Below are 358,694 nucleotides of genomic sequence, written 5' to 3' on the forward strand. Positions count from 1 at the left end.
GGTTTTAAAGTCTTAACATATTTTCCAAATCTAAATTTAGGAGCTCTTTTATATTCATATATAATGCGTATTCCTGCTAATAAGAAAATAAGAACAATGATGCTTAATATTTGTATTGAATTCATAATTACAAAGTTTTAGAGATAAAGTCCAATCTGCAATTTGAGTCTCGATAACAGACTGTATTTATTAAGTTTTAATATTAAATAAACACCTATAATATAGCACTTTAAGATACGAAAAATGTATAACATTTAAAAATAATGAGACCATTAACATTATAATAATTCATTTCTGTTTACAACATATTAACCAAACATTTTTAGACGCTTGATAAATCTAGAAGTTAGGCTATGCAACTATAGAGGCCTATTTGTTAAAAACAGGAAAAACACCCTTTCGAAAAGGTGATTAAGCTTACATTTTGTATTTGTTATCGTATAATTTTACAATGTGATAACAATTTGATTTTTAGCATTTAATAACTCTAAAACAACTAAATATAATTATGAAAAGTAAAAAAAACTTACAATCGTTTTCGATTCTTGCAGGTATAATGATGATGGTACTTCTATCATCTTGCGAAAAAGACCCTGTTACATTAGCTTTACATGAGCCAATTCATCCTACAAGTAGTCAACAAGTAACATACAATCTTACAAAGGTGACCTCTGGAAGTATTAGCTCAGCAAAATTGTATGAACAGGTAAATACAATTAATAGTAGTGGGACGATTACTTCAACGGGCTCAGATGTATTATTACAAACCTGGACAAGTCCTCCGGGTGATTTATCCTATACAAAAAGTAGCGGACATGGATCAAATAAATTAATAAAATATCGTTGGGAAGTTACTACACCAGAGCAAAGTAAAACATTTGAAGTTACTTATGTAACGCGACCGTATCCTGTAACAAATATGCCCGCTCCAGTATATTGTCAAGGAGATCCTGACGATGTTTTTGATGTCGTATTTATTCCAGACACAGATATTACAGTCATGCCCGATTTTTATGATAATTGCCATGGCGCTATAGAAGAAGCCTTTTTTGATGAACCCCATACGAGGTTTTGGAGGCGTCAATATAATTTTTATATTAATAAAGAAAAAGGTACAGCTACAGATTATGATGATATTGCCACAGACGGGACACATCAAGTGCCTTCAAACAATGCCAACCTAGCCTTTGCAGAAGGAAGGGTTTTAATGCATGAAAATAACTTGAGAGATTACGCTTCAGGAGGGTTGTTCTCTACAGAAATGCAAAATAGAGGAACTATTATGCATGAATCTGGACATGCTCTATACGATCTTGCAGATGAGTATGGTAGCGGTGTACATTGGGAAGAAGCTGATTTTCCCAATAATTGGTCAACCTTAGCAGATGCTCAAGCTGCTGGTAGTAATTATGGGAGTTGTAAATCGTCTTCAGATGCTACAGAAATGGGAACTAGTGGATGGTATCATTTGTGTGTGTCTAATTGCCAGATGGTAACTTCTGGACTCAATCATACAACGTATGACTGTCCTTGTAAAACGAGAATTACATACACCGTACTTGATAACGCTATAAATTAAAATACTATGAAAACTATATATAAAATAGCATTAGTCTTTATGTGTCTAAATAATGTTTTAGCTATACAAGCTCAGGAAGGCAATGATAAAAAAAGAAAGCAAGCAGAGAAAAATACATCTCCATTTACAATAGATCATTTTTCGATACAAGAACAGTCCTTTTATGTTTTAACCGTTCATGTAACAGATGGAAATATTGTATTAGATGAGCGTGCTGTTTTAAAAGAAGTAGGGGGAAAGCTTCCGTATAAAAGAGGTAATTTTAATATCGAACTTTTAAACACAGAAGGTCGAGTTATTAGTAATTATAGTATACCAGACCCCTTTTTAATCAGATCTTGTGAAGAAGGAAAAGATAACTATACATTTTTAAAAACAGGAACCGTTCAAATTCCTTTCCAAAAGTCTCAGGATATGTCACGATTGCTTTTAACCAGAGATAAGCAAACTGTTGGGGATTTAGATCTTTCAAGGTTTATAAAAGGAAAAGATAATGAAGATGAAGAAAAACAAGATTAATCTTTAGTATGTCGTAGCTATATAGTCACGTCATGTGTCTCAATTAATTATTTGTTCTTTGTAATGTTCAGCGTAACAATTTTTATCTGGCTGTAAGTATTTTTAAAAAGTCAACCAGTCTTATATCTATTGTATGCTGAACATCTAAGAATATTCTATACTTAACCCCAAACATTTACCATTTTAAATTGTACGTAATGAAATACCTGAAAAGTAAATATTTTAAATAATTTTTATATATTTACAGTAATTACTTACATTAATAACAAATAAATTCTTCCATCTAAAATTTTGAATAGCAAACTAAATTATATTAACTCTAAAATCAATTTATTTTGGGAAAACCTAAACAAACCCCTCCTTACAATTCCTTTATGCAAGAAGCAGGAGAAGTTAATCAATCTTTAGCTAACGAAAGTTCAATTTTATCAGAAATTGCATCTGCTGAACCCGTTGTAATAAGCGAACTTTTATCTTCGGAACCTGCAATGATGGAAAAAATATTATCTGCTGAACCAACTATGCTATCAGAGATTGCCTCTGCAGAACCTACTATTCTTGGAGAATTACTAGTAGCAGAACCTGCACTATTTGCAGAAATAGCAACCGCAGAACCTGCAATGTTATCAGAGATAGCTGCTGCGGAGCCTGTTGTATTTTCTAAAATCGCCGCCGCAGAGCCTGTAGTTTTCGGAAAAGCAATGGCTAGTGTCATTTCAGAAATAGCTAGCTTAAAAAAATAACATATATACATTTTTAAACCATATTCTCTAGGTACTTAGTTTCTTAAAGTCAATTTTATAAAAGGGTGCTTTGAGAATTTGGTTTTTTAAAATTAAGTTATCAGATGGATGACCAAATATTGCTTACAGAAAAGCGTCATATCACTATGACTCCAGATAGATTTCTATCAAAAGTTAAAGAATTACCAGAAACTTTACAGCCAAAGGATATAGGATCAAATATTCTGGCTCCTTTGTTTTCATACATCATTACAGAACCAGTTAAGTACCGGGAAGGCTATAAATTACTTCAAAATAAGCTGTTGGATATTACTTTAAGAATGGCTAAAGAAAATGCTTCTTACTACACTGAAATAATACCTAATGATGATAATTGGACCCTATCCAAACTAGATCAATTACCAACACTAAATAAAGAAGCACTTTATAACAACCGTTCAGGAGTTTTATCTGAAATCACAACATTTGGTTTTGTGACTTTTACAACAGGAACCACAAACCAGCCACCATTATTAATTGAAAGGTCTCAGGAAGAACAATTATACCTCCAGAACTTTTTTTCAATCTTACAGTCGGGCATGTTGCATTCGGAAAAATTAAAACCTCTTGGAATTGTTGAAGGTTCTATGAATCATGGTTCCGTTTTAAGGTTACCTGGTATTGGGTATAATTTTATGATTGAATTAACCAAAGACTATGGTGTTATTCGAACAGCCTGGCTATTACAAAACGAATTTAATTTTAAAGGCATAGAGCAAAAAGTTAGTCAATTAAATACAACCGTTATGGGATTGAGTTATTTATATCAATACTTAACAGAACAGAACATAGAAATTCCCCCCGACCAACTTAACGCCATTACAATTTTTGGTTGGCCAGTCCCAAAAAGTAGACGCAAAAAATTTGAAATGTTTTTTAATGTGAAAATTAGTGATAATTATTCCATGTCTGAAATGTTTGGAGGCGCAAAATATTGTCAACAGTGCGATGGCTATCATTTTGACCCGTTTGTTATACCTGAAATAGTTGATTTAGAAACAGGCAAACAATTAGAAACGGGTACGGGAGAACTTGTTTTAACACCTCTTTTTCCTTTTACGCAGCGTTTTGTTTTAATACGCTATCGCACTGGCGACCTTGTTGATGTAGCTAAGGTAAGTTGTGATAAAGGCACACTCGTTTATACGTTTAGAGGACGACTAAAACGTTGTGTCAAGATGAATTCAAACTTATACTTTGGTGAAGCTGAAATAGCAAAAGCGATTGATGAGATTGAAGAGCTCAATAGGGCTCCTACTGGTTTTAGCATTTTTAAAGATAATAACAAAAACAATTGGCCATTGTTTAAAATGGTTAAGAACGGAGAACAATTCGAAATTTTGTTTGAGCTAACATTTAATCCTCAAGAAGCCCCGAACAGATCTAATAAAGTTCTAAAAAAAATATATGACAAGATACTTTTTGAACTACCAGAATCAGTAATTAATTGGATACAAGAACACCCTAAAAATTTTAAAATAACCTTAAAAGCACCATCTAGTTTCGAGAAAAGAGACTATTGGAATTTATAACTAAACAAAATATTATGACGACACAAACAGTTAATGACACTTTAAAAGAAGAACCAATTGTAAAAGGAAAAAGTAAGTACTTATATAATTACGATAATGATCATTATATAGCACAGTTAATCCCTTCATTATCAAGTTTTACGTATGATAGGTATGAGATGGTTGAAAAAACCCAAAATCTACGCTTAGACTTTTATGAAATGGCTGTGGCATTGCTAAACAAACATGATATTCCTACAGCATTTGTTAAACGGTTGGATGTGGATAAATATTTAACAAGAAAATGTACAAGCCCTCCTTTTGAAGTGATTGTTAAAAATAATGCTGTTGGATCTACACAAAGAAAATATCCAGGGCTTTTCCCAGATAATCATAAGTTTTCAACGCCTATAGTAAAATTTGATTATAGAATTGATCCTGAGGATATTCCTATTTCCGCAGACTATTTAAAAGCTTATGGTGAAGATCCAGATTTATTAAAAAAGTTAGCTTTAAAAACAAATGAAATCTTATGCGAATGGTTATCTCCCAATGTTTTAATAGATTTTTGTTTGATTTTTGGAACCAATAGTGATGGACAGGTTTGTATCACTTCAGAAATATCACCAGACTGCATGCGATTAAAATCTGAAGATGGATCATCTTTAGACAAAGACTTATTTAGGCAAGGTAAAAGTCATGAAGAGATTATTGATACCTGGACGCAGCTTATAGCTGATATAAAAACAAAATAATGAGTAAAAAAGTATTGTTAATTACGGGTTCAAACCGCGGTGCAGGTTATGGAATTGCTAAATATTTTTATGATCAGGGGTATGACATAATATCATTAAACAGAACATTAAAAAATGAAGCATGGCTAGGAGAAATAGAGTGCGATCTCAGCCAGTCTGACCAAATAATTGATATATGCCAGGATATGGTTATGAAATCTGTAAACATTGATGTTTGTATATTAAACGCAGCGGTTAGAAAATTATCATTTATAGAAGACATGTCTTATAAAGATTGGGAAGACTCAGTCGCCACTAATTATTCGGCAGTTTTTTATATACTAAAATCGCTTTTACCTATCTTTAAAACCTCTAAAACTTATGTAGCTGTTATTGGAAGTCATGCTGCCACACATTATTTTGATGGGGGCGTGGCATATTGTAGTACTAAAGCGGCATTAAAAGCCATGGTTGAAGTATTTATTCAAGAAACCAGAGACTATGGAATCAGAACAACTTTAATAAATGCTGGAGCAATTAATAACAGACCAAAAGGGAATGATGATAAAAAATTACAGCCAGAAAGTATAGGTAAATGTATTTTCTCGCTAGTAAACTCTAATTCTGATGTTCTTTTTGGAGAGATGGAAATTCGTCCTTCAATACCAATAAAACCAAATGAGTCAGGAATAAGTAAATTGCAATATGTATAAACAGTCAAATTTTTCTAATACTATTTTTTATTCTGATCTAGATGGCACATTATTAAACAATAAGGCCAGGTTAGCTCCAAAATGTTGTACAAACCTTAAACGATTAATAGATGAAGGACTCATGTTTAGTGTCGCGAGTGCTAGAAATTTGACTACGATTCGAGATATGTTAAACGGAATACATTTAAGCTTACCAGTTATTAGTTTGAATGGCGCATATATCTCAGATATTAATAAAATGCAGCACATTCAAATTAATAGTATTGAAAAAGATATTAAAGAAAATCTTTCTGAGTACATTCAAAAAAATAATCTAGGCGTCTTTATTTCAAATCATCAAAATAATAAAGATGGTATTTTATATTATGGATTAAAAAATTATGGAGAGCAGTGGTATTTAAAGGATCGACAAAACTGTAGAAATCAATTTTTAATGACTTCAGATAAATTATCTGAAGTCATTAAAAGTGAAATCACCTGTTTTACATTTATAGATAGAAAGGAAAATTTAGAGGTTTTAAAGCGCTTTATTCTTGAGCATTACAATCACGGAGTAAAGACACATTTGTTTGAAAATCAATATTCAAAAGGCTGGTTTTGGCTTACAGTACATAGTAACTTAGCAACTAAATCTACTGCGCTTCAGTTTATAAAAAATACTTATGGGTATACGGATAAACTTTTAACAGTATTTGGAGACGGTATTAATGATACAGAAATGTTTGAGTTAGCAGATATGGCAATTTCTGTAGATAATGCTATCCCTGCTATTAAAGAAAAATCGGATTTTGTTATCGGGAGCAATGAAGCGGGTAGTGTTGTCAATTATCTTAACCAACTAAAAAAGCAATCCGTTGAACTCTAGTCAAATCATTAATTTATGCCTTTCGGAGGAGTTGCAACAAAAATATGCCTATCAAAGAACAATAGAAACGCATATTTCTTGGATTCTATTATGCAAAGAGTATGCATTCAAAATTAAAAAACCACTCAAGCTTAAATTTCTTGATTATTCAGAAGTATCAAAAAGAGAATTCTATTGTAAAAGAGAGTTAAGTTTAAATGATCGATTTGCACCAAATGTATACTTAAACGTACTGCCTATTAATAATTACCAAAATCAATTCAAACTAGAGGGTACTCATGGTAGTGTCGTAGATTATGCTGTCATGATGAAGCGGTTAGATGATGCCTCTTTGCTTTCTAATCGTATTAAAAATGATACATTAAAAGAATTAGATATATTAAATCTTTCTACATATATCTATAAGATTCATAAAGCAGCTAATATTTGCTCAGGTTTTAGTACTAGTAAATTAGAAGAAAGATTAAATCAAGTTTTAGAGTTAAAAGATATTATTCGTGAAAAAATTGGAAATGCAGGAGTATACTTTACACAAGAAATTATTACAACATCCAGTCGTTTTTTAAAAATATATAAGGAGCTCTTCAAAAACAGAATTGAACAGAACTATATAAGGAATGTTCATGGTGATTTGCATTTTGATAATATTTTTATAGACGATCAAGACATTGTATTAATCGACTGTATAGAATTTGAAGACAGTTATTCCCAAATTGATTTGCTAGACGATGTAGCATCTATATTAGTAGATTTTGATTTCTATAAAAGACCAAATGATGCCGTAAAATTTATGAATCTATACGTGTCATATTACGATAATAGTAAATCGATAAACCAGGCTTTATTAAACTATTATAAAATGCAGCGATCGGTTACAAGGTTTAGTGTCTGTCTCTTAAAGGATGATAAAGAAAGCTTGGTTAATGCAAAAAAATATCAAGCCTTAATGAAGCAATACAAAGACCTAATCTGTAAAGCGTTTTGAGCTATTAAATTATCTAATAAATTAAAAATAAAGCAATTACATTTATTTATATTATTTAAAACTTTAATGTAGATAGAATGCGCTCTAGATAGGATGCACCAGTTCTTACTTTGTTTTATTACAGAAAATTATAAGTTTTTAACAACAAGCGTTTTAGAATATTTTGTAACTTAGAAATTGTTTAATTTCTGAATTACAATGAGATGAAATCTACATATATTATTTTCGGAATTGCTTTCATGTTTTTCTCTTGTAAAGCATCAAAATCTACTGCAACTCAAGCAGAAATAGATTTTCTTAATACTGTTGTGAAAAAGCAGATGTTCACCATTAAGTCAGATTGGGCATATCCACAAGTAACAAATGCGTTGCAGCAAGTTCTTAATTCTGGATTAATGCAACCAGGAAGCAGTGCAAGTGCTATTTCTTTAATTGGAAATTATAATTTTTTAACCATATCTAAAGATAGTGTTTCGTCTTTTTTACCATATTTTGGAGAAAGGCAGATGCAAGTTGCTTATAATGGAGGAGATAGTGCCATACAATTTGATGGAATTCTAGAAGACTATAAAGCGATTCTGAATAAGGATAATAGCTATGCCATTTCGTTTCAAGCAAGAAGTAAATCTGAAGGTTTTCAAGTGTTTATTAAAATATCGCCCAGTTTAGAGACAAATATGACTGTAAACGGTATGTCTAGATTTCCAATTAATTACTCTGGTAATTTAGAATTAATAGATGAAGATATAGCTAAATAACACGAATTTTTAGTGAGTAAAAGAGGTTAACACCCTCTTTTGCTTTTAATTATTTTAAAAGACTTATCAAATTATTGATAGGTCTTTTTTAATGAACTCATCCTGACTTTTTCTATTTCCTAAAAAACGGCTAAAATTCGCCCATATTTTGTTACTTTTCTTATGCTTAGGACTGCTATGCCTAGCAAAAAATGCCTCATCTGAACAAATTTTATCTCATTCCTGCCCTTCCGGTAGCTAGGGTGTACCCACAAATATTGATAAAATATTAATACACAAAGATAATCGATGAGAACAGACCATAGGGTAAGTCCAGACCCTTCGTAAGAATAAAGAATAAAATTTTGAAAAACAGGAGCATAGCATTGGATAGAGCTATGGAGCGACGCAAAATTTTGAGCTTGGTTCTTCTTGAACGCAGTAAAAGAAGAAATTCCTATCGAAGGGGCGTCTTTTCTTTTGTTACTTTTCTTTGGACGGGCAAAGAAAAGTAAATCATTTAATGATCTATAAATATATAACTTTTTCAAAAGATGTGGGTACACTGTAGCCGTCTGGCAGGCGGGTTCGGTTAAAAACAAAAAATCAAGATGAGTTCAATACCATAATAATATTTAAATCAAAAAGCTAAAGTGTTTTTTTGTGGTTTAACCACAAAAAAATATGAATAATCTTACGTAATTTGGAAGAACATAACTATAACAACTATTTAATATGATTAATTTAAACCAAAAACATTATGAGAAAATTTTTACGAAATTTAGAATTTATTACAAGAAGCTTTATCATTATTGTTGCACTTATAGGTGTTACACTTAATGGTATATCTCAAGAACAAATCATTAAAATTTCTAATGAAGGAACAACAACATCACAGAATGAAAAGGATGATGTGCCTGTTAATAATAAGGAATTATTAAGAAGTGAATTAAAGTTTAAACAGAATGACAAATTAATACCTGTAAGATCTGTAATTGATAATTATGGAAAGCACGAAAAGTTCCAATATTATTATAAAGGTATTAAAGTACAGGGTGTCATTGCTACAGTGCATACTAAGAATGGCAAAGCCACCGAAATCTCCACAAATTATAAGCAAATACCAGAAATAGATGTGAAAGCGTCAGTTTCTGCTAAGAATGCACTACAATCTGCAAAAGAAAAACTTAGTTTTAAAACTATAGACTTAATCTCTAAAGAATTAATTGTTCTACCCATTGATCCAGAACAAAACATATGGAAATTAGCCTATAATTTACATATTAAAGGAGCTAATTTTGATGAAGACGTTAATGTTTACATTGATGCAAAAACAGGAGACCTCATTAAAATAATTAGTAAAATAAAACATTTAGGAACGTATAGTCATGCAAATAGGCATAGCAAAAGTACAGATGCTAATAATACATTAAAACAGAAAAGCTTTGTTGATCTAGCAAAACAAGAAAAATTAGGCCCTCTAGCACCAGCAACTGGAACACTTGCTACTAGATATAGTGGAACACTTAGCTTAACAACAGATAGTTTTCAAGGTCAATATAGATTACGAGATTATTCAAGAGGTAGCGGAATAATTAATTATAATAACGCTTCTTCAGGTCAGTTTCTGCAGTATATTGATTATACAGATAGTAATAACGATTGGACGCTTGCAGAACACGATAATGCTACGAAGGATAACGCTGCTTTTGATGCGCTTTTTGCTTCTCAGGTTACTTATGATTATTTTTTAAACGAACACGGTAGGAATAGTTACGATGGGTCAGGCTCTGTGATAACTAATTTTGTAAATATACTTAATTATCAGAATGCAGGATGGAGTTCTGGAAATATGCTTTATGGTGATGGTATTTTCGGCTCAGACCCGTTAACCTCTCTTGATGTTGGTGCTCATGAAATGGGTCATGGCGTTACCGAATTTACAGCTAATTTAGATTACGAAAGAGAACAAGGCGGAATAAATGAGTCGTTAAGTGATATTTGGGCAATGAGTGTAGAGCACTACGCCAATATAAATTATGGACTTAATAAAGATCTTGACTTATTAGGGAATGACTTTGGGTATACGCTAAGATCAATGGCAAACCCAAAAGCATATGGACAACCAGACACTTATAGAGGAACAAATTGGGTTGCAGCTACTGTTTCAGAAGGGTGTAGCGTTCCTCAAGGTGGAGCAGGAGGTAATGACTATTGTGGCGTACACACCAATAGCGGAGTAGGTAATTTTTGGTATTACACGCTTACATTGGGAGGTTCAGGGATAAATGATAATGCAGATAGTTACTCAGTAACAGCTATTGGTATTGATAAAGGCGGGAATATTGTTTATGCTTCACTTCAATATTTAACACCTACCTCTCAATATGCAGACTTTAGAGCTGCGACCATTCAGGCTGCACAAGACCTATACGGAGCAGATTCACAAGAAGAAATTCAAGTAACTAATGCGTGGTACGCAGTTGGAGTTGGTGCTGCTTATTCTGGCAATACAGGAGATACACAAGCGCCAACGGTACCTACAGGGCTTACTTCTTCTAATATTACAGCTTCTGGTTTTGATATGTCATGGAATGCTTCAACAGATAACGTTGAAGTGACAGAATATGAGGTGTTTATAGATGGTGCAAGTAGTGGTTTAACGACAACAACATCCTATACTGCTTCTGGTTTAAATAATAACACAACATATGCCGTAACTGTAATTGCAAAAGATGCTGCGGGTAATCAATCTGGTTTAAGCAATTCAATAGATGTAACGACATTGCAAGGTAATGGTGGAGGTTGTACGAATGCAACATACAATTCGGATGATTTCGAGGGAGGGTTCTTTTCAAGTATTTGGAATGATGGAGGATCTGATGCCAGAATAAGTACAAGTGATCAAGCGTTCGCTAATTCCGGAATTCGATGTGTTAGGCTTAGAGATGATCAAAACAGTGCAAATATCACTACAGATAATCTTGATTTATCATCATTTGAAGAACTTACAGTTACTTTTAGTTACATTACTGCTGGTTTAGAAAATGGAGAAGGTTTTTCATTACAAATTTCTACTAATGGAGGGGCTTCTTTTAATTTAGAAGAATCCTGGACTCGTGGAAATGAGTTTGCTTCTAATAACTCTAGGCAAAGTGGTACAGCAACAATTTCTGGCCCATTTACAAGTACAACCAAATTAAGATTCAAGCACAATGCAAGTATAAATAATGATAGAAGTTATTTAGATGATGTTGTGATTGAAGGCTGTTCAAATGGAACTTCAAATATTATCGCGTCTAATAATGTAAATAATTTTACAGAGACTAGTATTGAAGAATCAAAACCTGCTATAGAAAGCATTAAGGCATATCCAATTCCTGTAAACCAAATTTTGAATATTAAAAACGTTCCAGTAAAAAGTAATTTAAAATTACTAAGTATTTCTGGGCAGTTGCTTATAGAGGCAAAAGGGGAATCTCAAATAGATATGTCTGGATTTAAAACGGGAATCTATATATTACAGATTAATACAGAAGAGCAAACTAAATTCATTAAAGTTGTTAAGAAATAGCAACAAGATGTTCGTATACTATTTAAGTATAAGATGTCCTTTTGATATTTAGATAATAAGAAGGGTTGTGATAAAATTCATAACCCTTCTTAAGTTATTTATGTAATGTTCATAATGATAGAGCAGATTGTAAACGGATTTCTCTAATATGACCTATATAGGCAACTGGTGTTTGTCCTGTAGCAGATTTAATTTTTCTAACTAAACTACGTTTGCTGATAGAGTATTTCGTTAAAAATAATTATACCCTAAAGTTATTAATTGTAACAATTCTATTAAATTTGCTACTCATAAATTGTGATGCGCAAGAAGATATTTAAAGTTTTTCTTTTGGGATTGTTTAGTTTCTGTACTAGCTGTTTCGAAATTATAGAAGAGGTTAGTTTCAATAAAGATGGTTCGGGTCATGTTACACTCACCATGAATCTAAGCCAGAGTAAAACGAAGTTAAATTCTATGATGCTACTTGATAGCGTTAACAATTATAAGGTACCTTCTAAAACAGAGATTAAAAATAAAATAGCTCAAGTCATCCAGAAAGTAAAACAAATTGAAGGTATTTCAAACGTTCAAAATTCTTCTAATTTTAACGAATATATTTTTGTGGTTTCTTGTGATTTTACAAATGTTGAAGCCTTAAATATGGTAATCTCTAATTTTAGCTCAAAAAAAGAGGCAGCCATCATAAAACAACAAAAGCATTTTAGTTTCGATACATCTAAAAATACGTTTACAAGAAACTATCATTATGATCTTTCCAAAGCATTTGAAAAAACAAACATGGAAGATCGTAAGGTGTTCGAAACGGCTACAATGACTACTATTTATCGTTTTGAAAGCCCAATTGTTTCATCAAAAAATCCCACTGCTAAAATATCAGGGAGTAAAAAAGCAATTATGCTAAAGGTGAATGCTCAAGATGTCATTAAAAATAAAAATTCAATCAAAAACCAAATAAAACTACTCAAGTAATTATCATGAAAAAAAACCTACTATTAGCGGCTGTTTTTATATCATTTGTAAGTATAGCGCAAAACATTGAAAGCAAAATACCAAGCAGCTCAGAGGCCGTTATTTCCATAAATGGAGATCGTATAATCGAGTTGATTTCCATTACCGAATTTGATAATTTTAATTTTGCTAAAAAAATATTTAAAAAGGTAAATAGAAAAACGGATTCTACTTTTATTGTGTCTAGTATTAAAGACCTCGGGTTCGACATAAACTCAAAAGCATTTTACTTTTATACGAGAACAGATAGTATCAGTTATCATAATTTTTTAGTTAAGTTGACCGATAAAAATAAGTTTGAAAGCTTATTGTCTACAAGGGATAAAGAAAAAATCATTTCAGAAGGAGGACTACATATCATGGCAGATAACAGTTCCATTACCGTATGGAATGATAACTTACTTTTATTTACAGGGTATGAAAAGCATTATAACTACTTTAAAGAAAATGAAGAACGCTTTATGGCCGAACCAGAAAATGAAGGGGTATCATATTATAAAGTGAAGAAAAAAATCACTTCTCGATGGACCAAAGCACATGCTCTAAATATTTTTAAAGGACATGGGGGAACTTCTATTTCAAATAGTAAAAACTATATAGCAAGTAAAGATAAAAATGCAGTAGCATCTGTTTGGGTTCAAAACTACAGTCAATTAATTTTTGGAGCTATGTCTGGTATCTATAATAAAATGGGTGTTTCAAGTCTAGACGCATTAAAGTCTGCATCCAATTTATACGGGGTTAAAAGTATAACGGCTAATTTATATTTTGATGAAGAAGCTACTAGATTGACTACCCAAATGGAAGTGAGTTCTGAATGGCAAAAGACATTTAAAAGTTTCTATAATTCTAAAATGAACAAGAACTTTTATAATTATTTCAATCAGAATGATATCTTGGCTTATATGAGCTTTTCTATGAATACACAGGCGCTTCTGGAAGAATACCCTGCATTAATGACGAGCATGTATGGTGGAATTATGCCAAATTATAAGGAGGAAGTGAACCTAAGCGGCGAATTTTTATCTCTTTTATTAGATGAAGAAGCCATAGGGGAATTAATGACTGGTGATATGTTATTTGTGTTGAATGATTTTGGAGAGAAAGAAGTAACCTATACAACATACGAATACGACGAGAATTATAAAAGCAAAGAAGTAACAAAGACAAAAAAAGAAGTCGTACCCGATTTTATGATCATGATTGGGTCTAAAAAAGAAGCCTTGCTAAATAAGGTTGTTCGTTTAGGTATTAAACATAAACTAATTGCAAATAAAGAAGGTTATTATAAGATAAATGTACCCAAAAAAGACATGCCATTCGATTTATATGTGGTAGTGAAAAATGATATTTTATTCTTTACTAGCTCTGAGGAGAAAATCTCGAATATTGTGAATAACCGCTATGTTAAGAATTTAGGAAAGCATCAAAAACTAATAAAAAATAATAGCTCTGTATTTTATATAAATGGGGAGAAACTAATATCTAAAGTCCCAGTTTCAGAACTAAGCAGGAAAGAGCGTAGATATTTTGATTATGCCAAGGACAATCTTAAAGATGCCTATTTTAAATCCTCTAAGATGAAAGGAAATAAAATACAATCAGAAATAAAAATCAATACGTCAAATTCTCATGGAAATTCATTAAACGTATTTTTTAATCTTATTGAAGCTCTAGCTAAGTAAAGGTAAATGAAAAAAAAGCTAGGTTATCTTTTATTGGCTATTACTATTGCGGTTCTGGTACTATATCTTTTTAGGTATAAGCGTTCTTTAATAATAGAAAATAAAATCCCGATTACCGCTACCGAGATCTTGCAAATTGATCTTCGACAAATAGAACATCATTTGTTAGTTGATGCGATTAAGAATCCATTTAAATACATTAGCTTTAAGTCTAAAGAAGAAAAACACAAATCATCATTCAACAACGCATTTGTTATTCCAAGAAACCTGTTTTTTTTCTCCAACAAATCTAATTTTAAAGGAGCTTGGTTTAGTAATGCCATAAAGATTAAAGATCATACTGAACTTAGAGATTGTTTGTTGCAAGAAGGGTTTAAAGAATCTACAGATAAAAAACTGGAATTGTTTAGTAAGGGTAAAATTGTGATAGCGGTATCTGGTGAAAAGGTTTTAATTGTATATAAAAAGCAACAACATACATCTGTAAATACAGCTATTCAAACTGTTTTTAAAGAAACTAATTTTTATAAAAAAGACAAGGATCTACTCAAGCTAATTTCGAATTCAAAAAGTGATATTACCTATGCCAGTTTAGATGACGATCTTTTAGAAGCAGATTTTAAAAAGGGCCTTTTTGAAATTAAAGGAACGCTCCGTTCTAATCTATTTATAACAGATACTTACTTTAAGCATTCCGACAATTCAATTGGATTTTTTGCAAGTAAAATAAATAAAGATCATCATCTCTTCAGCTCTTTTATATTGGATAAGAACAAGAAGAAATTCGACAATTTCACAAAACTATCGATGGATTCTATTGTTGATAATTGGAATGGAAATATAACGTTTAATTTAAAAGCTATTACTAAAGAAGTTGATACTATTGTTACGTATGAGTACGATGATGATTTTAATAAAATAGAGAAAAAATCTGTTCAAAAGCTTAATACCCCAAATACGACAATTACTTTAGGAAATGAGGCTAATCTATACGAGTATTTTTATAAAAATAAAGCCATACAAATTATTGAAAATGACACACTTTTTGCAAGTATACCTATTTATAAAATGTATGCAAGAAGACAAGATAGTCGCTTAACTATTTTTACTAAAAAGCAGTTTCGTAGTGATTTGTTAAAAGAAGAAACGTATAAATTAAAAGCTTATATAGATATTAATGGTTATTTAGCAAACCCATTAGAGTTTTCTTTAACACCTATTAAAAAGGACTATTTGCAATTGTTAAGGCATGCTTCGGCCAAACTAACAATAAATGATGAGTTATTGATACAAGTGAGCTTGAAGGAGCATAGTCGTAATTTTCTTGGTCAATTTATAAAGCCTTAATCGGGATCTGTTTTATTGTTTATATACTATGGTGCTGGGATTAAAAGAACTACCATCAATGCTTCTTGCTAATCAAAAGTGATTCCTTTTTGTGTTACTGTTACAAACTTCATTCTAGAGTGTTTAGTGAATTAATTAGACATACGGGATATAAATTTTTGTCACAATTAATAAAGAACGTATTTTTCGACCCTGATTTAAATTAAAAAATGAAAAAATATTTTTACGTTTTTACTATCCAATATTTAGGATATCGTTTTCACGGTTGGCAGAAGCAGCCCAATGTAAAAACGCTTCATTTGATGGTAGACAGAACTTTAAATTTTATTCTTGAAGGCAAGCGATTTAAGAGTTTAAGTTCTGGTAGAACAGATGCTATGGTATCTGCCGAAAATGCTGCCTTTGAATTGTTTCTGTTTGACCCTATTGAAGATCATGAAGCTTTTTTAGACCTTTTTAATCATAACCTGCCTCAAGATATAAGAGCGACTAGTATACGAGAAGTAAACGCAGAGTTTAATATCATAAACCACTCAAAAATTAAAGAATATCTTTATTTGTTTACTTTCGGAGAAAAATGCCATCCATTTTGTGCTCCAATCATGACAACCATCCTTGATGATCTGGATATTCATGTTATGAAACAAGCTGCTAAACTTTTTGAAGGTGAACACTATTTTAAATCATATTGCTATAAGCCTACAGATCAAGGTATTTATAATAGAGAAATTTTACTATGCGAATTAGTAGAGAACACGATTTATTCAGCTAATTTTTTTCCTAAAAACTCTTATATATTAAGAGTGAAAGGAAAAGGATTTATGAGAAACCAGATACGATTAATGATGGGAACACTAATCGATTTAGGAAAAGGCAAACTAACAATAGAGGCTATTAAAACAAGCCTATTACCCAATAACAATACAAGAATGGAGTATATAGCACCTGCATCAGGACTAATTCTTAACAAGATTGAATTTGAATAATTAAGTGATTTTTGTAATTTACCTCACATTATATTAAAGCGCTAACCAAATTTTAACACGATAATCAATTTTTAAAATACATAATAAACATGAGTGTAACTGTTCCAAAAGAAGCATTAGATTTTTTCAAAAAATTAGAAAAAAATAACAATAGAGATTGGTTTAATGAAAGAAAGAAAGAATTTAAGACCATGGAAGCGGAGGTTAAACAAGTCTATAACTCGATTTTCGATACTCTTAACACACATGACGAAGTTGATAAGATAAAAATGTTTAGAATTTATAGAGACGTACGTTTTTCAAAAAACAAAGATCCTTATAAAACACATTTTGGAGGGTCGTTTCATAGAACAAAGCCTAGATTAAGAGGAGGTTACTATCTTCACATTCAGCCAAATAATGAAAGCTTTATTGCTACAGGTTTTTGGGAACCAGCTCCAGCGGATTTATTGCGTATTAGAAAAGAATTCGAAATGGACGATAGCGAAATTCGTGAGATACTAGCCAATAAAAAGTTCAACACTGTTTGGGGTGATAGTTTTGTTGGTGACGAGGTGAAAACAGCTCCAAAAGGCTTTAGCAAAGAACATAAAGCGATTGATCTGATAAAAAAGAAACAATATATATTCACTAAGAAGTATACAGATAAAGACGTTCTGGATGCTAACTTCATAAAAAACGTAAACGAGTCATTTAAGGCTATTAGACCTTATTTTGATTATATGAGTGATGTGCTCACCACAGATTTAAATGGTGTTTCTTTAATTTAACTTGTCATTTCGAGACCTTGAAAATTTTTTTATCAAGCGTATGAAATGACGTTATCAGATGTCATTCAGAAGGAGGAACGACTGAAGAATCTCTAGAAATTTATCCAAAGATTCTTCGCTTTAGCCTGTCTTGAGCGAAGTCGAAAGGCTCTGACAAATAACTTTAAATTAACCACTTATAAAATAACGTCAATGGTAGGAGAGAATCGACGTGGTAATCTTTCTAGTTCAACTAAATATCACTTGAATTTGTATGCCCCCCTCAGAATCTTTTTAATCTATACAGCAGTAAGCAACTCTGGTTTTTCGAAAAGTTGAATATTACTAAGAATGCGTTCTTTAACAATACGCATCATCCGTTTATTTAAAGCAGATGAATTTAGTATATATAACTCATATTCTTCAACAGTAAATTGTCCAATAATCATACCTTTTAAAGAATTTCTGAACTTCATATCTCTTTGAATCGCATTTTCAATATAGGAAATTCGTTTCTCTATAGATAAATCATAAAAACCTGATTTATGTTTAACAATATAGTTTTTAAAAACCGCTATGAGCAAATCACTTTGCAACTTTACTATGGGTCTTAAAACTAAGTTTTGAAAACGCTCATCACCACTCATCGTATCATTAATAGTAGTAGAAAGAACTTCTGGACGAATACTTTTTAGGTTAAATTGTCTTGTGTTCATGATATTGGTTTTTATAAAAGTATCGATTATTGAAACTAAAAAAAAACCAGATAGCTCATAATTGTTAACGATCTTATCAACAAAAAGACTGAAAACACTTGTTTTCAGTCTTTTATGTGTGGTTTGTCATTCAAGATACAGACTCGTAATTTCTATTGAAATTACCTTTAAAGTGAAATTTCAACAAAATTCATTAATTTAAATAATGGACAAATGATTAAAATGAACGTTAGATTTGACTCATACCTCCATCAATTTCTAATTCAACACCATTTATATAAGAAGCATCATCAGAAGCTAAGAACAATGCTGTTTTTGCTATTTCTTCAGAAGTTCCAAAGCGGCCTAGAGGTACCATCGCTGCGAACCCGTTTCCCGTTTCCTCTAAAACGTCTTCTGGCAATCCCATTTTTCCGTAAATAGGAGTATCAATTGGTCCTGGAGCTATAGTATTTACACGTATACCTCTAGATTTTACTTCCGATGTTAATACTTTTGAATAAGCACGTAAAGCACCTTTACTAGCAGAGTATACTCCAAAACCATCAAAAGCTTTTTGATTAACAATAGAGCCAGTAAACAATATAGTACCGCCATCATTTAAATGTGGCAAAGCTTCTTTTGTAGCTAGAATAGGGCCTTTTACATTCGTGTTAAAAACATCATTATAATGATGTTCGTCAATCGTTTCAGTAGGAGCAATAGGGGCAATGCCTGCATTTAGAAATAAAATATCTATGTTCCCGAATCTGTCTGTTGCTTCTTTTATAAGTTTGGTATTGTCTTCTGCTTTAGAGACATCAGCCAAAACCGTAATAAAATCGCCTTCCAATGTTTCTTTTACTTCATTTAAAGCTTCTTGTCGTCTACCGGAAATAACAACTTTAGCGCCTTCTTTTAAAAATAATTTGGCAGTTGCTAAGCCAATTCCACTGTTTGCGCCAGTTATAACGGCGACTTTGTTTTTCAATTTACTCATGATTTATATATTTTTATTTGAAATGATCGTTCCAAATAAGGTTAAAAAAAAATTAAATTAATGTTTGTATAATAATTTTTGCAATAGTTTGCAATGCTTTCTTGTTTGAAATTAAAATTCCAGCAGTTCTAAACCCCTGAATAGATGAAAATAAATACAAAGCATATTCATTAGGAGTTCTATTTAGATTGATCATAGATTCTTCCTGGCCTTTACTAACTAAGTCTTCAAGAAAACCAATAAAAGAATTTTGATTGGAAGACAAAAAATTAATAATAGATGCTTCTTGATTTGCCATTTCAGATGTGCAATTAGTAATCAAACATCCCTTGTCATCTTTGTCTTCAATAATTTCTTTCAAATAAAAATCAAAAAGAAGTTCAATAGCATGCAATGAATTATCAGCTTTATTTAAAGTCTTAGATATTTTAATCAAATACGTATCTTGGTATGATTTCAAACATTCTAAAAATAAATCTAATTTGTTTCCAAAAGAGTTATATATACTTGATCTGTTAAGAGTCGTAGCATCTACTAAATCTTGCATAGATGTGGCATTATAACCCTTGTCATGAAAGACTTTTGTAGCCTTTTTTAAGACTAACTCTTTATCAAATGTTTCTACTTTTGGCATATTTATTTGAAATGAACGTTCCAAATATATAAAATATTTTAGAATCAATTGTTAAATTTTTGTTATTCTAAAGAAATCAATAAAAATAACTTCAAAATATTTACTTTTGAATAAACTAGTATACTATGAAATTTGGAAGTGTAGAGAATCCCGAAATAATTGATTTTACTTTGCCTAAAGACCATTTGGACACAAATAAAGTGTTAAACAAAATAAAAGATGATAACATTCCCGAAATTTATGTTGGTTGTGCAAAATGGAATAGGGCAGACCTTAAAGGGTTTTATCCAAGAGGCACTAAAGATGAGCTAACTTACTATTCAAGGCAATTCAATTCTATTGAGTTAAATGCTACATTTTATAGAATTTTTCCAGCGGAACAATTTGCTACATGGTATGATAAAACACCATCTGGATTTAAATTCTTTCCTAAATTAAATCAAGAAATAAGTCATTGGAAACGATTAAATGAAACGCAGGCTATTGTTGAAAACTATTTATACAATGCTTCTAATTTAAAAGAAAAACTAGGAACTATTTTTTTACAAATGCATAGTAATTTTGCCCCGAAAGATTTTAATAGGGTAGTCACTTTCGTGGAAAATTGGCCAAAAGAAATGCCTTTAGCAATTGAATTTAGACATACAAATTGGTATAACGATACTACTATAGCCGAAGAATTGTACCAACTATTAGAAGAGAACAACATTTCTAATGCTATTGTAGATACCGCCGGAAGACGTGATTTAATGCATATGCGTTTAACCAATGCCACAGCATTTATCAGGTATGTTGGAGCTAATCACGAAACAGACTATTCTCGTTTAGATGATTGGGTAAAACGTTTGAAAATTTGGAAAGATTCTGGAATTAAGGAAATTGATTTTTTTATTCATCAAAACATAGAAAAAGAATCCCCTTTATTATCTGCCTATTTTATAAAAAAATTAAATAGCGAATTAGGCTATACGCTTACCATTCCTAATGAAAGCAAACAACAAACGTTACTTTAATATCCTGTTTTAAAATTATAAGCTATTTTAATAATCTGTTGCATTTTATTTAAAAAACAGACTATTCATTAGTTATTTTATAAAAATTTAATACCAAAGTGTCTTATTCACCTAAAAGACTGCAATAAAAAGTAGTTTTTTATAAATTTGCTTACCTGTAATATACAATACATTAATTTTAAAATATTTTATGAGTAAATCATTATTTGACAAAGTGTGGGATTCGCATGTTGTAAGAAAGATTGAAGACGGACCAGACGTATTCTTTATAGACCGTCATTTTATACACGAAGTAACAAGTCCAGTAGCATTTTTAGGCTTAAAAAGTAGAGGACTAAGCGTTCTGTACCCTGAGCGTACATTTGCTACGGCAGATCATAATACACCAACTATTAATCAACATTTACCTGTTGAAGATCCATTATCTGCAAATCAGTTAAAAGCTTTAGAGGATAACTCTAACGAATATGGTATTAGCCACTGGGGACTTGGTCATAAAAAAAATGGTATTGTTCACGTTGTAGGGCCTGAGAATGGTATTACATTTCCTGGAGCAACCATAGTTTGTGGAGATTCACATACATCAACTCACGGAGCATTTGGTGCCATAGCCTTTGGTATTGGTACTTCTGAAGTTGAAATGGTATTATCGACACAATGTATCATGCAGCCAAAACCTAAAAAAATGCGCATTAATGTAAATGGGCAATTAGGAAAAGGTGTGACGCCTAAAGATGTGGCGCTTTATATTATTTCAAAATTAACAACGTCTGGTGCTACAGGTTATTTTGTAGAATATGCTGGCGATGTTTTTGAAAACATGACCATGGAAGGTCGTATGACCGTTTGTAACTTATCTATCGAGATGGGTGCTCGTGGAGGGATGATCGCTCCAGATGACACCACTTTTGAATATTTAAAAGATAAGCCTTTATCTCCAAAAGGAGATGATTGGGATAAGGCAGTGGCACATTGGAAAACGTTAAAAACTGAAGAAGGCGCAACGTTCGATAAAGAATTAACATTCTTAGCCAGCGATATAGAACCCATGATTACTTATGGTACAAATCCAGGTATGGGTATTGGTATTTCAAATAACATTCCTAATGCTGATGCTGTTGAAGGAGGTGTTGCTACATACAAAAAGTCGTTAGATTACATGGGCTATGAAGAAAACGATTCTATGCTTGGTAAAAAGATCGATTATGTGTTTTTAGGAAGTTGTACTAACGGTAGAATTGAAGATTTTAGAGCATTTGCTTCTATAGTAAAAGGAAAACAAAAAGCAGATCATGTTACAGCTTGGTTAGTTCCTGGTTCTCACGAAGTAGAAGACAAGATTAAAGAAGAAGGTATTTTAGACATTATTACTGAAGCTGGATTTGTATTGAGACAACCTGGTTGTTCTGCATGTTTAGCAATGAATGATGATAAAGTTCCTGCTGGAAAATATGCAGTAAGTACCTCTAATAGAAACTTTGAAGGCCGTCAAGGCCCAGGATCCAGAACATTACTTGCCAGTCCATTAGTTGCAGCTGCAGCTGCTGTTACAGGGGTAGTAACCGATCCAAGAGACTTATTGTAATCCCCAAAGGGGACTTTTGAAGGATTCAAATAAAATATAATTAAAAATACTGCCAACTCAACACTGGCAATTGAACACTAAAATATGGCTTACGATAAATTTAATATACTAACAAGCACAGCGGTTCCATTACCTTTGGAAAACGTTGATACCGACCAAATTATACCTGCAAGATTTTTAAAAGCGACAGAGCGTAAAGGTTTTGGAGACAATTTGTTTAGAGACTGGAGATATCATGGTGATAATACACCAAAAGAAAATTTTGTGCTAAATAACCCTACTTATAGCGGTAAGATTTTAGTAGGAGGAAAGAATTTTGGTTCAGGCTCCTCTAGAGAGCATGCAGCTTGGGCGGTTTATGACTACGGTTTTCGTTGTGTAGTATCTAGCTTTTTTGCTGATATCTTTAAGAATAACTGTTTAAACATAGGTGTTTTACCTGTTCAGGTTAGCCCTGAGTTTTCTGAACAAATCTTTGATGCTATTTACAAAGATGCGAATACAGAAATAGAGGTGAATTTACCTGAACAAACTATTACTATAAAATCTACTGGAGCTCAAGAATCTTTTCATATTAATAGCTACAAAAAAGATAATATGCTGAATGGTTTTGACGATATTGATTATTTACAAAACATAAAAGGAGATATAGAAACATTTGCTAATGGATTGATGCTGTAAATGGCAATGAAGAAAATAGAAATAATGGATACGACATTGCGCGATGGTGAACAAACCTCGAGCGTGTCGTTTTCTGCTTTAGAGAAACTAACTATTGCAAAACTTTTATTAGAAGAGTTAAAAGTTGATCGTATAGAAATTGCGTCGGCCAGAGTATCCGAGGGTGAACTTCAAGCCGTTAAAGATGTTACTAACTGGGCAAAAGATAATGGTTATTTAAACACTGTAGAAGTGCTTACATTTGTTGATAAAGGAGTTTCTATAGACTGGATGCTTGAAGCTGGAGCCAAGGTACAAAACTTATTAACTAAAGGTTCATTAAATCATTTAACTCATCAGCTTAAAAAGACTTCTAATCAGCATTTTAAAGAAATTTCAGAAGTTACTCAGCTAGCTAAAGATAAAAGTATTGAAACCAATATCTATTTAGAAGATTGGAGTAATGGCATGCGTAATTCTAAAGACTATGTTTTTGAGTTTCTAGAATTCCTTTCTACCCAACCTATAAAACGTATTATGTTACCTGATACTTTGGGGGTAATTACACCTAAGGAATCTTACGATTTTGTAAAAGAGATTAAGGATAACTATCCGAATTTACATTTCGATTTTCATGCTCATAATGATTATGATTTAGGTGTCGCTAACGTTATGGAAGCACTTAAAGCTGGGGCAGATGGACTTCACTTAACCATAAATGGTATGGGGGAACGTGCTGGTAACGCTCCTATGTCAAGTACGATTGCTGTGATTAACGATTTTATGCCCGAAATAGAAGTAGGAGTCAATGAAAAAGGCTTATACACCTTAAGTAAAATGGTCGAAACGTTTTCCGGAGTTATGATTCCGGCTAACAAACCAGTTATTGGAGCCAATGTATTTACCCAAACGGCTGGAATACATGCAGATGGTGACAATAAAAAGAACCTCTATTTTAGTGACTTATTGCCTGAACGTTTCGGAAGAACCCGTAAGTATGCATTGGGAAAATCATCTGGTAAAGCCAATATTCAGAAGAATCTTCAAGAATTAGGACTTCAGCTAGACGATGATGATTTAAGAAAGGTCACGCAACGTATCATTGAATTAGGTGATAAAAAACAAGTGGTCACTAAAGAAGACTTGCCATATATCATTTCTGACGTTCTGGATTATACCTATGAGGAAAAGGTAAAAGTTAACTCATATGTATTAACACATTCAAAAGGCTTAAAACCTTCTACAACGGTTTCAATTACAATAAACAATGAAACGTTTGAAGAAAATGCTTCAGGTGACGGACAATTCGATGCCTTTATGAATGCCATCAAAAGCATTTTCAAAAAGAAAAAAATGGTGCTGCCAGGTTTGATAGATTATGCAGTTAGAATTCCTCCTGGAAGTCATTCTGATGCTTTGTGTGAAACCATTATTACCTGGAAAAACCCTGAAAAGGAGTTTAAAACACGCGGTCTGGACTCAGATCAAACGGTGTCTGCTATTAAAGCCACCGAAAAAATGCTAAACATTATTATTAATTAAGATTACAATAAAACAAAATAAATGAAATTTAATATTGCGCTTTTAGCCGGAGACGGTATAGGACCAGAAGTAATAGATCAAGCTGTAAAAGTTAGTGACGCTGTTGCTAAAAAATTTGGACACGAAATAACTTGGAAACCAGCATTAACTGGTGCAGCAGCGATTGATGCTGTTGGAGAACCTTATCCAGATGCTACACATGACATTTGTGCTGCTTCAGATGCGGTTTTATTTGGTGCTATTGGTCACCCACGTTTCGATAACGATCCTTCTGCAAAGGTACGTCCAGAGCAAGGACTATTAAAAATGCGTAAAAAATTAGGCTTATTCGCTAATGTAAGACCAACGTTTACATTTCCATCATTAATAGATAAATCGCCACTAAAAAAGGAACGTATAGAAGGTACAGATCTAGTGTTTTTACGTGAATTAACAGGCGGGATCTACTTTGGAGAAAAGGGGAGAAGAGATGAAGGTGAAACGGCTTACGATAACTGTGTGTATACAAGAGCTGAAGTACAGCGTTTAGCAAAAAAAGGATTTGAATTAGCGATGACGCGTTCTAAAAAGCTTTGTTGTGTTGATAAAGCAAATGTTTTAGAAACATCTCGTTTATGGAGAGAAACGGTTCAAGCTATGGAAAAAGACTATCCAGAGGTAGAAGTAAGTTATGAATTTGTTGATGCTGTTGCCATGAGACTTGTACAATGGCCAAATAGTTACGATGTATTGATTACTGAAAACTTGTTTGGAGATATTTTAACAGATGAAGCTTCTGTGATTTCAGGATCTATGGGATTGATGCCATCTGCGTCTATGGGAAGTGACATTGCTTTATTTGAGCCAATTCACGGATCGTATCCGCAAGCAACAGGATTAAACATAGCTAATCCTTTAGCAACTGTATTATCTGCTGCTATGATGTTTGAAACAGCTTTTAATTTACCAGAAGAAGGTGCAGCTATTAGAGACGTTGTAAATAAATCGTTATCTGAAGGTGTTGTAACAGAGGATTTAGCCAATGGTGAAAAAGCGTATGGAACCCAAGAAGTAGGGGACTGGTTAGCTGCTAATATTTAGAATTAATACTACTCTAATTATATTTAAAAACCTGTTAAGTATGATGCTTAACAGGTTTTTTTTTCAATAAAAAGAGCTCTTGCTATTTATTTTCATTGATAAACTGAATGACTTTTTCAGCAAATAAAGGACCTTCATTAAACATAGGGGAATGTCCAGACCTTTCAAAAATGACTAATTCTTTGTTACTAGAGCCTAAATTATCAAAAGCTTCTTGAGCAAACTTTGGAGGTACTATAGCATCATGTTTCCCCCAGAGTATTAAAGAAGGAACTGTGATTTCTGGAAGTCTACCGGTATAATTTAGGTCTTCCCAGAGCCCTTGATCTCCTAAAATGGATTGCGTTTTATTACCAGTCCATAATGTGGTTAATATATTATACTTAAAAATAGTCCTACTACTATCGTTTTTCCACTTATTAATAACATTATCATTTTCGAATTTTTCTTCAGCCTGATGGCCTTTATTATTCATTTTGGACGAATCATCTTCATTATATTGAGTTTGATTTACATTATTTACTAAATCAAGAACACCTTGCCAAAAATCGATGCTATTTCCAGCTTCAATTTGTTCTGAAGCTACTCTTTTAAAATTAGCGATGTATTCAAAATAAAGGCCTTGAGTATTGTGAGCACCGCCTACTTCAATCCACCCTGAAAAGTCACTTTGATCTTTTAATAAAGCAGAAGTCCCTAATGTGCCGCCCCAACTGTGTCCCATCAGGAAAAATCGAGAATCATCCCCATATTTATGTTTAATAACTTTTACGAGTGCTAATACATCTTCTGCCATAATATCAACGCTTATTCCGTTTTCAGAATAGCTACCTTGAGACATTCCTGAGCCTCTTTGGTCAAAATAAACAACGGCACATTCTTTTTCAATGTCACTTTTAATGGTATTAGCACGATAGGTTAATCCAGTACCTCCAGGGCCACCATGTAGTATGATAAGAAATACTTTTTCTGAAGCATTACCATGAATATAAGCTGGCATATCTGCATCTTTATGTCTCACAAATATGGTCTCATCTAAATTATTAAGGTTGTCGTTCTTAGAACATGAGAAGACGGTCCATAAAATAACTATTAGAAATAATAGTTTTGAGTTAGTATTAATTATTTTTTGCATCTCTTTTTTTCTTTTTAAAATTAAAACGGTAACCGTATTGGAAATTAAAAGCAGGTAAAGCACCTGCATTGTAAGGCGTTCGTAACATGAAGTTGATATTAAAAAATCGCCCTGTTAGTTTTTTACCTTTTCTTTGTTTACCAATACCTACAGAAATAGATGGTGCGTAATAGCCTCTTCCAGGAAGAAAGACTTTATCCACTTGATCTCCTTTAACTTCATAGGTTTCGGGTAAAAAAGAGCGATAATATCCTAAAGGATTAACTGTTATACTAAATTGTTTCCCCTTTTTATTAGTTCTTCTCCAGGTCACTCCATAATTTGTAAAGATTCCCGTGTCCGTTTTAGTTGAGAAATTAGTCGTGAAACCTAGATTTCCGTTTAGAAGAAACTGATGCGTATTTGTTCTTTGTCCTCGTTTTCTGTTTTTAGTTTTCTGCTTTTCTTTCCATAGGTATTCAGTCCCAAAGACTAAACCATTGTTCCAGAAAGTATTACCAAAATAACTCACTTTAAATTCGGTTCTATCTAAAAAAGATCTTGAAGAGATGTTAGTAGGGTAGTTTGTTTCCTCTAAATTTTGTGTAAACCCTATTTTTAAAAAGAACAATAGAAAAGGAATAAGTAAGTAGAATTTTAATCTCATATACTATTATATTTAAATGTACATAGGTTATAGACACTAGAATTTAGAATTGGTTGCATACAAAAAGATTTTTTATTGTTGATGCAGACAAAACTATCTTTATAACTTATCTATTCCTGTTAAAGTATATGTAATTAAAACTTAATGAATTAATAAAAAAAGTAGAATAGTGTTAAAGTAAGTTAGAAGTTTTTATTTTATTTTAAAATTAACACTAGTTTATTTTTTAAATGTTATCCTGCCTTTACATCATCCCTAGAGACAAATCCTTTTGAAGTAACATGTTATCCGTTAAAACTAAAATTATTCAGTAATATTTAATCCTTTGAAATTGGAACCACTAGGGAATTCAAATAGTTCCAAATCAAAGTAGGGAAGTGCTGCAATTAAATGATCGAATATATCTGCCATTATATATTCATAATTCTCCCAGCGCTTATCATTGCTAAAGGCATAGATCTCGATAGGAATTCCTTGAGCGGTAGGAGCCAATTGCCTTACCATAATAGTCATATCCTTATTTATAGCTGAGTGATTCTCGATATAGGTCTGGACATACTTCCTAAAAACGCCTAAATTGGTGAGATTCCGACCATTTAAAGGTATAGATTTATCAATATTATGATCATTATTATAACGATCAATATCAGCTTGTCGTTGCTTTAAATAAGTGCTTATAAGCTCAATACCACTAAGTGTTTTTAAACGTTCCTTATTAAGATAGTTTACACTATCCATCTTAATTGATACCGAACGCTTAATACGTCTACCATCAGAACTCACCATCCCACGCCAGTTTTTAAAAGAATCAGAAATCAACGCATAGGTTGGAATAGTCGTTATTGTTTTATCAAAGTTCTGAACTTTTACAGTCGCTAAATTGATTTCGATCACATCACCATCAGCGCCATACTTTTCAAACGTAATCCAATCACCAATCCGCACCATGTCATTAATTGACACTTGAATACTAGCCACAAAGCCTAAGATAGTATCCTTAAAAACAAGTATAATTACTGCCGAAGCTGCACCTAAAGCGGTTAAGAATTTAATAAAAGGAGTGTCTGTAATTATCGCAATAGCAGACATAAAACCTGCTACCCACGCAAAAATCATAAAAACCTGAATATAACTATCAATCGGTTTATCTTTTAGGCGAGGCAGTGTCTTAAAGTAATCCTTTAAGGTATTGAGAAAACTCCTTACAATCCATAGTGTAAGGACAATAGCAAAGACTTGAAGTCCTTTTTCAATAACACCATCGAAATTCGGAAAATCCCTAAAAATATTAGGTGTGAATTCCATGGCTATTAGGAGTGGAATGATATGTGCGATATTACGAGGAACCTTATTAGCAACTAGTAAATCATCAAAATTTGTTTTTGATACCGAAGCAAACTGATAAAAAGTCTTTACCAGAATCTTACGAATTACAAAATCAATAATAAATACAACAATAATTAATATAAGGAGTAGCCCAAACATATTTAAATATTCTGCTGTAGTATCAGAAATGCCAAATTCGGTTAGATAATCATAGATAAAATGACGGTATTTTTCTTGCATTAGGTAAGACGTTTTAAATATTTATGATCAATGTAAAAGGTTCCGAAAGGAATTATAGAGGCTAACAGAATGATTAAAAACTGATTTTTAGTCCATTCCGTTTCTTTTTTATACATAAAAGCTAAAATAACATAGCCCATAAACAAAAGACCGTGTGGCATGCCTAGCATTTTTACGTATTGTGGATCGCCAGAAATATACTTTATAGGTGTTGCTATAAAAAGTAATAAGATATATGAAACACCCTCTAGAAAAGCAACTAATCTAAATATATTGATAAATGATAACATAAGGTTTCTTTAAAATACAAAAATACAATGTGGAAACTTAAGAGCCTAGATTTTAGTCTCTTTTATAAGACATTAAAGATTATGAGTCCGTAAATGGCAAAACGCAATAAACGTAGTGAACCATAAAGGACAACACTCTTAAATGGAAAGTGAATAATCCCAGCAGCTATACAAGACATGGAAAAGGGTAGTGGCAATAAAGCACCTACAACAATAAGGAAGCCTCCCCATTTTTTAGAGTTCTTTAGCTGTTTTTCCATTTTAACCTCCAAATAGTTATGCACACTAGGAATCTCTGTAATGAAAACTCCCAACCAATAAGATATAAGACCACCGCAATATGATAAAAAAGCTAAAAACCCAAGATATAGCCAAGGACTAGGCATTTTTCCAGACCAGGCAATAAAAACCTCTGGAGGTATAATACCTAAAAGAGTTTCTGACACAAAAAAGAATGTGAGTACACCATATGCCGGAAGCGTTTCTGTTATACGGACCAAAGCATCATTGATATCAAAAAAGTGATTTATAACATAAATTACGGCAACTAGTATAAGAATTATTGGCAAAGCTTTTTTAACGGCCTGCCAAACAAAACTATAAAACCCAGTATAACTATAATACTGGTGTAATAAACGTATCCTTTTTTTATCAGTCTTAGACTTTGGTTTAGGCTTCATGGTTTTCATGTAAATTAAAGGCAAACAAATATAGTTGTATCAGTCGTATTATAAAAGAGGAACTTATAAGTTTAGTTGAAATTTAACATTACAGTGTGATATATAGAGGGGTGAATTAAAATTCTATTTTACATAATATTAATTATAGTACATTTTATAACAATTAGCGAAATATCTTTTGTCTTGAAACAAAAGAAACAAAAATTCAAGACTGCATATAATTTTGGAAACAATTACGGCTCGTTACGCTATATTTTAGGAAACAGGCTAACTTCTTAAGACTGCTTTTAGGTACATTTAAGATTAGAACTCTTAAGATTGTGTATTACTAGACCCCTAAAATATGGACGCTCCATTCACCTATTGTTTTAGCCAAAATTAGTATGAGGTCGTTTTAACATCCTGCTTCTATTGAACATTGAACTAATACAAGTCACAGGATTATAAATCTCTAATCAAAGATGTTTTAATACTTGATTTAGAAAAATCTAAGTTATCTATAGACTCCTCGTGATCGTAGAATAATACTATATTTTTAGCGTTAGAATCCTTTGCAGAATTATATATCATACCATCAACATTTAAATCAGGATTGTATCTTATATATTCTGTAATTACCTGAGTCGGTAGATATTCTAGAACCGAATCTTTTTTAAGAACAGGAAGACTTACTTCGGTAACAAATGAATTCATAAAGGAAATTATATCTATTGAATCGTTTTTTTCTTCATCAAAAATAGATGGTACATCTGGAAGTTTTGTTAAATCAACTAGCCTTAAAGCTTTTTTATTTCTGAAATTGTTAATCCTTTATGTTTGCTACAATAAAATAATGATATTCCAGCAGCATTCATTCTTCCTGCTGTTTTATTTTGGGAGTTAGGTAATGAAGCTATTTTAGATGCGTCACTAACTTCATTTTTTATTTTATAGTATGTTGTCTAGTTCTATATAATATTGTTTTAGTTTTGAGTATAGTTATCATATTATGCTTAAGTATAGTAGCTTCTACTTGATGTAAAATATCGGCAGGATCGGATAAATTCCATTGTTGAAATGTTTCAGAAAAGTGAAAAGCAAATCTAGCCTTATGCTTTAATACTTCTTTAAAGTGATTCCATAAATCATCTAAATATTCTTCGTGAGAGCCAAATTCATTTCGTTCACAATATAATTGACCTGTTGAAAGTTGATTACTTACGTCTTCAAGTAATTTATCATCTTCTATCCTTAAATCAAATGGATCATCCCACCATATTTCCTCAAAAGGTTGTACGTTTCCATCAAAACCATACTCAGAATCTTTATTCAAATATCTGCCATTTGCAGGATCTTCATAAACATAATCTAAACCAACAGCAATTAAAGTTAAAACAGCTTCTAGTTCAATTACAATAAGTCTCTTATTACAATAAGAACAAATACCTTTTTCTCCTTGTTTTCCGATGTATTCATTTAAAAAACAATCGTTAAAGTGGTTTTTACAAACATATGTTCCTATATCAAAATAGTATCCTTCTTCTACATCTCCTGGTTTTAAATATCTTTTTGTCCACGTCACGTTTTAGCCAAAATTATATGAGGTTATTACTTTAGTTTTTCAATCATGTTTTCTAGCGAATACTTTGCTAATTCTGGAATTGTATTAGCAGAAACATTAATCTCCCAATTAGACAAACTTGTCATTAAACTTACTTCGTTATGTGGTGTCTAAATCTATGGATTGTAGGTATAATTGATTATTTCCAATTAAAAAGTCAACTCCTTCCCTCCCATCAGTTTTGGCGGTTAATTCTATGTTATGACTTTTTAATTCTGATTTTAGAAACTCTAACGCAGTCATTTTGTAGAAACTAAAAGCTCTCTAATATCTACATCTAAGATTTTTGCTATCTTTTTTAAATCTTTTAAATGTGGTTGAGATTTATTGTTGCAAAATGCAGTTACAGAAGTCGTACTTTTTCCAAGTTCTTCTGCAAGCCATACTTGCGATTTTCCTTGAATCACTAAAACTTCTTTTATTCTATTTATCCTATCTACTGCCATGATTGTATGATGTATTCTACCTTAAATATATAATACATACTTATTAAAACATAAGTTTAAATTAAATTTTATTAATCCAAACTTGCGTTTTTGAATTTTTTATTATAAGTTTGAATTAACTTTATGTAAGTTAAAATTATATAAATATAATTTTTAGTTAAATTTTAATTGTTAATAACTTTATTTCAAATTTTATGCCATATCCTAAATACACCAAAGCCGACCTTGAGAAAATCGTATATACTCAACTAGATAATTTAAACGCGATTCACGACTTATTACGCATTATGAAAATTCAGAATGAGCTAATTGATAATGCAAATAAGAAACTAAAGGATGAAGTGATTGATTTTAAGAAACGGGTTAATTATGGGACGGGAAAAAGAAGTTAATTTTAGTAGATTAACCAATTTCTGAATATTTATCACCAATTATGAATCTATTTGATTTAGTGTAAATTGCCCTAGCGTAGTCGTGTATGTTAAAATCTAAGAACTTTTTAGAGCTATCATCATCTACTTTATCACTATTTAAAGTTAATATATACTGAAAGGAATTATTGTCCTCAATTGAATATAAAAAATTAAGGCTTCTTAGTAGTGTATCTTGGTCAACATCAAAAATATTATCGTGGATTAAAAGTCTTGGATGCTTAATCTTTGTAAATTGATTTAATAATAATGAGACATCATAAATGAAAACTTTTGCTCTTTCTACACTATGACTACCACCATAATCTATTGACATATTAAATTTCACTATGTCTCTATAAGTATCTCTATTAACAGTTTCAATAGTAAATGAACAACCTTTATTCCCCATAATATACTGATGAATATTAGCTATTGTTTTGTTAAAACTATCTATTTTACTATCATTATTAACAATCTCCTCGTCTACTTTTGTTACTAAATTAGACTTGTTTGATTTTAATCTATTTTTGTGTTGTTTATTATAATCATAGCTCTTTAATTGTGTTCTAATATTACTTGATTCTTCACTTTTTCTATGATATATTGCTAAACTTTGTTTCAAATTTTTAAACACTCCTTTTTTATCAATTGCCTTTAATAATCCTGACCTGTTGTCATCTAGAGATCTAATCTTTTTATTAATTATTTTATGTTTTGCTAAAAGAGTTTTTAATTTCTCGTTGACTATATGATTTTGAAAATTTTCAATTTTTTCTTTGAAACTGTTAACTTGTTCAAAAGATTTTTTTAATTGATTACCTAATCCTTGCTTAAATTGCTCGTAAATAAATAAAACATCTGCCTCATCAATCTTTTCTATTTCTGGTAATAATCTTATTTTTTGAATACTAAGTTTTAAATATGTTTGTTGGGTTCTTAACTCGTTTAAAGCCAAATCTATACTAATTAAATCATCTTCTACTTTCTCAAATGATTCATATGTTTTTAATTCCTCTAAATCATTTTCTAGTTTTTCTAATTCCTCTTCTTTAGAGTTAACTTCAGCTCTAACATCAGTTAGACTTTTTAGACCATTTTGAGTTAAACTTTTATTTAAATCGCTTATATAGCGAGAATATTTATCAATTTCTGTTATAGTATTTTGAGCAAGACGATAAGCGGCAATATCAAAATCAAGTAAATAAAGTGTTGTTGTATGATCTGCAGGAACTCTATTTTTAGTATCAAAATAACTTACAATATCTTTAAATTCAGATCGCTCATCTCTGATACTCGGGTTTAATAACTCTCTAAATGAAGGATTCAAATTTATCTTTGACTTATTAGTGTAAAATAAATCATTTAAATAATTTAAAGCATTTTCAATACTATCAAAAGTAACCGTATTCCCATCTAAAGTAATTTCTGGTTTATCATCTGTTGCAACTGTACGAATTATTGTTAAATCTTTATTGTTTATTTTTAAATCTAAACATATTTTGGTATCGGGATTTAAAATTGCTTTTGGGATTTTAAAAACTCTGCTACCTGTTTTCTTTCTTAACAAGCAAAAGTTTAAAAATTCTATTGACATAGATTTTCCAACTCCATTAGTCTTATTAGAAGATTCGTCTTTTTCACCCAATATAAAGTTTAATCCTTTTTTAAAATAAATCGGCTTAATTATTTCTGGATAAGTGTATAACTTTTTTATTCTTATCATTTTGAAAAAATATAGGGTTCTTCAAAATCAACAATATCTGTTGCATATAAAAGCATTAGTGAATAATTCAATTGTTCATTATTTAAAAGGTTTTCTTTTTTCAAAAGACTTGCAATATCGTAAATAGAAATTTTTTTATCTTCTCTTTTACTCAATTCTTTTAAAATTAAATAACCAATATAGACTATAGATTTCTTTACCTTTTCATCTTTAGATATTAATGAGCTCATATTAGTTTGGAAAAACATTGCATCTAATTAATTGATGTATTAAATAAAATTTCACAGCCATTTGATCAAAAGATAATCCTTCTTTTATAAAAAGATCGTTAAAAAAAGAACTTAAATTTTCTAATGCATCTTCTGGGTTATTATCACTACTCATTAGATGTTTATTACTAACATCTTTAAGGTAAGCACCTATTTTTCTTATTTTTACAGAAGAAATATCTGTATTGTTTTCTGCTAATTCTAATGCGTAAGCATAATCAAGATACAAATCCGAATATAGTTTTTTTAAAAAAGTTGCGTATTCCTTAAATCGTTTTTCAATTTTATATTTAGGGTCTGGTTCATCCTCTGTTTTAAAAGTTTTATGATTATCTTCATCACTAATGAAATCAATTAAATTAATAAATGTTTTTACTTCATTTGGTTTAGACTCTATTTTAGATTTATAGTAAGGATGAACCAATTCATCACTTAACCATTTTTCAATTTTAATGACCTTGTCTAAATCATCAATATCTTGAATTTTAGTTATAATATATGGAACATCTATTACATCTTTGCCCATATCAAAAGAAAAGTTATCATTTTTAATAACATCATCTCTTTTAATCTTATCTTTTATTACAAGTATTTTAAGCTTGTTGTAGTGCTTATATAATTCTTTTTCGTTAAAAGCAGAAACAGTTTCTTTTATTTTATTTTTAGAATTATCTGATGTAACTTGAATAGCAATTTTATTTATTCTATCTCCTAAATCTATGACTGCAACATTCTGTTCAACAATATTTATATTTTCCAAATTAATATCGAGAATGTCGTTTAGCATAATTTTATAAAACTGCTCAGCGTGTATATTAATGTCTTGCAGATTAACTTTACTACGCAAACTTACTTCTCCTTTAAGTATTGCTAAATGACTAATTATTTTTGTTATTAAAACTTCTCTATTACGCATTAAGTTATCATAGTGTAGAAATCAAATTTAGTAAATGTAAATATTTTATTACTAAAATTTTAAATATTTATTTTTTTTATAAGTTTATTAATAAAGTGTTTCTTCACTCAAGTACTAATTGAAAATAGGAACTCATAAACTCGAGGTTTAGTTTTTAACCAAAATTCAATAATGCTTCTATAGCTTTTTTTGAGCTATTTGTTAAATCATTTAAAGCTTTATCAATAGATTCTACAGATTCATTTCTTTTTGAAATTAAACTATCTAATTGGTTCTTCTGATTTATATAATCGTTGTCATTTTCTGGAACACCTTTAGCTTTCAATGCTTTTAGAGAATCAGTAAGTTTATTAATTTCAGGGTCATAAAAATCCATTATTCTTTTGCGATTAGAACTTAATTTATTTTTATAACATTCGAACATAGCTTTTGCAGGTTCAATAACTTCTGCAACAATTCTTTCCTTAATAGCCATTCTTTTTTGTGCTGAAGCCATTTCAGCTTGAGAAGCTATTGATCCAGCTGCTTCAGCCATCTTTTTCCCTGCATCTTTGGCAAAACGGATAGTAATTGAAGGAATTCTGAATATCATGTCTTTCTGTTCAAGTTTTATTTCAGGTATATCAAAAACTATTTTTTGCTCTTTCATTGTAACTTCAGGAACTCCAATTACAATTCTTTGTTTTCGATTTTCGTAAGTAGGCACATCTAAATATGTTTGTTCCCAAGTTATTGTTGTTTGTGGAACATCTAGACATACACGAAACATACCTGAACCAGTACATTTCGTTTTCATTCGAGTTGTACTATGAGGAATTTTAGGGCCTTTTTTTCTTTTCATCACCAAAGTTGGTACATCGAAGATAATATCATTGTCTTTGACTGTAACTTGCGGAACATCAAATTTCCAAGTTTCACTCCTCATTGTTATAGTAGGTATATCCAATGAAATTCGTTCTTCAGAATAAGAAGTTTCAATCGTAAATAGTGAGCCTATTAATTTTCCAGTTGCGCCACCAATAACAGCTCCAGCTGGACCTCCTATGGTTCCACCAATAACTGTACCTGCCGTAACAGCAACACCATTTGCTAAATCACTTTCTTGTTCAAATTCTTGCTCTAATTCAATAGATTTTTCTTCTGCTTCTTGGGCTATTTTTGCTAATTCATTTTCTAAATCAATTTGGACACTTTTCAAAGCTTGGTTAAATTCTAATTCTTTTGTTTCACAACTCATAATATTTTGGTTTAAAAGTTATTTTTTCAATTTGCTGGTAAATACTTATATAATGTTTTTCGTTTTTTGGATATATGGTAATAATGTTATATTTTATAAGAGAATGATACTTGAACTTGAACATCAAATATTTTTAAGAAGATTACTCTCTTTGAACATCTAAATCTGGAAGTTGTTCAGCTTTATCTAATATTTCCATTTTGTCTTTTCTGCTAATCTCCTCTAAATCAGTAACAATTTTGACAAATCTTGATAAACTTTGTTCATCATCAAGCCCTTCATAGCCATCAGATTTAAACTTGTATTTTCTATATTCAGATGACAAAGAAATATGAAATAATTCATAATTTTTCCATTGGCTTTTAAATTTAAATAATGTGTCAATGGCTGCTAATACACCAATAAAAAAGCTTACCCAAGCAATGATTTTTGTTAAATTTTTACCTGCAAAAATAATTGCAAGACCAGGAATTACAGCTCCAACCACTACAATTGACATTGCTTTTGTAAATAAAAAAAGAAATTTGTATAACTTATATCGTTGCCTATATTCCTCAATCTTAGAAATAATCTCCCCAATAAACAATTCTCTGGCTTTTGAACTCATAATAAAATTATAGAATTTGAAAATGCTAAAACATACCCAATAGTGGGTAATTATTAAAAACTGTGCTATTATTTTTGCTAAAAAGGAGAGTTAATCACTAAATATCAAATGATTGCAATAAATATAAGAAAAATATTTCAATTGCCATTCCACACACATTCCACTACTCTCCTATCGTCGTTTCGTAAAAAGCGTGTTCCATTAAGATTCTAGAGAAAATTTTTAGAAGAAAAAAATAAAGGAAATGATGTATTAAATTTCGCTTTTAGCCAAAGCAAAGTTACATAACGCAGAACATTATAGAACGTTTATATATTCCATAATCAGTCATTATGTAAAATTGCTTAATAAACTTTAGTTTTATGAATTTTATTGTAAAAGGTTTAAGGAAAGTTATAATTTATAGATTATTTTCATAATCCATACTTTGACTTAATACACGAACAATTAAAATATCAATATCTGTAGATAAATAAAAAATGGTATGAGATTTATAAGAAAATCTTTTTAATGACAGAATAAATTCAGATGCATCGCGTCCTAAAGTACTATTATCAGCTAAAATTTGAAATAGTGTATGCATTCCTGATAAATATGTTTGGGCTTGTTTTAATCCAAATGTTTCAATGCCGTACTCATACATTTTGGCAAGATCAATTTCGGCGCTTCTTGATACTTTATAAACGCCCATCTGCCCGCAGACGGTCTTCAACTTCCTTCATGATATCTGGAACGGATTTATCACTAATACCACTTTCCATGCCTTCAGTTATAGCTGCTTTGAGTGCTGAAAATTTGGCGTTTTTTGCTTGATCTCGTCTTACTAAATCACGAATGTATTCACTATCATTAGTAAATTCTCCTATTGTAATTCGTGACTTTATCCACTTATCCTGTTTTTCAGTAAATGTTATTGTTTTTCTAATTGTTGACATAAATACATGCTTTAATAATCATACTATTGATGCAATTTAATGTGTTTAATTGAATATTACAAAAATGGAGAGTGCGAATTGCTGTAATTCAATATATATACTTATATATTTTTTGAAAAAACTATATTTTCATATTCTTTTCCATTGACAAGAAAATTTAATTCTCCAACATTTATAAATTCATTTCTTTCATAGAATCTAATGGCTCTCTTATTTTTTATATAAACAGTTAGCCACATCGTATCTAATTGTAGTGCTTTAGCTTTTTCTTCAACAAAAGTTAGAAGTTGTTGTCCAATTTTTAAGGGTATAAACTCATTTTGGATGAAGATCCTTTCAAGACGACAATTGTTTTGAGAAGCAACATTTTCGTTTATAACGTTTACTACTAATTTTGCGTAACCAACAGGTAAATCATCGACATAAATAATATAGAAAAGATTCTTAGGATTGTTTATCTCTTGTTTCGTTTTAGAAATTGAAAAATTCGAGTTTAGGTATTCTAATAGATTGTTTTTATCATCTATGTAGTGACCATGAGATTCTGCCCATGTTAGTCTTCCTAAAAGTGCTAAAATGGCTATATCTGCTTCTTTAGCTATTTGTATTTTAATCATTACTGTTCTTTTTAATTTTTAATCGTCTTAGATGATACCCATGCAGAAATACAGCAATAGTGCATCCTACAATTATTGGAGCTGCGCTAATTAATGCGCCATATAAAATGTAAATTATATTAGCAATTAGTGAGATTAGCCTTAGTTTATATTCACCTTTAGTGGACATTGAATATAAGTTTATGACTAAACCTCCGTAACCAATACAATCAATTAAAATTGTGTTCATTGTTTATTTTTTAAAATTTATCCGTTTGGTTATTCACTTATAGTTGAAAAGTATATGTATACTTTAATTGGATACTTTTTGTATATACTTCGCTAAATCTTCTTTTGATATTAAATACCGATACAATCATAATATGAAGCTTTAATTATTTAACACTTCAAATTTAGGCTATATACTACATTATTATATTAATAATATAAGGTTTAAAGTGTTATATAATTAAACATATAATGTTTAATATATTTTATAAGTCATATAATTAATATTGGTTAATTATTTTAAGTTAATCATAATTATTACCGTGTAATAATTAGTTAAAATTCTATAATTCAAAATATATACATTATATTTATCGTATATAATAAAAGGTATCATGAAAATAGATAAATTGAATTGGGCAATTCTTACAGAGTTGCAAAAAGATGCAAGAATGGCTGTCAAGGATATTGCAAAAACTGTCGGCTTATCGTCGCCCGCAGTTTCAGAACGAATTCAAAAACTAGAGGATTTAGGTATTATAAAAGGTTATACCACCAAGATCAATATAGAAGCATTAGGATATCCTTTGGGAGTAATTATCTCAATTAAAGTAAGGTACGGACAGACACAAAATTTCATGGACTTTATCAAAACCGTTCCTGAAATATTTGAGTGCTATCAACTAACGGGGCGTGATTGTATGCAGATGAAAGGCTATGTAAAAAACCCTAGCCATCTTCAAAATCTCAATAGTAGGTTGGCCGCTTACGGTGAGATGACCACGTCACTTGTTTTATCCTCCGTGATTTCAGATAATGTATTGGATGGTGAAATGCCATTTTCAAATTAAATTTGCTAAAAACCCAATCTAATTTGGATACTAATATTTGGTTTCAATTTTCCTCAGTCACTTGATCGGATATTTCGAGTAACGATTTCCAGTTAAGGCATTCCACACACATTTCACTTCTCTCCTATCTTCGTTTCGTAAAAAGAGTGTTCCATTAACATGATTGAGAAACATTTGAGAAGAAAAAAATAAGTAAACGTAGTAGTTTAAACTTCGCTTTAAAAATTAAAACGAATGACTACATCTGGTGTCAGTCGTAATGACTTTCTTTCAAAAGTTTCTAAGATGATATCATTTTCCCCAGTTTTAAATGTGAACCCTTGATCAAGTGTATTCTTTCGATTATAAATATTGCGTAATGAGAAGCCAAACATCCCACCCCATGGATGTTTCGTTTTAAAATTAAACCGATATACAACAGAAGCATCTAATCGATGATACGCTTTAAATCTACTTGTATTAATTCCTTCGGGGTCAATTGTATTACCCAAAGCACCATTTTCGTCTGGTATAAGCTTCGTGTATGGGCTACCTGTAGCATAATTCCAGCCTAGAGCAAACTCAAAATCATTAACTTTTAGCGTTTGCGAGATATTAAGCACATGCCGTTGATCAAAATTTCCGGAAAAAGATTTCTGTTGTAATTTAGGAAAAGTAACCAGAGTTTTGCTTAATGAATATCCTATCCAAAATCGATAATTACGAATTCTTTTTTTTAACAGAAAATCAAAACCAATGCGTTCTTCTTTTCCTATACTTAAACCGGTATTATCCTCAGAAGGTACTACATCCAAAATAAGATCATTAATCGATGTTATATCGGTAAGCTTTTTATAATAGCCCTCCAGATCAAAATTCCAACCCTTATAGGTGTACAAGGATCCAAAAGTAAATTGCCTGCTTTTTATCACAGGAATGAAATATGAATCTCCTTCATATAAAATATTCCCCGAAAGCAACCATTTATTATCGGCCACTGGAAGCCCCCCTATCGACGGACTAATACTCCCAAAATCATTAAAACTATTAAGTTGTTGATTCTTTAATTCTGCAGAAGTCGTTATTCTAAAGTTTTTGAAAATTTCTATTGATGAAAACATACGAGGTTCTACAAAAAATTGATCTGTACTGCTTATATAAGATCCTCTAAGGCCAAAATTGGCATAGGTCTTTACTCCTTTATACATATACTCAGAATACACCGTGTGATTATTACTATACCCATTTGTAATATTATCAAAAACCGCTTCAAAATCTCCAGTAAAAACCTCTGCGAAATCATATTTTGTTTCATTATAGGCAAATTGATATCCTAATGCTAATGATTGTTTTTTGGCAATGGGAATATCTAATGAATATGCTATTCCAATATCTTTTACATCGTTATTTTGAGTGTAGTTAAAATTTTGATTTATATCTATGCCTTTTCTTTCGATTTTATATCTCGTATCATAAGAAGAGAAATAAAAGCTTGTTTTTTGGATACTATTATTCGAGTATTTTTTTTTCCAATTGAGACTAGCTCCTACATTCTTAATTTTATAAAAATCATTTGTGCTAAAAGAATTGGGACTATTTATTTCTTGGGGAGGAGTATCATTATCCAATCTGTTTTGTGCAAAGATTGTGCTTAATTTCACCGTATTCTTTGCATTAGGGTTCCAAACTACCTTGAAATTTATATCAGAAAAAGAGAAATTATCTTCTCTAGATTCTTCTTCCATAGTATCCACAAGGTTATCGTCAGAAATATCGCCCCTGGTATTCTGGAATACTTTTCTAGTAAGATTGTTAAAGGCTATATTTTGATAGATATCTGTAGTAGATCTACGGAAAGCTCCCATGACGCCAACTTTTTCTGATACAGGGGCTTTTATAAAAAGATCTGCATGAGTAAAATTCACCCCACCTCCTATTTTAAGTGCTTCGGTTAAGTCATCATCTGATTCTATAATAATGACTCCAGAAATTCGATCTCCATAACGTGCACTGGTTCCTCCTCGATATACCTTTACATTTTTAACAATATAAGGGTTAAACGTTGATATTTGATTAAAAAAATGACCATTATGATACATTTTTATACCATCCCATAATACCAAATTTTGATCTGGAGTTCCTCCTCGAATATATAATCCGGCTGGATCTTCTGTAGGACTACTTATTCCTGGTACTAATTGTAAGCTTTGTAAAACATCTGGCTCTACAAGCCCTGGAAGAATCCTAAGTTTTTTTGTAGATACGTTAATAGATGCATCTTTGTTTTTTTGTACACCTGTGGTAAGATATTCATTAATTATTATCTGACTTAAATTTTGAACTTCTGGTTTTAATTGAATCGTATCACAACGCGAAGCTGAAAAATTCGAGACTTTAATTGTCTTGGTATCATATCCTAAATAAGAGATAGAAATTGAATCCCGCGGGCTTAATCGTAATCTAAAATATCCTTGTTCATCAGTACTCTTAATGGCATTGATATCCTTTATAATAGTTGCCTGAGTTAGCTCAACAGTCGTTATTGAATCAATTACAAAACCACATATTTCTATAGTTTGATCATTTTTCACCAAAATATAACTACGATCGGCAACCTTCTGTAGAATAAACGGAGTCTGTTCTTTTAGTATATCTACTAATGAATCAATAGAAATCGAACTCTGACCTATTGTTAGTTTTATATTCTTAATCGCTTCAACATCATAAGAAAAGTTAAATTGATGTTGATTTTTGAACATTTCAAGAATCTCGAGTATAGACTGATTTTTAGCAGCAACTATTTGCTGTGAATAACCGAATACATTCCAAAAACATAATACTACTACAACGAATTTAAAACGTATCACTTATTTTTTAAGACTATAATTTTTTGGCTTTCAAATGTATAACTAATATTCATAGGGTCAAAGCTAGTAAGCAGAGCGGTCTCTAGATTAGTATGATTGAAGAACCCTGTGAATATTCTTTTTACATCTACGTTTCCTTTATGAATTTTAATATTGTACTGTCTTTCTAATTCTTTTATGAGTTGCTCAAGAGGTACTTCATAAAAACTACTTTTACCATCTAACCAATCTGGTTTTGAGTTCGTAATCTCAAATAGAGACAGATGTTCTTTTTCATTAGACCTAGCTCCTTTTCCTTGGGTAAGAATCACTTCATTTGTTTCTTTTTTTATACGTACTTTACCTTCAAAACAATGTACTTCTAATGTCCGATCTCTAGAATACACATTAAATTCTGTCCCTAAAACAGTAATCTTACCATTTTTAGTAGTAACTGTAAATGTAGATCCTTTGCTGACATCAAAAAAAGCTTCTCCTTTTAAACGCAGTACTCGATTCTCTATGAAAGAATCTTTATCGTATTTTAAAGAAGAACCTGCATTTAGCGTCACCACAGAATTATCAGGTAATGTTATGACTTGGGTCTGTGCCATTTCAGTACGTATGGTTACATCTTGAAAAAATAGGGTTTTTAATCCAAAAATAAGCAGAACTACTGCCGCTACACGATACATCCAAGTACGAAGTTTAATTACTTTTGATGTTTTGGGTTCTTTGTATGAAGCATTATAGATTTTTTGCTCTTTTAAACCCTTTTCTATATCAAAAACAGGTCTACTTAGTCGTTCTACGCCTCTTAATATATCATTATATGCTATGTAATCTTCTGATTCTTCAAAGGTCTTACGCTCTTCATTAGAAAGATCCCCAGACAACCATTTTCCTAAAAAATTATCTTTATTTATATCACTTTTCATACGGTTTCTTTTATAGGAACGCCATTGGATAAACTTGAAAGCACCAAATTTTTATATAGAGTTGAATTAACGAACGTATTAAGTTCTTTTGTTATAAGCACACCATATATCCTTTTAGTAAAAAACTTATTTTGATACTGCTGATCTAAAAAATTCATATATTACAGATTAGGTGTTTTTATTTTTTTTCTTAAAATAACCAATGTCAAGTGCATTCGTTTTTCTACCGCTTTTACCGAGATCCCTAACATTTCTGCAATCTCTTTGTATGTTTTCTTTTCGATTCGATTCAAAAGAAAAACTTCACGTTGCCCATTTTTTAAACCAGAAATAGCCCTATTTAATCGATGCAAAAATTCCTTTTCTTCCATCTGAAATTCTGGCGACTCATTAGTGTATGTTTTTTGAGCTATTTCCTGATACTTTAGAATCGTCTTTTGATGTACAAGAGCATTGATCGAGGCATTATTAGCTATTTTATAAAGGAAACTTTTGGCTGCACCAAAAAGTATCTTGGAACAATTAACCCATAATTTGGCAAAACTATCTTGCACAATATCCTGCGCTTTTTCCATGTCACCATATTTATAATAGAGATAGTAACATATTTTTTCTGCGTGCTCACGATATAATTGTTCGTATATTTTCTCTTCACAAACACTAATTACTTTCTCTGGCATTTTTAAAAAATTTAAATTAGTTTATATTTAATATAAAATGTTAATCGTTTTATAACTAGTATCAATACAAATATCACAATCTAAAATTGTGATAGTAGGCTAAATCTAGCACTAAGAAACTTAATTTAATAATCCTAAAACACATGAACTACTAAATACCCTACTAAAAAATTTAAAAAAGATAAATAAACATTACCAAGAATATCCTACAGTAAAGTCTATAACCGAATTAAATATAGTAAAAGTTCCATATTCTAAACCTCCTGCTACTTCGATAGCCATTCCTTTTAATGCATTTTTTAAGATCCATTGATGTCCTATTTTACCAGAAATACCACCCTGGATACGTTCAATATCGTTATTTTTAGATTCATTATTGAAATTAATATTAATATACTCTGCAAACAAAGCCCCACTAGCAAACCAACCTTCTGGTGCCTTTTTTCGTTTTGATAGATAACGTCTTACTCCTATTTCAAAAAACAGATAATAACTTCTTTCAGATAAGCTATTATAAAAACTTTGTTTATTAAACCCTTGAGTCAGTATAAAATTTAATGATGCTTTAGGCTTAATAGCACGCTCATATCCTATACCAATCTCACCTGTAAGTGCATTTAGTGGAAATACTTTAATTATGCTTTTAAGTGTAAATGTGTTTTCTTCTTTCTTATTATCATGTACTGTTTCTTGAGCATTTAATGATACTATAGCTAGTAACCCTATAAGTATACTCCAACCAATTTTTTTCATAATTCTGTTTTATATTCTTGCATTTAGAATTTTACAACCCTAAAACAAATAGCAAGAAAAACACCCTACTATGAATTTTTATTTTATCTAAAAAAACATAATTATTTTATTATCAATTAATTAGTAGATGAAAAAATAATTTCAAAAAGCTAACCGCTTCAATTTTAAAAACTCGTGTACAATATCTCACCTTATTTATAACTATGGTATGAGGTCTAGTATTCGAGCCATGAGACATTCATGTTTAAGTAATCTAAGCTTCTCTGTCTATTTTTAAATTTTTAGTAGGGTATTTGTGAGTTCATGTGTTTTAGAGTTATCAAACGGTATTATTAATAACCTTTAAATACTATTTAAAATGACTAAAGTAGTTTTCGCTTCCCTTTTAGTAATGAGTTCATACTTTGGGTTTTCTCAGAACACCACAGATGCATCAGTAGAGAAATCAGTTTTTGGTATTCAAGTTGGTCTTATTGGCATATGGGCTCACAATGAATTAAAATTATCAAATCAAGTTGTTTTACGAAGTGAAATTGGTTTAGCAGGTGTTAATACAGCAAATATTGAGCCCTTATTAGCATTAGAACCTCGTTGGTATTACAATATAAACAAGCGTGCTAATAAGGGTAAAAGAATAGATGGTAATAGCGGGAATTACATCTCTTTTAGAACAAGTTATCGTTTCTTTGATAGTTCTGAAGCTGATAAAAATGAACAAAACTATTTATTTTTTACTCCCACTTGGGGCATTAGAAGAAATATAGGCAATCATTTTAATTATGAAGCTGGAATTGGTGTAGGACTTGGATTTTTTAATAATAATGAAAAAAAAGTAGGTTACACATCTTATCTAAATCTTAAAATTGGTTATCGTTTTTAATACTATATAAAACAGACTTTACAATTTTTTAATTGTAGCAATAATTTAAAAAACTAAAACTATCAATGAATTTATTTAGCAACATTAAAACTGAAACAATAAAGCATTTTAAAGCGCATTTTCTACTATTGATTTTATTAATTTTTACTGCCTGTCAATCTGATGATGATACCACTACTCCACCAGAATATTCAACCAATGGCTTTTGGTCAGTAGCAGAAAAAGGTTGGGTTTTTGAATTTACTGATGGTGATGATATATTTTATAATGTAAATGCTGTAGGGTGTGCAATCCAAGATAATGACTTTATTCCTGCTGATTTTTATGGTTTTACAATAAATCAAACAAATGAAAATGAGTTGGTAGGAACCTCAGAATTATCAGATTCTGAAATAAAATTTGTCCGATTACCAAATCAAAATCCAAATTGCCTACCTAATCAAGTTTCTGCTACAGAAGATCCAATGGTGAATTTTGACCATTTCTGGAATATTTTTAATGATTACTATGCTTTCTTTGAAACCAGAAATATTGATTGGTCTCAGTATGAAAGCTTAAGAGATCAAGTAACAGATGATAACTTATATGATATTTTAGAAGAACTAGCTTATTTGTTGGACGATGGACATGTAAGCATCTACGATGAAGAGATTGGTATTGATATTCAATCTGGGGATCCAACATTATTAGAAAGATTGAATGTTAATCTAAGTGGAGATCTCATTATAGAAAATGAAGATGATTTTTTTGATCTTAGAAATCAAAAATTGATAACAATAATCACAAAATATTTAGGAGGAGAATTTGAAATTGATGAAAGAGATAATATTATATGGGGATTAATTAATGATGATACCGGGTACATTAATATTTTAACGATGGAAGGATATGGTACCAATTTTAGTAATGAGTTATCAACATTGAATACGGTATTAGATGCCATTATGGATGATCTTGAAGTCTCTGGAGTTTCTAAACTAATTATCGATATACGTTTTAATGATGGCGGGTATGATACTGTAGCTTTGAACATGGTATCTCGTTTTATAGATCAAGAACGAACTTCATATTTTAAAAAAGCTAGATTAGGTGATACCTTTACAGAAAATAAATCCTTTTCTGTAGGACCTCGCGGAAATTTTCAATTCACAGACGATATTGTATTGCTTACGAGTCCCTATACCGTAAGTGCAGCAGAACTTTTTACACTATGTGTAAAAGATTTACCGTATGTGACCATTGTAGGAGAGAATACAACTGGTGCCTTTTCTACTATTCTAACACATGTATTGCCGAATGGTGCAGAAGTAGGGCTATCTAATGAAATATATAGTGATGCACAAGGAATAGTTTTTGAAGTAGTTGGAATAGGGGCTGAAAATCAAGAAAACCAAGTACCGTTTTTATCAACTTCAGATTTTGAAGAAGAAAAAGATAGTGGAATAGATCATGCTTTAGAAGTGCTAGATAATTAGACGGTTTCTAAGCTATACACTTGTTTTATGTATAGCTTCGATTAAACTAATTTTGTTTAGCATTTCTAACATTATGTCAAATACGACAGAAATTTTAGAGATTTAGTATCTCTGAAATTTTGTGCGAGTTGGTGCGTTGGCATCGACTACTAGATCTTTATTAAAAGGTTTCATTATATCTTTTTTTCTTGATAAAAAAAGAAACAAAAAAAATCAAGACTGCATATAATTTTGGAAACAGGCTAACTCTTAAAATTGTGTATTACTAGCTCCCTAAAATATGGACGCTCCACTCACCTATTGTTTTAGCCAAAATTTTATGAGATCGTTTAGCATACCGCTTACCTAAATAAAAGATAAACTTAGAGCATATATAAAAAATTACTACTTTTAGCTTAACAAATATGAGCTACTTTAATAGCCTAGTATCTAAATTAAATAATGAATAAAATTCTTCTTTTTATATTCTTGAGCTTAATCAGCATTGAGCTTAATGCTCAAACTAATATATCAGGGTATATATCAATAGATGACAGTATCGTAGATAAACAACTAATTTTTTTATCTATAAAAAGCATCAATTCGACTGAGGAATCAAATATTATAACAAGTGGTCAATTAGATAAAAATGGCTTTTTTAATATTAATCATGGGCTTTTAAATGAAAATAAATTATATACCCTTTCTATAAATAATAATAAGCGCTCTTCTAAAAGTTTTATTTTATCAAATAATGATTCTCTTTTTTTTCAAAAAAGCAATACCCCATTTACAGTATTTACAAACACCAATAATGCAGATAAGGAATGGCAAAAGTTGAAAAAAATCATAGAAAAACAAGATGCTGGTATAAATGAAATTCACAATTACACTAAGGACTCTCTTAAAATTTTAGCAATTAAATTATTAAGTATAAAAGAGCTCAAAAACAGAAAGTTGCTTAAAAAAGATATATATCTTAATCCAGAATATTACTCAAACCTGCTTAAAGAATTAAAACAAAGTGAAATTGATGCAAATGAATATATCTTTCTCGAAACAGAATTGGAATTTCATAATTTAAAATCAATAGAAAATAAATATTCTATTAGTAGGCTGATTAATTTCATTCTTGGATTTCTGTTACTAACATTAATAGTATATAAATTTTCATCAAAACTATTGATAACGAAAAAAGAAAACTACGAATTAGAATTAAGCAAACAGGAATTAAATGTCAAAAAGCTTATACTTGATGGGAAAAGCAATAAAGATATAGCCGAAGACTTATTCATTAGTTTAAGTACTGTAAAAACACATATCACTAATATTTACAACAAACTTAATGTTTCAAATAGGTCTGAGTTAATTGCGAAATTCAAAAATTAATACTGGTACTAGTACTTTAATCCTACCCTAATCAGACCAGCCTCTCCTCTTTATTTCTGTTCTTTTATAGAAATTTTACTATAAATAAACAGAATAAAAATCTATAATGAAAGATTCTAGCTTTAAAATGTGGAATACTGTTTTAGGGTGGAGTGTTTTTTTAATAGCACTTATAACCTATAGTTTAACTGTAGAACCTACTGTGAGTTTTTGGGATTCTGGAGAATATATTTTAACATCATCAAAACTACAAATTGGCCATCCACCTGGAGCACCATTATATCAAATGATGGGTGCTTTTTTTTCTATGTTTGCTCTTGAACCTTCTCAAATTGCTTTTATGATGAATTTGATGAGTGCTACTGCTAGTGCATTTACTATTTCATTTATGTTTTGGACAATTACTCTTTTATTAAAAAAAATAGCTAGTTGTAAAAAAGAAACTACCAAAGAAGAATATCAAGCTATTTTAGGAGGTGGTTTGGTTGGTAGTTTAGCTTTTACATTTACGGATTCATTTTGGTTTAATGCGGTTGAAACCGAAGTTTATGCTATGGCAACCTTAATTATGGCTGTGTTGTTTTATTTAGGATTACGCTGGGAACAAGAGATGGATAAACATCGTGGTAATCGTTGGCTTATTTTAATTGCATTTGTTATTGGGTTATCTTTTGGGGTTCATTTTATGGGGTTATTGACTATTCCCGCTATAGGATTAATCTATTATTTCAAAAATCACAAAACAATTACGCTTAAAAGTTTTATAACTGCAAATGTAGTTTCTGTTGCTATTTTATTATTCATTTTTAAATTTTTAACTCCTAATATTCTTAGCTTTTTTAGTTATCTAGAGATATTTTTAGTAAATAATATAGGATTACCTTTTAATTCAGGTTACATCATTGCTGGAATTATTCTTGTAACAGCAATTTATTTCTCATTACAATACACAATAAGAAAGCAATATAAACACCTAAATACAAGTGTTTTGTGTGTCACTTTTATAATTATTGGTTTTTCAAGCTGGTTGATGCTTCCTATAAGAGCTAACGCCAATGTGGTCGTTAATGAAAATAATCCATCAAATGCTAGAGATCTATTAAGCTATTATAATTTAGAACAATATCCTGAAACTCATCTATTTTATGGACCTTTATTTACAGATCAATATGCTTATCTTGATAATAATAATCCTTATGTTGATGGCAAACCGAAGTATGAAAAAGACAAAGAAAAAGGTAAGTATATTATTATAAATGACTATAAAAACGCCAAACAAAATTACAATTCGAAACATGCTTCTATTCTTCCCAGAATGTGGAGTACTGAACATGCAGAAAACTATATGATGTTTACTGGTTACTTAAATTTCAAATTGAAACCTGAATATCAAATGAAAAATGAATTACGTAAGGTAGTTTTGGATTTTAAAAATCAAGTAGCCAAAGGTCTTATAGATCATAATGATTATAACAATTTCTTAAAACGTTATCAAGATTATATTGAGGTTGAAAAACCGTCATTAATGAGCAATATATCCTATATGCTTGAATATCAATTAGGTTATATGTATTGGCGTTATTTTATGTGGAATTTTGCTGGGAGACAAGACGATATTCAAGGTAGATATGATAATCATGGAAACTGGATAAGTGGTATTAAACCTCTTGATGAATGGAATTTAGGCTACTCGCAAGATAATTTGCCAAGTGATGTTAAAAATAACAAAGCTAGAAATACCTATTATTTATTGCCATTTACATTAGGGCTTATTGGTTTTTTCTTTCTGTTTAATAAAAATAAAAAGCGCTTCTGGGTCATGTTAGTATTTTTCTTATTTACCGGAATAGCAATTCAAGTATACACCAATGTACGCCCATTTGAACCTAGAGAACGTGATTATTCTGTGGTCGGATCGTTTTACGTATTTGCGCTGTGGATTGGTTTTGGAGTTTATGGAATTTATGGCACTTTAAAATCTTTCATGCCTAAAAAGTTAGCTGCCCCAATAATTACAATTGTTTGCCTAATACTCGTTCCTAGCATTTTAGCTGCTAACAATTGGGATGACCATAATCGTTCTGATAGGTATACTGCACAATCTATGGCTAAAAAATATTTAGATTCTTGTGCTGAAAATGCCATATTGTTTACTATAGGAGATAATGATACATTTCCACTCTGGTATGCACAAGAAATTGAAGGTTATAGAACTGATGTTAGAATTGTTTGTACTAGTCTCTTTCAAACAGATTGGTACATAGACCAAATGAAACGAAAAGTTTACGAAAGTGACCCAATACCATCTCAATTAACTCATGATGACTATAAAATGGGTACTAATGAGTATGTTAGAATTAAACCTATTACAAAAGACACTATAGAAATTAAAAAGGTTTTAAATTTTATTACTAGTAATAACCCAAAAGCCAGATTTAAGTTTTTTTTACAGCAATTTACAGATGCTGATATTAATATGTTTCCTTCAAGAGAACTAAATGCTAGATATATACCAACAGAGTTTTTAAGGCTTCCTGTTAACAAAAATAATGCTGTTAAATTTGGTACAGTAAAAGAAAAAGATTTCGATAAAATAGTTCCTTATATTGATATTAATATTAAAGAAGATGCTATTAACAAAAACAGATTACTAATGTTAGATATTCTTGCTAATAATGAATGGAAGCGTCCAATATATTTTAGCGGTGGTGCCTTTGCGGAAGAAGATTATCTTTGGATGAAAGATTATTTACAACTTGATGGCATGTGCTATAAATTGGTTCCGATTAAAACACCAATGGATAGTAGAGCCAGTTTTTTGGATATGGGTAGAATTGATAGTGAATTAATGTACGAAAAAGTAAAAAAATGGGATTGGGGAAATAGTGGTAGTACTACCATTTATCATGACGTAGAAACACGTAGAAATTCAATGACTGATAGAATTAACTTGGCACGTTTAATAGAACAACTTATAAGTGAAGGCAAGCTAGATAAAGCTGAAGAAATTACGAATCTAGCTATGACCAATATGCCAGTTAATTACTTTGGTTATTATCCTCTTTTAGAACCGTATATTAGTGCTTATTATGAAGTTGGAAACAAAGAAAAGGCACAACAATTATTTAAGGATGTTGTTAAGAAATATCAGGAAAACTTAAAATATTACGGGAGCTTAAAACTACAAAACCAAGAGCGAGTATTTGAAGAAATCTATACAGATATTCAACGATATAAAGCACTTGTTGATATTTTAATTGAATATGATATAGAATTTGCTAATTCTGAAAGTAATATGTTTAACGATTATTTAAGTTTATTTAAACATTTTTATAGTGATGAAAATGAAGAAAAACCAAAAGAAACTTTTATTGATAGTATTTCAAAACTTGAATAATCTACAAACTTCTATTAATTGTTTAGATATAAGTTAATTTATACCCATTCAACTACACTCCTATCACCGCTTCGTAAAAAGAGTATTCCATTACATTTTTAAAGAAACATTTTAGAAGAAAAAAATCAAAAAAAAATTTGAGTTAAGAACTTCGCTTTTACCAAAGCAAAGTTACATAACGCAGAACATTATAATTCATTTTCATATTATAATCTGACATTATATAAAATTGCTTTATAAACTTTAGTTTTTTGAGTTTGATTGTAATGAAGATCATGTAGGACAATATTAGAATTAAATATTTTAGAGCTTTTATAGCGTTCAGTATTGTCAACAACAAAACGACTGTATGTAGTACACCATCCATATCTGCGTCTCCAGATGGGTCTACTCCCAGACTATTCATCATTTACTAAAATCTATTTTAATTTCACAAAATACTTAACGCAACATAATTGCATTAAACTTATTGTATAAAAATATTTTTATTTAGTTTTGCATTTTATGGGAAAAAGCAGCAAGAATTTCGTTACTCTGTTTTTTGTCACTTTGTTTTTACTATTCAAGGTGACAGGATTGCATGCGCTTTCTCATCATGATGATGATTCAAATATTCAACATTGTGAAGTTTGTGAAATTTCAACTGCAGTTAATTTTACACCACTTCTAGAAATAGAAACTACTGTTTTACCAAATACAGACTTTTTTTTCGTAAAACAACAATTAAACGATAAAGCACTTGTTGCTATTTATAACAACAAATATCTTTCAGGTTATCTCTTTACAAGGCCTCCTCCACAATCCTTATAGTCCATTCTGTATATTTTACCAGTGCTTATTATATTAGGTAGGCATATACTTATTTTTTACTGTTTTTATAATACAAGCCTATTTGTAATTGGCATGTATTAAGCGTTATATAAAGTATTCTATATATACACCGGGCTAAAGTCCTTTTCTTAGGACAACTCTGCAGTACATTCAAACACCTCATTATTGTTAACTACAATAAATATTGGCGTTTGTACTATTTACAAATAATTTTAATTCATTAAACGTTATGTTAAAAGCAACTAACATAAGTAAGTCTTACAATGGAAAGACAGCTTTAAAAGATGTTTCCTTTGAAGTTTCTAAAGGCGAGATATTTTGTCTTTTGGGTCAGAACGGAGCAGGAAAAACAACAACCATCAATATTTTTTTAGGCTTTATTACTAAAGATGGCGGACAGGCATTTGTGAACGATAAAGAAGTTGGAAAAGACAACACCAACAACCTTACAGCATATATCCCTGAAACTGTGCAACTCTATGGTAACCTTAGTAGTGTAGAGAATCTTAATTTCTTTAGCCGTTTGGCGGGATTCAAATACACCACATTAGAGCTAGAAGGGTTTCTAACTAAAACCGGACTGCAATCAGAAGCACTACACAAAAGGCTTTCATCTTACTCTAAAGGAATGCGCCAAAAAGTAGGTATTGCAGTAGCATTGGCTAAAAATGCCGAAGTTATTTTTATGGATGAGCCTACTTCTGGTTTAGATCCCAAAGCGACGGCAGAATTCACTAAAACCTGTAAAGAATTAGCCAATATGGGTAAAGTCATTTTTATGGCAACACACGATATTTTTAATGCTGTAGAACTAGCTACTACAATCGGTATTATGAAAGAAGGTGTATTAGCGCAGCAGCTAAAAGCTAGTGAAATAGACGCAGGAAAATTAAATCAACTTTACTTAGAAACAATATAAAAAACATGAAAAATTATATAATAATTATACTAACACTATTTACTGTAAACATAACATTCTCTCAAATTTCAGTTAAAGGTAAAATTACCGATAATAAAGGGCTACCAATCGTTGGTGCAACCATTTCTTATTCAAATGAAAATTCTACAAAAAAAGATGGTACAGTAAGCCAAGAAAACGGAACATTTACTTTTAACCTTACGGAAACAGGAACTTACCAAATTAATATAAGCTACATAGGAATGAAATCCTTACAGCTACAAAAGTCTTTTGACCAAAATCAAGTCTACGATTTAGGAACATTGACATTACAGGAAGATCTTGAGCAATTACAATCTGTTGAAATATTAGGACGTGTAAGAAAAGATTATAATAGTGATTATTCTTTCTCTGCGACCAAAACAGCTATCAAAAATAAAGAATTACCACAAGCAGTGTCTACTGTAACCAAAGAGCTTATTGACGACCGTATAGCATTTCAGTTACCAGATGCTGTAAAAACAGTAAGTAGTGTATCAGCTACGGGGTTATATAATCATTATAATATTAGAGGTATTACGCAAGCTGATGATGGACAAATGCTTAATGGAATGCGCACACGCCAATATTACTTTTTACAACCAATTACGTCTCATTTAGAACGTGTAGAAGTTATTAAAGGACCGTCTTCGGTAACCTTTTCTAGTGCAGATCCTGGTGGAACTGTAAACATGGTAACTAAAAAACCGCTGACTGAAAAAAGAAATTCAATAGGTTTTACAACTGGGAGTTTTGGAACTCTTAGAGCTACAGCAGATTTTACAGGCCCATTAAATGATTCTAAAACCTTGTTATATCGTTTCAATGCTGCGTTTCAGGAAGCAGATTCTTTTAGAGATGTCGTTAATAACAATGCTATTTTAATTTCACCTTCATTCAGTTATGTCCCTAACGAAAACACATCGCTTAACGTGGAAATGATTTACAATGATGCTAAAGGAAATTTAGACAGAGGTCAGCCAATTTTTGGAGCAATTAATGGTGAGTTTGATTTAAATAGTACACCAATCACAAGGAATGTTGGTGCATCAAATGACCATTACAAAACTAAAGAAGTCATATTTATGGCCAACTTTACTCAAAAGTTTACTGAAAATTTTGGTTTCAATGCCCAGTTTATGAAACAAACTTGGGATGAAGATTTAGCTGAGCACAGAGTTGACGGTACAGCTGTTGATATTGACGGTAACGTGATTCCTACACTTGCTAGAATGCGATACGATAAAAGACAACAATTTTGGGAAACAGATAACTTTAGTGCCTTTTTTAATTATGACATCAAAAAAGGTAACATTACCAATAAATTATTAGTTGGATATGATGCTACACGATGGGAGAGACAAATTGGAGCCGGATTCCTTCGTGCTAGAAGATATTTAACAGTTAACGGTGGGCAGGCTAATTATGACTCAAGTAATCCTGGGAACTTTCAACAAATGGTTGTAGATGGTGTCACCATGCCGGTACCAGCTGTTCCGCATTTTAATTTAGAAGACCCTTTTAATGGAGCTAGAAATACAGATAATTATAACCTTGCTGAATTAACAATACCTGCTAATTTAAATACGTCAAGTGGTATCTATATTCAAAATCAATTTAAGGTTGGGAAATTTTCAGCTTTAGTAAACTTAAGGTATGAGTGGTTTACAGATATTTTTGATTATAAAGGTGATGAAGAAGAATTTGAAACTAGTGCTTTTGTACCTAGACTAGGTTTAACCTATGAAGTTACTAATGATATTAGTGCTTATGCCACTTATTTAGGAGGTTTTCAGCCACATACTAACACCGTGTCGTTGTCACCTACAGCAGAGGGATTCTTCTGGGCAGCTTCTCCAAGTAGATTTGATCCTTTAGAAAGTAGCTTAATAGAAGTAGGTGCTAAAGGAGAGTTCTTAAATGGAAGAATATTTGCAAACTTGGCAATTTTTAATGTTACACAAAAAAACATCTTACTTGGTGATACTTATGATTTAGATAACTTAACAACAAGAGGAGAGCAAAGAAGTAGAGGTTTTGAAACTGATATTTCTGGTTACGTACTACCTAATTTACAATTAACAGCTTCTTATTCTTATACAGATGCTACAATTGAAGAAGATACCGTTAAAGAATTTATAGGCGAACGAATAGGAGGAGCACCAAAACATAACGCAAATTTTTGGGGCAGATACGATTTTACTTCAAGCTCTATATTAAAAGGAATAGGACTTGGTTTAGGTGCTCAATATGTAGACGAGAGATATACTTGGTATAACCCAACATATGCTACCGATAGAGTATTATTACCAGAATATACAGTGTTTGAGGGAGCTATATATTACAAGCCAAATAATACAAACATGCAGTTGACACTAAAAGTAAACAACTTATTTAATGAAACGTATTGGCTAGGTGGTCTTAATCCTTCTAGGTTAGGTCCAGGTGCACCAAGAAATGTTTTGTTAAATGCAACATATAAATTTTAGATATGAGAAAAAGGATCATCTATTTATTGGCTGGTCAACTATGGAAGGATGCCTTTAGATCCAAAGTTATGAGTGTAACTTTGGGTTTAATGATATTTTTATTGATTTTCTCTACCTATAGTGGTTGGGAAAATTATCATGACCAAAATTATACGCGAGACATAATTCAGGATCAAGTGCAGCAAAGTTGGGAGAATAATCCTGATAAACATCCGCACAGAATGGCACATTATGGTTCTTTTGCTTTACGATTAAAACACATATTAAGCGTTTTTGATTTAGGCATGGAAAATTTTGTAGGCAATGCTGTGTTCTTGGAAGCGCATAAGCAGAATACTGTTAACTTTTCTGAAGCTAGCATGTCCACAGGTTTATTGCGCTTTGGAGACGTTAGTTTAGCGATGTTATTGAAAGTCATTGTACCACTTTTGATTTTCTACCTAGGTTTTGCAAGTATAGCTAGAGAGCGCCAAAACGGCACTTTAAAACTTTTAATAGGTCAAGGTATTAGTAGAAAAGAAATTGTTTTTGGGAAATGGTTAGGACTTTGGGGCTTATCCTTGATATTTCTTTTTTCGATTTTTTTAGTTGTATTAGTTTTTCTACTTATGGAATCACATGATACTAGTTACAAGGATAGCATGTTGCGGTTTGGTGTACTAGTCATTTCTTATATTATATTTTTTGCTATTCTAAGCGCTATTACCATTTTGGTATCCGCCTTTAGTAAAACTGCTAAAGGAGCATTAATAAAACTTTTAGGAATTTGGTTACTATTTGTAATAATTTTGCCAAAATCACTTCAAGCTATAGGTTATTACCTCTACCCTACGCCCTCTAAAATAGAAATGGAAACTGCCGTAGAATATGATTTAGTTAAACAAGGAGATAGTCATAATCCGGACGACCCACATTTTAATGCCTTAAAAGATTCTGTGCTTTTAGCACATAATGTAAAAAAGGTAGGAGACCTTCCTTTTAATTATGGTGGATTTGTAATGGCTAAAGGAGAAGCTTTAAGTACAGCTATTTATTTAGAGCACCAAGAACGTCTTTATAAAGTCTATAATAAGCAGAATAATTTAGAGCGTAGTTCTGCTTTTCTAAACCCATATACGGCAATAAAAAACTTATCTATGGGGTTCTCAGGAACCGATTTTAAGTCGTTTCTTCATTTTAAAGATAAAGCAGAAGCCTATCGCTATAAATTAGCACAAGACATGAATCAATTGCAAATGGATTTTATTCCCAATAAAGGAAAAGAGGGGCCAAATAAAATCTCCAATGATTATTGGAAAAAATTTCCACCGTTTGAATATCAGTTTTTGAGTATTAGCAAGGTATTTAAAAATGAGTTGATTTCCATATTAGCCTTATTACTATGGAGTATATTGACAGTTTTTGGGCTGCTAAGATTATCTACTAACCTAAAAGCCATTTAGATGTATCATTTATTATTAAAATCGTTTTTTAGAACTAAGATTTTTTGGCTAAGTCTTGTATTACTAATATCTGTTGGAATAATTAGCATACTCATTGGTAAGCAGTATTTGGTAAAACAGGAAAAAACCATTGTTGCTGCGCAAGCATTTCAAAAAGAAAGTATTAAAAGAAATTTAGAATATCACAATGACGATCTTGGCTTGTTATTATATTATTTACGATTTACATTAATAAAAAAACCAGAAAATATAAGCGCTATTTCTATAGGACAGAGTGATGTTAACCCGCTACTGCAAACAGTTACTATTCGTGGATTAGAGGGGCAGAAATATGATGCTAATTTTGAAAACCCATCCTTGTTGATGTCTGGTAATTTAGATCTAGGATTTGTTATTATATATTTATTTCCATTGGTGTTAATCGCCATGACTTTCAATTTATATTCAGAAGAAGAAGAATTAGGCACTTGGCGGATATTATCCGCACAAACCTCTGCAAAAGCTAAATTTTTGTTCAAAAAGTTAGTAGTAAGAATAGGTTTTGTTTTTGCTATTTTAATTTTTTTAATGCTTATGGCTAGTGCTATTCTTCAAATACCTTATAGCGCAAACTTTTGGGCTATTTTCATGCAAAGCTTACTGTATTTATTGTTTTGGAGTGTGCTTTGCTTTTTTATGGTTTCATTATTAAAAAACTCTAGTTTTAATGCGTTAGCATTAATTTCCATTTGGGTGACGTTGACCATTTTATTTCCTGCACTAGTAAACAACTATGTACTAAATAAATACCAAGTACCGGAAGCATTAGATGCCATGGTAGAACAACGTGATGGCTATCACGAAAAATGGGACTTAGAAAAGGATGCTACGATGACGGGGTTTTATGAAGCTTATCCACAGTTTAAAAAGTACGATGTACCTGAAGATAAATTTAGTTGGATATGGTACTATGGAATGCAACATATGGGAGATTTAGCTGCGAAAAATAAAAGTGCTGAAATGAAGGAAAAGATAATGATGCGTAATACTATAAGTGAAAAAATTGCGCTTTTTGTACCTACCATGCATGCTCAGCTAAGCTTCAATAATTTAGCAGGAACAGATATGGTTAGCCATTTGAATTTTTTAAAGGCACTAACGGAATACCATGAGACCTTAAGACTAAGTTTTTACACTAAAATCTTTGATTACAATCCAGCCGATGTAATTGATTGGGAAACTCATGAAGCTAAATTTTATAAATCAAAACGTGATTTTAGCTGGTTATATTTGATGCTTCCGACGCTGCTTATCACTTTAATAATAACAATTTTTGGTGGATTAAACCTTCGGAAATTATGAATAATATAAAAGGGTTAGATGCTATTTCTAGCCCTTATTATAATACTATTTACAGAATAAAATTCATAACTTATTTTCATTCCACTGCTCTACTCTTTCAGTAAAAATCGTATTCCATTAACATCGTAGAGAAACATTTGAGAAGAATAAATCAAAAAAAGCAGTGGTATAAACTTCGCTTTTACCAAAGCAAAGTTGCATAACATAGCCCATTATAGCACATTTTGTATTTTAGGTTTAGCTGGTGACTGAAGCTAAAATCAAGAGATTAATTTATCCAACATCCGTCCCAGGGTATGTTTTCTTGTAATGGTATATCAAAAGCATCTCCGTTATATGTGTTATCGTTAGCACTTCCCGAAACTTCTAAAAAACGATATGCCCAGCATTTTTGAGGATGTTCTACCCTATTATTTTCTAATGTTAGATTTGTCATTTCTTTAAATACCAAATGCCCATTGTTTAGATAATTATCTTTAACCACTAAATCGGCTCCTTTATACATGTAAAATCCACAGTTGTTACAAGTATTATTATAAATATAAGTTGTTGCTGGGTTTGTTTTTGGGCTGTCATTAGAATACATAATAATACCATTCCAGTTGTTTACAGAAACTGTTGTCATTGTTATATCATTATTTCTAATGGTTAGGTCTCCTTTTTTCCAATAAACTATAGGGCCGTCTATATATTGGCTTTCTTCTCCTTGTAACAAAATATTGTTTTCAATAATTACATTTTTTCCATCCGTGTTAACAATATCGCCTCCTCTATTATGGTGAAAATAATTATTTCTTATAGTAATATCTTGGCTGTTATAGCTTAAGCTTTCTACATCAATTCCAAACTGAGGTGCTGTTCCTTTGGTATGATGAATTTCATTATTTTCAATTAGAATATCTGTGCCTCCAACAATTGAAACGCCTTGTCTTCGGTTATCAACCATATTATTTCTTCTAATATCAATATGTTTAACAGAAGACCCCGCACCTTTTTGTCCCACCAAAAGAATGGCATCTCCATTTGCTTTTCCTAAAGTGACATTTTCTACTGTTACATATTCGCTTTCGTTCTGAATACAAATTAAATGACCTTCATCGTGAACTACGGATCCATCACTTTTTCTAGGGGTATATTCATGGTTTTCCTTATCTCCTAAAATAGTTCCACCAGAAATAATAACATGCACTTTCTCTGTTACAGCAATAGCACAGTAATTCCACTTATTATTAGGCGCCATTTCTATAATGGCATTTTGGTCTATTAAAAATGCCATATTACTTTTTAGTTCTATACCAGCTTGATAAATATCATTCCCATATTTACCAATGAGATAATGACCTTCTGGTAAACAAATTTGACCATATCCTTCAGATACCGCCCAGTCAATGGCTTGCTGAATATTATCTGTTGTTTTTTCAGGATCTTTTCTATCATTTGGAATATCCCATCTTTCTAATTCTATAATATACTTTTTGGCTGGAATTTCATTATAGGGCATTGTTTCTACAGGATTCATTACTCCCATAAAAGGATTGGGGTTATTAGAATCTGTAGAACTTAATTCCGAATTAACAAATATTTGAGAGTCATTTGAATCTTCGAAACATGAATACATGCAAAGTGTTAAACAAAAAAGAAGAATGTTCCTTTTTATACTAAAATGAGCTATCATTAATTAATAGAGTTTGGGGTTATTAATAAATTAATTTACGTAATAAAACAGAGAAAAGATTATAATTTATAAAACAAAAGGTATTAGAGTTTTCTAATACCTTTTGTTTTAATATTTATTAGGAGTTATTAACTTTTATGAGCATTATAAGCTTCCAATTGTTTTGGAGTTAATAAACTTCTTTTGTAAGCCATAGTTTCACTAAGTATAGGTGTCATAGCTTCTCTATACGCTTCTTTTTTCCTTTTCTTTGATCTTGGTAAGTCATTTTCAAAAAGAACAAGTTTTTTATAAGCTTCTTTAAGTTTTAATGTTTGTTCTTCCGTTAGTTTTAATGATTTATCATTTTCTGTTAACATAACATTATCTTTCTTTATTAATTCATTTACCTGATTATCAATATCTTGCTGGGAAAATGTAGCTGATGAAGCTGTTATGAAAAATAATAACGATAGGATTGTTTTTTGTAGGTTCATGGGTGCAATAATTTAAATTATAGAGTAAATATAATAAATTTTAATTATTTGTGCCTTCCTTTTAATTCTTCCTCTATATCATTTAATGTAAATCCTTTAGCTTGTAACAGCATTAAATAGTGAAATAATAAGTCTGCAGACTCATATAAAAACAAATCATCATTAGTATCCATAGCTTCAATAACGGTCTCTACAGCCTCCTCTCCTACTTTTTGAGCTATTTTATTGATTCCTTTATCAAATAAGCTGGCTACATACGATTTTTTAGTGTCTTTATTAGAAACACGTTCTGTTATAACGTCTTCTAAAGTAGAGAAAAAACCGTAAGTTGATGTGTTTTTGGTTTGCCAGCAGGTATCTGTTCCTTTGTGACATGTGGGACCAACTGGATTTACTTGTAGTAAAAGCGTATCATTATCGCAATCATTTTTTATATCAATCAAGTTTAGAAAATTCCCGCTTTCTTCACCTTTGGTCCATAAACGTTGCTTACTTCTGCTAAAAAAAGTAACCTGTTTAGTTTCAATTGTTTTTTGATAGGCTTCCTCGTTCATATAGCCCAACATTAATACGTTTTTTGTTGTAGCATCTTGAATTATTGCTGGTACAAGTCCGTTTGTATCGTATTTAATAGTCATCATTTTATTTTTGAATATTGAAAAGACCCTTCGACTACGCTCAGGGAGACATTCTCACTTTAACGACTAAAGTCGCACTTCTATATTATTTTCTTTTAACTCTTTTTTTAAATTTGAAATTGGTATTTCACCAAAATGAAACACACTAGCAGCTAAGGCTGCATCAGATTTCCCTTCTTTAAAGGTATCTATAAAATGTTGTGTGTTTCCAGCCCCGCCAGAGGCGATGATAGGGATATTCAGTTCTTCAGATAATCTAGCTAATGCTTTATTAGCAAATCCATTTTTAGTACCATCATGATTCATAGATGTAAATAGAATTTCTCCTGCACCACGCTTCTCAACTTCTTTTGCCCATTCAAACAAATCGATCTCGGTTGGAATGCTTCCACCTGCTAAATGTACTTTCCATTGACCATCGATTTCTTTTGCATCTATAGCAACAACAACACATTGACTTCCAAACTTATCTGATAATTCATTGACTAGCTCTGGTCTTTTAACAGCTGATGAATTTATCGATACTTTATCTGCACCGCATTGCAATAGCGCATCAACATCTTTAATAGACGAGATACCTCCTCCAACTGTAAAAGGGATGTTTACTTGCTCTGCTACGCGTAATACCATATCTAGAGTGGTTGCACGTGCCTCAAGAGTAGCAGAAATATCAAGAAAGACTAATTCGTCTGCTCCAATATCTGCATATTGTTTTGCTAATTCAACAGGATCGCCAGCGTCACGCAAATCAACAAAATTAATGCCTTTAACGGTTCTCCCATCTTTAATATCTAAGCAGGGTATGATTCTTTTTGTTAGCATTTTACTATAAAAATTTTTCTAATTCAAATAAGCTGATTCTGTTTTCATAGATGGCTTTACCAATAATGACGCCTTCGCAGCCAATCTCTTTTAAAATTGGTAATTCTTCAATAGATGAAATACCTCCTGAAGCTATTAACCTTATGGATTGGTCATTGCTACTATTTGAACATTCTGAAATGATTTGTTTATACAATTCTACTGATGGCCCTTCAAGCATCCCATCTTTTGAAATATCTGTACAAATAACATATTTAATCCTTTTCTTTTGGTATGATTTAATAAACGGGATAACATCTTCTTTACTTTGTTCCATCCAACCACTAATTGAGACCTTTCCATTGTTACTATCTGCTCCTAATATAATTTTCTCGGAACCGTATTTATTGATCCAACCTTCAAAAGTTTCTGGGTCTTTAACAGCAATACTTCCACCAGTGATCTGTTTCGCACCAGAATTAAAAGCAATATGTAAATCTTCGTTTGCTTTTAAACCACCACCAAAATCAATTTTAAGATTTGTTTTTGAAGCTATTTGTTCCAATACTTTATAATTTACTATATGTTTTGCTTTTGCTCCATCTAAATCAACTAAATGCAAGTATTCGATACCAGAAGCTTCAAACATTTTAGCAACCTCTAAAGGATTTTCATTATACACTTTTTTGGTTTCGTAATCTCCTTTTGTTAATCGGACACATTTGCCGTCTATAATATCTATGGCTGGTATAATTCTCATAATATTCCCTGCAAATGCAGAAATCTTTTAATTAATATTTATTTTTAAACAGAAGCATTTTGAGAACCTATTGCTTACTATTTTCATAGCAAAATATACTTTGTTGTTCAACAATGCTCAGTGTGATATATCAAATATTTTTTAACTACATCTCTTATTTTACCAATCAAAAATGTAGTTTCCTCTACGTGATCGTGATGCTTTTCTAATTTTTTATTACGTTCTTCCCATGATAAACTTTCGTTATCAATATAGCTTTTTACTTTAATCCATTCATAGTTTAATGAGTGAAAATTATAAATCTAAAAAATTTTGTAAAATTTTTGCTCCCGCTAAACTACTCTTTTCTGGGTGAAATTGCACGCCATAAAAATTATTGTGTTGTAATGCAGAGGCATAGTTAATACCATAATCCGTTTTTGCGATGGTTTCATTACAATGTTCTGCATAATAGCTATGTACCAAATACATATATTCATTGTCTTTAATTCCGGAAAACAGATCAGATTTTAAGTCTTTTATAACATTCCATCCCATTTGAGGGACTTTTACATCATTTGTAAAACGTTTTACTTTTGTTCTGAATATTCCCAGACCTTTTGTGTTTCCTTCTTCAGTTGATTCACATAATAATTGCATGCCTAAGCAGATACCTAAAACGGGTTGTTTTAGTTTGGGAATGAGTTTGTCTAATCCACTGTTTTCTAACATGGCCATAGCTGAACTTGCTTCTCCAACACCAGGGAAAATAATTTTATCTGCTGCTAAAATTTCATCAGGATCATTTGATAAAACAGCATTTATTCCTAAACGTTTAAAGGCAAATTGAATGCTCTTAATGTTTCCTGCTCCGTAATTAATAATTACAAGTTTCAAATCTTTAATTTTACTTTAATTAATTCTTTTAGGGATTTAGTTTTTAATAATTTACAAAACACCTTTTGTGCTTGGTAAAATCATCTTTTCCACATCTCTTTTAACTGCCATCTTTATGGCTTTTGCAAAGGCTTTAAAAATGGCCTCTATTTTATGGTGTTCATTTTGTCCTTCTGCTTTTATGTTTAGATTACATTTAGCACCATCTGTAAACGATTTAAAGAAATGGTAAAACATTTCTGTTGGCATTTTTCCAATCATTTCGCGTTTAAAGTCTGCTTCCCAAACCAGCCAGTTTCTACCTCCAAAATCAATGGCAGCTTGTGCATAACAATCATCCATTGGTAAACAAAAACCATAGCGTTCTATACCTAATTTGTTACCTAAAGCGGTGTTAAATAGCTCACCTAATGCGATGGCAGTATCTTCAATAGTGTGATGTTCGTCAACTTCTAAATCACCATCAACCTTTATGTTTAAATCTAACTGTCCGTGTCGCGCTATTTGGTCTAGCATATGGTCAAAAAAAGCAATGCCAGTATCTATATTACTTTTCCCTGATCCATCCAGGTTTACTTGAATAGCTATCTTTGTCTCATTAGTATTTCTAATAATTTCCCCGGTACGGGCACTGGTTTTTAAAAAGGCATAGATGGCTTCCCAGTCGTTGCTCTCTAATGCAATATAAGCATCTAATTGCTCTCTTTTTACAGTGATTTCATCAGTTCCTAAATGGGTTTCGTCATTTATAAAAATGCCTTTAGCTTCTAAGTTTTTTGCTAATTCTATGTCTGTTAACCTATCACCTATTACAAACGAATTTTCTAAATCGTAATCATCAGAAAAATATTTTGTTAGTAAACCTGTATTAGGCTTTCTTGTTGGTGCATTGTCTTTTGCAAAGGTTCTGTCTATAAATTGTTCTTTAAAAACAATCCCTTGATCTTCAAAACATTTGATAATGAAGTTATGTATGGGCCAAAAATCCGTTTCTGGAAACGCCTCGGTTCCTAATCCATCTTGATTAGTAATCATGACGATTTCATAATCTAATTCTTTAGCTATTTTCCCTAAGTATTGAAATACTTTAGGGTAGAATTCCAACTTATCTAATGAATCTATTTGCTCATCAGCAGGTTCTCTGATAATAGTTCCGTCTCTATCAATAAAAAGGACTTTTTGCATTATATTGATTTTAAAGTGTTTATTAATATCTCATTTTCCTCAGAAGTGCCAACCGTTAATCTTAAACAATTTTCACATCCTGGCTGCGTGGTTCTGTTTCTTATAACAATGCCCTTCTCTATAAGTTGATCATAACGTTTTGATGCATCATCCACTTTTACTAAAACAAAGTTGGCATCAGATGGATAAATTTTTGAAATATAGCTAACAGATTCCAATTCTGATATTAGCAGTGTGCGTTCTTCTAAAATGCTGTTGATTTGATTTGTTGCTAAATCTTTTATGCTTAGCTGTTGAACAGCTTTTTGCTGTGTTAGCTCATTAACATTATACGGTGGCTTTATTCGATTTAAAACTGAAATAATATCGGATGATGCATAACATATTCCTAGCCTAATCCCAGCCATTCCGTAAGCTTTAGATAAGGTTTGAGTGACTATTAAGTTTGGAAATTCTTCTAAGCGGTCAATCCAGCTATTTTCTTTAGAGAAATCGATATAAGCTTCATCAATAACAACTAAACCTTCAAATTTGTTTAGCAATGTTTCTATTGATTTACTTGAGAAACTGTTACCTGTAGGATTGTTTGGTGAGCATAGGAAAAGAATTTTACTATTATTATCCACTACATTTAATATGGTTTCAACTTGCGGTTGAAAACTGTTTGATAATTGTACTTCTTTAATGTCTATAGCATTGATATTAGCTAATACACTGTACATACCATACGTTGGCGGTAATATGATGATATTATCTTTGTTTGGTTCGCAAAAAGCTCTAAAAATGAGATCTAAGACTTCATCACTTCCATTTCCTAAAAGGATGTTTTTTGAGTTAATACTTTTTATTTTAGAAAGTATAGTCTTCAAGTTTCCTTGTTGTGGGTCTGGATAGCGGTTTACACCATTGTTAAATGGATTTTCATTGGCATCCAAAAACACCATAGCATTACTATTACCTTGAAATTCGTCTCTTGCAGACGAATAGGGTTTTAATGCCTTAACGTTAGAACGCGTTAGGTTGTCTATATTGAAATTTGTTGTTTTCATTTTTATTTTAGAACTAAATTCATGAGATTCCTGCCTTCGTAGGAATAATATCTTTTAATCTAATTGAAACCGCATTTTTATGTGCTTGTAAACCTTCTGCTTCTGCCATTAATTCAATGGTTTCACCAATGTTTAACAAACCTTCTTTTGATATTTTTTGAAAGGTCATGCTCTTTAAAAAGCTATCTAAATTCACTCCAGAATAGGCTTTTGAAAATCCATTGGTGGGCAACGTATGATTTGTTCCAGAAGCATAGTCACCTGCACTTTCTGGTGTATAATCCCCTATAAAAACAGAGCCTGCATTGGCTATTCCATTTACATAAAAATCTTCATTCTCAGTACAGATAATAAAGTGTTCTGGTCCGTATTCATTAATTAAATCAAGCGCTAATTCATTATTTTCTATATAGATTAGCTTAGAGTTAGCAATGGCTTTTTCTGCAATAGCTTGTCTTGGTAATTCCCTAATTTGTTTTTCAATTTCTTCTGAAACGGAGTTAATTAAATTTTTAGATGTAGAGACCAAAAGAACTTGGCTATCTGCTCCGTGTTCTGCTTGACTCAATAAATCTGAAGCTATATATGATGCATTAGCACTATTATCTGCAACTACCAATAATTCACTTGGCCCAGCAGGCATATCAATAGCCACTCCAAATTTTGTAGCAAGTTGTTTTGCAACAGTAACAAATTGATTTCCTGGCCCGAAAATTTTATAAACCTTTGGAATAACTTCAGTTCCAAACGTTAACCCCGCAATAGCTTGTATTCCACCTACTGTAATAACTTTTGTAACGCCACAAAGTTGTGCAGCAAAGAGAATTTCTGGTGCTAACTTGCCTTCTTTATTTGGAGGCGAACATAATACAATCTCTTTACAACCTGCAATTTGAGCAGGAACAGCTAACATAAGGACGGTTGAAAATAAAGGAGCTGTACCCCCAGGAATATATAAGCCCACTTTTTCAATGGGACGTTTTTCTTGCCAGCATTGTACGCCATTGGTCGTTTCAATGTTTATTTTAGAAGTCTTTTGAGCTATATGAAATGTTTCAATGTTTTTCTTGGCCTCTTTAATAGCATTTTGAAGTTTTTTAGGAACAATTAAAACCGCTTTTTTAATGTCTTCTTCGGTAACTATATTGGATTGTAAATCGATTCCATCAAAACGTGTTGTATATTCTTTTATGGCTGTATCACCATTTTTAATAACATTATTAAAAACTTCACTTACAATACCTTCAATATCATCAACAGTCTGTGTTGGTCGTTTTAAAATTTGCGACCAGCTTTCTCTATTAGGATTATCTATAATTTGCATATCGTATCTATTTAAAAGATACTGAAACGAGTTCAGTATTAAAGAACCATTTTTTCTATAGGACAAACTAAAATGCCTTGAGCACCGTTGTTCTTTAATTCATCAATAACATCCCAAAATTCATTTTTGCTTATTACTGAGTGAACAGAACTCCATCCTTCTTGAGCTAATGGTAAAACTGTTGGGCTTTTCATACCTGGCAATACATTTATAATATCTTGAATTTTTTCATTAGGAGCGTTAAGCAGAATGTACTTTGATTCACGTCCTTTTAATACGGACTGAATTCTAAACTGAATCTTGTCAAGAATAGCTTGTTTATCTTCACTAAGAACAGGTGAAACAGCTAGCACTGCTTCAGATTTCAAAATCATTTCTACCTCTTTTAAGTTGTTCTTAAATAAAGTGCTACCACTAGAAACAATATCACATATCGCATCGGCTAATCCAATATTTGGAGCAATCTCTACCGATCCATTAATAATGTGAAGGTTCGCTGAAATATTATTTTTTTCTAAATAGCTTTTAACAGTATTTGGATATGAAGTAGCTATACGTTTTCCTTCTAAATCCTGTATGCTTTTATAGTCTACAGACTTTGGTACTGCAATACAAACTCTACAGGTAGAAAATCCTAGTTTTTCAGCAACTCGAATGTCATTACCTTTTTCTATTAGAACATTTTCACCAATAATTGCTGCATCTACGACACCATCTTTAAGATATTGAGGAATGTCTCCATTTCTTAAGTAAAACACTTCTACAGGAAAGTTTCTGGCTGATGCTTTTAATTGATCTTTTCCGTTATCGATAGAAATACCGATATCTTTTAAAATTTTCATCGAATCTTGGTTTAAACGACCCGACTTTTGTACTGCAATTCTTAATTTACTCATTTTGTTGTTTTTATGAGTTCGAAACAATCAATTTGGAATTAAAATTAAAAAACCCGCTTGATTGTCTCAAACGGGTTTAAAAAATATGTTGATTTTATTCAATACATCTTCAGTTCGCTTGAGAGCAAATATGAAAATGATGATGATGTAATTGAATAAAGTTCATGACTTATTTTATTTATGCAATTTTATAATATATTTTTTTATTACACAAGTATTACATAACATAATTAAGAATCTCTTAATATTATAATATCTTAAATTGCTATAATATAATTGATCACACTTATTAATGTAAATACAATAAATACAATTTAGTCCTTATCCTATTTTTTCTTTTTATTGGTTGTTAATTCAAAATTAGTCGAATCTGACGTAGTTACCTTCCCTATTAATTTCCCTTTAATATTCTTTAAAGAAACATATATTGAATTTCCTTCAATATATAATTCAAAATGTAAAGTTCCATTCTTCAATCTAGTGTTGGTGGCTGTTAACTTTGTGTCATCAACAAACTTAACGGAAGTTATTATTTTATTTTCTTTTTTTATAATTTTAATTTCTCCTGTATAGTATGTATAATATGCATATTCTGCACCATGACATACATACTCCCAAGTTCCTAAAAAATCTTTTTCTGTGTTTTGTGCAGCTCCAGTAAAAGCTGCAGATAATGTTAAAATTAATGTTACGATAATTTTTTCTTTCATAATAGATTATAATTTAAAGTTAATATTTCAAGAGGGTTTATCATTTTTTGTTGGTATATTTATCTAAAAAATTAGAAGCCAACTTTTTTTGTTTTTAGGATGTATCTTTGATTTTGATTGACCATGGTCCACCAATAGCGGGAGCATAAAACAGTGAGCCTTTAAACCACGGTGTTGATTGAATCATACCAAGACCAGAAGCCTTTACTTGTATTAATTTAGGGTTGGTAGTAGGTACAAATACTTCAATAAGGTTACCTGTTTGGGATTTACTTCCGTATGCTGAAATTTCCGTATCATCCATAGACCATTTAACCTGATCAAGAGGCCCAGGAGCAAAACGTATCGCCATTTTTTGGATCACATCTACATACTCGATCCGCATCCCTTGATACGAATTATCTTCACAATTTTGGTTAAAGAACCCCCATACATTTGCTACATTGCCATTACGTGCTGCATAATAATAGGCATGTGGATCTCCACAAGATGTATGCCATGACCATATGGTAGCACCAAACTGGTTGTGATCCTGCTCATATAAATGACGTTTGAAGTAATCGTCTTTAGCGTCTTTAGCACGGCTGGGACTACCGCCCCACTCTCCAGTAACTACTGGTGCCCCATTGTAGAGCTCGATAGTTTCCTTTACCGCTCGAGCGAATCCTTCTTCAAGAGTACCGTCGTTAATCCCCTCTTGATAGATATGTGGAGAGAAAACTACCTGATCGTCATGATTAAATGGCTCTGGTGCAGGAAAACCGACAGCTTGCCAAGCAATAGTCGGCTCAAAAAAGAAAAGCCGTTTTGGGGCACCTATTTCTTTTTCGGCCTGACGCATTGCTTTCAAAGCTTTTTCGTAAAACTGTGACAATGATTTGTAGGTTTCTTCTAGAAACTGATTAGGTTCGTTCATAATATCATAGCCTGCCACCGAATTTTCGTGAGCAAAACGCTTCACAAGATGCGCAAACATATTTATGTATCGGGTTTGAATTCCTATATCACCAGGCCCTATCTTATTTTTAAAAAAATTAACCCATGCGGCTCTAACAGCTGGTGTGAGCTCACGAGGTCCTTTTTCACACCGTGGCTCTCCATCATCAAAGGTTGCCCATTCAGGAGCTCCATCCCAACCTTGAGCCGGCTTTCCTTCTGTGCATATTGTTCCGGGGAGTGCAGCAAGAGATGCTCCCCAAGCATCTTGATGTAAGTCTATTAAAGTATAGATGCCACGCTTACTAAGCATATCAACAGATACTGCTACTTCATCTAGATAAGACTCGTCATATTCGCCCGGTTTAGGTTCTACACGAGACCAACTTATTGCAAGACGGACCATATTCCACCCCATTGAAGCAATTAAGTCAGCATCGTTATCTGTAAATGGGTAGTTTGTAGCTATATTTGGATCATATTGCCAATATTCAATATGTGAATTCACATTTACACCACGGAGCAGAACCTGACGGCCTGAGGAATCAACAATAATGCCAGGTTCGGTTCCATTTACCACCGCTTTCAGGGATGGTAATGGATTGCTTGGTATTGGATGATTATGATTATTCTTTGTATCGCATCCCAAAACAATTATCAAAGAGACTAATAGTGTCGTTACAATAATGATAATTTCTTTTTTCATAAAAAATTTAAAGATTAAAAATTAATGTATACAAATGGTATGTATAGATACCTCATAGCTTGAACAAAGCTAATCGTTACTTTAAATTCATTAAAAAAAATGTGGTGAATAATGCTATTTAGGGATGGATGAAATAATTAATTCAAATGCTGTGTTATAGTTGCGTGATACAGGGATAACAGTTGTTGTGTTTTTTAGATGTAAATATAATTTACTTGATTTTTTTTGTGCCATCTTGATCATATTTATATTAACGATATATGACCGATGGCATCGTTTAAGTCTCGTGTCTGTGAAAATGGCCTCAATAGTTTTAAGAGTGTTTCTAATTAAAGTATTCTTTATTTGGTCATCATCTAAATAATATACCGCGATATAATTATCTGCAGATTCTATGTATAATATGTTTGAAAGCAATAAAGATAATTTTACAATACCATTTTCATCAGGAATACCTATTAAACCTGTTTCTTTACTAGAAATAACAGAAGAAGCTAACTCTTTTTGTTGCCGTAAATATATAATGAGTATACCCAAAGAATACGGAAGTAATATTCCCAAAAAGGTATAGCGAAGTGAATGCCAATACTCTGACCAAAAAGATAACGTAAAGCTGCCATACACCAGATAGAAGATGAGTGAAATAACAATAACTTCTCCCAAAAACCAAAATAGAAAACTTTTCCAAAAAAATGAATTTATATTAAAGAGTTTCCTAACTAAAAATTGAGAGCAAGCTATTATAATAGCTGCAATAAAACCAAAACTTGATAATCTAAAAAACTGTTGAATTCCTGAATCTTTTTCCCAAAGATTAATATTAAAAGGAAGAAATATATTAATAAAAATCACACCAAAAACAGAGCAAAAGCTAATTAAAATTAACTTTTGCTTTGTGCTATTTAGAAATGTAAAAGGTTGTGATAAAAAGTGTCTCATACACTTTTTTTAATAACTTATTTACTATTGATTACCTAAAATAATAGGCATTCCGCTATCTCCAGAACCAATAACGATAACCTTACTGTTTGGTGATTCTGATAATTTAATAGTTGCTTCAATACCTTTGTCTTGAAGAATTTTATCTGTTAAAGAAGCGCTTAAAATACGGTTCGCATCTGCTTTACCTTGTGCTTCGATGATTACTTTTTCCGCTTCTTTAGCTGCTGTAACCAATCTAAATTCGTATTCTAAAGACTCTTGTTCTTGTCTTAGTTTACGTTCAATAGCTTCTTTTATTGTATTTGGCAATGTGACATCTCTAACTAATACTTCATTTAATTGAACATATTGTTTTTCAAGTATCTTTTTTGTTTCAGCAAAAATTTCATCTTGAATGGCATCGCGTTTACTAGAATATAATTGTTCTGGTGTATAACGTCCAACAACACTACGAGCTGCACTACGAATAGCTGGCTGTATAACACGTTGCAAATAGTTCTGCCCAAGAGACTGATGTAAATTCCCTAAATTGTTATAAACTGGCTCGTACCAAGCAGATGCATCAATTTGAATCTCTAATCCATTTGAAGATAGCACTTTCATCTTTTCAAAAAGCTCTTGTTGACGTACTTCATATACATATACTTTATTCCAAGGAGCAACCACATGAAACCCTTCTCCCATTGGAGGCTCGTCGGTAACAACCCCTTCTCCGAAGGTCTTAAACAATACGCCTGCTTCACCAGAATCTATAGTTACAGCAGATTTAGCTAGTATTACAACAAGTATAATAGCAACAATAATTACAGGTAATGCAATTTTTGGTAATTTTTCCATTATTTATTTTAATTTAAATTAATCCGTTATATTTTCTAATAAACCACTCTAAACCTAGGCTTAAAGCTAGTATAATGAGCAGATATTTCCAATCTATCAAAGGTATGATATTTTTATTGCTTTTCTGGATAGATACGTAACGATTGTCGTTTAATAGATCGTTTATCAAATCGCCCGTGTTATCAATAAAATAACTCTTGCCTCCACTGTTAGTAGCTAATTGTTGCAACTTTGTTACATTGGCATTTAAAAATTGTTGTTCAACATTATATTCTAAAATTTGAAACCCCCCTGATTTTGATATATTACCATTGGTTGCTCGAACTGTAAAGCTATATTCTGAAGGCGGTAAACTACTTAAATCTACTTGAAAATTATTGTTTTTAAGAATAAGAGGGAACACTTTTTTTTCTTTTGAAATATTGTCTGTCACAGAAATATTAAGTGTTTCTCGTGCATCGAAAACATAATTTTTATTAAAAAATTCAGCTTTAATTATGATATTGCTACTACCATTATAAAAAGATTCATAATCAATATTCAATCGATCTTTTCTTTTGTTTGAAGCTAGATACTGAACAAGCTTTCCTGTAAAATCATCAAATTGATTAAATGATTTATTGTTCATATAGCTTTGTGCTCTCCATTGCCAAATGTTTTCTCCAAATAAGACGCCCTCTCTCCTACCGTTAGTTTCATAGGTAACTAATAACGGCTCATTTGTTGAAATTCCATTAATGCTTTTATTTAAAATGGATTCGAACGGGATGGTAAAAGATACCGCTCCATAATTAGAATTTAAAGGCGGAAATGATTCAAAATCAATATTATCAACTATAAAAGGTGTGTAACTGGTATTTAACTCTGCTTGATAACTTTCGGTTTGATTTGTTATTTCGCTTGTGAATCCTAGTTTATTATTGTTTATAAAATTTAAATCCGTTTTAGTTCCTATAATGGAGAAATAATTTCTATTTTCTTTTTTTAAAACTTCGAATAACTTCTTAAACTTATAGTTTGGCTGATTAATTATAATTAATTGAAAATCATTTATTTGATTTATTATCTTTTTTAAATTAACAACTGTAACTGAGCGTTGCTCGTTACTTTCTATACTCTTTTTTAAAGCTCCTATATCTGGATGTGGGAAATCACTAACTAGTGCAATTTTTGTTTTCTGATCGATAACTTCTACGGCAAAATTTTTAAAATTATTAATCTTGTTTTTTTCATTATCAATAGGAAGAATTGTCGCTTTATAACTATTCACACCTACTCCATTTGCTGGTAATGTAAAGTTAACAACCTTTGAGTTGTTTTCTTTTGAAAAACGAATTGGTTTAGAATAAACCGTAGTATTTCCTTTTGTTACTATAAAACGAGAGTTTATAGTATTATTGCCATTGTAAACGAGTATGGTTTCAATAGGAAATCTGTTTTTTAAATAGGCATACTTATTTACATTTAATTGCTGTATTTTTAAATCGGTATAGGTTACGGTATCTCCCAGTATTATTGGAAAAATATTTTGCTTGTAGATTGATGTTGCAAATTGATAATCGTTACCATAGGTTTGATTACCGTCTGAAATTATTAATGTGGGTGTCGTAGTTTGCCTATACACTTGAGATAACTGCTTAAAAGCGTTGTCTATATTTGTTTGCTTTTCTGAGAAAGTAGTTGAATCGGACGTTTTTAGTGATTCTCCAAACGTATATAGATCTATATTAAATTTGTCATTTAGTTTATCATTATTAGATAATGTTTCAACTAAACTAGTGGTTTGAGTATCTTGATTAAGGTGCTTAATAGAACTTGAGTTGTCTATGGCTACCACTAGGTTTGGTTTTTCAACGGAAAAACTATGTTGTTCAAACTTTGGGTTTATAAGTAATAGAAGTATAGAAAAAATACTAAGAAATCTTAAAAAAAAGAAAAGCATGTTTAATTTAGACATGCTTTTCTTTTTATTATAATACTGGAATAAGGCTAATAAAATAGCTCCTATTCCAGCGATAATTATATAAATAAGAGTTTCTGTTTGCATTTAAGATTATTGATTTTAGAATTAAAAATCGTGATTCATAAATCTAAAATTAAGTCAGCATACCTCCATCAACATTTAGAGTCTGTCCTGTTACATAGGCACTCATATCACTCCCTAAAAACACACAAACATTTGCAATATCTTCTGGAGTTCCGCCACGTTTTAATGGAATTCCAGCACGCCATCCTTTTACAATTTCCTCATCTAGTTTAGCGGTCATCTCTGTTTCAATAAATCCAGGAGCGACTACATTACTTCTTATATTTCTTGAACCAAGTTCTAAGGCTACTGATTTAGAAAAGCCAATAATACCAGCTTTTGAAGCTGCATAATTAGTTTGTCCTGCATTTCCTTTAACCCCAACCACAGAACTCATATTAATAATAGAACCTTTGCGTTGTTTTAACATGGTACGTTGTACTGCTTTTGTCATATTGAAAACAGACTTTAAGTTAACTTCTATAACGGTATCAAAGTCTTCTTCACTAATCCGCATTAATAAGTTATCCTTTGTGATACCAGCATTATTTACTAAGATATCAATAGATCCAAATTCAGAAACAACGTCTTCAGTTAGCTTTTGAGCATCGTCAAAACTAGCGGCATTACTTTGGTACCCTTTTGCTTTTATGCCCAAGGCATTCAATTCTGCTTCTAATGCATTTGCAGCTTCTACAGACGAGCTGTATGTGAATGCTACATTAGCTCCTTGTTCGGCAAATACTTTCGCAATTCCTTTACCAATTCCACGGCTAGCACCAGTAACTATAGCCGTTTTTCCTTGTAATAATTTCATTTAGATATTTTTAATTTAACACAAAAACACAATGGTACACATTGCGTATTTCATTCTTGAAGTTATTAATAAATTCGATATTCAAATATAGGAAATACAATGTTGTATCATATAAAAAATGATATAAAATCATATTTAAATAATAATTAAAAAAATCTTTTTTACGCAACCTTTATTTATTGACTGCATCTAATAATTGAACTTAATTAAATATAAAACCCAAAATACTATGAAGTACACTTTTCTTTTTTTATTATTAGTATCATTTTTAGGGTGTCATGAAACTGATGATGGTAATTCTTCTTCTAAAATATGCTCAGTAGATCCCCTTGAAAACATTGATTGGTTAAAAGAATTGTTAAACAATACAGATTCTAACGGTTTAGAAATTATACAATATGATTATAAAGGACAAATTGTTTTTTCAATAAACAATTGCTTAAACTGTGCTGACAACCTTATTGCAGTTTACGACTGTGAAAGAAATAAAGTTTGTGAGTTTGGAGGCATCGCTGGTCTAAATACTTGTCCTGATTTTGATACAGAAGCCACTAATAAAACTGTCATATTCACAGATAGATATTGTGAAAAGGGTACTATAGTTAGCCCTAAACTCTACAAAGAAATAAAGTCCTCACCTATTACATCTGCTGAAATTAATGGTAATTGCTTGGATGTAACGTTTAGCATTCTTTCTACTCAAGATAGAATTGAGGATGTTAAATTGGTAGATTCTGGAGAAGTATTAGAAAGTATGCCTATACAGAGGCGCATCAAATTTTATATTGAAGAAAACTTAACCAAACCAACTTCTATATCTGTTACAACCTCTTTTGATGTTTCTAACCTTGCAGAGGAAGGAGAAACGATTATATTAAACATTGATGGATTTGATACTTCGATTGAATATACTAGAGTACCTTAAATAGATATGTTTAAAGCTATGTAGCGAAGCTTATCTGGAAGAATCCCATCATAATGAGATGTCTCGTCACTCATGCTTCGCTCTGTCGACATGACAAACACTTGTATTTCAAATAATTAATTTGGTTCTCTTGAATAGTATTTACGTTCAACTGACGTTAAATTAAAATCCGCCAACTAATATTAGTTGGCGGATTTTTCATATTTCTTCTTTTTCATTTTGTAAGCATTAATTATTGGATATAAACTTAATATCTACCATTCCAAGATAAGATACTTCCGAAAATGTACTTGGTAGTGTTTGACTTGCACCAAAGTTAGATCCATAACCAGAAATTAGAACATCTCCCATTTCAATAGGAAATAAGTCGTTTCCAGCGTTAGTAAACTGGTAATAATCGTTCGTATTAACAGAAACAAAATATGGTGTGCCTGAATCTATAACTATAGGTTCTATATCTTCAAAAGATAAAAGTCCAGAACTTGACGTCACCATTGCTGTTGCTAAAATGGTTTCTGTTTCTACATTCCACAGTGTTACCCGATACGTCTCATTATTTGGTACTCTAATACCTAGCGCTGTAATTTTTCCACTTTTAAATGTCTTAAATTTATATCCCATCTCGAAGGTGCTAGGACTATTTATTTTTTGATAGTTTACTTGCATATGCCCACTTTCTATTAACGATTTCATTGGATATTGTGGCGTAGTTTCTTCTACTTCTACAACTTCTATGTCACCATCATCCTTCGAACAACTGTTAAAAAATAGTCCTATGATAATTAATCCCCAAATTAGTTTTTGTGCTTTCATGATCTTTGTTTTTTTAGCTTTATACTAGTATATCAATATGATCACATTTTTGTTACCCTCTATTTTTAATTTAATACAAAAAAAATCCGTTAACTAATAAAAGTTAACGGATTTATATTTTAAAGAACTATTAAGGTTACCCTAATACTTCCGCTATTTTCTTACCTATTTCAGCAGGAGAATCAACTACATGAATTCCACAGGCTCTCATAATTTTCTTTTTAGCTTGGGCTGTGTCGTCACTTCCTCCAACTATAGCACCAGCATGTCCCATAGTTCGGCCTGCAGGAGCTGTTTCTCCAGCTATAAAACCAACAACAGGTTTTTTACTACCACTTTCTTTATACCAGTTTGCAGCATCGGCTTCTAATTGACCTCCTATTTCGCCAATCATTACAACGGCTTCAGTTTCTGGGTCATTAATTAGTAATTCAACGGCTTCTTTAGTTGTAGTCCCTATTATTGGATCTCCACCAATACCAATTGCTGTAGTAATCCCTAATCCTTGTTTTACAACTTGATCTGCTGCTTCATAAGTTAATGTTCCTGATTTAGAAACAATACCTACTTTACCTTTTTTGAAAACAAATCCTGGCATAATACCAACTTTAGCTTCTTCTGGAGTAATAACTCCTGGACAGTTAGGGCCAATTAATCGGCAATCTTTATTTTTTATATAATTGGATGCAGTAATCATATCTGCAACTGGAATACCTTCTGTAATGGTAATAATAACTTTTATACCAGCATCTGCTGCTTCCATAATAGCATCTGCAGCAAAAGCAGGCGGCACAAAAATAATAGTTGTATCTGCTCCTACCTCTTTAACGGCATCTAAAACCGTATTAAAAACTGGTTTGTCCAAATGTGTTTGACCACCTTTTCCTGGAGTAACACCTCCAACAACATTGGTTCCATATTCAATCATTTGACCAGCGTGAAATGTCCCTTCACTACCTGTAAATCCTTGAACTATAATTTTTGAATCTTTATTTACTAAAACACTCATAGGAGATTATTTGTCTTTTATTAATTTAATTGAGCAAATGTAATTTTTTGTATCAAAATTTTAAAGTAAAAACGTACTTTTCTTTTTAGAATTACTATGTGCTATTTTTTGTCTTGTTCCTTTAATTTATCAAGTATTTCAGGAATCTTTCTTATGGATGCAATTTCTTTATATTTTGATCGAAAATCATCTGCAGGGATTCCAAAGTAACTTTTTCCACCCTCTAATGATTTACTAACGCCAGCCTTTGCCGATATGACAGCTTTTTTTCCAATTGTTATTCCGCTTGTAATTCCAACTTGCCCCCAAATAGTTACTTCATCTTCAATAACAACGCAGCCTGCAATTCCAACCTGAGATGCTATTAAACATTTTTTACCAATAACCGTATCATGGCCTATTTGTACTAAATTATCAATTTTAGTACCTTCTTTAATCCTAGTATCAGCGGTAACACCTCGATCTATGGTACAGCCAGACCCAATATCTACATGATCTTCTAAAACAACACGTCCACTGGATTTTAAGCGGTCATAACCTTCAGGTCTGTTTTTATAATAGAAAGCGTTTCCTCCTAAAACTGATCCAGCATGAATGGTAACATTATTTCCTATTATGGCATCATCATAAATACTTACGTTAGAATGGATCGTACAATTATCACCGATTACGACATTATGACCAATAAAAGTATTGGGTTGTATTACTGAGTTTTTGCCAATGATTGCACTGCTAGATATTTGACTATTAGCAGATTGAAAGGGTTTAAAATGCTTAGTGAGTTTATTAAAGTCTCTGAAGGGATCATCACTAATTAATAATACTTTTCCTTGAGGACATGTCACTTCTTTGTTAATAAGAATGATCGTTGCAGCAGAATCAAGTGCTTTATCGTAATATTTAGGATGATCTACAAAAACAATGTCTCCTGGTTCTACGACATGAATTTCATTCATTCCCAGAACAGAGAAATCATCATCACCAACAAAACTACAACCAATTAATTGCGCTATGTTTTTTAAAGTGTGTGGCTTAGGAAATTTCATTTATACATTATTCCTTTACACGTTCTTTATAGGTTCCTTTATCTGTTTCAACCTTTATTTTGTCTCCTTCATTAATAAATAAAGGGACATTAACAGTTGCTCCAGTTTCAACAGTAGCAGGTTTTGTTGCATTGGTTGCTGTGTTTCCTTTTACTCCTGGTTCTGTTGCTGTTACTTCTAATATAACACTTGCAGGCATTTCTACTGAAAGTGGCATATTGTCTTCAGAATTAATAATAACCGTTACAACTTCTCCTTCTTTCATTAAGCCAGGATTATCTAATGCAGATTCCACCAATTGAATTTGCGTATAATCTTCAGTGTTCATAAAATGATAATACTCACCATCATTATATAAAAATTGAAATTTATGGGTTTCAACACGTACATCATCTAGTTTGTGACCAGCAGAAAAGGTGTTGTCTAAAACTTTACCACTAGTAACACTTTTCATTTTCGTTCTAACAAAAGCAGGGCCTTTACCAGGTTTTACGTGTAAAAATTCTATTATTTTATAAATATCATTATTATATTTAATGCATAATCCATTCCTAATATCACTTGTAGTTGCCATAAAATATTTTTTGTGTAATCGTTAATTAATTTGATTTGAAATATCCTTTCATGATACCTCTATGTGAATTTTTAATAAACTGAAGAATTTCATCACGTTCTGGTGTTGCTTCCATTTCTGCTTCAATAATTTCTGAAGCTTGTGTATTATTATAATTCTTTTGATAAAGGATTCTAAAAATATTTTGAATCTCTCTTATTTTTTCTGTTGTAAATCCACGTCTTCTTAAGCCTACTGAATTTATACCAACATATGATAAAGGTTCACGAGCTGCTTTTACATAAGGAGGCACATCTTTTCTTACCAAAGATCCTCCGGTAACAAAGGCATGATTACCTACAGATACAAATTGATGTACAGCAGTCATACCTGCTAAAACAACATAGTCTCCTATTGTTATATGACCTGCTAGTGTGCTGTTATTAGAGAAAATGCAATTATCACCAACAATACAATCGTGAGCAATATGGCAATATGCCATTATTAAACAGTTGTTACCGATAACTGTTTTCATTCTATCGGTTGTACCTCTGTTAATAGTTACACATTCTCTTATAGTAACATTGTTCCCTATTTCTACAGTCGTGTCTTCGTCATTATATTTTAAATCTTGTGGAACTGCAGAAATAACTGAACCAGGAAAAATATTGCAATTTTTACCAATACGGGCACCTTCCATAATGGTTACGTTACTTCCTATCCAAGTTCCTTCACCTATTATTACATTATTATTAATGGTTGTAAATGGTTCTATTACAACGTTTTTAGCAATTTTGGCTCCTGGGTGAACGTAAGCTAGTGGTTGGTTCATATTATTTTTTAACTTTAGAGATTTGAGCCATTAGTTCTGCTTCTGCACAAAGTTTACCGTTAGAATAGGCGTAACCTTGCATGTGACAAATACCGCGGCGAATAGGAGTAATTAACGAACATTTAAATATTAGCGTATCTCCTGGGATTACTTTTTGTTTAAACTTAACATTATCCATTTTCATGAAAAAGGTTAAATAATTTTCCGGATCCGGAACGGTATTAAGCACTAGAATACCTCCTGTTTGCGCCATGGCTTCTACGATTAAAACACCAGGCATTACTGGAGCTCCTGGGAAGTGACCAGCAAAAAACTGCTCGTTCATAGTCACGTTTTTCATAGCAATAACAGCGTTGTCTGTAAGCTCAAAAACTTTATCTATTAACAAAAAAGGCTGTCTGTGAGGTAACATTGCCATAATTTGATTAACATCCATTAGAGGCGGCTGATTCAAATCTATATTTGGCACGTTATTACGACGTTCATTTTTAATTATTTTAGACAGCTTCTTAGCAAATTGTGTATTTACAAAATGGCCAGGTTTATTAGCTATTACTTTACCACGAATTCTTGTTCCTATAAGAGCTAAATCTCCTAAAACGTCAAGTAATTTATGTCTCGCTGCTTCATTTGGGTAATGCAAAGTCAGGTTATCTAAAATACCATTTGGCTTTACAGCAATAGAATCTTTATTAAAAGCAACTCTTAATTTCTCCATTGTTTCTGGAGATAATGCTTTGTCTACATAAACAATGGCATTATTAAGATCGCCTCCTTTAATTAACCCATGCTCTAAAAGCATTTCTATTTCATGCAAAAAACTAAACGTACGTGAATTTGAAATATCTTTTTTGAAATCTGAAATTTTATTTAAAGTAGCATTTTGTGTTCCTAAAACTTTAGTACCAAAATCTACCATAGTAGTTATTTGGTATTCTTTAGAAGGCATAACTAAAATTTCACTCCCTGTTTCTTCATCAGTATATGAAACAATATTAGTAATTACAAACTCTTCTCTAAAAGCATCAAGTTCTATGATACCAGCTTTTTCAATAGCATCAACAAAAAACTTAGATGATCCGTCCATAATTGGAGGTTCTGAAGCATTCAACTCAATAATAGCATTATCAACATCTAATCCTACTAATGCAGCAAGTACATGCTCTGAAGTTTGAATTGTTACACCATTTTTCTCTAAACAGGTACCTCGTTGTGTATTGGTAACATAATTAGCGTCTGCTTCAATTATTGGTGTCCCTTCTAAATCAACTCTTCTAAAAGCTAATCCAGAATTTGCAGGAGCTGGTTTAAAAGTTAAAGTAACATCTTTTCCTGTATGTAAGCCGACACCTGTTAAAGAGATTTCACCTTTAATGGTTCTTTGCTTTATTTCAGTATTAACTATTCCCATTTATTTTTTTCTAAATCATTAATATTTTTTACAATCTTAGGTAAGTTTTTAAAATGCACATATGATTTGTTATAATCACTTAATGCTAATGCTGGAGATCCTTGCAGTATTTCGTCATCTTTTACATTTCTTGCAATTCCAGATTGAGCTTGTATTTTAACATTATTACCAATAATGATATGTCCAGCGATGCCTACTTGGCCTCCAATTTGACAATATTCACCAATTTTAGTGGAACCCGCAACACCAGATTGTGCTGCTATAACGGTATGTTTACCTATTTCTACGTTATGTGCAATTTGAATTTGATTATCTAATTTAACACCTTCTCGTATTATTGTAGATCCCATAGTTGCTCTATCTATAGTGGTTCCAGCTCCCACATCAACATGATCTTCTAAAATAACATTCCCAATTTGAGGGATTTTGCTATAACTACCATCTTGATTTGGAGCAAAACCAAATCCGTCAGCTCCAATGATTGCACCAGAGTTTATGACGCATGCATCTCCCATAATAGTATCTGAATAAACTTTGGCTCCAGAAAAAACAATGGAATTATCTCCAATAGTCACATTATCTCCTATATATGCATTTGGAAAAATCTTAACATTATTTCCTATTGAAACACTTTTACCTATATATGAGAATGCTCCAACATAGACGTTATCACCATATATTGCAGATTCCGATATGTAGGAAGGTTGCTCAATGCCTACTTTGTTAAGTTTAACCATATTGTAATACTCAAGTACTTTAGAAAAAGCAGCATAAGCATCTTCAACTTTGATTAATGTGGTATTAATATCATTTTCGGGAACAAAGCTTTTGTTTACTATTGCTACAGAAGCTTTTGTTGAGTATATATATGGCGTATATTTTGGATTAGATAGAAATGTCAAAGATCCTTGAGTTCCTTCTTCAATTTTAGATAATTTTGAAACTTCCATATTTGGGTCGCCAACAATATCACCTTCTAATATTTCCGCTATTTGTTGTGCTGTAAATTTCACACTGAAAAGTTTGTAGTTTTTGTTTGATTGACGCAAAAATAGGAAAAATGTACTAAAGTTTTTCATGTACAGATGCTTATTGTTTTCTGTAAACATTTGTAGCATTTTGCTGTAGTAATTTTTTTAAATAATAAAAAAATTACTACAGTGTTTATTTAGGGCAACATATATAATATTTTGTCACTGGTTTAGATAAAGCCTTAAGGTTTAGTTGATCTGAAGCCTTAACAATATCTTCAATTTTTCCAGATTTGTGCAAAATGTTTATTCCTTGATGTTTTAATCGATAAGCTTGATTAGAGATTTTACCCGTAAATACAAAATATTCTGCCTCCTCTTCACTTATATTATGGGCGTTAATTAAATTTTGAATATGTTTTTCAAGGCTTTTTTGTTTTATTTCTTTCTTTTTTAATTTTACTTTCAACAAATCTCGATTAATTATCATTTTGCTTAGATGATTAAGAACAAAATCATTATGATATTGCCAGTTTTTCATAGCTGATATAATATCGTAATCATCTAATTGAGAAAAAACGTCAAGTATATCGTTACTAAAATCATCAATAGATATTTTATTTTCTAAAAAGAACAGTAAAGCCTTGCTGGCTTCCAGCTTAACCCCTCTATTGTATAACTCTTTAGCGCGCTTTAAAACTCGAATTAATAATTGTTCTGCTGCTAATCCGGTTTTATGTAAATAAACCTGCCAATACATAAGGCGTCTTGCAACAATAAATTTTTCGACACTATAAATTCCTTTTTCTTCAACAACTAATTCATCATTAACAACGTTAAGCATTGTTATTAATCGCTCACTATTTATATTGCCTTCTGCAACTCCTGTATAAAAACTATCTCTTTTTAAATAATCAGCTCTGTCCATATCTAGTTGCCCGGAAATAAGCTGACACATGAATTTTCTAGGGTACTCACCTTTGAAAATTTGAATAGCAAGCGTTAAACTTCCGTTAAATTCTTTATTTAATCGCTCCATAAAAAGCAAAGAAATATCTTCATGAGACACGTTATTTACAATACTATGTTCCATGGCATGAGAGAAAGGACCATGACCAATATCGTGTAATAATATAGCGACGTAAAGTCCTTTTTCTTCTTCTTCAGAAATCATAACTCCCTTAAAACGAAGTACATTAACAGCTTGCTGCATTAAATGTACACATCCTATGGCATGATGAAATCTGGTATGGTGAGCGCCTGGATAAACCAAATAAGACATTCCCATTTGGGTAATCCTTCTTAAACGCTGAAAGTATTTGTGTTGAATTAAATCGAAAATAAGCGAATTTGGAATGGTAATAAATCCGTAAATTGGGTCGTTTAAGATTTTAAGTTTATTCAAACTTGAAAAGTTAATGTTTATATAGACACAAATATAATTATATGTAGTCTATATATAAGAACATTATTAAAAACAATTACTAATACAAGACTATTTAAAAACACTTAAATGAATACAATACAAATACTTTGGGTAGATGATGAGATCGATTTGCTAAAACCTCATATTCTGTTTTTAGAACAACGTAATTATAAAGTTACAAAATGCATGAGTGGTACAGAAGCTATTGATGTTATAGATGAAAAAAGTTTCGATATTGTATTTTTAGATGAAAATATGCCTGGACTTACTGGTCTTGAAACTTTAAATGAAATAAAAGAAAAGCAAGACAACCTTCCTGTGGTTATGATTACTAAAAGTGAGGAAGAGTATATTATGGAAGAGGCCATTGGTAATAAAATAGCAGATTACCTTATCAAGCCCGTAAATCCTAATCAAATATTATTAAGTTTAAAGAAAAACTTAGATAATTCTCGGTTAGTATCTGAAAAAACGACTTCAAACTATCAACAGGAATTTAGAAAAATAGCCATGGATTTATCTATGGTTAATTCTTACGAGGAATGGGTGAATCTGTATCAAAAACTTATTTATTGGGAAATTCAGTTAGAAGACATTGAGGATCCTGGCATGTTTGAAATTTTAGAGTCTCAAAAAAATGAGGCAAACATTCAGTTTGGGAAATTTATAGAAAAGAATTATGCTGATTGGTTTGAGCCAAACACAGAATCTCCAATAATGTCACATACTCTTTTTAAAGAAAAAATCGCTCCTGAGATAAGTAAAGAGCAGCCTACGGTTTTAATTGTTATTGACAATTTACGCTATGACCAATGGAAAGTTTTTGAACCCATTATTAACAATTATTATAAAAAGATTAAAGAGGACGCATTTTTTAGTATTTTGCCAACGGCAACTCAGTATGCCCGTAATGCCATTTTTTCTGGATTAATGCCTAGTGATATGGAAAAATTATTTCCAGAATATTGGAAAAATGACACTGATGATGGTGGAAAAAACATGCATGAAGCCGACTTTTTAGATACACAGATGAAACGATTAGGGTTAACTCATTTGAATTATGACTATCACAAAATCACAAATCTAAAAAATGGTAAAAAACTAGCTGATAATTTCAAATCACTTAAAAACAATGATTTAACTGTTGTTGTCTACAATTTTGTTGATATGTTATCACATTCTAAAACAGAAATGGAAGTTGTTAAAGAACTAGCTTCAAATGATAAAGCATATAGGTCTTTAACATTAAGTTGGTTTAAAAATTCCCCTCTTCTGGATATGATACAGCAGGCTCAACAATTAGGATTTAAACTTATTCTAACAACGGATCATGGTACTATTAATGTTAAGAACCCTTCCAAAGTCATTGGAGATAGAGACACAAGTTTAAATCTTCGTTATAAAACCGGGAGGAGTTTGACCTATGATGACAAGGATGTGTTGGTCTTTAAAAACCCAAAAGAAGCTCACTTACCTTCTATTAATATGAGTAGTTCTTATATTTTTGCAAAAAGTGATTTGTTTTTTGCTTATCCTAATAACTACAATCATTATGTTAGTTATTTTAGAAATACGTATCAGCATGGAGGCGTGTCGCTTGAAGAAATGATTATTCCCTTTGTCGTATTTAACCCAAAATAATCTATAAAAAGCAAAAAACAACGATTAAATGCGTATTTTTGTTGCTTTTTTAATTTTTTATGATTATAATTGTGTGTAAAATTTTATGAAATTGGAAATTAATTTTGGATTAAATGATGTCGAAAATATTGCAAAACAAGTAGTTAAAAATGCAAAAACTAAGACATTATTATTTTATGGAGATATGGGAGTTGGAAAAACAACACTAATAAAAACCATCGTAAAAGTTTTAGGTAGTGATGATGAAGTTAGTAGTCCAACATTTTCTATTGTTAACGAATATCAGTTAAATAATGATAAAATATATCATTTCGATTTATATAGAATACATGATTTAGAGGAAGCCTACAATTTTGGAATAGAAGATTATTTAGATTCTGAACATTGGAAATTAATTGAATGGCCAGAAAAAATAGAACCCATTCTAAATGATCGTTTTGATAGAATTAATTTAAAATTAGATTCTGATAATCATAGAATTATAAAATTAAATTAACAAGCAAATTACTAACATAACATTAGCTTAAACAAATAAATAGCAGAAAAAGTACTCCGAATTTTGAAGTTTTACGGGAAAACCACATTGTAAATTTAAACAATGTTTGATTTTAACATTTTTTTAACATTTCGCGACATACTTCAAAATAGCCTTTAGTTACATTTGGGTATATTAATTAATAAATCCCTTTAAAATGAAAACTAAAAAGTACTTAATCGCAATCGCGATTTTCGGAGGAATGTTGTTTATGGCTCAAGCTGCTGATGCTTACAACCAAGATGGAGAACAAACAGCAAAAATTGACAAATCGAAAATCAAAGCAACGAACGTCAGATAATAAGAATATAGTAACTGGTAGTATAATTGCTACTTTAATAGCTATAACCCCTTATTTATTTTATTTGCATGAAAGTGTTCCAAATACAAAAATTTGGAACACTTTTTTGTTTACATATAACAGTGGACATTTTGAGAGTGCAAATGTTGCTATGTGGATTTTCACAGGCAAGCTAATACCTTTATTTTTATTGTTTATTTGGTTTTTCACATGTCGACATTGGTGGTATCATGCTCTTTTGGTGCCTATTGCAATGTTTACGTATCAAATATTTGGTACTTTAAATGAAGAGATAAAGTATATAGATACTAATCAGTTGATTTATTTAATACCAATAATGGCCATTATTATACCATCAATTTACCTCATTAGAGCTCGTATTTTTAATAAAATTAATGAAGCAAATAAATCTCTGGAAGAGTTGGAAGAAGAATTTAAAATATCCCCTAAAAACTTTTGGGGCAAAATAAAAGAATATTTTTAGTTATTATTTAGTCTATCTCTTTCTTGTAATTCAATTTCTTTTTTATTGGTATTTAATCTGAAGTTTCCAAAGTTGTAATGAAACCCTAATGTAAACAATCTATTTTCTATCCTGGAATTTAAAAATATATCTTGATTTAAATATTTGGTCATTTTTGTAAAGTTTTGTGTATTAAAAATGTCCGTTACACCAATACTTAAAGCCGCTCTATTGTCTAAAAATATTTTTCTCAAATTAATATTTAATCCAGATCTATTGCTTGTTATGGATGGGCCATCAGCCACTGGAGAAATATATAAAAAAGAAACGTCTGCAGTTAAACTCTTATCTTTTAAAAAGGAAAAATAATTAACGAATTGTCCATATAAAGACCATTTATCGTTAGTAGTTATTTCATTATTGCTTTCTAATGCAAAAAATCGATTGTCATAATAAAAAAACGATGATAATATATATAAATTCCAACGATTAGCCAACCTCGTATAGGTTGTGAAGTCCAATCCATAAGAAACACTTTTATTAATATTTGTGTTAATGTATTTTAAGACATTGTCATCATTATCTTGAAATACAATTTCTAAGGTTGGGTTATTTTCAGTACGATAGTAAATCTCAAAAGTATATTTGGCATTTAATGTATATCCAAGAGTGAAAACATCATCAATTTGAGGTTTTAAATCTGGATCCCCTGTATTATATGCATTATCATTTAAGAAATATTTAAAGGGGTTTAATTGATTATATCTAGGTCGATGAATGCGCTTGTTATAATTAAAATACAACTTATTATCATCATTTAATTTATGTAATAAATAAAACGATGGAAACAATTTCAGATAATCATTATCACTGTTTTGATTCGTTGACAATGAATTTCCTTTAATATCAGTATACTCTGCTCTTAATCCAGATTTAAAACTCCAATGCTCCCAATCTTTTGAATAACTTATATAGGCTGCATAATTAGTTTCGTCGTATAAAAAGGTGTCTGAATTTTGAAAGTCTTCTATCTTTTCGTCATTTTCAAAAATAAACTGATTTAAAACACTTTCTGAATTAATATTAGAGACCTTCCCTCCTGCTTCAAATTGTGATGAACCACTTATTGGCAATTCATAGTCTACTTGACCTGTGTATAATTTTATGACTTGACTCGAAAACGTTTGAAACCTATTACTTCTTATAGGTGTATTATCAGGGAATCGATAATCGGTATCGACGTTTTGGAAACTCGAAAAATCGTAGTTCGTATGATGTGCACTAATAGAAAGCTTCTCCCCTTCTTTTTTAAATTTATGAACATAATCAAGTGTAAAGGCTAGGTTAAAAGTTTCATCGACTAATTTATTAATAGTATTAAAAGTAGAATCTAAAACTTCATTTGAATTAAAAACTTCAGTTAATGAGTTAATAGATGTTTTGGTTTGGTCTCTAGGAGCAATGAGCATGCTTGTTGAAAAAGCTAGGCTATTACGCTCATTTATATTATAGTCAATATTACCATTAATGTTTTGGTTAGAAGTTTTGCGCACTCTTTTATAATCTGTTTCCCAACTTGAAGTATTTTGATTATTGTTATCTATAAAATTTATAGATTCATTATTATGCCTAAAATCTTTTCTAGGATTAACATTGTAGTTTATATAAGTACTAAGCTTTTTTGTTTTAAAAAAATGACTAGTCCCTAGTGAATATTTAGGAAATTCAGAACCTTGTTTATAATTTCCAAATACACTTCCGTGATAACCTGCAATAATGTTTTTACTGGTTATTATATTAAGTACAGCGCCACCTTCTGCTTCGTATTTTGCAGGCGGATTTGTAATAACTTCAATAGATTTTACATTAGTAGCGGAGGTGCCTTCTAAAAGTTGTTGTACTTCACTTGGAGATAAGTGAACCCTCCTATCGTTTATATATATCGTGGGTGTCGATTGTTTTATGGTTATAGCCCCATCATGAACCAATACACCTGGAGTATGTTTTAAAACATCTAAAACATTATCATTTGATAGTGTAGAGTTTTCAACATTAAAAACCAAACGATCTACCATGCGCTTAACGGTTGGTCTTTTTGCAACTACAGTTACTCCTTCGAGTGTTTCTAAATTATCTTCAAGTATTATAGTATCAAAATGAATGTTTCTATCAAGTTCAACTCTGGTAGAATACGCTTTAAACCCAAGGAAGCTAACCTTTAATATATAATCCCCCGCTTTTAGGTTTTCTATTATAAAATAACCTTTTTCATCTGTAGAAGTTCCATTCGCCATTTTCGAACTACCTAAGCTGGTAATTAGAACATTAGAATATGCTATTGGTTTATTATTACCATCTTTAACATATCCATTTAATCTATATTCTTGGGAAAAAGAAGAGAGAGAAAGTAGCAGAATAAAATGATAAAATAAATTTTTAATCATAGTTATATTTGATAGTGCAAACTTATAAATAATTAATTTAAAACAATTTAAGGAAAATTATAATTATTATATTTTTTTTCTTACAAAAACTCAAAACTATATATCTATTTTTGACAACTGTTAAAAAACTAAAATAATTATTTTCAGTTTGCATTAACAATAGAAAATTTATTTGTAATTTGATTTTTTATTAATTAAATCTAACCATGTCAAAACCACTCTCGCCTTTTACAAAGCAGCAGCTTTTACCGCAAGAAGAAACCCTTGAATTACTAAAGCGTAAGGGAGAATTATTTATAGGCATACCTAAAGAGACTGCTTTTCAAGAAAAACGTGTATGTTTAACACCAGATGCCGTGTTTGCTTTGGTAAGTAATGGGCATAAAGTATTACTTGAATCTGGAGCAGGACATGGTGCTAGTTTTAGTGATAAAGACTATAGTGAAGCGGGTGCTGAGATCACAAAAGACACAGCTAAAGTTTTTGCATGCCCTATGATTCTTAAAGTGGAGCCCCCCAGCATAGATCAAATTAAGCTTATTAATCCTCAAACGATATTAATATCTGCGCTTCAAATTAAAACGCAGTCAAAAAAATATTTTGAAGCACTGGCATCAAAACGTGTCACTGCGTTAGCCTTTGAGTTTATAAGAGACGGAGACGGAACCTACCCTGCTGTGAAATCGTTAAGTGAAATTGCTGGAACTGCCTCTGTTTTAATTGCTTCAGAGTTATTATCTGATGCTAAAGATGGCAATGGACTCATGTTTGGTAATATTAGTGGTGTTCCTCCTATAAAAGTTGTTATACTAGGAGCAGGGACTGTTGGTGAGTTTGCGACTAGAAGTTCTATAGGACTTGGAGCAGATGTAAAAGTCTTCGATAATTCTATTACAAAATTAAGAAGAATACAAGCCAATTTGGGTAGGCCGTTTTTCACATCTACACTAACACCAAAAAATTTAACCAAAGCCTTAAAACGTTGCGATGTTGTTATTGGAGCAATACGCGGAACAAATAGAGCGCCAGTAATAGTTTCTGATGCTATGGTACAATCTATGAAAAAAGGTGCTATCATAATAGATGTAAGTATAGATATGGGAGGTTGTTTTGAAACTAGCGAAGTGACCACACATAAAAAACCTACATTTATAAAACATGATGTGATTCATTATTGTGTTCCTAATATTCTTGCCAGATATTCTCGTACAGCATCTGTTTCCATAAGCAATATTTTCACACCTTATTTATTGAAAATAGCCGAGGATGGTGGTATAGAAAATTCTTTAAGATTTGATAGAGGTTTAAAAAATGGGTTGTATTTTTACCACGGAATTTTAACTAGTAAATCTGTTGGTGATTGGTTTGATTTAGATTTTAGCGATGTTAATTTGCTTATATTTTAATTGATTACGATTCTGATCTTGATTTATTTCACTAAACACATTAAATGAAACTTATACAACGCGTTGGCTATTATCTAGGCGGGTTTTCTATTGGATTAATAATTTTAGCTTTCTTTTTAAACGGTAAAAAAACCTCATGCAGCTATGGTCCAGACGCCAGAGTTTTAAAAAATATTAGACAAAAGAAAATTATTTACAGTGATCATATCCAATCTGGTTTAAAACTTAATAATTTAGACTCTACAGCAATAAATTATGTTTTAAAAAAGGGAAATATTAATTTTTCCGAAAGTAATGCAAGACAAAAGCCATGTGGCACATATAATGTTGAAGGAGAGTTCAAAAAGAAAGCCATTATTCTCATTGTTGAAAATTGTGATAGCATTGCTACCATTACTAATTTAAAAATAGATTAGATAATGATCCTTAAACGTAGTTTTGATGTTGTTTTTTCTATATTAGGATTATTAATCCTCTCCCCTTTTTTAATACTAATAGCTCTTTTAATTAAATTAGATTCAAAAGGTTCTGTTCTTTTTGTTCAAGGGCGTGTTGGCAAAAATAATATAGATTTCAATATTTTTAAGTTTCGTACTATGCACGTGCAATCTCAAAATAAAGGATTGCTTACTTTAGGAAATAATGATTCCAGAATAACCAAAGTAGGCTATTTTTTAAGACGCTATAAAATTGATGAATTTCCTCAGCTTATAAATATTTTAAAAGGAGATATGAGTTTTGTAGGGCCTAGACCAGAATTAAGGTATTATGTGAATTTTTATAATGAAGATGATATGCGGATTTTTTCTGTCAGACCAGGTATTACAGGGTTAGCTTCGCTAAAATACAGGAATGAGGTAGAGCTTTTAAAAGCAGCAGAAGACCCTGAAGATTTCTTCATTAATACCATTATTCCAGATAAATTAAAATACAATAAAGAATATATTAGAAAACAAACCTTCTTTTTTGATTTGAAACTTATATGTATTACCATTATTAAGGTTATTACTAAATAGTTGAATGAGATCTGCTTTTTTCAATGTATTTGGCATAAAACTTTATTATTCATACTTTGCAAGTATAACCTAAAAACACACACATTTAAGTGAAGTTAAAGCCAAATGAATAAATCTACCTCTAATTATATAGATCAATTATTAATTGAATCAGGTTTATTTCCTACTAAAAAAGCACCACAAAGGCCTTTAAATAATTTTGACTTTTCTAATGAAACTATTTTAATTACTGGAGCCGCAGGTTCTGTAGGGAGTGAACTCTCAAAACAATTATTAGCATGCGACTATAAAAAACTTATTCTTGTTGATGTTGCAGAATCACCGCTTTATGATCTTATAAATGACTTAAAACTTGAAAACATTACCACGGTTGATTTCTTCCTTCTAAATATTACAGACGAAGAAACATTAAGACACCTTTTTGAAACTTATAAACCTACACTTATTTTCCATACTGCAGCTTATAAGCATGTGCCTTTAATGGAAAAAATCCCTTATGAAGCAGTCAAACTTAATGTTTTTGGAACAAAAATACTAGCCGATTTATCTATGGAATATAATGTTAAAAAATTCATCTTTATTTCTACAGATAAAGCGGTGAATCCTATAGGTATTATGGGAATGTCTAAACGTGTTGCTGAAAGTTATTTATCAACTAAATCAACGACCAGATTTATTATTACTCGATTCGGTAATATATTAGGATCTAACGGATCCGTTTTACTCCTTTTTAAAAAGCAAATAGAATTAGGTGTCCCCCTTACAGTAACAGACAACGATATTTCTCGTTATTTTATTAATAAAAGAAAAGCTTGTAGCCTAATATTGGAAGTTGCTACATTAAATAGTAAAGAAAGTAATATTTACACTTTTAATATGGGGCAACCCATCAAAATAATAGATTTAGCAGAAAGACTGGCTTCTTTTTACAATAGTATTCAAACAAAAATTGAAATAAAAATTACTGAATTACGTCCAGGAGAAAAACTTCATGAGCATCTTATTTCAAAAAATGAAATATTAATACCAACTAAAAATAAAGATATTTTATTAGTGCAATCAAAAAATAATTTTAAAACTAAAAGGAGTGACTTTTCAGAATTAACAAGTGTCAATCCAAGTATGTCAAATTCTGAAATCAAATCTATTTTAGAAAAATATATCTGAATTATAATGTTTTCCGACGCTTCTTTTCTTTAGTTAAAAGTGACAATTCTCTGCCTGTTTGACCAGCAACAGATGTATTCTCTTCTGCTCTTCTAATTAAATAAGGCATAACATCTTTTACAGGTCCAAACGGAATATATTTAGCAACATTATAGCCTTTGTCTGCTAAATTAAAACTGATATGATCACTCATACCATATAATTGACCAAACCAAATACGACTATCATTGTTTTTTAAATTGTTACTTGCCATTAATTGCATTAACAAATATGAACTGTTTTCATTATGAGTTCCAGCAAATAAAGACATACAATCTAAGTTTTCAATCATATAAAGTAATGCCTTGTCAAAATTCTCATCTGTAGCTTCTTTATTTATGCAAATAGGCGATTTGTATCCTTTTTCGTCAGCCCTATCGTTCTCTTTTTCCATGTAAGCACCGCGAACCAATTTATAGCCAAGAAAATAATTGCCTTTCTTTGCTTTTTGATGCTCATTCTCTAAAAAGGTCAATCTATCGTGTCTATACATCTGCAATGTGTTGTATACTATAGGTTTTTCTGTATTGTACTTTTGCATCATTTTTGTGACTAATTCATCCGCCGCACCTTGCATCCAACTTTCTTCAGCATCAATTAATACAGCAACATCATTGTCCTTAGCTTTTTTACAAACAACATCAAATCTATTAACAACATTAGCCCATTCTTCCTGTTCCTTTTTAGTTAAGGCTTCTCGACTACCAATTTTCTCATATAAATCCAACCTACCAAAGCCTGTTGGTTTAAATACAGCAATAGGAATTGCATCAATATCTTTAGCGAAATCAATGATTTTAAGTATTGTATTCGTAGCTGAGTCAAATTCCTTCTCGCTTTCTTTACCCTCTACGGAATAATCTAAAACTGAACTTACTCCTTTTAAATACATCTTATCGATTACTGGTAAGCAATCTTCTTCATTTACACCACCGCAAAAATGATCAAATACTGTAGAACGAATTAAGCCTTCAATTGGTAAATTAGCCTTAATAGCAAAATTCGTTGCGGCTGTTCCTATCCTGACTAAAGGTTGAATAGATATCATTTTAAATAAAAAATAAGCGCGTTCTAATTCAGAATCATTCTTTAGTGAGAATGCAATTTCTGTGTTGTCAAATATTCGATCTGTACTCATGCAAAAAATTTGTGTAAATATAATTATATCCCCACTTCCTTTTATATAAAATACTATTATTTTATATGTGAAATACTATCATTTTATGTAAAATCTCCTTAATTTCACCAACTTTAAAACACAATAATTATTTCATGGATTCAATTATCACAAATGAGTGTACAATTCATTTTAATGGCGCTTGTTATGAGCCTTTAAATAAGCATATTAAAGACAATAATTTTTCTAAGGTATTTATTTTAGTTGATGAAAATACGCATCAATATTGTTTGCCTTACTTTTTAGAAAGATTAGAAACGGATATTGTTATTGAAATTATTGAAATTGAATCTGGAGAGGTCAATAAAACAATAGATACTTGTGTAGGTGTTTGGAATACACTTTCAGAATTGGATGCAGATAGAAAAAGTTTACTTATAAATATTGGAGGAGGTGTTATTACAGATTTAGGTGGTTTTGTTGCTTGTACTTTTAAAAGAGGTATCTCATATATTAACATACCTACTACCCTACTATCCATGGTTGATGCATCTGTTGGAGGGAAAACTGGAGTTGATTTAGGACATCTTAAAAACCAAATTGGTGTTATTAGTAATGCCGATTTAGTACTAATTGATACTAAATTTTTGAACACTTTACCTCAAAACCAAATGCGTTCTGGCTTAGCCGAAATGCTAAAACACGGTTTAATTAGTGATGAAGCTTATTGGGATAAATTTAAGGATTTATCAAAATTAAATTTAGACGACCTAGATGTTTTAATTTACGAATCTGTATTAATTAAAAAAAACGTTGTTGAAAATGATCCTTTTGAAGACAACCAACGTAAAACTCTAAACTTTGGCCATACTCTTGGTCATGCTATAGAATCTTATTTTTTAAGTAATCCAAACAAAGCAGCGTTGTTACATGGAGAGGCTATTATTATAGGTATGATTTTAGCATGCTATATTTCTACCAAACTAGCAGGTTTTCCAAAGCAAACAACAATAGACATTAAAAATTTATTTATTAGTTATTATGGTAAAGTAAAAATTGATGAAAACGAATATCCTGCTATAATAGAATTGCTTAAATATGATAAGAAAAACAATCATGGGAATATCAATTTTGTACTTTTAGAATCTATTGGTACGCCCAAAATTGATTGTTTGGTTGATGACAAAATAATAGTAGATGCTTTTCATTTTTATGACAACTAAAAATTAATTTAATATAATTTGCAACGTATAAATGTTTCATTTTTTTTCTAAGAAACTATTTTTAAAAGATTTATTAGAAGATTTTGTAGATATCCATAATCACATTCTTCCTGGGATTGATGATGGAGCAAAGACTATTGAGGACTCTTTACTTTTATTGAAAAAAATGAAAGCATTGGGAATAAAACAATTTATTCCTACACCCCATATCATGCAGGGTTTTTATCCTAATACAGATGAAACTATTGGAAGTGCTTATCAAATACTATTAGGAGCCTTAACGTCTAAATTACTTGATGATATTACGGTAAATCCGGCTGCAGAATATATGCTCGACAGTAATTTTGAAAGTTTATTAGAAAACAGAAACTTATTTACTTTAAAAAGAGACTACGTACTTATCGAAATGTCATATTTTCAAGCACCTCTAAATTTAGAAGACACTATTTTTAAAATTAAAACACAAGGATATATTCCTGTTTTAGCACACCCTGAGCGCTATTCGTTTTATCATAACAATTTAGAATACTACAAAAAATTAAAACAATTAGGATGTTTTTTTCAGCTTAACTTGTTGTCACTTAGTAATCATTATGGGAAAAACGTTGAAAAAACGGCTAACTATTTAATTGAAGAGCAATTAATTGATTTTGTTGGCACAGATATTCACAACGAAGGTCATATAGATAAATTATCTAATTTAGTATTAAATAAGAAAATCGTTAAAAGCCTTGATGAAATAATAGAGAATACAAACCGAACATTCTCAGTTATTTAAGCTTTTCTTCTAAAAAAACCTTTTTTTTCTGGAGCTCCGTAGTAACCGTATTTTGCTCCATACCCAAAGTTTGATTGTTTTACATCATTAACAACAAGCATCATTCCATTAAGTTTATTTTCTGCATGCAATTCTTTCGCAAAATTCAATATACGTTTTTCGGTGTAATCTGCTCTTGTTAAATAAATTGTATGACCTGCATATTCACTTATTAATAAAGTGTCTGTAACAAGCATGGATGGAGCTGTATCGACTATAACATAATCATATTGATCAGACACAGTATCAAATAAATCTTTTATTCTGTCATTCATTAATAACTCTGCTGGGTTAGGCGGTACTTTTCCTGAAAGTAAAATATCTATATTTATTCCATTAATGTCATAGGTATTAATAGTTTCTCCAACTATTATAGATTTATCAACTAAGAATTCAGTGAGCCCAATTTTTGAATGTTTTTTTTCCTTTTTATTATTAATTGCAGAATAAATTTGAGGGTTTCTAATATCTGCACCAAGCAGTAAAACTCTTTTGCCTGTATTTACTAGTGTAAGAGCCATATTTAAACTGAAGAAAGATTTTCCTTCTCCATTAATAGTTGATGTTACGAAAATGACGTTCTCGTAATCTTTAACTTCTCTACCCCTTTTTACATAATCAAAGTTCGTTCTTATTATTCTAAATGACTCAGATAAGATAGATCTGTCATTACGTTCTACTAAAGTGTCGCCATTTCTTTTTACTCTTGGAACTTCTCCTAATACAGTTATATTTTTAATTTCTCTTTCTAAATCTTCTTTATTATGAATCTTAGTATCTAATAAATATCTTATATATATTAATAAAAAAGGTATTATAAGTCCCAAAAATAATGCTGCAATGTATGTAATTTGCCTATTTGGGGATATGGGACCTCCGTTACTGTTATATGCTTCATCAATTATTTTTGCTGTTGGAGAAGTCGCTGTTAAAGATATGGTAGCTTCTTCTCTTTTTTCTAATAAATATAAATATAGTGATTCTTTAATACCTTGCTTTCTTTCAATAGATCTTAGTTTACGTTCTTGACCTGGGACAGAGAATATTTTGGAATTTATCCTTTTTGATTGGTTTTCTAAGCTACCTATTTGTATTCTAAGTGATTTACTTGAATTATTAATACTTTGTTGTAGATTTTGTCTTATGCTTCCTAAAGTTTGGTCTAATTCTACAACAATAGGGTTTTGTTCTCCTGCACTTTTTAAAAGTGTTTTTCTTCTTTCAAGTAACTCATTATATCTAGATGAAAGTTGGCTAATAGATGCATCCCCCAAGCCTAAATTAGCAGGGATAGCTTCGTACTTATCCTCACCTAATGACTCTTTCATATAATTTAATTGATTCAATTGCATTTTGGAGGCATCCAATTGTTGCTCATTTAATACACTTGAATTTAAAAACTGACCAGCTTCAGAAGCGACATCAGTTATCTTATTTCCTGTTTTAAACTTTACAATACTATCATCAACATTAACTAAGTCTGAGGCTATTAATTCAACACGCTTATTAATAAAATCGGCTGTGTTTTTTGATATTTCATTTTTCTTCTGAATAGTGGAAATATTATACTCATCAATCAGAGTATTTACAATATCTTTAGCTTTTTGTATAACAGGGTCAGTTATACTAACACTAACAACTTTTGATGATTGACCTGTTGGTAATATAGAAATTCTGTATTTAAGAGATTCTGCTAATGTTTCTAAAGGCGTTATTTTTACTCTGATGCTGCTCCCTATGTAGCCTTTTATGTTTTTTTCTGTAGGTGTAATTATAAGACCACCAAAAAAAGTAGGAATTGTTTCTCCAAAAGTATATTTTTTTGGAGGGTCTTCTTCGCTAATTTTAAAATTAAAATGTGTAACAGAAAGAATTTCAGTGTAAAAATTAAAATTAGTCGTATTAATAATTGAATCCGATTCAATAAAATTTACGACTATTGGAGATGTTTTATAAAGTTCAAATTCGTTAACTCTTCCTTTTGAAAAATAGTTAATGTTTAGATGTAATCTTTTAACAATATTTCTTAAGAAACTTCTAGATTGAATGACTTGTATTTCATCTTCAACCATCGCATCTTCTTTTTCAGAAAAAATAGATAGATCTTTTAAAGCCCCTGCAGAAGATGCATCTTTATCATCTAAAAGCATTATTTTGGCAGTTGCACGATATTGTGGCATGGTATATCTTAAATGTAAAAAAGCTAAACCTAAGCATATAATACAGCTAAATACAAACCATTTCCATTGCTTTAAATATACAAAAAGAGTTTTTTTTAGATTAAAATCTTCGGAAGTATTATCAGATAAGTTTCTATTGTCAACTAAAGCCATGTTGATTCTAATTTCTAGTAATTAATAAGAGGGTTGTAGTTATAAGAAATGATGCTATTGAAATTAGTGTTCCAATTCTTGCATCTCCAGAAGCTCCACTTATAGCTGAGTTGTTAGGCTCAACATATACGTAATCATTTTGTGTTAAATAATACACAGGGGAATTAAAAACCTCTTTATTAGTCAAATCAATTCTTGTATAGGTTTTTGTACCATTAAAATCTCTAACTATCAATATATTGTCTCTTCTACCTTTTATAGTTAAATCCCCAGCCATACCAAGTGCTTCTAAAATAGATATTCTTTCTCCAGTAACAGGGTAAACACCAGGGTTATTAACCTCACCTGCTACAGTTACTCTGAAATTTAGAACACGGAAAATAATTACAGGATCCTTTAATAGCTTACCTTCTGCAAATTTCTTCTTAAATAAAGCTTTCGCTTCCTCAACAGTAAGACCTAATAATTTTATTTTACCTAAAACAGGATAATCTATGTTTCCTTCTGCATCAATTAAATAATCTATTAAGTCTCCCCCTGCTCCAGCAGACCTAATTAGGTTGTACGGTTGTGTGACAGTTGGATCTAAAGTGGACACATAAATACTTACAACATCACCAATTTTAAGCTTGGCTGTAAAGGTATCTGTATCAACAATAGTTTCAAAATTTTTGGCGTTTTGAAAGTAAACAACATCTTGTTTTGATGCGCATGAAGTTAAAACTATACTAATTACTATACCAACAATAAATAATTTACTTTTTATAAGTGATATGATCATTTTTAATATTATTTGGGGAAAATAGTGAAATAAAATAGTTAATTATAGGTTTCCATAATTTTTATCGGTTCTGTTCTCCGATATTTCTTTTGCTTTTTTGTAAATCTGAACTCTTTTATCAAATCGTTCGTAATCAGAATTGTTAGATTTATATTCAGGGATTAGACGCTTCATTTTCATAACAATATTATTATTTTGAAAACGATTAGTAATACATAATTCCTCTATTTGTGTTCTAATTTTTTCGTAATCTAATTCTCTAGTTTTACTAATCATTATCTTTTTATGATAGGTAGACAATGTATTTTCACCATTAGCTAATAATTCTTCATATAATTTTTCTCCAGGTCGTAATCCTGTGATTTTAATATCTATATCTTCTGGAAATCTAAGACCAGAAAGTTTTATCATATTTTTAGCCAGATCATAAATTTTAACGGACTCACCCATGTCAAATATGAAAATCTCTCCTCCTTTACCCATTGTTCCTGCTTCTAATACTAATTGAGAGGCTTCAGGGATAGTCATAAAGTATCTGGTAATGTCTTTATGTGTTAAAGTAAGAGGGCTACCATTTTCAATTTGTTTTTTAAACAATGGAATAACAGATCCATTTGATCCTAATACGTTACCAAATCGTGTCGTTATAAATTTTGTTTTGCTTTCTTTTTGAAGGCAACTGATATACATTTCTGCCATTCTTTTTGTAGCTCCCATAACGCTTGTTGGGTTAACAGCCTTATCTGTTGAAACAAAAACAAATTTCTTCACATTATAACGAGACGCTGTGTCTGCTAGAAGTTTAGTTCCATTAACATTAATCTTAATAGCTTCATATGGCGATTCTTCCATTAAAGGCACATGCTTATAAGCTGCAGCGTGAAATACCATGGTAGGTTTATGGTTTTGAAAAATAGTATCTATTCTTAAACCATCTCGAATATCTGCAACTATAGCAGTAAAATTATGCTTGCCATTTTGTTTTAAATCTTGCTGTAAATCATAAAGTGCAGATTCAGCTTGGTCAACTAAAATTAACTGCTTAACATCAAAATTAGAAAGTTGTTTAACCAATTCACTCCCTATAGATCCTGCTGCACCTGTAACAATAACTGTTTCACCAGTAAACTCATTTATTAAATTAGGGTTATTTATTTCAATTGGAGGTCTTCCTAATAAATCTTCTATTTGTACTTGCTTGATTTGCTTAACATTTAATTCTCCATTAATCCAATTTTCAATAGGTGGAATTTTAGTGATTTTTATATTAAGGTTCACCAAATTAATTAGATTTTCCTTTTCTATGTTTTTAGAAGCAATAATCAATTCATCTATTTGGTTGGATTCAATATATTTATTGTTGATTTTTTCTTTTGAAAAAATAGAAATACCATTTATAGATTTACCTTTCTTTTTTGAATTATCATCAATAAATCCTACTACCTGAAATTTTGTAGTAACATTACTTATTAAGGCGTTATAAGTAACAATTCCTGAGTCTCCCGCACCATAAATCAATACTCTTTTTGAAGACATTAATTTACACTTTAAGTACTTATAAGACATTTTAAAGAGTAATCTACTTGCACTAAGTACTACAAAGCTTAATAAGGCATGCATTACGACTATAGATAATGGTATTGTAAATTCAGGAAGTATCTCAAACATTCTATTTACAGATACAACAGTTATGCATATCAACGACATTACGCTAATAGATTTGAATAAATTTACAACGTCAGTAAATCCAGTATGTCTAATAACGCTTTTAAATGATCCTATCAATAAAAAGCTGAAAGTTGCTACTATAAGCAAAAAAGGTAATTGGATCAAAAACTGCTTTAAATCGAAATTTAATGTAAAATTAAACCTAATTAAATATGCCATGAAAAATGTTGACAAAACAATTGTCAAATCGATAGCTAAAACAAGCCATTTTGAGGCGTACTTTTGAGAGAAATAGGTAAAATAATTATTTATCATAAGTTCGGGGTTTTTAAAATATTATTAAGGATCCTATCCAAATCATCTTGGCTTAAATTAGATCCACTTGGTAAACAAAGACCTTTATCAAAAAGATCTTCTGAAATACCATTAGTAAAATGCAAACAATCTTTAAAAATTGGCTGCATATGCATTGGTTTCCATAATGGTCTTGACTCAATATCGTCTTCTGATAGCGTAAGTCTTATTTGTTCACGAGTCTCAAAAGAGTCTGTCTTAATACAAGTAATCCATCTATTTGAAACGAAACCTTGCGGTTCTTGTAAAAATTCAATAGAATTAAATTGTGATAAATTCTTTTTATAAAATTCAAAATTTTGTCTTCTAGCATTGACTCTGTCGTCAATCACTTCCATCTGTCCTCTTCCGATTCCTGCTAAAACATTACTCATTCTATAATTATAGCCTATAGATGAATGTTCATAATGAGGTGCATTATCTCTTGCCTGAGTTGATAGAAAAACTGCTTTTTCTTTTAAGCTTTGAGTATTAGTTATTAAAGCTCCTCCCCCAGAAGTAGTTATTATTTTATTACCATTAAATGATAAAATGCCAATATCGGAAAGTGTCGCACAATTTTGATTGAAATAGGTACTACCTAATGCTTCTGCGCTATCTTCTATTACAGGTATTTCATATTTTTTAGCAATGGCATTAATTTCATTTGCCTTATATGGCATACCATATAAATGCACTGCTATTATAGCTTTTGGTTTTCTATATTTTTCAATTCTGTCTTTAATAGCTATTTCCAATAATTCTGGAGACATATTCCATGTATCTGTTTCACTATCAATAAAAACAGGTTTCGCTCCTTGATATATTATTGGGTTTGCTGATGCAGAAAAAGTAAAACTTTGACATAAAACTTCATCTCCGCTAGAAACATTAAGCAATTGAAGTGCTAAATGTATCGCAGCTGTACCAGAACTTAATGCTACAACATACTTATTATGAGCTAAGTAATTCTTTAAATCATTTTCAAAACCATCAACATGAGGGCCTAATGGAGCAATCCAATTAGTATCAAAAGCGTCAGTAACAAATTTTTGTTCTGTTCCTCCCATGTGGGGTGATGATAAATATATTTTAGTTTTAGTCAACATTTAAAAATTTTATATTTTCAGTTTATTGCATAAAATATCTACACAACTTTATAGTTACGCCTTATTTGCATATATTTTCCTGAATGATTTCCCTCTTTATCCATAAAACAAAAATTACTTATTAGCTAAAATTAAATAGTACTAAAAAATATCTTTAAAATATTTGTTGTTAATCTAAAAATTCACTTCTAAGTAGATTAACACTTGAGAGATTTTGAAAATATTTATATTTTATCCTTTTTAATACAATTAAATCAATAATGCTATTAATCAATTCAATTTGTGTTTTACGGCGTAAATTTAGTAATTGTTTTAAAGCAACATGGTTAGATTTGACTTAATTCGCTAAAAGAGTGATTAAAATCGGTTAAATACATACATGTTTTTAATTAAAAGTAAAAGTATGCACATCGTCGATTCTATATTTTAATTTTGGATTAAATAATTAATAAGTAATTGACAACTAATAAAAGAAAACAGTTACGTTATAATAATAAACTAAAAAGCCCCTGGAGGTTTAATTATTGATTCTTGCTAAAAAGACACTGTTTGATCGGTAATTTTTACACATATTTGAATTTCATCGGGAAAAATAGGACCTTGATATAATTAGTTAATCTATTAAGTTTATTTTTTTCATATTTGCCCCAAACTAAAAAATAAACCCAAATCTAAAAAATGACTGGACAACAACTAAATGCTTTACAAGGAAAAAGAATCCTCATAACTGGTGGAGCTGGTTTTATTGGCTCTAACTTATGCGAAGTATTATTAGATAATAATATAAAAGTAGTTTGCTTAGATAATTTCTCTACCGGAAAGCGAATTAATATAGCCCCTTTTTTTAATAATAGCAATTTCGAATTAATTGAAGGAGATATAAGAAACCTTGATGATTGTCATAAAGCTTGCGTTGATGTTAACTATGTATTACATCAAGCAGCTTTAGGCTCTGTGCCTAGATCTATTAATGATCCTATTACTACAAACGATGTTAATGTATCAGGTTTTTTAAATATGCTAGTTGCTTCTAGAGATGCTGGAGTAAAAAGATTTATTTATGCAGCGAGCTCTTCTACTTATGGAGATCATGAAGCTTTGCCAAAAGTGGAAGATACTATAGGTAAACCATTGTCTCCTTATGCAATTACAAAATATGTGAATGAATTATATGCAGATATTTTTTATAGCACATACAAATTAGATACTATTGGATTACGCTATTTTAACGTTTTTGGAAAAAGGCAAGACCCTAACGGTGCTTATGCAGCCGTAATTCCTAAGTTTGTTCAACAGTTTGTTGACCATGAGTCACCTATCATTAATGGTGATGGTAGTTATTCCAGAGATTTTACATATATTGACAATGTAGTCCAAATGAATATCAATGCTTTAACAATAGATAATTCAAAAGCATTGAATACAGTGTATAATGTCGCTTATGGAGAAAGAACAACTTTAATTGAATTAGCTACTTTATTAAAAAAGTATTTGTCCAAATTTGATGAAGATATAAAAGATATTGAAATAAAACATAGAGATAATAGAATTGGAGATATCCCTCACTCTTTAGCTTCTATTGATAAAGCAAAACAATTATTAAATTACAATCCAAAGTACGACATTAGTAGCGGTTTAAAAGAAGCCGTTAATTGGTACTGGGAAAATTTAAAATAAAAGTTATATTATCAAAATAAAAAAATGAAGGATATTAAAATTGCTGTTATAGGTTTAGGATATGTAGGCCTTCCTTTAGCGAGACTCTTTGCAACAAAATATGATGTTGTAGGTTTTGACATTAATAAAAAAAGAATCGATGAATTATTGCAGGGCAATGATTCTACTTTAGAAGTTGATACAAAAACATTACAATCAGTTTTAAAAAAGGATTCTGATAATGATATTGGACTATTCTGTTCTTCAAACATTGAAGACATAAAAGATTGTAACTACTATGTGATTACTGTCCCCACTCCTATCGACAAAAATAATCGTCCAGATTTAACACCATTGTATAAGTCTAGTGAAACGGTTGCTCAGATCCTTAAAAAAGGAGATATTGTTATTTATGAGTCTACAGTATATCCAGGGGTAACTGAGGATGAATGCGTGCCTGTATTAGAAAAAGTAAGTGGTTTAAAGTTTAACGAAGATTTTTATGCTGGTTACTCCCCAGAAAGAATTAATCCGGGAGATAAACTTCATACCGTAGATAAAATACTAAAAGTTACAGCTGGTTCAACTCTAGAAATTGGTAAGAAAGTGGACGATTTATATGCCAGTGTTATTACTGCTGGAACACACTTAGCACCAACGATTAAAGTCGCTGAAGCAGCAAAAGTCATAGAAAACTCACAACGTGATATAAATATTGCTTTTGTAAATGAATTAGCTAAAATTTTCAATTTAATGAATATTGACACGCATTCTGTTTTAGAAGCAGCTGGTACAAAATGGAATTTTTTACCATTTAAACCAGGTCTAGTTGGAGGACATTGTATTGGCGTCGATCCTTATTATTTGGCACAAAAAGCACAAGAAGTTGGTTATCATCCAGAAATTATATTAGCCGGACGCCGCGTTAATGATAGTATGGGACAATATGTGGCCTCTGAAGTTATTAAGTTAATGGTTCAAAATGATATTCGAATAAAAGGTGCTAAAATATTAGCTTTAGGAGTTACATTTAAAGAAAATTGCCCAGATGTTAGAAACACCAAGGCTGTTGATGTTATTAATCAACTTAAAAGTTATGGAACAGAAGTAACGATATATGACCCATGGGCAAGCCCTGAAGAAGTAAAACATGAATATGATTTACAGACAGTAAAACAATTACCAGAAGGTACGTTTGATGCTGTTGTTTTAACAGTGGCTCATAGTGAGTTTTTAGAAGATAATCTTGAGAGTTTATTAAACGAAAACGGTGTCTTATACGATGTGAAAGGTATCTTAAAAAGACATAATGTAAATGGAAGATTATAGTAATAAACCATTACAAGCCTATCATATCTTATAATTGGATTTAGATAAGGCAAAACAGAAAAAAATTAAGATATATGAAAATTTTAATAACTGGAGGAGCAGGTTTTATTGGTTCTCATGTCATTAGATTGTTTGCTTTAAAATACCCTGATTATCAAATATACAATTTGGATGCGCTTACATATGCAGGGAATTTAGAGAACTTAAAAGATTTAGAACACTTAAATAACTACACTTTTATTAAAGGTGATATTACTGACGAAAATTATATAAATCAAATTTTTGATAAGTATAGATTTGATGCCATCATCCATTTGGCTGCAGAATCACATGTTGATAGATCTATTACTGATCCTTTAGCGTTTGCTAAAACAAACATTTTAGGTACTATGATTTTGTTGAATGCCTTCAAAAATTTGTGGAAAGATAATTGGAATGGCAAATTATTTTATCATGTTAGTACGGATGAAGTATATGGAACATTAGGTACTCAAGGATTATTTAAAGAGTCTACACCATATGACCCAAATTCTCCCTATTCTGCTTCAAAAGCAAGTTCAGATCATTTTGTAAGAGCATATGGAGAAACTTATAATTTGCCGTATGTGATTTCTAATTGTTCAAACAATTATGGACCAAACCAATTCCCTGAAAAACTCATTCCTCTTTTTATAAATAATATTATAAAAAATAAACCCTTGCCTGTTTATGGAGATGGTAATTATACTAGAGATTGGCTATATGTTAAAGATCATGCTATAGCTATAGACATGGTTTTTCATAAAGGAAAAAATACAGAAACATACAATATAGGAGGATTTAACGAATGGAAAAATTTAGATTTGGTGAAATTACTTTGTGATGTAATGGATGAAAAATTAGGCAAAGAAGTTGGACAGTCTCAACAATTAATAACATTTATAAAAGATAGACCTGGTCATGATTTAAGATATGCTATCGACGCATCAAAAATCAATAATGACTTGGGTTGGAGTCCTTCTGTAACCTTTGAACAAGGTTTATTGAAAACCGTAGATTGGTATCTAGAAAACTCAGAATGGTTACAAAATATTACTTCTGGAAACTACCAATCATATTATGATAAAATGTATTTACATGATTAGTAACAATACTAAAAAATAATAAAATATGAAAGGAATTATTTTAGCAGGAGGATCAGGAACAAGGTTATATCCTTTAACTATATCCGTTAGTAAGCAATTATTGCCTGTTTATGATAAACCGATGATATACTATCCTTTATCAGTATTGATGATTGCTGGTATACAGGATATACTTATTATAACTACACCTCATGACCAAGAGATGTTTGTAAAACTTTTAGGTAATGGCTCTCAGGTGGGGTGTAACTTTGAATATGCAGTACAACCTGAACCAAATGGCCTTGCCGAAGCTTTTATAATTGGAGAAAAGTTTATAGGAAATGATAAAGTTGCTCTAGTTCTTGGTGACAACATTTTTTATGGGAATGGTTTTGGAAAGTTATTAAGAAGTAAAACCAATATAAATGGGGCTTCAATATTTGCCTATCCTGTAAACGACCCTGAGCGATATGGTGTAGTTGAATTCGATAAAAACGAAAAAGCCATTAGTATTGAAGAAAAACCGAAACATCCAAAATCATCATATGCTGTTCCTGGTTTATACTTTTATGACAATAGAGTTATCGAATTTGCGAAAATGGTTAAACCCTCAGATAGAGGAGAAAAAGAAATCACTTCGTTAAATCAAATGTATCTAGACCTTAATGAATTAGAAGTTGGAATTATGACCAGAGGTATGGCATGGTTAGATACTGGGACTGTAGATGCTATGGATAGTGCAACAGAGTTTGTTAGAGTTATGGAAAAAAGAACAGATAAAAAAATTGCCTGTATCGAAGAAATCGCATATTTGCATGGATATATTAATAAAGAACAAGCTATGGAATCATCAAGAAAATATGGAAAAAGTGGTTATGGGAGCTATATTAAAAAAATAATAAATTCATAATGGATCGAGTAAAACAAATCGATTTACCAAAAATTTTAGATAAACGAGGTAATTTGAGCTTTTTTGAAAGTAGTAATCAAATCCCATTTGATATAAAAAGAACCTATTGGATATATGATGTACCAGGTGGAGAAATTAGAGGGAGTCATGCTTTTAAGGAATCCACAGAATTTATCATTGCTCTCTCTGGTAGTTTTGATGTTGTACTCAATGATGGAGTTGAAGAAAAAAAGTTTAGTTTAAACAGATCTTATTATGGACTTTATGTTCCAAACTTATTATGGAGAAGGCTCGAAAACTTTTCAACTAACTCTCTAGCTCTTATTGTATCTTCTATGGAATATAATGAAAAAGATTATATAAGAGATTTTAAAAATTTTAAAATTATTAGAGATGAAGCTAAAAAATAATACAGTTTATGATTGCTCTGTAATCGATGTTTCCAAGATACATAATGATGCAGGAAATATAACAGTAATAGAGAACGGCCATAATATACCTTTTAATGTTAACCGCGTATATTATTTATATGATGTCCCAAGTGGAGAAGCAAGAGGAGGGCATGCACATTATGAACTGGAACAATTTATAGTAGCTGCTAGTGGGAGTTTTGATGTTATTCTAGATGATGGATTAAATAGAAAAAGAGTGTCTCTTAATAGGCCTAATTTAGCACTTCATGTAGTGCCGGGTTTATGGAGAGAACTAGACAACTTTTCTTCTGGATCTATATGCATGGTATTGGCTTCACACACTTATGATGAAAATGATTATATAAGAGATTACAATAAATTTTTAAAATATCGAAATTAAAAATGATTTATTGGAAAGGTCAAATAATTAATCCAGAAGATTTCAGAGTTCCTTCATACTATATAAGTCCATTTAATGTTAAAGAATTATCTAAAATTGATAAGATTAAATCCATTCCTTTAGATCATAATGATATGATTGCCAAACTTAATTCGAAGTTTGGCAATCATAAGTATTTAATAAACGGTAAAGAAGCTATATATAAAGCACTATCTTTCTATAACTTAGATAAAGGTGACGAAGTCTATATAGTTACAAGTACAGGTAATAAATATGTAAGTAGTTGTGTTACAAACGAAATTGAGAAGTATTGCAATTGGTCAAGGAAACGAAGTGATAAAACTAAGTTAATATTTGTTATTCATGAATTTGGAGTTGTTTATAAGCAGATGAATGAACTAAAAGAAACAAATTTGCCGATTATAGAAGATTTGGCGATGTCTCTTTTTTCTAATGATAGTGATGGTAAAATTGGAACCTATGGAGATTTTGCTATCTATAGTTTACCTAAGTTCTTTCCCATACAATTTGGTGGTGTTTTAAGATATAATAATCCCAAATTCAGTGATGATGAGTTAGGAAAAAACGACTTGCCTTTTCAAATTGATCTAAAACAAACATCCCATTTTTATTTTAAAAAGGAAAAAAAAATCATCAAAAAAAGATTAGCAAATTATAATTATTATGCTTTAAAATTAAATGAAATTGGATTAAATACTAGGTTTATTTTAAACTCAAAAGAAACACCTTCAGTTTTCATGTTTACTACTGATTCTTTGAATTTGAATGAACTTAAAGTTTTTATGCAAAAAAACGGTGTTGAATGTAGTGTTTTCTATGGAGAGAATGCCTTTTATCTTCCTGTACATCAAAACTTAAAGAGATTTGACTTAGATTTTATTATTAACCTTATTAAATATTTTACAATTGAAAACCAGTAATATTACATTAGGAAAGGATGTTATTGTAGACAGTACAACTTCTATCAATAATGTTACGATTCAAGATAATGTAAAAATCGCAAAATATTGCAGTATTTACGGATCAGAATCAAATATTTTAGAAATAGGAAGTGAAACTTATATTGGAATGTTTTCAATAATTAATGGTTTTTCTGAAAAAGTGATTATTGGAAACAATGTTTCAATAGCGCAAAATGTAAATATAATGAGCGATTCTGGCCCTAACGCAAGCTCAGAAATGCAAAAATACTTTCCTTTAATAAAAGGTAAAGTAGTAATTGGAGATCATTGTTGGATTGGAGCTAATGTGGTTATTATGCCAAATGTTACACTCTCAGAGTTTTGTGTGGTTGCTGCAAACAGTTTTGTTAATTCTAGTTTCCCCCCCTACTCTGTTATCGGAGGAAACCCTGCTAAACTAATTAAAACTATAACTAAATAGTAAAAAATATAAGAAATGGAAATTAAGAGATACGATAGTACTCAAAAAACAGTTTGGGATGAGTTTATTCCAAAAAGCAAAAATGGCGTTTTTCTCTTTTATCGAGAATATTTAGATTATCATAAAGATAGGTTCACAGATCATTCTTTAATTATTTTAAAAAAGAATAAAATAATAGCACTATTCCCTGCAAATGAAAATAATAATCAAATACTTTCTCATGGCGGCCTGACTTTTGGTTCTTTAATAATGAGTCATGATGTAAGAGCTGCAGAAGTATTAAATATATTTTTAAAAATTAAAGAATATTATAAAGAATTAAAATTCACAGACATAACATATAAAGCAGTTCCTTCTATTTTCCATAAATATCCTTCAGAAGAAGATTTATATGCCTTATTTAGAATGGATGCAAAACTTATCAGAAGGGATATTTCTTCCGTTGTAAAAATAAGTAATAAGATTCGTTTTTCAGAAAGTAAAAGGCAGGCAGTAACAAAATGCATTAAAAACGAAGTCGTTGTTTCTAAAAACAATGATTTTGGAGAATATTGGAATTTATTAACCAGTGTTTTGGCAAAATTTGATACAAAACCAGTCCATACACTGGAAGAAATTAATAGTTTAAAAGAATCATTTCCGGATAATATAAATTTATTTGAAGCAAGAAAAGATAACATCCTATTAGCAGGAATAGTGGTTTATGATTTTGGCAATGTTATCCATACGCAGTATATGGCTAACTCTCAAGACGGCAGAAAAATAGGTGCATTAGATTTTATAAATGATAGTTTAATAAATGAAGTTTATAAAGATAGGGACTTTTATAGCTTTGGCATTTCTACAGAGAATCAAGGTAGGGTTCTAAATGAAGGATTAATTCAGCAGAAAGAGATGATGGGAAGTAGAGGCATTGCTGTAGATTTTTATAATATTAGTTTGTAAATAAATTTAATAAAAAATGGTTAAATTTCTTGATCTTCAGAAAATAAATGCACAATATGAGCAGGAGCTTAAAGAGGCTGCTAGCAGAGTTATTGATTCTGGGTGGTATTTATTAGGAAATGAATTAGAATCTTTTGAAACTAATTACACTAAATTTTGTCAAACAAAGCATGCTATTGGGGTTGCTAATGGACTTGATGCCCTAAGACTCATTTTTAAAGCTTATATAGAATTAGGAATCATGCAGACTGGCGACGAGGTTATTGTTCCTGCCAACACATATATTGCATCTATATTAGCCATTACTGACAATCATTTAGTTCCAGTTTTTGTTGAACCTAATATGGATACTTATAATTTAGATTCCAATAAAATTGAGCAGGCAGTTACATCTAAAACAAAAGCTGTTTTAACAGTTCATCTTTATGGGCAGAACTCTATTGATGATACCATGTTAGATGTTTGTAAAAAATATAACCTTAAGTTAGTTGAAGATAGCGCACAATCGCATGGAGCCTTATGGAAAGAAAAGGTTATGGGAAGTATTGGAGATGCTGCAGGCCATAGTTTTTATCCTGGTAAAAATCTAGGGGCTTTAGGCGATGCTGGAGCAGTTACTACTAATAATGATGAATTAGCTCAAGTCATTCGTACTTTAGCTAATTATGGGTCTTCTAAAAAGTATGAGAATGTATATCGTGGTCTTAATTCAAGATTAGACGAAATACAAGCAGCTTTTTTGAATGTGAAATTAAAGTATATCCATACAGATATATTAGGAAGAAGACGTGTTGCTAATTATTATTTGAAACATATTAATAACCCAGATATCATATTACCTGAAGTTTTAAATCAGAATAGTCATGTGTGGCATTTATTCGTAATAAGGACTTCAAAAAGAGAAAAACTACAAAAGTATTTAAATGAACATGGTGTGCAAACACTAATTCATTATCCTATTCCGCCTCATAAGCAACAAGCTTATATGGAATTTAGTCATTTAAGCTTACCAACAACAGAAAAAATACATAAAGAAGTATTGAGTTTACCCATAAGTGCTGTATTGAGTGAATCTGAATTAGAAAAAATAACAAAAACAATTAACCTGTATTCTACTGATAATTAATGAAAAGATTGCTTAACATTATAAAAAGAATAGGATTCGGTCTTCCTTCGTTAACTCTAAATAAATCGATTTGCAATATTTAAATCGTATTAGTTGGTCAAGGGATATAAACTATTTTAAAATCGAAAATGAACGAAGATAAAAAGTCTTACCGTGATATAATGAAGGCTACTTCTCTATTTGGTGGTGTTCAGGTTTTTAATATAATCATCTCCATAATTCGATCTAAAATAATAGCTGTTTTATTAGGACCTGGAGGAATGGGAATAGCTGGGCTATTTGGATCTTCCTTAGGTTTAATATCCTCTTTAACCAATTTTGGATTAAGAACAAGTGCTGTTCGTGATATTGCATCAGCCTATGAAACAGGCGATCAAAATCGTATTAGTAAGGTTACTATTATTTTTAAACGTTTAGTTTGGATAACTGGACTCTTTGGTACTCTTGTTGCCTTAATTTTTTCTAAAACATTAAGTAATTTCACTTTTGGAAATACTGAATACACGGTGGCTTTTATGTGGTTATCTTGTACACTTCTGTTTAACCAATTAGCTAATGGCCAAGGTGTATTACTCCAAGGTACCCGAAAGTTAAAGTATTTAGCTAATGCCAATATGATTGGGTCTGTCGTTGGGTTATTAGTAACTGTTCCTTTATATTATTATTATGGAGTTGATGGTATTGTTCCTGCAATGATAATGATTTCCATATTTTCATTAATAGTTACCTGGTATTTTTCAAGAAAAGTTACTATAGAAAAAATTAAAGTGACTCGTAAAGAGACCATTTTCGAAAGTAAAGGTATGTTGAAAATGGGTTTCATGTTAAGTCTAAGTGGGTTAATAGGCGTGGCAGCTTCTTATATAGTACGCGTTTATATTAGTAATACCGGAGGAATTGATGATGTAGGTTTATATAATGCAGGTTTTACCATTATAGGAACTTATGTTGGCCTGATTTTTTCTGCTATGGCTACAGATTATTACCCAAGACTTTCAGGAGTTGCCGGGGACAATAAAAAAGCAACACTATTAATTAATCAGCAAGCAGAGGTTGGCATATTAATTTTAGCTCCGATTTTAACCGTTTTTCTAATATTTATAAATTGGGTGATTATTATTTTATATTCAACAAAATTTATTGAGATTAGTGGTATGATACATTGGGCTGCATTAGGAATGTATTTTAAAGTAGCTAGCTGGTCAATTGGATTTATACTATTAGCTAAAGGTGCCTCAACTGTGTTTTTTTGGAGTGAACTAATAGCAAATATTTATATTGTGATATTTAATATTCTTGGGTATAAATACCTCGGATTGAATGGTTTAGGGGTCTCTTTTTTAATAAGTTATATATTCGCATTATTACAAACATATCTAATAGCCAATTATAAATATAGGTTCACATTTAATTTTGTTTTTTATAAAATATTTAGTTTTCAGTTAATACTGGGAGTCATCAGCTTTTTAATAATCAAATTCATCCCTACGCCTTGGGCATATATAGTTGGGTTACCTTTTATTTTTGTTTCTTGTTGGTACTCATTCAAGGAATTAGATAACAGATTGAACCTAAAGGAAATTATTTCAAAATTTAGAAAAAAGTAATTCAAAAAAATATGATAGAAATAGACTCTGAAGATACTACGAATGATTTAAAACCAATAGTATCAATTATTGTTATTACTTATAATTCATCAAAGTATATTTTAGATACTTTACTAAGTGCAAAAAATCAAAGTTATCATAATATTGAATTAATTATATCCGATGATGGCTCTACAGATGATACTGAAAATATTTGCAAAGAATGGATTGAGAATAACAAAAATAGATTTGTAAAAACAGAATTAATTACCGTACAAAAAAATACAGGTATTCCAGCTAATTTAAATAGAGGGTTAAACAAAGCAAAAGGTGAATGGATAAAGTTCATTGCCGGAGATGATATTTTAGACATTAATTGTGTACAATCTTACATGAATTTTGTAAGCAAAAATCAGCTAAAACCTTCATTTTTATTTAGCAATCTGGTTTTTTTCCAAAACTCTATAGACAATATTGTAAGAGTTGATCAAATTGATAAGTTGATTACAAAAAAACAGAAACATCAATTTTTAGACTATTTATGTGACAGGCCTACCATTACGCCATCTGGATTCATTTCTAAAGAAGTGTTGATCTCGCTAGGAGGATACAACGAAAAATATAGATTGCTTGAAGATGTTCCACTATTTATAAAAGCTTTGAAAAAGGGTATTCCCTTTAATTTATTAAATGAAAATCTGGTTTACTATCGAATTTCTGAAGTATCCATTTCAAATGATAGTGAAAACAGTAATTCTGTTTCTAAATTGTTTCTGCAATCGATCCAACAATATTATAATTTTGAAATCTATCCAGAATTACTAAAAAGGTTTTTAATATTAAATTATTTTAAGGCAAAAGTGAAATTTAGATTTGCTTCTACTGGAAAATATCCTAACAATATTGTAACAAAGATTATATATAAATCAATAATAAAACTTGCGTTATTTGAAAAAAAGGTACACCTTTTTTTCAAATAAAATAATATATAGATTATGAAAATCAAAACAATAACCTGCCACGAGGTCTATAATTACGGCGCTAGCTTACAAGAATATGCGCTAATTAAATACCTTGATTTTTTGGGTCATGAAACTGAAGCAATTTATTACAAGCCAGACTATTTAAGCAATCATCTAAATATATGGCGTATACCCAATGCCTCGCTTAAAACTCCAATAATAAAACATCTATATTTATTAGTAAAATTACCATCTAGGATTGGTGAATTAAAAAAGAAAAAAGCTTTTGATGTTTTTTCGGAAAAATATATCAAAACAGGCGATGTTTTATATAAATCAAATGAAGAACTAAAAGAAAATATGCCATCGGCCGATGCATATATTTGTGGTAGTGATCAAATATGGAATTCGTTTTTTCAAAATGGTAAGGACCCCGCATTTTATTTAGATTTTGCTCCTGATGGTAAACTAAAGGTTTCCTATGCTGCCAGTTTTGCAATTGATGAAATAGAAGAAGACTTAAAACCTTTTGTGAAAGAAAAAATTAAGCGCTTAAATTCTGTTTCGGTTAGAGAAACTTCTGGAGTTGATATTTTAAAACAACTTGAAATAAATGCAACACAAGTTTTAGATCCAGTTTTTTTATTCAGCAAAGAATACTGGAGTGATAGTTTTGTGTTTCCTATAAATGATAAATTTATATTAATTTACGATTTTGACAGCAATTCACTTATACAAAAATTAGCTTTAAAGCTAGCAAAAGAAAACGGGCTCAAAATTTTTGCAGTCAATAAGAATATAAAATATGCAGACAGTAATTTTTGGCAAAAAGGCCCGGAATACTTTTTATCCTTAGTAGCAAATGCCGAGCTTATTATTTCTAATTCATTTCATGCTGTTGCTTTTTCTCTAATCTTTAACAAACAATTTTTAGTTGTTAATAGAAAAGAAAAAATTAATACTAGAATGAGAGATTTGTTAGCTTTATTTGGTATTTCTAATTTATTACTAAATGATGAAAGTGATATAAAAAATCTAACTACAAAGCCAATTAATTCTTATGACTCTATTAATAATAAAATACATGATGCAATAGATAAGTCTAAACGGTTTTTAAAAGATGCTATAAGTAGCTAAAAAATGAAAAAGATAGTTTTTATCATAGAGTCTTTACACCATGGTGGAGCAGAAAAGAGTTTGGTAACTCTCTTAAATTTTATAGACTATAATAACTTTGATGTAAAACTCCTGTTATTTAGAAAAGGTGGTGAATTTGAAAAATTTGTTCCGAAAGAAGTTGGTATTACGTACATAAACCCGTTCGATGGAATTAATAAAGTTTACCTTTTATTTTTAAGAGCTCGTTTTTGGATAAATAAAAAATTGAATAAGAATAAACGATACCATAACGCTCAACTATTTTGGAAAACATTTGGTAATTCTATCCGAGCAAATAAAATTACTTACGATACTGCTATCGCTTACAATCAAGGGTTTGCTACATACTACGTTGCAGAAAAAATCTTAGCTAAAAAAAAATACTCATGGTTAAATACAGATTATATTAAAGCAGGTTATCAAGCATCATTTGATTATAACAAATATACTCAGTTTAAAAAAATAATTTGTGTTTCCAAAGAAAATGAATCAGCATTCATAAAATCTAATAAACTAAATAATAAGGTTTTACCAACAGAAATCATTAAAGATATAACCGATGATTTAGACATTAAAAAGAAATGTTTTGAAAAAACTGAATTTGATTCAAAAGTAGATGAATTCAAAATATTAACAGTAGGTCGTTTAGCAAAAGCTAAAGGCTTTGAATTAGCTATTAAAGCTTCTAAAATTCTGAGAGATAAAGGAATCGAACATAAATGGTATGTAATAGGAGAAGGTTCTGAGCGCGAGAACTTGGAAAGAATTATATTAGAGGAAAACTTAGAAAACACTTTTATATTATTAGGTTATAAAGAGAACCCTTATCCATACATAAATACTTGTAACATATACGTGCAAACATCATTATTTGAAGGGTTAGGTCTTAGTGTAATTGAGGCTGCAATTTTGCAAAAACCAATTGTAACGACTAATTTCCCAACAGCGCCGTCTTTAATAACTCATAATGAAACTGGTCTTATTTGCAAGATGGATCCACATGATATTGCTGATAATATTTTGGTATATATTGAAAATAAAGAATTTAAAAATAAAATCATAAATAACTTATCTAAATTGAAAAATGATGATAAAGAGAAGTCATTAGCAAAATTCAATAAACTAATTTAAATAAAACCTATTAATATTACTAAAATGAAACTTCTATATATTACAAATGGTGTTGATGGATCTGGAGGTTTAGAACGTGTTTTATCAATAAAAGCAAGTTATTTAGTAGATGTTTTAGGGTATGACGTAGATATAATTACGCTTAACCAATTAAGTTCGTCTCTATTCTATAATTTTAGTGATAAAATAAGCTTTCATAATATAAAAGCTAATGGTAATGTTTTTAAATACATTAAAAGTTATATAAGTGGTATACGAAATAAGGTAAAAGAAATAAAACCTGATATTATTTTAGTATGTGATGATGGTTTAAAAGGTTTTTTTTTACCACGCTTATTAGGTAAGTCTTCAATTATGATATACGAAAGACATGCCTCGAAAGATATCATTAAAAAAACCGACACTCCAAATATTTTTCAGAAACTAAAATTTAAAGTGCTGAATTTATTGATGCATAAAGGAGCTAAAGCATTTAATGCCTTTGTTGTTTTGACAAATGATAATTTAAATGAATGGCCTCTTAAAAATTCACATGTTATCGCTAACCCCCTTTCTTTTTATCCAGAAGAAAGAGCTCCTTTAGCTAAAAGAAAAGTTATTAGTGTTGGTAATCATGGGTTTCAAAAAGGTTATGACAGGTTATTAGAAAGTTGGAAACTAGTAGTAAGTAAATACCCGAACTGGAATTTGGAAATATATGGAAAAATAGATGCTCAAAAAAAACATATTAAATTAGCTGATGATTTAGGAATTAAAAAGAATATTTCTTTTTTCAATCCAGTTAAAAATATTCAAGATAAATATAGAGAAGCTTCTATATATGCTATGTCTTCTAGATCTGAAGGTTTTGGCATGGTGCTAATTGAAGCTATGGCTTTTGGACTTCCATGTGTTGCATATGATTGCCCATGTGGACCAAAAGATATTATTACAGAAAACAAAGATGGTTTTTTAATAGAAAATGGAAATATTAATGAGTTTGCAAATAAATTAATCCTTCTAATAAAAGAACAAGAATTGCGCTCTAAAATGGGATTAAATGCAAGAGAAACTGCCAAGAAGTATTTAGCTGAAAATATTATGTTAAAGTGGGAAGAGTTATTTAAAAATTTAAAAAAACAAAATACTTTATGAAAAATATCCTTTTAATTATGCCTTATGGTAGTGTTGGTGGTATGGAGAGGTTAGCATTGTCTTTTCATAACCACTATAAAAAAAAAGGGTATAACGTTAAAGCTATAAAGTTTATAAAACTACAATCTGATATTATAAATTTTGGAGAAGACGAACTATATTTTAAAGACAAAGATTTTTATCAAATGTCAAAGTCTGAACGTTTTAAATTCTATTCAACCGCTCCTAAGCTTTTACGTAAAGTTATAAAAGAAGAAAAAATAACCCATTCAATTGCTTTTGGCGATATGGCAAATTTTTTTAGTTCATTAACATTCACAAAAGAATTTAAAATTGCTAGTATTCATGCTTTAAAAAGTGTTGAGTTTTCGAATAAATCTTTTCTTAATTCTATATTTAGATTAAGCTATAAAACTACTTATTATTTCATTAATAAGGTCGTTTGTATAAGTAAAGATATCAAGCAAGATTTAATAAGTAAATGTGGTTTTAAGTTTTCTAATAAGTTAAGTGTTATATATAACCCTCATGATTTAGAAGAGATAAATAGGTTGTCAAAATTACAAATAGACGACTCAAAAGAATTAGAACTTTTTTCTGAAACTGAAAATCTGGTTCTCTTTTTAGGCCGTTTATCAATTCAAAAATCTCCTTGGCATCTTATCAAAGCCTTTTCATTAGTTTTAGCAGAAGACCCAAATTCCAAACTTGTTTTTATAGGAGATGGAGATAATGAAGTCCGAGAGCATTTAAATAAATTAATTGACGAGCTTAATATTTCTAAAAATGTCGTGTTTTTAGGTAGAAAAAGTAATCCATATAACTACTTATCTAAAGCTAAGTTATTGGCGCTTTCTTCTCATTATGAAGGGACCCCTAATGTTATAGTAGAGTCTATATGTGTTGAAACCCCAATAGTTTCTTCTTTTTGCACCAAAGGGATCACTGAGCTTATGGGATTTTCTAATATCACAGAAGTAAATGATAACATTGAAACAGAAAGCGGTATTGTAACACCTAATCTTTTTTTTGGTAAATTGGGCATCCCTACAAGTAATCAATTTATTGAAGAAGAAATAAAGTTATCTAAAGCTATAAAGTCTGTAATTAAGTCTAATAAATATCAAAGTGTATTGAAAAAAAATAAGGATTCTTTACTTGCCAAATTTGATATAGATATAGTAACAAAAGAATACTTGAAAAGTTAAAATATATTAATATATAACCAACATGATAAATTTTATCCCCTTAGAATATTATTATTCTCTTTATATTAATTTAATGTTGTTTTTGGTTTTATTTACAATTTTTCATGCCTTACTTTTAAATTTAGATGATACAAAAAACGTTAAATATTTAAGCTTTACGGGTAATTTAATTTTTCTGTTTTTAGTTGTATATATTGGTCTAAGACCAATAAGTGGCATGTATTTCGTTGATATGGCTACTTATGCGAGGCATTATTATAATTATGCATATGGGGCTCCCATCCTCTCAAGCCATGATTTAGGGTTTCATGCTTTTATGAAGTTTTGCTCTGGATGGATGCCTATTCATTTATTCTTTCTGGTTTGTGCATTTCTTTATATTTATCCCATGTATTATATTTCGAAACGCTTTTTTGGAAAATATTGGTTTTATTCTTTTCTAATGTTTGTTGTATCATTTTCATTTTGGACATACGGTGTTAACGGAATTAGAAATGGAATTGCTACTTCAATTTTTTTACTTGCCTTTTCTGTTAAGGATAAAAAAATCTTGATGGCATTGTTAATGCTTTTAGCTTGCTCTTTTCACAAAACACTTATGCTTCCTACATTAGCCTATATCGCAACTTTTTTTTACAATAATCCAAAAACATATTTAAAAATTTGGCTTATAGCCATTCCTTTATCATTGTTTTTAGGTTTTGTATGGATTTCTCTTTTCACAAAACTTGGCTTTGGAGATGACAGATTGGGTGGTTATTTAACTGGAGAAAAAGATGCGAAATTCGAAAATGTAGGATTTAGATGGGACTTCTTAATTTATAGCAGTTCCGCTGTTTTTGCAGGATGGTATTTTATATTCAAAAAGAAATTTACTGACCAAAACTATTATAGACTTTTTAATATCTATTTAATTTGTAATGCATTCTGGATTTTGGTTATAAGAGCTAATTTTTCGAATAGATTTGCATATATTTCGTGGTTTATGATGTCTATCATTGTTGTTTATCCCTATTTAAAATCTCGATTTTTTGAAAAGCAAAACTTAGCTTTAAGTAAAGTTATATTTCTTTATTTTGCTTTTACATACTTAATGTCATATGTATATTATGCTTAAAAATTTTTAAATGAAAAAAATAACTGTTTTTACACCAACTTTCAATAGAGCATATTGTCTGCCTCAATGTTATAAAAGTTTGATAAAACAAACTAACCAGGATTTTTTATGGTTGATTATTGATGATGGCTCTACAGATAACACTAGAGAGCTTGTTGAAAGTTGGATTAATGAAGAAAAAATATCTATTCAATACCATTACCAAGAAAATCAAGGCATGCATGGTGCACATAATTCCGCATACAGCTTAATAAACACAGAACTCAACGTCTGTATTGATTCTGATGATTTTATGCCAGACAATGCCATAGAAAGAATACTCACATTATGGCAGAAACATGGACATGGCAATGAAAAATATGCAGGTATTATAGGTCTAGATATAGATAGACAAGGAAATATTATAGGAACTCCATTTCCTGAAAACCTCAAAGAATGCAAATATTATCAATTAAAAAGTAAATATAATGTTGTTGGCGACAAAAAATTTGTCTATCGTACCGAAGTAATAAAAAAATATCCTGACTATCCTATTTTTAAAGAAGAACGTTTTGTTCCTCTTGGGTATAAATATATGTTAATTGATCAAGATTATTGGTTGTTATGCTTTAATGAGGTTTTTTGCGATGTTGAATACATGGAAGATGGTTCAAGTTTAAATATTTTTAACCAATATAAAAAACACCCCAAAGGGTTTGCGCATGAACGTAAACAACGTATGAAATATTCATATACCTTAAAAGAAAAATTTAAAAATGCCATTCACTATGTATCAAGTAGTATTATGATTAATAATTGGAAGTTTATTAATGATTCTCCAAAAAAAATGCTAACAATTATAGCCATACCTTTTGGAATTATTCTATATTTCTATATTATGAAAACTACGAAAAAAGGCGTTATGAAAAAAAGTAAAGAATAAATGTACAATGGCTAGCAGCGGTAGAGAAAAATTAAAGAAATTCAATCTTATTATTAAATTCTTAGTGATTCTTAATAAGGTTGTACCTAGGTTTATAAATAAAAGATTATTTATTTATTCCCGAAATATATCGGGTAGAATTGGTATGTTAATTAGATTTGTGATATTCAAAAACCTATCACTATCATGCGGTGATAATGTTTCTATACATGAAGGGGTTTTTTTAAAAGGTTTAAATACTATGGAAATTGGTACTAATGTTAGCATACATTCTATGTGCTATATAGACGGTACTGGCGGTTTAAAGATAGGAGATAACATATCTATAGCTCACTCAAGTACAATTATGACAACTGGTCATACTTATGATGATATATCTATTCCAATTAAATATAATAATGCCACTATGGATTCTGTATTATTAGAAGATGATATATGGATTGGTGCTGGCTGTAGGATTTTAAGTGGGGTAACTATAGGCACCAGAAGTATCGTTGCAGCTGGAGCTGTTGTAAATAAAGTTGTCGAATCGAATAGTATTGTAGGCGGTATACCTGCAAAAATTATTAAAAAAATATAGGCTTATTTAATTAGGTTTTTATAAAAAATACGGGCATATTTAACATATGCCCGTATTTTTTTGTATTTATAACTGTTATATCGGTTTTTAATTACAAGTGTTATTTTCCATAACAATAGAGTTAGTATCATTACCAGATCCATCTAATACGTCAATACATTCTACATTTTGCGGAGCACTCATTATATTACCTCTAAGAGCTATGTGAGAGTTTTGAGTTCTCAAATATAATGGAGGCTTACTGTTTGATGTAACTGTATTACCAATAATATTTATATTAGAGCAAGTATAAAATTCAAAATTTTTATTAAAAGAATTTTCAATTAAATCAATATTATTAGAAGTTGTCATAGTTGTTGTATTTCCACCTACAATAGTATTTCCTTTAAACTCAAGTAAGTAGTTTGCAGACTCAACAGTGTTATTAACATTTTGAAAAACAACACCAAACCTTACTACATCTACATTATTATCTCTAACAATAACATTATTTATTTCTGCTGCCATTGAAATACCAGCACTTTTATCTGCATTACTTTTAATAGTATTCCCATATACTTCACTGTTTTCAACACCAGCAACACCTTCAACGGCTATGCCTCGTCCACAATTATTAATAGTATTACCATATACTTTCATATTTGAGTTTGAGACTGAAATACCTGTTGCAAAATCCGTAACAGTATTGTCATATACATCATTGCTATGTACCGCACTACCTCTATCGGCACGTCCAGTAATGATTCCTGAACCGTTAGATTTCATAATATCCGACTTGGCAATAAGATCATTATTTCTAACTACACATTCAGTTGCACTTTGCAAAACAATTGGGTTTTCTAAAGTATTACCTTCAATTGTTACTCTATCTCCAATTGCAACTATAAAAGCTCCTTTTCTACTTCCTCTCTCTCTATTATTTCTTAAAATAATATTTTCTGCTAATTCATTTGGCTTTAATGCCTCAATATCAAGCCCCCAACCTGGAGCAGTACCTTGAGACTTTGAAGTATTAATACTAGCATCAATAAAATCAGAATCTTCAAGAGTCATTCCGTCTACTGCCGTTATTGAAACGTTATTTCTCCTATTCCTAATAAACTTACATCCAGTTACTAATAAATCTTTAGTTGGTCTATAATCTGGATTAACTGCATGTCCTTCTCCTTGTATATCTAAACCATCACCCATTGCATCCATCATTGTTACATTTTTAACTAATACAGAGTTACCTCCTCTAATAGTAAGTAAATGTCCCCAATCATGAACTGGGTATTGAGAATAATCATGTTCATCTCTATCTCCATGTAGGTTCCCTCCTTCTATGCGAATATTAGAACCTAAATGTACCGACAATAAGGTACTATAAGGGTAATCATTAGGTTGGACTCTTAGGTGCGTATTATCGGTCATGATAAAATTAAAGTCCGATGGAATTTTAACAGCCTGAAGTACTGGCATAGCATTGCTAGCGTCTCCTTCTACTTTAAAATACGCGTCAATTTCATCAATTTTAAAAGTTGTAACTCCTAAATCTTTCGATTGAATCATTAACTCATTTAATATATCTTTATTCTTTTTAGCAATTTCATCAGACACTTTGCCTTCAACGATACCCCATCTCTTTGGGTTAAAGCTAAAAACCTCGTCTTTAACCTGAGGGTTAGTTCCTCCAATGGTTAACGTAGAATTTAATATCTCTCCACCTATAATACTGTTGTCTCCAAAATTAAGTGTTCCATTAATAATATCTCCACCTTCATAATCTAGAGTAACTCCAGCTGGAAGGTTTATAGTTTTACCTTCTAAATCTAAAAGACAGTCTATGATTATTGTTGAATTTGGCTCTACATTATCTAATGTGAAATCACAAGGTAAAATAGTTTCAGTTTGATCAGGAGTCTCAGGGTCATCTTCATCTTCATCATTTGTAGTGTCTTCTTTAACAACTTCAACAGGTTCTACAAATAATTCGTCTTTATTACATGATATTAATGATATCGTTAATAATAAAAATAATAGCATAAGTTTTAAAATCTCTTTCATAGTAATCATAATTTGGGGATGTATTAGTAATCTTTTCTTCTTCAATAGTAAAAATAATTTAAAAAACGCCGTTTAAGTGTCTTATTTTTTCGACAAAATACATTCTTGTTTTTGTATTTTATCGTTAAAATACCGTTTTAAACGATTAAGTGTCTTTTAAGAATTCTAACTTGCTCTTATATACGCATATGAAAGAAGTTTGGATTCTCCCCACCAAAAATATTAAGTGTAAAATTAGTTTAAAAAAGAATATTTGTGAAAAATTGTTAACAACTTTAATAAGTTTAACATGTCTTTTTGATCTCATAATCAATCATATAAATGTTATTGCAAGATATTTAAGACAGCTTCAACATTATTTTATTTAATAATCTATAAACCTTATAGATTATTCTTTAATTAAAATCTTATTACAACGAATATTTTAGTTTTTTCGTAGAATAAATGGTTAATGTTTAGAATGAATATTATATGTTAGCTGTATAATTATTGCCCCTCCAATAATAAATTTATATTTCAAAATGAACTTAACTTTAGAAATTCAATCGTCTATTATTACTAATTATAAAAACAATGCTTTTTACATTAGTAATACGTATTATACATATGAAGATTTAGCTCAAACTATATCTAATATAAGGCATGCTATAAAGAAAAATACTAAGAAGACAGAATGTTTTGTTGGATTAATAACCAATGATGACATTTATACTTACGCTTCAATAATTGCATTATGGATGGAGGGTAAAGCTTATGTTCCATTAAACCCAGACTTTCCAGAAGACAGGAATTTGGCAGTAATTAAGCAAGCAGATATTGTTACAGTTCTTGATTCTTCATCTAAGAAAGTTTTCAACAATTTAAATTCGATAATGACTGAAAATCTTAATGATTCAGATATCGATTTAAACCCTACTGAAATATCTAATGAAGATTTCGCCTATATATTCTTTACTTCCGGAACAACAGGAACCCCAAAAGGGGTACCAATAACCTTTGGAAATCTCTCAGGTTTTATGGAAGCTCAATGGGCTTTAGATTATATAATTACAGAAAATGACAGATGTTTACAAATGTTCGAGTTAACATTTGATTTATCTGTTGTTTCATATCTTGCTCCTATACTTAAAGGTGCCTGTATTTATACTATTCCTAAAGAAGAAATTAAGTATAGCTATATTTTTGAATTAATGGAAGACCATGAATTAACGTATTCATTAATGGTTCCTTCTATATTACATTATTTAAGACCTTATTTTGACGAAATTAATTGCCCATCAATGAAATTTAGTTTATTCTGTGGGGAAGCTTTACCTTTAGACGTTACAGAAGAATGGAGTAAATGTATTCCAAATGCGACAATTGCTAATGTTTATGGCCCTACAGAGTGTACAATTTATTGTATGGATTATACCTATAAAAGGAATGATGAAAATAAAACACATAATGGGGTTTTAACAATTGGCAAAGACATGATAAATACATCAACTATTATAGTAGATGATGATGATAATGAAGTTGAAACTGGAAAAGAAGGAGAATTGTGCTTAAGTGGTATACAATTAACACCTGGCTATTGGAGAAACGAAGAAAAAAACAAACAAGTATTTTTTAATAAACATTATAAAGGAAAAGAAACAAGGTTTTATAGAACAGGTGATTTATGTTATGCTGATAAAGATGGTGATGTTTTATATTTAGGAAGAGTTGATTTTCAGGCCAAAATTCAAGGTTTTAGAGTTGAATTATCCGAAATAGAGTTTCATGTAAAAGCTTCCTTAAATAAGATAAATACTGTAGCAGTAGCCTTCACTAATGATATTCAAAATACTGAAATAGGTTTAGTGATAGAATCAGAACCAATTGACACTAAAGAATTAATACAAAAATTAAATGAGAAACTACCTAAATATATGATTCCAACTCAAATTAAATTTATTAGTAGTTTTCCATTAAATTCTAACGGAAAAACAGATAGAAATAAACTAACAAAACTTTTTACTGAATAAATAATAATACCATGGAAACCTTAACTATAAAAGAGACTATAAGTGGCGTTTTAGAGTCTACTTTAGAACATACTAATTTTGAAATGCATGACGAACTAACAGCTAAAGATGTTGATGGATGGGATTCGTTATCGCACATGATAATAATAACAAAAATAGAAAAAGCTTTCAATATTAAATTTAAATTAAGGGATTTAAACAAGCTGAAAAACATGGGATCTTTAGTCTCTGTAATTCAAAGTAAAATCTAAATCACTCATTCGTTTTGGTATTTAATTCTATAAAGTTCGTAGTTTTTGTTCTACCCGTACTTTTTCTCTATTGGAGTTTTTTCAAAAAAAGTAAGGTCGCTCAAAATGTATTATTACTAGCCTCTAGTCTTTTTTTTTATGCCTGGGCAGATTGGCGATTCTTATTTTTACTAATTGCAAGCATCATAATAAACTATTACTTGGCATTAAAAATAAGGAAAGAAGTTGATGATGAAGCTAAGCAACGACGATTTTTATATATAGGCTTGGTGTTTAATGTTGGGCTTTTACTGTATTTTAAGTATTTCAACTTTTTCTATGAAAGCTTTGTGGAGTTAATAAATGTTTTTGGAATAACTTCAAGTTATACGACGCTTTCTATTTTGCTTCCTTTAGGCATTAGTTTTTTTACTTTTCAAACATTAGGATATTTAATTGATGTTTACAACGAAGAAATAGATCCAAGTCATAATTTCTTAGAATTTTCTCTTTTTGTTGCTTATTTCCCAAAAATCCTTTCCGGGCCTATTGAAAGAGCGACCAAGATGATGCCTCAAATCCAAGAAAAAAGAGCGTTTTCTTATGAGTTATTTGTTGATGGACTTAGACAGATTTTATGGGGTTTATTTGCTAAAATTGTTATTGCGGAGAATTGTGCTACAATAGCTAATCCAATTTTTAATAATTATGAAGATCAATCTGGAAGCACACTCATTCTAGGGGCTTTTTTCTATGCGATACAACTATATGCAGATTTTTCTGGGTATTCAAATATGGCGATTGGCTTATCAAAATTATTTGGAATTCAGTTAATGCGTAACTTCGCAACTCCTTTCTTTTCAACTAATATTAGTGATTTTTGGAGAAAATGGCATATATCATTAACCACATGGATGATGGATTATGTTTTTACGCCGCTTTCGTTTAGCTTAAGAAGTTATCAGAAAAACGGGTTAATTATTTCAATTATTGCAACTTTTGTCTTGGTAGGATTTTGGCATGGTGCAAATTGGACTTTTGTTTTTTATGGATTACTGCATGGTATTTATTTTATCCCATTAGTCTATTCCGGCAAAATGAATACTTCAGAAATTGTTGCAAAAGGAAAATTTTTTCCTTCAATTATTGAATTTATTAAAATGTTGTTATTATTCATTTTAATCATGGCAACCGATATCTTTTTCAGAGCTAACAGTATTAAAGAAGCCATAAATTACATTATTTCTATTTTTTCTGACGATATTTTTTCAATTCCTCAAGGATTATTTAACTCTAATTATTTGATAACCATATTTTTAATTTTTATATTCTTTTTTATTGAATGGAACAATCGAGAGAAAAAACATGATTTTGAAATTAACAATTATAATATTTTTTTAAGATGGAGTTCATATGTCTTTCTATTCTTGTTAATATTATTTTTTGGAAAAAGCTCAGAGACATTTATATACTTTCAATTCTAAATAATTATGAAACTACTTATAATTAAACTAAGCATTTTTTTTGTTGTCTGCTTTGGAATAATCACTGTGATTTTGATGAATTATGGAGGTAATGTTGATTATTTTTATCAAAAATTTACCACTCCGAAAGTTAAATCAATAATAATTGGGGATTCAAGGAGTTTTCAGGGAATACAACCTAGTGTAATTAATCAATATTTTCATAATAAAAACCAATATGATCTTCCTGTATTAAATTATAGTTTTACTGGAGCACAAGCTATTTCTGGCCCTTTATACACTGAAAGCATTCTTAAAAAAATAGATAAAACAGCAACTAATGGACTATTTATAATATCTATAACACCAGACTTTTTAACTTCAAAGGATGGATTTAGAAATGATTTAGGTGAATTTAGAGAATCAAATCAACCACCTCATAACATGAACCATGTGGATGTCAATCCAAATTATGAATATTTATTAAAAAACATGTCTTATTTCCATTTCAAGGCTTTATTTAGAAAGAACTCTGAAACACATAAAGATGGATGGTTAGAGGAATCTAATCTGCCAACAGACACTTTAGTTTTTGATACATGGAGAAAACATCAAATAGATTTATTTCTTGATGAAAGAGAGATGTACAAAATATCAGATTTTAGAGTTAACAGTTTCAATACCCTCATTAAAGAGTTAAAAAAGTTTGGCAAAGTTTATTTAATAAGAATGCCTATTAGTAAAGAATTTTTAAATCTTGAAAACTCTTATTACCCTGAATTAAATGCTATCGTTGATTCTATAGCAAAAATCAATGAAACACCTTTTTTTGATTTTAATAATTCTGGAGAACTTCAATATAAAACATATGACGGACATCATATAGACAAACATGGGGGTAAGGAGTTTACAAAAGCACTTTGTGATTCAATAACTCAGAAGTAATGTAATTATGTTATTTAATTCTTTTGAATTTCTTCTTTTCTTTCCAATTATGATTATTGGGTTTTATCTACTAAACCATAAATATAGATGGCTATGGCTTTTACTAGGTAGCTATTATTTTTATATGGCACATGAACCAGAATTGATACTATTATTAATAATATCTACTCTGGTAGATTATTATTGTGGTATAAAGATGTACGAGGCAAAAAGTAAATCAATAAAAAGACATTATTTGCTTCTAAGTATTATAACTAATGCTGGTATTCTGTTTGCTTTCAAGTATTTACTTTTCTTTACTACGAATATTCAATGGGTTTTTGATTTTTTTGGTGCAGAAGTATTAAATGATCAAGATGTAAATTCTTATAATTTCAACAATATTCTGCTCCCTATAGGTATTAGCTTTTATACTTTTCAAACTATGAGTTATTCTATAGAAATTTATAGAGGTCTAATTATACCTGAACGACATGTTGGTAAATTTGCTTTATACGTGTCTTTTTTTCCTCAACTTGTGGCTGGACCTGTAGAACGAGCCTCTAGACTATTACCTCAATTAAAATCAGATGTCAAAATTAATATCAACAATATCAAACAGGGTATAATAATGATGGCTTGGGGCTTCTTTTTAAAACTTGTGGTAGCAGATAGATTGGGGGTTTATGTAGATGAAGCTTTTAGAAACCCAGACTCACACCATAGTTTATCATTAGTTTTAGGGAGTATTTTCTTTTGTTTTCAAATATATTATGATTTTTCAGCTTATACGTCCATAGCAATAGGGGCTGCTAAAACAATGGGGTATGATTTAATTCAAAATTTTAATCAACCTATTTTTGCAACCTCTGTCGCAGAATTCTGGAAGCGTTGGCATATTTCTTTTACACAATGGATAAGAGATTTCATATACAAACCATTGGTGAAAAAAAATAGAACACCTAGACTCCTAGCAGTTTTTATTGTATTTTTTATTAATGGTTTATGGCATGGTGCTAACTGGACATTTGTTGTTTGGAGCTTATTGAACGCTTTAATATTAATTATTGAAATTTCTACAAAATCGATTCGCTATTCAATTTTTGATTTGTTACATCTACCAAAAAGAGCTAGAGAATTAATAGGATGGGGTACAGGTATAAGTTTAATTATTACAACACTAGTTTTCTTCAGATCTCCAAACATATCGCATGCAATGGTTTACGTAAAAAGCATGTTTACCTTTAATAATAGCTTTCATATTAATATCTTAGATAACTATTTTGAATTATTCTTAAGTGTTATTTTAATTTTTGTAGTACAAGCTATATATTATTATAAAGGTAATAGTAAAGTCTATGAGTTATTTACTGAGCGTACAAAATGGACGAAATATAGTATGAGTTTAGCTTATATATTAATTATTGTTTTATTCGCTATTAATAGACAAAATTCTTTTATATATTTTCAATTTTAAACTATGTTAAAAAGCTTCGTAATAAAATTATTCATAATAGCAATAACATTTATTACTATTTATATATTCTTTATAGATAAACTTTCTAAAGGTTTTGTCGATACAAATTATAATAAATTCACCCAAGAAGCGAGCGGCTTAATTATTGGGCTGTCTAGAGCAAATGAAGGTATATCTCCCTCTATTATAGAAGAAGAATTAAAAGAATATAACTTTTTTAATAAGCCTATAGTAAATTTTGCATTTAATGAAGCTCATTTCGGAGAGGTGTATTATGAAGCTATTAAAAAAAAGATAAAAACTGACAATGGGCTTTTTATTTTATCTATTAGCCCTGGTAATTTTACTTCACCGTTAGGTTTAGACGATAAAAAAGTTTTTGAATATGATGAAAGACTAACTCTAGGTAAAATAAATAACTTTGTGTCTTCTCCCAATTATAATTATATAATAAATGTCTATGGAGCATCTTTATATAATAGCTTACACAATTTAGATCAATGGAATCATAGGGTTTCACATCTTGATGGTTGGAATGAAGTTAAGTTAGCAAGCAAACTAGATACAATAACAGATAAAGATATAGAATATTGGAAATCGTTAACGCTAAAATTCTATGAACAAAAGATAAAAACCGAGCAAATATCTTCTTATCGGCACAATTATTTTATTAAAACTGTTGAGTACCTTAAAACTAAAGGAGAGGTTTTTTTAATAAGAATGCCATCAGATTCAACTATACTAAAAATTGAAAATAGTCATTGGAAAAATTTTGATTTTGAAATGGATAGCATAGCTAAATCATTTAACATTCCTTATTTAAATTATTCCAAAAAATCAAATAATTATAAAACATATGATGGTTCACATTTAGAATCCGAAAGTGCTAAAGAGTTTACCGAACTTTTAAGTAAGGATATTAAAAATAATTTAGTAGAGTAAAAAATGGGAGAAATAACAAGTAACAATCCATATTTATTAGACACATTTAGGTCAGTCTGGTTAAATCACTTTGGTGATGGTGAACAACCTATGGCTTTTAGTTTTGTAAACTCCCTCACTTTTATAAAGCATAAAAAGTTACCTATATATCATAACACAGGAATGACCAACACAAAAGGTATTAATTATAAGCTATCCAACAGCATTTCTAATGATTTTAAAGGTAAAGTTTTTATAATTTGTGATGTGCAAGGATTTATTAATGAAAATAATTTAGAAGACACCAATTTAGGATGTTATAGAGTCAAACAATACCCAGGATACATATGTGATCTGAAAGACTATAATTCGCTACAAGACTACATGTTGGGTGTTATTAGTAAAAAAAGTCGTTACAAATTTAATAGCTATAAGAGAAAACTAGAATCATCGTATAAGATACATTACAGAATGTACATAGATAATATTACACCTGAATTATACGAAAACCTTTTTTCTCATTTTAAACGGCTTTTAAAAAAAAGGTTTTTTGATAAAAAAACGGTAAATAACAATTTAAACCCAGATGAATGGGCTTTCTATAAGGAAGTTACTTTACCAATGATTTTAAATAAGGAAGCAGGGCTTTTTGTTGTGTATGATGACGATAAGCCAATAGCTATTACTTTGTTAAACTTTTCAAAAAACAAAATGGTTGATGTTATGAGGGTTTTCGATATTGATTATTCAAAATTTAGGCTTGGTACTGTAAGTATCATGAAACAATTAGAATGGTGCATTAAAAATAATTTTGAAGCATTGGATTTTTCTAAAGGTTACTATGAATACAAAAAAAGATGGGCCAATAAGCCATACTGGTTTGAGCATCATATATATTATGATAAAAGTTCTCTTATTGCAAAAATACTAGCTACTTTGCATAAACTTTTTTTTGCTTTTAAATTATTTCTGAGAAAAAAACATATTACAAACTACATACATGAACTGAATTTTTTTCTAAATAAAAAGAAATATGCAGAATAGATGTTAGTCAATAATTTATGATACTAATAAATTATGAAGTAAATTCAACTTTAAAACAAAGACATAAATTTTTAGATGTTTTACAAACTTTTTTCTTTTCAAGATAGTAGATTCATTTTTGATTTATTTTTAGAAAATAAAATAAGTTCATTTTACCTCCCTGTTGTTTCAAATAATTTTACTAACAAATATATTGAAACAGGAAGTTTTGAAAGCAAAAACAGCTCTAAAAACATACACATAGTTAAAGATGTTCCTAGCTACTTAAATTTTTCATTGCAAAAATTAAATTCTAATATTAAATTTAGAAAAGTACAGCAATACAAAGGATATTTAGTAAATATAAACGGTTTTAAAGACGTTACCACCTTTATAAATGATAACTTAAATAAACGAAATAGGAAAAATTTAATCTCTAAAAAGAATAAACTTTATAAAAACCACAAAATCTCATCTAAGTTCTTTTTTGGCGAGATTAGTAAAGATAACTACCAAAGCCTTTTTAAGGCTTTTTATAGGTTATTAAAAGTCCGCTTTAATGAAAAAAGAACATACAATCGCTATTTGTCAAATTGGGATACTATACAAGAAGTTACTTATCAGAAAATCTTAGAAAAGGAAGCATCATTACATGTCATTTTTGATAATCACAATCCAATTGGTATAACATTAAACTTTCATAAAGGAGACATCGTTTTTAGCCATATACAAACCTACGATATAAACTACTCCAAATACAATATGGGTGACATAAGTATGCTGCACCATATAGAATGGTTAATAACTAATAAAATAGCTGTATTTGACCTATCTATGGGGAAAACATATTATAAAGAAAAGTGGTGTAATCATGAATACAATTTTATATATCATATTTTTTATAAAAAAAACACCATTCTGTCTAGGGTAAAAATGCAGATAATTGTACAAGAATTAAAGCTTTTACAATTTTTAAGAGATAAGAATATTATAGGAAAATTATTTATGTTTGATAAATTACTTTATACCTATAAAAACAGGCTAGTAAAATAAAAGCGTTATGCTGAAAAAAATTACATCAAAAAATTTGGATGTTTTAAGCGCTTTTCTTGAAAGAAAAAAAGCGTTGCCTATTTATAACGAAATTATAAATAGCATTACTGGCAATACTATTTACAAAAAGATAAATTCATCAAACAAAAGCAACGACTACATATATTGTATTTACGATTTTCCAAGTTACTTAAAAGGTCAGATGTCGAATAATGAATGGAAATCAAAAATAATAAACACCTACAAAGGCTCGCTCATTCTTTTAAAAAATTACAATAATGCAGACGCATATTTAAAGAATAAATTTAGTACAGGTAGACGTTCAAAATTTAGAACCTATCAAAAGCGTTTAGAAACTTGCTTTAACATTGAATATAAAAGCTATTTTGGAGAAATTTCTAAAGATGACTATGAGTATCTTTTTAAAGAATTCCATAAAATGATTCAAAATCGATTTCTAGAAAAAAAGATTCAGAATTATGATTTATCAAGATGGAACATATATCATGAAATAGCCTACCCTTTAATTAATAGTAAAGAAGCCGCTTTATTTGTTATTTTTAGCAATGGAAAACCTATAAGTATATGCCTAAATCTAGTAAGAGATAAAACTATATATGGTTACATAAGAACATACGATATTGATTATTCTAAATTCTATATAGGATTTACAGACTTTATTAAGCAATTACACTGGTGTTATGAAAATGATATCGAAATTTTCGATTTATTAAAAGGAAATTATACGTATAAAGCAAGATTGATTGATAGCCAATATGATTTTCAAAAACATGTGGTATATAATTCCAATTCATTACTAACATCAATCTCGGCAAATATTATAATTGCCAGAACTCGAGCATTTTATTTTTTAGTAAAGATTTTAAAAAAAATAAATATCAATGTAGTATATCACAGATTCTTAAAATATAAGTACAGAAATAGGGAACTGAGTAAAATTGAAAATACATCTAAAAAAATTATCATTAATAATAATGTCAAGATCGAGTCAGATGATCAATTACTTGAGGTTAACTTAAATGATGAGGCCCTGTCTTTTTTAAAAAGACCTGTATATGATTTTTTATATTCCAATCAAGAATCATTGCGGAATGTAGAAGTATTTAATTTGCAAAATGAATTAAACACATACGTTATAAAAGGAACGGTTAAGATGCAAAAAATAACATTTAAATAGTTTTGGTGAACACTCTATGACTAAAATTAAAACTATAACATTTTTGAAAGCATTTTTAGGCGAAAATAGCTTACCCCCTATTTATAGTAAAGTTACTGACGGGAATGGAGTTGATTACAATATAAATGTTAAATCCAATTTTGGACTAAAAGATCAAGTTCTTATAGTTAAGGATATCCCAGATTATTTGAATATTCATATAAACAAGCAACTAACTAATTTTGTTGTTAACAGAATAACAACCTTAAAAGGGCACTTTATTGAGCTCCATTCTTTTAAAAATATAGCAGATTATTTAAAAAGTAATTTTGGCACAAAAAGTAGGTCTAATTTAAGACGTTATCAAAATAGATTAGAAACCTGCTTCAACATAAAATATATTGTGTATTATGGTAGCATTGAAAAACAAGAATATAATAGGTTATTTATTACCCTGAAAGACTTGTTAATAAGACGATTCAAAGAAAAAAAAGAAGCTAATTATGAGCTACAACACCTTGAAGAATTTCAGGATGTTGTTTATGATTTAATCCTAAATAAAAAAGCTAATTTATTTGTTATTTACGATGGTAATAAACCTATAAGTATTAGAATAAATATGCATAAAAAAGCACTTTCATTTTATATACTTAGTGGTTTTGATATAGATTACTCTAAATTTCATTTAGGTACGTTAGACATGCTAAAAAACATAGAGTGGTGTATAGATAACGATTTTGAAATATACGATCTTTTAAAAGGCTATGATTATTACAAGAAAAAATGGGCTACTAAAACACATTATTATTACAATCATATTATCTATAATTCTAATTCAATAAATCTTTCTTTAATCGGTAAAAGCAGAACTATTAAAGAGAATATTAAATACAAATGCTATAATGTGTTTAAAAAGTACTATTTAGACACAAAATACAAAGAGTTTAAAAAGTCTATTTATAGAGTTAAAAATACTTTTACTAAAAAAGAAAAATTATTTAAAATATCTGATTTTGATTCAAAAATCTCTAATGAATTAATCAAAATTGATATTGAAAAAGATGGAGCATATGCCTTTCTAAGAAAACCGGTATATGATTTTCTGTTTATAAACAATGAATCTACAAATAATGTTACAGTTAGCAAGTTTGTAGAAGCCCCTAATCGTTTTCAAATAAAATCAAAAACAAAATATAAATTGTTAGAAGTGATTAACTAGAAACTTTAATCATGTAACATCAACACATTTATATACAGTCATTTAAATGAAATTAAATAATAAAAATATAGAATTTAGTTTTTTTTTAGACCTTTTCTTTAAAGAAAAGAGCTTCCCTCCTTTTTATAAAAAAATAACGAATACCTTTTCAAAAAAAGTCGTTTACGAAATACATAATGATACTACATTAGAATTAAATAGTAGTACCTATTCTATCAGTGATGTTCCAAGTTATTTTTTATCTGAATTTACAGAAACAGTCCATAATTTTAAATTACTCACTACCCCGCTCTATTCGGGGTATTTAATTAACCTTTCTAAATTTAGAGACCTGGAAGACTATCTAGATAATAAATTAGGAAAGCCAAGAAAATCACAACTAAAAAGATATAGAAAGCGCTTAGATAAATGCCTTTCGCCAGAATATAAAATCTTTCACGGAGATATTTCTAAAGAAACATACCATACACTTTTTAATGAACTGAGAACACTAACAGAAAGACGTTTTGCTCAAAAAGAAGAGTTAAACTTTGAATTGCCTTATCTGGAGCTATATCGAGACATGATGTATCCTCTAATAATAAATAAAAAAGCCAGTATATTTGTTATTTACAGTGAAGCAAAACCAATTAATATAACACTAAATTTTATAGATGATGATTCTATTTTCCATTGGAATAGTTGTTATGATGTAGATTACCAGATGTTTAATTTAGGCCATATAAACATGGTAAACCATTTAGAATGGGCTTTTAAAAATAATTTTAAATTATTTGATATGGGCAGAGGTGATTTTTTACATAAAAGAAAATACATCAATGAAAGTTATATGTATGAAGAACATATTATTTATAAACCAAAATCAATATCGGGGTCATTCTTTGCATACTCAAAGCTGTTAAAGTTAAAAGCACGATACATATTAATTCAATTTCTAAAAAAAACTAATATACATTTACGGTATCGCAACTATGTAAAGTATAAGTATAGAATTGTTAACTCTAAGAATAGTCCTCTTATAAACTTTAAAATTAATATTGACGAAACTAGTTCTGAAACCCTTAATATAAAGCCACTTACTTTACTTTGCTTAAGTAACAAGGAGTATAACTACCTAATAAAACCTCTAAATTATTTTCTCCATAAAACCCAAGAACATATTAAAGACGTTAGTGTTTATAAAGATTTAAACAAAGAACAGACCTTTTATTTTAAAGGAATTAAAAAATATCAAAAAATAATCATTACAAATTAGCTTGTAGCCTTAAGTTTATATTGAATGAGTATCAAAAACAAAATAGAAGCCTTCCCTGTTTTATTTAAAAGTAATGAAGTGAAACAGATGTATTCTAGTATAGAATATTTTGATTTAAAAGTTGCAAATAATGTACCTCATGGAGACTTCAAATCAACCCTAAAAGATGCTTACTCTCACAGGTTAATACCTGAATATTTTACGTTAAACTTGAGAGATTCTTCTCTTAAAAGCAAAGTAATACCTCAATATAATTGGGGATATTCGATTTTATTACATACTTCAGATTCTATTGAAGGGTATATGAATCGCCAATTTAATTCAAAAAAGAGAAATATCTTTACTAGATATGTAAAACGCTTAGAATCCTGTTTTAACATAAGTTATAAAATGTTTCATGGTGATATTTCCAAGATTGATTACGATTCTATAATGGAATCGCTTCGCCATATGATTACTCGTAGGTTTGAAGAAAGAAACGAATTGCATAAAAACTTACATGAATGGGATTATTTAGTAGAACATACTTATGCAGAAATCATTAATAATAAGGCCTCTTTATTTGTGATATATAACGAGGAAGAACCTATTGAAATATCTTTGAATTATCATTTTGATAAAATACTTTTCAGCTATATATCGTCTTATAATATAGATTACTCAAAATTTGGTTTAGGTCATGTGGAAATCTACAAACAAGTTGAATGGTGTGCAAACAATGATTATATCCTTTTTGAAATGGGGGTTGGCGGAATGGACTATAAAAGAAGATGGAGTAACAATATTTATAGATACAACCACTATGTTACTTATAAAAACTTAAGTATTAAATCTAAATACAAGGCAAAATTACTTATAACGAAAATCAAGATTAAAGAATATCTTAAATCTAAAGGAGTAAACGAAATTCACTCAAAATATAATAAATACTTTACAAAGAAATCAAACTTACAAAGTAATATTACACTATCTGAAATTAAAGTAACCCATGATTTAAATGTTACTAATTTTGAAGAAATACAGCAGCATACAATTAACACATATAGTTTTTTAAAAAAGCATATTTATAATTTTTTGTACACTACAAAAGGACATCTTAATGATGTGAAAATATACAAACACAATAAAGAGAATTCATTTTTAATCAAAGGCGAAAAAAGTTATCAAAAAGTGATATGTAACACTTAGTTTTTACTTTTAATCGTATCAAAATAAAGTAATTTTCAATTTATAAGCTGTTTATCCTAAAACTCAGTAATAGAAAGAGAAAAACAAATGATAACTAATTACTTTTATATATTTGTTACCGCACAATTATTAGGTTAATATAACCGATTTATGAAGAATAAAATTATTAGAGTTACTACAGTTCCTTTATCGTTAAGCGGTTTATTACAGGGGCAATTAAAGTTTATGTCTAACTATTTTGACATTTTAGCTGTGTCGTCAAAAGGAAAAGACAATGCGTTAGCAAGAGTTTCGGAGTATGAAAACGTTCCAACCGTCGCGGTTGAAATGACAAGAAAAATAACACCTTTTAAAGATCTTCATGCCGTATGGCAATTATATAAATTATTTAAAAAAGAAAAACCTTTTATAGTACATTCTCATACGCCAAAAGCAGGTACGTTATCTATGCTTGCAGCAAAACTGGCAAGGGTACCGCATAGATTACACACTATAGCAGGTCTACCTTTAGTTGAAGCCACAGGCTTTAAACGATTCATCCTTAATCTGGTTGAAAAAATAACTTATAAATGTGCTACCAAAATATACCCAAATTCTTATGGATTAGTAGATATTATTATAGAGCATAATTTTACAAATAAAGAAAAACTTAAAGTTATAGCAAACGGGAGCTCTAATGGCATCGACACCTCCTATTTTGATCCAACAATCTTTAATGATGAAGTTAAAAAACTTGAGCTTAAGGCAAGCTTACATATATCTGAAGATGATTTTGTATTTGTATATACAGGCAGATTAGTTACAGATAAAGGTATAAACGAATTAATGGTCGCTTTTGATAAAATAAGCAAAGAACACAAAAAGATAAAACTACTACTGGTAGGAACCTATGAAAATGAATTAGATCCGCTTTTACCAAAATCAATGAACATCATAGAAAATAATAAAAATGTCGCTTGTACCGGATGGGTAGATGATGTAAGGCCTTATTTTGCAATATCAAATGCCTTAATCTTTCCTAGTTACCGTGAAGGCTTTCCTAATGTAGTTATGCAATCTGGGGCTATGGAATTACCAAGTGTTGTTACAAACATTAATGGTTGCAATGAAATAATTGAACATAAAAAACATGGGTTCATTATTCCTGTAAAAGATGACAAAGCAATCTATGATTCTATGAACTATATATTATCACATCAAGAGGAAGTTGCAAAAATGGGATTACAATCTAGAGCAAATATAGTTTCAAAATTTGAACGAAAAAGAGTTTGGGAAGCTTTACTTTCTGAATATCAAAATTTAGAATAAATTACAGTCAGTTATTAGTTAAATATAATAAACTTATTATGGCTTCGAAACTTAAACTCCTAGGGGTCTTTTTTAAAGATAAAAACAAAAAAGGATGGTTAAGAATATTTAAAGAGTTACTACATTTTGCATGGATAAAAAAAGAAATCCCTATTGACTATATTAGAAAATTTTTATATAGAAAAGAAATTACAGATTATAAAAATTATTTAAGTCTAAAGGAATATGTTAGTATTATTGAATCACCAAAAATGCTCATTCCAGAAATTGCCTCTATTACAGATAATAAATTAAGTTTTTCGCTTTATTGCAGAGAAAACAAGTTGCCTAGCCCTAAACTTATAAGCTATAACTTAAGAAATACTTTTTTTTCAAACGATACAATTGTTTTAATAAATACGAAATCAGAACTTCATTCTTTTTTCAAAAACGTTTTATTTAAAAGTCATAAAAAGAAATTATTTTTAAAACCCTTAGACAGTTCCGGAGGTAAGGGCTGTATCCTCTTAGAGGAGGTAAACTTGAAAAACCAAATAGAAGAATTTAGTGAAGCTTTATTAAAAAATAGTTATGTCCATCAAGAAATTGTAATTCAACACCCAGTTATAAGTAAGATATATTCAAGTTCTGTAAATACATTAAGAATTGACACGTATATAGATCAACAACAAAATATCTATGTATTATCGGCACTCATGCGCTTCGGAATTGGAGGCAGTTTTATAGACAATGCTAGTTCTGGAGGCCTTTACGTTTCTGTGAATATAGATACAGGAGAGCTTAAAGGAAAAGGTTGGCAAGACATTGCTAAAGGAGGGCATGAATTTGCTGAGCACCCAGACTCTAAAACTATTTTAAATGGATATGCAATACCTTTTGTGACAGAATCTTGTGATTTGGTAAAAATAGCATGTAAAAGCTTGCCAAATAGAATTGTTGGCTGGGATGTTGCTATTACTGTAGATGGGCCAATAATTATTGAATGTAATTACGGACCATCCTTACATATGACAGATGTTGCTTATGGGGGGTATTGTAAGCATGAAAAAATTCAAGAAATTTTAAAAGAAATTAAAAACTAAAATGAAATTAGTATTATCAATACTTGAGCATGTAAGATTTGTATTATTCTGGCATTTAGACGTACTAAATGGAGCAAAAATAAGCAGACACTATAGGAACATCTCGTTTATTTTGGAAAATTTCTCATCACCTAAATCAAAGGCTCTGAGAGAAAAAAATTTAAAGAATTTATTAAATCATGCAAATAAGCATACTGTATTCTATAAAGATTTTATAAAATTAGAAGACTTCCCAGTAATCAATAAGAATATTTTAAGAGCTCGCATTAAAGAATTTAAATCGAGTCGTTTTATAAATAAAAAAACAAGAGTAGTATCAACAAGTGGTTCAACCGGTAGTGCATTAAAAATCAATCAAAATCAAAGTAAAGTTGCTAGAAATACTGCTGATTCTATTTACTTTGGAAAATTAGCGGGTTTTAAGGTTGGATATAAGCTTTTATATTTAAGACACTGGGACGATCTCTTAAGAAAGCCTTTATTTACAAAATTCGCACAGAATATTGAAGAGTTGGAAGTTGTTAATCTTAATGATTCATATATAGAAAGCATCATAAATAAAATTAAGAACGATAAATCCTCAAAAGGTTGGTTAGGATATGCATCTGGGTATGAACTTATATGTAAGTATCTTGATAAAACAAAATCTAAACCTGTAAACAGTTATGTGAAATCAATTGTAGCAATGTCTGAAGGTCTTAATAAATATACAAAAAGATCTATGCAGAAATATTTTAATGCAGATGTAGTTTCTAGATACTCAAATACTGAAAACGGGATAATAGCACAGCAAAAAATAAATAGTGATAGTTTCACAATAAATTGGGCAAGTTTTTATGTAGAGATCTTTAAACTAGATGAGGATGTTCCAGTGACAAATGGTGAAGCAGGAAGAATAATTATTACTGATTTACATAATTATGCGATACCTTTAATACGCTATGATACTGGTGATGTAGGAACTATTAACCACGAGGCTACCCCTCCTTTACTAAAAAATATAGAAGGAAGAAAAGCTGATGTTATATATAATACAAAAGGAGACATCGTTTCCTCATTTATAGTTGCTAATGTGGTGGAATATGAAGGTGTCATCCAAGGGCAACTAATTCAAGAAACTCAAAAGGGCTATTTATTAAAACTTAATATTACTAACAAATTTAAACAAGAAGTCGATATCATTAATGAATTTAAAAGTTATTTAGGTAATGATGCAGAAATAAAAATTGTTTATGTAGATGAGATACCACTACTCTCTTCGGGAAAAAGAAAAGCTACAGTTAATAATTATTCAAATAATAACTTTAGCGATTAAGTAAATTAACACCTCAACGATAAAAGAATGAAAAAGAACGGAATTAACAATTTCGAAGGTATTAGTTTTATATATAATTATATATTTGGTTCTAAATTAATAGCAACGAATAGAGTATAATTAAACCATATAGTTTGTATAAAATTATCTTTAAAAGATTATTCGACTTTTTTTTTGCCATTTTCGGGATAATTCTATTTTCGCCATTACTAATAACGATTACTTTTTTTTTGTTTGTATCTAATAACGGAAGTGTCTTTTTTCTACAAAAAAGACCAGGGAAAAATGAAAAAATTTTCCGTATTATTAAATATAAAACCATGAATGATAAAAAAAATGAAAATGGACACCTATTGCCAGATTGTGATAGACTAACCAAATTCGGTAATATTCTAAGAAAAACATCTTTAGATGAACTTCCGCAACTCATAAATGTTTTAATAGGCAATATGAGTTTTATTGGCCCTAGACCTTTGTTAATACGCTATTTACCTTATTATACTAAATTTGAAAAAAAGAGACATAGTGTAAGACCTGGTATTACAGGTTTAGCGCAAATATCAGGCAGAAACTTATTAGATTGGGATAGTAGGCTAAAAAAAGATATAGAATATGTTGAAAACTTAAGTTTTTTACTTGACTTAAATATATTTCTTAAAACTATAAAGAAAGTAATAACATCAAAAGATGTTGTCGCCATTCCAAATTCAGTTATAGAAGATTTAGATGCAAACAGAAAATAATATTAATTGGGCTATTTTAGTTACTGGTTGGGGTAGAAATGCCAGAGATACAATTGAAGCTTTTCATAAAGGAAAATTAAAAAAATCTTCTATAAAATTAGTTGTTTATGAAGAAGAACCATGCGGTGCAAAAGAGCTAGCTGAAAAATATGGCATTGAAACTCTAAAACTAGTAAAGTCAAACTTTTCAAGCTTAATAAGCTACCAAAAAGTACTAATTGAAGAAATGCAGAAAAGGGATATTGACTATATATTCATGTTAAATTACAAATACTACATAAAGAAGGAAATGTTATTAGCTTTTCCTAATAGAATTATTAATATTCATCCGTCATTATTCCCTAGTTTTTTAGCAACAAAAACAGCAATACAAGATGCGATAGATTATGGTGTAAAAGTAACAGGTATTACAACTCATATAATTGATCATAATATTGATCAAGGAATTATACTTTGCCAAAAAGCTATCAAAGTTAAAAATAAAGATGTATTTAATTCACTTTACAAAAAATTCGCCAAAGAAGGGATAAAAATAATAAAAAAGACAATACGTAAAATTGAAAAAGAACATTTTAAAAATTAAAAATATAACAGTTTTTAGCGCAACTATTTTTAATATGATAATTTGATGAACAAAAAAATAACGGTCGAAGGTTTAACTAAAAAAATGCTACAAGTTGCCATCGATCATAATACATATTGGAGGAATGGTCTTGCTCCTTTACCAAAGAGTAAAGCAATTTGGTTATTGAATAATCCACGAATTGAAGATAATGATTATTGTTGTTTAATTGCTCAGGAAGGCGAAAAAATTATTTCTTTCATTTACATGATACCTGATTTTTTGAATACAAGAAATAGCTTGCCTAGAAAAGTCTATTGGATGATTTTATGGTGGGTACACCCAAAGTATGAAAAAACAGTTCTTGGTACTTATGCTTTTTCTGAAGCATTAAAATTAGCTGATAATAAAATAATAATAAAATCGTATGCAGAACATGTTTCTGATTTTTATGAAAAACAACCTTTTACTGTAATAGCTTCAAGATTAAGGTATACCATATTTTTAAGTGTAGACCCTTCTATGCTAGTTGGAAGATTTAAATTTTTAAAGCCGTTTAGATACTTTCTTGATAGATTTGATTACATCGTAGCCACAATTATAAATAAAATTAATCATAATAAGCTGAAGAAAAACGCTAAAGACCTTATATACGATTATATAAACGAATTAGATGAAGATATATGGGATTTTATTGAGCCTTTATGCAAAAACGATTTAATTTTCAAATCGAAAGAATATATAAATTGGCAAATAGATAATAAACAGTATACCCAATTTGTTGTACCGGGAAAACAACAATATAAATCTTTAGAAACAGGTATTAGTAACAATATATACGGACACAGTTTAAAAATTATTAAAGGCAAAGAAATCATAGGTTTTTTATCTTATATAATAAATTATAATGAATTTAATGTAAAATATTTTATAGTTGAAAAAGAAAAAAATTACGATTTATGTATAGATGCATTAATCCATAATTTTATTAAAAAGAAAACTAAATTTATATTTACAGATGATGCCAAACTAGCAGAAAATATAAGAAAACGTTTTTTTACCGTTTTTACCCATAAAGCTGTAAAAAAGGGATTAGCACATAATAGTTTAGAATTAAATCTTGAAAAAATAAATCTTTTAAATAGAGATGGTCATTTTTACTAATGATAATTGTAATGAAATATTAAATGAGATTTATAAAAAACATACAAAATTCAATAAAACACAATAGTAGCCGCAATGTGCTTTGTATAAATAATACATATTTCACATATAAAGATTTTGAGATTGAAGTAAAAAAAATCAGATATGCCATTGTTAACACTATTGAAACTTCAGAAAAACTAATTGGTTTAGTAACTAACGATGATATACAAACGTATGCAAGTATAATAGCACTTTGGTTAGAAGGAAAGGCATATGTTCCAGTAAACCCAGATACTCCTCTAGACAGAAATTATTATATTTTTGAGTTAACAAAAACCAAGTATGTAATTGATTCTACTAAAGAATCAATTTATAAAGATTATAAAGTCATTAATTCTAGTACATTACAAGATCTTTATCAAGACCTAAATCCAAAAGATTTTTCTGGAGATAATTTAGCTTATATTTTATTTACCTCTGGTACAACTGGTGTTCCTAAAGGAGTACCTATCACATTTAATAATGTCGAAGCACTTGTAGATGCTATAGATGCCGAACCAGAATTTAATCTAAATAATGAAGACAGATGCCTTCAAATGTTTGAGTTAACGTTTGATTTTTCTATTGTCACCTATTTATTCCCTTTATTGGCAGGTTCCTGTATGTACACCATACCTAAGGGAACAATGAAATATTTTTATATTTTCAAACTCATCAAAGAAAAAAAGCTCACAGTGCTTACTATGGTTCCTTCCATAATAAACTATTTGCGTCCTTATTTTCCCGAAATTAATGAACCATCTGTAAGATATTGTAGCTTCGGAGGAGGTGCATTGCATAGTGATATAGCAAAAGAATGGAGTGATTGCCTTCCAAATTGTAAAATATTTAATTATTATGGACCAACAGAGTTCACAGTTTATAGTGGTTTTTACCCATACCAAAAAGAAACACATACAAAGGCTTATAATGGAATAATTGCAATTGGAACACCTCAAAAACACACATTATATCTTATAGTTAACGAAAATAATGAAGAAGTGCCTATTGGAGAAACTGGAGAACTTTGTTTAGGCGGTCCACAAATAACACCAGGTTATTGGGAAAATGAAGAAAGAAATAAGCAAAGCTTTTTTATTAGAAACGAGAATGGAAAAAAGATAAGGTATTATAAAACGGGAGATTTATGCATAAAAGATAAAGACAATGATTTTCTTTATGTAGGTAGAGCCGATTTCCAAGTAAAAATAAGAGGCTATCGTGTAGAACTATCAGAAATTGAGTTTCATGCTAAAACCAAATCAGAAAAAAAGATTAACATGGTAGCGCTAGATATATATAATGAACTTGGGAACGCTGAATTAGGACTTGCAATCGAATCTGACACTTTTGATACTAGTGACATCTTTGAATATATGAAAACTAAAATGCCAAGTTATATGATTCCGATGCACGTTAGGTTCATTAAAGAGTTTCCACACAGCATAAATGGCAAAATTGATAGAAAAGAATTAAAAAAACATTTCGATATAAATTAAGATTATGAGTAGAAAAGACATTTTAACAAAGGTAAATAAGGTATTTTCAAGTGTTTTAGAACATAATAATTTTGAGCTTACGAATACGACAACTGCAGATGATGTTGATGGATGGGAGTCAATAACTCACATGATGATTATTACTGAAATTGAAAAAGCATTTAGTATCAAATTCAAATTGATGGATTTAATGAATATGAATAGTGTTGGGGACTTATTAAATACCATAGAATCAGAATTGTTAATAAATTAGTAACTTCATCATTCTTATAAACACGAATCCCAAATATTATAAAAGTGAAAAAGATAGTTATTATTGGTGCCTCTGGTCATGCAAAAGTTATAATTGACATTATTGAAAAGCGAAATGAATATCAAATAATTGGACTCATTGATTCTTATAAAGAACCTAGTCAAAAAATAATGGGCTATCCCATTTTAGGAAAAGAAAGTTTAATTCCAGAATTAATGGAAAAACAGAACGTTATTGGTGGAATTATGGCTATTGGTGATAATTGGTCAAGAAAGAAAGTTAGGGATGTTATAAAAAATCTGGCACCTAAATTTAAGTTTTTACCAGCAATACATCCAAATGCTATTTTATGTAATAATTTAAAAATAGAACCTGGTGTAGTTATAATGGCTGGAGTCATTGTTAACGCAGCGTCTACAATAAAAGAGTTTTGTATTTTAAATACTAATTCATCTTTAGGACACGATAGCGTCATGCACCATTTTTCTAGTTTAGCTCCTAGCTCAGCTATTGGTGGACATGTTAGTATAGGAGCGTTTTCTGCTGTATCAATGGGAACTACAATCATCCAAAACATTACGATAGGGATACACACTATTATAGGTGCTGGTTCATTGGTCTTAAAGGATATAGGAAATAATATTATTGCATATGGCGTACCAGTAAAAGAAATTAAGAAAAGAGAGATAGGAGAACCATATTTAGCAAAATAGTATGTTACTCTAACAAATAACAATAGCATTTAATGTATTCATTATTCTTTAAACATTTTTTAGATTTTTTAATTTCGGTTATAGGCTTAATAGCTTTATCACCACTGATTTTGATCTTAATAATAATATTGCTTTTTACCAATAAAGGCAAACCTTTTTTCTTGCAGTCAAGACCAGGTAAACATGGAAAGCTTTTTAAAATTATTAAGTTTAAAACAATGACCGACTTAAACTCGAATGCTAAAAATGAAGTGCATAGTCTAAATCGTGTTACAAAGGCTGGGGCTTTTATAAGAAAATATTCATTGGATGAAACCTTGCAACTTGTAAACGTTCTAAAAGGAGACATGAGCATAATTGGCCCCAGACCTCTATTAGTTGAGTATTTGCCATTGTATAATAATATTCAAAAGACAAGACATAATGTAAGACCAGGTATAACAGGTTGGGCACAAATTAAAGGTAGAAATACATTAAGCTGGAATCAAAAGTTTGAATATGACGTATGGTATGTGAAAAATTTGAGTTTAAGTTTAGATATAAAAATCTTTTTTCTAACTATTTTAAAGGTTATAAAAAAAGATGGGGTTAACACTAACGAAAACATGACTATGCCTACATGGAGAGGTAATAGTATATAATAATTTACTAAAAAATTAAATAATGAATAGCAAAGTAAGAATATACGGTGCTGGTGGCCACTCTCAGGTTATAAAAGAGGTTTTAGAGATTAATAATTATACAGTTACAGAAGTTTTTGATGATAAACCAGAAGGCGTTCACCACGCTTCTAAAAATGTCGCTATTGGGGCTAGAGAAAATATAAACACTTTCCCTCATGATGGTGACCCGGTAATTATCGCTGTTGGAATAAATGCTGAGCGAGCAGAAATTGCAGAATTCTTAAACTGTACCTATGAAAAGGCCATTCATCAATCAGCTATTATTTCTAACACATCAAAAATCGGAGATGGCACGGTTGTATTCGCAGGAGCTATTATTCAACCAAATACGACAATTGGAAAACATGTTATTATAAATACAGGAGCAAGTGTTGATCATGATAATATCATTGGCGATTTTGCTCATATTTCTCCTAAAGCTGCTTTGTGCGGCCATGTAGAAGTTGGTGAAGGATCACATGTAGGTGTTGGTGCTGTTGTAATACCAAAAGTAAAAATTGGTAAGTGGTGTACTATTGGAGCTGGAACCGTTGTATTAAAAGATATCCCAGATTACTCAACAGTAGTCGGGAATCCAGGAAAAATAATAAACACAAAAAAATAGAGTTAGGTTTTGGATACGCATAAAAAAACATCGGACATTACATTTATTGGCTCTGGAATTTCGACCTCATTCAGTATTATAAATTTTTTAGATCAGGTTGATAATGAAGCGGTTATTAATAATAGAATATCAATTAACATAATTGAAAAATATTCCGAATTTAATCTAGGTATCCCATATGGTTCTAGATCAGGATTTTCAACCCTTTTAATAACCTCTTTAAGGAATTTTTTAATTGAACCAGAACTTAGCTTGTTTATAAAATGGCTAAATAAAAATAAAACTTGGCTTTTAGATGAATTTGAAAAAGAAGGTGGTATTTTATCCAAAGAATGGCTTTTAAATAATGAAGAAGCTATTAGCAACAATAACTGGGAAGATCTTTTTATTCCAAGACGTTTTTTTGGATGCTATATTAACTTAAGAGTTAATAATAAAATTGAAGAACTTACAGAAAAAGGGGTTATTGATGTTAATTTTATTTCAGGAGAAGTAATAGATATTGAAAAAGGTAAAGACATACATGAAATTTTTCTACAAGATGGCTCTGTAATCAATACTCAAAAAATTGTTTTATCTGTAGGTTCTTTGCCTATAAATTACCTCTGGCAAAATAAACACCTTATTGAAAAGAAAAATTTAATGTTTGTGAATAACCCGTACAAACCTGAACTAGGGGTTGTTCTAGACAAAATAAACAACTTTATTGATAATAGAAACGGACAAACAACAAACATACTTATTGTTGGAGCAAACGCTAGTGCTCTTGAGTTGATATATAAGCTTAATGATTGTTTAAAAAACAAGCGTGATAATACTAATTTTTCTTTCCTTTCTACACAAGGCACAGTTCCAGATGCTTTGGTTAATGAAGAAAAACTAAAAGGATTTATTCCCAATCATTTAAATGAATTAAAAGGAGAAAAAAACATAACAGCAAAATTAATTGCTGAAGCGACATTTAAAGATCTTGATTATGCAGATGAAATTAATTTAGGACCGGCATCTACTGTATATATAATTTCTAAATATTTTGGGGTTTTACTTGAGACCCTTAGTGTTAAAGAACTTGAAATATTTGCTTGTCAATATGGTAATGAAATTGGCAAAAGACAACGTTGTGCTGGTTTACATTATTCAAATGTTATAACAGAACTCGAAAAACAAAATAGATTTGAACATATTTCTGGTCGTTTCAATAACTTAGAATCAGATTCTGAGGAAAATTATAATATGGAGTACTTAGATACTTCCACAAAAAAGAAAAAAGTACATAATAAACATTTTCATATAGTTATAAACTGTGTTGGCAGCAAAAATTTAAGTCATGATGATATACCAATACTTCACCAAAATTTAATTAAAAAAGGGTATTGTACCCCTAATGAATCAAAAATCGGATTTCACATAAACAAGTCATTAGAAGCCAGTAAAGACCTTTATATAATGGGACCAATGCTAGCTGGAAATGTAATTGAAAATAAAGCAGTCTGGCATGTTGAGCATTGTGGAAGAATTATATGGTTATCTAAAGTTTTATCAAAAATCATAGCTGATGATTTATTTCAAAGCAAAAATTATACACCTAAAGAGTACAAATTAAAAGTTAATAGTTTAAATAACGATTTTGAAATAACTAAGTACAAAAAACTATTAAAAGAAAATTGGGACAATAATATTTATTATGCTTACGACCATTTAAAGTATTTTGAAAATGAGACTAATTCTCTGAAATATTTTCTATTTAAAGTTAATGATACCACTCAAATATTAATGCCAATTATATTAAGGCAAATTAAGTTAAATGAAGTTGACTTAAAATATTTTGATGCTATTACACCTTACGGGTATAGTGGCCCATTATATAATAATGAGATGACTGAATTAGATTTAAAAGAATTTTGGAAGGCAGTAGATAATTGGTACAAAGAAAATAACATTATAACTGAGTTTATTAGGTTTAGCCTAAATAAAAATTATTTAGGTTACTCAGGATTATTGATAAATTCTCTTTTAAATGTAAAAGGAGAGCTTCATGATGATTTTGAAAAACAATGGCAATCTTTTTTACCTAAGGTTAGAAATAATTATCGCAAAGCGGTTTCTTATAACTTAAGCGTTAAAATTTTTAATACTGAGGATATCAACGAGGAAATCATTAAGATTTTATTTGAAATTTATACTGAAACAATGATAAGGCATAATGCAAAGACCTTATACTTTTTCTCATTAAATTACTTCAAAAACTTAATATTAAATAATATAAATGAGTTCGCTATAGCATTAACGTATTTAGACGATATTCCCATTTCAACGGAACTCATTATTAAAAACAACAGTACCATATTTGCATTTCTCGGTGGTACTGATGCTAACTATTACAAGTACAGACCTAATGATTTTTTAAGAGTAGAAATTATAAAGTGGTCCATAAAAAATAATTATAAACATTATGTTTTAGGTGGTGGATTGAAAGATAATGACGGTTTATATAAAAGTAAAAAGTCGCTCTTTCCAAAAAACGAAGACGTAACATTTTATACCGGTAGAAAAATAATTAATTATGAAGCATATGATAAACTATGTGAAAATCATTTAGAAGATTATAATACGATTCATAAAGAAGAATTAAAAAATTATTTTTTCCCACTTTATAGGTTCCACAATAGGTAACTTAAATAATAGCCCTATATATAATGACGAAAAGTATTTCCAGTTTTTTTTCAAATATTATGAAAAAACACCATTCCAGATGTTTATTCGGATATGGCTTATATTAAAAATCAAAAATGCCCTATTTAGTTATAGAAAGTAAGAAAAGCAAAAAGTCATATTTGTAAATTATAAAATAATAAATGACTAAGCATATAGAGAATGAGTAATAAAAGTAAGCTTAAAAATAATTTTAAAATAATAGTAGATAAAGCTGAATGGCAACAGACATTAAATGATATTGGCCACTTTGATTTTTATCATACATACGATTACCATTATTTATCAAAAAAAAATGATGAAAAAGCTGTTTTATTCAAATATACTGAAGAAAACTATGTTATCTGTTTTCCATTCTTAATAAGAAAAATTAAAAATTCTGCGTTTTTTGATGCAACTTCTGTTTATGGATATGCAGGGCCTTTACAAAAAAACATAGACGCTAATTTCAATAATCAGCATTTTATAAAGACAATAAATGACTATTTTGTTGAAGAAAATATAATATCTGTATTTTCTAGATTAAATCCATTTATAAAAAATCAAAGTATCGTACTTAACAATATTGGGGAAACAAAAAGTTTAGGAAATATTGTTAATATAGATTTAACAAAAAACTTAGAAAAGCAAAAAGAAAACTTTTCAAAAACCACCGTACGTTATATAAATAAGGGTAAAAAACTATGCGATGTAAGATTAAGTAATTGTCCTTCAGATGTTGATAATTTCATAAACATCTATTATGAAAACATGGAACGGGTTAAAGCAAAAAAAGATTACTACTTCTCCAAAGAATATTTTTTAAAATTTATAAATAGTACCGATTACCAAACCGATATATTTTTTGCAATATATAAAGAAACAAAAGAAATTATTTCAGCTGCTTTAGTAGTAAAAACAAATGACGTTGTTCAATATCATCTTTCAGGCACAAAATCTGACTATTTACATTTATCTCCAATTCGTATGATAATTGATGAAATAAGAATTAGTGCTACGAAAGAAAATAAAACTTTTTTTAACCTTGGAGGAGGATTGGGTAATATGAATGATGGAATCTTTAGATTTAAATCATCATTTTCTAAAGATTTTAAACCTTTTAAAATTTGGAAACATATAGTAAACCTTAATGCATATAATAGGTTGACAGAAGAGCATGTTACTCCCGAATGCGATCCTGATTTTTTTCCATTATACAGATGTAATGAATTATAAAAAACACTTATTCTTCAGAGGCAAGTGTATGATCTGCAATTAATTCAGCTATTAAACTTCTTCCATGGTTATTCCAATGTCTATCATAAATTAGTGTTGTTGGAGATTTTGATTTATTTAATGCTTTGTAAGTGTCTAGATATTTATAATTATTACTTGCCAAATAATCTAAGAAAACCAAGGGCGTTATCTTAGTATCTAAAAGAAATACAAACCGCTCTTTGTCAAAGCCATAATTAGTTACGAGGCTTTTAAAATTTTCAATATAAATAAGATGTTTTACTTCAATATCTTCTTCGGAAATAACTTCTTTTAGAGTACTTGTCCGTTGTTTCCCTATAGACGATAACCGACCAGCTAATTTCCATAACGATTCTAATACACCTATGTTTTGAGCATAAACTAATAATTTTATATTACGAATTTTTTTATATATGGGAGATTCTAAATGCATTCTATCTTGTACAACATGATATTCGCTTCTAGTCAAATCATCTTCAAATTTTAATCCAATCACCACATTGTCTATCAAATCAAATTGATCTTTATAAGCGTAAATCAAATGTAATTGATCTGCTAAATCATAACCTGCATAACCATATTCATAAACTTCTACACCTTCTAGCCTATCCTCTATTTTTTTACCAATTGAGTTAAAGTAATTTTGGTGAAAGCCTTCAATAAAAGAATCACCAACTAGCGCAATTTCTTTTTTTTCTTTAGTAGGTATAAACTCTCTATATGAATTATATCCAGATTTATTTATATGAAATTCAGAAAAGTTTTGTCGTCTATTACCAGTCACAGAATGACCTTCCTGATTTGGCCACCACTTCTCTACTTTATGTTTATCGACAAATCGCGTAGGATTATCTTTAGCTAAATGAAAAACACGAACTATGATTTCTAATGATATTAAAATAAGAATAACATATAAAGCAGTTTTTAGAAATATTTTTTTCATCAGGATTAAAATTGAAAATAAATAAATGATCTATCAATATTGTCATCATAAAACAACAATAATAAAAGTATAACTAAAGTGTAAATAATAAATCTTATAAATTTTGATCTAAACTTAAATGGCTCTCTCTCATCTTTTCTTATTCTGTATTCGTACAATATGAACAAAACAATTAAGATGTAATAGTCGATCATTCTATATCCCATAGGATGACCATAAGGCTCGTAATTAAAACTAAATAACATTTTTTTAATAAACTCAAGTGCCTCTAAAATAGAGTCTGATCTAAAAAAAACCCATGCAAATGTTACTATGCAAAAAGTAAGCAAAACGTCAAAGAGCTCTTTTAAAGTTTTATTTAGGTCGCCATCTCCTATATTAGTATAGGCATACATTTTATTTCGGCCACTTAAAAAAGATGGAACAAACATTAAGGCATGTATTAGTCCCCAAACTATAAATGTCCAATTGGCTCCATGCCAAAACCCACTAACTAAGAAAACAATGGTTATGTTTCTAAGAGAGATCCATTTACTTTTATAAGACCCTCCTAATGGTATGTATACATAGTATTTAAACCATGTTGATAAAGATATATGCCAACGTCTCCAGAATTCGGCCACGTTTCTTGAAAAATATGGAAACCTAAAGTTAGATATTAACTCAATTCCAAAAAGTTTCGCTGTACCAATAGCGATATCAGAATACCCGCTAAAATCACCATATACTTGAAAACTAAATAACGTAACGCCTAAAATAAGAGTAGATGCAGGGTACGTAGTGTAGTTAGCAAAAATATCATCTACTATTGGAGCCAAAGCATCAGCAATAACGACTTTTTTAAATAGCCCCCATAATATTAGTTTTAAGCCGCTTACAGATTGATCATAACTAAATACCCTCTTATTAGTGATTTGAGAAAGCAAATTCGAAGCCCTCTCTATAGGGCCAGCGACTAACTGAGGAAAGAAACTAACAAAAGCAGCAAATGATAAATAATCTTTTGTAGGTTTAAGTTTTTTATAATAGATATCAAAGGAATAGGACATGGTTTGAAACGTATAAAAAGAAATACCTACTGGAAGAATAACTTTTAACGTCCAAGTACTTTCTATATCATACCCAAACATAGAAAACATATCTACCCATGAGTCTACAAAAAAGTTATAATACTTAAAAAAACCTAAAAGACCTACATTAAATACAACACTAGTCCAGAGCCATAGTTTTCTTTTAGACTGTTTAGAATTGGAATCTATCAGTATCCCAACAAAATAGTCTACAGTAGTACTTAAGATTATTAAGGATAAAAACCTCCAATCCCACCACCCATAAAATGCATAGCTAGCTACAAGTAAAAGAATGTTCTGAATTTTAACACTCCTCTTAAAAAGAAACCAATAAAGTACAAAAACTGTAAAAAGAAAAATAAAGAACTCTAAAGAATTAAATACCATGTATTAGCCAATTAAAATATATTGTATAATAGAAATGTTTATAAATATCATACAACCTATCTTGAACTTCAAAATTATTCTTTGAATTACATGATTAATATGTAAGTAACACAAAAACAAGTTTCATAAGCCATTAATTAAGTTGGTATACCGAAATAATTGATCAATTAATCTAATAATATGATATAAATAAAATAGCATTAAATATTTTGATACTTTTATCTAATAGAAATAGTTTTTATAGGCTATTTGAACCCTAAAATTACACAAAATGAATATAGTCTCTAAGATCTTGGATCAAAGTCAACCGATTGAAGAAATAACATCTATAGATGCTGCGTCCTTTAAAAAGGAATATTTTAATAAGAAAAAACCCGTTATTATTAGAGGGATAGCCAAAGAATGGGAAGCAGCAAAAAGATGGAATTTAGATTTTTTTCTGAGCCTTAAAGATGATAAGGATGTATACCTACTATCAGATAATTTTATTCAAGACGATAACAGATATAGAAAGGCTTCGTTTAAAGAATATATAATGCAATTAAAAGAAGCAGAAGCTAGTAATAAAAACTTCAAAGACTATTTAACAACATTAGACATTTTTGAATACTACCCAGAGCTCAAAAATGATATTGATTTCTCTTTTTTTGAAGCACACACAAAAGTAAACGATATAACTGCCTGGATCGGCCCCTCAGGTACTATATCTGGTTTTCATGCAGATACTGCCAATAATGTATATGCTCAAATAAGAGGAAAAAAAATGTTTATAATTTCTTCAACAAAATTTAATAAAACAATGTACCCAAGCAGTAAGCACATCTATGGTGCTGTAGCTAGCGATGTAGATATTAATAATTTTGATAAGGATAAATTCCCTAAGTTTTTGAGTAATGACTTTAAAAGTGTTATTCTAGAACCTGGTGATGTATTATTTGTACCTCAAAATTGGTGGCATTATGTGCAAGCTCTTGATTCTTCAATAAGCATTAGTAATTTTGGTTATACAAAATTTGAAGTGTATAGTTTAAAATTCAAAGAACGAATTATACAGTCTTTGCATAAAAGAGGCTATTACAAAGCTAATAATTGCTTTTGCTGTGAAAAAAGTTAATAACATAAAAAAGCTCTTTTCTATAAAAGAGCTTTTTTATGTTATATTCTCCAAAAATAAAAGAACCAATAATACTACATATTCTTAAATATAGAATGCATTAAACGTTTTTTATCATTAATGCTTTCCTCTAAAGATATCATAGTCTCTGTTCTGTAAACTCCATCTATATCATCTAATAAGAAAATAACTTCTTTAGCGTGCTCAGTACTTTTAGCTCTAATTTTACAGAAAATATTGAATTTTCCAGTAGTTATATGTGCTACAGTAACATAAGGAATTTCATTGATGCGCTCTAAAACAAACTTAGTTTGAGACGTATTATTTAAATATACACCCACGTATGCTATAAATGAATAACCAAGCTTTTTGTAATCTAGCATTAATGAAGATCCTTTTATAATTCCAGATTCTTCCATTTTTTTTACTCGTACATGTACAGTACCTGCAGAGATTAATAATTTCTTTGCAATGTCAGTAAATGGTATTCTTGTGTTATCAATTAACATGTCAAGAATTTGATGGTCGATTTCGTCTAATTTTATTTTCCCCATAATTAACTATTCTTAGATAAAAAGCAAAATTAATACATTTTCATTAATAATTATGCATAAATAATATGTTTTATTTCGGTATTAATGCGATTTTCTCATTATTTATTATTACGAAAACGTTTTCGTAATTAATTTTCACCAATTGATTGTTATTGTCTAATACCTCAAAACCATTGGCATTGATTTCTTTATGCCCATGAAAAGCATCTAAATTTTCAATTTTTTCAATTTTAGGAATAAATTCAATTTTATTATCGATTAACTTTTCCTGATATTGAATTGCTATATCATTAATTTCTTCACCCGAATCGCCTGGCACCTTAGCATGTCTTATAATAATATCGAAAAAACGTTTTTCATTTTCGGGAATTTTTAAATAAGGTCTATAATTATCACCTTTTACTGTACTATTAGCAATATAATTTAAAGATGAAATATATGATATGTAAATGAATTCGCGGGTAACTTCACGTTCATAATCGTTTTCATAATGACCAGCTTCAAATAAAATTGTAGGAATATTTTCATTTTGAAATGTATCACCAACACAATTTATATTAAATGCATCATCATACACTCCTATTTGATTTGGAATAACCTCTTGCAAAGCATTATTCATAACAGCAATAACCTCCATAGCTCTCTTCCTGTTTGGTGTAATAGTACAAGCCTTGTCTTGAGCAGGAGCTAAAAACGATACAGTTGCAGATTTATTAACGTTTCCAGCGCTAAAAATAGTTCGTTGCCCATGTAAGTTATAACAGAAATGAGGTTTAAATGATTCAAAAACTTTTCTTAAAACATTACTTTCTGGCTGAGATAAATTTTGAGCATCTCTATTTAAATCAACTTTATTTGCATTTATACGTGTATAAGCAGCTGCACCGTCTGGGTTTAATATAGGTATAATATACAGAGTACAAGCTTCTAAAACACTTTTTAAACCATTATGCTTACCAAAAAAGGTATTTAATAGATCAAATAAAGCCTTAGTAGTGGTCGATTCGTTGCCATGCATTTGTGACCATAATAAAATTCGCTTTTTTCCTTTTCCAACCTTAAGTCCATAAATAGGGTTGTTTAAAACGGATTTACCAATAACATCTATAATAACATGTTCTCTTAAGTTGTTTAAGAGAGGCTCTATATGCTTATTAGTTATATAACGGTGAGATAAACTAGTTTCTTTGTGTTTTAAAAACAGAGATTTTATTTCTTCTACTTGCATGCTATTTTTTTATGTTGACAAAGTTAAACAATTACAAATTCACAAATGTAAACAAGATAAATATCTCAAATGTTTACACGAATAAACAGTATTTTAGCGATTAGTATATAAATGTCAACTAAATATCTATAAACAATGATTGGATGACTTAATTATTTAATAATTAGTTATTTAAAATACTTTACATCAAGTAAATATCTATATATTTTCAAGCTTATTTTCGTGAATAACCTATTGTTTTATATAATTTTGTTACATTTGTAAATAAATAATTTAAATTAGTTTACAATGATAAACATGAATGATTTTGTAAACAGACTGCAGGAGATAATGGATTATTACGGTGAATCTGCGTCCTCTTTTGCGGAAAAAATTGGCGTACAGCGTTCCAGTATTTCTCATATATTGTCTGGCAGAAATAAACCCAGCCTAGACTTTATTCTTAAAATTCTGTCCTCCTATCCTGAGGTTGATTTATATTGGTTGTTTAATGGCAAGGGAAGTTTTCCTTCGAAAGGTAAATTTGAAGAACCCAAACCTATTCTTAAAAAAGAAACAGATCTTTTCTCTATAAATGAAACACCACCGACTAAAACACCTGGTGATAAAGAAATTGAACGCATTGTTATTTTTTATTCCGATGGAAGTTTTAAAAATTTTGAAAATTAGTGCAATTCTTTAGTAAATTTGCACTTAAATTTAATGTATGAGATTTTTATTCCTAATACTTTTATTAAGCCTTGTTAGTTGTTATGAAACAGCTCGTAATTGCAAAGACTATAAGAGTGGTGAGTTTTATAGCGAAGTCATGATTGACGATGAACTCTTTGTTTCCAAATTTAAAAGAACAGAAGACTTACAGGTTGAAGTTTACAACAACAAAATAGATTCGTCTAAGTTGCGTTGGATTAATGATTGTGAAGTTGTTTTTAAAACAATCAAACCAAAAAATATGGCGGAACAGAAAGATATTCATTTAAAAATATTAACGACAACTGACTCTTCATATACATACGAATACTCATACGTAGGTGAAACAAAAAAGCAAAAGGGAATCGCTTACAAGGTTAAGTAAGCACTATCTATCAAACGGATATAAAAAATATTCGACAAGGTTGAATTTAAGTTGTTTGCCTTCGGTTATTTCATAAGTTAAGAAGATTTCACCCCAATACTCTCCATCTGAAAAATCAGCAATGATCCACTTATGATTTAACATTTTCACTGTATTAATCATCATTTTTCTTCCTTCACTTGCTACATAAGGCACTATTGGATGCTCTCCTTTAACTTCATTTAATTTATAAAGTTCATCTTTTATAAACGGAATTAATTCAGATATGTCATATCCATCATTTTCAAAATAGCTAATAGCATCCTCATTTCTATCTAAATTGAAATGCGAAAGCTTTAAAATGTCATCTTGCAAAACAACTACTGAATCTTTATATTTTTCTAATGTTTTTTTATGACTTATTAGTGTATTATTAATATCTTCAAATATTCGTTTTGAATTTACATATTGAAATAAAACTAATAATGCCGTAAAAACGAACAGGTACATAAAAATTCTTTGTTTCATATTTTTTTATTTAAATTGTTATTTCTAAACCATCATATGCTAAAAAAACATTCTCAGGTAATGTTTTCTGTACCTCCTCGTGAAATCCAAGTAAATGACTAATATGAGTTAAATATGCTTTTTGTGGTTTTACTTTATTAATAAACCGTAAAGCTTCTTCTAAATTAAAATGTGAACGATGTGGATCTATCCTTAAAGCATTAATGACTAATACTTTTACACCAACAATTTTTTTAACTTCATCATCTGCAACAGTTTTCATATCGGTTAAATAAGCAAAATCATTAAACCTATAACCAAAAACCTGCAACTTATCATGAAAACCGTTAACTGGCATTACTTGTATGTTTTTTAATTTGAAAGGCTTATTTTTTACTCGATTTTCAATAACAGTAGGAGCTCCCGGGTATTTGTTTTTAGTAGCAAATATATAATCAAATCGTTTACGCAAAGATTTTAGCACGCGCTTGTGTGCATAAATAGGGATATCTCCTTGTTTAAAATAAAAAGGTCTAATGTCATCTAATCCCAGCACATGATCTGAGTGTTCATGAGTAAAAATAATACCGTCAATTTTATCACATTCTGCTCTTAGCATTTGATACCGGAAATCGGGTCCACAGTCAACTACGTAACGATAACCACCCCAAGTAATCAAAACAGAAACACGTAGTCTTTTGTCTTTAGGATCTGTACTTAAACAAACAGGATGCTTACTTCCAATAATTGGAATGCCTTGCGATGTTCCGGTTCCTAAAAAAGTTATTTTCAACTACGTTAAGTTTTGCACAAAAATAGCGTTATTTTTTTGTTTAGTACACATATTTAATACCTTTGTCGCAGAACAAAACAACTGGTTAATAACATGGAAATAACCATAAAAGGTGATAAAGAATTTAACGATGTTCCTTCATTGAAATCGAAGGCGCTTCGCATTAATTTAAACGAAAATATCTACGGAACATTTGCGGAAATTGGAGCAGGTCAAGAAACTTGCCGACATTTTTTTAGAGCTGGAGGTGCTTCAGGCACCATTGCTAAAGCAATGTCTGCCTACGATAAAGATTTTAGTGATGCTGTTTACGGGACTGAAGATGACGGACGATATGTAACTGAAGCTCGCTTGAGGAAAATGCTTAGCCATGAAATGGATCTCATGGAAACTAGGTTGACAAGAGAAAAACATCCAAATAAAATATTTTTCACCTACGCTAATACTGTTGCTACAATTGACTTTGCTAAGCAATTTAAAGGTCATGGATGGGTCGGTATTAAATATCAAGTTGAAGCCACTGGTGATTATAATGAGATTATTTTACATCTTCGATTTAAAGAAACAGATGCTCGTTTACAACAAGAAACACTGGGAGTACTGGGTACAAACCTAATATATGGTGCGTTTTATAAATATAACGAACCAAAAAAATTATTGCGCTACCTATATGATCATTTAGATAAAGATCAATTAGAAATAGATACTATCAATTTTTCAGGACCTGCTTTTCAAAATATCGATAATCGATTAATGAGTTTGCAACTTGTTAAAAACAATATGACAGATGCTGTTGTATTTGGTCCAGACGGAACTAATGTGCTTCCCGCTAGAGTTTTTTACAAAAAGAACATACTCGCTTTACGAGGTAGTTTTAGACCCGTAACTAAAGTAAATATGGCAATGTATGAAAAATCATACGAAATATTTATTAAGGAAAGTAAAGTTAACCCTAATAAAACGGTAGTCGTTTTTGAAATTACATTATCTAATTTAAGAGCTGAAGGAGAAATAGATGAACAGGATTTTATAGATAGAGCAGATTTATTATGTTCTCTAGGACAATCTGTTATGATTTCTAATTTCCAAGAATACTTTAAGGTTGTAGAATACTTCTCTAATTACACAAAAGCCCGAATGGGACTAGCCATGGGTGTTAGCAATTTAGTTGATATTTTTGACGAAAAATATTATCGTCATATAAGTGGAGGTATTCTTGAAGCATTTGGTAAATTATTTTTCAAAGATTTGAAAGTTTACCTATATCCAATGCTGGATCCTGAAACAGGAGAATTGATTAATAGTGAAAATTTAAAAGTATATCCACGTATGAAAGAACTATACAAATTCTTTAAATACAATGGAAAAGTAATAGATATTGAAGAATACGACAAAAGCATTATGGGTATATTCTCTCGCGAAATTTTACGTATGATTTCTGAAGGTGACCGCGGATGGGAAACTATGGTGCCAGAAGGTACTGCAGACTTAATTAAAGACTATCGTTTATTTGGATACACTAGAAAACCTTTAACCTTATCTAAACGCAAATAAATTATATTGCTTATATAAAAGGGAGTTGAAAAAACAAGCCTTCTTAGAATTTTAAGAAGGCTTGTTTTTTATTCTAATATTTGAGCCGCATGTATTTTGGCCTTTACTTTGTCTATCACTTTTTCAATAACACCATCTTCGTTAATAACAAAAGTGACGCGATGAATACCATCAAAAGTCCTCCCCATAAACTTTTTCTCCCCCCAAACACCAAAAGCATTTATGACTTCTTTATCAACATCTGCCAATAATGGATATGGGAAATTAAATTTCTTTTTAAAGTTTGACTGCTTCTTTTGAGTGTCAGCGCTGACGCCTAAAATTTCATACCCCTTCTCTTTTAAAACTGTATATTCATCTCTTAAATTGCAAGCTTCTACTGTGCATGTTGGAGTATTAGCCTTTGGATAAAAGAAAACTACTAGCTTTTTACCTTTAAAATCTGATAATTTAACTGTATTTCCTAGTTCGTCAAAAGCTTCAAAATTTGGTGCCTTATTTCCTACTTCTAATGTGTTCATATTTTATAACTTTGTTATTGCTAAAATACAAACGAATGACCAAACAAGAAAGCGTAAACTTTGTTATTAATACATTATACAAACTTTACCCAGAAATACCTATTCCGTTAGATCATAAAGACCCTTACACCTTACTAATCGCAGTACTTATGTCTGCACAAAGCACAGATGTTAGAGTTAATAAAATAACTCCCCTATTATTTGAAAGAGCAGACAATCCGTATGATATGGTCAAACTTTCAATAGAAGAAATAAGAGATATTATAAAACCCGTCGGATTATCTCCTATGAAAAGTAAAGGCATTCATGGTTTATCAGAAATACTTATAAAAAAACATAATGGTCAGGTACCCCAAAGCTTTGAAGCTCTTGAAGAATTACCAGCAGTAGGACATAAAACCGCTAGTGTTGTTATGTCGCAAGCCTTTGGAGTTCCTGCGTTTCCTGTAGATACACATATTCACAGATTAATGTATCGTTGGAATTTAAGTAACGGAAAAAATGTTGTGCAAACAGAAAGAGACGCAAAAAGATTGTTTCCAAAAGAATTATGGAACGACTTACATCTTCAGATTATTTGGTACGGAAGACAATATTCTCCTGCTAGAGGCTGGGATCTAGACAAAGACATTATCACTAAAACAATTGGTAGACAATCGGTTATAAATGAATATAATAAATTAAAAAAGTCCTAATAATATTAGGACTTTTTCGGAAACTTAATTTAGAAGCGCTTCAAACTTCAATTTATTATAATTTATAACACTTAAAGCCTTAGAGTAATTTAGAAGAAAATTTACCGTTTCTTCTTTCGGTTCACGTTCATTTAAGTTTTTAATAGAATTTTCAGAGTAAATTTTTGCCATTTTATCGATTTAAAGATTAATTCAAATTATAAACGCAACAAAATTTACTTTATTGTACTAATTTGTTAAAACAATATTGTGCTTATCTATGATTTTCCTTAAATTAATTAAAGCATACCGCATTCTACCAAGAGCCGTATTAATACTAACACCTGTTCTGTCCGATATTTCTTTAAAACTCATATCATTATAAATACGCATTAATAACACTTCCTTCTGATCTTCTGGCAGCTCATCTACCAAACGTCTTACATCAGTTTCAACCTGTTCTTTAATAATGCTTTTTTCAGCATTTAAACTAGTATCACTTAAAACAGAAAAAATACTAAATTCTCCTGCATTGTCAAATTTTGGCATTCTTTTGTTTTTTCTAAAAAAATCAATGACCAAATTATGAGAAATACGCATTACCCATGGTAAAAACTTACCTTCTTCATTATAAGAGCCACGTTTAAGTGTTTTGATAACTTTTATAAAAGTATCTTGAAAAATATCTTCTGCGACATCTTTATCATAAACTTTAGAATAGATGAAGCTATAAATTTTTTGCTTGTGCCTAGTAATAAGGATTTCTAAAGCACTTTCATTGCCTTTAATGTAGTTACTAACTAGATTAGCATCGGAAATTAATTCGTATTGCATAATAATTACTTTTAGCGCATCGAAGAGGGCTTCTTTGCTTGGGGTTACATGTTTAAAAGTAATGTTATGCTATAGGCGAGAGTTGATTGATTTATTAATAGACGAATCCAAATATAACAACAATAAGTTCTAAAAAACAAAAAATTGCATGCTTTTTTTAATATTTATTTACAATATGACGCATTTTTTAAGCTGCAATAGTTATAGTATCTTTGCAAAATTATTCCTTTAAAAAGCCTATGAACACTAACATTTCTGAAGTAGATCCTAAAGAAAACATCATCATTAAAGGTGCAAAATTGCATAATTTAAAAAACATCGATGTCGTGATACCTAGAAACAAATTGGTCGTCATTACTGGATTATCAGGATCAGGAAAGTCTAGTTTAGCCTTTGATACACTATATGCAGAAGGTCAAAGACGCTATGTTGAAAGCCTATCGAGTTATGCGCGTCAATTTTTAGGCCGGTTAAACAAACCGAAAGTAGATTATATAAAAGGAATTGCTCCAGCAATAGCTATCGAGCAAAAAGTGAATTCAACCAACCCAAGATCTACTGTTGGGACTACTACAGAGATTTACGATTATCTAAAATTACTATTCGCCAGAATTGGCAAGACCTATTCGCCTGTTTCTGGTGATGAAGTAAAAAAAGACACCGTTACAGATGTTTTAAATTATTTAAAAACATTCCCTGAAAGAGAAAAACTACTACTGCTCGCTCCTATACATTTAGAAGAAGGGCGTAGTATGCAGGATAAACTTAAAGCTTTACAGCAACAAGGCTATGCCAGAGTAAAAATAAAGGATGTAGTAACCCGTATAGATGAAATTGACAACGTAACAGATAAAGAAAATATACTATTAGTTGTTGATAGGATTATTTTTAAAGACGAAGAAGACTTTCTTAATCGATTAGCAGATGCCATACAAACAGCCTTTTTTGAAGGCAAAGGCGAATGTATTATTGAAGCCTTAAGCGATAACAAGCAGCGTGTTTTCAGCAATAGGTTTGAACTGGATGGTATTAATTTTTTAGAACCAAATGTACACTTGTTTAGCTTTAATAACCCCTATGGTGCCTGTCCAAAATGTGAAGGTTACGGTGATATTATTGGTATTGATGACGACTTAGTAATTCCTAACACAGGGCTTTCTGTCTACGAAAATGCTATTTTTCCATGGCGAGGAGAAAGTATGAGTTGGTACAGAGATCAATTAGTGAACAATTCTCATAAATTCGATTTCCCCATTCATAAACCGTATTTCGAGTTGAATAATGCCCAAAAACAACTAATATGGAATGGAAATAAACATTTTGAAGGACTGAATTCGTTTTTTGCCGAATTAGAATCTAAAGCGTATAAAATTCAAAATCGTGTCATGCTATCCCGTTACCGAGGAAAAACCAAATGTAAAGCATGTGATGGTAAACGCTTGCGTGTTGAATCAAATTACATAAAGATTGGTGGAGCCACTATTACAGATTTAGTAGAAATGCCTTTAGATAAATTAGCTGATTTTTTTAATAAACTAAAACTAAACGATTATGACACGCAAATTGCTACTAGACTGTTAAAGGAAATTAATAATAGATTATCATTTCTAGCAAATGTTGGTTTAGATTATTTAACACTTAACAGAAAATCAAACACCTTATCTGGTGGTGAAAGCCAACGTATTAATCTGGCAACATCCTTAGGCAGTAGTTTAGTGGGGTCTATGTATATTTTAGATGAGCCAAGCATCGGCTTACACCCCAAAGATACAGAGCGGTTAATTTCTGTACTAAAATCATTGCGCGATTTAGGAAATACAGTTATTGTAGTAGAGCACGATGAGGATATCATGATAGCTGCAGATAACATTATAGATATTGGCCCAGAAGCTGGAACTTTTGGCGGCCATGTAGTTGCTAGTGGTAATTATGCAGATATCCTAGCATCAGAATCTTTAACAGCAAAATATTTAAATGAATCGTTAAAAATTGAAGTACCAGAAAAGCGTAGGATCTCTAAGTATTATGCAGAAATAAAAGGAGCTCGTGAAAATAATTTGAAAAATATAGATGTTCGTTTTCCTCTAGGAATGTTAACCGTTGTTACTGGGGTTTCTGGTAGCGGAAAAAGTACGTTAATTAAAAAAATACTATACCCTGCATTACAAAAAAAATTAACCGATTTTAGCGACAAACCTGGTCAGTTTAGTAGTTTGGATGGTAATTTTAGTAATATAAAACATATTGAGTTTGTAGATCAAAATCCGATTGGGCGTTCTTCACGTTCCAACCCTGTTACCTATATAAAAGCTTACGACGATATTAGAGCATTGTTTTCAAAGCAAAAACTAAGTGCTATAAGAAATTATCAGGCCAAGCATTTTTCTTTTAATGTAGACGGCGGACGCTGTGAAACTTGTAAAGGAGAAGGTGAAGTAACTATTGAAATGCAGTTCATGGCAGATGTTCATTTAGAATGTGAAACTTGTAAAGGTAAACGCTTTAAAAAAGAGGTGCTTGAAGTTACATTTGGTGATAAAAGCATTGATGATATCTTAAATTTAACTATAGATAATGCTATCGCGTTTTTTGATAAAGAGAAACAAACTAAAATAAAAAACAAACTGCAGCCTTTACAAGATGTCGGCTTAGGCTATGTAACTTTAGGGCAGAGTTCTTCTACCCTTTCTGGTGGTGAAGCACAACGTATAAAATTAGCGACCTTTTTAGGTAAAGGCAATAATAAAGACAAAGCGCTCTTTATTTTTGATGAACCAACTACAGGTTTGCATTTTCATGATATTCAAAAGCTTTTAAAGTCTTTTAACGCTTTAATTGATAACGGACATTCTATTATAGTAGTAGAGCACAATTTAGAACTTATTAAATGTGCTGATCACATCATAGATTTAGGCCCTAAAGGCGGAGAGACTGGTGGAAACCTTGTTGCTACAGGAACCCCAGAGAATATAATTAAAGAAAAAACTTCAGAAACCGGGAAGTATTTAAAAGATAAACTTTAAACTGCTTGTAAAAACATCAGTAAAAAAAGAAACTTACCAAACCAACTATAACGATAGCTATAGGTATTACAAACATCAAATAGATAAAACTTGAAATACTGGTTTTTATAAAACTTACAAACCAGCCATGATTATAAAATCGCTTAATAGCTATAAATAAATAGAAAAAAGTAGACGCAACTAGCAGCCAATCTATCCAGGCTGAAATCTCAAAAAAGTTATTAGCTATTAAAATCAAGCTAAAAACCGTGAATAAAAAGGAGAAAAAGTAAAAGCTAAACACTAAATGATGTGCATAATGTCCACGCCTATAGAATAAAAGCTTTAGTATGAAAGCAAAAATGGGTAGTAAAACAAATAACGAAATAGGAATGGTATCGTAAACTGCCTGTAAAAGCTGTCCACCATTGCGTTTTTTGTAAAACTTAAAAACCTGCATATAGAACTTCTTAGTAATGTAACTAGCATCCTCATCCATCCCCATCTCCTTATAAATTTGTGCATCAGGAGCATCAATAGCAATCAAAGAATCTACTTTTTTTTGGTTAAAATCAAAGGTTAATGATTCATTAGTACTTTTTTTACTACTCACTTTTATTAAAGAATCCAAAGCCTCAATCTCAGATACCTTTAAACCTGGTATTCCTTTTTCTTTTAAAGGTTTTAAAACACTATCTAATTTTATAGAATCTAAAACCTGCTGCGCTTTTTCTTTTGTACTATCAGAAACCAAAGGCGTATCAAGGGTTTTCTTCATAGACGTGTCAAACTCCCGTACTTGATCCCTAACTACTACTGTTGATAATAAAAAGAAAAACACGACTGAGACAAACAAGTATAATTGAGCAGGATGCAGGTACATTAATCGTTTCCCTTCTATAAATTTTTTAGCTAAATATCCAGGCTTGAATAGTAAAGGCAAAAAGCTTTTAAAAAAGCGTGCATCAAAAGAGAAATAATTACTAATTGTATTATAAAACAAGACTCCAACAGTGAGATCTTCTTTAGCCTGCTGTCCGCAGTGTGGACAAAATTTAAAGGTTTCTTCAAATTGATTTTCACAATTTTTACAAGTCTCAAGGTTGGTTTTCATTAAAAAGTTAGTTTTTATAAAAATAAGGATTTTTATAAAAACACTTATGAATCCGATTAATATGACTCCCCTTCTTCTTTAAAACAACAAATAATAATATAAAATATTGATAATTAAAGTATTACATCTTTGGCACGCAAATTGAAAGATACTAAACAACAGCGGAAGCCGAAAAGCTAAAAGAGTAGGCAGAAGAATTAACCCCATAATCATGAAAATAAAAATTACCCTATTAAGTATTTGCTTTTTTTTAATTGCAGGTACTAGTTTCGCGCAAAAAAAGACAACACCTAAAAGTATTATAAGTAAAAACATAGGTATTAAAAAGTATCACGATGGTGAAGAACTAAGACGCATGCAAAAAGGTCAGTTATTAGACTTGTATGTGGAAAGAATTGAAGTCCTTGCTAATATTCTACCTTACATAGCTTTCGCTACTAAACCAGGTATTACTATGTCAACTTTAGGCATTCCTAATAGTAACGAGAACAGAAAAGCACTCGATAATCAAATCGAAAACACCACTAATTATGTAGAAAATACAATAGAGTTTCAAAAAGTAATTCTACCCTATTCCGATACCGGGAATTTAGTTTCTGCTGTATTGTTTTACGAAGACATAATGAAATCCATTCATTCTTACGATGAATATAATTAAAAGTGTTCATTAAATAATACAACCATTGAACTATAGCGTAAGCCGAAAAGCTAAAGAGTAGGCAAGATAATTAATCCTATAATTATGAAAAGATTAGTACTATTATATGCAGGTTTGTTAATAGGATTAACAACTGTATCCGCAACAGAACTAAACCACCAAAAAGCTGAAAATAATTTAGACATAACGAAACGTTATCGTTATGCACAACCTATTATGTTTGTAGAACGGGGCATTGAATTTTTAATTTTCCCTGATGGAAGTTTTGATTTTAATACTGATGCGTATAATGATTATTATGATGATTCATATTACAAAGGAAATTCTAGAAGAAACTCAGTAAATGTAACCTATGACACTAGAAAAAAAAGATATAAGTATAGCCCTAATCACTACAATAGAGGTGTTTCCATTTCACATGGTAGAGATGGTAAGGTAAGACGTATTGGTCATGTATATTTAAATTACGATAGATACGGAAAAATTAAACGAGCAGGTTCTGTATACATGAATTATAGTTATAGACATGGAAAATTAAAACAGGTAGGAGGCTTAAGTGTTCGTTATAATCACTGGGGAGGCATTATAAATACACGGGGACAAGTAAAAAGATTTAGTGAATACTGCAATTTTTGTGGTGTACAATCTTGTTCTGTAGAGCACACGTTTGGAAACAGAAACAGACATCATGATGATCATGACGAAGATGATTTGGAGGATGATATTTACGATAACGACAACAATTATTACTATTTTAAACGAAATGGTAAAGTAAAAAAGCACCGAAGAAATGACGACTAATTTTATTTAGTTGGTTAAAATTGAAAACTCGAAGTTTATGGCTTCGAGTTTTTTAAGCGCTTTATTTTACTCCTTAAATGCTTCTTTATTATAAAAACGAATCAAATCTTTATCACCTATTTTATCTTTAGGAATATTCTTTAATAACGAATATTTTTCTATTAAAGGCTTAAAATTTTCAAATCCGTTTGGACTCAACCCATTATAAAATAACCAAAGCAACTCAAAATCAGATAGTTGAGATCGCAATATTGATGTGTACTTATATTTTGTATTATAGTTTGACTGAGAATAAACAATTCTTTCTGTATGTGTAGTTGGATTTTCAACACAATCAAGTTCTTCTAGACTATGAAACTCATATTCATTAACTAGTTTTATTATTCGATATAGATTTCTGAAATAATGACTAAAATCTGTTTGAACAAACTCCCAGTAACCCATATAAATCTCGTCAAAATCTGATTCTTTCTTTTTAATTTGATAGTTTACTTGCTCGAATGAGTATTTAAAAACGTCTCTGCCTTTCAAAGTCACTTTATCTCGTTCAATTTTATCTTTTAATTTTATTGAACTTAAACTTAATCCACTTAGTGGTTTATTCTTATAAATATCAATGTCAATTGCATTGACTATTTGGTGATGTAGTTCTACAAGGTGAAAAAATGTGTTTTCGAACCTTTGAAGCTTTAGAGTTTTATTTTGAATTTTGAATTCTTCTCTAGTATCTCTTAACTCTTTTCTTTGCAATGAAAGTTCTTTTTTCTGTAAATAGATAGTATATATAATTCCAGCTAAAGCTAATCCAGAAAACAAAGAGTTTATTGCTCCGAAAGAATCCCCAAATTGCCCTTTTTTTTCAGAGTCTGTTATTAAAAAATTCAAACCAAAAAGAGATACAACCCAAACAATAAAAACTATTCCAAGAAGAATGTAAAGACCTACTAATCTATTTTCTTTTTTTTCTTCAGACATAAATTTCTCGATGTTTGTTTTAATGTGTTAACGACATGTGACATTGCTTTAACATTCTATATCAAATGTCAAACGAATTTAGATAATTTTTCCCACAAATACGACGTAACTACTTCTTAACTTAAAAAAGTTATCAACCATATATTTACTGATTTACAACAACTTAAGTGACGTTGTCCTTTTTTGGCACACTGTTTGTAATTGACTAAACGTATTCATCCATTAAAACAAATATTATGAAAAAGTTTATATTCTTAATAGCAAGTTTAATCCTTACGGGATTTACTGTTAATGCCACCGCAACCAATACAGATACAAATACAACATCTATTTACAGCAGAGGTTATGGAAACTCTTTCATATTCGTTGAAAATGGCATTGAGTTTTCCGTATTCCGTGATGGACAGTTCGATTTTAACATACAACGCTATTCTGGTTCCAATGTGAATGTTTCAATAGGAACTCCTAATATAAACTTCAGTTTTAATTCTGGATATGACTATAATGCCTATGTTCAATATGATGAATTTGGCGCTATTATTCAGATAGAAAACACCCCTATTTATTATGACTATTACGGACGTGTTAGTCAAGTAGGAAACGTAAATGTTTATTATAATAACTTTGGATATGTAAACCGCGTAGGTGGCTTATATGTACACTACAACAGATACAATCGTTTTTCACATTGTTCAGGCTTTATAAACGTATATAATAGAAGCTATGTTTACAGACCATGGCATCGTTATTACAGCATTCCTTCTTATGACTATTGTGTGGTTTACAATAGACCTTACAGAAGATATTATAGCCCGGTGCGTTATACTTATAACAGGCCATTTTATAATAACTACAGACCTAGAACCGCTATTGCTAGCAGACGTGGTCATGTTGTAACAAGAAATAAAAGGTATGCTACTGTAAATAGAAGTACTAGAAATGTAACACGAATAAATAGACAAGCAAATAACAGAAGAAGCATTGCGCAAACTAATACAAGACGTAGCAATACCATTAACGGAAATACTGGAAGAAACTATTCAACAGGAAACAGAACAACTACGAAACGCAACAACTCTAATATAAATAAAAACACAAGAGGCAGATCTGTTTCTGCTAGAAAAAACACTGTTATTAATCATAATAATAACACTAGAAGCGCTGGAAATAATAGTGTTAGAACAAATAAAGTGACACAACAACGTAAAAATGTTGTTACTCAAAAACCAAGAACGCAAAATGTACGTACATATAATAGAAATAGAAACACCCAACGAGTTGCTACGCAGCGTACGGCTCAAAATAAATCTGGAGTAACGCAGAGAAAAAGTGTAAACAGATATTCTCAAAGCAATAAGCCAAGAGTTACACAGAGTAGAAGTAAATCTAGTAATAACAATACAAGATCGACTAGTAGAAGACGATCATAACAATTTTGGTTGGTTAGTTTGGAAAGCCCTTCGACATGTTTGCCTCAAAGCGACATCGAGGGGTTTTCTGTTTTTACAGTATTTATTTAATCTTCAAATAGCGTTCAATTAATCTTGAAATATCTTCAGAAAACTTAAACCTATAAATTACAAATAGATATAACGCTGTAATTAAAGTAGACTTTAAAGCTATATTTATGATCGGGTAAAAAGGAAATTCCCAAAAATAAAAAAGCAAAACACTTAAAATTATTAAAACAGCTATCCTAAATATATCTGCTGTAAAAGGATGAATTCTAAACTTCTTATAAACAAAAAGCAACTTGATTGAATCGTATGCAAAAACAGCAATAGAAGTTGCTAACGCCGCTCCATTTATACCTAATAAAGGGATAAAGACCATGTTTAAAATAATCATTAAAATAATTAGGGCTATCCCTAAGAATAATACTGCTTTATAATAATCACTATTAAATAAAATAGCATTATTACTGCCTAAAAAGGCATCATACAATTTAGTGACACTAACTATAAGTACAACAAAAAGCCCGCCACCAAATTCTTCAGGAATTATATAATACAATTCATTAATATTCAACACTATTAAAAGAAATATAAATCCACTTATTATAAATAAATTTAAGGAGCTTTTTTTGTATAAATCTTCTAGGTCATCAAATTTTTTCTCATTTAAATACTTAGCCGATAAGGGAAGTAAAATTTGATGCATGGATTCTTGTGGCACAGCAATAACTGTAGCTATAAAAACAGCTACATTATAATATGCAATCTCCTTAATATCAATATAGTGTCCTAACATAACCTTATCGACATCCAAAAGTATGGTCGCTATAGATCCTGCAATGATTATTAAAAAAGAATACTTCAAAATATGACTAAGCCCATTCACGCGCTTAAACATAATAACAGGTGGCTTAATACTAAATGCGTACAAGTTCATAACAAGCATTCTTAAAACATAAACACCAACCAATCCCATCATAAATTGCTCAACACTAACAACTTTGAAGTGTAAAAAAAACAATAAGATCATAGTTCCAACTCGGTGAAAAACTTCTTTCATAAAGTTTCCAAATACGGTTTGCATCTGCACTTTTGCCCAAGCAAAGAATATTTCGAAATATGCCAAAGCAAGGGCTATTATTATAATATGCCACAAGTAATTTTTGATAATAACATTCTTTTCAGATAAAAAATCACCAATGATACTATAACATATATAGTTAAAAAAACTTAAAGGAATGACAATTATAAATGGCAAAAATAACATGAGCGTTAAAAAGCTATTTAATGATATCCGCGTTTTAAAAGATGAATAAAACTTAACTAACGTATTATGTGCTCCAAAAGCCATTAAGGGCATAATAACATATGCTAAAGACAGCATATACCCTACCATACCATAATATTCGTCACTAAGAAATTCCGTATAAAGAAACAAGGTGTTTATAGCTCCTATAAAAAAACCTAAATATGTTGAGACAACATTTTTAAAAGATTGTGAAGCTACTACTCCCATTAATTCTTTATACTATTTTATAATTAAATTTCGAATCCAAAGAGTATTAATATGTAATAAATTAAAACCTATTATGCTTTGTATTCTTATTTTTTGATTAGCGCTACTAACTGTTGTGTTAATTGTTTTCTACTGTATTTTTGCAAGCCAATTGGATGCGATTGTAAGCTTTTATTTTTAAACGCTTTGTAATGTTCTAAGATCGTTGTTTTTAACGATTCATAATCATCGTAATTAAAATAAACACCTGTATTTGTTTCCTTAATAATTTTTTCAACATCAGAACCATTGGGTCCTATTGCCATAATGGGTCTATTTGAAACCATATATTCAAATAATTTTCCTGGTATAATACATTTAGTATCCTCTGAATCGATTTCTATTAATAGCAATACCTGTGATTTTTTTTGACATGCAATAGCTTCTTTATGTGAAACATAACCCACTTCATTAACACAATCGCTTAAATCATTATTTCTAATACTTTCTAGCACATCCACACTAACAGCTCCTATAAAATTAAGCTGAAAATCTTTTAAGAAATCATCGTTTTCTTTCCTAAGATCACTTAACACGCTCCACAAAACATCTGGATTTCGTTTTGATAATAAAGACCCTATGTGTGCTATTGAAAATTTTGAATCCAACTCAAAAGCAGTAGTTGTTTCATAATCATAACCATTTGTAATAACTTCTATCGGCTGACTTGTTATTTCCTGAAATTCTTTTTTGGTAGTGAAGCTCGTTACAATTATCTGACTCGCAGTATTTAAAACCTTTTTTTCTAAAACTTTATGCTTTTCTTTTGAAGCTTTAGTTAATTTTAACTGCTTATGATAACCAATCGTTGTCCAAGGATCTCTAAAATCGGCCAACCACTCTACTCCTAGGTCTTTTTTTAATTGCAAACCAATAAGATGTAAGCTATGCGGTGGCCCAGTAGTTATAATAGTGTCTATATTATTTTCTAAAATATATTTCGAAAGGTACACCACTGAAGGCTTTACCCAACCAATTCTAGCATCCGGTATAAAAAAATTACCTCTTATGTAAAGCATCACTTTTTCAATAAAGCTTTGCTTTTTATAATCAGGTATAATCCCTTTACTTATAGTTTTTGATGATTTTTTTGAAAAAAGCCCTGCTAATTTATAAGGTTCTTTTATGGGGTATTTTAAAACTGTGACGTTATTCGGAATCTCAGAGACTAAACTTTCATCCACTAGTGGATAATTAGGTGCTTCTGGAATGTAAACAATAGGATCAATATGAAACTCTGGTAAGTATTTAACAAATTTCAACCAACGCTGTACTCCAGGGCCACCAGATGGTGGCCAATAATATGATATTATAAGTACTTTTTTTTTCATTAGGTTTTTCCTATGAAGGTGGACATCTAAACAATCGAAACTAGATTAATATCATGACTTCTTGCCTTCACTTCGACCCCACTCAATATAATACACATGAATGACAAATTATTTCTTTTTAAACCTATAGAACAAACCTCCAAGCAACAATATTCCAAATAAGACAGAACTCGCTAAAGCAATACGGCTACCCGTTTTAACCACTTCAGGGTCAAATTTAAATTCTATTGTGTGGCTACCTGCTGGTATTTGCATACCGCGCAATATGTAATTAACGCGCATATGCGAACACTCTTCTCCATCTACAAAAGTTTTCCATCCGTTACCATAATATATTTCAGAGAAAACGGCAAACCCTTCATTTGAATTTTTAGATGTATACTTTAAATAATTTGGGGTTACTTCAACTAAATCAATAGTGGCTAACGAATCAACTACATACTTCTGTTTTATATCTTTTAGCGTCTCCAAAGCCTTGTGTGACGAATAAATAGCCTTAATTTTATTAGGCAAGCTATCTAACTGCTTAATTTCTTCATTTGCCGATTCTACTTTTTGCAAACTTTGTATAAACCATGCATTGCCATTTGCTTCATTATTTTTATAAGAAAACAAACCTTCTTTCTCATCTTGGGCTATAATATATTTGGTATTAAACATGCTAAGCACATTCATATTGTTTTGTGATACATAAAAATCAAAAACTTCTCTGTAGCGCTTTAATTCCGCAGCATTATAGCCATTTAGTGAGTTATGGAAATATGAAGGTTTTGATGGGCCAGACACTAAATCAAACACTCTGAAATGTGAGGTATCTTTTAAAATCTCTTTATCCACTTCATTAGCTTGAAAAGGTTTATTTACTCTAATGGACGATACAAAATCATCATTATTAACATAACGCTTATTAACGCCAACCAAATCAAAAAGAATCAAGCCTAAAAATACGACTATAACCCATTTTTCCTTTAATTTATCTCTCAAGAAAGCAAAAATAACTCCTGCGGACAGCAATACTAAAATAAGTGTTCGTAAAGAATCTTGTGTGAATATGGTTTTTCTATCTTCTTTAAGGGCTCTAACAAAATCCTGTCCGTAGGCTTGTATGTATTGACCATCTCTGGCTCCAACAAAATCAAATAATGACGACTTAAACAGCAGGAATACCAAAGCAAGCCCGCCAGTAATGATACTGGTATACTTTAAAGCTTTAAGTTTATCCTCTTTTTTTTCAAAATCATTAAATAATCTTACTAATCCAAAAATTGCCAATACAGGAATGCATAACTCTAAAATCACTTGAATAGAACTAACTGCTCTAAATTTGTTATAAAGCGGCACATAATCAATAAAGAAGTTTGTCAAAAACCCTAAATTCTTTCCATAAGACAACAATAGCGACAATAAAACGCCTCCAACAAGCCACCATTTTAGTCGTCCTTTCACAAGAAATAATGCGAAAACAAATAAAAACAACACAACAGCTCCAATATATGCTGGTGCTTCAACAATAGGTTGCTTTCCCCAATACATGGGTGCGTGCTTAGATTCTTCTAATGCTTGTGTCGTGGTAGCTCCTAATCTTCTAAAAGCTTCGTATGTAGCAGAATTTCTACCAACATCTTCACCATTTCCTCCTCCCATGAATCTTGGAATGAAAAGATTAAAAGTTTCAACAATACCATAGCTAAATTGTGTGATATAATCCCTGTCTAAGCCTGAAGTTACTGGTTTGGGTGACCCATCTGGGTTTATAGTCAATTCGCTTTTTCCACGAGTACTTTCTTTTACATATTCTTGCGTAGCTAAGATATTTGTAGCATTTAAAGCTATTGAAAGCACAACGGCAGCAACTAAAACACCTATCGATTTAAAATAATGTGGTAATATCTTTTTTCTGTAAGCATCAACTAAATACGCAACGCCTAAAACAATGACTAATAATAACAAATAGTAAGTCATTTGAAAATGGTTAGCAACAAGCTCTAAGCCCATAGCTATAGTTGTTAATAAAAACCCAGAAATATACTTTTTTTGAAACACAAGTAAAATACCACTTAAAACTAAAGGCATATAAGCAATAGCATGCGCTTTACTATTATGTCCCACTCCTAAAATAATTATTAAATAGGTTGAAAACCCAAAAGCAATAGCACCAAGTGCAGCAAGCTTAAAGTCGACTTTTAAGACTAATAGTAATATATAAAAACTCAGTAGGTATAAAAACAAGTAATCTGCTGGTCGAGGTAAAAACCGTAGTGTTAAATCTAACTTCTTAATATAATTATGAGGATACTTTGCTCCTAACTGATAGGTTGGCATACCTGCAAAAGCGCTATTTGTCCAGTAAGTCTCCTCTCCTGTAGCTGCTTTAAAATCCTTCTGTTGCTTGCTCATGCCTATATATTGCATGATATCACTTTGAAAAATCTGTTTTCCTTTTAAAACAGGGCTAAAATAAGCCAGAGAAAGTATTATAAATCCTATTAAAACTAATAAATGAGGACCTATTCTTTTGATTGAAAGTTGCATGAAAGTATATTAAGAACAATGTTGGTGAAAATTAATCAATTTCTTCGTAATCGACATAATCACCTACATTTTTATTTGAGGTTTTGGTTTTAGGCATCTTATCGATGGTAACTTCTCCTTCTTTTTTTTGCTTTTCCTGTTGTTGTTGATTTCTAAATTGACCAAATTGGTCACCAAAACGTTGTTCTGCTTTCTTAGCAACATATTTAACAAGAAACGGAGCAAATAGACGTGATAAAATTTTTATCCCAAAGTAAATAAGGAGAATGATTAGTATCATTCTGACAAAACCTGTTACAGATGCAAATTGTAGCATAAAAATTATTTTTAACAAAAATACAATTCTATACGTTTAAAAAACGTTCAAAAATGATAAAAAAAGTATAAAATATCTATATTTGAAAAAAGTCTTTGAACTTAAATATGATAATAATGTATTACAAATATGTTACTAATTGTATACTAAAACCTTAATTATGAACCCAATGAAATCTACCTTATGCTTTTTATTGACTTTAATTTCAATTCAAGCATACAGTCAATATACAGATGTTATCAACTCAAATAGACCAGGTGTGTCGCGAAGTGCCTTTTCTGTTGGTACAAACGTTGCTCAATTTGAAATAGGGCCTTATATCACAAAAGAAAAACGAACACCAGCCCCTACTTATGAAGTATCGGGATTCGGAATTGATTTTGCTGCGCGGTATGGATTATTATTTGAAGAGTTAGAATTAAATATTGAAGGAACTTATCAAAATGACACTAAAACCTTCACTTCTAATTTTTCTGCTGAAGAAAAACGTTCCAACTTTAGAACGATAGCATTTGGAGCTAAGTACCTAGTGTACGACCCTTATAAAAATACTGCAGAAAAAAAGCCAAACTTATACAGCTGGCGCGCAAACCACAGCTTTAAATGGAGTTCTTTAATTCCTGCTATATCAGTGTATCTAGGAGCGAATTTTGATACAAAAGACAATCCATATACAGCTCCAGGAGTTGAAGGCTTTAGCCCAAAAGTAATGATAGCTACTCAAAATAATTTTCCTGGAGGATGGGTATTTGTTATGAATTTAATAAAAGATAGAATTGGATCTGAACAATCAGATTTTCAATATATTTTAACATTAACACATGCTTTCAATCCCAAGTTAGTTATATTTGGAGAGGCCCAAGGGATACAAAGTGATTTTTATGCCGATAATCTTTTTAGATTTGGAGGCGCTTACTTATTAGGAAGAGATCTTCAATTAGACACAGCATTAACTTTTAACACAAAAGATACACCATCTGTTTTTGGTGTCAATTTTGGAGTATCTTATAGATTAGACTTTCATGAAGATAAAGAACAAAAAGATAAAGATATAAATAATGGTAATTCAGCTAAAGAAGAAGGAAAAAGAAAATCCAGACGTAATAAAGGCAAAAAAAGTGATATCGATATAGATAATAATAACAATACAAAAAAACGAAAAAAACGAGACGATATAGATTTTGACGACAATTAAGAATCAAAACAACTATCATTTTAACCTTATATGATAATAATTAAAGAAATACATAAAAAGAAGGACTTAAAAGCCTTTGTTAAGTTCCCTTTTAAACTTAATAAAAACTCAAAATATTGGGTACCACCAATTATTAGTGAAGAAATTAAAACATTTGACCAAAAAGAAAACCCTGTATTTAATGATGCTGAAGCCAGATTATTTCTAGCTTATAAAAACGATAAAATTGTTGGTCGTATAGCAGCCATAATCAATTGGCTGGAAGTAAAAGATCAAAATACAAAAAAAATGCGTTTTGGCTGGTTTGATGTTATTGATGATGTAGATGTTACAAAAGCTTTATTAGACAAGGTCATAGAAATTGGAAAAGAAAACAATCTTGAATTCCTTGAAGGTCCCGTTGGGTTCTCTAATCTTGATAAAGTAGGTGTTGTTACAGAAGGCTTTGATCAAATGGGAAGCATGATCACTTGGCACAACCTACCATATTATGCTGATCATTTCAAAAAATTGGGCTATGATGTTGCAAAATCATACTCTGAGAATATCATGGAGTTTAAAAATATTAAATCTGATTTTTTTACAAGAATGCAAGGGGTTATAAAAAAGCGTTATGGACTAAGAGCTTTAAATTTTACAAAAAACAAAGACATACTTCCTTATACCGATGAAATGTTTGATGTATTTTCTAAATCGCACGCTGTCCTTTCAACGTTTGTAGAAATAAATGACGAGCAGCGTGAATATTTTAAGAAAAAATTCATTGGGTTTTTAAACCCAGAATATGTGAAATTTGTATTAGACAAAGATAATAAGCTCGTTGGTTTTGGAATCGTTACCCCCTCATACGCAAAAGCTTTGCAAAAAATGAATGGCAAGTTGTTTCCTTTTGGAATCAAACATTTATTACACGCAAAGAAACATGCCAAAACAGTTACTTTTTATTTAATTGGTGTTTTACCTGAATACCAAAACAAAGGTGTTACTGCTATTATTTTTGATGAATTTCATAAAACATTTACTGAAAAAGGCATTGAACTATGTGTAAGAGGTCCCGAATTGGACGACAATGTTGCTATTCAGCAAATATGGAAGAATTTTAAGCCTGTAGTTAATAAAAGGCGTTGCACATTTAAAAAAGATATCGCATAAAAAAATCCGATTCAATTATGAATCGGATTTTTCATCTATATTATGAAATATACTATTCGCCCATTGCTGCCATTACGGAAGCAGATAAGCGTTTGTATGTTCCATTTTCTAATCGGGATCTAATAGCTTCAAAAGCAGCTAAAGTTTCCGATACATCTTCTAAAGTATGGGTTGCTGTTGGTATCAATCTTAGCAAAATTAATCCTTTAGGTATTACAGGGTAAACGACTATAGAACAGAATATTCCATAATTTTCACGTAAATCCCTAACTAAAGCCATAGCTTCAGGAATACTTCCTTTTAAGTATACTGGGGTAACACAACTTTGAGTGGTTCCAATATCAAAACCACGATCTTTTAATCCAGATTGTAGAGCATTTACATTCTCCCAAAGTTTATTTTTAAGTTCTGGCATTGTTTTAAGCATCTCTAAACGCTTTAAAGCACCAACAACTAATTGCATTTGCAAAGATTTTGCAAACATTTGAGAACGCAAGTTATATTTTAAGTAATCAATTATTTCTTGATCTCCAGCAATAAATGCTCCTGTACTTGCCAATGATTTAGCAAATGTTGCAAAATATACATCGATATCGTCTTGAACACCTTGCTCTTCCCCTGCTCCTGCTCCTGTAGCACCTAATGTACCAAATCCGTGTGCATCATCAACAAATAATCTAAAGTTATATTTCTTTTTAAGAGCTACAATTTCTTTTAAACGACCTTGTTCGCCTCGCATTCCAAAAACACCTTCAGAAATCACTAAAATCCCTCCTCCAGTTTGTTCTGCCATCTTTGCCGCTCTGTCTAAGTTTTTTTCTAAACTTTCAACATCGTTATGCTTATAAGTAAAACGTTTACCCATATGTAAACGAACACCATCAATAATACATGCATGTGCATCCACATCATAAACAATAATATCATCTTTAGATACTAAAGCATCTATGGTAGATACCATACCTTGGTATCCAAAATTTAATAAGTAAGCTGCTTCTTTTTTTACAAATGACGCTAACTCATCTTGTAATTTTTCATGTAAATCTGTATGACCAGACATCATTCTTGCTCCCATGGGATAAGCTGAGCCATACTTAGCAGCAGCTTCTGCATCTACTTTTCTTACTTCAGGATGATTCGCCAATCCTAAATAATCATTAATACTCCAAGTGATAACATCCTTTCCTTGAAATTTCATACGATTAGAAATTTCTCCTTCTAATTTAGGGAATACAAAATAACCTTCAGCTTGGGAAGCCCATTTACCTAACGGTCCTTTGTCCTTATAAATCTTTTCAAATAAATCCTTCATCTATTATAATCTTATATCCATTAAAATTAAGACATAACTACATAGGTAGATGCTTTGAAGTAAAACAAAACAAATTTAGAATGTTTTTTGGGATGTTTCATGAAAGCTTTCTGTCCTTAGTTAGTTATTGCAAAATTAAATATTTATATGGTTTGAGCATAATTTTTACGGCCCAATTATTAATAAAATAAAAAAAGAGATACTATTTTGTTGTATAGACAAAATAGTATCTCTTTTTAAAGTAATGATTTATATTATTTTATATATTGAATATTCTGCGCTGCAGCTTCATTTTTACTGTCAAAAAAGCCTTGCTCATTCATCCATTTATCACTGTATACTTTACTCATATATCTTGATCCGTGATCAGGAAAGATAATAACAATATTATCACTTTCTTTAAACTCTCCTAGCTCTCCTAATTGCATAATAGCTTGCATAGCAGCACCAGATGTGTAACCAACAAACATACCTTCAGATTTAGCTATTAATCTGGCTGTATGCGCACTTTCTTCATCAGTAACTTTCACAAACTCATCAATAACATCAAAATTAGTAGCCGTTGGAATTAAATTTTTACCCAATCCTTCAATTCTATAAGGGTAAATTTCTTTTTCATCAAACTCTCTGGTTTCATGATATTTCTTAATAACAGATCCGAAAGCATCTACTCCAATAACTTTAACATTAGGATTTTGTTCTTTCAAATACTTTGCAGTACCTGAAATAGTCCCCCCTGTTCCGCTACACGCAACAAGATGTGTTATTTTACCTTCTGTTTGTTTCCAAATTTCTGGACCAGTTGATTTATAGTGTGCATCAATATTTAGTTCGTTAAAATACTGATTGATATAAACGGAACCTTTTATTTCTTCGTGCAAACGTTTCGCTACTTGATAATAAGATCTAGGATCGTCTGCACTTACGTGTGCCGGACAAACATAAACCTTAGCGCCCATGGTTTTAAGCATGTCTATTTTATCTGCTGAAGATTTAGAACTTACAGCTAAAACGCAATCGTATCCTTTTATAATACTTACCATCGCTATACTAAATCCAGTATTACCGGATGTTGTTTCTATAATAGTATCGCCAGGTGATAAAATTCCTTTTTTCTCTGCTTGTTCAATAATGTAAAGTGCTATTCTGTCTTTTGAAGAATGTCCTGGATTAAAAGATTCTACTTTTGCGTAAAAATTTCCTTTAAATTTCGAGGCTATTTTATTAAGCTTAATAAGTGGGGTATGACCTATTAAATCTAATACATTGTCAAAAACCTGATTTTTGTGTTTCATAAATGCTTTTTATAAGCTTAGGTAATATTACTAAAAATATTTGGAACCTAAAACCTGACAAAAATAAAACATTTTTTTATATTACCTATTAATTCCTTCTAAATCTAATAAAAATGCATATTCTAAAGAAACTTCTTTCAAACTCTCAAAACGCCCAGAAGCACCGCCATGTCCGGAATTCATGTCTATATGTAATAATAGCCTATTAGCATCTGTTTTCAATTCTCTGAGTTTTGCTACCCATTTTGCCGGCTCCCAATATTGCACCTGCGAGTCATGTAAACCTGTAGTAACTAACATGTTGGGATACGCTTTGGCTTCTACATTATCATATGGAGAATATGATTTCATGTAGTTATAATAGTTTAAATCATTAGGGTTTCCCCATTCGTCGTATTCTCCTGTCGTTAATGGAATACTATCGTCCAGCATGGTAGTAACTACATCCACAAAAGGAACAGCTGCTAAAACCCCATTATAAAGCTCAGGGTTCATGTTAATTATAGCTCCCATTAATAAGCCTCCAGCAGATCCGCCATAAGCGTATAAATGCTTATTTGAAGTGTATTTTTGTTCTATTAAATACTTTGAGCAGTCTATAAAATCATGAAATGTATTTAATTTAGTAAGTAATTTTCCGCTTTCATACCAGTTTCTCCCTAAATACTCACCTCCACGAATATGAGCAATCGCGTAAATAAAGCCTCTATCTAATAAGCTTAAACGAATGCTTGAAAAAGAAGGGTCTATAGTTGAACCATAGGAACCATAAGCATATTGTAATAACGGATTTGTTCCATCCAACTTAATCCCCTTTTTGTATACTAAAGAAATAGGGACTTTCACGCCATCTCTTGCCGTTGCCCAAATTCGCTTAGATTCATAATTATTTTTATCAAACTTACCCCCTAAAACGGTTTGTTCTTTCTTGATATCTTTTTGTTTAGATTTAAAATTATAATCTATTACTGAGCTTGGAGAAGTTAAAGAGTTAAAGCCATAACGTAATACATCGCTATCAAAATCGGCATTATTGCCTATAAATACCGTATAAGTTTCGGAATTAATGGGTAATTTATAGTCCTCTGTACCATCCCAACTGATAATTCGTAAATTATTGAGTCCATTTTCACGTTCATTTAACACTAAATAATCTTTAAAAATCTCAATATCTTCCAATAAAACGGTTTCTCTATGTGGAATGACTTCCTCCCAGTTCTCCTTTTGAGTCTTGGTTTCCTTTGTTTTAAGTAATTTGAAATTAGTAGCCCTGTCACTATTTGTTATAATATAAAAATGATCATTATAATGAGAAATATTATAATCTAATTCGCGAACACGCTCTTGGAACACCTTAAATTCATCATCTGGAGTATCGGCGTTCAATATTCTATATTCAGTAGTCAAAGTACTAGAAGCTCCTATGATAATATATTTTCTAGATTTTGTTTTATATACAAATGTATTAAAGGTTTCATCATCTTCATGATACACTTCGATATCGTTTTTTGTATCTGTATGTAATTTATGTTTTAAAATTTTATGTGCTCGCAGTGTCACTTGATCTTTTATAGAATAAAATAAGGTTTTGTTATCATTAGCCCATGTAACAGAGCCTGTTGTGTTTAAAATTTTATCTGAATAAATTTCACCTGTAATCAAATTTTTAATTTGAATATTATATTGCCTTCTACTAACAATATCTGTTGAAAATGCTGCTAATGTATTATCTGGACTTATGGCAATACCTCCTAAATTAAAATAAGTATGCTCTTTAGCCATGTCATTACAATCAAACAAAATTTCTTCTTTGGCATCTAAATGTTCCTTTTTGCGCAAATAAACAGGATAATCCTTACCTTTTTCATAACGCGTTATATACCAGTAACCATTAAGTTTATACGGCACTGTAGAATCATCTTGTTTAATTCGACCTTTCATTTCTTCAAAAAGTTCTTTTTGAAAGGCTTCAGTATGCTGCGTCACACTTTTTGTATAATCATTTTCGGCATTTAAATAATCTATAACTTCTGGGTTCTCTCTTTTATTTAACCAATAATAATTATCGATACGTGAATCACCATGTATTAAAAGTTCTTTTGGTTTTTTAGTAGCAACTGGGGGATGAATTGTATGTTTCAAAGAGTATGAATTTATTCTTAAAATTTAAGCCTTCAAAAATAGAAAAATTAAATAGCTTTGTAACGTAATAATCAATTAATAAAATTATGTTTGGAGATATGATGAATATGATGGGCAAACTTAAAGAAGCCCAGAAAAAAGTTGAAGAAACTAAAAGACGTTTAGATTCTGTTTTAGTTGATGAAACAAGTAGTGACGATAAACTTAAAGTGACATTAACAGCTAATCGAACTATCAAATCCATTGAAATTGATGACGATTTGCTTAGTGATAAAGAACAACTGGAAGATTATCTTATCCTTACTCTAAATAAAGCGATAGAGAAAGCAACAAAGATTAATGAAGCTGAGTTAGCAGCTACTGCAAAAGAAGGCATGCCTAATATTCCTGGTATGGATATGTTTAAATAATTGTTTGCAACGTACTTAATAATTTGTCATGCATTGCATTCGTGTAATCTAAATGTGTCACCATACGTAGTTTATTGCTTCCCATACTAATGATATGAATGTCTTTATCTGCTAGTTTTTGCACAAAAGAGTTTTCATTTACATCTATATTCAATTCGAAAATAACAATATTGGTTTCAATAGGCTCAACGGTTCTAATAATTGGTAATTTAGAAAGGGTCTCCCCGATCTCTTTAGCTTTTTTATGATCTTCTGATAATCTTTCAACATGATTATCTAAAGCATACAAACCAGCTGCAGCTAAATAACCTGCTTGCCGCATGTTACCTCCAAAAATCTTTCTAATACGTATGGCCTGTTTCATAATTTCTGAATCACCTACTAAAACAGATCCTATCGGGCACCCCAATCCTTTACTCAAACATACAGAAATTGTATCGAAAATAGTTCCATACTGCTCAGTTGTTTCATTTTTGGCTATTAAAGCATTCCATATACGCGCACCATCTAAATGAAATCCAAGGGAATGCTCATCACAAACAGCTCTTACTTTTTTTATCTCATCAAATTCCCAACAAGCTCCTCCTCCTTTATTTGTGGTGTTTTCTATTTCCACTAAACTTGTATGACTATAATAATAAGCCTCGGGATTTATAGCATCAAGAACTTGTTCTGCTTTAAACATGCCTTTATTTCCATCTATCAATTTACAAGAAATACCACTATTAAAAGATGCACCTCCAGATTCATAATTATAAATATGAGCATACTTATCACAAATAACCTGATCTCCTGGTTTTGTATGCAACTTTAATGCCGTTTGATTTGCCATGGTTCCGCTAGGAAAAAATAAGGCTTCACTTTTACCAAACATACTCGCAACACGCGCCTCCAATTTATTAACTGTTGGATCTTCTCTAAATACATCATCTCCAACTTTTGCCTGCATCATGGCATCAAGCATCCCTTTTGTTGGTTTTGTAACGGTGTCGCTTCTTAAGTCTATTGTCATTATCATCTTTATAAGCTTGTAAAGCTATAAAATATTTTCTCTATCCGTCAATTATATTTTTAATCATTATAACTAATAAAAAATAAAACAAACTATTATTCATTTTTTAGTAACATAGCTTTTAGACTATCTGAAGTTGGACTATCAAATTTCCTTGCAAATAACTTTTTAGATGCTTTAATCTTTTCAAAATCACTACTACTTAATACCGCAGGAGAAATACTATATTTATCTATACGAGTAGACTCCCAATCAATATACCTTAAATTATCATTTACAACTTTTTTTGAAGCATTAGAATTCATAATAATCGTTTGAAAATATATTTCTTCTGGACAAAAAGTATATTTAAGTCTATTAATTAAATAGGGACTATTATTTGTATAATAAATTACATATTGTAATGTTTTTCTAGACAAACTCCACCAAGTAGATCCACCGTATAATTTGGGAGTTTCGTCTTTAATTGATCTTTTAAAGTGAAATTTCTTTTGAAGTCTAACAAACCTCCATATCCATTTAATATGTTTTTTTGCGTCTAACATATCAAATAAATGGTAATATTGAATTCTATCTAATCCCCCATTTTCATTTGCCCAATGCTTTGTTGGAATTTCAAAATATTCTAAATAATCTTTCAAATTAGAACCATTGGTCGTTTTCTTGAATTGTGTGATGTTTTTAATTGGAAAATCTTGCCCACTAATTAAATGAAAATATTGATTAGCTGGTTCTTCTAAGGCTTTACTCGCTAAAAACAAAGAGCTTTTTAAATGATTTAAACCTCCCCAATTTACTCTGTATTTTCGTGATAGTATTTTAACATTTTTTCTTGCTCCTATTTTTTCGAAATCACTTTTCAGAACCTTACTTTTTTTATCAACATGAATATAAAATTCAAAACTTTCATCAAAAAAATCAATAATATCGACTAAATGCTTAAAGTTTTTATACGCAGTAATTAATATGGCTTGTTTCATCATATAATAGATAAGTATATAATTCTGAGTTTATTATATCTAAAATATCTTAAATCGAAATTTTAAATAAATTTTATGCAATCGAATGAACGTAAACAGTAAACCCTTATGATTAAAAATATAGACCAACACCTTGTATTTCAATTTTTTGTATTCCTCATCTATAAACGATTGTATAGGGTAAGCTTTAATACTTTCTAATTTTAATAATTTTTCTTTAATTATTTCTATACTGAATTCAGCCCTAATCATTTTTATTATTGTAAAAAAAGTAAAAGCATCTCTTCTAAATTCAAAATTGCTTTTTATAACATCTTTATGTGGGACAGGAAGTTTTTCTAAGTTATCTATTAAATTACTAAAGTCATAAATTAAAGCTAAAAAATACTCTGCTATTCTTTTTTCATATGTATAGTTTGCAGTTCGCATGGTAGACTCTTCGGACTGAAAATATCTATATATAGAAATTGGAGAATACGCTACTTTTTTTGCATATAAAAATGACCGTAATGTGAAAACTACATCACCATCATAATCTTGAATATCTTCGTTAAAAATCAGCTCATTCGTGCTTAAAAAATTTTTACGTATCAAAAACCACCAAATTTCAATACGAAGATTTTTATTCTCTTTAAGAAATTGAGTTCCAGATACAATTTTTGGTAACTCATATTCGCAAAATAATGTGTTCAGATTAAATAATGTCTCATTTTTCGTTACCAAAGTATTAAATCCCATAACATCTATTTCATTTTGTAAAGAAAACTCTAATATTTCCTCCAAAGAGTTATAAGCAACATAGTCATCTGCATCCATGAAATATATATAGGTGCCTTTTGCTAATTTTAATAGTTTGTTTCTAGTCGATATTACGCCTTCATTTTTATGTGAGTACAAAAAAACATTAGAATGGCTATTAACAAAATTTTCAACAATTGTTTTACTTGCATCATTAGATCCATCATTAAATACGATAACTTCATAATCCTGCTTCGATATGTTTTGATGCATTAAACTGTATAAACATCTTTCAATATAAGCTTCCGCATTATACATAGGAATTAAAACACTCAACTTCATAATATAATATTAAAATGGATAAGCAACTATAGGTCTAGGTTAACTAATTTAAACTTATAGAGAAGCCTAAGCGGGTACAAAAAAATATAGAAAATATATTTATGATTAAAAATAAACGCAGTTATCTTAAATTTTTTATGAAAGTATTGCTCTCCTATAAACCCTTTTAGAGGGTATATATTAATTTTTTTTAATCTAGTTAGAATTTTATTAATTTCTTGAATAGACATCTTGGATTTAATAATTTTAAAAAACATAAAATAGATGCTTACTGTACTTTTATATTTTATGTTCTTAACAATTTCTGAGGCATTTGAAATATTGTTCTCTAAAATCTCATTAGCAAGTGAGTTAAACCTATAAACTAAGGCAATATAATCTTCTATGACTTTTAATAAATGCTCTTGTTTATTATTGTTCATAATGGAATCATTAGTTTTAACATACCTGTGTACATCGATTGGTAAAAACATAGTTCGGTTGGCCTTCAAAAAGATATTAAACGTAAAAATAGCATCTTCCATAAACTTGCCTTCTTCAAATTTAAAGCCTGTTTTTAACAAATACTCCCTTTTAATTAGATACCACCATGCCTCAAGCCTATGATATTTATTCTTGACTAAAAAATCGACACCCTCTAGAATATCTGTATTATGTATTTTGTCTCTAGTTTTAGAAATAAATAAGTCTGTTTCTTTAGTAGAAATTGTATTAAATCCTAGCAATTCCAAATCCAACTCTTCAGCATACTTTAAGATGATATCCAATATATTAAAGGCCAAATAGTCATCGGCATCAATAAAATAAATATAGTCTCCTTTTGCTAACTCTATACCTCTATTTCTTGTAGCTCCTAACCCTTTATTATATTGACTGTAAATAAAAATGTTATCATAACTATCTTTAAAAGTTTTAGCTATTTCTATCCCTTTATCTGTAGAACCATCATCTACTAAGATTATTTCGTAATCGGTATATTTTATATTTTGATTTACTAAACTATGCAGGCATCTTTCTAAATGTGGTTGTGCATTAAAAAATGGAACAACTATACTTAATTTCATATATAAAAATTGTAATAACTAAAATAGGAAGAACCTATATTCAAGACATAAATTAATAGATTAAAAGCTTATTTAAACTTCAAAAGTTTAATTTATATATCTTAATAAGATAAAACTAAAAATAATATTTTAAAAATTATCCCTAAGTTTATTTTTATAAATAAAAACTATTACATTAACTTTATTCATAAATCTATAAAATATGTTAAAACTATTCTCTTCTTCGTACAATGTTTCTAAAAGAGTAATGTTAATTATTTTTATTACTCCCATAATATTAACAATTATTATGGGGCTTCTTTTCGTTTTTCCATCAACAGAAAAACTTGGTTTTTGGCTTCTTGAAGAAAATTCCCCAATTGAATTATTAACTTTTATTATTTTTTTATATACTGGAATATTAGGCATTTATACTATTAAGAATTTTAATAGACCTTTAGAAAAGTATGCAAAGGTTTTTTATCTTTTTTTTTCTATTTGTTTAATATTAATTGCTATGGAAGAAATTTCATGGGGTCAGTGGTTTTTTCATTTTGATACTCCTGAAGAATGGGCTAAAATAAATGGCCAGGGAGAAACTACACTCCATAATTTACAAGGTATGCAAGGCCATTCAGGGATTCTTCGTATACTCTTTGGTTTAGGTGGAATGTTTGGAATTATACTAGGCTCTTTCAATAAATTTAAAACAATAAGTGTTCCATATATACTTGTTTCTTGGTTTTTTATCATTTTTTGCCATGCAGTTGTTGATTCCATTCAAGATAGGGTTTCTATTAGTGTTAAATATGATTTTGCTATTGTAAAAACTTCTGAGTTTATTGAGCTATTAATAGCAGGAAGTTCTTTTTTATATTTTTGGTTAAATTTTAAGATGCTAAAAGATAAAAAGTAGAAACAAGCCATAAACTACTATATTTCAGCGCTTAATATTGAAAACTTTAAAAAATAACATCCTTATTTAGACTTAATATGTTTATGAAAAACATCACTAGCAATTTAAATTTGACCGACTATAAGCTTAGTAAAAAAACTGCACATATCATATTTGTTTCACCTATAATTATAACTTTCATAGTTGGACTACTACTAATTTTAAAACCTACTAAATCGTTTGGTTTTTGGCTGCTTGACGAAAACGCGCCAATAGAAATGTTAACATTTGTTTCTTTAATAATTGGTGGCATTTTTGGCAGTTGGTTTAGTTTAAAATATTCAAAATACATGGAAAAATATATAACAGTATTCTATTTGTTTTTTTCTATATGTTTGATTTTGATTGCCATGGAAGAAATTGCTTGGGGACAATGGTTTTTTCATTTTGATACTCCTGAAAAATGGGCTAAAATTAATAAGCAAGGAGAAACAACAATTCACAATATAAAGGGAATTCATGGCCATAATGAAAACCTTAGACTTCTTTTTGGGCTTGGAGGGTTAATAGGAATATTTGTGGGTAATTATAAAAAACTAAAAAAAATTAGTGTTCCTAAACTTTTATTTTTTTGGTTCTTAATTATTTTTTTTCACTCACTTCTTGATGTTCTAACATCTATGGATAATAATAATCAACCTATGCAAAGAATCTCAGAACTTATAGAAATGCTTATTGGAGGTAGTGCACTTTTATATTTATGGTTAAACTACAAAATGATAAAATCACATCATTTGTACTAACCTTATTTTTGCAAATACAATTTCAAATGGGAATAGTTCATGAAAACATATGATAAAATAATGCTCATGACCAACATTTCTCCGCCATCTTCAATAACTGCTATTTTATTTTTTTGAATGGGTAAAGCTACATGAATTAAATCTACAAATACACCAAAAAAAGCTAGCATTATTATAAAAAGAGCAAGTGTTCTTGTTATTTCTCTTTCTCTAATTCCACCTTTAATATATGCTAATAGAAGTAAAATCAAAAAACTAACACCTACAGAAAGTGACACAAGGATTTCACCGAAATCTACAGACCGTAAATTAAATTGAGGGGTTATATTAAAATAATTAGCTAATAATTCACCGTAGTTCTCGTGTATACTTAAGGAATCATCTAACAATAAATACAAAAAAAATACAGACCATATAAAATATGTTATTTTCTTTTTTCTAATAAAAATAAAAAGTAGTAATAAAAATATCCAATACTCTTTTATATATTGAAACACTTCTGAATAACCAAAGTCTTTCTCTAAGGAATAGTTAGAATTATCATCAGTGATACCATAGAGATAAAGTGTATGAATAAAAACAAATATCAAATCGGTTAAAATTAATAAGCAGAGTAAGCCATTTTCTTTTTTAATAAAAGTTTTAACATCTTTAAAGATCAAGTTTATATTCATAATTAAGAATTCATTTTCTTATTGATTAATTATTTCTTTTAACTGTAAAAATTCAGTAATTGTTTTTTGTGCAAAATATTCTTCATTTACTGTTTCTTCATCTTGTTTATGTATATTTAAACCATTATTTTTTAGACATATCGTTGTCCAATTAAGTTTATTTGGCGAAACAAAATCTTTACCAATATTATCACCTACATAATAATAAACACCTTCCCCAAACATTTTTTCAAAATGTTTGTAATTATTAATATTAGGCTTTTCACTACCAAATTCTTCAGATATTACAATTTCTGAAAACCATCTATTAAGCCGTAATGCCCTAATTTTGCTTCGTTGTTGAATGCTTCTGCCATCTGTTAATAATGCAAGATCTATATTTGCTTTTTTTAAGTTATTCAATACAGATATTCTATCTTCTGATAAACTTATATTAGGTTGATGCTTTCTGTATATACTCAACAATTCTTCTACAGTAAATTGTAAATTGTACGCTTTAATTATTTCTAAGAAAACATTTTTATTACTGTAAAAATAATCAAGCATCTTATCATTTATAGCATCTTTATTAATGTTGATCTTATTAGAGATCTTTACAGCTATTTCATTAAAAGCAGACTTTAAATAGTCTATTTCGTTATAAAGCGTATCATCTAAATCAAAAACAACTATTTTTTTAGTTTTCATAACTATGTACTAAAACTTCATTATCGTACCTAAGCATTAATAAATTTTCTTCCCAATCATTATAATAATTTAACTCTTCGTTTAAAAGGTATTCCTGAATTAACCATTTTGGGTAGTTGCCCCCTGCCAAATATGATAACGGATACCCTCCACCAAATCTAGGGTTAACTTCAATCCCCATTAAGTTTTTATTTGTTTTATGCAAAAACAATTGAACAGTGATGCATCCTCTAGCTCCTTTTAAATGCTTAAAATTACTTTCAATTAAAGGTATAATTTGGTTCTTTTTGGTAACACCTTTACTTACTTCTCCTCCACGTATTTCAATTCGTTTTCTTGGAATGACACATTTTAAAATACTACTTTTATCATAATATAGATCGCATGTATACTCATCATAATCATCATGGTTCAAATATTCAAAAAAGTAAAGTAGATTATTATTTTTGTGATATTTAGATATTTGATCTTCACTTTTAACAATGTAGTTTTCATCACTACCACTCCCATTAATTGGTTTTATAAATATGGGAAGTTTATAATTATCTTTAGAATAGACTTTGGGTACTTCAATATTTAATTTATTAAATAAACTTTGAGATAATAGTTTATTATTACATTTCTTTATAAGTTTTTTACTTGATAATACTAGCTGGATCTTAAATTTTAAAAACTTTTTCTTATTCTTTGCTAATACCGAAAGCTCTGTGTCTAGGGTAGGAATTATTAAGCTAACATTGTTTTCTATGCATATTTTCAACAATGCATCTATATAAGCCGGATCTTCAATCTCACAAATTTTAAATGCCTTATCAGAAATTTGGCTTGCAGCAGAGAGACTAGGTAATGCATCAACAACAAACACTTTGCCTGAAGGGTCAACTTTAGTTAGCTCGTTCTTAAATGCTTTAACTAGAGAAACTCTTCTTCCTCCAGAAGTTATTAAAATATTACTCATATAATTGGTTGGTTTCCTATTAGATAGGGTAATTAGTTTATAATAATGTCTTTTTTCTGAAAAATGGATTTATCATCCAAAAAATAAAATAATATAAAAATTTAACATTGAAAATGTTAGAGATAACAATGTAAGCTATTCCATTATAATCGTTTCCTAAAAAGGAAGTTAGAGGGTATGCCTTTATACGAGACATATTATTAATAATAACTTTAACTTGTTTTAATCTTATTGTAGATTTTAATATTCTTATCATCATAAAAAAAACAAAAGATTGTTGTCTTGCTTTTAATCTTTTAATGCAAAGGCTATTTTTATTACTGGGATTATTAATACTCTCAATAAGCGAATTAAATACCAATGCTGCATTCTCATTATCGTATATAACATTTAGATAATGGTCTGGTTCTCTACTTGTCATTGCCGATCCAACTCTCTTTACATGCCTGTGCACATCTATTGGTAATTGAGTAATAAAATGAGTTTTTATAAACAAAGATGTTGTGAAAATAGCATCTTCCATCCATCGTCCTTCTATAAATTTAACCCCACTTTTCTTTAGAAAATCTCGATTAATAATATACCACCAGACTTCACTTTTATAGCCAACATTTCCAATATAATCTATCCCATTCATTTTATTTAATGCATAGGCCTTATTTCTGTCTGAAACAGATTCTAGCAAACTAAAAAGACTTGTTCCTGTAGACAAAAATGTTAAAATTTCTAACTCGTAGGTATCACTATAATCTAAAATTAACCGTAATACATTATTGGCTAAATAATCGTCTGGATCAATAAAATAGACATACTTTCCTTTAGCTAAATCTATTCCTTTATTTCTAGCACTACCAACACCTCCATTTTCCTTATTATAAATAATAATATTTGAGTGTTTATCGCTAAACTGTTTTGCTATAGAAATACTATCATCCTTTGAACCATCATTAATTATAAGTATTTCATATTCATTTTCATGTAAATCTTGATTTAAAAGACTCTCAATACATCTAGCTATGTACTTTTCTACATTATAAACAGGAATTATGATACTTAATCTCAATATACTATTTTGTTTAGAATTGTTTCTTAGTTCGCTAGTAAATTAAGATAAGTAACAACAAAATTTATACTTTAATGATTATAAAAGTCGAAATAATAATAAGTAAGGTGCTCCCTCTTAAGTTAATAGCGATTAAATATAAATTTTAAATTTACAAAGCATCAATAAATTCGATTATCTGTTGAATTCTCCTATGTAAACATATATTATATTGTATTTTTGTTCAAAACAAAATAACCTATGATTACTTCAGATCAGATTAAAGATCTTAATACCCGCCTAGACAAACTTAGGCACTATCTTTGACGTAGATGTCAAGCTTATAGAAATACAGAACGAAGAAGAACAAACGTTCGATCCCAATTTTTGGAATGACCCAAAAGCTGCAGAAGCGATTATGAAATCGCTTAGAGTTAAGAAAAAATGGGTAGAAGATTATAATAAAATAAAAACACTGATAGAAGATCTAGAGGTGCTTTATGAGTTTTATAAAGAAGGTGAATTTACCATAGAAGATGTTGAAGAATTATATAACGGCGCATCAAATTTACTAGAAGATGTTGAGTTTAAAAATATGCTTTCTGATGAAGGTGATAGCCTAAGTGCTGTTTTACAGATTACAGCTGGTGCTGGTGGTACCGAAAGCTGTGATTGGGCCAGTATGTTAATGCGTATGTATTTAATGTATGCCGAAAAAAGCGGATTTAAAGTAAAAGAACTTAACTTCCAAGAAGGTGACGTTGCTGGCATAAAAACAGTGACTTTAGAAATTGAAGGTGACTTTTCTTTTGGCTGGTTAAAAGGTGAAAACGGAGTACACCGCCTGGTGAGGATTTCTCCTTTTGATAGTAATGCAAAGCGACATACCAGTTTTGCTTCCGTTTACGTATATCCGTTAGTTGATGATACTATTGAAATTGATATTAACCCAGCTGATATTGAAATTACAACTGCCAGATCCAGTGGTGCCGGAGGTCAAAATGTTAATAAGGTCGAAACCAAAGTGCAATTAACCCATAAACCAACAGGAATTCAAATTTCATGCTCTGAAACAAGATCACAGCATGATAATAGGTCCCGTGCCATGCAAATGTTAAAATCACAATTATATGAAATCGAACTTCAAAAGCAATTAGCGCAACGCGACGACATTGAAGCTGGTAAAATGAAAATTGAATGGGGTAGTCAAATTCGCAATTATGTGATGCATCCTTATAAATTGGTAAAAGATGTAAGAACTGCTCATGAAACAGGAAATGTTGATGCCGTTATGGATGGAAACATAGATGAGTTTTTAAAGTCTTATTTAATGACTATGGGACAAAAAGTAGAAGACGATAATCAATTATAAAACATTTGTAAAGAATCCTATATGAATTGATATTTAATTTAAAGACGTTATGAGGACACTAGTATTTTTTATTTTTTTAGCTACGAGTATCAGCTATGGACAACAAGGCGATAAAATTTCTACAATAGATTTTGTTCAAATCTTAAATGATAACAAAGAAGAAGCTGCATTCTACTATCAAAATAATTGGAAAGTGCTTAGAAAGATGGCCATTAAAAAAAAGTATATTCATTCGTTTCAAATATTAGAAACACCAGCAAATGAAGATGCTCCGTTTCATTTAATGCTTATTACTACTTATTTAAATGAAGAACAATATAAACTTAGAGAAGATCATTTTTCTGAATTAATAAAAGAAAAAGGCAAATTAGAGCTATTAAATGATAAAAAGCCGGGAGCGTTTAGAAAAACACTATTTAGTAAAGAAAAAACCCTTCATTGGAAATAAAAAAACGGCAGTAACATTATTTAAAAAGCAATACATGAATACAATAGATACAATAATTTTTGATCTCGGAGGCGTTTTAATAGATTGGAATCCAGAATATGTTTATTTAGATGAATTTAACGGAGATCGCCAAAAAATGCAGTGGTTTTTCGATAATATCTGTACAAGCGATTGGAATGAAAATCAGGACGCAGGTTACCCTATGGATAAAGCTACAGAAGAACGAGTGGCACTTTTTCCAGAACATGAAGCCTTAATTAGAATGTTTTATGGAAGATGGGTAGAAATGCTAGGAGAACAAATAGACGGTACTGTAAAGATTCTTAAAGCACTTAAAGAATCTAATAAATATAAAGTTGTTGCTTTAACCAATTGGAGTGGTGAGACCTTCCCTATCGCTTTAGATAAATTTGATTTTTTACAATGGTTTGAAGGTATTATAGTCTCTGGCGATGAAAAAACCAGGAAACCTTTTGATGAAATTTATAACCTTACTCTAGATCGTTTTAATATCACTGTTGAAAAATCAATTTTTATTGATGATAATTTAAGAAACATTGAAGCTGCTAATGCTCTGGGGATTAACGGAATTCAATTTAAATCTCCAGAACAACTTATTCAACAATTAAAAAATTATAACATTCATTTATAATGATAAAAATATACCATAACAATCGTTGTAGTAAATCTCGTTGCGGATTAGAAATACTTGAAAAATCCGGTAAAGAATTTGAGATAGTTAAATACTTAGAAGATGTACCAAATAAAAAGGAATTAAAAGATTTAATAAACCTTTTAGGCATAAAACCTATAGAGCTCATTAGAAAAAATGAATCTATTTGGAAAGAAAAGTTTAAAAACAAAGATTTAAGTGATGCCGAAATTATTACTGCTATGATTGAAAACCCAAAGTTAATAGAACGCCCAATTATTATAAATGGCAAAAAAGCAGTTATAGGTAGACCACCAGAAAAAATCTTAGATATTATTTAAGACCTTTACGCTCTCTTATTAACACAATTTTAACCATTCCTCATTAAACCTTAAGTTACTTTTACTGTTTATATAGTAAATCTAATTAATGAATAAATTTATTCCATCTAGCTTAGTACTATTGTTTAGCATATTTACAATGTATGCACAGCCAAAAAACACTAAAATTTCAAGTACATCATTAATATTAAAAGATGTCACGATAACCGGGAAAGTTCTCGATAAAGAGACTAAAGAACCTCTTGAATATGCAACAGTTTCTTTTTTAAACAAGCAAAAAAATAAAATTGTAGCTGGAGGTATAACAGATATAAATGGAGTTTTTAGTATTCCCGTTCCTAAAGGTGTCTACGATATTTCGGTTGAATATATTTCGTTTGTTACACAAACAATTCCAAACAAAAAAATTATATCCAACACTAACCTTGGAGTCTTTTATTTAGAAATTGATTTAGAATCACTTGATGAGGTAGAAATAATAGCAGAACGTACTACCGTTGAAATAAAGCTTGACAAGAAAATATATAACGTCGGTAAAGATCTTACCGTAAGTGGTGGTACGGTTAGTGATGTTTTGGATAATGTTCCTTCTGTTTCTGTAGATGGTGAAGGCAATGTAGCCTTAAGAGGAAATGATAATGTACGGATTCTTATTAATGGCAAACCCTCGGGCTTGGTAGGTTTAAATTCTACAGATGCATTAAAACAGTTGCCTGCTGAGTCTATTGAAAAAGTCGAAGTCATAACATCCCCTTCAGCCAGATATGAAGCTGAGGGTACAGCAGGTATTTTAAATATTATTTTGCGACGCAGTAAATTATTGGGCCTTAATGGTTCTATAACAGCAAATGTTGGACACCCAGATGCAGCTGGACTTTCTGGAAATATAAATTATAGAACTAGAAATGTTAATTTTTTTAGTACAACTTCATATAGATATAACGAACGCCTAGGCCACTGGTATAATGACGTAAAATACAATGATATTAATACACCAGATTTAGATGAAAAAAGAGATTGGATCGATATAAGAAAAGGCATTACAACAAATACAGGTATGGAATGGTATATAAATGATTTGGCATCATTAACTACAGGAATAGTATACCGTAATAACAATAAAGATGATCGTTCAATTAACAATCTGATTCAATTAAATAAAAATACTGGTACAACTACTAGAAACCTTAGATTAAATCCCGAACTAGGAGATAATGAAACGATACAATATTCAGTTAACTTTGTAAAAAACTTTGAAGATAGTGACCAGAAATTAACGTTCGATTTTCAATATGAAGATACTAATAATGATCAAAACTCTATAGTAAATTTTAATAGTGTAGATACAGAAATGGTTGCTAATTTTGAAGATCAAACAAATATATTATTACAAAGTGACTATGTCCTACCTATTGGAGAAAAAAGCCAATTTGAAATAGGTTATCGAGGTGATTTTAGTAACAATACAACAGATTTTAGAGTTGATACATTGAATGTGAATACAAATATGTTTGATGTCAATAAAAACCTTACCAATATTTTCAATTTCAAACAATATTTAACAGCTGCATATATTCAATTTGGTAGTAAAATGGATAAGTTTTCATACTTGTTAGGTTTGCGTTTAGAAAATACAAGAACAACTATAGACCAACCTACTACAGGAGACTTTAAAAGAAAAAATCTCACAGGCTTATTCCCTACTGTTAATTTAAATTACAAAATGAGTGAGGATGAAAGCATTACTCTTGGTTATAACCGTAGATTAAGAAGACCCAGAGGTTTTATGTTAAACCCTTTTCCTTCAAGATCGAGTATAGCCAATGTGTTTCAGGGTAACCCAGATTTAGATCCTACCTACACCGATAGGTTCGAAGTAGGCTATTTAAATAGGTTTAACAAATTTACATTAAGCTCTGCTCTATACTACGCCCATTCAACAAATGTCATGACATTTATAAGTAGAAGAACTGGAGAAACTGTTATCATTAACGATGAAGAATTTCCAGTTATAGAAAGAGGTCCTGTAAATTTAGCAACAGCAAACCGATATGGTTTCGAATTTAATTTAAATTATAGTCCATCCAGAAAATGGCGGGTTAATACAGATTTTAATATTTTTAAATTTAGAAGAGATGGTAATTTTGAAGGTATTGAGTTAGGTGCAGATAATTTAATCTGGTCTGCTAGATTGACCAACAAATTAACGCTACCATACAAAGTAGATTGGCAAACCAACTTGAATTATAATGGCCCTAGTGAAGATGCTCAAAATAATAGAAAAGGAAGGCTTTCTACTAACACCGCATTTAGTAAAGACTTATTCAAGGATAAAGCTTCTATAGCGTTTAATATTATAGATGTCTTTAATAGTAATATTTCCATGAATCATATTACGGCAGAAACGTTTACTGCATATCAAGAGATTCAATTTAGAGGAGGTCGTATCTATAATGTATCGTTTACTTATAGATTTAATCAACAGAAAAAACGGGAGCGAAGCGGTAACTTTGATAGTGACGGTGTTGAAATGTAATAACAACTAATAAAAAAAGGAAGCTAAATGATTAGCTTCCTTTTTTTATTATTAAGTCAAATAATGTTACGAATTTTGTCGTTTTGCTTTTTTCTCTTCTCTAATTTCTTTTAATCTTTCAATTAAAGAACCTCCTATCCAATAAGGAATAACGAAAGTTAATAAGAATATCATTAACCAAAATCCTATTGTTAAAATGGTTAAAAAAGCTAAAAATCCTAAATATTGATCAAAATCAAACATAATTTGTAAGTGTCTTTTAAAAAATCTTATGCAAAGATAATGCAAAGCTATTTGTTACACAATATCAAATTTAAGAAATTCTTTATTTAGATTCCCAATTTTACTGAAACAAGTTCAGCACAGGCACGAGAACAACAATTTTAATAGAAATTTAGAGGTTAACCTCTAAGAATTGTTTTTCAATTAAAGGAGCTATCACTAATCTAAATTAGGTTGAGGAGTCATTCTTAAATAAGGTTTAACTTCTTTAAAACCTTTTGGAAAAATCCCTGGAATGTCTTCTGTTGCAACAGCTGGTACAACTACACAATCATCTCCATTTTCCCAATTCGCAGGAGTAGCAACTTTATGATACGCTGTTAATTGCAACGAATCGATAACACGTAGTAATTCATCAAAGTTTCTACCAGTAGACGCAGGATATGTTATAGTTAACTTTACTTTTTTATCTGCACCTATAACAAAAACAGATCGAACTGTTAGTTTGCTATCTGCATTAGGGTGAATCATATCATATAATTCAGATACTTTTCTATCTTCATCTGCTATAATAGGAAAATTAACCGTAGTCCCTTGTGTTTCATTAATATCATTAATCCACCCATGGTGAGAATCAATACCATCTACACTAAGCGCTACAACTTTTACATTACGCTTATCAAATTCAGCTTTATATTTTGCCACGGTACCCAATTCCGTTGTGCAAACTGGTGTATAATCTGCTGGGTGTGAAAATAAAATTCCCCAACTATCTCCTAACCAATCATGAAAATTAATAGTCCCTTCTGTTGATTCTGCTGTAAAATTTGGAGCTACATCCCCTAATCTAATTGCTGCCATAATTATGATTTTTAAATGTTTATAAAATTAATTTTGTATGAATAAATGTCTATTTTTTATAATCCACTACAAGATACTATTTTTACTAGAGATATTATAAATAACTATGTTAGACAAGTGTTAAAAAGTCTTTAAAAAACTAACATATATCATATAAAAAAGCATCTCAAAACAATTAACTTTGCAACTTAAATTTAATCATTAAAGAGATGAGTTACAGAATAGAGAAAGATACTATGGGAGAGGTTAAAGTTCCTGCTGATAAACTTTGGGGAGCTCAAACTGAACGGTCAAGAAACAACTTTAAGATTGGAGCTTCCGCTTCTATGCCTTTAGAAATAATTTACGGATTTGCATATCTAAAAAAAGCTGCGGCATATACTAATTGTGAACTTGGAGTTTTATCTACTGAGAAACGTGATTTAATTGCTAATGTTTGTGATGAAATATTGGAAGGCAAGCATGACGATCAATTTCCTTTAGTTATATGGCAAACTGGATCAGGAACTCAAAGCAATATGAATGTGAACGAGGTCATTGCCAATAGAGCACATCAAATAGCTGGAAAAGTAATTGGAGAAGGAGAAAAAACGATTCAGCCAAATGATGACGTTAACAAATCGCAATCTTCTAACGACACCTTCCCTACTGGTATGCACATAGCCGCATACAAGAAAGTAGTTGAAAATACAATTCCCGGCGTAAAACAATTACGAAATACTTTAAATAAAAAAGCAAATGATTTTAGAGAGGTTGTAAAAATTGGACGCACCCATTTAATGGACGCTACCCCTCTTACTCTTGGACAAGAACTTTCTGGTTATGTGGCTCAATTAGACCACGGTATAAAAGCCTTAGAAAACACATTATCCCATTTAAGCGAATTAGCTTTGGGTGGTACTGCTGTTGGTACAGGGTTAAATACACCAAAAGGATATAGTAAACTTGTAGCAGAATATATAGCAGAGTTTACAGGTTTACCATTTGTAACAGCTCCAAACAAATTTGAGGCTTTAGCTGCTCACGATGCCTTAGTCGAAACTCACGGTGCGTTAAAACAAATAGCTGTTTCTTTAAATAAAATCGCAAATGATGTTAGAATGATGGCATCCGGACCACGTTCTGGTATTGGTGAAATTATTATTCCAGCCAATGAACCTGGAAGTTCTATTATGCCAGGAAAGGTTAATCCAACTCAATGTGAAGCATTAACTATGGTTTGTGCTCAAGTTGTAGGTAACGATGTAGCTATTTCTGTTGGGGGTATGCAAGGACACTATGAATTGAATGTCTTTAAGCCAGTAATGGCAGCAAACGTATTACATTCAGCACAATTGATTGGAGATGCTTGCGTAAGTTTTGATTTAAATTGCGCTATAGGTATAGAACCTAATAGCGAAGTTATTACTAAATTATTAAATAACTCTTTAATGCTTGTAACTGCCTTAAATACTAAAATTGGTTATTATAAGGCCGCTGAAATTGCTAATACTGCGCATAAAAACGGGACTACTTTAAAAGAAGAAGCTATTAATTTAGGCTATGTAACTGCAGAAGACTACGATAACTGGGTAAAACCCGAAGATATGGTAGGAAGCTTAAAATAAACTTAAATAAAATAGTATAAAAAAACAGGTAATAAATATTACCTGTTTTTTTTGGTTGGTTAGTTAGCTATCAATCCTTTTATTTAACAATTAAAAGGAAATGGTTCCAAATATATAATTAAACATTTTATCGATGATTAACAAATGTTAATTTTTGTCTATTTTTTTTCTAATTCTACTTAATTGAACTGGAGTTATACTCAAATAGGATGCTATATGGTATTGCGGAATCAAATCATCTATTCCCGATATTTTCTTTCTCAATTTTAAATATCGCTCTGTAGCATTCATAGAAATAAATTCCAATTGACGCTCTTCATATTTTATAAAAACCCGCTCTAAAACTTTATTGTACAGATTACTAATATGAATATCTTCTTTACAAAGCCTGGTAATATCATCAAAGCTTATCTCATATACTTTACACGAAGTAAGTGCTTCATAAGTTAATTTAGAAGGCTTCTTTTTTATCAAAGCCGTTAGCGACCCTACAAAACTAAAAGGCATAAAAAAATTCTTATTATACTCCTTCCCAGATTCAGAACTAAGATAGGCACGTATCATTCCAGATATAAGCATATAAATTTTGTCTGGAACTTCACCAGGTTTATCTATTTGATATCCTTTTTCAAGTTTCCTAAACGTAGATATATTAGCAAGCTTTTCGAAAGTTTCTTCCGAAACATCTAAAAATGAGTTTAAAAAAATAACATTTGGATTCATTATCTATAATTTAAAACTGTATTGGATACTTCTGGAGCTCTAGTGTATCCGTTTTGAAAACAAGTATTGAAATATTGGTTAGTTATTATCAATAATGATATTCCAGTATATTCTAAAATAGTACCTTCAGTTACATTAGTTATAAATTTCTCTATAATTTGCAGATAAATTTGTTTAGGTGTACTATTTCGAACCTCTTTTGAAAGCACAGGAGATATTATTCCATAAATGGCGACTTTTCGTATAAATCCCAATAACATTTACTTTGTAGGTTAAATCAAGGATAAAACTAATGGTTTTTCTTATATGTTTTTAGATTAAAATGTTAATAATTGAGTAGTGAAATTATGGCATAAAAAAAGCCTCAAGTAAAAACTTGAGGCTCTGCATTTAAGTGTTATATATACTTTACTTTAAAGTAAACTCAGAACTTGATACTAGGTCTTTTTCGTTAAAAACGTTTACAATATAACGTCCTTTTTCAAAATTATTTTTTCCTTTTGAAGCTACAAATTCACAAATATTAAGACTAGCATTTTCATAGTTGAATTTACTAATAATACTGTAGCTTAATGATTTACCATCAAAATAAACTTGCTTATTTAGACCTAAAGTATTGTTTTTTGGATCTATAACTTGAACATATAATTCTTGGTCTCCAGCTTGAACTAAACCATTTTTAGCAACAGTAAAACAAACTCTAATTTTATCTGTACGACTAGCTCTCTCTGTTGGTATTAGTTTACCAGAAGTTCTTTCAATAACTCCAAACCCTTTCAATCCAACTGTATTTAGAACTGCTGCATTTTCAACAACTTCAGCTAAAGCATTATTTTGAACTAATAAAGAATCGGTAAATATAGTACGCTCTTCTAAACGTACACGTGTGCTATCTAAAGACGTTGCTAAATATGAATTTTCAACTCTTAAAGAATCATTTTGTGCTAACAATACATCCATTTCTTTTTGTAAACCTTGGTATTTCTTTTTGTATCTCCATAAACTTCTTACGTTAGTTTCAGACATCTTTAATGAATCTATTAAGCCTTGAATACGTGATCTTGCATCAGTTAAGTTTTTGTTTGCTACATCATTTTCGCTAATGGCCACATCATATTGCTTTGCCATAGCGTTTAAATCATTCATAACCAATTGCTTTTCTTCTGTTAAATCTTTTTGTATCTGACTACTACTTTTATACAAATTCATTGTATAAAAACCAGTTCCTAAGAATAAAACTAATGCAATTCCTAATCCTACTTTAAGCCCCATATTGCTCTTGCTGTTTTCCATAATTACTTGTTTTTAAGTGTTTTTAAAATCTAGTGTTGCTATAATATTAATAGTTTATTTTTTTTATGCCTTAAACAAATATAATGGTGTATTTTTAGTACTCAAAAAATTTATTTAATAAAATGGATAAACTAGTTTTATTTAAAAATTCTTCTCGAAATAAATTATTAAACAAACGCGTTGGTGAATCCAAATTTGGTCAACATGTTAAAATATTAACCGGCATTTCCAATATATACGACCAACTTAAAAATTTGGATGTTGTTTATATAATAATTGGTTTACCTGAAGATGTTGGTGTGTTAGCTAATCATGGAAAAACTGGGGCTTCAAAGGCTTGGGAGGCTACACTTAAAATTCTGTTAAACATCCAAAGTAACGAGTATACAAAGGCAGACAAAGTTCTAATTTTAGGGCATCTTGATTTTTCTACAGAGATGTTAGAAGTTTCGGAGTTAGACATTTCAAAGAAAAAAAATATTTTAAAAGCTAGAAAAATAGTTTCTAAGATTGATAATCATGTATCACATGTTGTTAACCAAATAATTTTGGCTGGTAAAAAACCAATCATTATTGGAGGTGGTCACAATAATGCTTATGGAAATATTAAAGGAACATCGTTAGCTTTTAATAAACCTATTAATGTCATTAATTTTGATGCTCACTCAGATTTTAGACCTGAAGAAGGGCGTCATAGTGGAAATGGATTTAGCTACGCTTACGCTGAAGGGTTTTTAAAAGATTATTTTATTTTCGGACTACACGAAAATTATACTTCAGATAGATTATTTAATACGTTGAATAAACTAAAAGCTATTAAATATAATACATTCGAATCTATAGAAATTAGAAAAGAACTCGGATTTAAAGAAGCGTTAAATCAAGCATTAAATCATATTTCTAAATCACCTTTTGGTATAGAAATAGATTGCGATGCTATCGAAAACATTCCAAGTAGCGCCATGACTCCTAGCGGTTTTAGTGTTAATAAAACCAGACGATTTTTAAGCTTTTTTGCCAAACATGAGAATGCATGCTATTTGCATATATGTGAAGCTTCTCCTAGTAAAAAGACAAATAATCAAGTTGGAAAACTCATTACCTATTTAATCACAGACTTTATAAAAGCTTAGTATTTTTAAGAATATTAATAATTTACATATATTTGCATAAGCACTTATATAAATAACAATACTATGGATGCATTACGTGGTTATGGTGAATTAGGGTTAGGATCCAGACTTAAAAGAGTGAGTGAATACATGATGAAAGAAACACAATTAGTTTACAATCATTTTAATGTAGATTTTGACCCTTACCTATTCCCTATATTTAAGATTATAGTTAATAAAAATGGGGTAACAAATTCTGAAATACAAAACTCACTACAATTTACACAACCAGCAATCACACAGGCTATTAACAAATTAAACGACAAAGGTTTGATTATGTACAAGTCAGACAAACTGGATAAACGAAAGAAAATAATTTTCCTATCCGATAAGGGCCATCACGCATTAGGAAAATTAAAACCTATCTGGAAAAGTATTGATAAAGTCATTAAAGAATATACCTTGGAAAAGTCTTCGTCTTTAATAGAACATTTAAATATTCTGGAAAATAAGCTTAACACTAAAAGTTTTAGCAAAACCATTATTAATGATATAAAAATGAATACAACACAAGCACTTGAAATTATTTCTTTTGATAAAAAATATGCCAAGGATTTTTATGAATTAAACGTAGAATGGTTAAAGACATATTTTTATGTTGAGCCTTATGATGCTGAAGTTTTAAGCAAACCAGAACAGTATATTATAAAAAAAGGAGGTCACATATTTTTTGCGAAAATTAATGAACAAGTTGTTGGAACTGTTGCGCTTATGCCTATAGGTGATGATGGCCTTTTTGAATTAACAAAAATGGCTGTTTCACCTGAACATCGTGGGCATAAAATTGGTCAACAACTTATGCAACACTGTATTGATTTTGCTAAATCTATAGGGCTCCCAAACCTAATACTCTATTCTAATACAACTTTAGAAAATGCTATTTATATATACAAAAAGTATGGGTTTATTGAAAAGCCATTGGAACCAGACACGCCTTATAAACGAAGTGATATTAAAATGGAATTGGTATTTTAAGACATTCTTTTTATTTTGTCTCTTGTATTGAATTAATTCATGAAATAATAAAACGAACTAAAGAGAATCAAAAAAAGAATAAAGAACAATAAATAATCCTTTAATCTATCTTTTTTAAGGTTACTCCTTATACCTGCTTTTAACCTTTCAAGCTCAGATGCCCTTAAGTTTGGAGCATTAAATTCAAGTTTTTTCCCATATCTTTTGTTGAGTAGTTTCTTTTTATCGAACTTATCGCTGGCTATATCTTTTCGCTGGTCGCGTCTTTGCTTATGACCTTTGAAATGACCTAAACCACCTAATCCCAACATATCTATTTAATTAACCGCCTTTAAAGAATCAATTTGTTTCTGTAATCTTTCAATTTCTTCCACTTTTTCCCTGTCCTGAACTTGTTTCAGGACCTTATCATTTGGAATCGCCATAATAGAGTCTCTCACAGTTTCAGATACATCGATCTCTTTAGTGTCTTCTGCAAAGTAATAGCCTATACCTTCACTAGCTCTCCAAGCTTCATTCAGTTGGTCGTAAACTGTTTTATCCCATTGACTCGGGTGTTTTACATCAATCCAAATAACATCTCTATACTCGCTATCTATCAAGGCTAAATCTGGAGTTGCCGAACCATCAAAATTATCGGAACCTTCTCTTATAGCCGATATAGTCCCCAAAAAGAACATACGTTTTCTTCCCGCAAGTTCTTTTATATAAGGTCTGAATTCAACAGGTTTATTTACCGACCAATCAAATTCTTTACGAGATTCAATCACTTTTAAAGGCATAGCAGAAACGCCTGCGTATCCTTGTTTTTTTGATGCATGATCATAATAATATATCTTGTCGGTACCATCAGCAGGTATAAAAACACTAAACGTTAAACTGGTTCGCTCATCCCCCACTGGTTCTAAGCCAAACCAATGATACAAACCACTATATCCATCTGAATCGGTATCGGAAAAATCAAAATCGGTTACGAATGGTTGTTGATTCTGATCATCTGATAAATTAGGAATCTTAACAGCTGTTTCCATATTCCATGGCAACGGATCGCTAAATCCTCCTAAGAATTTTAAGGATTCTGCTTGTAAACGTGATACTTTTTCTGCTAATGTATTTTGTCTGGTGAGATAAGGATGATTTGTCATCTCTTCAGGACTTATATAAGTTCCTTTTCCTATTAAAATACGTTCTATATAATCGCTAAAATCATGCTCACCGTTTTCAATAACCATGACTCCTCCAAAGGTTGGGTAGGGAAACAAAAAACCTTTCCATTTAATTAAACTTACAACTTCTACCCACTGCCCTGTATCATTTTTCATGTAATAGGTATCACTGGGTTCCATAGTGAATAACTGAAAAAAGTTAAAGCGCTGTACTACTGCATTATAGGTGTTTCTACTAAACTTTAATGATTCTCCTATTGAAAAGGTTACTGGAATTCTATTCTCGTTAGAAAATCGTGGAAATGGCGTGGTGCTGGACACTGCAAAAACTTCTTCGGTATTATCAGTCATCCCCTGCCATACATATTTTTCAGTAGGTTGAATAGCCATCGTCCATTTATTCTCATCTCCTATTCTTACTAAATGTGGCAATGAAACGTCTTTAGTTTCTCCAACACTTTCATTGGCCATAGAAAACACATTTCTTAATGGTTGAATTCTTTCATTCTGTGTTAGGGGTAACTCATTAATTTCAACTCTGTTTAGATTATTAAAAACGTTATAAGTCTTCATATAATCATACATTTTGAAATGCCATCCGACTACATATAAAACTCCGAAGAAACCAACTAATAATCCTAAAATCCCTAGACGCTTTCCTGTACTTGCAGAATTTCTAAACTTTTTTAACCCAAAGAATAAAACAATAGCACTTAATAAAATGATGAAAATAAATTTTCTAACAAATAATAACGCTGGTTGATAATCGTCGCGTAAAACAAATAATAAGATCAGTAAGATTAACGCAATAATTAGTGTTGTAATCTTTTGACGTTTTCCTCTATTCCAATAATTTTTAATCATATTCTTTTTTTCTCATTCCCGTGAAGACGGGAATCTATTATATTTTTAACGGATTCTTTCTAAGTGGATTCCTCTTTTTACTTCGACAAGCTCAGCATGACAATTAATGTTATAATTGGCTTTTTAGTTTACAACAACCCTTTATCCTTCAAACGCTCTCTGGCACTCTTCTCCTCTACTTTGGGTGTTTCTTTTATTTCTTTTTCTTCTTCAACGACTTCAGCATCTTTAGTTTTTAAATCTTCAATAAAGTCTTTTCCTTTTTCAATGGTATCATGTACAATATCTTCTAAAGAATCTGATTTTTCCTCAATAACTTCTCCAGACTTAAATACAAAATTAGCTAAATAAGTACCAGCTAGTGTACCAACAATCATGGAAGCAAATATTGAAATAGTTGCTATATCTATTGGAATTAAAAAACGAGTGATAACAATACCTATTAAAAATAGAAATCCAATAAAAATGAGCCGCACTAAGAATGTTTGTTTATATACAAAGCCTTTTTTATCTGTAGGCTTCATTTGTAATGCCTTCGAATTAAAAACTTTATTAAAAAAACGGTATAAACCATTACCACGAGACTCTCTCCAATATAGAAAGGCTCCAAAAAATATGGCTGCAATAAAAATTATTAGTTCTAGTCCCATGTTGTTATATAGTTTGAAGCTTGGAGTTTTTTACTCATGCTTGTTATTTTATGTTGTTTGAAGTACGCCGTTAGAAGCTTGAAGTTCTTACTCATACCTGTTATTTTATATAGCTTGAAGTATGACGTTGGAAGCTTGAAGTTTCTTACTCATACCTGTTAATCATTTTATTTTGTTTCTAAACGCAATAGTCATATTCATTAAATCAAAACAGTTTTTATAAAACCTGTTAAAGCTTTCTTCCGATAAATAGTTTCTTCTTTTCGCTTTATGAAGACAAGTCACAACTTCAGCAAGAGAACGAATTGAATACCCCAAAAACTTTCTATATTCAGCACCTGATTGTAGAATTGAACCTTCAGAAATATTTAGTGCAATAGAATCTGAAGCTCTACGCAATTGTGATGATAAATTATAAAGCTCTTCTTTAGGAAACTTATGAGCTAAAACATTCATTTCTTCTCCTAAATCCATTCCTTTTTGCCAAATTATCAAATCTTCAAATTTAAATTTCATATTCTAAATTTTATGTAGGAGATAAAACTTCCAACTTCAATCTTCTGACTTCCTTCTTAATTATCTGTCTATAAACACTAAATTTTGTTACGAATAATAGCTATAGCCCATTCTTTAAGCGAATCGTCCCATTCTTTAAAGCTAGCATAAAAATCTTCCTTATCATACCAATACCAATATAACACATCTTTAGGTGATATATTTACTAACAGTTTCCAAATTAAATCTTGGTGTCTTCCTTCTAAAGAGGAATGTGGTTTATGTAATGCTTCAAACAATTTTAAATCTACAATATCGGCTATTTTATATTGATTACTTGTTTCCAGTTTCTCTAAATAGCGCTCTACACTCATCACCTTTTTACGTGATTCTATATCTAATTTATTAAGATAGCTTTTATATAGAATAGGGTTATCTAAAATATCTTTTACTGGGTGTTGCGTTTTTTCCAGGTATTGAGTCATTTCGAACTTTTTAATACGTTCGTAACGTTCTGTTTTCACCGCAGTTTCTAAATCGTATTCTATAATGACATGATCCCTCAATTTATCCATTAATTCAGGTTGATGAATATGATATATTAACACATCATAATTTGTATCTTTAATGGCTTCTTTATGCCAAGTCTCATCTTCAAAAACAATTATTGGTGTAATAAAATCGCGTAACACATAAACACCATTAAATGCTTTGGTATAAAAAGAATCGGTATTAAATTGTAACTGATATAGTTCTAGGTCTCTATTACGTAAATCTCCATAAGTTTTAGCAGATACTAATAGTTGCTCATGAATTCTTTCATCTATGAAATTATTATCGCTATTGAAGGTTTCAATGAGTTTTAATTGTTCTTTTTGAACATCTACCAAATTATTTATCAAGTGGAAATTTATAAAAACCGTTTTGTATTTTAAGACATCCAAAGGTTCATAAAAGGCATCAATACCCTGATCAAAATCTAAACAAATGGCACAATCACGGGTAATATCATGTATTTTTTCTCCATGCGTTTTAAAAACATGCTGCATGATTTCTCTATCGAATGTATGAAATGGAACATAGACAGGTTTTCCTTTTTGAAGTGGAGAAATGATAATACCATGTGCATTGGCATCACCATTATTCAAATAATGCATTGCTTCCTTTTCTTCTGCTATCTCAGGGCTCCATCCTATACCATCTATATGAAACGTTTTTAATTTCGTTTTTGTAAATCCAAGTTTCAACAAACATTTATTATAACGTTCCACCAGTTTTCCACTAACAGGAATGAGTTCGCTTCTGTATAAATTGGCTTCTTTTAGTTTTTGCATATTTACATTCCTGCGAAGGCAGGAATCTCATTATTTATTGTTATTAATTATTATGTTTGCTAAAAACATTATTTTATCTTTCAAAGTGGATTCCTGCCTACGCAGGAATGACAAACTACTCCAATAACTTATGAATCATCGCATACTGCAACAAAACAATAGTCCTTGTATCTACTATTTCTCCGGTATTCAGCATATTAACTGCTTCTTTAAAAGGTATTTCCAATACGTCAATATCTTCATGTTCACTATCCAATCCGCCACCATCACTAACTTTCATATCATCGGTATATTCACCAATAAAGAAATGCATCTTTTCGGTCATCACACCAGGTGACGAATACCCCTCATAGACTTTTTTTACGTCTTTTAATCGATACCCTACTTCTTCTTCGGTTTCTCTAATAACACAAGCTTCTGGATTATCTTTATCTAACATGCCCGCTGCAATTTCTACTAAAAACCCATCCTCATTATCATTCATATAAGTAGGCATTCTAAACTGTTTTGTTAAGATAACGGCTTGTTTTTCTTTATTATAAAGTAAAATACCGGCACCATCTCCTCTATCGTAAACTTCTCTTGCTTGCGTTACCCACCTACCATCTTTCATTAAATAGTCGAAAGTTAGTTTTTTGAGTATATAATAGTTATCTGAAAGTAATTTACTTACTATATTTTTAATACGATTAGTTGCCATTTTCAAAAGTACCTCTTGCTTCTCTTTCTATATTTAACTGATTGACTCTGGCATCTACTTTTCGTTTAAAGTCAGTATCTGCTATGGTTGCTACATTATCTAAATAACGGACTACTTCCTGACGACGAATTTCTGAAAAGTCTAAGCCTTTCATATTGGCACGCATTAATTCCTGAAGCATACTAAACTTCGTTTCATAATCTTGCTTAAAATAGATTTCCGGGTTTTCGAACCAATCTTCTTCTAAATCAAAATCTGTTAAACGCAATGATACAGCACTTTGAATATTCCTAACATCACGAGATGAAAAGAATGGAAATGCTTTTTGCATGTCTTTATAAAGATTTGCATAAAATACATGTTCATTCGTTTTGAATCGTTTTTCTACACGATCATAAATATCGTGTACGCGTTCTTCAGTTGGTTTATTGGAAACATTAAGAATTTCTCCCATGTTTTTTGCCAAACCTTGATCCTGTAAATAGGTATAGTTTTCCGGATCTTGCATGTTTACAAAATCTGGCATGGTTTCGTCTAATTTACGCCACCATAAATGATCTTGATCTAAAAAATCATGTTCAGTTCTGGCACCATCAATTTTAAAACGTCCTTGTACGCGAGAAATGACTGCTTTATCAAGCATTTCAGGTAGATTGGTAAACAGTCCAATTGAGCTATTTCCGTAGTTTACGGCATAAGCACCTTCTGTATAACGTAAAAATACGCCAATGACTTCTTTTACACCTGCCGAAACCCCTTGAGCTGTTCGCTCTTGTAAATTGTTTTCGGCATCATCTATAGGTGCGAAAATTAATTTTGAAGGGTCTTGCATGGGTTTCATCCACTCCACCATCTTTTCTGCCGAGCCTCCTTGAAATGTGCTAATTAGTGTATCTGGCATCGGGTGAAACAAAAACGGAATATCTAACGTATCACAGTGTTCTTTAAGCTTGGTTGCAATGGCAGCAATCAACATACTTTTTCCTGTTCCTGGAATACCATAACCCATAAAAACAGGCATAAAACCGCCCAGTTCTTGAAACGGATTCTTCTTTGCTGTAAAATCATAGCTCAACATACGCTCAGTTAAACGACGTGCAAAGTGTTTGGCATCACGGTTACCTACAATTTGTTCAAACTTAATTTTATTGAATTCTATGCTTTGTGCTGTGCCTTCAAATACATTGCTCCAACCAGAAATAGCAAATTCAGATTTTTCTAACTTATAGGTTCTGTCCTCAATGCATTCGGTATACTCTAAACTGCTTTTACGTAGTTGAATCTCGTCTATTAAGGCTTCAAAATATACAACTGTAAAGTCTATAACGTCTTTATCTGATTTAATAATTTCCGGATGTCCTAAATACTTATCATAATAGAATAAACTACATGAAATTCCTTTTAAAGGCGTCATTAGTGACACTTCTGGAATACCAGCAAACTTTTGCTTCATCACACTTAAATCATCTGATGCGTATGGCTTTAAATCGTTTAATATTTTATAGGCTGAACTGAAAAGCATAAAGGCCGTAGCAGTATGCATTTTACTTTCAAATTCGCGTTTTCCATTGGTATCTAAAGCCGATTTGTTTTCATTTAAACTCGATAAGCCAGAAGCGTCGTAATAACTATCTTTTATCCAAATTCCTAATGTAATACCTTCTTGTACGGCATATAGCGTTTGATTCAAATAAATAGGAATCGCTATAGAGTCTGGTAATAAACGCTTTTTTAAAGCAAGAATGGTTTTTGATACTGAGGTTATTTCTGCTGCATTGCTACCATTATTTGCCCGAGAGAGATATAACAAGATAGACTCATCTTTAGCATCTTTATCTTTATTCTTTGCTCGTTGTCCTTGCTCCCATTGTGTGCTTTTTAAATAGGAAGACGCTTCGTCACGAAGCATATCCAGTTCGGTTAGTTTTATTGGGAATGTTGAATTGTGTTCCATTTTTTTTCAGTGATCAGTGTTTAGTCTCAGTTTGCAGTGCTTACTGTTGCTTTGTTAGTGTTCAGTTTGCAGTGCTTACTCTTTCTCGTTAAATTTTGACTGTTATATTTTAATTTATACTTATTATATATTGTTTACTTATAGTTAAATTTAGTATTCAGTTTGCAGTTGCAGTATGCAGTGCTAACTGTACACTGTTTACTGAAAACTATCTGCTATTTACTTTTAATTTAAATTCGCTGTATATCGTTTACTTATAGTTAAATATTATTTTTCAAGTTCATTTCCTATTTACTGCCAACTGAACACTGAGACTGAGACTGAACACCGCCAACTATTTAGAGTATTTCAAGCTACTCATTTCAACAGGTGGTTTTGCTAAATCATTTATAAGTTCTGGTGTTTTATTATACAGTAATTGAATAATGCGATGTGGCGCAAATACATATTTTTGTTTAAACACGTTGTCCCATCTTTGAAGGGTTTGTTTATTAAAAAAACTACCTTCTTTAAATTCACTCTCAGATTTAACCTCGTCAATTTTAAGCGATATAGCATAGGATTCCAAAGGGATTTCCTTTTTTCCTATGCCTTCTAAAACAGCATGTGTTATATCATTTTCATCTTTTGCAAATACGTTATGTAATGGGCCTAAATCAATTCGTTTAATAAGCTTTGGTGATACTTTTGGCAATTTTCTATCTATAGTATATGCCATAGTATCTAAACTCATCTTTCTATCGGCCGTTGTTTTTAAAACGTCGTAAATGTCATCTTTATAATCGTTTACATCCGTTCCGCTATAATTGAAATACATAAAGCAGATAAACGGTCTGTTATGAGATACATCATAAAAACTCCAGCTGGTCATATATTTAGTATCAATGCTTTTTGGTGCACTTAAAATTTTGCCTTGTACAAAACGATTAAAAATGTATTGTTTTTTAACCGATGAGTAATACACTATAGATGAGGCCTGGAATAACTTACTTTTTTTAATGGGTTCTTTTTTACGCATTAAAGTATCCAAAAACTCTTCTTTTAAAGTATTTATTGGTGTTAACCTACCCAAATAATCGTCTCGTAATTCTAAATCGTTAAACAAATACCTAAATTCCAAATAATTTGGAAAGCCCGAATGGGTTAAATCAACCTTCATATTATCCTCATCGTCATACATATATTTTATACGCATGGCTTCAATGGAATATAATAACAGGTCACTGTATTGTTTAAACAATTGCACTTCTTGGTTGGTACAAAGTTCTTGTTGTTGTACAGCAACTATAAGTTCTTTAAATGCAAAATCGACCATTTTATGATAGAACACATAATGTTCTTTGGAGTCTAGAACTGCTGAATCTAATGGCGTTACAATGTGGTTAATGGACATTAATTAAGTATTCAGTGCAGTATTCAATTAGCAATAAGTTGCCACGAATACACAAATATTTATGTTTAATAATTTGAGCGTTACCGCAAGGGTCGGGCTTTCTCTACTCGCTCTCTTCGAGGAGCTCAAACAAACCGTTCAATCCCTAACGCGGAAATAAGATATTTTTAGATTTTTATAGTTTATTTAATGAGATTACTACGTCGTTTGTCTTCGACTACGCTCAGACTGACACTCCTCACAACGACATTACGACAATAAGTCGTCGTCGCTTGCTTCTGGTTTTGGCTTTGGTTTTCCTTCAGGTTCACCACCGTCGCCTTCTGAAGCTTTATTAGGATCGACTTTATAATAATCTTCAAAAATCTCTTTCATATCGATACCATAACGCTCTGCAAAATTCTTTTGAATATCGCTATCTTTAGCACGAATCTCTTGTAAAGCTTCGGCATAACTACTGTATACACCTTGCATGACTTTTTCGTGAACTGGAATATTATCCATCATATCTTGACGTGCTTTAGCACTTGCGGTATGCATAGATGCCAAAGTTTCTCCAATATGCTCATCGGTTTTTACACCTAAATGCTCTAAAATAGCTGCAAATTCCTGATCGGTTCTAGCTTTTAATGCTACTACATAGCCATCGTAATATTTTAAACGTTCTTCGGTATCACTCTTTAATTTTGCACGGTGTGTTTGCAAGTTACTACGTAAAGACGTTAATACCTTTATAGTTAAGTTATGCTTATGTACAAAACTGTCTTTACTGGCAGCTAATGTCGTATAGGCATTTTTTAAACCTTCTAACTCTTCTACTTTTTGCTCTAAAGTGGTCACTTTACCAACGGCTTGCGCATAATCTGCAGATTGTTTGTCTGCTATATCTTCAAGTTCTTGACGGGCTTGTTTTAATAAAGCGTATTGCTCTTCTAGCTTCGCCTCTACTTCTTTCTTTTTTTCTAAAGCTTTGGTGTGATTTTTAGTAGCTTCAACAATGGCTACTTGTAACTTATCTTCTACTTCTTTAATCTCTACTTCACGATTTTTTAATCTGCTTACAGCTGCTTGAGATTTATACGATAGTTCACTTAATAATGTTTGTACATCTGCGCTTTCTATACGTTCCTGGAACATCGCTTTTGCTTTGTTATCTGCAGCAGCACGTGTTTTTTCAGCAGTTTGAAGTTCTACTTGTGCTTTTTTAATTTTGCTTTTACGCCCCCAAAGGTTATTCCACCAGGTATCTGGCTTTGCTTCGGCATCTTCTAATTCTATTTTAGCACGCTCTAACGCTTTTTGAGCATCATCAATTACTTTTTGCTCGGTAGCATTAAGTGCTGAGAATTTTTCGAAAATAATACCAACTTCGTCTTGATAGTCGGTTAAATCTTTAATAGCATCTAAAAGCGTTGTTCTGTCTTTTTCTGCCATATGTACCACATCATCCAAGGTGGCATTCAATATTTTTTGTCGAACTTCTGGATCGTCTTCCTGAGACAATTTAGATTTCATAGTGTCTATGGCTTTTCCCCAATTGACATCTACTTTTTCTGTTTTCTCGTTAGAATTGGTTTCCAATAAATCAAAATCGTCAGACATAGAGTTAGAGTGTTTTTTTAATTATAAATATTTTTAGATAAGCAATGTCGTTAAAAAAAATCAATTTTAAAAGCAAACAAATGCTTTTAAACTCCCTTTTTATCGAAATACTGAAACAAGTTCAGCACAAGCAAGTTTAGTACAAACTTGGAAATAGCAATTAAGCAGATAAACGGAAATATCAAATTTTTATTTGTCAGATAATTTCTAAACTTACAATACTTTAACTATTAGTATAATTTATTATAAGAAAGTTACATTTTTTAAAATTTCACTATTTTATTTTGTCCTAAATGGTTGTCTAAAAATTGTCTACTGAATAAATTATATTATATTTGAGTGACTATTAATCAAAGACATACATCAATATATGTTATCTAACTATCCAGTTATATTTTTATTTTCTCCCTTCTTAATTAACCAAGCCAATATCGTTATTGTACTAATTATTGTTGTTGTTATTTTTTCAATTTTACTGCTTTTAGGCGTCAGAAAATCTTACAAACTAAAAAAGGAAAATGAGAAATTAAATAGTATGAATACAAAAATGCCTGATGAGGAAGAGGAAAATTATAAAGATTTTACAGAGGGACATATGTATGACAATAAGTAAACAACCTCCGTTAAAAACGGAGGCTTTGATTTTCAGATTAGCCCCAAAGGGGCATTAGGTTCATTCATGATGTTCTTGATATTTCACATATCTCCGTATCATATCCTCATCTAAACCTATGGTACTTACAAAGTAACCTCTCGACCAAAAGTGATTGCCCCAATATGGTTTTTGTATTAAACTGGGATACGTCTTGAATAGTTTGATTGCCATCTTTCCCTTTAGAATACCCATGAATTCTGATACAGAAACCTTCGGAGGGATTGAACAAACCAAATGAATGTGATCTTTTTGCACATTCATTTCTTGAATAATGACATCTTTCCAAGTACTGATGACCTGAAGGTCATGTTCGACCAAAGTTTTTACCATACCTTCTAGAACACGGAAACGACACTTGGGAGTGAAAACAATGTGATAGTCACATTTGTAGTACACATGTGTTAATTTTCTATATTTACTCATCTTTAAAAAGTTTTAGATGGTAAACCTAAAAAATGGCAGAGCCTTTAAAACATGACCACCGTCAAAGACGGTGGTTTTTTAGATTTAAATAAAAAAGCACATTTTTCAACTTATATTTATTTAATGATTTGACTTGGACACGAATTTTACGAATTCACACAAATTCATTGTCAAATGGTTATATTGTATTGGACAAAACATGAACACAAATCATTAAAGCTGTCTATTACAGATTAATTAGTGAAAATTTGTGAAATTCGTGTCTTTCTAAAATTATACAAAATAGCTTTTTGGCAAGCACTAATATTTTATACGCTTATCTTACTAGTTTTTTATACTTTATTCGTTTTGGCATTAAATCGCCACCAAGACGTTTCTTTTTATTTTCTTCATAATCACTAAAACTACCTTCAAAGAAATAGACTTGTGAGTCTCCTTCAAAAGCTAGTATGTGTGTACATATTCTATCTAAAAACCATCTATCGTGCGATATCACTACGGCACAACCAGCAAAGTTTTCCAACCCTTCTTCTAAGGCTCGTAATGTATTTACATCAAGGTCATTTGTTGGCTCATCTAAAAGCAATACGTTGCCTTCTTCTTTAAGTGTCATGGCAAGGTGCAAACGGTTTCTTTCTCCTCCAGAAAGTAATTTTACTTTCTTATTCTGTTCGCTTCCTGAGAAATTAAAACGGCTTAAATAAGCACGTGAATTCACTTGCTTTCCTCCCATCATAACCAATTCTTGTTCATCACTAAAGTTTTGCCAAATTGATTTTTCTGGATCTATATTGGAATGACTTTGATCTACATAAGCTATTTGGGCAGTGTCTCCTACTTTAAACTCACCTTTATCGGGCGTTTCTTCTCCCATTATCATTCTGAAAATAGTCGTTTTACCAGCACCATTTGGTCCAATAACACCAACAATTCCAGCTTGTGGTAGGTTAAAGTTTAAATCATCATATAGCAATTTATCATCATAACCTTTACTAACTCCAATAGATTCAATAACATTGGTTCCTAATCTTGGACCATTAGGAATATATATTTCCAGTTTTTCGTCAAGTTGTTTTTGATCTTGACTCATTAACTTATCGTAATTCTTTAAACGTGCTTTTTGCTTGGTTTGACGTCCTTTGGCTCCTTGTCTTACCCATTCCAGCTCACGTTCTAAGGTTTTTTGACGTTTAGAAGCTGTTTTACTTTCTTGTGCTAAACGTTTTGATTTCTGATCTAACCAAGAGGAATAGTTTCCTTTCCATGGGATTCCTTCTCCTCTATCTAACTCTAAAATCCAACCTGCTACATTATCTAAAAAGTATCTATCGTGCGTTACTGCAATCACAGTCCCTTTATATTGTGCCAAATGATGCTCTAGCCAGTGTACAGACTCCGCATCTAAGTGGTTGGTTGGCTCATCTAATAATAATACATCTGGTTCTTGTAAAAGTAAGCGACATAGTGCTACACGGCGTTTTTCACCTCCAGAAAGTACAGCAATTTTCTTATCACCATCTGGAGTACGTAAGGCATCCATAGCGATTTCTAGTTTGGTGTCTAGTTCCCAGGCATTGGCTGCATCGATTTGATCTTGAAGCTCGGCCTGACGGTTCATTAACTTCTCCATTTTATCTGGATCGGAATACACTTCTTCCAAACCAAACATGTCGTTAATTTTATTATACTCATCAAGAATAGCTACGGTTTCAGCAGCACCTTCCCGTACCACTTCCATAACTGTTTTATCATCATCTAGCTTAGGTTCTTGCTCTAAAAACCCAACGGAGTAACCTTGTAAAAAGGTAACATCACCTTGGTAATTTTTATCAACGCCTGCAATGATTTTTAATAATGTGGATTTACCCGAACCATTAAGACCCAAGATTCCAATTTTAGCTCCGTAAAAGAAGCTTAAATATATATTTTTTAACACAGGTGTATTTGCCCCTTGAAATGTCTTGGTTAAACCAGACATTGAGAAAATTACTTTCTTATCGTCGCTCATTATTAATTATTAATTTATAGTCATAAGACTTAATATGTAAAATTGTAAATAAAACTAAACTCTTCCTTTTAGGGCATTAAATACCCACGCATTGGCAAAAAAGCCTACTCCAACTGCAGCAAAGCCCCAGCCAGCAACATCATCATACCTAAATGCTCCCATAGCTATCAATGCTAATCCTACAAAAATCATTATCCATGTGGCCCAAGCCAACACCGTATTTTTATTCATTGCCATAATCTTTTCTATTTTGATGGTTAGTCAGAACGCAAATATCGTAAATTAATGTTTAAATTTAAATCATTCATATACTTATTCAATTTGTGCCTAACTATTTGTTTTATCATCAATATATACTACAATTCTTTTGCATAAAATCGTATAATTTCATTTTACCCTGCTTTTTTGTTATTTCTGAGCAAACGCTTATAAAAATGACTTCAAGTGTGATATTATTTGGTACTTATTTTAAAATAGCCTTAAGGTAAGGTTTAACATAAGTAACTATGATTCAATTATCCCATTACAGACAATTAAACTTAGGAGCGACGTTTCAAAATTTAGTAAATGACACTGTTATAAATAAAAACATGAGAATCGAACAAAGAGTAAGTTTATTCATGTATTTTATATACAAACATTACAGACATTTTCTTTAATTCATAGGCACCTCTATAATAATTAATTTAGAAGACTCTTTTGCTTCAATAGATATGCCTTCAGTTTCTGAAATTCCAATGGCATCACGAGAATTTAAAGTATTCCCAGCTATTTCTAATTGGCCTTCAACTACAAATATGTAGAGCCCATTGTTCTCACTTTTTACTGTTAATGATATTGAGTTATTTGTATCCAGATCAGTTCTATAAATGTATGCTTGTTGGCTTATAGGTAAGGCATCTCCTTCTAATTTATCCTTCGGCGCAACTACAGTTTGTAGTTCGTTCTTTTGAGCTAGAACATCAAATTTCCTTTGTTCATAATTTGGAGTAACTCCCATTTCTTCAGGAATGATCCAAAGTTGCAAAAAGTTAACATGATCAGTTTTACTATCATTAAATTCTGAATGTGTTAAACCTGTACCCGCACTCATTACTTGTACCTCTCCTACTTCAATAGCACGTTTATTTCCCATACTATCTTTGTGTGATAGTGCGCCTTTTAATGGAATAGAAATAATTTCCATATTTTGATGTGGATGTGTACCAAACCCCATTTTGGGTTGTACAACATCGTCATTAAGTACACGGAGTGCTCCGAAATTCATACGTTCTGCATCTTGATAACTTGCAAAACTAAATGTATGATGTGATTTTAACCAGCCATGATCGGCATATCCTCTGGTGTTTGCTTTGTGAATTATTGTTTTCATTTTTCACGTGTTTTTTCATTCCCTCGCCTGTGCTGAACTAGTTTAAGTAAAGGAGGGAATCTTATTATTTATTATCCTTTTTAATACTGTTATCGAACTTATATTAATATTTCTTTTGTCATGTCGAAATGAGGTACGATTGAGACATCCCATAATATTGAATTCTTCATTGTTGTTTTCAATGATTATGTGATTTCTCCCTTTAGGTCGAAATGACTACTATTCAGGTTTTATTATTTAATTTGCTGGAAGAAATCCCATTTTACCCATTTGGTAATCTCGCATGGCTTCCATAATTTCTGTTTGGGTATTCATGACATAGGGTCCGTAAGTTGCTACCTTTTCATTAAAGGGTTCTCCTGAAAGAAATAATATTTTACTTGTATTATGTCCTTTTATCGAAAAACCATTCCCATCTTGATTAAACTGAATCAACTGATTTTCATTTAATTTCAAACTTTCCGAATCGTTAACCGTTACATCTCCATGCAATAAATAGAGCATCGACTGATGTGTTTTTGAAACTTCAATAAAATGCTCTCCTCCTTCTTCAATGTCTATCATATAAACATTAACAACTGTTTGTGTACCTATTTTCCCGTAATTACTTTCTAATTCACCAGCAATAATTTGAATTTTCACTTTGTTGTCTTTAGAATTAACACTATTGAAATCCTCGTTTTTTGCATGCTGATAATTAGCAGGAATCATTTTCTTTTCTGCTGGTAAATTCAACCATAACTGAATCCCTTCAAGAGTTCCTCCTTTTTGAACAAACGCTTTTGTTGGTGCTTCGGCATGGATAATACCACGGCCTGCTGTTGTCCATTGCACATCGCCCGTTTTAACAATACTCTCATTTCCTAAAGAATCTCTGTGTAATTGTTCGCCTTGAACTAAAAATGTAATGGGTTCAAACCCACGATGTGGATGTGGTCCTAAATCAAAAGGATTATTGTCTTCTGAAATATCATAAGGACCATAATGATGTAATAATATAAATGGATCCACCATGTCTATATTTCGACTTGGTAAGGGTTGTCTTAATTGTATAGGTCCCATATTAACAAAATCACTGCGCCCTATTGTTTTTATTGTATTTGATTTCATTTTCATGCTTTCTTTTTATTCCCTCGAAGGAGGGAATCTTTTTATCGCAACCTCAAGAAGTATAATGAGATTCCCTTCTTCGAGGGAATGACAAATTAATTGTCATCGCATTTTATCGAGCAGATTACTTAATTGCTCTGCTTCCTCTTCATTTAAATTTTTTAATAAATCTTTATTAATGGTATGTGGAATAGACGCTAAAAGCTTTTTTCCTTCTTCTGTTATTATAATTTTTACCACGCGTCTGTCATGCTCTGAGGGTAAACGTTTAATATAATTCTTGGCACATAATTTATCCATTAACCTAGTGGCATTGGGAGAACGCTCTAGCATTCTATCTTTAATTACTTGTACCTTTAAAGGTTCTTTAGCTCCATTTAATATTCTTAAAATATTGTACTGTTGGGGAGAGATCCCAAATGGTTTAAAGAAATCATTCTGATAACTCGTTATCCAACTTGCTGTATATATAATATTCAACAAGGCTTTAATTCTGTTATTTGGAAATTTTGAATTAATATCTTTAGAGAAGTCTCCCATTTTTCTGTATTCAGATTGAATTATAACTCTTTTTGAAATAATTTCACCTTGCTTTTTAAATCAGAATCCAGTGCTTTATCTGTAATCTTTCCATCTGCAAAGTTTGTTCCAAATGATGGAAACGAAAATACTTCAACAATATTTGCCTCATGACGTGGAAATCTATCTTGTGCTATACTTAAAACTGAAGCACCTCCTCTGCCACCTGGAGAGGTTGCCATTAATAACATAGGCTTTCCAAAAAAAGTTTTTCCTTCAATTCTAGACATCCAATCAAACAGGTTTTTAAATACCGTTGAATATGCACCATTATGTTCTGCCAATGATAAAACAATACCATCTGATGCTTTTATGGACTCTAAAAATTTATGCGCATTATCTGGAATACCATGATCAACTTCATAATCAATACCATACAACGGTAATTCAAAGTCGTTAAGATCTAAAATATCTACTTTTACATTTTCCACCAAACTCGAAGCATATATTGCTAATTGATGATTTATTGAGTTTTTGCTATTGCTACCTGCAAATGCTATAATATGTTTCATAAGTACTAATTATTTTATAGTACAAATATAAAATAAAAATATTTATTTTCCAAGGAAACTAATTCCATGTAATATATTTTATGATTACATTAACAAAAATAGAATCGTAAGAAAATATTTTGCTTTTACACATTTCACAAGAATGGCAACTTTTGTACATTAGCAACAAACTAATTTATACATGGATATTAACTTCAATAAAAACGAAGATCATAATAAACTTTTACTCTCAGAATTAAACAAACGCTTAGCTAAAGTAAGTCTTGGTGGTGGCAAATCTCGTATTGAAAAACTCCACGCTAAAGGAAAAATGACTGCAAGAGAGCGTATTAATTATCTTTTAGATGCTAAGTCTAACGCTGTTGAAATTGCTGCTTTTGCTGGAGAAGATATGTATACTGAGCATGGTGGTTGTCCATCTGGTGGCGTTGTAATAAAGATTGGTTATATTAAAGGTAAGCAGTGTATAGTGGTTGCTAATGATGCCACTGTGAAAGCTGGTGCTTGGTTTCCTATTACTGGAAAAAAGAATTTACGTGCGCAGGAAATTGCTATCGAAAATAAACTTCCTATTATTTACTTAGTGGATTCTGCTGGGGTGTATTTACCACTTCAAGACGAAATATTCCCAGATAAGGAACATTTTGGACGCATTTTTAGAAATAATGCTATTATGAGTAGCATGGGAATTACCCAAATTGCAGCTGTTATGGGAAGCTGTGTTGCTGGAGGTGCCTATTTGCCTATTATGAGTGATGAGGCTTTAATAGTCGATAAAACAGGAAGCATCTTTCTTGCTGGAAGTTATCTGGTAAAGGCTGCTATTGGAGAAACTATTGATAATGAAACTTTAGGAGGTGCTACAACACATTGCGAAATTTCTGGAGTTACCGATTATAAAGCTAAAGACGATAAAGATGCTTTAGATACCATCAAAAACATTATTGATAAAATTGGTGATTATGATAAAGCTGGTTTTAATAGAAGTGATTCAAAAAAACCAAAAGAAAATACGGAAGATATTTACGGGATTTTACCGAAATCCAGAGCTGATCAATACGATATGTATGAGATCATAAAACGCTTGGTTGATAATTCTGAATTCGACGAATATAAAGCGGGTTACGGACAAACCATTATTACTTGTTATGCAAGAATTGATGGTTGGGCAGTAGGTATTGTTGCTAATCAGCGTAAACTTGTAAAAACAAAAAAAGGTGAAATGCAATTTGGAGGTGTTATCTATAATGATAGTGCGGATAAGGCAACACGCTTTATTGCGAATTGCAATCAGAAAAAAATTCCTTTAGTATTTTTACAGGATGTTACTGGCTTTATGGTTGGTAGTAAAAGTGAACACGGTGGTATTATTAAAGATGGTGCCAAAATGGTAAATGCGGTTAGTAATTCTGTGGTTCCAAAGTTTACGATTATTATCGGGAATAGCTATGGAGCTGGTAATTATGCTATGTGTGGAAAGGCTTATGATCCTAGATTAATTGTGGCATGGCCAAGTGCCGAATTGGCGGTTATGAGCGGGAATTCGGCTGCTAAAGTATTATTGCAAATTGAAAAAGCGTCGTTAGAAAAACAAGGAGAAAAGATTACACCCGAAAAGGAAGAAGAACTTTTTAATAAAATAAAAGACAGATACGACAATCAAGTCTCTCCATTCTATGCTGCTGCTCGTATTTGGACAGATGCGATTATTGATCCCCTAGATACTAGACATTGGATTAGTATGGGTATTGAAGCTGCTAACCACGCTCCTATTGAAAAACAATTTAATTTAGGAGTACTACAAGTATAAAAACATTTTCACCCCCAAATCTATTTATATTATGAAAAAAAGGAAGATTCTCCCCCTACTAGGTCTACTTTTTACTAGTTATGCGCTGTATTTAATTTACACGTTCTATATTGACACTAATGATAATATAAAATCCATTTATTTAGTTCCTAAAGATGCTGTTTATATTATTGAAAGTCAAAAACCAATAGATAATTGGAATACCATAAGTAAAAGTGATATTTGGAAACATTTAAATACCAATGCTTATTTTAATAGTCTTTCCGAAAGTCTTAATAAACTAGATACCATCTTTAAACAAGATGAAAGTACTTTTAAAAGATTTGGAGATAGAGAAATACTCATATCTTCACATATTTATACGCCTGGAAAATATGAGTTTCTATATGTTATTGATTTACAAAAAATAGCTAAACTTGATATATTAAAAAATCATTTAAACACCATTACCACAGCTAATTATAAAGTAAGTAAGCGTAAATACCATGAACATCAAATAACAGAGATTTATGATATAAAAACTCATGAAACGCTATACATTAGTTTTATAAAAAACCAAATGATTGTGTCTTATATGCACACATTGGTTGAAGCTTCCATAGATCAATATTTAGAACCAGAAATTGGCAGGGATCTCGATTTTATAGAAGTCAATAAATATGTTGGCTATAATGATATGTTTCGTTTATATTTTCAATATAAATATTTAGATGATTTTATTAAAATATTTTCGAATGACTCGGGTGATCTTGGAAAAACCTTAAGCAGTAGTTTAGAGTTTAGTGGCTTTAGTTTTGATTTAGATGATAATACTATTGAAGCAAACGGAATAACAAATTTTAATGATAAAGCTAATGCCTATTTAAAGGCTTTAGAGAAATCTGGAACGGGAACACGTAGCATTAGTAAAATTGCACCAAAGCAAACAGCACTTTATTTAAGTTTCTCATTTAATAGTTTTAATGAGTTTAATACTAATTTTGAATCCATTCAGAAAGAAAATCCTGAGCAATTTAAAAGTTATATTGAAGGTATAGAAAAAGTAGAAAACTTTTTAAAGATTGACTTAAAAGAGCATTTTATTAGTTGGATAGATGATGAAGCCGCATTACTCCAATTACACTCTACAGTATCTCAATCTAAAAAAGATGTTGCTATAGTGCTAAAAACTAATGATAGCGATAAAGCAAAACAAAACTTAGATTTTATTTTAGAACAAATACGGAAGCGTAGCCCAGTAAAATTTAAAGAAATAAATTATAAAGGCTATCCGATCAACTTTATGTCTATTAAAGGTTTTTTTAAGCTACTAATAGGAAAACTTTTTAAAGGCATAGATAAACCCTACTATACTATAATGGAAGACTACGTTGTATTTAGTAATCATCCTAATACTTTAAAAAGCATTATCAATAGTTATACAAATAAGGAAACACTAGACAATTTTGAAGCTTATAAAGACTTTAACGATGCGTTTGATAGTAGGTGTAGTGTCTTTGCTTATATAAACGCTCCTAATTTGTATAATAGCGTTTATAATTTTGTTGATACTAATGCAAAGAAACAGTTAAAAACGAATAAAGATTATTTTATTTGCTTTCCACAAATTGGTATTCAACTAACACCAGAAAAAGGTTTTTTTGAAAGTAAAATAGTCATTGATTATGAAGATCCTGATATCGTAAAAACGAAATATACTTTTACAGATACGAGGACACCTTTAAAAACAAACACCGCTTCTCCTATAATAGAAATTACTGAGGAGAATTTAAATAAAGAAATCATTTTCAATATTCCTGAAATTTTCCCCACAGATTTAACTGCTAAAGAGTTTATAAAAAAACATCCTAATGGAAAAGTTAAATTTTCTGTAGAACTAAAAGATGGATTAAAGCATGGAAACTATGAAGAATATTATAGGAATGGCAAACTAAAAATCTCTGGAAAATATTATAAAGATGAGCAAAATGGTGCTTGGCGGGTTTATAATTTTGAGGAGGATGTTGTATTTAAAAAACGTTTTTAATGTTATAAATTACAGACTTTGTTTTTATTAACGATTATTAAAATTCAATCGTTTAGGGCACTGATGTTCTGATAGTTGATCTTAATATTTTTCATTTTCTCACGGAATTTGTGTATCTTATAGGTTGATAATCAATATTTTTCAATCATGGGAACAATAAAAACGCTTAATAAATGGGCTAATGCACATACGTATTTACCGCTTGATTTATTACGTATCGCTCTTGGTGTCTTTTTATTTATAAAAGGCATTGGTTTTATGTCAGACAGTGCCATGCTAATGGAATTATTTAAACCAATACAGAATTTAGCTGGAGGCATTATGGTTATTCATTATGTAGCACCTGCTCATTTTATTGGTGGTATTTTAATTGCTTTTGGTTTACTTACCAGATGGGTTATTATTGCTCAGCTTCCTATTTTAATTGGGGCTATTGTTATTAATTTTGCTGGAGAAATGATTTCCAGTAATTTATTACTAGCTATTATAACCTTGTTTATTTGTGTGTTTTTCTTAATATATGGCTCTGGAAAAAATTCTTTGGACTATTATTTTAAAATGCAGAAATAAAATACGAAAGAGTGACTTTTGAGTCTAATTTTTGTCCGTTCGAGCGCAGTCGAGAACTAAAGCATCTCATTAAAAAAATGAAGGTTTCGACGAAGCTTGTGCTGAGCGCAGTCGAAGTACTCAACCGGACATTCAATTTTCATTTATCTTTTTAGGTAGTTAACTTATCACTCCAGAATACTTTTCTATTAATCTCACAATCAAATCGTTTAGCTTTTCAACTTCGAAATTATCTGTACTTGGCTTTAAATGTGGATTGCCAATCCCGCTATCATCCGTAATAAAAACATAAGTACCATTTGTTGAAACACTAAAGAAACGCATTAAAAACTCAACGTTTTTATTAGCACCACTCGCCACAACTGGAATTATTTTAATTCCTTTTGCCTGTGCCAATTTTATTTGTTCTTTAATTATAGCTACATTTTCTTTAGTAAAATGAGGCGGTGCATCTAGTAATAAAAATAACAATTTTGCTTTTGCATTAGTATTCCAACTTTTGCTCATAGATACTTTCAATGCTTGTTCAACAGCCTCTTCATAATCTCCACCGCCTCCTGCTCCCTGATGAGATAGAATATCTTTAACAGCATCGATATCTGAATTAAAGTCAAAATCTTTTACTACATATGCATCTCCAAAATCTCTATAAAACGTTAAGGCTACTCGCTTATCATCTATACTTTTATCTAATCTGGTAATAATATTTTTTAGTTCGGATTTTAAGTAGTTTATTTCGTCCCCCATCGAACCTGTAGCATCAATAGTAAACATAACATCAATATCATTCGATTGTGATTGCTCGTCTAATGTAAACTCAATTCGGTTGTATGTATTTGTGATTTTTTTACCAAATATCTTGTCGTTTTGTCGAATTTGAACAGTATAATAATCATCTTCACATTTTTGATTCAAATCCTTAAATAATGTAACTTCACCAGTAAAATCTGTTCTAGCTGCCATTATTAATTGGTTCGTTTCATTAAACAAAGACACTTTTATATTATTTAGGGGAACTCCATTATTATCGTTTATGGCTACTTGTATTTTATTTTCCAGATAAAAATTCCAGTTTTGCTGTATTTCTTTGTATTCATCTTTCTTTAAATTTTCTTTCCATTCACCCCATTTCTCTAAGTCATTAATTTCTCCAGCGGTTAATAATCCGGATTGAGGCTCTTGGTTATTAATTTTTACGCCTCTAACTTTTCCTGATAATGCTGAAGAAACCGATTCGGACTTAACAGTAGTAACAGCACTTGTTATTTCCTTCCTTTTTGTTGTACCATAACCCATTATCACAATTTCATCTAAGCTTGATGTATCTTCTTCTAGTACTACAGAAATCGTATTAAGGGTTCCAACTTTCTTTTCTTGTGTTACAAAACCAAGGTAGTTAAAGACAAGAATGTCCGTTGGTTTTACCTTAATTTGATAAAGGCCTTCAAAATTAGCAGTTACGCCCTTGCCCGTACCTTTAATTAAAATATTCGCTCCTGCTAACGGTAAATTATCACTTGCCGATGTTACTTTTCCTGATATTAGTCTTTCTTGCCCTTGAATTTGTATTGAAGTGGTCAATACAATAATGAATGTTAATAATGCTTTCATAATAGCTGATTTTAAAGTTTAGCATAAAACTAACCTCAAACCTTTTATTATAAAATCAACAATGAGTGAAGTGTCCTTTTGAATGAGTAAGGCACAAAAAAAGGGTAAACTTTCATCTACCCTCTACAAAACATTATATTTTGAACCTATTTAATCTCTAAACTATAAGGAAATAATAATTGAATTCCTTTTTTCTTAGACATTGATTTTATCTCTTTTAAAATTCTATAATTTTCTTCTCCTAGTTCTTCTTTCATAATAGTTTCTTTAGCCTTTACCAAGCCCAAATCGCTTAGCATTTCATCAAGATCTTTTTCATAAACAGGAAACTCTTCTATTTTATAATCTTCAATGCCTGCAGCTTCAGAAGCTCTTTGCAACGCTAAATCCAATCCGCCTAATTCATCTACTAATCCATTATTTAAAGCATCTATACCTGTCCAAACACGTCCTTGAGCAATAGCTTTTACATCATCTTGGGTCATATTACGTCCTACAGCCACTCTATTTGTAAACAATTCATAAATATCAATAATCCCTTCTTTTATAAAAGCACGTTGTTCTTCATTTAAAGGTTCGAAAAAGCTATAAGACACTGCATTTTTATTAGTGATGACTTGTTCTGCGTTAATACCCATGTTATCTGCTAGTTGTTTTCCATTAGGCAATACTCCAAATACACCAATACTTCCTGTAATGGTTGTTGGTTCAGCAATAATTTTATCGGCATTACAAGCAATATAATAACCACCAGATGCCGCAACATCTCCCATAGAAACGATAATGGGCTTTACTTTTTTAGTTAATTCTATTTCTCTCCAAATTAACTCGCTTGCTAAAGCACTTCCGCCTGGTGAATTGATCCGTAAAACAATAGCTTTTACTCTATCGTCTTCTCTGGCTTCTTTTAAAGAGGCATTCATAACACCTTGCCCAACTGTATCCTCATTACCTTCACCATAAATAATATCGCCTTCAGCATAAATAACAGCTATTTTGTTTTTACTCTTATTGGATTTTAATTTATTGGCTGCATGAATTGAGTAATCTGCAATGGTAATTGACTTTAAATCTTTTTCGAATGCAATTCCAACTGCATCTTTAATATCTTTAATATATTCATCATGATATGCAATTCTATCTATAAGTTGCGATGCTTTAGCTAAATCTGCTGTTCTACCTAACAAACTATCTGCAATCGTATTTAACCTCTCTAAGCTTAGGTTTCTACTTTTCGAGATATCATTCTTGATTTCATTCCAAAGACCATTTAGATACACAGAAATTTGTTCTCTGTTTTCATCACTCATTTCATTGGCTAAAAATGGTTCTACCGCACTTTTATATTTTCCAAATCGTACGACTTCCATCTTAAAACCTGTTTTTTGCTGAAAGTCTTTAAAATATAAACGTTCTGAATACAGTCCTTTAAACTCCATCATGCCAACTGGATTCATATAAATGGTATCAGCTACAGAGCTTAAATAATAATCTTTCTGCGTATAAATATCGGCATAAGCAACAATGAATTTTCCCGATTCTTTAAATTTTAATAACGCATTTCTCAATGCTTTTGTTTGTGAAATTCCTGCACTTATAAAATTATTATCTATAGAAATTCCTTTAATATTTTCATCAGTTGCTGCGTAATTTATGGCATCAATAAGGTTGAATAGACCATTCTTTTCGTCTTCATTTAAAAATGGATAGTCTGCAAACTCAGTTTTATCAGCATAATCTTTTATAGGAAAATCTAATTTTAATTCTAAAACAGAATCAGCTTTTACTTGAATCACTTCATCTGATGATGATCCGAACAAGAGTCCAATTAATAACAAACCAAAAAAACAGATCATAAGAAATACGATAATCCCTGTTACTGTTGATAAAACACGTTTAATAAAATCCATAATTTATATTTGTATTGAAAAAGGAGACAAAGTTACAACTTAAGCCTATAAATTTAATAACTCCAATGTTTTTTTGCGTTGAATCTTTCCAGAAGGTGTCTCTGTAAACTGTTCTACGGTATAAATCCTTTTTGGTTTTTCAAATTTATCTAAATCTAAAAAGGCAGACTCATCTAGCTTGTTAGAATCGCTTTCCAAAATCAAAATAAGTTGTTCACCCAAAGTATCGTGGGTGCTTGAGGCTACAAAAAAGCGTTCTTTTATTTTATCTTGAAGTTTGGCTTCTATTTTTTCAGGGAATAATTTAAGCCCTCCAGAGTTTATAACATTATCAAAACGTCCTAACCACTCAAATTCATTATCCGAAAGACATTTAACAATATCATTTGTTATAATTTTATCTTTTGAAAGCTTAGGAGCATCAATTATTAGACAATCTCTTTCGTCTTGTGAAATTGATACATTGGGAAGTGTTTGGAAGTAAGATGCTTCGACAAGTTCCGCATGACCTCTGCTCTCATTATTAAAATTATTAATTTTTTTAACCGCAATATGGGTTACTGTTTCGGTCATACCATAAGTTTCATAAATATTTGAATTTAGATTTTGAATCTTTTTCTTTAATGAATTTGAAACCGAAGCACCGCCTACAATAATCGTCTTAATACGATCACAGATATTTAATGAGTTTTGGAGTTGCAATGGAATCATAGCACAAAAATCGTAATGTTTTTTTGTATTAAAACCTGGTTGCAATGTTGGTTCTACTAAATCTAATTCCAGTCCAAGAATTATAGCTCTAACAAGCATCATTTTGCCTGCAACAAAACTTGAAGGCAAACAATGTAAAGCCTTATCTCCTGGTTTTAAATTGAAAAAATCACCTGTTGCTACAGCAGAGTTCACCATAGCTTGCTTATTAATTGAAATTGGTTTTGGTTTTCCTGTAGACCCAGAAGTATTAACTACTATAAAATTGTCATGATCTAACCAATCAAGTAAAAATTCACCAATGTAGGTCTCGTATGGCATACCTTCTTTCACAAAACTATAAGCCACTTCCATGAGATCTTCATAAATGTACTGAATCCCATTTAATTTAAATCTGTTATGTACTTTATTGTATTTAGGTGTCACTTATTGTATCTTCTAAAATTTTATAATCTTCTTTTGGTGGTTCAATAACATTTCCAAAAAGCTTTTCTTTCCAATTCGTCCAATTATACTTTTTAGAAAGGATGAAAAGTAAAATAGGAAATACTACAAATACTGGAAAAAATATTTCCATGAACCCCATGGTTTCTGGATCTGACATATCCTTAAAAATAGAATGTGTTTGAAAAGCAGTCCAATCTGCAGTAACTAAAAGCGCTGTAAACAAATTATTCGCAGCATGAAACCCTAAAGCTAACTCCATACCTTCATCCATAAGTGTCATGATGCCTAACACCAAGCCTGTACCTATATAATAAACCATGATTACATAGCCTAATTTTTCAACTTCTGGGTTAGCAATATGCAATAAACCAAAAACTATCGATGTAGTAAATAATGGTATCCATTTATTTTTTACGATAACACCAATTCCCTGCATTAAATAGCCTCTGAATAAATATTCTTCAAAACTTGTCTGTAATGGCACTAATACTATAGCGATAACACTAAGTATTAAAAATGGTACTAATTTGAAGTTAAATACATAATCCTCTGGACTTAAGTAGTAATCTATTAAAACAAAACTACTTGAAACGATCCCCCAAAGGAAGAAAATAAACCAAAACCGTTTCCAATCTATTTTTTTTCTGGATGTTGTTAAATGCTTAAATGATAGCTTATGTAAATGTTTAGTCACCAATAATAAACCAACCAAACCTATAGCAAAAGATATTAACATTAAAAATAAGTTTAGGTTAGGCTCTAAAAGTCCCATCATAGCTGTTTGGTCTAAATTTGTTATATCACCTCCTTCTTTAAAGGCTTTATATAAAACAGCTATCGTAAAAGGTATCTGCCCCATAACCACTGCTATAACAACAATTATTGACCCAATTATATATCGCCACCATTCATGTAATCCTTTAAAAGCTTGACTTATATACATATATTATAAATTTATATTCCATTTAATACTATTATTATATTGCAAAGTTCCATTTTTCACTTGTAACGGTGCATCAAAATTATTTGTGAACAATCCACCAGTACCAAGCCCTTGGGGAATATTATTCTGTTTGCTGTATGTATATTGAGCAATCGCATTTAGCCCGATATTACTTTCTAAAGCGCTGGTAATCCACCACCCTATCTGCTGTTGTTCTGCAATATCAATCCACTCATTACTTCCTTTGAAACCTCCAACTAAACTTGGTTTTAAAATGATGTATTGTGGATTTATGGTTTGTAGTAATTCCTCCTTATTTGTTACAGAAAATATACCTATTAATTCTTCATCTAAAGCTATTGGTAATGGTGTATCTATACACAATTGCGTCATAGCTTCAATTTGTCCTTGTTTTATAGGCTGCTCTATAGAATGTAAATCCAGGTCCGATAATATCTTTAATTTTTCTAAAGCTTCTGAAGGTAAAAAGGCACCATTAGCATCTACTCGCAATTCTATATCGTTGGATGTAAATTCATTTCTAATGGATTTTATGAGGTTTATTTCTGTTTGAAAATCAATCGCTCCAATTTTCATCTTTATACATGAGAAACCAGCATCTAGCTTTTCTTTTATTTGCTGTTTCATAAAAGCTTCTGTTCCCATCCAGATTAACCCATTTATTGGAATAGCATCTTTATTTTGAATGAATTTAGACGGGAATAATTCAAATCTATTTTGACTTTCTAAAGATTTGAAAGCTGTTTCTAAACCAAATTGAATACTTGGAAACTCAATTAATTCAGATAATAAATCATCAAAATTATTATTGATGTTTTTACAAAGCCACTGTAGTTTTTCTTCATAGTCTGGTCTATCATCGGCTGAAAGTCCTCTAAACAACCCACATTCACCAATACCTTGCTTTTCTTCAGTATTTAAAATAAGAAACCATGTTTCTTTGGTTTTTAAAATACCTCGTGAAGTCCCACTGGCTTGCTTAAAATTTAAAATGTATTTTTTATACGATGCAACTATCATCTAAAGTTCGATAAAATCACCTATTTCAAGAAGCATTAAGTCTTTTTCTTTTTCGAAAAACTTTCGTTTTGCTGCCTCATGATCAATTTCAATGTAACCAAATGTATCAAAATGATAGCCTAATATTTTATCGCAAGCAACAAAATCACTCGCTAAAATAGCATCATCAATACCCATGGTGAAATTATCACCTAAAGGTAAAATAGCTAAATCCAACTTTGTTTGTAGCGGTATAAGTTTCATATCGTAAGTTAAAGCAGTATCTCCAGCTATATAAATGTTTTTATGTTCCCCTTCAATCACAAAACCTCCGGGCTGCCCTCCATGGCTTCCATCTGGAAATGATGATGTATGAATTGCATTAACGTATTTAACGGTACCAAAATCAAAATCCCATTTTCCTCCATAATTCATAGGATGTCCTTCTATTCCTAATTTTTCGTAATGAGTTATAATTTCAAAATTGGAAACAACAACAGCTCCTGTACGTTTCGCAATAGCTTCAACATCCAGAATATGATCTTGATGTGCATGCGTTACTAAAATATAATCTGCTTTTAATTGCTCTATATTAATATGTGATGCATTAGGATTTCCTGAAATAAATGGGTCTACAAGTATATCAACATCATTTACCTGTATTCCTAAACTAGCGTGACCATAAAATGTAATTTTCATTATTTTGTGATATTAATTTAGTAAAAGTAAAATACAAAAAAACTATAACAAATGACCTACTCCCATAAGTATCGCTAAAAAAACAGTTGTTAATGCTAACTTTTTTAATTCAGGATCTAGCAGTTTAAGGTCTGTATTTTTACGCACTTTTTGAATATGCATTAATAAAGGAATATAAGCTACAATAAAAATTAAATTATATGGCGATGTATAATATAGTATTCCAAATATAGCAGATAATATAATAGCAAGACCTATTAATGCATAATGATATATCTTGACATGCTTAATTCCAATCATAACTGCCAATGTGATCTTATTTGATTTTTTATCAGATATAATATCTCGCATATTATTAAGGTTAAGAACGCCTGCACTTAATAAACCTATGGAACAAGCTGGTAAGAAAACAACATGATCAATAGTTTTTGCATATAATACATAACAACCAATAACGCTTACTAGACCAAAGAAAATAAATACAAAAACATCACCTAAGCCTCTATATCCATATGCATTACTACCAACAGTATACTTTATAGCACCAACAACGGATGCTATGCCTAGTATAAAAAACAAAAGTGTCAATAAAAAATGCTTAACTCCAAACGCACAAAAAATGAGTAAAAAGGCTAAACCAATAGATATTAAAACGTTTATCTTAATAGCATTAAACATGTCATCTGGTGATATTTTACCAGATTGTATGGCACGTTCTGGACCAATTCTATCATTATTATCGGTTCCCTTAACACCATCTCCATAATCATTAGCTAGATTAGATAATATTTGAAAACTTAAGGTTGTTAAAATAGCAAGAATCCCTATTCGCCATTGAAAATAACCATTATATTCCGCTAAACAAGATGCTAAAATAATCCCAGATATTGATAACGGTAGCGTACGCAGACGCATTGTCGAAATCCAAAGAGAGGCTCTATTCATTTATGGAATCCATTTTTTAACAAAATTAGGCTTACGTTTCTCTAGAAATGCATTTCTACCTTCTACAGCTTCATCTGTCATGTAAGCTAAACGAGTGGCTTCACCTGCAAATACTTGCTGTCCAACCATGCCATCATCAGTTAAATTCATCGCAAATTTAAGCATCTTAATTGATGTTGGCGATTTCGCTAATATTTCCTGTGCCCATTCATAAGCTGTTTCTTCTAACTCATCATGAGGTATTACAGCGTTTACCATACCCATTTCGTAGGCTTCTTGTGCAGAATAATTCCTTCCCAAGAAAAATATTTCCCGCGCTTTTTTCTGTCCAACCATTTTGGCTAAATAAGCAGATCCGTAACCACCATCAAAACTCGTTACATCGGCATCAGTTTGTTTAAAAATAGCATGTTCTTTACTTGCTAAGGTTAAATCACAAACCACATGCAAGCTATGGCCACCACCTACAGCCCAACCAGGTACAACTGCAATAACAGCTTTTGGCATAAACCTAATTAAACGTTGTACTTCCAATATGTTTAAACGATGATAACCATCTTCACCCACGTAACCTTGGTGTCCTCTTGCTTTTTGATCTCCACCACTACAAAAGGAATAAACACCATCTTTGGACGATGGTCCTTCTGCTGATAATAGTACCACTCCTATATTTACATCTTCATTAGCATCATAAAAGGCATCATATAATTCGCTGGTTGTTTTTGGTCTGAAAGCATTGCGGACATCTGGTCTGTTAAAAGCTATACGTGCGACACCATTATACTTTTTATAAGTAATGTCTTCATATTGTTTAACAGTTACCCAATTCTCTTGGTTCATTTTTATTATTTTAGTCAAAAATAAATTTTATTTCATTAAATCACTTACTTCACTATGAAAAATAACTTTTTAGCGTCTGTTTTAATTTTCTTTACGCTCTTAACTTATTCTCAATCGTATGATTTTAAAACGATTATAGACCTCGAAGCTACAAATGTTATTAGTCAAGGTAATACAGGAACATGCTGGAGCTTTTCAACATCATCATTTCTTGAAAGTGAAATAATTCGTCTTACTGGACAGAAAATTGATTTATCTGAAATGTATAATGTCCGTCATACATATCTTAATAAATCATGGAACTATGTTATGCGACAAGGCAAAGCTCAGTTTAGTCAAGGTGGCCTGGCTCATGATGTTATAAATAGTATTTCAGAACATGGGTTCGTGCCAAACTCTGTATATTCCGGTTTATTAAATGGAAATGAAAAACACAATCATTCTAAATTAGAAGATACATTAAAAAAAACGTTAGATCTGTATATAAAGGAACCTAAAACTTTTGATTGGAAAAAAAGAACTCATGACATTTTAGATACCTTTCTTGGTGAAAATGTTGAAAGTTTTGATTATGAAGGAACTCAATATACACCTTTGTCGTTTATGAAAAAAGTAAAAATTGATCCAAAAAATTATATTACGCTTACTTCCTTTTCGCACAAACCTAACTACATAAATTTTATACTTAATATTCCTGACAATTTTTCCAATGGCACATTTTTTAATGTTCCCATAGATGAACTTACTAATATTGTAAACAATGCCTTAGAAAAAGGTTTTACTATTGAATTAGACTGCGATGTTAGCGAAAAAACTTTTTCGGCGAAACATGGGTTAGCTATTATTCCTGTGGATGGTGTAAATATTGAGAATGCTCTGGTTAATCTATCAAAGGAAAAAGAAGTAACACAAGAATTTAGACAACAAGAGTTCGAGAATTATAATACTACAGACGATCATTTAATGCATATCACTGGATTATTAAAAGATCAAAATGGGACAACCTATTATAAAGTCAAAAATTCATGGGGAAAAAACTCAAAGAGAGTTAATTATGGAGGGTATATTTATATGAGTGAAGCATATTTTAAATTAAAAACCATATCTATAACCTTACATAAAAATGCACTTACTAAAAAAATCCTTAAAATATTGAGAAAAGCATAAATAAGTTAAATTAATTTTAGCAGAATGTTAAAAATACAAAATACGTAGATCTACGTATATAATTGTGGCTGTTTTTTTATTAATTTTGTACAAAATTTTAATTTAATCGATTAAATTCGTTTTTTAACGATTATTGTTGTATTTTGCCGATTATTAATACCCAAAACTATGCTACTTTCAATTACTATTTCCCTCGCAGTACTGGTAATAATTAATTTATTATTGCTAAAATTTAGCTCAAATAAAATTAATAAAACTGCTAAAACAAACAAAAAACCTGTAGTTATTACACCTCAAATTACCATTGAACGGGAGTCTGAGAGACTTGCTCCAACAGGGAGTTAGTTTTACTAAAGTGTTTATTACCAAACCAATAACCTCTATTAGCACTTAAAGGTGATGGATGCCCTGAAGTTAATATGTTGTGCTTATTTGCATTTATTAGCCTTACTTTTTGTTTTGCATACCCACCCCAAAGTAAAAATACGATGTTCTCTTTATTTTCACTTATAGTTTTTATAATAGCGTCTGTAAAAGTTTCCCAACCTCTTTTTTGATGACTTCCAGCTTGATGTGCTCTAACTGTTAGCGTAGCATTCAATAATAATACACCTTGATCTGCCCAGCGCATAAGGTTACCACTTTTTGGATATGGGATTCCTAAATCTGTTTCTATCTCTTTAAAAATATTAATCAATGATGGAGGATGTGCAATACCATCGTTTACAGAAAAACAGAGTCCGTTCGCTTGTTTGGGACCATGATATGGGTCTTGACCAATAATAACCACTTTTACATCATTAAAATGGCAATGATTAAAAGCATTAAAAATTTGTTTGCCTGGCGGATAACAAGTTTGAGATTTATATTCAGTTTTTATAAAACTTACTAAATCTTTAAAATAAGGTTTACCAAACTCTACTTCTAAGTATGGTTTCCAGCTTTCGTGAATATCTACATTCATATTAATTAGATAATATTCTTACTAATAATTCTTTTAGCAAATCGCCTTGCGGAACAGCATTAGCTCCTACGCCTTTACTTTTTACGTCAAAATCTCTCAATGTTGAAACTACGGCACTTACTTTACGCATTGGATAATGTCTAGCTGCTGCTATATATTCATTCACAAAATAAGGGTTCACTTTTAAAGCAGAAGCAACGTTTCTTGGGGATTTATCACTTAATCCATGAAAATGAAGTAATTGTGAAAAGAAATTAAACAATAAAGACACGGTGACAACCATTGGGTTATCCTTAGGATTCTCAGCAAAATAATTAATAATTCGATACGCTTTTATAGTATCCCTTTCACCAATAGCTTTGCGTAATTCAAAATTGTTATAGTCTTTACTAATACCTATATTTTCTTCAATATGCTCTGGCGAAATTTGAGTTCCCTTTGGCAAAATAATTTGAAGTTTTTCAAGTTCATTATTTATTTTACTTAAATCCGTTCCTAAAAACTCAACTAGCATTTGCGCTGCTTTAGGAGAAATAGAATAGTTTTTAGGGGATAAGACACGGCGAATCCAATCTGCCACCTGATTTTCGTAAAGTTTTTTGCTTTCGTAAACGATACCTGTTTTTTTCAAGGTTTTATAAAGCGACTTACGTTTATCGATTTTTTTATACTTATAATTTACCACTAAAACAGTTGTAGGCTGCGGGTTTTCTGCATAAGATGCTAGTTTTTCAATGGTTCGCGATAAATCTTGAGCTTCTTTAACTATAACGACTTGATAGTCTGCCATCATCGGATAACGCTTCGCATTACTAACAATATCTTCAATTGCTATATCCCGACCATACAAAACCATTTGATTAAAACCACGCTCTTCTTCTGCTAGAACAGTGCTTTCAATAAAATCGGAGATCTTATCAATATAATATGGTTCCTCTCCCATTAAAAAATAAATAGGTTTGAGGTTTTTATTCTTTATATCTGTTACTAATTGTTTGACTTCGTCCAAACTATCTTAATTTATGGAATTACAAACTCTAAATTTCAAAGTAAGAATGACAATTTACTGGGATTTAGTGTTTGAATATTGTGATTTCTGGTTTTGTAACTTAACTTTGAAAAAAATCAGTACGCATTAATGCAAGAGCTTAATTTTCCAAAGTTTTCGTTTCGATTCAAAAATAGCGAAAATAAAATTTCTATTTTCGATAGTATTCGCAAAAAATTTGTGATTTTACAACCTGAGGAATGGGTTCGTCAACACTGTGTCCATTATTTAATAAATAACAAGGGCTATCCTAAATCTTTAATCAATGTTGAAAAAGAACTGATTGTTAATTCTTTAAGGAAACGCTACGACATTGTCGTGTATAATTCCAATGGCAGTATTCATTTAATAGTAGAATGTAAAGCTCCAAAGATTACTATAAACCAAGATACATTCGATCAAATAGCGCGTTATAATTTAGAGTTAAATGCTACGTATTTAATGGTTACCAATGGATTAAATCATTATTATTGCCAAATGGATTTTGAAAATGAACGATATAACTTTTTAAAAGAAATCCCTGACTATAGCAAACAGTCACGGTGAACAGCATCTAGTAAATCTTTAGTAAATAGAAAACTAACGTTTAAACTACATCTTAAAACTTGAAAATAGCAATTGTCATATTAAATTGGAATGGTAAAAAACTTCTAGAACAGTTTTTACCACCTGTGATTGAACATTCTAAAGAAGCAGAGGTATATGTTGCCGATAATGCTTCAACCGATGATTCTGTTTCTTTTATAAAAACCAATTATCCAACCATAAAAATAATTCAAAATAAAGAGAATGGTGGATTTGCTAAAGGTTATAACGATGCACTTAAAGATATAGAGGCAGACATTTTTTGCTTATTGAATAGTGATGTGGAAGTTACCCCAAATTGGCTCCTCCCTGTTATTGAAACATTTAACAAAGAAATTAATACGGCCATAATTCAACCTAAGTTATTAGATTATAAAAACAAAAGCTATTTTGAATACGCTGGAGCTGCTGGTGGATTTATAGACAAATATGGATACCCTTATTGCAGAGGTCGTATTTTTAATACTATTGAAAAAGACATTGGCCAGTTTAATGACCGTTCAGAAATATTTTGGGCATCAGGAGCCTGTTTTTTTATTAGAAAGTCTGTTTTTAAAGAGATACATGGATTTGATGAATACTTTTTCGCCCATATGGAAGAAATAGATTTATGCTGGCGTGCTAAAAATTTAGGGTACAGTATAAAATATGTTGGGACATCTGAAATTTATCATGTTGGGGGTGCTACACTTGATACTACCAATCCTAAAAAAACCTACCTAAATTTTAGGAATAGTTTATTTGCTTTAACTAAAAATGCAAACGGATTATTATTCCCTTTAATATTAGTTAGATTAATTTTAGATGGCATGGCAGGAATAAAGTTTTTACTAGAACTTAAACCTATGCACACCATTGCCGTAGTAAAAGCACATTTAGGATTCTACAATAATTTAAGAAGACTATTAAAACAACGTAAATCCACAAAAAATAAAATAAAATATTACCAAAAAACATCCATAGTAGTTGATTATTTCGTAAATAAAAAGACTAATTACAAAAGTTTATAAATAGTTAGCAAAAGTTTTGTTAACATTGTTAAAATTTAACGTTTTTTATATATTTTTGTTTAATCAATTTTAAGGAAAATTAATCCACACAACACATTATGAAAAGACTTTTATTACTTAGTTTATCTACAACGCTTCTTTTAAGTTCTTGTGTTTCTAAAAAACAATTCGCAGACTTAGAAGCAAAACAAAAAGAAACTCAAGATTTACTTAACTCGGCAACAGTAAAATTAAACGCTTGTATAACAGATAAAGCTTCTGCAACAGCAAGAGCGACTGCTTTAGAAGAGCAAATAGCAGACTTACGTAAAAACAATGACAACTTACAGGTTCTTTCTGCAAAAGGCGCTAGTAATATTGAAAAAACGTTAGAAAGCATTAAAGAAAAAGATTTAAAAATTACACGTTTACAAGATGCCATCACTAAAAAAGATAGTGTTACTTTAGCTTTAGTAACAAGTTTTAAACGTGAAGTTGGTATTAATGATCCTGATATTGAAGTAAACGTAGAAAAAGGTGTTGTATTTATATCTATTGCAGATAAATTATTATTTAAAAGTGGTAGCTATAATGTAACATCTAAAGCTAAAGATGTTCTTGCTAAAGTAGCTAAAGTAGTTAATAGCAAACCAGATTTTGAGTGTATGGTTGAAGGACATACAGATAGCGTACCTTACAAAAAAGAACCTTTATTAGATAACTGGGATTTAAGTGTTAAACGTTCTACATCTATTATTAGAGTACTTGAGACTTTAGATGTTAACCCTGGTAGATTAATTGCTGCTGGTCGTAGTTCTTATGTACCATTAGTAGATAATGATACTGCAGAAAACAGAGGAAAAAACAGACGTACACGTATCGTAGTGCTTCCTAAAATCGATCAATTCTATGATATGATTGAAAAAGAAATGAAAAACCTTGAAGCTGGTGGAAACTAATCAGTTTTAAACATATAATATATAAAAGCTCAACTTTTTAAGTTGGGCTTTTTTTATGGTGTTATCTCATCAGAAGATCATTAATAAAATAATAATAGCGAATCTATTTTTAAATCCATTAGATTTGTAATTAATGTATATTGAATATTTGCACCAGTGCACATACCTATTGTTGTAAGCAATTTTAAAAACTAGCCTATGAAATATACTCTGCTAATCGGCTTAATCTTATTAAATTTTTCAAGCCATTCTCAAAACGCTATCATTATAGGTAAGACCACCACAATTCATTCAGAAATACTAGATGAGGATAGAATGCTGGAAATCCATCTACCTAAAAACTATGAAGAATCAGATAAGACTTACCCCGTTCTCTATTTACTTGATAGCTTTTATAATTTTTCGCATGCTGTAGGCTCTGTTGAATACCTTTTTTTGAATGAACTTATTCCTAAGATGATCATTGTGGGTATAAGGAATACTAGGCGCAATCGTGATCTGACCCCAGATTCTCCAAAGCTTAGTAAGAAACATAGAGAAAGGATGGGATTAACAGGTGGCGCTGATAAATTTATAGCTTTTCTTGATAAAGAATTAATTCCGTACGTAGAACAAACATATAAAGCAGCTCCATACAAAATAATCGTTGGACATTCCTTAGGCGGGCTTTTCAACGTTTATACTTTTTTAAAAAAACCAGAACTCTTTAATGCATATCTTAGCATTAGTCCTAGTTTATGGTATCCAAATGAATTAATCTCTCAAGAATTCGAAAGCGTATTTACTGATCATTTAGAACCTAATAGAACTTTTTATTTAACCTTAGCCAATGAAAATAGTGGAAATATGCGCGGGAATGTTCTTAAGTTAAGTGAAGAGTTCAAAAACTATATAAATGCTCATAAAGAGGCAGGTCTTCGATTCAGATATGACCCAATGCCTGAAGAATCTCATGGTTCTGTAGGCTTACCTTCGATATATAATGGTTTACGCTTTATTTTTAAACCAACTCAATATGAAATCCCTAAAACCAAGGAAGAAGTTATGAATCAAGGAGGGCCAGATGGTGCGATCGAAAAAGTCATTACATACTTCCGTCAACTCTCCGAAAAATATGGGTATGAAGTAACAAATGAATATGCCTTAGCTAATCTTGGCTATGCTTTTCTTAGAATAGAAGATTTAAATGAATATTCTGTAAATGCATTTAAAGCCAATGTCGATACAAACCCCAATTCCCATGATGCATACTCCAATTTAGGAAAGGCTTACGAAAAACTCGGTAAATTACAGAAAGCTAAGGATAGTTATGAGAAAGCATTAAAGATGATTAAGGAAACTGAAGATCCTGAATGGGAATTCTATCTAGCTGATCTGGTTAATCTGGAAAAGAAAATGAAGGCAAAGGCTAACAATTAGGATAGATTAAGAAATGATTCTTTTCCCTGGTTTTTGTTACATTTACTGCACAAAACATCTTGGTTCTGAAACAACAAACTAAAAAAATACATCAATCCAAATAACACTTATGGCAGCAAAAATAAGCTCTATATTAAAACTCAAAAAGTATGGCCTTGTTGCTTTAATTCTATTTACTGCTTGTGCTAAAAAGAAAGCAAGTATTCAAGAAACCGATTTTTGTTCACAAATTCATAGAAATAACGATGTAACACTTTCAAATGAACTTGAAGATGTATCCGAGTTAATGAAAACCAAAACAGGCGTATATGTTCTGGAAGATGGTAGTGGCTCTATGGTAGCTAGGGCTTGGTTAAGTGAATATGCCGAAAAGACCATAGACATTCAATACTTTATATTTTCAACAGATAATGTAGGTCTAATAGCTTGTGATTATTTAATAAGAGCTGCCGATCGTGGTGTAAAAGTGAGAATCATAGTTGACGATATTATGGTTGATGCCGATATAGAAGACTTGCTTACATTCAGTTCGCATGAAAACATTACAGTAAAAATTTATAACCCTGGAGTTAACTTAGGAAAAAACCTTTTAAAGAAAATCACAAAATTTGCAACAGATTTCAGGGATTCCAATCAACGAATGCACAACAAAACGTTTATTGTTGATGGTAAGATAGTTATTACTGGTGGTCGAAATATAGCAGATGAATACTTTGACTATGATCATGAATATAATTTTAGAGATAGAGATATTTTATTATTGGGTAAAGCATCAAAAGAGGTTCATAAGTCTTTTGATGAATTTTGGAACAGCCAATTAAGTAAGGATGTAACAAGCATTATTAAGGAGAATTCTAAAAAGGTCTATCCTGAAAATAGATTTGATAATCTTCATGAATACGCCTGTAATCCTGAAAACTTCTGGCCACAAGTTAGAGAAAGAATAGAGAAGTTACCAGCGACATTCAACGCTATTAAAAATTCTGGAGATTTGGTTTGGTTAGATGATGTTGAGTTTATTTCCGATATTCCTGGTAAAAATGATGGTAAAAGTGGCTTAGGGGGAGGTGGTATTTCTACTAGTGCTTTAATTAATTTAGTTAAAAATGCTGAATCTTCTATCGAAATTCAAACACCTTATTTAATTACTACCGAGTTAAGTCAAAACCTATTTAGAGATGCTGTTGAGCGAGGTGTGAAAATTAGAATACTCACCAATAGCCTAGCTTCAACAGATAATGTAGAAGCATTTAGTAGTTATCAAACAGATAGAGAGAAACTGTTAAACACGGGTGTTAAAATATATGAATTTCGTCCAGATGCAGCAGAACGCATTAAAATAGTGACTGGTGAACTACAACAAACCTTAGATCATAAACCTATTTTTGGGCTTCATGCAAAAACGATGATAATTGATAATAAAACGACTGTGATTGGGACATTTAACCTTGATCCTAGAAGTGCTAATTTAAATACGGAGTGTATTGTTATTGTTCACTCAGATAAAATATCAAACAGCGTTTTAAAAGGTATGGAAGAAGAATTTAAACCAGAGAATTCATGGGAAACAACCCTAGATTTTAATCCAGATTCAGAAGTTAGTAAGTATAAGCGTATAAAAACCTGGACGCGAAAAATAATTCCAAAAGACATTTTATAATAACTAATTAAAAAATCTCTAAACTACCCTTCCCTTCTCTTATAACAACAGGCTCGTTTTCAGACAAGTCTATCACTGTAGAAGCTTCATTATCCCCATAACCACCATCAATTACCAAATCGACTAAACCACTCCATTTTTCTAAAATAAGTTCAGGATCTGTGGTATATTCAATAACTTCATCGTCATCACGAATAGATGTAGATATAATTGGGTTTCCCAGTTGTTTTACAATTTCCAAAGCAATATTATTATCTGGCACACGAATCCCCACCGTCTTTCTTTTTTTAAATGGATTTGGTAATGATTTAGACCCAGGAAGAATAAATGTATAAGGTCCAGGAAGTGCTCTTTTTAAAATCTTAAAAACCGACGTATCTATTTGCTTAACATAATCACTTAAATTACTTAAATCGTGACATACAAATGAAAAATTCGATTTTTCTAGTTTTACACCTTTAATTCTCGCAATACGCTCTAAAGCTTTAATATTAGTGATATCACACCCCATACCATAAACGGTATCTGTTGGGTAAATAATAATACCACCTCGTTTTAGAATAGCCACTACCCTTTCAATCTCCTTAGGATTTGGATTTTCTTCATATATTCTAAAAAAATCAGCCATAATAATTATCTTGCAGTATCGTTTTACAAAGTAAATACTATTTTTGTTATGAAAAGTCTAAAATATCATTTCTTAAGTTTAATTTTTATAATAGTAAGCTTTAGCTGTTCAAATGAAACAACTGAAGAAGAGATAACTAATAGTTTAGATCCAAGAAGTTACTATGTAGAGCAGAATATTTCATACGGAACAGATAGTGATCAAAAATTTGATTTATATCTGCCTGCAAATCGAAATTCAAATACTAAAACAATGATTTTGGTACACGGTGGCGGTTGGACATCGGGTGATAAGGAAGACATGGATCCTATCAAAGATTTATTGCAGCTCGATTTTCCAAACATAGCTATTGTAAACATCAATTATAGATTAGCTGATGAAAACAATCCTCCTTACCCGATGCAAATTGAAGATATCACCTCTATAATTAACTACTTAAAGAGTAATAAAACAACATATAACATTTCTGAAAGTTTTGGTTTTATAGGCACCAGTGCAGGTGGACATTTATCCCTATTATGGAGCTACGCTTTCGATAGTGATAATAACACAAATATGGTTTGTAGCATAGTAGGGCCTACTAATTTTACAGATCCTGCTTATTTAGAAAACACAGATGTAGAATTAAAAGAATTATTAGATTTATTCGGTATAGATCCATTACCGTCCTTTTTAGAAGAAGTTAGTCCGTTACATCGCGCTACCGCTTCTGCACCTCCAACTATTCTTTTTTATGGAGGAAAAGACCCATTAGTGCCGACCACACAAGGAACCGATTTACGTGATAAACTTGAAAACCTAGGTGTAGTTAATCAATTTACTTTATATCCAGATGCTGGTCACGGTTGGAGTGGTTTGGAATTACTTGATACTTGGACGAAACTTAAAATTTTCATAAATAACAATTTATAACCTTAATAGTGTAACATTTCATCCTTATCTTAGTCTTAATAATATGCTAAGATTCGTTTGTTTTATATTATTTATAACTTTTAGTATCAATCTCACAAATGCAAATGACGATGATACCTATACTCCTATTTTTTTTACTCAAGCTGAAGTTTTAAATAGCCATACCACCAGAATTCCGTTTAAACTGATAGATCATTTAATTGTTGTTGAGGCAGAACTTTTAAACAATAAAGGAAACTTTATCATAGACACGGGTTCTGAAACCATGATACTTAATAGAGTTCATTTTCCCAATTTTTATAATCACCAGAGAAAAAACGAAGAGACTTCTGGAATTCTACAATCTATAGATAATTCATTCGAAAGAAAAGTCAAAGAATTTTCCCTGGAAAGTTTAAAACTTCATGACAAAGACTCTGATGTTATTGATATGTCCCACATTGAAAAAAGTAAAAAAATCAAGCTTTTAGGAGTTATCGGTTATAGTATTTTAAAGGATTATGAAGTTTTTATAGACTTATACTTAAACCAAATAACGCTTACAAAAGTAGACCGTTTTGGGAATACGTTAAATAATGATGTTTATCTTGAAAAAATTGTAGACAGTTTATCTTTTACTTTAAAAAATCATACGATTGTAGTTAACGGCACTGTCAATAATCAAAAAGTTAAATTTGGAATAGATAGTGCAGCAGAATTCAATCAAATAAACAGAAAGGTTCATAAAAAAGCTTTAAAATATTTCATTCCAAAAAGACGCTTATCTTTATCTGGAGTTGGCAAGAAAAAAATAGAAGTTTTAGCAGGAAAATTACATCGTGTCAAATTAAGTGAAACTGTTTATTTTGGTCCTATGCTAACTGTCCTTACAAATTTAAATAAAATAAATTCAGCCTTCGGAACACAATTAGATGGTATTTTAGGTTATGAATTCTTTGCTCAGAAAAGAACCATTATTAATTATCAAAAAGAGACATTATATTTTATAAATTATCCATTAAACACCCAGTGAAGCAAATAAAGTTACATATTAGTTATTTAGTTTTTGCTTTTATAAGTTTTTACACGTACGGACAAGACAAGACGTTTAAAGGCTATAAAATAGAGGGTGATACTATAGTATTTGCATTCGATGCTAGAGATTATTCTAAATTCACTCAAGAATACACAGGTCAAATACATGATTTTGAAGACTTAGATATTAAAAATGTTGTAGTATCTGGAGAATTTAACCTATGGTCTAGAGATAACTGGAAAATGAAAAAAATTAATGAGTTTAACTATGAACTCAGAAAACATATCCATGATTTCACTGATGAATTTTCATGGGAGTTTAAGTTTGTCGTAAACAATACTTATTGGGCAGAACCTTCAAAAAAAGACCCAAACGTATCCAAGGCACTTAAAAATGGGCGTAAAATCCACGGTGTATATAACTTAAAAATGTATACTGCTTATCCGCATAAAGATGGCAACGCTAGCTTTAAACTAAAAGGATATAAAAATGCTAAAAAAGTAATTTTAGCAGGTTCCTTTAACAAATGGAACGAATCACTTTTTAAAATGAATAAAACAAAAAGTGGTTGGGAGTTAACGTTACAATTAAAACCAGATATATACCAATATCGCTTTATAGTTGATGGACATTGGATGGAAGATCCTGACAACCCTAGCAAAGTGGAAAATGAATTTGATGAATATAACTCTGTTATCGATATAAAAGAATACACCGCATTTAAACTAAAAGGGTATACCAATGCAAAAAAAGTAATTTTGGCTGGTTCCTTTAATAATTGGAATGAACATGACTTTGTCATGCGGAAAATGGACTATGGCTGGAAATATGTAGTCCCCTTATCTGGAGGAAAACATCATTATAAATTTATTGTAGACGGCGTATGGGTTGTAGATCCTAATAATAGCGTAAAAGAATATGATGGCGAAGGGCATGTAAATTCGGTTTGCATGGTAAAATAATATTTTATAACTTATCGAGTTATCTTTAGATATTTTCATATTGGATGCATCATTCGATTATAAAAAATATGAGAAAATGTCTGAATTAGAAAAATATACCTTTAATTTTAAAGAGTCCGAGTTTTATAAAGGACTTAAAAAAGATATCCCATAAAAACCTATAGCGTAGTTAGTGATTAATAAAATTCTTACAGATAAGATTATCCTACAACCTCCAACTTAGCAAAACGCAATAGCAACTTTTTAACACCTCCATGCTGAAAATTAATTTCGGCTTTAGTATCTGCCCCTGCGCCCTCAATTTTCATAACTTCCCCAGTACCAAAACGAATATGTTTAACAATATTACCAACTACAAGTTTGCTATCAAATAAATTAGTATTTCCTCCAGTCTCTGTTTTTGAAACTGGCTTTAAGTTTTTTGGTGTGGTAACTTGGAATTTTTCAGGTACTTTCTTTGCAGGACTTCCTTTCTTTAAAACGGCCTGTTTAGCTGGCTTGTATCTAATCTTATTGGGTTCTACATCTCCAAAAATATCAGCATCTAGCATGGGGTTAAAACGCCGCTCTTCAATAGGTGTTAAAATTTCTAAGTACTGTTCATCAATTTCTTCAATAAAACGGCTTGGATCAGAATCGACCAGTTTTCCCCAACGGTATCTTGATAATGCATACGTTAAATAAGCTTGCTTTTCAGCACGTGTTAATGCCACATAAAACAAACGTCTCTCCTCCTCTAGCTCACTACGTGTATTCATACTCATGGCACTAGGAAACAAATCTTCTTCTAAACCAACAATGTACACATACGGAAACTCCAATCCTTTTGCTAAATGTATTGTCATTAGGGCAACATGGTCTGCATCACCTTTATCAGCATCTAAATCGGTAGATAATGCTACATCTTCCAAGAACTCTGCTAAAGACCCTGTGGTATCAGCGATTTCTTTTTGTCCTTCCACAAAATCCTTCATACCATTTAAAAGCTCTTCAATATTTTCCATTCGGGTAACTCCTTCCGGGGTTCCGTCTTTATTGAATTCTTTTATAAGTCCACTTGTTCTGGTAACATGTTCCGCTAATTCAAATACATCAGCAGTTTGATTTAATACTTGAAAGCTTTCTATTAGCGTAACAAAATTCTGAAGCTTCGTCTTGGTGCCCGAGTTAATTTTAACATCCGTTTTATCAATGTTTTTCATCACCTCAAACATAGTTCGATTATAGCCATTAGCAGAAACAATTAGCTTATCAACCGTCGTCTGGCCAATGCCACGGGGTGGAAAGTTAATAACACGTTTTAAAGCTTCTTCATCTGCAGGGTTAATAATCAACCTTAGATAAGACAAAACATCTTTTATCTCTTTTCTTTGATAAAATGATAACCCACCATAAATTCTGTAAGGAATATCACGTTTACGCAAAGCATCCTCTATAGAACGTGATTGCGCATTGGTTCTGTATAAAATAGCAAAATCACTGTTTTTTAACTGATCTTGCATTTTAGTTTCAAAAATAGTACTTGCAACATAACGACCTTCATCTCCGTCAGTTAACGAACGATTTACTTTTATTTTAGGACCTTCATCATTCGCTGTCCAAACGATTTTATCAAGTTTTGTTTGGTTTTTATCAATAATTGAATTTGCAGCATTAACAATATTTTTTGTAGAACGATAATTTTGCTCAAGTCTAAAGACTTTCACATCATCGTAATCCTTCTGGAAGTTCAATATATTATTAATATTAGCACCACGGAACGCATAAATACTCTGTGCATCATCCCCCACAACACAAATATTTTGAAATTTATCAGATAACGCTCTCACAATTAAATATTGCGAATGGTTGGTATCCTGATACTCGTCAACTAAAATATACTTAAAACGGTTTTGATATTTTGCTAAAACTTCCGGAAACCTAGTTAGCAGTTCATTCGTTTTAAGCAATAAATCATCAAAATCCATGGCACCAGCCTTGAAACAACGATCTACATACTCTTTATAAATATCCCCCATCCTAGGACGTCTCGCCATAGCATCAGCCTCTTTTAGCTCAGGGTTTTGAAAATAAGCACGTACTGTAATCAAACTATTCTTATAGGATGAAATTCTAGACCGTACTTGCTTATACTTATAAATATCTTTATCAAGATTTAGTTCTTTAATAATTGATGCAATCAACCTATCAGAATCTTGAGTATCATAAATAGTAAAATTGCTAGGATATCCTAGCCTATCAGCTTCTATTCTTAAAATTTTAGCAAACACAGAGTGGAATGTACCCATCCATAAATTCTTGGCTTCACTAGCTCCAACAATCGTTGCAATACGCTCTTTCATTTCTCGAGCAGCTTTATTGGTAAAGGTTAAGGACAATATATTAAAAGCATCAACGCCTTTACTCATCATATAAGCAATGCGATATGTAAGTACTCGTGTTTTTCCAGAACCTGCTCCTGCTATAACAATCATAGGACCTTCAATCTGTATTGTAGGTTCTAATTGCGCTTCATTTAACTGGCTTAAATATTTTTCCAAACTATATAAATTTTACGATGTGAAAATAACCATTGTTACGTTCTTAATTAAAGGGATTTATTAATAATTATAAACAATTATAACTAGCTTATTCTTTTTGAATATCTTTAAGCTTCAAAATCTAAATAAACGTTATGAGATTCTTTTTTTTAGTCGTAGTTTTCTTAGGAACATCAAACGCCTACGCACAAAATAATTTAGAACAACAATTTACAGATATTGAAGCAAAAGTCATTAAATGGCGTCGTCATTTTCATCAAAACCCAGAGCTTTCAAACAGAGAATTCAAAACAGCAGAAACGATTGCTAAACACCTAAAATCATTAGGATTAGAAGTAAAAACTGGCGTTGCTCATACTGGGGTCGTTGCTATTTTAAAAGGAAACACTTCTGGTAAAGTTGTTGCTTTAAGGGCCGATATTGATGCACTTCCTGTTACCGAAAGAAACGATCTTCCTTTTAAATCTGAAGTAAAAACGACTTTTTTAAATACTGAAACGGGTGTGATGCATGCCTGTGGACATGACACGCATACTGCTATTTTAATGGGAGTTGCAGAAATCCTGTCTAAAAACAAAGATAACATCAAGGGTACGGTTAAGTTTATTTTTCAACCAGCCGAAGAAGGTCCTCCTCCAGGTGAAGAAGGAGGTGCAAAACTTATGATTAAAGAAGGAGTATTAGAAAACCCAAAAGTAGATGCTATCTTCGGGTTGCATATACGCTCTAACTACGAAGTTGGAACGATCCACTATAAAAAAGACGGTATTATGGCTTCGGTGGAACGCTTCGTTATTAATGTTAAAGGAAAACAAACACACGGAGGAAGACCTTGGCAAGGCGTGGATCCTATTTTAATTTCTGCTAAAATTATCGATGGTTTACAAACCATAATAAGTAGAGAATCAAAACTAGTAGATGAAGCAGCCGTTATTACCGTTGGAAAAATTACGGCAGGTACGCGCTTTAACATTATACCAGAAAATGCAGAGCTTATTGGCACAGTAAGAACTTTAGACCCAAAAATGAAAGCTCATATTGAAAAAAGGATGACCGAAATGGTAACAACCTTAGCAAAAGCATACGGAGGCGAAGCCACTATTAGTTTTCAAAATAATACAGCGATTACTTATAATAATTCAGATTTGGTAGACCAAATGCTACCTACTTTGCAAAAAGTTGCTGGTGTTAAAAACGTACGCTTGAGAAAAGCCACGACCGGAGGGGAAGATTTTTCATATTTTCAAGAAGTCATCCCTGGGTTTTATTTCTTTTTAGGAGGTATGACTCCTGGAAACAAAGAAGCATTCCCACACCATACACCCGATTTTAAAATAGATGAAAGCGGCATGCTTTTAGGCGTAAAAACATTAACTCAAATTGCTTTTGATTTCTTAAATAATTAAAATGAATAACGTATTGGATTTTTTATCAAACATGTCTTGGTGGGGTTGGATTTTAATTGGGTTAGCACTTGTTGCTATACGCGATATTTTTATTCAAAAAAGCCATACCATTAGTCATAACTTCCCTGTAATTGGTCATTTACGATATTGGCTGGAAAGTATTGGTCCAGAAATGCGTCAATATTTTGTAGCAAATAACAGAGAAGAATTACCTTTTAACCGTATTGAGCGTGGTTGGATTTATGCATCCGCAAAAAAAGAAAATAATTACGAAGGTTTTGGTACCGATAGAGATATTTATGAACATCAGCATATGTTTATTAATAATGCCATGATGCCTTATAAGATCGATAAAGATCACCCCAATAGTATTGATAAAACGTTTTTACCTTGTGCTAAAGTTATTGGTGCGTTTAATAAACGTAAAAAACCATATCGTCCAGCGTCTGTTATCAATGTATCTGCTATGAGTTTTGGCTCCCTTTCTGCCAAGGCAGTAGAGTCTTTAAATAAAGGCGTTAAAATAGCTGGAGCCTATCATAATACAGGAGAAGGTGGCTTATCGCCTTATCATAGTCATGGCGGTGATGTCGTATTTCATTTTGGCACAGGTTATTTTGGTGTGCGTTCCGAGGATGGTGGTTTTTCAATGGAAAAAATGAAGAAACTGGTTCATGACAATCCATTTATTAGAGCTATAGAAATCAAATTATCCCAAGGTGCAAAGCCAGGTAAAGGAGGTGTATTGCCTGGAGCAAAAATCACTAAAGAAATTGCAGCAATTCGTGGTGTTGAAGTTGGGAAAGATGTGCTGTCTCCCCCTAATCATAAAGCGTTTTCCAACGTTCCAAAAATGGTGGATTTTATAGAAGAAATTGCCGAAGCTACAGGCTTGCCTGTTGGTATTAAAGCTGCCATCGGAAAATTGGAACAATGGAATGAACTTGCAGATATTATGTTAAAAACCGGAAAGGGACCAGATTTTATTACTGTAGATGGTGGTGAAGGTGGTACAGGAGCAGCACCTCCTAGTTTTGCAGATCATGTGTCATTACCTTGGGTTTATGGATTTGGTAATTTATACAAGCTTTTTAAACACAAAGGCTTATCAGAACGTGTCGTATTTATTGGCAGTGGAAAACTAGGCTTTCCAGCGAAAGCTGCTATGGCATTTGCTATGGGAATAGATTGTATTAATGTAGCTCGTGAAGCCATGATGAGTATTGGTTGTATTCAAGCTCAAGTATGCCATACCAATAAATGCCCTACTGGTATCGCTACACAGAGTAAATGGTTGCAAAATGGTATAGATCCAACCTTAAAATCTGAACGATTAGCACAATATTTTAAAACCTTTAAAAAAGAATTAGTCGAAATTACGCATGCAGCAGGATATGAGCATCCTTGTCAATTTAAAATGAATGATATTGAAATTAATGTAGATGATCACAATCTTTCAAAAGAATTAAACAGAACATACATGTATGAAAAAACACCTGTACCATTTAATAGTATGCAGGATTTAAAAGATTGTTTATATTTGGGATCAAATTATAACAAAACCCAAATCGATTAACATTTTATGGATGCACAAAGAATTTTAGATCTATTTTTATTCGCAATTCCGTCATTAATAACTGGTTGTATTGCGTATTACTTTTTTAAAGAGCATACTAAAAACGAAGATGGTCGTAGACGGTTTTTATTAAAAAAAGATTTACAGGTAACCGCAATGCCTTTACGCTTGCAAGCTTACGAAAGAATGGCTTTGTTTTTAGAGCGTATTACACCTTCTAAGTTATTAATTAGAACAACTCCATTAACCTCAAATAAAGAAGATTACGAAGCTTTACTTATACATACTATTGAACAAGAGTTCGAGCATAATTTATCACAACAAATATATATTAGCGATAAGTGTTGGAGCATTATTACTACAGCAAAAAACGCTACCATTCAACTTATTAGAAAGGCTAATTTGCTTGAAAAAACAGATACGGCAAACAAGTTAAGAGAAGTTATTTTAACTGAAATGATGGAACGTCATTCGCCTAGTGATGCTGCACTTTCTTTTATCAAAGAAGAAGTATCAGATTTGTGGTAAATCATCATCAATACGCAGCTCATTCGAACGGGCTTCACGGCATTTTTCTTTAGCATAATCATACCCTTGCTGCCACCATGATGTCATTAGTTTTTTATTAAAAATCAATGAGTTTTCAATAAGCTTTGCAGGCGTATAATATAAATTAAGCTTCACACCTTTATTCTTTGCTGCTAATTTACCTATGGTAATGTCACTACGTTCTACTTGATCCAGCAAGTGACTAAACAAATTAATCATTAAAGAAAATGGATTTTTACCCAGCACTTTATTGTATTCCATATTTTCGGATTCTAAAACAACGGCATCGACCTCTGTAGCTCCACGTAATATAGCCTCTCGAATAGGAATCACACAGCCTAATCCTCCATCTGCATACTCAAAACCATTTCTTTTAACTAAAGACATGAATGGAATATAGTTACACGAAATCCATACCCAATCACAAAACTCATCATAACTAAAATCTTTAATAGATTTATATTCAACTCTGTTTTTAGATAAATTAGATACCGTAACAACAACATCATCTTTAGTCTCTCTAATAACATTATATTCTGCTTCTGTAAAGTGTTTTTTTATATGACGCTTTAGTGCTTTACTCTCACCAAAAGTTCGTTTCATTTTTATGAATTGCCAGACTGTATTTAAAAAATCGATTGAAACGAATTCTCGATTTCCTTTTTTACGCATCACAAAAGGATTTACACTAAAAATATTACTTTGATTAACATTTGTAAAGACGTCTTTAATCTTGTCTATCTCACCGGCAGCCAAATGTGGTACTAGTAAACTTCCGGTAGATGTTCCTAAAAACATATCATAATTCCTGCTCTCTTCTTGTATTAAATACTGAGCAACACCACCAGCATACGCTCCTTTGCTACCTCCTCCTGAAATTACTAATGCTTTCATATTTTTTATTCTAATTGTAAATATAATAAGAACCCTTATCAATTTTGAAACTAAAAATCCTTTATTTTATTATTGGTCGTGTTGCATATCTATTTTGAGCATTTTGTGGAATAAATAAATATTAATCCACGAACTCGTTAAAAATCTACTAAAAAAACAAGAATAGCTATTTTAAAATATTCAAGAAGAAATAATGGTCCAAAAAATTCAAACATAATTAATTAACTGATAAATTGATGTTAACAGAATTTCGATCATGTGCCTTTTTCTATCAGATCATTCCATTTTTCAATTTAAATCGAAAAAAATGTATCATATCGAAATTTACTTCTTTTTAACCATAAATTCTTGCCCTATATTAACAAAACATTAGTTTAGCATTAACCTATGGTTACTAAATATTCTACATGAACAAGAATTCTTTTCTTACTCTTTTATTTTTTTTAATAATTGTTACTTTTTTTGGATTAAATAAATCTTATATATACAATAGTTCTAATATTGAAAATCCTATTAAACCGCCAACTGTTGATTTCTCCTTTAATAATGATGGTACATGTTCTGGAACAGCAATTACATTTGCACCTACAGTTTCTGGAGTGGCTCCTTTTACATTTAGTTGGGATTTTGGAGATGGTACGACATCTAATGAAAGGAACCCTACGCACCTATATACCGAATTAGGCTGTGGTTTTCAAAATAACAATGTCACGTTAACAGTTACAGATGGTAATGGAGACAGCACACCTGTAACAAAAATTATTTCAATACAACAACAACCAGATTTAGAATTTGTAAACCTAAATGCTCCTTCTGGTTCTAGTGCTCCTTTTGAAAAATGTGGAGACAACAATACAGATCCACAATACACCATAAATGTTGGCAACAATTCTAATTCTTCTGCATGTATAGCATCATACAATGTCGATTGGGGAGATGGGACTTCTGAAACCAATGTAACATTTCCTAAAATACATACCTATACATCATTAGGTTCCTACAATATGGTTGTAACTGGTATTGGTAATAGTGGCTGTAATAACTCAATTACTTACGTCATAAAAAATTCCAATAATCCTATTGGTGCTTTAATTGCCCCTGGTAATACAACTAATCTATGTACACCTTTAGCGCCTATGGAATTTGCCATTGGGTCTTGGGCATTAAACCCTTCAGATACTAATTATCAAATAAACTATGGTGACGGCAATACGGCAAGCTATACCCAAGCACAGTTAGAAAGCTCCCCTTATTATAATGCAGCAAACCCGCCTGCATCACAAGATTTTCCAATTCCGCATACATTTACTAGATTTAATTGTCCAAGCGGTAATACTGTAAGTTTAAGAATAACAACATCCTGTGGTAGCACGTTTCTTACTGCTGGTCCTATTATTATTTTAGACGTGCCTACAGTAAGCTTTAACGTAAACAGTATTGTCTGCGCAAATACATCTACTTTTTTCAGTAATACAACTATAGCTGGTTATACTAATGACTGTAGTACATTTAATGTATATACCTGGGATTTTGGAGACGGAAGCCTACCTTCAAGGGCTGTTAGTCCAAGTCATGTATATACAACTCCTGGAACTTACACTATAACTTTAGCTGCCGAAACACCTTGTGGAGTAGGAACCTCAGTCACAAAAACAATATGTGTAGAACCTATATTGGTTCCAGATTTCACATTTGGTAATGCTTGTCTTTCTGAAAACTTTCAAGTTACAAATACCACAGACGCCAGTTTAGGCTGTGGAGCTGAAACTTATCGTTGGGAAATTATAAGGTATTTTGATGGCTTTTGCGGCGAAGAACCAGAACGCTGGAGTTTTACAAATGGAACAAATTCAGCTTCTAGAGAACCTACATTTCTTTTCTCGACCTCTGGAACTTATAACCTAAGATTAACTACAAGAAATTCGTGTGGTGTATCCCGCTCTATAACTAAAACAATACAGGTAAAACAAAAGCCAAAAACGGAGTTAGATCCTATTTCAGACTTTTGTAATTCTGCAACTATTAACCCCGTAGGTAGAGTTTTAGAAACTTGTGCTCCAAGTTCTGAAACTTTAACTTATTCGTGGAGTTTCCCTGGTGGTACACCTTCATCATCTACATCATTAAATCCTGGCTCTATAGATTATTCTACAAGTGGAAATTATACAGCAACTTTTAGTGTTACAAATAGCTGCGGTACAACAACCAAAACAGCTAATTTTTCTGTAGACACAGTGCTATCTCCTATTATATCTGCAAAAACCACAGAAATTTGTAGTGGTGACACCTTTCAGGTTAGACCATTTACTAATAGTACAGATAATGTCCCGTCTGGGACTACCTATACCTGGTCTGCACCAGTAGTAAGCCCTTCTGGAGCTATTAGTGGAGCAACGGCTCAGTCATCTCCAAGAACTAATATTAGCCAAAGACTAACTAATAACACAAATACTCCAGCGACTGCAACGTATACGGTATCACCTATTGCAAATGGTTGTCCTGGTCCTGATTTTACAGTAACTGTAACGGTCAATCCATTAATCAATGTTACACGAAATATAACTAATAATACCTGTTTTGGTTCAGATGATGGCTCCATAGACATCACCATATCTGGAGGCATCCCTTTGTCAACAGGTGATCCTTATATTATTTCCTGGACAGGGCCAAATGGATTTAATAGCAATGATGAAGATATTAGAGATTTAGAACCTGGAAATTATACATTAAGAATTACCGATGATGGCAACTGCCCTTTTACTGATAATTATAGAGTTACCGAACCTGGTTTATTCAGAATCTCAAGTGAGAGTAAAAATGACATCTCTTGTTTTGGTTTAAATGACGGAAGAATTAACCTGAATATTAGTGGAGGTACAACACCTTATACATTTGTATGGACAAAAGTTGGAGATCCTACATTTTCTGCTTCAACTGAAGATTTAAACAATTTAACTCCTGGAGAATATGAAGTAACTATTACAGAAGTTAATAATTGTAATACGCTTAATAGTTCTTACGAAATCATAGAACCACCATTGCTCGAAGTTAATTTAGCGAGCCCTGTTGATATTATTCTTTGTTATGGAGCTTTTACAGGTAAAATAGATGTAAACGTAACTGGTGGTAGGGCTATAGAAATAACTCCTGGTGTTTTTAATTATAGATATAATTGGACTGGACCTAACGGATTTAGAAGTAGTAATAGAAATTTGAGTAATATTGAAGCAGGAACTTATAATTTAGTCGTTACAGATAATTCCGGATGTACGGAAAACCTACAAGTTGTTGTTCCTCAAAATCCAGAAATAAAATTAGATTATACCATCAAAGAAATAGTATGCTATAATGATGATAGTGGCGCTATTACTATTAATGGAATTTCCGGAGGTGTTCCGCCTTATGATCCCATTCAGTGGAGTAATTTAGGGACTGGCATGGTGCAGGACAACTTATCGCATGGTACTTATACCGTTACAATAACAGATGCTTTAGACTGTACTGTTGATTTTCCTATAGTTTTGGATAACGCGCCCATTTTTGATATTAATCCAGATGTTAAAGACGTATCTTGTTTTGGGGATAGTGATGGTAGTATAAAATTAAACCTGATAGGAGGCGAAAGCCCTGTAACATTGGTTTGGGATGATAGTTCGACCTCTGGAGATGAACGAAACAATATTGGTCCTGGAGATTATTCCGTAACCATTACTGATGCTAAAGGGTGTGTTTTACAAGAATCATTCACTATTCATGAACCTCCCCTCTTAACATTAATAGGTATAGCATCAGATGCATTGGACTGTGACGATGTTAACAGTGGTTCTATTGATCTGGAAGTGACTGGAGGCTCTTTACCTCTATCAATTGTGTGGAGTAATGGTTCTAGAACAGAAGATCTAGATAACATTCCTCCAGATATCTATACCGTTACAATTACAGATGCTAATGGCTGTATAGAAACTGAATCTTTTGAAATTAAAAGATTTGAACCCCTTGAAGCACCTTTTGAAGTAATCACCAATTTTAATTGTGTTACTAAAGAAGTCGATCAAACTTTTATAGCAGATGTTAAAGGAGGCATCCCCCCTTATCAACTTAGCTGGTCCAGTGGAACCATATCTGGTGATAATAATGAAATAATGAATACCGAAACCAATGGTTTGGTTATTCTTACAGTTACAGATAGTTTTGGCTGTGTTAAGGATTTTTCAATTCAAGTTGCAACTCCAGTAATAGATGGTTCTAGTTTTACTGTAAATTCCTTTGGCTTTAGTACTTATGATTTATATGCTATATATGATCCTATTCAATTTACAAACACAGCTATAGGAGATTTTATTAACATTAGTTGGGATTTTGGAGATGGAAATCTTTCAAATGAAATAAATCCTGAACACACCTATACTAAGGAAGGAACATACACTATTAAACAAACCGTTACCTATCCGTTTGGATGTAAATATTCTAGTGAAACAACAATTATTGTTGAAAAAGGGTATAGTCTTGTTATGCCTAATGCATTTACTCCAAATGGAGATACTCTTAACGATTATTTTTTTCCTGTCTTTATAGGTTTAAACGACATGACTTTAAACATCTATGATACCTGGGGCAGTGTAATATATTCTGAAAGTGGTGATAATATAAGAGGTTGGGATGGGAAAATAAAAAACTCAAGAGCTGAAAACGGGAATTACCAATTTAAATTTATGGCTAAGACCTTTTACGGTGGAGAAATAATGAGAGAAGGTGTTTTAGTTTTAATTAAATAATAGATAGAGCTTAATAAATGAAAATTAAAATATCAGTCCTAATCATTATAACTTACTACTGTTTTGAAGTGAAAGCCCAAGACCCTATTTTTTCTCAATATTTTTTAGTTCCAGAAACTATGAATCCTGGGTTTTCAGGTTTTGAAGATGCTACATACTTAGGATTGATCCATAGAACACAGTGGCCTAGCCTAGACCTAAGAATAGATACCGAATACGCCTTTTTTAATACTTGGCTTGAAAACATTGGAGGTATAGGTATTAGTATTTTAAATCAGCATGAAAATAACACCAGTTACAACCATTTACAAGGGAATATTAACTATTCATATCACGTAAAACTGGCTAACGATTGGTTCTTTAGACCTGCTGTAGAATTTGGCTTTGGCACAAAATCTTTTAATTTTAGAAACTTGGTATTAGCCGATCAGATCAATATTAATTCAGAAACCATAAATCCTTCTTCATCCGATGTATTTGCAATGAATGCAAATAGGAATGTTACTTTTTTTGATTTTAATGCTGGTTTTGTTTTTGATAAAAAAAATACACGAAATGATACCGATTTATGGTTAGGAGCCTCTATAAAACATCTAAACAGGCCTAATATTTCATTTGTTGAAAATGGAAACGTCCCCTTAGATATCTTTTATTCCATTCATGCCAATTACAAATTTCCTTATTTCGATTATAACGATATGCTTATTTCTGTTAATTATATGCAACAAGGTCAGTATAACAGATTAGACATAGGTACTACAGTAAAACTAGAAAAGCTAATGCTAGGGGCTATGGCAGTTACCAATCCCGCTAAAAATAGCTTAAACAGTCATTTGTTAACCTCAATTAACGCCTTTATAGGCTTAGAACTCGAACAGTTACGCTTTGGTTTCTCTTATGATTTAAATACAACCGATATTGGTAGAACCGATGGTGTTTATGAACTTTCTATCACCTATTTGGCAGGCTGCTTAATTTGCAGAAATCCTGCAAATTTAGAAAGGAGAAAATAATATTTATTTTAATTGTTTCAGCATCTCTTTTGCAAACTTTGAAAATTGCCAATTATGATGCTTCGTAGCTTGCTTCAAATTCTCTTGACATGTTTCACCGCAAGAACTAATCCACATTAAATAACTAAAGGCATTCATACGAATTTCAAAACCATATTTTGAACTTGTATAATCAAGCAGTTCATTGAAAAACAAGGCATCGTTTTCAGGTTCAAAATCATCAGTAATTAAAGCTAATGTTAACCAAAGGGTTCTAATATTCTTGTCATTAAACCCTTGAATATTCTTCGTTTTTTTCAAATATGTGTTTTGATCTTTTGGAAAGCTATTCCAAAGACCAAATAAAGCTGCCTCTATAGTTAAATACGATGCATCGTCCAGAAGTGTTTCATATTCCTTTTTTAACGTTTCTGGTACCTTAGGCAGGTTTTTAGCAATAGCTTGCCGAACTTTTACAGCGTTATTAAAGTCTTTCTTTTGCAATCGATTTGGTATTTGGGAAACAACTTTCGCTTTTGCTTCATCCGAAATCCCAGATAATAAATAACCCGAACATTTAGATGTGTACCCCGTACAATCTACCATCAAATATTCTTGTATAAATACTGATTTTTCAAGACTCTTTAAGGCGGCATCATAATTAAACTTTTTAGCCTGTAACCAAGCTTCAACAAATGCGTCTAAATCCTGACCACTAGCCTGCTCTACCTCATTTATAAAATCATCTGTTTCAACATTTTTGAATTGATTTTTATTCAGATAGTTTATAACCGCAGTTCTAAATACTGAATCCCCTACCTTTTCTCGCAGCATGTGCAATACCCAAGCTCCTTTTTTATAAAAAGTTGTGCTACTCGATTTAGGGTCTAAAAGTGATGTGCTTTGCCTGGCATTATGCTGTTCCAATAACTCCTGAGCATATTCGTAAAGCCTCCAATAGTAATAATTATCACCAAAAATATTACGTTCTGCTAGTAAAGCGTAATACGTTGCAAAGCCTTCTTGTAACCAATGGTGCGTTCCTGAAGTTTCTGTAACCAGATTTCCAAACCATTGGTGTGCTAATTCATGTGCATTAACATTTACATAATTTTTATCAATAAAAGCAATGGAATCTACCACAAAAGCATCAGAGAAGATCGTAGTACTTGTATTTTCCATACCGGCATACAGAAAATCCTTTACCGGTACTTGTTTATAATTTTGCCAAGGATACGGAACACCAATTTCTTCTTCTAGAAAATCGAACATTTGTTTGGTATAACGATAGGTTGGCTCAAACTTTAAAGAATCCGTTGGGTAATAGTACATTTCTATAGGAATACCGCTTTTTGAATAGACTACTTTTTTATGGTATTTACCAATAGCTAGAGCCACTAAATAACTTGACATGGGGTGTTGCATATCATAGTGCCAAATAATTGTTGATTCGTTTATCTGTTTATTTGTTAATTTTCCGTTGGCAATAACTTCGTAATCTTTATCGAAAGTGATTGTTAAATCAAATTCAATTTTATCATTCATATCGTCTATTGATGGGAGCCAATTACTTGTGTATTTACCTTGTCCTTGTGTCCAGATTTGTTTATTTCCATCATCGTGCTTCCAGTCAATAAAATAAAGCGCTTTTTTCGGTTTTGCAAACCACGATATCTGAATACGATGTGATGCATTCTTTTTAAAATCACTCTTTATAATGATATGCTTACCATCATATTCATAATCAAATACAGGAACATCTAGAGCTATGACTTCTTGATGTAAAAAGTTTTTTGCATCAATATAAATGGAATCAATATCTTTTAAAATATCAAATGTATATTCTATATACCCACTCACCTGTTCTATATTTTGGTCGAATGAAATATTTGCATTAGCCCTTTTAAAATCCATATAATCTGTTTGTTGAGACATTCCAAAACAAGTAAAAAGTAGAAAGAAAAAAAATGGTATATGTTTCATATGTAAATAATAAACAAGGATTAGACCAAGATAATGTTTTAATAAGAATTTATAAAGTTCCAATATGATAAGATTCCCACTTTCGTGAGAATTAATTAAATTCGCTTTTATGTCTGCAAAACTTCAAACACCAATAGATTATTTAAAAGGCGTCGGTCCAAATCGCGCTGATTTATTGCGGAAAGAATTAGGCATTCACACGTATCAGGATTTAATTAATTTATTTCCAAATAGATACATAGACAGAACCAAGTATTACAAAATTAACCAACTACAACGGAATAATGCCGATGTTCAAGTCATTGGAAAAATCATAGCTTTTAAAGAAGTGGCTCAAAAACGTGGAAAACGATTAGTGGCGACTTTTCAAGATGATACGGGCACCATGGAATTAGTGTGGTTTAGAGGACAAAAATGGATTCGTGATAACCTAAAACTTAATAAACCCTATGTAATTTATGGAAAAACCAATTGGTTTAGCGGCAAGTTTAACATGCCACATCCAGATATAGAAGCATTGGAAGCTCACAGAGAAAATTTACGTTCTGCGATGCAACCGGTATATCCTTCTACAGAAAAACTATCCAATAGAGGGGTTACAAATCGTGTGATTAATAAAATCATGCAGCAGTTATTTTTAGAAACAGGAGGCAGATTTACCGAAACACTATCTGAAAATCTACTTACCGAATTAAAATTAATCCCTAAAAGAGAAGCACTTTTTAATGTTCATTTTCCGAAGAGTCAAGAGTTACTTTCCAAAGCACAATTTCGATTAAAATTTGAAGAATTATTTTATATTCAGCTACAGCTTATCATTAAAAATTTAGTTCATAAATCAAAAATAAAAGGCTTTCCTTTTGAAAAGGTCGGCACCAATTTTAACACCTTTTTTAAAGAGCATTTACCCTTCGAATTAACTGATGCACAAAAACGTGTGTTAAAAGAAATTCGTGCTGATTTGGGTAGTAATGCACAAATGAATAGGCTATTGCAGGGCGATGTTGGTTCTGGCAAGACTATAGTAGCCCTTATGTCAATGTTAATAGCACTTGATAATGGTTTTCAAGCCTGCTTAATGGCTCCGACTGAAATTTTGTCAGTTCAACACTATAACGGATTACTTGAACACTGTAACAAATTGAATATCAGAATCGGAAAACTTACAGGTTCAACTAAAACTTCAGAAAGAAAAATAATTCATGAGAGTTTAGAAAATGGCGATTTACAAATACTTATTGGCACGCATGCTTTGCTTGAAGATAAGGTGAAATTTAAAAATTTAGGCCTTGCAATTATAGATGAACAGCATCGATTTGGAGTTGCTCAACGAAGTAAATTATGGAGGAAAGGATCCCCTCAATCCTCCCAAAGGGAGGACGCAAAATCCGTTCGCCAAAATAATGGGGCTCACACCCCTCCACATATTTTAGTGATGACGGCCACTCCAATTCCAAGAACTTTGGCGATGTCTGTTTATGGTGATTTAGACATCTCGGTTATTGATGAATTACCACCTGGCAGACAGTCTATAAAAACGGTACATCGTTATGATAAAAATAGACTGAATGTTTTTAAATTTATTAGAGATGAGATAACAAAAGGCAGACAAGTTTATATTGTATATCCATTAATTCAAGAAAACGAAAAGATGGATTACAAAGATTTAATGGATGGGTACGAAAGTATTTCTAGAGATTTTCCTTTACCAGATTATCAAATATCCATTGTTCATGGAAAAATGAAGCCTGCAGATAAGGATTACGAAATGCAACGCTTTATAAAAGGAGAAACTCAAATCATGGTAGCGACCACTGTTATTGAGGTAGGCGTCAATGTACCTAACGCTTCAGTTATGATAATTGAAAGTGCAGAACGTTTTGGTTTATCACAACTACATCAGCTTCGTGGTCGTGTGGGGCGTGGTGCAGAACAGAGTTACTGTATTTTAATGACGAGTCACAAACTTAGTAATGATAGTAAGACACGCTTAGAAACTATGGTGAGAACTAGTGATGGTTTTGAAATCGCTGAGGTAGATTTACGTTTACGTGGGCCTGGGGATATTATGGGAACACAGCAAAGTGGTGTTTTAAACCTTAAAATCGCTGACATTATAAAGGATAATGATATTCTACAATTAGCAAGGCATCATGCTAAAAACGTGCTCAAAAACGACTCTACACTTACTTCTATAGAGAATAAAGTCATTTTAGATACTTACAAATCTTTAGGTAAATACAAAAACATCTGGAATTACATTTCGTAATTTTAGTTGGTCGTTACTTATAATATTACTTTTACAAAAAAAACGATTATGCTTGGTTTAAAACTAGAAACGGATCCGCGTTGGGTAAATATTGTAGAATCTAATATTGAAGAGATTTTAACCGATCATGCCTGGTGTGAACAAAAGGCGGCTTCTAACGCTATAACCATCATTACTTTAAACTCAGAGTATACCGATCTGGTCACAGATTTATTAGTATTAGCCCAGGAAGAGTTAGAACATTTCCAAATGGTTCATGATATTATAAAAAAACGTGGTTATAAATTGGGCAGAGAGCGTAAAGACAGTTATGTTAACGAGCTTTATAAATTTATGAATAAAGGTGGTAACAGACTGCAATGTATGGTAGACAGACTCCTGTTTTCTGCTATGATCGAAGCCAGAAGTTGTGAGCGTTTTAAGTTATTATCTAAAGAAATAAAAGATCCTGAACTTTCTAAATTTTATCATGATTTGATGATTAGTGAAGCAGGTCATTACACAACCTTTATAGGTTTTGCTCGCAAATACGGAAAAGATATTGATGTTGACAAACGCTGGCAAGAACTCGTTGATTTTGAAAGCATCGTCATAAAAAATTACGGTAAAACCGAAACCATACACGGATGAAAAAAGCCCAACCAAAACGGTTGAGCTAATCACAATGTTTGTAGTTTGATTGATGATTTTTTATTAAGCTTCCAACTCTTCTAAAAGTTTTTCTGAATTTGCCTTTATATTAACGGGAGGATTTAAGCACATAAATAATGTGGTAAGGTTGTTAGTTTTCATTTTAGTTATATTTTGAGTTACGTTTTCAAGGTATGTACAAATCTGATCCACAGATGTTAGCATTTTGTTAAAGAATTACAACCCACTGTTAATTAACATTTTTTAAGAGTTTCAGATCTTTTATTTACTTCTCACAAAACCACGTCTTAATTGAATAGAATTTTTAACTTTGTTCTCTTATACCCAGATGAGAAAACGAATGATAAACATTCACGATAAAACATTAAAAGACTTAGAGTTTTCGACCGTCCTACAGCAAGTAAGCGAACACTGTGTCACAGCACTAGGAAATGAAAAAGCATTATTAACAGCTCCTTACAAAACGAAGGAAGAATTACTAGATGCTTTACAATTAACGAATGAATATTTATCTTCTTTTTATAATGATAACCGTATTCCTAATCATGGATTCGACGCTATCTCAAAAGAAATCAAACTATTACGTATTGAAAACACTTATTTAGAAGTACATGCTTTAAAAAAAATAGTTTCAATTTCGTTAACTTCTAATGAGATCGTTAAGTACCTAAAAAAGTTTGAAGAATATTACCCAGGACTTAACAATTATGCATCACATATTGAAGTTACCACAGTAATTATTGAAAAAGTAGATGCGATTGTAGATCGTTTTGGTGATATAAAAGACAATGCCTCTAGCCTACTTTTCGAGTTACGCAAATCCATTAATTCAATAAAAGGCAAAATAAATGCCAGCTTCTCCTCTGCCTTAAACACGTACCACAACCTTGAATATTTAGATGATATTCGAGAATCTGTAGTTGAGAACAAACGTGTACTTGCTGTTAAAGCCATGTATCGTCGTAAGGTTAAAGGTGCTATTATGGGTGGCAGTAAAACTGGCAGTATCGTTTATATAGAGCCTGAAACCACTTTACAATATTCGAGAGAACTTAATAATTTAGAATATGAAGAGCAAGAAGAGGTGATTCGTATTTTAAAGGAACTAACTAATTTTATTCGTCCGTTTTTACCATTACTGGAAAACTATCAGGTATTCTTGATTAACATCGATGTTATTTCTGCAAAAGCAAAATATGCACGATCCATGAATGCTATTCTTCCTGAAATATCTGAAGGAAGAAGTATGTTTTTAAGAGATGCTTATCACCCTTTATTATATTTAAATAATTTAGAAAAGAAAGAAACGACTTTTCCACAAACCATCGAATTAAAACAAGACAGTAGGATTATCGTGATTTCTGGGCCTAATGCTGGAGGAAAAAGTATCACCTTAAAAACAGTTGGTTTATTACAAGTCATGCTACAAAGTGGTTTGTTAATTCCTGTGCATGAACGCAGTAAAGTTTGCTTATTCGATAGAATTCTAAGTGATATTGGTGATAATCAATCTATTGAAAATCATTTAAGCACCTATAGCTACCGCTTAAAACAAATGAATTACTTTTTAAAGAAATGTAACAAGAATACCCTCTTTTTAATTGATGAATTTGGTACAGGAAGTGATCCTGAACTTGGTGGTGCTTTAGCTGAAACGTTTTTAGAGGAGTTTTACCATAGAGAAGCCTTTGGTATTATAACAACACACTATTCTAATTTAAAAATTTTAGCAAACGAGCTGCCAAACATGCTTAATGCTAATATGCTTTTTGATGAACGCACATTAGAACCTCTTTTTAAACTAGTCATTGGACAAGCAGGAAGTTCGTTTACCTTTGAAGTAGCTCAAAAAAACGGGATTCCATATAGTTTAATAAATCGTGCTAAAAAGAAAATTGAACGTAGTAAAGTACGCTTTGATGCTACAATTGCTAAACTTCAAAAAGAACGCTCTCGACTTGAAAAAACGGGTCAATCGTTAAAAATAAACGAGAAGAAAAAAATAGAGGAAGCAGATAAGCTTGAAGAGATTAATGCTAAAATTCAGAAGAAACTAGAAAGCTATCAAGAACTGTACGATAGCAACCAGCGTCTTATTTATTTAGGTCAGAAAGTGAATGACATTGCTGAAAAGTACTTTACCAATAAGCAAAAAAAGGAGTTAATGGCTGAACTTTTTAAATTGGTGCAAATTGAAAATTCCAAGCGTAAAAAAGTAACTGCAAAACAGAAAAAAGTCATAAAAGCGAAAGAAGAGCGAGTAAAAAAAGAAGCTGAAAAGGTAGTCACAGTTATACGTAAAAAGAAAAAAGAAGCCAAGAAAAAAGCTATTGAAGCACCTAAACCAAAACCTAATCTAAAAATAGGAGACCGCGTACGTATGGAAGATGGTCGTGCCATTGGAAGTATCGATAAAATTGAAAAAAACAAAGCTGTTGTAAACTACGGTATATTTACCACCAATGTAAGTATTGATCAATTAGAGTTAGTTGAAGCCTTAAAAAAATAACAGCCAGCACCAAGTTGCTGAATCCACAACTTTAGGTGCCAACTGTATTAATTGACTAATTTCTCTATTTACTTATGGGCATTTGAGCGCTCTAACCGTTACAGGTTGAAATAATTTTTTCTCCGCTATATAGCACTTATCGTAAAGACCACTACCTCCATTATGGATGTAATTACCTAATTCCTTTTTAAAATAACGCTGCTTATAATTTTCATCAACATGCCAATAATTAATTTTACCATCAGAATCTGAACCATCTTCATCATCTATTTGTAATTCAATATAAATTCGAATATCATAAGCTCCATTAGGTAGTGTTAAACCAGATGTGGAATCGTATACCTCATTTCTTTTCCATTTCTTATTTTTGGTTAAATCCCCATAACTTTGAGAAGGTTCTCCTGGTAAATTATTTTTATAGGTAAGCCCTATTCTAAAGCCATCATTCTTAGTATGGTTGTTAAATTCAATTTCTGGATGACTGCTACCTGTAGAAAAACACGTTACAGCTGTATAATCTGTGCTAAAGCCCATTTTTGCTAATGTATTATCCTTTAAATACCTTACTGTATAAGATATTGGCACTCCAGGATTGTTTCTACTATAAATGGCGTTTTCTCCTTTAATTACAGGTTCTAAATCTGCAAATTCTTTAGCTGAAACCAGCTCTGCCGTCGATGCCGCATTACCGCCAATTGCAAACGTTTTAATACTAGATTGTTCTAAAATGCTTTTAGCCTTCACTTCTAAATCGCCATCCACTTTATTCTTCCCAGTTGCATATTCAAAAGCTGTTTTTAACTCTAAATCCGTAGCTTCTGCCGTAGTTTCCATTCTAAACATAATAATTCGCCCATAGCTTACATTATGAATATATGCTGCTGGAGTATTAGCATTAAATATATCTTGTACTTCTTCTGTAGATACACTTTCACCAAAAACATCCGATGGTTTTAAAGGCTGATCCATAGAAATGGTATAAAATACTTGCTTATAAACCATCATAGCAACTCGTTTTTCTTTAGAGGTTTTGTAATCAAACTCAGATGATATATTACCTGTTGCCCATTCTGCGTTCAAGCCTAACTCTAAACTCATTTGCTGTTTAGAATACATGGTCGTTGCTTCTGATGTAGAGTTTGAAGGATTTACATAGCCTTCTCGATATGCATTAGCATTCCACCACTCTAAAGCGTCATCAATAGCGGAATTTGTGTTAGAATTTTTAGGCAATTCAACAGATACATTTCCTGCTTCTCCAATTCCGGGCAAGTCAATTCTTAAAGTCATTGGCGCTCGATCAATATTAATATTAGTTGGCATCCCTCTTTTAAGTGAAGCATCTCCGTAAACTAAAGCTCCTGGCCAAATGATTCCTTTATTCGGGTCTAAAATTGGAATATTACTAAAGTTGGTTTTTAAATTATAATCTGTAGATGTACATACAGTAGATGTATTTTCACCGTGTACATTATCATTAGAATCTGTAGATTCTCCTTTAGTTTTTAAAGACGATTCAGACCCCGTATCTTCTACCCCTAATAATTCGTTACTGCTATAATTAAGTTCCTTTAGGTAATTATCAATACTTTTTTGTAATTCTTGCTTTATGTCTTCCTCAGAGTCTTCTTTACTGCAACTCGGAAATAACACGAATACAAAAAGTAATGCATAGATCATACTTTTAAATAGTAATGGTTGTGTTTTCATAATTAGTGATTTTTGTGATTCAACACTTCAAAACTAGATAGGGATGCCTTCGAAAACTAATTTTTGGCATGGACAAAGTATGGACAACTCTTATAAAAATACCATTTATATGCAATGGACATCATAAAATCACTATTTACAACAAAAGAATACAAAACACTGAAAATCATATATTTAAAAAATAAACAAACGAGTTAAATAGATTAACATATATAGACTTTATATAGACAAGTCTATTTTGAGATGTAGATTAATTTGAAGTTTGAATGTTATAAATAAGTACCTTAGTGAAATCAAATAACATATTATGAAAGCCACTTTTTACATTGTTATAACTGTTTTAACATTTAACCTTTCGTTTGCACAAAATCAAAAATACATTGATAGTCTTAAAAATGAATACAACACCATGCCAGATACCTACAAAAAGGTTCAAACATCTGCTAGGTTATTTTATGCAGAAGTTTATACTAACCCAAAAGCTGGATTTAATCATGCTCTCCAAGCCATTGAACTATCAAAAAAAATTAAATATGAATCTGGTGAAACTGTTAGTTATTTTCATCTTGGGGTTTATTATGATCTAGTGCATAATATTGATTCATCAGAGTATTATTATAATAAAACATTAAAGTTGGCAAAAAAATACAACGATAATGTTATGCAATCTAAATCCTTATCTGTTTTAGCAGGTATAGCATTGGAAAGAGGTGATTTTGAATTAGCTATTACTCTAAGAAATAAAGCTACAGAAAAATTTATAAAAAATAAAGACTATTTAAGTTATGGTGTAAATGTTGGTAATAAAGCAATTATATATAGTGAAAAAGGGGATTACAAAGCTGCAATTAAGGAAAGTCTTTTGGCTCTAAACATTCTCGACACAATAGATAGAGAACCATACCGTAAAGCTGATATTAATATACAAATTGGGGATATTGAAATACGTAGAAAAAATTATTATGAGGCTATAGATTATTACAACAAAGCTTTAAAAGTTTATATTGAATTAAACGACAATATCTACACCAGCAACACGTATATAAATTTAGGCTCTACATATATAGATATTGATAATAAGGTTAAAGCAAAAAAATACTTAGAGAAAGGATTAAAAATAGCAAGAACATATGAAATAAAAGACAATATATATAAAGCATTAACCAGCTTATCAAAAATATATAGCGATGAGGGGCTTTTTGATAAAGCTGTGTCTTATTTAAGAGAAAGTGAACAACTTAGCAAGACTGAAAACAACTCCACAGATTATTTATACGTTATAACAGAAATTGGAAGTGTTTTATGTAAAAAAGGTAATTATAATGAAGGTGTTAAGTATTTAGATTTAGCCATAAAGAAATCAGATTCATTAGATTCAAAATATCAATTAAAAATTGCATATGATGAAAGAGCAAAAGCTTTTGAAAAAATTGGGTTGCCAAATAAGGCACTTGCTGATATTAGAAATTTTATTACCGTTTCTGATGAAATAGATAATATTAGTATATCTAAAGAAATAGAAGAATTAAAAACTATTTATAAAACCGAAAAAAAGGAAGCTGCAATTGCACTTCAACAAGAAGAAATAAAAACTTTAAATGAAAAAGCAAAGGTAGATAAGCTAACCAAAGGGCTTTATTCTGGTGGTATGTTCTCTTTTATAGCTGTATCTGGATTATTATTTTTTGGTTTCCAACAAAGAATTAAGAAAAACCGTATTGCCAGAGAAAAACAAGAAGAAATCTATAAACAAGAAATTGCTTTTAAGCAAAGAGAACTTACAAGCCAAACCCTACATCTTGTTCAAAAAAACACCTTCATTCAAGAACTTAAAGAAAACCTTGAAAAAATTAAAAAATCTCCTGAACTATTTAAAGTTGAGTTTAGAAGACTCGTGATGCTTCTAAAAAAACAAAATGCAGAAGATAAAGATTGGGAAGTCTTTAAATCCTATTTCTCTGAAGTGCATAATAACTTTGACAATAAGCTTAAGACCATCTATACAGATATAAGCGAAAAAGAAATTCGATTGGCTTCTTTTCTACGCATGAACCTTTCTACCAAAGAAATAGCTTCTATGCTTAATGTATTACCAGAAAGTGTTTTAAAATCTAAATACAGGCTTAAAAAGAAGCTTGATTTAGATAAAGAAACAGATTTGAATCACTTTTTGAATAATTTGTAAATTAATTAAAGTAAATGATTAACTGTACTACCTAGGTCTCATGTTATTACCTAACGAATCTTCATCTTCAATACTTTGAAATTCAGTATTAATAAGTTGCTCTACTTCTTCATCTAACGATTCTGACGTACAAGCATTTAATGATATAATTGCAAAAAGCCCTAGTAAATAAAAAACTATTTTTTTCATTGTTATAAATTTATGATTCGTATAAAAATAACAAATTCTTACAATACTGAAGAATTTATCTTCAAACATTTATTATGTCAAACATCAGTATTTTTAAATAGTTTAAAGAGCCTTATCTTTGCACTATGAGTATTGATATTCCAAAACATAAAAAGCTGATCTTATTTGATGGTGTTTGCAATCTTTGTAATACGAGTGTACAATATGTTATAAATCATGATAAAAAGAATGTATTTATGTTTGCTCCACTGCAAAGCGATATTGGTAAGCGTATAATTGAACGCTTTAATATAGATACCCAAAAAACGGACTCTATATTATTATATACTCCCGAAAACAGTATCGTTTCTAAGTCTACTGCTGCTTTAAAAATTGCAACGCATCTAGGTTTTCCTCAAAACTTAATGGGTGTATTTTTTATTATCCCGCCATTTATCCGAAATTGGGTTTACAATTATATTGCTAAAAACCGTTATAAATGGTATGGAAAAAAGGAGGCTTGTATGATTCCTACGCCGGAGTTGAAAAGCAAGTTTTTGGAATAGTTTTGTCATGTCGAAATGAGGTACGATTGAGACATCACATAGTGTTTTGCTAATAAGAAATGTGTAAGTTCTTTATGTGATTTCTCCTAACGTCGAAATGACTTGAACGCAAAATTTACTTCAAACTTCTCAAAATAAAATCTACCTTTTTATTTCTGTTTTTATTTACAGCATAAGAGTCAGTAATATGCTTTGCTGGAACTGCCAAGCCCTTTTTAATAAGAGCTTCTATTTCATTCGCATATTCTAGAGTTACCTTCCCTGTTAATAATAAACTTAAATCTTTTCCTTCTTGATAATAGTTGTAAATCTTTTTAAGCCCTGTGAGATACAAATAATCTTTAGTGAACCCGCCGCCTCTGTGTACTCTTACGGTTATATAAAAAGCCACGTCTCTATCTAAATCATATTGATTATGTAATAATCTAAAGGTTTTAGAAAATGAATACCCTTTTGCCAAACTATCTACAGCAATAACACGATATGCTAACTCTTTTAAGCGTCTTATTGTTAAGTTATCACTCATATATTCTGAGAAAACCGCTAGCCCTTCTTGTGTTTCCTCATTATTAGGAAATCCATGAGAAAATATTTTCAGAGGATGTAATAATCCGTTCATAGTTGTTACCATGTGCACCCCTATTTCATGGTTGGTTAATACAGCTATTTCATTATCAGAGTAAGTATGATTTGTGTTTAAAACCAAAGTCCTGTTATTATTCAGTACCATGGCTATTGCAGAAATTTTATCGGATTCTTTTATACTGTATTTGAAGTTATATCGTTTAGAGAACTCTTTAAAAAACGTTTCTGCCTCTGTAACACTATACTTAGGTTTAAAAACATGGTCATCCTTGTCTTCTTCTTCAAAATGAAGAATAAACTTTGCGTTTTCTACATCTCTTTCTGTAGGTGTTCCAAAACAACGCAAAGAATTATAATAAAATTTCTTTCCACTTCCTATGGTCTCTATACATTGTATAAGCCCTGAATATTCATAAATAATATCCTCATAAAGATTTTTAATTTCGGTGTCTTTAATAAGCTCTAAAGATTGAGAAAATAACGCCCTATGCAGTTTAAACTTATCAAAATTTATAGTTGGGTATTTAAAAATAGGATCAGTTAAATATTTAGATGAAAAGAATCTTGATTTTTCTTCTTCTATATTAGTAGGATTCACAAAGCTCAGCAATTCTATTTGTTTAACTAGGGAATCGATATTTTTATCAACTTGAGAAAGCGCCTCAGTTGACACATTATTTTCAATCTTCATAATGCTTCCTGTCTTTTAAACTGACTATACACACTTAACGCATGTCTTGGTATCCGTGATATTAATTCTTTTTCTACAGTCCGAACAATTTCCGGATATATAATCCCATCAGATTCATCACAATACACTTTTGCTATTTCGGTTGCCAAAACTAAGGTGTTTTCAAAGTTTTGGGTAATATATTTTAAGAAATATCCATGACCTTGAAATGTATCATTGATTTTTGAAGTTGGTTTAATTTCATTTGGAAATGTAATTTCAGATAGACTTAGCCTCCAACCTTCAATACTATCTCCAAATCTATCATTATCAACATTACTCGTACCTAAGTTCCATGTAGGGACTTCTCTATCCCAACGCTTCCAATTATAGCTATGCATATCATAAATGGTGCAAAAACTAAACTTCCTTTCTAATTTTTGCACAAGTGTATGTACAACTTTGTAAAAATTTGTATGTTTTCTAAGACTTTTATCTTTCATTTCTTGGGAAAGTGGTTCACGCCATAATTGCTTCCCCCAGGCAGTTTCAAAAACGGCTTCCTCTGGCGTTCTATTTAAATCGTATTCAAATCTGGAATCACAACCCGCAATAACAATGGGATGCGATTTAATCATGTTCTTAGTTTCTGGATCTTCTTCATACCAACGTTCATATTCGGTATGCATGCAGTTATCCCAAAGCTCTTTTCTAAATTGATGTCCGTCGTGTATAGCTGCGCAAGCATATGGTACATAAGAATCTATCTTTATTGTAAATGAATAATCTGAAGAAACCGCTTCAAAGGTTTCTTCTTTGCAAATTTTGCTTATAATATCTTTGAGCGAAAGCTTTTCCATGGTTTATTCATTAACTAAACTACCCCACTCGGTCCAGGAACCATCATAAACTGATATATTTTTATAACCAGACATATGAGCTCCCAAAGCTAGTACGCATGCTGTAATTCCCGACCCACAGGAAAAAATGACAGGATCTTTTTTATGGACTCTTTTATTCAAAATTGTTTCAATAATTTCTCTAGATTTTAATTCACCAGCATCTAATAAATCAGTATAAGGTAAATTTACCGAATTAGGAATAGTCCCCGTTCGCAAACCTTCTCTTGGTTCTGGTTCTAAGCCATTAAACCTCCTTTCGGAGCGTGCATCTATAATACGATGTGTTTTATTTTTTGAAGCTTCTTTCATGGCATTAAAAAATGTCATGTTTTCTGGTTTGTAATTAGCTATAAAATCACCTAATTCGCCATCATATTTTTTCATAGCCTCGGTATCATAATTCGCTTTTTTCCAGGCAGGAAACCCACCATTTAAAACAGCTATATTATCATATCCAAAAGACTTAAACAACCACCAAACGCGAGCACTTGAGTAAATACCTTTGTCATCATAGACCACAATAGCACTATTTTTATTTATACCTAAAGCTCTTGCTTCTCTTTGAAAATGTTCCTCTGTTGGAAATGTACTAGGAAACGGCCCATTAATATCACTAAACTTCTTTTTAATATCAAAAAATCGTGAATTAGGTATTTGGACTTGTGTGGCATCAAATACTTTATTTATAGTACCGTCTAAAATAACGAGATTACTTGCTATTAAGTTCTTATGAAGCCATTCTACAGATACTATTGGAGATGATATTGAAATACTGGAACTCATTTGAAGCTTTCTTTAACTGACAATAATGCTAAAATTTTATTTTATTCTTTAATCTAGCCATTTACTGATTAATAAACTGTTATCCAATCTACCTCGCAAAGGCACCAAGCCACTGAGAGATATCTAGTTATTAATTATTGCAATGGACACTGCGCCTATAAACTGTAACCGAACACTGAATACTACTACGCATCCTGAACTGTCTTTCGAAGCCTGGTACGTCTATCAAAAGCTTGAAGTTTATCCAAAACTTTCATTTCTAAAAAGTCAATGACTTTTTCTTCTATCTTGGTTTTTAGCTTGTACACTTTATTAATATATGTAATACCTCCAGGAGACATAACGTTAACTTCTACTAATTTCCCTCCAATAACATCAATTCCTACAAAATACAATCCATCGTTTACTAATTTGGGACCAATTTGCTTACATAATGCTTTTTCAGCTTTAGTTAAACTATGTTTTTGTACACTACCTCCTGCCGAAACATTGGAACGATGATCATCTGTTCCTGGAACTCGTTTCATAGCTCCTACAGGCTCACCATTTAGGATTAAAATACGCACATCCCCTTCATCTGCTCCCTCGATATAATCTTGAAGAATCACATAATTAGACGTCCCATTACTACTATTATTAATATAAAAATCTAATAATGAATTGATATTACTCATTGCTGATTTTTCAATTAAAATAACACCAGATCCACCAAAACCATTTAGAGGTTTTAAAATCATTCTATCCGCCGTAGATTCTTTAATCTGGCGTATTAAGTACTTTTTACTTTTTGATACGTGTGTGGCTGGGATAATGTTACTATGGGCATCACCAAAGGCAGCTGTGTACAATTTATTATTAGCTTCGCGCATACCTTCTAAAGAATTCATAATAAAAACATCGTCTTTAACTGAATCTAAAAAATTAAGCATAATAGGATCTAAAGGAGGATTTGCTCTAAAAAATATCACATCAAAGCCTGCCAACGGAAGCATTTCTTCTCGCAATTCTGCTTTATTATAAAATGACTTTAAGGAACTTGGTGTTTTTTCCATCCTACCAACTACCATACACGAAGCACTTGTAACACTATTCCGAATAGTTAAGTTGGCTGGTGAGCATAGGGCTACACCATGTTTTCTTTTTACACATTCTTTAATTAAAGTTAGAGATGTATCATTTTCAGGATCGATTTCTTCCCAAGGATACATTATAAAACACACATTCATAGTCACTCGTTTTTGGATAATTATTTCATTTTAAAGTTAAATATATTATTTTACTTTTTCATAATTATCGTCCCATTCTTTAGGTTTCGGCTCATGTAATTTGCCTAAAGACTTAGCTACTAACATAGATACAGTGGCATCTCCTGTTACATTTACAACCGTTCTACACATGTCCAAAGGTCTGTCTACCGCAAAAATAAGTGCTAAACCAATTGGTAATAATTCTGCAGGAAAGCCTATAGATTCTAATACAATCACCAGCATCACCATACCAGCACTTGGTACGGCTGCACTACCTATAGATGCTAATAGTGCTGTGGCAATTATTACTAATTGGTTAGTAAACGTTAAGCCCTCTGGCCAAATAACCTGCATAATAAATACGGCAGCAATACCTTGATACAAACTTGTCCCATCCATATTGACAGTCGCACCAACCGGTAGTACAAACCCGGAAACTTCTTTATCTACTCCAATATGTTCTTCTACACGTTCCATAGTAACTGGTAAAGTAGCTGCACTACTGCTGGTTGAAAACGCTAAAAGTTGTGCTGGACTAATCTGTTTTAAAAACCATAGAGGCGATTTTTTTGTATACACACTTACCAATATGAGATAAAAACCAATCATTAATATTAAACCACCAACAACACACAAACTGTAGTTTAATAGTTTTAGAAGTATTTCAGTATCATCAAAAGCTATAATAACATTAGCCATCAGAGCAAATACTGCATAAGGTGCAAAAAGCATAATAAGGTCTACCATTTTCATGACGACCTCATTTAACGAATCGAAAAAATTGACAAGAGGCCTTGCCTTTTCTTCTGTAATTAATAATAAACAAATCCCAACAAATAGTGCAAAGAAAATAACTTGAAGCATCTTTGCTTCTCCAAGCGCTTTAAATATATTACTTGGAAAAATATCAACCAATGCGCGTAATGGTCCCGCATCTTTTTGTGCAGATGCTTTAGTAAGTTTATCCGCAACACCAGCATCATTTTCATATTTTGATTTAATTTTCTCTATGGTTTCTTGCGGCATACCATCTCCCGGTTTAATAGTATTCACAATACCTAAACCAATAACTATAGCAACTAAAGTGGTTACCATATAAATACTTATAGTTCGTAACCCCATGGTTTTAATCTTAGAAATATCTTTTAAATCTGAAATCCCTTTTATTAAAGACGCCAAAATTAAGGGTACAGCAATTAGTTTTAGCAGATTAATGAATATCGTTCCGAATGGCGCAATCCAATCCGTAACAAAATCTTTTCCATCTACGGAATTCATAATAAAACCAAAAATAATCCCTAAAACCATCCCTATGATGATTTTCCAATGCAATGCTATTTTTTTCATTCTTTTCCTATCCTCTTATTTAGAGAGGGGTTTATTAATTAAAACTTTATAGAACTATTTATAATCAAATAAATTTGAGACAAGATAAGTATTTTTATTCTGTTTAAGATACAGGTAAAACCAGATTTGAATAAAAGATAACTTGTTTTATTCTGTATTTTTTATAATAGCATAATCCTTTTGAAAAACGCTTAAAATACTGGAGGAAACAAGCATTTCTTTCATAGCTATTCCAAAATAATTTAGATCCTATAAAAATGTAAAGAATATGCAACCAATAATAAATCATCACTGAAAATTTTATTTATTGGTTATTATTGGTGATTTGATACAAAAGGAATTATTTTGGACTCATATTGAGACCTTATTAATCTCTTAAATAGATGTTTAGCTATATATCTTGTTAGCCATACATCTTATTAATCAAGTGAAAGTCAGCTAAAACCAATGCTGCCATAGCTTCAACAATAGGTACAGCTCTTGGTACTACGCAAGGGTCATGACGCCCTTTTCCTTGCATTTCAACAGTATTACCGTCTTTATCTATGGTTTCGTATTTCTGAATAAGTGTAGCCACTGGTTTAAAAGCCACATTAAAATAGATATCCATCCCGTTAGTGATACCACCTTGAATACCGCCCGAAAAATTAGTTTTTGTAGTACCATCATTATTAAACGAATCGTTATGATCGCTACCATACATAGTGCTACCTTCAAAACCACTACCATATTCAAATCCTTTTACAGCATTAATAGAAAGCATGGCCTTACCGAGCTCTGCATGTAATTTATCGAATACTGGCTCTCCTAAACCAACAGGTACATTTTTAATAACACAACTAACAATACCTCCTACAGTGTCTCCTTTACTTCGTACTTCTTTTATATAAGTTTCCATATTAGAAGCCATGGTCTGATCTGGACATCTAACAATATTTGATTCTATTTGTGTTAAGTCTAATTCGGTGTAAGGCTTATTTAATTTCATAGTACCTACACCAGAAACATAGGCAGTAATTTCTATGCCTTTTAACATTTGCTTAGCAATGGCACCTGCCACTACACGACATGCCGTTTCTCTTGCAGAACTTCGTCCGCCACCACGATAGTCTCTAAAACCATATTTCTTGTCGTATACATAATCTGCATGACTTGGCCTATAACTATCCTTTATATGTGTATAATCGTGAGATTTTTGATTGGTATTTTCAATAACAAAACCTATGGACGTTCCTGTTGTTTTTCCTTCAAAAATTCCAGAATGGAATTTAACCGTATCTGGCTCCTTACGTTGTGTAACGATAGCAGATTGACCAGGTTTTCTTCTATTGAGTTCGTTTTGAATTGCTTCTAAATCCAATTCTATTCCAGGAGGGCAACCATCAATAACACCTCCTAAAGCAGGTCCATGAGATTCTCCATAAGTTGTTAAATTGAATAGTTTTCCAAAGGAATTACCTGCCATGTCTAAATTTTTGCTGCTAAAATAAAGCTTTTTTCCAAATCATGTATCCTAAACACCAAGCTATCATGGTATTTTTTTCATGTATTATCATAAACCAAATTTCTTTAAAGCTTTTTTGTTACAGAACTCATTTTTAATGAAAACAACGCAGTTTAAGGCTTCTTTTTATTGTAATAAACAAACGAACAATTGTTTAACATAATACTGACAATTAAATAATTATAAGGTAATATTTACATAATATAAAAGCTAGTAATTTGTAAAAAAAGATAAAACACCATTATTGAAAATTAAACGCAAAATAGAAATCGCTGCCATCTCTGATGTTCATTTAGGTACTTATGGCTGTCATGCTAAGCATCTACTCACCTATTTAAATAGTATTGAACCAAAAAAATTGGTTTTAAATGGTGACATTATTGACATCTGGCAATTTAGTAAACGCTACTTCCCTAAATCTCACTTAAAAGTTATTAAGAAGATTATGGATATGGCTTCTGAAGGTGTTGATGTTATTTACATTACTGGAAACCATGACGAAATGCTACGAAAATTCAGCAATACTACTATTGGTAATATTTCTATTGTTGATAAACTTGTTCTAGAATTAAATGGCAAAAAGGCCTGGTTTTTTCATGGGGATGTGTTTGATGTTTCTATACAAAACGCAAAATGGCTTGCTAAACTTGGTGGTTATGGCTATGATGTACTAACACTTCTTAACCGTGTGGTTAATTGGTATCTGGAAAAACGCGGAAAAGAGCGCTACTCCCTATCCAAAAAGATAAAGAATGGTGTTAAAGGTGCTGTAAAGTTTATTAATGATTACGAAGAAGTTATTTCCGATTTAGCCATTGAAAACGGTTATGATTATGTTATTTGCGGACACATACACCAACCAAAAATAGAGTATAAAGAAAATAAGCATGGCAAAACCATGTATTTAAATTCTGGTGATTGGGTTGAAAATTTCACGGCGCTTGAATATCAATTTAATCGCTGGAAAATATACAATTACAACAAAGACAAGTTTGCTCCTTTTTATGTTGATGAAGACATCGAAAATATGGAAGTGAAAGATTTAATTGCTGCAATTACTATTGTTGAGCAGCATGAAAAAAAGACCAAGTAGCCCTTTGGTCAAATTGTTTTATTTTTTCTAATTTTTTAAGTAAAACCTTCTGGATGTTATAAGCATTTGTATATATTTGGTATGCAATTATATCTCATTATTACGAGACAGTTGCTAAACCAGTTTCTACACAAATAATTATAATGAAAAAACAACTATTTCTCCTAGTTATCTCTGTTTTAAGTATAAATATTCATTCTCAAATTACTTTCGAAAAAGGATATTATATTAACAATTCCGATCAAAAAATAGAATGTTTAATTAAAAACAAAGAGTCAAGAAACACCCCGACAACATTCGATTATAAGTTATCAGAAGAAAGGGAAGAAAAAGTATTAACCGTAAATGATGTTAAGGAATTTGGTATTTATAATATAGTAAAATATATCCGATTTGAAGGTAAAATAGACAAATCGAGTATGGTCATGAGTAGCATGAGCAATACCAAAAACCCTGAATTTCAAAAAGAAACCCTTTTTTTAAAAGTTTTAATAGAAGGAAAAGCCAACTTATATTCCTATGAAGAACCGAACTTGTTAAAGTTTTTTTATAAAAATGAAAATTCAAAAATCAGCCAGTTAGTTTTTAAAAATTACATGCCTGTCAATGATGTTATTCATAAAAATGAAAGGTACAAACAACAATTGCTAAACGATTTGAAATGTGAGAATATTACAATGAATCAAATTAAAAATTTAGAGTATAAAAAAAATAGATTGGTCTCTTTTTTTAAAAAATATAATAATTGCAATAATTCGGAAAACATAACCTTTGAGAAAAAACAAAAAAGAGATCTACTTAATTTAACTTTGAGGCCAGGTTTTAAAAATTCTTCGTTAAAAATAGAAAATGGTAATTATAGAGGTCTAAGTATAAGAGATGCTGATTTTAATAATGAATTAGGCTTTAGGTTTGGCTTAGAAGTTGAGCTTCTTATGCCTTATAATAGAAATAAGTGGTCATTAATTATAGAACCGACCTATCAATCTTATAAATCTGAAAAAGAATACTCAGATCGAAGTGTTAATAAAATAACTGTTGACTATAAATCAATTGAAATTCCAATTGGTATTAGACATTATTTATTTTTGAACAACAACTCTAAACTATTTATAAATGGTTCGGCAATCTTTGATCTTAATAGTGATTCTAGTATTGTTTTTGATTTTAATGGTTCTTCATCTACGGAAAAGCTAGAGATTGAATCAAGACCAAATATGGCTTTTGGCTTTGGTTATAAACACCATGACAAATACAGCTTAGAATTAAGATATCAAACAAATAGAAATGTTTTAAATAAGTATGCAGCTTGGAGTTCTAAATATAGTGCACTATCCGTAATATTTGGATACTCACTATTGTAAATCAAGTGTCATTTTAAATTCTTTTTATTCACGATATAGAAGATTGGCCTGTAGCTTCAAATGGAATAAAGTATCAAAATTAGACTATGCATTAAACCAATGAACAGACTAACCAGAATAACCTCAATTCTTATCCAATTACAATCTAAAAAGGTAGTAACTGCTAAAGATATTGCTGATAGGTTTGAAATTAGTTTACGAACAGTTTATCGGGATATTAAAACGCTTCAAGAAGCTGGTGTTCCCATTGGTTCTGAAAATGGAATCGGTTACTTTATTGTTGATGGGTATTCGTTACCTCCTATAATGATTACAGAAGAAGAAGCTAACGCATTAATTGTTTCTGAAAAATTAATTTCTAATCAAGGAGATGTTTCGCTTATAAAAGATTTCAATTCAATACTTATAAAAATCAAGTCCGTTCTAAGAAATTTTGAAAAAGAAAATGTAGCCAAATTAGAAAACAGGATAACTCCTTCATATAAAAAAGATGTATTTGAAAGTAACTGGCTCTCATTAATTCAAAAATCTATTACTAATACAAAGGTTCTAGAAATCGTTTATCATTCCATTTATAAAGATGAACAAACATTAAGACGTATTGAACCTTTAGGTGTTTATTATACCGATAAAGCCTGGATACTGATTGCTCACTGCAAATTAAGAAACGAAATACGAGAATTTAGATTAGATAGGATTTTAAAAATAAATCCAACACTGGAAACCTTTGATTTTCAGAAAGATTTCAGCCTCTCAGAATATTTTGGCAGATTTACAGAATCAAGTTGACATAAGGCTGTCACCCTTCCATTTTATTTTTGTTCTATTATTAACTATAAATTAAATAATGATAGATGGAAAAAAATGAAATAATTCAAATCTCCAAAAAGCATCCGCAAGCTTTCAAGAACATGGATCTTGATTTAGTTGATCAGTTTTTCACTAAAAACGCAACAAAAACGGGATTTATGTATGATTATGAATCCAGCAAATGGACAGATGTAACTACCGTTGGTCTTTCTGATTTCAAAAACTGGGTGGCAGACTATAATAAAAATGATATCATGCCAAATTCAGAAATTAAAGTTCAGGTTCTTGATTTACAGGAAAAAATAGCTATTGTAAAACTTGAAATGGATTGGGCTCCAAATAAAAAAGGATGTGACTATCTGTTTCTTATAAAAGAAGACCGCTGGTTAATTGATAAAATTCTATGGCAAAGTATTTTGTAGCATCTATCATATAGCATTGATATTGAGCTTGTTTAAAATTTACTAATAAATAAGTAATAGGTTTTAGTAAGCACAATTTGACAAAATATACTATAACTATTTTTAAACAACCTCCTAGAAACAACTAATAATAATTAAATAAATAACTATTGAATTTATCTAATACTAAATCCAAAAAAAAATGAATATCCTAGTATTTAAAACAGACATAGATAATCCTCATAAACTAGCACTGATAAACAATTCTTTTGCTAAAATTCCAGAAATAAATCATTGGTCTGTTGATATGGAAGATATTGACAATGTTTTAAGAGTAGAAACTTCTGGAGATATATTAGAATCAAATATTATAGATTTACTAAATAAGGTTCATGTTTATTGTCAAGATTTAGTTTAACATTTCCAAAAGATTGAACTCATCTTGAGTTCGCTATTAAAACATCTAAATAAAAAACAAAATGGCAGAATTATTAAAAAATATATACAATACTAAATTCTTTGATCGCTTCATAACTTCTGTTGAAGAAGTTGTTCCGAATTTTAACAAAACATCGTTTTTAAAGCATATATATGATTCCGAATGGGACAATAGAGAGCTAAAACAACGTATGCGGCATATAACCCTTATGTTTAAAGATCATTTATCGGATGATTTTAATACGAATGTCAAGGTTATACTGAAACTCATTCCTGTATTGGAAAACAATGGTTTTAAACCAGATAATTTAGAATTCATCTTTTTTCCGGACTTTATAGAAATTTATGGTTTAGAGCATTACGAAACATCTATAAATGCTTTTGAAAAAATCACACAATTTGTGAGCTGTGAATTTGCCGTAAGACCTTTTATAATAGAATATCAAAATAATATGGTAAAACAAATGCTTCTCTGGACAAACCATAAACACAGCTCGGTTAGAAGGCTGGCTACTGAAGGTTGTAGACCAAGACTCCCTTGGGCGATGGCAATTCCATCTCTAAAAGCAAACCCTGCTCCTATTATTCCTATTCTTGAAAAATTAAAAAATGACCCTTCTGAGTATGTGAGAAGAAGTGTTGCAAATAATTTAAATGACATTTCTAAAGACAACCCCGAGACCGTTATTACGCTTGTTAAAAAATGGCAAGGAAAAACCAAAGAAACCGATTGGTTGGTAAAACATGCTAGTCGAACACTTTTAAAACAAGGCAATGCAGACATGATGATGTTATTTGGTTTTGGAACTGTTGACAACATAAAAGTAATCAACTTTAAAATATTGACGCCAAAGGTGAAAATTGGAAATTCTGTAGAGTTTTCATTAAAACTAGTCAACACAAGTAATCTAACCTCCAAAATCCGTTTGGAATATGGGTTATATTATCAAAAAGCGAATGGTACTTTATCTAGAAAAGTATTTAAAATAAGTGAAAAAGAATATCTCGAAAACTCGACTACAAATATTCACAAAAAACAATCGTTTAAGGTCATCACGACTCGTAAATTCCACGTCGGAAAACATCAGATTTCTATAATTATAAATGGAAAAGAGCTGGATACCATATTAGATTTTGAGCTTATTCAATAAGAATAAACACAAGAAAACTGGAGTTAAACATCTAATAACGCTTCTTTTAAAATAGTAATGGGGTGTTTTACTTCTCGTTGTGTGCCATCTTTTATCTGGTGCCTACAACTTGTTCCATTTGCAGAGATAAGAACCTCTTTCGGGGCTTTTCTAACAGCAGGAAACAGTGTTTGCCCCCCTATTTGCATACTCACCTCATAATGTTCCTTTTCATAACCAAAACTTCCAGCCATACCACAACAACCACTTGGTATAATAGTTACCTTATAATTTTTAGGAAGGTTTAAAACAGCAAAACTGGATAGTTGATTACTCATTGCCTTTTGATGACAGTGTCCATGAAACTTAATCGTCTTTTCCTCGTTAGTAAATTGTTCTGGGATTATATTTCCTAAAACTATTTCCTGTTGAATAAATTCTTCTATTAAAAAAGTTGATTTTGCTATAGTCTCTGCGGCTACTTTATCATCTGCTAATTTTAAATATTCATCTTTAAAAGTCAAAATAGCTGATGGCTCAATTCCCAATAATGGTGTATCTTCTGAAACCTTATCTTTAAAAATATCAACATTTTTATTAGCAAAATCTTTAGCTTGTTCTAGTAATCCTTTTGATAAAAATGCACGTCCAGATTCAACATTATCAATAATTTCTACAAAGTAATTTAAACGTTTTAAAAGTTCTAATGCTTCTAAACCTATTTGAGTATCTAAGTGGTTGGTAAATTCATCATTAAACAGATACACCTTTTTAATATAATTGCCCACACGCCTTTTTATGCTGAACATTTTATAATAGGCATTTAAATTACGTTTCGAAATTAGCGGTAAGCTCCTTTCTTTAGCAATACCAAAAGATTGTTTTAAAATGGCAGATGTTACCCCATTAGAAAACACAAAATTAGTAAGCTTGGGCAGCTTGCTTCCTAAACTATTTAGCTTATTATTATAAGCAAACAGTTTTGTTCGCAATGATACGCCGTTTTCTTTCTGATATTGGTACTGAAACTCCGCTTTTAAACTCGCCACATCAACACTACTTGGACATTCACTGGCACAGGCTTTACAGCTTAAGCATAAATCGAAAACTGATTTTAATTCTTTATGATTAAACTTATTTTTTTTATCTGAATTCGTTAAAAATTCACGTAAAGCATTAGCTCTCGCCCGTGTGGTATCCTTTTCATTTCTGGTGGCTCGATAACTAGGGCACATAGTACCTCCAAATTCTGGAAGCTTTCTACAATCTCCAGAACCATTACATTTTTCAGTTTCCCGCAATATTCCTTGAGATTTAGAAAAATCGAGCAAGGTTTCTATTTCCGGTTCTTCTCTGTTAGGAACATAACGCAATGAAGCATCCATTGGAAGTGCCTCTATAATCTTGCCCGGATTAAAAATAGTATCAGGATCGAATGCACTTTTAATTCGTTTTAATATTTGATAGTTTTCATCTCCAATCATCATGGATATAAACTCCGAACGTACAATGCCATCTCCATGTTCTCCACTCATGGAGCCCTTATATGTCTTCACTAAATGAGCCACATCTGTCGTTATTTTTCTAAATAACGTAATATCTGTTTGTTTTTTTAAATTTAAAATTGGACGCAAATGAATTTCACCAGCTCCTGCATGTGCATAGTATACTGCCTCTTGGTTATAACCTGCCATCAATTTTGCAAAATCTGTGATATAGTTGGACAAATCAGGTAATGCTACTGCCGTATCCTCAATACAGGCCACTCCTTTTTTATCACCAATAATATTTCCTAAAAGCCCTAGTCCAGCACTTCGTAAATCATTTGCTTTGTTTATATCGTCTCCTTTAAGTATAGGAAATGCATAACTTAAGTTAGAAGTCTTAATATCTTCCAATAAGTTTTTAACTAAAGTTTCTACATCATTTTTATTATTTGCTCTGACTTCACACATCAAAATAGCCTTCGGATCTCCTTCAATAAAGCGTCTGTTTTCTTGTTGTGTTTTATTATGTTTTGTACAATCTAAAATGGTTTTATCCATCATTTCACAGGTGTACAAATTATGTTTCATAACGGGTTCGACTGCTTTTAAGCAATTTTCTATGCTATTAAAATGCGCTGCTACCATAATTCCTTCTTGCGGAGGTAGTTTATCTAATTTTAAAGTTATTTGTGTGGTAAAAGCCAAGGTACCTTCACTTCCTGAAAGTAATTTACACATATTAAATTTTTCTGAAGTAGCTGTAAACACATCCGAATTTATTAATTCGTCTATAGCATACCCTGTATTTCTTCTGTGAATCTCTGGCTTTGGAAAATTATCAATAATACGTTTCTGAACAGTTTCAGAAATCAGCTCTGAATAAATGGTGTTATAAATATACCCTTCTAATGACTGTTCTTTTGTTTTATCAATAAATGCTTCTGATGATACTTCACCAAAAACAGCATCACTCCCATCGCTTAAAATGGTTTGCAATTCCAGAACTTTATCACGGGTTACTCCATATTGAATCGATGTGGTACCTGAAGAATTATTACCAACCATACCCCCTATCATACATCTGTTAGACGTAGATGTATTCGGTCCAAAAAACAGACCAAAAGGCTTTAAATAGTTATTTAATGTATCCCGCACAACACCAGGCTGAACGGTAATGGTTTGCTTTTCTTCATTAAGATCTAAAATATTTGTAAAATATTTAGACACATCTACTATAATACCTTCCCCAACACATTGTCCGGCAAGCGATGTCCCTGCTGTTCTCGGAATTAATGACGTTTTATGTGTTTTTGCAAAGGAAATTAAAAGCTTTATATCTTCTTTGTCTTTAGGATAAGCAACGGCCAGTGGTAAGATTCTGTAAACAGAAGCGTCTGTTGCATATATGGATTTTATTAAATCGTCATAATATAACTCACCAGAAAGTTTATCTCTTAATCCTCGAAAATGTGGAGTTAACCCCATTGTTTAATAAATATGTTTATAAATCTATAAAAGATGTTAAATATAAATACAATTTTGACGTTATTTTTGTTTATCGAATCAAATATTAATAGAATAATCTTTTTAACGAATAATATCGTATATCAATCATAAATCATTAATCAAACTAAACTTTAAACTTATGAAAAAATTACTTTTATTGTCAGTTGCTATTTTAGGATTCACTTTTGTTTCCAGCGCTCAAAGCATTTCAGATAATGCTATTGGATTGCGATTAGGAGATAGTGATGCTTTTGGTGCGGAGATATCTTATCAACGTGCTCTAGGAGATAATAATAGATTAGAAATAGATTTTGGCTGGAGAAACGCAAGCACATATGATGGTTTTAAACTGGCTGGATTGTATCAGTGGGTATTTCCTTTAGATGGTTCTTTCCATTGGTATGTTGGTGCCGGTGGTGGCCTTGGATCTTATAGCAATGACCTTTCTAACAATAGAAATGAAACGGATACCTTCCTTTTTGCTGCTGGTGATATTGGTATTGAGTATAATTTTGAAATTCCATTATTAATTTCATTAGATGCCAGACCAGAAATCGGTTTTGGAGATGATGCTTATGATAATGATGACTTAGATTTCGATATTGCTTTAAGTGTTCGTTATCAGTTCTAAATCAAATAATTACATATAAAAAAAGCGCCAATTAGGCGCTTTTTTTATATAATCATAGTTCGTTGTTTTACAAAACCAAACACTTGGTTAAAGTATCTTCATAAATAGCTTCATACTGCGGCACTATGGCGTGTAAGTCAAACTTTAAAGATTCTTTTCTGGCATTATCTTTAAAAGTCTGCAAACGACTTTCATCACTTAAAATGTGAAGTGCATGTTTCGTCATAGCTTCTATATCGCCAACATTACTTAAAAACCCAGAGACTCCATGAGCATTCACTTCAGGAATACCTCCTGTATTACTTGAAATAACTGGTACCCCAGAAGCCATTGCTTCCAAAGCTGCTAATCCAAAACTTTCTGTTACTGAAGGCAATAGGAATAAATCACTAAAACACAGTATCTTATCTATTTCATTACTTTTTCCAAAGAAAATAACCTTATCTATAATTCCTAATTCCTGACAACGTATTTCTATTTTTTCGCGCTCCGGGCCTTCTCCAACCAACATCAATTTAGCTGGCATTTCTTTTTGAATATTGTAAAAAACAGAGATCACATCTTGTGCTCTTTTTACAGGACGTAAATTACTAATATGTGTAATTATTCTTTCGTTATCGTCTGCCATCATACCTCTTTGACAATCTGTAAAGCCATGTTTGTATTTATCTAAATCGATAAAGTTTGGTACGACATGTATATCGTTTTTAATATCAAATAATCGTAATGTATCGTCTTTTAGACTTTGCGATACAGCTGTTACAGCATCCGACTTGTTTATACTAAATGTGACTGCTGGTTTATAAAAAGGATGACTTCCTACAAGTGTTATATCTGTACCATGTAATGTTGTTACTATTGGGACATAAATACCTTCTTCTTGTAACATTTTCTTAGCCATATAGGCTGCATACGCATGTGGAATGGCATAATGTACATGTAGAATTTCTATTTTATGAAGCTTTACCATATCTACTAATTTACTAGATAAGGCTAATTCGTAAGGCTGGTAGTGAAACAATGGATATTCTGGAACATTTACCTCATGGTAATGTACATTATTACTTAATAACTCCAATCTCACTGGTTGATTGTATGTAATAAAATGGATTTCGTGTCCACGTTTAGATAGTTCTAAACCTAGTTCTGTGGCTACAACTCCACTTCCTCCAAATGTTGGATAGCAAACAATTCCTATTTTCATATGCTTTAATTCTATATCTTTAAAGTTTTAAGCGCTTAAGTTTTTCAACTTTAAATACTATTAACTTATAACTTTAAGTACTTTTTAATCTTCTATCGCTTCGTAAATTAAGCGTTGTATTTCGGTTCTAATATTCTCTCTTAATAATAAATTTTTACCAGCTTTAGGATAGGTTCTATTTGCTAAAAAGATATAAACAATTTCTTCTTCTGGATCTGCCCAAGCATAGGTACCAGTAAAACCTGAATGTCCAAAACTTGTCATGGATATACATCCACATGTTGGCCCTTCCTCTCCTAATTGCGGTTTATCAAAACCAACGCCTCTCCTATTTCCTTTTCCACAATAATAACACGTATTGAATTTATCAATAGTTTCAGCTTTTAAGTAACGTTTACCACCATAAAACCCTTTTTGCAAGTACATTTGCAAAATTTTCGCTACATCGTTTGCATTACTAAAAATCCCAGCATGTCCTCCAACACCATTCTGCATAGCTGCTCCCATATCATGTACAAAACCGTGTACCTTTTGGTATCTGTAATAGTCGTCTACCTCTGTAGGTACAATTCTTTTACTACTTATTTTATAATATGGATTGTACAATGTATAATTAGCTCCTAATGATTGATAAAAATGATCTTGCACCAATTCATCAAGTCTTTTGTCGTAATGTGTCTCAATAAATTTCTTTAAAATATAATAAGGAAAGTCGCTATATCTATATCTCAGTCTATCCAACAACTCTGAGTCTTTGATAATAGCATTTATAGAATCCTTATAATCAGAACGTAAGAACAAATTCTTAGTAACCTCAATATTAAATTGATTGGTTCTTTTTCCTCTATAATATTTTTTACTTGGACGTTTGGTAACGGTATCTAAGGTATGATAATAAAATGGTTCCCACGGTCTCAATTTAGCATAGTGAGACAGCATCTTTTTTATCGTTATATCCTTTTTATTAGATTTTTTATATTCTGGTAATATTTTTGAAAGTTTGCTATCCAATGATACAATACCATTCTCTTCTAGTTCCATGAGTAAAGGTAAAGTCGCTAATATTTTTGTTAGGGATGCTACATCGTAAATATCATCAAATTGTACTTTGTTTTTTGCCTTGTAAGTATGTTTACCAAAATTCTTATTGTAAACAACTTGTCCTTTTCTTGCTACCAATAATTGAATCCCTGGGGTCATTTTATGATTGACAGCATGCTGAGCAATTGAATCTAATCGTTTTAACTTTAGAGAACTCATACCAACACGTTCTGGTATTGTATACCCTAGCCTTTTTATGGCATTGATATTAAATCCATCACCTTCTTTAAAAAACGTCCCTATAGACACTGGTAAATGCCCTTTCGCCGGAATAGCACCAAAAATGAGTTGTGCCGATTTTTGCTGAGCTATGTGACTGTTTTGATAGCTAACCACAATACCTTCTATATCATCTATACTTTTTAAATCTGAAAGTGAGTAAGGCTTCACAAAAACATCTAAAATAACAGTATGTGTTTTTGCTATTTTTTCTAACCAAATTAATTCTTCTTTGGTAAATTGATATTTATTCCATGGACTATCGTTAGAACGATGCAAGCCTATAATTACTGTATTATATACTCGAAGCTTTTTATTTAAATCATTTAATTTATCTGCTTCGATATAATGTACTTCCGTGTATTTTTTTAACTCATTAAAAAACGTAGCACCACTATCATCTCCCAAATTCACATAAGCAATCGTTTTAGTTTCTAATTCCCTTAAGGGCATAAAATGCTTATCATTCTTCACTACAGTAATAGCATTTTCAATCAATTCTTCATATAAAATATCATCTTCAAGTCTATTCAAATCTTTTGTTAAACTATATAGACCAATAGGTTCATAATTATGCAAACCAACTTTGTATTTAGCTTGCAATATCTTTTTAACCGAATGTGCCAAACGTTCTTCTGTAATATCTCCTTTATTACAGGCTTCTATAATTTTAGAAACACCTATACCTACATTTTCAGACATTAACATCACATCGTTCCCTGCATTAAAAGCAGCCAAATCTATATCGCCAGTTTCACTAAAATTTGAAGCACCTTTCATAGTAAGCGCATCCGTAAATATAAGCCCTTGAAACCCCAAAGAATCTTTTAAAATATCGGTTACAATATGCTTTGATAATGACGATGGATACCCTGAACGAGGTTCTAAACTAGGCACATTTAGATGTGCCACCATAACGCTAGACAAGCCTTCCTTTATAAGTTTTTTATATGGGTATAATTCTATTGAATCAATACGTTTTTCATTGAAATTTATGGTTGGTAATGTTTCATGCGAGTCTTGATCTGTATCACCGTGTCCAGGAAAATGCTTTGCGTTGGCCAAAACACCTGCTCCTTGCATGCCTTTCATAAAAGCTAATGCTTTTTCGGTGACATTATCTCTATCTTCACCAAAAGATCGGTTCCCTATTATTGGGTTTTTCGGGTTTGTATTAATATCTACAACTGGAGCAAAATTAAAATGCACTCCTAAGCGTTTACAATGCTCTCCTATTCGTTTTCCTGTTTGTTCTATAAGATCGTTATCTTTTATAGCTCCAAGCGTCATATTCCATGGATAAGAATACGTAGAGTCTAAACGCATACTAAGCCCCCATTCTGCATCCATTCCAACTAGCAATGGTGTTTTAGAAAACGATTGTAATTCATTATTCAATTTTGCTTGTCTAACAGGACCTCCGTTTGAATAAATGATACCACCAATATGATAATCTTTAATTAACTTAATGATCTCATTCTTTGTTTTTGCATCTTGGTTAGACATAACCTGTACCATATATAATTGCCCCACTTTTTCTGCTAGGGTCATGGACGTATACACACTATCCACCCATTTCTTTTGATCTGTAATATTTTCAGCTAGTAAAGGGTTTTCAATCGTCTGGCTAAACGCAGAAAAAATTGTGAAAAAGACTATTATTATATGAAAGATACTACGCATAGAAAGAAAGAATTAGAGGCATTAACAGCAATTAATTTAAACAAATGAAATGCCAAATTAACACTTTTAAAGAGAAGATGAAAAGACTTTCAAAGAGATTTTTAAAGAAACAGTAAACTCCTATTTTAAAACGAAGCTATGTGAAGGATTGTAGGTAACGGATTACCTATCTATTTAGGCTCTGAGATCTTATTAAATATAATTGTTAATGCCAGCTATATTTTCAAAAGACTTAGGCCTTTTTTGTTTTTTCTAGAAAAATCGAAGTTGATTTTACAGTTTATTCGATTAAATCGATATGTCTGTCGTGGTACCCCAATAAGTATAAGACACCATCTAAACCAATACTTGATATAGAATTTTGTGCATTATCTTTAACCGTTGGTTTTGCATGAAAAGCAATGCCTAGTCCTGCAAGGTTAAGCATTGGTAAATCATTAGCACCATCACCTACAGCAATAGTTTGACTAATATCTATACCTTCATTTTTAGCTATTTCTTTGAGATATTCTGCTTTTTTATTACCATCAACAATATCACCAAGGTAACCTCCTGTTAAAATACCATCTTTAATTTCTAATTGGTTGGCATACACATAATCCATTCCTAGTTTTTCCTTTAAGTAATGCCCAAAATATGTAAATCCCCCAGATAAAATAGCTGTTTTAAACCCATAACTTTTTAAGGTATCTATGAGTCTTTTTGCTCCTTTCGTTATTGGTAAATTTATGGCTACATCTTGAAGTACTTCTTCACTTAAACCTTTTAAAAGTTTCATGCGGCTTATAAAACTTTCCGTAAAGTCTATTTCTCCTTGCATGGCAGATTCTGTAATAGCTCTTACTTCATCTCCAACCCCAGCGAGTTCAGCTAATTCATCAATAACCTCTGTTTGTATTAATGTGGAGTCCATATCGAAACAAACCAAACGTCTGTTTCTCCTATAAATATTGTCTTCTTGAAAAGCTATATCAACATCTAAATCTCTAGAAATTTGCATAAATTTCTCAGTAAATTCAGCTTTATCATCAATTCTACCTCTTATAGAAAGTTGTATACATGCTCTAGGATATTCTTCTTCTTTAACAAGTGATAAACGTCCTGTAAGCCTTTTAATAGAATCTATATTTAAATTCTTTTCTGAAATTATTTTTGTTACTTCAGATATTTGTTCGGCTGCAAGTTTTTCTCCTAAAATAGTTACTATGTATCGATCTTTACCTTGTAGTGTTACCCATTTTTCATAGTCTTCCAAAGTAATTGGCGTAAATTTAGCCTGAATACCAAGCTCATAAGCCTTAAAAAGCAAATCTTTTAATACAGCTGCTGATTTTTTTCCAGATTCAATCTTAAACAAGATACCTAAAGATAGGGTATCGTGAATGTTTGCCTGTCCAATATCCAATACTTTAGCACCATATTCTGCTAAAACACTCGTTAGACTAGAGGTTAATCCTGGTTTATCTTGTCCCGAAATATTTAATAATACAATTTCGTTAGCCATAATTTCTTTTTTACACTTTATGAGCATAAAAATCATTATTCTATTTGATATATGAAAGCTTTTTCGGGTTTAATACCTATCCCCTTATGAATTTTGTAGTTATCCTAAATTTTAAGATTTACTTTTAAAAATTAATTAAGGTTTCAATAAAAAATTAGTCAGAATGGCAATTAAAACAAACTGATTACTAAATAAGACCAAATAATCATAAAAAGAAATACTAAAAATTAATTTGGTTTTTATTTAATAAATCTGCTATGCCAACTCTCACTCGCTGGTACTTCCCAATTCTCTTTAAATTCTGAGATATTAGTTACTAAGTTATTAAATACAATGGTGTTTTTAGAAATGGCTTTATCTTTTGCCATTTTCTTAAAGTCAAGAAGTGGCTTATAGGCAATGTATTCGCCTTGCTTGTAAGACACATTCATTTTATCCATTAAATCAACATGGTACTCATTTTCTAATTGTTGAATAAAATGAACTGATGCATCGATAGAACAACCTGTTGCATTATTTAATGTTTGATTTAAACCTATAATTATAAACCGTTTGTATTTTATTAATGAACCAGCTTGTAAATCACTTCCATGTGCAGTCCAGTTTTCAATAAATATATTTAGCTTCGACTGAATTTCTTCTATTTCTTGTTCTGTAAAAGAACGATTGGCTTGGTATATCCAAACCCTAGATTCTTCTGGTAATGTATTAAAATCTACTAACATGATTATTCTAAAAATTATACTTTTTCTTAAACCTTTCGGATGCTAAATAATTATAGATACTATAAATTAGGCTTCCTAAGATTAAGCATTTAAAAAAGATTCCTCTTGTTAAACTATCTGGATTTATAGCATAATTTATACCATAAACAAATAACAGAACAATTATTGGAATAATTAAAAAAAGCATGGGAGCCTTCTTTAAAAGAACCCCACTTGCTAAAATTACTATAATAACAACTGTATTAAAAATTAATGCTAATAAATCATTTAACAATACTGAAAAATTTATGATTACTCCTAAAAGATACAATCCTGCCGCTAAAAAAAGTAGTTGCTGGCTTTTAGTTAGGGAGTCTTCAGCATCAAAAATAATTCCCTTTTTCCCAATGAATCTACCTATATGAATTGATTTTTCTTTTTCAGTTCCATTAAAAGGGAATTCACATTTAGGACATAAATTCACATTAAGATCGCTATCATTTTTACAGGCTGGACACGCTTTATTTTCCATTACAAATCCTGAGCATTAGCTATTAGCTCAGCAATATCCATAACTTCAACATCGCTTTCTTTTTCTTTAGCTTTTACGCCATCGGTCATCATGGTATTACAAAATGGACAACCAGCAGCGATAATCTCTGGTTTTAATTCTAAAGCTTGTTCAGTACGTTCAACATTAACTTCTTTATCACCTTTTTCAGCATCTTTAAACATTTGAGCGCCTCCTGCCCCACAACATAAACCGTTGCGTCTACAATTTTTCATTTCAACGAGTTCTGCCTCTAATTTTTGTATAAGCTCTCTTGGAGCTTCATAAACATTATTGGCTCTACCTAAATAACAAGGGTCATGGAATGTTATACGCTTTCCTTTAAATTGCCCACCTTCTATAGTTAAACGCCCTTCATCCAGCAACGTTTTTAAAAACTGAGTATGGTGCATAACGTCATAAGTACCTCCTAATTCTGGATATTCATTTTTTATGGTGTTAAAACAATGCGGACAAGCTGTTACTATTTTTTTTACTTCATAAGCATTTAGAACCTCAATGTTGGTAACTGCTTGCATTTGAAACAAGAATTCATTTCCAGCTCGTTTTGCAGGATCTCCAGTACAACTTTCTTCAGTTCCTAATACTGCAAATTCGACATTGGCTTTGTTTAATAACTTAACAAATGCTTTTGTTATTTTTTTTGCTCTATCATCAAAACTACCTGCACAACCCACCCAAAATAATACTTCTGGTTGCTTGCCTTGAGCCATAAATTCTGCCATAGTTGGTACTTTTAATAATTCGCTCATTTTCTATTTTGAATTTTTGAATTTATAAATATTAAGCATGGAATAAACTATTCGTTTTTCCAATTTAATCGATCCATTTGGTTGTACGGCCATGGTGCGCCATTATTCTCAATATTTGTCATCATGTTATTTAATTCTACAGGAGCAGCAGACTGTTCCATAACTAAATAACGACGCATATCTAAAATGATCGATAACGGATCTATACTTACCGGGCAAGCTTCTACGCAAGCGTTACATGAAGTACATGCCCAAAGTTCTTCTTTAGTAATATAATCATCTAAGAGTTGTTTTCCATCTTCTTTAAACGTACCATTATTGGCATCAATATTTTTTCCTACTTCCTCTAAACGATCCCGCGTATCCATCATAATTTTACGAGGCGATAATTTTTTGCCTGTCTGATTTGCTGGACACTCACTAGTACACCGTCCGCATTCTGTACATGTATAAGAATTTAATAACTGAACCCAACTTAAATCTTGTACATCACTTGCTCCAAATTTAGCAGGTACCTCGCCTTCACCTTCAGTAGCTTCTTCTGGTGCTGCAAAGGGATCTATATTTGGATCCATCATCATCTTCACTTCTTTTGTTACAGCTTCCAAATTATCTAGTTGCCCTTTAGGTTTCAATTTTCCATAATATGTATTTGGAAATGCTAACAATATGTGTAAGTGCTTGGAATAATAAAGATAATTTAAGAATACTAATATTCCAACGATGTGTATCCACCATGCACCTCTTTCAATAAAATGCAAAGTACCATCAGATAAACCACTAAACCAAGGCGCTATAAATTGACTGATTGTGTTCCCCGAATTTAAACTCTGAAAATGAACATCTGTAGCATTCATAACTAAAAATAAGGTCATCAAGACCATTTCAAAATACAGAATGTAATTCGCATCATTTTTAGGCCAGCTAGTCATTTCTGATTTCCAAAAACGCTTCAGTTTTATAATATTCCTTCTAACCCAAAAAAGAATAACAGAAACAAACACTAAAACTGCTAATATTTCAAAAGCACCTATTAAAATACCATATAAACTTCCTATTGATGAAAAAATACGGTGTGTTCCAAGTAAGCCATCAATAAGAATCTCTAAAACTTCAATATTAATTATTATAAAACCAATATATACTACAACATGCAAAATACCTGAAATAGGGCGACGTACCATTTTGCTTTGCCCTAAAGCAATCATCGCCATGTTTTTCCATCGTTGGGATTTATTGTCACTAACATCTACATCTCGACCCAATTTAATATTTCTGGCAAGTTTTTTTACATTTTTAATAAAAAAACCAAGGCCTGCTATTAGTATAACTGCAAAAAGAATGTTAGGTAAATATTGCATAAAGTTTATTTAGTTTCGTCCTCTTTATATGGAATTTCTTTTTTTGATAAAATTCTAAAATAACGTTTTGGATGTAGTTTAATATCCTTTAACAGCGCTTCCATCTCTTTAGTAGCGCCTTCCAAATTCTCATATACAGCATCATCTTTAAGAAGTTTACCTAAAGATCCTTCTCCTTTGTTAAGAGCGCCTAACATACTATTTAAATTGTTAAGCGTTTTATTTAAAGTTTCTACAGTTGTACCAATATTAGCATTTTTTAATTCGGTACTTAATGCTGCTAAACCATCAGCAGTTGTTTTAAATTTTTCAAGAATACTAGCTAGGTTCTTATCATTTTTAGAAAGGACGCCATTAACTGTGTTTGAGGTATTTTTAAAGGATTTTAAAGTTTCATTTAATTCTTTGATCGTACTTTTTAATCCTGCTTCAGAATTATCATTAACAAAATCATTTAAACTATTAAACAAGGTATCTGTAGCTCGTAATGTAGAATTTAATTCACTACTAATTCCCGAAAAGTTTTTTGAAAGACTAGAAACTAAACCTGTTTCTACTTCGGATTTTAAAACGTCTCCAGATTTTGCTATATCACCATCTTTAGCCAATACTATTGCTATAGCGTTTCCTCCCATTAAACTAGTTTCATAAAGTCTCACAACACTATTTTTTGAAAACTTTAACTCTTCATTCACAAAAAATGACACTCTGGTTTTTCCAGTTTTAAAATCGTAAGCGATGTCTTTAACTTTCCCTACTGGGTTTCCTCGAACTGTAACGACAGACGACTGGGTTAAGGCATTATAATCAAACTCGGTATAATAAACATTATTGGAATCGAATAGATTTTGACCTTTTAAATAATTAAATCCAAAAATAAATAGGATGATTCCTAATATTAATAATATGCCTGTTTTAACTTCTTTTGATATTTTCAAACTAAAATGTATTAGAAAACAAATTTAAAATAAATTTAAAAAGAAACCGCTTAATTCGTAGCCGTTTTTAAAGCATCCATTAATGCTATCTTTTTACCATTTTTAAAAGCTACGATAAAACTTGAAGTATATCCTTTTTTTGCTGCTTCTGCTTCCAGTTCTTTTATTTTATCATAACTAGATGTTGCCCCATAAAAATACTTATAAATATGACCGTCTTTTAAACGAGAAATATCTTGTAATCCTTTAAAGTTGTATGGTTTTGTTTCAAGTACTCTAGAACTTGCTGCTATTTGAACTTTAAATTTAATGTTTTGAGAAAACGCAATGGTTTTTTCATTATCCTCTACCAAAGTTGTGTTATCTGTATTTATGCTTAAATATTTGAGGTATTTTTTAACGGCATTGAATAATGACTTGGTCATTATATTTTTACCCTTTTTTGAATTTAAAAAATCCTCTTCTTTTTTATGCGTTAAAAATCCTAACTCTACTAAAACACTCGGCATATAAGTATATGCTAAAACGTAAAAAATATTTTGTTTTACGCCTCTACTCCTTCTTTTTCCTATGATTTGAAATTCGTCCTCAATATATCTTGCTAATTTAATACTGTGATCTAAATATGCTTCTTGAGCCAATTCAAGCCCCAATATAAATTCAGATGAATTAGAATTAAATCCTTTATAAACTTCAGTATCATCTTCCAATGCTATTACACTATTTTCTCGTTTTGCTACTTCTAAATTTTGTTTATTTTTAGTCGTACCTAAAACATATGTTTCTGAACCATATGCTGTTCCTTTTTTACCTGGTTGCGCATTACAATGTATTGAAATAAACAAATCAACATCTTTTTTGTTAGCTAACTCAGTTCTACCTTTTAAAGTAGGAAATATATCTTTATCCCGTGTATAAACAATCGTAACATTTGCTAGTTGTTCTTTTATCATTTTACCTAAAGCTAATGAAACATCCAATGCAATATCTTTCTCTGTTGATTTGTATCTACCTGTACCTGGTGTCCCACTATCTCTACCTCCATGTCCTGGGTCTATCATAATTACAAATGAATTTGAAGGCGACTGACTGTAAGCGGATATATTGAAAGAAAGTGTTAATACTATTATAAAAGATACGAAAAGTAATACTCTGTGCGTTTTCATGTGGTGTATATAAATTAATTTTAATCGAAACGTATGTAACAACCTATAATATTTATTGCTTTAGAAGGATGCTTAAATAAGAGTTTTATCGATTAAAAAACTCAGTTTATTTTAATTTTAAATTTTTAATTGATTTATTAAATCAATCACAGAAAAATATATGTAATTTTGGCTTTTCAAAAACCGAGCCATACTTTTACAAAAATACATTTAAAAGCGTTGCATACAAACAACTTTAAAATACTTTTTGCACTAAGTTTTACAGTGTTTATTAACACGTTAAGCTTTGCTCAAGATATACCAAAAAAGGGAAAAACGATTAATCCAAGTATTAGGGATAGCGTTATTGTTAATACAGACAGCCTACTAGTTCCTGAAATATCCGAAAAGCGTCAAGATTCTACATTGACAGATTCAGTTCCTCCTAAAAAAGAACTTTTAGAGACTATAGTTACCTACCATGCAGATGATTACACAAAATTCAATCAAAAAAAGCAAAAACTATACTTGTATAACAATGCTAAGATTGACTATGGTGATATGAATATTACTTCGGGCAATATTGTTATTGATTATACTAAAAATACAGTATATGCAAAAGGTATCACCGATTCTATTGAAGGTTATACTCAAAAACCTGTTTTTACTCAAGGCAATAATGTTGTGGAACCCGACTCCATTATTTTTAATACTGAAACAAAAAAGGCACTTATATTTAATTCTAAAACGGAACAGGGAGAAGGTACCGTAGTTGCCCAGATTACAAAGAAGGAGAACGATTCTGTGTATTTCTTGAAAAATGCTAAATATACTACTGCAGAAGACCTTGAAGACCCAGAGTATTATATAAAGCTTAGAAAGGCAAAAATTGTTCCTGGTAAAAAAATAGTTACGGGATTGGCTAATTTATTTATTTATGATGTCCCTACTCCTATTGGAGTCCCTTTTGCTTTTTTTCCGCAAACCGAAAAGCAGACTTCTGGGGTTATAATACCTTCCTTTGGAGAGCAGAATGACCGTGGGTTCTTTTTACAAAATGGCGGGTATTATTTTGCGATTAGTGATTATGTCGATCTAGCAGTTATAGGAGACTATTACACCAATGGTAGTTATGGTATGCGAATGGAAAGTACGTATTCTAAACGTTATAAATATAGAGGTAATTTAGGTTTTAGATATGAAAATTTAATTAATAGTGAACGTGGTTTTCCAGACTACTCCAAAAACACCATTTACAATATACGTTGGTCACATAGTCAAGATTCTAAAGCAAACCCTAATTCACGATTTTCAGCGTCTGTTAACTTAGGTAGCAGTACCTTTTACCGTTCATCTGTAAATCAAATAAATACAGGTGCTTTTTTAAATAACTCTTTATCATCATCTGTATCATACTCTAAAACATTTCAAGGAGAACCTCAGGTAAATTTTAGTTTAACGGCAACTCACTCGCAAAACACTAATACAGAAGAAATAAACATGACACTTCCTACGTTTCAAGGGAGTATTGGTAGAATATATCCTTTTTCTTCAAAATCTGGCTCTAAAAAGGGGATTATTCAAAACATGAACCTCCAATATAATGTAAGAGGGGAAAATAGGATTAAAACGAACGATGAATTTTTCTTTAAAAAAGAAATGTTTGATGACGCTAAAGCCGGTTTTCAGCATACAGTTCCATTGAGTACAAATTTTAAAATATTTAAACATTTTAGTATTAGTGCTTCTTCTAATTACAATGAAGTATGGAGTTTTCAAACCAAAAAGAAAACATATCATCTTAGTGAGCGCGCTTTTGTAACGGATACTATTAAGAAGTTCGATTCCTTTAGAACTTACAATTTTAGTACTAGTTTAGGTACAACAGTTTACGGTATGTTCGATTTTGAAAAAGGGAAAAAAAAGGATCGAAAAATAAAAGCTATTAGGCATGTTATGAGACCTTCTGTTAGCTATAATATAAATCCTGCTTTTCATAGATATTATGAAACTGCTGAAGTTGTAAATGCTGACGGTTTAACTAAAGCAGAAGAAGACCTCATTCTAGAAAATGTTGATTTAGAATATACACGTTTTGAACAATTATCAATTTTCGGAACACCTAATAAAGACTTTTCTAGTTCTATGGGAATTTCCTTATCCAACAATCTAGAAGCTAAAATTCGTGATAAAGATAGTACAGCCACCGAGCCTAAAAAAGTGGTTTTATTAAATAACTTAAACTTTTCTACGTCTTATAATTTTGCTGCTGATGAGTTTCAATGGAGTCCCGTTAGAATGAGTGGAGGCACACAGCTTTTTGATGGAAAAATGAGTGTGAATTTTGGAGCTACTTTAGACCCCTACGCATTGGACAATAATAATAGAAAAATTAATGAATTTAATATTAATAACGGAGGGAGTCTTTTTAGATTAACAAGCGCAAACTTAACTACCAGTTGGTCAATATCCAGTAAAAAAGGGGATACAAAACAAAAAGATAAGAATATTGATGAGAATTTGCGGAGTGGCGGACGTGCAGATGATCTATTTGGAGTTTCCGAAGATTTTTCTAACCCACAGATGAATAATGATAGGGAGGATAAAAAAGAGGATGCCTCAAGTGAACATTATAATTATAAAATTCCCTGGAATTTACGTGTGGCATACGCTGTTAACTATTCGAATTCTGCACGACAGGATGAAATTTCTTCGCATTCGCTTATGTTTTCTGGAGACATCGAATTATCGCCTAAATGGTCCATAGGAGCTTCTTCTGGTTACGATTTAAAAAATGCAGGTTTCACTTTTACTCAACTACGTTTTGAACGTGATTTGTTAAGCTGGCGTATGAATTTTAGCTGGGTTCCTTTTAGCTCTAGAAGTTCATGGAATTTCTTTATTGGTATTAGATCAAGTATTTTACAAGATTTAAAATATGAGCAACGAAGACAACCAGATATTACACTCTAAATATTTATAGGTTTATTTTAACAGTTTAAGGAAAGTTTAATGAAGTTTCCATTTTCGTGGAAAAAAATAAAAAATATTTCAATGAAAAAGATAATTACAACAACGAATGCTCCTGCTCCTATTGGTCCTTATAATCAAGCTGTATTGAGCGGTAACACACTATATACGTCTGGACAAATTGCATTTAATCCAAAAACAGGAGTCCTTATTTTAGATGATATAAAAACTGAAACTGCACAGGTTATGAAAAACCTTAAAGCTGTTTTAGAAGCTGCTGGTATGACTTTTGAACACGTCATAAAAACATCTATTTTTATTAGTAATATGGATGATTTTACTCAGATTAATGAGGTATACGGTAACTATTTTAATGATGTAACTGCTCCAGCTAGAGAGACTGTACAAGTCGCCAGATTACCAAAAGATGTTAATGTAGAAATTAGCATGATTGCTATTAAATAAATAGTTTTTTAAGCTTATGAATCTTTTTTTGAGTATTTAATCAATAACTCTTTTAGCTTTTCTGTTTCTATTGGTTTTGCTAAAAACTCATCAATTCCTGCTAGTTTAGCATTAACAATATCCTCTTCAAAAGCACTTGCCGAAACGGCAATTATTGGTGTTTTATTAATAATATATTTTTCTGTAGCTTGAATAGATTTAGTGGCCTGATACCCATCCATATCTGGCATATAAATATCCATAAATACCATATCGAAATCTAAAATTTTGTATAGTTCTACGGCTTCAATACCATTTTTTACAAATGTACAATCGGCTCCTTGACGTTCTAACAAAAATTTAATAACCTTCTGATTCATTCGATTATCTTCTGCTACCAAAACACTAAATTTATCTAAAAGGATTGGGGCTTGCTCTCCACCTTCTATTTGAATATTTAATGTCTTTTTTAGCTGTAAACTAAAATAAAAAGTAGATCCTTCGTTCTCCTTACTTTCTAATTTTAAATCGCCTCCCATCAATTTTACCAATTGATGAGAAATAGAAAGCCCAATGCCTCCTCCTTTATAATATCTCATCATTGATGTGTCCGAATCATATACATTTGAAGCGTTATTAAAAATTCGTTTAACTTCTTCTTGTCGCATACCTATCCCGGTATCTTTAATATAAAACGTCACTATTTGATCTTCACCAATACTAATAGTTTGATCAACTATAATTGATATCCTTCCTGAGTTAGTAAATTTGATAGCATTGTTAATCAGATTAATTAACACTTGTTGAATTTTAGCCGAATCTCCTAAAACTGAAAACTTATCTTTTTCTTCATGTAAAAACTTAAAATCGAATTCTAAGCCTTTCTCCCAAGCTTGAAATTCAAAAACTTTAAAAAGATGAGACAAGTCCGATTTTAAATCTACTGCCAATAAATTTAAATCTAGATCTCCTTCTTTTACATCCGTATTATCAGTCACCATATTTACTAATTGCAATAAGTGCTTAGAAGAATACTCTGCAATTTCAACTTGTGCTTTTTGGTCACCATCAAGATTGGTCTGCTTTAACATATTTAACATCCCCAATACAGTACTAAGAGGCGTACGAACCTCATAACTCATATTTGTTAAATAAATAGATTTATGTTCAACCATTCTATCAGATTCAGAGAGGTTCTCTTTTAACTGATTAATTCGCTCATTCAGGTTTGATTGTATGGTATCATTTTTTAACTGGTTCTTAAAAAAATATTGTAATACAAAAACTTGAATTATGGTTAAAAGAAATAAGAACAATGCTATAGTTTCTAAATTTATTTTCTTTTCAAGAAATAAGTAGCCTCCCAACAAAATTGTGACTATAGAAATAAAAATAAAGAAAGATAAAACCCTTCTTTTTTTTATGGATCTAACAAAACGTAAGAAAAGACTCATTTATCGATAAATTTTTACAAACATATTCAAATTATAATAAAACTTTATAATTCCTTGATTTTTATTTCTTTAAATTCTATGCCTTGTCCCTCGGCCTGTAGACCAATAAAGCCTTCAGTTAGTTTTTTTCCATTAATCTTAACTGCTGGATCATAGCCTTTTGAGATACCACCTCCAATTTGTGGTTTTGTATACTGTAGCACGTTATTCCCATTTACAACGTGTATAATAAGAGAATCACCATAAACAATAAGTTCACCCTTTACCCATTCATTCCATTTATAAGTTTTTGAGGAAGAAGATACGCAGTGACGCAAAACCATTTCATTATTCACAAAAACTTCTGTACCTGGAGAACACATATTACCAGTAGGTCTTAATACACCTTCTGTTTCTTCTGCTAACGCCTGATACTCAATAGATATTGGCCAATTTTGCTCTTTTAGTATCGTTTTAGGGTCTTGAGAGTGAAACATAACACCACTATTCCTATACGTATATGACGCCGCATCTTCCATCCATTGGTCTGTAAATCGGTACTCAAACTTTAAATGGTACGATGAAAATGGTTTATAATAAAATAAATGACCATAACGATCACCAAACTCGGTATAACCGTCATAATTTACTTGAATAACTCCATCTTTTACTCGAAAGGTATTAGCGTAATTGTCTCCAAGTTCATGATGATAAAACTTAGGAATCCAACCTTCAAGATTTTTACCATTAAAAAGGTATTGCCATTGGTTGCCCTCATTATTATTAGCTTTTTTATCGTTTTTAGAACCGCATGATACAATTCCTAAAACAATTATTAATACCAATAAGGTTTTAAAATTATGCATTTATAAAAGTGCTTAAATTAATAAATAATAGAAACAACTAATATACTGAATTACATATTCAAACTAGAAAAGAAAATTGGTAGACCAAATATTTAATAAATGCTTTATTAAAATTTATATTTCAATAATATCTTCGATTATAATACGTGTTATACCCCCACAGGTATTATCTACTTCCCAATTTAATTTTACGTTTATAGGAAATGTCGCTTTTTGTAAATCTATATTTGAATTTTCTGGTAACATTTCAAACCGATAATCTGGTGTAATATCATCAATTTCGATTACCCATCCTCCACAGCAAGCGCATAGTGTAAGATCCTGTCCCTTAATTATTGCTGTAGATTCGTATTGAATTTTAGTGGAGTCGTCGTCATTTTTACAACTTAAAAACAACGAACATAAAGTGATGATCAAAAATATTTTTCTCATAAAGCGCATATAATGATTTTATAACTAAGATGATACATCATTAAAATGGTTGCGTGATAATAAATAATCCTCGGAGCAAGCTCACGAGGCATTCAATGGAAAACATTTTTAATTTCGAAGTAAACTTCGAGGTATTAGACCTAAAGATCCCGCTTTTTTAGCGGGATTAGTTCAACTAACAATTTTGAATATATTGCTTCACAACTTTTCAAAATTGAGTTTCACTAATAAAAAAACTTATAAATTCTTGGTATGAAAAGTAACCAACCCTTCAATAGGTCTACGTTCAAAATTACCAACAGTGAATCCCATCTCTTGAGCCACTTCTCTAATTTCATCTTGTGAGAAGTAGGCTATAGATCCTGCAAAATGTACTGGAACTGTTTTTAGTTCCTCTTTATATTGCATAATCATATTAGTAGTAAATAACCGAATGCCTTTCTTTATAAGGTTGATCGTATATTCTGAATCTTTATGTAAAAACATAAATTCAGCAAAATTTGCTAAATAGGCGTTAGGGTTAGGTTGCTTATATAAATTATACTTTATATAATCAGACTCCATGTTAAATTTGCTGCCAAAGGCTATTTTAACATCTTCTGGCATATGATTAAAGTAATAATCTCTAATTAATTGGCGTCCATAGTAATTCCCTGAAGCATCGTCCATAACAGAATACCCTAAAGATACCACACGCTGCTCTAATTGTTCGCCAGTATAATAGCTACAATTAGATCCTGTTCCTAAAATACAAACTACCGCAGCTTCTTTATCATGATTAATTGTAGAGTATACCGCCGCCATAGTATCTTCATTTACTTCTATATGGGCGTTTACAAAGATTTCTTCTAATACTCCTTTTAAAAGTGCTACTGGTTTTTCTGTACCACAACCAGCTCCATAAAAGAAAATATGAGTGACACTCTTTTTATGCTCTTTTAATAAACTATTAGATTTAATTATTTTTTTTAATTTCTTCTCTGGTAAAATAGCAGGGTTAAGTCCTTTAGTACGTATCTTTTCCAGTAATTGATTTCCACTACTGTCTACTGCTATCCAATCAGATTTTGTAGAACCACTATCAACAATTAAAATCATAAGTTTTTATATAAAAAATCCACAGAATTACTTTTTATATTAATAAAGTAATTCTGTGGACTAAATTAATAATTTATATTGAACCAATATGCTGTGCTAAGTCAACTAATTTAGTTGAATAACCAAACTCATTATCATACCAAGATACCAATTTAACAAAGTTATCATTTAATGCCATACTTGCGTTTGCATCGAATACACTTGTTCTTGGTTCAGACACGAAATCTTGAGATACAACACCTTCTTCTGTATAACCTAAAATACCGTTTAATCCATCTTCTGAAGCATCTTTTAAAGCTGCTTTAACGTCTTCAAAAGAAGCTGGTTTCTCTAAACGACATGTTAAATCCACAACAGATACATCAACAGTTGGTACTCTAAAAGCCATACCTGTTAATTTACCGTTTAATTCTGGAATTACTTTCCCTACTGCTTTTGCAGCTCCTGTAGATGCAGGTACGATGTTATTTAAAGATGCTCTACCTAATCTGTAATCTTTTCTTGAAGGACCATCAACTGTAAACTGAGTTGCAGTAGCGGCATGAACTGTAGTCATTAAACCTTCAGCGATACCAAATTTATCGTTAATTACTTTAGCTAAAGGCGCTAAACAGTTCGTTGTACAAGATGCATTTGATACAATGGTGTGATCTGCAGTAATTTCGTTATGGTTAACTCCCATTACAAACATAGGTGCATCAGCAGACGGTGCTGAAATAGCTACTTTTTTAGCTCCAGCTGTAATGTGTTTTTGAGCACCTTCTAAATTAGTAAAGATACCTGTACAATCTAAAACAACTTCTGCTCCAACGGCATCCCATTTTAAATCTTCTGGATTACGTTCTGCAGTAATTCTTATTTCATTACCGTTTACCACTAAGTTACCATTATTTGTATCTATAGTTCCGTCAAACTGTCCGTGAACAGAATCGTATTTTAATAAATATGCTAAATGATCTACATCTAGTAAATCGTTTATTCCTACTATTTCAATATCTGGTCTAGAAGCTGCTACTCTAAAAGCAATTCTTCCAATTCTTCCAAATCCGTTAATTCCTAATTTTAATTTTGACATAATCTTATTTATAAATGTTAAGTGCTCATAATGTCTGAAACACGCAATAATTCTAGGTTAATTTTTGACTTTCCTTTTATGGCTTTATCTAATGGTGTTAATTCTACACTATTATTTAACAAGCCTACCATATAATTAGTTTCTCCTTCTAATAAAGACTCTACAGCCTTCACTCCCATTCTACTAGCTAAAACGCGATCGAAACAAGAAGGTGCACCACCGCGTTGCATATGACCTAAAACTGATACTCGAACATCATAACCTTCCATGTTATCATCTACATAATCTTTAAGTTCGAATATGTTTTTACCAATTTTATCTCCTTCTGCAACTATAACAATACTTGATGTTTTGCCAGATTTTCTACTTTTATTCAAGGATTCCACTAATCTGTCTAATCCTAAATCTTCTTCTGGAATCAAGATTTCTTCTGCTCCACCCGCTATACCAGTATTTAAGGCGATGTGTCCGACATCACGTCCCATAACTTCAATAAAAAATAATCTGTTGTGAGAACTCGCGGTATCGCGAATTTTATCAATAGCATCTACAACTGTATTTAAAGCTGTATCGAACCCTAAAGTATGGGAAGTTCCATAAATATCATTATCAATTGTACCAGGGATTCCCATGACTGGAAAATCAAATTCCTGATTAAAAATTAGAGCGCCAGTAAAAGAACCATCACCACCTACAACAACTAACCCATCAATATTAGCATCGGTTAATTGTTTAAATGCTTTTTTTCTACCTTCTTCTGTTCTAAATTCTTTAGAGCGCGCAGATTTTAGTATCGTACCACCTTTGTTTATAATTCCTTTTACACTACGAGCATCCATAGCCTTGAAATCACCTTCAATCAAACCTTCATAACCACGATAAACACCTACACATTCAATATCATGGTAAGCACATGTTCTAACTACCGAACGAATAGCTGCATTCATTCCTGGAGAATCTCCTCCGGAAGTCAAAACGGCTAGTTTTTTAATTGCTTTTCCCATCAAAATATATTATTTACAGGTAAAATTAGTAAACAAAACGCACATATCTATAAGCATTTATCTTATTTTAACTATAGTTGTTAAACTATAACGTTTTAGTTAATAAAAAAACACGATTTGTTATGAAAACTGTTATAAATAAAGTAAAAAAGTAACACTTTATTTCTGCGTAGAAGGCTTTACTGTAATAAAATTAGGTAATGCGTTATTGTTAATTTCTTGTGTTTTTTCCTGCGGAGCACTTTCTTCTTTTTTAGGTCTTTTAAAGAAGTTTTGAAGTAATTCTTTGAAGGTATCAAAATCTACGTTATATGAAAGCCCGATACCTTGCGTATATCCTATGGCTTCTCCAAAATTTCTAATACTATTTTCCCTATTAAACACTTTAGCTGTTAGCGTACCTTCTTCATTTAACAGAAAATCAATCTCTACATCTCCCGCTATTACGGTTTCTGTAGCTCCTGCTCCACCTACAGGCACCCCAACTTTACCATTTATAAGCACACGATCACTAATTTGTGTTTGTATGGTGGCAACAACTCTGTCATCAGTTTGGTAATCTGGTCTGTTTTGACCAGCTTCATAATTTACACCTAGATTAAGTTTACTATCTCCATTACCAAAAATACCGCTAATAATACCGTTAAGTCGTTCGGCTATGGTACCTGAAAAATTTAATTCATTTAACCCTCTGGAGAATGACCCTGTCGATATTAAATACAAAGCTTGATTTTGCTTATCGTCTGCAGATTCTAATCGATATTGAAGCTCAGATTTAATGGTCGAATTTACATTAGGGAATTCGAAACTAAAATCTGGATCTGGTTTTTCTAAATCTCCTTTTAAACTAATGTTTAATTCAACAGGAATACTTCTATTAATTGGATTATCCAATAATGGTGAAGGGTTGGCTTGTGTTTTATAAATAGCATTCATATCCATTATGGCATTTAACGGATCCCCATTCCATGCCAAGGTACCACCTGGTTGTACTATAAATTCTTTTTGAATTAAGCCGCCATATGCAAAATTATAAACTCCTTCAAATACGGAAAAATCCCCCCACATTTTAAATTTACCATTGGTATTAATTTCGACTAGCAAACCTCCTCTACCACGCCCTTTTAGTGAATGTCCTGTACTTTTATCAATAATAATTTCTACTTCGGCTTCTTCTGTAAGATCCAAATCGAAATCTAATTCCAAACCTTTAATTTCATTAAAAACAACGTCTTCTCCTTTTTTTCTTGCCTCTTTTTCATCCTTAGTTATAAAATGAATAAAAGAATTATCTCCAAAAGACTCAGCATCACTAAGCGGTATTTTAAATACTGTTCCACGTTTTGTTTCTCCTACTACATCTATAACCAACTCATCTGTTGGTCCAGCAATACTAGCTCTTCCTCCTATAAAACCAGTGCCATAATATAAAGCATCTTCAGTTTCTTGAGTATCAAGTACTAATAACCGAGGTGTTTTTAAATTTAAACCTAAACTCCACTTAGAAAAATTGACATGATTTAACGAACCGTTAAGTTCTCCTTTAGAACCAAATTTTGTGTCGCTTAATTGCACCTTATTAAAAATGAAACTCTGATCTTTTAGGGTCACTGATGCTTTATTCTTAAAATCGTAATCTACATTAAGATACGGAATACCGAGTCCAGCATTGTTCAAAGTTAATGCCCCGTTAATATCAGGATGGTTAAGCCTTCCTATGACATTCACATTCCCTGAGGCTTCTCCACGAATATTGGTTAATACACCGTCTAATAATGGATTTAAAGGGTATAAATTAAAATCGTTAAAGTTTAGATTTACATCTATTGTTGCTTTTTTACCAACCACACGTATATCGCCTTCAGCTCCAAACGATTCTGATGCATCATTTTTAATTGTAGCATCTATTTTATAATTAGTAAGCGTTTTATTGCCTGTAATAGCGGCATCAAAAGAGCCTAATAAAAAATTATTGACCTTAAAATCATCAATTATAACAGAAGAATGCGGCAAATAATTTCCATTTTTTTGAAGTATATCCAACTTGCCATTTACATTACCTGCTAATGCTAAACTGTCTATATCTGGTGTTATTTTTGATAGGTCAACATTTTTAAAGTCTAATTTTAAATCCTTTTCTGTAGAATCTCTTAGAATACCAGAAAGTTTAATTTCTTCATTGTTATGATTAATTCTAAGTCTATCAATATCAAATTTTGTAAAATCTTTGCTGAACGATATTTTATTAAATCTATCCTTCTCTTCATTAATAAACCATTTATTATTTTTAATGGTGACATCCGATTTTTTAAAACCTATAACAGATTCTTTGGCTTCATTAATTGTATGGTAAAAACTCAGATTATAGCTATCGTTATTTCGTTTACCACCTTTAAATTCAGAACGCATAAATAAGGTGTCATTTACGGTTACATTAATTAAATTGAATTTAGAGATATTGTAATGCTTTGTTTTTAAACTATCTACTTCTATATAAGTATTGAAAAGCGGATTACTATTATCGACTTGTAGTTCAACATGATTAGCAAAATTATCTAGCAATCTAATTTTTGGTGATTTAAATGTAAGCTTGAATTTTTTCTCATCACTTTCTACTCTACCTCTTATAAAGGTATTTTTACCAAGTTCAACTTCGGGGTACACCACTTCAATAATCTTGTTATATATTTTGAAGTTAAAATCTATACTTTGATTTGTAGCAACTTCATATGGTTCATAATTTGTATAAATATGTCCTAATGAGTTTTCGAATAACTTCCTTAAATCTTTAAATACAAAACGTCCTTTTAAATCTCCTTCAATAATATCCGGGGAATTAAATTCAATAAATCGCGTATCCCCCTCAAATCGAGAAAGCACATCCAATTTATTAAAGTAATAATTGTCATTCTGATTTTTATATGATGTCTTTCTAAATGATATTTTACCGTAAGCATCATCATAGTTACTGGCATTCATATTCATTTTAACCCGACTTCTAAAAATAGAAAGGCTATCCTTCTTTACAAAATTCAATACTTTTAAATTCGCATAATCGACATTAGCTTCAAAATCGTATTTCTTAATAATTTCAGAAAAATCTACAAGCCCGGCAAAACTCATTTTTAGGTTTCTGTCATTAACTGTTAGGTTTCCATCAAAAATTTTGTTTCTAACATTTCCTGCAACCTTTACTCCTTTATAATTGTAATTGTTATAATCAACATTAAAAACATCTCCTTTAACCTGTGTATTAACATTTTCGGCAACAAATCCTTTACCATTTACATCAAAATTTAAAGAGGCATTTCCGACTGTTGGATCATTAAGGAATGTTCCAAAATCAAAGTCTTCAAAAATGATATTTCCTTTATAAGAAGCATTATCTATATCATTAATTTTTGTTATTTCTAAATTGGAGTCTACAAAACCTAATTCGGTAACTATTTCAATATCTGCTATAACTGTTGAGCTTGTTACTTGCGAATTTCCAACAATAATAAACATGCCCAATCGATTAAAGGACGAGGGTATCGCATCTCCTAAAACGTTTGGCAATAAAGATTTTAAATCTCTATATGTAGAAGATAGGTTCCGAAAATACCCATTCATATAAAAATTATCCTTCTCTTTATTAAACAGGTTTTTAAAATTGATATCTCCGTAAACCCTAGTATTTCTACTGGTATTCAATTTTAAATTTGTTGTTTGCAAATTGTTTAAAGTTCCTGATAGGTCAACACTAAACTTGGCTGATTGATTCGCTCCAAACTCATTATAAAATGTATTAAGTTCGTCTAATTGTACATTAGAATCTTTAAAATTAGCCGAGACCAAAACCTTATCTGTAAAGAACTGCAAATCTTTTCTATCATAAGAAAACTTTAAATGCCCATTTAAAACAGATTTAGGTGTTTTTATTTGAAGATTTGCAAACGTCATATCCTTTAATGTATATGCAAAATCTGTCATTAAATTTTCCATAACCAAACCACGACTGTCTCTAAGAGATAGGGTATTGATTCTGGCACTTACATCACTTCCTTTAATTAAAAAATTGGTGGCGTTAATATTTAAATTATTAAAATGTAGCACTTTTGTAGATTCCCTATTCTCATCTAATAGCTTAAAAACCCCATTATAAATAGAAACATCGCTAGAGGACAGTAAAAAACTACCATCACCTTTTGTTGGATTGTCTCCTTCTAATTTTGCTACAAAGATGTCTAGATTGGTCTCCCTTGAGCCTTCATATGTTTTTATATTGAAAACTAAATCTATAATGTCTATGTCTCCAAATTCTAATTTACCGTTGGATAAATTTCCATAGTTTAAAATAGACGTGTTTAATTCGGCTATGTTTATAAGGGTATCTTTTTTGTAATCTTCTATATAAATACTTTTAAGTTCTACATCTCCATTAAATTGTAAACCAATTTTATCGATGTTTATATTAGTCCCAAAATCTTCATTTATCCTTTTGGTAGCATAATTCCCTAAACTAGTCTGAATTGCGGGTATAGAAAGTACAAGCACCAAAATGATGAAAAGCAGCAAAATAATGCCTACTATTTTTAATATTATTTTTAAGATTTTTTTGATGCCTTTTTAAATTATAATTTGAATTAAGAATACCCTATTTTTGTACTTACGAATAGAAACTATGCATTAGACTTTTATTCTTTTTCAAAATTAACAATTATTGTGCCTAATATTTACTAATGTCCTCACAAAATATTTACATTCTAGGAATTGAGTCATCGTGCGATGATACAGCTGCATCTATAATACACAACGGTAAAATTTTAAGCAATGTTGTGGCTAGCCAAAAAATACACGAAGAATTTGGTGGCGTAGTGCCAGAATTAGCGTCTAGAGCGCACCAGCAAAACATTGTTCCTGTCGTGCACCAAGCGTTGAAAAAGGCAGGTGTAACGAAAAATCAACTGCACGCCATTGCATTTACTCGTGGTCCAGGTTTAATGGGTTCTTTATTAGTTGGAACCTCTTTTGCTAAATCTTTAGCTTATGGGTTAAATATTCCGCTAATAGATGTGAATCATATGCAAGCACATATTTTAGCACATTTTATAGATGAAGAAGGTTTTGAAAAACCGTCGTTTCCTTTTATCGCAATGACTATTTCGGGTGGACATACTCAAATTGTTGAAGTGAAAAGTCATTTTGATATGACTGTTATTGGAGAAACCATTGATGATGCTGTTGGGGAGGCTTACGATAAAAGTGGTAAAATTCTTGGTTTGGGATATCCTGCAGGGCCAGAAATTGATAAACGTGCACAAAAAGGAAACCCGAAAGCGTTTCAGTTCACTAAACCAAAAGTAGAAGGTTTAAATTTCAGCTTTTCTGGCTTGAAAACGGCTATTCTTTATTTTGTTCAACGGGAAGTAAAAGCAAATCCTAATTTTATTGAAGAAAATCTAAATGATATTTGTGCCTCTATACAGTATACTATTATTGGTATTTTAATTGATAAACTAAAACTTGCTACCAAACAAACCGGTATCAAACAAATTGCTATTGGTGGCGGGGTTTCTGCAAATTCTGGTATACGGCAAGCTTTAAAAGATGGTGAACAAAAATTTGGCTGGACGACTTATGTTCCTAAATTTGAATTTACTACAGATAATGCTGCTATGATAGCCATTGTAGGGTATTTAAAATATTTAGAAGGCAATTTTGCTGAACAGAATGTTACGGCGTCTGCTAGGTTAAAGATATAATAATTAGTAGTTTACAGTGTTCAGTAGCAGTTTTCAGTATAATACATTTAAAAATCGTAGCCATCATTCGTAAATTATAATTCCTTTTTTATCTTCGCTCCATGCAATTATTTTATAATCCAGACATCACAGACAGTACAACGCAATTTTCTTTTCCTAAAGATGAAAGTAAGCATATTGTAAAAGTATTGCGTAAAAATGTTGGGGATGTATTACATATTACAAATGGTAAAGGATGGTTGTTTACTGCCGAAATCACCATACCGAATATTAATAAGTGCATCGCTACCATTGTTTCAAAATCACTACAACCAAAAAGAGATTACAATTTACACTTAGTTGTAGCCCCTACAAAAATGAATGATCGCTATGAATGGTTTTTGGAAAAAGCTACTGAAATAGGTATTGATAGTATTACACCTATTGTTTGTGATCATAGTGAACGCAAAATCATTAAACCAGAACGTTTTGAGCGTATTTTACAATCGGCAATGAAACAGTCTCTAAATTGTTATTTACCAAAACTTAATGAGGCTACTACTTTTAAAAACTTTTTAAAGCAAGACTTTAATGGAGATTTGTTTATAGCGCACTGTGAAGAAACCGACAGAACATCTTTAAAAAAAGAACTAAAGCCAAAACAAGATATTACAATTTTAATTGGCCCTGAAGGCGACTTTTCTGTTAACGAAATAGAACAAGCACTTCAAAACAATTTCGCTCCAGTAACTTTAGGAAACACTCGATTACGTACAGAAACAGCTGCCATAGTTGCTTGTCATTCGGTAGCTTTTATTAACCAGTTATAATCTTAGTTGGCTACCTCCAGTAATATCTAAATTTTCAGTTTGTATTAATGCAACAATTGATAAATCATCACTTTGAGTAACTATACTCGGAATTACAACACTTAGTTTTCCTTCTTTCGAGTTTAAACTTAAGAACACTTCTTCTACAACAATATTAGAGTTTTTCAGTGTTCTATTTTTATTTTCTCCTCTCTTAATTGAAGTGATTCGTTCATTAATGACCAAAACGACTTGTAATGTTTTTTTATTAATAGTACCTTCTATTTTATAATCTAAAGAAATAGTATTATTATCTTTTTTAAGATTACTGAGTACCACCGTATTTGCCGATGTTTTTTCTAAATAGTCATTAAGTTTAGTGTTCATTATACCTCTATTAGAGCCAACAAAATGTTCCTTTCCATTTACAACAATCTGTGGTGTATAGATTGAACTGCTACTAAACTTCCTGCCATATGCACGCTGTTTGCTACTAAATGCTTTCTGACTAAAAGGATCGTTCCAACCAATATAATTCCAATAATCAACATGGTATGATAAAGCAACAACCTCACTATCTGAATATTTAGTTTTAACTTCATTTAACAAATTATCAGCTGGCGGACAACTAGAACACCCTTGAGAAGTAAATAATTCCAAAACAACAAAAGGTTTAAATGTTTCCTCTTTTTCTGGTTGAAATAAAAATGATGATATAATTATAGTTAAAAGTATCTTTTGCATAGCAATTCTTTTTATTTTTGAATCTATGATACTTAGTTGTGTGAAAATCAAAAATCTTACAAAAATTATCGTCATTAGCATTTTCTTAATGACTGGTAACTGCATGGCTCAAGATTTAGCCATTTTAAAATACAAAGGTGGCGGCGATTGGTACGGCAATCCGACAGCATTACCTAATCTGATAGCTTTTTGTAACCAAAACATAAACACTAAAATAGCTCCTAAACCGCAAACTGTTGAAGTTGGAAGTACTGATATTTTTCAATATCCTTTATTACATATGACTGGACACGGTAATGTGTTTTTTAGTGAAACCGATGCCGAAAACTTAAGAAACTACCTAATATCTGGTGGATTTCTACATATAGATGATAATTATGGTATGGAACCTTTTATAACCAAAGAGTTAAAAAAGGTGTTCCCTGATAAAGATTTAATAGAACTTTCTACTAGTCACAAAATATTTAATGCACCTTATAAATTCCCACAAGGTTTACCAAAAATTCATGAACATGATGGGAAACGTCCGCAAGCTTTTGGTATTTTTCAAGAAGATCGGTTAGTATTATTATTTACCTACGAAAGTGATTTAGGTGATGGCTGGGAAGACACAGAAGTGCATAACGATCCTGCCGACGTTAGAGAAAAAGCTCTTAAAATGGGGGCTAATATTGTTAAATATGCTTTTGAAAATTAAACTAATATGAAATTAAGTTATTACTGTAGTTCCTGTAAAAAAGAGAATTATTTAAAAACATCAGCACCTGATAGATATGCTTTTTTAATAGAATATGGTAAAAATGAGATTAATGAACGCTGTAAACATTGTGGAAACCACACAAAAAAAGATATAAATAGATTACATGCTGAACCTAATAATATAATTATAGTTGGGGGAGTTATTCTTGCTATTATTATTACAGTTTTTTTATGGGATTTTGGTTTTGTTAGTACATTAAGCGGAACTATTCCGATAGGAATCTGGGTGGATCAAAATAAAAAAACAAACTTGTTCAATAGGTCAAGAGTAAGATAATTAATTATTTATAAGGAGAAAATTTATTCAACACTTAAAAATATTTCTCGCAAAGACGCGAAGACACAAAGAAAACTGTTACTGAACACTGAGACTGATAACTGCTACTGAATACTGTCAACTAAAAACATGCAACTAACACATTATAATACAAACTTTTCACAACGCACTTTCCCTATTACTTTGGTTTGTGATAATGTAACAAATGCGCCAAATATTGGAAGTTTGTTTAGAATTTCTGATGCTTTTGGCATTGAAAAACTCATACTTTGTGGTGACCATATTCCGCTTGGACGAAAAATGACAAAAACGTCTAGAGCTACCGAAAAATCTGTTGATTATGACATTGTTCCATCGGCTTCAGAAATGGTTGAAACTCTAAAAAGCAATAACTATCAAATCATTTCATTAGAAATTACTGACATAAGCAAATCTATTCATGAATTTAAATTTTCTACAAAAAAACCTATTGCTTTGGTTATTGGTGATGAAAACTTTGGAGTATCTGATACCATTTTAAAAATGTCTGATGCTATTATTCATGTAAATATGTTTGGGCAAAATAGCAGCATGAATGTGGTACAAGCAACCAATATTGCTTTATATGAGATAACGAAGCAATTATTATAAATCATATTAGATATAAAGCAGTGACTAAATAAAATTAATATGCGATTTCTCCCTTTGGTTCGAAATGACTAGATTTACTATTCTAAATTAATATAATTGAATTCTAATACAATATCAAATGGTATTTTAAAAGCTTTAGCTATTATTTTAGGTATTGCTTTGGTACTATACTTTTTATATCAAATACAATCGGTTATTGGTTATGTGGCAATAGCTGCGGTTATTTCATTAATAGGAAGACCAATCGTTCTGTTTTTAGAACATCGATTAAAATTCAGAAATACCATTGCTGTAATAGTATCTATGGTGATACTTTTAGGGTTGTTTTTAGGCTTAGTTGGTTTATTTATTCCTCTAGTTATAAAACAAGGACAGAATTTATCGCTATTAAACATTGATGAATTACAGGTTAATATTGAAAATTTATATGCAGAAATCATCACTTATTTCGATTTGCATCAAATAGATTTAGAGCAATCCTTTAAGGAGTCTAATCTTTTATCTAAAATAGATTATTCATTGATTCCAGACTTTTTAAACTCGGTAGTTAGTGGCTTGGGTAGCTTTAGTATTGGCTTATTTTCTGTACTTTTTATTTCCTTTTTCTTTTTAAAAGATAGCCGATTATTTGAAAATGGTCTCCTAACGTTTATACCAGACAATAAAGAATCGCGTTGGAAAAGTTCATCAACAAAAATTAAAGATTTACTTTCCAGATATTTTGTCGGACTCATTTTCCAAATATTGATTCTATTTATTATCTACACAATCGGGCTACTTATAATTGGTGTTGAAAATGCTATTGTTATCGCATTTCTTTGCGCTTTATTAAACCTTATACCTTATGTAGGACCATTAGTTGGAGCTTTATTAATGATAACATTAACTATGACAAGTAATCTTGGAGAGAGTTTTAGTGACGTTATTTTACCTAAAACATTCTGGGTATTTATTGTATTTGCTATTGGTCAGTTGGTTGATAATTTTGGTAGCCAGCCTATTATATTTTCAAAAAGCGTAAAATCACATCCCTTAGAAATATTTTTAGTGATTTTAATTACTGGTATATTATTCGGTGTTATTGGATTAATTATCGCTGTTCCAGCATATACCGCTATAAAAGTAATTTTAAAGGAGTTTTTATCTGAAAACAAGATTGTAAAAAAACTCACTAAGAATTTATAATACGTTTTATTTGAACACCTCTATTTTAAATACTGAAATACAAGCATTTATAACTACTCATTTAAATTCTGACATCACCTCATTACTACTCAAAGGCACTTCTTTTCCTCAAGTTAAAACTAATGATATTATAGAACAAATAGAGGCTAAAAAACGCTGCGAAAAGAAGTTACTAACCTGGTTTAAATGTAACAACATATATTATCCAAATAAATTAAACATTGAGCAGACATCTTCCGAAATAACAGCTCAATATAAAGCTGGATTAATTGATGGTGAATCCATCATAGATTTAACAGGTGGCTTTGGAATAGATTGCTATTATTTTTCAAACGTATTTAAAACAGTAATGCATTGCGAAATCAATAAAAGCTTATCAGACATAGTTACTCATAATTACAAACAATTAGGCGTAGATACTATTGAAACCAAAAACGTAGATGGTATTAGCTATTTAAAAACCTCAAATAAACAGTTTAATTGGGTTTATATTGATCCTTCCAGAAGACATGATAGTAAGGGCAAAGTCTTCTTTCTAAACGATTGTCTTCCTAATGTTCCAGAACATATCGATTTGTTATTTAATCATACAAAAAATATCATGATTAAAACATCACCTTTATTGGATTTATCAATTGGTATCAATGAATTAAAGCATGTAAAAACAATTCATATTGTTGCTGTAAATAATGAAGTGAAAGAGCTCCTCTGGGTTTTAGAAAATGGTTTTGAAGGTGCTATAAATATAAATACAGTAAATATTAAAAAGGAGGCAAAAGAATCCTTTAATTTCTCAATAAAAACTGAAAAAGCTTCAGAATCAAAATACAGTCAACCACTCACCTATTTATACGAACCCAATAGTGCTATTTTAAAGGCTGGTGCTTTTCATACTATAAGTAATCAACTAAACGTTTATAAACTTCATAAACATTCACATTTGTATACTAGTAATTCCTTAATTGATTTTCCTGGCAGAGCTTTTAAGATAGAAAGCATAATGGCTTACAATAAAAAGGCGTTAAGAAAGCATGGAATTTCTAAAGCAAATATTACAACGCGTAATTTCCCTGAAACAGTTCAACAGATTCGGAAAAAATTCAATATTAAAGATGGTGGTAATATCTACTTGTTTTTTACTACTGACAAGGATGACAACAGAATTGTAATCGTTTCATATAAAACAGATTAAATAAAAACACTCAATATCTTTGTATTTAGATGTTTATTATAGAACTAACTATTCAAGACATTTTAATTTATCAATAAAAAACTCTTTATAATCTATATCTGTAATATTATGGGAACCTTCTGTACCCTTTAATAATATTGATTTAATTGGATATTTTTTTAAATGTATAATTTGAGAATTAGAAAGGTTCCCTTTAAATAAAAACGCTCCGCATTCCATGTTCCAGGTATGATAAAACGTTATCGTTTGATTATTTTCAAGTTTAACTCTTACTGACGAACGATTTTTAGAGAAATAACTAACACACCCTAAATCTATTTTAGAGTTAAAAAAGATACTTACTTGTCTCCCATATTTGTATAATTCTATGGTTAAATCATCACTTATTGAATATGGATCTGTTCTTATATGCATTTTTTTATAAAATTCATCATACATATTTATAGTATAATGACATATATTTCTATATTTTTCTCTTTCTGAATCTGTAGTATTATTTATTTCTTCTGTTGCCTGTTCTTCCTGAGGCTTAGCTTCATACTTAGCTTTAATAATTGAATCCTGGATTCTTACTTTTTCTCTTAATTCCGCTTCTCGCTTTCTAGCTTGTACTAATAACGCTTGCTGTTGTTTAGCATCATCTTTTGCTTTGATAATAGAATCCCGAACCCTTATTTCTTCCATTAATTCAGCTTCCCGTTTTCTGGCTTGTGCCAATAACTCTTGTTGGTGTTTGGCTTCTTCCTTAGCTTTATTAATGGAATCCTGAACACGCTGCTTTTCTTTTAATTCAGCTTCTCGCTTTCTAGCTTGTGCCAATAACTCTTGTTGGCGCTTGGCCTCTTCTTTGGCTTTATTAATGGAATCCTGAACGCGTTGCTTTTCTTTTAATTCAGCTTCTCGCTTTCTGGCTTGTGCCAATAACTCTTGTTGGCGCTTGGCTTCTTCCTTAACTTTATTAATGGAATCTTGAACGCGCTGCTTTTCTTTTAATTCGGCTTCTCGTTTTCTGGCTTGTACCAATAACTCTTGTTGGCGTTTGGCTTCTGCTTTTGCATTATTAATGGAATCTTGAATTCGCTGCTTTTCTTTTAATTCGGCTTCACGCTTTCTGGCTTGTGCTAATAACTCTTGTTGGTGTTTAGCTTCCTCCTTTGCTTTATTAATGGAATCCTGAACGCGTTGCTTTTCTTTTAACTCAGCTTCTAGCTTTCTGGCTTGTGCCAATAATTCTTCTTGTCGTTTAGCTTCTTCTTTGGCTTTATTAATGGAATCTTGAACGCGTTGCTTTTCTTTTAACTCAGCTTCTCGCTTTCTGGCTTGTACCAATAACTCTTGTTGGCGTTTGGCTTCTGCTTTTGCATTATTAATGGAGTCTTGAACGCGTTGCTTTTCTTTTAACTCAGCTTCTCGTTTTCTGGCTTGTGCCAATAATTCTTGTTGGCGTTTGGCTTCCTCCTTGGCTTTATTAATGGAATCCTGAACGCGCTGTTTTTCTTTTAATTCGGCTTCCCGTTTTCTAGCTTGTGACAATAACTCTTGTTGGCGCTTAGCTTCTGCTTTTGCCTTATTAATGGAGTCTTGAACTCGTAGTTTTTCTTTTAATTCAGCTTCACGTTTTCTTGCTTCTGCTAATAACTCTTGTTGGCGTTTAGCTTCTTCCTTAGTTTTATTAATAGAATCCTGAACGCGCTGTTTTTCTTTTAACTCAGCTTCACGTTTTCTTGCTTCTGCTAATAACTCTTGTTGGCGTTTGGCTTCTGCTTTTGCCTTTATAATAGAATCTTGTTTCTTCCTTTCTATTTCTTCCTTATTAACTATAGCTTGTATTTTTTTCTTTCTATTTGCTTCTTCCTCAATGGCTTTATTCAATTCTTTTTGCTCATTAGCATAATATAAATCCATCATTTCTTCATTAACCTCTAAAAAATCAGAATTTACAAAACCTACCCATTCTTTATACCTTATTTTATAGATGTCCTTACCTAAATACTCAGTAACTATACATGATTCTCCCTCTTTAAATTGAGCTAGAGGCTGTGTAAACTCATTAAGTTTCTTATACATACTACCATCCTCAAAAAAAGTTGTAGAAATAGATACTTCTTGCGAAAAAGCATTACTTGATAATACAAGGCAAATAAGTAGAGAGAAAAATTTCATATGGTCGATTGTAGAACATGTAAATATAATAACCTCCTATACTAATAACTAAGAAATACGACCTAATTAAAAAAAAGTCGAGGTTCAGTCATTTTTAACTGTTTTTACGTCTGATATGAATAATAAAGTCTATTTTAAAATGAGAAGAAATCCTTTGAGAGGATCGTTAAGTGTAACTATGATTAAAAAAACAGCGATAAAACGGAAGCACTTGCAAAACCTGTGATTGCCAGCAATGTAGTCATAACCGTCCAACTTTTAAAAGTTTGTTTTTCAGATAGTCCCAAATATTTACCAACCAACCAAAACCCGCTATCATTAACGTGAGACATGATACTAGCGCCTGAAGCTACTGCAATAACCAGTAATGCTTTTTGGGGATCAGAAATAGATTCAGCCAAAAGAGGTGCTGTAAGCCCTGCAGCTGTAATCATGGCTACGGTTGCAGACCCTTGTAAAATACGAATTACAGCTGCCGATAGAAACGCAAATAGTAAGATACTTACGCCTTCATTTGCGAAATAATTAGCTAACATCTCACCTGCTCCTGTATTTACCAACATTTGCTTAAAAACACCTCCAGCACCTGTAATTAATATTATCATACCCGCTGGTGCCATGGATTTTGTACTAATATCCAGCAATGTATCTTTGGTATAACCTCTACGAATACCTAATAAATACCAAGCTATAAGATTTGCTATTATCAAAGCTGAAAAAGGATGTCCAATCATTCCCAGCCATCGCAATACATTTTCAGGAATTATATTTTCTCCGATAAGCGGACTGTTAATTACTGTATTCACAACAATTAATAAAATAGGAATTGAGATGATACTAATTATGGCTCCAACTGGCGGAGGGTTTTCAAGCTTTTTACCATCAGTATCCATTTGTAAACCAGACACATGAACTCTTTTTGAAATATATTTTCCAAAAAGCGGACCACATAATATCGCCGTTGGTATTCCAGCAATAAATCCAAAAAAGATAACCCATCCTAAATCTGCCTTTAAAATATCAGCTACAGCAACCGGCCCCGGCGTAGGTGGGATAAAAGTATGTGTTATAGCCAATCCTGCCAACAAAGGAATTCCATAAAGTAATAAAGGTTTCCCCGTCCTTTTTTGTAGTGCATATATAATAGGAACCAAAATAATGAAAGCAACTTCAAAAAATACTGGAATAGCAACAATAAAACCAGTTAACATTAATGCCCATGGTGCTCGTTTTTCTCCAAATTTAGCCAGTAAAAAAGTAGCTAAAGATTCAGCGCCTCCAGAGTGTTCTAAAATAGCGCCAAATATAGCACCCAGACCAACAACCATAGCTACAAATCCAAGTGTATTTGCCATACCATCTTGTAGTGTTTTAATAATTGCCAATGGTTCCATTCCTGACAAAACGCCCACAAGTATACTGGCTATTAATAACGCAATAAAAGCTTGTATTTTAAATCGCAATATAAGTACTAGCAATACAACGACTCCTAATAATACGGATGTTAAAAGGGTGAAATCTATCATAATTAATACCAATTAGAATGAAAAAACTGATTTTCTGGTGCACCTACTTTTTGATAGGTATGCGCTCCAAAATAATCACGTTGTGCCTGAATCAAATTAGCCGGTAAGTTTTCAGTAGTCATAGCTATCCAATGATTATAAGCGGACCAAAACGTATCAAAGGGCATCCTATGAGATAAACTATAAGTAATACTTTTTGTGACTTCCTTTTCCGTTGAAATCAATACATCTAATACGTTTGTGGCATCTAAATAGCTTTCATGATCTCTAAAGACATCTACAGACGTTTCCATAAATTCAGAACGAATTATGCAACCATTGGTCCAAATACGAGCAATTTCCGATAGGTTTAAATGCCAATTATATGTTTTAGAAGCTAATCTAATCAGTTCGAAACCTTGATGATGATTAATGATCCTTGCAAATCGATATGCTTTTTCTAGACTATTAACATCAAGTGTATCGGTTGCTTTAGAATCCTTCTTAATAAACCCAGATAAATGATTTCTTTTTTCTTTAAAAGAAGATATATAACGTGCAAAAACGGCAGAAGACATCATCGTATTCACTGTTCCTAAATCGAAAGCTGCTTTTGTAGACCAAGAACCTGTCCCTTTGTTACCTGCCTTATCTAAAATAGTGTCAAGCACATACTCTCCGCTTTCTTTTGTTTTAAGGATATTAATTGTAATTTCTAATAAGTAACTGGATAAATCTGTCGTGTTCCACTGAGATAAAGTAGTTGCTATCTCTTCGTTATTTTTAGTTACAGATAATAAGGCATAGATTTCTGCTAGTAATTGCATCTCAGCATATTCAATACCATTGTGAACCATTTTAACAAAATGACCAGCCCCTTGTGACCCTATATGGGTACAACAAGAATGACCGTTTTTATCTTTTGCTGCAATGGCTTCAAAAACGGGTGCTATAATTTTATAACTATACTTAGCACCTCCAGGCATAATTGAAGGCCCTTTTCTTGCTCCTTCTTCCCCTCCTGAAACGCCACAACCTACAAAATAGAGTTGTTTACTTTTTAAATATTCAGATCTTTTATTTGTATCTAAATAATGGGAATTACCTCCGTCAATCAAAATATCACCTTCGGATAAAATAGGAATCAACGCTTCAATAACTACGTCGATGGCTTTACCAGCATTAATCATGATGAGTATTTTCCTGGGACGCTCCAAAGAATTAACGAATGCTTTTAAGTCTGTATAGCCTTTAATTGTCATCGTTTTATCAACTTTTTTCAAAAAATCTGAAACGGTATGTTCTTCTCCTGACGCGATTCTATTGTATACAGACAATGCGTACCCTTTTTCGGCTATGTTTAAGCTTAAACTGCTTCCCATAACACCTAAACCTATAACTCCAAAAAACGATTGTTCCATGTTTTTCAATTTTGAAATAATATCATCAACAATTTTTTCAGGTGATTTAGAAATATCTATATGAATAGCACTTTCTGGGATTTCTAAATCATTAAATTGAGATACCAGTAACTCAGTATTCATAAAATGTCCGCTCCTTTTCTCAATTCGGCTTTTAATGAGCTCCTGACTCCCTGATAAATGAACCCATGCAATATCATTATGTTTTGAAGACAGCAGTGTTCTATAACTTTCTTTTAATGCAGAACAAGCCAAAATAGCTCCCGTTTCTCCAGCCCATGTTTCAATATTATTTGCAAGCGTAAGCAACCAAGGATATCTGTCATTATCATTCAAAGACAGCCCCTTTGTCATTTTATCAATATTAGATTTCGGATGAAAATCGTCACCATCAAAAAAAGGAATACCAGTTCTTTCAGATAATTGTTTACCTATGGTTGTTTTTCCACATCCGCTAACACCTAAAAGTATAATAATCATAAGGATTACTTTTTAAGATAGAACGTGTCTTTTAACCCTGATGCCGCATTAGGACCTACCCAAAGATTAAAATCACCTTCTTCGGCTGCATGGATCTTTTTATGATTCGTAAACTCTAATTGCTTAACCGATATACTAAAAGTCACCTCTTTGGTTTCTCCAACATTTAAACTAACATGTTGAAATCCTTTTAACTCTCTAACAGGTCGCGTAATACTTCCCACGACATCCTGAGTATAAAGCTGAACAATTTCTTTACCTGGTCTCTCTCCTGTATTAGTCACTGAAACTTTTACATGCAATGCGTCGTTAAAACCAATGGTATCTTTTGATATTTTTAACTTGTCATATCTAAAATCTGTGTACCCAAAACCAAAACCAAAAGGAAAATGAGGTTTATAACCGATATCTAAATAATGTGAGTCATTACCTAAGGAACTTTGCCAAGCACCAACGGGAATCTCATACATGGAGACATAATCTTTTTCATTGGCTGGTCTACCCGTACTTTTATGGTTGTAAAAATAAGGCAATTGTCCAGCTGCTTTTGGCCAAGACAAAGGCAGTCTTCCTTCTGGTTCCCTGAATCCATAAATGATTTCCTGCAATGCGACGCCACCCATGGTACCAGAATGCCAGGACATTAAAACCGCATCGACGTTATCTATGATGTTCGTAATAGTAATGGGTCTACCTGCCATAATAACCAAAACTATGGGTTTCCCTGTTTTAGATAATTCCTTTATTAAATCTTCTTGTACACCAGGTAAATCTATAACAGCTCTGCTATGTGCTTCTCCTGAAAGAATAGCTTCTTCTCCTGCAACAAACACAATGACATCGGAATCTTTTACGTCATTAACTGCCTTTTTAAATTGTGATTTCGATGTATCTCTACTATGCGTTAATGCTGGTACATACTTGAAATTAACATTTGCTTCTTTAAAGGCTTTTAAAGGTGTTATGGTATGTTCTCTTTCACCATCGAAAGTCCAAGTTCCCATTTGATCTAATGGTGCATCAGCTAAAGGGCCTATTAATGCTACCTTTGTATTTGCTAACAAAGGCAATACATTCTTGTTTTTAAGTAATACTGAACTTTTAATTGCTGCTTCTTTCGCTTCAGCTAGATGTTCTTTTTTATAAAAATTTGCTTCATTATTTTTATCTCGATAGGGTGTTTCAAACAAGCCCAACCTCAATTTTATTCTTAATATATTTTTTACGAATGCATCTAATTGAGATTCTGTAACAGTTCCTTCTTCAATGAGATCTTTTAGATAATGCTCATAGGCTCTACTGGTCATTTCCATGTCTATTCCTGCAATAGCCGCCAACTCTCCTGCATGTTTTTCATCTTTTGCATAACCATGGGCAATCATTTCTATAACAGAATCCCAATCGCTAACAACAAAGCCATCAAATTTCAATTCGCCTCTTAAAACGTGTTTTAACAAAAATTCATTTCCAGTTGCCGGTACACCATTTATTTCATTAAACGAGGTCATAACTGTTGCGACTCCCGCATCTAAAGCAGATTGAAAAGGAGGTAAATACACATTGCGCAACAATGGCTCGGGAATTATAGTAGTATTATAGTCTCTGCCTCCCATAACTGCACCATACCCTATATAATGCTTAGCACATGCCGCTATACTTGTTGGATTGTTTAAAGAATCGCCTTGAAACCCTTCAACATAGGCTTTTCCTAAAACGGAGGCTAAATATGGATCTTCTCCTGGTGATTCAGCTATTCTTCCCCAACGGCTATCCCTGGCTATATCTAACATCGGTGCAAAAGTCCAACGAATTCCAACTGAACTGGCTTCTATAGCTGCTATTCTAGATGATGATTTTGCTACTTCAGTATCCCAAGAAGATGCTAAACCAATAGGTATTGGAAATATTGTTTTAAAACCGTGAACGACATCTCTTCCAAAAATCAAGGGGATTTTATTTGGACTTTCCTCTATTGCTATTTTTTGGAGTTCGTCCACAAATTCAACTTTCATGACATTTAGCAATGCTCCTACTTTTCCTTGTCTTACATCTTCTTTTAGGTCATCAGATAATGTTTTCGCCCTACTGGACGTTCCTCTTAAATTAGTCTGTCCTATTTTATCATCTATAGACATAGTTGCTAATACACTGTCTATAAATTTTTCCTCAACATTAGTTTTAGTTGTTGAAACTTTATTTTGAGAACACCCCATTAAGGTGAATGCTATAATTATTAAATAATATTTCATTAAAATGGCATTTAAATATTTAAGATTTCGAGACGTCATGATTCCTTTTCTTATGGTTTCTTAAATTTTTTTATTATTCGACTTCAAATGTTATTTTCTTAGAAATATTATTCGATGCATTTCCTATGTATGCGATGTAACTTCCTTTTTCTAAATTCCAATCTGAGATACGCTCGTCATAGAAAGCTAAATCATCCACATTAATGGATATTTCAACAGACTCTGACATGCTTTTTTTAACAGCTATTTTCTTAAATCCTTTTAACTCTTTAAGCGCTCTTTTTACTTTAGATTTCGACTTTCCAACATAAACCTGTACTACTTCTGACCCATCCAAACTTCCTGTATTTAAAACATTTACAGAAACAGTTATTTGTTCTCCTTTAGAATATATTTTTTTATTCAACTCAAAATCAGACAATTTGAATGATGTATAAGACAATCCTTCGCCAAAGGCAAATAGTGGCTTAATCTTTTTAGTATCATGCCAACGGTATCCTACTAAAATATCTTCTTTGTAATATTGATTAATACGATCTCCAGGATAAGACAGTTCTCCAAAATGATGGGCTGCATTATCTTTTAATTTTACTGGAAATGAGAATGGTAGTTTTCCGGATGGATTAACATCTCCACTAATAATATCTGCAAGTGCATCTCCTGCCATACTTCCAAGATACCACCCTTGTATAAGTCCGTTAATTTTATCTAACCATGGCATTTCTACAGCATTACCAGTTAGTAGTACCACACCAACATTTTTATTAACCGCCATAATATCATTTAGTAATTCATCTTGCCCAAAAGGCAGTCTAAATTGTTTTCTATCTGCTCCCTCACAATCTTGAAGATGGCTTTTATTCAAACCTCCTACAAACACTACCAAATCTGCTTTTTTTGCTACTTCAATAGCTTCCACTTTAAGAGCATCGGCATCATATGGAGATGGTTGTATTTCATCATATGTTGATGGCCCTGAAGCAAATCCCATAGCATGTATAATCTGTGCGTTTTTATAGCGTTTTTTTAAGCCTTCTAACGGCGAAATTTCAAATTGAGGTTTAAGCTCTGATGAACCGCCCCCTGCAGACATCGAGCGTGTTGCATTTTCTCCAATTACTGCAATAGTTAAACCCGCTCTGTCTTCTATTGGAAAGAAGTTCTCTTTGTTTTTTAATAATACAATGCCTTCTGTTGCCACCTGACGTGCCACCTGATGATGTTCCACATTATTCATCCTTCCAAAAGGACGATTCGAACTCATATTCGTTCTAAACATCAATCTTAGAATACGGCGAGCTTTATCGTCGACAACAGCTTCATCAATGTCTCCTTTTTTAATTAATTTTAAAAAAGGTGAGGCTAAATAATAATGTTCGTAATGGTTTAAAGTAGTCGTGCCTAATCCATCGGTTCCTGTTCCCATTTCCATGTCTAAACCAAACATCGCAGACTCATAAGTGTCATGAGCGCCTCCCCAATCGCTTATTACAACCCCATCAAATCCCCAATCTGTTTTTAAAATTTTGTTTAGAAGCAATTCATTATGGCAACAATACTGTCCTCTAAATTTGTTATAGGCTCCCATCATTGCCCAAGCGTCTCCTTCTAGAACTGATGCTTTAAAGGCGGGCAAATAAATCTCATATAGTGCCCTATCACTTACTTCAACATTAATATGATCTCTCCAAAGCTCTTGATTGTTTAATGCAAAGTGTTTGACACAAGCTGCAACACCATTTTTTTGCACCCCTTTAACATAAGGCACAACCAACTTGGAGGCTAAATGCGGGTCTTCCCCCATATATTCAAAATTTCTTCCGTTTAATGGTGTTCTATAGATATTCACTCCTGGGCCTAAAAGCACATCTTTTTTTCTATATCGTGCTTCTTCTCCAATACTAATGCCATAGGCTTCAGAAAGGTGTGGATTAAAAGTAGAAGCCAAACAGGTTAGAGCTGGAAATGCCGTAATGGAGTCATTAGCCCATTCTGCATATCCCCAGTTATCCCAATTTATTTCCGCTCTTACACCATGGGGCCCATCAGACATCCATATTTCTGGAATTCCAAGGCGTGCAACTCCAGGTGTACTAAATTTAGATTGCGCGTGACACATAGCTACTTTTTCTTCTATAGTCAATAAGGAAAGTATGCTGTCAATCTTTTTTTCTGTCATTTGATGCTTCTGTGCTTTTATTGTGCTAGTCATAAATAATATAAAAACTAAAAAAAGAGGTTTTCTATAAAATTGCTTTATCATAATTTTTCTTGGGATGAATTCGTTTTTCGTTTTTTTGAAAAAAGCCAGGGAATCAATTCTGCTTCATTGAAAGCTTTTTTGAATGATTCTCCATGCCCTGTATCTACATACTCTGTATATCTAACATCTGCGTTGCTATCGGACAATAATTTAAACATCGTCCTTGATCCCGTTACAGGATTCCATTTATCTATACTTCCATGAAAAATCCAAAATGGAATATGTTTTATTTTCTCTAATTGATTAGGATCCGAATATCCTGCCATAGGAATAGCTCCTGCGAATACATGCGGTTTTCTTGCTGTGAATTCCCAGGTTCCGAAACCACCCATGGACAGCCCTATGATATACACTCTATTCGCATCAATATTTTTATCTTTTATCGTTTGTTCTATTAATTCTAATGCGGCTTCTCCTGATTCGGAAGGTGAAGGACTCATTGTATAAGTGCTATCTGCTCCTAACCCTTTAAAAGGTGTTTCTGGTGAATTACCAACCCATTTCGCCCATTCTTCATTTTCGGTTTTATCAGAGCATTGAGGGACTAAAATATAACAGGGAAAATTTGATTGAATTTCTGCTTTCAATAATGAATTTGCGTTTACTATGATTCCTGCTTCATGATAAATTTGTGCACTATTATCACGCCCTCTATCGCCTCGACCATGTAAAAATATTACTAAGGGTATTTTTTCTGTGCTCTCTATAATTGGGCTAAACAGTCTATAAGGCATTTGCATCCCATTGGATGATGAAAAAACATGCTTAGCCATTAAAGAGTCAATAGTAGATGCATCCATTTCCAAGGTATTTTGCTGAGCGTCAGCCCACAAAAAACCGAGAGAAACAAAAAAAACAAATGGTATAAATAATTTTAACATCTTAACTGCTTCCAAAACGTTGAAATACCCCGTATTATAACCAGGGCAATTCAACGCAAAACTTAAACTAATTCAAGAGTTCTTCTATTAAAGCTCTTTATTAATAAGACCCATGAGAAAGAAAAACGGGTAGCGTTAAAACGATAATTATAATTTTAAAAAAGGAGAAAAATTATTTGGAACAATTACAAAGTAAATATCGTAGCATAAAATATTCTTTAAAAAGCTATAAACCTTCATAATACGTATCATTTGGAAAACTTTCATATTACATTATAGAATGAAATATAATTTTAAAAAGCCATTTATTTTTACACTCGAATAAATAACGATAAATTTAAAAGCAAACTATGAACTCAATTGAAATTATATTATTGAACTTTTCTGAAACAAGACGAAGAAGCATAAAATTATGGGAAGGTATTCCTGATGAATTTCTAAACTGGAAACCCGACAAAAAAGCGTTTTCTATTATTGAAATGATAAGACATACGCTTGAAACTGAGCATTTATTTCATGTTATTATAAAAAACAGAGGGGATTTAGGGGATTATGAATCGCCATGGAGAAATTTAGAGTACTCCAATTTAAAAAATGAACTTAATGCTGCTAAAAAATACCGTAAAAATTTTATGGATATGATAAAAGCATTAAATGAATCTGATTTAGAGACCATACGAATTGAAAGAAAAGAAGTCAATCAAAGTAAAAACTTAGGAGATTATTTAAATAGAATTGCTTATCACGAATCTGTTCATACAGGTCAAATGTTAGGCTATTTAAGAACCTTAGGTGTTAAACGACCATTGATATGGGATTAGATAAATACAAAAAATAATACTATCGAAGAATTAGAAAATCAGTTCAGCAAAATAGCCTCCATTTTAGGAGATAAATCTCGCTCTATCATCTTATGGAACTTATTGGATGGTAGAGCGTATACGGCAACAGAATTGGCAACATGTGCAAATATATCGTTACAATCTGCTAGTAATCATTTAAAAAAAATGACTACAGCAAATATCTTATCTGTAGAAAAACAAGGGAGACATCGGTATTTTAAATTTGCAAACGATGATGTTTCTCAAGTAATAGAATCTATGGCTAGTTTAATGCCTTTAAATAAAGACTATAAAAAAATAAAAACACCAAAATTAAATGATTTTACTTACGCCAGAACTTGTTACGACCATCTTGCTGGAAGTGTTGGTGTTAGAATTACTGATTCATTAATAGATAATAGAATCATTGAAATTTCGGATAAAAATTACAGAGTCACTAAATATGGAAAAAAATGGTTTCATGGAATAGATATAAATACAGATACTATCCAACTTAAAAAACGTTCTTTTGCACATCAGTGTTTAGATTGGAGTGAAAGAAAACATCACATAGCAGGAGCATTAGGAGCCTCTATTCTTGAAAAAATGGTAGAAAAAGATTGGATCCGTAAAAAACCAAATTCTAGAGAATTAATGATTACGTCACATGGTAAAATACAATTGAAAAACAGATTAAATTTAGAATTATAAAACACTTCCATGCAGCTCGAATATACCTACTGTGATAACGAATCAACGTAAATTCCAATAAGATGGGTTCTTACTTCTACCGCTTTTAATGTCCCTTGAGACGTTTCTATCTTCATGCCTTTTGAAAACGTCAAAGGCATATGGCATTGAATACAATTATTGTCAGAATTCTTTTTACTTTCTTCTGTTGCTGAGCAAATACGATGAGAACCTATCCCTGAATCATGACAACTTTGACATTTTTTATTGAATGCTATATGATCGTCTCTTTGGTTTTCATGAGGGTTATGACATGTTGTGCAATTCAGAACATCACTTTTCTTAAAGCATTTACTTGCAGAAAGTAATCCGTACTGATTGCCATGAACATCTAAGTTTTTCAGGTCTTTCTCTGTATAATCCGGAGTAGAAAACTGATTTAAACTATCACCAGCTATAAACGAAAAAGGGCTTTTACTTCTTCGCGCTCTTACTCCTGAATGACATAAGGCGCAAGCATCTAAATTTTGTTGTCTAGTTAAATCACCATGTTTTACTACGTGCATAGCCACCGTATCTAATGGATTTTTTCTATGAAAATTTACATGATCATTTGAAGGACCATGGCAACGTTCGCAATCTATACCGTATACCATTTGGGATTTCTCATAACTATTTCGTTTATAAAACCTTTCGGTACTTTTGGCATAGGTCATATGGCATTCAAGACACCTACCAAAAATAGGTCTATCTGTAGCCACTTGATCTGATGGATAACCAGGACTATTTACCCAGCTATTACTTGGAGTGAAATAAGTAACCTGTAATTGATACAAGGAACTATCTTGCCATTTTAAATAGGACTGCCCTTTAGTTCCTGAACCAATGACTATATCAAATCGTGAAGAACTAATATGTGCATTATTGGATTTCAAAAAAGCATCTTGATACAATACATCATTTCTAACTTCCATCTTAAATCCTATAGAATCATTTAAGTTAAAAATATTTTCATGATCTTTAAAGCTTCCTTTTACAGTCTTTAGATTTGCTTTTGCAGACGATTTAAAATGAGCTGTTTCAATATGTGTGTTGTAAATATCTAAATGACATTCTGCACAAGCTTCAGATCCGGTAAACCCTTTTCCATTACTATGTATCGCTATGGGTTCAATGGGAGAATAAGCACCTATGGAGAAGAAATCAGGAAGTAATTTAAATACTAAAAAACATACGCCCAATAGAATTATTAGAGCAAAAATATTTTTTTTAAGCTTTGTGTTCTTTAATTTTTCTGCCATCTAAAAATCTTAGATTATCTTAATGAATTGGGGATAGTCATTATTTTTAACAGCAATAATATATTTATGTCCACCAATATTAATTGAAGTTAAATCTTTTACATCTCCTCTAATAAACAAACCACATTTTTTATTAGGAACAGGCAAGAAATTACCATGACCATCTCCTTTTAAGTAGGTTCCTATACTAGAGTCATTCCTTGGGGTTTCTATTTCTGAAGCATATAGGTTTCCAGCAATCAAAACATCTTTAAATCCATCATTATCGATATCATCTGTAATGATTCTATTCACTGACGAGAACTGTGCTTCATTAGGTAGTTTGGTTAATTTAAATTTGCCTGTACCTAAATTCTCAATATAACTACTGGCAAAAGTTTGTGCTTTATAATGTATTTCTGCATTGCTTAATGCGCCTTTACCATATACTTCTGTAACTTCCGCTACTGCAAACGAACTATAATTTTCAAACTTTTTATTTAAAGATGGTATTTGTTGTGATGAACATGATTTTCCTCGCACTGGAAACAACTTTCCAAAATTATAATAACTTAAAACAATATCTTTTCTTTTATTATCATCAAAATCGTCTGCATATACTTCAAATGGTTCTTCGATAGTCGCTTTATATTTATAATTAAGTCCAAGATTACCAACTACATAATCTATATCACCATCATTATCAAAATCATTCTGAATCAGACTGGACCACCAACCATTGGTGTTTTCTAAACCTATACTTTCTGTAACATTTTTAAACGCCCCATCAGTATTACTATAAAATAAAATAGGAGTCCACTCGCCTACTATTATTAAATCTAAAGTGCCATTCGCATCAAAATCAGTCCAAACGGCATCGGTAATCATTCCCAATGTTTCAAAATCTGGTGCCAAAAGAGATGTTACGTCTTTAAAAAAACCTTTGTCGTTATTTAAAATATAGCTTTTAGTTGGCCATGGGTATTGACCAGCAACTAATCTACCACCAACAAATAAATCTAAGTCTCCATCTCCATCATAATCTCCTGCCTTCACTCTAGAACCACTGGTTACTATTTCTGGTAAATTATGTTCTGCTTTAGTAAATTTCCCTTGTCCATTATTAATATATAGACGGTCTTGATAGTGTGATACATCTTCACTTTTTTCATTACCTCCGCTAACAACATATAGATCTTGATCTCCATCTGAATCCGCATCAAAAAACAAAGCGCTCATATCTTCCCTTGCTTTATCAATATCCCAGACATCATGATTCGTTTTATCAAATTTACCTTTTGAATTCTGAATAAAAAGAGCGCCTGCTTGCTGAGACGAACCTCCTATATAAAAATCTTCCAGACCGTCTCCATTAACATCGGCTACGGCGACTCCAGATCCTAACATCGATGTTTTATGAGGAAGTAATGGCTCAAAATAATAATCATTATAGTTGTTTTCCGAATGTTTAAAATCTACTTGAAGAGAATCCAAGGCTACTGTTTCAAAAATCGTTGGTTGCTCAAAACGCTCTTTACTTTGATTGATTGCAGATGAAAAGTCTACAACCATGTTTTGATTTGCTTTTACATTTTTTATTTCAGAAATAGAACCATTAGGCCAAACAACCTTGACCATAGAGATGTTTTCAGTCTTTCCTAATCCAAAATGTAATTGAGGGGCTACTGAAGATTGGAAACCTCTCGATAAAGTAAGTTCATTGTATTGTTCTAATGAATCAGATGACACATAAACTTTAGTGCCTAGACCATTTTTATTTTTTTCAGATCCTTTTAAAGTAACTTGTAAATAGTTGTTTTTATCTAAATTATTGTTCCTGTAAATTGAAGCTTCTTGATCTATATTATTTATAACATAATCTAGATCGCCATCATTATCTAAATCTGCATAGATAGCGCCATTAGAAAAGGTTTTTTCTTCCCAACCCCATTCTGAAACCATATTCTTAAACGTATAATCTTTCGTATTTTTATAAATATAATTTGATACTTTTTCTGAAGGGATCTGTTCTATTTCTGCTGCAGATAGTTTGACACCTCCAAAGTGATTTCTGGATTTTAACTTTTTAAAATAATCTCTGTTATTAATATCTCTTCGAGTACCATTAGAAATGGTTACATCTTTCCAGCCATCATTATCCAAATCGGCAAAGAGAATGGACCAGCTCCAATCTGTTGTAGAGATACCTGCCAACCTAGACACTTCACTAAAAATGGGATTGCCATTAGCATCAGTTCCTCTATTAAGTTGAAGGCAATTTTGCATATATTGATAATTTAACCCAGCATTCACCATTTTTGTAAATCCTACGGGGTTCATACTAGCCATATTCGCTTTAGACCTTCTATTGTCTTCTGGCGTCATATCTACTTGTGCTATATCAATAAGATTATCGTTATTGTAATCGGCTACATCTGCTCCCATACCATATTGTGCTGTATGATTGACAGACTCTCCTGCTATTTCTGTGAATGTACTATTCTTGCTATTAATGTATAAATAATCTGCTGAATCAAAATCATTAGACACATAAATATCTTTCCAACCATCATTATTAAAATCAGCAATGGTAGCACTTAGGGATAGTCCAAAGTTTAGAATACCCGATTCAATGGTAACATCGGTGAAAGAACCATCACCATTATTTCGATATAAAATATCGGATTCTTCTATTTTGGGATGATTTGATTTATGTTGATACAATTCTACCGGACTTTTAAAAGGTGTCGGTGGGTAATTAGCAAGATAAAGATCTAAATCACCATCATTATCATAGTCAAAAAATGTACTTTGAGTAGTGTGTCCATTATGATCTATACCAAACGTTTTAGATTTTTCTGTAAATGTAGTATCTCCATTGTTTACATATAGTAGGTTATTTCTATTGTTTCCTTTTCCCGAAACACTTACATAGATGTCTAAATAGCCATCGTTATTAATATCGACCATTGTCGTTCCTGTAACCCATCTATCGTCTCCTGCCACTCCTGAAACACTGGTAATATCTTCAAATACAAAATCACCTTTATTCAAGTAGAGCATATTGGATTTCATATTAGCAGTAAAAAACAAATCTATAAGACCATCATTATTAATATCACCTGCAGATACACCACCTCCCATATACATGTAGGGGTAATTGAAGTAGTTTAAACTATCGGTCTCAACAATATCATTTGAAAATAAAATACCTGTCTTATCTGATGTAAGAAGATTAAATTGTTTTATATCTTGCTTTTTACAAGATAACACTAGGAATAAAAAAACAAAACTGGTATAAATAATCTTCATTTTATAAATTTAAGGAAAAAGAGGCTTTGAATATAATCCAAAGCCTCAACCAAATTAAACTAACTAAACATAAACCTCTACAAATGGATTAATACCCATCATTTTGTTTAAGATTTTCGTTAATAGCTAATGCATTATTAGGTAAAGGCAATAACTCATGCCCACTAGGAATTGTAACGCCTTTAACCCTTTGCATATAACTGGTAGCTTCTCCAGATCTTCTTATTACTGGCCATAACGAGAATTCTCCTCCTATCTCATGACGGTATTCGTCAAGAATATTATCCATTGAGACGGTTTTTGCTGGTGCAGTACCACCCCATGCTCTATTTCTAACTCTATCGAAAGCCGCTTGTGCTTTTGCCGTTTGTCCATCTTTGAGAGCAGATTCCGCTAAACTCAGCAATACCTCTCCATAGCGTATCCAAATATGATTTTGACCACCAAAAATAACGGCTTTACCCCAACCTTGAATCGTTGGGTCTCTCCAACCTTTAACACCCCAATAACCTGTTCTGTCAGCAGGATTGTTACCAGTCCAAGGCTCAGCGACTGTACCAACCGTATTAATATCTACCCCATCATAATCAATAATATTAATTAATGGATCTGGATGTTCTTCCCCTGGAGCTAGTACGGTTGCCTGTCTTCTTAAATCTCCTGCCTCAAAAGAATCGTAAAGATCTTTTCTTGGTAGACCTGCAAAACCACCTCCACCAGTAATATCTGTAGGCATAGAGAATAATTGCCAAATACTAACTTCATCATTTCTATTCCATCCTAAATCTCCATTTGCTGCCCATTGAATCTCAAATAAGGATTCTTTACCGTTGGGGTTAGCTAATGCATGAATATCAAGGTAATTCTCTTCTAAAGATGTTACTCCACCTGTTTCTATAGCTTCAAAAGCTGTAACGGCTTCTCCATACTGCCCCAACCACATGTGAGCATTTCCTAAAACAGCATAAGCCGTTCCTCTAGTTGTTCTTCCTTTTTCTTCAGAGTATGACCATGGAAGTCTAGTAACTGCATCTGTCATATCTGTTACTATCTGTTGAAAAACAGCATCTTGGGTATCTCTTGGTTTAAAGGCATCATCTAATGGATCTAACATTAATGGAACGCCTCCAAAAGTGCCGCCTAGGTATTGATATGCTATAGCTCTTAACACTAAAGCTTCACCTATTAGTCTACTACCCAAATCGGCATCTATATTTCCAGCATCAATAGCTGGTTGAATATTTACTAAAACATCATTAGCTCTACCTATAGTTCTATATAATATTGGCCACATTTTAGTAGGCACATCTCCATCAGGGTTAACATCTAATCTATCATATTCGGTATCAGAGCCACTATCCTGCCAATCCAAAGTCACATTATTTGCCATTCTGAAAATGCCTTTAATGTTGAACTCATTAGGGAATCCGGGGTCTCCCTGAGAACCTGCCTGAAACCCGTCATAAACACCTGTTAATGCTGCTATTGCTGTACTTTCGCTCGAATAAACAGTTGGTCCCGTTAATCCGTCTGTTTTTGTGTCTTGTAAGAAGTTATCTGAACAACTATATACTAATGCTAGTAAAATTGCCCCAAGAACTCCTATAAATTTAATATTTTTCATTTTTTTATTCATGACAATTTATTTAAAATTTTAAATTAAGTCCTAAAGTTACAGAGCTAGAAATCGGATAAGCTCCGGCATCGATACCTCTGGTCTGTACACTGGTAACACCATTAACATCTGTATTTTGACCTACTTCAGGATCAGAGCCATTATACTTTGTCCAAGTGATGACATTTTGTGCACTTAGATAGATTCTTAATGCGCTCAATCCCAGTTTATCAATAATTGAATCTGGTAAGCTATATCCAAAATTTAAATTTCTTAATCTTAAGAAAGAACCATCTTCGACAAAATGACTGGAAGCTCTATTATTTTGGATATCATTATCATCTAATAAAGCTCTTGCGTAAATGTTAGAAGGATTAGTAGGTGTCCATCTGTTATTGTAATAATCGGTTCCTACATTTGAAAATGAATTGGATGTACCATACGATGTAGGACTTTCTAATCCTCTACGCACAATATTCAACACCTCATTACCAGAGACTCCGTAAAACTCTAATCCTAAATCGAAGTTCTTGTATGCGAAGTTTAAGTTTAAACTCCCATAAAAATCAGGTACAGGGCTTCCTATTGTTGTTCTATCTTCCCCTGTAATTTCACCATCACCATTTAAATCTGCAAATCTACGGTCTCCTGCTGTCGTTTTTGAATCTTGATAAGCCCCACTTGGAGCATTTGCATTCAATGCATCTACTTCTGCTTGCGTTTGGAAAATGCCATCAGCTACAAACCCATAAAAAGAACCTACTTCACCACCAACTTCAGATCTTGTTACATCATACCAAAATGCACCTTCGTTAAATACCTGAAGGAATTCTGAAGTAAATACAACAAACCCTGGTCCTGTTAATTCTGTAATCTCATTATTTATTGATGTAATATTTGCCGAAATATCATATGTAAAATCACCTCCATTCTTTTTATAACCCATTAGGAATTCAAATCCTTCATTAACTACATTACCAGCATTAACCGCTCTAGTTGAAAAACCTGATTGTACGGGAATGGTTTCATTAAATAAGAAATCTGAAGATTCTTTCTTAAACCAATCTAACGTAAAGTAGAGTCTGTTATCTAACAACTCGCCTTCAAAACCAATATTTGTTTGTATTTGAGTTTCCCATGTTAGTTCTGGATTAGGTAAACCAGTTGCTATGAGTCCTTGTGCATCAACACCTCCAAAACTATAGCTGGCATCTGTATTATTACTAGGTCCATTATTATATATGGCAAGAAAACTAAACGGCTGAATTCCTGCAAAGTTTCCAGTCTCACCCCAACTGGCACGGAATTTTAAGATATCAAATGTACTATCGTCCATGAATGCTTCTTCATCAATATTCCATCCTAAAGCTACTGACGGAAAGACACCCCAAAAGTTATCCTTTGTAAATTGATCTCCTACACCATCTCGTCTAATTGTACCTGTTATGTAATATTTACTATCAAAGCTATAATTCAATCTTGCAAATGTACTTGCTAAGGTTTGTCTCGTAGAAGCTCCTGAAGCATTTGTAATATTAGATGCCTGAGAGATATCTCGTATTTCATTATTTAAAAACCCAGAACCTGTAGTAGATTGAAACTTATTATAAGTTCTCTGTGCAGATGTACCTGCTAATACACTTATCTTATGTTTATCTGCAAATGTTTTATTATATTCTAAAATAAATTCAGCCAACCATTGATTAGAGGTATTACTGTTATAATTAAAGGTGGCATTGTTTCGTACATCAAGGTTATTTATACTTCTATAGTATTGAGGATTAAAAGTCCAGCCTGAAAAATTATCGGTTCTGGCTCCAAAATTAAGTTTTGAGCTAAGACCATCAACAATATCATATTCCAGATTCATATTCGCCAAAACACTATTATTGATATTATCCTGATCTCTTTCCAATCCTTGTGCAATAACATTTCTACTATCTCTTAAGGACTCTGAACCTTCATCTGGATATGCTCCAAAGTTCCCATTACCATCAACTGGGACATCAGTTAAGTTGGGATCTCCATTTAAATTCACTTCTCCTATTGGTGCTAAGTGAGGTATATTACTATAAATCTGTAATAAGTTTCCACGACCAGCGCTAAGTGGTTGAAAGCTTTGTGAAGCTATATATTTTGTATTTGCTTTAAGTCTTAATTTATCACTTATATCAAACTGAGCATTAAAACCTAAATCATAACGCTTATATTCTGACCCTACAACTGTTCCTTCTTGATCAAATATACCTGCAGTAAAAGCCAATCTAGCTTTTTCACCACCTCCTCTTACACTAACAGTAGTACTTTTACTTACAGCTGAATTAAATGCTGCATCTTGCCAGTTAACATTTCTTAAACCCGATGGGTTGCTCCATCCTGAGTAAGGTACACCTGTTCCGCTAACTTCAGGATTTGAATCATTACTAAGTTCCAAGGCAAAAGGAGCAAATGTATTTACATCTAATACATCAACAAATTCTGGTTCAGATCTGAAACCTAAAAAAGAGTTTATTTCAACTTGAACCTTACCGCTTCTCCCTTTTTTTGTTTCAATAATTACAACACCATTACTTGCTCTAACTCCATAAAGCGCAGTAGCCGATGCATCTTTAAGAACTGTTAAAGACTCAATATTATTAGGGTTTAAAAAAGAAATATTCTGTGTTGGGAAGCCATCTACAACATATAATGGTGTTGTACTACCAAAAGAACCAACACCACGAATGTTTACACTAACGGATGAGCCAGGTGCACCTGAATCTGCTGTTATTTGTACACCACTTGTCTTACCTTGCAGAGCTTGATCTACTGTAGTAGCAGGAAAACTATTTAGGTCTTCCGTACTAACTACTGATACCGCTCCGGTTAAATCTTTTTTGGTTGCTGTACCATAAGCAACAACAACGATTTCACTTAATGACTGCGTGTCTTCTTCAAGGCTAATATTTATTGTAGTTCGACCATTAACCGCTATTTCTTGCGAAATAAAACCGACATAACTGACTATTAACACATCATTATCTCCTACATTTGAAATGGTATATTTGCCATCAAAGTCTGTTTGAGCACCATTCGAAGTACCTTTTACAATAATATTTGCTCCAGGTAAAGCAGCTCCATTAGCATCTGTTATAGTTCCTGAAATTGATTTCTGAACATCAATGTTATTGTTTTTGAGTGGTTCTATTTCTTCAAAAACCTTTTCAGTTTTCATATTTTCCAGATTCAGAGCAATATTTGTATTGTTTGAATACGCATAGGTCTGAAACGAAAAAAATGATATTATCAATAAAAGTAAACCTACCTTCATTTTTAAGTTAATTTTAAGTGAATTGAGCCACAATAGCCCAAAACTTTTACAGTTTTTCATATCTTTGAATTGTTATTAATAATTAGCTATTCGTTTAGTTGATTATTATGTAATCGAGAAGTATTCCAGTACTTCTCGATTTTTTTTATTCATAATCGGAGTGTAGTTTTTTATTTCATTCGAGCATATTTTTTGATTTTTAGTTAATTAGTTTGTACTTAGTTGTCTTTATTCTAGTTTTTGCTTCACACTTTTCCATGCAAATTTGGCATCTAATTCAATTATTTCTGAAATATCTTTTCCTCTACTTTTTAAAGCTTCAAGACGATAGAACATAAATTCATTTGTATACGACTCATTCATCCAGTTTCTAAAATACGCTTCTTCTTTTCCCGTTAAGTTATAATCTAGTTTTCTTATAATCAGTTTTACTATGTCCATTATATGACGCTACAAAAGCTATTTACAATTAAGACCCATAAAAACATAAAACGGGTAGCGCCAAAATGAGGAAATCACAATAAAAAACTTAAAAAAATATAAATCACTCAATCATAAGTGTTAAAAATACGTGTTTAATAATGTAATCCTTAATATTTTAAAAGACTTCTTTAAATGGAATTTTACTGTATTTATTGATATTCCTAAGGCTTCTGCTGCATTTTGATATTTTGCTCCTTCAAATACACATAATTCGAAAACTCGCTTACTTTGTTCAGGTAATATATTTAATGCGTCATTTATTTTAGCTTTGTTTTCAAAGTCAATTAAAAATTCTTCATGAGAAGGCGATAAAGCGGCCAAACTATAATCTTTAATCTGCTCAGTTTTTTTTGTACGCTGAACCTTTTTCAGGCTTGTATTGCGAACTGCCATACTGATATAGCTTTTTAGATCTAAAATCTCAGTAGTCTTTTTTCTGTTTAAAATTTTCACAAACACATCCTGAACCATATCCTCTGCTTCAGACATATCTTCCATATAACTATAGGACAGTAAACACCATTCTTTATAATGTTTCATAAACATAGCCTCTACCTGAGGTTGTTGACTAATTTGCAAAATATTATGATTCAACATACTTTAGTTACTTATCTTTTTTACCAAACTACCCCAACCTTATTGGTATAGGATTTTATTTAAATTACTTTTTAACCACAACAGATATAAGCGGTTTATTTTCTGTACCATCTGGGTAAATCAATCCAAAATTGTCACTTTTATAATTCCAATTGGCATACCCTATATCTGTTTCTTCAAAAAGTTTAATCATATCTTCATACCAAAGAAGCGTTTCTTTTTTTGGTGCATTGGAAATAATCCCGAACTCTCCGCAATACAATGGCAAGCCTAAGGCTTTAGCCTTATTAATAGGTTTTTGCCACATCTCAAGTAATATTTCTTTACTAAACTCCACATCAACCCATTTTTCAACTTCTACTTTAATATCCTCTGGAAGTGTTTCAAATTCTTGCTGAGTTAAAATCACACCTGGATAGTGTGCAGGTCCTTTATATGCTTTTAAGCTTGTCCATTCTGCTGCGTAATGGGTTAATAGAAAGGGCTTGTAAAAATGAAAACTTAAAAGAATGTTTTTATCATTAGCCGGCACTCTCAATGCATCGAAGGTTTCTACTGATTGCCAGCTATTAGACCCTATAACAATGGTACGTTCTCTTTCTAATTCGCGAATGGCAGTGAAAGCTCTGGCTAATAAACTATTCCAAGATTCATGATCATCTGCAACGGCTTCGTTCATTAGTTCATAGGCTACTAAACTATTTGGAAACTTTTTTAGTGATTTTGAAAGATCTCTCCATAGATCAAAAAATTTCTCTTGCTCTGCCGGATCTGTCCATAAAGGTTTTTCTTTTGCATTAAAATGATGTGATCTTAAAATGTGTAAATCAACAATAACCTTAAGATTGTTTTCAGCACACCAATTAATACTGTTTTCCATTAATTGAAATGCAGGTTCATATCTATTTCCATTGTCATCCCACATTTGTTCTTCATCAATTGGTAATCTAATATGATCGAACCCCATACTGGCAATTCTTTCAACATCTTTCTTTGTAAAGAATTGTTCTCTTTCTACTCCTCTTCTATCACTTTGCGACAACCAATGCGCTACATTGGTACCGCTTTTAACTTCGAACTTTTCAAAAACAACTGTTTTTTTTGAACATCCATTAATGATTCCAACTGTTACTAACAATACTAATACAACTGCTTTAAATGATATTATTTTAACTCCTAATCGCATATATTAAGTTTCTCAAATATTTATAAATACCATAACTAACAAAAACATTAAAACCCCAATTAAAAGGATTTCGAAGATTAGTTTTTTGTCTATTTTTTTCTGACTCATACACTATTGATAACACTCAAATTTAACATTACTTTAAGAGGTTGGTTATCACATAGAATGCATATAATGAAAGAATTGTAGCGTTTACAATGTTTTGAATATGCATGCAACATTTCTGTTATTTCATGCAACATTTGTACGTTTATAGCAATTCTGTTTTAGTGAATTTGCATCTTTATTGATACATTGAAACAAGAATATGTATGCAAGCAATCACCTCTAATTAGCATTGAGGTGCTTGGTTAGGTTATAAAAATAGCATGGGAAGAAATTCTTTGATTATCTGTTATTATTTTGTCTCTATGTCTGTTGGTAAAACCCCAAAATGAGCTTTAAAACATTTAGAAAAGTATGAAGGGGAAGCAAATCCGACACTATAACATGTTTCACTTATGTTTATGCTGCCTTTTTCAAGAATTTGTTTTGCTCGCTCAAGCCGTATTCTTCTTATAAATTCATTAACAGTTTGACCTGTCAACGCTTTAACTTTTCTATAAAGTTGACTTCTACTTAAATTTAAATGAGCTGCTAGTTCTTCTACGCCTAAATTTGAATCGCCTATATTATCATTAATATAGTTTAGTAATTTCTGTATAAATTCTTTATCGATTGAGCTTGTATTTGCATTGTCTTCGGCTCCACTAATTGCACTAAAGTATTTATCGAAAATAAGTTGTCTGCTTTTTATTAACTGGGTTAAACGAAGCTTTAAAAGCTTAAGATCAAAAGGCTTTACCATGTATGCATCTGCGCCATTTTCTATACCTTCAATTCTATTTTCAATAGTCGCTTTAGCTGTAAGCATTAATAAAGGGATATGACTTGTTGAAGTATCTGTTTTAATAATTTTACAAAACTCAAAACCACTCATTTCTGGCATAATAACATCAGTAATTATAACATCAGGAAACGATTCTCTGGCAATTTTAATACCTGCCTTGCCATTGCTTGCCAATAAAACTTTGTATTGATTACTTAGTTCTTGCTTCAAATAATCTCTTAACTCTACATTATCTTCAACAATAAGTATGGTATATGTTTTATGAACCTGAATGCTTTCATCTAATTGCTCACTTATCTCGGCTGTTGGTATTGTTAAGAAATCTTCTTTTTTCTCATGCAATGCCTTTTCGTTTAAGATGATCTCATTTTCATTAAAATGAGTATTGCCAGATGCTAATAATATTTTAAACGTTGTGCCTTCATCAATTTTACTTTTAACATTAATAACCCCTTTATGTAGTTTTACAAAGTTTTGAACCACTTCTAGTCCTATTCCAGTACCACCGAAATAAGTTTTATTCTGACCTTCAACCTGATAAAAACGTTCAAATATTTTTGATACTTGATCTTCTTCTAATCCAGGGCCTGTATCTGAGATTATTATTTCAACTGTTTTCACAGGGTTCACTTCATCAATTAGAGGTAATATGTCCAATTGGTCTGTAGATAGAAGCTCTATTGTGATAGTGCCACCAGCTGGAGTGGCTTTAATAGCGTTAGATAATAAATTAAAAATTATTTTTTCAAGCATTTTTCTATCCGCCCAAACTGTTATATCGGACATGTCTGCATCTACACTTAATAAAATATTTTTTCTATAGGCTTCTTCTTGGAAATAACCAACAATGTTTTCTGAGAATTCAATTAAATTTAGCTTTTCTGCTCTTACATTCATTTTTCTTAATTCGAGCTTTCTTAAATCCATTAACTCATTGATTAGCCTGTAGAGTCTATCTGTGTTTTTATAAATAATAGCATGCTTATTTTTAATTTTTTGAGGTAAATTGAGTTCTGTGTTGCTAATTATATCTTTAAGTGGGTTTAAAATTAGCGTAAGAGGGGTTCTAAATTCATGTGAAATATTTGTAAAAAACTGAATCTTCTTTTTGTGTAATTCATCATTTTGATGCTGCTGTAAACGTTCATTTCTAATTAATTCCTTTTCTTTAATTCTACTCTGCGTTAACTGATTTAATAGATAAATACCGTAAAGAAATAATAATAAATATGAAAAAATAGCCCAATTTGTTCGCCACCAAGGCGGGTGTACTGTAATTTTTAATTCCAGTGGGTTTTCATTCCAAACACCATCATTATTGGCTGCTTTTAACTTGAAAATATAATCACCTGCATCTAAATTAGTGTAGGTAGCACTTCTTTTTTGACCTACATAGTTCCAGGTTGTTTCGTAACCTTCTAGATAATATGCGTAATTATTCTTTTCTGGTCGGGTATAATTAACCCCAGAATATTCAATGGTAAAAACAGATTGTTTATGTGTTAAACTAATACTATCTGTTTCTGAAATAACTTTATTGAGAGGAGATTTTTCAACTCTTGGAATCACTTTTTCATTAAACAGTTTGAAACCTGTAAGATATAGTGATGGAGGACTATTATTTATTTTGATTTGCTTCGGATTAAAGTAGTCTACACCTTTAAAATTCCCAAAATATAGCAGGCCATTGCTCGCTTTTAATACGGAACCAAAATTAAAATCATTTGATAACAAACCGTCATTAATGGTATAGTTAGTGAAATTGCCCTCCTTTAAATCAATTTTTGTTAGCCCAGAGTTTCCACTTACCCATAAATCACCATAACCATCTTCTGTTATAGACGAAACATTTTCTTCATTAAAACCTACAAATTTATTATACCAAATAAATTTATCTTTTATTTTATCATATTTACAAATCCCTGCTCCTCTGGTACCAATCCATATATTGTTATTGGAATCTTCATAAATTGAAAGGATATGGTTGGCATCAGAAGAATTCTTATATTCTTCTGTCATTTTATTACCTAACACTGTAATATTAAATAACTCGTTACTTAATTTATAGACTTTAAACAAACCATTTGTAGTTCCTACCCAAATAACATCTTCTGAATCAACTAAAACTTTTCTAATATCTTTGGTAAATAGGCCATTTTTTATAAAAACTTCTGAGTTGTGTTTTTTAAATGTTTTAGTTTCGGGGTTATAGGAATGAAGTCCTTCAGCAAATGTACCTATCCAAATGGTTCCACTGGAATCTTCCGACAAGCTAATGATTTTATTCGACTGCAATGCTCCAGCCGTATTTTCTACATTATAATTAATGAATTTTTTTTCTCCTTTATTTAAAATAAAAACACCACTATCCCAACTGCCTGCCCAAATATTTTCTTGAGAATCAACAAACAGTGTTTTAATATAATCTGATGTCAATCCGGAATACATTGATTTATCCTGACTATTTATATGTGTCATTATAGCCGTTTTTGGATTATAAACATCAATGCCTCCTCCATCGGTAGCAATCCAGATATTTTTAGAACTGCCCTCAATCATCCCCATAACAGAACTTATTCTTAACGAGTTATCATTAGTAGGTAAACTCTCAATATTTAAGAACTTATCGTAGAGTTTATCACTAACAGCGACACCACTATTAAAATACCCCATCCAAATTCTTTTGTTATTATCTATAAATAAAGACCAGATTGAATTGTGTAAAATACTGTTTTCTTCTGTTTTACTTGAAACATAATTTTTAATAACCTCTCCATTATCTTCAATATGGAAAAGACCATCATTCTCGGTACCAACTATCAAAGTATTATCTGATAATTCAACAATGTCCATTATTTTTTTGGTTGAAAACTTTAACGCTTTAACCTCAATAATACTATTGTTTACATCATTACTTAAAGTACATTTAAAAAGTCCTTTATTAATCTGAAAACCTACCCATAAGTTGTTTTTGGAATCTATAAATAGTGTTTCTATATTGGTATCAATGGATTTATTATCTTTAAAAAACAGTCTGCTATGGATAAGTTTATTATTAACTAAATCAACTTCTTTGAGTCCAAAATTTGTACCTACAAATGTTTTTCCTTGTTTAGAATGTTGTATACTGTTAATATATAACTGCGAATCGTTTTCGAACGTTGAGTTTAAAACTTTTTCAAGGCTAAACGTATTTAGGTTAAGCTTAAATAAGCCCAAACCGTGTGTTCCTATTAATAAATTATTTGAAGAATCTTCTTCTAACGACAGAATAAATTCGCGATTAAGATTCGTAGTATCTAAAGTAATTCTTTTGAACTTATCTAAATCTCTATCATAAAGATTTAGCCCGTTTTCTGTACCAACCCAGAGTCTGTTTTTACTATCTAAATAAGAACATTCAATTCTACTACTGCTTAATGATGTTGTATCTCGTAATCTATGTTTATAGACTGTATAATCTATACCGTCAAATTTGTACAATCCGGTTCCACTAGTACCAATCCATATAAAACCATAATGGTCTTGGATAATATTTGTAACGCCTGTTTTTGCTATTCCGTCTTTTATATTAACAAAACGAAATTCCTGATTAGGCTCTTGCGACACCATATATAATGGCAGAAGTAAGATATAATAAGCAAAAAAATAAAATATTTTTTTCATGTAAGCATCACTCTTTCTATTTAACTATGTTAGGATGACAGTTTTTAGGTTTTATGGTCATGTTGTCTCATTCACTTAATGAACTCATTTAGACTTTGACAAGTCGTTTTCTTTACAGATTTACTACTTTTATTTAGACAGTTTATAAAACTTCACCCACATTCATCACTGGATACAATCAAAGATAATTATTAATAAACCTCATTTTATTTGTTTGTCTAAAACCCAAAACAAAACTGGTCTTTCAATACAAAAAATCAAAATGGGGCCAAACAAAAAGATTATGTTTAAAGTAAAAAGAGGGGCTTAATACCGTGTTAATTGGGTAATCAATCTTTCCTATTCGCTTATTTTTTTTAATATTAGTTGTTTAGTCTTATTCAAATGTTCTTTAGCTAAGGATTCTGCTAGATCTGCATCTCGTTTCTCTATAGCTTCAATAATTGCTAGGTGTTCTGGGAGTGTTTCATTTGGTAATCTTATTAAACCAATCAAATCAATACATACCAGTAAATTTCCCTGTTGAAAAAGCCTGTGTAAAAAACCATTCCCACTTCCTTCCATGATCATGTTATGAAATTTTGCATCGGCATGTTGGTATGTTGTATTATCGATATCTCCATCTAAAAAAGGAGAGAATAAATCTCTAAGTCTCTTTATTTCATATGGTCTAGCATGATTTGTAAACAATCTAACAGCAGTACCTTCTAAAGCCATTCTACAATCAAATATTTCCACGATTTCTACATCTGAAAATTCTTTTACTATAACACCTTTTCTCGGTAAAGACACTATTAAACCTTCTCCTTCCAGCATTTGCAATGCCGATCTTAAAGGTGTCCTACTGATTCCTAAAGTTTCAGCTAATTTATCCTGAACTATCTTTTGACCAGGAGCCAATTCTTTAGACATAATCATGGCTCTTACTTTATTATAAGCTTGAGCACTTAATTCATTATTGAAAATTTTATTCATTTATAATTATTTTTTGTATACAGTATATGTAAATGGTATACAATTTATAATGATACAAAAAATATTTATATTTAAAAACACCAGATATGCCTTATCTTTAATTGACTTGCTTCTCCCTATACACACCTTAAAAACAATATCATTTTACTATTATTTAGCCATTGAAAGCGTTTATTAGGATGAACAAATATTAAGTTCCTTTAATTTATTTTTTAGCTTGTTTGCTATTTTTTTTTACAAGACATACCCAATCTTGTTTATTAGAACTCATTTTTTTTGTTGGAGGGTTACCCAACTCGCTTACTGTTCCACCCTTGATTGTTTCAATAGATCCTGTTTGTAACTCACCTACTTCTAAGGGGTCAAACCATTGAATACTAAATACTCCTTCTGCATGAGTTAAATCAATGGTATTAATTCCAATTTTTGGCAAGTATACGGCATAGATTTCATCTGTTTTTCGAAGACAATAAGCGCCTTTTGAATTAATAAGATTATGTTCTGGCTGCATGTCCCAATACGGTAAATTATTTTGAACAAATGTCATAGCATGATGGGTTAATGTCCAAAGTCTATCACGCTGCCTCCAGTCTTCGGAAGTTAAATCGTTATGAGGATGCTTTGCTCCAAAATACCATTCAACGCCTGCACCTCCAGATAATAGTGTTCCCCATAACGCATAGTGTCTTATGGTATCATGATTTGGGTCTTCGTTATCTGGTAATACGGCAGTATGCCACATCCCTATTTCATCCATCGTAATTAACCAATCATGCCCTTTTTCTTTAGATTTTTCCCTCCATCTTTCAATCACTTCTGCAGTGTGCTCTCTTTTTTCTTGTTGAAGAGATAAACCGTCTATATACTTATAACCAACAATAGAATCTAAAATATCGCTACGTAAAGGATCGTGAGAATGTGTATGTAAAAGTACGGGGTGCTTATATGGGTCTGCTTCTTTAATAAATTTTGCCATGTCTTTTCGCTGTCGATCATTTTGACCAATTGGTGACCAATCTGCTGGACCGTTTTCTTCTCCTAAATTCCAATTTAATGCTAAATGATGACCAAAACGAGCCATTAATTCTCTAAAGTATAGCTGTCTTAATACACCGGTATCTCCATTATCCAGCATAGTTTCATTTTCAGTTTCCTGAAGTACCATATGTAACAAAATACCTTTTGACTGCATGTGTTGAAATACAATCTCCCACTGATCTAATTTACTTACATCAAAACGAGTAAAGTCTTCTGGGTTTACAAAAGGCCAAACATCCTTGCCATCACCCAGAATATTCATAGTCAAAAAATAAGATGAGTTCATCCCCTTATCAGACAGGTAATTATATGCTCCAATTAATGACTTTCCTTTTCCGTTTTTCCAAGTAGGATCTCCAGCTTTCCAATCTTTTAAATGTGCTTCAAAAGCATGTATTTCACCTGTAACGCTAGCTTCTCCTTCTCTACTCTGCGCTTGCATACGATACGTACCATCAAAATCTACATAACCTAATATATTTTCTGGACTATTTGCTCCTCCTTTTAGCCAATACTTATCTGAGTTTTGGAATTTATAATAGCCATTTGAAACTTCAAGACGACCATTCGCTCTAAAGTCAACACCATCTTTATCGGATGCTATTACTGAAAAACGACCTTCTTTATTCGTAATAGCCACAGGTTCTGCTTGTTTCAAATCACCTTTTAGAGCAATACTATCTTTATGATATAAAATTGCTGAGTAACTCCAATCACCTTTTAAGTCTGGAGTGAATTTCACTTTCCATATATTTCCTTTATCAGCCCCTGTCTCTGAAGCATTTCCATCAGCGGCATAAAAACCACGAATGGTATATTGTTTTTCAGCATGCTTAAATACGACATCTAAACGATAGTTTAAGAATGGATTGTCCAGATTCATTTCTGAAGTCTCTGGTCCTTCAAAAGGTAATGTAACGGTATGCCATTGTTTGTAAACTGGTGTAGGGTCTACAATATCATCGCTTTTATCATCAACATCTGTTGGTAATTTTAAACGTTCTATAGTCGTAAGTTCTGGTCCGCCTCCGCGATTACCACTACCAGATGCGGTGTAAACATAATCACCTACAATAGCAAACCCAGAACCATGACGGCCTTGATTTAGAGATGGCCAATGTCTCCATGTTCTAGTTTGGCTATTATAGGCTTCTACTTCATTGTGAGCCATTTCATGAGCTACACTTTCTCCTCCTCCTATAATTATTTCATTATTCCATGCAAAAGCCGAGTTACCCGCTCTTTCTGTTGGTAATTTTAAATTTTCGGTAACTGCTTCCCATGTGTTACTTTCAAAATTATAAACATTCCCATAACTACTAGTCAATGCCATATCCTGATCTGTTTTCTTAGAAGTTCTTCGACCAGCAAAGGCATATAATTTATTATTAGCTACCACGGCCTGAAAATGATCTCGTGCATCTGGAGCATCTGGTAAAACAAGCCAGTCTCCAGTCTCAGGATCGTAAGCATCAAACCAGGGTTTATAGCCATCTATGTGACCATTTGTAATGCCTCCTACCAAATAAACTTTATTATTATGATAGACTGCTCCTGCACCTCCTCTACGCCTATCTTCTGGTATTTGATGACTGTATTCATAGCGATCTTCTTCTGGATAATAAATAATGACTTTATCAAGCGGTTTTTCATTTGGCCATTTCCCAGTCATTGCTCCAATTAAATAAACAGCATCCCCTACAACAACTGGTTGAAAATGATGTAATTCTATAGGTGTTGTCGATTTTGCTGTCCAAGTATTTGTTTTAGTATCAAACACATCTGTTGGATTTACCCTTCGTCCCCCTATTAATAAAATCTTATCCTTATAAGCTACTAAACCTGCTTCATGTCTAGCCGTTGGAGCTCCTTTTGCCGTAACGGTTTCCCATTTCCAATTGTCTTTGCAACTTTGCAATAAAACAACGCTTATTACAGCCAGTAAAATGTATTGTAAACCAAACCCATGTTTCATAATGTTTAATGCTTTGTATATTAAATGAATCACTTTTATTTATTAAAATGATGTGTTTAATGTTCTTTATAAAGGCCTACCAAACCTTATTTTCTAACGCTTCTAAAACAACAACTTCATCCATTTCTGCATCCATCGTACCTGCTACGGCAATAGCACCTAATAATTCGTCTTTATACCATATGGGATATCCACCTTTTAAAGGAATATAGGATTCATGTGTAGCACTATCTAAAACCAACATGGGGGTTCTACCTTCAAGCACTACTTTTTCAATAGCTTTAGTGGGTCTTTTAAACGCTACTGCTGTTGCAGCTTTTCCTATAGCTATTTTAGAAGCACTACTCATGGTATTATCCAGACTTTCCAATAGAAGCAGGTTTCCTCCTTCATCGACAATAGCTATGGCTCCAGGGACATTATGATGATTTGCAGATTTAACAGCCTCGTTCATAAGTGATTTAGCATCACTATTAGTCATTTTAAATGTTGCTTTTGGCATCGTTATAGTCTATAAATTTCTTTTCTTACTAACGTCATTAAATCCATGTGTTTTTCTTCATGCATCATGCGTCTGTATTTATTTCTGTCTAGATTTTCTACAATATTCCAAATGGCTTTGTTCATTTCTGCATGCTCTCTGAAAAAACCAAGCATGTCAAAAATACGTGGAGACGCATCCGCAGTAAAATACTTGTCGTATCCAAATTCTTTAGCGTAAAAGAAGAATTCTACGGTATGTAAAAAGTTTCTTGACCCTCCTATTAAATCCCAATCAAACTGCCAATCATTATCATTTGTGTGCAAGTAGTAATCAATATTAGATTGCTCACACATGGCAAGTACTTCTGCAGGGTTTTCTTTAGCTAAAAGAGAGTGTCCAAAATCTATAGTGATTCCTGTAGCTGCATTTTGAACTTCTTTTAAGAATACAATTGTTTTGGCACAACTATCTAAAAAACAGTTAACTCTAGTTTCATTGATTTTGTACTCAACAAACAAAGGCATTTCTGGTTTGTAATCTGCTGCTTCTGAAAAAGCATCAATCATATACTTCCACCCTTTTTGATAATCTACCTGAAATAGATTATCGTAGCCATCTGATAAAGGACAGCATGTCACTAAAGGTGCTCCAACTGCTATGGCATAATCTTTAGCATCTTTAATCATTTGCACTGCATCGTTTCTCAAAAGTTCCTTTGGTCTTGATAATGCGCCGGGTACCCATTTAGTTTCTTTCTTAATATTTGCATTCACAGCTGCAAACTCCAGCCCCATGTCTCCCATTAACTCTTTTGTTGCAGCAGCTTCTTCTGTTTCATAAGGAAACACAATTTCTACACCCGTTACACCGTCTATTTTTTGAACAATTTCTAATCGTTCTTTTAATCCGGTTGGCTCTTGATATTCTGAAAACCTATCTTGTGTTTTACTTAAAAATGCTGTAATTATACTCTGTTTCATCTATTTTGATTCTTTATTTGATATTTTAATAGTCACTACTCGGTGCGCCTTCAACAATTGTACCTCTAACTATATTGGGGTCGGTAAATTGGTCATTTAAATCGGTTACTGTTGTTGAAAATGAATACATAACGGCTCCTTTTTTGCCCGCTTGAAACCAATGTTTCGTTCCAGCTGGAAGTTCTAATTGATCTCCAGGATTCATTACGACTTCGTTTCGCATGGTATAACAATCTTCTTTACCGTCTACAATGAAACCATGCTTCATAGTATCTTCTCCAGGAATATAGAAGTATAGCTCACCGCTAATAGCTCTTATAACTTCTTCTTTTCCTGCATCGTCTCCTACTGTTGGATGCCAATGTTCTGGTTCTGTTTGATTTGGTAATAACACCAATATTTTCCCAGCGATTCTTCCTGTTTGGAACATGGTTAATATTTGAACACCTTCTTTTTTTATATGGTTTAGTCCAAAATCTGCCGCTGTCATTTTCTCTTTATCTTCTGGAGTTAATAACAACCCAGCTTCTTCGATCATTTCGATTGATTTCTGGCAGACTTCTTTAAATTCTTCAAATTTTATCATTCTTTATTCCATTTTTTATTTTGTTAATTGTAATGCTTTTTCTGGTTTAATAGATAACCAAATAGGAATTGCTATTAAATTTAATGCTGCTGCTAAAAAGAAAAAGGGCGTATGTGACCCTGCAAAAGCCATCATATATGGAAATGCTAAGGCTGTAAAAAAAGATCCTAGATTACCAGCCATATTCATGGTTCCGCTAACAGTTCCTGAATGTTCTTTTCCTACATCTAAACATGTAGACCATGAAGGACTTAATGTCATATCGGCTCCAAAAACGGCTAAGGATATAAAAATAACGGCTCCAGTTACTTCGTTCATATACACACTGGCTATAATACCTATAGTAGCAAGCGTAAATCCTATAATTGCAGGCAATTTTCTAGATAATCCCCACTTATTCCTCTTATAAACAAAATCAACCATCCAGCCAGAAAACCAATTACCTAAGGCTCCAAAAATAAAGGGGGCCGAAGAATAAAAACCTGCTTCAACAACATCTAGATTGTACTTTGTTTTTAGGTATGGAAACAACCATGTAAGACAAAAGAAGAAAGTAAAATTGCTACAGAAATATTGTATCATAAGCAACCACATGGTACGTGAACCGAACATTTTCTTAAAAGAAATAGTTTTTTTCTCTTGAGCTTTTTCTTGTATTCCTGCTTCTATAGTCTTAAGTTCTCCAACCGATATTGATTTATGGTTTTTAGGATTATCTCTATACCACCAAAACCAAATCAAAGCCCATAGAATGCCTACTCCTCCAAGTATTACAAAACTCATTCTCCAACCTGCAAGATCAATTAACCAAGCGACTATCGGTAATGCGATAGCGGCTCCTATTCGTCCACCAGAAAAATTAATACCATGAACCAATCCTCTTTCTTTTACTGGTACCCATTTAAAAATAGCACGTGCCATACCAGGAAAGGCTCCTGCTTCTCCTACTCCAAAAAGAAACCGCACAATTAATAAGGCAAAGAAATTATACACTGCTCCTGTTAGAGCAGTAAATACAGACCAAATACTAACTACAACTGTTAGCACTTTTCTAGCGCCATATTTATCTGCTAAGTATCCTGAAGGTGTTTGAAAAAGCGCATAGCCTAGTGCAAAAATAGACAGTACCCATCCCATTTCTTTATCAGATAGTGATAAGTCTGTTGCTACGGGATCCTTGGCGACAGAAATTAAAATTCTATCAAAAAGCACTATCATCGATAAAATAAATGTACCAAAAACCATTCGGTACCTAACAGGGAAAAAGGTGCTTTTTTTATTCATTTATTTTTTTTAAAATTAATTGCTTCGTCTTATTTAAATGCTTCTTAGCTAGTGATTCTGCCAAATCAGCATTTCTTTTTTCTATAGCCTCAATAATAGCTATATGTTCAGAGAGTGTTTCTTTTGGTAATCTTAATAAGCCAATCAAATCCATACATACCAATAAATTTCCTTGCTGAAAAAGTCTATTTAAGAAACCATTTCCGCAGCCTTCCATAATCATGTTATGAAATTTTGCATCGGTATTTTTATATGCTGAATGATCGATATCTCCATCTAAAAAAGGTGAGAATAAATCTCTAAGTTTCTTTATTTCATCTGGTCTAGCATGATTTGTGAACAATCTAACTGCAGTTCCTTCTAAAGCCATTCTACAATCGAATATTTCAACGATCTCTATATCTGAAAACTCTTTTACTATGACACCTTTTCTCGGTATAGACTCTATTAAGCCTTCTCCTTCCAGCATTTGTAATGCAGACCTTAAAGGTGTTCTACTAATCCCTAAAGTTTCGGCAAGTTTATCCTGAACTATCTTTTGTCCAGGAGCTAATTCTTTAGACATGATCATGGCTCTTACCTCATTATAAGCTTGTGCACTTAATTCGTTATTGAAAATTTTATTCATACAAATTGCATTTCGTATACGGTATTCATTTTATGTATACGGTATACAATAATATAAAAAATAAATGAACCTTCCTAAATAATTTATTAAATGGACAAAATGTAATTAGAGTTAAATACGGATTTAAGTTAATATATTAGGCTGTGATGTCAGGAACGCAGCGAAGAATCTTTGGATAAATTTCTAGAGATTCTTCAGTCGTTCCTCCTTCTGAATGACATCCGATAACGTCATTTCATACGCTTGATAAATTTTTTTTCTAAGGTCTCAATGTGACAAAAAGGGAACAAATTTCCTTAACTTAATGACATTGGCCTGCCGGCAGGCATGGAATCTCATTATTTTGGAATTTGTGATGAGATTTCTCTCTGTGTTCGAAATGACAATCGGCACGCAAAAAAGTTTATAGAAACTAAAGTAACTGCAATGAAATTGCAGGGTTTTAACCTTTA

At 31.3% G+C, this 358,694-nt stretch carries 312 protein-coding genes (1 of these 312 only partly in view); 148 read left to right on the forward strand and 164 right to left on the reverse strand.

Annotated elements, in window-relative coordinates; all coding sequences use genetic code 11:
- Window positions 1-125: the start of a slipin family protein gene (locus Q4Q39_RS10170; protein WP_303282336.1), read on the reverse strand. 640 nt of this gene lie to the left of the window's left edge; the window shows 125 of its 765 coding nt (coding positions 1-125); the start codon lies at window positions 123-125; its stop codon lies off the left edge, out of view.
- Between the two features lie 383 nt (window positions 126-508).
- Here Q4Q39_RS10170 and Q4Q39_RS10175 point away from each other — a divergent pair, with 383 nt between their 5' ends.
- The 15 genes from Q4Q39_RS10175 to Q4Q39_RS10245 all read left to right on the forward strand — a co-directional run bounded on the left by Q4Q39_RS10175 (window position 509) and on the right by Q4Q39_RS10245 (window position 17,798).
- Window positions 509-1,579 carry a hypothetical protein gene (locus Q4Q39_RS10175; protein ID WP_303282337.1) on the forward strand — a complete coding sequence of 357 codons (1,071 nt, stop codon included), beginning with the start codon at window positions 509-511 and terminating at the stop codon, window positions 1,577-1,579.
- A 6-nt stretch (window positions 1,580-1,585) separates the two neighbouring features.
- A complete protein-coding gene (locus Q4Q39_RS10180; protein WP_303282338.1) occupies window positions 1,586-2,098 on the forward strand; it encodes a hypothetical protein in 513 nt (170 codons plus the stop codon).
- A gap of 335 nt (window positions 2,099-2,433) precedes the next feature.
- Window positions 2,434-2,841: a hypothetical protein gene (locus Q4Q39_RS10185; protein ID WP_303282339.1), complete on the forward strand. Its 408-nt coding sequence runs from the start codon at window positions 2,434-2,436 to the stop codon at window positions 2,839-2,841.
- Between the two features lie 104 nt (window positions 2,842-2,945).
- Window positions 2,946-4,412 (forward strand): phenylacetate--CoA ligase family protein, encoded by a 1,467-nt coding sequence (locus Q4Q39_RS10190; RefSeq protein WP_303282340.1) that lies wholly within the window; start codon window positions 2,946-2,948, stop codon window positions 4,410-4,412.
- Between the two features lie 14 nt (window positions 4,413-4,426).
- Window positions 4,427-5,146 (forward strand): phosphoribosylaminoimidazolesuccinocarboxamide synthase, encoded by a 720-nt coding sequence (locus tag Q4Q39_RS10195; protein WP_303282341.1) that lies wholly within the window; start codon window positions 4,427-4,429, stop codon window positions 5,144-5,146.
- Window positions 5,146-5,838 carry an SDR family NAD(P)-dependent oxidoreductase gene (locus tag Q4Q39_RS10200; RefSeq protein WP_303282342.1) on the forward strand — a complete coding sequence of 231 codons (693 nt, stop codon included), beginning with the start codon at window positions 5,146-5,148 and terminating at the stop codon, window positions 5,836-5,838. Before Q4Q39_RS10195 ends, Q4Q39_RS10200 begins: the two co-directional genes overlap by 1 nt.
- Window positions 5,831-6,703, forward strand: a complete 873-nt coding sequence (locus tag Q4Q39_RS10205) for an HAD-IIB family hydrolase (RefSeq protein WP_303282343.1) — start codon at window positions 5,831-5,833, stop codon at window positions 6,701-6,703. Before Q4Q39_RS10200 ends, Q4Q39_RS10205 begins: the two co-directional genes overlap by 8 nt.
- The gene (locus tag Q4Q39_RS10210) at window positions 6,693-7,688 is read left to right on the forward strand and encodes a hypothetical protein (RefSeq protein ID WP_303282344.1); all 996 of its coding nucleotides are present in this window, start codon (window positions 6,693-6,695) and stop codon (window positions 7,686-7,688) included. The genes Q4Q39_RS10205 and Q4Q39_RS10210 overlap by 11 nt, the downstream gene beginning before the upstream one ends.
- Before the next feature lie 203 nt (window positions 7,689-7,891).
- Complete coding sequence (locus Q4Q39_RS10215; protein ID WP_303282345.1) at window positions 7,892-8,446, forward strand: DUF4251 domain-containing protein; 555 nt, start codon at window positions 7,892-7,894, stop codon at window positions 8,444-8,446.
- A 739-nt stretch (window positions 8,447-9,185) separates the two neighbouring features.
- Entirely contained in the window at window positions 9,186-11,999 is a 2,814-nt protein-coding gene (locus Q4Q39_RS10220; protein ID WP_303282346.1) for a M4 family metallopeptidase, read from the forward strand.
- A 300-nt stretch (window positions 12,000-12,299) separates the two neighbouring features.
- A complete protein-coding gene (locus Q4Q39_RS10225) occupies window positions 12,300-12,971 on the forward strand; it encodes a hypothetical protein (protein WP_303282347.1) in 672 nt (223 codons plus the stop codon).
- Between the two features lie 5 nt (window positions 12,972-12,976).
- A complete protein-coding gene (locus tag Q4Q39_RS10230; protein ID WP_303282348.1) occupies window positions 12,977-14,695 on the forward strand; it encodes a hypothetical protein in 1,719 nt (572 codons plus the stop codon).
- 6 nt (window positions 14,696-14,701) lie between these two features.
- Entirely contained in the window at window positions 14,702-16,042 is a 1,341-nt protein-coding gene (locus Q4Q39_RS10235; RefSeq protein WP_303282349.1) for a hypothetical protein, read from the forward strand.
- A gap of 209 nt (window positions 16,043-16,251) precedes the next feature.
- On the forward strand, window positions 16,252-17,028 hold the full coding sequence (locus tag Q4Q39_RS10240; RefSeq protein ID WP_303282350.1) for a tRNA pseudouridine synthase A: 777 nt from the start codon (window positions 16,252-16,254) through the stop codon (window positions 17,026-17,028).
- A gap of 89 nt (window positions 17,029-17,117) precedes the next feature.
- A complete protein-coding gene (locus tag Q4Q39_RS10245) occupies window positions 17,118-17,798 on the forward strand; it encodes a DUF2461 domain-containing protein (RefSeq protein ID WP_303282351.1) in 681 nt (226 codons plus the stop codon).
- Window positions 17,799-18,076: 278 nt separating this feature from the next.
- Here Q4Q39_RS10245 and Q4Q39_RS10250 read toward each other — a convergent pair whose 3' ends face one another.
- The 3 genes from Q4Q39_RS10250 to Q4Q39_RS10260 form a co-directional block, all read right to left on the reverse strand.
- Window positions 18,077-18,493 carry a glyoxalase gene (locus Q4Q39_RS10250; RefSeq protein ID WP_303282352.1) on the reverse strand — a complete coding sequence of 139 codons (417 nt, stop codon included), beginning with the start codon at window positions 18,491-18,493 and terminating at the stop codon, window positions 18,077-18,079.
- Between the two features lie 229 nt (window positions 18,494-18,722).
- Entirely contained in the window at window positions 18,723-19,472 is a 750-nt protein-coding gene (locus Q4Q39_RS10255) for an SDR family NAD(P)-dependent oxidoreductase (RefSeq protein WP_303282353.1), read from the reverse strand.
- Window positions 19,473-19,524: 52 nt separating this feature from the next.
- A complete protein-coding gene (locus tag Q4Q39_RS10260; RefSeq protein WP_303282354.1) occupies window positions 19,525-20,106 on the reverse strand; it encodes a TetR/AcrR family transcriptional regulator in 582 nt (193 codons plus the stop codon).
- Window positions 20,107-20,231: 125 nt separating this feature from the next.
- On the opposite strand from Q4Q39_RS10260, the gene Q4Q39_RS10265 reads away from it, so the two are divergent.
- The 5 genes from Q4Q39_RS10265 (at window position 20,232) to leuB (ending at window position 25,986) form a co-directional block, all read left to right on the forward strand.
- Complete coding sequence (locus Q4Q39_RS10265; protein ID WP_303282355.1) at window positions 20,232-21,119, forward strand: DUF72 domain-containing protein; 888 nt, start codon at window positions 20,232-20,234, stop codon at window positions 21,117-21,119.
- Window positions 21,120-21,309: 190 nt separating this feature from the next.
- Complete coding sequence (gene leuC / locus Q4Q39_RS10270; RefSeq protein WP_303282356.1) at window positions 21,310-22,704, forward strand: 3-isopropylmalate dehydratase large subunit; 1,395 nt, start codon at window positions 21,310-21,312, stop codon at window positions 22,702-22,704.
- A gap of 84 nt (window positions 22,705-22,788) precedes the next feature.
- Window positions 22,789-23,385, forward strand: coding sequence for a 3-isopropylmalate dehydratase small subunit (leuD, locus tag Q4Q39_RS10275; protein WP_303282357.1), 597 nt, complete (start codon window positions 22,789-22,791; stop codon window positions 23,383-23,385).
- Window positions 23,386-24,906: a hydroxymethylglutaryl-CoA lyase-like TIM-barrel protein gene (locus tag Q4Q39_RS10280; RefSeq protein WP_303282358.1), complete on the forward strand. Its 1,521-nt coding sequence runs from the start codon at window positions 23,386-23,388 to the stop codon at window positions 24,904-24,906.
- A 21-nt stretch (window positions 24,907-24,927) separates the two neighbouring features.
- On the forward strand, window positions 24,928-25,986 hold the full coding sequence (leuB, locus tag Q4Q39_RS10285) for a 3-isopropylmalate dehydrogenase (protein ID WP_303282360.1): 1,059 nt from the start codon (window positions 24,928-24,930) through the stop codon (window positions 25,984-25,986).
- A gap of 82 nt (window positions 25,987-26,068) precedes the next feature.
- On the opposite strand, the gene Q4Q39_RS10290 is transcribed toward leuB, so the two are convergent.
- The 18 genes from Q4Q39_RS10290 to Q4Q39_RS10375 all read right to left on the reverse strand — a co-directional run bounded on the left by Q4Q39_RS10290 (window position 26,069) and on the right by Q4Q39_RS10375 (window position 39,295).
- Entirely contained in the window at window positions 26,069-27,121 is a 1,053-nt protein-coding gene (locus Q4Q39_RS10290; RefSeq protein ID WP_303282361.1) for an alpha/beta fold hydrolase, read from the reverse strand.
- Window positions 27,105-27,767, reverse strand: coding sequence for a hypothetical protein (locus tag Q4Q39_RS10295; RefSeq protein WP_303282362.1), 663 nt, complete (start codon window positions 27,765-27,767; stop codon window positions 27,105-27,107). Before Q4Q39_RS10295 ends, Q4Q39_RS10290 begins: the two co-directional genes overlap by 17 nt.
- 303 nt (window positions 27,768-28,070) lie before the next feature.
- The gene (locus Q4Q39_RS10300) at window positions 28,071-29,333 is read right to left on the reverse strand and encodes a mechanosensitive ion channel family protein (protein ID WP_303282363.1); all 1,263 of its coding nucleotides are present in this window, start codon (window positions 29,331-29,333) and stop codon (window positions 28,071-28,073) included.
- On the reverse strand, window positions 29,333-29,623 hold the full coding sequence (locus tag Q4Q39_RS10305) for a DUF3817 domain-containing protein (RefSeq protein ID WP_303282364.1): 291 nt from the start codon (window positions 29,621-29,623) through the stop codon (window positions 29,333-29,335). Before Q4Q39_RS10305 ends, Q4Q39_RS10300 begins: the two co-directional genes overlap by 1 nt.
- A 62-nt stretch (window positions 29,624-29,685) precedes the next feature.
- A complete protein-coding gene (locus tag Q4Q39_RS10310) occupies window positions 29,686-30,303 on the reverse strand; it encodes a YqaA family protein (protein WP_303282365.1) in 618 nt (205 codons plus the stop codon).
- 441 nt (window positions 30,304-30,744) lie between these two features.
- Window positions 30,745-30,996 carry an RES family NAD+ phosphorylase gene (locus Q4Q39_RS10315; RefSeq protein ID WP_303282366.1) on the reverse strand — a complete coding sequence of 84 codons (252 nt, stop codon included), beginning with the start codon at window positions 30,994-30,996 and terminating at the stop codon, window positions 30,745-30,747.
- Window positions 30,997-31,225: 229 nt separating this feature from the next.
- Complete coding sequence (locus Q4Q39_RS10320; protein ID WP_303282367.1) at window positions 31,226-31,864, reverse strand: HEPN-associated N-terminal domain-containing protein; 639 nt, start codon at window positions 31,862-31,864, stop codon at window positions 31,226-31,228.
- A gap of 138 nt (window positions 31,865-32,002) precedes the next feature.
- On the reverse strand, window positions 32,003-32,146 hold the full coding sequence (locus Q4Q39_RS10325) for a hypothetical protein (RefSeq protein WP_303282369.1): 144 nt from the start codon (window positions 32,144-32,146) through the stop codon (window positions 32,003-32,005).
- Window positions 32,143-32,349 (reverse strand): helix-turn-helix transcriptional regulator, encoded by a 207-nt coding sequence (locus Q4Q39_RS10330; protein ID WP_303282370.1) that lies wholly within the window; start codon window positions 32,347-32,349, stop codon window positions 32,143-32,145. The genes Q4Q39_RS10325 and Q4Q39_RS10330 overlap by 4 nt, the downstream gene beginning before the upstream one ends.
- 402 nt (window positions 32,350-32,751) lie before the next feature.
- Window positions 32,752-34,485: a DUF2326 domain-containing protein gene (locus Q4Q39_RS10335; RefSeq protein WP_303282372.1), complete on the reverse strand. Its 1,734-nt coding sequence runs from the start codon at window positions 34,483-34,485 to the stop codon at window positions 32,752-32,754.
- Entirely contained in the window at window positions 34,482-34,715 is a 234-nt protein-coding gene (locus Q4Q39_RS10340; protein ID WP_303282373.1) for a hypothetical protein, read from the reverse strand. Before Q4Q39_RS10340 ends, Q4Q39_RS10335 begins: the two co-directional genes overlap by 4 nt.
- A gap of 1 nt (window position 34,716) precedes the next feature.
- Window positions 34,717-35,670 (reverse strand): SMEK domain-containing protein, encoded by a 954-nt coding sequence (locus Q4Q39_RS10345; RefSeq protein ID WP_303282375.1) that lies wholly within the window; start codon window positions 35,668-35,670, stop codon window positions 34,717-34,719.
- Between the two features lie 154 nt (window positions 35,671-35,824).
- On the reverse strand, window positions 35,825-36,907 hold the full coding sequence (locus Q4Q39_RS10350) for a hypothetical protein (protein ID WP_303282376.1): 1,083 nt from the start codon (window positions 36,905-36,907) through the stop codon (window positions 35,825-35,827).
- A gap of 142 nt (window positions 36,908-37,049) precedes the next feature.
- Window positions 37,050-37,514: a DUF4231 domain-containing protein gene (locus Q4Q39_RS10355; protein ID WP_303282377.1), complete on the reverse strand. Its 465-nt coding sequence runs from the start codon at window positions 37,512-37,514 to the stop codon at window positions 37,050-37,052.
- Between the two features lie 400 nt (window positions 37,515-37,914).
- The gene (locus Q4Q39_RS10360) at window positions 37,915-38,205 is read right to left on the reverse strand and encodes a type II toxin-antitoxin system RelE/ParE family toxin (protein WP_303282378.1); all 291 of its coding nucleotides are present in this window, start codon (window positions 38,203-38,205) and stop codon (window positions 37,915-37,917) included.
- Window positions 38,192-38,449, reverse strand: a complete 258-nt coding sequence (locus Q4Q39_RS10365; protein ID WP_303282379.1) for a type II toxin-antitoxin system ParD family antitoxin — start codon at window positions 38,447-38,449, stop codon at window positions 38,192-38,194. The genes Q4Q39_RS10360 and Q4Q39_RS10365 overlap by 14 nt, the downstream gene beginning before the upstream one ends.
- Window positions 38,450-38,550: 101 nt before the next feature.
- Complete coding sequence (locus tag Q4Q39_RS10370) at window positions 38,551-39,066, reverse strand: GNAT family N-acetyltransferase (protein WP_303282380.1); 516 nt, start codon at window positions 39,064-39,066, stop codon at window positions 38,551-38,553.
- Window positions 39,059-39,295 carry a hypothetical protein gene (locus tag Q4Q39_RS10375; protein WP_303282382.1) on the reverse strand — a complete coding sequence of 79 codons (237 nt, stop codon included), beginning with the start codon at window positions 39,293-39,295 and terminating at the stop codon, window positions 39,059-39,061. Before Q4Q39_RS10375 ends, Q4Q39_RS10370 begins: the two co-directional genes overlap by 8 nt.
- Before the next feature lie 373 nt (window positions 39,296-39,668).
- On the opposite strand from Q4Q39_RS10375, the gene Q4Q39_RS10380 reads away from it, so the two are divergent.
- A complete protein-coding gene (locus Q4Q39_RS10380) occupies window positions 39,669-40,124 on the forward strand; it encodes an Lrp/AsnC family transcriptional regulator (RefSeq protein WP_303282383.1) in 456 nt (151 codons plus the stop codon).
- Window positions 40,125-40,342: 218 nt separating this feature from the next.
- Here Q4Q39_RS10380 and Q4Q39_RS10385 read toward each other — a convergent pair whose 3' ends face one another.
- The 4 genes from Q4Q39_RS10385 to Q4Q39_RS10400 all read right to left on the reverse strand — a co-directional run bounded on the left by Q4Q39_RS10385 (window position 40,343) and on the right by Q4Q39_RS10400 (window position 45,320).
- The gene (locus Q4Q39_RS10385) at window positions 40,343-42,970 is read right to left on the reverse strand and encodes a TonB-dependent receptor (RefSeq protein WP_303282384.1); all 2,628 of its coding nucleotides are present in this window, start codon (window positions 42,968-42,970) and stop codon (window positions 40,343-40,345) included.
- Window positions 42,967-43,887, reverse strand: a complete 921-nt coding sequence (locus Q4Q39_RS10390) for a FecR family protein (RefSeq protein ID WP_303282385.1) — start codon at window positions 43,885-43,887, stop codon at window positions 42,967-42,969. Before Q4Q39_RS10390 ends, Q4Q39_RS10385 begins: the two co-directional genes overlap by 4 nt.
- Before the next feature lie 161 nt (window positions 43,888-44,048).
- The gene (locus Q4Q39_RS10395) at window positions 44,049-44,567 is read right to left on the reverse strand and encodes an RNA polymerase sigma factor (RefSeq protein WP_303282386.1); all 519 of its coding nucleotides are present in this window, start codon (window positions 44,565-44,567) and stop codon (window positions 44,049-44,051) included.
- 192 nt (window positions 44,568-44,759) lie between these two features.
- Window positions 44,760-45,320, reverse strand: a complete 561-nt coding sequence (locus Q4Q39_RS10400) for a DUF3575 domain-containing protein (RefSeq protein ID WP_303282387.1) — start codon at window positions 45,318-45,320, stop codon at window positions 44,760-44,762.
- A 358-nt stretch (window positions 45,321-45,678) separates the two neighbouring features.
- On the opposite strand from Q4Q39_RS10400, the gene Q4Q39_RS10405 reads away from it, so the two are divergent.
- The 9 genes from Q4Q39_RS10405 to Q4Q39_RS10445 all read left to right on the forward strand — a co-directional run bounded on the left by Q4Q39_RS10405 (window position 45,679) and on the right by Q4Q39_RS10445 (window position 59,480).
- On the forward strand, window positions 45,679-46,200 hold the full coding sequence (locus tag Q4Q39_RS10405; RefSeq protein WP_303282388.1) for a hypothetical protein: 522 nt from the start codon (window positions 45,679-45,681) through the stop codon (window positions 46,198-46,200).
- A gap of 65 nt (window positions 46,201-46,265) precedes the next feature.
- Window positions 46,266-47,675 (forward strand): S41 family peptidase, encoded by a 1,410-nt coding sequence (locus Q4Q39_RS10410; RefSeq protein WP_303282389.1) that lies wholly within the window; start codon window positions 46,266-46,268, stop codon window positions 47,673-47,675.
- Between the two features lie 441 nt (window positions 47,676-48,116).
- On the forward strand, window positions 48,117-49,043 hold the full coding sequence (locus tag Q4Q39_RS10415; RefSeq protein ID WP_303282390.1) for a response regulator transcription factor: 927 nt from the start codon (window positions 48,117-48,119) through the stop codon (window positions 49,041-49,043).
- A gap of 106 nt (window positions 49,044-49,149) precedes the next feature.
- On the forward strand, window positions 49,150-52,440 hold the full coding sequence (locus Q4Q39_RS10420; RefSeq protein WP_303282392.1) for a protein O-mannosyl-transferase family: 3,291 nt from the start codon (window positions 49,150-49,152) through the stop codon (window positions 52,438-52,440).
- A gap of 504 nt (window positions 52,441-52,944) precedes the next feature.
- Window positions 52,945-53,250, forward strand: coding sequence for a hypothetical protein (locus Q4Q39_RS10425; RefSeq protein WP_303282393.1), 306 nt, complete (start codon window positions 52,945-52,947; stop codon window positions 53,248-53,250).
- A gap of 250 nt (window positions 53,251-53,500) precedes the next feature.
- Window positions 53,501-54,190, forward strand: coding sequence for an ABC transporter ATP-binding protein (locus Q4Q39_RS10430; protein ID WP_303282394.1), 690 nt, complete (start codon window positions 53,501-53,503; stop codon window positions 54,188-54,190).
- Window positions 54,191-54,195: 5 nt separating this feature from the next.
- A complete protein-coding gene (locus Q4Q39_RS10435) occupies window positions 54,196-56,697 on the forward strand; it encodes a TonB-dependent receptor domain-containing protein (protein ID WP_303282395.1) in 2,502 nt (833 codons plus the stop codon).
- A 2-nt stretch (window positions 56,698-56,699) separates the two neighbouring features.
- Complete coding sequence (locus tag Q4Q39_RS10440; protein WP_303282396.1) at window positions 56,700-58,139, forward strand: ABC transporter permease; 1,440 nt, start codon at window positions 56,700-56,702, stop codon at window positions 58,137-58,139.
- Entirely contained in the window at window positions 58,140-59,480 is a 1,341-nt protein-coding gene (locus Q4Q39_RS10445; protein ID WP_303282397.1) for a DUF3526 domain-containing protein, read from the forward strand.
- A gap of 268 nt (window positions 59,481-59,748) precedes the next feature.
- On the opposite strand, the gene Q4Q39_RS10450 is transcribed toward Q4Q39_RS10445, so the two are convergent.
- From Q4Q39_RS10450 to fabG, 16 genes are all read right to left on the reverse strand, one after another.
- Window positions 59,749-61,098 carry a right-handed parallel beta-helix repeat-containing protein gene (locus tag Q4Q39_RS10450; RefSeq protein WP_303282398.1) on the reverse strand — a complete coding sequence of 450 codons (1,350 nt, stop codon included), beginning with the start codon at window positions 61,096-61,098 and terminating at the stop codon, window positions 59,749-59,751.
- A 185-nt stretch (window positions 61,099-61,283) separates the two neighbouring features.
- On the reverse strand, window positions 61,284-61,631 hold the full coding sequence (locus tag Q4Q39_RS10455) for a hypothetical protein (RefSeq protein ID WP_303282399.1): 348 nt from the start codon (window positions 61,629-61,631) through the stop codon (window positions 61,284-61,286).
- Between the two features lie 44 nt (window positions 61,632-61,675).
- Complete coding sequence (gene hisIE, locus Q4Q39_RS10460) at window positions 61,676-62,269, reverse strand: bifunctional phosphoribosyl-AMP cyclohydrolase/phosphoribosyl-ATP diphosphatase HisIE (protein ID WP_303282678.1); 594 nt, start codon at window positions 62,267-62,269, stop codon at window positions 61,676-61,678.
- A 66-nt stretch (window positions 62,270-62,335) separates the two neighbouring features.
- Window positions 62,336-63,091, reverse strand: coding sequence for an imidazole glycerol phosphate synthase subunit HisF (gene hisF / locus Q4Q39_RS10465; RefSeq protein WP_303282400.1), 756 nt, complete (start codon window positions 63,089-63,091; stop codon window positions 62,336-62,338).
- A gap of 4 nt (window positions 63,092-63,095) precedes the next feature.
- Window positions 63,096-63,830: a 1-(5-phosphoribosyl)-5-[(5-phosphoribosylamino)methylideneamino]imidazole-4-carboxamide isomerase gene (hisA, locus tag Q4Q39_RS10470; protein WP_303282401.1), complete on the reverse strand. Its 735-nt coding sequence runs from the start codon at window positions 63,828-63,830 to the stop codon at window positions 63,096-63,098.
- A 294-nt stretch (window positions 63,831-64,124) separates the two neighbouring features.
- A complete protein-coding gene (hisH, locus tag Q4Q39_RS10475; RefSeq protein ID WP_303282402.1) occupies window positions 64,125-64,706 on the reverse strand; it encodes an imidazole glycerol phosphate synthase subunit HisH in 582 nt (193 codons plus the stop codon).
- Window positions 64,707-64,757: 51 nt separating this feature from the next.
- The gene (hisB, locus tag Q4Q39_RS10480) at window positions 64,758-65,891 is read right to left on the reverse strand and encodes a bifunctional histidinol-phosphatase/imidazoleglycerol-phosphate dehydratase HisB (protein WP_303282403.1); all 1,134 of its coding nucleotides are present in this window, start codon (window positions 65,889-65,891) and stop codon (window positions 64,758-64,760) included.
- Window positions 65,891-66,940 carry a histidinol-phosphate transaminase gene (gene hisC, locus Q4Q39_RS10485; protein ID WP_303282404.1) on the reverse strand — a complete coding sequence of 350 codons (1,050 nt, stop codon included), beginning with the start codon at window positions 66,938-66,940 and terminating at the stop codon, window positions 65,891-65,893. Before hisC ends, hisB begins: the two co-directional genes overlap by 1 nt.
- A 19-nt stretch (window positions 66,941-66,959) precedes the next feature.
- On the reverse strand, window positions 66,960-68,264 hold the full coding sequence (gene hisD, locus Q4Q39_RS10490) for a histidinol dehydrogenase (protein ID WP_303282405.1): 1,305 nt from the start codon (window positions 68,262-68,264) through the stop codon (window positions 66,960-66,962).
- Window positions 68,265-68,302: 38 nt separating this feature from the next.
- The gene (hisG, locus tag Q4Q39_RS10495) at window positions 68,303-69,160 is read right to left on the reverse strand and encodes an ATP phosphoribosyltransferase (RefSeq protein ID WP_303282406.1); all 858 of its coding nucleotides are present in this window, start codon (window positions 69,158-69,160) and stop codon (window positions 68,303-68,305) included.
- Window positions 69,161-69,486: 326 nt separating this feature from the next.
- A complete protein-coding gene (locus Q4Q39_RS10500) occupies window positions 69,487-69,870 on the reverse strand; it encodes a hypothetical protein (protein WP_303282407.1) in 384 nt (127 codons plus the stop codon).
- A 94-nt stretch (window positions 69,871-69,964) separates the two neighbouring features.
- Window positions 69,965-71,512, reverse strand: coding sequence for a glycoside hydrolase family 5 protein (locus tag Q4Q39_RS10505; RefSeq protein ID WP_303282408.1), 1,548 nt, complete (start codon window positions 71,510-71,512; stop codon window positions 69,965-69,967).
- A gap of 114 nt (window positions 71,513-71,626) precedes the next feature.
- The gene (locus tag Q4Q39_RS10510; RefSeq protein WP_303282409.1) at window positions 71,627-72,451 is read right to left on the reverse strand and encodes a LytR/AlgR family response regulator transcription factor; all 825 of its coding nucleotides are present in this window, start codon (window positions 72,449-72,451) and stop codon (window positions 71,627-71,629) included.
- Between the two features lie 24 nt (window positions 72,452-72,475).
- Complete coding sequence (locus tag Q4Q39_RS10515; RefSeq protein ID WP_303282410.1) at window positions 72,476-73,291, reverse strand: prohibitin family protein; 816 nt, start codon at window positions 73,289-73,291, stop codon at window positions 72,476-72,478.
- Between the two features lie 13 nt (window positions 73,292-73,304).
- The gene (locus Q4Q39_RS10520; RefSeq protein ID WP_303282411.1) at window positions 73,305-75,338 is read right to left on the reverse strand and encodes a vWA domain-containing protein; all 2,034 of its coding nucleotides are present in this window, start codon (window positions 75,336-75,338) and stop codon (window positions 73,305-73,307) included.
- 49 nt (window positions 75,339-75,387) lie between these two features.
- On the reverse strand, window positions 75,388-76,134 hold the full coding sequence (gene fabG / locus Q4Q39_RS10525) for a 3-oxoacyl-[acyl-carrier-protein] reductase (protein WP_303282412.1): 747 nt from the start codon (window positions 76,132-76,134) through the stop codon (window positions 75,388-75,390).
- Between the two features lie 229 nt (window positions 76,135-76,363).
- Between fabG and Q4Q39_RS10530 the strand changes: the two genes are divergently transcribed.
- Window positions 76,364-77,059: a DUF6970 domain-containing protein gene (locus Q4Q39_RS10530; RefSeq protein WP_303282413.1), complete on the forward strand. Its 696-nt coding sequence runs from the start codon at window positions 76,364-76,366 to the stop codon at window positions 77,057-77,059.
- Window positions 77,060-77,287: 228 nt separating this feature from the next.
- On the opposite strand, the gene Q4Q39_RS10535 is transcribed toward Q4Q39_RS10530, so the two are convergent.
- From Q4Q39_RS10535 to Q4Q39_RS10570, 8 genes are all read right to left on the reverse strand, one after another.
- Window positions 77,288-77,872, reverse strand: a complete 585-nt coding sequence (locus Q4Q39_RS10535) for a DUF4082 domain-containing protein (RefSeq protein ID WP_303282415.1) — start codon at window positions 77,870-77,872, stop codon at window positions 77,288-77,290.
- Between the two features lie 136 nt (window positions 77,873-78,008).
- A complete protein-coding gene (gene sucD, locus Q4Q39_RS10540; RefSeq protein ID WP_303282416.1) occupies window positions 78,009-78,881 on the reverse strand; it encodes a succinate--CoA ligase subunit alpha in 873 nt (290 codons plus the stop codon).
- 101 nt (window positions 78,882-78,982) lie between these two features.
- Window positions 78,983-79,927 carry a UDP-3-O-(3-hydroxymyristoyl)glucosamine N-acyltransferase gene (locus Q4Q39_RS10545; protein ID WP_303282417.1) on the reverse strand — a complete coding sequence of 315 codons (945 nt, stop codon included), beginning with the start codon at window positions 79,925-79,927 and terminating at the stop codon, window positions 78,983-78,985.
- A 7-nt stretch (window positions 79,928-79,934) separates the two neighbouring features.
- On the reverse strand, window positions 79,935-80,501 hold the full coding sequence (efp, locus tag Q4Q39_RS10550) for an elongation factor P (RefSeq protein WP_303282418.1): 567 nt from the start codon (window positions 80,499-80,501) through the stop codon (window positions 79,935-79,937).
- 25 nt (window positions 80,502-80,526) lie between these two features.
- A complete protein-coding gene (gene lpxA / locus Q4Q39_RS10555; protein ID WP_303282419.1) occupies window positions 80,527-81,312 on the reverse strand; it encodes an acyl-ACP--UDP-N-acetylglucosamine O-acyltransferase in 786 nt (261 codons plus the stop codon).
- A gap of 1 nt (window position 81,313) precedes the next feature.
- Window positions 81,314-82,723, reverse strand: coding sequence for a bifunctional UDP-3-O-[3-hydroxymyristoyl] N-acetylglucosamine deacetylase/3-hydroxyacyl-ACP dehydratase (locus Q4Q39_RS10560; RefSeq protein ID WP_303282420.1), 1,410 nt, complete (start codon window positions 82,721-82,723; stop codon window positions 81,314-81,316).
- Window positions 82,714-83,736: a UDP-3-O-(3-hydroxymyristoyl)glucosamine N-acyltransferase gene (gene lpxD, locus Q4Q39_RS10565; RefSeq protein WP_303282422.1), complete on the reverse strand. Its 1,023-nt coding sequence runs from the start codon at window positions 83,734-83,736 to the stop codon at window positions 82,714-82,716. Before lpxD ends, Q4Q39_RS10560 begins: the two co-directional genes overlap by 10 nt.
- A 151-nt stretch (window positions 83,737-83,887) precedes the next feature.
- A complete protein-coding gene (locus Q4Q39_RS10570; protein WP_303282423.1) occupies window positions 83,888-85,099 on the reverse strand; it encodes an HD domain-containing protein in 1,212 nt (403 codons plus the stop codon).
- 108 nt (window positions 85,100-85,207) lie between these two features.
- Between Q4Q39_RS10570 and porX the strand changes: the two genes are divergently transcribed.
- The 4 genes from porX (at window position 85,208) to Q4Q39_RS10590 (ending at window position 88,081) form a co-directional block, all read left to right on the forward strand.
- Window positions 85,208-86,761 (forward strand): T9SS response regulator signal transducer PorX, encoded by a 1,554-nt coding sequence (gene porX / locus Q4Q39_RS10575; protein ID WP_303282425.1) that lies wholly within the window; start codon window positions 85,208-85,210, stop codon window positions 86,759-86,761.
- An 85-nt stretch (window positions 86,762-86,846) separates the two neighbouring features.
- Window positions 86,847-87,257, forward strand: a complete 411-nt coding sequence (tsaE, locus tag Q4Q39_RS10580; protein WP_345075500.1) for a tRNA (adenosine(37)-N6)-threonylcarbamoyltransferase complex ATPase subunit type 1 TsaE — start codon at window positions 86,847-86,849, stop codon at window positions 87,255-87,257.
- Between the two features lie 196 nt (window positions 87,258-87,453).
- On the forward strand, window positions 87,454-87,597 hold the full coding sequence (locus Q4Q39_RS10585; RefSeq protein ID WP_303282426.1) for a hypothetical protein: 144 nt from the start codon (window positions 87,454-87,456) through the stop codon (window positions 87,595-87,597).
- Window positions 87,560-88,081: a hypothetical protein gene (locus Q4Q39_RS10590; RefSeq protein WP_303282427.1), complete on the forward strand. Its 522-nt coding sequence runs from the start codon at window positions 87,560-87,562 to the stop codon at window positions 88,079-88,081. The genes Q4Q39_RS10585 and Q4Q39_RS10590 overlap by 38 nt, the downstream gene beginning before the upstream one ends.
- Here the strand turns inward: Q4Q39_RS10590 and Q4Q39_RS10595 are convergent.
- Window positions 88,078-90,504, reverse strand: coding sequence for a TonB-dependent receptor domain-containing protein (locus Q4Q39_RS10595; RefSeq protein ID WP_303282428.1), 2,427 nt, complete (start codon window positions 90,502-90,504; stop codon window positions 88,078-88,080). The two genes, Q4Q39_RS10590 and Q4Q39_RS10595, sit on opposite strands and share 4 nt — an antisense overlap.
- Window positions 90,505-90,710: 206 nt before the next feature.
- Between Q4Q39_RS10595 and Q4Q39_RS10600 the strand changes: the two genes are divergently transcribed.
- From Q4Q39_RS10600 to Q4Q39_RS10615, 4 genes are all read left to right on the forward strand, one after another.
- Complete coding sequence (locus Q4Q39_RS10600) at window positions 90,711-91,910, forward strand: alanine dehydrogenase (RefSeq protein WP_303282429.1); 1,200 nt, start codon at window positions 90,711-90,713, stop codon at window positions 91,908-91,910.
- A 44-nt stretch (window positions 91,911-91,954) separates the two neighbouring features.
- On the forward strand, window positions 91,955-92,326 hold the full coding sequence (locus tag Q4Q39_RS10605; RefSeq protein WP_303282430.1) for a hypothetical protein: 372 nt from the start codon (window positions 91,955-91,957) through the stop codon (window positions 92,324-92,326).
- A 3-nt stretch (window positions 92,327-92,329) separates the two neighbouring features.
- Window positions 92,330-92,926, forward strand: a complete 597-nt coding sequence (locus Q4Q39_RS10610; RefSeq protein ID WP_303282431.1) for a sugar transferase — start codon at window positions 92,330-92,332, stop codon at window positions 92,924-92,926.
- Between the two features lie 105 nt (window positions 92,927-93,031).
- The gene (locus tag Q4Q39_RS10615) at window positions 93,032-94,093 is read left to right on the forward strand and encodes a polysaccharide biosynthesis protein (RefSeq protein ID WP_303282432.1); all 1,062 of its coding nucleotides are present in this window, start codon (window positions 93,032-93,034) and stop codon (window positions 94,091-94,093) included.
- A gap of 1 nt (window position 94,094) precedes the next feature.
- Here the strand turns inward: Q4Q39_RS10615 and Q4Q39_RS10620 are convergent, their stop codons facing one another.
- Entirely contained in the window at window positions 94,095-95,270 is a 1,176-nt protein-coding gene (locus tag Q4Q39_RS10620) for a proline dehydrogenase family protein (RefSeq protein ID WP_303282433.1), read from the reverse strand.
- A gap of 134 nt (window positions 95,271-95,404) precedes the next feature.
- Here Q4Q39_RS10620 and aroB point away from each other — a divergent pair, with 134 nt between their 5' ends.
- Both aroB and Q4Q39_RS10630 read left to right on the forward strand, forming a co-directional pair.
- Entirely contained in the window at window positions 95,405-96,472 is a 1,068-nt protein-coding gene (gene aroB / locus Q4Q39_RS10625; protein WP_303282434.1) for a 3-dehydroquinate synthase, read from the forward strand.
- A gap of 31 nt (window positions 96,473-96,503) precedes the next feature.
- Window positions 96,504-97,250, forward strand: a complete 747-nt coding sequence (locus tag Q4Q39_RS10630) for a tyrosine-protein phosphatase (protein WP_303282435.1) — start codon at window positions 96,504-96,506, stop codon at window positions 97,248-97,250.
- On the opposite strand, the gene Q4Q39_RS10635 is transcribed toward Q4Q39_RS10630, so the two are convergent.
- Genes Q4Q39_RS10635 through Q4Q39_RS10650 form a run of 4 tightly spaced genes read right to left on the reverse strand, consistent with a single transcriptional unit; the run spans window position 97,247 to window position 103,513 of the window.
- Window positions 97,247-99,622, reverse strand: coding sequence for a GumC family protein (locus Q4Q39_RS10635; RefSeq protein WP_303282436.1), 2,376 nt, complete (start codon window positions 99,620-99,622; stop codon window positions 97,247-97,249). The two genes, Q4Q39_RS10630 and Q4Q39_RS10635, sit on opposite strands and share 4 nt — an antisense overlap.
- 7 nt (window positions 99,623-99,629) lie before the next feature.
- Window positions 99,630-100,403, reverse strand: a complete 774-nt coding sequence (locus Q4Q39_RS10640; RefSeq protein WP_303282437.1) for a polysaccharide biosynthesis/export family protein — start codon at window positions 100,401-100,403, stop codon at window positions 99,630-99,632.
- Window positions 100,404-100,445: 42 nt separating this feature from the next.
- Window positions 100,446-102,386, reverse strand: a complete 1,941-nt coding sequence (locus Q4Q39_RS10645) for a polysaccharide biosynthesis protein (RefSeq protein WP_303282438.1) — start codon at window positions 102,384-102,386, stop codon at window positions 100,446-100,448.
- A complete protein-coding gene (locus tag Q4Q39_RS10650; protein WP_303282439.1) occupies window positions 102,383-103,513 on the reverse strand; it encodes an aminotransferase class I/II-fold pyridoxal phosphate-dependent enzyme in 1,131 nt (376 codons plus the stop codon). The genes Q4Q39_RS10645 and Q4Q39_RS10650 overlap by 4 nt, the downstream gene beginning before the upstream one ends.
- Window positions 103,514-104,191: 678 nt before the next feature.
- Between Q4Q39_RS10650 and Q4Q39_RS10655 the strand changes: the two genes are divergently transcribed.
- The 19 genes from Q4Q39_RS10655 to Q4Q39_RS10745 all read left to right on the forward strand — a co-directional run bounded on the left by Q4Q39_RS10655 (window position 104,192) and on the right by Q4Q39_RS10745 (window position 122,597).
- Window positions 104,192-105,190, forward strand: a complete 999-nt coding sequence (locus Q4Q39_RS10655) for an SDR family oxidoreductase (protein ID WP_303282440.1) — start codon at window positions 104,192-104,194, stop codon at window positions 105,188-105,190.
- 24 nt (window positions 105,191-105,214) lie between these two features.
- Window positions 105,215-106,498 (forward strand): nucleotide sugar dehydrogenase, encoded by a 1,284-nt coding sequence (locus tag Q4Q39_RS10660; protein WP_303282441.1) that lies wholly within the window; start codon window positions 105,215-105,217, stop codon window positions 106,496-106,498.
- Between the two features lie 74 nt (window positions 106,499-106,572).
- Window positions 106,573-107,622 carry a dTDP-glucose 4,6-dehydratase gene (gene rfbB, locus Q4Q39_RS10665; protein ID WP_303282442.1) on the forward strand — a complete coding sequence of 350 codons (1,050 nt, stop codon included), beginning with the start codon at window positions 106,573-106,575 and terminating at the stop codon, window positions 107,620-107,622.
- A 25-nt stretch (window positions 107,623-107,647) separates the two neighbouring features.
- Window positions 107,648-108,511: a glucose-1-phosphate thymidylyltransferase RfbA gene (gene rfbA, locus Q4Q39_RS10670; protein ID WP_303282443.1), complete on the forward strand. Its 864-nt coding sequence runs from the start codon at window positions 107,648-107,650 to the stop codon at window positions 108,509-108,511.
- Window positions 108,511-108,921, forward strand: a complete 411-nt coding sequence (locus tag Q4Q39_RS10675; protein ID WP_303282444.1) for a sugar 3,4-ketoisomerase — start codon at window positions 108,511-108,513, stop codon at window positions 108,919-108,921. The genes rfbA and Q4Q39_RS10675 overlap by 1 nt, the downstream gene beginning before the upstream one ends.
- On the forward strand, window positions 108,905-109,324 hold the full coding sequence (locus tag Q4Q39_RS10680; protein ID WP_303282445.1) for a sugar 3,4-ketoisomerase: 420 nt from the start codon (window positions 108,905-108,907) through the stop codon (window positions 109,322-109,324). The genes Q4Q39_RS10675 and Q4Q39_RS10680 overlap by 17 nt, the downstream gene beginning before the upstream one ends.
- 2 nt (window positions 109,325-109,326) lie before the next feature.
- Complete coding sequence (locus tag Q4Q39_RS10685; protein ID WP_303282447.1) at window positions 109,327-110,265, forward strand: DegT/DnrJ/EryC1/StrS family aminotransferase; 939 nt, start codon at window positions 109,327-109,329, stop codon at window positions 110,263-110,265.
- Window positions 110,252-110,728: an acyltransferase gene (locus Q4Q39_RS10690; protein WP_303282448.1), complete on the forward strand. Its 477-nt coding sequence runs from the start codon at window positions 110,252-110,254 to the stop codon at window positions 110,726-110,728. Before Q4Q39_RS10685 ends, Q4Q39_RS10690 begins: the two co-directional genes overlap by 14 nt.
- Before the next feature lie 15 nt (window positions 110,729-110,743).
- Window positions 110,744-111,673: a GNAT family N-acetyltransferase gene (locus Q4Q39_RS10695; RefSeq protein ID WP_303282449.1), complete on the forward strand. Its 930-nt coding sequence runs from the start codon at window positions 110,744-110,746 to the stop codon at window positions 111,671-111,673.
- Window positions 111,674-111,689: 16 nt separating this feature from the next.
- The gene (locus tag Q4Q39_RS10700) at window positions 111,690-112,799 is read left to right on the forward strand and encodes a DegT/DnrJ/EryC1/StrS family aminotransferase (protein ID WP_303282451.1); all 1,110 of its coding nucleotides are present in this window, start codon (window positions 111,690-111,692) and stop codon (window positions 112,797-112,799) included.
- A gap of 128 nt (window positions 112,800-112,927) precedes the next feature.
- Window positions 112,928-114,406: an O-antigen translocase gene (locus Q4Q39_RS10705; RefSeq protein ID WP_303282452.1), complete on the forward strand. Its 1,479-nt coding sequence runs from the start codon at window positions 112,928-112,930 to the stop codon at window positions 114,404-114,406.
- A gap of 11 nt (window positions 114,407-114,417) precedes the next feature.
- The gene (locus Q4Q39_RS10710; protein WP_303282453.1) at window positions 114,418-115,365 is read left to right on the forward strand and encodes a glycosyltransferase; all 948 of its coding nucleotides are present in this window, start codon (window positions 114,418-114,420) and stop codon (window positions 115,363-115,365) included.
- A gap of 15 nt (window positions 115,366-115,380) precedes the next feature.
- On the forward strand, window positions 115,381-116,484 hold the full coding sequence (locus tag Q4Q39_RS10715; protein WP_303282454.1) for a polysaccharide pyruvyl transferase family protein: 1,104 nt from the start codon (window positions 115,381-115,383) through the stop codon (window positions 116,482-116,484).
- A gap of 3 nt (window positions 116,485-116,487) precedes the next feature.
- Window positions 116,488-117,636, forward strand: a complete 1,149-nt coding sequence (locus Q4Q39_RS10720; protein ID WP_303282455.1) for a glycosyltransferase — start codon at window positions 116,488-116,490, stop codon at window positions 117,634-117,636.
- Window positions 117,637-117,660: 24 nt separating this feature from the next.
- A complete protein-coding gene (locus tag Q4Q39_RS10725; RefSeq protein WP_303282456.1) occupies window positions 117,661-118,770 on the forward strand; it encodes a glycosyltransferase family 4 protein in 1,110 nt (369 codons plus the stop codon).
- Window positions 118,767-119,978: a glycosyltransferase gene (locus Q4Q39_RS10730; protein ID WP_303282458.1), complete on the forward strand. Its 1,212-nt coding sequence runs from the start codon at window positions 118,767-118,769 to the stop codon at window positions 119,976-119,978. The genes Q4Q39_RS10725 and Q4Q39_RS10730 overlap by 4 nt, the downstream gene beginning before the upstream one ends.
- 22 nt (window positions 119,979-120,000) lie before the next feature.
- A complete protein-coding gene (locus Q4Q39_RS10735) occupies window positions 120,001-121,095 on the forward strand; it encodes an EpsG family protein (RefSeq protein ID WP_303282459.1) in 1,095 nt (364 codons plus the stop codon).
- 10 nt (window positions 121,096-121,105) lie between these two features.
- Window positions 121,106-122,017: a glycosyltransferase family 2 protein gene (locus Q4Q39_RS10740; RefSeq protein WP_303282461.1), complete on the forward strand. Its 912-nt coding sequence runs from the start codon at window positions 121,106-121,108 to the stop codon at window positions 122,015-122,017.
- Window positions 122,018-122,162: 145 nt separating this feature from the next.
- Window positions 122,163-122,597: an acyltransferase gene (locus Q4Q39_RS10745; protein WP_303282462.1), complete on the forward strand. Its 435-nt coding sequence runs from the start codon at window positions 122,163-122,165 to the stop codon at window positions 122,595-122,597.
- Between the two features lie 87 nt (window positions 122,598-122,684).
- Here the strand turns inward: Q4Q39_RS10745 and Q4Q39_RS10750 are convergent, their stop codons facing one another.
- A complete protein-coding gene (locus Q4Q39_RS10750; RefSeq protein WP_303282463.1) occupies window positions 122,685-124,643 on the reverse strand; it encodes a right-handed parallel beta-helix repeat-containing protein in 1,959 nt (652 codons plus the stop codon).
- Between the two features lie 521 nt (window positions 124,644-125,164).
- Between Q4Q39_RS10750 and Q4Q39_RS10755 the strand changes: the two genes are divergently transcribed.
- The 25 genes from Q4Q39_RS10755 (at window position 125,165) to Q4Q39_RS10875 (ending at window position 152,456) form a co-directional block, all read left to right on the forward strand.
- Entirely contained in the window at window positions 125,165-126,652 is a 1,488-nt protein-coding gene (locus Q4Q39_RS10755) for an AMP-binding protein (RefSeq protein ID WP_303282464.1), read from the forward strand.
- Between the two features lie 11 nt (window positions 126,653-126,663).
- Window positions 126,664-126,903, forward strand: coding sequence for an acyl carrier protein (locus Q4Q39_RS10760; protein WP_303282466.1), 240 nt, complete (start codon window positions 126,664-126,666; stop codon window positions 126,901-126,903).
- A 14-nt stretch (window positions 126,904-126,917) separates the two neighbouring features.
- Entirely contained in the window at window positions 126,918-128,366 is a 1,449-nt protein-coding gene (locus Q4Q39_RS10765; protein ID WP_303282467.1) for an MBOAT family O-acyltransferase, read from the forward strand.
- Between the two features lie 6 nt (window positions 128,367-128,372).
- Window positions 128,373-129,290, forward strand: a complete 918-nt coding sequence (locus Q4Q39_RS10770; RefSeq protein ID WP_303282468.1) for a hypothetical protein — start codon at window positions 128,373-128,375, stop codon at window positions 129,288-129,290.
- A gap of 124 nt (window positions 129,291-129,414) precedes the next feature.
- Window positions 129,415-130,746, forward strand: coding sequence for an MBOAT family O-acyltransferase (locus Q4Q39_RS10775; protein ID WP_303282469.1), 1,332 nt, complete (start codon window positions 129,415-129,417; stop codon window positions 130,744-130,746).
- Window positions 130,747-130,749: 3 nt separating this feature from the next.
- Window positions 130,750-131,688 (forward strand): hypothetical protein, encoded by a 939-nt coding sequence (locus Q4Q39_RS10780; protein WP_303282472.1) that lies wholly within the window; start codon window positions 130,750-130,752, stop codon window positions 131,686-131,688.
- A gap of 3 nt (window positions 131,689-131,691) precedes the next feature.
- A complete protein-coding gene (locus Q4Q39_RS10785; protein ID WP_303282473.1) occupies window positions 131,692-132,711 on the forward strand; it encodes a GNAT family N-acetyltransferase in 1,020 nt (339 codons plus the stop codon).
- A 75-nt stretch (window positions 132,712-132,786) separates the two neighbouring features.
- The gene (locus Q4Q39_RS10790) at window positions 132,787-133,743 is read left to right on the forward strand and encodes a GNAT family N-acetyltransferase (protein WP_303282474.1); all 957 of its coding nucleotides are present in this window, start codon (window positions 132,787-132,789) and stop codon (window positions 133,741-133,743) included.
- Window positions 133,744-133,750: 7 nt separating this feature from the next.
- A complete protein-coding gene (locus tag Q4Q39_RS10795) occupies window positions 133,751-134,941 on the forward strand; it encodes a GNAT family N-acetyltransferase (RefSeq protein WP_303282475.1) in 1,191 nt (396 codons plus the stop codon).
- 43 nt (window positions 134,942-134,984) lie between these two features.
- Complete coding sequence (locus Q4Q39_RS10800) at window positions 134,985-136,139, forward strand: GNAT family N-acetyltransferase (protein WP_303282477.1); 1,155 nt, start codon at window positions 134,985-134,987, stop codon at window positions 136,137-136,139.
- A gap of 46 nt (window positions 136,140-136,185) precedes the next feature.
- Complete coding sequence (locus Q4Q39_RS10805; protein WP_303282478.1) at window positions 136,186-137,394, forward strand: GNAT family N-acetyltransferase; 1,209 nt, start codon at window positions 136,186-136,188, stop codon at window positions 137,392-137,394.
- A gap of 24 nt (window positions 137,395-137,418) precedes the next feature.
- Window positions 137,419-138,582 carry a GNAT family N-acetyltransferase gene (locus tag Q4Q39_RS10810; RefSeq protein WP_303282480.1) on the forward strand — a complete coding sequence of 388 codons (1,164 nt, stop codon included), beginning with the start codon at window positions 137,419-137,421 and terminating at the stop codon, window positions 138,580-138,582.
- Window positions 138,583-138,732: 150 nt separating this feature from the next.
- Complete coding sequence (locus Q4Q39_RS10815) at window positions 138,733-139,890, forward strand: glycosyltransferase family 4 protein (protein WP_303282481.1); 1,158 nt, start codon at window positions 138,733-138,735, stop codon at window positions 139,888-139,890.
- A gap of 38 nt (window positions 139,891-139,928) precedes the next feature.
- A complete protein-coding gene (locus Q4Q39_RS10820) occupies window positions 139,929-140,972 on the forward strand; it encodes a sugar-transfer associated ATP-grasp domain-containing protein (protein WP_303282482.1) in 1,044 nt (347 codons plus the stop codon).
- A 1-nt stretch (window position 140,973) separates the two neighbouring features.
- On the forward strand, window positions 140,974-142,287 hold the full coding sequence (locus Q4Q39_RS10825; protein WP_303282483.1) for a phenylacetate--CoA ligase family protein: 1,314 nt from the start codon (window positions 140,974-140,976) through the stop codon (window positions 142,285-142,287).
- Window positions 142,288-142,421: 134 nt separating this feature from the next.
- A complete protein-coding gene (locus Q4Q39_RS10830; protein WP_303282484.1) occupies window positions 142,422-143,030 on the forward strand; it encodes a sugar transferase in 609 nt (202 codons plus the stop codon).
- Entirely contained in the window at window positions 143,014-143,613 is a 600-nt protein-coding gene (locus tag Q4Q39_RS10835) for a formyltransferase family protein (RefSeq protein ID WP_303282485.1), read from the forward strand. The genes Q4Q39_RS10830 and Q4Q39_RS10835 overlap by 17 nt, the downstream gene beginning before the upstream one ends.
- A gap of 45 nt (window positions 143,614-143,658) precedes the next feature.
- Window positions 143,659-144,756 (forward strand): GNAT family N-acetyltransferase, encoded by a 1,098-nt coding sequence (locus Q4Q39_RS10840; protein ID WP_303282486.1) that lies wholly within the window; start codon window positions 143,659-143,661, stop codon window positions 144,754-144,756.
- Between the two features lie 23 nt (window positions 144,757-144,779).
- Complete coding sequence (locus tag Q4Q39_RS10845) at window positions 144,780-146,276, forward strand: AMP-binding protein (RefSeq protein WP_303282487.1); 1,497 nt, start codon at window positions 144,780-144,782, stop codon at window positions 146,274-146,276.
- Between the two features lie 4 nt (window positions 146,277-146,280).
- Window positions 146,281-146,529 carry an acyl carrier protein gene (locus Q4Q39_RS10850; RefSeq protein WP_303282488.1) on the forward strand — a complete coding sequence of 83 codons (249 nt, stop codon included), beginning with the start codon at window positions 146,281-146,283 and terminating at the stop codon, window positions 146,527-146,529.
- A gap of 44 nt (window positions 146,530-146,573) precedes the next feature.
- On the forward strand, window positions 146,574-147,242 hold the full coding sequence (locus Q4Q39_RS10855) for an acetyltransferase (protein WP_303282490.1): 669 nt from the start codon (window positions 146,574-146,576) through the stop codon (window positions 147,240-147,242).
- 32 nt (window positions 147,243-147,274) lie between these two features.
- The gene (locus tag Q4Q39_RS10860; protein WP_303282492.1) at window positions 147,275-147,883 is read left to right on the forward strand and encodes a sugar transferase; all 609 of its coding nucleotides are present in this window, start codon (window positions 147,275-147,277) and stop codon (window positions 147,881-147,883) included.
- A gap of 22 nt (window positions 147,884-147,905) precedes the next feature.
- Window positions 147,906-148,529, forward strand: coding sequence for an acetyltransferase (locus Q4Q39_RS10865; RefSeq protein WP_303282493.1), 624 nt, complete (start codon window positions 147,906-147,908; stop codon window positions 148,527-148,529).
- A 9-nt stretch (window positions 148,530-148,538) separates the two neighbouring features.
- Window positions 148,539-151,202, forward strand: a complete 2,664-nt coding sequence (locus Q4Q39_RS10870) for a GNAT family N-acetyltransferase (RefSeq protein WP_303282495.1) — start codon at window positions 148,539-148,541, stop codon at window positions 151,200-151,202.
- 201 nt (window positions 151,203-151,403) lie between these two features.
- Window positions 151,404-152,456, forward strand: a complete 1,053-nt coding sequence (locus tag Q4Q39_RS10875; RefSeq protein WP_303282496.1) for a peptidoglycan bridge formation glycyltransferase FemA/FemB family protein — start codon at window positions 151,404-151,406, stop codon at window positions 152,454-152,456.
- Window positions 152,457-152,463: 7 nt separating this feature from the next.
- On the opposite strand, the gene Q4Q39_RS10880 is transcribed toward Q4Q39_RS10875, so the two are convergent.
- Both Q4Q39_RS10880 and Q4Q39_RS10885 read right to left on the reverse strand, forming a co-directional pair.
- Window positions 152,464-153,420 carry a hypothetical protein gene (locus Q4Q39_RS10880; protein WP_303282498.1) on the reverse strand — a complete coding sequence of 319 codons (957 nt, stop codon included), beginning with the start codon at window positions 153,418-153,420 and terminating at the stop codon, window positions 152,464-152,466.
- Window positions 153,421-153,425: 5 nt separating this feature from the next.
- Window positions 153,426-154,877: an MBOAT family O-acyltransferase gene (locus tag Q4Q39_RS10885; protein WP_303282499.1), complete on the reverse strand. Its 1,452-nt coding sequence runs from the start codon at window positions 154,875-154,877 to the stop codon at window positions 153,426-153,428.
- A gap of 271 nt (window positions 154,878-155,148) precedes the next feature.
- Here Q4Q39_RS10885 and Q4Q39_RS10890 point away from each other — a divergent pair, with 271 nt between their 5' ends.
- Window positions 155,149-155,991: a cupin-like domain-containing protein gene (locus tag Q4Q39_RS10890; protein WP_303282500.1), complete on the forward strand. Its 843-nt coding sequence runs from the start codon at window positions 155,149-155,151 to the stop codon at window positions 155,989-155,991.
- A 74-nt stretch (window positions 155,992-156,065) separates the two neighbouring features.
- Here Q4Q39_RS10890 and Q4Q39_RS10895 read toward each other — a convergent pair whose 3' ends face one another.
- Complete coding sequence (locus tag Q4Q39_RS10895) at window positions 156,066-156,545, reverse strand: Lrp/AsnC family transcriptional regulator (protein ID WP_303282501.1); 480 nt, start codon at window positions 156,543-156,545, stop codon at window positions 156,066-156,068.
- Between the two features lie 70 nt (window positions 156,546-156,615).
- Window positions 156,616-157,773: a M14 family metallopeptidase gene (locus Q4Q39_RS10900; protein WP_303282502.1), complete on the reverse strand. Its 1,158-nt coding sequence runs from the start codon at window positions 157,771-157,773 to the stop codon at window positions 156,616-156,618.
- A 288-nt stretch (window positions 157,774-158,061) separates the two neighbouring features.
- Here Q4Q39_RS10900 and Q4Q39_RS10905 point away from each other — a divergent pair, with 288 nt between their 5' ends.
- Entirely contained in the window at window positions 158,062-158,442 is a 381-nt protein-coding gene (locus Q4Q39_RS10905; protein ID WP_303282503.1) for a helix-turn-helix domain-containing protein, read from the forward strand.
- Between the two features lie 37 nt (window positions 158,443-158,479).
- Window positions 158,480-158,848, forward strand: a complete 369-nt coding sequence (locus Q4Q39_RS10910; protein ID WP_303282504.1) for a DNA topoisomerase IV — start codon at window positions 158,480-158,482, stop codon at window positions 158,846-158,848.
- Between the two features lie 3 nt (window positions 158,849-158,851).
- Here Q4Q39_RS10910 and Q4Q39_RS10915 read toward each other — a convergent pair whose 3' ends face one another.
- A complete protein-coding gene (locus Q4Q39_RS10915; RefSeq protein ID WP_303282506.1) occupies window positions 158,852-159,355 on the reverse strand; it encodes a hydrolase in 504 nt (167 codons plus the stop codon).
- A gap of 10 nt (window positions 159,356-159,365) precedes the next feature.
- Complete coding sequence (locus Q4Q39_RS10920; protein ID WP_303282508.1) at window positions 159,366-160,127, reverse strand: MBL fold metallo-hydrolase; 762 nt, start codon at window positions 160,125-160,127, stop codon at window positions 159,366-159,368.
- 93 nt (window positions 160,128-160,220) lie between these two features.
- On the opposite strand from Q4Q39_RS10920, the gene Q4Q39_RS10925 reads away from it, so the two are divergent.
- A complete protein-coding gene (locus Q4Q39_RS10925; protein WP_303282509.1) occupies window positions 160,221-161,681 on the forward strand; it encodes a TonB-dependent receptor in 1,461 nt (486 codons plus the stop codon).
- A gap of 68 nt (window positions 161,682-161,749) precedes the next feature.
- Here Q4Q39_RS10925 and bcp read toward each other — a convergent pair whose 3' ends face one another.
- On the reverse strand, window positions 161,750-162,202 hold the full coding sequence (gene bcp, locus Q4Q39_RS10930) for a thioredoxin-dependent thiol peroxidase (RefSeq protein ID WP_303282510.1): 453 nt from the start codon (window positions 162,200-162,202) through the stop codon (window positions 161,750-161,752).
- A gap of 35 nt (window positions 162,203-162,237) precedes the next feature.
- Between bcp and Q4Q39_RS10935 the strand changes: the two genes are divergently transcribed.
- The gene (locus Q4Q39_RS10935) at window positions 162,238-162,897 is read left to right on the forward strand and encodes an endonuclease III domain-containing protein (protein ID WP_303282511.1); all 660 of its coding nucleotides are present in this window, start codon (window positions 162,238-162,240) and stop codon (window positions 162,895-162,897) included.
- Window positions 162,898-162,921: 24 nt separating this feature from the next.
- Here Q4Q39_RS10935 and Q4Q39_RS10940 read toward each other — a convergent pair whose 3' ends face one another.
- Both Q4Q39_RS10940 and Q4Q39_RS10945 read right to left on the reverse strand, forming a co-directional pair.
- Window positions 162,922-163,068 carry a hypothetical protein gene (locus tag Q4Q39_RS10940; RefSeq protein ID WP_170179713.1) on the reverse strand — a complete coding sequence of 49 codons (147 nt, stop codon included), beginning with the start codon at window positions 163,066-163,068 and terminating at the stop codon, window positions 162,922-162,924.
- Window positions 163,069-163,125: 57 nt separating this feature from the next.
- On the reverse strand, window positions 163,126-163,710 hold the full coding sequence (locus Q4Q39_RS10945) for an RNA polymerase sigma factor (protein ID WP_303282512.1): 585 nt from the start codon (window positions 163,708-163,710) through the stop codon (window positions 163,126-163,128).
- 239 nt (window positions 163,711-163,949) lie between these two features.
- On the opposite strand from Q4Q39_RS10945, the gene uvrA reads away from it, so the two are divergent.
- The gene (gene uvrA, locus Q4Q39_RS10950; RefSeq protein ID WP_303282513.1) at window positions 163,950-166,733 is read left to right on the forward strand and encodes an excinuclease ABC subunit UvrA; all 2,784 of its coding nucleotides are present in this window, start codon (window positions 163,950-163,952) and stop codon (window positions 166,731-166,733) included.
- Window positions 166,734-166,749: 16 nt separating this feature from the next.
- Here uvrA and Q4Q39_RS10955 read toward each other — a convergent pair whose 3' ends face one another.
- Window positions 166,750-167,826 carry a DUF3667 domain-containing protein gene (locus tag Q4Q39_RS10955; protein WP_303282514.1) on the reverse strand — a complete coding sequence of 359 codons (1,077 nt, stop codon included), beginning with the start codon at window positions 167,824-167,826 and terminating at the stop codon, window positions 166,750-166,752.
- A gap of 211 nt (window positions 167,827-168,037) precedes the next feature.
- Here Q4Q39_RS10955 and Q4Q39_RS10960 point away from each other — a divergent pair, with 211 nt between their 5' ends.
- Window positions 168,038-168,484 (forward strand): hypothetical protein, encoded by a 447-nt coding sequence (locus Q4Q39_RS10960; protein WP_303282515.1) that lies wholly within the window; start codon window positions 168,038-168,040, stop codon window positions 168,482-168,484.
- Between the two features lie 84 nt (window positions 168,485-168,568).
- Window positions 168,569-169,285, forward strand: a complete 717-nt coding sequence (locus tag Q4Q39_RS10965; RefSeq protein ID WP_303282516.1) for a hypothetical protein — start codon at window positions 168,569-168,571, stop codon at window positions 169,283-169,285.
- Window positions 169,286-169,351: 66 nt separating this feature from the next.
- Here Q4Q39_RS10965 and Q4Q39_RS10970 read toward each other — a convergent pair whose 3' ends face one another.
- On the reverse strand, window positions 169,352-170,260 hold the full coding sequence (locus Q4Q39_RS10970; protein WP_303282517.1) for a putative phage abortive infection protein: 909 nt from the start codon (window positions 170,258-170,260) through the stop codon (window positions 169,352-169,354).
- A gap of 236 nt (window positions 170,261-170,496) precedes the next feature.
- On the opposite strand from Q4Q39_RS10970, the gene Q4Q39_RS10975 reads away from it, so the two are divergent.
- On the forward strand, window positions 170,497-171,690 hold the full coding sequence (locus tag Q4Q39_RS10975; protein ID WP_303282518.1) for a hypothetical protein: 1,194 nt from the start codon (window positions 170,497-170,499) through the stop codon (window positions 171,688-171,690).
- Between the two features lie 82 nt (window positions 171,691-171,772).
- On the opposite strand, the gene Q4Q39_RS10980 is transcribed toward Q4Q39_RS10975, so the two are convergent.
- The 4 genes from Q4Q39_RS10980 to Q4Q39_RS10995 all read right to left on the reverse strand — a co-directional run bounded on the left by Q4Q39_RS10980 (window position 171,773) and on the right by Q4Q39_RS10995 (window position 177,448).
- Entirely contained in the window at window positions 171,773-173,230 is a 1,458-nt protein-coding gene (locus tag Q4Q39_RS10980) for a lipopolysaccharide biosynthesis protein (RefSeq protein ID WP_303282519.1), read from the reverse strand.
- Between the two features lie 86 nt (window positions 173,231-173,316).
- Entirely contained in the window at window positions 173,317-174,600 is a 1,284-nt protein-coding gene (locus Q4Q39_RS10985; RefSeq protein ID WP_303282520.1) for a glycosyltransferase family 4 protein, read from the reverse strand.
- 108 nt (window positions 174,601-174,708) lie between these two features.
- Window positions 174,709-177,132 carry a YfhO family protein gene (locus Q4Q39_RS10990; RefSeq protein WP_303282521.1) on the reverse strand — a complete coding sequence of 808 codons (2,424 nt, stop codon included), beginning with the start codon at window positions 177,130-177,132 and terminating at the stop codon, window positions 174,709-174,711.
- A 31-nt stretch (window positions 177,133-177,163) separates the two neighbouring features.
- Window positions 177,164-177,448, reverse strand: a complete 285-nt coding sequence (locus Q4Q39_RS10995) for a DUF4834 family protein (RefSeq protein WP_303282522.1) — start codon at window positions 177,446-177,448, stop codon at window positions 177,164-177,166.
- A 160-nt stretch (window positions 177,449-177,608) separates the two neighbouring features.
- Between Q4Q39_RS10995 and Q4Q39_RS11000 the strand changes: the two genes are divergently transcribed.
- A complete protein-coding gene (locus Q4Q39_RS11000; RefSeq protein ID WP_303282523.1) occupies window positions 177,609-178,643 on the forward strand; it encodes a transporter in 1,035 nt (344 codons plus the stop codon).
- A 30-nt stretch (window positions 178,644-178,673) separates the two neighbouring features.
- On the forward strand, window positions 178,674-179,795 hold the full coding sequence (locus tag Q4Q39_RS11005) for a GTP cyclohydrolase (protein WP_303282524.1): 1,122 nt from the start codon (window positions 178,674-178,676) through the stop codon (window positions 179,793-179,795).
- 52 nt (window positions 179,796-179,847) lie between these two features.
- On the opposite strand, the gene capB is transcribed toward Q4Q39_RS11005, so the two are convergent.
- The 3 genes from capB to Q4Q39_RS11020 all read right to left on the reverse strand — a co-directional run bounded on the left by capB (window position 179,848) and on the right by Q4Q39_RS11020 (window position 184,544).
- The gene (gene capB / locus Q4Q39_RS11010) at window positions 179,848-181,107 is read right to left on the reverse strand and encodes a cysteate-C-fatty acyltransferase (RefSeq protein WP_303282525.1); all 1,260 of its coding nucleotides are present in this window, start codon (window positions 181,105-181,107) and stop codon (window positions 179,848-179,850) included.
- A 254-nt stretch (window positions 181,108-181,361) separates the two neighbouring features.
- Entirely contained in the window at window positions 181,362-182,402 is a 1,041-nt protein-coding gene (gene capA, locus Q4Q39_RS11015; RefSeq protein WP_303282526.1) for a cysteate synthase, read from the reverse strand.
- Window positions 182,403-182,483: 81 nt separating this feature from the next.
- Window positions 182,484-184,544: a S9 family peptidase gene (locus tag Q4Q39_RS11020; protein ID WP_303282527.1), complete on the reverse strand. Its 2,061-nt coding sequence runs from the start codon at window positions 184,542-184,544 to the stop codon at window positions 182,484-182,486.
- Window positions 184,545-184,630: 86 nt separating this feature from the next.
- On the opposite strand from Q4Q39_RS11020, the gene Q4Q39_RS11025 reads away from it, so the two are divergent.
- Entirely contained in the window at window positions 184,631-184,954 is a 324-nt protein-coding gene (locus Q4Q39_RS11025) for a YbaB/EbfC family nucleoid-associated protein (protein WP_303282528.1), read from the forward strand.
- On the opposite strand, the gene Q4Q39_RS11030 is transcribed toward Q4Q39_RS11025, so the two are convergent.
- The 4 genes from Q4Q39_RS11030 to Q4Q39_RS11045 all read right to left on the reverse strand — a co-directional run bounded on the left by Q4Q39_RS11030 (window position 184,947) and on the right by Q4Q39_RS11045 (window position 189,090).
- Window positions 184,947-185,966: a threonine aldolase family protein gene (locus Q4Q39_RS11030; RefSeq protein ID WP_303282529.1), complete on the reverse strand. Its 1,020-nt coding sequence runs from the start codon at window positions 185,964-185,966 to the stop codon at window positions 184,947-184,949. The genes Q4Q39_RS11025 and Q4Q39_RS11030 overlap by 8 nt on opposite strands.
- Window positions 185,967-186,061: 95 nt before the next feature.
- Window positions 186,062-186,949 carry a beta-1,6-N-acetylglucosaminyltransferase gene (locus tag Q4Q39_RS11035; RefSeq protein ID WP_303282530.1) on the reverse strand — a complete coding sequence of 296 codons (888 nt, stop codon included), beginning with the start codon at window positions 186,947-186,949 and terminating at the stop codon, window positions 186,062-186,064.
- Between the two features lie 36 nt (window positions 186,950-186,985).
- Window positions 186,986-188,026 carry a glycosyltransferase family 2 protein gene (locus tag Q4Q39_RS11040; protein WP_303282531.1) on the reverse strand — a complete coding sequence of 347 codons (1,041 nt, stop codon included), beginning with the start codon at window positions 188,024-188,026 and terminating at the stop codon, window positions 186,986-186,988.
- A 26-nt stretch (window positions 188,027-188,052) separates the two neighbouring features.
- Window positions 188,053-189,090 (reverse strand): glycosyltransferase, encoded by a 1,038-nt coding sequence (locus Q4Q39_RS11045; protein ID WP_303282532.1) that lies wholly within the window; start codon window positions 189,088-189,090, stop codon window positions 188,053-188,055.
- 202 nt (window positions 189,091-189,292) lie between these two features.
- On the opposite strand from Q4Q39_RS11045, the gene Q4Q39_RS11050 reads away from it, so the two are divergent.
- Window positions 189,293-189,985, forward strand: a complete 693-nt coding sequence (locus Q4Q39_RS11050) for a hypothetical protein (RefSeq protein ID WP_303282533.1) — start codon at window positions 189,293-189,295, stop codon at window positions 189,983-189,985.
- A gap of 83 nt (window positions 189,986-190,068) precedes the next feature.
- Window positions 190,069-190,767: a hypothetical protein gene (locus Q4Q39_RS11055; RefSeq protein WP_303282534.1), complete on the forward strand. Its 699-nt coding sequence runs from the start codon at window positions 190,069-190,071 to the stop codon at window positions 190,765-190,767.
- Between the two features lie 2 nt (window positions 190,768-190,769).
- Here the strand turns inward: Q4Q39_RS11055 and Q4Q39_RS11060 are convergent, their stop codons facing one another.
- The 4 genes from Q4Q39_RS11060 to Q4Q39_RS11075 are packed head-to-tail and all read right to left on the reverse strand — an operon-like array spanning window position 190,770 to window position 194,149.
- Complete coding sequence (locus Q4Q39_RS11060) at window positions 190,770-191,429, reverse strand: DUF8692 domain-containing protein (RefSeq protein ID WP_303282535.1); 660 nt, start codon at window positions 191,427-191,429, stop codon at window positions 190,770-190,772.
- A 30-nt stretch (window positions 191,430-191,459) separates the two neighbouring features.
- Window positions 191,460-192,128: an HAD family hydrolase gene (locus Q4Q39_RS11065; RefSeq protein ID WP_303282537.1), complete on the reverse strand. Its 669-nt coding sequence runs from the start codon at window positions 192,126-192,128 to the stop codon at window positions 191,460-191,462.
- Window positions 192,118-193,086, reverse strand: a complete 969-nt coding sequence (locus Q4Q39_RS11070) for an ATP-grasp domain-containing protein (protein ID WP_303282538.1) — start codon at window positions 193,084-193,086, stop codon at window positions 192,118-192,120. Before Q4Q39_RS11070 ends, Q4Q39_RS11065 begins: the two co-directional genes overlap by 11 nt.
- Before the next feature lie 37 nt (window positions 193,087-193,123).
- Window positions 193,124-194,149 (reverse strand): glycosyltransferase family 2 protein, encoded by a 1,026-nt coding sequence (locus Q4Q39_RS11075; protein WP_303282540.1) that lies wholly within the window; start codon window positions 194,147-194,149, stop codon window positions 193,124-193,126.
- 240 nt (window positions 194,150-194,389) lie between these two features.
- Between Q4Q39_RS11075 and prfB the strand changes: the two genes are divergently transcribed.
- The 5 genes from prfB to Q4Q39_RS11100 all read left to right on the forward strand — a co-directional run bounded on the left by prfB (window position 194,390) and on the right by Q4Q39_RS11100 (window position 199,477).
- A protein-coding gene (gene prfB, locus Q4Q39_RS11080) for a peptide chain release factor 2 (RefSeq protein ID WP_303282541.1) occupies window positions 194,390-195,500 on the forward strand; the annotation gives its coding sequence in 2 pieces (ribosomal slippage) (window positions 194,390-194,452 and window positions 194,454-195,500; 1,110 coding nt in all).
- 49 nt (window positions 195,501-195,549) lie between these two features.
- The gene (locus Q4Q39_RS11085; RefSeq protein ID WP_303282542.1) at window positions 195,550-195,948 is read left to right on the forward strand and encodes a hypothetical protein; all 399 of its coding nucleotides are present in this window, start codon (window positions 195,550-195,552) and stop codon (window positions 195,946-195,948) included.
- A 34-nt stretch (window positions 195,949-195,982) separates the two neighbouring features.
- Window positions 195,983-196,600 (forward strand): HAD family hydrolase, encoded by a 618-nt coding sequence (locus Q4Q39_RS11090; RefSeq protein WP_303282543.1) that lies wholly within the window; start codon window positions 195,983-195,985, stop codon window positions 196,598-196,600.
- Window positions 196,600-196,941, forward strand: coding sequence for an arsenate reductase (glutaredoxin) (arsC, locus tag Q4Q39_RS11095; RefSeq protein WP_303282545.1), 342 nt, complete (start codon window positions 196,600-196,602; stop codon window positions 196,939-196,941). Before Q4Q39_RS11090 ends, arsC begins: the two co-directional genes overlap by 1 nt.
- An 88-nt stretch (window positions 196,942-197,029) precedes the next feature.
- A complete protein-coding gene (locus Q4Q39_RS11100) occupies window positions 197,030-199,477 on the forward strand; it encodes a TonB-dependent receptor (protein ID WP_303282546.1) in 2,448 nt (815 codons plus the stop codon).
- A gap of 66 nt (window positions 199,478-199,543) precedes the next feature.
- On the opposite strand, the gene Q4Q39_RS11105 is transcribed toward Q4Q39_RS11100, so the two are convergent.
- Complete coding sequence (locus tag Q4Q39_RS11105) at window positions 199,544-199,720, reverse strand: hypothetical protein (RefSeq protein ID WP_162880248.1); 177 nt, start codon at window positions 199,718-199,720, stop codon at window positions 199,544-199,546.
- Between the two features lie 198 nt (window positions 199,721-199,918).
- Window positions 199,919-200,560 carry a peroxiredoxin gene (locus Q4Q39_RS11110; RefSeq protein ID WP_303282548.1) on the reverse strand — a complete coding sequence of 214 codons (642 nt, stop codon included), beginning with the start codon at window positions 200,558-200,560 and terminating at the stop codon, window positions 199,919-199,921.
- Between the two features lie 209 nt (window positions 200,561-200,769).
- Between Q4Q39_RS11110 and fumC the strand changes: the two genes are divergently transcribed.
- Window positions 200,770-202,167 (forward strand): class II fumarate hydratase, encoded by a 1,398-nt coding sequence (gene fumC, locus Q4Q39_RS11115; protein ID WP_303282549.1) that lies wholly within the window; start codon window positions 200,770-200,772, stop codon window positions 202,165-202,167.
- A 147-nt stretch (window positions 202,168-202,314) separates the two neighbouring features.
- Here the strand turns inward: fumC and Q4Q39_RS11120 are convergent, their stop codons facing one another.
- From Q4Q39_RS11120 to Q4Q39_RS11130, 3 genes are all read right to left on the reverse strand, one after another.
- A complete protein-coding gene (locus Q4Q39_RS11120) occupies window positions 202,315-202,890 on the reverse strand; it encodes a Crp/Fnr family transcriptional regulator (RefSeq protein ID WP_303282550.1) in 576 nt (191 codons plus the stop codon).
- Window positions 202,890-203,150: a hypothetical protein gene (locus tag Q4Q39_RS11125; RefSeq protein ID WP_303282551.1), complete on the reverse strand. Its 261-nt coding sequence runs from the start codon at window positions 203,148-203,150 to the stop codon at window positions 202,890-202,892. The genes Q4Q39_RS11120 and Q4Q39_RS11125 overlap by 1 nt, the downstream gene beginning before the upstream one ends.
- A gap of 148 nt (window positions 203,151-203,298) precedes the next feature.
- The gene (locus Q4Q39_RS11130; protein ID WP_303282552.1) at window positions 203,299-204,183 is read right to left on the reverse strand and encodes a DUF8428 domain-containing protein; all 885 of its coding nucleotides are present in this window, start codon (window positions 204,181-204,183) and stop codon (window positions 203,299-203,301) included.
- Between the two features lie 122 nt (window positions 204,184-204,305).
- On the opposite strand from Q4Q39_RS11130, the gene Q4Q39_RS11135 reads away from it, so the two are divergent.
- Window positions 204,306-205,316 (forward strand): formimidoylglutamase, encoded by a 1,011-nt coding sequence (locus Q4Q39_RS11135; protein WP_303282553.1) that lies wholly within the window; start codon window positions 204,306-204,308, stop codon window positions 205,314-205,316.
- Between the two features lie 63 nt (window positions 205,317-205,379).
- Window positions 205,380-206,330, forward strand: a complete 951-nt coding sequence (locus Q4Q39_RS20620) for a bifunctional helix-turn-helix transcriptional regulator/GNAT family N-acetyltransferase (protein ID WP_345075457.1) — start codon at window positions 205,380-205,382, stop codon at window positions 206,328-206,330.
- Between the two features lie 317 nt (window positions 206,331-206,647).
- Here the strand turns inward: Q4Q39_RS20620 and Q4Q39_RS11150 are convergent, their stop codons facing one another.
- The 8 genes from Q4Q39_RS11150 to Q4Q39_RS11185 all read right to left on the reverse strand — a co-directional run bounded on the left by Q4Q39_RS11150 (window position 206,648) and on the right by Q4Q39_RS11185 (window position 216,488).
- Complete coding sequence (locus Q4Q39_RS11150; RefSeq protein ID WP_303282554.1) at window positions 206,648-208,360, reverse strand: hypothetical protein; 1,713 nt, start codon at window positions 208,358-208,360, stop codon at window positions 206,648-206,650.
- 128 nt (window positions 208,361-208,488) lie between these two features.
- On the reverse strand, window positions 208,489-209,010 hold the full coding sequence (locus Q4Q39_RS11155) for a hypothetical protein (protein ID WP_303282555.1): 522 nt from the start codon (window positions 209,008-209,010) through the stop codon (window positions 208,489-208,491).
- A 162-nt stretch (window positions 209,011-209,172) separates the two neighbouring features.
- Window positions 209,173-209,526: a four helix bundle protein gene (locus tag Q4Q39_RS11160; RefSeq protein WP_303282556.1), complete on the reverse strand. Its 354-nt coding sequence runs from the start codon at window positions 209,524-209,526 to the stop codon at window positions 209,173-209,175.
- A gap of 77 nt (window positions 209,527-209,603) precedes the next feature.
- Window positions 209,604-210,839 (reverse strand): DUF6638 family protein, encoded by a 1,236-nt coding sequence (locus Q4Q39_RS11165; RefSeq protein WP_303282557.1) that lies wholly within the window; start codon window positions 210,837-210,839, stop codon window positions 209,604-209,606.
- 115 nt (window positions 210,840-210,954) lie between these two features.
- Complete coding sequence (locus Q4Q39_RS11170; RefSeq protein WP_303282558.1) at window positions 210,955-211,539, reverse strand: NUDIX domain-containing protein; 585 nt, start codon at window positions 211,537-211,539, stop codon at window positions 210,955-210,957.
- Window positions 211,529-213,493: an AAA family ATPase gene (locus Q4Q39_RS11175; protein ID WP_303282559.1), complete on the reverse strand. Its 1,965-nt coding sequence runs from the start codon at window positions 213,491-213,493 to the stop codon at window positions 211,529-211,531. The genes Q4Q39_RS11170 and Q4Q39_RS11175 overlap by 11 nt, the downstream gene beginning before the upstream one ends.
- Window positions 213,494-213,827: 334 nt before the next feature.
- Window positions 213,828-214,886 (reverse strand): hypothetical protein, encoded by a 1,059-nt coding sequence (locus Q4Q39_RS11180; RefSeq protein ID WP_303282560.1) that lies wholly within the window; start codon window positions 214,884-214,886, stop codon window positions 213,828-213,830.
- A gap of 249 nt (window positions 214,887-215,135) precedes the next feature.
- Complete coding sequence (locus Q4Q39_RS11185; protein ID WP_303282561.1) at window positions 215,136-216,488, reverse strand: coiled-coil domain-containing protein; 1,353 nt, start codon at window positions 216,486-216,488, stop codon at window positions 215,136-215,138.
- Between the two features lie 370 nt (window positions 216,489-216,858).
- Here Q4Q39_RS11185 and Q4Q39_RS11190 point away from each other — a divergent pair, with 370 nt between their 5' ends.
- Window positions 216,859-217,101 (forward strand): hypothetical protein, encoded by a 243-nt coding sequence (locus tag Q4Q39_RS11190; protein WP_303282562.1) that lies wholly within the window; start codon window positions 216,859-216,861, stop codon window positions 217,099-217,101.
- Window positions 217,102-217,161: 60 nt separating this feature from the next.
- Here Q4Q39_RS11190 and tnpA read toward each other — a convergent pair whose 3' ends face one another.
- The 7 genes from tnpA to Q4Q39_RS11225 form a co-directional block, all read right to left on the reverse strand.
- Window positions 217,162-217,566: an IS200/IS605 family transposase gene (gene tnpA / locus Q4Q39_RS11195; RefSeq protein WP_303282563.1), complete on the reverse strand. Its 405-nt coding sequence runs from the start codon at window positions 217,564-217,566 to the stop codon at window positions 217,162-217,164.
- A gap of 316 nt (window positions 217,567-217,882) precedes the next feature.
- On the reverse strand, window positions 217,883-219,574 hold the full coding sequence (gene ettA, locus Q4Q39_RS11200; protein WP_303282564.1) for an energy-dependent translational throttle protein EttA: 1,692 nt from the start codon (window positions 219,572-219,574) through the stop codon (window positions 217,883-217,885).
- A 54-nt stretch (window positions 219,575-219,628) separates the two neighbouring features.
- Window positions 219,629-219,811 carry a CAL67264 family membrane protein gene (locus Q4Q39_RS11205; RefSeq protein ID WP_303282565.1) on the reverse strand — a complete coding sequence of 61 codons (183 nt, stop codon included), beginning with the start codon at window positions 219,809-219,811 and terminating at the stop codon, window positions 219,629-219,631.
- Window positions 219,812-220,229: 418 nt separating this feature from the next.
- Window positions 220,230-220,946 (reverse strand): pirin family protein, encoded by a 717-nt coding sequence (locus Q4Q39_RS11210; RefSeq protein ID WP_303282566.1) that lies wholly within the window; start codon window positions 220,944-220,946, stop codon window positions 220,230-220,232.
- 237 nt (window positions 220,947-221,183) lie between these two features.
- Window positions 221,184-222,056, reverse strand: a complete 873-nt coding sequence (locus Q4Q39_RS11215) for a pirin family protein (RefSeq protein WP_303282567.1) — start codon at window positions 222,054-222,056, stop codon at window positions 221,184-221,186.
- A 102-nt stretch (window positions 222,057-222,158) separates the two neighbouring features.
- Window positions 222,159-222,596 carry a MarR family winged helix-turn-helix transcriptional regulator gene (locus tag Q4Q39_RS11220; RefSeq protein ID WP_303282568.1) on the reverse strand — a complete coding sequence of 146 codons (438 nt, stop codon included), beginning with the start codon at window positions 222,594-222,596 and terminating at the stop codon, window positions 222,159-222,161.
- Window positions 222,597-222,616: 20 nt separating this feature from the next.
- Window positions 222,617-223,147, reverse strand: coding sequence for an NADPH-dependent FMN reductase (locus Q4Q39_RS11225; RefSeq protein WP_303282569.1), 531 nt, complete (start codon window positions 223,145-223,147; stop codon window positions 222,617-222,619).
- 181 nt (window positions 223,148-223,328) lie between these two features.
- On the opposite strand from Q4Q39_RS11225, the gene Q4Q39_RS11230 reads away from it, so the two are divergent.
- From Q4Q39_RS11230 to Q4Q39_RS11240, 3 genes are all read left to right on the forward strand, one after another.
- A complete protein-coding gene (locus tag Q4Q39_RS11230) occupies window positions 223,329-224,957 on the forward strand; it encodes an acyl-CoA carboxylase subunit beta (protein WP_303282570.1) in 1,629 nt (542 codons plus the stop codon).
- A gap of 31 nt (window positions 224,958-224,988) precedes the next feature.
- Window positions 224,989-226,983 (forward strand): DUF3352 domain-containing protein, encoded by a 1,995-nt coding sequence (locus Q4Q39_RS11235; protein ID WP_303282571.1) that lies wholly within the window; start codon window positions 224,989-224,991, stop codon window positions 226,981-226,983.
- Window positions 226,984-227,130: 147 nt separating this feature from the next.
- The gene (locus Q4Q39_RS11240) at window positions 227,131-227,553 is read left to right on the forward strand and encodes a DoxX family protein (RefSeq protein WP_303282572.1); all 423 of its coding nucleotides are present in this window, start codon (window positions 227,131-227,133) and stop codon (window positions 227,551-227,553) included.
- Between the two features lie 159 nt (window positions 227,554-227,712).
- On the opposite strand, the gene Q4Q39_RS11245 is transcribed toward Q4Q39_RS11240, so the two are convergent.
- The 8 genes from Q4Q39_RS11245 to Q4Q39_RS11280 all read right to left on the reverse strand — a co-directional run bounded on the left by Q4Q39_RS11245 (window position 227,713) and on the right by Q4Q39_RS11280 (window position 236,679).
- Entirely contained in the window at window positions 227,713-229,164 is a 1,452-nt protein-coding gene (locus Q4Q39_RS11245) for a vWA domain-containing protein (protein WP_303282573.1), read from the reverse strand.
- A 146-nt stretch (window positions 229,165-229,310) separates the two neighbouring features.
- Complete coding sequence (sppA, locus tag Q4Q39_RS11250; protein WP_303282574.1) at window positions 229,311-231,074, reverse strand: signal peptide peptidase SppA; 1,764 nt, start codon at window positions 231,072-231,074, stop codon at window positions 229,311-229,313.
- 45 nt (window positions 231,075-231,119) lie between these two features.
- A complete protein-coding gene (locus tag Q4Q39_RS11255; protein ID WP_303282575.1) occupies window positions 231,120-232,211 on the reverse strand; it encodes an AMP-binding protein in 1,092 nt (363 codons plus the stop codon).
- Entirely contained in the window at window positions 232,201-233,175 is a 975-nt protein-coding gene (locus Q4Q39_RS11260) for a CPBP family intramembrane glutamic endopeptidase (protein WP_303282576.1), read from the reverse strand. Before Q4Q39_RS11260 ends, Q4Q39_RS11255 begins: the two co-directional genes overlap by 11 nt.
- Window positions 233,176-233,178: 3 nt before the next feature.
- Window positions 233,179-234,216 (reverse strand): o-succinylbenzoate synthase, encoded by a 1,038-nt coding sequence (locus tag Q4Q39_RS11265; RefSeq protein WP_303282578.1) that lies wholly within the window; start codon window positions 234,214-234,216, stop codon window positions 233,179-233,181.
- Window positions 234,217-234,894, reverse strand: coding sequence for a metal-dependent hydrolase (locus Q4Q39_RS11270; RefSeq protein ID WP_303282579.1), 678 nt, complete (start codon window positions 234,892-234,894; stop codon window positions 234,217-234,219).
- A 42-nt stretch (window positions 234,895-234,936) separates the two neighbouring features.
- A complete protein-coding gene (gene menA / locus Q4Q39_RS11275; RefSeq protein WP_303282580.1) occupies window positions 234,937-235,839 on the reverse strand; it encodes a 1,4-dihydroxy-2-naphthoate octaprenyltransferase in 903 nt (300 codons plus the stop codon).
- Window positions 235,840-236,679 (reverse strand): 1,4-dihydroxy-2-naphthoyl-CoA synthase, encoded by an 840-nt coding sequence (locus Q4Q39_RS11280; protein WP_303282581.1) that lies wholly within the window; start codon window positions 236,677-236,679, stop codon window positions 235,840-235,842. It abuts the gene before it with no gap.
- A 54-nt stretch (window positions 236,680-236,733) separates the two neighbouring features.
- Here Q4Q39_RS11280 and Q4Q39_RS11285 point away from each other — a divergent pair, with 54 nt between their 5' ends.
- Window positions 236,734-237,846, forward strand: coding sequence for a C1 family peptidase (locus Q4Q39_RS11285; protein WP_303282583.1), 1,113 nt, complete (start codon window positions 236,734-236,736; stop codon window positions 237,844-237,846).
- Between the two features lie 298 nt (window positions 237,847-238,144).
- On the opposite strand, the gene Q4Q39_RS11290 is transcribed toward Q4Q39_RS11285, so the two are convergent.
- Window positions 238,145-238,810 (reverse strand): uracil-DNA glycosylase, encoded by a 666-nt coding sequence (locus Q4Q39_RS11290; RefSeq protein ID WP_303282584.1) that lies wholly within the window; start codon window positions 238,808-238,810, stop codon window positions 238,145-238,147.
- Between the two features lies 1 nt (window position 238,811).
- Entirely contained in the window at window positions 238,812-239,819 is a 1,008-nt protein-coding gene (gene holA / locus Q4Q39_RS11295; protein WP_303282585.1) for a DNA polymerase III subunit delta, read from the reverse strand.
- Window positions 239,820-239,948: 129 nt separating this feature from the next.
- On the opposite strand from holA, the gene Q4Q39_RS11300 reads away from it, so the two are divergent.
- The 5 genes from Q4Q39_RS11300 to Q4Q39_RS11320 all read left to right on the forward strand — a co-directional run bounded on the left by Q4Q39_RS11300 (window position 239,949) and on the right by Q4Q39_RS11320 (window position 245,470).
- Window positions 239,949-240,404 carry a type I restriction enzyme HsdR N-terminal domain-containing protein gene (locus Q4Q39_RS11300; RefSeq protein ID WP_303282586.1) on the forward strand — a complete coding sequence of 152 codons (456 nt, stop codon included), beginning with the start codon at window positions 239,949-239,951 and terminating at the stop codon, window positions 240,402-240,404.
- 59 nt (window positions 240,405-240,463) lie between these two features.
- A complete protein-coding gene (locus Q4Q39_RS11305; protein ID WP_303282587.1) occupies window positions 240,464-241,453 on the forward strand; it encodes a glycosyltransferase family 2 protein in 990 nt (329 codons plus the stop codon).
- Window positions 241,454-241,551: 98 nt separating this feature from the next.
- The gene (locus Q4Q39_RS11310) at window positions 241,552-242,391 is read left to right on the forward strand and encodes an OmpA/MotB family protein (RefSeq protein WP_303282588.1); all 840 of its coding nucleotides are present in this window, start codon (window positions 241,552-241,554) and stop codon (window positions 242,389-242,391) included.
- A 198-nt stretch (window positions 242,392-242,589) separates the two neighbouring features.
- Window positions 242,590-243,810 carry an alpha/beta hydrolase-fold protein gene (locus Q4Q39_RS11315; RefSeq protein WP_303282589.1) on the forward strand — a complete coding sequence of 407 codons (1,221 nt, stop codon included), beginning with the start codon at window positions 242,590-242,592 and terminating at the stop codon, window positions 243,808-243,810.
- 109 nt (window positions 243,811-243,919) lie between these two features.
- The gene (locus tag Q4Q39_RS11320) at window positions 243,920-245,470 is read left to right on the forward strand and encodes a phospholipase D family protein (protein ID WP_303282590.1); all 1,551 of its coding nucleotides are present in this window, start codon (window positions 243,920-243,922) and stop codon (window positions 245,468-245,470) included.
- A 7-nt stretch (window positions 245,471-245,477) separates the two neighbouring features.
- On the opposite strand, the gene Q4Q39_RS11325 is transcribed toward Q4Q39_RS11320, so the two are convergent.
- On the reverse strand, window positions 245,478-246,098 hold the full coding sequence (locus Q4Q39_RS11325) for an L-threonylcarbamoyladenylate synthase (protein ID WP_303282591.1): 621 nt from the start codon (window positions 246,096-246,098) through the stop codon (window positions 245,478-245,480).
- A 48-nt stretch (window positions 246,099-246,146) separates the two neighbouring features.
- On the opposite strand from Q4Q39_RS11325, the gene Q4Q39_RS11330 reads away from it, so the two are divergent.
- The 3 genes from Q4Q39_RS11330 to Q4Q39_RS11340 are packed head-to-tail and all read left to right on the forward strand — an operon-like array spanning window position 246,147 to window position 248,987.
- Complete coding sequence (locus Q4Q39_RS11330; RefSeq protein ID WP_303282592.1) at window positions 246,147-247,010, forward strand: alpha/beta hydrolase; 864 nt, start codon at window positions 246,147-246,149, stop codon at window positions 247,008-247,010.
- A gap of 43 nt (window positions 247,011-247,053) precedes the next feature.
- On the forward strand, window positions 247,054-248,022 hold the full coding sequence (locus tag Q4Q39_RS11335) for a retropepsin-like aspartic protease (RefSeq protein WP_303282593.1): 969 nt from the start codon (window positions 247,054-247,056) through the stop codon (window positions 248,020-248,022).
- Entirely contained in the window at window positions 248,019-248,987 is a 969-nt protein-coding gene (locus Q4Q39_RS11340; protein ID WP_303282594.1) for a glycogen-binding domain-containing protein, read from the forward strand. The genes Q4Q39_RS11335 and Q4Q39_RS11340 overlap by 4 nt, the downstream gene beginning before the upstream one ends.
- Window positions 248,988-249,187: 200 nt before the next feature.
- Here Q4Q39_RS11340 and Q4Q39_RS11345 read toward each other — a convergent pair whose 3' ends face one another.
- On the reverse strand, window positions 249,188-251,527 hold the full coding sequence (locus Q4Q39_RS11345) for an ATP-dependent helicase (protein ID WP_303282595.1): 2,340 nt from the start codon (window positions 251,525-251,527) through the stop codon (window positions 249,188-249,190).
- Window positions 251,528-251,661: 134 nt separating this feature from the next.
- Between Q4Q39_RS11345 and Q4Q39_RS11350 the strand changes: the two genes are divergently transcribed.
- The 3 genes from Q4Q39_RS11350 to Q4Q39_RS11360 are packed head-to-tail and all read left to right on the forward strand — an operon-like array spanning window position 251,662 to window position 255,037.
- Window positions 251,662-252,933 carry an amidohydrolase gene (locus Q4Q39_RS11350; protein WP_303282596.1) on the forward strand — a complete coding sequence of 424 codons (1,272 nt, stop codon included), beginning with the start codon at window positions 251,662-251,664 and terminating at the stop codon, window positions 252,931-252,933.
- Between the two features lies 1 nt (window position 252,934).
- Window positions 252,935-254,509, forward strand: a complete 1,575-nt coding sequence (locus Q4Q39_RS11355) for an FMN-binding glutamate synthase family protein (RefSeq protein WP_303282597.1) — start codon at window positions 252,935-252,937, stop codon at window positions 254,507-254,509.
- Window positions 254,510-254,515: 6 nt separating this feature from the next.
- Window positions 254,516-255,037, forward strand: coding sequence for a DUF7935 family protein (locus tag Q4Q39_RS11360; protein ID WP_303282598.1), 522 nt, complete (start codon window positions 254,516-254,518; stop codon window positions 255,035-255,037).
- Here the strand turns inward: Q4Q39_RS11360 and Q4Q39_RS11365 are convergent.
- Complete coding sequence (locus Q4Q39_RS11365; RefSeq protein ID WP_303282599.1) at window positions 255,023-255,952, reverse strand: patatin-like phospholipase family protein; 930 nt, start codon at window positions 255,950-255,952, stop codon at window positions 255,023-255,025. The two genes, Q4Q39_RS11360 and Q4Q39_RS11365, sit on opposite strands and share 15 nt — an antisense overlap.
- 407 nt (window positions 255,953-256,359) lie before the next feature.
- Between Q4Q39_RS11365 and Q4Q39_RS11370 the strand changes: the two genes are divergently transcribed.
- Together Q4Q39_RS11370 and Q4Q39_RS11375 are read left to right on the forward strand one after the other, a co-directional pair.
- On the forward strand, window positions 256,360-260,727 hold the full coding sequence (locus tag Q4Q39_RS11370) for a PKD domain-containing protein (protein ID WP_303282600.1): 4,368 nt from the start codon (window positions 256,360-256,362) through the stop codon (window positions 260,725-260,727).
- A gap of 17 nt (window positions 260,728-260,744) precedes the next feature.
- A complete protein-coding gene (locus Q4Q39_RS11375; RefSeq protein ID WP_303282601.1) occupies window positions 260,745-261,740 on the forward strand; it encodes a PorP/SprF family type IX secretion system membrane protein in 996 nt (331 codons plus the stop codon).
- Window positions 261,741-261,743: 3 nt separating this feature from the next.
- Here Q4Q39_RS11375 and Q4Q39_RS11380 read toward each other — a convergent pair whose 3' ends face one another.
- Window positions 261,744-263,654, reverse strand: a complete 1,911-nt coding sequence (locus tag Q4Q39_RS11380; RefSeq protein ID WP_303282602.1) for a M1 family metallopeptidase — start codon at window positions 263,652-263,654, stop codon at window positions 261,744-261,746.
- Between the two features lie 157 nt (window positions 263,655-263,811).
- On the opposite strand from Q4Q39_RS11380, the gene recG reads away from it, so the two are divergent.
- The 3 genes from recG (at window position 263,812) to Q4Q39_RS11395 (ending at window position 269,131) form a co-directional block, all read left to right on the forward strand.
- Window positions 263,812-265,971 (forward strand): ATP-dependent DNA helicase RecG, encoded by a 2,160-nt coding sequence (gene recG / locus Q4Q39_RS11385; protein ID WP_303282603.1) that lies wholly within the window; start codon window positions 263,812-263,814, stop codon window positions 265,969-265,971.
- 48 nt (window positions 265,972-266,019) lie between these two features.
- A complete protein-coding gene (locus Q4Q39_RS11390) occupies window positions 266,020-266,601 on the forward strand; it encodes a MiaE family protein (RefSeq protein ID WP_303282604.1) in 582 nt (193 codons plus the stop codon).
- 361 nt (window positions 266,602-266,962) lie between these two features.
- Complete coding sequence (locus tag Q4Q39_RS11395; protein WP_303282606.1) at window positions 266,963-269,131, forward strand: endonuclease MutS2; 2,169 nt, start codon at window positions 266,963-266,965, stop codon at window positions 269,129-269,131.
- 72 nt (window positions 269,132-269,203) lie between these two features.
- Here the strand turns inward: Q4Q39_RS11395 and Q4Q39_RS11400 are convergent, their stop codons facing one another.
- A complete protein-coding gene (locus tag Q4Q39_RS11400) occupies window positions 269,204-270,841 on the reverse strand; it encodes a thiol-activated cytolysin family protein (RefSeq protein WP_303282608.1) in 1,638 nt (545 codons plus the stop codon).
- 307 nt (window positions 270,842-271,148) lie between these two features.
- On the opposite strand from Q4Q39_RS11400, the gene Q4Q39_RS11405 reads away from it, so the two are divergent.
- A complete protein-coding gene (locus Q4Q39_RS11405) occupies window positions 271,149-273,026 on the forward strand; it encodes a tetratricopeptide repeat protein (RefSeq protein WP_303282609.1) in 1,878 nt (625 codons plus the stop codon).
- 27 nt (window positions 273,027-273,053) lie between these two features.
- Here the strand turns inward: Q4Q39_RS11405 and Q4Q39_RS11410 are convergent, their stop codons facing one another.
- Window positions 273,054-273,215, reverse strand: coding sequence for a hypothetical protein (locus Q4Q39_RS11410; protein ID WP_303282610.1), 162 nt, complete (start codon window positions 273,213-273,215; stop codon window positions 273,054-273,056).
- Between the two features lie 125 nt (window positions 273,216-273,340).
- On the opposite strand from Q4Q39_RS11410, the gene Q4Q39_RS11415 reads away from it, so the two are divergent.
- Window positions 273,341-273,760 carry a thiol-disulfide oxidoreductase DCC family protein gene (locus Q4Q39_RS11415; protein WP_303282611.1) on the forward strand — a complete coding sequence of 140 codons (420 nt, stop codon included), beginning with the start codon at window positions 273,341-273,343 and terminating at the stop codon, window positions 273,758-273,760.
- 115 nt (window positions 273,761-273,875) lie between these two features.
- Here the strand turns inward: Q4Q39_RS11415 and Q4Q39_RS11420 are convergent, their stop codons facing one another.
- The 6 genes from Q4Q39_RS11420 to aroC form a co-directional block, all read right to left on the reverse strand.
- Entirely contained in the window at window positions 273,876-275,036 is a 1,161-nt protein-coding gene (locus tag Q4Q39_RS11420; RefSeq protein WP_303282613.1) for a peptidase MATCAP family protein, read from the reverse strand.
- Entirely contained in the window at window positions 275,033-275,875 is an 843-nt protein-coding gene (locus Q4Q39_RS11425; protein ID WP_303282614.1) for an N-formylglutamate amidohydrolase, read from the reverse strand. Before Q4Q39_RS11425 ends, Q4Q39_RS11420 begins: the two co-directional genes overlap by 4 nt.
- 3 nt (window positions 275,876-275,878) lie before the next feature.
- Window positions 275,879-276,700, reverse strand: a complete 822-nt coding sequence (locus Q4Q39_RS11430; protein ID WP_303282615.1) for a sulfurtransferase — start codon at window positions 276,698-276,700, stop codon at window positions 275,879-275,881.
- 185 nt (window positions 276,701-276,885) lie between these two features.
- Window positions 276,886-277,926 carry a glutathione synthase gene (gene gshB / locus Q4Q39_RS11435; RefSeq protein ID WP_303282616.1) on the reverse strand — a complete coding sequence of 347 codons (1,041 nt, stop codon included), beginning with the start codon at window positions 277,924-277,926 and terminating at the stop codon, window positions 276,886-276,888.
- A 45-nt stretch (window positions 277,927-277,971) separates the two neighbouring features.
- Complete coding sequence (locus Q4Q39_RS11440) at window positions 277,972-279,294, reverse strand: dicarboxylate/amino acid:cation symporter (protein WP_303282617.1); 1,323 nt, start codon at window positions 279,292-279,294, stop codon at window positions 277,972-277,974.
- A 403-nt stretch (window positions 279,295-279,697) separates the two neighbouring features.
- Window positions 279,698-280,759, reverse strand: a complete 1,062-nt coding sequence (aroC, locus tag Q4Q39_RS11445) for a chorismate synthase (RefSeq protein WP_303282618.1) — start codon at window positions 280,757-280,759, stop codon at window positions 279,698-279,700.
- A 283-nt stretch (window positions 280,760-281,042) separates the two neighbouring features.
- On the opposite strand from aroC, the gene Q4Q39_RS11450 reads away from it, so the two are divergent.
- The 6 genes from Q4Q39_RS11450 (at window position 281,043) to Q4Q39_RS11475 (ending at window position 286,055) form a co-directional block, all read left to right on the forward strand.
- Complete coding sequence (locus Q4Q39_RS11450; RefSeq protein ID WP_303282619.1) at window positions 281,043-281,891, forward strand: UDP-2,3-diacylglucosamine diphosphatase; 849 nt, start codon at window positions 281,043-281,045, stop codon at window positions 281,889-281,891.
- Window positions 281,892-282,034: 143 nt separating this feature from the next.
- Entirely contained in the window at window positions 282,035-283,255 is a 1,221-nt protein-coding gene (locus tag Q4Q39_RS11455) for a porin family protein (protein ID WP_303282620.1), read from the forward strand.
- A gap of 99 nt (window positions 283,256-283,354) precedes the next feature.
- Complete coding sequence (locus Q4Q39_RS11460; protein ID WP_303282621.1) at window positions 283,355-284,044, forward strand: helix-turn-helix transcriptional regulator; 690 nt, start codon at window positions 283,355-283,357, stop codon at window positions 284,042-284,044.
- Between the two features lie 65 nt (window positions 284,045-284,109).
- The gene (locus tag Q4Q39_RS11465) at window positions 284,110-284,487 is read left to right on the forward strand and encodes a nuclear transport factor 2 family protein (RefSeq protein WP_303282622.1); all 378 of its coding nucleotides are present in this window, start codon (window positions 284,110-284,112) and stop codon (window positions 284,485-284,487) included.
- A gap of 181 nt (window positions 284,488-284,668) precedes the next feature.
- Window positions 284,669-284,884: a hypothetical protein gene (locus Q4Q39_RS11470; RefSeq protein WP_303282623.1), complete on the forward strand. Its 216-nt coding sequence runs from the start codon at window positions 284,669-284,671 to the stop codon at window positions 284,882-284,884.
- Between the two features lie 61 nt (window positions 284,885-284,945).
- A complete protein-coding gene (locus Q4Q39_RS11475; RefSeq protein ID WP_303282624.1) occupies window positions 284,946-286,055 on the forward strand; it encodes a DNA alkylation repair protein in 1,110 nt (369 codons plus the stop codon).
- 23 nt (window positions 286,056-286,078) lie between these two features.
- On the opposite strand, the gene Q4Q39_RS11480 is transcribed toward Q4Q39_RS11475, so the two are convergent.
- Window positions 286,079-289,006 carry an FAD-binding and (Fe-S)-binding domain-containing protein gene (locus tag Q4Q39_RS11480; RefSeq protein ID WP_303282625.1) on the reverse strand — a complete coding sequence of 976 codons (2,928 nt, stop codon included), beginning with the start codon at window positions 289,004-289,006 and terminating at the stop codon, window positions 286,079-286,081.
- 160 nt (window positions 289,007-289,166) lie between these two features.
- On the opposite strand from Q4Q39_RS11480, the gene Q4Q39_RS11485 reads away from it, so the two are divergent.
- Window positions 289,167-289,658: a hypothetical protein gene (locus tag Q4Q39_RS11485; protein ID WP_303282626.1), complete on the forward strand. Its 492-nt coding sequence runs from the start codon at window positions 289,167-289,169 to the stop codon at window positions 289,656-289,658.
- A gap of 67 nt (window positions 289,659-289,725) precedes the next feature.
- Here the strand turns inward: Q4Q39_RS11485 and bshA are convergent, their stop codons facing one another.
- The 9 genes from bshA to Q4Q39_RS11530 all read right to left on the reverse strand — a co-directional run bounded on the left by bshA (window position 289,726) and on the right by Q4Q39_RS11530 (window position 300,861).
- Complete coding sequence (gene bshA / locus Q4Q39_RS11490) at window positions 289,726-290,862, reverse strand: N-acetyl-alpha-D-glucosaminyl L-malate synthase BshA (RefSeq protein ID WP_303282627.1); 1,137 nt, start codon at window positions 290,860-290,862, stop codon at window positions 289,726-289,728.
- Window positions 290,863-290,946: 84 nt separating this feature from the next.
- Window positions 290,947-293,865 (reverse strand): serine hydrolase domain-containing protein, encoded by a 2,919-nt coding sequence (locus tag Q4Q39_RS11495; protein ID WP_303282628.1) that lies wholly within the window; start codon window positions 293,863-293,865, stop codon window positions 290,947-290,949.
- A 280-nt stretch (window positions 293,866-294,145) separates the two neighbouring features.
- Window positions 294,146-295,369, reverse strand: coding sequence for a phosphoserine phosphatase SerB (serB, locus tag Q4Q39_RS11500; RefSeq protein ID WP_303282629.1), 1,224 nt, complete (start codon window positions 295,367-295,369; stop codon window positions 294,146-294,148).
- A 239-nt stretch (window positions 295,370-295,608) separates the two neighbouring features.
- The gene (locus Q4Q39_RS11505; protein ID WP_303282630.1) at window positions 295,609-296,094 is read right to left on the reverse strand and encodes an ABC transporter ATPase; all 486 of its coding nucleotides are present in this window, start codon (window positions 296,092-296,094) and stop codon (window positions 295,609-295,611) included.
- Window positions 296,095-296,101: 7 nt separating this feature from the next.
- Entirely contained in the window at window positions 296,102-296,605 is a 504-nt protein-coding gene (locus tag Q4Q39_RS11510) for a hypothetical protein (protein ID WP_303282631.1), read from the reverse strand.
- Window positions 296,605-297,396, reverse strand: coding sequence for a (Fe-S)-binding protein (locus tag Q4Q39_RS11515; RefSeq protein WP_303282632.1), 792 nt, complete (start codon window positions 297,394-297,396; stop codon window positions 296,605-296,607). The genes Q4Q39_RS11510 and Q4Q39_RS11515 overlap by 1 nt, the downstream gene beginning before the upstream one ends.
- Window positions 297,397-297,443: 47 nt before the next feature.
- Window positions 297,444-298,757: a 4Fe-4S dicluster domain-containing protein gene (locus tag Q4Q39_RS11520; protein WP_303282633.1), complete on the reverse strand. Its 1,314-nt coding sequence runs from the start codon at window positions 298,755-298,757 to the stop codon at window positions 297,444-297,446.
- A 5-nt stretch (window positions 298,758-298,762) separates the two neighbouring features.
- Window positions 298,763-299,695: an MlaD family protein gene (locus Q4Q39_RS11525; RefSeq protein WP_303282634.1), complete on the reverse strand. Its 933-nt coding sequence runs from the start codon at window positions 299,693-299,695 to the stop codon at window positions 298,763-298,765.
- A 50-nt stretch (window positions 299,696-299,745) separates the two neighbouring features.
- Window positions 299,746-300,861 (reverse strand): N-acetylmuramoyl-L-alanine amidase family protein, encoded by a 1,116-nt coding sequence (locus Q4Q39_RS11530; RefSeq protein WP_303282635.1) that lies wholly within the window; start codon window positions 300,859-300,861, stop codon window positions 299,746-299,748.
- Between the two features lie 168 nt (window positions 300,862-301,029).
- On the opposite strand from Q4Q39_RS11530, the gene Q4Q39_RS11535 reads away from it, so the two are divergent.
- Both Q4Q39_RS11535 and Q4Q39_RS11540 read left to right on the forward strand, forming a co-directional pair.
- Window positions 301,030-303,813, forward strand: coding sequence for a putative LPS assembly protein LptD (locus tag Q4Q39_RS11535; protein WP_303282636.1), 2,784 nt, complete (start codon window positions 301,030-301,032; stop codon window positions 303,811-303,813).
- Between the two features lie 81 nt (window positions 303,814-303,894).
- Entirely contained in the window at window positions 303,895-304,275 is a 381-nt protein-coding gene (locus Q4Q39_RS11540; RefSeq protein ID WP_303282637.1) for a RidA family protein, read from the forward strand.
- 14 nt (window positions 304,276-304,289) lie between these two features.
- Here the strand turns inward: Q4Q39_RS11540 and Q4Q39_RS11545 are convergent, their stop codons facing one another.
- The 7 genes from Q4Q39_RS11545 to Q4Q39_RS11575 all read right to left on the reverse strand — a co-directional run bounded on the left by Q4Q39_RS11545 (window position 304,290) and on the right by Q4Q39_RS11575 (window position 314,719).
- Window positions 304,290-305,708 carry an ATP-binding protein gene (locus tag Q4Q39_RS11545; protein ID WP_303282638.1) on the reverse strand — a complete coding sequence of 473 codons (1,419 nt, stop codon included), beginning with the start codon at window positions 305,706-305,708 and terminating at the stop codon, window positions 304,290-304,292.
- A gap of 44 nt (window positions 305,709-305,752) precedes the next feature.
- Window positions 305,753-306,553, reverse strand: coding sequence for a 3-keto-disaccharide hydrolase (locus Q4Q39_RS11550; RefSeq protein WP_303282639.1), 801 nt, complete (start codon window positions 306,551-306,553; stop codon window positions 305,753-305,755).
- Between the two features lie 114 nt (window positions 306,554-306,667).
- Window positions 306,668-306,985, reverse strand: a complete 318-nt coding sequence (locus Q4Q39_RS11555) for a hypothetical protein (protein ID WP_303282640.1) — start codon at window positions 306,983-306,985, stop codon at window positions 306,668-306,670.
- Between the two features lie 237 nt (window positions 306,986-307,222).
- Window positions 307,223-308,083 (reverse strand): N-acetylglucosamine kinase, encoded by an 861-nt coding sequence (locus Q4Q39_RS11560; RefSeq protein ID WP_303282641.1) that lies wholly within the window; start codon window positions 308,081-308,083, stop codon window positions 307,223-307,225.
- A gap of 73 nt (window positions 308,084-308,156) precedes the next feature.
- Window positions 308,157-309,158: a type I glyceraldehyde-3-phosphate dehydrogenase gene (gap, locus tag Q4Q39_RS11565; RefSeq protein ID WP_303282642.1), complete on the reverse strand. Its 1,002-nt coding sequence runs from the start codon at window positions 309,156-309,158 to the stop codon at window positions 308,157-308,159.
- A gap of 17 nt (window positions 309,159-309,175) precedes the next feature.
- A complete protein-coding gene (gene pfkA / locus Q4Q39_RS11570) occupies window positions 309,176-310,162 on the reverse strand; it encodes a 6-phosphofructokinase (RefSeq protein ID WP_303282643.1) in 987 nt (328 codons plus the stop codon).
- Between the two features lie 159 nt (window positions 310,163-310,321).
- Window positions 310,322-314,719: a translocation/assembly module TamB domain-containing protein gene (locus Q4Q39_RS11575; protein WP_303282644.1), complete on the reverse strand. Its 4,398-nt coding sequence runs from the start codon at window positions 314,717-314,719 to the stop codon at window positions 310,322-310,324.
- A gap of 164 nt (window positions 314,720-314,883) precedes the next feature.
- Here Q4Q39_RS11575 and tsaD point away from each other — a divergent pair, with 164 nt between their 5' ends.
- Together tsaD and Q4Q39_RS11585 are read left to right on the forward strand one after the other, a co-directional pair.
- Window positions 314,884-315,906: a tRNA (adenosine(37)-N6)-threonylcarbamoyltransferase complex transferase subunit TsaD gene (tsaD, locus tag Q4Q39_RS11580; RefSeq protein WP_303282645.1), complete on the forward strand. Its 1,023-nt coding sequence runs from the start codon at window positions 314,884-314,886 to the stop codon at window positions 315,904-315,906.
- A gap of 101 nt (window positions 315,907-316,007) precedes the next feature.
- Window positions 316,008-316,715 carry a 16S rRNA (uracil(1498)-N(3))-methyltransferase gene (locus Q4Q39_RS11585; RefSeq protein WP_303282646.1) on the forward strand — a complete coding sequence of 236 codons (708 nt, stop codon included), beginning with the start codon at window positions 316,008-316,010 and terminating at the stop codon, window positions 316,713-316,715.
- On the opposite strand, the gene Q4Q39_RS11590 is transcribed toward Q4Q39_RS11585, so the two are convergent.
- On the reverse strand, window positions 316,710-317,438 hold the full coding sequence (locus Q4Q39_RS11590) for a DUF1223 domain-containing protein (protein ID WP_303282647.1): 729 nt from the start codon (window positions 317,436-317,438) through the stop codon (window positions 316,710-316,712). The genes Q4Q39_RS11585 and Q4Q39_RS11590 overlap by 6 nt on opposite strands.
- 88 nt (window positions 317,439-317,526) lie before the next feature.
- On the opposite strand from Q4Q39_RS11590, the gene Q4Q39_RS11595 reads away from it, so the two are divergent.
- From Q4Q39_RS11595 to Q4Q39_RS11615, 5 genes are all read left to right on the forward strand, one after another.
- Window positions 317,527-318,135, forward strand: a complete 609-nt coding sequence (locus Q4Q39_RS11595; RefSeq protein WP_303282648.1) for a DUF4159 domain-containing protein — start codon at window positions 317,527-317,529, stop codon at window positions 318,133-318,135.
- A gap of 6 nt (window positions 318,136-318,141) precedes the next feature.
- Window positions 318,142-318,474 carry a hypothetical protein gene (locus Q4Q39_RS11600; protein ID WP_303282649.1) on the forward strand — a complete coding sequence of 111 codons (333 nt, stop codon included), beginning with the start codon at window positions 318,142-318,144 and terminating at the stop codon, window positions 318,472-318,474.
- A gap of 129 nt (window positions 318,475-318,603) precedes the next feature.
- Window positions 318,604-319,104, forward strand: coding sequence for a TrmH family RNA methyltransferase (locus Q4Q39_RS11605; protein WP_303282650.1), 501 nt, complete (start codon window positions 318,604-318,606; stop codon window positions 319,102-319,104).
- Between the two features lie 96 nt (window positions 319,105-319,200).
- Window positions 319,201-320,289, forward strand: coding sequence for an AI-2E family transporter (locus Q4Q39_RS11610; RefSeq protein WP_303282651.1), 1,089 nt, complete (start codon window positions 319,201-319,203; stop codon window positions 320,287-320,289).
- Between the two features lie 10 nt (window positions 320,290-320,299).
- Window positions 320,300-321,481 (forward strand): THUMP-like domain-containing protein, encoded by a 1,182-nt coding sequence (locus tag Q4Q39_RS11615; RefSeq protein WP_303282652.1) that lies wholly within the window; start codon window positions 320,300-320,302, stop codon window positions 321,479-321,481.
- Between the two features lie 48 nt (window positions 321,482-321,529).
- Here the strand turns inward: Q4Q39_RS11615 and Q4Q39_RS11620 are convergent, their stop codons facing one another.
- The 6 genes from Q4Q39_RS11620 to Q4Q39_RS11645 all read right to left on the reverse strand — a co-directional run bounded on the left by Q4Q39_RS11620 (window position 321,530) and on the right by Q4Q39_RS11645 (window position 332,362).
- Window positions 321,530-323,644, reverse strand: coding sequence for a coiled-coil domain-containing protein (locus Q4Q39_RS11620; RefSeq protein ID WP_303282653.1), 2,115 nt, complete (start codon window positions 323,642-323,644; stop codon window positions 321,530-321,532).
- A 182-nt stretch (window positions 323,645-323,826) separates the two neighbouring features.
- Entirely contained in the window at window positions 323,827-325,170 is a 1,344-nt protein-coding gene (locus Q4Q39_RS11625; RefSeq protein ID WP_303282654.1) for a GntP family permease, read from the reverse strand.
- A gap of 2 nt (window positions 325,171-325,172) precedes the next feature.
- Window positions 325,173-327,050: an NADP-dependent phosphogluconate dehydrogenase gene (gene gnd / locus Q4Q39_RS11630; RefSeq protein ID WP_303282655.1), complete on the reverse strand. Its 1,878-nt coding sequence runs from the start codon at window positions 327,048-327,050 to the stop codon at window positions 325,173-325,175.
- Between the two features lie 5 nt (window positions 327,051-327,055).
- Window positions 327,056-329,299 carry a glycoside hydrolase family 3 N-terminal domain-containing protein gene (locus tag Q4Q39_RS11635; RefSeq protein ID WP_303282656.1) on the reverse strand — a complete coding sequence of 748 codons (2,244 nt, stop codon included), beginning with the start codon at window positions 329,297-329,299 and terminating at the stop codon, window positions 327,056-327,058.
- 73 nt (window positions 329,300-329,372) lie between these two features.
- A complete protein-coding gene (locus Q4Q39_RS11640) occupies window positions 329,373-331,511 on the reverse strand; it encodes a glycoside hydrolase family 3 C-terminal domain-containing protein (RefSeq protein WP_425555638.1) in 2,139 nt (712 codons plus the stop codon).
- A 47-nt stretch (window positions 331,512-331,558) separates the two neighbouring features.
- The gene (locus Q4Q39_RS11645) at window positions 331,559-332,362 is read right to left on the reverse strand and encodes a carboxylesterase family protein (protein ID WP_303282658.1); all 804 of its coding nucleotides are present in this window, start codon (window positions 332,360-332,362) and stop codon (window positions 331,559-331,561) included.
- Window positions 332,363-332,793: 431 nt separating this feature from the next.
- Here Q4Q39_RS11645 and Q4Q39_RS11650 point away from each other — a divergent pair, with 431 nt between their 5' ends.
- Together Q4Q39_RS11650 and Q4Q39_RS11655 are read left to right on the forward strand one after the other, a co-directional pair.
- Entirely contained in the window at window positions 332,794-333,264 is a 471-nt protein-coding gene (locus Q4Q39_RS11650) for a DinB family protein (RefSeq protein ID WP_303282659.1), read from the forward strand.
- 102 nt (window positions 333,265-333,366) lie between these two features.
- Window positions 333,367-333,975, forward strand: a complete 609-nt coding sequence (locus tag Q4Q39_RS11655; protein WP_486320964.1) for an ArsR/SmtB family transcription factor — start codon at window positions 333,367-333,369, stop codon at window positions 333,973-333,975.
- A gap of 26 nt (window positions 333,976-334,001) precedes the next feature.
- Here Q4Q39_RS11655 and Q4Q39_RS11660 read toward each other — a convergent pair whose 3' ends face one another.
- The 15 genes from Q4Q39_RS11660 to Q4Q39_RS11730 all read right to left on the reverse strand — a co-directional run bounded on the left by Q4Q39_RS11660 (window position 334,002) and on the right by Q4Q39_RS11730 (window position 358,242).
- A complete protein-coding gene (locus tag Q4Q39_RS11660; protein WP_303282660.1) occupies window positions 334,002-335,255 on the reverse strand; it encodes a multiheme c-type cytochrome in 1,254 nt (417 codons plus the stop codon).
- Window positions 335,256-335,264: 9 nt separating this feature from the next.
- Entirely contained in the window at window positions 335,265-338,546 is a 3,282-nt protein-coding gene (locus Q4Q39_RS11665; protein WP_303282661.1) for a VCBS repeat-containing protein, read from the reverse strand.
- Window positions 338,547-338,634: 88 nt separating this feature from the next.
- The gene (locus Q4Q39_RS11670; RefSeq protein WP_303282662.1) at window positions 338,635-340,170 is read right to left on the reverse strand and encodes a RagB/SusD family nutrient uptake outer membrane protein; all 1,536 of its coding nucleotides are present in this window, start codon (window positions 340,168-340,170) and stop codon (window positions 338,635-338,637) included.
- Between the two features lie 22 nt (window positions 340,171-340,192).
- Window positions 340,193-343,375: a SusC/RagA family TonB-linked outer membrane protein gene (locus Q4Q39_RS11675; RefSeq protein WP_303282663.1), complete on the reverse strand. Its 3,183-nt coding sequence runs from the start codon at window positions 343,373-343,375 to the stop codon at window positions 340,193-340,195.
- A gap of 324 nt (window positions 343,376-343,699) precedes the next feature.
- Entirely contained in the window at window positions 343,700-343,912 is a 213-nt protein-coding gene (locus Q4Q39_RS11680) for a hypothetical protein (protein ID WP_303282664.1), read from the reverse strand.
- Window positions 343,913-344,032: 120 nt separating this feature from the next.
- Window positions 344,033-344,551 (reverse strand): sigma-70 family RNA polymerase sigma factor, encoded by a 519-nt coding sequence (locus Q4Q39_RS11685; RefSeq protein ID WP_303282665.1) that lies wholly within the window; start codon window positions 344,549-344,551, stop codon window positions 344,033-344,035.
- A gap of 64 nt (window positions 344,552-344,615) precedes the next feature.
- Window positions 344,616-345,737 (reverse strand): glycoside hydrolase family 5 protein, encoded by a 1,122-nt coding sequence (locus Q4Q39_RS11690; RefSeq protein WP_303282666.1) that lies wholly within the window; start codon window positions 345,735-345,737, stop codon window positions 344,616-344,618.
- Window positions 345,738-346,134: 397 nt separating this feature from the next.
- Window positions 346,135-350,292, reverse strand: coding sequence for a hybrid sensor histidine kinase/response regulator (locus Q4Q39_RS11695; protein WP_303282667.1), 4,158 nt, complete (start codon window positions 350,290-350,292; stop codon window positions 346,135-346,137).
- Window positions 350,293-350,631: 339 nt separating this feature from the next.
- Complete coding sequence (locus Q4Q39_RS11700) at window positions 350,632-351,267, reverse strand: GntR family transcriptional regulator (RefSeq protein WP_303282668.1); 636 nt, start codon at window positions 351,265-351,267, stop codon at window positions 350,632-350,634.
- A 205-nt stretch (window positions 351,268-351,472) separates the two neighbouring features.
- Window positions 351,473-354,313, reverse strand: coding sequence for a Kelch repeat-containing protein (locus Q4Q39_RS11705; RefSeq protein WP_303282669.1), 2,841 nt, complete (start codon window positions 354,311-354,313; stop codon window positions 351,473-351,475).
- 43 nt (window positions 354,314-354,356) lie between these two features.
- Complete coding sequence (locus Q4Q39_RS11710) at window positions 354,357-354,782, reverse strand: GlcG/HbpS family heme-binding protein (protein WP_303282670.1); 426 nt, start codon at window positions 354,780-354,782, stop codon at window positions 354,357-354,359.
- Window positions 354,783-354,784: 2 nt separating this feature from the next.
- Window positions 354,785-355,744 carry a sugar phosphate isomerase/epimerase family protein gene (locus tag Q4Q39_RS11715; protein ID WP_303282671.1) on the reverse strand — a complete coding sequence of 320 codons (960 nt, stop codon included), beginning with the start codon at window positions 355,742-355,744 and terminating at the stop codon, window positions 354,785-354,787.
- 25 nt (window positions 355,745-355,769) lie between these two features.
- Window positions 355,770-356,330 carry a D-lyxose/D-mannose family sugar isomerase gene (locus tag Q4Q39_RS11720; protein ID WP_303282672.1) on the reverse strand — a complete coding sequence of 187 codons (561 nt, stop codon included), beginning with the start codon at window positions 356,328-356,330 and terminating at the stop codon, window positions 355,770-355,772.
- A gap of 15 nt (window positions 356,331-356,345) precedes the next feature.
- Window positions 356,346-357,614: an MFS transporter gene (locus Q4Q39_RS11725; RefSeq protein WP_303282673.1), complete on the reverse strand. Its 1,269-nt coding sequence runs from the start codon at window positions 357,612-357,614 to the stop codon at window positions 356,346-356,348.
- A complete protein-coding gene (locus tag Q4Q39_RS11730) occupies window positions 357,607-358,242 on the reverse strand; it encodes a GntR family transcriptional regulator (RefSeq protein WP_303282674.1) in 636 nt (211 codons plus the stop codon). Before Q4Q39_RS11730 ends, Q4Q39_RS11725 begins: the two co-directional genes overlap by 8 nt.
- Between the last annotated feature and the right edge of the window lie 452 nt (window positions 358,243-358,694).

The organism is Flavivirga amylovorans (genome assembly GCF_030540875.1).
GTDB lineage: Bacteria > Bacteroidota > Bacteroidia > Flavobacteriales > Flavobacteriaceae > Flavivirga > Flavivirga amylovorans.

Coding starts and splice junctions, on each gene's coding strand:
- Q4Q39_RS11370 (WP_303282600.1), top strand. CDS start 256,360: ATGAACAAGAATTCTTTTCTTACTCTTTTATTTTTTTTAATAATTGTT.
- Q4Q39_RS10710 (WP_303282453.1), top strand. CDS start 114,418: ATGATAGAAATAGACTCTGAAGATACTACGAATGATTTAAAACCAATA.
- hisC (WP_303282404.1), bottom strand. CDS start 66,940: ATGAAAACAACAAATTTCAATATAGACAACCTAACGCGTTCTAACGTT.
- Q4Q39_RS10660 (WP_303282441.1), top strand. CDS start 105,215: ATGAAGGATATTAAAATTGCTGTTATAGGTTTAGGATATGTAGGCCTT.
- Q4Q39_RS10335 (WP_303282372.1), bottom strand. CDS start 34,485: ATGATAAGAATAAAAAAGTTATACACTTATCCAGAAATAATTAAGCCG.
- Q4Q39_RS10595 (WP_303282428.1), bottom strand. CDS start 90,504: ATGATTAAAAATTTATTTTATCATTTTATTCTGCTACTTTCTCTCTCT.
- Q4Q39_RS10190 (WP_303282340.1), top strand. CDS start 2,946: ATGGATGACCAAATATTGCTTACAGAAAAGCGTCATATCACTATGACT.
- Q4Q39_RS10760 (WP_303282466.1), top strand. CDS start 126,664: ATGGAAACCTTAACTATAAAAGAGACTATAAGTGGCGTTTTAGAGTCT.
- Q4Q39_RS10790 (WP_303282474.1), top strand. CDS start 132,787: ATGTTTTACAAACTTTTTTCTTTTCAAGATAGTAGATTCATTTTTGAT.
- Q4Q39_RS11325 (WP_303282591.1), bottom strand. CDS start 246,098: ATGGCTGATTTTTTTAGAATATATGAAGAAAATCCAAATCCTAAGGAG.
- Q4Q39_RS10985 (WP_303282520.1), bottom strand. CDS start 174,600: ATGAAAAAAAAAGTACTTATAATATCATATTATTGGCCACCATCTGGT.
- Q4Q39_RS11430 (WP_303282615.1), bottom strand. CDS start 276,700: ATGAGTTCCAGTATTTCAATATCATCTCCAATAGTATCTGTAGAATGG.
- Q4Q39_RS10530 (WP_303282413.1), top strand. CDS start 76,364: ATGAAGTACACTTTTCTTTTTTTATTATTAGTATCATTTTTAGGGTGT.
- Q4Q39_RS11000 (WP_303282523.1), top strand. CDS start 177,609: ATGAACCCAATGAAATCTACCTTATGCTTTTTATTGACTTTAATTTCA.
- Q4Q39_RS10220 (WP_303282346.1), top strand. CDS start 9,186: ATGAGAAAATTTTTACGAAATTTAGAATTTATTACAAGAAGCTTTATC.
- Q4Q39_RS10330 (WP_303282370.1), bottom strand. CDS start 32,349: ATGGCAGTAGATAGGATAAATAGAATAAAAGAAGTTTTAGTGATTCAA.
- Q4Q39_RS10685 (WP_303282447.1), top strand. CDS start 109,327: ATGATTTATTGGAAAGGTCAAATAATTAATCCAGAAGATTTCAGAGTT.
- hisG (WP_303282406.1), bottom strand. CDS start 69,160: ATGAGTAAATTAAGAATTGCAGTACAAAAGTCGGGTCGTTTAAACCAA.
- Q4Q39_RS11710 (WP_303282670.1), bottom strand. CDS start 354,782: ATGCCAAAAGCAACATTTAAAATGACTAATAGTGATGCTAAATCACTT.
- Q4Q39_RS11640 (WP_425555638.1), bottom strand. CDS start 331,511: ATGACTAGCACAATAAAAGCACAGAAGCATCAAATGACAGAAAAAAAG.
- tnpA (WP_303282563.1), bottom strand. CDS start 217,566: ATGAGTAAATATAGAAAATTAACACATGTGTACTACAAATGTGACTAT.
- Q4Q39_RS11235 (WP_303282571.1), top strand. CDS start 224,989: ATGAAAAAAAGGAAGATTCTCCCCCTACTAGGTCTACTTTTTACTAGT.
- Q4Q39_RS10520 (WP_303282411.1), bottom strand. CDS start 75,338: ATGCAAACAGAAACTCTTATTTATATAATTATCGCTGGAATAGGAGCT.
- Q4Q39_RS11620 (WP_303282653.1), bottom strand. CDS start 323,644: ATGAAATTTTTCTCTCTACTTATTTGCCTTGTATTATCAAGTAATGCT.
- Q4Q39_RS10345 (WP_303282375.1), bottom strand. CDS start 35,670: ATGCGTAATAGAGAAGTTTTAATAACAAAAATAATTAGTCATTTAGCA.
- hisIE (WP_303282678.1), bottom strand. CDS start 62,269: ATGACTATTAAATACGATACAAACGGACTTGTACCAGCAATAATTCAA.
- Q4Q39_RS11280 (WP_303282581.1), bottom strand. CDS start 236,679: ATGAACCAAGAGAATTGGGTAACTGTTAAACAATATGAAGACATTACT.
- Q4Q39_RS11330 (WP_303282592.1), top strand. CDS start 246,147: ATGAAAAGTCTAAAATATCATTTCTTAAGTTTAATTTTTATAATAGTA.
- Q4Q39_RS10375 (WP_303282382.1), bottom strand. CDS start 39,295: ATGAACACAATTTTAATTGATTGTATTGGTTACGGAGGTTTAGTCATA.
- Q4Q39_RS10750 (WP_303282463.1), bottom strand. CDS start 124,643: ATGAAAGAGATTTTAAAACTTATGCTATTATTTTTATTATTAACGATA.
- Q4Q39_RS11660 (WP_303282660.1), bottom strand. CDS start 335,255: ATGGCAGAAAAATTAAAGAACACAAAGCTTAAAAAAAATATTTTTGCT.
- Q4Q39_RS10875 (WP_303282496.1), top strand. CDS start 151,404: ATGAGTAATAAAAGTAAGCTTAAAAATAATTTTAAAATAATAGTAGAT.
- Q4Q39_RS10775 (WP_303282469.1), top strand. CDS start 129,415: ATGGCACATGAACCAGAATTGATACTATTATTAATAATATCTACTCTG.
- Q4Q39_RS11300 (WP_303282586.1), top strand. CDS start 239,949: ATGCAAGAGCTTAATTTTCCAAAGTTTTCGTTTCGATTCAAAAATAGC.
- Q4Q39_RS10180 (WP_303282338.1), top strand. CDS start 1,586: ATGAAAACTATATATAAAATAGCATTAGTCTTTATGTGTCTAAATAAT.
- Q4Q39_RS10250 (WP_303282352.1), bottom strand. CDS start 18,493: ATGAACACAAGACAATTTAACCTAAAAAGTATTCGTCCAGAAGTTCTT.
- Q4Q39_RS10420 (WP_303282392.1), top strand. CDS start 49,150: ATGAAAGATTCTAGCTTTAAAATGTGGAATACTGTTTTAGGGTGGAGT.
- Q4Q39_RS11210 (WP_303282566.1), bottom strand. CDS start 220,946: ATGAAAACAATAATTCACAAAGCAAACACCAGAGGATATGCCGATCAT.
- leuC (WP_303282356.1), top strand. CDS start 21,310: ATGAGTAAATCATTATTTGACAAAGTGTGGGATTCGCATGTTGTAAGA.
- Q4Q39_RS10445 (WP_303282397.1), top strand. CDS start 58,140: ATGTATCATTTATTATTAAAATCGTTTTTTAGAACTAAGATTTTTTGG.
- Q4Q39_RS10405 (WP_303282388.1), top strand. CDS start 45,679: ATGACTAAAGTAGTTTTCGCTTCCCTTTTAGTAATGAGTTCATACTTT.
- Q4Q39_RS11150 (WP_303282554.1), bottom strand. CDS start 208,360: ATGATTAAAAATTATTGGAATAGAGGAAAACGTCAAAAGATTACAACA.
- Q4Q39_RS11700 (WP_303282668.1), bottom strand. CDS start 351,267: ATGAATAAAATTTTCAATAATGAATTAAGTGCTCAAGCTTATAATAAA.
- Q4Q39_RS10810 (WP_303282480.1), top strand. CDS start 137,419: ATGAGTATCAAAAACAAAATAGAAGCCTTCCCTGTTTTATTTAAAAGT.
- Q4Q39_RS10315 (WP_303282366.1), bottom strand. CDS start 30,996: ATGAATTCATTTGTTACCGAAGTAAGTCTTCCTGTTCTTAAAAAAGAT.
- fabG (WP_303282412.1), bottom strand. CDS start 76,134: ATGAAATTATTACAAGGAAAAACGGCTATAGTTACTGGTGCTAGCCGT.
- Q4Q39_RS11025 (WP_303282528.1), top strand. CDS start 184,631: ATGTTTGGAGATATGATGAATATGATGGGCAAACTTAAAGAAGCCCAG.
- Q4Q39_RS11055 (WP_303282534.1), top strand. CDS start 190,069: ATGAAAAACATCACTAGCAATTTAAATTTGACCGACTATAAGCTTAGT.
- Q4Q39_RS11390 (WP_303282604.1), top strand. CDS start 266,020: ATGCTTGGTTTAAAACTAGAAACGGATCCGCGTTGGGTAAATATTGTA.
- Q4Q39_RS10305 (WP_303282364.1), bottom strand. CDS start 29,623: ATGTTATCATTTATCAATATATTTAGATTAGTTGCTTTTCTAGAGGGT.
- Q4Q39_RS11090 (WP_303282543.1), top strand. CDS start 195,983: ATGAATACAATAGATACAATAATTTTTGATCTCGGAGGCGTTTTAATA.
- Q4Q39_RS10695 (WP_303282449.1), top strand. CDS start 110,744: ATGGAAATTAAGAGATACGATAGTACTCAAAAAACAGTTTGGGATGAG.
- Q4Q39_RS11205 (WP_303282565.1), bottom strand. CDS start 219,811: ATGGCAATGAATAAAAATACGGTGTTGGCTTGGGCCACATGGATAATG.
- Q4Q39_RS10230 (WP_303282348.1), top strand. CDS start 12,977: ATGAAAAAAAACCTACTATTAGCGGCTGTTTTTATATCATTTGTAAGT.
- Q4Q39_RS11645 (WP_303282658.1), bottom strand. CDS start 332,362: ATGGATGCATCTACTATTGACTCTTTAATGGCTAAGCATGTTTTTTCA.
- Q4Q39_RS11180 (WP_303282560.1), bottom strand. CDS start 214,886: ATGTCCATTAACCACATTGTAACGCCATTAGATTCAGCAGTTCTAGAC.
- Q4Q39_RS11675 (WP_303282663.1), bottom strand. CDS start 343,375: ATGAAAACTGAAAAGGTTTTTGAAGAAATAGAACCACTCAAAAACAAT.
- Q4Q39_RS11135 (WP_303282553.1), top strand. CDS start 204,306: ATGGATAAACTAGTTTTATTTAAAAATTCTTCTCGAAATAAATTATTA.
- Q4Q39_RS10325 (WP_303282369.1), bottom strand. CDS start 32,146: ATGACTGCGTTAGAGTTTCTAAAATCAGAATTAAAAAGTCATAACATA.
- Q4Q39_RS10845 (WP_303282487.1), top strand. CDS start 144,780: ATGAGATTTATAAAAAACATACAAAATTCAATAAAACACAATAGTAGC.
- Q4Q39_RS10290 (WP_303282361.1), bottom strand. CDS start 27,121: ATGCAAAAAATAATTAATACTAACTCAAAACTATTATTTCTAATAGTT.
- Q4Q39_RS11165 (WP_303282557.1), bottom strand. CDS start 210,839: ATGCAAAAACTAAAAGAAGCCAATTTATACAGAAGCGAACTCATTCCT.
- Q4Q39_RS10725 (WP_303282456.1), top strand. CDS start 117,661: ATGAAACTTCTATATATTACAAATGGTGTTGATGGATCTGGAGGTTTA.
- Q4Q39_RS10430 (WP_303282394.1), top strand. CDS start 53,501: ATGTTAAAAGCAACTAACATAAGTAAGTCTTACAATGGAAAGACAGCT.
- Q4Q39_RS11560 (WP_303282641.1), bottom strand. CDS start 308,083: ATGATTTTAATTGTTGATAGTGGTTCTACAAAATCTGATTGGATAGCA.
- Q4Q39_RS10545 (WP_303282417.1), bottom strand. CDS start 79,927: ATGAAATTTCCTAAGCCACACACTTTAAAAAACATAGCGCAATTAATT.
- Q4Q39_RS10310 (WP_303282365.1), bottom strand. CDS start 30,303: ATGAAGCCTAAACCAAAGTCTAAGACTGATAAAAAAAGGATACGTTTA.
- Q4Q39_RS11110 (WP_303282548.1), bottom strand. CDS start 200,560: ATGGCAGCAATTAGATTAGGGGATGTAGCTCCAAATTTTACAGCAGAA.
- gnd (WP_303282655.1), bottom strand. CDS start 327,050: ATGATTATTATACTTTTAGGTGTTAGCGGATGTGGAAAAACAACCATA.
- Q4Q39_RS11085 (WP_303282542.1), top strand. CDS start 195,550: ATGAGGACACTAGTATTTTTTATTTTTTTAGCTACGAGTATCAGCTAT.
- recG (WP_303282603.1), top strand. CDS start 263,812: ATGTCTGCAAAACTTCAAACACCAATAGATTATTTAAAAGGCGTCGGT.
- Q4Q39_RS10645 (WP_303282438.1), bottom strand. CDS start 102,386: ATGATAAATAATTATTTTACCTATTTCTCTCAAAAGTACGCCTCAAAA.
- Q4Q39_RS11230 (WP_303282570.1), top strand. CDS start 223,329: ATGGATATTAACTTCAATAAAAACGAAGATCATAATAAACTTTTACTC.
- Q4Q39_RS11485 (WP_303282626.1), top strand. CDS start 289,167: ATGAAAAAATTACTTTTATTGTCAGTTGCTATTTTAGGATTCACTTTT.
- Q4Q39_RS11510 (WP_303282631.1), bottom strand. CDS start 296,605: ATGGAAAATAAAGCGTGTCCAGCCTGTAAAAATGATAGCGATCTTAAT.
- Q4Q39_RS11460 (WP_303282621.1), top strand. CDS start 283,355: ATGAACAGACTAACCAGAATAACCTCAATTCTTATCCAATTACAATCT.
- Q4Q39_RS11480 (WP_303282625.1), bottom strand. CDS start 289,006: ATGGGGTTAACTCCACATTTTCGAGGATTAAGAGATAAACTTTCTGGT.
- Q4Q39_RS10650 (WP_303282439.1), bottom strand. CDS start 103,513: ATGTTGACTAAAACTAAAATATATTTATCATCACCCCACATGGGAGGA.
- Q4Q39_RS10895 (WP_303282501.1), bottom strand. CDS start 156,545: ATGGGGAAAATAAAATTAGACGAAATCGACCATCAAATTCTTGACATG.
- bshA (WP_303282627.1), bottom strand. CDS start 290,862: ATGAAAATAGGAATTGTTTGCTATCCAACATTTGGAGGAAGTGGAGTT.
- Q4Q39_RS11550 (WP_303282639.1), bottom strand. CDS start 306,553: ATGCATAATTTTAAAACCTTATTGGTATTAATAATTGTTTTAGGAATT.
- Q4Q39_RS10770 (WP_303282468.1), top strand. CDS start 128,373: ATGAAACTACTTATAATTAAACTAAGCATTTTTTTTGTTGTCTGCTTT.
- Q4Q39_RS10795 (WP_303282475.1), top strand. CDS start 133,751: ATGCTGAAAAAAATTACATCAAAAAATTTGGATGTTTTAAGCGCTTTT.
- Q4Q39_RS11420 (WP_303282613.1), bottom strand. CDS start 275,036: ATGAAGATTGAAAATAATGTGTCAACTGAGGCGCTTTCTCAAGTTGAT.
- Q4Q39_RS10605 (WP_303282430.1), top strand. CDS start 91,955: ATGAAACTTATACAACGCGTTGGCTATTATCTAGGCGGGTTTTCTATT.
- Q4Q39_RS11270 (WP_303282579.1), bottom strand. CDS start 234,894: ATGAAAATTACATTTTATGGTCACGCTAGTTTAGGAATACAGGTAAAT.
- Q4Q39_RS10620 (WP_303282433.1), bottom strand. CDS start 95,270: ATGAGTACAGATCGAATATTTGACAACACAGAAATTGCATTCTCACTA.
- Q4Q39_RS11285 (WP_303282583.1), top strand. CDS start 236,734: ATGAAAAATAACTTTTTAGCGTCTGTTTTAATTTTCTTTACGCTCTTA.
- Q4Q39_RS10500 (WP_303282407.1), bottom strand. CDS start 69,870: ATGAAAGAAAAAATTATCGTAACATTAATTTTAACATTATCTGCAGCT.
- Q4Q39_RS11400 (WP_303282608.1), bottom strand. CDS start 270,841: ATGAAAACACAACCATTACTATTTAAAAGTATGATCTATGCATTACTT.
- Q4Q39_RS11365 (WP_303282599.1), bottom strand. CDS start 255,952: ATGAAAGCATTAGTAATTTCAGGAGGAGGTAGCAAAGGAGCGTATGCT.
- Q4Q39_RS11065 (WP_303282537.1), bottom strand. CDS start 192,128: ATGAAAACTAAAAAAATAGTTGTTTTTGATTTAGATGATACGCTTTAT.
- Q4Q39_RS10675 (WP_303282444.1), top strand. CDS start 108,511: ATGGATCGAGTAAAACAAATCGATTTACCAAAAATTTTAGATAAACGA.
- Q4Q39_RS11130 (WP_303282552.1), bottom strand. CDS start 204,183: ATGGAAAACAGCAAGAGCAATATGGGGCTTAAAGTAGGATTAGGAATT.
- Q4Q39_RS11680 (WP_303282664.1), bottom strand. CDS start 343,912: ATGGACATAGTAAAACTGATTATAAGAAAACTAGATTATAACTTAACG.
- Q4Q39_RS10450 (WP_303282398.1), bottom strand. CDS start 61,098: ATGTATTCATGTTTCGAAGATTCAAATGACTCTCAAATATTTGTTAAT.
- Q4Q39_RS10925 (WP_303282509.1), top strand. CDS start 160,221: ATGGAAATAACCATAAAAGGTGATAAAGAATTTAACGATGTTCCTTCA.
- Q4Q39_RS10805 (WP_303282478.1), top strand. CDS start 136,186: ATGAAATTAAATAATAAAAATATAGAATTTAGTTTTTTTTTAGACCTT.
- Q4Q39_RS10360 (WP_303282378.1), bottom strand. CDS start 38,205: ATGGGCGTTTATAAAGTATCAAGAAGCGCCGAAATTGATCTTGCCAAA.
- Q4Q39_RS10745 (WP_303282462.1), top strand. CDS start 122,163: ATGTTAATTAGATTTGTGATATTCAAAAACCTATCACTATCATGCGGT.
- hisD (WP_303282405.1), bottom strand. CDS start 68,264: ATGCAAATTATAGATAATCCTAATAGAGAAAGCTGGTCGCAAATTTTA.
- Q4Q39_RS10505 (WP_303282408.1), bottom strand. CDS start 71,512: ATGAAAAAAGAAATTATCATTATTGTAACGACACTATTAGTCTCTTTG.
- Q4Q39_RS11545 (WP_303282638.1), bottom strand. CDS start 305,708: ATGAGTCTTTTCTTACGTTTTGTTAGATCCATAAAAAAAAGAAGGGTT.
- leuB (WP_303282360.1), top strand. CDS start 24,928: ATGAAATTTAATATTGCGCTTTTAGCCGGAGACGGTATAGGACCAGAA.
- capA (WP_303282526.1), bottom strand. CDS start 182,402: ATGAAACACAAAAATCAGGTTTTTGACAATGTATTAGATTTAATAGGT.
- Q4Q39_RS11035 (WP_303282530.1), bottom strand. CDS start 186,949: ATGATGAAACAAGCCATATTAATTACTGCGTATAAAAACTTTAAGCAT.
- Q4Q39_RS10955 (WP_303282514.1), bottom strand. CDS start 167,826: ATGAAAACCAACCTTGAGACTTGTAAAAATTGTGAAAATCAATTTGAA.
- Q4Q39_RS11155 (WP_303282555.1), bottom strand. CDS start 209,010: ATGGGACTAGAACTAATAATTTTTATTGCAGCCATATTTTTTGGAGCC.
- Q4Q39_RS11720 (WP_303282672.1), bottom strand. CDS start 356,330: ATGATAAAATTTGAAGAATTTAAAGAAGTCTGCCAGAAATCAATCGAA.
- Q4Q39_RS11440 (WP_303282617.1), bottom strand. CDS start 279,294: ATGAAAAAAATAGCATTGCATTGGAAAATCATCATAGGGATGGTTTTA.
- Q4Q39_RS11040 (WP_303282531.1), bottom strand. CDS start 188,026: ATGAAGTTGAGTGTTTTAATTCCTATGTATAATGCGGAAGCTTATATT.
- Q4Q39_RS10265 (WP_303282355.1), top strand. CDS start 20,232: ATGAAATTTGGAAGTGTAGAGAATCCCGAAATAATTGATTTTACTTTG.
- Q4Q39_RS11520 (WP_303282633.1), bottom strand. CDS start 298,757: ATGCAATATTTACCTAACATTCTTTTTGCAGTTATACTAATAGCAGGC.
- Q4Q39_RS10785 (WP_303282473.1), top strand. CDS start 131,692: ATGGGAGAAATAACAAGTAACAATCCATATTTATTAGACACATTTAGG.
- Q4Q39_RS10825 (WP_303282483.1), top strand. CDS start 140,974: ATGAAATTAGTATTATCAATACTTGAGCATGTAAGATTTGTATTATTC.
- Q4Q39_RS11245 (WP_303282573.1), bottom strand. CDS start 229,164: ATGAAAGCATTATTAACATTCATTATTGTATTGACCACTTCAATACAA.
- Q4Q39_RS10390 (WP_303282385.1), bottom strand. CDS start 43,887: ATGAAAAGTGATATAAATAAAGATAATTTTTTAGGAAAATGGTTGTCT.
- Q4Q39_RS10880 (WP_303282498.1), bottom strand. CDS start 153,420: ATGAAAAAAATATTTCTAAAAACTGCTTTATATGTTATTCTTATTTTA.
- Q4Q39_RS10700 (WP_303282451.1), top strand. CDS start 111,690: ATGGTTAAATTTCTTGATCTTCAGAAAATAAATGCACAATATGAGCAG.
- Q4Q39_RS11360 (WP_303282598.1), top strand. CDS start 254,516: ATGGATGCACAAAGAATTTTAGATCTATTTTTATTCGCAATTCCGTCA.
- Q4Q39_RS11335 (WP_303282593.1), top strand. CDS start 247,054: ATGCTAAGATTCGTTTGTTTTATATTATTTATAACTTTTAGTATCAAT.
- Q4Q39_RS10600 (WP_303282429.1), top strand. CDS start 90,711: ATGTCAAAACCACTCTCGCCTTTTACAAAGCAGCAGCTTTTACCGCAA.
- Q4Q39_RS10980 (WP_303282519.1), bottom strand. CDS start 173,230: ATGGGAGTAGTAGCTTCACAATCTTTTAAAAATGTTGTCTCAACATAT.
- Q4Q39_RS11310 (WP_303282588.1), top strand. CDS start 241,552: ATGAAAAGACTTTTATTACTTAGTTTATCTACAACGCTTCTTTTAAGT.
- Q4Q39_RS11170 (WP_303282558.1), bottom strand. CDS start 211,539: ATGGCAACTAATCGTATTAAAAATATAGTAAGTAAATTACTTTCAGAT.
- Q4Q39_RS11540 (WP_303282637.1), top strand. CDS start 303,895: ATGAAAAAGATAATTACAACAACGAATGCTCCTGCTCCTATTGGTCCT.
- Q4Q39_RS11265 (WP_303282578.1), bottom strand. CDS start 234,216: ATGATAGTTGCATCGTATAAAAAATACATTTTAAATTTTAAGCAAGCC.
- Q4Q39_RS11290 (WP_303282584.1), bottom strand. CDS start 238,810: ATGAATGTAGATATTCACGAAAGCTGGAAACCATACTTAGAAGTAGAG.
- Q4Q39_RS10350 (WP_303282376.1), bottom strand. CDS start 36,907: ATGAGTTGTGAAACAAAAGAATTAGAATTTAACCAAGCTTTGAAAAGT.
- uvrA (WP_303282513.1), top strand. CDS start 163,950: ATGAACACTAACATTTCTGAAGTAGATCCTAAAGAAAACATCATCATT.
- Q4Q39_RS11605 (WP_303282650.1), top strand. CDS start 318,604: ATGCAACTAACACATTATAATACAAACTTTTCACAACGCACTTTCCCT.
- Q4Q39_RS10410 (WP_303282389.1), top strand. CDS start 46,266: ATGAATTTATTTAGCAACATTAAAACTGAAACAATAAAGCATTTTAAA.
- Q4Q39_RS11725 (WP_303282673.1), bottom strand. CDS start 357,614: ATGAATAAAAAAAGCACCTTTTTCCCTGTTAGGTACCGAATGGTTTTT.
- Q4Q39_RS11410 (WP_303282610.1), bottom strand. CDS start 273,215: ATGAAAAAAATAGTTTTTTATTTACTAGGGCTTTTTGCAATTATATCA.
- Q4Q39_RS10780 (WP_303282472.1), top strand. CDS start 130,750: ATGTTAAAAAGCTTCGTAATAAAATTATTCATAATAGCAATAACATTT.
- Q4Q39_RS10815 (WP_303282481.1), top strand. CDS start 138,733: ATGAAGAATAAAATTATTAGAGTTACTACAGTTCCTTTATCGTTAAGC.
- Q4Q39_RS11455 (WP_303282620.1), top strand. CDS start 282,035: ATGAAAAAACAACTATTTCTCCTAGTTATCTCTGTTTTAAGTATAAAT.
- Q4Q39_RS10235 (WP_303282349.1), top strand. CDS start 14,702: ATGAAAAAAAAGCTAGGTTATCTTTTATTGGCTATTACTATTGCGGTT.
- Q4Q39_RS11100 (WP_303282546.1), top strand. CDS start 197,030: ATGAATAAATTTATTCCATCTAGCTTAGTACTATTGTTTAGCATATTT.
- Q4Q39_RS10820 (WP_303282482.1), top strand. CDS start 139,929: ATGGCTTCGAAACTTAAACTCCTAGGGGTCTTTTTTAAAGATAAAAAC.
- Q4Q39_RS10425 (WP_303282393.1), top strand. CDS start 52,945: ATGGGAAAAAGCAGCAAGAATTTCGTTACTCTGTTTTTTGTCACTTTG.
- Q4Q39_RS10510 (WP_303282409.1), bottom strand. CDS start 72,451: ATGAGACACTTTTTATCACAACCTTTTACATTTCTAAATAGCACAAAG.
- Q4Q39_RS10630 (WP_303282435.1), top strand. CDS start 96,504: ATGTTTCATTTTTTTTCTAAGAAACTATTTTTAAAAGATTTATTAGAA.
- Q4Q39_RS10730 (WP_303282458.1), top strand. CDS start 118,767: ATGAAAAATATCCTTTTAATTATGCCTTATGGTAGTGTTGGTGGTATG.
- Q4Q39_RS10340 (WP_303282373.1), bottom strand. CDS start 34,715: ATGAGCTCATTAATATCTAAAGATGAAAAGGTAAAGAAATCTATAGTC.
- efp (WP_303282418.1), bottom strand. CDS start 80,501: ATGGCAACTACAAGTGATATTAGGAATGGATTATGCATTAAATATAAT.
- Q4Q39_RS11690 (WP_303282666.1), bottom strand. CDS start 345,737: ATGCGATTAGGAGTTAAAATAATATCATTTAAAGCAGTTGTATTAGTA.
- Q4Q39_RS10735 (WP_303282459.1), top strand. CDS start 120,001: ATGATAAATTTTATCCCCTTAGAATATTATTATTCTCTTTATATTAAT.
- serB (WP_303282629.1), bottom strand. CDS start 295,369: ATGGCTAACGAAATTGTATTATTAAATATTTCGGGACAAGATAAACCA.
- aroC (WP_303282618.1), bottom strand. CDS start 280,759: ATGGCAGGTAATTCCTTTGGAAAACTATTCAATTTAACAACTTATGGA.
- Q4Q39_RS11315 (WP_303282589.1), top strand. CDS start 242,590: ATGAAATATACTCTGCTAATCGGCTTAATCTTATTAAATTTTTCAAGC.
- Q4Q39_RS11415 (WP_303282611.1), top strand. CDS start 273,341: ATGAGTATTGATATTCCAAAACATAAAAAGCTGATCTTATTTGATGGT.
- rfbA (WP_303282443.1), top strand. CDS start 107,648: ATGAAAGGAATTATTTTAGCAGGAGGATCAGGAACAAGGTTATATCCT.
- Q4Q39_RS11465 (WP_303282622.1), top strand. CDS start 284,110: ATGGAAAAAAATGAAATAATTCAAATCTCCAAAAAGCATCCGCAAGCT.
- Q4Q39_RS10905 (WP_303282503.1), top strand. CDS start 158,062: ATGATAAACATGAATGATTTTGTAAACAGACTGCAGGAGATAATGGAT.
- Q4Q39_RS10535 (WP_303282415.1), bottom strand. CDS start 77,872: ATGAAAGCACAAAAACTAATTTGGGGATTAATTATCATAGGACTATTT.
- Q4Q39_RS10900 (WP_303282502.1), bottom strand. CDS start 157,773: ATGCAAGTAGAAGAAATAAAATCTCTGTTTTTAAAACACAAAGAAACT.
- Q4Q39_RS11030 (WP_303282529.1), bottom strand. CDS start 185,966: ATGACAATAGACTTAAGAAGCGACACCGTTACAAAACCAACAAAAGGG.
- Q4Q39_RS11635 (WP_303282656.1), bottom strand. CDS start 329,299: ATGAAATATTATTTAATAATTATAGCATTCACCTTAATGGGGTGTTCT.
- lpxA (WP_303282419.1), bottom strand. CDS start 81,312: ATGAACCAACCACTAGCTTACGTTCACCCAGGAGCCAAAATTGCTAAA.
- Q4Q39_RS10585 (WP_303282426.1), top strand. CDS start 87,454: ATGAAAACTAAAAAGTACTTAATCGCAATCGCGATTTTCGGAGGAATG.
- tsaD (WP_303282645.1), top strand. CDS start 314,884: ATGTCCTCACAAAATATTTACATTCTAGGAATTGAGTCATCGTGCGAT.
- Q4Q39_RS11505 (WP_303282630.1), bottom strand. CDS start 296,094: ATGTTAGTAGATTTTAATACATTACCAGAAGAATCTAGGGTTTGGATA.
- Q4Q39_RS11395 (WP_303282606.1), top strand. CDS start 266,963: ATGATAAACATTCACGATAAAACATTAAAAGACTTAGAGTTTTCGACC.
- Q4Q39_RS11730 (WP_303282674.1), bottom strand. CDS start 358,242: ATGAATAAAATTTTCAATAACGAATTAAGTGCACAAGCTTATAATGAG.
- Q4Q39_RS10455 (WP_303282399.1), bottom strand. CDS start 61,631: ATGAACCTACAAAAAACAATCCTATCGTTATTATTTTTCATAACAGCT.
- tsaE (WP_345075500.1), top strand. CDS start 86,847: ATGAAATTGGAAATTAATTTTGGATTAAATGATGTCGAAAATATTGCA.
- ettA (WP_303282564.1), bottom strand. CDS start 219,574: ATGAGCGACGATAAGAAAGTAATTTTCTCAATGTCTGGTTTAACCAAG.
- Q4Q39_RS11590 (WP_303282647.1), bottom strand. CDS start 317,438: ATGCAAAAGATACTTTTAACTATAATTATATCATCATTTTTATTTCAA.
- Q4Q39_RS11105 (WP_162880248.1), bottom strand. CDS start 199,720: ATGTTTGATTTTGATCAATATTTAGGATTTTTAGCTTTTTTAACCATT.
- hisB (WP_303282403.1), bottom strand. CDS start 65,891: ATGCAAAAAGTCCTTTTTATTGATAGAGACGGAACTATTATCAGAGAA.
- Q4Q39_RS11530 (WP_303282635.1), bottom strand. CDS start 300,861: ATGAAAACGCACAGAGTATTACTTTTCGTATCTTTTATAATAGTATTA.
- Q4Q39_RS10260 (WP_303282354.1), bottom strand. CDS start 20,106: ATGCCAAAAGTAGAAACATTTGATAAAGAGTTAGTCTTAAAAAAGGCT.
- hisA (WP_303282401.1), bottom strand. CDS start 63,830: ATGAGAATTATACCAGCCATAGATATTATAGACGGCAAATGTGTCCGA.
- Q4Q39_RS11215 (WP_303282567.1), bottom strand. CDS start 222,056: ATGAAATCAAATACAATAAAAACAATAGGGCGCAGTGATTTTGTTAAT.
- hisF (WP_303282400.1), bottom strand. CDS start 63,091: ATGCTAACAAAAAGAATCATACCCTGCTTAGATATTAAAGATGGGAGA.
- Q4Q39_RS10280 (WP_303282358.1), top strand. CDS start 23,386: ATGGCAATGAAGAAAATAGAAATAATGGATACGACATTGCGCGATGGT.
- Q4Q39_RS10640 (WP_303282437.1), bottom strand. CDS start 100,403: ATGATCATATCACTTATAAAAAGTAAATTATTTATTGTTGGTATAGTA.
- gap (WP_303282642.1), bottom strand. CDS start 309,158: ATGTCAAAATTAAAATTAGGAATTAACGGATTTGGAAGAATTGGAAGA.
- Q4Q39_RS11175 (WP_303282559.1), bottom strand. CDS start 213,493: ATGGAACACAATTCAACATTCCCAATAAAACTAACCGAACTGGATATG.
- bcp (WP_303282510.1), bottom strand. CDS start 162,202: ATGAACACATTAGAAGTAGGAAATAAGGCACCAAATTTTGAAGCTTTT.
- Q4Q39_RS10175 (WP_303282337.1), top strand. CDS start 509: ATGAAAAGTAAAAAAAACTTACAATCGTTTTCGATTCTTGCAGGTATA.
- Q4Q39_RS10995 (WP_303282522.1), bottom strand. CDS start 177,448: ATGCTACAATTTGCATCTGTAACAGGTTTTGTCAGAATGATACTAATC.
- Q4Q39_RS10195 (WP_303282341.1), top strand. CDS start 4,427: ATGACGACACAAACAGTTAATGACACTTTAAAAGAAGAACCAATTGTA.
- Q4Q39_RS11470 (WP_303282623.1), top strand. CDS start 284,669: ATGAATATCCTAGTATTTAAAACAGACATAGATAATCCTCATAAACTA.
- Q4Q39_RS11555 (WP_303282640.1), bottom strand. CDS start 306,985: ATGAGAAAAATATTTTTGATCATCACTTTATGTTCGTTGTTTTTAAGT.
- Q4Q39_RS20620 (WP_345075457.1), top strand. CDS start 205,380: ATGGATGCATTACGTGGTTATGGTGAATTAGGGTTAGGATCCAGACTT.
- Q4Q39_RS10365 (WP_303282379.1), bottom strand. CDS start 38,449: ATGTCAACAATTAGAAAAACAATAACATTTACTGAAAAACAGGATAAG.
- pfkA (WP_303282643.1), bottom strand. CDS start 310,162: ATGGGAAAAGCAATTAAAAAACTAGCCGTTTTGACTTCCGGAGGAGAT.
- Q4Q39_RS10440 (WP_303282396.1), top strand. CDS start 56,700: ATGAGAAAAAGGATCATCTATTTATTGGCTGGTCAACTATGGAAGGAT.
- Q4Q39_RS11425 (WP_303282614.1), bottom strand. CDS start 275,875: ATGGAAAAGCTTTCGCTCAAAGATATTATAAGCAAAATTTGCAAAGAA.
- Q4Q39_RS10865 (WP_303282493.1), top strand. CDS start 147,906: ATGAATAGCAAAGTAAGAATATACGGTGCTGGTGGCCACTCTCAGGTT.
- Q4Q39_RS10300 (WP_303282363.1), bottom strand. CDS start 29,333: ATGCAAGAAAAATACCGTCATTTTATCTATGATTATCTAACCGAATTT.
- Q4Q39_RS10970 (WP_303282517.1), bottom strand. CDS start 170,260: ATGTCTGAAGAAAAAAAAGAAAATAGATTAGTAGGTCTTTACATTCTT.
- aroB (WP_303282434.1), top strand. CDS start 95,405: ATGGATTCAATTATCACAAATGAGTGTACAATTCATTTTAATGGCGCT.
- Q4Q39_RS11595 (WP_303282648.1), top strand. CDS start 317,527: ATGACTGGTAACTGCATGGCTCAAGATTTAGCCATTTTAAAATACAAA.
- Q4Q39_RS10400 (WP_303282387.1), bottom strand. CDS start 45,320: ATGAAAAAAATTGGTTGGAGTATACTTATAGGGTTACTAGCTATAGTA.
- Q4Q39_RS10755 (WP_303282464.1), top strand. CDS start 125,165: ATGAACTTAACTTTAGAAATTCAATCGTCTATTATTACTAATTATAAA.
- Q4Q39_RS10850 (WP_303282488.1), top strand. CDS start 146,281: ATGAGTAGAAAAGACATTTTAACAAAGGTAAATAAGGTATTTTCAAGT.
- Q4Q39_RS11475 (WP_303282624.1), top strand. CDS start 284,946: ATGGCAGAATTATTAAAAAATATATACAATACTAAATTCTTTGATCGC.
- Q4Q39_RS10515 (WP_303282410.1), bottom strand. CDS start 73,291: ATGGAAAAATTACCAAAAATTGCATTACCTGTAATTATTGTTGCTATT.
- Q4Q39_RS10840 (WP_303282486.1), top strand. CDS start 143,659: ATGAACAAAAAAATAACGGTCGAAGGTTTAACTAAAAAAATGCTACAA.
- Q4Q39_RS11220 (WP_303282568.1), bottom strand. CDS start 222,596: ATGGGAGACTTCTCTAAAGATATTAATTCAAAATTTCCAAATAACAGA.
- Q4Q39_RS10715 (WP_303282454.1), top strand. CDS start 115,381: ATGAAAATCAAAACAATAACCTGCCACGAGGTCTATAATTACGGCGCT.
- Q4Q39_RS10910 (WP_303282504.1), top strand. CDS start 158,480: ATGAGATTTTTATTCCTAATACTTTTATTAAGCCTTGTTAGTTGTTAT.
- Q4Q39_RS11185 (WP_303282561.1), bottom strand. CDS start 216,488: ATGTCTGACGATTTTGATTTATTGGAAACCAATTCTAACGAGAAAACA.
- Q4Q39_RS11715 (WP_303282671.1), bottom strand. CDS start 355,744: ATGAAACAGAGTATAATTACAGCATTTTTAAGTAAAACACAAGATAGG.
- Q4Q39_RS10720 (WP_303282455.1), top strand. CDS start 116,488: ATGAAAAAGATAGTTTTTATCATAGAGTCTTTACACCATGGTGGAGCA.
- Q4Q39_RS10890 (WP_303282500.1), top strand. CDS start 155,149: ATGAATATAGTCTCTAAGATCTTGGATCAAAGTCAACCGATTGAAGAA.
- Q4Q39_RS10960 (WP_303282515.1), top strand. CDS start 168,038: ATGAAAATAAAAATTACCCTATTAAGTATTTGCTTTTTTTTAATTGCA.
- Q4Q39_RS10395 (WP_303282386.1), bottom strand. CDS start 44,567: ATGCCAGAGAAAGTAATTAGTGTTTGTGAAGAGAAAATATACGAACAA.
- Q4Q39_RS10965 (WP_303282516.1), top strand. CDS start 168,569: ATGAAAAGATTAGTACTATTATATGCAGGTTTGTTAATAGGATTAACA.
- menA (WP_303282580.1), bottom strand. CDS start 235,839: ATGAATAGAGCCTCTCTTTGGATTTCGACAATGCGTCTGCGTACGCTA.
- Q4Q39_RS11190 (WP_303282562.1), top strand. CDS start 216,859: ATGTTATCTAACTATCCAGTTATATTTTTATTTTCTCCCTTCTTAATT.
- Q4Q39_RS10940 (WP_170179713.1), bottom strand. CDS start 163,068: ATGGCAAAAATTTACTCTGAAAATTCTATTAAAAACTTAAATGAACGT.
- porX (WP_303282425.1), top strand. CDS start 85,208: ATGAATACAATACAAATACTTTGGGTAGATGATGAGATCGATTTGCTA.
- Q4Q39_RS10415 (WP_303282390.1), top strand. CDS start 48,117: ATGAATAAAATTCTTCTTTTTATATTCTTGAGCTTAATCAGCATTGAG.
- sppA (WP_303282574.1), bottom strand. CDS start 231,074: ATGGATTTTATTAAACGTGTTTTATCAACAGTAACAGGGATTATCGTA.
- arsC (WP_303282545.1), top strand. CDS start 196,600: ATGATAAAAATATACCATAACAATCGTTGTAGTAAATCTCGTTGCGGA.
- Q4Q39_RS11160 (WP_303282556.1), bottom strand. CDS start 209,526: ATGAAATTTAAATTTGAAGATTTGATAATTTGGCAAAAAGGAATGGAT.
- Q4Q39_RS11355 (WP_303282597.1), top strand. CDS start 252,935: ATGAATAACGTATTGGATTTTTTATCAAACATGTCTTGGTGGGGTTGG.
- Q4Q39_RS10225 (WP_303282347.1), top strand. CDS start 12,300: ATGCGCAAGAAGATATTTAAAGTTTTTCTTTTGGGATTGTTTAGTTTC.
- Q4Q39_RS10215 (WP_303282345.1), top strand. CDS start 7,892: ATGAAATCTACATATATTATTTTCGGAATTGCTTTCATGTTTTTCTCT.
- Q4Q39_RS10680 (WP_303282445.1), top strand. CDS start 108,905: ATGAAGCTAAAAAATAATACAGTTTATGATTGCTCTGTAATCGATGTT.
- rfbB (WP_303282442.1), top strand. CDS start 106,573: ATGAAAATTTTAATAACTGGAGGAGCAGGTTTTATTGGTTCTCATGTC.
- Q4Q39_RS11125 (WP_303282551.1), bottom strand. CDS start 203,150: ATGTTATTGGGATTTATACGAAAAGTCGCCATTTATGGAATAATATCT.
- Q4Q39_RS10915 (WP_303282506.1), bottom strand. CDS start 159,355: ATGAAACAAAGAATTTTTATGTACCTGTTCGTTTTTACGGCATTATTA.
- leuD (WP_303282357.1), top strand. CDS start 22,789: ATGGCTTACGATAAATTTAATATACTAACAAGCACAGCGGTTCCATTA.
- Q4Q39_RS11375 (WP_303282601.1), top strand. CDS start 260,745: ATGAAAATTAAAATATCAGTCCTAATCATTATAACTTACTACTGTTTT.
- Q4Q39_RS11600 (WP_303282649.1), top strand. CDS start 318,142: ATGAAATTAAGTTATTACTGTAGTTCCTGTAAAAAAGAGAATTATTTA.
- Q4Q39_RS10945 (WP_303282512.1), bottom strand. CDS start 163,710: ATGCAATACGAATTAATTTCCGATGCTAATCTAGTTAGTAACTACATT.
- Q4Q39_RS10990 (WP_303282521.1), bottom strand. CDS start 177,132: ATGCAACTTTCAATCAAAAGAATAGGTCCTCATTTATTAGTTTTAATA.
- Q4Q39_RS11045 (WP_303282532.1), bottom strand. CDS start 189,090: ATGAAATTAAGTATAGTTGTTCCATTTTTTAATGCACAACCACATTTA.
- Q4Q39_RS11240 (WP_303282572.1), top strand. CDS start 227,131: ATGGGAACAATAAAAACGCTTAATAAATGGGCTAATGCACATACGTAT.
- Q4Q39_RS11495 (WP_303282628.1), bottom strand. CDS start 293,865: ATGCGTAGTATCTTTCATATAATAATAGTCTTTTTCACAATTTTTTCT.
- Q4Q39_RS11665 (WP_303282661.1), bottom strand. CDS start 338,546: ATGAAGATTATTTATACCAGTTTTGTTTTTTTATTCCTAGTGTTATCT.
- Q4Q39_RS10635 (WP_303282436.1), bottom strand. CDS start 99,622: ATGGCTTTAGTTGACAATAGAAACTTATCTGATAATACTTCCGAAGAT.
- Q4Q39_RS11225 (WP_303282569.1), bottom strand. CDS start 223,147: ATGAAACATATTATAGCATTTGCAGGTAGCAATAGCAAAAACTCAATA.
- Q4Q39_RS11050 (WP_303282533.1), top strand. CDS start 189,293: ATGTTAAAACTATTCTCTTCTTCGTACAATGTTTCTAAAAGAGTAATG.
- Q4Q39_RS10240 (WP_303282350.1), top strand. CDS start 16,252: ATGAAAAAATATTTTTACGTTTTTACTATCCAATATTTAGGATATCGT.
- Q4Q39_RS11380 (WP_303282602.1), bottom strand. CDS start 263,654: ATGTCTCAACAAACAGATTATATGGATTTTAAAAGGGCTAATGCAAAT.
- Q4Q39_RS10885 (WP_303282499.1), bottom strand. CDS start 154,877: ATGGTATTTAATTCTTTAGAGTTCTTTATTTTTCTTTTTACAGTTTTT.
- Q4Q39_RS11650 (WP_303282659.1), top strand. CDS start 332,794: ATGAACTCAATTGAAATTATATTATTGAACTTTTCTGAAACAAGACGA.
- Q4Q39_RS10835 (WP_303282485.1), top strand. CDS start 143,014: ATGCAAACAGAAAATAATATTAATTGGGCTATTTTAGTTACTGGTTGG.
- Q4Q39_RS10255 (WP_303282353.1), bottom strand. CDS start 19,472: ATGAGTAAATTGAAAAACAAAGTCGCCGTTATAACTGGCGCAAACAGT.
- Q4Q39_RS11005 (WP_303282524.1), top strand. CDS start 178,674: ATGATAATAATTAAAGAAATACATAAAAAGAAGGACTTAAAAGCCTTT.
- Q4Q39_RS11515 (WP_303282632.1), bottom strand. CDS start 297,396: ATGAGCGAATTATTAAAAGTACCAACTATGGCAGAATTTATGGCTCAA.
- Q4Q39_RS10245 (WP_303282351.1), top strand. CDS start 17,118: ATGAGTGTAACTGTTCCAAAAGAAGCATTAGATTTTTTCAAAAAATTA.
- Q4Q39_RS10295 (WP_303282362.1), bottom strand. CDS start 27,767: ATGAGATTAAAATTCTACTTACTTATTCCTTTTCTATTGTTCTTTTTA.
- Q4Q39_RS10705 (WP_303282452.1), top strand. CDS start 112,928: ATGAACGAAGATAAAAAGTCTTACCGTGATATAATGAAGGCTACTTCT.
- Q4Q39_RS10370 (WP_303282380.1), bottom strand. CDS start 39,066: ATGATTAAAATACAAATAGCTAAAGAAGCAGATATAGCCATTTTAGCA.
- Q4Q39_RS11120 (WP_303282550.1), bottom strand. CDS start 202,890: ATGAATCCAAATGTTATTTTTTTAAACTCATTTTTAGATGTTTCGGAA.
- Q4Q39_RS10740 (WP_303282461.1), top strand. CDS start 121,106: ATGAAAAAAATAACTGTTTTTACACCAACTTTCAATAGAGCATATTGT.
- Q4Q39_RS10205 (WP_303282343.1), top strand. CDS start 5,831: ATGTATAAACAGTCAAATTTTTCTAATACTATTTTTTATTCTGATCTA.
- Q4Q39_RS11350 (WP_303282596.1), top strand. CDS start 251,662: ATGAGATTCTTTTTTTTAGTCGTAGTTTTCTTAGGAACATCAAACGCC.
- capB (WP_303282525.1), bottom strand. CDS start 181,107: ATGAAGGATTTATTTGAAAAGATTTATAAGGACAAAGGACCGTTAGGT.
- fumC (WP_303282549.1), top strand. CDS start 200,770: ATGAGTTACAGAATAGAGAAAGATACTATGGGAGAGGTTAAAGTTCCT.
- Q4Q39_RS11320 (WP_303282590.1), top strand. CDS start 243,920: ATGGCAGCAAAAATAAGCTCTATATTAAAACTCAAAAAGTATGGCCTT.
- Q4Q39_RS10935 (WP_303282511.1), top strand. CDS start 162,238: ATGACCAAACAAGAAAGCGTAAACTTTGTTATTAATACATTATACAAA.
- Q4Q39_RS11585 (WP_303282646.1), top strand. CDS start 316,008: ATGCAATTATTTTATAATCCAGACATCACAGACAGTACAACGCAATTT.
- Q4Q39_RS11685 (WP_303282665.1), bottom strand. CDS start 344,551: ATGTTGAATCATAATATTTTGCAAATTAGTCAACAACCTCAGGTAGAG.
- Q4Q39_RS10355 (WP_303282377.1), bottom strand. CDS start 37,514: ATGAGTTCAAAAGCCAGAGAATTGTTTATTGGGGAGATTATTTCTAAG.
- Q4Q39_RS11070 (WP_303282538.1), bottom strand. CDS start 193,086: ATGAGTAATATTTTAATAACTTCTGGAGGAAGAAGAGTTTCTCTAGTT.
- Q4Q39_RS11670 (WP_303282662.1), bottom strand. CDS start 340,170: ATGAAAAATATTAAATTTATAGGAGTTCTTGGGGCAATTTTACTAGCA.
- Q4Q39_RS10560 (WP_303282420.1), bottom strand. CDS start 82,723: ATGGGAATAGTTAATACTGAAATAAAGCAAAGAACCATTAAAGGTGAA.
- Q4Q39_RS11625 (WP_303282654.1), bottom strand. CDS start 325,170: ATGATAGATTTCACCCTTTTAACATCCGTATTATTAGGAGTCGTTGTA.
- Q4Q39_RS10200 (WP_303282342.1), top strand. CDS start 5,146: ATGAGTAAAAAAGTATTGTTAATTACGGGTTCAAACCGCGGTGCAGGT.
- Q4Q39_RS10655 (WP_303282440.1), top strand. CDS start 104,192: ATGACTGGACAACAACTAAATGCTTTACAAGGAAAAAGAATCCTCATA.
- Q4Q39_RS10380 (WP_303282383.1), top strand. CDS start 39,669: ATGAAAATAGATAAATTGAATTGGGCAATTCTTACAGAGTTGCAAAAA.
- Q4Q39_RS11405 (WP_303282609.1), top strand. CDS start 271,149: ATGAAAGCCACTTTTTACATTGTTATAACTGTTTTAACATTTAACCTT.
- sucD (WP_303282416.1), bottom strand. CDS start 78,881: ATGAGTGTTTTAGTAAATAAAGATTCAAAAATTATAGTTCAAGGATTT.
- Q4Q39_RS10860 (WP_303282492.1), top strand. CDS start 147,275: ATGTATTCATTATTCTTTAAACATTTTTTAGATTTTTTAATTTCGGTT.
- Q4Q39_RS11695 (WP_303282667.1), bottom strand. CDS start 350,292: ATGAAAAAAATATTTTATTTTTTTGCTTATTATATCTTACTTCTGCCA.
- Q4Q39_RS10615 (WP_303282432.1), top strand. CDS start 93,032: ATGAATAAATCTACCTCTAATTATATAGATCAATTATTAATTGAATCA.
- Q4Q39_RS10435 (WP_303282395.1), top strand. CDS start 54,196: ATGAAAAATTATATAATAATTATACTAACACTATTTACTGTAAACATA.
- Q4Q39_RS11260 (WP_303282576.1), bottom strand. CDS start 233,175: ATGTATATAAGTCAAGCTTTTAAAGGATTACATGAATGGTGGCGATAT.
- gshB (WP_303282616.1), bottom strand. CDS start 277,926: ATGAATGTGTGTTTTATAATGTATCCTTGGGAAGAAATCGATCCTGAA.
- Q4Q39_RS10975 (WP_303282518.1), top strand. CDS start 170,497: ATGAAAAAGTTTATATTCTTAATAGCAAGTTTAATCCTTACGGGATTT.
- Q4Q39_RS10610 (WP_303282431.1), top strand. CDS start 92,330: ATGATCCTTAAACGTAGTTTTGATGTTGTTTTTTCTATATTAGGATTA.